Here is a 461,373-nt window from a genome sequence, read left to right as displayed (position 1 = left end):
TGGAGAGACGAAAGTTTACGCGAGAGTACAAGCTTGAGGCGGTCAAGCTGATCAAGGATCGGGGCGTGTCCTACGCTCAGGCTGCCGAAGACCTCGGCGTTCATCCGACGCAGCTGCGTGAATGGGTGAAGAAGTTCGCCGACGACCCACAACATGCGTTTCCCGGCCAAGGTCAGATGAAGCCGGAGCAGCAGGAGATCACGCGTCTCAGGCGTGAGGTTGCCAAACTGAAGGCTGAGCGCGACATCCTAAAAAAAGCCGTGGCCTACTTCGCGAAAGAATCGATGTGAAGTTCGGTTTCATTTCGAAGCACCGGGGGCTCTGGCCGGCGGATTGGTTGTGCGAGGCGCTCGGTGTCTCGCGAAGTGGGTTCTATGCCTGGCTGACGCGTTCACGCAGTCGGCGTAGCCGAAGCGATGAGGAGTTGGGTGCGAAGGTTCGAGCCAGCTTCCTTGCGAGCGACCGCACCTACGGCGCCAGGCGTGTATGGCACGACCTGCTGGCAGAAGGTGTATCGTGCGGACTGCACCGGGTCGAACGATTGATGCGGCTACAAGCTCTCAGGGCGCGGCCACGACGGCGTCGCCTTCCTCCTGATGTGGGTGAACGTCAGGCGAGCGCTGTCGCTGCCAACGTGCTTGACCGCGCCTTCGAAGCGGCGGCTCCCAACCGCAAGTGGATTGCTGACTTCACCTATATCTGGACGGCGGAAGGCTGGATTTATGTGGCGGCCGTCATCGACCTGTTCTCTCGGCGCGTAGTAGGCTGGTCGATGCAAACCGAAATGACGGCGCAACTTGTGACCGACGCCCTCGTCATGGCAATCTGGCGACGAGGCAAGCCTGATGCGCTGCTACACCATTCCGACCGGGGCAGCCAAGGCGGATTCAATCGGTCGTCGCAACAGGGCCATGGTTAGCGGATTGGAGGTGCCGGTCAAGCGCCTCCGCGGGTGTCTTCCAACCGAGGGTCTTGCGCGGTCTGGTGTTGAGGGTCTCGGCAACAGCAGCAAGCGTGTCGGAGCCGTGCACGCTGAGATCGGTCCCCTTAGGAAAATACTGCCGAAGCAATCCGTTGGTATTTTCGTTCGTTCCTCGCTGCCAAGGACTTTGCGGATCACAGAAATAGACCTGTACGCCAGCATCGATCTTCAATCGAGCATGCTGCGCCACGGAGCGTGTCAACGATTATGAGACAGTCCAGTTTTGTATTTAGGCTTGAATTGGATGTCGGTCCGCGGGCGGATTGATCCAGGTCGCGATCGGCTTTGCAGGCGGTTCAGGCTGCTTTCTGACGAAACGTTCGGGGTTTCTGCTGAAGGCACCGTTGAGCGTGATTTGGCGGGCAGCATGGACCTGGTCGGCCTGACCGAAGTGCACTTGGTCGGGCGTCATCAGGCCTATTCCGGCATGGTGATGGACCTGATTGTACCAGTCGAAGAAGCCGCGGCAGAACGCCTTGGCGTCCTGGATGCAGCCGAAACGTTGCGGAAACTGCGGCTGGTATTTCATGGTTTTGAAGTGGCTCTCCGAGAACGGATTATCGTTGGAGGTGTGCGGCCGACTGTGAGACTTGGTGACGCCGAGATCTGCGAGCAGCAGCGCGGTAGTCTTGGCTCGCATCGGGCCACCACGGTCGGCATGCAAGGTGAGTTGACCGATGGGTACCGAATGTTTGGTGATGGCGTCCTTGAACAACGCCGCGAATAGCGTGGCGCTTTCCCGATCGGCGACACACCAGCCGACAATACGCCGGCTGAAAATGTCGATGATGACGTAGAGATAGAAGTAGGACCACTTGGCTGGTCCCATCAGCTTGGTGATGTCCCAGGACCAGACCTCGTTGGGCGCTTGCGCCAACAGCTCGGGCTTTTTGTAGATCGGATGCCGCAGCTGGTTACGACGTTCGCGGACTTCCTGGCTTTGAACCAGGATGCGGTACATGGTCCGGATCGAGCAGTGGTAAATGCCTTCGTCGAGCAGGCCGGCGTAGATCTCGGCGGGAGCCTGATTGGCAAAGCGTGGGGCGCGCAGCAAATCCAGCACGTTCTGGCGTTCGATGGCGGCCAACTCGCGTGGCGGCTTTGGTCTCGGCTGACGTAACGTCGGCGGCCTCGCCAAATGCGCGCGCCGACGATAGACGCTGGCACGCGACACGTTCAGAGCCCAGCACGCGCCGGCGGTGAGACGAGGCGTTACCGCCAGGGCGACAATTGCGTCGACCATCATGCGTCGTCGCTGTCTGCTGTCGCCAGCAAGGCCGCCACTTTTTTTTGGATCGCGATGATGGCTTCGGCGTGCTCGAGCTTGCGTAACAGCCGCGCATTCTCTCGCTGGGTCTGCGCCAGTTCCTGTGCCATCGGGTTGCGTATCGCGGGCTTGGGTCCACGTTTGACCGGATGCTGTCCGCCGAGCATGCCAGCGTCCCTCAGTCGGCGCCATTCGCTCAGGGTCGACGAGTACAGGCCCTCTCGGCGCAGGATCGCGCCGGTGCCGCCCGCGGGGGCGCGGTCGATCTCCGCCAGAACTCGCAGCTTGTCCTGCAGGGTGAAGGTTCGACGCCGCGGGCGATCAGACAGTTCAGGCGTCGTCGCCGCGGGGGCTGGCACGGCGGCCGGCCTCCGGCCTTCCGCCGCACCAGCCCCCGCGGCCGCACCCAACTTCACATCTCTATTCGGCATAACCATGTGATCTCTGTCCTACGCCCCGAGGCTAAACTCTTCGGACTCAGATGTCTCATGGTCATTGGCACGGAGGGCCATCTCGGCTCCCTGATCCCAAGTCAGGGAGCGACGGAGTTGCTCGGGCAAAGTGACAATTGTACGCGCGATGGCATCACGAACAGCCTCCGCGCCATGACCTGCGAGAGCCGGCCCGTTCTTCACCCGTGGCGAACAACCGTGCCCCGGCAAACGCGGAAGGTGCAGCAGCATGGTGAACCGCGTCGTGCGTTCAACAAGCGTGCCGATCGCCGAACTCCCTAATCCAAGGATAAGATCACCTTCCCAATGCCCGGGCACCGCACGATCCGTGACTTCTGCAGGGCGCTGGCTAATCATGACCTCTGGTGAGATGAACGCCTTTCCTCGTCCACGCGATCGTGCCCTTGGCGTCCGCAATGTTCGCCCGGTTCGCAAGCAGGCCGTCAACTCGCGCCGAAGTGCACCGCGCCCCTGAATAAATAGCGCCTGGTAGATGGCTTCGTGGCTAATCCGCATGGTCTCGTCGTCCGGGAAGTCGATCTGCAGCCGCCTGGCGATCTGCTCCGGGCTCCATGCCCGTGCCCATCGTCGATCCTGCCTCTTGCCGTGTCGGCGCCCCTTCCAGGGCACGATCGGCCCGGGAATAGAAACACCGCTCGAAGAAGCCACAACACCGGTTAGCTTCTCTTCCACATAGGAGCGCAAAGGCGTGTTCGCGACAAGCTTCGCCACCTTCGGGCGGCGGGCCGAACGCTCAGCATGCCACTGGGCGGTCGTCGCGCGATACTCAAGCCCGCCACTACGTGTCGCTGCGTTGCGCCGGATCTCGCGGGATATCGTCGAGGCGGACCGGCCGAGCCGACGTCCGATCTCACGCAGCCCAAAGTGCTGGACGCGAAGCAGCGCAATCTCCTCGCGTTCGGCCAACGACAGATAGCGCCCAGAGAGTGGCTTCGCCGAAGATCTGAATATCGCTGGTGGCATACCGCCCGCCTCCCGAAACCATCTTGGTCCCAAAGGCTGCGACGCACCTGCCGCGATCGCAGCACACTCGCTGCTTATACCGTCCGCGATTAGCGCCCAAAACCGGCTACGCGCGCTCCGGCTCGCTACCGGAGGGCGGCCTGGCGACCGCAATGGAGCTCTACCAGATCGATGGGAACGCCGTCTCTTAATGCTCATCACAACTCCTCCGACGGGTGTTGCGACGACCAGTTGAATCCGCCCAATACACCAGCGAGCAGTTCCAGCGATTGATGGCCGACCACGGCGTCGTCTGTTCAATGAGCCGGTCTGGAAATGTCTGGGACAACGCGGCGATGGAGAGCTTCTTCTCGTCGTTGAAGACGGAGCGAACCGCGCGCAAGATCTACCGAACAAGGAACGAAGCCAAGGCAGATGTGTTCGACTACATCGAACGCTTCTATAATCCGAAGCGGCGTCACTCGACCATCGGATATCTGAGCCCTATGGAGTTCGAGCAAAGAGCGGGATTAGTCTAAGCCGGTGTCAACAGAACCGGGTGCAGCTCAAACAGGCTGCTTGCTAATGAGTCCACGCCCTAGATCACAACCTGGAAGGCGCAGCTCGAGGTTGGCGCTTCCGGGGTCTTCGGGTCGAAGGCAAGGCGCCGGCGATGAGCCAGAGCCTCTCTTCTCGAAATGACTGATCAGTCTCAAATTGCCTTACTAAAGACAAGTTGGATGACTTCTCCCGCCACATTGTGGCGTGACGACTAGGGCACACTATAAGCGCTTCGGATGTCACGGCGACGCTGGAACAGGCACTGGCGGCATCGAGTCTCGACAGCCCACCGTTGTTCTTCGACGCAGGATGCTCACCTTATCATAGCTGCTACTCCATCGCCAACGACCACATGCTGGAGGTCAGTTATGTGGCCCCAAATCGCGTGATCCTGGCACGTAGGCGACATCAAAATTCGGACGGGTTTTAATGCGCTCCAGCCATCCAGCAACCCGGGGCCTGCGATCCCAGAGATCGGAGCGTCCGCAATCCTCCAGCCTGACTATCGTCGGCGTCAGGCTGACATCAGCCAAAGTATACTGATCGCCGACTATCCAAAGGCCGTTTTCGAGCGCCACCTCCATACGATCAATTGTTTGGTTTAGACGCTCTATGGAAGCTTCCATCTCCTCCTGCGAGAATCCCTTGCGGCCCATTTTTCGATAGAAGTGCTTTCGAAGGGGCAGTCGCTCCGTATACGCCAAGAACTCTTCTTCGGTCATCTTGGACCAGATCGGCACGAAAAAAGTATTGAACGATATCGGACGTATCGACGGCGTCGGTACCTCATCAATATATTGCCGCCAGGCCCGCATGTGGGCGAGCCTCCTGAGGTTCTTCGGTCGAACGCTGTTGTCCGGGAAAGCTTCGTCAAGATATTCGTTGATGACCGAACTCTCGATAATTGGGTGGTCATCATGTAACAACGTCGGCACAACCCCGTTGGGATTTAATTTCAGATAATCCGCAGAGAGGTGGTCTCCTCTGCCGAAATTGATCTCCGTACCAATCCATTCAAGCCCTTTTTCTGCAAGTACGAGCCGCACCTTCTGGCTGCACGTTGAAATGAGCGCGTGATACAGATGCAGCATGACATTCTCCTTTAATTCTGTGGGCTTGCTTCTACGGTCGAACGCGTTCGTCCGCCGCCCGCACGCCGTTTCGTAACTTCTTTGGCGGCGAATGCCGGATCCTCCGACAGTACCTAATTCTGCCAAGCCATCAGCCGCCGTTGCGCCTCTTCCATCACCATGTTGATGACAAACCCCAGACCACCCAGGACGATCACGCCGGCAAACAGATCCGCACTGTTGAATGAACGGGCCGCCTGGAGAATGATGCTGCCGAGGCCGGGTTCGGCGGACATCATCTCGGTGACCACAGCAAGGATGAGCGACACCGTGAGCCCAAGACGCACACCCGCGAAGATGTCGGGCAGCGCCGAGGGCAACACGATGGCCTGGATGACCTCGCGCCTCGACAGCTCCATCGTCCGCGCCATTTCGAACAGGCGCGGCTCGACCGACTTGATACCCTGAACAGTGGCCAGCAGGGTCGGCCAGAGCGAACCGAAGGCAATCACGACGATGATCATGGTCTTGGTCAGCCCAAGCATCAGAATCGCGGCCGGAATGATGGCCGACGCCGGCAGCGGCCGCAAGAATTCGAGGCTTGGCTCGATGTAGGCGCGGGCGCGCGGCGACAGACCGATCAGGATGCCAAGGCTGCAGCCGACCAACGTCGCAAAGGCGAAGCCGACCAGCATCCGGCCGGTGGTGCCAATGATCGCAGTCCACAACGTGCCGTCGCTGGCGAGTGCCGCCAGCGCAGCCAGCGCATTTTCAACCGGCGGCAGGAACACCGGAGACAGAAGCCCGGACAGCGCGGTCAACTCCCAGACGCCAATCACGCAGAGCAGGACGAGGATCGAGCCGGGATCGGGCAAGCGCGAGGTCTTGATCATGCTGTGTCCCACCGAACGAACAGACGGCGCTGCATCGTGACCAGACCGGCATTCAACAACCAGCCGAGCAGGCCTACCCAGATCAAATAGGCAAACATCCGGTCCGGATGCAGCGTCTCCTGCGCGACCACCAGCGCATAGCCCAGACCGAGCGGATTGGCGGTGATTTCTACCGTGACAGCGACGATCAGCGCAACGCCGGCGGCCAGACGAACCGCTGTAAACAGACTCGGTACGATCTTCGGCATCACGATATGCATCAGCCGTTGCAGCCAGTTTAATTCCAGCCCGTCGGCCACTTCCAGAAGTTCGCGCGGCACCTGCGCCACGGCGGACTGCGTGATGATCAAGGTCGGCCACAGGCAGGCAAACGCCACGACCGAGATGCCCATGCCGTAGCCATAGCCGAAAGTGAGCATCGCCAGCGGGATCAGCGCCACCGAAGGCACCGGCCGCAACACTTCGACCGAAGTCTGCGCCAACCGTCCGGCACGGTGCGATAGACCGAACCAGGCGCCGAGTGCAACGCCGAGGCTGCCGCCGATGGCGAGGCCGGACAGCGCGGTGGTAATCGTCTGCTGCGTGGCCACGAGAATGCTGCCATCCATCACTGCACCCAGCCCGGCCCGGGCGATCTGGCTCGGATAGGACATGGCGTCGGACTGCACGACGCCCGACATGCCGACGGCTTGCCAGAGCGCGAACATCAAGATGGGCAGGGCCAGGCCGCGCATCAGTGTGCTCGTGGCAAATAGTCGAAGAGTTCGTGCCGATAGGCCAGGAATTTGCCCTCTTCGCGGGTCTTGAGCTGATCGCGTGGATATTTCAGGTCAATGTCCAGCACAGCAGAAATTCGTCCGGGACGGCTTTCCATCGCGCAGACCCGGTTGCCGAGATAGATCGCCTCTTCGATGTCGTGGGTGATGAAGACCACCGTCATTCCTGTCTCCTGCGCGATCCGCGCCACTTCGTCCTGCAGGGTCTGCCGCGTCATCGCATCGAGCGCGCCGAACGGCTCGTCCATCAAAAGCAGTTCCGGCTCCATCGCCAAGCAACGGGCGATCTGCAGGCGTTGCTGCATGCCGCCGGACAGCTGCCGCGGATAGCGGCCGGCGGCATCGGTGAGGCCTACCTGCGCCAGCAGCTGTTCGACGGCGGCCGCCTTGCTGCGCGCGTCCGGCTGCGGCTTCTGGGTGTCGAGCGCGAGTTCGATATTGCCGACCACCGTGCGCCACGGCAGCAGCGCCTTGGTGTAATCCTGAAACACCACGGCGCGCTTGCGCGACGGCTTCGTGATCCGCTCGCCCTTGAAGGTGATGGTGCCTGCTGTCGGCGAGTTCAGGCCGCCGATCAGGCGCAGCAGCGTAGTCTTGCCGCAGCCTGAGCCGCCGATGATCGAGAGAAATTCTCCTGCCCCAATCTCCAAGCTGATATTTTCAAGGATCGACAGCCGCCCGGCGCCCGAAGCCACCGAAAAGCTGACGTTTTCAAGCGTGACGATCGGGGGACCCCCGACCGCTCTGCTTTGCGGGTCCACGATCTTGTGAACCGCGCTCATTTCCAGACGATCCGGGCCGGATCGGACGGCCGCTTGGTCAAGCCCTGCGCCACGCACATTTTCGACCAGTCGTTGACCTTGGAATCCGGCATGCTGGACTCAAGAACCGGCAACACGACCTGCGCCAGCGCTGACTCCGGCAGTTTGGTATAGACGCCAATCGCCCTGCGCAGAACCGCCGGATCCTTGTTGCCGAGGTCGGTCGCCTCGTTGATCGCCTTCTGGAACGCTGCGGCGGCCTCCTTGTTGCTCGTGGCCCACTTGCGCGAACTCACGAACCAGCCTGACGCGATGCCGTCGCCGATCTCACCAATGTAATTGGAGACGACATAGCCCTGCTTGGCTTCCAGCACCCGCGTCTTGAACGGGTCCGCGGTAAGGATGCCATCGACCTGCCCGCCCTTGAGTACGTCGCCAAGCTGGGCAAAGGACGATTCCACGAACACCGTCTTCTTCCAGTCGGCGCCGTTGCGCGTCATCCATTCGCGAAACAGCACATGGAGAAAACCGTTGAGACCGGGCGTGCCGACCTTCTTGCCTTCGAAATCCTTGGCGACTTTGATATCGGATCCCTCGCGGCCGAGCACGGCCGCGTCGGTCGCGCCCTTTACGGTAATCCCCGCACCCGTCAGGATTACCAGATCGAGCCCGTTCTCGATCGCCTGCAGGGTCACCGGAGCCGTCGGCGTAGCGATCTGCAAACTGTCGGAAACCAGCGCGGCCGGTGTCGTTGATGAGTTCGGCACCAGCACCATCTCCACATCGAGACCATGCTTCGTGAAGATTCCCTGGTCTGCGGCGACAAAGGCGCTGGAGAAGGCCGATGCCGCCGAATAGCCGAATTTCAGCTTTGTGGCCGCCGATGCGTGTCCGGCAGCGAAGCCGAGCACGATCGGAATCGCCCCCAGAATGGCAATCATACGATTCAGTCTCATTGGATGTTCCCCTCATGGACGTTGGTCACTGCCCGCTCTTGCGGCTGGTCAGATCAGCTTTGCTTGGGTCCCAGAATGCGGTTGCGCAGCACGCCGAGCCCAGTGACTTCCAGCTCGATGACATCGCCCGGCTCGACGTAACCGCCAATTTCGAGGGCGCAGCCGTTGCCAACCGTTCCCGATCCAAAGAACTCGCCGGCACGAATGGTCTCGTCCTTTGAGACATGGGCCAGAATATCCTCGAACTTGTGGTACATCTCGCCGCTATTGCCGCGCGAGCGTTCCTTGCCGTTGATGCGCACCGTCATGGTGAGATTGTATGGATCCGGAATCTCGTCGGCGGTGACCAGCCAGGGACCGATCACGTTGCCGGTATCGAAATCCTTGCCCTTGGCGGGGCCGAGCATGCCGAGCATTTCCTCGGCCTGCGCATCACGGGCGCTGATGTCGTTGAAGATCGAATAGCCGAAGATGTGGCTGCGCGCATTTTCTCGGGCAATGTTCTTGCCGCCCTTCGACGTGAAGATGCAAAACTCCATCTCGTAATCGAGGATCTTCGAGTAGCTCGGCCATTCGACATCGGCTCCGTCGCCGACGACGCTGAAACGATTGCCTTTGTAATAGATCGGCTGCTTGTACCAGACGTCCGGTATCTTGACGTCGTCGGGATGGACCGGCTTGTTCGGATCGTTGCGTAACAGCTTTGATGCCATCGCCTGCTTCAAGTGCTTCTCGAAGCAAAGGCAATCGCGCATCTGACGCGGTTCGGGCACCGGCGCGAGCAACTTCAGCCCGGCGACGGAAATCACCACGGCATTGCCGTCTTCCCGAATGGCGCGGGCGGCGTCGAGCGCCTGCGGCCCGCCGTCGATCAGCGCCAGCATGTCGCGGAAGTGCGCCGCGTTGCTGCTGGCCGTAAAGTCGACGATGGTGCTCTCGTCGACGCCTAGCGCGCCGATATGCTGTTGGCCCGCAGCGGTCAGGAATGTGACGAGCTTCATGATCGCACCTCAGCTCGCCTTGAACACGCCAGTATGGCGCGCGCAGTTGCACAAACCTGCCTTGTGGAAACGCGACATGTCCTTCCACAGGTTCAACGGGACGATCTCTTCCGGGCTGCCATATTCCTTGTACAGCGACGCCACGTTGATTACGATCCGCTCGCTATCAATCCAGTCCATATACGGGTCCATCTTGATTTCGGTGGCCGCCGTATAGGCGTCCATGCCGGCATCATAGCGCTTGCGCGCTTCCGCATTGATGTATTCGAGATAGCTTTTGAACCGAGTCACGCCGGACTTGTCGGTGACCGGACCATGGCCCGGCACGACGATATCGACGTCCCAGCTCAGGATCAGATCGCAGGCCTTAATCCAGTTTCCAACTGGGCCGGCCCAAATCACCGGATGGCCGCCGACAAACAGGAGGTCGCCTGCAAACACCGTCTTGTCCTTGGGCACGTAGACAAGCGTATCGCCGCTGGTGTGCGCCGGACCCGCATAGACAAGCTTCACGTCCTTGTCACCGACTTTGAGATCGAGTTGACCAGAGAAGGTCTTCGTCGGCGCGGTATAGACGACATCGTCCCAGTCAAAATTCTTGCCCATCATCTCGTAGAAAAATTCGGCGCCTTCGCCCAGTGCCCGATGGTTGCGCTTGATCTCCTTCAACCCCTCTGGCGGCCGCTCGAGCATTTCTTCTGCAGTCTCCTTGGTCGTGATAATTTCGGCGCCGGAGACAAGTTGATTGCCGAACGTATGGTCGCCGTTAGCGTGAGTGTTGACCAGCGACTTAATCGATTTCGCCGCCGGCACCGCGTCGCGCATGGTGTCGAGCATCTCTTGCGTAAGCTTCAGGTCGAACAGCGTGTCGACGAGCAGGTTCTGCTCCCCGTCGACGATCAGGCCCGCATTGCTCCAGCCCCAGCCGCCATCCGGCTGCAGGTAGGCATAGTTGTTACCGCCGATGTCGTGCAGGCCCTTGGTATATTGCCATTTCGGCATTGTTGTTTTCTCCTTGGCTATTCTTTTTATGTGCTATTTTTATTCATGGCGCCGAACCTCGATCGAATGCGCCGACGATAAAGTCGATGGTGTATTTCATAAGCTGGTCGCGGTCCGCAGCATCGGCCTCACCGTCGGAGATGATCTTCAGGCGATTATCGAGACCACAGTCCGACACCACCCACACCACGGCGGCGAGCGCGAGATTGTAACGCCATGCGACATCGCGGGCGGTGAGGTGCGGATAGCTCCTGCGCAGCATCGCAATGGTCTTGCGCGCGATTTGATCGAAATGTTTGATTCCGAGTTCGCGCGCGAGCTTCAGCTTGGCGAGGCGTTGCTGTTGCAAGATGTAAATCAGCAGCTTGCGGCGATCCTCATCGCCCTCGAGATATGGCTTGATCAAAGCGCGAAAAATTTTATCCGCCGGCACGGGGCCGCCGTTGGCCTCCGCTTCCAGTGACTCATAAGCCATCCGGCGCTGCTCGCAGGCTCGCCACGCGACATCTTCATAAACCTCGTAAGCCAGTCCGAGCTTGGAGCCGAAATGATAGTTGATCGCCCCAAGGCTGATGCCTGCCTCCTCCACGATATCCCGCATGGTCGTCTCCACGCCTTTTCTGGCGAATTGGCGAACAGCTGCCCGGGTGATCGCATCACGTGCGTCGCTGTCAGGGGCATCGATCATTCGTTTTGAACACATGTTCAAAACATACACCTGAAAAAATTGATGGCAAGCGTAATTTTCTTTCCTTATTTTAGATGGGCATCTTCCGATGGTAAGACCGCCCCCGTCAGGGCGAGATCGAAACGCTGCCCGATCATCGCTCCCAACCGGGCCGCGCCTGGAAAGCATTCCGGACGAATGGCCGCCGTCCACTTCAGCATCATACAATAGCGCTAACCAACACAGCGAGTCTGGTGTCCTAGAAACGCCCATCTGCGATGACGTTAGGAAGCCGCATCATTGTTTGCCGATGGCCGCTTGCGCCAGAAGCCGCCGATCGTCCAACATCTCAGAAAAAAAGCGGACCGGCACAGCCGTCCCACTGTCGCACCCCGCACACAGACGGCACATTGGTTAGGGCATGTATGTCAACGCCGGAGAGATTTTACAGCGGGTGGCCGGAGTAAAAGTGCAGCACGGACGCAAGCAAGAAGGCCCCCGATCGGGGGCCTTCTTGCTTTTCGCGTTTTATTCCTGAGGGGCCGCATCCGCCGGCGGTTCTGACCGCGCTCGGCGTGACCGGCGCCTGGAGTCGGCGAGCCTGAAGCTGTCGCCGTTCATCTCGAGGATATGGACGTGATGCGTGAGGCGGTCGAGGAGCGCGCCGGTGAGCCGCTCGGAGCCGAACACGGACGTCCACTCGTCGAACGGCAGATTGCTCGTGACCAACGTGCTGCCTCGCTCGTAGCGCTGGCTGAAGACCTCGAACAGCAGCTCGGCCCCGGTCACAGAGAGTGGTACATAGCCGAGTTCGTCGATGATCAGCAGCTTGTAGCCGGCGAGCTGACGCTGAAGACGCAGTAGCCGTTTTTCGTCGCGCGCTTCGAGCAGTTCGTGGACCAGAGCCGACGCCGTGATGAAGCCAACCGATAGACCCTTCTGGCAGGCCGCCAAGCCAAGCCCGAGCGCGATGTGGCTCTTGCCTGTGCCGCTGTTGCCGACAGCAATGATGTTTTCGCGCCGCTCGACGTAGTCCGAGCGCGCCAGTTCCAGCACCAACATCTTGTTCAGCGATGGCAACGCCAGGAAGTCGAAGCTGTCGAGGCTTTTAACGGTCGGGAACCGCGCCGCCTTGATCCGGCGCTCCACCATACGTCGCTCGCGATCAATCATCTCCATCTCGGCCAGCCGCATCAGGTAACGCGGATGGTCGACGCCTTCAGCCGCACACAGCCGGGCGACCTTGTCGTACTCTCGCAGGAACGTCGGCAGCTTCAACGCCTTCAGATGGTGGGCGAGCAGGATCTGCGGCGGAGCGTGTCAACGATTATGAGACAGTCCAGTTTTGTATTTAGGCTTGAATTGGATGTCGGTCCGCGGGCGGATTGATCCAGGTCGCGATCGGCTTTGCAGGCGGTTCAGGCTGCTTTCTGACGAAACGTTCGGGGTTTCTGCTGAAGGCACCGTTGAGCGTGATTTGGCGGGCAGCATGGACCTGGTCGGCCTGACCGAAGTGCACTTGGTCGGGCGTCATCAGGCCTATTCCGGCATGGTGATGGACCTGATTGTACCAGTCGAAGAAGCCGCGGCAGAACGCCTTGGCGTCCTGGATGCAGCCGAAACGTTGCGGAAACTGCGGCTGGTATTTCATGGTTTTGAAGTGGCTCTCCGAGAACGGATTATCGTTGGAGGTGTGCGGCCGACTGTGAGACTTGGTGACGCCGAGATCTGCGAGCAGCAGCGCGGTAGTCTTGGCTCGCATCGGGCCACCACGGTCGGCATGCAAGGTGAGTTGACCGATGGGTACCGAATGTTTGGTGATGGCGTCCTTGAACAACGCCGCGAATAGCGTGGCGCTTTCCCGATCGGCGACACACCAGCCGACAATACGCCGGCTGAAAATGTCGATGATGACGTAGAGATAGAAGTAGGACCACTTGGCTGGTCCCATCAGCTTGGTGATGTCCCAGGACCAGACCTCGTTGGGCGCTTGCGCCAACAGCTCGGGCTTTTTGTAGATCGGATGCCGCAGCTGGTTACGACGTTCGCGGACTTCCTGGCTTTGAACCAGGATGCGGTACATGGTCCGGATCGAGCAGTGGTAAATGCCTTCGTCGAGCAGGCCGGCGTAGATCTCGGCGGGAGCCTGATTGGCAAAGCGTGGGGCGCGCAGCAAATCCAGCACGTTCTGGCGTTCGATGGCGGCCAACTCGCGTGGCGGCTTTGGTCTCGGCTGACGTAACGTCGGCGGCCTCGCCAAATGCGCGCGCCGACGATAGACGCTGGCACGCGACACGTTCAGAGCCCAGCACGCGCCGGCGGTGAGACGAGGCGTTACCGCCAGGGCGACAATTGCGTCGACCATCATGCGTCGTCGCTGTCTGCTGTCGCCAGCAAGGCCGCCACTTTTTTTTGGATCGCGATGATGGCTTCGGCGTGCTCGAGCTTGCGTAACAGCCGCGCATTCTCTCGCTGGGTCTGCGCCAGTTCCTGTGCCATCGGGTTGCGTATCGCGGGCTTGGGTCCACGTTTGACCGGATGCTGTCCGCCGAGCATGCCAGCGTCCCTCAGTCGGCGCCATTCGCTCAGGGTCGACGAGTACAGGCCCTCTCGGCGCAGGATCGCGCCGGTGCCGCCCGCGGGGGCGCGGTCGATCTCCGCCAGAACTCGCAGCTTGTCCTGCAGGGTGAAGGTTCGACGCCGCGGGCGATCAGACAGTTCAGGCGTCGTCGCCGCGGGGGCTGGCACGGCGGCCGGCCTCCGGCCTTCCGCCGCACCAGCCCCCGCGGCCGCACCCAACTTCACATCTCTATTCGGCATAACCATGTGATCTCTGTCCTACGCCCCGAGGCTAAACTCTTCGGACTCAGATGTCTCATGGTCATTGGCACGGAGGGTCGGGCCTCGACAGCGCCACCGTTGTGCATCGGACCCTGGTGAATGACGGAGCGACGCTTCTCTATCGCGCCAGCAAGCGTGACTGCGACCTCTGCGGTCTCAAGCCTCGTTGCTGTCCGAAGATGCCTTCCCGGAAGGTGCCGCGATCTATCTACGAAAGCGCAAGAGATGTCGCGCGCGACATGGCCAGGACCGAGGCTTACGTAACGTCGCGACGTGAGCGAAAGAAAATCGAGATGCTGTTCGCGCACCTGAAGCGCATTCTGCGCCTGGACCGGCTTCGGCTGCGAGGCCCTTACGGCGCTCACGACGAGTTCCTCCTCGCCGCCACCGCCCAGAACCTCCGAAAGCTCGCAAAGCTGGTGCCGTCGACCGTCCCAACGCCTGCCTGAGCCGAAACGAATTGACACGCGCTTCGCTAACAGAGCCGTCGTGAACAGTTTGCGCGCCGACTTCTTCAACACAATCCGTCAAGAGCGATCAGCCGCCAATCGCCGGCGCTAATGAAGCGTTTTGCTGTATCGCCTACGAGGCGACAATGCGAACAAATCTGGCGATCACCTCATTTAGGACGACAGGGTTCAAGCAGCGCTTTCCTCTGCGCTAAAGGACTCATAGGCTTCGTTTGCCGAAAGATGTGCGTTCTCGACATGCTTCACAGCGGCACTGCGGGCAGCATTGCCGTTATTTCCTGCAATGGCCTCGTATATCGCCTTCATCTCCTGCAGGCTTACCTTGGCCCGACCTGGCCGCGACATCGAATGCGCGCGCAGAAAATTGACGCGCGCCAGCAGCCCCGTCAGCGTCTCTTCCATAATACGATTACCGCAGACCCGGAGAATATGGCTGTAGAACTCCGACGTAGCCGAAACTTCTGTCTGCATGTCGTTGGCGCGAACCGCCTTGCCGAAGGCTGCAAGTGCTGTGCGCATCAGTTTGAGATCATCCGGCGAGGCGCGTTTGGCGGCAATGAACGCCGCTTCGCCTTCTAGCAGAGCCCGCACCTTGTAGATCTCGGCCGCGTGATCGCGGGACAGCACCGGGATTTGTGGGCCGCGGTTCGGAATGATGCAGACCAGACGCTCGGCTTCCAGGCTGCGCAGCGCCTCGCGTATCGACGGACGACTGACCCCCATCATTTCGCACAAATTGGCTTCAATCAGCCGATCGCCCGGTTTGAAGAAGCCTTCGACGATGGCGCCGCGCAGCTTTTGGACGATCTGCTGCTGCACCGATTTGGGTGAAATCCGAAGGTCAGGTGCTGCCATGGTCTCTGGATTTTCCGACGTGTCGCGGTCCGAGGCGATCGAACACGGAGTAGCTTGCCTTAAACCATTCATTCTTTGCCAAGCGGTTACGCCATGGCGTGTTCCGGGCCGCCTCCCGTTCCGGCGACTGCAGTGCCTTTGCATCGGCCAGGTAGTGCAGCGCCATGTGGGTATACGGGCCCGGAACGCCATCGGCAATTCGCATCCGTCGCACCATCAGCCATTCTTTGCACTGCATCAGCAGAGGAATGTGGTCGCTATCATACCAGCCGTTGAAGTCTTCGTGGTGCTCCGCCGGGATGTTGAACAGCACGGCATAGAGCACGGGCGCATCTATCAGCAGTTCGGCCTTGGCAGGCTCGGCCGGCGTGAGAGACGTCTCGCCGCCGAGATAGCGTGTGAAGCCACTCACGTTGGCCAGCATCCACGCGGTCTCTTCCGACGGCTTGTTCTTGATCCTCTTGTAGGGATCGCTGGACAACACGTGAACGTCATCCATTTCATACACCGCCAGAAACCCGCCGTCATCGTGGCGGCTGTAGCGCTGCGCGCTCACGAAGCCCTTGCAGGCTACGCGGATCGGGATGTGGTGGGTGTCGTACCAATTGTGAAACCGGTCGGCGAAAGCCTCGTCCGGAATCATTTCCGAGAACAGAACCGCTTGGCCTTTGACGCTCATGGAAAATACCTGATTGACAGATTGTCAGACTACCTGATAGCGGAGTTATAGCGCCTGTCAAGCATGTGGAGCCCTTCGCAATGAACCTAAACATCCGCCGCACCTGGTCGATTGTCGAAGACAAGAGCGAACATGCCGGCCGCAGGATCGCGGTGCCGGTGCGCAAGGTCGCCATCGTCGCGGTGCTGGAAAATCCCTATGCGTTGCAGCATGTGGAGGATCTTGGCCCGCTGATCGAGGCCAGCGCAGAGTTGGACACGATGATGGGCAAGATGGCGCTGCAGGCGCTGGGCTCGTTCGAGGCGCAGAGCTATGGCAAAGGCGGCCTCGTCGGCCTGCATGGCGAGGTCGAGCACGCCGCGGCGCTGCTCAGCACGACCTATGCCAATCCGCTGCGCGACGTGATCGGCGGTGGCAAGGCGTGGATTTCCTCGATGGTGAAGATGGCGTCGCCGGGCGGCCAGATCGACATTCCCATGAATCATCGCAACGAAATCTATGTGCGTTCGCATTACGACGGCATGACCCTGATGTTGCAGGACACCCCGATGCCCGACGAAGTGGCCATCATCTTCTGCCTGGCGAGCGCCGGCCGGATCGGCGCGCGGGTCGGCGGCATCACCCACGAGGAAGTTTTCGCGCGTGACGCAAAGGCCTGAGCTATGAAAACCGCCATCGTCAATCTCGGCGCGATCGTCAGCGGTGATCTGAACGCACCGACGGTGGCGGGCGATTCCATCATCATGGCCGACGGCGTAATCGTCTCCGTCGGCACCGCCTCCACTGCGGCGGTCGATGCTTGCGATGTGGTGATCGATGCCGACGGCGCCATCGCCATCCCCGGCCTGATCGACTCCCACGTCCACATCACCTTTGGCGACTACACGCCACGGCAAAAGGTGGTCGGCTTTCTCGAAAGCTACGTCCATGGCGGCGTCACCACCTCAATCAGCGCGTCCGAAGTCCATGTGCCCGGGCGGCCGAAGGACGTGGTCGGGGTCAAGGCGCTGGCCGTGGCCGCGCAACGCTGCTTTGCCGACTATCGCCCCGGCGGTATGCGCGTTCATGCCGGTTCGCTAATCCTCGAGCCGGGCCTCGTCGAACAGGATTTTGATGATTTGGTGCGCGACGGCGTTTGGATGGTCAAGGCCGGGTTTGGCGCCTTCGCCACGCCCTTCGACTATGCGCCATTGATCCACATGGCGCGTGCCCGCGGCATGATCGCCATGGCGCACACCGGCGGTTCGTCGATCCCCGGCTCGGCGGGGATCTGGGCCGACCACGTACTGGCGATGAACCCGGACGTCTCCTATCACGTCAACGGCGGCCCGGTGGCGATTCCCGATCGCGACTTTCCGCGGCTAGTGAATGAGTCCAGCATCGCCCTGCAGGTCTGCACCGCCGGCAATTTGCGCACCACTCTTCTGGTGGCGGATCTGCTCGACAAAGCCGGCCAGAACGAAAGACTTTTGATCGCCACCGATACGCCGACCGGCAGCGGCATCATGCCGCTCGGCATGCTCTACACCATCAGCCATCTCGCATCGCTGGGCGGCATGGCGCCCGAACGCGCTATTGCGGCCGCCACCGGCAGCAACGCACGCATTTATCGCTTGAACAGCGGCCTGATTGCCGCCGGTCGCGACGCCGACGTCGTCGTCATCGATGCCTGCCTCGGCGGCTCGCAGCCGGACGCGATGTCGGCCTTGCGGAACGGCGACGTGCCCGCGGTCGGGGCGGTGGTCACGGCCGGCATTCCCCGTTTTGTTGGACGCAGCCGCAACACACCGGAGACCACGCGACGCGTGCGCGTGGAACGCAGCAATGTCTTGCAAGATTTTTCCGGTGCCGCCCATTAGCGCGGTGAGGCTCACGTCGTTATTGGCCTTGCCCGTAGGTCGACACAAAACAGGCACCGACCCGATCGGTTTGCGCGTCCTCGATGGATTTTTGGAGAACTTCATGCCCTCTCGCCGTCACGTGCTCGGTCTCGCTGCAGGCGCTGCCACCGCCCTCCTTTCATCGGGCGCACGGGCGCAAACCTGGCCGCAGAAGCCGGTGACGGTCATCGTGCCGTTCGCGGCTGGCGGCAACACCGACGGCATTGGCCGCATGGCGGCGCAGCGCCTTAGCGAGGCATTCGGCAAGTCGTTCGTGGTTGAAAATCGTCCGGGGGCCGGCGGTGCGATCGCAGCCGAAATGGCAAAGAAGGCTGCGCCCGATGGCTATACGCTGTTCGTCGCCGCGCTGCCGGTGATGGCCGTGGTGCCGGCGATGCAGAAGGTGCGCTACGATTCGCAGAAGGATTTTGCGCCGATCAGTAACATCGGGACCAATCCGTTCGCGCTGGTCATAAACAACGATCTTCCGGTCAAGACGCTGAAGGAGTTCGTCGAGTACGTTCGCGCCAGCAAGGCTCCGCCAAGCTACGGTTCGGCCGGCGTCGGCAGCCTGAACCATCTTTCCATGGCGCTGTTTCTTAAGCGCGCCGGCATCGAGATGACTCACGTACCCTACAAAGGCAACGCGCCGGCTCTTTCCGACGTGGTAGCAGGCCATATCCCGGCGATGTTCTCCAATCTGTCCGATGCGCTGTCGCAGGCCGCGGGCGGCAATGTGCGGATGCTGGCCATCAGTTCGGAAAAGCGGTCGGCGCTGGCGGCCGACGTGCCGACCGTCGCCGAATCCGGCTATCCGAACTTCAACGTCCTCACCTGGAACGGGCTGATGGCGCCAGCGGGAACATCACCGGAGATTATTGACCGAATGGCAAAAGAACTGGCGGCAGCAGTGAAGGATCCGAAATTCGCCGCGCAGCTGGTGAATTACGGCGTTGATCCGTTGGGCGACACGCCGGCGGAATATACGGCGACGCTGGCGAAAGACATCCCGCTGTGGGCTGAAGCCGTCGACATCGCCGGCGTCAAACAGCAGTAGAACGGGGCGATACCATGAACGATCAAGCTGTTCTAATTGCCGGTGGCGGTCCCGTCGGCATTTTGCTGGCGCTGTCCCTCGCGCAGCGCAACATACCGGTGCGGCTGTTCGAAGCCGCGGAGGCCGTCAACGATGCGCCGCGCGCATCGACGCTGCATCCGGCGACGCTCGAAATGATCGGCGCGCTGGGCCTGCTAGACGACGTAATCGCGCAAGGATTGATAGCACCGACCTTCCAGTTCTGGGACCGGCCGACGCGCCGGATCGTCGCCGAGTTCGACCACGCGATCTTGGCCGACGACACTAAGATGCCGTTCGTCGTGCAATGCGAGCAGCACAAGATCGCCAGGCTCGGACTCGAACGGTTGAAGGCGTTCCCTCATGCGTCCGTGACATTCGGATCGCCAGTCGAGGGCTTCGCCGATTGCGGCGACCACGTCGAGATTACGGTGCAGATCGGCAGCGGCAAGGAGATTATATCCGGTAGCTATCTGGTGGGTGCCGATGGCGGCCGCTCGACCGTGCGCAAGGCGCTCGACATCGACTTCGAGGGCTATACGTTTCCAGAGCGCTTCCTCGTACTCACCACGCCATTCGATTTTGCGGCCGAACACGGCGTCGCTTTCCGTGCCTATTTTTCCGATCCGGACGAATGGGCCAATCTGTTTAAGGTCGCGGGCGACGACGGCAAGGGCCGCTGGCGCGCGGTATTTCCGGCGCTGCCGGGTCAGACCGACGACGAGGTTTTGGACGAAGCGGCCAACGAGGCACGGCTGCAGAAATTCTTCCCCAAGGCCGGCCGCTACGAGATCTTTCACCGCAACATCTACCGGGTGCATCAGAGGGTCGCCGCGAGCTTCCGCCGGGGGCGAGTGTTCCTGGCCGGCGACTCCGCGCATGTCAACAATCCGATCGGCGGCCTCGGCCTGAATTGCGGCGTGCACGATGCCATGCAACTGGCCGAGCAGCTCGCGGCCGCGCTTTGCAGCCAACGTCCCGAAAGCGATCTAGCTCGTTACGACGCCGTTCGGCGGCCGATGAACATCGAATACGTCCAACAGCAGACCATCGCGAACAAGAAGCGGTTGGAGGAAAAGGATCCCGCCGCGCGCGAGGCCAACTTCGATCATCTGCGCCGCACCGCCGCCGACCCAGTCGCGCATCGCGCATTCCTGATGCGCACATCGCTGCTGGAAAGTGTTCGCAAGAACGCGGACTTCGACGCGCGGAATTTGAGTGACTGACACAAAGATCTACTCTTGATTACCATTTTCAGAATTGCCGCAACGCGTTCAGTCCTGATCGGCTCCGACGCAGGGCCCCAGTTTTGCTCGAATCAAATAGCGATGCTTCCATGAAGCAAATGGACTAAACCTGCATCTGACCACATCCACGCGCCAGGCAGGCTCCGCAGGCTCGCCTCGGTGGATGGAAGCGGCAACGCCAGACGGCGCTGCTTTTCGGCAGGAGACGGCCGTTGCCAACAGCAGCGCCAATTCCATATCGCCCCATTACGCGAATCCGAGTTCCAGGGTGAGTAAACATCCTCGTTTGATGTGACTAGCAAAATCTGCAATAGTGCAAACGGCAACAGCGCGACGGGCAAAGCCTTTCGCCGCTAACTGGCCCCCAGATCAGCCGGCAATGCCGAGCCTACCCTTCGACTATTGAACGCATTGCTCCATCGGAGGGGGCCATCGAACCGCAATGCGGTAACGGTGCATCGGATCTGACTTCCACCTTTGATTGCAATTGAACGCGCGCGGAGACACCTCTGCGTCGAAGGAGAAGCCATGTCTTCAATCACCCGTAGCGCAGAAACGCCCATTTCGGCATTGATGCTAAATGAGCGGAATGCCCGCACGCACTCAAAGAAGCAGATCAGTCAGATCGCCCGCAGCATCAGTGAGTATGGGTTCACGAACCCGATCATTGCCGACGAAAATGGCGTCATCATTGCGGGTCACGGTCGGCTTGAGGCTGCTCGGAGCCTTGGTCTGGGCGTGGTACCTGTCATTACCGTCGTCGGTCTGTCGGATGCTCGCAAGCGGGCGCTGATGCTGGCTGATAACAAGATCGCCGATAACGCGGGCTGGGACCGTCAGAAGCTGGCGTTCGAGATTCCCGAGCTTAGCGCTCAGCTCGAGATCGAAGGCACCGACATCACCTTGACGGGTTTCGATATCCCCGAGATCGATCAGCTGATGGTCGACTTCGGCGGCCCCGAGCGCGACCCGGACGACGATTTTTCGCAGGTCTCTTCCAAACCCGTTAGCCAGCCTGGCGATCTTTGGCTTCTCGGCCCTCACCGCTTGCTGTGCGGAAATGCCAGGAATGAGACGGATCTTGATCGCCTCATGGGTGGTGCGTGTGCGTCGATGGCCTTCCTGGATCCGCCCTATAACGTCTCGGTTGCCAGCGTTGTTGGCCGCGGAAAGACGAAGCATCGCGCATTCGCCGAGGCCTCCGGCGAGCAGACGCCCGCGGAATTTCGCGAATTCCTGACCGCTTGCCTTTCTAACGCCGTGCGGGTCTCAAGCAATGGCTCTCTTCACTACGTGTGCATGGACTGGCGGAATCTCGCTGAACTGACGATGGTCGCGAATGGCATCTATGGTGCCCATATTAACACAGCGGTCTGGACCAAAACGAATGCAGGCCAGGGTAGTTTTTACCGCAGCCAGCACGAAGACATCCTGGTCTTGCGGGTTGGCGATAAGAGCCACTTGAACAACGTTGAACTGGGGCGTCACGGCCGGTCCCGCAGCAACGTTTGGCCCTACGCCGGCGTCAACACTTTCCGGAAGGGGCGCATGGATGATCTGCGCGATCATCCGACCGTTAAGCCGGTAGCACTGGTTGGTGATGCAATGCGGGACTGCACAAAGCCTCGCGACATTGTGCTCGATACGTTTTGTGGATCGGGCACGACTATTCTGGCGGCCGAGCGTGTTGGCCGGCATGCCTATGGTCTGGAACTCGACCCGGTGTATGTCGACACAGCCGTTCGCCGCTGGCAGGCAACGACCAAAAACGATGCCGTCCACGCCGACACCGGCACTACGTTTGACGAGTTGGCATCACAGCGGCATGCCGCCGTCAACGCCCTGTGAGGGCGCCATGAAAAAGCGGGGTTCCAGCACGTCGCCGATTTCGAGCGATTACGAGGTCGGCTATATGAAGCCGCCGAAGGACCATCAGTTCAAACCGGGAAGGTCGCCGAATCCGAACGGTCGGCCAAAAGGCGCAAAGAACAAGGCTCCCTACCCGGACGAACTTGCTCAGATTATTGAGGAGGAAGGTGCTCGCCTTATGGCGATCAAAGAAAACGGAAAGGAAACATCGATGCCGACGGCACGCGTGATTATTCGTAAAATGAACCGTCAGGCGGCCGGCGGCGACACGCGGGCTCAGAAGAATTCTATCGACGTTCTTACCATCGCTCAGGAGAAGCGTAAGAAGACTAAGGCTGACTTCTTTGCGTTGGCAGTCGAGCACAAGATGTTCTGGCAAAAATGGCTATCGGAACGTGGCACGAACGCTCGCCTGCCACCGGGATGTCCGCACCCAGATTCGTTGATCCTTAATTTTGCAACTCAGGAAGTGACCTGCGTATCGCTTAATCCGGACGGGGACGAACTCATTTCCCTCACGCTCGATCTGCTGTACTTCTACATGACAATGATGAGCGACCTCCTCAAAGGCGAGACGAGCGATAAAGATCTGCGTTACGTTTTCGACGACCTTTTGATCATCTGGAAGCGGATGGCCGCGATCTTCAAGTCGCTCGATTTGCCATGGAATGACGACTTTCGCGGCAAGGTCGACGATGACCGCATCAAGGCGCTGAAGGACAAGTTTTTTAGAAAGAAATAGCTCCAACAGCGGGGACGAACGGCACTTGGAGTTGTTCAACCCCCTCATAAAAGACGAGCATTCTTACGCAAGAACTCAATCATTGGTGCCGTCGCAACTTTCTTTGCCGTCGCGTCGGCGATGGCAGTTAGGCGAGACGCTTTATCATCGGCACGAGAAAACCGATCCATTGCTGATTGATTTGCCCGCGTCCACTTTAGCAGGCCTTTGTAGATTTCTTCCCATTTTCGGTCAGATGCGTCGCAAAGGCCGAGCATAAGCGCAATATCCTCCGCATCAAGGAAACGCACCAACCCACGCGTTTCGAATGTCGAGACACCGCCGGTCAGTTTCTTCCATGTTGCTATTCGTTTGCGTGCGGACCCCAACCAATATTCTTTCGTGCGTACTGCTTCGGATCTGGCTAATTCGTTATCAATAGCGACCATCACATTGTAAATGGCACGGTTGAAATACCAGTCAGACAGCTCAATCTTGCGGTGTTGCTTAAGCAGCTTCGCCTGCTGGGCTGATAGCTCGCCGTGGGTTGCAAAGAATGTCTCGGTGGGAGCACCTCCGCCGAACAGATATAGGCAGTCCGAGCCGTTGTTTAGTTTTTTCCGATTATAGAAATACGAAGCACACACCAGATTATCGAGCGTATCGGTTCCGCCGCGAGATTTTGGTTTGACGTGGTCTACCCAGTCGGCGTGCGAAAAAGGCGCGGTGCCGTGGTCAAGGTATCAGACAGAGAGTCCTGAGAAAGAGCAGATTGCTTTGTCACGCGCAAACACAGCAGCTCTGAGTGCATCATTCATTTTATGCCCGAATCATCTGCCGGCCCTATTGCGCGGCTACCCCAAACAATAATGCCCTCTGGAGTAACTATCCAGTTTTGGGATAATCCTAATCTGGGATCAAATTTGCCGCCGCCAATTCCCGGCTCTGGCGGCGCATGCAGAAGTCCCTCAAATCGGCAGAATACGCCCGGCTCATCGCCATGCTTGTTGCTGTGCGGGAGAATGCTGGCGTCCGGCAGCAACCATTGGCCGCGAAACTCGGGAAACCTCAGTCTTTCATTGCAAAATACGAGGGCGGAGAGCGCCGGATCGACCTGATCGAATTTATTGCCATTGCTCGGGCCCTGGACGCAGATCCCGTCAAGCTGTTCAAGGCCTTCGTCGCGGACGAACCGACGGCGAAGGTGGCTGCTAAAACCAGGAAATCAGCCCGCTAGCTAGCGGTCCGCCCAGAGACCGATGATTCGTCATTTCGTGATCGTGCCGAGCCGACAAGAGCCACAAGATTGCTCGACAATCGCTCGACTTTCGGCGGCACCAGAGCGGTACTACGTCCAGTTCAGGGAGGACGCCATGGACCGCGCAGCAATCGACCCCGCCTTTAAATTCATCTTGAGCGAAATCGCCATTCGACTGGCCGATGCGGCCCGCATCGGCAGGGCCGCCGACATCTGCGCTGCCTCGGGCAGCGTCACGGAGGGCATCACTTTTTCCATGGAGATCGACCAGATGCTCTACGAGGCTGGCCGCCTACATGACGCCGCCTCGTTGATTAGCCGGCTCAGCCGAGAGTAAGCAGGTCTAGTTTGGCTCTCCTTGGCCCCGCCATCGCGGGGCTGTGTCGGTGGCAGCGGATGCTGTCGTCGAACAGGAGAGCAAGATGGCCACCACGGCAAATAAGAAATCAGCCCCCGCAAAACCGGCTCATGCGATAGCAAACCCCAGCCGTTCGGCCGCTAAGAAACCGGCATCGGCAAGCAAAGCCCGCCCGACCAAGCCCCCGTCTCCCTCCTCCGCTTCCCCAGCAAAACCGGCCGCCATCTCGTCCAAGCAGCAGAAGGTCCTGACCATGCTCGGCCAGCCGACGGGCAGCACCATCGCTGCGATCATGAAGGCCACTGATTGGCAGCCCCATTCCGTGCGCGGATTTCTGGCCGGGGTCGTGAAGAAGAAGCTGAATCTCAAGCTTTCATCGGAGATGGTTGACGAGGTCCGGGTCTACAAGATCGCCAAGCCGGTCGGTCAGCGGTGATGCCGGTGACCAACGCCAAACATCGCGATCCAGCAGTCGAGGCCGAGCTAGATCGGCTCCCGGCCGTGCCGATCATCCAGTTGCGCGGCCGTTACCGGGAGCTGTTCCGTACCGATCCGCCGCAGGCATACGGACCGGATCTGCTCCGACGCAGCATCGCCCAGCGCATTCAGGAGAGGGCATATGGCGGTCTTCCCCGCCCCGTCCAGCGGCAGCTCGACCAACTGATCAAGTCCTATGCCGCGAAGCCGACCGGCAAGCTCGTGCTGCCTCCACGCATCAAGGCAGGATCAACCCTCGTGCGCCAGTGGAAGGGCAAGAGCTACCGGGTGACCGTGTTGGCGGACGGCTTTGCCTTTGACGGCCAGATCTACGGCAATCTCTCGGAAGTCGCTCAGTTGATCACCGGCACCCGCTGGAACGGGCCGCGCTTCTTCGGTTTGCGGGTCAAGCAGGACGTCAAGGAACCGTCGGTGCGAAAGCCACCGCTCGGCGGCGGCAGTGACTACCGGAAGCGGAACGTGGAACTGGCAGAGGTGAAAATCCGCATCAAGAAGCGTCGCCATGGCCTCTAGCCCGATCAAGCCGCTCCGCTGCGCCATCTACACCCGGAAATCGACCGAGCACGGGCTGGACCTCGAATTCAACTCGCTCGATGCCCAGCGTGACTCCTGTGAGGCGTATATAAAGAGTCAGGCCTCGCAGGGGTGGCGGGCCCTCGCCGAGCGCTATGACGACCCCGCTTACTCGGGTGGCAATCTTGACCGCCCGGCACTTCAGCGACTGCTAAAGGACGTCGACGCCGGAAAGGTCGACGTCATTGTCGTCTACAAGATCGACCGGTTGACACGCTCGCTCGCTGACTTCGCCAAGCTGGTCGTGGCTTTCGATGCCAAGTCGATCTCGTTTGTGGCCGTGACGCAGCAGTTCAACACGACCTCTTCCATGGGACGGCTGACGCTGAACGTGCTGTTGTCTTTCGCCCAATTTGAGCGGGAGCTGTCGTCCGAGCGTGTCCGGGACAAGATCGCGGCGAGCCGGCGGAAGGGCAAATGGACCGGCGGCACAGTGCCGCTCGGCTACCGGGCCGTGAACAAGAAGCTGGTCATCGACAAGGATGAGGCCGAAACCGTCCGCACAATCTTCAAGCGCTATCTGGAGCTGGAGAGCTTCGCCAAACTGGTCGCGGACCTGAATGCCCGGGGCATCGTGACAAAGCGCCGGACCACCAGAGTCGCCAAATACAACGGCGGCATTCCGTTCACCTACGGTCCGCTCGCTCACTTTCTCAAAAACAGGGTCTATGTCGGCGAGACCGGCCACAAGGACAAGTGGTTTCCAGGCGAGCATCAACCGATCGTCGATCTCAAGGTGTTCGACGCAGTCCAAGCGCTTCTTCGGTCCAACTCGATCCGCCGGAAAGCCAGCCAGACCGCCAGTGAAGCGCTCCTCATGGGAAAGCTATATGACGACCGCGGTAACCGCATGACCCCAAGCTTCTCGGCGAAAAATGGGGTCCGGTATCGCTTTTACGTAAGCTCGGCTCTGTTGCGCGGCCGCAAGGCCGAGGTCGGATCTTTGGGCCGGGTCCCTGCCCAGGAAATCGAGGACTACGTACTTGCGGCATTACCGTCGCGAACGCCGACCGGCGCGATACTACAAGCAGATAGTCGCGCCGCCCTACAACTGGTCGACCGTATCATCGTCAGCCGCAGTGAGGTGCTGATCAAGATGGCGTCCCCGGATGACCTCCAGGCTGCCGGCCATACTCCCGGAGATATTGCTCTGCCTTGGCAGAGCCGGACGACGGGCTCGTCATCTCTCATCGAGAACCACAACACCGACAACTGGAAACCGGACGAGAGCTTGATCCAATCGATGGTTCGGGCGCGTCACTGGCTACGCACACTGCAGGACGGTGCTTACGATACCATCGAAAATCTCGCTGCAGCGCAAAACATCCACCCCAAGGTCGTTCGGCAGGAGCTTCGCTTGGCGTTTCTGTCGCCCAGCTTGGTTTCAGCTATCCTGGATGGGACCCAGCCCACCGATATCAAACGGCAGCATGCATGGAAGACGCTGCCTTTGGCATGGATAGGCCAGCGGCCGTTGCTGAGATAGTCGTCTATCGCATGTTATGGAACACCCAGAAGCTTCAGCCGCTCGGTGATGCCCAGGAACGATTACGCAGGCTAAGCCACATCATATTGACATTAAAGGATATTCTCAGGATTAAAACCGAATACCAGACACCTTTGTGCACAAGTTTTGTGACATACCGTACGCTGTCGGTTGTTTTAACGGGAGCCTCGTCAGCACAGCCAAACAACCGCGGAATGTATCCCAATATTTGTGTAAGGGGAGACGGGAATGGGGCTGCGGTTTAGAAAATCGATAAGGCTGATGCCTGGGGTTCGCGTCAACTTCAGCTTGACGAGCGCCAGCATTTCGATCGGTGCTCCCGGCTCCACGTACGGCGACCAGATGGGCAAGGACAATATGCTCTCGATCGATTACTCGGCCTAGTCCGCACGGTGACGATCGTGCCGTCAAGGCTCGGTCGCTACCGTCCTGCGTCGTCCGGTGTAGCGCGTCAATCTGGATGGGAAGCGCGACAATCAGGATGGCAATTTAGCGGTCGCGGCGTGGGGATGATTGTCGCGGCCTGACGATAACGCAAGTGATAATTGCGTGTCGTGGAGTTGATTGTCGTGGAGCGACAATCAGGATGACGCTTTGATTGTCGCGCGCGTTGGCGGCCTTCCGGCTCCGCGGGCTTTGTCGACAGCCTCTTTTCGGCGATAGCTGTCGACATTCATTTCGAGGATCGTGGCGTGGTGGACGAGGCGGTCGATCGCCGCCAGCGTCATGGCTTGGTCCGGGAAGATTTTTCCCCATTCACCGAATGGCTGATTGGCGGTGATGAGCATTGAGCGGCGTTCGTAGCGGGCGCTGATCAGTTCGAACAGAACGCTGGTCTCGGCTTGATCTTTGGTCACATAGGCAAGATCGTCGAGGATCAGCAGGTGATATTTGTCGAGCTTGGCGATCGCCGCTTCGAGCGTGAGGTCGCGGCGCGCGATCTGGAGTTTTTGCACGAGATCGGTAGTTCTGGTGAACAACACGCGCCAACCGTTTTCGATCAGGGACATGCCGAGCGCCGCTGCCAGATGCGATTTGCCGCCGCCAGGGGGACCAAAACACAACAGATTGGCGCCCTTGTCGAGCCAGGCGTCACCGGCGGCGAGAGCCTGCACCTGCGCCTTTGAGATCATCGGCACGGCATCGAAGTCGAATGCAGCGAGGGTCTTGCCCGGCGGCAGGCGGGCTTCATCCAGATGACGTTCGAAGCGACGACGGTTTCGCTCCACCATCTCCTGTTCAGCCAGGGCCGCCAGGAAGCGGGCGGCGGGCCAGCCTTCCTTATCGGCGGTTTCCGCCAGGGCGGCCCAGATCAGCTTGATGCCGGGCAGACGCAGTTCGCTGAGCAGCAATTCGACACGGGCGGCGTCGATCTTGACGGTCGCGTTCATGCGGCTTCTCCCACAGCCGCGGCAATCTGGTCGTAGATAGCGAGCGAGGGCAGCGTGACGACGACGACCGGTAGTGCCATGCCCTTCGGTCGGAAGCGTTCGATCAGCGCCTTGAGATCCGGCAGGATGCCGTCGTCGAGCGTGGCTTGCAGCACGGCACCGAGCTCCGCCTCGCAGGCCCGTTCATGTGCGAGCGCCAGAAGCCCGACCATGGCACGGCAGGCTGGTCTTTCGCCAATGCCGGCGAGCAAGGCGTCGAACGCACGGGCGTAGACGCGGCGGGGGAACAACTGGTCGCGATAGACCAGATTGAGCAGCGCCATCGGTTTGCGGCGCAGCGAATGGATGACATGGCGATAGTCGATGACGTGGCCGTGTTTGCCGTTGGGCTGGGTTCGCCCGCGTCGCAAGGTGATGATGTGCGTGGCGCCCTGGAAGCATTCGAGCCGGTCGTCATAAAGACGTACGCGCAGCCGGTGACCGATCAGGCGGGATGGGACCGAGTAAAACACCTTGCGCAACGTGAAGGCGCTGGAGGTCGTGACGTCGACGTTGACCTCCTCATAATCGGCGGTCTTGCGCACCGGCAGTTTCTTCAGCGCCGTCCGCTCCTGATCGATACGCTTGGCATTGCGCGCGTTGCCGCGGCCAACGATCTCGTCGACAAAACCCCGCCAGGCCGCAAGATCGTCGAAGTCGCGTGAGGCACGCAGCAGCAGGGCATCGGCCAGCGCTCTCTTGAGATGGCCATGCGCACTTTCGATCGAGCCGTTCTCATGCGATACGCCGGGATTGTTGCGGGTCGGCGTCATGCCGTAATGGCCGCAGAACGCCTCATAGCGCGTCGTCAAATCCTCCTTGGCATCGGCTCCGAGATTGCGGAACGCGGCCGACAGGCTGTCGCTGCGGTGCTGCTCCGGAACCCCGCCCAGCGACCACAGCGCGTTCTGCAAGCCTTCCGCCAGCGCGACAAAGCTTTCGCCACCGAGCACGACGTGGGCGTGTTCGAAGCCGGAGAAAGGCAGCCGGAAGTGATAGAGCCGGCAGTCCAGCAACTGGCCCGCAATGGTGACGCCGAGATCGGCGACCTCGGTGAAGTCCGACAACCCCATGCGACCCGGCGGATGTTCCTGACGGAAGATCACCTCCCGATCCGGCCCGTTCACCGCCCGCCATGCCCGAATGCGCCGCTCGAGCGTCCGCCGCGTTCCAGAACCCAGTTCCGGATGCCGCCGGCATAGTTCCTCGAACACGGCGATCGGCCGCAATCCGGGGGCGGCCCTCAGTATCGGCAGAACTTCGTTCTCCCAAACGTCGATGAACGGATCGGCTCGACGGCGTGCGCGGCGCGCCTTCTTCTGGGTCGGAAGTCGGGGATCCTTCTCGTATCGGTAGGCGGCGGAGGTGCTGAAACCAGCCTTTGCAGCGGCGACGGCTGGCGAATGGTTGCGACGCAAGCTCATGAAAAGCCTCATTTGTTGATCGGTGACATGCCGGCCGGCCAAAGCACTGGTCCTCTCGAAGGAGAAGCCGATGCTTTACCAGCCGCCGTTACCGCCAATGAGGCCCCTTCGGGCCGACACGCCGCTGCTGGGGTGCCTCCGGTCGGGCTACGCCCTCCCTTCGTCACCCCAGCAGCGGCGCATTCTCATCCTGATTGTCGCGGGATTCTCATCCTGATTGTCGCGCTACAGTCCGGCCGCTCAAGTCGTTACAGCAGCAATATACAAATCTTGAAAAGCGCAGCTAATTGGCTCATTAGCATTGTGTTTGCTTGAACTTAGCCGGTGGTGTAGATTCTCCAAGGGGAGAGCTTTGGCTAAAAAACCAGCAAAACAAAGCGGCGTATCAACGCCTGCACCTTTACCGATGCCAACACCTTGGCCGAGTGCAAACGCGCGCCTTCTAGGGATGGGCTTGGGACTGCCAGTTCAGCCACTGGTTCGATTGGCCCAATTTAGTGCGGCAGAGTTCGAGCGGTTTACGCTTGAATGGGCCTCGGACTATCTCGCAAAAAACGTGCCTGAGATCTGCGAAGTCCAACAGCGCGGCGGTTCTGGCGACAAGGGTCGTGATGTTATCGCATGGCATGATCCATCGAGTGTGAGTCCTCGGCGTTGGAGCATGTACCAGTGTAAGCACTATGACGCGCGATTAGGAGGCGGCGTAGCTGCCGCCGAGATAGCCAAGATTTTATATTATACTCACATAGGAGATTACTCAGCACCGCACGAGTATTATTTTGTAACCCATCAGGGTGTCACTTCGCCATTGCAGGATTTATTAGATGATCCTGATAAATTGAGAGACTTCGTAATCACAAATTGGGATCAGTATTGCGCGGACAAAATCCACAAAGGCAATGTGCCACTTGATGCAGCGCTGAATACCCATGTCGCCCAATTCGATTTTTCGATTTTTCGCGCGAAGCAGCCACAGCAAATTTTGAACGAACACGCCAAAACACGCTATCATTTGACGGTCTTTGGACTGCCGCTCATCGATCGGCCGAAGCCGCCAGCGCCCCCGTCGGCCGTAGCTCCAGCTGAAGCAGGGTATGTAAAGCAACTATATGACACCATCGGAGAGAATATCGGCGCGAGCGTATCGTCCTCAAGCGACTTCCAGCATATCGCGCCCCATAAAAACCTTTTCGAGCGCTCGCGAATAACATTTTATTGTGCCGAAGGTTTGAAAGAGCTCGCTCGTGATCAAATGGCAGATGCAGCTTTTTTTGATACACTGCTCGACGAATTCGCAGACGGCCTCTATCACAGCTACAACGCGCTCGGTCTAACAGGCTTGCAACGTTTAGCTGCCACTGTACAAGCCGCTCAGTCGCTTCAACTCGGAAGCCATGTTCTTGAGCCTCATGTGCGAGCGAATGATCGCGAAGGCATGTGTCATCAAATGGCAAACGACGATAGGCTGCGCTGGTGCGCCCCATGATCTCGCCATCCGAGCACCAACGCGGACCACGCCCTTTCAATTCTCCGCTGGAGTGTGGCCTTCGCATGCTATTCATATTGAATGCTGCTAAGGGTCATCCCGCGGATCTCCAACGGCTAGTTGGCTATGACTATCTGATCCTACACTCGGGAGACGTCGCTGACGGCCCAGAAAGTTTGCATCCGCCTGTCCCGTTTCGTGGAACGGAGCTGTTGGTAAAGCGAAATGTCATAGGCATCGGACTGAATCAAATGTTCTCGCGTGAATTATTAGTAAAATCGTTTGATATATCGGGAATACTCTACCGGTCTACAGACATGACATCAGCCTTCATCAATCTATTGAATAGCGAATACTCGAAAGCTCTGAGAGAGCGTGCTGACTGGTTGATAGGCCGATTTGGACGCCTGAGCGATACTTCGCTGTCGGCGTTCATGTCCGACAATATCGGCCGCTGGGGTGCAGAGTTTGATCGCCTTGCGGCCATCAAGGATCTGGAGCTTTAAATGCTCCAGATCAGAAAAATTGTCCTGAAAGGGCCTAAGAGTCTGACTCATAATGAATTCGTTTGATTTCAGGCTTTTGCAAGCCGTCTTATAAGGACGCGAATGTGAGCGACGAACGCCCAGGCAACGGCGCTGGCGATTGTGGTCTCGAAGTCCTTTGCCAATCTGCGGCAGCGACCGAGCCATCCGAACGTTCGTTCGACGACCCATCGGCGCGGTAGGATTTCGAAGCCCTGCTCCCTGTCGGATCGTTTTATGATTTCTATCGTCCAATTGCCGATGCGCTTCAAAGCTTGACGCAGCTTATCTCCGGCATAGCCACCATCGGCAAAAATATGGCGCAGCCACGGATAGCGATAACGTATCGAAGCAAGAACGCACGGGGCACCATCACGGTCCTGAATGCTGGCTTCGTGCACGACCAGCCCGACCAAGTTTCCTTGCGTGTCGGTGACGATGTGGCGCTTGCGGCCCTTGATTTTCTTACCTGCATCATAGCCCCGGGGGCCGCCGCTTTCCGTGGTTTTCACCGACTGGCTGTCAATCACTCCGGCCGTTGGGCTCGCCTCTCGGCCAGCCGCCTCGCGCGAGGCCATCACGAGCGTGTAGTTCAGCGACGCAAACAGTCCGCCGCGCGACCACGCGTAGAAATAGCCCTGCACCGTCGAGTAGGGCGGGAAATCCTTGGGCAACTGCCGCCATTGGCAGCCGGTCGACGCAATATACAGGATCGCATCCATCACCGTTCGCATATCTGTCGCACGCGGGCGACCGAGCGCCGAAGCAGGCGGCAGAAGCGGCTCCATCACAAACCACTCGGCATCCGTCGTATCGCTTTCATATCGCAAGCTCGCCCGCCTATAGTGTCGGCGGGTGATTTCAGTCCAGACCATCGTGCTCTCCCTCGAATCTTCGCAAATCCGAAGGAATCACAACTGGCTGAAATCACTCAGCTTCTTTTTCAGTCAGCCTCTAAGGTCGAAGATGCAATTATCATCTTTGAAGACAAATCAAATGTTCTTGCCGGCGAGTCCGACACAGGAAAAAGCTACCTTTTGCATTGCCTCGATTACATCCTGGGTGCGGAGGAGATGCGCAAGCGCATCCCAATGGCCGAACCTTATGCCCAGCTCTTTGTCGAATTCGAAAATAGTAAAGGTGACACCCTTACGCTCGAGCGAAGTCTCTCGGGCGGCGATTTGGCAGCTCATAATTGCGCGGTGGAAGACATTAAAGCAGGCGACGGGGAAAAAATCGTTGCTAGGCGGCATGGAACGAGCCGTGCCAAAGACGTAACGTCGATCATTTTTCCATTCGCAGGTGTAGATGAAGCACATTTAAGGAAGAATGATCGCGGTGAAGTGCAGCGGTTGACAATCCGCACGATGATGCCGGTTTTTCTTATAGACGAAATTTCTATCATCGCCGAAAGGTCTCCAGTAGTGGGGGAGTCGGGATTTGATGATACCCCACGCAAGCGCATGCTCGCATACATGCTTTCGGGCAAAGACGATCAGGGAATCATTGCAGCTGAAAAACGGGATATCGTTCGCGCCAAACTCAACGCGCGGCTAGGTGTCATATCGGATTTGCTGGAGCCTCTAGAAGCACGATTGGGTCAGCTTTCAGCCCCTGAGGCGGAGCAAACGCGCGATCGGGTAGATCATACAATAAGCAATTTAACGGAAACGGTTGCGTCTGGCTCGCTCGCAAGGAGGTCGCTAGACGAGGCAAGACAGGGGGCCGTGCAAACTTTACAGCGCGCGGAATCTCAGATTTTGGCGATTGAGCAGTTGATGGGCCAGTACCGCCTGTTGGACGAACGGTACCGCAGCGATCTAGAGCGCTTGGACTTTATAGCAGAGGGCGCCCATTTCTTTGACGGGCTTCAAGAAGTCCGTTGCCCTCTGTGCGATCAACCAATGAACGCGGAGCATGCTCACACTGTTGAGGAAGGTGGCGCATCAATTTACGATTCCGCGCGCGCCGAGGCAGCAAAAATTCTGGCCCACCGACTGGACCTACAGGACGCCACAGCCAGTCTAGAGGCGCGACGGGTGAACCGAAATCAAGAGAAGGGCGACAGCCTCGCTGAAATACGGCGGATCGATACACATGTCGATGAGATCCTTGCCCCTCAGCTTCGTGACGCGACTTCGCGCTTGGACACGCTGATAGCAAAACGTGTGGAGCTTGAAAGCGTCAGGAGCGATATCGATCAGGTTCAATCTCTCCGTGATATGAAGGCTGAAATAGAACGCGCATCAAAGGCATCAAGAGGAGCGAAAAAAGAGTGGGAGCCGTTGCCTTCAACAGCTCTACGCCACTTCTGCGCCGAGATCGAGGCGGTTCTCAGGGATTGGAAATGGAAGGGCGAAGGGCGAGTCGAATTTGATCAAATCAAATACGACATCGTTATTGATGGTCAAGATAGGCAGTCACACGGCAAGGGCGTCCGTGCGGTGCTATGCTCTGCATTTGCCATTGGTCTACTTAATTACTGCCATAAGAATGAGCGTCCACACCCCGGATTTGTGGTGATTGACTCTCCTTTGACGAGTTACAAAAAAGGGAAATCCGCCGGCGCGGTCGAAAAGCCGATTGATGCTGGAATGGAAGCAGCGTTTTGGCAATCGCTGACGTCAACTAAGAATGGCTGCCAAATAATTGTTATCGAGAACAAAGAGCCGCCACCCGCAGTTGCTCAAGCTGTGCATTATGAATGGTTCGCAGGTGAAAACGCTGCAGATCACGAACGCGCTGGCTTTATCCCACCAGCGTCGGACGCGTGATCAGCGAGCGCCGATCTCCTATGTTTTTGGTCGTTGCTCGTGTGCGTGCTTTCTTTCATAAACTAGCTTCATCTGCTCAAGATCACGGTGACCTTGGGACCCGATGATCAAGAGCCATCTGCTTGTGGACCCGCACGGCAGGATGAGCCGCTCATCAACCTGCCATTGACCGTGCCTAGTACATCGCATGCTTCGTGCGGCAGCCTTCGACGAAAGGCTCTTGATCTGTGCGTCAAGGGCCGGAGATTGGCCGAAACAGAGTGCCAAGGTCGTGCGGCAGTTGAAGATTGCCATTCCCAATGCGGTCCAAGCTGGAACAGAGACGCGGCGCAACGTGACTCCCGCCTCCGCACCAGGAGCGTTCGCGCCGAATCTCCGGCGCGTGTCTCTCAAAAACGGGAATTTTCGGGGTCTTGGCCGGAGACTTTTGAGAATTTGACGGTCGCGGAGCCGATTTCGCCACCCAGAGACTTTCTCTGAACACGCGAAAGCCCGCCAATTGCGGGCCTTTCTCGACTATTCCGCCGAAATGGCTGAATGCCCGGACTGCCTGGCTGGGGCGGGAGGGATCGAACCTCCGCATGGGGGAATCAAAATCCCCTGCCTTACCGCTTGGCGACGCCCCAATAGACCTGCGGGAAGCCGGCGGAAGCGGGTCTTGCGCGAATTCCCTCCGGCCACGCCGGTCTATAGAGAGACGTACCCCTTTTCAACCACCCAGCCCGGTTGTTCCAGTGGCGAATTTCGCGCGCGGGCCGTTGAGAGCGGCCCCGTTTCGTGGGAAGACGTTCTGCAACGGCTCCCACCCCCGCAAGAGAGATCCGGCCATGACCTACCGTGCCCCCATTCATGACATGCTGCTCTCGCTGAACCATGGCGCCGGCCTGCAGGCTGCCGTAAGTGCCGGGCATTACAGCGATTTTGACGGCGACCTGGCGAGCGCCGTGTTCGAGGAGGCCGGGCGCTTCGCGACCGAGGTGCTGGCCCCGCTCAACCAGATCGGCGACAAAGAAGGCGTCAAGCTGCAAAACGGCGGGGTCACCACGGCGCCGGGCTGGAAAGACGCCTATACGCGCTGGACCGCGGCCGGCTGGAACGCGGTATCCGGCCCCGAGGCGTTCGGCGGCCAGGGCCTGCCAACGGCGATCAACGCGGTCTGCTCGGAGATCTGGTCGGCAGCGAACATGTCGTTCGGCCTGTGCCCGATGCTGACGCTGAGCGCGATCGAGGCGCTGCACGCCCATGGCAGCGACGAGCTGAAAAAGATCTATCTGGAAAAGCTGGTCAGCGGCGACTGGACCGGGACCATGCAGCTGACCGAGCCGCAGGCCGGCTCCGATGTCGGTGCGCTGCGCAGCCGCGCCGAACGCGCGCCGGACGGCAGCTACCGATTGTTCGGCACCAAGATCTACATCACCTATGGCGACCACGACATGACCGACAACATCGTGCATTTCGTGCTCGCGCGGCTGCCCGATGCGCCCGCGGGCACCAAGGGCATCTCGCTGTTCCTGGTGCCGAAATTCCTCGTCAACGAAGATGGCTCGCTCGGCGAACGCAACGACATCTACCCCTCCGGCATCGAGCACAAGCTCGGCATCCACGCCTCGCCGACCTGCACCATGACGATGGGCGACAAGGATGGCGCGGTGGGCTACCTGATCGGCGAAGAAAACCGCGGCATGGCGTGCATGTTCACGATGATGAACCAGGCCCGCATCGGCGTCGGCCTCGAAGGCGTCGGCATCGCCGATCGGGCCTACCAGCAGGCTTTGGCCTTCGCGCAAGAGCGCAAGCAGGGCCGCGCGCCCGGCAGCAAGGGCCACGACATGCAGCCGATCATCGTGCAGCCCGACGTCAAGCGCATGCTGATGCAGATGCGCAGCCTGACGGCCGCGGCGCGCAGCATCTGCTACGCCACCGCCGTGGCGCTCGACGTCGCCGCCCGCAGCACCGACCCGAAGGTACGGGCCGATGCCGCGGCGCGCGGCGCGCTGCTGACGCCGGTCGCGAAAGCCTTCTCCACCGACATCGGCATCGAGGTCGCCTCGCTCGGCGTACAGGTGCATGGCGGCATGGGCTTCATCGAGGACACCGGCGCCGCGCAGCATTATCGCGACGCCCGCATCGCCACGATCTATGAGGGCACCAACGGCATCCAGGCGATCGACCTGGTGACGCGAAAGCTCGGCGTGCATGGCGGCGCCTCGGTCTGGGCGCTGCTCGACGAACTCGCCGTCATCGTGTCGCGGGTCGAGGCCTCCAACGACCCCGCGTTCGGCACTACTGGCGCGAAGCTGCGCGACGCGCTGGGGTCGCTCGATCGCACCAGCAAATGGCTGCTCGAGCGGCTGGCCGCTGCACCCTCCGACGCGCTGGCCGGCGCCACGCCCTATCTGCGGCTGTTCGGCTCGGCGGTCGGCGGCTGCATGCTGGCCAATGAGGCGATGGCGGCAAAGGAGATCGGCGGCGATCCCGCGCGCTACGTCACGCTGGCACGGTTCTTTGCCGAAAACGTCGCGGTGCAGGCAGGCTCCCTGGAGCGCACGGTGATCGACAGCGCGGAATCGGTGACCTCCGCCGACGCCGTGCTGCTGGCCTGACCCCGAGTTGCTGCAACCGACACAAGGACGCGCCATGACCGGCCACCTCATCGTTACCGACGAAGATTTCACCCGCGTCATCACGCTGCGGCGGCCGGAAAAGAAAAACGCGATCACCCACGACATGTATCGCGCGATGACGGCCGCGATCGACTCGGCGCAGAACGATCCGGCGATCCGCTGCCTGATCATCACCGGCGGCTCCGGCGTCTTCACCGCCGGCAACGACCTCGAGGATTTCGTCGCCACCGCCACCACGGAGGCCGGCCCGTTCGGTTCGTCGCCGGCGATCAAGTTCCTGTATTCGCTGGCGCACAACACCAAGCCGATCATCGCCGCAGTGGACGGCATTGCGGTCGGCATCGGCACCACGCTGCTGTTTCACTGCGACTACGTTCTGGCGTCGTCCACCGCGACCTTCTCGACGCCGTTCATCCATCTGGGCCTGGTGCCGGAAGGCGCCTCCAGCCTTTTAATGCCGCGCACGATGGGCCATCAGCGCGCTTTCGCGATGCTGGTGATGGGCCGCAAGGCGAGCGCCGAAGACGCCCGCGAGGCCGGCTTCGTCAACGTCGTGGTGGCACCCGGCCATACCGAAGCCGAAGCGCACAAGGTCGCCCGCGAAATCGTGGCCCTGCCGGTCGAAGCCGTGGCGATCTCGCGCAAACTCATCAAGCTGCCGCCGGAAGACCTGACGCGCCGCATCGACCAGGAAGGCCACCTGTTCGGCGAGCGCATGAAATCCAAGGAAGCGATGTCGGCCTTCAGGGCATTCTTCTCGCGCAAGCGGGCGTGAGAGCGGCGTTGTTTACACCGGCCTCTCCCGTCGTCCCCGCGAAAGCGGGGACCCATAACCTCCGTTGGGGGTGGTTGAAAAAGATCGCATCCGTTCTGCCGCATCATCCCTGCACGGCGTATGGGTCCGTGCGTTCGCAGGGACGACTCGTGGAGAGCGCGTGTGTAGTAGCGCTCGCAGCGTTCGCGATCAGTTCGTCAGCCGCCTTCGCTCAATCCGCCCCCGTCGACGTCACCCTGCTCGCGATCAACGATTTCCACGGCAATCTGCGGCCGGCGCCCGGCGGCATCGTGATCGACGATCCCGCCGACAAGACGAAGAAGATCACCGTGCCGGCCGGCGGCGCCGAGCACATGGCGACGCTGGTCAAGCAATTGCGCGCCGGCAAGAAGAACTCGGTATTCGTCGCCGCCGGCGACCTGATCGGCGCCAGCCCGTTCCTCTCGGCGATGTTTCACGACGAGCCGACCATCGAGGCGCTGTCGATGATGGGGCTGGAGATCGCCTCGGTCGGCAACCACGAATTCGACGAAGGCCGCGCCGAGTTGCTGCGCATGCAGAATGGCGGCTGCCATCCGGTCGACGGCTGCCGTGGTCCGCATCCCTTCATGGGCGCGACGTTTCGCTATCTCGCGGCCAGCACCATCGAGACCGCGACCGGACGGACGCTGTTGCCGCCCTATGAGATCAAGATTTTCGACGGCATCCCGGTCGGCTTCATCGGGCTGACGCTGAAAGCCACGCCGACGCTGGTGTCGCCGCCCGGCGTTGCCGGACTGGAATTCCGCGACGAGGCGGACACCGTCAACGCGCTGGTGCCGGAGCTGAAGGCGCGCGGCGTCGCGGCGATCGTGGTGCTGATTCACGAAGGCGGTTATCCGACCGGCGACTACAATGAATGCCCGGGCATCTCCGGGCCGATCGTCGATATCGTCAGGAAGTTCGATCGCGCCGTCGATGTCGTGATAAGCGGCCATACCCACCGCGCCTATACCTGCGAGATCGACGGCCGCCTCGTCACCTCCGGCGACAAATACGGCACCGTCGTCACCGCGATCGACCTCAAGCTCGACCGCGCGACCGGCGACGTGGTCAGCGCCAAGGCCAATAACCTCATCGTGCACACCACGGCCTACGCGGCCGATCCCTCCCAGACCGCTTTGCTCGCAGCCTATGACAAGGTCGCCGCGCCGATCGCGGCGCGGCCGGCCGGATCGCTGACCGAAACGCTGACGCGCGTGCCGGACATGACCACCGGCGAAAGCCCGCTCGGCGATATCATCGCGGATGCCCATCTGGCGGCGACGAAGGCGGCCGGCGCGGTGATCGCCTTCACCAATCCCGGCGGCATTCGCGCCGACATCCTCCGCCGCGCGGACGGCGCGGTGAGCTACGGCGACGTGTTCGCGGCACAACCGTTCCGCAACCAGCTTGTCACGCTGACGCTGACAGGCGCGCAGATCAAGGCCGCGCTGGAACAGCAGTGGCTCGACCCGAAACGGCCACGAATCCTGCAGGTATCGATCGGGTTCTCCTACGTCTGGAACGCCGCCGCCGACACCGGGCACCGCGTGCTGCCGGATCGCATGATGCTAAACGGCCAGCGCATCGATCCCGCTGCGTCGTACCGCGTCACCATCAACCAGTTCCTGTCGGTCGGCGGCGACGGGTTCACGGCGCTGCAAGGCGGCACTGCGCCGGAGGTCGGCGTCTACGACGTCGATGCGCTCTATGCCTATTTCGGCGCGAACAGTCCGGTCGGTCCGCCGGCACCAGGACGGATTGGGCGGGTGCCGTAGCCCGGATGACAATCCGGGGGCGGCCTGTCCACGCGGGCGACTTTCCCGGATTGCGTCGCCGCGCCGCGAGCGGCACGGCAACTTCATCCGAGCTACGAATTTTACGCCACGTCGCGCCGGGCTTCGCGCCGTGTCCCAACGAAATCGGCCCGAATATCGAATGGCTCCGGCTTGCCGATCGCACAGCCTTGCGCATAGTCAACATCGAGTTCGCGCATCGCCTCTAGGATCTCCTGGCTCTCGACGAATTCCGCGATGGTGCGCTTGCCCATCACCTTGCCGATATGGCTGATCATCTCGACTATCGCGCGGTCGATCCGATCGACAAGCATATCCTTGACGAAGCCGCCGTCGATCTTGAGATAGTTCACCGGCAGATGCTTGAGATAGGCAAAGGACGACATGCCGCTTCCGAAATCGTCGAGCGAGAAGCGGCAGCCCAGCTGCTGCAGCGCGTGGATGAAGTGGTGCGCGTCCGCGAGATTGGCGATCGCGCTGGTCTCAGTGATCTCGAAGCAGATGATCGTGGGCGGAATCGAAAAGTAATCGAGCTGTTCACGCACGTAATCGAGGAAGCCCTCATCCCGGAACGTCGAGCCCGACAGGTTGATGGCGCAGGTTTCGATCGGCGTCGATGAGCACCCGGCGAACCGCGCCGCCAGAATAGCGAAGGCATTGCGGATCACCCAGCGGTCGATCAGGGGCATCAGGCCGTAGCGCTCCGCCGCGGGAATGAACTGACCCGGCGCCACCAGTTGACCTGTCTCGTCGCGCAGCCGGAGCAACACCTCGATATGCAAGCCCTGGTTCTCGGCTTCCTGCAGCGCGATGATCTTCTGCGCGTACAGGCAGAAGCGGTCCTCGTCGAGCGCCTCGTGAATCCGTTGCACCCAGGTCATCTCGCCGAAACGCTGCATCAGATCGGAATCGCTCGCGTGATGTAGCTGGACGCGGTTGCGGCCCTTTTCTTTCGCCAGGTAGCAGGCGACGTCGGCGGCCCGCAGCGCCTCGACCAGGGTTTCGTGCTCGGACAGGCACACCAGCCCGATGCTGACGGCGACGTTGAAGGCGCGTCCGTTCCACACGAAGTTCAGTTCCTCCACGGTATGGCGCAGCCGTTCGGCGGTGCTCATCGCGCGCTGCGCGTCGCTGTTCTGCAGCAGCACGGCAAACTCGTCGCCGCCCAGCCGCGCCACCAGATCGCCTTCGCGCAGATGCTTTTCCAGCACCCCGGAGACCTGCCGCAGCAACTGGTCGCCGGCGGCGTGACCGCAGGTATCGTTGACGACCTTGAACTGATCGAGATCGAGGAACATCAGCGCGTGCGGTCGCACCGCCGGATCGACCCGCGGCAACGCCATTTCGAGCTGGCGCTCGAACTCGCGGCGATTGGCCAGGCCGGTCAGCGCATCGTGCGAGGCCTGGAAGGCCAGCCGAGACAGATACTCCTGCTCGATAGTCATATCGTGCAGCACCAATACGGCGCCTGCCGTCCGCCCGTTGCATTGCAGTGGCGTGCCACCCCACGAGACGGGCAACGAGCTGCCATCGCGACGTATCAGCAGTTGCGGATGCCCGGCAGGCGTACTGGTGTTGCCTTCCAGGACTTTCGCGATTGTCGTCTGGCTGTCTTCGCCGCCATCTTGCTGCTTGTCGTGCATCCTGGCCTGGCTGACGATTTGGAACAGCGACGACAGTTGCCGGCCTCGCGCATGGTCCACATCGGTCGCCATCAGCCGCTCGGCGGCCGGATTCATATATTCGACGCAGCTACGCGCATCGATCGAGATCACGGCCTCGCCGATCGACGACAGCGTAATCTCGGCCCGCTCCTTTTCGGTCTTCAGCGCCAGTTCGGATCCGAGCCGCTGGATCAGCAAATAGCGGGCGCGCTAGGTTCCGAGCAGGATCAGCAGTGCTGCGGTCAGCAGGTTGACAATCAGCAGCAGCCTCTGGATCGCACGCGATCCCACGCCGAGCCGTTCCGAGAACGCCACGGCCAGCGGCGTCGCCCTTTCACTGATACTGTCGATCTGTGATCTGCGACTGGCCAGCCATATCGGTCCGACTCGCCCGGCCTGCCGATCCCGATGGATCGAATCGGCAGTATCCACGAGTTTCTGGATGACCGCAGCGGTGTCACGCCAGCTTTGGATCGCCGGGGCGAGATAGCTGGTGTCGCTGAAGCGACGGAACAGCCAGATCATGCCAGGAATGTCCTCGGCATGGTTGCCGCCCTGCAACAAGCCCTGAAAGGCGAGCTTGGGATCGGGTACCGGCTGCTCCAGCGCAAGGCGTGCGTTGCGCCCCCCGAGCGGAACCGCGATGGCCGATTGATAGCGACGATAGTAGTTGTCTTCTCCGGTCTCGGCATAACGGCTGAGCGAATAGATCGCATCAGCCTGTGCCTTCGACCACAGGCTTTCACCGACCACATAGGCGCGGACCGACGACAACGTCTCCATGCTGATGCCCGCAACAAACGCCTGGAACAGCACGATTACCGTGAACAGCCACACTGTTCGAAAGAGGCCGGGCGGGGCCCTGAGTGTTCTCCATAGCTGCAACATCGTCGTTCGGTACCTGGTGGTGTCGGCACCGTCCGAGAGGCGGAGCTTCGGCAGGATTTCACGTCTCGATCGCAAACGCGTTTAACGAGGCTTCATTTTCGCGTTTCTGTGATATCGCGCTGAATGTAGAATGAAGAACCACATTACGGCCGTTGATGTGCCGAGTGACTATGCTGACCGCGGTCCCCCTGCCGTGAATAGAACGGCATATCCGCTTGACGCGCGGGACGCGGACGCTTTTTCTGAAAAGGGTCAGGGAAGACCACCCCCCCTTGCGTTGCCACCCTTTCGGAACCCGCCAATACCAATTAGGCTGAGACGCAGCCCCATCAGCGCATCCCGCGCCCGGATTTTCCGAATGACACTCCTGCTCTCGCACCTTGCATGTCTCGATCACGAGACGCCGCCCGGCCATCCCGAACGCCCCGACCGGCTGCGCGCCGTGGCCACCGTGCTGGGCGAGGCACGCTTCGAGAGGCTGGTGCGCGGCGAAGCCCCGATCGGCGATCTCGACACTGTCACGCTGTGCCATGATGGCCATTACGTCGATGAATTGCGCCACATGGCCCCCGCCAGCGGCCTGGTCTATATCGACGGCGACACCTCGATGTCGCCGGGCACCTGGGAAGCCGTGATGCGCGGCGTCGGCGGTGCGGTCGCAGCGACAGACGCTGTGATGAAGGGCGAGACCGCCAACGCCTTTGTCGCCACGCGGCCGCCCGGCCATCACGCCGAAATCAACAAGCCGATGGGCTTCTGCTTTTTCGATAATGCTGCGATTGCGGCCCGTTATGCCCAGCGGACCTACGGCATCGCGCGCGCCGCGGTGGTCGATTTCGACGTCCATCATGGCAACGGCACCCAGGACATCTTCTGGGCGGACCCCACAGTGATGTATTGCTCGACGCACCAGATGCCGCTGTTTCCGGGTACCGGGGCCGCCGGCGAGCGCGGCGAGCACGACACCGTCGTGAATGCGCCGCTGCATGACGGCGACGGCGGCGCCAGGTTTCGCGCCGCGTTCGAGAACCTGATCCTGCCGCAGTTGCAGAAATTCTCGCCGGAACTGATCGTCATCTCCGCCGGCTTCGACGCGCATAAACGCGATCCGCTCGCCTCGCTGAACCTCGACGCCGAGGATTTTGCGTGGGTGACGCAGCGGTTGATGGACGTGGCCGACAAGTCCGCCGGGGGCCGGATTGTCTCGGTGCTGGAGGGCGGTTATGATTTGCTGGGCCTCAAGGAATCGGTGGCGGCCCATGTCACCGCGCTGATGGGCGCGTAACCGGCACCACATCGGCTGACCTCCCCCTTCGAATGGCGCGTGAAGCGCCCAGGAATGCGATATGGCTGAACCGACCCATGCCGATGTCAGGAAATTGACGTTCGAGCGCGCCATCGAGGAGCTCGAAACCATCGTCAAGCGGCTCGAGGACGGCAAGGTGCCGCTGGAGGAATCCGTGGCCATCTATGAACGCGGCGAAGCCCTGAAGCGCCGCTGCGATGAGCTGTTGCGGCAGGCCGAGGCCCGGGTGGACAAGATCACCACGGATTCCAGCGGTCAGGTGACCGGCACCGAGCCGCTCGACGTCCAGTAACGCGCCGATTTAACGCTTGGTGCACCCTTCGGGCTGCTATAGTCCTGACGTCAGACCCGGGGTACCAGTGTGCGCGTCGATCACCGTCATGTCATCTATGTGCAGGGGTACGACCCGCGGGGCCTCTCGCAATATTACCGTATGTTTCGCACCGAACTGCGCAAGTTCGGGCATTTATACGACCTCGCCACCACGGTCAGCCGGCCGAATCGGCCGCCGGACGGCGAATTCGCTGCCGAATCCGCGTCCTGGTGCATCGAGACCACCGGCCAGGGCTGGCATACCCGTACCGATTACGAGTTCCTGCGCTGGGAAGACCTGATTCAGCGCGATCTCGCCTGGCCGGTCTGGAAGACGCTGGCCTATGCGATCGCGATCTACTGGCGGCTGGTTTTTTCCGGCACAATGGGCCGCTTCTGGGCGGCGCATTGGCGGTTCGCCACCTTCATCTCCTATCCCCACATCCTGCTGCTCAACGAGGCGATCTGGTGTGCCGCGGTGGCCTGGGGCTTCGGCTGGGGGCTGCAATGGCTGGGAATCCACAGTTTCCTCGCCGCAATGGCGGCCACAGCGCTGTTCGTCGCCGCGCTCGGTACGCTGCTAAAGGCCACCGAGCAGCGCAGCTACCTGCTCTATCTGATGTCCGACACCATCTTCACCTGGCAGTTCTCGCACGGCCAGCGGCCGGAGTGGGACGCCCGCATCGACCGCTTCGCGCAGCATCTGGTCGAGGTCGCCCAATCGAGCGCGGCGCAGGAGATCGTGCTGGTCGGACATTCCTCCGGTTCATTTCTTGGCTCTGAAATCCTTGCCCGCGCGCTCGAGCTGGATCCCGATCTCGGCCGCCACGGCCCCCGAATTGTGCTGCTGACGCTGGGCGGCAACATGCCGATCGTCGGTTTCCATGCCGCCGCGACCGGCTTCCGCGACCATCTGCGCCTGCTGGCGACGGAACCCTCTATCGAGTGGATCGACGTGCAATCGCGTAAGGACGTGATGAACTTCTTCCCGTTCGATCCGGTCACCGGTCACCGCATCGACGCCGGGCCGAACCGCCGGAACCCGACCATCGTGCCGGTCCGGTTCCGCGAGATTGTCCAGCCAGACCACTACAACCGGTTCCGCTGGAAGTTCTTCCGGGTTCATTTCCAGTTCGTGATGGCCAATGAGCGGCCCCATACCTATGATTTCTACATGATCGTCTGCGGCCCGGTGTTGCTGACGGAGCGCTTCAGCCAGCCGGAGGCGGCGCTTGCACTGGTCACGGGCGCCCCGTCGACGCGGCGGAGCGCCTGGGACCAGCTGGGTCTGGACGCCGAAGCGAGGCCTGACTTTCCCGTCCGGCGGAACACCGAGGCCTGCCGGCATGGTTGAGCGCGCAGTGTTGCGCAATTGCCCACATTAGGTGCTGCGCTGCCGAAACAACCCGCGCGGCAGTTGGCTTTAGCCGTCGCTTTGGTGTAAAGGGACTGGGACTATGCGCTGGCGCTCGCGCTTCGATGCCGGCCATTAACGTTGATAAGCGCTTCATTCATCTGGCAAAAATGTTCAGACGGAGGGGGCCGCCAAGCGTGATAGATATCACAGTGAAACTACGGGGCCCATTACAAGGCCTCGAAACAGGCTTCCCGGTTCCGGAAGCTGCGAATGTCCCGACGATGGCTGCGCGAACCGCCGGCCGTCCCGGATGCCAGGCGCAGTCCCGGACGTGTAAAATTGGATAGTACCGTGACCGATTTTAGTAAGACACCGTTGCTCGACACCATCAAGACGCCGGAAGATCTCCGCAAGCTGAAGGTCGAGCAGGTTCGACAGGTCGCCGACGAACTTCGTCAGGAGACCATCGACGCGGTGTCAGTTACCGGCGGCCACTTCGGCGCAGGGCTCGGCGTCGTCGAATTGACGACCGCTTTGCACTACGTCTTCGATACGCCGCGCGACCGGCTGATCTGGGACGTCGGCCACCAGGCCTATCCGCACAAGATTCTGACCGGTCGCCGCGATCGCATTCGCACGCTGCGCACCCCCGGCGGCCTGTCCGGCTTCACCAAGCGCAGCGAGAGCGACTACGACCCGTTCGGCGCGGCGCATTCCTCGACCTCGATTTCCGCCGGCCTCGGCATGGCAGTTGCCCGTGACCTGTCCGGCGGCAAGAACAATGTTATCGCCGTGATCGGTGACGGCGCGATGTCAGCCGGCATGGCCTATGAGGCGATGAACAACGCCGGCGCGATGAATTCCCGCCTGATCGTCATCCTCAACGACAATGATATGTCGATCGCCCCGCCGGTCGGCGCGATGTCGGCCTATCTGTCGCGGATGTATTCCGGCAAGACCTACCGCTCGCTGCGCGATGCCGCCAAGCAGCTCGGCAAGCATCTGCCGAAGGTAATCGCCGACCGCGCCGAGCGGGTCGAGGAATATTCCCGCGCCTTCATGGCCGGCGGCGGTACGCTGTTCGAGGAACTCGGCTTCTACTATGTCGGTCCGATCGACGGCCACAACCTCGACCATTTGCTGCCGGTGCTGCAGAACGTCCGCGACATGGGGACCGGTCCGATTCTGGTCCACGTCGTCACGCAAAAAGGCAAGGGCTACGGCCCGGCCGAGGCCGCCGCCGACAAATATCATGCGGTGGTCAAGTTCGACATCGCCACCGGCGCGCAGTCCAAATCCAAGCCGAATGCGCCGTCCTATCAGAACGTGTTCGGCGCCTCGCTGGTCAAGGAAGCCGAAAAGGACGACAAGATCGTCGCCATCACTGCGGCGATGCCGTCGGGTACCGGCGTCGACATCTTCAACAAGGCCTTCCCGGACCGCACCTTCGACGTCGGCATCGCCGAGCAGCATGCGGTCACCTTCGCCGCCGGTCTGGCCACCGAAGGCTACAAGCCGTTCGTCGCGATCTACTCGACCTTCCTGCAGCGCGGCTACGACCAGATCGTCCATGACGTGGCGATCCAGAACCTGCCGGTGCGCTTCGCCATCGATCGCGCCGGTCTGGTCGGCGCCGACGGCGCGACCCATGCCGGCTCGTTCGACAACGCCTATCTGGGTTGCCTGCCGAACATGGTGATCATGGCCGCTGCCGACGAGGCCGAACTGGTCCACATGGTCGCCACCCAGGTCGCCATCAACGACGCGCCAAGCGCGCTGCGCTATCCCCGCGGCGAAGGACGCGGCATCGAGATGCCGGAAGTCGGCGTCGCGCTCGAAATCGGCAAGGGCCGCATCATCCGCGAGGGCAGCAAGATCGCGCTTCTGTCGTTCGGCACCCGTCTCGCCGAATGCGAGAAGGCCGCCGACGAACTCGCCGCCCATGGCCTGTCCACCACGATCGCCGATGCGCGCTTCATGAAGCCGCTCGACCAGGACATGATCCTCAAACTGGCGCTCGACCACGAGATCTTGCTGACCATCGAAGAAGGTTCGATCGGCGGTTTCGGCAGCCACGTGATGCAGTTGCTGGCCGAACACGGCATGCTCGATGGCAACGTACGGATGCGCTCATTGGTGCTGCCCGACACTTTCCAGGACCATGATTCGCCGGCCGCGATGTACGGTCGCGCCGGTCTCGATGCCAAGGGTATCGTCCGGAAGGTGTTCGAGACCCTCGGCAAGGATTTCACCGCCGAGACGGTGAAGCTGGCGTAAGAAAGATACTGTCGTTCCGGGGCGCGAGAGCGAAGCTCGAGCAAACCCGGAACCCCGAGATGGGACGATGAACATCTCGGGATTCCGGGCCTGCGCCATCCGGCTTCGCCGTCTGTCACATCCCGGAATGACAGTGAGGCGTTCTTCATGAAAATCTATCTGGCAGGCCCCGATGTCTTCCTGCCCGACGCCATCGACATCGGCCGCCGCAAGGTCGATCTCTGCCGGCACTACGGCGTCACCGGCCTCTACCCGCTCGACAACAGCGTCGATCTCGCGGCGCCCGACGCCTCGCTCCAGATTTTCCGCGGCAACGAGGCCATGATGAACCAGGCCGACGCGATCATCGCCAACCTCACCCCGTTCCGCGGCCCCGGCGCCGATGCCGGCACGGTGTATGAACTCGGCTATATGGCCGGCCGCGGCAAAAACTGCTTCGCCTATTGCAACGATCCCGCTTTGTATGTCGATCGCGTACGACGGCTGACGGATGTCACCGCGCAGCATGGCCGCCTCGTGGACGCCGACGGACTGACCGTGGAAGACTTCGGCCACACCGACAATCTGATGATGATTCATGCGCTCGAATTGCATGGCGCACCAATGGTGCTGCCGCGCCAGACGCCGGCCGATCGCTGGCATGACCTTGCCGGCTTCGAGGACTGCCTGCGCCTCGCCACCAGCACGAAGCTCCAAGCATGACGAGGCGCCCGATCAACCAGCCGACCGCGCGAAAACGCGCCGACATGCTGCTGGTCGACCGCGGACTGTTCGAAAGCCGCGCCCGCGCGCAGGCGGCCATCGAGGCCGGCCTGGTCTTCGCCGACGACAAGCTCGTCGCAAAAGCCTCGGAGAGCATTGCCGAAGACGCGGTGATCCAGGCCGAGCCGGCGCATCCCTTCGTGTCGCGCGGCGGCGTCAAACTGTCCGGCGCGCTGGAGCGTTACCCGATCGAGATCGAGGACCATGTCTGCCTCGACGTCGGCGCGTCTACCGGCGGCTTCACCGAAGTGATGCTGGCCAACGGTGCCAGCCTTGTCTTCGCCATCGATGTCGGCCGCAGCCAGTTGCATCCGTCATTGCATGGCCATCCGAAGATCGTCTCATTGGAAGAGACCGACATCCGCGCCTACGAAAACAAGCGCCTACCGGCGCGGCCGGACGTGGTAGTGATCGACGTCAGCTTCATCTCGCTGAAGGCGGTACTGCCGGTGGCGCTGCAGCTTTCGGCCTCGCCGATGCACCTCCTGGCGTTGATCAAGCCGCAATTCGAAGCGCCCGGCAAACACGGCAAGCGCGGCATCATCAAGGACGCTGCCGTCCACCAGGCGGTGTGCGACGACATCGCTTCATTCGCGGCGACACAAGGCTGTACCGACATTGACATCTTCCCCTCCTCCATCGCTGGCGGCGACGGCAATCTCGAATTCTTCCTCGGCGCCCGCCGTGGGTGAACGCCTGACCATCGACCATGTCGGACAGCGCGGCGACGGCGTCGCCTACGTCGAGGGCGCAACGGTGTTCGTGCCGTATACGCTGGCCGGCGAGATCGTCGAGGCGAGCGCCGTCCCCGGCCATGCCGAGCGCCGCAAGTTCGAACATGTCGAGACCGCCAGCGCCGAGCGGATCGAGCCGTTCTGTCCCTATTTCGGCCGCTGCGGCGGCTGCGCCATCCAGCATTGGCAGCCCGCCCCCTATCAGGCCTGGAAGCGCCAGATCGTGGTCGACACGCTGGCGCATGCCCGCATCGAGTGCCCGGTCGATCCGATCATCGACGCCCACGGTGCCGGCCGCCGCCGCATCACCGCGCATGCCCGCCGCGGCGGCGACAACGAGATCCGCACCGGCTTTTCCGCCGCCGCCAGCCACGCCATCATTGCGATCGAACACTGCCCGATCCTCGATCCCGGCCTGAACGGCGCACTCGACGTCGCCCGCGCGGTGGCGCTGCTGCTGAAGCCGACCGACAAGCCGCTCGACATCCAGATCACCGCGGCCAGCAACGGCCTCGACGTCGATGTCCGCGGCACCGGCCCGCTGCCGACGCCGCTGATCGCCAAACTCTCGCAACTTGCCGAGCACTTCAAGCTGGCGCGCCTCACGCGCCACGGCGAACTGGTGCTGATGCGAACGACGCCGATGATCACGGTCGGCAAGGCGCAGGTCGTGTTGCCGCCTGGCTCGTTCCTGCAGGCGACGGCGGCCGGCGAGGAAGTTCTGGCCGAGCTGGTCATGAAGGCCTGCAAGGGCTCGAAGACGATCGTCGATCTGTTCTGCGGCGTCGGCCCGTTCGCGCTGCGGCTTGCCGCGAAGTCGCGCGTCATGGCCTATGATTCCGACGAAGGCGCGATCCTGTCGCTGCAACAGGCGGTGAAGGAAACTTCCGGCCTCAAGCCGATCACCGCTCTGGTGCGCGACCTCTATCACCGCCCGCTGGTGGCGCAGGAGCTCCGCGATGTCGGTTGCGTCGTGTTCGATCCGCCGCGCCAGGGCGCGCAGGGACAGGCCGAGAAGCTGGCCGCGAGCAAGGTCAGGACCGTGGTGTCGGTGTCCTGTAACGTGCAGAGCTTTGTACGCGACGCGAAAATCCTGATCGACGGCGGCTACAAGATCGACAGCGTCACGCCGGTCGATCAGTTCCGTCATACGCCGCATGTCGAGCTCGTGGCGCGGTTCAGGCGGTAGATGCTCGTAGGGTGGGCAAAGCCGCGGCGCGCAACGCGCGGCGCGGCGTGCCCACCATTTGGCGGTTGGGTGGTGGGCACGGCGCAAGGGCGCCTTTGCCCACCCTACGATCGCCGCGCGCAACCGTGCTAATGTTGCTCCAACAACAAGAATCACACGGGAGCGAAACTTGGACGCCATCTCCGCCGATATTCTGCCGCCCGGTATTCGCTCGCGCTTTGTCGATGATATCAACGGCCTGCGCCTGCATGTGCTGGAGGCCGGCTTCGAGAGCGCCGGCCGCCCTTGCGTGCTGCTGCTGCATGGCTTTCCCGAACTGGCTTACAGTTGGCGCAAGGTGATGCCGGTGCTGGCGGCGGCGGGCTATCACGTGCTGGCGCCGGACCAGCGCGGCTACGGTCGCACCACGGGGTGGGAGGCCGGTTATGACGGCGACCTGCGCCCGTTTCGGCTGCTCAATCTGGTGCGCGATGCGCTCGGGCTGATATCGGCCTTCGGGTATCGCCATGTCGAGGCGGTCGTCGGGCACGATTTCGGCTCGTCGGTCGCGGCATGGTGCGCGCTGGTTCGGCCGGATGTGTTCCGCAAGGTCGCGTTGATGAGCGCCCCGTTTGCCGGGCCGCCGCCGCTGCCGTTCGACACCGCCGGCCGACCCGCGGCGGCAGCCGTGGACGATCCGATCCATCGCGAGCTTGCGGCCTTGCCGCGACCGCGCGAGCACTATCAATGGTACTATTCCACGCGCAAGGCCAATGCCGACATGCAACATGCGCCGCAGGGCGTGCATGATTTTCTGCGCGGCTACTATCATCACAAGAGCGCGGACTGGACCGGCAACACGCCGCTTCCGCTGCAAGCCTGGACCGCCAGTGAACTGGCGAAGCTGCCGACCTATTACGTGATGGACCTCGGCCGGACGATGGCCGAAACGGTCGCGGCCGAAATGCCGTCGGCGCAGCAGATAGCGGCGAATGGCTGGCTGCCGGAGCGTGAGCTGGCCTTCTATGCCAGTGAATATGCCCGCACCGGATTCCAGGGCGGGCTGCAATGGTATCGCTGCGGCACGTCGGGCGCTTTCACGGCGGAACAGCAGACCTGGTCGGGCCGAACCATCGACGTGCCGTGCTGCTTCATTTCCGGCCGACAGGACTGGGGTATCTACCAGCGCCCCGGCGCGATCGAGGCGATGCAGAGCACGGCCTGCACCGACCTGCGCGGCGTGCATCTGATCGATGGCGCCGGCCACTGGGTGCAGCAGGAGCAGCCGGCCGAAGTGAGCCGACTGCTGCTGTCCTTCATTGGCGCGGCCGAAACGGCGACCGTGCCGGCGGCGGGCGTTTAGGCCGCCCGCACGGTATTCAGGAACTTGCCAACTTCCGCCTTCAGCCGGTCGCCGTCGCGCGACAAGGTCTTCGCCGCCGACAGCACCTGCGTCGAGGCCGAGCCGGTCTCGGTGGCGCCGCGCTGCACGTCGGTGATATTCGCGCTGACCTGCTGCGTGCCCTGCGCGGCCTGTTGCACATTACGCGAGATTTCCTGCGTCGCGGCGCCCTGCTCCTCGACCGCCGCGGCGATGGTGGAAGCAATCTCGGCCATCTGGGAAATGGTGACGCCGATTTCCTTGATCGCAGTCACCGACTCGCCGGTCGCTGCCTGCATGCCGTTGATCTGCACGCTGATCTCGCCGGTGGCCTTGGCGGTCTGTTCGGCCAGCGCCTTGACCTCGGAGGCCACCACGGCAAAGCCCCGACCCGCCTCGCCGGCGCGTGCGGCTTCGATCGTGGCATTGAGCGCCAGCAGGTTGGTCTGACCCGCGATGTTGTTGATCAGTTCGACGACGTCGCCGATCCGGCTGGCTGCCGCGGCCAGCACGGCGATCCGCTCATTGGTCTTTTCGGCCTGCGACACCGCTTCGCCGGCGATGCGGGAGGAGTCCTGAACCTGACGGCTGATCTCGTTCACCGACGACGCCATCTCCTCGGTGGCGGAGGCCACCGACTGCACATTGGTGGAGGCCTCTTCCGACGCCGCGGCAACCGCCGTGGTGATATGTTGCGAACGCTCGGCCGTGGCGGTCAGCGTGCCGGCCGAGGCTTCCAGCTCGGTCGCGGCCGACGACACGGTCTCGATGATTTCGCCGACGGCGGCTTCGAACGTATCGGCAAGCTGGTACATGTCGCGCTTGCGCTGCTCGGCGGCGATCTCTTCCTGCCGGCCCTGGGCCTCGGCCTCCTCGCGCGCCTTGCGCTCGGCATTGGAGCGTATCACTACGACATTCCTCGCCATGTCGCCGACCTCGTCGCCGCGGCTGGCGCCGGGGACGACCATATCGAGATCGCCGCCGGCCATCTTGCCGAGCGCGTTGTTGAGGGCGGTCAGGCCGCCGACGATGCGGAAGATCACGAACAGGATGGCGGCCACGCTGAAAGCGAACGCAACGCTGCTCAGCACGACCAGCATATACCACGCCTGATTGTAGGTGGCCGCTGCCGACGAAGTCGCAGCCTCTGCGCCGGCGTTGTTGAACTCGATGTCGGCGTCGAGCGCGGTCAGTGCCTCTTCGAACAGCGACCGCGTCGTCGTGCTATCGACATAAGGGGGTTGGCCGGCACTTCTGGCCTTGTCGATGTCAAAGCCCTTGCGCTGGTTTTCGAGATATGCGGCCCAGCGGGCGGTGAAATTCTCCCATAGCTTGCGCTCCTCGGGGCCGCTGATCAAAGGCTCATAGACTTTGACCAGCCGCTGGAAAGCCGCGAGTCGCTCGTCAAGAGTCACACGGAGCTTGTCCGAGGACTCCCGATCGGCGTAGCCGAGCCGGAACTCGGCAAGTCGCGCTCGCGTGACCGAATATTTGATCTGGCCGAGGACCTTCACCGAAGGCAGCCAGTTGGTTGAGATGTCTTCGGTGCTCGCATTGACCAGCTTGAGCTTCGAGGTCGCCACCAGCCCCTGCCCCGCAACGAACATCAGCAAGAGGGAAACGACCGCGATCAGGGACAATTTGACGGTCAGGCGCATCGAGACGCTCCTTTGCAGGTTTGGGGGGCAGTCCAGGAATTTTCGGTACGGTTGTAGACATAGCGCGTTGACGAAACCTGTAGAACGGCATCCGTAAGAATACGTGCTGCTCCGCCCGGGCCTGACTGGCACACAAACAGCAAAAAGAGCGCGGGACTACGCCCGCGCCCGATCCGATGGGGGGCGTCGGTGTCCGCCGACTACGCTGCGCGCACCGTATTCAGGAAGCGGCTGACTTCCGACTTCAGCCGCTCGCTGTCATGCGACAAGAGCTGCGCCGCCGACAGCACCTGCGCCGAGGCCGAGCCGGTCTCCGACGCGCCGCGTTGCACGTCACCGATGTTCGAACTGACCTGGGTGGTTCCGTGCGCGGCCTGCTGCACGTTGCGGGAGATTTCCTGGGTCGCCGCGCCCTGTTCTTCCACCGCAGCCGCGATGGTCGAGGCGATCTCCGACATGCGGCCGATGGTGTCGCCGATCTGCTTGATCGCGGCCACCGACTCCTGGGTCGCGTTCTGGATGCCGGAGATCTGCATGCTGATCTCGCCGGTGGCCTTGGCGGTCTGCTCGGCCAGCGCCTTTACTTCCGACGCCACCACGGCAAAGCCGCGACCGGCCTCGCCGGCGCGCGCCGCCTCGATGGTGGCGTTGAGTGCCAGCAGATTGGTCTGGCCGGCGATGTTGTTGATCAGTTCGACGACGTCGCCGATCCGGCTAGCCGCCTTGGCCAGTTCGCCGACGCGGTCGTTGGTGGTGCGCGCCTGATCCACCGCCTCATTGGCGATGCGCGAGGATTCCTGCACCTGACGGCTGATCTCATTGACCGAGGAGGCCATTTCTTCCGTCGCAGAAGCGACGGACTGCACATTGGCCGAAGCTTCTTCGGAAGCCGCAGCCACCACCGAGGTCTGTTGCTGGGCGCGCACGGCCGTGGACGAAAGCGTATTGGCGGAGGCTTCGAGTTCGGTCGAGGCCGACGACACGGTCTGGATGATTTTCCCGACGGCGCCTTCGAAATCATTCGCCAGTTTCGTCATCTCGGCCTTGCGCTGCGCGGCGCCTCTGGTGTCCTGGAGCCGCTGGGCATCTGCCTCGGCGCGCGCCGACAGCTCGGCATTCTCGCGGATCACGGTGATCGTCTTGGCCATGTCGCCGACTTCGTCACCGCGATCTGCACCGGGGATGACCACTTCGGTCTCCCCCTTCGCAATCCTGCCCATGGCATCATTGAGCCGCGTCATCGGCCTGGCGACGCCAAAGAAGGCAAACAGCACGGAACCGATGATCGACAGCACGACCAGAAGCGACAATGCGAGGTTGATACGGCTGGCTTGCAGCGTCTCCACCGCCGTCAATTCTTTCGCGTCGGCCACCGTCTTTCGCGCAACCACCAGCGACGCGGTGATGAGTTCCGAACCGCGATTGGCGGCGGGCAGCGCCCGGCTCTCAATCAATTTGGTCGAGTTCTCGTCGATCTTTATCAACTGGATCGACGTCGCGATTAACGCTTTCATGATGGGCGCGAGTGTTTCGATTTCACGACGGGTTGCCGGATCGCCGGCCAATGCGCTGCCGCGCGCCAGGATCTCGGCGATCTTCGCCTCGCCGCCGGAAATCAATGTCGCAAGTCCCTGCTCTCCCGCTGTGGCGAGCCGCCAACCGGCAATGGCATTGAACATCGCGCTGGCCTGCTGCAGATCGCGCTCGATACCGAGGCGGTTGGAATCCTGTTTCACCGCCGCGGATGCGAACAACGCATCAAGTTGTGCATTCCAGCTTGTCGTTTGAGCGTTGCCGGCAGCGAGCAAATCCAGTTTCGTGCGTCCCATCTTCGCCAGTTCATCGACGGCCAGGCTGTAGTCGGTGGCCAGCGACTTGATCATCTCGAACCGCGACCTGTTTTCCGGGTTCAAAGTCAGACCGATCGCGGTATCCAGCGGCTTCTCATACAAGGCTTTGGCCGCAGGGATATCCGTCTGGCCTTGGTCGATCTCGGCCACATTCTTCGCATAACGAATGTCCTTGCCGATCAACTGAAGTCGCCGAAATCCGATCGCGGCCGTGAGCACCTGCTCGGAGATGGTCTGCTGGGTATCCCTGCGCTGATTGACATCGGCAAGCGAGCTTTCCGCACTCCTCTGGCTGGCGACGCCGCCGATCGACAATATGATGCCGAAAAGGCCGGCGAGACCGAGCTTGTATCCAATGCGGTTTAACTTGCTCATTTCACTACCTTTGATGTGAACTTTGGGTATTCAGCATCTGACACCTGGTCGGGAAAGCGCTTCCCCGACCCGGTGCCAGATGCGTGGATCGATTACGCCGCGCGAACCGAATTCAGGAACCTGCCGACTTCAGCCTTCAGCCGCTCGCTGTCCTGCGACAAAAGCTGCGCCGCCGACAGCACCTGTGCCGAGGCGACGATCAGACCAATTTTGAAATTGATCTTGAAATTGTTCAGCCAGGACATGGGCGCTCCAGTAGTTTGGTAGCGCTAATCAAGCGCGCGAAGTGCAAACCGATTCGCGGAAAATGCCGGAACCCAGAACCACTTAGCTACGGTAAGCGATAACAGGGCTCGTAAAGTTATCGGACCGTACAACTACGGGACTGGCGTCCGTGCCTGCTGGCCAACCCGCTATGTTCGCCACCGTGCAAGTCGTTGCGGCCGTGAACGTTTGAACGACGGCCATCGCCGCCCGATGTCCTGTGCGACGGCCCAAGCCAGGTCTGCCGACCACGCCGGCATTAACCTTGGCCAAACGCTGCGTGTCGGGAACGGCGAGATGCCATAGCGGAGTTCGGGTCCGGCGGGCTAACCCGCACCGCACAGCCCACCGGGCAGCGATCCCGGCCGGCTGTACCGGACCAATGCCAGCCGGCAGGCCCGGGACAGGCTTGATTTAGATCATCCTGCCCGCGGCTGCGCCCGGTATCCTGCTCCAAAAGCCGACCGTGCGGAGGCGCATCCGCGGAGCCACAGATGACCGTTTCCTTGATCGATGAGGCGCTGGTAATGCGCCGCGCAGCGCCGCTGCCGCGCTACACCAGCTATCCCACGGCCAATCATTTCGTCCCGACGGCCCCCGCAGATTATCGCGCATGGCTGGGCGCGCTTGAGGACAATGCGGCACTGTCGCTGTACCTGCATATTCCGTTCTGCAACGACCTGTGCTGGTATTGCGCCTGCAGCACCAAGGCGACCCACCGCTACGAACCCGTGGCGCGCTACCTCGACACGGTGGAAGCGGAGATCGCGACGGTCGCCGGGCTGCTTCCGAGCGGGCACCGCGTCATGCATCTGCACTGGGGCGGCGGTTCGCCGGACATCCTGTCGGCCGCCGACATTACGCGGCTGGGCCAGACGTTCCGGCACAATTTCCGGTTTGACCCCGCGGCGGAATTTGCCATCGAAATCGATCCCCGGCTGATGACCGTGGCCAAGGCCGACGCCATGGTCGGCGCCGGCGTCAACCGGATCTCGATCGGCGTGCAGGATTTCGATCCCGTCGTGCAGGCCGCGATCGGCCGCCTGCAGGGGTTCGACATCACCCGGACCACGGTGGACATGTTCCGCGATCGCGGCGTGACCTCGGTCAATTTCGATCTGGTGTACGGGCTGCCGCACCAGACCCTGGAGAGCCTGTCGCGCACCATCGAGCAGGTGCTGGAACTTTCGCCCGACCGGATCGCGATGTTCGGCTACGCGCACCTGCCGGGCCGGGCGTCCAACCAGAAGCTGATCGACGAGGCGGCACTGCCCGGGGCCATCGAGCGGTTCGCGATGGCGCGTCAGGTCACGACCATGCTCGAAGCGGCCGGCTACCAGCAACTCGGCCTCGACCATTTCGCGCGCCGCGAAGACAGCCTGTCGACGCAGCCGCTCAACCGGAATTTCCAGGGCTACACCACCGACAGCACGGAAGCCCTGATCGGACTCGGCGCCTCGGCGATCGGCAAGCTGCCGCAAGGCTACGTGCAGAACGCCGTCGCGGTCGCCGACTACGCCAAACGCGTCGCTGCGAACGGACTGGCCACCGCGCGCGGCCGGGCGCTGGCGCCCGACGACCGGCTGCGCGCTTACGTGATCGAACGCCTGATGTGCGACTTCGAATTTTCCGGCACGGCCGTCCGGCAGATGTTCGGCGATACCGCGAGTGGTGTGCTGCAGGAAGCCGACGCGATCGTGTCGGACGATTCCGACGGCTTCATCGAGCCCACCGCGACCGGCTTCCGGCTGACCGCGCGCGGTCGCCCGTTCGTGCGCAACATCTGCGCCCGGTTTGACGCCTATCTCAATCCGGTGGCCGGCAAGCATTCGCTGTCGGTCTAAGACATGGGTGCCGACGGTGCCGACATGGCGCTACGCTTGCGCCGGGCGGCCGGACTTTGCACTCTCGTGACGATTCATCCGTCATCAGGAGTTTGCCTTGACCGCGTCCCTGTCCGTTTTCGCGACCGCCACCGAGATGTCCGAGGCCTTGAAGGCCCGGCAGGTTTCCGCCGTTGAGCTGGCGCAGGACGCCATCGCGCAGATCGAGAAGCATGACGGCCAGGTCAACGCCGTCTGCGTGCGGGATTTCGAACGCGGGCTCGACGCCGCCCATGCGGCCGACGCAGCCCTAGCGCGCGGCGAGAGCTGGCCGCTGCTCGGCATTCCCATGACGGTGAAGGAATCCTTCAACGTCGCCGGCCTGCCAACCACCTGGGGCTTTCCGGCGCAGAAGGATTTTGTCGCTGCGGAAGACGCGCTGGCGATCACCCGGGTGAAAGACGCCGGCGGCGTCATCCTCGGCAAGACCAACGTGCCGATCGGGCTCGGCGACTGGCAGAGCTACAATGACATCTACGGCACCACCGGCAATCCGTTCGACCTCGGCCGCACCCCGGGCGGCTCGTCCGGCGGCTCCTCGGCGGCGCTGGCGGCGGGCTATGGCGCGCTATCGCTCGGCTCCGACATCGGTGGCTCGCTGCGCGTGCCCGGCCATTATTGCGGCATCTACGCCCACAAGCCGACCCTGCATCTGGCGGCGTCGCGCGGTCATGTCCCGCCACCATTCCCGCCGCTGCCGCCGACCCGCGATCTCTCGGTGATCGGCCCGATGGCGCGCTGCGCTGCCGATCTGACGCTGACGCTCGACGTCATCGCCGGCCCCGATCCCTGGCACGAGGGCGTCGGCTACCGGCTCGCTCTGCCGCCCGCGCGACACGCCGCGCTGAAGGATTTTCGCGTGCTGGTGCTCGACACCCATCCCCTGATCGGGACCGCGGCCAGCGTGCGCGGCGCGGTCGAGACGCTGGCGGCGAATTTGACCAAAGCGGGCGCGTCCGTGTCCCGCGCGAGCCCGCTGCTGCCTGACCTGACCGACGGCGCGCGGCTGTATATGCGGATGCTGATCGCGCTGCTCGAGGCATCCTCGCCGGCCGATGTCTATGCCGCAACGCAAGAGCGCGCCGCCAAACTCGACCCCGCCGACACCAGCCTCGCCGCCGAACGGTTGCGCGGCGCCGTGCTGACGCATCGCGACTGGCTGGCCGCGGACGCCGGCCGCAACCGGCTGCGCGCCCAGTGGCGCGCGCTGTTCGCGCAATTCGACGCCGTGATCTGTCCAGTGATGCCGACCCCGGCCTATCCGCACGATCACGAGCCGAACCAGAACAAGCGCGTCATCGACATCGACGGCCAGGCCTATCCTTACGTCGATCAGCTGATCTGGCCGGGCATCGCGACCCTGCCCGGCCTGCCCGCGACGGCGATCCCGGTGGCGATGTCAGCGGACGGCCTGCCGATCGGAATGCAGATCATCGGCCCTTGGCTGGAAGACCGCACGCCGCTGAAGCTGGCCGAATTGATCGAGCAGGCATTCGGCGGCTTCGTTGCGCCGAAGGGGTTTTGATCTACGTTCCCCGGATGCTGCGCACTGGCCCGCACTTGCGGGCTGGTGCGCCGCTGATCCGGGGTCCCGGTGTGGTAGATTGCCAGACCGGGATCCCGGATCTGCGCAGCAGCGTTTCACGCTGCAGCGCGTCCGGGAAACGGCTTCGTTAATTCGCTACCACCAGCCGCCCCGCCTCCGCCATGCTCACGTCGCGTTCACTCAACAGATGCTCCACGATCTCCCGCTGGGTATCGCTCTCGATCACCGCAAACGGGTCCGGCGCGTTCAGCCGGTGATCGATCACCAGACGCGACAGCAGCAGACGCCGGGCGTCGCCGCGCGTCGCATGGATACGGTGCGCTTCCCACGCCAGCGTCACTGCGCTTGCGACGTGGTACAGCGAACTGGTCGCGCGCCGCGCATCGGCCTCATGGGCATCGTGCGCCGCGACCTCGCGCGCAAAGCCGATGGCGCGGTCGACGAGGCCATGCAGCCGGTCGCGCCAGGCCAGCGGCACGCTCGAACTATCCTCCAGCCGCGCATGCAGATCCGCCGACAGCGCCGCCTCGGCGCCGTGGCGGCCGACGGCGCGCTTCAGCGCATCGAGCGCCACGATATTGCCGGTACCTTCCCAGATCGACCCGAGATGCGCGTCGCGCAGCAGCCGCGCGGTGGCAAATTCCTCGATGTAGCCGATGCCGCCGCGCATCTCCATCGCATCGCCGCAGACCTTTCGCGCGTCGCGCGTGGCGCGGAATTTCAGCGTCGGCGTGAGGATGCGCAAAAGCGCCGCGGCGTCCTGGCTGCCGGCTTCGGCACGGTCCAGCGCATCCGCGGTAAGGAAGCTCATCGACAGCGCCTGCTCGGTTGGCAGCATGATCTTCATCAGCTGGCGCCGCGCCAGCGGCATGTCGATGATGCGGCGGCCGAACACCACGCGACCGCGCGCCACCGCCATCGCGTCATGATAGGCCCGGCGCATCAGCGCCGTCGATTTGACGCCGTTCGACAGACGCGATGAATTCACCATCTCGGCCATCTGCACGAAGCCGCGATCGAGCCGGCCGACCGCATAGGCGATCGCGCCCTCCAGTTTAATTTCGCCGGAGGCCATCGAGCGGGTGCCGAGCTTGTCCTTGAGGCGCACGATCCGGTAGTGATTTTGCGAGCCGTCCGCGAGGTGCCGCGGCATCAGGAACAGGCCGACGCCGCGCGTGCCCGGCACCGCGCCCTCGGGCCGCGCCAGCAGCATCACGATCTCGGCGTCGGCATTGGAGCAAAACCATTTCTCGCCGGTCAGGCGCCAGTGGTCGCCTTCCTGCACGGCGGTGGTCGTCAGCGTGCCGACGTCGGAGCCGCCCTCCTTCTCGGTCATGAACTGGCCACCCTGCGTCAGCTTGCCGATGTCGGTCTGCGTCAGCCCGTCGAGATATTTTGCCTGCAAGGCGGCGTCGCCGAATTTCGACAGCAATTTGGCCGCGCCGTCGGTGACGTTGATCGGGCACCCCATGCCGAATTCAGCCTGGTTGAACAGGAAGGTGAAAGCGTGCTTCGCCGTGACCGGATAGGTCTGCGGCCACCCCAGAATGCCCTTGCGGTGCGACATCGCGTGGATGCCGAATTCGCCGAACGCGGCGCGCTCCAGTTCGCGATAGGCCGGATGATATTCGATGCGCTGCGCGTCGCGGCCGAACCGGTCGCGCTGGTGCAGCACCGGCCCATGCCGGTCGGCCATCCGCCCGGCCTCGTCGAGCGGGCCGCCAACCAGGGCGCCGAGCCGGTCGAGATGCGGCGCGATATGGTCGAGCAGATCTTTTGGCAAATGAATGCGCAGCAGATCCGCCAGCGCCGGATCGGCGCGATAGAAATTCATGCCGGACGTATCCGGCGCGATCAGGCTGGCATTGGCAGCGGTTTCGGTGGCGATCTGGACCCGGGCGTTCATGACGACCTCTTGTTTGTTCTCGTGGCGTTTCCATCTGCATCTTGCGCTGCAAGCGGTGCCAAATAAAGGGGCGGGAGAGCCCCGCAGAGAAATTCCGCGTCATGAAGGGACGTCGCGCAGTCCATTACCGTCAGCGCGTTCGGAAGCTTTCTCGTGGCGCAACAGGCGCTAGGCGCCCGCTGTCGAACCATCCCCGCACAAGGGGAGTAGAAGGAAGAAGGATTTACATGAAAGACCTCATCCCGCTCGCGGAGCAGATCGCCGCCAGACTGATCGCACGCAAGCAGACCATCGCGGTGGCGGAATCCTCCACCGGCGGGCTGATCTCGGCGGCGTTGCTCGCCGTGCCCGGCGCGTCGGCGTATTTTCAGGGCGGCGGCGTGATCTACACCCGCGATGCCCGCCGCATCCTGATGGATATTCCGGATGATGCCATGAAAGGTCTTCGCTCGGCATCGGAGCCCTATGCGCAATTGCTGGCAAAGCAGATCCGCGAGCGATTTTCCTGCGATTGGGGATTGTCGGAGACCGGCGCAACGGGTCCCACCGGCAACCGCTACGGCGACGCCGCCGGCCACAGCTGCATGGCGGTGGCGGGTCCGCGGAGCGAGGTGATGACGCTGGAGACCGGCAGCAATGACCGCGCCGGCAACATGCAGGCGTTCGCGCACACGGCGCTGACGTTTCTGCTGAAGAATTTGTCCGTGTAGATTAGCGCAGCCCTCACCGCCGTCATTGCGAGGAGCCCTTGCGACGAATCAATCCAGCTATTGCCGCGCTTGCGGCTTCTGGATTGCCGCGTCGCTTCGCTCCTCGCAATGACGGCGGAGAGACCGTTATACCGCCTCCGCCACAGCCGCCGGCTCCGCGAGAATGCACCGCGCGACGCGGTTGCCTTCCATGAGGACGTTCGGCGGTGGCGCTCCGACGCAGCGCGGCTGCGCGAAATTGCAGCGCGGCGCGAACGAGCAGTTCACCGGCGCCTTGTCGAGCGAGGGCGGCGTGCCCGGAATGGTCTCCAGCCGCGCGCCGCGCTTGGCGCCGTGCACCGTAGAGGCCAGGAGGCCGCGTGGATAGGGATGCACCGCACTGCGCACGATCTGGCTCAGCGTGCCCTGCTCCACGATCTGCCCGGCATACATCACGGCGACGCGGTCGCAGATCTCGATGGCGACGCCGATGTCGTGCGTCACGAAGATGATCGACATGCCGAATTCGCGCTGCAACTCGCGCAGCAGCAGCAGGATCTGGATCTGCACGGTGGCGTCCAGCGCGGTGGTCGGCTCGTCGGCAAGCAGGATCTTCGGCTTGCAGGCCAGCGCCAGCGCGATCATCGCGCGCTGCCGCATGCCGCCCGACATTTCGTGCGGATAGGCATCCAGCCTTCGCTTCGCCGAAGGGATGCGGACCACTTCCAGCATTTCCAGCGCGCGTTTGGTGGCCTCCGCATGGCTCTTGCCCTCGTGGCGCATCACGCTTTCGGCGATCTGCTGGCCGATCGTATAGACCGGGTCCAGCGCCAGCGCCGGCTCCTGAAAAATCATCGACACCGTCTGGCCGCGAAACGCCGACAATTCCTCGTCGTCGAGCGCCAGCACGTCCTTGCCCATCACGTTGACGGTGCCGGTGATCTGCGTTCGCTTCTTCGGCAAGAGGCGCATCAGAGCGCGCAGCGTCACGCTCTTGCCGGAGCCGGATTCGCCGAGCAGGCCAAGCACCTCGCCCTCGCCGAGCGAGAAGCTGAGATCATTCACCGCGTAGACGGTCCGCTCGCCGGAGAATTTGACGTTGAGATTGCGGACCTCGACCAAGTTGCTCATGTCAGCTCCGGGCATTTCGTGTGGAAATCAGTCGCGCGCTGGAAAGCGGCACCGATCGTCAGCAGGATGGATTCATCGAAGGGGCGGCCGATCAACTGCATGCCGATCGGCAATTTCGCGGCGCTGAAGCCGGCGGGTATCGAGAGCGACGGCAGGCCGAGATAGTTGATTGGCCGCGTGAAGCGCGTGATGCGCTGGATCATCGCTTCGGCGCCCGGTGCGGCACCAACATCGGATTCCAGAATGGTCGGCGCCGCCGACGGCGACACCGGCGCCAGCACCGCGTCGATGCCGGTGACGGCGGCGAGATAGGCCGCCAGCGCCGGACCGCGCCAGCGCAACGTTTCCAGATAGGACACGCCGGACACCGCAAAGCCATTCTGGAAACGCGCCAGAATCTGCGGGCCGTAGTCCTGCGGCCGTTCGATCATCCAACGCTTGTGAATCGCGGCAGCCTCGGCGGCGATCATCAACTGGCACGCCGCGGAGAGCTGGCGCTGGTCCGGCAGATCGACCTCGACGATATTGATGCCCTCGCGCTTCAGCGTCGCGATGGTGTCCTGCAGGATTTTCGCGGTGCCTTCGTCAAGATCGTCGACGTAGAACGATTTCGGGATGCCGACGGTCATGCCCTTCGCAGGGGCCTTGGTCGCGGCCATGTAGTCCGGCACCGCACGGGTGCTCGTGGTGGCATCGAGCGGATCTCCGCCGGCCATCAGGCCGGTGAGCAGTGCGCAATCTTCGACGGTGCGCGCCAAGGGACCGACGGTGTCGAGCGATTGCGACAGCGGCATCGCGCCGGCGCGGCTGATCAGGCCGACCGTGGTCTTCAAACCCGAGACGCCGCAGAAATGCGCCGGCAGCCGGATCGAACCGCCGGTGTCGGATCCGAGCGCAGCAAAGGTCAGGCGCGCGGCGACGGCAGAGCCCGAACCCGACGACGATCCGCCGGTAACGTGATCGACATGCCAGGGATTATGCACCGCGCCGTAATGCGCGTTGTGGCCGGTCGGGCCATAGGCGAATTCGACCATCTGCAACGAGCCGAGCCGCACCGTGCCGGCATCTTTCAGCCGCTGCAGCGCCGTGGAGGTGGTGGTCGCCACCCAGTCCTTGCGGATCAGCGAGCCGCAGGTGACGACGTGGCCTTCGTCGTAATACATGTCCTTGTGCGCCAGCGGAACGCCATGCAGCACGCCGTGGCTGTCGCCCTTCGACAGCGCCGCGTCGGCTGCGTCCGCCGCAGCGAGCGCCGCATCGGCCTCGATCGACATGAACGCATTGAGTGCCGGCTGCCACTTCGCGGTACGGTCGAGGCAGGACTGCGTGGCTTCGCGCGAAGAGACTTTTTTGCTTGCGATGGCGTCGGCGATTTCTGTCAGCGATAGCAATGCGGGTTCGGTGACGCTCATTTCGCGACCTTCGTATTCTGCACGACGAGGAAGGTCGCGGGCTCGATATCCATCGGCAACGTGCCGGCAACGGAAGCAAACCCTTCGTAGGCAGGTCCGATGGCGTTGGCGATGCGCGTGGCGACGTCGTCGGAGACGGACAGGCCGCCAACGTCGGTGATCGCCTTGATCTGCTTGGGGGTGGGCGCGGTCATGACAGGGACGTTTCTGCAGGCGGTGCCTTGCTGTGCGCGGCGCCGGGGATGAACATATAGCAGGCGACCTGATGGCCGGCGGCATCGATCTGGGTAAGCTTCGGGCTTTCGCCGGAGCACACGGCCTCCGCAAACGGGCAGCGCGTATGGAAGCGGCAGCCGGACGGCGGGTCGATCGGGTTCGGCGGATCGCCGGTGATCGGCGGCGTCTGGGTGCGGTTGTCGGGGTCGGACGACGGCATCGCGGCCAGCAGCGCGCGGGTGTAGGGATGCGCCGGCTTGTCCCACACGTCATCGACCGGGCCGAGTTCGACGACCTCGCCGAGATACATCACCAGCACGCGATCGGAGATGTAGCGGACGACGTTGAGGTCATGGCTGATGAACAGATAGGTCAGACCGAATTCGCGCTTCAAATCGACCAGGAGGTTGAGCACCTGCGCCTCGACCGACTTGTCGAGCGCCGACACCGCCTCGTCGAGAATGACGAGACGCGGCGACAGCGCCAGCGCCCGCGCGATGTTGACCCGCTGGCGCTGGCCGCCGGAGATCTCGTGCGGATAGCGGTTGGCAAAGTTTTCGGGCCGCAACCCGACCTTGCCGAGTAGTTCGCGGGCCAGCGCGCGCGAGGCGTTCTCCGCCATGCCGTGCACCTTGGGACCGAACGCGATCGACTCCTCGATGGTCAGGCGCGGATTAAGCGAGGCGTAGCTGTCCTGGAACACCATCTGCATGCCGCGGCGCAGTACGCGCAGCGACAATTCGCGGCCGACGGTGCGGCCGTCATAGATGATGTCGCCGGAATCGCGTTCCATCAGATGCATCAGCAGACGCGCGGTGGTCGACTTGCCGCAGCCGGATTCGCCGACGATGCCGACGGTCTCGCCCTTGGCGATATCGAACGACACGTTATCCACGGCACGCACGGTCTTGCTCTTGGCAAACAGCCCGCCGCGCACCGGGAAATGCTTGGTCAGCCCGTCGACACGCAGCAGCGGCTGCGCGGCGCCGCCGATATCCGGCAAAGGTTCGAGCATGTCGAGGGTTTCGATGATTTCTGTCATGACATCAGTTCCGGATGTCCATGGCGCTGCGCATGCCATCGCTGAGAAGGTTGAAGCAGATCGACACCGCGAAGATCATCGCGCCGGGCAATGCCGCCACCCAGGGATTGACGTAGATCGCGGTGCGCAGCGTGTTGAGCATCAGACCCCATTCCGGCTCCGGCGGCTTGGTGCCGAGGCCGAGGAACGACAGGCCGGCGGCGAGGATCATCGACACCGAGATCAGACCAGTGGCGTAGACGAAGATGGTGCCGAGCACGTTGCCCAGCATGTGCACGCGCATGATGGTGAAGGCATCGGCGCCGGAGGCCCGCGCCGCCTCGACGAAGTCAGCGTTGCGCACGCCGGTCGTCACGCTCTCGGCGACGCGGGTAATCTGCGGCACGAACACGATGGTCAGCGACACGATCGAATTGACGATGCCCGCACCCAGGGCGCCGGAAATCGCGATCGCCAGCAGCACCGAGGGGAAGGCATAGAACACGTCGACGGTTCGCATGATCGCGGTGTTGACCTTGCCGCCGACATAGCCGGCGACGAGGCCGAGCGAGGTACCGATCACGAACGCCAGGATCACCGGCAGGATGCCGATCAAGAGCGACAGCCGGCCGCCATAGATCAGGCGCGCAAGCATGTCACGACCGAGCTCGTCGGTGCCTAGCGGATAGTTCGGCGTGCCGATGTGGCGCAGGCGGCGGATCATCGAGCCCTGATAGGGATCGGCGAGGCCGAGCCACGGCGCGAACAGCGCGCCGAACAGGATCAGCAGCAGAATGGCCGCGCAGATCATGCTGACCTTGTCGCGGATGATGCGTCGGCCCACCGTGGCCCAGTAGCCGCGCGCGGCGTTCGCGGGTGCGGCTTGCAGAGCCGTGTCGGTCATTGCGGTCATGAAATGAAGTCCTGCACGGTCAGCTCCGCTTGATGCGCGGATCGATCGCGGCCTGCGCGATATCGACCAGAAGATTGAGGAAGACGAAGAACAGCGCCAGCACCAGGATGGTACCCTGCAGCAGCGGCAGGTCGCGCTGGAAAATCGCCGAGTTCAACAGCAGGCCGGAGCCCGGCCAGGAAAACACCGTCTCGATCAGGATCGAGCCGCCGAGCATGTAGCCGAGCTGCAGGCCCATCACCGCCAAAGCGGTCGGCGCGGCGTTCTTGATGACATGGCGGAACACGTTGGTCTCGCGCAGGCCCTTGGCACGCAGCGCCTCGACGAAATCCTGCGAGAGGATGTCGCCGGTCAGCGCACGCACGGTGCGGGTGATGATGCCCATCGGGATCACCGCGGTGGTAATCGCCGGCAGCACCAGATATTTCATGTGCTCCCAGTCCCAGCCCCAGGCGCCGGACCCGCCGGGACCGGCACCGACCGCGGGCAGCCAGTTGAGCTGCACCGAGAAGATGATGACCAGTACCATGCCGAGCCAGTAATGCGGCACCGAGACGCCGGCGATGGCGATCGAGGTGGCAACCTTGTCGACCCAGGTGTCGCGGAAATAACCGGCGATCAGCCCGAAGAACAGTCCGAGCGTGAAGCCGATCGCGGCGGCGGCGATCGCCAGCGTGACCGTATTGCTGACGGCGCGCAGCACTTCGGCGAGCACTGGGCGGCCGGTGGCGATCGAACTGCCGAGATCACCGTGCAGCGCGCGCCACAGCCACAGCCCGAACTGCACCGGCAGCGGCCGGTCGAAGCCGTAGGCGATGCGGAGCTGCGCCGCGAGTTCCTGCGAGGCGTCGGCCGGCAGGATCGCGACCAGGGGATCACCGGGCGTGATATGAACCAGCAGGAAGCACACCAGCGCCACGCTGAGCACGACCGGGATCACGTAAACGATACGTCGTGCGATATAGACGAACAAAGGTCACCTTCGATTTCTTGCTTCCCCTCCCCCCTTGCGAGGGAGGGTGGATCGAACGCGCAGAGCGCGTTCGAGACGGGAGAGGGGGCTTCGGAGTTTGCGGCCTTCCCTCTCCCGCCTTCGCTGCGCTCAGGCACCCTCTCCCACTGGACGCCGCTGCGCGGCGCTGGGGGAGAGGGGAAGTAAGTGCGCTTCGCTTTTACGGCGTCATCGACACCGGCGAGAAGTCGACGAACCAGCTCTTCGGCTGCACGAAGCCCTTGATCTTCGGGCTCAGTGCGCGCGGACCGACGTCGTGAGCGACGTACAGGAACGCCGCGTCGTCGACGGACGCCGCATGCAATTCCGCCAGCGCCTCGTCACGCGCCGCGGGATCGAAGGTGGTGCGGGCCTTGATCACCAGTTCGTCGAACTTCGGGTTGTTGATGAACCCCCAATTGTTGGACACCGGCGGCGCCATCGACGACTGCAGGAAGCGCACCAGAGCGAAGAACGGGTCCATCGCCGCATAGGTCACATTGGTCGCATTGGCGCCGTTGGCGGACGCATCCTTGGTGCCGCGGCGCCAGTTGGTGAACAGCGTGTTCCACTCGATGACGTCGAGCTTGACGTCGAAGTAGCACTCGGCAAGCGCCTGCTGCAGATACTCGTTCATCGGCAGCGGCAGCATCTGGCCGGAGCCCGACGCGGACGTCTGCGTCTTCACCGAGAGCTTCTTGCTGGGGCCGAAGCCGGCTTCCTTCATCAGCGCCTGCGCGGCCTTCAAATCATACTTGATCTGGAAGGTCGGCTTGCCACGCCAGGGATGGCCCGGCTCGAACGTGCCGGACGCAGGCACCATCAGTCCGGCAAGCAGGCCATCGCGCAGGCCTTCGCGGTCGATGCAGAGATTCGCGGCCTTGCGGACGCGGATGTCATTCCACGGCGAGCCTTCGACGCGGCTGAACTGCCACGGCCAGACATGCGGCTGTTCGTTCTTCTCGATCTTGAAGCCGCGCGCGGTGATTTCCTTGACGGCATCGGGTGCCGGCGCCTCGATCCAGTCGACCTGGCCGGACAACAGCGCCGCGGTGCGGGCGTTGGCTTCCGGCATCGGCAGCAACAGCAGCTTGTCGACCTTGGGGACGCGGTCCTTGTTCCAGTAGGAATCGTTCTTCGCCAGTTCGAGCCGCTCGCGCGGCGTGAACTTCGACATCTTCCACGGTCCGGTGCCGGCCGGCTCGCGCGCGAACACGGCCCAGGCGGCCTGCGACTTCGCCTTGGCATCGGCGCCTTCGGCCTTGTCGAAGAAGCCCTGCCACTTCGACGGACTGACCATGAAGAGGTTGGTGAGGTTGATCGGCAGGAACGAGTCCGGCTCTTTGGTGGTGAGCTCGACGGTCATGTCGTCGATCTTCTTCGCGGACACCAACGTCGGCATGCGCGAGGCGGTGACGCCGACCTGGCTGGCGTCGAACTGCGGCGCGTCCTGCTTCAGCACCTTCTCGACGTTCCACACCACGGCATCGGCGTTGAACGGCGCGCCGTCATGGAAGACGACGCCGGGGCGCAGCTTGAAGGTCCACTTTGTCTTGTCGGCATCGTTCACCTTCCATTCGGTGGACAGGCCGGGGATCACCACGCTCGCCTTGGTTGCGGACGACAGGTCCCACATCGTGAGCCCGTCATACATCGTGTTGCCGGTGAAGCGATTGCCTTCAAAACCCTGGTCGGGCTGGCCCAGCGTGCGCGGAATATCAGCAGCGGTCATGCCGATGCGCAGCACGGTTTCGGCGCGCGCGGCCTGCGGCAAGGTCAACGCGGTCGCAACGCTCAGTATGGCAATCGCCACGGCGAGGCGGCTCTTGGCCGGCTTTTCGATAGGCATCAATGTCATTCCCCCTGAATTGAAAGGCTCAGCATTGCCTAGCCTATCACTGGCTAATTCTTATGCAACGGCCGTGCCAGCGGCGCCGTGTCGCTGCTTTGGGTGACTCGCTGTGCGGCACAGCGCCTCATTGGCACACAGAGCATCACGCTCTGCCTAATGTGGCATCAAGTTTGCAAGAATTCCTCGACTCTCTCTCATCCCATGGAGCTTGGTTAGATGCGCGTTCGGAATTCAATACTGGTTGCGGCCGTTGCCGCCGTGCTGGGTGCCATCGCACCGGCCACCGCCCAGTCGGTGGTGCGCTACGGCATCTCGATGGCCGATATTCCGCTGACCACCGGTCAGCCCGACCGCGGTGCGGGTGCCTATCAATTCACCGGCTACACCATCTACGATCCGCTCGTCGCATGGGAGATGGACGTCTCCGATCGCCCGGGCAAGCTGATCCCCGGCCTCGCCACCGAGTGGAAGGTCGATCCCGCCGACAAGACCAAGTGGCGCTTCACCTTGCGTCAGGGCGTCAAGTTCCACGACGGCAGCGATTTCAATGCCGATGCCGTGGTGTGGAATCTCGACAAGGTGCTCAATGAAAAGGCACCGCAGTTCGACAAGCGGCAGAGCGCACAGGTGAAGACCCGCCTGCCCTCGGTCGCCAGCTACGCCAAGATCGACGACAGCACCGTCGAGATCACCACCAAGGCGGTCGACTCCTTCTTCCCCTATCAGATGCTCTGGTTCCTGGTTTCCAGCCCGGCGCAGTATGAGAAGGTCGGCAAGGACTGGGACAAGTTCGCCGCCACACCGTCGGGCACCGGCCCGTTCAAGCTGACCAAGCTGGTGCCGCGCGAACTCGCCGAACTCACGAAGAACCCGGATTACTGGGACAAGAAGCGCCTCGCCAAGGTCGACAAGCTCGTTCTGGTGCCGATGCCGGAAGCGCTCACCCGCACCAACGCGCTGCTCGCGGGCCAGGTCGATCTGATCGAGACGCCGGCGCCGGACGCCGTGCCGCAGTTGAAATCGGCCGGCATGAAGCTCGTCGACAACGTCACGCCGCACGTCTGGAATTATCATCTCAGCGTGCTGCCGGGCTCGCCCTGGACCGACGTCCGTCTGCGCAAGGCCCTCAACCTCGCCATCGACCGCGACGCCGTCGTCGGCCTGATGAACGGCCTCGCCAAGCCGGCGATCGGCCAGGTCGATCCGTCGTCCCCATGGTTCGGCAAACCGAGCTTCAAGATCAAGTATGATCTGGCCGAAGCCAAGAAACTGGTGAAGGAAGCCGGATACGGTCCCGACAAGCCGCTGAAGGCGACGTTCATCATCGCCAATGGCGGCACCGGCCAGATGCTGTCGCTGCCGATGAACGAGTTCCTGCAGCAGAGCTTCAAGGAAATCGGTGTCGACGTCGAATTCAAGGTCGTCGAGCTCGAAGTGCTGTACACCGCGTGGCGCAAGGGCGCAGCTGACGACAGCATGAAGGGCATCACCGCGAACAACATCGCCTACGTGACCTCGGACCCGCTCTACGCCATCGTGCGCTTCTTCGACTCGCGCCAGATCGCGCCGGTCGGCGTCAATTGGGGTGGCTACAAGAACCCGAGGGTCGATGCGCTGATCGACGAAGCCAAGAACAACTTCGATTCCGCGAAGCAGGACGAGTTGCTGGCGCAGGCCCATTCGCTGATCGTCGACGACGCGGTGCTGGTCTGGGTCGTCCACGACACCAACCCGCACGCGCTGTCGCCGAAGGTGAAGAAGTTCGTGCAGGCGCAGCACTGGTTCCAGGACCTGACCACCATCGGTATAGATTGAGTTACCTGCTGCTATCGAAGTGGATGCCATGAGGCGTCGCCGAGCAATCGGCGGCGCCTTTCTCTTTCCCCTCTCCCACAAGCAAAGCGAAGCTTTGCGCAGGCGGGAGAGGGTGGATCGAACCGCGGAGCGGTTCGAGACGGGAGAGGGTTCTTGAAGCAGGCTCCTGCGCTTGCGGCCAAGCGCCCTCTGCCGCCTTCGCTGCGCCAAAGCCGATGCTTTGCATCGGCCTTAATTTTTAGAACGGCGGCCGAAGGCCGCCTAGGCACCCTCTCCCACGGAGCGCAGCTACGCTACGCTGCGCTGGGGGAGAGGGGAACAAGGATCGGAACCCCGCCCCGCCTTGAGACTTGATCCGCACCGTCCTCGCAGCCCGGTGCCCCGCATGATCGACGATCTCTGGTACAAGAACGCCGTCTTCTATTGCCTTTCCGTGGGCAGCTTCATGGATGCCGATGGCGACGGCATCGGAGACTTCAAGGGCCTAACGCGGCGGCTGGATTATCTTGACGGGCTCGGCGTCACCGCGATCTGGCTGATGCCGTTCCAGGCTTCTCCCGGAAAAGACGACGGCTACGACATCTCCGACTATTACAGCGTCGATCCGAAATACGGCACGCTCGGCGACTTCGTCGAATTTGCCCATGGCTGCCATCAGCGCGGCATCCGCGTCATCATCGACCTCGTGGTCAATCACACCTCCGACCAGAACGCCTGGTTCAAGGATGCCAGGAGCGATCCGGACTCGAAATACCGCGACTGGTACGTTTGGTCCGACAAGAAGCCCACCAATGCCCATAAGGGCATGGTGTTTCCAGGCGTGCAAAAATCCACCTGGACGCACGACAAGGACGCGAAGGCCTGGTTCTTCCACCGCTTCTATGATTTCCAGCCAGACCTCAACACGTCCAATCCGCACGTGCAGGCGGAGATCCTCAAGATCATGGGATTCTGGCTGCAGCTCGGCGTGTCCGGCTTCCGCATGGACGCCGTGCCGTTCGTGATCGCCACCAAGGGGCCGAAGGTCAACAAGCCCGTCGAACAATATGACATGCTGCGCGCCTTCCGTGAATTCCTGCAATGGCGGAAGGGCGACGCCATCATCCTGGCCGAAGCCAATGTCGAGCCGGAGACCGACATGGAATATTTCGGCGACGACGGCGACCGCATGCAGATGATGTTCAACTTCCACGCCAACCAGAACCTGTTCTATGCGCTGGCCTCCGGCGATGCGCGACCGCTGGCGGCGGCGTTGAAAGTGACGAAGCAGCGGCCCGCCACGGCGCAATGGGGCCTGTTCCTGCGCAATCACGACGAACTCGATCTCGGCCGCCTGACCGAAGAACAGCGCCAGATCGTGTTTGAGAAATTCGGCCCGGACAAGAAAATGCAGCTATACGACCGCGGTATCCGCCGCCGTCTCGCGCCGATGCTCGGCGGCGACCGCCGAAGGCTCGAGCTCGCTTACAGCCTGATGTACACGCTGCCCGGCACCCCGGTGCTGCGCTATGGCGACGAGATCGCGATGGGCGACGATCTCTCGCTGCCGGAGCGCAACTGCGCGCGGACGCCTATGCAGTGGTCGACCGAACCGAACGCTGGCTTCACCAAGCATGCAAGACCGAAGAACCCCGTGATCGACAAGGGGCCGTTCGGCTATCAGCATGTCAACGTCGCGATGCAGCGCCGCGATTCCAACTCGATGCTGAACTGGACCGAACGCATGATCCGGATGCGCAAGGAAGTGCCGGAGATCGGCTGGGGTGATTTTACGATCATCGCGGCGCGTAACCCAGCGGTGCTGGTGATGCGCTACGACTGGCGCAACAACTCGGTGCTGTTCGTGCATAACCTTGACGAAACGCCGTGCGAGGTGTCCTTCGCGGTCGGGCTCAAGACCGCGCAGGACCAGCACCTGATCAACCTCTTGACCGAAGACCACAGCCATGCCGACGACAAGGGCAAGCACCATTTGATGCTGGAGGCCTACGCGCACCGCTGGTACCGCGTCGGCGGGCTGGATTATCTGTTGCGACGAAGCGATATCGATGACGACGCCGAGGCGCATCCGGAATAGCCGTAGCCCGGATAACAATCCGGGCCCGGCGCATCCACCTACGCGCTAAACCCGGATTGCATCGGCACGCCGCCATGCGGCGTGTCGATTTCATCCGGGCTACGAACGCAACCTCACGATGACGCCCTCATCTGCACGCAGCTCCAGCGGGCCTGAAACATTCTCGCCTTTGCGGTCGAGATGCGTCGATAGCAGGATCTCGCCGCCTTCGACATGCATCGACGCCGGTGCGGCGCCGAGGTTGAGCGCGACCAGCAGCGTCTGGCCGTCGTAGCTGCGCCGGTAGGCCAGCAGATCGCCCGCCGTCGGCTCCGGCGCATAGTCACCAAACACGAGTTCCGGCTGGTGCTTGCGCAGATCGATCAGCTTGACATAGAGGCTGAGGATCGAGTGCGGATCGCTGGCCAGCACGGCGGCATTGTTGCTGGCGAAATCCTCTGCCAGCGGCAGCCAGGGCTCACCCGTCGTGAAGCCGGCGTTCTCGGTTATTCCCCACTGCATCGGCGTGCGGCAACCATCGCGGCCGACGCCGATCCCCGGCACGTTCTTCTCGAACGGGTCCTGAACCTTGTCGGGCGGGATCGGCAACTGCTTCATGCCGACCTCGTCGCCATAATATAATGTCGGCGTGCCCCTGAGCGTCAGCAGCAGCATCGCAGCGACGCGCGCTTGCGCGGCGCCGACCCGGCTGGCGATGCGCGGACGGTCGTGGTTGCCCAGCACCCAGTTCGGCCACGCCCCGAACGGCAGCGCCGCTTCATAACGCGCGATCAGATCGCCGATCTCATGCGCGTTCCAGGGCGCCGACAGCAGCGCGAAATTGAACGGCAGATGCGCGCCGCCGAGGTCGCGGCCGTAATAGGCGACCAGCCGCTCGACCGGCAGATAGACTTCGCCGATCAGCACGCGGTCGTCGAACTCGTCCACCACGCGGCGCATCTCGGAGACGACATCGAGCGTCTCCGGCCGGTCGGTGGAATACAGCGGCAGTACGGATTCATGCGGTGGCCGGCCGGCGCTGTAATTCGGATTGAGAGGATTGTCGCGAAATTCGTCGTCCTTGATCAGGTGCCAGATCACGTCGACGCGAAACCCGTCGATGCCGCGACGCAGCCAGAACCGCATCACTTCGTAGATCGCTTGGCGAACCTCGGGATTGCGCCAGTTGAGGTCCGGCTGCCTGTCGAGGAAGGCGTGATAGTAATATTGCTGCGTCGCCTCGTCCCAGGCCCAGGCGCTGCCGCCGAATTCCGACATCCAGTTGGTGGGCGCCGAACCGTCCGGCTTCGCATCGCGCCAGATGTACCAGTCGCGTTTCGGATTATCGCGCGAGCTGCGGCTTTCGAGAAACCAGGCATGCTGGTCCGAGGTGTGGTTCGGCACCAGATCGAGAATGATTTTCAGGCCCGCGCCATGCGCGGCCGCCACCAGCGCGTCAAAGTCTTCCGACGTACCGAAGATCGGGTGAATCCCGATATAGTCCGAAATGTCATAGCCGAAATCGGCCATCGGCGACGGGAAGATCGGCGACAGCCAGATCGCATCGATGCCGAGCTGCCGCAGATAGGGCAGCCGGCCGATGATGCCGGCGAGATCGCCGATCCCGTCGCCGTTGGAATCCTGAAACGAGCGCGGATAGATCTGATAGATGGTGCCGGATTGCCACCAGACGTTTGCTGCAGATATCATAAGATACTTTAAACCGGCAATTGAGAACACAAAAGGGCACGAAAAAGCGGCCCTCCCGCAGGAAGGCCGCTTTGTCTCGTTACAGTCTTAGTCGCGTTCGATATAGACGCGGCGTTCTCCCCGGTCGTAATCACGATCGCGATCCCGGTTGCGCTTGATGATGACCGTTTCGTCGCGGTCGCGCCGATCGCGGTAATATTCACGGTCCCGATCGCGATACCGGTCGCCGCGAACCGCGCCGACGGTAACCCCGTCCGGCCCGACACCCACGCCAAAATTCTGCGCGCTGGCCGGAATGGTAGTGCCAATTGCCGCTGCAGCAACGGCCATGATCGCAAGACGCTTCATCATTTTCGTGCTCCCTGAAACATGAACGATGCATGGCAACCCCGGGTGGCGATCAAGGTTCCATCAGCCTGGCGGGACGATCGCGTTGCTCGGCATCGGCCGGTCGATGATCTGCTGGCCGAACAGGCTGCCGACCAGTTCGACCATGACGCGGGCGGTACGGCCGCGGTCATCGAGGAAAGGGTTGAGCTCGACCACGTCGAGCGACACCACAAGCCCTGAATCGTGCAGCAACTCCATGATTAGATGCGCCTCGCGATAGGTCGCCCCGCCCGGCACCATTGTGCCGACACCGGGCGCAGTGGCGGGATCAAGGAAGTCGACGTCGAATGAGACGTGCAGCACGCCGTGGCGCGCCTTGACACGTTCGATCACGCGGCGGATCGGCACGCCGACACCGAATTCGTCTATCTCGCGCATGTCCGCGACAGCGATCCGGCGGCGAGCGACCAGCTCCTTTTCAAGTTTGTCGATCGAGCGGATGCCAAATAGATCGAGATTTCCAGGCTTGATCGACGCGCGCGGCTCGTGGCCGAGCAGGCCGTCGAGGCCCGGCTCGCCGCACAGGAAGGCCGCCGACATGCCGTGCATGTTGCCGGTGATCGTCGTGGCCGGCGTATTGTAATCGGCGTGGGCATCCAGCCACAGCACGAACAGCTCGCGGCCCTGCGCGTGCCAATGCCGTGCGACGCCGTTGACCGACCCCATCGACAGGCTGTGGTCGCCGCCCATGAAGATCGGCAGTGCGCCGGATTGCGCCAGCGTGCAGGCGCGCGCGCTCAGCGCTTGGATCCATTGCTGGATGTCGCGATAATGCCTGGCATTGTCGGGCGGGTCGCCGGACGGATCCCCGTGCCGCGGCGCCACATCGCCATGGTCCTCGACCGCAAAGCCAAGGCCGGCGAGCAATGTGCCAAGGCCGGCGGTACGCAGCGCAGCGGGCCCCATCAGCGTGCCGGGCTGTGAGGCCCCGACCTCAACCGGCGCGCCGAGCAGTGCAATCCGCCGGTGGTGCGCGATATGCGTCATGGGCCTGTCCCTTAGCGTATCTGTTGCCGAACTGCGTGACACGGCAACGTACAGGCAGCCCCAATCCGGCTGTCACGCCGATAATATAAGATAAAGCCCGAAAGCGCGGATTGCGGTGCAACGTAATGGCCGCCACGCCGTTGTATTGCGCATTTCAATTGCGACTTTTAAAACATGCGGGGCTCACGTGACGGACAGAACGGTCGAAGAAGGTCTACCCTATCCCTTAGGCGCGCACTGGGACGGAAAGGGGACCAACTTCGCATTGTTCTCCGCCAACGCCACCAAGGTCGAAGTCTGCCTGTTCGACGGTGATGTCGAGACCCGTATCGAACTGCCGGAATATACCGACGAAGTGTTTCACGGCTACATCCCCGACGTCGCGCCTGGCACCTATTACGGCTACCGCGTCCACGGCCCCTACGAGCCTGAAAACGGTCACCGTTTCAACCCCAACAAATTGCTGCTCGATCCCTATGCGCGCGCGCATGCCGGAACGCTGGAATGGAATCCGGCGGTGTTCGGCTACAAGATGGAAACCGGCGACGACACCACCTTCGACGAACGCGACTCGGCGCCGTTCATGCCGCGCTGCGTGGTGATCGACAAGGATTTCGACTGGACCGGCGAAGCCGGCCGTCAGAACGTGCCGTGGGACCAGACCATCATCTATGAGACCCATGTCAAAGGCTTCACCAAACAGCATCCCGACGTGTCCGAAGATATCCGCGGCACCTATGCCGGCTTCGGCACCAAACCGGTCATCGATTATCTGAACGGGCTTGGCGTCACCTCGGTCGAACTGCTGCCGATCCACACCTTCATCAATGATGATTATCTGATGGAGAAGAACCTCACCAACTATTGGGGCTATAATTCAATCGGCTTCTTCGCGCCAGATCCGCGCTACGCCGCGGACGTCCCGAACTCGCTGCGCGAATTCAAGGAGATGGTCGCCAGGCTTCATGCCGGCGGGCTCGAGGTAATTCTCGATGTCGTCTACAACCACACCGCTGAAGGCAATGAATGCGGCCCGACGCTGTCGTTCAAGGGTATTGATAACGCCAGCTACTACCGGCTGATGCCGGAGAAGAAGCGTTATTACATCAACGACACCGGTACCGGCAACACGGTGAACCTGTCGCATGCGCGCGTCATCCAGATGGTGGCGGACAGCCTGCGCTACTGGGTCAGCGAGATGCATATCGACGGCTTCCGCTTCGATCTCGGCACCATTCTGGCCCGCGAAGTCTACGGATTCGACGAGCAGAGCGGCTTCCTCAAGGCGGTCGACCAGGATCCGCTGCTGACCACGGTCAAGCTCATCGCCGAGCCCTGGGACATCGGTCCCGGCGGCTACCAAGTCGGCGGATTTCCGCCCGGCTGGGCGGAATGGAACGACAAGTTCCGCGATGTCACCCGCGACTTCTGGCGCGGCGAGGCGCCGGTCGCGGCCCTCGCGCCGCGGCTGTCGGCCTCGGGCGACATGTTCAACCATCACGGCCGCCGCTCCTGGGCCAGCGTCAACTTCGTCACCGCGCATGACGGCTTCACGCTGAACGACTGGGCGAGCTACAACGAGAAGCACAACGAGGCCAATGGCGAGGATGGCCGGGACGGCTCTTCCAATAACGCCTCTTGGAATTGTGGCGTCGAGGGTCCGACCGACGACAAGGAGATCCTCGCGCTGCGCAACCGGCAGAAGCGCAACATGCTGGCGACGCTGTTGTTCTCGCAGGGCACGCCGATGCTGCTCGGCGGCGACGAATTCGGCCGTACCCAGCACGGCAACAACAACGCCTATTGCCAGGATAGCGAGATCTCGTGGTTCAACTGGGAACTCGACGTCGACGGCCAGGACCTGCTCGACTTCACCAAGCGTGCCATCAAGCTGGTCAAGGACAATTCGGTGCTTCGCCGCACCCGCTTCCTGACCGGCGAATATGATGAGCCGCTGGATGTGCGCGATCTCACCTGGATCAATGCCAATGGCGGGCCGATGGAGGACGATCACTGGTCCGACAATAATATGAAGTGCTTCGGCATGCTGCTGGATGGCCGCGCGCAGAAAACCGGCATCCGCAAGCAGGCGGTCGACGAGACCATTCTGCTGGTGCTGAACGGCTTCGAAGGCGTGGTCGATTTCACCATGCCGGAGGCCACCGGTGGCTCGGGTTGGAACCTGCTGGTAGATACCAATCTGACGAAGACGCCCGAGGGTAGCGAATTTCCGTTCGGGCACGTCTACCAGGTGACCGGGCGATCCTTCTTGATGCTGAAGATGAACCGCGCCGATGCCGCCACCATCGCGCCGGCCAAGGCCGCTGCGGACAAGAAGCGCGGTGATCGGCCCTCCAAGAAGGCCTGATACGGCAAGCGCTCGTTGCTACACGCCGCCCCGGAGATCTCCGGGGCGGCGTTGTCGTGTCTGCCCACAATTTCCGCAGTTTTAAAAGTCGGAATCCCGGAACGAAGCACCACCGGCGCCACTTGTTTCGCAACGATTCCTTCGATTGCTTACTCAAGGAGATGGTCGGTGCAGATATTTGCGGGTTACGATATTGCGTTTCAATGCTATCAGGAAACCCCGATGATACTGATGCTAAGCATTCATCCATCGCGGGAATCGGATTTGCTCACTCCGCACCGCGTCACGTTCTCGCAGGATGTTCAGGCCCGCGATTATCTCGACATGTTCGGCAATACCTGCACCCGCATCATCGCCCCGCCCGGCCTGACCGAAATCAGAAACGATTTTCTGATCTCCGACAGCGGCCTGCCGGACGAAGTGAATCTTGACGCCCGGCAGACGCCGATTGCAGAACTGCCCGACGACGTGCTCGTCTATCTGCTCGGCAGCCGCTATTGCGATACGCAGAAGCTGTCCGATCTCGCCTGGTCGATGTTCGGTCACGTTCCCGGTGGCTGGTCGCGCGTGCAGGCGATCGTCGATTATGCCCACGAGCGCATCGACTTCAGCTATCACCATGCCCGCAACGACCGCACCGCGTCGGAAGGCCATGACGAGCGCGTCGGCGTCTGCCGCGACTACGCGCATCTCGCGGTTACCTTGTGCCGCTGCATGAACATTCCGGCGCGATACTGCACCGGCTATCTCGGCGACATCGGCGTACCGATTGATCCCGCGCCGATGGATTTCAGTGCCTGGTTCGAGGTCTTCCTCGATGGGCGATGGTACACGTTCGACGCCCGCCACAATCACCCGCGTATCGGCCGCGTCGTGATCGCCCGGGGCCGCGACGCCGCGGACGTGGCCATCTCGACGGCTTTTGGGGCAGCGCCGCTAGCACGCTTCACCGTTATCACCGACGAGGTGAAAACCGAGACGCCTGCCGTGGGGCCGACCTCGATGGTGGCGTGATCTGTAGGGTGGGCAAAGGCGCTCTTGCGCCGTGCCCACCGCTTCCTTGAGGATGGTGGGCACGCTTCGCTTTGCCCACCCTACCCCGACAGCAAAAAGCCCGCCGATTGCTCGGCGGGCTTTTCACGTTCTATTACTTAACGCAGCAGCAGGAACAGGATGATCAAAGGAATCGGAATGCCGACGAGCCAGAGAAGAATGGGCATGTGAGTGTCCTTATGACGTGAGTTAAACGACGAACTTCTTTTGTTGTGAGGGTAACGACGAACTTCGGATTTAGTTCAGACGACGCTTCTTGCCCCACGTGCCGTCGCGCAGTCCGCCGCCTTCCGTCGCAGCGAGGCTGGCGCAGAATGCACCGAGCAGCAGCGAAGCGGTCAGCCAGAACGCCAGCGAGGCGGTCGCCTTGCGCGCCGCATCCAGATTGGTCTTGGCTGCGGTCACGACCTGGTTGACGCGGGCTTCGGCGTCAGCCTGGCTGAGACCGGTGCGGGCCGACACGACCTTGGCAATGTAGGTCCGGTCGGCGGGCTGGAGATCGCTGCCGGCCTTGAAGCTGGCGGTGAACAGACGGTTGAGTTCGCTACGGGCGTCGGCCGCATTGGCGTTGGCGGCCGGGGTGTCGGAACGCAGCAACGTATCGAGATAGCCGTCCATCGGGCCGGCATTGGCCGCAACACCCTGCGCAGCGCCGGTCGCGGCGCTACCCATGATGCTCGACGCCGGCGTTGCCAGCAGCAAGGCACCGAGCACCGAGGCAACCGCCCAGGTCACGAAGCCATGCGCGGTGTCGCGGAAATAGACCTCATCGCTGTGAACGCCGACCCAGCGGGTGCGCAGGCGGCCGGCGATATAGCCGCCGACGGACGAGGAGATCATGGCGATCACGATCAGGTAGATGCCGGTCGCGATCTTGAAGGTGGTCGCCGACACGCCCGAACCTGACCACGGCGAAACCGAAGTTGCGCCGAGCGCCACGCCGAGCGTCAGCAACACGAGCGTCAACGCGCAGGACACGACAGCCCCGGCAAAGATCGCCGGCCAGGAAACGCCTGCGCCAACATTTTCGTCGGACGCTGCGGGTTGAACTACTACGGTATCGATCATGATGGCTCCAGCCTTTGCGGCATTGCTGTGTTTCAAGTGCGCGATCAATGTGCAGTCGGAACATTGGTTCCTGCATGCGGGAATTTTCATTTGTATGCATGCGATGCCCCATCGCCGGGGGCTCGCTTGCATCGCAGCGCAGCGCATATTCGCGAAAGAATCTCCAACACAACTCAGAATAACTTTGTACGGTAGCGAGCGCAGCGGTTAGGATACAGCCAGCGTTGGCGGATACTGCAAGGTCGAGCGATGTTGGACAAGATGCCCAAGGACCAGTTCGATCCGAAGAGCTTTCTCGCCCATGTCGGTCACGGCAAGACGATCACCGAGTACAGGAAAAACCAGATGATCTTCTGCCAGGGCGAAAAGGCGGAAGCGGTATTCTTTATCCAGAAGGGCCGGATCAAACTCACCGTGCTCTCCGAGCAAGGCAAGGAGGCGGTCGTCGGCATTCTGGAGGCTGGCCAGTTCTTCGGCGAGGGTTGCCTGACCGGCCATCCGCTCCGCATCGCCACGACGACCGCGCTGGAAGACTGCGTCATCACCTCGATCACCAAGACCGCGATGATCGCTACGCTGCACGACGAGCCGGCCTTTTCCGAAATGTTCATTACCTATCTGCTGACGCGCAACAGCCGGATCGAAGAAGACCTGGTCGATCAGTTATTCAATTCGAGCGAAAAACGGCTGGCGCGACTGTTGCTGATCCTCGCGCATTTCGGCAAGGAAGGTCGCCCGCAGCCGATTGCAGTGGAGCTGAGCCAGGAGACGCTGGCGGAGATGATCGGCACCACGCGCTCGCGCGTCAGCTTCTTCATGAACAAGTTTCGCAAACTCGGCTTCATCAGCTACAATGGCAAGATCGAAGTGCACAACTCGCTGCTCAACGCCGTGCTGAATGACAAGCCGCACATCGAGCGAGACAATTAGCAGGCGCGCCACGGGCGCTCGCTCCCGGCGAACACCTGTGCAGTTTCGAGCAGCGAATCACCTGAATCTTGATGAATTTCTCCCAACTATACCAGTGCGCACGCATGTTCATGCCTGATCGAGGGTGCGCCGATGCCACATCCGACACCGTATTCGCGACAGTTTGACGCTATCCGGGCGGGCGTTTGCCCGGCTGTTCGAATCGCCTGGCACCGGGTCCCGGCCGCGTACCTGCGCCGGCAACGAACCGCCGACGGACAACCGGAGCGGCGGCGACGATTCCGCCAACACGCAGTCTGGTACCACGTCGGCTGCGACGGGCACCTAGCCTCGCTTCCAAACCCTACTAAATTACCTAAGTCATTGTACTAAAAAGCAACCTCCCTTCAATTAAAAGCTCCTTCACGGGATTTCCGTAGTTTATCGACCGGAACAACCGCCGCGCAGCAACTGCTACCCGCGGAAGAAGGGGCATCTGATGCACGCACTACAGTCCATTTCGGCTCGTATGATCGTGGCTATTTCCCTGGTAGCAGCCGGATCGTGTGGCGTACTGGCGGCTTTCAGCATGTGGCAGCAGCAGAGCATCGTCGATACCGCCCTGCAGCGTGAATTGAGCAACGATTACGCGAACATCACCGCAGCCATGAACGCCGAGACGCGCACCAATCTGGCCGTGGCCGACGTGCTGGCATCGATGCAGCAGATCAAGGACATCCTGCGCGCCAAGGATCGCGCCGCGGCGATCGCCTTTCTCAGCAACCCCTACCAGAAGATCAAGGCGCGTGGCCTCGAATTGATCACGCTCGCCACGCCGCCCGGCACCGCCTTTGCCCGCAGCCACAATCCCGGCACGTTCGACGACGACATGACCGGGCGGCGCAAGATGCTGGCGCAGGCGATCGCGACGAAGAAGGCGCTTGGCGGCGTCGAGGTCGGCCGCGATGTGCTGAACGTGTTCGGATCGTCGCCGGTGATGGACGGCGACATTGTGCTCGGCGCCGTCGATGTCGGCGCGCCGTTCGGCAAAACCTTCGTCGAAACGATGAAAGCGCGCTTCAACGTCGATATCGCGATCCACCAGCTCAGCGGCGACGCAGCCAAGACGCTGGCGTCCACGATGTCGGCCGGGCCTGCGGATGCGGCGATCCTTCGCCGCGCGCTGGCCGGCGAGACCGTGATGCAGTTCGGCGAGCTGAACGGCAAGGCCTCCGCCACCGCCTTCGGCCAGATCAAGACCTTCTCCGGCGAGCCGGTCGCGGTGTTCGAAATCGAGCGCGACGCATCGGCCTACCGCACCCTGACCATCACCGCGCTGACCTGGCTTGCGATCATCTCGGGATCCGTTCTGCTGGTCGCCGGCCTGATCGCGGTGTTCATTGGCCGCAGCATGGCGCGTCCGATCAAGGCGCTGGACGCCGCGATGCGCAGCATCGCTGCCGGCCAATATACGGTGGCGATCCCGGGTGCCGGCCGCAACGACGAGATCGGCTCGATGGCCGGCGCCGTCGAGATCTTCAAGAACGGCCTGATCGAGACCGACCGGATGCGTACTGCGCAGGAGCAGACCCGCGAGCGCAGCCAGCAGGAACGCCGCGAGACGATGGACGCGCTTGCCAGCCGCTTTGAAAGCGGCGTCGGCAGTGTCGTCGGCGCGGTAGGTTCCGCCGCCGGCGAATTACGCAGCACCGCACAGTCGATGGCTGCGACCGCCGAGGAATCGACGCGGCAGACCGCCGCCGTGGCCGCCGCTTCCGAAGAAGCCACCCAGAGCGCCCAGGCCGTTGCCGCAGCGATCGAGGAACTCAACGCCTCGATCAGCGAGATCTCCCAGCAGGTCAACGAATCTGCCCGCGTCGCCGGCGAGGCCGTCCATCAGGCCAACACCACCAATTCCGAAGTGCAAAGCCTCGCCGAAGCCGCGCAAAAAATCGGCGACGTCGTCAGGCTGATCAGCGAGATCGCGGCCCAGACCAATCTGCTCGCGCTCAACGCCACCATCGAGGCGGCGCGCGCCGGCGAGGCCGGCCGCGGTTTCGCCGTGGTCGCCTCCGAAGTGAAGGCCCTGGCGACGCAGACCTCGAAGGCCACCGAAGAGATCTCGGCGCAGGTCGGCGCGATCCAGAATGCCACCAAGGCCTCGGTCGGCTCGATCCAGGGCATCAGCACGACGATCGGCCGCGTCAGCGAGATCGCGAGCGCGATCGCCGCGGCGGTGGAGGAACAGGGCGCCGCCACGCTGGAGATCGCCCGCAACGTGGCAGACGCCGCGCGCGGCACCGGCGAGGTCTCGCAGAATATTGCGGGGGTCAACGACGCCGCCCGCGAAACCGGCCTCGCCGCCAGCCGCGTGGTGGAATCCGCCGCCGACCTGTCGCGCAATGGCGAAGACCTCAAGACCCAGGTCGATGCCTTCCTTCGCGAAGTGCGGGCGACGTAAGGCGCGAGCCACAAACTCAATGTCGTCCGCGCGAAAGCGGGGAGCCTAGACTCCGCCGGAGTAATTGAAACGGCAGAGAAATGGCTACGGTGCTCGAACTGCTTTTCCAGCGTGTATGGGCCCAGGCTTTCGCGGGGACGACAGCTGAGAGGCCGGCACACCAATACCCACCATTGCGAACAAAGCGGGAATCAGCGAGCGTGATTCGTCACCTCGGATGATCCCTTGCCTGCACCCGCCACCTATCTCGACACCCTGAATCCGGAACAGCGCCGCGCTGTGGAACATGGCGTGCTGTCGCGCCATGCTGCGCCGGCCGGCCCGCTGCTGGTGATCGCCGGGGCTGGCTCCGGCAAGACCAATACGTTGGCGCACCGCGTCGCGCATCTCATCGTCAACGGCGCCGATCCGCGCCGCATCCTGCTGATGACGTTTTCGCGCCGCGCGGCGTCGGAGATGAGCCGCCGCGTCGAACGCATCGCGCGAAAGGTGATGGGGACAAACGCCGGCGTGATGACCGATGCGCTGCACTGGGCCGGCACCTTCCATGGCATCGGCGCGCGCCTCTTGCGCGACTATGCCAAACAGATCGGGCTCGATCCCGCTTTCACAATCCACGACCGCGAGGACGCCGCCGACCAGATGAATCTGGTGCGCCACGAACTCGGTTTCTCGAAGACCGAGGCCCGGTTTCCGACCAAGGGCACATGCCTCGCGATCTATTCGCGCTGCGTCAACGCCGAGGCCGGCCTCGAAGAGGTGCTGGGCGCGAACTATCCATGGTGCGCCGGCTGGGCCGCCGAGCTGCGTGAACTGTTCGCGGCTTACGTCGCCGCCAAGCAGAAACAGAACGTGCTCGATTACGACGACCTGCTTTTGTACTGGGCGCAGACGATGACCGAGCCGTTGCTTGCCGCCGATATCGGCGACCGCTTCGACCATGTCATGGTCGACGAATATCAGGACACCAACCGCCTGCAATCCTCGATCCTGCTGGCGCTGAAGCCCGGCGGACGCGGCCTCACCGTGGTCGGCGACGACGCGCAGTCGATCTATTCGTTTCGCGCCGCCACCGTGCGCAACATCCTGGATTTTCCCGGGCAGTTCTCGCCGGCAGCCGACATCATCACGCTGGACCGCAACTATCGCTCAACGCAGCCGATCCTCGCCGCCGCCAACGGCGTGATCGATCTGGCGCGCGAACGCTTCACCAAGAACCTGTGGACCGACCGCGCCTCCGGCATAAAGCCGCAGCTGGTTGCCATCCGGGACGAAACCGATCAGGCGCGCTGCCTGGTCGAGCGCGTTCTGGATCTCCGGGAAAGCGGCACGCGGCTCAAGGAGCAAGCCGTTCTGTTTCGCACCTCGTCGCACTCCGGGCCGCTGGAAGTGGAATTGACCCGGCGCAACATTCCGTTCGTGAAATTCGGCGGACTGAAATTTCTCGATGCCGCGCACATCAAGGATGTGCTGGCGCTGCTGCGCTTCGTCGAAAACCCGCGCGACCGCGTCGCCGGCTTCCGGCTGATGCAGCTGATGCCCGGCGTGGGACCTGCCTCGGCGCAGCGCGCGCTCGATCACATGGCGGCGGCGGCCGATCCGATCGGCGCGTTGCTGGATGCGCCCGCGCCGAAACGCGCCGGCGACGACTGGCGCGGATTCGTCGAGGTGGTGACCGAACTGCGCGCCGGACGCGCCGGCTGGCCGGCGGAGCTGGAGCTAGCGCGGACATGGTACGAGCCGCATCTCGACCGCATCCATGAAGACGGCATGACGCGCCGCGCCGACCTGATCCAGCTCGAACAGATCGCCTCGGGCTATCCGTCGCGCGAGCGCTTTCTCACCGAGCTGACGCTGGACCCGCCGGACGCTACCAGCGACCAGGCCGGCGTTCCGCTGCTCGACGAGGACTATCTGATCCTGTCGACCATCCATTCCGCCAAGGGTCAGGAGTGGAAGTCGGTCTATGTGCTGAATGTCGTCGATGGCTGCATGCCGTCCGATCTGGGCACCGGCACCTCCGCCGAACTGGAAGAGGAACGCCGCCTTCTCTATGTCGCGATGACGCGCGCCAAGGACGAGCTGCATCTGATGGTGCCGCAGCGCTTCTTCACCCACGGCCAGAATGCCCAGGGCGACCGCCACGTCTACGCGTCGCGCACGCGCTTCATCCCGGACCGGCTGCTGCACCTGTTCGAGCGTACGAGCTGGCCGATGGCGAGTGCCGAGACGGCCTCGCGCGCCGCGACGCAAGGCGTGCGCTTCGACGTCGGCGCACGGATGCGCGGTATGTGGCGGTGATTCTTTCTTCCTTCTCCCCTTGTGGAAGAAGGTGGCGCGGACGAAGTCCGCGACGGATGAGGGGTGTCTAGGCTCGGAGCGCGCGGCTACACCTCACCCGTCTCGACCGCTCCGCGGTCGATCTACCCTCTCCCACAAGGGGAGAGGGAAGAACAACCGGAACTACAAATTCGCCGCGCCAAAAATCTCGTGGTACCAGTCCGCGACCAGCGCCGGATTGATGCGACCATCGACGATGAACACGCCCTGCGCACCGTCAGCGACCCAGCGCTGCAGCGGCGCGAGATCCTGCAGCGTGCGTACCACCACGCCGTCGGCGCCGTAGCCACGCGCAATCGCCGCGAAGTCGGTGACCGGGAATTGCGCCATCGCGCCGGAATAGCCTTCCGGCACGAAGTGATGCACCTCGGCGCTGTAGGCGCTGTCGTTGTAAATGAAGATGCACAGCCGCCGCTTCAGCCGCACCGCGGTTTCCAGCTCGGCGATCGCCATCAGGAAACCACCATCGCCGACGGCGAGCACCGTCAGCCGGTCGGGCTGCACCACGGCCGCGCCGATCGCGCCGGCTAGGCCAAGCCCGATCGACTGGAACGCGATCGGGATGCACCAGCCGCGCATGTCCGGCACCGAGAGATAGCGCGCCACCCAGCCGACGAAATGCCCGCCATCGACCACGACCGTGCGATCCTTCGGCAGGATGTCATCGACCGCCTTGGAGAGCGTGCGCGGATCGATATGGCCGGCATCGCTGGTGTCTTCATAGGCAAAATTGCGGTTACTCCTGGCGATCATGATCGCGGCGACCTCGGGCGTGCGCCAGCCCGGCAGGTCGTCGCCCAGCGCCGCCAGCACGGCAGTTGCAACGGCGGCAGCATCGCCTTCGAGTTCGAGATCGACCGGGCGATGCACGCCGATGCGGCCGCGCTCGACGTCGATCTGCACCAATTGGGCGGCGTCGGAAATCAGCCTGCCCTTCTTGGTGGTCCACATATTCAGCGACATGCCGAACGCCATGAGCATGTCGCTCTGCGCCATCAGCTCGGCCGTGGCCGGCGAGGAAAAGCCGCCGGCGACGCCGAGATTCCAAGGGTGGCCGCTGAACATGCCATGCGCCTGCACCGAGGTCGCCAGCAACGCGCCGGTGCGGTCGGCCAGTTCGGTCAGCAGCGCTTCGGCGTCCGCCACGACGGCGCCGTGGCCGGCGAGGATCAGCGGCTTCTTGGCCGCGCGCAACGTGGCAACGAGTTCATCGAGCCGCTCGGAATTGACCGGCGGCGTCTTTGTGATCGGCGCGTGCTTGCTGCCGAGTTTCGCTGCGACCTTGATCTCCTGCACATCAACCGGCAGGCTGAGCACCACGGGCTTGCGCTCGCGCAGCGCCAGCAACCCCGCCTGCCAGGCATCCTCATAGGCCGTCATCGGATCGGCGATCTGCCGCCAGATGCCGCCGACGGCGTGGACCAGCTCGGCCTGATGGAAGGCGAAAGCCGAGCGCGTATCACCGCGCACGACGTCACCGGCCAGCACCAAGAGCGGTGTGTCGGATTTGGCGGCCTCGCCGATTCCGGTGATGGCATTGGTGAGGCCTGGCCCCGCGGTGACGCTGGCGACCGTGAGGTCGCGCGTCAGGCGCGCCGCGACGTCGGCCATCGACACCGCGCCGCCTTCGTGGCGCGCGGCGATGAACTCGACACCGAGATCGGTGAGGCCGAGCGTGACCTTGAAATTGGCGCCACCGACCAGACCGAAGCAGCGTCTGGCGCCTAGATCGGCGATGGCCCGCGCCACTTCACGCCAGACCGGCGTCAGGGTGGCATCGTCAGCGGGAGATGTCGGGGTCATGGGATCTCTTTGCGCCGGTTGCGATGCCCACGACCATTCAAGGATCGGGCCAACTGCTTTAAGGTTAAAGCATTGGCAGCCAATGGGGCAAGCGCGACTCAGGCGCGGCCGGCGATCACCATCGATTCCAGCCCGTCGGGGCGCTTCGGTGCGGCAGCCTCCTCCAGCGATGCGAGCAGCATCTCGATATCGACATCGGGCAGCGGGCACCAGCCACATGGGCATTGCCCGTCGAGATGCGCCGAGGCGACCTCGCGGTAGGTGCGCCCCAGCGCGGCGGCCATCATATGCATCACCAGCGTCGGCGGCAGCCGCGACGTGTCGAGCACCCGACAGAAATTGGTCATTACCGTCTGGTCGAGATAGGTCTGCGCCGAACGCTCGTCGGTGATGTCGGCGACCTTGGCGGGCTGTGCGCTCATTCGTGTGTCCTTTGCGACCCCACGAATTCCTACGGCCTGCGCCCGCCTCGCTCAATCTCTTTCGGGCTTGTTGTTTTAGAAGCCCTCAATCTCCGTGATTTTGAACCGCTCCAAACACCCGGCTGGCCAGCACGTCGGAGGGCTCGATCGACATGATATCATCCGTGGTGAGCTCGCGGTCGAGATCGGCGACCAGCCGGTTGGCCTGCCGCAGCCGGATACGGTCCAGCGCATTGCGGATCGAGCGCGCATTGGAAAACAGCGGCTGCGTCTTGCGCAAACCTATATAGCGCACGAAGGCGTCAGCGGATTCCAACGTGAACTTGTAGTTCATCTCGCGCAGCATCAGTTCGGCAATCGCAAACAACTCCGTGTCGGAATAGTCCGGAAAGTCGATATGGTGTGCGATGCGCGAGCGGAAGCCGGGATTGCTGGCGAAGAACTTGGCCATGCGGTCGCCGTAGCCGGCCAGGATCACCACCAGGTCCTCGCGCTGGCTTTCCATCACCTGCAGCAGGATCTCGATCGCCTCCTGGCCGTAGTCGCGCTCGTTGTCGGGGCGGTGCAGATAATAGGCCTCGTCGATGAACAGCACGCCGCCCATCGCCTTCTTCAGGATCTCCTTGGTCTTCGGCGCGGTGTGGCCGATATATTGCCCGACCAGTTCGTCGCGCGTCACCGACACCACATGGCCGCGGCGGACGAAACCGAGCTTGTGCAGGATGGCGGCGATGCGTAGCGCCACCGTGGTCTTGCCGGTGCCGGGGTTGCCGGTGAACGACATGTGCAGCGTCGGCACTTCCGCACTCAGATTCATCCGCTTGCGAATCCGCTCGATCAGCAACAGCGAGGCAATCTCGCGGATTCGCGTCTTCACCGGCTTCAGCCCGATCAACTCCCGATCGAGCTGCTCCAGCACGTCGCCGATGCCGACCTCGTTGAACTCGCGGCGCAGGTCGATGCGCTCGACCGACAGCTCAGCGGGTTCAGCAGGCGCCAGCGCGGTCATGACCCACCATAACGCTGGCCCTCGGGAGAATCGACGGCGTAGGACGTGGTCGTGTAGCGGATGTTGCGGCCATCGACCTCGTGACGCTCCAGCCGGAAGCCGGGCTCGTTCTTCGGCCGGTTGACGATGAAGGACAGGCGCACCGACTCCCAGCCGTGGCTGGCGTCGAACGCCGACAGCCGGATGTAGCGGTCGCCACAGACCTTGCGGCATTCGGCGAGCTCCATCATCACGCCGGCGGCATCGCGCAGGTCGAACATCGGCAGCCCCCACATTTCCCAGAAATTGTTCCGCGGGTGCGGGTCGTCGGTGAATTCGAGATTCACCGCCCAACCGTTCTGCAGGCAATACTGCACCTGGCTGGTGATCTGCTCGTCGGTGAGATCGGGCAGGAATGAAAAGCATCCTTGGGTCAGACGCATCATTATTCTCCTTACATGGCCACGCTGGCGGTGGGGACATAGTCGGGCGTATCGGTGGATTCATAGTTGAAGGTGACGTTCTTCCAGACCTCCAGCGCCGATTTCAGCGGCGTACAGGTCAGCGCCGCCTTGGCCAGGATTTCCGGGCCCTCGTGCAGATAGTCGCGGCCCTCATTGCGGGCGAAGATCATCGCCTCCAGCGCGACGCGGTTGGCGGTGGCGCCCGCCTGGATGCCCATCGGATGGCCGATGGTGCCGCCGCCGAACTGCAGCACCACGTCCTCGCCGAGATGGTCGAGCAACTGGTGCATCTGGCCGGCATGGATGCCGCCGGAAGCGACCGGCATCAGCTTGTTCAGGCTAGCCCAGTCCTGCTCGAAGAATACGCCGTGCTCGAGTCGCATCGGGTTGTGGTCCTCGCGGCAAATGTCGTAATAGCCGCGCGTCGTCGCCGGATCACCCTCCAGCTTGCCGACCACGGTGCCGGCATGGATGTGATCGACGCCGGCCAGCCGCATCCATTTGGCGATGACGCGGAACGAGACGCCGTGGCTGCGCTGCCGCGTATAGGTCGAATGCCCGGCGCGGTGCAGATGCAGGATCATGTCGTTCCTGCGCGCCCATTTGGCCATCGACTGGATCGCGGTGTAGCCGATCACCAGATCGATCATGATGATGACGGAGCCGAGCTGTTTTGCGAATTCGGCGCGCTCATACATGTCCTCCATGGTGCCGGCGGTGACGTTGAGATAGGTCCCCTTGATCTCGCCGGAGGCGGCCTGCGCCTTGTTGACGGCCTCCATGCAATACAGGAACCGCTCGCGCCAATGCATGAAGGGCTGCGAGTTGATGTTCTCGTCGTCCTTGGTGAAATCCAGCCCGCCCTTCAGCGCCTCATAGACAACGCGGCCGTAGTTGCGGCCGGACAGACCCAGCTTCGGCTTGACGGTGGCGCCGAGCAGCGGCCGGCCGAACTTGTCCATCCGCTCGCGCTCGACGACGATGCCGGTCGCCGGCCCCTGGAACGTCTTCACATAGGCGACCGGCAGCCGCATGTCCTCGAGCCGCAGCGCCTTTAGCGGCTTGAAGCCGAACACATTGCCGATGATCGACGCCGACAGATTAGCGATCGAGCCGTTCTCGAACAGGTCCAGATCGTAGGCGATATAGGCGAAATACTGACCAGGCGAATTCGGGACGGGATCGACGCGGTAGCATTTGGCGCGATATTTCTCGGCCGCCGTGAGACGATCGGTCCACACCACGGTCCAGGTCGCGGTGGAAGATTCGCCGGCCACCGCGGCGCAGGCCTCGATCGGGTCGACGCCATCCTGCGGCGTGACGCGGAACAGCGAGATGATATCGGTGTCCTTCGGCACGTAATCGGGCTCCCAATAACCCATCTTCTTGTATTCCATGACGCCGGATACGTAGCGATCCTTGCCGCGGACCGTAATCGATGCATGCTCGTTCATGACAGTCTCCAGTGGGTTATGTGCGGTCGGATCGTGAGCGAAATCATTCGGCGGCTTCGGCCATGCCAATCTGCGGATCGAGCGCGCCCGAGCGATAGCGCCGGGCCATTTCGGCCAGCGGGATCACCTTGATCTTGGAGGCGTGGCCGGCGGTACCGAACTGCTCGAAGCGTTCGCGGCACAACTCGCGCATCGCGTCCATGGCCGGCTTGAGGAATTTGCGCGGATCGAACTCGCTCTTGTTCGAGGTTGCGACCTTACGGAACATGGCGGTCATGGCGAGGCGGCAGTCGGTATCGATATTGACCTTGCGCACGCCATGCCGGATGCCGCGCACGATCTCGTCGACCGGCACGCCCCAGGTCGGCTTCATCTCGCCGCCATATTCGTTGAACATGTCCTGCAGCGGCTGCGGCACCGAGGACGAGCCGTGCATTACCAGATGGATGTTCGGCAGCCGGCGGTGGATCTCCTCGACGACATTCATCGCGAGAATCTCGCCATCCGGCTTGCGCGAGAACTTATAGGCGCCGTGCGACGTGCCCATCGCGATCGCCAGCGCATCGACCTTGGTCGCGCGGACGAAGTCGACGGCCTGGTCGGGATCGGTCAGCAGCTGATCATGGCTGACCTTGCCCTCGACGCCGTGACCGTCCTCCTGCTCGCCGCCGCCGTGCTCCAGCGAGCCCAGCACGCCGAGTTCACCCTCGACGGAAGCGCCGATCCAGTGCGCCAGTTCGACGACGCGACGGGTGATATCGACGTTGTAATCGTAATCGGCGGCGGTCTTGGCGTCGGCCTTCAATGACCCATCCATCATCACCGAGGTGAAGCCGTACTTGATCGCGGTGGCGCAGGTAGCTTCCTCATTGCCGTGGTCCTGGTGCATGCACAGCGGAATCTGCGGATACATCTCCTCCAGCGCGTCAATCATCCGCGCCAGCATGATGTCGCCGGCGTAAGATCGCGCGCCGCGCGAGGCCTGGATGATGACCGGCGCGTCCACCGCGGCCGCCGCGTCCATGATGGCGAGGCCCTGCTCCATATTGTTGATGTTGAACGCCGGCACGCCGTAGCCCTGTTCCGCGGCGTGGTCGAGCAATTGTCTCAGCGTGATACGTGCCATGGTCTCCGCTCCCTCATTGACGTTGAGTTCTGCTATTTCGCCCCGCGCTTGCGCTCGATGAGCTGAAGGATCAGCGGCGTCAGGATCAATTGCATCGCCAGGTCGAGCTTGGAGCCATGAATGACGATGGAATTGGCGCGCGACATGAAGCTGTGCGGGATCATCGACAGCAGATAGGGAAAGTCGATGCCGCGCGGCGTCTTGAAGCGGATCACCACCATCGATTCATCCGGCGTGGGAATCCAGCGCGCGATGAACGGGTTCGACGTGTCGACCAGCGGCACGCGCTGGAAGTTGATGTCGGTGTCGGTAAATTGCGGGCAGATGTAATGGATGTAGTCGGGCATCCGGCGCAGGATGGTATCGGTCACGGCCTCGGTGGAATAGCCGCGGTCGCTTCGGTCGCGGTGCAGCTTCTGGATCCATTCGAGATTAATGACGGGGACGACACCGATCTTGAGATCGGCATATTGCGCGACATTGACCTTGTCGGTGACGACGGCGCCGTGCAGGCCCTCATAGAACAGCAGGTCAGATTTTTCCGGCAATTGCTGCCATTCGGTGAAGGTGCCAGGCACGCCGCCATGCCGCGCAGCTTCGATATCATCATGGATGTAATAGCGGGTCCGGCCAGTGCCGGTGGCGCTGTAGTCGCGGAAGGTGGTTTCCAGCTCCTCGAACAGATTGGTTTCGGGACTGAAATGGCTGAAGTGCTTGTTGCCGCGCTCGGATTCTTCCGCCATCCGGGCGCGCATGTCGAGACGGTTATAACGATGGAAGGCATCGCCCTCGATATAGGCCGCCTCGACCTTCTCGCGGCGAAAGATCTGCTCGAAGGTGCGCTTCACCGAGGTGGTGCCCGCGCCTGACGAGCCGGTGATCGAGATGATCGGATGCTTTCGCGACATGAACGCCCCTAGACACGGAAAAGACCTCGTCGCGCGAACAAAGGATTGGCCTTGGTCGCGGCGGCAGGATCCACATGCAGATTTTCGATCCGCCGCACCTTGTTGATCGAACCCATGATCAACGGCACACGCTGGTGGATGGCGTTGGGAGATAGATCGAGGATGCGCTCGCGGCCGGTGGTGGCGGCGCCGCCGGCCTGTTCGACGATCATGGCCATCGGATGCGCCTCGTAGAGCAGCCGCAGCCGGCCCTCGCCATAGCCCTTGCGGGCGTCGGCGGGATACAGGAACACGCCGCCGCGGATCAGGATGCGATAGGCCTCCGCCACCAGCGATGCGATCCAGCGCATATTGAAGTTCTTGCTGCGGGGACCGTCCTCACCGGCCATGCACTCATCGACGAAATCGCGCACCGGCTGTTCCCAATGGCGATAGTTCGACGCGTTGATGGCGTATTCCGCGGTATCCGCCGGGATCCGGACCTGGCGGCGGATGAGCTTGTAGCCGCGCTCGGCGCGGTCGAGCGTGAAGATGTCGACGCCCTCGCCGAGCGTCAGCACCATTGAGGTCTGCGGGCCATAGACGATGAAGCCGGCCGCGATCTGCGCCGTGCCGGGGCCGGTGAACGGCGTCTCGCCGGCTTGGTGCGGCATGATCGAGAAGATCGTGCCCACCGTCATGTTGGTCTCGATATTGGACGAGCCATCGAGCGGATCGTAGGCGATCGAGATCGGCGCCGAGGCGTCGCCATCCTCATGCGTCTCGGCTTCCTCGGAGGCCAGCGCCGCAAAGGGCACCGATTGCAAGGCGTGCCGGATGATCTGGTCGGCGCGAACGTCGAGGTCCTTCTGCACATCGCCGTCGGCATTCTCGCCGCCGTGCGCCGCGCCGGTTATGCCGGCCAGCGCGCCGCGGCCGATCAGGTCGGAGATCTCGATCGAGGCCGTCGCAAACGCGTCCACCGCCGCGGCTACCGCCAGCCGCACGGGATCCTGCCCCGCGAAAGATTTGGTATGCTGAAACAGCGTCAGATGGTCGGTCATGGTCGTCTCCCAGGAAATGCTCCGCCCCTTCTGGCACGAGGCGTTGTGGCATTGACCCGCCCGAAGGCGACCACTCCTGTTGCCCACAGATATTGACGCACGGTGGTAAATAAGGGAAATTTCATTATCTACGACATGATGAAAGTTTTTGTTATATGCCCAAACGCTTTCGCGACGTCTCGATCCGGCAGCTACGGGCGCTCGCGGCGCTGGCCGCGAACGGCAGCATCACCGCCGCCGCGAGCAAGCTGAACCTCACCCAGCCGGCGGTGACGCTGCAGCTGCGCAATCTGCAGGCTCTGGCCGAGCTGCCGCTGATCCAGCGCAGCGGCGACGGCATGCTGCTGACCGACGCCGGGCGCGAAGTGCTGGCGCTGACCGAACGCATCGAGGCGGCGATGGCGGCCTGCGCCACGGCGCTGGAAATGATGGCGGGCAAGACCGCCGGACGGATCTCGATCGGCGCGGTGTCGACCGCGAAATACTTCGTGCCGTTCGCCATCTCGGGGTTTTCCAAACTGTATCCCGACATCGAGGTGCGCCTGACGATCGGCAACCGGAAGGACATCGGCGCGGCGCTGCTCGGCTACGATCTCGACTTCGCCATCATGGGACGGCCGCCGGTCGATATCGAGATGGACGTCCGCCTGATCGGCGACCACCCGCATGTCATCATCGCGCCAACCGGGCATCGCCTGGCGCGAAAGCCGCATCTGGCGCTGAGCGATCTCGCCGGCGAGACGTTTCTCACCCGCGAGCCCGGCTCCGGCACGCGCGGGTTGATGGAGCAATTGTTCGGCGCCGCCGGCATACGGCCGCTGATCGGCATGACGATGAGCAGCAACGAGACCATCAAGCAGGCGGTGATCGCCGGGCTCGGCATCGCCTTCATCTCGGCGCATACGGTGGCGACCGAGCTCGACGAGCGGCGGCTTACGATGCTCGACGTGGTCGGGCTGCCGATCATCAGGCAATGGTTCGTGGTCTCGCGCCAGGACAAGGTGCTGCTGCCGCCGGCGCAGGCGATGCGACAGTTTCTCGGCGAGCGCGGCGCGGAGTTCCTGCCGCATACGCGACGGCGGCGATTGACGCGACCGTCAAAGCAGGATTGATCAATTGATCGTCTGACGTCAGGCTATGGCCTGTCGGATATCAAGGATGCGCCATGACCGACCAGCCCAGCGAAGCCGCCCCCGAAAGCGTGGTCAACGCGCTTTACTTCGGCACCAAGACCCTGCACGTCGAAGCCGAACGATCCGGCGTCATCAGCGACCTGCTGCGCGGCGAGGCGAGCCGCGACGGCTACATCCTGCTGCATCGCAATCTGCTGACGGCCTATCAGGCACTGGAGCGCGGACTCGAACACCACCGCGCGACGCCGAGCCTGAAGGCACTCGCGCAGTACCGGCTGGAGCGCTCGGCTGCCTTGGAGGCCGACCTGGTGGCGCTGTGCGGCGGCAGCTTTGCCGGCATTCCAATATTGCCGGAAGGCGAACGCTACGCGCAGCGCATCGACGCCTGCGCCGACGGCGACGGCGCGCGGCTGATCGCGCACGCCTATACGCGCTACCTTGGCGACCTCAATGGCGGCCAGATCCTGAAGCGCCTGCTGATGAAAAAGCCGGGACTGCGAGCGGCGGAGTTATCGTTCTACGATTTCCCGGACGCGCCCGATCTGACGGCGCTGAAGACCGACTATCGCAACGCCCTCGACCAGGCCGGCACGCTGGTCGCCGATCCGCAGGCAGTGATCGACGAAGGCAGGCTCGCGTTCCAGCTCAATATCGAACTGTCCTGGGCGGTGCAGAACGCTTTGCTGCCGGAAGCGGCGAAATAGCAAAGCCCGCCGAAGATTTTTGATACTTCGACCAGAATTCGAAGGTCGCAGCTCGATCGTCCCCTCTCCCACAAGCAGCGCAGCTGCGTCCGGGGGGAGAGGGGAAAAGAACGGCGCCTCAGCCGAATGGCGGGTTGAGGCGGACGATCGTGAAATTCAGGAACGCGGCGAACGAGACCCATAAGAGATAGGGCAGCAGGCACAGGCTCGCCGTCTTCGACAGCCGCCAGAACACCACCATCGGCAGCGCGATCGCCAGCCACAGGAAGCCGACTTCGGCCAGCGCCCAGTCCGGCCGCTTCAGCGCGAAGAACAGCGCACTCCACAGCAGGTTAAAGCCGGCATTGACAGCAAACAGGCCGATGATCCAGGCGTGCTGCGCTCTGTCCGTCGTGGCGCGCCAGACCGATACTGCGGAGACGACGGCGAGCGCAAAAATCGTCGTCCACGCCGGGCCGAACACCCAGTTCGGCGGCTGCCAGGACGGTTTAGTCAGGCCGCGATACCATGGGCCGATGTCCGTGAGCAAGCCGCCGATCGTGATGACGGCAAACGCGGCCAGGGTGGCGACCAGCAGCGGCTTCCACACGGGCCCGCGGGCAGCGGCGCGCAACTCCGTCATGCCCAACTCACCAGCGGCGGCATCGAACTCAGGATGGTCTCGATATTGCCGCCAGTCTGCAGGCCGAACACGGTGCCCTTGTCGTATAAGAGGTTGAACTCGACATACAGTCCGCGCAGCGCCAGTTGCTGCGCGCGCTCAGCGTCGGTCCACGGCTCCATCATGCGGGCGCGCACGAGCTTCGGATAGATATCGAGAAACGCCGAACCGACATCGCGGGTAAAGGCAAAGTCGTTGTCGAAATTTCCGCTGTTGAGGTGGTCGTAGAAAATGCCGCCGACGCCGCGGGCCGTGCCGCGATGCGGCAGGAAGAAGTAGGTGTCGGCCCAGGCCTTGAACTTCTCATAATAGGCGGGATCGTGGGCGTCGCAGGCTTTACGCATGGCCGCATGAAAGGCGATGGTGTCCGGCGCCTCGGCGGTGCGCTGCTCAGGCAGCATCGGCGTCAGGTCGGCGCCGCCGCCGAACCAGCCCTGCGAGGTCGACAGAAACCGCGTGTTCATGTGCACGGTAGGCACGCGCGGGCTGCGCGGATGCATGATCAGGCTGATACTGGTCGAGACATACTCGAGCTCGACGCCGTCGCCGGGCATCACCTTGGCCATTTCAGGGGTCAGCCGGCCATTGGCGGATGACGTATGGATGCCGATCTTCTCGAACAGCCGGCCGCCGCTCAGGAAGCCGCCGGTGCCGCCGCCGCTCCCGGTCGCCCGCGTCCAGGGCTTGTAGGTGAAGGTGGCGGGTTGGCCGGGGAACACCTCGCCGGGCGCCTCCCGCTCCAGCGCCTCGACCTCGGCGCAGATCTGGTCGCGCAGCGACTCGAACCAGACTTTGGCTTGAGCGCGCTGTGGCTCGGCGGGATGGCTGGGATCGGGAGTCATCTGGTCCATGCGGTGTTGTTACGTCAATGAACGCGACTTTTCCAGCGTCGGCGCGTTGGGTTATCGTAACGACCCTTGCCGCGTTGCAGTATGTACTTGCCGCGCCAACAGCCGTATCAGAAAATCATCCTTCGCGCCGTCGCCAACCCGGAAACCGCCGCCTTGACCCAGTCCCCGACCGCCAAACCGTTCCTCGACGTGCTCCATGGCCAACGCCAGACCGTGCCCCCGCTATGGATGATGCGGCAGGCCGGGCGCTATCTGCCGGAATATCGCGAAGTCCGCGCCCAGGCCGGCGGCTTTCTCGACCTCTGCTTCAATCCCGATTTTGCCGCCGAAGTGACGCTACAGCCGATCCGGCGGTTCGGCTTCGACGCCGCGATCATTTTCTCTGACATCCTGGTGATCCCCTACGCGCTCGGCCGCTCGGTGCGCTTCGAAGTCGGCGAGGGCCCCAGGCTCGATCCTCTGGACACGCCGGAACTGGTGGCAACGCTGAACCCGCAGGCCGACTTCGGAAAGCTCGAGCCGGTCTACGAGGCGCTGCGCCGGGTTCGCGCCGCGCTCGACCCGAAAATCACGCTGATCGGCTTCTGCGGCGCGCCGTGGACGGTGGCGACCTACATGGTGGCGGGCAAGGGCACGCCGGACCAGGGCCCGGCGCGGATGATGGCGTACCGTCATCCCGACGCCTTCGCGAAAATTATCGACGCGATCGTCGAGAACTCGATCACCTATCTGCTCAGCCAGCTCGCCGCCGGCGCCGACGTGCTGCAGATCTTCGACACCTGGGCGGGCATCCTGCCGGCGCGCGAATTCCAGCGCTGGTCGGTGGAGCCGACCAGGCGCATCGTCGAGGGCGTGCGCGCCAAAGTGCCGGGCGCGAAGATCATCGGCTTTCCACGCGGCGCCGGCGCGATGCTGCCGGGCTATGTCGAGGCGACCGGCGTCGATGCCGTCAGCATCGACTGGGCGGCGGAGCCCGCGTTCATCCGCGAGCATGTGCAGAGCAAGGTGGCGGTGCAGGGCAATCTCGATCCGCTGGTGCTGATCGCCGGCGGCGACGCGCTCGATCGCGCGATCGACGACGTGCTGGCGAATTACGCCGGCGGGCGGTTCATCTTCAACCTCGGCCACGGCATCCAGCCCGAAACGCCGGTGGCGCATGTCGAACAGATGGTGAAACGGGTGCGGGCTTTTCGAGGGTAGTTGTTTTGCACCGGCCATGCGCCCCCTCGCCCCCTAGCGAAGCTTCGCTTCGCTAGGGGGCGAGGTAAGAGCGCATCTACTTTGCCGCCTGCTTGCCATCGATGAAGCTGACCTCGACGCCCTTCTTCACGGACGCGGCCAGCCGCGCCACGTCCCAGTTGGTCAGTCGCACGCAGCCATGCGAGTCGCTCTTGCTGACGCGCGAGGGATCCGACGTTCCATGGATGCCGTAGCTCTTCTCCGACAGTCCGATCCAGGTGCTTCCGACCGGATTGTTCGGGCCGCCCTGGATACGGAAAGGCTTGGTCGATTTCACGCCCTTGAACTTGTATTTCGGATCGTAGCGATAGGTCGGATTGGCATCGATCGAGACTATCTTGAGCACGCCGGACGGCGTCGGCTTTTCCTCGCTGCCGACGGACGCCGGATAGAACGCGACCAGTGCATTGTCCTTGTCGAAGGCCTTCACGGTCTGGCGCGTCTTGTCTACCTCGATGCGCGAGACCATGAACGGTGCACTCGCGCCGGGATTGACGATGACGATGCTGTCGCCGGCCCGATCGAATTTCTGCTTCGGATTGAGTTCGGTCAGCAGGTCCTGGCTCATGTGAAACCGCTCGCCCAGCGCCTCCCTGGCGCTGGTGTAACCCAGCGACTTCAAGCCCTTCATGTCTTCCATCTTGACCGGCAGCTTATCGAGGAACGGCCCCTTCACGTCCTGCTCGGTGAGGACATAGTCCGTCGTGACGGGATCGCTCGCCTGCGCCTGCAGCTTTGTCCAGATTTCCGGCGTCAGCGCCTTGCCCGACGGCAGGCTGTTGGCTTCGGCGAAGGCCTGTAGAGATTTTTCGACATTGTCGCCGAAATGACCGTCGATCTCGCCCGGCGAGAAATGCGCGCGGTCGAGCAGTACCTGCACCTTGACGGCGAGCGCGGTAGGCCTGTCCCCGGCGGGAATCTTGCCGGTAAAAGCCGCAGCGTTGATCGTATCCGGGCTAAGTCCTGCAGCGAACAGCGGGCCGCTCGCCAGTAGCGTCAATCCGAAAGCCGCAATCAATCGTCGCATCTGTTTGCCCTGGGTATATCGACGCGCGGTTGGGGCGCGTGGGACAAGACCGCGAAGCGATGGGAGTTCCATCGCCGCTTCAATCGGCCGTCGTGACAGCCCATTCGATAGCTGTTAGTAGCCTCTGTTCTTCCCCCGTCCTCGTGACCATCGGACTTTCCGCTGCCCCGCACCCGTTCGCCAGACCGCCTGCTGCGCGCGCTGCTCACCTTCGAGCCGCCCGTAGCGGCACGCTACGCGCTGGCAACACTGGCCGTCGCCGTCGCCACCCTGATCCGCGCAGCCCTGCCGGTCACGGGGGTGCCTTACCTGCCGTTTTTTCCGCTGCTGATGGCGACCGGCTTCGTGCTCGGCTTCGGCCCGGGGCTGTACGCGACATTGCTATCGGCGGCGATGGCGACCTGGCTGTTCGCCGGGGCGGGCAACGACATCGGCGACGGCGACATCTGGTTTGGCGGCGTGCTGTACGCGCTGGTCGGCACCTTCATGGTGGCGGTCTGCGCGGCCCTGCGCACCGCGCTGCGCAACCGCGACGCCGACATCGCGGCGTTGGTCGAAACCGAAGACCGGCTGGCGCAGAGCGAGGAGCGCCTGACGGCGGCGCTCGGCGCGGCCGGGATGATCGGCGTGTGGGACTGGGACCTGAAGGGCGATGTGGTGCACTCCGATGCCAATTTCGCCCGCATCTACCATGTCGATCCGCAGCTGGCCGAGGCCGGCGCGCCCATCTCCACCTTCGTCGGCAGCTTTCATCCCGACGACGTGCCAGTGTTCCAGGCCACGCTGAAACGGGCCATGGACGGCGCCGATGATTTCGCCTGCGAATACCGCATCCGGCAGCCGGACGGATCGATCCGCTGGATCCTGGCCCGCGGCCGGGTGATCCGCGATCGTGCCGGCCAGCCCGCACGGTTGCCGGGGGCTGCGATCGACATCACGGATCGCAAGGCTGCCGACATCCGCCAGCAGGCCCGGGTCGCGCTCGACGACCGGCTGCGCGATCTCGACGACATCGCCGAGATGTCGTTCGCCGCCGCCGAAATCCTTGGCACCACACTGCAGGTCAGTCGCGCCGGCTACGGCACCATCGATCCCCGCAACGAGACCATCCACATCGAACGCGACTGGAACGCGCCGGGCATCAAGAGCCTCGCCGGCGTGCTGCATTTCCGCGACTACGGCTCTTACATCGACAATTTGAGGCGCGGCGAAACCGTAGCGATCGGAAACGTGTATGACGACCCGCGCACCGCGGCGGGCGGCGACGCCCTGAAGGCGATCAGCGCGCAGTCCTTCGTCAACATGCCGGTGACCGAACAAGGCGGCTTCGTGGCGTTGTTCTATCTCAATCACGCCGAACCGCGCCCCTGGAGCGCCGACGAACTCGAACTGATGCGCGACTTCGCCGAGCGCACCCGTACCGCAATCGAGCGTCGCCGCGCCGAACAGGATTTGCGCACGCTGGCGTCGTCGCTGGAACTGCAGGTCGAGGCACGCACGGCCGAACTGCGCGAGAGCGAGGCCAGCCTGCGGCAATCGCAGAAGATGGAAGCGGTCGGCCAGCTCACCGGCGGCGTCGCGCATGATTTCAACAATTTGCTGCAGGTGATTTCCGGCAATCTGCAACTGCTCGGCCGCGACATCGCGGACAATGCCAAGGCGCAGCGCCGCGTCGACAACGCCAGCGCCGCGGTCGCGCGCGGCGCCAAGCTGGCCAGCCAATTGCTGGCGTTCGGCCGCGGCAGGCGCTGGAGCCGAAAGTGATCAATATCGGCCGGCTCGTCACCGGCATGGACGAGCTGCTGCGGCGCTCGCTTGGCGAGGCCGTGGAGATCGAGCCGGTGGTTTCCGGCGGGCTGTGGAATACGCTGATCGATCCGACCCAGGTCGAAAACGCGCTGCTCAACCTGGCGATCAACGCGCGCGACGCCATGCGCGACACCGGCAAGCTGACTATCGAGGTCGGCAACGCACATCTCGACGACACCTATGCGCGCACCCACGACGACGTGGCCCCCGGGCAATATGTGGTGCTGGCGGTGACCGACACCGGCACCGGCATGCCGCCGGAAGTGCTGGCGCGGGTGTTCGAGCCGTTCTTCTCCACCAAGCCGGAAGGCCATGGCACCGGGCTGGGGCTCTCGATGGTCTACGGCTTCGTCAAGCAGTCGAAGGGCCACGTCAAGATCTACAGCGAGGTCGGCCAGGGCACCACGATCAAGCTGTACCTGCCGCGCGCCGACCGCAGCGAGGACGTCATCGCGCCGGCCGAAAACACGCCGATCGTGGGCGGCACCGAGACCATCCTGATCGCCGAGGACGATGCCGGCGTACGCGCGGTCGCGGTCGATCTGCTCACCGAGCTCGGCTACCGCGTGCTGACCGCGCATGATGCGGCGAGCGCGCTGGCTATCGTCGAGAGCGGCGTGGCGATCGACCTGTTGTTCACCGACGTGGTGATGCCCGGTCCGCTCAAGAGCCCGGAGCTGGCGCGCCGCGCGCGCGAGCTATTGCCGAAGCTCGTGGTGCTGTTCACCTCTGGCTACACCGAGAATGCCATCGTCCACGGCGGTCGCCTCGACGCCGGCGTGGAGCTGCTGCCGAAGCCCTATACGCGGGAATCGCTGGCACACAAGATCCGGCGGGTGCTGGAGAAGGTGTAGGCCTGCGCGGACAAGCGTCTCGCTCTTTCTTCCTTCTCCCCTTGTGGGAGAAGGTGGCGCGGACGAAGTCCGCGACGGATGAGGGGTAGCCATGAAGCTCGGTGTCTTTGGCTACCCCTCACCCGTCTCGAATGCGCTGCGGGCATTCGATCCACCCTCTCCCACAAGGGGAGAGGGAAGGAAGCAAGAGCGCCCGCGTCTTTTCAATAAATCACCGGCTCTTTCACCTTGCCGCCGAACGCCGTTTCGAGAAAATCGAAGTCGCAACCGTCATTGGCCTGCTGGATGTGTTTGGTGAACATCCAGCCATAGCCGCGCTCATAGTGCCGCTGCGGAGCAGTCCAGGCCGCGCGGCGCCTGGCCATTTCTTCATCCGAAACTTCCAAATGGATAATGCGGGCATCGACATCCAGCGAGATGATGTCACCATTCTCGACCAGCGCAAGCGGGCCGCCGATCCAGGATTCCGGCGCGACGTGCAGGATGCAGGCGCCGTAGCTCGTACCGCTCATCCGCGCATCCGACAGTCGCACCATGTCACGGACACCCTGCTTCACCAGTCTGGTCGGGATCGGCAGCATGCCCCATTCCGGCATGCCCGGCCCGCCTTGCGGCCCGGCATTGCGCAGGATCAGCACGTGGTCGGCCGTGACGTCGAGATTCTCGTCATCGACGGCTTTTTTCAACGAGGGATAATCATCGAACACCAGGGCCGGGCCGGAGTGCTTGAGGAAGCGCGGCTCGCAGGCCGAGGGTTTGATGACGCAGCCGTCCGGCGCCAGATTGCCCTTCAGTACCGCCAATGCGCCCTCGGCGTAGATCGGATTCTCGATCGTGCGGATGATGTCGTCATTGTGGACCTGGGCGTCGGCGATGTTCTCGCCGATCGTCTTGCCGGTTACCGTCAGCGCGTCGAGATGCAGATGATCCCTGATGCGGCTCATCAGTGCCGGCAGCCCGCCGGCGTAATAGAAATCCTCCATAAGGTACGTATCACCGCTCGGCCTGACATTGGCGATGACAGGCACCTTGCGGCTCGCGGTCTCGAAATCATCGAGCCCGATGTCGTGGCCTGCACGGCGCGCCTGCGCGATCAGATGGATGATCGCATTGGTCGAGCAGCCCATCGCCATCGCCACCACGATGGCGTTCTCGAAGGCGTGGCGGGTCTGGATTTTCGCAGGGGTGAGGTCCTCCCACACCATTTCGACGATGCGGCGGCCGCATTCACTGGCCATGCGGATGTGGCCGGAATCGGCGGCGGGAATCGACGACGCGCCGGGCAGCGACATGCCGATCGATTCCGCGATCGCGGTCATAGTGCTCGCGGTGCCCATGGTCATGCAGGTGCCATAGCTGCGCGCGATGCCGCCTTCGACCTCGACCCATTCCTTGTCGGAGATCTTGCCGGCGCGGCGTTCGTCCCAGTATTTCCAGGCGTCCGAGCCGGAGCCGAGCGTCTTGCCCTTCCAGTTGCCGCGCAGCATGGGACCGGCCGGCAGATAGATCGCGGGATAGCCGGCGCTGGTCGCGCCAAGCAGCAGGCCCGGCGTAGTCTTGTCGCAGCCGCCCATCAGCACGACGCCATCGACGGGGTGGCCGCGCAGCAATTCCTCGGCGTCCATCGCCAGCATGTTGCGATAGAGCATGGTGGTCGGCTTCAGGAAGGATTCCGACAGCGACAGCGCCGGCAGCTCCATCGGAAAGCCGCCAGCCATCAGGATGCCGCGCTTGACGTCCTCGACGCGGGTCTTGAAGTGCATGTGGCAGGGCTGCGCATCCGACCAGGTGTTGAGGATGGCGATGACCGGCCGGCCCTTCCACTCCTCCGGCGCATAGCCCTGCTGCATCGCCCGCGAGCGGTGCCCGAAGGCGCGCAGATCATCGGGCGCAAACCAGCGCGCGCTGCGCAACTGATCCGGGTTCTTCTTCGTCCTGGTCATTCCTGGTCCCTGATTTTTCGATTCGTTGGGCGAAGTTTGATCGCATCGCGGCCACGGTGTCGCGATCTTTTCGGCCGAGGCGGCGGACGTGTTGCCACATCGCGACGCTGTGGAATACGCTGCCATCGATCGCAGGTGGCATGGCTGGATCGACGGATGGTCAATGGGCGAGGCATAACGGCTCGGGACGGATGCGGGGGGGACCAACAGGCAGCGCCCCTCGCCATCGCCATGATGCTCTTCGCGTCGATGGCGCTGAGCGCGCCTGCCTTCGGCAAGGCCAGTGACGACGACGATGACGACCCGTCGAATTCGGAGACCGTTCCCAATCTGTATCTCGACCTGATGACAACCTACGGCACCCTGCCGGCCGGGGCGATCGGCATCGGCTTCCAGAATTTCAGCGCCCTGCCGACGCTGTCTTCACCCGCCAGCCAGTCGGTCACCGTCAACGCCCCGATCACCCTCGACCTCACCGACCGCATTTCGGTCTATGGCGGCGTCAGCTCCACGACGTCGCGCACCGATGCGACGTCATGGAGTTCGCTCATTGCCACCGCCTGGAATGTCGGCCTGCAGGCCGACGTGATCCAGCAGAACGGCGGTACGTTGCCGACCATCACCGTGCAGGCCACGCTGTCGCGCTCGATCCAGGCCAGCGTATTGGCGACCACGACCCTCACCACCATTCTCGAGGCCGACTATGCGCTCGACCCCGACGCCACCACCGGGCTGCTGGCCGGCGGGCGCTATGTGAACGTCGCCGTCGATACCGATCTCGCCAGCGTGAAACCCTCGATCATCGGCTATCTCGGCGGCTACTATCAGTGGCCGAGCAACTGGAAGCTGTCCGGCCGGTTCGGCGTGCAATCCTTCGGCGGCGCGCAGCTCGTGAACCGGAGCCCGGTCGCGCCGTTCACCCAGCCCATCATCCGCCTCGATCTCGAGCGCATGGACGACGACGACAACCGGCTGTTCGGACTTACCTTCGAAGTCGCCTGGGTGCCGAAGCCGGCCTATCAACTGACGATGCGCACCCCGCTCTATGCCATCAAGAACTGACCGATAGCTGCCAACGGCCGTCAACGAGCAGTGAGATCCGGCGAACATCTGCCCAGCCCTCGTTCGCTCAGCCAGTCAGACGCGGGAACAACTTCAGCGCATTGCCGCGCTCGATCGCCGCGATCTGTTCGTCGGAAAACACGCCCGCCTGCCGCAGACCTTCGACGTGATCGAGGCTCTTGCGGTATGGAAAGTCTGTCCCGAACAGGATCTGCGATGCCGGGATGATCGCCGCCAGGGCCGACAGCGATCCCTTATTGGAGACCTGCGCGGTGTCGTAATAGAAGCGCTTCAGCTCGGCCAGTGTCCCGTCGGGCACGGTGTCCTTTGCCTTCGGGTCCAGCATCGGGTTGCGCACGAAGCGTTCGATCAGGAACGGCATGGTACCGCCCGCATGAGAAAAGATCCATTTGATATCGGGGAAGCGCCGCGCGTTGCCGCTGAACAGAATGTCCGCGATGGTCCGCGTGGTGTCGGTGCCGAACTCGATCATCACCGGCTGTTGCGTCGGCACCAGGTTCACACAGCAGTTCGCCGCCGTGGGATGGGTGTAGACGACGGCCTTGCGGCGATTGAACTCTTCCATCACCGGGATGAACGAGGGATCGCCGAGCCACTTGTCACCGTAGCTCGTCATCAGGCCGATGCCGTCGGCCTTCAGGACATCCAGCGCATAGGCGATCTCCCGCAGCGCACCCTCGGTGTCCAGAAGTGGCACCATGGCGAAGCTGCCGAACCGGCCGGGATGATCCGCCATCAGCTTGGCCGCGTATTCGTTGGATTCGCGCGCAAGCGTGCGGGCTTGCGCCTGCGGGATCGGATTGAGCGCCGGCGTCGTCACGGAGAGCATGGAGACGGCAACGCCGGCCTTGTCCATGTCCTCGATGGACTTCGCCGGCGTCCAGTTCTTCATCAGCGGATCGCCGAACTTCGCCGCATTCGACGCGGTGATGTAGGTCGGCGGTGAGAGATGGTGATGAACGTCGATGCGAAACGACGCGCCATCGGCCGCTGCCTGAGCGCGCCTGGCGACCCCGGTCGTCGCCAGTGCCGCCGCGCCAGCCAGCCCGAGCATGAAGCCACGCCGGCTCGGCGTGGTGCATGAGAATACCTTGAAGCCGCTATGACACGCGCACGCGCCAAGCCCTTTTGCGCCAGCCTTCATCGTCATCTCCCTTGGTAGTCTTTTCATTCTGGTCGTAGTTCAGTCGATGATGGCTACGGCCCTCGTCCATCCTGCCGACGCCTTCTCGATCTTCACCGGGAAGCACGACACCGTAAAGCCGGTGGAAGGCAACTCTTCCAGATTGTGCAGCTTCTCGATGTGGCAGTAGCCGATGTGGCGGCCGGCCTTGTGGCCTTCCCAGATCAGACTGGCGTCGTGGGTCTCGGCATATTTCTTCGCTGTGTAGACGAACGGCGCGTCCCAGCTCCAGCCATCGATGCCGGTGAGGCGCACGCCGCGCTCCAGCAGATACATCGTCGCCTCGTAGCCCATGCCGCAGCCGGAGGTGACGTAGTCCTGCTGGCCGTATTTCACGCCGGCCGAGGTGTTCACCACCACGATCTCCAGCGGGCTCAGCGTATGGCCGATGCGCTTCAGCTCGGCCTCGACGTCGGCCGCGGTGGCGACATAGCCGTCGGGGAAATGCCGGAAGTCGAGCTTGACGCCGGGCTGCAGGCACCATTCCAGCGGCACCTCGTCGATTGTCCAGGAGCGTTCGCCACGGTTCATGGTCGGATGGAAATGATACGGCGCGTCGAGATGCGTGCCGTTATGCGTGGACAGGCTGATCTGCTCGACCGCCCAGCCCTCGCCGTCCGGCAGGTCTTCCTTCTTCAGCCCGTCGAAGAACTGCAGCATGCGCGGCAGGCCCTGCTGGTGATCGATGTACTGGATGGTCGGATGGTTGCCCGGCGGATCGGCGGGCACGTCGTTCTGCAAGGGCACGGAAATATCGATGAGGCGGCGGGCCATGGGGGTTTCCTCAAATGTTTCTATGATTCAGGTTGTCGTTCCGGGGCGGAGCTGGTGCCGAAGGCGACGGGACCGAACCCGGAACCTCGACGTGTGCCTCACTTCGGGATTCCCCGCCACTCCAATTGGAGTGGCTGAGGTTCGCAGTCGGCTGGCGCCGCCCGCGCCCCGGAATGACAGTTTGTGGCGATTAGACCAGACGAGTCTGTGTTAGACGTCCTGCCGAACCACCTTGTTCTTGAGCACGCCGATCTTCTCGACTTCGAGTTCGATCTCGTCATTGTGCTCGAGATACCAGCCAAGCTCGAGGCCGCAGCCATTTCCGACGGTACCGGAGCCGATGAATTCGCCGGGCATCAGGGTCTCGTCCTGCGAGATGTGCGCGATCAGTTCCTCGAACGGAAACAGCATGCCTTCGGTGACGCCGGAGGAGCGCACCTTGCCGTTGACGCGGCATTCCATTTTGAGCTTGTAGGGATCGCCGATCTCGTCGGGCGTGACGATCCACGGGCCCATCACGTTGCCGCCATCGAAGCTCTTGCCCTTGGCGGGGCCGAGCCTTCCTTCCATTTCCAGCCGCTGCGCGTCGCGCGCCGAAAAATCGTTGAAGATGGTGTAGCCGAAGATGTGATCCTTCGCCTTGGCGGCCGTGATGTTGGCGCCCTTGTTCTTGGTGATGATGCCGAATTCGAGCTCGTAATCCATCACCTGGCTGTAACGCGGCCACTTGACGGTGGTGTTGGTGCCGCGCACCGAAAAGCGGTTGGTGATGTAGTAGATCGGCTGGCGGCGATACACTTCCGGCAATTCGCCGAGCGGTTCGGCCTCGATTCGCGCCAGCTCTTCCATGTCGTTCTTGGCGCGGGCCGCCAGTTTCTGCTGGCCGCGCGGCGCCTGCAAGATATGCAGCGGAAACGACATGCCGTCGCGGCACTGTCGTGGCTCAGGCACCGGTGCGAGGATATCGGCGCCGGCCACCGCGACCGACAGCGATTCGTCGTTGCCGTGCTTCTCGAACAGGACGCGCGCCGTATCCAGCGCGCCTTCGCCCGCGTCGATCAGCGACAGCATCGAGGCGAAGGCGGGGTTGCCGCCATTGCGGCCGGCGGCTGTGGCGACGTCGAACAGTTTGCTGTCGTTGGAATGGACCAGCCCGACCTTCTGCTGGCCGCCTGCGCTATATGTCGCGAGTTTCAACGTGATCTCCCTCTTGCTTTTGTTATTTGATAAAATATAGGATCAAAAAAAATATCGATAAACAAGAGGCGATTGCAAAAATCGCATTCAGGGAGGTAAAAATGAAAAAGCTCGCAGGTCTGGCGTTGGCGGCATCGTTGTTCGCAGGTGCAGCACAAGCCCAGAACAAGCTCCAGATCGGCTGCACCGCGACGACCGACTGCGCGTCGGCAATGGTCGCAGTCGATGAGGGCATCTTCAAGAAGCACGGCCTCGACGTCGAAATGACGTTGATCGGCATCAACTCCAACATCCCGGCCGCGATCCTGTCCGGCTCGATCCAGATCGGCGGGCCGACCTCGACCGTATTCCTGCAGGCCGTCGATGGCGGGCTGGATCTCGTCGCGGTGGCCGGCGCCACCGTGATGAACCCGAATTCCAACGCCAATATCACCGCCTTCGTGCGCAACGGCATCACCATCAAGGAGCCGAAGGACTTCGTCGGCAAGAAGGTCGGCGCGCCCGGCCTCGGCGCCTTCCTCCACGTGCTGTTCGTCAAGTGGCTGGTGGAAAAGGGCGTCGATCCGAAGAGCGTGAACTTCGTCGAGGTCACCTTCCCGACCATGGCCGACATCATCAAGTCCGGCGGCGTCGACGTGGTGCTGGCGGCCGAGCCGTTCATCACCCGCATGACCAATGCCGGGCTGGGCACGATCGGCGCGCGCTACGCCGCCGAACTGAATCGCACCGAGCCGATCATCTTCTATGCCGCGTCGCGCGACTGGGCCGAGAAAAACCCGGAAGTCATCCGAAAATTCCGTGCGGCGATCGCGGAAGCGGCGCCGATCGTCAACAACGACCGGGAGAAATCGGCAGCTTCGATCGCCAAGTTCACCAAACAGACGATTGAACTGGTGAAGGCGTCGGCGCCCAACAAGTCCGAGCCGGTGCTGAAAGCCGATCAACTGGCCTGGTGGATCGACATCATGGCCTCGCAGAAGATGCTGCAGAGCAAGGTCGACCTCAACAAAGTCATGCTGAAGTAGGACCGGGATGGCGGACGCAACTCGCAGCGACGTGGACGCGTCCGGCTCGGACACGCTGAGCGAACGCGCCGCCACGCTGCTGCAGCACGACATCATTGCCGGGCGTCTTGCGCCCGGCGCGCGTCTCGGCATCGTCGATCTGGTGCAACGCTATGATATCGGCGCCACGCCGCTGCGCGAGGGCCTGTCTCGGCTGATGTCGCGCGGGCTGATCGTCGGCATCGGCCAGCGCGGTTTTCGCGTCGCCGACATCAGCCGCGAGGATCTCGCCGATATCACGCGGATGCGTACCGTGGTCGAGATGGAGGCGCTGCGGCTGGCGATCCAGAACGGCAACGATGCCTGGGAGGCGGGCATCTTGGGCGCGCTGCACCAGATGCGCCGCCATATCGAGCGGATTGGCGACGCCTTTCGCGAAGGCGCGCCGGATTTCGACCGGCTGCACAAGGGATTCCACACCGCGCTGCTGTCGGCCTGCGGCTCGAGGCGGCTGTTGTCGGCGCATTCCGACCTGTACGACCAGGCCTATCGCTACCGCCGCGTGATGATGCGCGGCTTCGACTCCGGCGCGCAATTCGTCGAGGCGCATCAATTGCTCGCCGATCGCATTCTCGCGCGCGACATCGGCGCATCTCAGGCCGCGCTCGAATCGCATCTGCATTCGACGCTGGCCTATGTCTATCCGCCCGGTCAGGGAGACTAACATAATGAAATCCGCCACAGCGCGCCCGCTCGCCAAGACCGCTGCCGTCGCGCCCGCGAAAGCGCAGATCGCGTTCTCGCATGTCACGCTCGATCTCGGTGGCAAGACCATCATCGAGGACGTCAGCCTCGACGTGAAGCAGGGCGAGTTCCTCTGCATCATCGGGGCGTCGGGCTGCGGCAAGACCACGGCGCTGCGGCTCGCCGCCGGCCTGTATCAGCCGACCTCCGGCGACGTGGTGTTCGACGGCGTCGCCATGCGCGCGCCGCGGCGCGACGTCGCAATTGTGTTCCAGGACTATGGCAAGGCGCTGCTGCCGTGGCGCACCGCCGCCGGCAACGTCTCGCTGGCGCTGGAGACGATCGGCATGCCGGCCGCGCAGCGCCCGGCGCGGATCGACGAACTGCTGAAGAAGGTCGGGCTGCCGAACCACGCCGACAAATATCCGGCAGAGATGTCCGGCGGCATGCAGCAGCGATTGCAGATCGCGCGCTGTCTGGCGCAGGAGCCGAAGGCGCTGTTGATGGACGAGCCGTTCGGCGCGCTCGATGCGATGACCCGGCAGGGGTTGCAGGACGAGGTGCTCGAACTGGTCGCCGCCAGCGGCGCCACCGTGATCTTCGTCACGCATGACCTCGAAGAAGCGATCTACCTCGGCGACCGCGTCATCGGCCTGTTGCCGCATCCCGGCCGCATCGGAATCGAACTCAATATCGACCTGCCCCGCCCGCGCGACCAGCTCACCACGCGCGAGCAGCCGGAATTCCTGCGGCTGCGCCGCGAATTGTTCGACTTCATCAAGGCGTCGGAAGCATGAACAGGGAACGCTGGAAGGCCGCGGCGCTGCCCGTCGCGCTGCTCGTCGGGCTGGAGGTCTGGGCACGCGCGAGCCACATCCAGAGCGACGCGCTGGCGCCGCCCTCAGCGGTGGCCGCGGCTTTGGTAGAGGCCTTTGCCGACGGCTCGATCCTGGGTGCCACGCGCGACACGCTGGCCTCGGCCTTTGCGGGCCTCCTGATCGGCGGTGCCGTGGGCCTGGCGCTTGGCATCGCGCTCGGCATCTTCAAGCCGTTCGACCGCCTGATGGAAGTGACGATCGAATCGCTGCGGCCGATCCCCTCGATTGCGTTGCTGCCGATCGCGCTAATCGCGCTTGGCTTCGGCTACCGCATGGAGATCGTGATCGTCGCCTTTGCCTGCGTATGGCCGATCCTGATCCTGTCGCGCGCCGCGGTGCGCAGCATCGAGCCGCGGCTGATCGAGGTGTCGCGCGCGCTGAAGCTGTCGCCGGGCGACCGGGTGCGCAAGATCATCATCCCGGCGGCACTGCCGCGGATCTTCCTCGCGTTTCGTCTCGCCGCCGGCATCGCGCTGATCGTCGCCGTCACGGTGGAGATCGCGATCAATCCGATCGGGCTCGGCGCCGGCATCATGACCGCGCAGCAGGCGTTGCGGCCGGACCTGATGCTGGCCTATTTGCTGTGGATCGGGCTGATCGGCTACGCGCTGAACACCGGCCTGATGCTCGCGCAGAAACATCTATTCGGGCCGGCGGCCCTCGCCGGAGAACTGCGATGAACGCCACCGTGCTGATGTGGCGCGCCGCCAGCTTTCTGGTCGCCGCGGGCTTCGTGGCGCTGTGGCAACTGGTGGCCGATCTCAAGCTCGTGTCGCCAGTGTTTCTGCCAAGCCCCGATCGCGCCTGGGCCTCGCTGGTGCGCGGCTTCACCTCCGGCGACCTGCTGGCGAAGACGATCGGCACGCTGGAGCACATGGCCTATGGCTGGCTACTGGCGTCCATCGTCGGCATCGCGCTCGGCGCGATGATCGGCTCCTCGAAAGCGATGCGCAGCTATGTCGCGCCGTCGCTGGAATTCCTGCGGCCGCTGCCGGTGTCGGCGATCATTCCGGTGGCGATCGCTCTGTTCGGCCTGACCCAGGGCATGGCGCTGTTCGTGATCGCATTCGGCGCGATCTGGCCGATGCTGCTGGCCACCGTGCACGGCTTCGCCGCGGTCGAGCCCAGACTCTACGAAGTAGCGCGCTCGCTGCACATGTCGCGCCTTGCCGTGATCTTCAAGATCGCGCTGCCTTCGGCCAGCCCCGACATCATCTCGGGGATGCGGCTCAGCCTCACGGTGGCGCTGATCCTGTCGGTGGTCTGCGAGATTCTCGCCGGCCTCGACGGGCTCGGCCATTGGGTGCTGCTGTCGGCGCGCTCGTTCCGGTCGGCGGACCTGTTCGCCGGCGTGATCCTGCTCGGCGTGATCGGCTACGTCACGGCGCTGGCGATGTCGATGGTCGAGCAGCGGCTGCTGAGGTGGCGGACGAGCGGACACTAGGTTGAGCGCCGGCGTCTGTGGTCCCCTCCCCCTTGCGGGGAGGGTCGACCGAACGGACGACGATGCGAGAGCATCGTCGGGAGTGAAGGTCGGGGTGGGGGTGCCACGGGCGACGAAGCCTGTTGCTACCCCACCCGAACGCGCTTCGCGCAGCAACCCTCCCCGCAAGGGGGAGGGAAAGAACCGCGTTCTATTTGCTCAGACCTGCGTCTTACTTGCCGGCAGCAAACACTTTCGCGATCGACCCCTGCGCGTCGTCCTGGATCTGGCGCAGGTGATCCTGGCTGACGAAACTTTCCGCGTAGATCTTGTAGACATCCTCCGTGCCGGACGGCCTTGCCGCGAACCAGCCGTTGTCGGTGGACACCTTGATGCCACCGAACGCCACGCCGTTGCCGGGTGCTTCGGTCAGCGTCGAGGTCACCGCATCTCCGGCCAGTTCCGTCATGGCGATCTGCGCCGGCGACAGCTTCTTCAGCAGGCTCTTCTGTTCTACCGAGGCCGGCGCGTCGATGCGCTCGTAATACGGCACGCCGAACTCCTGCGTGAGTTTCTCGAAACGCTGGCTTGGATCCTCCCTGGTCACCGCGGTGATTTCCGCCGCGAGCAGGCCGAGGATCAGGCCGTCCTTGTCGGTGGTCCATACCGTGCCGTCGCGGCGCAGGAACGATGCGCCCGCGCTCTCCTCGCCGCCGAAGCCGAACGAGCCGTCGCCCAGGCCATCGACGAACCATTTGAAGCCGACCGGCGTCTCCACCAGTCGACGGCCCATCTTCTTCACAACGCGGTCGATGATCGCGCTGGAAACGATGGTCTTGCCGACCGCTGCGTCCGGGCTCCAGTTCGGGCGGTGTTCGAACAGATAGGAGATCGCGGCGGCCAGATAGTGGTTCGGATTCATCAGCCCGCCGGAGCGGGTGACGATGCCGTGGCGGTCGGCGTCGGTGTCGTTGGCGAAGGCGACGTCGAACTCGTCGCGCATCCCGATCAGCCGCGCCATCGCATAGGGCGAGGAGCAGTCCATGCGGATCTTGCCGTCCCAGTCCAGCGTCATGAAGCGGAAGGTGGGATCGACGACGTCGCTGACGATGGTGGCATCGAGTCTGTAGCGATCAATGATCGGCTGCCAGTATTCCACGCCGGCGCCGCCCAGCGGATCGATGCCGATCTTCACGCCGGCGTTGCGGATCGCTTCCATGTCGACGACGTTGCCGAGGTCGGCGACGTAAGGCGTGATGAAGTCGTAAGGCTTGACGAATTCCGACTTGCGGGCGCGTGCATAGGGCATCCGCTTGATGCCGGCGAGATCGTTCTCGAGGAAACCGTTGGCGGCCTTCTCCATAGCGCCGGTGATGTCAGTATCGGCCGGACCGCCGTTCGGCGGATTGTATTTGAAGCCGCCATCCTCCGGCGGATTGTGCGACGGCGTCACCACCACGCCGTCCGCGAGACCCGAGGTCCGGCCCTTGTTCCAGGTGAGGATCGCGTGGCTGATCACCGGCGTCGGCGTGTAGCCGTCGTGCTGGTCGATCATCACATGGACGCCATTGGCGGCGAACACTTCCAGCGCGCTGACCAGCGCCGGCTCGGCCAGCGCATGAGTGTCGATGCCGATGAACAGCGGGCCGTCGATGCCGGCGCTGCGACGATAGTCGCAAATCGCCTGGCTGATGGCGAGGATATGGTTCTCGTTGAATGAGGTGGCGAGGGCCGAGCCGCGGTGCCCCGAGGTGCCGAAGGCGACGCGCTGCGCCGGAATCGCCGGATCGGGCTTGCCGGCGAAATAGGCCGTGACGAGGCGCGGCACATTGACCAGCCAAGCGGGATCAATCGTCTTGCCGGCCAACGGGTCGATATGAGCAGCCACATTATTCTCCTTCGCGAACCACCATCCGCCGGCGTCGAACGGCCGCCAGCCCGGACTTCTTGGCATGTTTCGGGAGAATAATCAGCCAGCCGCCGTAAGGTTCAGCGACGGTCGTCGAGCTTCTCAGTCTGCCGCACGGCCCAGGCGACCGGCACGGCAAAGCCTACGAACAGCAGGACGACGCCGGCGGCAACAAGCATGCTGTCGAGGGGCATTGGCTTCTCCATCGTTGATGGAGAATTTTAGGGCCAGGGTGGGCGAGACCACCTTGAGCTGCATCAAATTCGTCGCTCGCCGGGCGCTACGCCCGCGCGAGCTTGTCCAGCCGCTCGGGGGCGAGCAGGCGGATGCCGTCCGGCACCACGACGATAGCCTTGGCGCGGGCCAGCTTGGTCAGCGTGCGGCTCACGGTCTCGATGGTCAGCCCGAGGTAATCGGCGATATCCTGCCGGCTCATCGGCAGGGGCACGTTGACCGAAACAGGGGCGAGCCGGCTGTACCGGGTCTGCAGATTGAGCAGGAAGGCCGCCACTTTCTCTTCCGCGGTGCGGCGGCCGAGCAGCAGCATCTGGTCATGCGCAAGGCTCAGTTCATGGCTGACGAGTTCGTGCAGCCGGCGCAGCAGATGCGGCTTGGTGTCGAGATAATCGACAAAGGCGCCGCGGGCGAAGCGGCAGACCTTGACGTTAGTGACGGCTTCCGCCGTGACGCCATATCGCTCGACCAGCGCGAGACCGAGGAAATCGCCCGGCAGTGCAAAGCCAACGATCTGACGGCGACCGTCGGGCAGGGATTTGTACAGCCGCACACAGCCTTCGGCCACGTTGTAGACGCTGCAAGCCACCGCGCTCTGGTCGAACAGCATGGATTTGGCGGGAAAGATCTTGGATTGGCTCAGGCATTCGAGCGTCGCAAGTTCGTGTGCCTCCAATACGCCACAAACGCTGAAGGCCCGCATCGTGCATTCTTCACACGCGTTCCTGGCGCGGCCGAGCCTTATATCGTGCGATGAGGCGCCCGGTTCGACACAAGTCATCGGATATCCAGTTCGGTTCAACCTTGTCAGCTCGACACTTGATGTGGATCAAGGATGGCGGTGTTGATCCACATCAACGTCGCGACAATTGTCCACGAACAATCGCTTACCGAGTGAGGCTCAGGCGCCCTCGTCCAGCGCCACCAGTTCGCGCTTCCTGCGGAACGACGGGAGCAACGGGCCGACCAGCAGCACCAGGGCGATCGCCAGGCAGACTGCCGAGATCGGGCGCTCGACGAAGGTCATCAGGTCGCCCTGCGACAGGATCAGCGACTTGCGCAGATTGTTCTCCAGCAAGGGTCCAAGCACGAAGGCCAGCACCAAAGGCGCCGGTTCATAGCCGAACTTGCGCAGGAAGTAGCCGATCACGCCGAAGCCGATCATGACGTAGACGTCGAACACGTTGTTGCTGCTGCAATAGACGCCGATGATGGTGAACAGGATGATCATCGGGAACAGCACGTTGTAGGGCAGCTTCAAGAGCTGCACCCACATGCCGATCAGCGGCAGATTGAGCACCAGCAGCATGGCGTTACCGATATACATGCTGGCGACGATGCCCCAGAACAGACCGGGGTTCTGCGAGATCAGGAGCGGCCCGGGCTGAAGGCCGTGGATCACGAAGGCGCCGAGCAGCAGCGCCATCACCACGTTCGGCGGAATGCCCAGCGTCATCAGCGGAATGAAGGCGCCGCCGGCGGCGGCGTTGTTGGCGGCTTCCGGGCCTGCCACGCCCTCGATGGCTCCGCGACCGAACCGTTCGGGGGTCTTCGACAGCTTCTTCTCCAGCGCATAGGAGGCGAACGACGCCACCACCGCGCCGCCGCCCGGCAGGATGCCGAGGAAGAACCCCAGCAGCGTGCCGCGCCCGATCGGCCCGGCGCTGGCCTTCCAGTCCTCCTTGCTGGGAAGAAGGTGGTTGATCTTCGCATTGATGATGTCGCGCTTGAGCGCCTGCTCGGTGTTGATGAGAACTTCGGCGAGGCCGAACAGGCCCATCACCACCGGCACGAGGCCGATGCCATCGATCAGTTCTAGGCGGCCAAAGGTCAGCCGCGGCTGCGCGGTGATGCCGTCGAGGCCGACCAGACCGAGCACGATGCCGATGCAGGCCATCAACAGCGCCTTGGCCATCGAGCCCTGCGTGAGAAAGGTAAGCACGACCAGGCCCAGCACCATCAGGCTGGCATATTCGGCGGGGCCGAACGCGATCGCCACGGAGGCCAGTTTCGGCGCGACCAGCATCAGGGCGACCAGCGAGAAGGTGCCGGCGATGAACGAGCCCAGCGCCGAGATACCGAGCGCGGGGCCGGCCCTGCCCTGCCGAGCCATCTGATGGCCGTCGAGGCAGGTGACGACCGACGCCGCCTCGCCGGGAATATTGACCAGGATCGAGGTGGTGGAGCCGCCATACATCGAGCCGTAATAGATGCCGGCCATCATGATGATGCCGGATTCCGGCGTGCCCGACAGCGTGATCGGCAGCAATAGCGACATCGCCGAGATCGGCCCGATGCCGGGCAGCACGCCGACCAGCGTGCCGATGAAGACACCGAGGAAGCAGTACAGGATGTTGATCGGCAGCAGGGCAACGCCGAAGCCCTGCATGACATTGGAGATGACTTCCATATTGAATTCCGGTCAGCCGATTTCAAAGATGCCCGAGGGCAACTGGATCAGAAGCGCATGCTTCAGCACCCACCACACGCCGACCGGCGCCAGCACCGCGAGCGGCACCGCCAGCGTCCATCGCACCGGATCAATCGCGCGCAGCAATACGAGCATCAGCGGAATGGTCGAGATCAGGAAGCCTAGCTGGTCGAGCGCGATGGCATAGGCGACCAGGCTGGCGATGATCACGACCGGCCGCGACCAGCGCGTGCCCTCCCAGCGCGAACCGAAGGTCGGCCCGCCCTCGGTGACCGCCGCGATGGTGATCGAGATCGAAAACAGGCACATCAGGATGCCGGTGTAGAACAGCACATAGCCGGAGCCGGGATCGTTGATACTGCCGAGCTTCAGCTTCAGCCCGGAGCGGATCACGAAGAGGCCGAGTGCGAGGCCGATCAGCCCGGTCCAGAATTCGGAATTGTTGAGGCGGAACGGCGGGCGGGTTTTATCAGTCATATCGACGTATTCCATCAGGCTACTGTTTGGCTCTTGCGCGCCACCCCCTCCGCGTAGTCCCCGCGAAAGCGGGGACCCATACACTCCGTCGTATCAGCTCAAGCAAGGTAGCAAGCGCCTGCGTTCGACTTGATAGGACGGAGGCTATGGGTCCCCGCTTTCGCGGGGACGACAGCGGAAAGGCCGCTGTAGATCAATTCGCCTTCTTGCCGAGCCCGATCGTCTCGATCACCTTGCGCTCGGAGGCCGTTACTTCCGCGACGAACTTCTTGTAGTCCTCGGTGTTCTTGTAGTTCGGCACCATGTCGTATTTCGCCAGCGTGGCGATCACCGCGGGGTCCTCGATCGCTTTCTTGAAGGCATCGTGCAGCTTCGCCACAATCTTCGGATCCATGCCCTTGGGTCCGGCGATGCCGAACGGCGAGTCATAGACCATCGGATAGCCGATTTCCTTCAACGTCGGCACGTCCGGGAAATTCGGCGAGCGCTTCTCGGTCCACACCATCAACAGACGCAGCTTGCCGGCATCGACCAGCGGCCGCCAGCCGGTGGAGTCAGCCTGCAGCATGGTATGCTGGCCGAGCACCGCGGCATTGGTCTCCGCGCCGCCCTTGAAGGGCACCTGGGTCAGCTTGATGCCGGCCAGACCGGCGATCTGTTCCATGCCGACATGCAGCGAGGTGCCGGCGCCGGGCGTCGCATAGGTCACCTTGCCGGGATTGGCCTTGGCGAAATCGACGACGTCCTTCCAGGTCTTGAACTGCGAATCCGCATGGGTGGTGACGCCGAAAGTGTAGCCGGTGAGATGAATGATGTAGCTGAAATCCTTGTCGGGATTCCACGACACCTCCTGCATCAGCGGCAGGCGGAACACGGTGATCGGGATCTGCGAGATGGTGTAGCCGTCGGGCTTCGACGCCGCCGCCATCGTTGCAGGGCCGACCGTACCGCCGCCGCCGCCCTTGTTGTCCACGGCGATCGGCTGGCCGAGATGCTTGGAGGCCGCATCGGCAATCGCGCGCATCGAGATGTCGGTGGAGCCGCCCGCCGGCCATGGCACGATCAGGGTGATCGGCTTGGTCGGATAGTCCTGCGCGCCTGCGGCGGCGCCGAACAGCGCGGTGGCGGCGAACACAGCAACGGCGAAGCGATTTCGCAGCAACATCAAAAATCCTCCCTGTGCGGCCATCGGGATCGGATCATTCGATCTCGTCCCGCGGATCAAGTCCGGGCCTGCGTTTAGTCTGCGATCCTGAAGCCGCGAGATCAACGACTATTTTGCGCAGTTGCACAATGCATCGGACGTCTCATGCGACATTAGGTCCGCGAGCGCATCACCTCGTCGACAAACATTCCGCGTGTAAAAATATTCCAGCGCCGGTGTCGGATCACGGCACCTCCGGCCGTCCTAGGAGGGACACACCAAGAGGAGACGCCAATGCCCCAGATGGTCTTCATCAACCTGCCGGTCACCGACCTGCGCCGCGCCACGGCTTTCTACCAATCGATCGGTGCGACGAAGAACGACATGTTCTGCGACGACACAGCGTCCTGCATGGTGTTTTCCGACACCATCTTCGCGATGCTGCTGACGCATGAGAAATTCAGCCAGTTCACGTCAAAGAAGATCGTCGATGCCAAGAGCGCCTGCGAGGTGATGCTGTGCCTGTCCGCCGACAGCCGCGACGCGGTCGATGCGCTCGTCAACAAGGCTACCAGAGCCGGTGGCGCGGGCGATCCCTGCCCGACGCAGGATTACGGCTTCATGTATGGCCGCAGCTTCGAGGATCCCGACGGTCATATCTGGGAAGTGGCGTGGATGGACCTCGAAGCCGCGGCGAAGTCACAGCCCGCCGCAGCCGACGCCTGATTGGAGGAGAACGCCGATGTCGAAGATTGCCCCCTGCCTGTGGTTTGCCAAGGAGGCCGAGGAAGCCGCCCAGTTCTACGTCTCGCTGTTGCCGGATTCACGGATCGACCGGGTCCAGCGCAGCCCGCTCGACACGCCGCCCGGCAAGGCCGGCGACGTGCTCGTGGTCGCCTTCACGCTCGCGGGACAAAGCTTCATCGGGCTGAATGGCGGCCAGGCGGTGCCCTACAGCAACGCCGTGTCGTTCACCATCAACTGCGACGACCAGGCCGAGGTCGATCGTCTGTGGGAGGCCCTGATCGCCGACGGCGGCAAAGCGGTGCAGTGCGGCTGGCTGAACGATGGTTGGGGCGTACCCTGGCAGATCGTGCCAAAGGGCTTCACCGAAATGCTCGCCGACAGCCATGGCGAGGGCGCCAAGCGGGCGATGACGGCGATGATGGGCATGGTCAAGCTCGACCTGGCGGCGCTGAAAAACGCCTATGACGGCGCCGGGATCGACGCCGGGCGGCCAAGCGCCTGATTTGGCGATCTTTGTTGCCCAAGCGGGGTATGTATCGACAGCGCGGAAATCGCGGGGGACTTGCTTGACATCGAGTCCCCCGCCTCCTTATATGCCGCGCATTCGCCGGGGTTTGTTTCGCCCCCGCGGACCTGTGGCGGGGTAGCTCAGTTGGTTAGAGCACGGGAATCATAATCCTGGGGTCGGTGGTTCGAGTCCACTCCTCGCTACCATATTCGCCTGCACTTTTAAGATTTGTCATATTTCGTACCACGCTTCGTACCACGAATTTCCTTATGGCCATGATCTTGGTCGAGGCGTGGCAACGGCCCGTGAGGTGCTGGAGATGGTGTTGGCCCTGGCGACGGCTACTTCACAGCCGACTGGTCTCGTCAACCTGTCGTCTCTACGTGAAGGCCTGTCGGGTGCAGCGAAAGGCACACAACTGAGGGCTGCCTCGGTGTCACATGCATTGCTTGATCAACGGAGCGCTCACCAGTGGCCCGCATAGTGGCAAGCCGCGGATCGGCCAGTGCTAGGAATTCGGCGCTCATTGCACACCATTGAACAACCGTACGGCTGATGACATTGTCATGACCGGCGTTGGAAATCAGTCCTTTTCCAGCAGCTTCGTCAGAAACGACGCCGTCAGATCCTGACGTTGGCCGATCGCACAGCGGTGTCGAGGTTAGACTCCCTGTTCCCGCGCTACCTGTGGCGCCTGGAACCGCAAGGTGGCGTAGTTGGTTTGCAGCTTGTCGGACATCTCGTAGCAGTTGCGGCCGTCCACGGTGATGCCTCTGGTTCGTCAGCCCGCTATACGTGGCCGGCACCACTGCGCCAGCTTGGCATAAAGGACCTCGCGCTTGAACGGCTTTCCAATGTGATCGTTCATCCCGGCGGCGAGAAACCGCTCCACCTCGGCCGGGATCACGTGCGCGGTCATCGCGACGATCGGAACATTGCCCGCAGGATGATCGACCGCACGAATATGCCGGGTTGCCGTCAGTCCATCCATGCCCGGCATTTGGATGTCCATCAGAACGAGATTGTAATGTTTGGACTGTATCGCAGCGACCGCCGCGCTCCCGTCCGCCGCAACGTCGACCGAATAACCGGCAGCCTCAATCATCGCCTGAGCAATCTCGCGGTTCATCTCAATATCCTCCACCAGCAGGACGTGCATATCTGCGCTCGCCGATCTGACGTCCGGCGCCTTAGGGGTAAGCGGATGGGGAAAAGCCACCTCGAGTGTCAGAGCAAACGAAAAAACCGAGCCCTTGCCTACGGAGCTTTCGCAGGAGATCTCGCCCCCCATCAGTTCCACAAGCTGCTTGGAAATGGCAAGCCCAAGCCCAGTCCCGCCGAAACGACGCCGAACCGAACTGTCGATCTGCGAAAAACGTTCAAACAACCCGGCGCGCTTGTCCTGCGGAATTCCTATTCCTGAATCGGAAATTTCGAAACGCACAGTCTGGAAACCATTTGCATCCGCCAGCCGGGCGACCAAGATGCTGATGCTCCCTTCTTCGGTGAACTTGACTGCGTTGTTGAGCAGATTCAGCGAAATCTGCCGTAGACGACCTTCGTCGCCCCAGACGTATTTCCCGAGGCATGGATCGATATTCCTACCGAGATGTAGCCCCTTCGCGGTGGTCAGTGGCTCGACGATTTCCAGCGTGGATTCGATGAGTTCGGTTAGCGAGAATTCGCTGCGATCTATCAAAACGCCGCCGGACTCGATTTCCGAAAAATCGAGAATGTCGTTGACGACGCTGAGCAGGGCGTTTCCCGCCGACCGGATCTTGGTCACTTCCCGGCGCGGCTTGCCTTCCAACCGGTCGTCGTTCAGCAGAATATCTGTATAGCCGAGAATGCCGTTCAGTGGAGTCCTGACTTCGTGGCTCATGGAAGCCAGAAATTGCGATTTTGCCGCCGTCGCGGCTTCCGCCGCAACCTTAGCCGCCATCAGCTCGGCTGCCTGATTCTGGCGCTGGGTCACGTCCCTCATGACCGCGACCGCGTGCCGTTCTTCGCCATCGCCACCGTCCACTACCGAGTATGCCGAATCGACCCAGACCCAGTGACCCTGCTTGTGTTTCATTTGGGAAAGGAAGGTCACCCGGTCATCTGCCATATGCAACGAAAGATCGAGATGCTGTTTGAGGGTAAGGTCTTCGTCTTGAAGTAGGTCACGATCCGAAAGCTGCTCGTACTCGGTGCCGGTGTACCCGAGCAGCGGAAAGATAGAGGGTGAAACATAAATGCAGGCGCCGTCGGTGGCCCGCCGCATGACGATTACATCGCTCATGTTCTCCGCCAGTAACCTGAAACGGCGCTCGCTTTCGAAAATCTGCAGATCCGCCCTCTTTTTCAGGGTAACATCACGGAAAGTACGGATCACACCTCCACTCTCGAAGGGCCGCGTGTAGATTTCGATTACCTCCCCGCCGGGGCGGGTGCGTTCGAACGAATACTCTGCGCCCTGACTGACTCGTGGCCGGAGGCGTTGGCGGACCTCCTCGGACACGTTGGCGAACTCGCCTCTGCCCTCCTGATAGGCAAATAGTTCCGCGCTGGTGGGGCGGGAGGACGAATAGGCCTGAGGAAGGCCGAGCAAATTGATCGCTTGCTGATTGCAGATCGAAATCCGGTCGTCCCTATCGACCACAATGAGTCCTTCATGCATGCGCTCGATGGTAGCCCTCAGCAGTTCGGCCTGTCGGTTGAATTCCCTTTCGCGGCGGAGCAGGCCCCAGCCCAGGAGAAGAATGATCACGCAAAGCAGAGATGTTCTCGCCAGGCTATAAATGACGCTTCGGCGCCACGGCGCCAGAATCTCATACGTGGCCAAGGCGGCGGAGACCACGAGAGGATAGCCCTCGACGCGCTGATAGCTGTTGATGCGGACGATGCCGTCCGTCGTCGAGGGAAATTGTTTTACGCCGGCCGACGATTTTGGCAGTAGATCCCTAAAGATGACAGAGTTCCGCATATCTCTCCCGATGTTCTTTTCGGTGAAAGGACGCCGGACCAGCAGTGTCGCATCATTACTCGCAAGCAGGATCGCGCCGGAGCGGCCGATCTCAAACTGGTCGTAAAAGTCCTGGAACGCGGCCGTCTTGATCCCCACCGCGACGAATCCCAAGAAGCCGCAATCCGGCCGTCTCAGTCGCCGCGAGATTGGAATAACCCAGGAATTTGACAGGGCACTGCGTATCGGCGCGCCGACGTAGATCTCTCGCGAAGGGTCTGATCGGTGAAAAGTGAAACTCGGGCTGCTCTGCGCGCTGAGCCGCATCGTTTTCGTGCCGTTGGTGCTGAACCCGTTACCTTCCGGATCGAAAATCGCAAGCTCGTCGATCTGCTGCACGCGATCCATCAGCTCTCGCAATTTCGGGCAAGTTTTTCCGTCGTCGATAATGCCGCCCGAATCCTCCAGCCCGTCAACAACCCCAATCAGGATAGCATCGGCGGTACGCATCATCCCGGCCGCATGCTGCGCAAGCGAACGCATGATGTTTGCGGTATCCTTCCGGCTGTCCCCGATGACCTCGGCCCAGCGTTCAATACTCCGGTAGATTTCGTGCGCGAGAATCGCAGCGCAAATGAGCGAGACAAAGACGATAAAGCCAGAGGACCTGGCAAAGGGGCTAATTTGCTTCAAAGGTAGAAGGCCTTTGCTGGACCGAAGCGTCGTGCGGCTAGAGCTGCGGTATCGACGCTCGCCCCGCCGCCCGCTGCCCCGTCCCCACGGCACCGCTATTCCTTCCTCTTGCGCCAGATCAAAGGTTGGTGGCCGGACGGGATCTAGTATCTGGCCACAAGATCAGAGGTTGCCATGCGCGCTGAACAGATCATGACCCGTCACGTCATCGCGGTGTCTCCCGAGACCTCGATACTCGACGCCGCCGATATAATGCTGAAACATCGCGTCAGCGGATTGCCCGTCACAGGCGGTGCCGGTGAATTGCTCGGGATCGTTTCGGAAAGCGATTTTCTGCGGCGCTCCGAGATCGGGACGCAGCGCAAGCGACCGCGCTGGCTGCAATTCCTCGCAAGCCCGGGACGGCTGGCGAATGAATATGTGGCCGAGAGCGGTCGCAGGGTCGAGGACGTCATGACCCGCCCCGCGATCTCCGTCGATGAGCAAACCGAGATGGACGAGCTGGTCTCGCTGATGGAGCGGCATCGTATCAAGCGCCTGCCGGTGATGCAGCAAGGCCGGCTGGTGGGCATCGTGACGAGGTCCAATTTGCTGCAGGCCTTTGCGAGCATGGCCAAGGAAATCCCCCAACCGACCGCGGATGATGATGATATCCGTGCGCGCCTGTTGCGCACCTATGATGCGGCCGAGTGGCGCCCGATCGGCGTGCAGGTGACCGTCCGCAACGGCGTCGTGCACTTGCATGGCCGCATCAGTGACGACCGCGCCCGCCGCGCCGCGGTGGTCGCGGCCGAAATCATCGACGGCGTCAGAGAGGTGCACGACCATATCTGCCTCGTCGATAACTGGTCGGGCCACTACATGGATTCGCCGGAAGACAGCAAAGCAAGCGGCTGACGGGCAACGCCGCCGGCCTGCCGATCACGGCAGCCCGCCAACCTCGTCCGGCGCCAGTCCGAGCCAACGGCTGACTACATCGGTCGTGATGTCGAACAGGTCGAGGACGCGGCCGAGCGTGTGATCGACCACCTGCTCCAGGCTCTCCAGCCGGGCATAAAACGTCGGCACCGGCGGATAGATGATGGCGCCGATCTCGGCGACGGCGATCATCGAGCGCAGATGGCCGAGGTGCAGCGGCGCCTCGCGCACCATCAGCACCAGCCGGCGGCGTTCCTTCAGCACGACATCGGCCGCGCGCGTCACCAGCGACGACGTCACGCCGGTGGCGATCTCCGCCAGCGATCGCATCGAACACGGCGCGATCACCATGCCGAGGGTTTTGAACGAACCGCTGGAAATCGCGGCGCCGATATTGTCGGCCTGATGCACGACGTAGGCGAGATCGCCGAGGTCGGACACAAGCAAGTCCATTTCCTCCGCCAGCGTGATTTTCGCCGACGGGCTGACCACGAGACGCGTCTCGATCATCAAGGGCTGCAGCAGTCTCAGCAACCGGACGCCGTAGATCGCCCCTGATGCGCCGGTGATGCCGACGATCAGGCGCCTCGGTGTGGGCGCCCGGTCGGGAACGGGAGTTTGCATCTGCACCAGCGTCTCGCAATCATCCTGAAGCGCGGCCACCGGGCGGCAAACGCCCGGCCGCATGCTTGGCCGAACCCGCTCTATAGCAATTCGGCGCCGAAGTTGCGCGCCGGGTCCATCTCCGCGACCCGCCGGCCGCCAGGTGCCGCGGCGGCGCCCCCTTCGCGCAGCATCAGGCGACCGTCCCCCGGCTGGCCCGCAAAGCGATCGCCTTCGACCAGCACCCGACCGCGCAGCAGCACGGTTTCCGGCCATCCGGTGATGGTGCGGCCGACATAGGGCGTGAAGCCGGTCTTGTCGTGCATCATCGCATCGGTCAGCGTGACCTCGCGCACGCGGTCCCAGATCGCGATGTCGGCGTCCTTGCCGATCGCGATCGAGCCCTTGCCCGGCAGGTTGTAGATCTGCGCCGGCGCCGTCGAGGTCAGTTCGACGAATTTCGACAGGCCGAGCCGGCCGTTCGACACCATCGCATCGAACAACAGCGGCAGCCGCGTCTCCAGACCCGGCAGGCCGTTGGCGATCTGCTTGAAGCTCGGGTTCGGGCCGGCGCGCAGCTTGCCGGTATCGTCGAAGCGGTACGGCGCGTGGTCCGACGACACCAGTTGCAGGTCGCCAAGTTCGAGCGCGCGCCACAGCGCGTCCTGGTCGTCCGTCGTGCGCGCTGGCGGGCTGCACATCCATTTCGCGCCCTCCGCGCCGGGCTTGTCGAGATCGTCCGCGGTGAGGAACAGATATTGCGGACAGGTCTCAGCGAACACTTTCACGCCGCGGCCGCGCGCCTCGCGGATCACGGCCGCACCCTCGCGGGTCGAGACGTGGAAGATCATGATCGGCTGGTCGAGCAATTCGCTGAATGCGATCAGTCGCGTGAAGGCCTCGGATTCCGACAGCCTCGCATGGCTGACAGGGTGGTATTTTGGCGCGGTATAGCCGCGCTCGGTCAATCGCTTCACCATCCACGAGATGATGCCGTGATTTTCAGCGTGAACGCAGACCAGCGCCTTGGCATCGCGCGCCGCAGCGAGGATATCGAGCAGCTTCTCGTCCTCGACCCGGAGCCGGTCGTAGGTCATGAAGATCTTGATCGACGAGAAGCCCTCGGCCACCAGAGCGGGAATGTCCTCGACGATCACCTTGTCGGTGACATCCGAGACGATGATGTGAAAGGCGTAGTCGATCGTCGCGCCGCGCTTCGCCAGCGCGGTGTAATCGGTCACCACCTCGCGCACGTCCATGCCGACATGTTGGGCGGCAAAACAGATCACGCTGGTAGTGCCGCCGAACGCCGCCGATTTCGTCGCGCTCTCGAAGCTGTCCGCGTTCATGATGCCGGCGGCGGACAGCTGCTCGATATGGGCATGGGCATCGACACCGCCCGGCAGAACCAGCTTGCCGCGCGCGTCGATCTCGGTCTTGCCGGCCGGCAGGCCGCTGCCGATCGCCACGATGGTTTCGCCGATAATGCCGACGTCGGCGGCAAACACATCGCTCGACGTGGCCACCGTGCCACCGCGGATGACGAGATCGTAGATCGAATCGGACAAATCAGGCTCCATTCACTGAACGCTTTGATGCGCAGCACTTTCCGGCAATACTGCCGCCCTGACAAGGAGCCCGGCATGAGCAGGCGCAAGAAGATTCTCGTAATCAACCCGAATTCAAATCCGCAGGTGACACTCAATCTGGCCGAGGCGCTGCGGCCGATCGGCTTCGACGACGGCCCGGAGATCGAATGCGTCACGATGGCGGAAGGTCCGTTCGGCGTCGAGACGCAGGCGGACCTCGAAAGCGCGGTGATGCCGCTGCGCCGGCTGGTGGCGGCGGACAATTCGGCCGATGCCTTCGTGATCGCCTGCTATTCCGACCCCGGCCTGCAGGTCTGCCGCGAGGCGACGTCGCGGCCGGTGTTCGGCATCGCCGAGTCCGGCGTGCTGACGGCGCTGTCGCGCGGCGACCGCTTCGGCGTGATCGCAGTGGCGCAGCGTTCGATCGGCCGCCACATGCGGTATCTGCGGCAGATGGGCCTGATGGACCGCCTCGCCGGCGAACGCCCGCTCGACATGACCGTCGCCGAAACCGCCGCCGGCGAGGGCACGCTGGCGCGCATGGTCAGCGTCGGCCGCGAACTGATCGACCGCGACGGCGCCAATGCGGTGGTGATGGGCTGCGCGGGGATGGCCCGGCATCGCAAGGCGCTGGAGCAAGAACTCGGCGTGCCGGTGATCGATCCGACGCAGGCCGCGGTGGCGATGGCGCTGGGTGTGGTGATGTTTCAGTAGGAACGCGCAGCAACGTGCGGATCACCTCTCCCCGCCGGGGAGAGGTGAGGATAGAGCAACGCTCGCCCTACTCCGACGGCAGGATCACGCCGACCTGCGAGGTGATGCGGCCATAGTGCTCGGGGCGGCGGTGGCGCTCGAAGTCGAAGATGGTCTTCTTGCCGAACTTCGTATCGTCGAGGTCGCAGGCATGGACCAGCAGCTCGTCGCCCTCGGTCTCGGCTTCGGCCACGATGACGCCGTCGGGATCGACGATCAGGCTGCCGCCGATCAGCGGGAAGCCGTCCTCGTCGCCGGCCTTGGCGACCGCGACCACGAAGGTCGAATTCTGGTAGGCGCCCGCCTGCACCGACAGACGGTTATGAAACAGCCGCTGCTCCGGGCCTTCCTGCGGCTTCTGCGAATTCACCGACGGCGTGTTGTAGCCCAGCACGATCATCTCGACGCCCTGCAGGCCCATCACGCGGTAGGATTCCGGCCAGCGCCGATCGTTGCACACCATCATGCCGAAAATGCCGTCGAGCGCGCGGAACACCGGGAAGCCGAGATCGCCCGGCTCGAAATAGCGCTTCTCCAGATGCTGGAAGGCGCGCTCGGTGTCGAACTCGACATGGCCCGGCAGATGGATCTTGCGATACTTGCCGACGATCTTGCCGGTGCGGTCGGTCAGGATCTGGGTGTTGAAATGATGCCCGTCCGGCGTCAGTTCGGCATAGCCGATCGACAGCGCAATATTGGCCGCAGCGGCCGCATCGAACAACGGCTGTACCACGGCGTTCGGCATTTCCGACTCGAACCAGGTATCGACCTCTTTCTGGTCGGTCATGTAATAGCGCGGGAAGAACGTCGTCAGGGCCAATTCCGGATAGACCACCAGATCGGCGCCTTTCGCCTTGGCCTGTTCGAGCAGCGCCAGCATCCGCTGCACAACGGATTCGCGGCTCTCGGCCTTCTGGATCGGGCCCAGCTGGGCGGCGGCGACGGTGAGAATACGCATCAAATTGTCCCGTTTGGAGAATGAGAATCGTCAGGCGGCGGCATGGTCTTCGGGCGGGCGCGAGCCGCATCAACGGCCGCAACGGCGTTAGATGTATCGCGCGACGACAGCGGCGTCGAGCGCGCCGCCCGTGCAGTCGTTGCCAGTTTTTGTCGCGCATGCCCGTTTTGCGGTCAGGAGTTATGCGCGCAGCAGCCGTTCCAGAGTGGCGCGAAACCGTCGCGCGATCGGCTCCGCCGCGTGATGGCGGCCGTCGCTGACCAGAAGCTGGCCGCGCACCCAGACGGCGTCGACGGGCGAGCGGCGGGCCGCAAAGACAAAACTGTCGAGGATGGCGTCGCCGTCGCGTGCGACCAAGGCAGCGTTGTCCCCGTCGAGCGCGACGATATCGGCGGAGGCGCCTTCGAGCAGTCCGGCCGCCCCAACGCCCAGCGCCTGCGATCCGCCGTTCAGCGCGCCGTCGAACAGGGTGCGGCCGGTCGATGGCAACGCGCCGGTGACCGCGTTGCGGATCCGCCACGCCAGCCGCTGCGAATATTCGAGCTGGCGCAATTCGTCGCTGACGCCGATCAGCACGTTGGAATCGGTACCGATGCCGAACGCGCCGCCCTGCCCCAGGAAGTCCGGCGCTTCAAAGGTGCCGTCGCCGAGATTGGCCTCGGTGACCGGGCACAGGCCGGCCACCGCGCCGCTCTGCGCCATCCGGCGAATTTCATCTGGCGTGGCATGCGTGGCGTGGATCAGGCACCAGCGGCGATCCACCGCGGCGTGCTCCATCAGCCAGTCGATCGGACGCTGTCCGCTCCAGGCGAGGCAATCCTCGACCTCGCGGGTCTGCTCGGCGATGTGGATGTGGATCGGGCCATCGCCCAGACTTGCCACCGCGGCGAGCTGTTCCGGCGTCACCGCCCGCAGCGAATGCGGTGCGACGCCGAGCACGGCACCGGGCACGCCCGCCACGGCGCCGCGGCTGGCCTCCAGCAGTTTCGCAAAGCCATCGAGATCGTTGATGAATCGCCGCTGCCCTTCGTTCGGCGCCTGCCCGCCGAAGCCAGCATGGGCATAGAACACCGGCAGCAGCGTCAGGCCGATGCCCGTCACGGTGGCGGCGGCGGCGATCCGTTCCGCCAGTTCGGCGATGTTGCCATAGGGCGCGCCGGAAATGTCGTGATGGATGTAATGGAATTCGCCGACGCGCGAAAAACCGGCTTCCAGCATCTCGACGAAGGCCTGCGCCGCCACCGCCTCGATATCGTCCGGCGTCATGCGGCCGACGAAGCGATACATCACCTCGCGCCAGGTCCAGAAACTGTCGGCCGTGGCGCCGCGGATTTCGGCGAGGCCCGCCATGCCGCGCTGGAAGGCGTGGCTGTGCAGATTGGGCATGCCGGGAAGGCCGGTCGCGTGGCGCTCGTCGCCGGGCCGCGGTGTCGTTTGCGTCTCGACGGCCTGCAGCCGTCCCGCCGCGATCGTTAGCCGCACGTCGCGCGCCCAGCCGTCCGGCAGCAGCGCCTGATCGAAAAAGAGGGCGGCCACAGAGATCTCCGCTGATATTGAAGCGCTGGACAGCTCCTGCCCAAACCCATATCACGCGCCCATGACAGACGTCGACCACCTCTGGCATCATTGCCGCATCGCCACGCTGGCGCCATCGCGCGAGGGCCTCGGCCTAATCGAAGACGGCGTAATTGCCGCCCGCGACGGCCGCATCGTCTATGCCGGTCCGGCCAGCGACGCGCCGGTGTTTAACGCAACGGATCGCACCGATTGCGATGGCCGCTGGATCACGCCCGGCCTGATCGACTGCCACACCCATCTCGTTTACGGCGGCAACCGCGCCCATGAATTCGAACGCCGCCTGGCCGGCGCCTCTTACGAAGAAATCGCGCGCGCGGGCGGCGGCATCGTATCGACCGTCAAGGCGACGCGCGAGGCCAGCACTGAACAACTGGTTGCCGCCGCACTTCCGCGGCTCGATGCGCTGATCGCCGAAGGTGTCACGACGATCGAGATCAAATCCGGCTACGGCCTCGAACTCGCCACCGAGCGCCGCCAATTGCAGGCGGCGCGACAGCTCGGCGAACTGCGGCCGGTCTCGGTGCGCACGACGTTTCTCGGCGCCCACACGATTCCGCCGGAGATGAAGGGCAACAGCGCCGGCTATATCGACGCGCTGTGCGCCACGATGCTGCCGGCCATCGCCGGCGAAGGCCTGGCCGATGCGGTGGATGCGTTCTGCGAGGGCATCGCATTTTCGGTCGAGGAGACCGCGCAGGTGTTTGCCAGGGCCCGCGAGCTCGGGCTCCCGGTCAGGCTGCATGCCGACCAGCTCTCCAACCTGCATGGCGCTGCTCTCGCCGTAAAGTTTGGCGCGCTGTCTGCCGACCATCTCGAATTCTGCGATGACGACGGCGTCGCCGCGATGGCGAAAGCCGGCACGGTGGCCGTGGTGCTGCCCGGCGCCTATTACTTCATTCGCGAAACGCAATTGCCACCGATCGCGGCGATGCGCCGCCACGGCGTCAACATTGCGCTCGCCACCGATTCGAATCCCGGCACCTCGCCGATGACCTCGCTGCTGCTGGCGATGAACATGGGCGCGACGCTGTTTCGCCTCACCATCGATGAATGCATCGCCGGCGCCACGCGGGAGGCCGCGCGTGCGCTCGGCGTATTCGATGACACCGGCAGCATCGAAGCCGGCAAGTTCTGCGACCTCGCGATCTGGGACATCGAGCGCCCGGCCGAGCTGGTCTACCGCATGGGCTTTAATCCGCTGCACGCCCGGGTCTGGCACGGCCAGACTACAACCCGCTGATCTCTCGCCGAGGAATGCACCATGACCCGCACCGATAATGAACGCGTCGTCCGCGCCGCGCATGGCAGCGAGCTTTCCGCCAAATCCTGGCTGACCGAAGCGCCGCTGCGGATGCTGATGAACAACCTCGATCCGGATGTCGCCGAGAAGCCCGGCGAACTCGTCGTCTATGGCGGCATCGGCCGCGCCGCGCGCGACTGGGAGAGTTTCGATCGCATCGTCGCCACGCTCAAGCGGCTCGAAGGCGACGAGACGCTGCTGATCCAGTCCGGCAAGCCGGTCGGCGTGTTCAAGACCCATGCCGACGCGCCGCGCGTGCTGATCGCCAACTCGAACCTGGTGCCGCACTGGGCGACCTGGGAGCATTTCAACGAGCTCGATCGCAAGGGCCTGATGATGTACGGCCAGATGACGGCCGGCTCGTGGATCTATATCGGCTCGCAGGGAATCGTGCAGGGCACCTACGAAACCTTCGTCGAGATGGGCCGCCAGCACTTTGGCGGCTCGCTCAAGGGCAAGTGGATCTTGACCGCCGGGCTCGGCGGGATGGGCGGCGCGCAGCCGCTGGCGGCGGTGATGGCCGGCGCTTCGATGCTCGCCGTGGAATGCCAGCCGTCGCGGATTGAGATGCGGCTGCGCACCCGCTATCTCGACAAGCAGGCTGCCAATCTCGACGAGGCGCTGGAGATGATGGCGCAGGCCGCGCGCGACGGAAAGCCGGTCTCGGTCGGCCTGCTCGGCAATGCCGCCGACATATTCCCCGAACTGGTCCGCCGCGGCGTCCGCCCCGATGCCGTCACCGACCAGACCTCGGCGCACGATCCCGTCAACGGCTATCTGCCGAAGGGCTGGACCACCGACGAGTGGGAACGCCGCCGCGCGACCGATGGCGCAAGCGTCGCCAAAGCCGCACGCGCGTCGATGGCCGAACATGTCCGCGCCATGCTGGACTTCCACCGCATGGGCATTCCGGTCGTCGACTACGGCAATAACATCCGCCAGATGGCGCTGGAAGAAGGCGTCTCCGACGCGTTCGATTTCCCCGGGTTCGTGCCGGCCTATATCCGCCCGCTGTTCTGCCGCGGCATCGGCCCGTTCCGCTGGGCCGCGCTCTCCGGCGATCCGGAGGACATCTACAAGACCGACGCCAAGGTGAAGGAGCTGCTGCCCGACAACAAGGCGCTGCATCACTGGCTCGACATGGCGCGCGAGCGCATCTCGTTTCAGGGCCTGCCGGCGCGGATCTGCTGGGTCGGCCTCGGCGACCGCCATCGGCTAGGGCTTGCCTTCAACGAGATGGTGGCGAGTGGCGAGCTGAAGGCGCCGGTGGTGATCGGCCGCGATCATCTCGATTCCGGCTCGGTCGCCTCGCCGAACCGCGAAACCGAAGCGATGCAGGACGGCTCCGACGCGGTATCCGACTGGCCGCTGCTCAACGCGCTCCTGAATTGCGCGTCGGGTGCGACCTGGGTGTCGCTGCACCATGGCGGCGGCGTCGGCATGGGCTTTTCGCAGCATGCCGGCATGGTGATCGTCGCCGACGGCACGCCGGAAGCCGCCGCGCGGATCGGCCGCGTGCTGTGGAATGATCCGGCGACCGGCGTGATGCGCCATGCGGACGCTGGCTACGATCTCGCGATCGAGAGCGCGCGCGAGAATAGTCTCGACCTGCCGAGCCTGACGTAGCCCCGTGCGTCTTCTCCGCGCCTCCGACCGACTGGCGATGCCGTGGAAGAACGGCGGCGGCTCGACCACGGAGATCGCGATCGGCCCGGCCGGCGCATCGCTGGAGTCGTTCGACTGGCGTATCAGCATGGCCGAGGTAGCGACCGATGGGCCGTTCTCGATGTTCGACGGCATCGACCGCACGCTGGCAGTGATTCAGGGCAGCGGTATGGAGCTGAAAATCGGCGAACAAGCCGCTGTCGTCCTTGGCTGCGAGTCCGCACCGCTCAGCTTCCCGGGCGACACGCCGACCACCGCGCGACTGCTGGCCGGCGAGATCACCGACCTCAATGTCATGACGCGGCGCGGGCGGTTCGGGCATCGCGTGATACGCATCACGCATCCGATGGATTGTCGTTTCGACGGCGATGACGTTGCCATCGTGCTGTCGCTCGATGGCACGACCGGGGTGACCGTATCGAACGAACAGACTACGCTTCAACACGCCGATGCCGTCACGATCGAAGCCCACGAGACGCCCACGTTTCAGGTCAATCCCGCGGGCCAGTGCTATCTGATCTGGCTGTCGAGCGCCTTGACCGCCTGATAGATCGCCGCGGCGCCCGCTGCGATCTGGTCGCGGTCGGACCATTCCTCCGGCGCGTGACTCTTGCCGGCGCGGCACGGCACGAAGATCATCGCAGACGGACAGATCCGGCTCATGAACGCCGCATCATGGCCGGCGCCACTCGGCAGATCGGTCAAACTCAGGCCCAGATCCTCCGCTCCCTGCCGCAGCGCCGCGCGCAGGCCTGCATCGCAGGCCACTGGTGGGCCGTCGGAAAGCATCGCAAAACTCGCGCGCGTAACGCGCGCGGCAGCGGCATGCGCTGCGCTTTCAAGATCGATGATTTCGACGAAACGCTGCGTCAGCGCGGGCTGCGTGGTGCGGGCGTCGATCACCAGCCGGCAGCGGCCCGGCACGATGTTCGAGGCGGAGGGATCGACGCCGAGAATGCCGACGGTGGCGACGAAGTAGTCCGTGCCTTCGACCGCCAGTTCCTCGGCGACACGCCGCACCGACGTCACGGTGGCCGCAGCGGCGACCAGCGCGTCGTGGCGCAGCGCCATCGGTGTCGTGCCAGCATGGTCGGCCTCGCCCTGGAAGATCACCTCAAGGCGTCGGATGCCGACGATCGAGGTGACGATGCCGACATCGAGCGATTGCGATTCCAGCACGATACCCTGCTCGATATGCAGTTCCAGAAAAGCCCGGATATCGTCACGCTTAGCCATTTCGAGCCGATTCGGATCGCCGCCGACGCGGACCAGCGCGTCACGCAGCGTCTCGCCACTCGGCTCGGTCAGCGCCAGCATGGTGTCGTCCAGCGACCCGGTCATGCCGCGGCTGCCGACGCAGGACAGACCATATTCGCTGGGCTCCTCGGCGAGAAAGTCGATCACCTCAATCGTATGATCGAGCTGAATGCCGGCATCGCGCAGCGCACGGATGATTTCCAGGCCGGTGGCCACGCCGGCGATGCCATCGAAACGCCCGCCGGACGGCACGGTGTCGCTGTGCGAGCCGATTGCGATGACGCCGAGCGCGGGGTTGCGGCCCTCAAGACGGCCGATCAGATTGCCAGCGGTATCGATCCGCGTGGTCAGGCCCGCCTCCTGAAAGCGCCGGTCCACCCATTCACGGCCTTCCAGAAACAGCGCCGTAAACGAACGTCTTGTATAGGGCCGCGCCGGATCGGTGATCTCAGCCAGATCCATGACATCGGCCCACAGCCGGTCGGCGTCGAGCGGAAGGTTCGTCTTGGCCATGGGAAGCGCCTCGCTTGTGCGAGCCGCGCATGCAAGCGGCCCTCGCCCGGCGATTACCTTGCCGAGGGCCGCGACGCAATCACCCCCAATCGCCGGTCAGGCCGCAGCAGCGCGCCGGTAGAGATGGAAGCCGCCATAGATGCCGGAGCGGTCGGCGGCCAGCGCTTTGCTGCTCGCGGCATCGTCGCGCTGCCAGGTCGCCTGCAGCGACGACAATTCGGGGCCATCCAGCGGCGATTTCGCGCCGGCGGTGCGGAAGATCACGCGGACGTCGTCATGGCCGGCACGATCGATCGCGTTCCACAGCGCGCGGATTTCATCCGGCGCCATCCAGTCCTGCGAATCCAGCAGCACCACGGCGTTGACCTGCCGCGCCGGCTGCGCCTCCAGGAAGACGCGCAGATTGGCATGCACCGGCGTCACCCGACCGGCGGCGCGTTGCATGTCGGCGAAACGGCACTGCTGCAGATACAGCGGCAGGCAGGTGTCGCCGGGGCCGGGATAGCGGCGGGCCAGCGCCTGCCAGGCGAAATAATTGGTCTGGTTGGGATGGACATCGATCAGGGCCAACAGGCGCTGGTGCAGCACCTCGTTGAGCGGCTGACCGCCGCCCAACAGCTCGCGCTGCTGCGGCGGAATGCCGAGGCTGAACAAAAGCGCCGGCATCCGCGTGATCAGACGCGCCAGCCGGGAATGAAACAGGCCATGCAGCCTCTGCATCGCGGCCTGCCGGGCCGGCGAACGGGCATCGTCCTGCAGCAGCACCGCGAGGTCGATGCGGAAGATTTTGGCGAGCTGATGCGCAAAGCCGATGAAGCGGCCGAGCGCACCGTGGCGATAAAAGCCGTCGGTGAAGTAATTGGAGCGCGGCCGCCCGCGGATGTCGCGTTCGTCCCAATAGCCACGCGCCTCGGCGTCCAGCACCGGGCGCAGCCGGAAGTCATACAGTTTGGCGTTGGCGGGCGACGAGCCCTCGCCGAAGAACTGCCAGAACTGTGCATAATTTGGCAGCGCGCGCAGGCCGGCGAGTTTCAGCTTGAGCAGCGACAGATGCGCCTCGTTGAGATCGACGGCAAATATCTGCGCCGGCTTCGCCGCGAGGTAGGACAGCGCGTTGCAGCCGCCGCTGGAAATCGTGACGATGGTGGCGCCGGGCGCAAGCTGCAATGCTGCGAGGTCGGCTTCGGGGTCTTCCCAGATCTGGGTGTAGACGAGGCGGCGAAACCAGAAGGCAAACAGCCGGTCCCAGATGCCGGCCTCTTCGCTGGCGCGGCTGTTACGCACGGCGTCGGTGATCAAATGCGTGTTCATCGTTTCCTCGAATCGACCCTTTGAAACTTTTACCAAGGGCAGGCTGCGGTTTTGCGACAGAGCTTCCGCTGCTGCGCTTCGCGCACTGTCACACCCGCGTCGCGAAGCGGTGGAAAACATTAGTTTTGCGCCGGCTGCTGCGAGAGGGACGCCATGAGCTCGATTTCCGATTTCGACGACGCCGAGACCTCGCTATGGCAGAGCGAAGCCACCGGCCGCATGAACCGGATGTACCGCTGGCAGCGCTACATCTATGACGCGACGAGGCGTTATTATTTGCTCGGCCGCGACGAAATGATCGATCGTATCCAGCCGGCCGCAGGCGCCATGGTGCTGGAGATCGGCTGCGGCACCGGTCGCAATCTGGTGCAGGCCGCCCGGAAATATCCGGCCGCGCATTTCTACGGGATCGACGTCTCCACCGAGATGCTGACGACAGCGATCGCCGCGACGGAGCGCCACCGCCTCAACGGTCGGATTCGCGTCGCGCATGGCGATGCCACCTCGTTCGATCCCGCCGCCTTGTTCGAGGTCGCCGCTTTCGATCATGCGATGATCTCCTACAGCCTGTCGATGATCCCCGACTGGCACGCCGTGCTCGACCAGGCCGTGCTGCGCCTGAAACCGGGCGGCCAGTTGCACATCGTCGATTTCGGACATCAGGAACGGCTGCCGCGAATCGCCCGCGCCGTACTGCTGCGCTGGCTGGCGCTATTCGACGTCACGCCGCGCCGCTCGCTGCAAAGTGCGCTGGAAGCCCTCGCCGCCAAAGCCGGCGCGCGCCTCACCTTCGAGCGGCCCTACTGCGGCTACGCGCAGTCCGCGGTGCTGACGCTACCTAACCGGCCGGACTGACGCCGCGGCGCACGGCATTGCGCCAGGCTTCGACCGCGCCGAACAGTAGCAGCGACAGCACGAACGGGACGAGGTGATAGAACAGCCGGAACAGCAGCAGCGTCGCCAGCAGCTGTTCGTTATGCGCGCCGCCCAGTCCGATCAGGATGGTCGCATCGAAGACGCCGATCCCGGCCGGCGCATGGCTGGCGAAGCCCAGCAATGTCGCGGCGATGAACACCACGACGACGCGGGCAATGCCGACATCCATCCCGGCCGGCATCAACACATACATCGCCAGCGCCGCGGTGCCGAGATCGAACAGGCCAATGCCGATCTGCAGGAACACGTTGCGCCCGCTAGGCAGCGGCACCGCCCATTTGCGGCGGCCCATCTGGCGGCTGCCGTTCCAGGTCCAGCACACGTAGAACACGATGCCGGCGAGGATCGCCAAAGCGATGGCGCTGTTGGCCGTGGGTGACAGATGATCGATCCGGCTGATGGCGTCCGGCTCATACAGCACGCTGAGGCCGAGCGCGGTGAGATTGCCGAGCCAGAAGGTCAGTCCGGTCAGGAAGCAGATCCGCGCGACGTCGCCGGCGCCGATGCCGTGCGGCGCATAGATGCGGTAGCGGATCGCGGAGGAGACCAGCAGCACCGCGCCGGTGCCGTGAGCGATCGGATAGGAGGTGAAGCTGGCCAGCGCGGCAATCCGGAACGGAATGTCGCCGCGCCCGATCAGCACCAGCGCCAGCCGGTCATACAGCGTCAGGCTGGCATAGGATACCGCGACCAGCCCGAGCGACAGTGCCATCGCGGCCGGCGCGGTCTGCCGCATCGCAGCGAGGACTTCGGCGAAATCGACGCCCTTCAGCGCTTGGCTGAGGGATATGAACGCAAAGGTGGCGATCGCGAGGCTGATGCAGAAGCCAAGGCTCTTCCAGCCGAGCTTTCTGCCGATCGCCTTGAGCCTGTCCAAGCCGCGCAGCGGAATCTCCATGGTGACATTGCGCTCAGCGGCGCATCTGTTCGCTGTGTGACAGGTTGCCATGACATCCGCGTAAACGGAACGGGATCAGAGCAATTTTCCGTCCGGCCCGAAGAACGGATGCGGGCCGTCGAACGCCCCGATCGGGACGCTGTGGGTAACGACGTGGCCGAAGCCCTCGCCGGGAAACCAGACATGAAGATGAAACGCCGGCGGCTCGACGATGAAGGATGGCGGCAACAGCGCGCGGAGATCGAGCGCCACGGCATGGTTGGGCGCCGGGCAGATCGTGGCCGGGACGCCTGCGAAGGACGTCAGCGTGGCGCGGTGGACGTGGCCGGCGGCAATGCCCTGCACGCGCGGATGCCGCGTCACGATCGCCGCCAGCGCATCGGCATTAAGCAGGTTCTGCACGTCCATATGCCCGATCCCGGTACGGAACGGCGGATGATGCAGGAAGATCAGGGCCGGAGCCTCGCTCGACCTGGCCAGCGTAGCGTCGAGCCATTGCAGGCTTGCCATTTCGAGCTCGCCATGCGGTTTCGCGTCGACGCTGGAATCCAGCAGGATGATATCGAGGCCGCCGATATTCACGACCTGATCGAGCGCGTCGGGCCCGGCATACTTCCAGTCGGGAAATGCCGTGCGCATCATGGCGCGGGAATCATGGTTGCCGGGAATGCCGATGAACGGAATGGCCAGCGGCGCCAGCAGGCGCTTGAGGTGGTCGTATTGTCCGGGCGTCGGCGTATCGACGAGATCGCCGGAGATCACCACCAGATCGGGGCGCGGCTGCAACTCGTTCAACGCCGCGACGCAGCGCTGCAGCGCCGCCGCGGTATCGACCCGGCCATAGGCCAGTTCGCCGGGCGCCTTGATATGCAGGTCGGAGATCTGCGCAATCAGGATGGGTTTTGACGACATCAGTCCTCGCTTGGTAGCAGCCGCACGGCGTCACGCGCGATCGACAGGCCGACGCGGTCGCCGTTTTTCACGCAAATGGTATTGGGTGCATCGACGGTGAGCGGCCGGTCCGCCGCGCCGGTCACGACGAGGCGCTGCTTGTCGCCAATGAAACTGACGCTGTCGACGAGGCCGCACAGCGAGGCCTCCGCAGCGTCGATGATCCCGATCGTCTCCGGCCGGATCATGGCGGTTGCGGCCGCAGCATTTGCTGCGGCCGCGACCTCGAGGCGTCCACCCGGCAGCACGAGATGCCCCTCGGCCACCGGCGCCTCGATGATGTTGGCGGCGCCGACGAACTCCGCCACGAACCGGCTCTGCGGCGCGAAGTAGACCTCGCGCGGCGTGCCGATCTGTGCGATCTCGCCCTTGCGCATCACCACGATGCGATCGCCGAGCTCCATCGCCTCGGCCTGATCATGCGTCACATAGATCGCGGTGATCCCCAGCGAGCGCAGCAAGCGGTTCAGCTCGCCGCGCAGCCGGTCGCGCAACGAGGCGTCGAGCGCGGTCAGCGGCTCATCCAGCAGCAGCACCCGCGGCCGGATCGCCACCGCGCGGGCCAGCGCCACGCGCTGGCGCTGGCCGCCGGAGAGCTGGTCGATCCGGCGGTTTTCGAGCCCACCGATATTGGTCAGCGCCACCATCTCGGCGATGCGCTGGTCGCGCGCGGCGCGGCCGACGCCGCGGATCTTCAAGCCATAACCGATATTGTCAGCGACGCTCATATTGGGGAACAGCGCATAGGACTGGAACACCATACCGACCTGGCGTTGCTCGATCGGCACCGCCGTCATATCGTTGCGATCGAACAGGATGCGGCCGCCGGGATCCGGCGTTTCCAGCCCGGCAATGATGCGCAGCATGGTGGTCTTGCCGCAGCCGGAGGGGCCGAGCAGCACCAGGGTCTCGCCACTGACGATGTCGAGCGAGGCAGGGGCCAGAGCCTGCGTGCCATCGGCAAACGTCTTGCCGCAGCGCTCGATGTGTACGGCGGCGCCGTGTCCCGCAATCGACGTCATTTCTTCTGGCCCTCGTCGGCAAACATCTGCATCGCCACCAGCAACGGGACAATCATGACAAAGAAAATCAGGGTGTAGGCGGACGCCACTTCGAGCCGCATCGAGGCATAGGCGTCGGCGAGGCCAACCGGCAGCGTCTTGGTCAGCGGCGTGTGCAGCATCCAGGTCAGGTTGAACTCGCCGAGCGACAGCGTCACCACCATCAGCGAGCCCGCCACGATGCCGGGCATCGCGTTGGGCACGATGACGTTGCAAAACCGCGGCCACGGCGAGGCGCCGAGCGAGGCTGCGCCCTCGTCCAGCGTCTTGACGTCGATGCTACCGAACACCGCCATCACCGAGCGCACCATGAACGGCATCGTGAACACGACATGGCCAGCGAGGATGAACAGCCACGAGCGGCGGAAGTCGCCGAACCCGCCATAGGTCAACAGCAGCGCCAGCGCGATGGCGAGGCCGGGGATCGCCAGCGGCAGCGTGATGATCTCCTCGATCACCCGCGACAATCTTCCGCCGCGCACATGCAGCGCATAGGCCGCGGGCACGCCGATGACGAGCGTGACGAGCAACGTCGCGATGGCGATCACGAAGGACAGCAATATCTCTCCGGCATAGAGATCCCACACCTGCATTACCCATTGCAGGGTGACGCCGGAGAAAATGCCGCGGAAGTAGTTGACGGTGACACCGGCCATCAGCGACAGGATCACCGGCACCACGAGGAAGGCGGCGATGAGCAGCGTGAAGCCAAGTTGGCCGATGAAGATCAGGCGATCGCGCATGGCCTAGCCCGCCGCCGCGACGGCGCTGCCGCTGAACGAACGCGCCAGCGCGAGGATCGCCCAAGCGATCAGGCCCAGCCCGATCGACAGCGCCGCCGAGATCGAGAAGTTCGCCGCGAGCGTGAACTCGGTATAGATCAGCATCGGCAACACATCGATATTGGTGGCCAGCGTGAACGCGGTGCCGAACGCACCCATCGCGGTAGCGAAAGCGATCGCGCCGGAGGCGACGAAGGCTGGGCCCAGCGCCGGCAGCACGACGTCGCGCTGCACGGCCCATGGGCTGGCGCCGAGCGAGCGCGCCGCTTCCTCCAGTCCGGCATCGAGCTTCTGCACCGCCGCCATGATGGTGAGGATCACGCGCGGGATCGAGAAGTACAGATAGCCAAGAAACAACCCGAAGATCGAATAGGCAAACACGATCTTCTCGCCGCTCACCGCCTGCGAGATCGCGCCGATCAACCCCTGGCGGCCGGCCAGCAGGATGATCAGGAAGCCGATCACCACGCCGGGAAACGCCAGCGGAAACGTCAGCATCGCGATCAGCACCGCGCGACCGGGAAACCGCTGGCGCTGCAGAAACAGCCCCGCGATCGTTGCAACCACCAGGGTGACCAGCGTCGTTGCCGCCGCCAGCACCACGGTATTGATCAGCGTGGCGCGATAACGCGGCTCGGTGAGAATGGCGAGATAGGCACCTAGGCCACGCGGGCCTGACGCGCCGACCACCAGCAATTGCGCCATCGGCAGCAGGAAGAAGGCAGCGGTCACCACTACCAGTGGCAGCAGGCACAGCCAGACGAAGGATTTATGCGACATGGGAAAACGGTGCCCCGCTCACGGGGCACCCGATAGCAATAACCGTATTCACTGGGATCAACGGACGTCCGCGAGGTAGCGATCGGTGAAGCCCTTTTGCGCGAGCTCCATCTTGCCCCAGTCGACGCTCTTGGCACGAGCGTATTCGCTGTCCGGCAGGAACTTGGCCTTGACCGCTTCCGGCAGCTCGATCTTGCGAGCCGGGCGCAGATAGGCGTTGGTCCAGATCGCCTGACCCTTGTCGGACAGCAGATAGTCGATGACCTTCTTGGCCTTGTCCTTGTCCGGCGCGTTCTTCACGAGGCCGACGACGTACGGAAACACCACAGAGCCTTCGCAGGGAATGACGAACTCGAAATTGCCCTTCTCGGAGTATTTCGCGCGGTAGGCGTTGAAGTCATAGTCGAACAGGATCGGCAGTTCACCCGACACGACGCGGGCGTAGGACGTCTGCTTCGGCACGATCGGATCGTTCTTCTTGAGGTCCTTGAAGAACTTCAAGCCTGGCTCGAAATTGGTATCGGAGCCGCCGAGCGCCAGATTGACGGCGACTGCGCCGACATAGCCGACGGCCGCGGACGACGGATCGAGATAGCCGACCATGCCCTTGTAGGCGGGCTTCAACAGATCAGCCCAGCATTTCGGCACCGGCGCGCCGCCCAGCGCGTCCTTGTTGACGAAGAAGCCCAGCGTGCCGGAATGGATCGTGGTCCAGTACCCCTCCGGGTCCTTCAGGCCGGCATCGACCTGATCCCAGCCCGCGGGCTTGTAGGGCTCCAGCGCGTCCTGTGCCTTGGCCTTCATGCCGAAGGTGACGCCGAAATAGCCGATGTCGCCGACCGGGTTGGCCTTCTCGGCAATGATCTGCGCCAGCGCCTGCCCGGAATTCTTGTTGTCGTGCGGCATGTCGATGTTGAGATCGGCCTTGACCGCCTTGATCATCGACGCCCAGTCCGCCCATTCCGGCGGGCAATTGTAGCAGATCACGTCGGCAGCGCGGGCTGCCGGCGATGCCGCGATGAACACGGCAGCGGACAGCACGAAGGCAAAACGATTCAGGGTCACGACAGTTCTCCATCGAAAGGAAAGGCCATCGAGCGATCGAAATACGCAGCGCGGCTTACGTCGCTTCCATTATCGGCGACCCATGAAAGATTTGTGACAAAGCGATCCGGGCCGTCATGACGCAGACGAAGACGTCGCAACGGCCGCTATTGGTAGCGATGCAGGTTGAAATCGTCGGCTTTGATATCCGGCGTGCGGCCGACGATCTGGTCTGCGAGCACGCGCGCGGCGCCGCAGGCCATCGTCCAGCCCAGCGTGCCATGTCCGGTATTGAGAAACAGGTTCGGATAGCGCGCAGCGCCGATGATCGGCGGACCATCCGGCGTCATCGGCCGCAGACCGCTCCAGAACTCCGCCCGCGACAGATCGCCGGCGCCCGGAAACAGCTCGGTCAGCGAGCGGTCGAGCGTGACCTTGCGGTCAGGATACAATTTGATCTCGTAGCCGCTGAGTTCGGCGGTGCCGCCAACGCGGATGCGGTCGCCCAGCCGCGTGATCGCGACCTTGTAGCTCTCATCCATCACCGTCGATTGCGGCGCGGCGGCCTCATTCACGATCGGCACGGTGATCGAATAGCCCTTGACCGGATAGACCGGAATCTTGATGTCGAGCGGACGCAGCAACAGCGGCGAGAAGCTGCCGAGTGCCACGACGAACGTATCCGCGGTGAACACGCCCTTGTTGGTGGCGACCCGCGCGATGCGACCGCCGGCGACGTCGACCGATGTGACATCGATTCCATACTCGAACTTCACGCCGAGCCCGGCGGCCACTTCGGCGAGCCGCTGGGTGAACAGATGGCAATCGCCGGTCTCGTCATCCGACAGCCGCAGCCCGCCAACGAAGCGATCGCGGGTCGCGGCGAGGCCCGGCTCGGCGCGCACGCAGCCCTCGACGTCCAGCACTTCGAACGGCACGTTGTATTGCTTGAGCACTTCGATATCGCCGCCGATGGCGTCGAGCTGGTACTGCTTGCGGAACAGCTGCAGCGTGCCCTGGCTGCGCTCGTCATAAGTGATACCGATATCGGCGCGCAGCGCGCGCAGGCAATCGCGGCTGTATTCGGCGATCCGCACCATGCGCGACTTATTGACGGCGTAACGCGCCGCTGTGCAGTTGCGCAGCATCTGGAACATCCAGCGCCACATCGCCGGATCGGCCTGCGGACGGATCACCAGCGGGCCATGCTTGTCGAGCATCCAGCGCACCGCCTTGACCGGCACGCCCGGCCCGGCCCAGGGCGACGCATAGCCCGGCGAGACCTCGCCGGCATTGGCAAAACTGGTTTCGAGCCCGGCGCCGGGCTGTCGGTCGAGTACCGTGACGTCGCAACCGGCCTTGGCGAGGTAATAGGCCGAGGTCACGCCGATCACGCCGGCGCCGAGAATAACGACTTTCATGGGAGCATTCCTGGAGGGTCGGTGGGGTCACCGGCGGTGGAACCATCATGTCAGCTCCAACGCGGCGGTTCCCGGCGTTCTGGGCCTCAAAACCCCCTCATTGCGCAGGATTTCGGCTTCAGTTAGACCAGATTCGGGATTTTTCACCGAAGGCCTGACCATGACGCACGACTCATTCGATCTGAAGATCTTGGGCGAGTTGGTCAAGGACGCCCGAGTCAGCCAGGTGCAGCTGTCCGAACGCGTGGGGCTGTCGCCGACCGCCTGTGCGCGGCGGCTGATCCAGCTCGAGGAGACCGGCGTGATCCGCGGCTATTCGGCCGAGATCGATGCCAGCCAGCTCGGCTTCATGATGACTGTGCTGGTCAACATCACGCTGGAGCGGCAGAGCGAGGATGCGCTGGCTGCGTTCGAGAAGGAAATCAGCAGATGCCCGGATGTGGTGTCGTGCCACCTGATGTCGGGCAATGACGATTATTTGGTCCAGGTGCAGGCGCGCGACATGGCGGACTACGAACGCATCCACAAGCTGCATTTGTCGCGGATGCCCGGCGTGTCGCGGCTGCATTCCAGCTTCGCGATGCGCAGCGTAGTGAAACGCAGCATCTCGCCGGCAGCGCTGGCGGGTTGAATCGAGCCACAGCCGTCATTGCGAGGAGCCCTTGCGACGAAGCAATCCAGTTCTTGAAGAGTTCGCGGCCTTCTGGATTGCCGCGTCGCTTCGCTCCTCGCAATGACGTTGGGGGTTGGCCGGTGCGAGCCGCTCAGGATTGAACTATTCCGACGAGGTCCACCTGCACCTCGCCATTCTCAATCCGCACCGCATAACGCCGCAGTGCCCGGCTGGACCAGCCGGGCGAGATCCGCCCATCGATGAGGTCGAACCAGGCCTGATGGCGTGGACAGTGCAACCGGCCATCGGTCACGCGGCCGAGGCTGAGATCGGCCTGCTCGTGCGGGCAGGCGCGCTCGCAGGCATAGAGCCGGTCGCCGTCGCGGATTACCAGCAGCGCCACGCCGGCCGCCTTCGTGCAGATCATCGGCTGATCGCGCAGCCGCTCGGCTTTGCAGACGACGACCCAGCCCGGCTCAGCCGCCAAGATAGGCCCGCCGGACATGCTCGTTCTCGATAAGGTCGTGGCCCGCGCCGGACAGCACCACGCGGCCCGCCTCCAGCAGATAGGCGTGATCGCACATCTCCAGCGCCGCGAAGGCGTTCTGCTCGACCAGCAGCACCGTGGTGCCGGCATCACGTATGGCGCGGATGATCGCGAAGGTGCGCTCGACGATGTTGGGCGCCAACCCGAGCGAGGGCTCGTCGAACATCACCAGACGCGGACGCGACATCAGCGCGCGGCCGATCGCCAGCATCTGCTGCTCGCCGCCGGACAGCGTGCCCGCCGCCTGCTTGCGGCGCTCGGCGAGGCGAGGAAATTCGCCGTAGATGCGGTCGCGGTCAGCGTTTATCTCTGAGGTATCCGAGCGCAGGTACGCGCCCATGTCGAGATTTTCTGCCACCGTCATGTGCGGGAACACGCGACGGCCTTCCGGACAATGCGCGATCCCCTTCGTCAGTACCTTCTGCGGGCTGGCGGAGGTGATGTCCTCGCCCTCGAAAATCATGCTGCCGGAGCGCGGCGGAACGAGTCCCGAGATCGCACGAAGAGTCGTGCTCTTGCCGGCGCCGTTGGCGCCGATCAGCGCCACCAGCTGCCCGGCCTTCACGGACAGGGTGATACCGCGCAGCGCGGTGATCTGGCCGTAGCCGCAGACCATGTCCTGGATCTCAAGCATGCGCGGCCGCCTTCTTTCCGCTCTGGCCAAGATAGGCTTCGATCACCGCGGGATCGTTGCGGATGAATTCGGGCGTGCCCTCGGCGATGATGCGGCCGTAGTTCAGCACCACGATGCGGTCGGAGACTTCCATCACCATCGGCATGTCGTGTTCGACAAGCAGGATGGTGACGCCGCTGTCGCGGATCGATCGGATCAGTTGCACGAAGGTGTGGGTTTCCGATGCGTTCATGCCCGACACCGGTTCGTCGAGCAGCAGCATTTTTGGCTGCGCCGCCAAGGCCAGCGCGACGCCGACCAGGCGCTGCTCACCGTAAGACAACGAGCCCGCGAGATCGTTGGCGCGGGCTTCGAGCCCGACCCGCGACACCAGCTCGGCGGCGCGCTCGCGCAGCAGCCGCTCCGAGGCCCGCGCCTTGGGCAGGCCGAGGATCGCGTTGAGGAGGCCGAGCTTGCCCTGGCGGTGCAGGCCGATCAGCACGTTGTCGAACACGGTGTCGCGCGGAAACACCGATGTGCGCTGGAAGGTGCGGATCAGGCCGAGATCGGCGATCTCGTGGGATTTCAGACCGCGCAATGGCACGTCACGAAACTTCACCGCGCCCTTGGTCGGGGTGAGAAAGCCGGTCATCAAATTGAACGCGGTGGTCTTGCCGGCGCCGTTCGGGCCGATCAGGCTGAGAATTTCGCCTTCGCCGACGCAGAAGTTGAGATCGGACAGCGCGACGAGGCCGCCGAACTGCATGCCGACATGATCGACGCTGAGGATGGTTTCGCGGGCCACGGTCATGCGCCCTCCTCCACGGCGTTTACAGACTTCCGCGACGTACTTCCCTTCTTGCGTTCCAATCCAAGCAGGGGCGCCAGCCTAGGCACGATGCCTGATGGCAGCACGAACAGGATCACGATCAGCACGCAGCCATAGGTGATCCACTGCGCCTCCGGCGGCATGATCGGCCGCAGGAACACCGGCAACAGGCCGAAAATGACGCCGCCGACCACAGGACCGGCGAGCGAGCCCTTGCCGCCGGAGACGACCATGATCACCATGGTCACCGTCGAGATGAAGGTGAAGACATCGGGATCGATGATGCGGATGTAATGCGCATAGAGGCTGCCGGCGGCCCCGGCGATGCCGGCCGAGATCACAGCCGCCAGCGTCAGCGTCTTGGTGACGTCGATACCGACGGCGACCGCGAGCGTCTCGTTCTCCATCAGACCACGCATGGCGCGCCCGTAATGCGAATGCACCAGCCGCGCAATCAACAGATACGACAGCGCGGCAACCGCGAGCACCAGATAATAGTTCTGCAATTTCGTTTTCAGCACCAGATAGCCGAGGCCCGGCAGGCCGATGGTGATGGAGGGAATGTTGGTCAGCGCCAGCGGGCCCTGGGTGAGATCGACCCAGTTCAGCGCCACCAGCCGGACAACTTCGGCGAACGAGATGGTCACGATGACGAAATACGCGCCGCGCACGCGGAACGACAGCCGGCCGACGAGATAGCCGCAGAAGCCGGCAATGACGATCGACAGCGCGAAGCCAGCAATCGGTGGCCACGGCACATGGACGATGTGGAAGTCGCCAACAATCGGCACGTCGAAGCCGAGCGAGGTCAGCGCGCTGACATAGGCGCCGATGCCGAAGAAGGCGATATGACCAAGGCTGAGCTGGCCCGTGAAGCCGAGCAGCAGGTTGAGGCTCATCGCGCCGATAATAAAGATGCCGGTGGTGATCAGCGCGTTCAGCAGATACGGGTCCGTCAGCCACAGCGGCAGCGAGATGAAAGCGGCGAAACAGAGGAGCGTGGCGAGCCGGTTCATCCGACGCGCTCCGCGCGGGCGAACAGCCCGGTCGGCTTGAAGATCAGCACGGCGATAATGATGAGGAAGCCCATTGCGTCGCGATAGCCCGACGACACGTAGCCCGCGCCGAGTTCTTCGGCGAGCGCCAGGATGAAGCCGCCAATCACCGCGCCGGTGATGTTGCCGAGGCCGCCGAGGATGACGATGGCAAAGGCCTTCACGGCGGCGAGGTCGCCCATCTGCGGGAAGATGACATAGACCGGGCCGAGCAGTGCGCCGGCGGCAGCCGCAAGGCTGGAGCCGATCGCGAAGGTCGAGGTGTAGATCCAGCTCACATTGACGCCCATCAGCGCCGCGGTGTCGTGATCCTGGAAGGTGGCGCGCATCGCCTTGCCGAGCTTGGTGCAGTTGATCAAGAGGTAGGCGATGACGATCAAGAGGGCCGCGGCGGCCAGCACGAACAGCCGCAGCCACGACACCGAGACGGGGCCGATAACCAGCGGCGCATCGGGAAACGGGTTGTCGACGGATTTCGCCACGCCGCCCCAGATCCAAAGCGCGCCGGACTGCATCGCGATCCAGGCGCCGATCATCACCAGCATGGTGGTGTCGATGTCGGAGCCGCGCAGCGGCCGCAGCAGCACGATCTCGATGGCTGCCCCGAGCAGCCAGCCGGCCACGATCGACAGCGGCAGCGCGAGAAAGAAGTTCACGCCGAGCTGATGCACAACGATGAACATCATGTAGGCGCCGAAGGTGTAGAGCACGCCGTGCGTGAAGTTGACGACGTTCATGATGCCGAAGATCAGCGTCAGCCCGATGCCCAGCAGCGCATAGGTGCCGCCGAGCACCAGCGTGTTGAGGAGATGTTGCAGAAGCTGGTCCAAAGGGAGATCCTTATGGTCATTCCGGGGCGCGGGCGGCGCTAGCCGACTGCGAGCCCGGAATCCCGAGTTGTTTTGAACATATCGAGGTTCCGCGTTCGCTCGCGCTGATGCGCTCGCGCCCCGCAACGACAGTTTTATCAGAGCGTCTTCATGCCGACTTTGCCGTCGGTGATCTCGATCAGATACACGTTGGGAAAGCTCTGGCCGCTCTCCTGGCCGGCGGGGCCGGACTTCTTGAACACGATGTCGCCGTTCAGGCCCTTGATGTTGATCTCCCAGAGTGCTGCCTTGATCGCGGCGGGCTCGGCCTTGCCGGCCTTCTCGATGGCCGCTGCCGCAGTGCGGATGCCGTCATAGCCGCGGAAGCTCTCGGTCACGCCGGCGAATTCGAAGCCGCGCTTCTTCCACTCGCCGATGAAATAGTTGGTGGCTTCCGGGTTCGGCGTCTTGTCGGGATACCACGGCAGGAACGTGGTCAGATGCATCGTGCCGTTGGCGGCAGCACCCGCCTGCGCAATGATCTGGTCGGGATTCTGCGAACCGCCGGTGGTGATGATGCGCTTCCTCAGGCCGATGGCGGCGGCCTGCTTGAAGATCAGCGTGAGCTGATCGACCGCGGTGGTGACGATGATGGTCTCTGAGTCAGTCGCCTTGAGCTTGGAGAGCTGCGCGCTCATGTCCTGCGCCGACTGGTCCATGGTCTCGACCTGACCGATGACAATGCCGTGCTCCTTCATCATCTTGCCGAAGTCTTCGGCGGTGCCGCGGCCCCAGTCGTTGTTGATGACCAGGAAGTCGGCCTTCTTGATCGCCAGCTTGTCGATGATCTTGCTGAAGGCAGCGCCCTCGACCGCCGACGGCGGCGAGATGCGGAAGATGTAGGGATTTCCCGAAGTGGTTATCTTGCCGGCCGAGGAGGTCTCGACCACCATCGGCACTTCATATTCCACGAGCTTGGGCATCACGGCGAGCGTCAGGCTGGAGCCCCAGGCGCCCATCATTACGGGGACCTTGTCGCGCGTGATCAGCTTCTCGGCGACGGCCGCGGCTTCGGTCGGGTTGCTCTTGTTGTCCTCGATGACCAGCTCGATCTTCTTGCCGAGCACGCCGCCCTTGGCGTTGATCTCGTCGGCGGCGATCTTGGCGCCATTGACGACATAGGTGCCGGACGCGGCGAAGGCGCCGGTCAGGGGCTCGTTGACGCCGATCTTGATGGTTTGCGCGTGCGCCGCGCCGTCGAACAGCGCGAGCGCCAGAGCGATCGCAGGTACGGCCTTGAAGCTTCGTGTCATGTCATTCTCCCGGTGAACGCTGGTGAAAGTCGCGCAGTGCAAACCTCGCCGCCCCGCATGCGGATGCGTCGATTCATGATGCCGTGTCTCCGCGGCCGGTGATCCGGTGCAACATTCGCGCCGCGCGGTCCCGCAGCAGCCCGAATACCAGCGAAATTCCGTTGAGCTCGGCGACCGGCGCCGCCGATGCGCAGGCATCGCCCGACAGCTTGCGATCGAGGTTCTTCGCGAATTCAGCAACCAACCTTGCCGCGAGATCGCGCACCAGGCCGGAGCGGCCGATTTGCGCCAGCACGCCGGTCAGGCTGTAGCCGATCGAAAGTTCGACACGCGTGGCCGCACCGTCTTGAAGCGACAGCAGTTTGTAGCGGATTTCGCCCTGCGTCTGCGAGCGACTGCGCTGGTCGATACCGATGCCGAGGATGCGGCCGGACAAGGTCGCCGGATCGCTCTCGACGCGCGCCGCGCCGTTGAAGTTCGCGGAGATCGGGCCGATCTTGACGCGGATTGCGCCCTCGACGCGCTCCGGCACCGGCGTTCCGGTCAGCGAAGCTCCCGGCAGACAGGATGCGACGGCGGCGATATCGTCGAACATCGCAAACACTTTGGCCGGCGGATGCGCGACGTCGAAAGACTGGTCGAGCACGGTCGACGGCGTGAAGTCGGGAATGACCAGGGGCGCGACCGCACTGCGCTGCTCCACCGGCGCGAGCCGTGGCTTCTTAGTCTCATGTGACGAGTTGCAGGTCTTGTGACCCGACCCGACCGGCCCCAGCAGCTTGCGGCCCGCATCCGGCTCCGGCGCAATGTCGCGAGCGCGGCGATCGGCGATCACCGAGCGCACCGCGTTGACGATGCCGACATAGCCGGTGCAGCGGCACAAATTGCCGCTCATGCCGACGCGGATGGCCTGCTCGTCAGCATCCGGCAGCCGCTTCACCAGATCGCGCGCCGCGACCAGCATGCCCGGCGTGCAGTAGCCGCATTGCAGCGCATGTTCGCGGCTGAAGGCCGCGCGCAGCTCGATCGCGATCTCGTCGTCGTCAAGGCCTTCGATGGTAGTAACTTCGGCGCCATCGCAGGCGACTGCATAGGTGATGCAGGAACGCGCCGGCACGCCGTCGAGCAGCAGCGTGCAGGCGCCGCAGACGCCGTGCTCGCAGCCGAGATGGGTGCCGGTAAGATCGCGCTCGTCGCGCAGGAAATCGGCGAGGCTGGTGCGCGGCTCGACCAGCGCCTGGACGGTGCGGCGGTTGACCGTGAGTTCGATATTGTTCATGCCGCGGCCTCCGCGATGGCTTTGCGCAACACGGCGACATGGATGTGGCGGTCAGCAGCGTCGCTGATGCCGGCCTTCGACAACAGCGCGTCCGCGACGCGCGGATCGAATGTGTTGCCAAACTCGCCGTCGATTCGACCGCCGAACAGTTCAGCGGCCTCGTCGATCACGATTGGCGCGGCTTCGACGGCCCCGATCACAATGCGCGCCGTGGCCGCGGCGGGATCGATCAACACCGCGCCGATGGCGTGGGCAAACTCGCCGGTCTTGCGGCAGGCCTTCACATAGGCCCAGCGCGCCGACGCCGCCATGGCCGGAACGCGCACGGATGCGATCATCTCGCTGGGCATCAGCACGGTTTCGAGCGCGCCGACGACAAAGTCCTTCATGGCGACGTTTCGCACGCCGCGCGCGCTTTGCAGCGTCAGTGTGGCGCCCAGCGCCGACAGCGCCGACACCCAGTCCGCGCTGGGATCGGCATGGCTGAGCGAACCGCCGATCGTGCCGCGGTTGCGCACCGCGCGGTAGGCGATGGCCGAGGCGACGCGCTGCATGGCGCCGCGGGTGACGTCCGGGATACGGCCGTCCTCGATGTCGGCATGCGTGACGCAGGCGCCGATCACCAGTCCGTCACCGACGCTCTCGACTTGCTTCAACTCTTCGAGCCCGGCGATATCGACCAGCAAGTCGGGCGCGACCAGGCGCAAATTCAGCATCGGCCCGAGCGATTGCCCGCCGGCGATGATTTTCACCACACCGTCGCCCGCCATCGCGGCAAGCGCTGCCGAAAGATCGCGCGGACGCTCATAGTCAAAGGGTGCCGGCTTCATGCCGCCGGCCTTTGCGCGTCACGGGCTTCGAGGATCGCAGACATGATGCGGCGTGGCGAGATCGGCGAATGCAACAGTTCGACGCCGAGCGGACGTAGCGCGTCATTGATCGCATTGCCGATCGCCGCCGGCGGTGCGATGGCGCCGCCCTCGCCGATCCCCTTGACGCCGAACTTGGTGTAGGGCGACGGCGTCTCCATATGGTCCATCCGCGGCGAGGGCACTTCGGTCGGGCCCGGCAACAGATAGTCGGCGAGCGTGGTGGCGAGCGGCTGGCCCGCAGCATCGAACGGCATTTCTTCGTACAGAGCGGTGCCGATGCCCTGCGCGAGACCGCCAAAGATCTGGCCGTCAACGATCATTGGATTGACCAGCACGCCGCCGTCCTCGACGATCACGTAGTCCAGAATTTCGACGTCGCCGAGATCGGGGTCAACAGCGACGATCACCGCATGGGCAGCATAGCTGAAGGTGCCGGAATCGCGCTGCGGCTTGTAGCCGGACGTGGTCTCCAGCCCGGCGGGATCGACATCGCCCGGCAGATCCTGCGGGCGGCGATACCAGGTGTGCGCGATCTCCTTCAGCGTCACGCTGCCGCTGGCGCCGCGGACCTCGCCATCGGTCAGGACGACGTCGGCCTCGTCGAGTTGCAGCAGCTTGGCGCCGATCTTTTTGGCGCGCTCGGCGAGTTCGGCGCAGGCGGTGGCCACCGCGCCGCCGGCCATCACCATTGAGCGCGAGCCCCAGGTGCCGGTCGAATACGGCGTCATCGCGGTGTCGCCATGTACCACGCGCACCTTGGCGACCTCGACGCCGAGCATTTCATGCGCGACCTGCGACAGCGTGGTCTCCATACCCTGGCCGTGCGAATGCACGCCGACGCGCAGTTCGAGCCCGCCGTCCGGCGTCAGCCGCGCGGTGGCCTGTTCGTGGCCCGGCACCATCGGGATGCCCCAGCCGGAATAGACCGAGGTGCCGTGCGCGGCCTGCTCGCAGAAGATCGACAAGCCGACGCCGATCAGCCGGCCATCGGCCTCATGCCGGCGCTGCCGCGCGCGCACCGCATCGACGTCGATCATCTTCAGCGCACGCCTCATCGCTTGCGGATAGTCGCCGCTGTCGAAATGCTTGTTGGTGATGTTGTCGAACGGCATCTGCTCCGGCTGCACCAGATTGCGCAGGCGCACCTCGCCGGGCTCCAGCCCCGCTTCGGCCGCGACCAGATCGAGCATCAGCTCCAGCGCGAAGCAGACGCCGGTGCGGGCGACGCCGCGGTACGGCAGGATCGGGCACTTGTTGGTGGCCACCGAATAGGTGCGGCAGCGATAGGCCGGCATCAGATAGGGCCCCGGCAGGATGCTGACCACCTGCGCCGCCTCCAGGCAGGCCGAAAACGGATAAGAGGAGTAGGCGCCGGAATCGACGGATGCCTCGCAGTCGATGCCGCGCAGCTTGCCGTCGCGGTCGGCATAGACGGTGATCTTGTAGTGGTGCTCGCGACAATTGGCCGACGCCACCAGATGCTCGCGGCGGTCCTCGATCCAGCGCACCGGATGGCCGCGCTTCATCGTCAGCCACGACAGGCAGACTTCCTCGGGCAACAAAATGCCCTTGTGGCCGAAGCCGCCGCCGACATCCGGCGAGACGATGCGGATCTGGCCCTGGTCGATGCCCAGCGTATCCGACAGGCCGTTGCGCACGATGTGCGGCATCTGGCTGCCGGTATAGAGCGTGAGCTGGTCGAGCCGGTGATCGAAGGTGGCCACCACGCCGCGGCCTTCCAGCGGCGACATGCATTGCCGGGAGGTCGAGATCTCGCGCGTCACCTTGATCGGCGCGTCCAGCGCGCCTGCGATATCGATCTCGAAAAAGCTTTCGAGAAAGATATTGTCGCCCCAATGCTCATGCACGAGCGGCGAGCCCGGCTCGCGCGCTTGCAACATGTTGTGCACAGCGGGCAGTTCCTCGAGATCGAGCGTCACGGAGGCAGCGATATCCTCGGCCTCGGCGCGCGTCGGCGCCACGCACATGGCGATGAGCTCGCCTACCTGGCGGATCTTGCCGGTGGCGAGGATCGGCTGCTCCGAAATCTTGAAGCCGGGCAGTCCTGTAATGGCGCGGATCGGTTTGACGCCGTCGAGATCCGCTGCGGTGAACACCACGTCGCGATAGCGCTCCGGCACATGGATGGCGCGGATCCGGGCATGCGCCACCGGACTGCGCACGAAGGCGACATCCTGCAATCCAGCAAGGCGAATATCGGCAACGAACTGTCCGCGGCCGCGCATCAGGCGATCATCTTCCTTGCGCAGCACGCGCGCGCCGACGCCCTGCCCTTCGGCAGGCGCATCCGACAGAGGTTTGCGCATATCACTCATAGGTAGACCCTGCTCTCTCATGGGCACCGCTTACGCGGCGACCGCCTCGGGCAGGATCGACGCCACCGCATCATGGCGCACGCCGGCGCGCAGGCAGAACAGCGGCTGCATCAGCCCGTCCGCCACCACTTCGGTATTCTCGTTGTCACGCAGGATGTAGCGGCCCGGCTTGGTCGTGATCACCGAGACGTCGGCATCCACGCCGACCTTCAAGGAGCCGACCGTGTCCGACAAGCCGATCATCTTCGCCGGATTGGACGTCACCATCGGCACCACCTGCTCCAGCGTCAGGCCGAGCGCCATCATCGAGCTCATCGCCTGCACCAGGCTGAACTTGGCCTGACCTGCAAAGGGATGGTTCTCCTCGTCTTCGTGCTCGTCCGGTGTGCCGGCCGGCGCGGGGACATGGGTGTTGTAGCCATGGATGTCGGCGCCGAGCGTGTTCGGCACGATGCCGGCGGCGATCGCCTTCTTCGCCAGGCGGTAGGAGAAGTGGCTGCCGTGGCCGACGTCGATCTTGAGGCCGCGATCGATCGCAGCCCTAATCACCGGATGCACCTCGCCCTCACGATTGACGAAACCGCCGGGATGCCGCGTGAAGGGATGCGCCAGCACGTCGCCTTCCTTGAGCAGAGGGATCACGCGCTCCAGGATGGTGTCGACGTCCTCGCCATTGGTGCCGCTTTCCGGCAGGCCCCAGAGCTGGCCGAAATGCACATAGACCGGCAGTTCGGTCTGCTTGCCGATTTCCGCCGCCATTTCCAGCACGCGAATGCCCCAGCGCGCAAAGCCGCCGATTTCGGCATGCGCCTTGATACCGCGCACCAGATCGCGATTAGCCAAAGCGGATTTCACGGTGGCGTCGATATCGACGCCGTCCGGGCTGTACAGATTGGGATAGAAATGGCCCTCGAGCCCGCCGACCAGATAGGCCGACAGGAAGGCATAGACGCGCGATTTGGCGGGCTCGGCAATGAAGTGACGAAAGCCCGGCAATGTCATGCAGGACGGACCGCCCTGATCGATCAGCGTGGTGACGCCCGATTGCACGCCCACCATGTCGGGATTCATGCCGAAACGCCCCGAGACATATTGATAGACATGCGCGTGGGTGTCGATCAGGCCCGGCAGCACCAGCTGGCCGGTGACGTCGACCACTTCCTTCGCGCTGGTCGGCAAGATGTCGGACTGCACGGCCGCGATCTTGCCATTGCGGATGGCGACATCCTTCAGGCCGTCGATGCCCGAGGCCGGATCGATGACGCGGCCGCCGCGCAACAGCAAATCAAAAGTGGCGGTGACGGACATGACGGTCTCCTCTTACTTAACGGCAGGCTCTGCAGGTCTGCTTCAAATGCGAAGCATACTTCGTATTTTACAAAAGCAAAGACCATGCCATAAGAAACCGATGCTGCGTTTGCGAAGCCGAACGATCAGGAGAGCATGTTGCCATCAGCCAAACCGCCAAGCGACCGGATTGCGCCCAAACCCGCGCACCGCCCCTGGCCGCTGCAACAAAGGCCCGGATTTCTGATCCGCCGGTTGCATCAGATCCACGTCGCGCTGTTTCAGCAGGCCTGCGCCAGCTTCGACGTGACGCCGCTGCAATACAGCCTGCTGTCGGCGCTTGCAGGGCGCGGCGCGGCAGACCAGACTACTTTGGCTGCAGATATTGCTCAGGATCGCACCACCACGACGGGCGCACTGAAGCGACTGGCCGCGCGCGGGCTCGTGGAACGCACGATCGACGGCAATGACCGACGCGCCCAACTGTGCCGGCTGACGCCATCGGGCGCCGCCCTGCTCGCCCGCCTGGAAACGCCGGCGCGCGACGCCCATCGCGCCACGCTCGGCCGGCTAAGCAGGAAGGAACAGGCCGTCTTCATCGCGATGATGCAGCGAATAGTCGCAGAGCAAGCGACTGACGGCAGCGACGGGACGAGCGACCACTGAACTCTGCAACGCTCGCTTGGACCGATTCGACGCAAGGCGTGGCTACAAGATGGGCAGCTTGCTTGGCAAACAGCACACAGTTCGATGCACGCTCGGCGTGTTGAACCGATCGCTCATTTCCTGATCAGACGCATGCGCTACTCTGGTACAGTTCTTGCTGATCGCTTTCGCCGGTAGTTTTCATCAGCGGGGGCGAGCATGACGAATTCCGAGTTGCGGGCCGACATTCACAGCATCGAACCCATTCCCGACGCCGACCGGGATTCCACCGGACCGCAGCAAATGTGGATCTGGGCCGGCGCCAACATCGCGCCGGTGAACTGGGCGCTCGGCGCGCTCGGCATTATTCTCAAGCTCGGCCTGCTGGAAACGATCGCCGTGATCGTGATCGGCAACCTGATCGGCTGCGCAATCTTCGGCGCCTTCACGGTGATGGGCCACAAGACCGGCGTCAACCAGATGGTATTGAGCCGTGCCGCCTTCGGCCGTCGCGGCGCCTATCTGCCGAGCCTGCTGATGTTCCTGATGACGCTGGGCTGGATCGGGGTCAACACCTACTTCCCCGCCAAGATCTCGATGGCCATCCTCGCCCAGTTCGGCATCAGTGACACCTGGACCGCGAACTTCCTCGTCATCACCCTCGTGATGGTGCTGCAGGTGATGATCGGCATCTATGGCTTCTATGCCATCCGTACCTTCGAGAAGTACACCGTGCCGGCGACCGTGGCGATCATGGTGCTGATGAGCATCCTGGCCTGGAGCCAGGCCGGCGTCGTCAATTGGGGCCTCAAGACGTCGCTGGAGCCCGGCGCGCATCTGGCGATGCTGACGCTGCTGATGACCGCCGTCGGCGTCGGCTGGGGAATCTCGTGGGTGACCTGGGCCTCGGACTATTCGCGCTTCGTGCCGCGCACCATCTCCTCGAGACAGGTCTTCTGGTACAGCTACATCGGCATGTTCGTGCCCTCGGTGTGGCTCGCTGTCCTCGGCGCTACCATCGCGTCGGTAACGCTGGATGCCGATCCGGCCAAGATGGTCAGCGCGGTGTTCGGCGGCGTTGCCGCGCTGCTGGTGCTCTTGATGGTTCTGCATGGGCCGATCGCCAGCAACATCCTCAACGTCTATTCGGCGGCGCTGGCGGCGTTGAGCATGGGCCTCAAACTGTCGCGCACGGCGCTGGCGCTGATCGTCGGTGTCGCCGGCTATGCGGTGACGATCTACTTCATCTCTGCGCCGTCTTTCGCCAAGGCGTTCGACAACTGGCTGATCAGCCTGTTGATGTGGATGAGCCCCTATGCCGGCGTGATCCTCGCGGACTTCTTCGTGAAGCGGAAGGGCGTGATCGACGTCGCCGAACTCTACAAGTCTCCGCAGACGAGCGCCTATGGCGATATCAATTGGAGCGGAATGATCGCCTTCGGCGTCGGCTTGGTCGCCGCATGGCTGTTTCAGGACGGGCTGGTGCCGACGCTGCAGGGACCGATCTCGATCAACCTGCTGGGCGGCGCCGATTTGAGCTGGCTGGCCGGGATTCTGGTGGCGGGCGGTGTTTATCTTGCGATGGACAAGTACGCTGCCACGGCGCCGGCGATCGCGAGCCCGGCGGAGTAAACACCTCCCGCACCACCTTTTTACGAAAACGACGTTCGGTCTCTAGCCCAGCCGCGACGCACGGTTACCTCTCCCCGCCGGGGAGAGGTAACCGAGGGTCGCGGCTAGAATTTGATGTGGGATGGCAAGCAAGCGAGCGCTAAGAACTCTGCTCGCTCAGCTTGCCTGTTCGGCGCTGATGCTGGCGAAGCGGTCGTCCAGCGCGTAGCCGGCGCCGCGCACGGTGCGGATCGGATCCTGCTCGCCGCGCGGGTTGAGGATCTTGCGCAGACGGCCGATATGCACGTCGACGGTGCGCTCGTCGATATAGATATCGCGGCCCCACACGCTGTCGAGCAGTTGCTCGCGGCTGAACACCCGGCCGGGATGTTCGAGGAAGAATTCGAGCAGGCGATATTCGGTCGGGCCGAGATCGATCGGCCGGCCGGAACGAACGACGCGGCGCTTGTCGCGGTCGAGCTCTATGTCGCCGAACGACAGCACGGTCGCCAGCCGCTCCGGCGCGGCACGGCGCAACAGGCCCTTCACGCGGGCCAGCAGCTCCGGCACCGAGAACGGCTTGACGATGTAATCGTCGGCGCCGGTGGCCAGGCCTCGGACGCGTTCGCTTTCCTCGCCGCGCGCCGTCAGCATGATGATCGGCAGCGACTTGGTCTCCGGACGCGCGCGCAGCCGGCGGCACAATTCGATGCCCGACAGGCCCGGCAGCATCCAGTCCAGCACCACCAGATCCGGCACCCGCTCTTTCAAGCGGGTGTCGGCGTCGTCGCCGCGGGCGACGGTCTCGACCTCGTAGCCTTCGGCGTCGAGGTTGTAGCGCAGCAGCGTGGTCAGCGCTTCTTCGTCTTCGACCACCAGAATGCGCGCGTTCATGGGCTTGTCTCTCTCGTTAAACCGGGGCGTTGGCGAAATTGGTCATATCGCCCTTCGGGCGCTTGTCCAGGATCGCTTCGCCCTCAATCATGTAGAATACGGTTTCGGCGATGTTGGTGGCATGATCGCCGATCCGCTCGATGTTTTTGGCGCAGAACATCAGATGGATGCAGAACGAGATGTTGCGCGGATCTTCCATCATGTAGGTCAGCAGTTCGCGGAACAGCGAGGTGCAGATCGCGTCGATCTCCTCGTCGCCCTTCCACACCGCCATCGCCGCCGGCAGATCATGCGCGGCGTAGGCATCGAGCACGGCCTTGACCTGCGAGCGCACCAGATCAGTCATGTGTTCGAGGCCGCGGATCAGCTTCAGCGGATGGAAGTCGCTGTCCAACGCATTGACGCGCTTGCCGATGTTCTTGGCGAGATCGCCGATCCGCTCCAGATCGGTGGCAACCCGCATCGCGCCAACGATCTCGCGCAGATCCACCGCCATCGGCTGACGCCGGGCAATGGTGAGCACGGCACGCTCTTCGATGACGCGCTGCAGTTGGTCGATTTCCTGGTCGGCGGCGGCCACCTTCATTCCCAGCGGAATGTCGCGACGCACCAAGGCGTCGACGGAATCGGTGATCTGCCGCTCCGCGAGACCACCCATTTCAGCGACCAGCCGGGTCAATTCCTGCAGGTCGCCGTCGAAGGCCTTGGTCGTGTGTTCGAAAGCCATATCAATCCCTCCCGCGTTCAACGCGTCAGCCGAACCGGCCGGTGATGTAATCCTGGGTACGGCGATCTGTCGGCGAGGTGAAGATCTTGTTGGTCGGGCCGAATTCGATCAACTCGCCGAGATACATGAAGGCGGTGCTGTCAGAAACGCGCGCCGCCTGCTGCATGTTGTGGGTGACGATGGCAATGGTGTAGTCGTTCTTCAACTCGTCGATCAATTCCTCGATCTTGGCGGTCGAGATCGGATCCAGCGCCGAGCACGGCTCGTCGAACAGGATCACCTCGGGCCTGACCGCAATGGTGCGCGCGATGCACAGGCGTTGCTGCTGGCCGCCCGACAGGCTGAGACCGGAGGCGTTCAGCTTGTCCTTGACCTCGTTCCACAGAGCGCCGCCGCGCAGCGCCTTCTCGACGCGGCCATCCATCTCCGACTTCGAGATCTTCTCGTAGAGACGCACGCCGAAGGCGATGTTTTCGTAGATGGTCATCGGGAACGGCGTCGGCTTCTGGAACACCATGCCGACGCGGGCGCGCAGCAGGTTGAGATCCAGCTTCGGATCGAGCACGTTCTGGCTGTCGAGCATAACCTGACCCTCGGCACGCTGGCCGGGATAGAGGTCGTACATGCGGTTGAAGATGCGCAGCAGCGTGGACTTGCCGCAGCCCGACGGGCCGATGAAGGCGGTGACGCGGTTGGCGACCAGCGTCAGGTTGATGTGCTTCAGCGCGTGATGGTCGCCGTAATAGAAATTCAGGTCGCGGACGCTGACCTTGGAGCGCTCCTCGCCCATCGCCACCTGCGGCGGCAGGGAAACCGAGGATACGCCGGAAGATACGGATAGTTCACTCATTTCGCTGTCCTCTCGGCGCCGAGAATGCGCGCGCCAATGTTAAGGGCAAGTACGGCCAGGGTTATGATCAGAGCGCCGCTCCAGGCCAGCTGCTTCCAGTACTCGTAGGGGCTTTGAACGAAATTGTTGATGGTCACCGGCAGGTTGGCCATGGTCCTGGTGAGATCCAGGCTGAAGAACTGGTTGCTCAGCGCGGTGAACAGCAAGGGCGCAGTTTCGCCGGCGACGCGGGCCGTCGCCAGCAGAACGCCGGTGATGAGGCCGGCGCGGGCGGCGCGGTAGGCGATCCGCTTGATCACCAGCGAACGCGGCAGGCCGAGCGCCGAGGCCGCTTCGCGCAGCGGATTGGGCACCAGGCCGAGCATGTCCTCGGTGGTCCGGACCACCACAGGGATCACGATCACGGCCAATGCCAATGAACCGGCGAAGGCCGAGAAACCGCCCATCGGCACCACCACCGCGCCATAGACGAAAAGGCCGATGATGATTGAGGGCGCCGACAGCAGGATGTCGTTGATGAAGCGGATCACATCGGTGAGCCGGTCGTTCTTGCCGTATTCGGCCAAATAGGTGCCGGCGAACAGGCCGAGCGGCGCGCCGATGCCGACGCCGATCGCCGTCATGATGATCGAGCCGACGATGGCGTTGAGCAGGCCACCTTCGGCGGAGCCCGGCGGCGGCGTGTTCTGCGTGAACAACTGCACGCTGAGGCCGGCGAGGCCGTTGCTGAACAGCGTGAACAGGATCAGCGCCAGCCAGGAGACGCCGAAGATGGCGGCGCCGAAGCACAGCGCACGGATCAGCATGTCGAAACGGCGGCGGGAAGCGTAAATCGGGTTCATGACATCACCTGAAGCATGATGGCCTTATCCGAAAACCGGTATCCACTTTTCGGGGCCATGCTAGTTACCCGCCTTCTTTTCGAGACGCATCAGCATCAGCCGCGCGCCCGACAGCACGAAGAATGTCAGCACGAACAGCAGCAGGCCGAGCAGGATCAATGCGGACTGGTGCAGGCCATCGCTTTCCGCGAACTCGCTGGCGATCGCTGCCGAGATAGTGGTGCCCGGCCCGAATAGCGACCCGGAAATCCGGAACGAGTTGCCGATGATGAAGGTCACCGCCATCGTCTCGCCGAGCGCGCGGCCGAGCGCCAGCATGATGCCGCCGATCACGCCTACCTTGGTGTAGGGGATGACGACATTGCGCACGACTTCCCAGGTGGTGCAGCCGACGCCATAGGCGGCTTCCTTCAGTACCGGCGGCACCGTCTTGAACACGTCGACCGAGATCGAGGTGATGAAGGGCAACACCATGATGGCGAGGATCAGCGCCGCGTTGAACAGGCTGAGATAAGAGGGCGGGCCGGCGAAGATGGTGCCGAGAACCGGCACGCCTTCAAAAGTGGCGATCATGAACGGCTGCACATGATCGGCCAGATACGGCCCGAGCACGAAGAAGCCCCACATGCCGTAGATGATCGAGGGAATGCCGGCGAGCAGTTCGATTGCCATGCCAATCGGCCGGCGCAGCCACTGCGGGCACAGCTCGGTGAGGAAAATCGCGATGCCGAGGCCGACCGGAATGGCGATCGCCATGGCGATCACCGAGGTCACCAACGTGCCGTAGATCGGGCCGAGCGCACCCAGCACCGGCGGATCGTTGGCCGGCGCCCAGCGCTGCGTCCACAGGAACGCCAAGCCGTATTCCTTCATCGCCGGCCAGGCGCCCGCGATCAGCGAGAGAATGATGCCGCCGAGAAGCAGCAGGACGGACATCGCGCACAGGCGCGTGATCCAGTAAAATGCCTGATCACCGAACTTGAAGGCGCTCAGCGCCTTCGCACGATCATACGGTCCGGCAGCTTCCATCGACGAGCTCTGTACGGCCATATCTGCCACGCCAGTCCCCTGTTTTTACTGTACTGGATGCACGGGCGCATCGTTGAGAAATTCGAGCTGCGCTGATGCCGCGCTGCGGTCGTCGTTATGGTGAGCCACCAGTCCCGCGGCCCCCCCTTGCGGGGGAGGGTGGCGCGAAGCGCCGGGAGAGGGCGAGCCGCAAGCGCCGTCGCCCGGCGCCCCCCTCTCCCTGCCCCTCCCCAAAGAGGGGGGAGGGTACACTACTGCCAGCTTGTGATCGCTCAGCTCTTGATGTCAGCCGACCAGGTCTTTTCGATCAGCTTGACGACCGGCTCCGGCATCGGAATGTAGTCGAGTTCCTCGGCCATCTTGTCGCCCTTCTCGAAGGCCCAGGTGAAGAACTTGATGGCTTCGGCGGAGGCTGCCTTGTCGGCTGGAACCTTGTGCATCAGGATGAAGGTTGCGGCGGTGATCGGCCAGGAGGCGTCGCCCGGCTGGTCGGTCAGGATCACGTAATAGCCGGGAGCCTTGGCCCAATCGGCGTTGGACGCGGCGGCCTGGAACGAGGCGACGGTCGGCTGCACGGTCTTGCCGGCCTTGTTGATCATGCCGGCATAGGTCAGCTTGTTCTGCTTGGCGTAAGCGTATTCGACGTAACCGATCGCGTTCTTGGTCTGGCTGATGTTGCCGGCAACGCCTTCGTTACCCTTGGCGCCGACGCCAACCGGCCATTCGACGGCGGTGCCCATGCCGACCTTGGTCTTCCAGTCCGGGCTCGCCTTGGCGAGATAATCGGTGAAGTTGAAGGTGGTGCCCGAACCGTCCGAACGGCGGACCACGGTGATGGCGGCCGAGGGCAGTTTCAGCTTGGGGTTCAGCTTGACGATCGCGGCGTCGTCCCACTTGGTGACCTTGCCGAGATAGATGTCGGCCAGCAGTTCGCCGGACAGAACCAGTTCGCCGGAAGCGATGCCTTCAAGGTTCACGACGGGAACGATCGCGCCCATCACCATCGGCCACTGCACGAGTCCGTCTTTTTCGAGCTGCTCAGCCTTGAGCGGCGCGTCGGTGGCGCCGAAGGTCACGGTCTTGGCCTGGATCTGCTTGATGCCTGCGCCGGAGCCGATCGACTGGTAATTCAGGCCATTGCCGGTCTCTTTCTTGTAGGCGTCAGCCCACTTCGAATAGACCGGGAAGGGGAAGGTCGCGCCCGCACCGGTGATGTCGGCAGCGAATGCCGAGGTCGAAGCGGCCATCAGGCCGACTGCGACGATTGCCTTGAGGAATTTCATGGGTGATCTCCGTTGGGTCAAGGGCGCCCGTCCCGGAGCCCTGTGCCGCCTCTTTACGAGCCTGCTGTGGAGCTAATATTGCAATTGGATGACGTTCATGTGACACGGCATTTCATCAATGATTTCAATGATAAAACCCGTTTCCCCGGAGCTGTGCGAGCGATATTTGGCCGGTTATGGAAGGTTCGATCGTAGACGGGGGTACCAGACGATACCGCGGACTTAGCGCCGCATTAACGAATTGCTAACGCTGGTCTCCGATGAATAGATGCGCGGTTTTCGCGCTGCAATCGAGGCAGGCCCATGTTTGAGCACTTCCCGAGGTTTCGTGCCCAGCACTATCTCCGCGGCATGATCGGCGAGCGCGAATTCAAGGCGCGTTCGGCTTCCCGTGACGCCGAGACCGACAGCGGGCGCGTCCACGCGATCCTGCTGGCGATCGAGCAGGCCTTGACGGGTGCCGAAAAGGAACATGCCGGCCTCACCCGCCGGGTCGATGACGTGCTGTCGCGCGCCGCCGTAACCTTTGGCAACGGCAATGATGAGTATCTGACGCGCGAACCGCTCGACAGCGATCATCTCGATCTGTTGGAGAAGGAGATTTCCAACGGTCAGCGCCGGCTGCGCGAACTCGTCGAGGGCATCGCCAACTACAAATCCATGAGAACCGTGCTGCTGTCACGCTTCGCCGAGCACGAACCGCAACGTTCGGGGACGGCCCCCACTTCTATTTAGGTCGTACGCTTTGATCGGTGGTGGAATTGCCGGGGGGCGGAAGTACCGGGGTCGTACTGGCGTCCGGCGCAGGCACGCGCATTTCTGTATCGATCCCACCGGGCGGACACAACACGCCATCGGATCTGGCCAACCTGTCGCTCAAAGGCTCGGAATTCCGGCCGGATGGCGCGCGCTCAGGTGACAACGTCCCCTGCTGCGGATCGGTCTGCGTCGGCGTGCAATTCGCCGCCTGCGGGAACGCAATGCCCGTGCCGGCGAGTGAAAGACTGACGATCAACAGCGTTGACGTGAACTTCATCGGGGTCAACGGCGCGACCGCCTGCATGTTCCGATCGGCACATCAGGTTTTGCGGTACCGGATCAGCGAAAAATGGCCCATCGGGGGCATCGGACGGCGTTCGGCCAGGGTGATGCCTCCATGTCCGGCAGCCCAGTCCACCAGCCGCCCCCACGGAAACTCGGGACGCCAGCCGAGCCGGCGCGCCAATGGCGCAAAGGCCAACTCGAACAATTTTCGCGGGCCGCTTTCAGCACCGATATGGTTCACAAGGATCAGCTCGCCGCCAGGCTTCAGAACGCGAATGAAATCGTCCAGCGTCGCTTCGGGATCGGGCACGGCGGTGATGACGTACTGCGCCACCACGGCGTCAAAGTAGTCATCCGCAAAAGCGAGGTTCTTGGCGTCCATCACCGCCAGCGTCTCGACGTTGGTCAGGTTCAGCGCCTTCACGCGCTGATGCGCCTTGCGCAGCATCGGCTCGGATATATCGACGCCGCAGATCCGGGTGGTGCGGGAATAATCGATCAGCGACAGCCCGGTGCCGACGCCGACGTCGAGAATACGGCCGCCGATCCGGTCGGCCTCGATGATCGTGGCCTGGCGGCCGGACTCGAATACCTTGCCGAACACGATGTCGTAGATCGGTGCCCACAGCCCGTAAGCCTTCGCGACCCCCGCGCGGTCGATATCGCCAGCCATTTCCTGCCCTGATCTCTTAGATACGCAACGCTGCGACCAGCGGCTGCTGAACGTTAACATCCCTGGCCGGACGACCAACAACGCTGTTTGCCGCCGCGCTTTTGATGAAGCCGCCGCCTAGCACGCGGGCCTGGCCACTGGCGGCATCATAGAACACGCAGGCCTGGCCGGGCGACACACCCTCCTCGCCGCCGACCAGTTCGATCTCGTAACCGCCACTCACCGCGCGCAGCCACGCCGGCTGCGGACCGCGGGTCGAGCGCACCTTGACGAACAGTTCGAGCCCGTCGCCGACCGCCGCATCCAAAGTGCCGCCGCCGATCCAGTTGATGTCACGCAGCGCGATGCGGTGCATGCGCAAGGCCTCGCGCGGACCGACGATGACGCGCCGGGAGGCGGCGTCGAGCTTGATGACATAGAGCGGCGCACTCGCCGCAATGCCGAGGCCGCGGCGCTGACCGACGGTGAAGTGCACGATGCCCTCATGACGGCCGATCACGCGGCCATCGAGATCGACGATGTCGCCGGGCTCCAGCGCGTTCGGCTTCATGCGCTCGATCACGTCGGTGTAACGGCCGGACGGCACGAAGCAGATGTCCTGGCTGTCCTGCTTGTCGGCAACCGACAGGCCGAACTGCCGCGCCAGTTCGCGGGTCTGCGGCTTGGTCATGTCGCCGAGCGGAAAGCGCAGATAGTCGAGCTGTTCCTGCGTGGTGGCGAACAGGAAGTAGCTCTGGTCGCGATCGGCATCCGCAGCGCAAACCAGCGCGCGCGAGCCATCGTCCAGACGGCGCGAGGCGACGTAATGGCCCGTGGCCAAGGCCTGCGCGCCGAGTTCGCGCGCGGTGGCCAGCAGGTCGCGAAACTTGACGGAGCGGTTGCATTCGATGCACGGCACCGGCGTTTCGCCGATGGCGTAGCTGGCGGCGAAATTGTCGATCACCGACTCGCGGAACTTACTCTCGTAATCCAGCACGTAATGCGGAATGCCGAGGCGTTCGGCGACGTCACGGGCGTCGTGGATATCGCGACCGGCACAGCAGGCGCCCTTGCGGTGGGTGGCGGCGCCATGGTCGTAGAGCTGCAGCGTGATGCCGACGACATCATAGCCCTGCGACTTCAGCAGCGCGGCCGTCACCGAGGAATCGACGCCACCGGACATGGCGACCACGACCCTGGTGTCCTGCGGATGGCCTTCGAGATCCAGACTGTTGCGCATGGGTTCGGTCATCGATGCGACCGGGCTGGCTGCGAGCCGCCGCGATCAGGAAAAGGGGAACGGATCGAGGAACGCGAGCGTGTTCCGGCGATGGCTGGGATGCTGCACTTTAATATAGGCCGACTTCCGCTCAGGCAATCACGCTGGCGGCCCCGCAACGGCAATTCTTGCCGACAGGCAGAAACAAAGTAGCGGAAACGCTCGCTAGCTCTTGGCACCGTTCCTATAACATATTGAAATGTATAGATTTATTTTTTCTGGACCGCGTGGCCCGGTCTTTGCTCAAGGAACACTGGAACTCATCTCGAAAGGCCGGCCGTGGTTAGCGTGACGTCAGATATCGCCTCAAACGTATCGTTTGCGCCTGCGCGATCGAAGTCGGTCCGCGACGACAAGCCGGTCGACGCCGGCAGCTTCAGCGCGATGGTCAACAACAATACCGCTAACAGCGCCAAAGACCGGCCGGATTCCACCCTGCCCGAGGCACCGTCGCCGTCTCGCGACGACCAGCGGCCGGCCAAGGCCGACGACCGCGCGCAGCGCAGGGACTCCCGCGCCGATGCTGCCGCCGCATCGGACGCCCGCAATCAGGACGCCCAGACCAAGGCCGCCAGCGACCGCGCCGACGCCACCGACAACAGCAAGGCCAATAGGCCGGTCCGCAGCGACAGCAAGCCGGACAACGGCAAACTCGAAAAGGATGCGGCCAAGGATACGAAAGACGCCCAGGACGGCAAGGACACGAAGGACGCCGCCCCGACGGACGCCGCCGCGGTTCCTGCCGAATCGGACAAAGCCGTGCCGGTGGCCGCGGTTGCCGTCGTCATGCCTGTGGTTACCGCCTCTGTAGACACTGCCTCGGCACCGGTCGACGCCTCAACCGGCGCGACCGCGCCGCTGGCGATTGCCGCCGCGGTGTTGAAGGCCCAGGCCGCCGCCGCGGAAGCCACGGCTACGACCGGCACCGAAGCTGCCGCAGAGACCGCGACGCCGCCAACCACCGATCCGGATTTTGCCGCCCTGATCGCCGCCGCCACGCCAGCCGCGGCCAAGACCGCCAGCAAGGAAGCCAAGCCGACGACCGAGAGCGACGCCAAGTCCGAAACGACGGGGACCGCGACGGGGATCGCGCCGCAGCCGACGCAGGCCACCGCATCGACTACGAAGGACGTCAAGAACGGTACCGGCGACGTTTCCGCCGATGGCGTCAAGCCGGACTCCGGCAATGCCGCGGCAAAGCACGCCGCGCATGCCGCGCATGAGCGCGCTACGCCAGATACCGTGCAGCCTGCATCGACCGATGCGCCCCAGCCGACCAACATGACGACGCAGCCGCCGCTGCCGACTACGGCCCCCATCGTCGCCACGGCGCCGCAGTTCACGGCCACGCTCGCCGCCAATACGCCGGTGCCGCTGAGCGGCGTCGCCGTCGAAATCGCGCAGTCGGCACAATCCGGCAAGAGCCGCTTCGACATCCGTCTCGACCCGGCCGAACTCGGCCGCATCGATGTCCGCCTCGACGTCGACCGCGACGGCAACGTCACCTCGCATCTGACGGTGGAGAAGCCGGAGACGCTGGCGATGCTGCGTCAGGACGCGCCGCAGCTGCAGCGCGCGCTGGAGCAGGCCGGCATGAAGACCAGCGACGGCGGGCTGCAGTTCAGCCTGCGCGACCAGTCGCAGGGACAGCAGCAGAACAACGGCGACAATTCCGGGCGTCAGTCACAGCGTCTGATCATCAGCGAAGACGACTCCATCCCGGCGGTTTCCGTCGGGCACAACTACGGCCGCATGCTGGGATCCAGCCGCGGCATCGATATCAGTATCTGAGGAGAGAGCCATGGCCGTTGATTCAATATCCAAGCCGGCGCCGGTCGTATCTGGAACAGTCGCCAGTACGTCGACGTCGACCGATACCAGTGCAACGACGACGACGGGCATTGCGGATAATTTCCAGACCTTCCTGAAGCTGCTGACGACGCAGCTGCAAAATCAGAACCCGCTCGATCCGCTGGACACGAACCAGTTCACCCAGCAGCTCGTGCAGTTCGCCGGCGTCGAGCAGCAGCTCAAGTCGAACGACCAGTTGAAGGCGCTGGTCGCAATGCAGAAGAGTGCCGCGGCCACCGAAGCGCTGGTCTATGTCGGCAAGACCGTCGCCGTCGATGGCGCCACCGCCAAGTTCGACACCTCGGCGACATGGAATTTGAACGCCGCCACAGACACGACGACCTCGACGATCAACATCACCAACTCGGCCGGCGCCACGGTCTACAACGGCACTTTCGCGCTGAAGAAGGGCGACTCCAGTTTCGTCTGGGACGGCAAGGGCAATGACGGTACGCAATACCCGGCGGGCTCCTACACGATCAGCGCAACCGGGAAGGATTCGAACGGCCAGACCGTGGCGATCTCGACCGAGGTGCAAGGCGTGGTCGACTCCGTCGATCTGACCGCCAGCCCGGCGCTGTTGTCGATCCAGGGCAACAATTACACGACCGACAAGATCAAGCGCGTGGTGCGCACCGTCGAGAACACGACCCCGGTGACGACGCCCGCGAGCTGATCAGGCTTGAATGACTTCCAGCTCCGCCCGGATCGTCGATCCGGGCGGAGCTCTTTCCGGCCCAAAGCGTCGCCTTCCCGACCCGCTCCAGATCGATTCACATTGAAGTTACAGGCTTAGGCAAATTTTAAGTCGCCGGGCGTAGGTTCTCATAGTGAGTTCAGTGGTTGAGAGTTTGTGAGTACGCCATGACAGAACCCCATCGCCCGAGGGTCAAATACGTCATCGGGCCTGACGGCAGTCCGTTAACAATTGCGGATCTGCCTGCACCCGGGACGAAACGGTGGGTCATCCGCCGCAAGGCCGAAGTGGTTGCCGCCGTCCGCGGGGGCCTGCTTTCCCTCGAGGAAGCCTGCAGCCGCTACACGCTGACAGTCGACGAATTCCTTTCGTGGCAATTCTCGATCGACCAGCACGGTCTCGCGGGCCTGCGGACGACCCGCATCCAGCAATACCGCCAATAAGCGAATCTTCCCGATATTTCCAATTTGACGAAAACCGGCTCCCTCACGGGAAGCCGGTTTTTGCCATTTCGTGCGGTATTTCCGACCTGTTAACCCGCGTTAACCATATCGAAACCATACCGTAGGCAAAATCTGCCCAGTCGGTCCCTCGGGCCGCGGTTCAGGGGCTGGTTCGTGCAGGGTCTGCTAAGTTTCCTCAAGGGGTTGGGCGCCGCGCGCCTGATGGCGATGGTTGCGGTAACGGCCGCGCTGATCGGCTTTTTTGCGTTTGTTATCATGCGGGTAACGATGCCGCAGATGACCACCCTATTCACCGACCTCAGCGTCGAGGACTCCTCGGCAATCATGAAAGACCTGGAGCGCCAGGCGATTCCCTACGAGCTCAAGAACGACGGCGCCGCCATCATGGTGCCGAAGGACAAGGTCACCAAGCTGCGCATGAAGCTGGCCGAAGGCGGCCTGCCCAAGGGCGGCGGCGTCGGCTACGAGATCTTCGACAAGTCGGACGCCCTCGGCACCACGTCTTTCGTCCAGAACATCAATCATTTGCGTGCCCTGGAAGGCGAATTGTCGCGCACCATCCGCGCCATCGACCGCGTCCAGGCTGCCCGCGTCCACCTCGTGCTGCCGGAGCGGCCGCTGTTTTCCCGCGAGACCCCGGAGCCATCGGCCTCGATTGTGGTTCGCGTCCGCGGCCAGCTCGATCCGCAGCAGGTCCGCGCCATCCGTCACGTCGTCGCCTCCGCCGTCAACGGATTGAAGCCGAACCGGGTGTCGATCGTCGACGAGGCCGGCATGTTGCTCGCCGACGGCGCCGAAGGCGATCCGGCCAATGGCGGCAATGGCGACGAACGCCGGATCGGCTTCGAGAAGCGGATGCGCAACCAGGTCGAGGCGATCGTCTCCTCGGTGGTCGGCTCCGGCCGTGCCCGCGTCCAGCTCACCGCCGACTTCGACTACAACAAGGTCACCCAGACCTCGGACAAGTTCGACCCCGAAGGCCGCGTGCTGCGCTCCAGCCAGACCCGCGAAGAATCCGCGGCCACCGCCGCCGCTGACGGTCAGGTCACTGTCGCCAACGAGCTGCCGGGTGCCCAGGGCCAGGGCGGCGCGACGGCGCGGGACCAGAGCAAGAAGTCGGAAGAAACCAACAATTACGAGATTTCCCGCACCACCAAGACCGAAGTCACCGAGGCCGGCCGCGTCAACCGGATCTCGGTCGCGGTGCTGGTCGACGGCGCCTACACCAAAGGCGAAAAGGGCGATCTGATCTATCAGGAGCGCAGCAAGGAAGAGCTCGACCGCATCGGCCAGCTGGTCCGCTCGGCGATCGGCTTCGACCAGAAGCGCGGCGACCAGGTCGAGATCGTCAATCTGAAATTCGCCGAGGCCCCGACGGTGGTGCCGAACGCGGAGCCGACCGGCCTGCTCGGCGCGCTGCAATTCACCAAGGACGATGTGATGTACGTCATCGAGCTGGCCGTGATGATGCTGCTCGGCCTGGTGGTGATGTTCATGGTGATCCGCCCGCTGGTCCGCCGCATCCTCGCCAGCGACCCGGTCGCCGCGCTGACCGGCCCCGGCGGCGCGCATGCCGCGCTGACCGACGGCACCGCAGTCGGCGCCGACGGCCAGGCGCAGATCCCCGCCGGTGGCGCCAGCGCGATCGACATCGCCACCGTGCAGGGCCAAGTCTACGCCCAATCCGTTCACCGCGTCGGCGAACTCGCCGACCGCAATCCCAACGAAACGGTAGCCATTGTCCGTCAATGGCTCACCGAACCGGCGTAATCTGAAATGGCCGTCCCCGCGACCCAGACCGACAATACCAGCGACATCTCCAGCGTCATCGCATCGCTGGCGCAGCGCCAGGGTGGCCGCCCCGCCACCAAGCCGCTGAGCGGCCCCAAGCGCGCGGCGATCCTGATGCTGGCGCTCGGCGAACAATATGGCGGCAAGATCTGGGCATTGCTCGATGACGATGAGGTACGCCAGCTGTCCGGCGTGATGTCGACGCTCGGCACGGTCGAGCCGGAAACGGTCGAAGACCTGATGCTGGAATTCGTTTCGCGAATGTCGGCGTCGGGTGCCCTGATGGGCACCTTCGACGCGACCGAACGGCTGCTGACCCAGTACCTGCCCTCCGAGCGCGTCAACGGCATCATGGAAGAAATCCGCGGCCCCGCCGGCCGCAACATGTGGGAGAAGCTCTCCAACGTGCAGGAAGAAGTGCTCGCCAATTACCTCAAGAACGAATACCCGCAGACCATCGCCGTGGTGCTGTCGAAGCTGAAGCCGGAGCATGCTGCGCGGGTGCTGGCGATCCTGCCCGAAGACCTGGCGCTCGACGTCGTCGGCCGGATGCTGAAGATGGAGACGGTGCAGAAGGAGATCATCGAGCGTGTCGAGTCGACGCTGCGCACCGAGTTCATGTCGAATCTGTCGCAGACCCGCCGCCGCGATGCCCATGAGGTGATGGCAGAAATCTTCAACAATTTCGATCGCCAGACCGAGACCCGTTTCATCACCTCGCTGGAAGAAGACAACCGCGAAGCCGCCGAGCGCATCAAGGCGCTGATGTTCACCTTCGACGACCTCGTCAAGCTCGACGCCGGCTCGGCGCAGACCCTGATGCGCAACATCGACAAGGACAAGCTCGGCATCGCGCTGAAGAGCGCCAACGAGGATGTCCGCAGCTTCTTCATGGGCAACATGTCGTCGCGCGCCGCCAAGATGTTGCTCGACGACATGGCCGCGCTCGGGCCGGTGCGCTTGCGCGACGTCGACGAGGCGCAGGCGCTGCTCGTCAACCTCGCCAAGGACCTCGCTGCCAAGGGCGAGATCGTCCTGACCAAGAACCGTGCCGACGACGAACTGGTGTATTAATGGCAGCTCCGGCAAAATTCCTGTTCGACGTCGATTTCGCCGCGCCCGACAAGGCGCGCGCGCCCGTGGCCACGCCCGCGGAGATCGCGGAGCAGATCGCCAACGCCGAAGCCCACGCCTACCGCGCCGGTTTCGACGCCGCGCAGCGCGAAGCCAAGGCCGCGAGCGACCGCCGCGCCGCGCTGGCGCTTGAGGAAATCGGCGTCGCCATCTCCTCGATCTCGATGCGGTTTTCGGCGATCGAGATGCGGATGGAAACAGAGGCCGTCGAGGTTGCGGTCTCGGTAGCGCGCAAACTGTGCAGCGAGCTGATCGCCACCGAGCCGCTCACTGAGATGATGGCGCTGGTGCACGATTGCTTCAAGCATCTGGTGGCGACGCCGCACATCGTCGTTCGCATCAACGACCAGCTCTATGACGAAGCCCGCGAGCGGATCGAGAAACTGGCCAAGCAGAGCGGTTTCCAGGGCAAGCTGGTGATCCTCGCCGAGCCGGAAATCGAGAGCGGCGACTGCAAAATCGAATGGGCGGACGGCGGCGTGCTGCTGGAACGCGCGGCCATCGAGACCAAGATCAACGAACTCGTGGGGCGCTATATGGCGGCCCGCAACCAGGCACGGCCATGAGGACGAAACGATGAGCAATGACACCCACATGCCGCTTCCCGACCTCAATGCGGCCGAACCGATCGCGATGGGCGACGTCGGCTACAGCGAGGACGAACAGGTCACGCGGATCGCCGCCGACCTCGAAGCGGTATTCGACGTGCCGGTGCAGGTCTCGGCCGTGCTCGGACGTTCCAAGATGGATGTCGGCGAACTTCTCAAGCTCGGACCTGGCACCGTGCTGGAGCTCGACCGCAAGGTCGGCGAGGCCATCGACATCTACGTCAACAACCGGCTGGTTGCGCGCGGCGAAGTGGTGCTTGTCGAAGACAAGCTCGGCGTCACCATGACGGAAATCATCAAGGCAGAACGCTCGTAACGCGAACGACGCAGCGCCCGGACGGGCGCGACCAAGAGATCACAGGAGACCACCATGCGGCTTCTCATCGTCGGCACCCTCAAGGGCCAGCTCACCACCGCCACCAAGATCGCGATGGACAACGGCGCCTCCGTCGTCCACGCCGAGGATCTCGATCAGGCGATGCGGGTCCTGCGCGGCGGCAAGGGCGCCGACCTGCTGCTGGTCGACGTCGCGCTCGACATCCGCGATCTCGTGATGCGGCTTGAAGCCGAGCACATCCACGTGCCGATCGTCGCCTGCGGCATCACCAATGACGCCCGGGCCGCGGTCGCAGCCATCCATGCCGGCGCCAAGGAATACATCCCGCTGCCGCCGGATCCCGAGCTGATCGCCGCCGTGCTGGCGGCGGTCGCCAACGATTCCCGCGACCTGATCTACCGCGACGAGGCGATGGCCAAGGTGGTCAGACTGGCGCAGCAGATCGCCGGCTCCGACGCCTCGGTGATGATCACCGGCGAGTCCGGCACCGGCAAGGAAGTGCTGGCACGCCACGTCCATGCGCGCTCGCACCGCGCCAAGAAGCCGTTCATCAGCATCAACTGCGCGGCGATCCCCGAGCATCTCCTGGAATCCGAACTGTTCGGCCACGAGAAGGGCGCCTTCACCGGCGCCATCGCGCGCCGCATCGGCAAGTTCGAGGAAGCCACCGGCGGCACGCTGCTGCTCGACGAAATCTCCGAGATGGACGTGCGCCTGCAGTCGAAACTGCTGCGCGCGATCCAGGAACGCGTGATCGACCGCGTCGGCGGCACCCGCCCGGTGCCGATCGACATCCGCATCATCGCGACCTCGAACCGCAACCTGTCGGACGCGGTGCGCGAAGGAACCTTCCGCGAGGATCTCTTGTTCCGGCTCAACGTCGTCAATCTCAAGATCCCTCCCTTGCGCGAACGCCCGCTCGACATTCTCGAACTGGCGCAGCACTTCGCCAAGAAATACGCCGACGCCAACGGCGTGCCGGTGCGGCCGATTTCCGCCGAGGCGCGGCGCGTGCTCACCGTCAATCGCTGGCAGGGCAACGTCCGCGAGCTGGAAAACACCATTCACCGCTCGGTGCTCATGGCCAATGGGGACGAGATCGGCGCCGATGCGATCCTGACACCGGACGGCGACCGCCTCGACCTCGCCAAGACGGCGCCGGCGGTGGCGCATGCCACCTTCGCCGCCGAGCAGGTGACGCGGGCGCTGGTCGGCCGCACGGTCGCCGATGTCGAACGCGACCTGATCCTGGAGACGCTGAAGCACTGCCTCGGCAACCGCACGCACGCGGCGAACATCCTCGGCATCTCGATCCGCACGCTACGCAACAAGCTGAATGAATACGCCGACGGCGGCCTGCCGATCACGCCGGCCGGTTCGGGCGACTATCGCGCGATGGTGGCGACGGGTTAACGGAAATCGAAGGCCTCTCAGCCGTCATTGCGAGGAGCGAAGCGACGCGGCAATCCCGAAGGCCACCAAATCGGCAAGAACTGTATTGCTTCGTCGCAAGGGCTCCTCGCAATGACGAGGAGAGGTCGGAGTCCTCACGAATACTTCGGCGCGTCCGGCTTGCGGAAGATCTGGATCGGCTCGCCGGGCACCAATTGCGGCCGGGTGAACATCACATAGGCATATAGCGCGAGGTAGCCGATCGCGATGGCTCCGACCACGTAGATCACAATGGTCCCCGCGCGCTTCAATCTGCTACCCACCGGGATCTCCTGTCCGCGACCGGCGTTTTCGCCGGTGCCTGCGCGCTCTTACCTGCGCCATAAGGCGATTTTGGGCAACCGTCCCCGCCGGGGCGCGCTTGCACCAATCGCGCGAATGGTTAGCTTGCCCCTGTGAGTCGCGGCCGCATCGGGCGGGCCGGGCTTTTCCCGAGACGCCATGCCGACCTTTACCCCGCATCAGGATGCCGCGCTGAAAGCCGTCGATGACTGGCTCAAGGCCAAGCCCGGCAAGAACGGCACGCCGCCGGTGTTCCGGCTGTTCGGCTATGCCGGCACCGGCAAGACCACGCTGGCGCGGCACATCGCCGACAATGTCGACGGCGAGGTAAAATACGCCGCCTTCACCGGCAAGGCCGCGCTGGTGATGCGCAACAAAGGCTGCGACGGCGCCTCGACCATCCATTCGCTGATCTACCGCGCCCGGGAATCCGGCGAGGAGCAGCCGAATTTCGAACTGTGGGACGACGCGCCAGCCTCCAAGGCCAAGCTGATCGTGATCGACGAATGCTCGATGGTCGACGCCGATCTCGGCCGCGACTTGATGTCGTTCGACTGCCCGCTCTTGGTGCTCGGCGATCCCGCGCAGTTGCCGCCGATCCAGGGCGGCGGTTTCTTCACCGACTGCGAACCCGACATCATGCTGACCGAGGTGCATCGCCAGGCCGAGCACGATCCGATCGTGCGGATGTCGATGGACGTGCGCCTCGGCCGCGAGCTCGATATCGGCCGCTACGGCGACAGCGAAGTCGTCTCGCGCAAGGAGCTCGATCCCGAGCGCGTGATGGCCGCCGACCAGGTGCTGGTCGGCCGCAACAACACGAGGCGGTCGTACAATATGCGGGTCCGGCAGAAGCTCGGCATCGAGGACCCGCTCCCGGTCGCCAATGACAAGCTGGTCTGCCTGCGCAACAACCGCAAGAAGGTGCTGTTCAACGGCGGACTGTGGCGCGTCAAGGCGCGCGCGGCGTCAAAATCGGCGATTATCACCATGCGGCTGGCGCCCGACGAGGATTTCGGCGGCAAGGTGACGAAAGTCTCGGTGCGCGCCGACTGTTTCAGCGGCGGCGTCGAGGCACTCACCTGGGACCAGCGCAAGCCCTATGACGAGTTCGACTACGGCTACGTACTGACCGTGCACAAGAGCCAGGGCTCGCAGTGGGACGACGTGGTGCTGTTCGACGAAAGCTTCGCCTTCCAGGAAAGCCGGGCGCGCTGGCTCTATACCGGCATCACGCGGGCGGCCAAGCGCCTCAGCATCGTGGTGTGACATCGAATCTGTCGAAGATATATCCGGACGCTAATTGGAACGTTGCAGCGCGGCATCCGTTGACCCTGATCGAACATCAGGAGAGTTCATGTCCAAATTAAAGACTTTGACATCCGTTGCGCTGATCGGCGCCACTGCGCTGTCTTTTTAGGTCCCGGCGATCTCGGCGCCCATCATGGTGCAGCCACGGCTAATTCAGTCCAGCGCCTCGCTGCCGACTGAAAACGTGCAGTATTACCGTGGCTACGGTTACGGCGGCGGTTATCGTGGACGCGGTTATGGTTATGGTCACCGCGGCGGCGGCAACGGCGCGCTGATCGGCGGCCTCGCGGCCGGCGCGATCATCGGCGGCGCAATTGCAGCCGGCGCGGCCCAGCAGAATGCGCAGTCCCAGCAGAATGCCAATTACTGCGCGCAGCGTTACCGATCGTATGACCCGCAGTCGGGCACCTACCTTAACAATGACGGCAATCGTTACCCCTGCCCGTAGTACAAGGCGCAGACGAAACAAGCCGCGGGACGCAAGTCCCGCGGCTTTTGCGTGGGGGGTTAACAACACTCACGAAGTCGTGTCCGCTGGCCTGTAACGCTTCGCGTCGGGCTGCGTACCTTGGAGTATCGGACCAGTCGCGCCGATTGCGAACCACGCGCCACGGTCTAGAATGCCGCTCATCCGGCTCTCACCCAAGAGGACATGCCATGCGCTCCACCCTCAGCCGCTTCACGCTTTGCGCCGCCGCGATCGGCGCGCTGGCTATTTCCGCCGTCTATGTCGCGCCCTCCTTCGCCGCCGAGGAGGCCGTCATCATTCCGGCGCCGGCTATGGACGCCAAGGCGACCACCGGCCTGCAGACCGCGGTGATCGCGGGCGGCTGTTTCTGGGGGGTGCAGGGCGTGTTCCAGCACACCAAGGGCGTCGTCAATGCGGTGTCCGGCTATTCTGGCGGCGCCAAGTCGACCGCGAATTACAGCGCGATCGGCTCTGGCACGACCGGCCATGCGGAAGCCGTCGAGATCAAATACGACCCGCAGAAGATCAGTTACGGCAAGATCCTGCAGATCTACTTCTCCGTGGTGCACGACCCGACGCAGTTGAACCGTCAGGGACCGGACAGCGGCACGCAGTATCGCTCGGAAATATTCACCACCACCGCCGAGCAGAAGCAGGTCGCGGACGCCTATATCACGCAGCTCAATGCCGCAAAGGTCTGGAATAAGCCGATCGTCACCAAGGTGAATGCGTTGCAGGCGTTCTATCCCGCCGAGGCCTATCACCAGGACTACCTGACGCTGCACCCCAATCAGCCCTATATAGCGATCAACGATATTCCCAAGGTCGAGAACCTGAAGAAGATCTTCGCCGAGCACTACAGCGAGAAGCCGACCCTGGTGAGCAGCGTAAAGGTCACGAACTGACCGAGCTCATCCAGTACGGCGCGTGAGGGAGAAACCATGAGCGATACGAAAACGGCCACGGGTAAGATCGAAAAGTCAGAGGCCGAATGGCGCAGCGAACTGACTCCGATGCAATATGCCGTGCTGCGCGAGAAGGCGACCGAACGGCCAGGCACCGGCGAATACGAGCATAGTCACACGCCCGGCACGTTCGTTTGCGCCGGCTGCGGCCAAACGCTGTTCGAGTCCGACGCCAAGTTCGACTCCGGCTGCGGCTGGCCGAGCTTCACGCAGCCGGCCCAGGACGGTTTTGTCGATGAGGTGCGCGACGTCAGTCACGGCATGGTGCGAACCGAGGTGCTGTGCTCGAAATGCAATGGCCACCTCGGCCACGTCTTTCCCGACGGGCCTGGACCGACCGGATTGCGCTATTGCATCAACTCGGCGGCCTTGAAACTACAAGCGAAGTAATTAGCTGGTTCCTACCGAGCTTGTTAACCGCCCTGTGTGACCAAGCCTGTATCAGGGCAGTCGCCGGGGCGTTTTGGCCTCCCGATGAGGGGCTGCCTCAATTAACGACATGCCTCATCCGCATGCATACCGTCCAAAGCACTGAAGGCTACCGTTATGTCGACCCATTCCAACCGCTGGCTGCTGGGCATTGGCCTAGCCGGCCTGCTGCTTGAGACCATCGTCTCCCACCCGGCGCTGGCCACCGACAAGGTGTCACTGTTCAAGGTGATCTCCGCCCGCGACGAGATCGTGATCGGCATGACCGACGATCAAATGTCGAAGCTGGACGCGCGCAATGCCGGCGGCGTGGCCAAGCGGCTGGTATCCGAGGGCACCATGACCGTCTGGCAATATGCGGTGCGCAAGGCCGAAGCCGGTGCGCTGGAGCAGGCGCCGTTGCGCCAGGTCGGGCTGCTGTCCAATGACGCGCTGCGCGTCGAGCCCTTCACCACGCCCTTGAAGATCGTGCCGATCCCGGATTCCAGCGGCCAATAGCCGACAAATCGCGCCGCACGCCGGCGAGGAACCCCGCATCTTCCGCCAGGTACCTGCAAAAACACGATTTATGAACGCTTGGCGGAGCTGGCGCAGCCATTCATCATGCTGCATCGGTGCTGTCGCAATCGGGCAAAACGTGCTTATATCAGGGTCTGTCCAGAAATGATGTTCCGCGGGCCGCCAGCCGGCTGCTGTCGCGAAGGAAGCGTCGTTTCGTTGCGTACAATCATTTGAGGTCCCGGACCATGGCAGCTTTCAGCTACAACACCGCCGCAGAATTGTTCCCCGCCGCGATCCGCAAGAAGAAGCGGGCCGGCTTCGCCTATCGCCGTTTCGACACCGCTGCCGCCGCGGTGCAGTTCGCGATCGAACAACTGCCGGCGGATTCGCTTAACGGCGCCTATTTGCAGGTCGACGAGGCCCGCTTCGACCAGTCCGGCATTCGCACCTTGTATGAGAGCGAAGACTTCCCGCTGGAGCGCCGGGCGCCGGAGCCGGCCGCGGAGGCCGCCACCGACGACGCGGACGCTGCCTAAGCTAAAGCCTCGGCTGCTTGTCCAGCCATTTGCGCAGCATCCGCATGTTGCGGACGTTGGCGCGAAACATGACGTCGAAGGCATCGCCGACAAACGGCACGATGCCGACGACGCCGTCCAGCGCCACATTGCCGAGCATCCGCGACGTGATGTGCCAGGGCGCGCCGAGCGCGCGGGCCTCGCGCACCAGCCACAGCGAAATCGCGGTCGTGATGATGTCGCCGACCACCGGCACCAGGCCGATCAGCCCGTCGATGCCGTAGCGGATGTTGGTGCCCGGCACCACGAAAGCGACATCCAGCAATTTCGCCAGCGCCTCCAGCCGCGCCACGCGCTCCTCGCGCGTGAGTGCCGCAAATGGATTGGCCTGGTGCGTGCTGAAATCGAAGCGAATGCCGGCGGCGTCCGGACGCAGGCTCTCGGGGCCGACCTCGCGGCCGTCCTGATCGATGATCGGGCCGCGCGCCGCATGGGGGCGGGCTGCGGTCGCGGTGCGGGAAAATGTTCGTTCGTTCGCCATACGCGTCACATGGGTAGCAGACGGCGCTTTCGCAAGCGGCATCGCGTCGCGTGCTCAGGCGCGCGTCGGGCGGTTCGGGTGCAGCGCGCCGGCGGTGTCCGGCACCAGCGACGGCGAGGTCAGCGGGCTCAGCGCATGGCGGTTCTTGCCGCCATGCTTGGCGGCGTAGAGGGCCCGATCGGCCGCGGCGATCAGATGTTCGGGGTGGGTGGCAATGGGCGGCTCCCATTGCGCGACGCCGATCGAGGCCGCGATCGGCAATTCGCCGGCGCTGCAGCCTTCGGCATCCAGCCGGCACGCCTCCAGGATCCGCGCAGCGATCGATGCGGCATCGTGCAGCCCGGTGCCCGGCAGCACGACGCAGAATTCGTCGCCGCCGGTGCGCGCCAGGAGATCGCCCGGCCGCAACATGCTCTGCGCCATCGTGGTGAAGTGGCGCAGACAATCGTCGCCGGCGGCGTGGCCATGGCTGTCATTGATCACCTTGAAGCCGTCAAGGTCGATCGCCAGCAACGCGAACGGCACATGGGAGCGCACCGCGCGGGCGCATTCCTCATCGAGCCGCTGCAGCAAATGCCGGCGGTTGGCGGCGCCGGTCAGGTCATCGACCAGGGCTAGCTCGGTCAGTTCGCCGCGCAGCGCATCGATCGCCATCAGCAGCGAGCCGAAATTCCACGCCATCGTCAGAAACACGATCAAGAGCAGCAGTATGGCCTGCAGCGCATTGAAATCGATCAGCGTCAGCGCGCCGCCGATCGACAGCAGTGCTGCGCCCGAGCGCAGCACATGGACGCCGACGAACAACACGCCGATCGTGCCGGCCAGCCTGGCGCCGGGATTGGCGCGGTCGCGCTGTGCCGTCAACATCGCCCGCGTTGCGATCAGCAGCGGCACCGACTGCCCAACCGAATAGATCACGATCCGCACCGCCATGTCGTCGCGCCACAGCGTGAACAGCGCCAGCGCCGCCACCGTCAGCGCGGTGGCCAGGACGGCGAGGCGCCACGACACCCGGCGATGATAGAACCGCAACACGCCATAGGCGTTGATGTAGCTGGAGAAGATCAGGATGCCGCCGCCGAGCAGGACCGGAATCAGCAGATCGACCTCGCCGCGCAGCATCGACACCGCGCTGCCCACCCCCGCGACGGCGGTCGAGGCCGCCCAATAGCGCGCCGGGGTGAATTTCGGATAGGCCCGCGCGACATAGGTCCAGACCAGGCCCAGCGCGACGAAATTGACCAGAAACACCGTCCACATGGTCGGCACGCTCAGCATCGCAACCGCCGATCCGCCCGTCCGCTGCCGTTCTCAGGTGATGAGCTCATGTCAAGGATCCGCCGCGCCGTTCCGCTGTCGCCGGCGGTACGATGCAGCCTGCCGCGTTAATGGAACCTGACCGCGGACCCGTAATTCACCGGCCAGGCGCGAATTTCTGACCGATGGTTACCTTCTAGCCGCGCAGCCGGTCGGCGAAGTAGCCGATCGTCTTCCGGTAGATCGTGGCCCGGTTCCACTCGCGCATCGCCTCGAAATTCGGCGTGCCCTCGCCGTAGGGCTGGCCGCCCTTGAAGCCGGCGGTCTTCAGCAGATTGGCGGTCGAGGCCAGCACGTCGGGCACCGAGTGGCGCAGGTCGACATGGCCGTTGCCGTCGAAATCGACGCCGTATTTGATGTAGGACGACGGCAAAAATTGCGTCTGGCCGAGCTCGCCTGCGAAGGCGCCGACCAGGTCCGACTTCGGCAGATCGCCGCGCTGCAGGATTTTCAGCGCCGCGAGCAGCTCGCCCTGGAACAGTTCGGTGCGGCGGCAATCATGCGCCATGGTGGCAAGCGTGCGGATCACCGGCATCTTGCCGATGTCGCCGCGGCCGAAATCCGACTCCAGCCCCCAGATCGCCACCACGATCTCCGGCGGCACGCCGAACCGCGCCTCGATCCGCGACAGCAAGGAGGCGTGCTTCAGCAGCATCTGCTTGCCGATCGAGATGCGGCCGGCGCCGACGCGGGTCGAGACATATTGCTCGAAGGTCTTGTTGAAGGTGCCGCGCTGGCGGCGATCGAACGACAACACCGCGGGGTCCTGCGTGACGCCGGCGAAGGCGCTCTGGATCACTGCCTGCGAGATGCCGGCGGCGGCTGCCTCCTGCTGCATCGAGGCGACGAAGGCGTTGAAATCGCCGCCGCAGCGCGCGGCCGAGGCGGGGGCTGCGAGCACGAACGGCGCCAGCAACAAGGCGCCTGCAGCGATCACCCAACGACGTCCCGACATTTGAAATTCCTTATGATTGAGCAGTCATCCTGCCATGCAGGGAGGTGCGACGTCAAAACGGCAACGGCAAGGCGGTGCGGCTTCCTTGAAAGCGGCTGGCCGCCGACGCGGGTTCGCGATCCCGCGACGCGCAGCGCGCCCGGGGGGTGGATCATTCCCCGCCCTCCCTTTCGAGAGAGCGTGCGGAACGCCGGGTGCCCGATGCACCCGTGGCTCCAGGCGCCGATGCCGTATTCGGCAAGGCAATGCGCCCGGTCGTCTCGGATTCACCGGGGCATCACCCGGCGTTCCGCACGCAGTGGGCTTCCGGCTTGCTTCGCGAGACCCCCGGTGAACGAGCCTTGTTGTTCGACCACCGCTGCAGGGGACTTAACGCGCTTTGGCCACCCTCGTTGAGAGGAGACAGCCGCAGGCGCCGCCCCATGGCGCAAGGCGATGCGCCGGGAAAACGCGACTTGGGCCGGCCGCGCGCAGCCTCGTCGTCCTCTCCGGCGGTGATCTCGGGGGCCACCGGCCCCCCTTTCAGTTGTCCGCCGGACGACACCACGCGCGTCCACCGCATCCCGCCCCGCAGACCGTGACGATCGCGAGCCGCCTCTCTCAGTGAGACGGGATGAGGAGGATTATAGTCGACTTAGGAAAATTGTCAAGGGCATCCAAATTGTTGTGACGTTGCTTCACCATGCCTGGGGCAGCGTCAAGGTGCGGATCAACGATCGGGGCCCGTTCATCGCTGGAAGCTGCATTGACCTGTCGCGCGCTGCGGCGAACGCGATCGGTATGGGTGGAACCGCGCGGGTGTCGGTCGATCGCCATTAGCCGAATGTCGTTAGCGCAAAGTCGCGATCCGGGCCGACAGTATCGACAATGAATGCTCCAAAGCCCCGATCATAAAGGCCACGCCATCGCAAAGCACCGGTGCAAAGCTATTTGTGTTTCAGGCGTCGCGCGCGCTGGGGGTTGATAATCGTCCAGGATAAGCTGCGCCTTGCAGTGGCGATCGGCCTCAGTTCTTGTTCCGACAGGGTCGTAGGTTCCTACCCGGTCGGATGCGGCCGTTGGCCCAGCGCGACAACCTGGAGGGGGCGCGCCGGGCCGGGCCAAAGCAGGTGGGGTCGACCCACAAGGCCGATCGAATAGAGCATCCGCGAATTGCCCTCGCGGTCAACCTCTAGACGAGAAATTCTTCTAGCCAATGTCAGTCAAGCGCATGTGACAGTTACATGATCCTGCCTGTGGCAGTTCATCGCACTTGAGAAGATGCGTCAGTACGATGCATCGACATGGTGTGTCATGCGTAACGCCTTCTCCCGCTCTTTGCGTTCTTCCTTCCGAAACTCGGCTTCCCGTCGTTCGAACTCTGACATCTGCTCCTGGGCTAGCTGCATGAATCGCCCTCGAGGCGTCATCATGAGTTTTGTTCGATCTGACATAGCCAACTCCCACTGCCTGTCGCTGAGTATACAGTACAAGGTATTCGGATGGGTGCACTGCGGCTGATCAAAAAAGATCATTATTCGGTTCCGAGCAGGCAAAGCCCGCACGAGCGTCGCGGGATGCGGGGTAGTGCGGGCGCAGGCGGTCCCGCATGTCGCTTCGCTCATGCGGGCTACCGGGTTGCTATCGGCGGCGGCGCGCGCGGCACCCCCCTCCCCGGCCCTCCCCGCAAGGGGGGAGGGAGCATGACCGCCGGTGCAGGGTTCCCGCACGGTGCCTGACATTGCGTGGCGAGCGTAGGGCGCAATAGCGCAGCGTATTGCGCCGTCAGCCGGTCCGGCGCTGTCGATGGGCAGCGGATAACGCCTTTTCCACAGCTGCAATCTGCGGCGATAACTGATCCGCCCTACGCGCCTATCCGGCCAGACTGACGGCCAGCATCAGCCACACGATCGCGATCATCAGCGGGTAGAGGCCGAACAGTTTCGAACGCAGCGGGATCGGCGTATTCCTGTTGTCGTTATCGTAGTTGAAAGGCAGTTCGGAGAATTCGATCCCGAAGCGGCGCGGGTTTTCGCGCGACAGATAGGCCAGCGCGTCATTGGCGAGGAAATAGAACTCGGCCAGGATGATTGCCCCGAACAGATACAGCGCATCGTTCGCAGCGAATTTCTGCGGCACGGCGGCAAGGCCGATACCCAGCAGGCCGCAGGTCAGCGCGAGCAACGCCGCCGTAGCCGCCGCCGCGCCGCCCAACAGCACTCCGAACTTGACGAACTTCCTCATGCCGGCATCCTTCCATAGTGCCGAGACGGGTCGCACGCATAGGGCGCAATAGCGCAGCGTATTGCGCCGCCTCTCGTCGTATCGGCGGATTACGCTTCGCTGGTCCGCCATACGAGTTAGAATCCTGAGATGCATTGAACATCTCGGGATTCCGGGCCTTCACCAGCCGGCTGCGCCGTCTGGCGCATCCCGGAATGACGGAGGGGCCGCCTTCACGGACACCCCGCCACGTCGCTCTCCGCCACCCTGCAATTTCCGCTGGCGCCGCGGCGCGGGCGGCGCTATGAGGTTCGCGCTGCGCTCCTGCGCACCGTAAGCGTCTCACGTCAGGCAACGCATTCAACCCGGTCGGATCGAGCCGGAGAATGCTGCTGCGGACCTGATCGATCGACCGACCTATCCACGAGTGACCTGATGAACATGCTTCGCAAGCTGCAATCGCGCGGCAAACTGCCGGCGCGCTACGCATCCGTCGTGATGCCGCTGGTGTTGTCGCTGCTGATGACCTTCGTGGTCTCGGCGATTTCGACCCTGAAGAGCCTGGGGCCGACACAAGCCTTCCTCACCACCTGGCCGGTGGCCTGGGGTCTGTCGTGGCTGGTGTCGTTTCCCACCCTGCTCGCGCTGCTGCCCATGGTCCGGCGCCTCGTCGCGCTCGTCGTGGCGCCGCCACGGCCTGAGGGCTGACCGGCACCGCCAGACGAAGGGCGGCAGAGCTGCCGCCCTTCGTGGATCAGCAAGCGTAGGGCGCAATAGCGCAGTGTTTTGCGCCGCCCATCGTCATGCGCCATCGACGGGAGGCGGATTACGCCTTCACCGAAGCTCTGCGAGCTACGGCGAACGCTAATCCGTCCTACGCGCTGGCCGCCTTAAGCGGCGCGCACGGAGTCGAGGAACTTGCCGACTTCCTGCTTGAGGCGGTCGCTGTCGCGCGACAGCAACTGCGCCGCCGACAGGATCTGCGAGGACGCCGTCCCGGTCTCGCTGGCGCCGCGCTGCACCTCGACGATGTTGGAACTGACATGCCGGGTGCCCTCGGCCGCGCGTTCGACGTTGCGGGAAATTTCCTGCGTGGCCGCGCCCTGCTGTTCGACCGCGGCGGCAATCGTCGAGGAGATGTCGGACAATTTCTCGATGGTCCCGCTGATTTCCAGGATCGCATCGACCGATTCCTGCGTCGCCGCCTGGATGCCGGCGATCTGCTGCCCGATCTCGCCGGTGGCCTTGGCCGTCTGCTCGGCCAGCGCTTTCACTTCGCTCGCCACCACCGCGAAGCCGCGGCCAGCGTCGCCGGCACGCGCCGCCTCGATGGTGGCATTGAGCGCCAGCAGATTGGTCTGGCCGGCGATGGTGTTGATCAGTTCGACGACATCGCCGATGCGGGCGGCGGCCTTCGACAGCGCACCGACCCGGTCGTTGGTCTTGCGCGCCTGCGCCACCGCGTCGGCGGATATGCGCGCCGAATCCTGCACCTGTCGGCTGATCTCGTTGACCGAAGACGCCATCTCGCCGGTCGCCGACGCCACCGACCGCACATTGCTGGATGCCGCGTCCGAGGCCTCGGCCACCGTTGCCGCGATTTTCTGGGCCTTGTCGGCGGTCTTGTTCAGCGTGCCGGCCGACTGAGCCAGCCCGCCGGACGCCGTGGTGACGGTCTCGATGATTTCGCCGACCGCGCCTTCGAAGCCATCGGCGAGCTTGATCATGTCGGCGCGGCGCTTTGCGGCGCCGCGCTGTTCGGTTTGCAACTGGTCGGCCTTCAAGCGCTCGACCTCGATGGCGCTGCTCTTGAACACCCCCACGGCGCGGATGATTTCGCTGACCTCGTCATCGGCGGTCGCCTGCGGAATTTCCACGGTCAGATCGCCGGCAGCCAGGCTGCGCATCTTGGTGGTCAGGCTGCGCAGCGGCCGCACCGAGCTGATGCTCCACCAAGCGAAACCGCAGCCGACGATCAGCGCCAGTCCGCACAGCACTTCCATCTGCGTCTCGAAGCTCTGGGTGACCTCGCTGACGCTGGCAGCGACCTCCTTGTTCTTGCGTTCCTGAAGATCGATGAACTTGTTGATGACGGCGAGCCACGTCACGAAGGCCGGCCGTGCCTCGTTCATCAGCGTCAGACGCGCCGTCTTGGCGTCGCCCTTCTTCTGCTGCTCGACCACCAGCTTCAGCGCGGCGTTGGCACGGCTCCGGGCGGCCTTGATCTCGGCGTTGATGCTGCGCTCATCGGCGGTCATGTCCGGCCGGGTCGCGAACATCTTTTCCATCGCGGCCTCGGAGTCGGCGTAGAACGCCTCCAGCCGGCTGATGTCATTGAGCACGTTGGCCTGCTCGCCCGGCTCGACGAGGGTCATGTCGCGCACCAGGATCGCACGATCGTGCACGCTGCCGCGGAAATTGATCGCATAGCGCTGCTTGACGCTGTTGAAGTCGTTGATCAAGGAGAGATTGGTGCTGACGCTGTTGACCCGGTAGATGCTGATCACCGTGAGCGACACCATGAGCAGAAGGACGGTGGCAAAGCCGGTGGCAACCCGCGTGGAAATTCTGGTATTGCTAACAAAGCTCATGCGGTTCCATCCTGCTCCGGCCATTCGCCAGGGATTCCGACCGTCATCGGTGGAATCATGACGTGATGCGCCACCATGCGGACGCCCGCCTAAGCAACTCTTAATCATGCGGAGATTCACAAATTGAAGCGGGACTGAGCGCGGTGTCGTACAGAGGCGACCGAGTTCCACCGAGTTTAGTCAGGGCTTCGGCGCGATGTAACGCTCAAGCAGATGGCGGACCTTGCGGCGCGCGGTTCCTCGTCTGCTAGCGCCGGAGCAGTTGCGCCGCGCTGCGCCGATGCTTGCCGTTCTTGAGTTCCCCGGTGATCTTTTGCGAGAACGCATCTCGGCGACGTTGAGCAACAGATAGCCAAGCATCCGGGCCAGCGGCAAACTCCCTTGCGGATAAAGTCGATACTCTGACATTGGTGGAACTACACTGCGGGCGGCGGCAGGCGATGTTCCATTTGCCATCGGCGGCGGAACCCTTGGCACCCCTCCCCGGCCCACCCCGCAAGGGGGGAGCGAGCATGGACAGTGGCGCAGGGTGCAAGATGCCGCGCTTGCAGGGCGCATCGGGCCGGCTACGATGGGGCACGCTCACGGCGCGGACGGCAACATGCGACGGCTGCTGAAATTCCTGCACACCATCGGCGCGATCGGGATGATGGGCGCGATGACCTGCCTGCTGGTGCTGCTTGCGCTGGCGCCTGCGCCGTCGCAGGCCGCCGAATATTCCGCGCTGTACGGCGCGATGGGCAGGATCGCGGGCTGGGTGCTGTTTCCGTCGCTGGGGCTGACGCTGGTGTCGGGCCTCTTGGCGATGGCCGCCAACCGCGCCTACCAGAACGCCGGCTGGGCGCTGGTCAAGCTCGCCACCGGCGTGCTGGTGTTCGAGGCCGGCTTTGCCGGCGTGGTCGGCCCCTTGCAGGACGAGGCCGAGCGCAGCGCGCAGGCGCTGGCGAGTGGTGCGGCGCTGGTGGAGACCTCGGGCGCCATCACCGGCACGATCTGGGTGCTGATCGCGCTCTCCGTGCTCAATGTCGCGTTCGGCGTGTGGCGGCCGAGGCTGAGACGGCGGGTGAAAGCGTAGGGTGGGCAAAGCCGCGACGCGCTGTTCTTACCCTCCCCCTTGCGGGGAGGGTGGCCGCGCGCAGCGCGGTCGGGTGGGGGTGCCACAGGCGACAGCGTCTGCGGCACCCCCACCCGTCACGTTTGTTCGCTGCGCTCTCAAACGCGCCACCCTCCCCGCAAGGGGGAGGGGAAGAACGTCGGCGCTGTTGGTAACAAAGCACGTTAGCCGCAAACGATGCGTTTGATAGTTTGTAAAGAAGACGCGCCGCAGCGAGGCTGCGACGCGTTGATACTTACTCCGAGTACGCTCCTTACGCGGCAGCGCGCTGGTGCTTGCTGGACTTGATCTCGGCGATGATCTGCTTGGAGAACGCTTCGAGATCGCCGGGATTCCGTGAGGTGATGATGCCGCCATCGCTTACGACGGCCTTGTCTTCCCACTTGCCGCCGGCATTGATGACGTCGGTCTTGATCGAGTGATACGACGTCATCTTCAAATTCTTGACGATGCCGGCCTCGATCAGCAGCCACGGCGCGTGGCACACTGCGGCTATCGGCTTGCCGCCGGCATAGAACGCCTTGATCAGCGCCAGCGCATCCTCGTTGACGCGCAAGAGGTCGGGGTTGATCTGGCCGCCCGGCAGCACCAGCGCGTCGTAGTCGTCGGCCTTCGCAGTGGCCAGCGTGGCGTCGACCTTGACCGACTGGCCCCAGTCGTCGCCGTCCCAGCCGCGGATCACGCCGACTTCCGGCGAGACGACATGGACTTCGGCGCCGGCCTCGGTGAGGCGATCGCGCGGAACTTCGAGTTCCGACTGTTCGAAGCCGTTGGTGGCGAGAATGAGGACGCGCTTGCCGGTCAGTTGAGCGGACATGATGTTCTCCATCGTTGAATTGATGTGAGGACAATGGCTGGCGCCAATGATCGTTCCGTGTGCTGCGCGCCGCTGCGATCACGTTGAATTGGCTGGCGGGGTGGCAAAACAAAGAAATGCCCGGCGCGAGCCGGGCGTTTCAACGGATGGCGGATTAGCGTAGCGTAATCCGCCATCCGTTCGGCGGCGGGTTACGCCTTCGGCTAACCCGCCCTACTTTTAGTTATCCAGGAACGACCTGAGCTTGCGGCTCCTTGACGGGTGCTTCAGCTTGCGCAGCGCCTTGGCTTCGATCTGGCGGATGCGCTCGCGGGTCACCGAGAACTGCTGGCCGACTTCTTCCAGCGTGTGGTCGGTGTTCATGCCGATGCCGAAGCGCATGCGCAGCACGCGCTCTTCGCGCGGGGTGAGCGAGGCCAGCACGCGGGTCGTGGTCTCGCGCAAATTGGACTGGATCGCGGCGTCGATCGGCAGGATCGCGTTCTTGTCCTCGATGAAGTCGCCGAGATGCGAATCTTCCTCGTCGCCCACCGGCGTCTCAAGCGACAGCGGCTCCTTGGCGATCTTCAGGACCTTGCGCACCTTCTCCAGAGGCATGCCCAGCTTCTCAGCCAGTTCCTCGGGAGTGGGCTCGCGGCCGATCTCGTTGAGCATCTGGCGCGACGTGCGCACGATCTTGTTGATGGTCTCGATCATGTGCACGGGAATGCGGATGGTGCGGGCCTGGTCGGCGATCGAGCGCGTGATCGCCTGTCGGATCCACCAGGTCGCATAGGTCGAGAACTTGTAGCCGCGGCGGTATTCGAATTTATCCACCGCCTTCATCAGGCCGATGTTGCCTTCCTGGATCAGATCGAGGAACTGCAGGCCGCGGTTGGTGTATTTCTTGGCGATCGAGATCACGAGACGGAGGTTGGCTTCCACCATCTCCTTCTTGGCCTGACGGGCTTCGCGCTCGCCCTTCTGCACGCCGTGCACGATCTTGCGGAATTCGCCGATCTCGAGCCCGGTGAGGCCGGCGAGCTGCTGGATCTCGCTGCGCAACTCCTTGATGCGGTCCTTCTCGACCGCGACGAAGTTCTTCCAGCCTTTTGCGGAGAGCTTCGAGACGCGATTCAGCCACTTCGGATCGAGCTCCGATCCGACGTAGTTGCGCAGGAAGTCTTCGCGGGCGACGCCGTGGCTGTCGCCGAGCCGCAGCAGGCGGCCTTCGAAGGAGACGAGGCGCTTGTTGATGTCGTAGAGCTGCTCGACCAGCGAATCGATACGCGCCTGGTTGAGGCGGAGCGACTTCACCTCGACGATGATGTCGTCCTTGAGCTTCTTGTACTTGCGCTCCTGGGCCGGCGACAGCGTCTCGCTCTGCAACTGGTTGGCGATGTCCTGCTCCTGCAGGCGGCGCAGCTTCTTGTAGTTGTCGGCGATCTTGTCGAAGGTCTCGACGACCTTCGGCTTCAGCTCGGCCTCGATGGCGGCGAGCGACATCTGGTTTTCGAATTCGTCGTCGTCGCCGTCGTCACCTTCGGCAGCGGCCGGCTCCGGTGCCGGAGCCGGAGCGGAGCGCGGCGGCGCGGCGCGGAACGGGGTCGGCGCCGGCGGCGCAGCCGGCGGGGCTGTGACCGCATCGGCGTCGCCATCGGCGGCGACCGGCGGCGCAATCAGCGCCGGGTTCATGTTGTTCTTGGAATCCGGGCCGGCATAGGTGGCCTCGAGATCGATGATGTCGCGAAGGAAGATCTTGCCTTCGTTCAATTCGTCGCGCCAGATGATGATGGCCTGGAACGTCAACGGACTTTCACACAGACCTGCGATCATCGCCTCGCGGCCGGCCTCGATGCGCTTGGCGATGGCGATTTCGCCCTCGCGCGACAGCAGCTCGACCGTGCCCATCTCGCGCAGATACATGCGGACGGGATCGTCGGTGCGCTCGCCGGGCTCGGATTTCTTGGTCTCGGTAACGGCCTTCTGGGTGACCTCGACGAGTTCGTTGTCGGTCTCTTCCTCGGCCTCTTCCTTGGTCTCTTCCTCGTCCGAGTCAGCGTCGTCGGATTCCGACACGTTGATGCCCATATCGGAGAGCATCGACATGATGTCTTCGATCTGTTCGGGAGAGGTGGTGTCCGAAGGCAGGACGTCGTTGAGCTGATCGAAGGTCACGAAGCCGCGCTTCTTGGCCTGCTTGATCATCTTCTTGACGGCGGCATCCGAAAGGTCGAGCAACGGCGACGGCGCATCGGGAGCATCCTTCTCCGGCGCGTCGGCCTTGTCGTCTTTTTCCTTGTCTTTCGCCTGCAGCGTCTTTGCCTTGGTGGCCATTCAATGCTCCTGAAACGCGATCACGCGGGCGGCGTTGCCGCCGCTTTCAATCATTCATCCGCTGGACGCGGAAAGGGTGGCGCTCGACTTCGCCACCCTTGAACTGGTCTTTACGGTTGCCGCACTTAAGCCAAAGAGCGTTAAGCTCCGATTAACCGTGTTTTTGCAGCCAAACCACGGGTTTGGCGAGTCTTTTCGCGATTTCGCCGTAGGCTGTCCGCAGCAAATTTGCATCAAGAATTGCGCTGAAACCGGCCAGACGACTCACCGAACCCCTCGATCAGAGCCTCGATCCCGTCCACCTCGGCCAGCCGCGCCTTGACGTCGCGCAACCAGCCATAATTCGTCTCGCTGGCCTCTTCGCCAAGCGCCAGCTCGGCATCTTTCAGTTCTCTAAGTAAGGAGTGCCACTGGCGATGCAAGGCAACCAGTTGAATCCATGTCGAAAGAACGTCCTCGCGCGCCGCGCCGGGCTGCGCCGCCCACACGTCCTTGGTGGTAATGGCTCGCTCAACATGTTGCAATTGTTCGCTAAATCCAGCCTTAACGAGGTCTGAACGCATTTGCTCGCTTTGTTGGGCTTCGTCGCCATGGTGATGGTCATGGGCAAAGCAGGCAATGATCCCGGCGCGCAGCCGGTGCATCTCGGGATGCGCCAGTTCCAAAGCGGCGACCTCCTCGAGCTTGTCGTGCAGCAGCCAGGGGTGGTTGATCAGGGATTGCACGATCAGTGCCTCGCGGCGCGAAATCGCGCTGCGCTGGCCGCGCATGATCGAGGAATTGGCGAGCTGCGGGCTTACCACCTGGTAGGGCGAGCGGTTGATGGTCTGGCTGCCGGCCGAGGCCGAGGACCTGCCGCGCGGCTCGATCCGGCCGGCCGCGCCCGGCGTGAAAGTGCGCGCCGCCCCCGGACGGCCGTAGCCGCCGCCGGCCTTGTTGCCGAAACCGCCGCCACCCGCCCCGGCCCCGCGGAACCCGCCGCCGGCGCCAAAACCGCGGCCGGCATTGGGGTTGAAGGTCGCGCGCAGCCGCTCGGCGAGGTCCTGGCGGTAGTATTTCTTCACGACGTCGTCGCGGATGCCGTTGGCGAGTTCGTTGATGCGGGCCTCGAGGGCTGCGCGGCGTTCCGGCGTGGCGAAGTCGCCGCCCAAAGTCGCCTGCGCCCAGATCAGGTCGGACAGCGATTTGGCAGCCGCAATGACCTCCTCGACCGCGATCCGGCCGCCGGAGCGGGCGAGATCGTCGGGGTCCTGGCCCTCCGGCAACAGGGCAAATCGGAGACTCTTGCCGGGCTTGAGGTGCGGCAGCGCCAGCTCGGCGGCGCGCCACGCCGCTTTCTGGCCGGCCTTGTCGCCGTCGAAGCACAGGATCGGCTCGTCGGCCATCTTCCAGATCAGCTGCAGCTGGTTCTCGGTCAGCGCCGTGCCGAGCGGCGCCACGGTGGCGTGGAAACCGACGCCGACCATCGCGATGACGTCGACATAGCCCTCGACCACCACCAGGGCCGCGCCATTATGCGCGGCGGTGCGGGCCATCGGAAAATTGTACAGATTGTCGCCCTTGTGGAAGAGCGGCGTCTCCGGCGAATTCAGGTACTTGGCCGGGACGTCCTTTTCCAGTGCGCGGCCGCCGAAGGCGATCACCCGGCCGCGCAAATCGGTGATCGGGAACATGACGCGGTCGCGGAACCGGTCATAGGGCACCGGAATGTCCTCGCCGCCGATCAGCAGGCCGGATTCGACCATGTCGGGGACGGGAATGCCGGCGGCGCCGAGATATTCCTTCAGCGCGTAACGCTCGGCCGGGGCATAGCCCATCTTGAACTGCAGCTGCACGGTCGGCGAGATCTGGCGGTCGGCGAGATAGCCGCGCGCCTTGGCACCCACCCGCGAGGTCAGTTGCTCGGCGAAGAACTTCGCGGCGAGGTCCATGACGTCGTACAGCGTCTTGCGGCGCTCGGCGTGGCGGGCGGCGTCCGGCGTCGCCGCCGGCAGCGCCACGCCGGCCATCTGCGCCAGGCGCTCGACGGCCTCCGGGAAGCTGCAGCCGTCGGTCTCCATCAGGAAGGAGATGATGTCGCCGTGCTTGCCGGAGGAGAAGTCGTGGTAAAAGCCCTTCTCGTCATTGACGAAGAAGGACGGCGACTTCTCCTGCTGGAACGGCGACAGCCCCTTCCATTCCCTTCCCGCCTTCTTCAACTTGACGCGCTTGCTCACGACCTCCGAGACGGGAAGCCGGGCGCGCAAATCGTCGAGGAACTGGGGCGTGAAGCGCATGGGTGCTTATGCGGTGAGTCGGGGCTGCGAGTCTTGGTGAACGGGATGTGACCAGCCGACCATCGATATAGGGTTTGCGGCGGGAAAAACGAGAGACACAAGGTTGCGCCCGCTATTCACAGGGGGCGTGATCGCGCTGATGGCCGTCGCGCTGCCGCGACGGCTGCCGGAGCACAGCCTGACTTATGGCCGGCTGCTGGGCTCGCTGTGGCAATTGATGCGCGACACCCGCGTGCTGCAGCGCCGCTCGGCCTATCAGTGCCTGTTGTACGGCGCCTTCAGCCTGTTCTGGACGGCGATGCCGATCGTGCTGGAAGCGCCGCCCTTTGCCTTTGGCCACGTCGCACTGTCGGCGTTCCTGTTGTCCGGCGCAGGCGGCGCGCTGCTGGCGCCGCTGGCCGGGCGGATGGCCGATCGCGGCGGCGGCGGCACCGTCACGCTGGTGGCGATGCTCGCGGTGCTGGTGAGTTTCGTGCTGATCCGCACCGAGGGCAACGGCCCTGCCAGCATCGCGCTGTTCGTGATCGCCGGCATCCTGATCGACGCAGGCACCCAGGGCAATGTGGTGGCCGGCCAGCGCGCGATCGATGCCCTGCCGGCCGACATCCGCAGCCGTCTCAACGCGCTGTATCTCGGCTCGGCGTTCTTCGGCGGCGCGCTGGGTTCGGCGATCTCGGGCTTTGCTGCGTCGCATGGCGGCACCACGTCGATCAGCAATATCGGAATCGGGTTCGCGCTGCTGGCGCCGGGGATCTTTGCGACGGAGTTTGTGGGGAAGAAGGCGTAGGGCTTTCTTGCTTCCCTCTCCCCCGCGCGAAGCTTCGCTTCGCTAGGTGGGAGAGGGTGGATCGCACCGCGAAGCGGTTCGAGACGGGTGAGGGGGCGCCACAGACTCCAAGCCTAGTGCCCCCTCATCCGTCACGGCCTCCGGCCGTGCCACCTTCTGCCACAAGGGGAGAAGGAAGAAGCGTCCGACTACTTCTCCAAAAATTTTCCCGACACGATCCGCTTCGCTTCGTCCACCGGGCGGTTGTAGATATAGGTCCAGGCCTGTTGCACGCGGCCGTCCGCGAGCGTCACCGGAACCACCTCGCGCAGATACAGCGTCGGCGGCTCAAAGCCCGGACCGATGCTTTCATAGTCGTCGAGTGCGGCCATCAATTCCGCGACGTTGCGCAGCCGATACAGTTCGCCATGCACCACGTCAGCCGCATCATCGGAATGCAGCAGCCCCGGATAATGCGCGACCCTATACAGCCGGCCCCGGCACGAAGCCGGCCCGACAAGATCTGCACCCGCCGCAAGCCGCCTCGACATCGGATGGTCGAAGCCGCTCATCAGCGTGCCGTAGACGAAGACGCAATCGAGTTCGCTCATCCCACCCCTACGCCGGCTGGTGCTTGATCTCGTCGGAGATGACGAAGAACTTGACGAGGTCCATGCGGCCGAAGCTGGTGGTCAGCGCCACGTCGGCGGCGTCGCGGCCCGTGCCCATCAGGATGCGGCCGATCCGCGGCTTGTTGTGGCGGGCGTCGCAGGTGTACCAGCGGCCCGAGAGATAAACTTCGAACCAGCCGGAGAAATCCATCACCGAGCCGTCATAGGGAATCCCGATGTCGCCCATGTAGCCGGTGCAGTAGCGCGCCGGGATGCCCATGCAGCGGCAGAAGGTCAGCGCCAGATGCGCGTAGTCGCGGCACACGCCGTTGCCCTGCTCGTAGACGTCATGCGCCGACTTCATGTGATGCGCGTGCTCGTAGCCGAACTTCACATGATTATGTACGAACGCGATGATGGTCTGCACGCGCGCCCAGCCGGGCTCGGTGTTGCCGAACAATGACCACGCCACGTCGGTCAGCTTATCGGTCTCGCAATAGCGGCTCGCCATCAGATACAGCAGGCATTCGTCGGGCAGCTGGTCGATCGGCAATTGCTGCGCCGAGGGCACGACCTGATCGGGCTTGCCGGAATCGCGCACCAGCGTGTTGCCGTGAAAGGTGATGCCGCCGGCCGGCGCGACCAGGCGACCGCAGACATTGCCGAAACTGTCGCGATAATAGGTGATCGGCACGTCCGGCGTGGTGGTGATGCTCTCGGTGCCATCGATGTCGCCATAGCGCGACGGGTGGATGCTGAGCATCGTCACCATCGGCGTCGGGTTGATCGCAAAATAGGTGATCTCGAAGCCGACCCTGATTTCCATAATATCCTATACCTTTGCATCTTCGCCGGCGGAGACGACATTGATACTGACATCCATGCCGAGGAAGGCATCAGCCGAACCGAGATAGGTGCCGTGCAGCGAAATGGCCTGGCGCGGATCGCGCGCCACCGCGACGCGAATGAGATCGCGGCTGCCGACGATGCCGTTGGTCGGATCGAATTCGATCCAGCCCGCGGCGGGAAGATAGACCTGCACCCAGGCATGCGTGGAGCCGCCGCCGACATAGCCGTGCTGGCGATCGCCATGGATGAACAGATAGCCCGAGACGAAGCGCGCGGCGATGCCGAGCCTTCGGCACGCCTCGATCATGAATAGCGCGAAATCGCGGCAGGTGCCGGACTTCGTCTGCAGCGTATCGAGCGGGTGCTGGGTGCCGTGTTCGTAGCGCTTGCGGTATTTGAACTGCGCGCGGATGCCGTGGGTCATGCCGCTGAGGATGTGGAAGGTCGGCGTCGGGCCCTGGGGATCGAGGAACTCGCGCGCCCAGTAGGACAGCTCGCCATCGGGATCGCCATATTGCGGGCGGATGAATTCCTGCAAATCGGGCAATTCGTCGGAATTGTATTTGAAGGGATAGAAGTACGCCTCGTCATCGGACGTCAGCGCGAATTCGTCGGCCGGCATGTGCTCAATGGTCGCCGTCGAGGTGAAGGTCAGTTTTCGGGCCCGCTCGTCAAAGGTAGCGATGGCGACGGAATTGCCGAACACGTCATGGATGTAGCGCAGCGTCATCGGCTCCGGCGTGATCTCGAGCTTGCCGGTCAACATGCGCAGATCGTGGCCGTCGCGCGGGCGCAGCATGATGCGATGCTCGCCGAACGCCACCGGATGTGAATAGCGGTATTCGGTCTTGTGGTGGATGGTCAGCAGCGGCATCGTTGAATCATTCATGTCGTGACTTTGTACAGGCAAATCTATACCGGTCGCTGCTGATTGACAGGCCAGATTGCTGCCTCAATAGGCAATGATGAGGGAAAACCGCTTTGAACCGCGCAAGCGACACATCACTACGTTTCGGAACCCATGATGTTCCACCGGTTTGGGAACAAAACGCCGCGGGACGATCGCCCTTCCTGCTGACCTGCGATCACTATGGCCGGCTGATCCCGCAGATGCTCGGCGACCTCGGCCTCTCCGATGCCGAGCGCCAGCGCCACATCGGCTGGGATATCGGCATCGCCGGCGTCGCGGAGCGGATGTCGTCTGCGCTGGACGCCCATCTGGTGGCGCAGCGCTATTCGCGGCTGGTGATCGACTGCAACCGGCCGCCAGAGGCGGCATCGTCGATCCCGCTGATTTCCGAAGCCACGACGGTGCCCGGCAATGAGGGTCTCGACGCGGCCGCCGCGCAGAGTCGGCGCCGGCTGATCTTCGATCCTTACCATCAGCGCATCGACGCGGTGATCGACGCGCGGCTGCAGGCGGGCCAGCCGACGGTGCTGGTGTCGCTGCACAGCTTCACGCCTTCCTATGCCGGGATCGCCCGGCCATGGCACATCGGCACGCTGTATCAACACGACCGGGTGCTGCCGCCGCTGGTGCTGCAGGGCTTACGCGCCGAGCCGGGGCTGGTGGTCGGCGACAACCAGCCCTATGCCGTGAGCGACGACACCGACTATACGATCCCGGTGCACGGCGAACGGCGCGGGCTGCTGAACACCGGCATCGAAATCCGGCAGGATCTGATCTCCGATGCCGCCGGCGAGACGCAATGGGCGGAGCGACTGGCGCGGGTGTTCTCCGAGATCGAGGTGACGCTGAAGCAACGCGGGCTGATCTAGCAGAGCTGCTCTTTCTTTCCGCTCTCCCGCCAACGCCGCTGCGCGGCGCCGGGGGAAAGGGGAAGTAACGATCTAGCCCGGCGCCGGCGATCGCAAGGTCGGCAGCGGCGCCGCATCCTCGCCGGGCCCGAGCGGCACGACGATGCGTCGGAACAGATGCCAGGTGGCATGGCCGAGCACCGGCAGGGTCACCAGTAGCCCTAGAAAATACGGCAGAGACGACACCGCCAGCAGCACCACGATGACGGCCGCCCAGCCGATCATCGGCAGCGGGCTCATCACCACCGCCCGCACGCTGGTGATCATCGCGGTCACCGCGTCGACGTCGCGGTCCAGCAGCAGCGGGAACGACACCACCGTCAGCGAGAACAGAACCAGCGACAAGGCTGCACCGATCAAATTGCCGAGCGCGAGAAATACCAGGCCTTCATTGGTGGTCAGCACCGCCGTGATGAATTCGGGCAGGCTGGAGAACGAGGCATGCAGACCGAGCAGCACCGCGATCAGCAGGCGGACTTGATACATCCACACCAGAAAGACGAACAGCGTGACGAAGGCCATCCAGCCGATTTCCCGGCGGGCCCGGATGGTAGCCCAGATGCCGCGCATCGACGGCGCCTCTCCGGCCTCGCGCTGCCGGCTCACTTCGTACAGGCCGACCGCGACGAACGGCCCGAGCAGCGCGAAGCCCGCCGCCAGCGGATAGGCCAGGTACACCATGCCGAACGCGGTCAGGCTGAGCAGGATCAGGATGCCGCCGGCGACGTAAAGCCCGGCGAAGGCCAGACCGAACAACGGCGCGGCCTGGAAATCGCGCAGCCCCTGGCCGAGCGACTCCGCAATATCGGCGACGCTGACGCGCCGCACCACAGGATCGATTTTTCCCGAGATGGATGTCATGGTCCGTCCTCCCGCGTTGTTCGCAGTTCACGCCAGACGTCGCCACCGCGTCATGATCTAAATCAAATCAGCCGAGCGCCCGCAGCTCGCGGCGCAGCACCTTGCCGGTCGCGGTCATCGGCAGGCTGTCGGCGAACTGAACGTGGCGCGGATATTCGTGGGCGGCGAGCTGCACTTTCACGAAATCCTGGATCTGGCGCGCCAGCTCGTCGCCGGCCGCAAAGCCGGGGCGCAGCACGATCCAGGCCTTGATGGCCTCGGTGCGGATCGGATCGCGCACGCCGACCACCGCGGCATTGGCGACCGCGGGATGCTTCAGCAGCGTGTGCTCGATCTCGGAAGGACCGATGCGATAGCCGGCCGAGGTAATGACATCGTCCTCGCGGCTGACGTACCAGAAGTAACCGTCGTCATCCTGCACGCCGAGATCGCCGGTCAGCAGGAATTCGCCGGCAAATTTCTTCGCGGTGCCCTCCTCGTTCTGCCAGTAGCCGAGCATGGTGCAGGGATTGGGCTGGCGCACGCCGATGATGCCGCGGTTGCCGCGCGGCAGCTCTTCGCCGGTTTCGCTGACGATGCGCACGTCGAAGCCCGGCGTCGCCTTGCCCATCGATCCCGGGCGGATCGGAAACAGCTTTGCATTGTTGCCGACCACCAGATTGCATTCGGTCTGGCCGTAGATCTCGTGGGCATCGATGCCGAAGGTGGCGCGCACCCAGCCGAGCAATTCGGCACCGAGCGACTCGCCGCCGGTCAGCATGCTGCGCAACCGCACGCCCGGATGCTTGACGTCGGCCTGCCGCATCAGCTTCAGCGCGGTCGGCGGCAGGAACACGTTGCGCACGCCGTGGTCCGCCATCAACTGCATCGCGGCCTGCGGCTCGAACTTCTTCGCGCGGTGCCCGACAACCGGCACGCCGTGGTACCAGGCCGGAAACAGCGCATCGAACAGCCCGCCGATCCACGCCCAGTCCGCCGGCGTCCAGTAGACGTCGCCGGGTTTCGGGAAGAAGCCGTGCACCATCTCGACATTGGGCAAATGGCCGAGCAGTACGCGGTGCGCATGCAGCGCGCCCTTCGGATTGCCTGTCGTGCCGGAGGTGTAGATGATGATGGCGGGATCGTCGCAGGACGTGTCGATGGTGGCGAAATCCTCCGACGCCACATCGATCGACGCCCAGAACGATTTTGTGCCGGCCGGCGCGTCGCCGATCACATAGACCTGTTCGAGCAGCCGCAGCCGATCACGTATCTTCGCCAGTTTCTCCCAGCCCGCGGCATCGGTGACCACCGCGCGGGCGCCGGAATTGGCGAGCCGGAATTCGAGCGCGTCCTCGCCGAACAATGTGAACAGCGGCACCGACACCAGGCCGGAGCGGAACGCAGCGAGATGCACGATCGGCAGTTCCACCGACTGCGACAGGAACACCGCAACGCGGTCGCCGCGGGTGAGACCGTCCGCCTTCAGCACGTTGGCGAAGCGGCGCGAGAAGGATTGCATCTGGTCGAAGGAGTAACGCGACGGAGTGCCGTGCTCATCGACAAAGATCAGCGCGAGGCGGCTCGAGCCGTCGGCATGGCGGTCGCAGGCGGCACTGGCGATGTTGAAGCGCTCCGGCACGGCCCATCGGAAATCGCGGCACAGCGCGGCGTAGTCGGCGGTTTCCACCAGCATGGACACTCCCTGCGGCGCTCCTCGTCTCGGTTACGTTCGGAGAGGTGACAGGCCGCCTGTGGTGTTTAGCCGATCGCGGCGGCGCGCCAAAGTCCCTTGAATTTCATGGCCCGTCATGGTCTCAAGCGGGCTGATGCCGCCCGCCCCGGGCGCCCCTTTTCGGCAGAGTTCGCGATGGCCCGCAGGTTTTCCGCCGCCTACCAGTCGGAACCGGTGTCCGCCCTAGCGGCATGGGCGCGGCGGCTGGCGGTTTTTTCCGCGGTTGCCGCTTTGTGCTCGATCCTCATCGTGCGGTTCGGCTTCCTCGACGTGAAGCCGGCGCTGGCGACGTTTCTGGGCTCATTGGGCTTTGCCGCGCTGTCGATCCTGGTGGCGCTGGCCGGCTTCGTCGCGATCTGGATCAACGGCTCGCGCGGCATGAGCCGGATCCTGTTCGCGCTGGCGCTCGACGTGGTGATCCTCGCCTACCCCGCCTATCTCGGCTGGCAATACCGCAAGCTGCCGGCGATCCACGACATCACCACCGATCCGATCGATCCGCCGCGCTTCGAGGCGCTGGCGCGGCTGCGCACCGGCGACGGCGCCAATACCGCGGTCTATGCCGGGCTGTATTCCGCCGAATTGCAGCGCGCCACCTGGCCCGGGATCGAGCCGGTCGATCTCGATATCAACGTGCAGCGCGCCTATGACGTCACCCATGCGCTCGTCACCAAGCGCAAATGGCTGATCATCGACGAGCGCCCGCCGCAGCCGCCGCGCCGCATCGGCCGCATCGAGGCGGTGGCACGCACGCCGATCATGGGCTTTCGCGAGGACGTCACGATCCGCGTCACGCCCGACGGCGAAGGCTCGCGCGTCGATATCCGCTCCTCGTCGCGCTATTTCGAAGGCGACCTCGGCAGCAACGCCTCGCGGGTAGCCAAGCTGATCGAGGACATCAACACCGCGGCGGAAAACACGCCGGCGCCGAAGAAGGCCGCGGCACCCGCGAAGGCGGCACCGAAGGGCGCGGTGAAGAAGTAGCGCCTCCACACACTGTCATTCCGGGATCCGTCAGACGGCGAAGCCGGCTGACGGAGACCCGGAACCTCGGAATGTTTTGCGCTGAACATGTCGGGATTCCGGGCTCGCTCGCGCTGGTGCGCTCGCGCCCCGGAATGACAGTTTCAGGTCGCCATCCGGTAGCTGCCTGATATCACCGCGTCGCCATCGGTCGCCACGATGCCGCGTGCGACCAAATCTTCCAGATGCGCCAGCACGGAATAGCCCGCCGCCCCCGTCAGCCGCGGGTCGATGCCGATGTAGATCGCGCGGACCAAAGTGGGGATGTCGGCCTCGCCTTTCGCCAGGCGATGCAGGATCGAGGCTTCGCGGGCGCGGCGATGGCGGATCAGGAAGCGGACGAAGCGGGGCGCGTCGGGAATTTCTGGGCCGTGGCCGGAGAAGTACAGCTGTTCCGGGCGCGCCGCGAGCCGGTCGAGCGAGGCCATGTAATCGACCATCGAGCCGTCCGGCGGCGCCACGATCGAGGTCGACCAGCCCATCACGTGATCGGCGACGAACAGGTAGCCGCGCTCGCGCCAGGAAAAGGCCATGTGATTGGCGGTGTGGCCCGGCGTCGCCACCGCCTCGAGCGCCCAGCCATCGCCCTCGACGACGTCGCCGTCCGACAATTGCACGTCGGGCATGAAGTCGCGGTCGGCGCCGGATTCCGGCGAATGCTGCTCGCTCTCGTGGCGCGGCCGTGACGCGCGGTGTGGGCCTTCGGCATAGACCTTGGCCCCGGTCGCGGCCTTGAGGGCCGCGGTGTTCGGCGAATGGTCATTGTGGGTGTGGGTGACGAAGATGTGGGTGACGGTCTCGCCGCGCACCGCATCGAGCAACGCCTGCAGATGCGCCTCGTTGCGCGGGCCGGGATCGATGATCGCGACGTTGCCTTCGCCCACGATGTAGCTGTTGGTGCCGGAGAAGGTGAATGGCGACGGATTGTTGCACAGGATGCGACGCACGCCGGGGCGGACATGATCGACGACGCCGGGGACCAGCGGATAATCGCGGTTAAACGGGACGTCGTCGTTGTCGCTCATGTTGTTTGCGCCGTAGGTGAGGCTCCCCTCCCCCTTGCGGGGAGGGTCGGCCGATAGGCCGGGGTGGGGGTGCCCCACGCGCTGTCGGAGTGTGGGGCACCCCCCACCCGGCTCTTCGTTCGCTTCGCTCACGATGAGCCACCCTCCCCGCCTAGCGAAGCTTCGCTTCGCACGGCGGGAGGGTTAGCAAGAGCGCTAGCCGAACGCCTGGATGCCGGTGATGGCGCGGCCGAGGATCAGCGCGTGGACGTCATGCGTGCCCTCGTAAGTGTTCACCGTCTCGAGGTTCTGGGCGTGGCGCATGACATGGTATTCGACCTGGATGCCGTTGCCGCCGTGCATGTCGCGGGCCATCCGCGCGATGTCCAGCGACTTGCCGCAGTTGTTGCGCTTCACTACCGAGATCATGTCGGGGTGGAAGTTGCCCTCGTCCATCAGCCGGCCGACGCGTAACGAACCCTGCAGGCCGAGCGAGATTTCGGTCAGCATGTCGGCGAGCTTCTTCTGCACCAATTGCGTGGCAGCGAGCGGGCGATTGAACTGCTTGCGGTCCAGCGTGTACTGGCGGGCACGCGCCATGCAGTCCTCGGCGGCGCCGAGCACGCCCCAGGAGATGCCGTAGCGGGCACGGTTGAGGCAGCCGAACGGGCCCTTCAGGCCGGAGACGTTGGGCAGCAGCGCTTCCTCGCCGACCACCACGCCGTCCATCACGATCTCGCCGGTGATCGAGGCGCGCAAGGAGAGCTTGCCGCCGATCTTCGGCGCGGTGAGGCCCTTCATGCCCTTCTCGAGGATGAAGCCGCGGATCTGGTTGTTGTGTTCGGCCGACTTCGCCCACACCACGAACACGTCGGCGATCGGCGCGTTCGAGATCCACATCTTGGAGCCGGTGATGCGGTAGCCATCTGCGCACTTCTCGGCGCGGGTCTTCATGCCGCCGGGATCCGAGCCGGCATCGGGCTCGGTCAGGCCGAAGCAGCCGACCCACTCGCCGGAGGCGAGCTTGGGCAGGTACTTCTTGCGCTGGGCTTCGTCGCCATAGGCGTAGATCGGGTACATCACCAGCGACGACTGCACCGAGTTCATCGAGCGGTAGCCGGAATCGACGCGCTCGATCTCGCGGGCGACGAGGCCGTAGGCGACGTAAGAGGCATTGGCGCAGCCATAATCTTCCGGCAACGTGATGCCGATCAGGCCGAGTTCGCCCATCTCGTTGAAGATCTCGCGGTCGGTGTGCTCATTCAAATAGGCGTCCGAGACGCGCGGCAGCAGCTTGTCCTGGGCGTAAGCGCGCGCGGTGTCGCGGATCATGCGCTCGTCTTCGGTGAGCTGGTCGTCGAGCAGGAACGCGTCGTCCCACTGGAAATGCGTCGGGGCCGGTCTGTCCTTGGTCTGGGGGCGCACGCTCATCGAAATCCCTTTCAGATCGTTATTTTCTGGCTATTGAAGTGGCGCGTCCTGCTGTCGCAAACCGGAATACGGAACCCGCGCGCAAGACGTCAAGTTTAGGTCTTTGGCGTATCGCCATCAAGCTGTTCGTTGCAGACGATCTCGATACCGAAACCGGACAGGCCCATATATTCGTGGCTCGATGAGCTCAGGTTGCGGATCGAGGTGACGCCGAGATCGCGCAGGATCTGGGCGCCGACGCCGATCTCGCGCCACTGCTTGTTACGGTCGGCCTCCGCCGAGGACGGGGCATCGATCGGCGTCACCGGCACGCCGGCAGCGCCATCGCGCAGATAGACCAGCACGCCGCTGCCGGCCTTCTTGAAGTGCTCCAGCACACTCTGCAGATGCTTCGGGCCGAAGAATATGTCCTTGACGATGTTGGGCTTGTGAAACCGGGTCAGCACGTTCTTGCCTGCGCCGACATGGCCGTAGACGAAGGCGACGTGATGGATCGGGTCGAACGGCGAGCGGTAGGAATAGCCCTGCAGCGGTCCGATCGGGCTGTCGGTGATAAAGCTGGAGACGCGCTCGATGAGTTTCTCACGGGCCTGGCGATGGGCGATCATGTCGGCGATGGTGACGTGCTTGAGGCCATGCTTCGCCGCGAAATCGACGACCTGCTGACCCTTCATCACGGTGCCGTCATCGTTCATCAGCTCGCTGATGACGCCGACCGGCGCCAGATTGGCAAGCTTGCACAGATCGACCGCGGCCTCGGTATGGCCGGAGCGCATCAACACGCCACCTTCCCGCGCGATCAGCGGAAAGATGTGGCCGGGGCGCGAGAAATCATTGGCGCCGGCATTGGGATTGGCCAGCGCGCGGCAGCAGGAGGCGCGCTCGTCGGCGGAGATCCCGGTGCCGTTGTCGGGCTTGTAGTCGATCGAAACGGTAAAGGCGGTGGTGTGGTTCGAGTCGTTGTTCATCACCATCGGATCGAGCCGCAGGCGGCGGGCGTCCTCGGTGGTGATCGGCGCGCACACGATGCCGGAGGTATGGCGGATGATGAAGGCCATCTTCTCCGCGGTGCAGAATGCGGCTGCGACGATCAGGTCGCCTTCGCCCTCGCGGTCGTCATCGTCGGTGACCACGACCATTTCGCCCAGGGCAAAGGCTTGCAGGACTTCGGGAATCGGATGGGCCATGGCGCGCACTCTGTGACAGATAAGGACCATATGGCGCACAGCGGGGAACGGCGCAACCCGCAGCCGCGCGTAGGGCCATGCGGGTTCGCTGTGCGGAATGGCCGTGGGAAGCTCGGCGCGTCGTCGATCCTCTACCAGGGGACAGCGCTCAGTTCTTCTGAGCGAGCTCCTTGTTGATCCCGAGCGCGATCAGCGTGGCCAGCGCGCCCGACAGCAGATAGGCGCCGGCGGCCAGCAGCCCGAAATGGTTGGCCAGATACAGCGCGACGAACGGCGCGAAGCCGGCGCCGACCAGCCAGGCAAGATCCGACGTCAGGGCCGAGCCGGTGTAGCGGTACGTCGTGCCGAAATTCGACGACACCACGCCGGACGACTGGCCGAACGAGAAGCCGAGCAGGATGAAGCCGGTGACCATGAAGACCACTTCGCCGACGGTGCCGCCGTCGAGCAATTGCGGGGCAAAACCGCTGAACACGGCGATCGCCACCGCGCAGCTGCCAAGCAGCGAACGGCGGCCGATGCGGTCGGCAATATAGCCGGACGCAAACATCGCCAGGATGCCGAATACGGCGCCGACGATCTCGATCATCAGGAAGCGTACCGGGTCTTCCTTGGTATAGAGGAACACCCAGGACAGCGGGAACACCGTGACCATGTGGAACAGCGCAAAGCTCGCCAGCGGCGCAAAAGCGCCGATCAGCACATTGCGGCCCTGGTGGCGCACGGTCTCGATCACCGGCGAGGGCTGCAATTCGCGGCTCTCGAACAGGTTGGTGTATTCCGTGGTCGATACGATGCGCAGCCGGGCGAACAGCGCGACCACGTTGATCGCGAAGGCCACGAAAAACGGATAACGCCAGCCCCAGTCGAGGAAATCGGCCGCCGACAGGCTGGTGAGGAAGAAGGCGAACAGCGCGCTGGCGATCATCAGGCCGATCGGCGCGCCGAGCTGCGGGATCATCGCATACCAGCCGCGCTTGCCTTCCGGCGCGTTCAGCGCCAGCAGCGAGGCCAGGCCGTCCCAGGCGCCGCCCAACGCCACGCCCTGACCGATCCGGAACAGCGCCAGCATGATGCCCGACCAGGCGCCGATCTGGGCGTGTCCGGGCAGGAAGGCGACGGCGGCGGTGGAGCCGCCGAGCAGGAATATGGCGATCGTCAGCTTCATGCCGCGGCCGTACTCACGGTCGACCCAGATGAAGATCAGCGAACCGATCGGGCGGGCGATGAAGGCCAGCGCGAAGATGGCAAAGGAATACAGCGTCCCCATCAGGGGATCGGTATTCGGAAACACCAGTTTCGGAAACACCAGCACCGAGGCGATCGCATAGACGAAGAAGTCGAAGAACTCCGAGGTTCGGCCGATGATCACGCCAATGGCGATTTCGCCCGGCGCAACCACGCCGTGCGTCGCGTTGATGCCCCTGGCATCGCGTTCCATCGTCGTCACTTCGGTGGGCATAGTGCTCATGACGTCGGTCATTCCCTGCGTAAAATTCTCATGAAGCCGGCGAGCATTGGTGACTGCGAGCATTCTTGTGCAGGATCGCTACGCGATTTGAGCGCCCACAGTGATTGGACAAAATGTCCAATGTGCGCTCCGCGAAGCCGCGTGTAACGAAATTCCATGCGCATTTCACTATACAGCCGGCTCAGCCGCACCTCGATCCTTCGCGTCGCAGCGGCCCTGCCGCTGGTGGCATTGTTGTCCGGCTGCAACGCGGTCGTGCTTCGTCCGGCCGGCGACATCGCCGCGCAACAGCGCGACCTGCTGCTGATTTCCACCGGGCTGATGCTTCTTATCATCATTCCGGTGATCGCGCTCACTGTGCTGTTTGCCTGGCGGTATCGCGCGGCGAACACCGAGGCGCGCTACGAGCCGGACTGGGACCACTCGACCCAGCTCGAGCTGGTGATCTGGGCAGCACCCTTGCTGATCATCATCTGCCTCGGCGCCATCACCTGGACCGGCACCCATCTGCTCGATCCCTATCGCCAACTCGACCGGGTGTCGTCCGGCAACCCTGTGAAGCCCGGCACGGAGCCGCTGCAGGTGCAGGTCGTCGCGCTCGACTGGAAGTGGGTGTTCATCTACCCGCAGCTCGGCATCGCCACCGTCAACGAACTCGCCGCCCCGGTGAACCGGCCGATCAATTTCCAGATCACCTCGGGTACGGTGATGAACTCGTTCTACGTGCCGGCGCTGGCAGGCCAGATCTACGCGATGCCGGCGATGCAGACCAAGCTGCACGCCGTCATCAACAAGCCCGGCGACTATGACGGCTTCTCCGCCAATTACAGCGGCGCCGGCTTCTCGGGCATGAAGTTCCGCTTTTACGGCCAGAGCGTCGAAAACTTCGACAAGTGGGTCGCCAAGGTCAAGAAGGACGGCACCGCGCTCGATCGTGCCGGCTATCTGAAGCTGGAGGAGCCCTCCGAGAACGAGCCGCCGCGCTATTTCAGCTCGGTGCCCCCCGACCTTTACCATGCCGCGCTCAACATGTGCGTCCAGCCCGGCAAGATGTGCCAGGACGAAATGATGCGGATCGACGTCCGGGGCGGCGGCGGCATGGCCAGCATCAACAACACGCTGCCGCTGGCCAAGGACAAATATGCCCGCCGCGATGCGCCGCTGGCCGCCGCACCGTCCTTCGTGACTACGCTGTGCACCGTCGAAGAGCCGATGGGCACCACCCATGCCCAGGCGTCACCGGTGATCAACCCGCGCGATCCTGCGGCCATGGTCGGCGTCGGTCTGCCAAAACCCGGCCTGCCGCGTCTGCGTCCCTTCAGCATCGCCCGTCTCGGCGAGCCCAGTTAACACCTCCTGCGAAACGGTTTTCATGATGTCTACCCCCGCTCTCGCGATCAGCCCGATCTTCGGCCGCCTCACGCTGGAATCCTTCCCGCTGCATGATCCGATCCTGCTCGTCACTTTCATCGGTGTCATGGTGGGCGGCATCGTTCTGCTCGGCGCGCTGACCTACTTCAAGCTATGGGGTTACCTCTGGAGGGAGTGGTTCACGTCCGTCGATCACAAGAAGATCGGCATCATGTACTGCATTCTCGCGCTGGTCATGCTGGTGCGCGGTTTTTCCGATGCTCTCTTGATGCGCGCCCAGCAGGCGATGGCCTTCGGCGCCAATGACGGCTTCCTGCCCGCGCACCATTACGACCAGGTGTTCACCGCTCATGGCGTGATCATGATCTTCTTCGTGGCGATGCCGTTCGTCACCGGCCTGATGAACTTCGCCGTGCCGCTGCAGATCGGCGCCCGCGACGTGTCGTTCCCGTTCCTGAACAACTTCTCGTTCTGGATGACGGTCGCCGGCGCGCTGATCGTGATGATGTCACTGTTCGTCGGCGAATTTGCCCGCACCGGCTGGCTGGCCTATCCGCCGTTGTCGGGGGTCGGCTACAGCCCGGACGTCGGCGTCGACTATTACATATGGGCGCTGCAGGTCGCGGGCGTGGGCACGACATTGTCCGGCGTCAACCTGATCGCCACCATCGTCAAGATGCGCGCACCCAGCATGAGCATGATGAAGATGCCGATCTTCGTCTGGACCTCGCTGTGCACCAACATCCTGATCGTGGCGTCCTTCCCGGTGCTGACCGCGGTGCTCGCGCTGCTGTCGCTGGATCGCTACGTCGGCACCAACTTCTTCACCAACGATCTCGGCGGCAACCCGATGATGTATGTGAACCTGATCTGGATCTGGGGCCATCCGGAGGTTTACATCCTGATTTTGCCGGCGTTCGGCATCTTCTCGGAAGTGGTTTCGACCTTCTCCGGCAAGCGCCTGTTCGGCTATACCTCGATGGTCTACGCCACCGCCGTCATCACCATCCTGTCGTATCTGGTCTGGCTGCACCACTTCTTCACCATGGGCTCGGGGGCGAGCGTCAACTCGTTCTTCGGCATCACGACGATGGTGATCTCGATCCCGACCGGCGCGAAGATCTTCAACTGGCTGTTCACGATGTATCGCGGCCGGATCCGCTTCGAACTGCCGATGATGTGGACAATCGCGTTCATGATCACCTTCGTGATCGGCGGCATGACCGGCGTTCTGCTCGCGGTGCCGCCGGCCGACTTCGTGCTGCACAACTCGCTGTTCCTGATCGCGCATTTCCACAACGTGATCATCGGCGGCGTGCTGTTCGGCCTGTTCGCCGGCGTCAACTACTGGTTCCCGAAGGCGTTCGGCTTCAAGCTCGATCCGTTCTGGGGCAAGATCTCGTTCTGGTTCTGGGTGCCGGGCTTCTACGTCGCCTTCATGCCGCTCTACGTGCTCGGCCTGATGGGCGTGACGCGCCGCCTGCGCCACTTCGACGATCCGTCGTACCAGATCTTCTTCATCGTCGCCGCCATCGGCGCCGTGATGATCGCGATCGGTATCGGCGCCATGCTGATGCAGTTCGCCGTCTCGATCTGGAATCGCGAAAAGCTGCGCGACACCACGGGCGATCCCTGGAACGGCCGCACGCTGGAATGGGCAACCTCGTCACCGCCGCCGGACTATAACTTCGCGTTCACCCCGGTGATCTACGACGGCGACAGCTACGCCGACATGAAGAAGCGCGGCTACGTTCGTCCGACCAGCGGGTTCAAGCCGATACACATGCCGAAGAGAACCGCCACCGGGGTCTATCTGGCGGGGCTGAGCATGGTGATGGCGGTCGGCCTGATCTGGTACATCTGGTGGCTGGCAGCCTTAAGCTTCGTCGCTCTGCTGGCGGTCGCCATCCACCACACCTTCAACTATCATCGCGATTACCACATCCCCGTCGAGGAAGTGATCGCGACCGAAGATGCGCGCACGCGTCTGCTGACGGCCGGAGTCTGATCGATGTCGACAGCCAACATTCTTCCCGAGGCCGAAACCACGGTGCCGTCGTTCTACCTGAGCGACGACGCGGACCACTCCGAGGGCGGCAGCACGATGCTGGGGTTCTGGCTCTATCTGATGAGCGATTGCCTGCTGTTCGCGATGCTGTTTGCGATCTACGGCGTGGTCGGCGCCAACTATGCCGCAGGTCCTTCGCCGAAGGACCTGTTCGAACTGCCACTGGTGGCGCTCAATACCGCGATGCTGCTGTTCTCGTCGATCACCTACGGCTTTGCGATGCTGTCGGTGCAGGAGAACGACAAGCGGTCGTCGCTGATCTGGCTGGGATTGACCGGCCTGTTCGGCCTCGCCTTCCTCGGCATCGAACTGCATGAGTTCCACAGCCTGATCCACGAGGGCGCCACGCCGCAGCGCAGCGCTTTCCTGTCGGCGTTCTTCACGCTGGTCGGTACCCACGGCCTGCACGTCACCTTCGGCCTGATCTGGCTGGGCACGCTGATGGCGCAGGTCGGCAAGCATGGCCTGATCCCGGCCAACAAGCGTCGCCTGATGTGCCTCAGCCTGTTCTGGCATTTCCTCGACGTGATCTGGATCGGCGTCTTCACCTTCGTCTATTTGCTGGGAATGCTGCGATGACCGCTCACGACACGCCTAACGCGGCAGCCCACGGCGATACGCATCACGACGACGGCGCCGCGCATGGCTCGCGCCGCGACTATATCGTCGGCTTCGTGCTGTCGGTGATCCTGACGGCGATTCCGTTCTGGCTGGTGATGTCCGGCACGATCGAGAACAAGCAGGTCACGGCTTTCATCGTAATGGCCTTCGCGCTGGTGCAGATTGTCGTGCACATGGTGTACTTCCTGCACATGAACTCGAAGTCCGAGGGCGGCTGGACCGTGATGGCGATGATCTTCACGGTGATCGTGATCGTCATCGCGCTGTCCGGTTCGTTGTGGGTCATGTACCACCTCAACACCAACATGATGCCGACGATGTCGCCGGAAGCCATGAAGAACATGCCGTGAGCCGCGCGGGCGACGGCGTCTCTCCTTCGCCACGCCCGCTGCGATTCCATCTGCTGTTCGGCACCGTGGTGCTGGCCGCCGCCTTGCTGCTGGGGCTCGGCATCTGGCAGGTCGAGCGCCGCGCCTGGAAGCTCGATCTGATCGCGCAGATCGACGCGCGCGTCGATGCGCCCCTGGTCGATGCGCCCGCTCCCGCCGCCTGGCCCTCGATCTCCGCCGCCACCGACGCCTACCGCCATGTCCGCGCTTCGGGCGAGTGGCTGCGCGACAGGGATACGCGGGTGCAGGCCGTCACCGCGCAGGGGGCTGGAAACTGGCTGCTGACGCCGCTGCGCACCGACGCCGGCTTCATTGTCCTGATCAACCGCGGTTTCGTGCCCACCGACAACAAGGCGGCGCTGCCGGCGCTGCCGCCGCGCGCCGAAATCACCGGCCTGCTGCGCATCACCGAGCCGAAAGGCGGCTTCCTGCGCGCCAACGACCCCGCAGCCGACCGCTGGTTCTCGCGCGACACAGCCGCGATCGCGCAAGCGCGGGGGCTCGGTGAGGTTGCGCCGTATTTCATCGATGCCGCGGAGGATCCGTCGCAGCCGGTGCCGGTCGGCGGGCTGACCGTGATCCGCCTGCCCAACAACCATCTGGTCTATGCCGCGACGTGGTTCGTGCTGGCCGGCATGGTCGGCGCGTTTGCCGTCAGGCTGTGGCGGCGGGATTGAATTACGGTACCCGCCGCCGTCATTGCGAGCTCAAGGAATGCCTCTGGCTTTCCCCTTAGCAAAGCGACGCGGCAATCCAGAAAGCCGCACGCGCGGAAAAAACTGGATTGCTTCGTCGCAAGGGCTCCTCGCAATGACGGGGAGAGGCCTGCGGTTCCTTCTTGCCTCGGCCCCGCGTGAGCGAAGCTTCGCTAGGGGGCGGAGGTGGAACGACCAGCCTCTCCGCGCTTGATCGCAGGCCGCAATCGTATATCTATCGATCATACTAATCACTGCAAGGCCTGCCCCATGACCGACATGTCCGTCGATGCCCCGCTGTTGTCCGGCCGGCCCGTTGGCCTCGGCATCAACGGAAAGGTCACCGCCATCGCGCTGGCGCTGCTGGCCGGCGGCGCGGTGGCGCTGGCTTATGTGTTCGCGTGGCGGCAGGGCGCGCTGTACCTGCTCGGCGGCGCGCTCGGTCTGACGTTGTATCACGCGCTGTTCGGCTTCACCTCGGCCTGGCGCGTCTTCATCTCCGACCGCCGCGGCACCGGGCTGCGCGCGCAGATGATCATGCTGGCGATCGCCGTGCTGCTGTTCTTCCCCGCGCTCGACCACGGCACGCTGTTCGGCCAGCCGGTGCGCGGCGAATATGGCGCGGTCGGCGTCGGCATGCTGACCGGCGCGTTCCTGTTTGGCCTCGGCATGCAGCTCGGCGGCGGCTGCGCCTCCGGCACGCTGTATACCGCCGGCGGCGGCAACACCCGGATGTTCGTCACGCTGGCGATGTTCATCGCCGGCTCGACGATCGGCGCCAGGCACCTGCCATGGTGGACCGCGCAGCCGAACATCGGGCCGCAGCCGCTGATCGAGAAGCTCGGCATGGTGCCGGCGCTGGCGCTCAGCCTGCTCGCGATGGCCGGCATCTACGCGCTCACCGTATTCCTGGAAAAGCGCCGCCACGGCGAATTGCGCGGCGGCGCGCCGTCGAAGGTGCATGGCTGGCGCCGCTTCCTGGAGGGGCCGTGGCCGCTGGTGGCCGGCGCTATAGCACTTGCGATCGGCAATTTCGCCACGCTGTACCTCGCCGGCCGGCCGTGGGGCATAACTTCGGCTTTCGCGCTGTGGGGCTCCAAGATCGCCGCGTTCTCCGGCGTCGATGTCGCGTCGTGGCCGTACTGGCAGGGCGCGCGTGCCGCGTCGCTGAAGGACAGCGTGTTCGCCGACATCACCTCGGTGATGGATTTCGGCATCGTGGTCGGCGCGTTGCTCGCCGCTGCCCTGGCCGGCAAGTTCAGTCCGCAATGGAAGATTGCACCGCGTTCGCTGCTGGCTGCGATCCTCGGCGGGCTGCTGCTCGGCTACGGCGCGCGGCTCGCCTATGGCTGCAACATCGGCGCGTATTTCTCCGGTATTGCCTCCGGCAGCCTGCACGGCTGGTTCTGGCTGGTCGCAGCGTTCCTCGGGAATATCCTGGGCACGCAATTGCGACCGCTGTTCGGCCTCAGCGTCGAGCGGAGCTGAGCTATCTTCCTTCCCTCTCCCCTTGTGGGAGAGGGTGGATCGACCGCGAAGCGGTCGAGACGGGTGAGGGGACGCCACAAATGCCGTCGCCCAGTAACCCCTCATCCGTCACGGCCTTCGGCCGTGCCACCTTCTCCCACAAGCGGAGAAGGAAGAGGCAGAGTATGCAGCGCCTTCAACGTCGAACAGAGCGTCCTAGTTGAAATAATCCGGCAGCACGAAGCCGGCGTAGAACTTGTCGCTGCGGATCGCGTTCTTGAACGTGTCGGACTTGTAGGCCTCGACGATACCCTTCGCCCACGGCGCGTCGACATTGCCGCGTTTCACGGCGACGACGTTGCTGTACGGCATCGTCATCTTCTCCAGCGCAAAAGCCTCCGTCAGCTTCAGCCCGGAGTAGATCGCGAAATTGCCCTGCACGGCGGCGAAGTCGGCGTCGTCCAGCGCGCGCGGCGCCTGGGCGTTTTCCAGCGGCACGATCTTGATGCCGGCAGGGTTCTTGATGACGTCGAGCTCGGTGACGTCGACCGGGTTGTTGTCCTTGATCTCGATCCAGCCGAGATCGCGCAGGATCCACAGCGCGCGTTGCAAATTGACCGGATCGTTCGGCACCACCACGGTCATGCCCTTCTTCACCGCATCGGCCTTGGCGTACTTCTTCGAATACAACCCCATCGGCGGGGTCGGCACCGTGATGATGCCGGCGAGGTCGGTCTTCTGGCGCTGGTTGTAGGCGTTCAGAAACACGGTGTGCTGCATCACATTCGCGTCGATGTCGTTGCCGAACACCGCGGTGTTGGCCTCGAGCCCGGTCGAGAACTCGAAGTATTTGATCGAGTAACCCTTTTTCTTCAGCTCCGGCTCGACGCCCTTCTTGAAGCCGTCGATATAGGGGCCAGGCACGAAGCCGATCTTGATTTCGGTCTTGGGCGCGGTCTGCGCAGTAGCAAGGCCGGCCGCGAACATGGCGAGGAGCGCCGCGGCGATGACGGAGGCGATCTTCATGATGGGTCTTTCAGGGAGAGGTTGTTCGTTGAATTACTTTGGCGACCAGAGTTTCGCGGCGGCGGCGTCGACCTTCACCGGGATCAAGCCTTCGGCGAAGAAGGCGTCAGCGATCTTCTGCTGCTCGGAAAGGCCCGGCAGCGTGACCGCGCCGACCTGGTAGGAGCGGTGACTGTTGGCCTCCTCGACGGTCGCGGCATCGATGCCCCACAGGCTGGCGAGCAGGGATGCGGCGTCCTTCGGCTGCGCCTTGACCCATGTGCCGGTCTCATCGAGCTTTTTATAGATCACACCCAGCACGTCGCTGCGCCGCTCGGCATAGGCGGCCGACGACAGGTAGTAGCGCTTGTAGCTCGCGAGCCCGTTGCCGCCATCGGCCAGCACGCGGGCGCCGGACTGCTTCAGCGCGCTGGTGAGGAACGGATCCCACGCCACCCAGGCCTGCACGTTGCCGCCGACAAAGGCGATGCGGCCGTCGGCCGGCGGCAGATAGGCCGGCGAGATGTCCTTGAAATTCAGCCCGGCCTTGCCGAGCGCGGCGAGCAGCAGATAGTGGCTGCCGGCGCCCTTGGTCACCGCAATCTTGCGCCCCTTGAGGTCGGCCAGCGACTTGATCGGCGATTCCGCCGGCACCAGGATCGCCTGCGCGGCCGGCGAGGCCGCTTCCTCGGCGATGTAGGCGAGTTTCGCGCCAGCCGCCTGAGCGAACAGCGGCACGGTGTCGGCGACGTCGGCGCCGAAATCAACATTGCCGGTATTGATCGCCTCGAGCAGCGGCAGGCCGCTGGAGAATTCGTGCCAGCTGATCTTCACGCCGAGCGGCGCCAGCGCCTTCTCCAGCTCGCCATTGGTCTTCAGGATCGCCGTCAGTGTCGATGACTTCTGATAGCCGATCCGGACCGTATCGCTTGCTGGCGTCTGCGCGCAGGCGAACGAGACCGACAGGATCGAGGCCATCGCGGCGAGCGGCAGGGCTTTCAGGCGCGTGAAAACATGCGGCAGGGAAAGCATGGGAAAATCCGGATCTGACGAACTACAGTTCAGCGGAAAATCCCGCCCGGCCCCGCAAGATGCAGCGCCCTCGCTAGGCTATCTGGCGGCCTCTGGCAGTCAATGGAACGGCTGACCGTAGTTGCCGGGCGCGCGATGCAGGCGTTCTGCGCGAGGCAAGCTACGCAGCGGAAACATTCTCCAACCCGTTTCGATACTACGTAAGGCTCGTCCAATGCAGCACGTCGCCGTAAGCATAAAGCTGCTGTCGCGTCGCGCCGGTCAAACAAAACCTTGCCGGCCGGGCGCTACCTTTGAAAGCACAATCCCGAGCGTCCGGCGTAGCGTTGACGTCCCGCAGCGAACGGCTGCAACGATCATCACGGAGTCTATGATGTCCCCGAGCAGACGAACGATCCTTTCCGGTCTGTCAGCCATGTTGCTGTCGGCCGCGCTGGCCGCACCCGCAACCGCCGAACCGCTGAAGGAAGTCCGCATCGGCTTCCAGAAGGCCGGCATCTTTCCGGTCGTGAAGCAGCGCGGCACGCTGGATGCCGCACTGAAGCAGCGCGGCATCACGGTCAAGTGGGTAGAGTTCCAGTTCGGCCCGCCGATCCTGGAGGCGATCAACACCGGCAATGTCGATTTCGGCTATACCGGCGACGCGCCGCCGATCTTCGCGCAGGCCGCGCGCGCCAATTTGCTCTACGTCGCGGCGACCCCGTCGGAAGGCAACAATCAGGGCATCGTCGTGCCCGCGGATTCGCCGATCAGGACGCTGGCCGATCTCAAGGGCAGGAAGGTCGGCTTCGCCAAGGGATCGAGCGCGCACAACACCCTCGTCGCGGCGCTGGAGAAAGCGGGCCTCGCTTACACCGATATCACGCCGGTGACGCTCGGGCCGGCCGATGCGGTCGCCGCCTTCGCCGGCGGCAACATCGATGCCTGGTCGATCTGGGATCCCTATCTGGCGCTGGCGGAGAACGGCAAGGTGCGCGTGCTTGCGTTCTCGAGTGACGTGCAGGAGAGCAACTCGTTCTTCCTCGCCAACAAGGATTTCACCACCAATCATGCCGACATCGTGGCGCTGCTGAACCAGACCTTTGCGGAAGAAGGCAAATGGGCCGCCGACCATCGCGCGGAAGTGGCCACCTCCCTGCGCGAGGCCACCGGCGTCGACAAGGATGCCACCATCCGCGCCGTCAATCGCTCGCAATACGGCGTGACCCCGATCACCGACAAGGTCATCGCCACCCAGCAGGAGACGGCCGACCGCTTCTTCAAGCTCGGCCTGATCCCCAAGGCGGTGAACGTGAAGGAGATCGTCTGGAAGTGGACGCCGGGGTCGTAGCTCTTTCTGTCCCTCCCCCTTGCGGGGTCTGGCGGACGAATTCGTCCGCCATGGGTGGCGCGTTTGAGAGCGAAGCGAACAAACCTGACGGGTGGGGGTAGCCACAGACGCCGTCGCCCGTGGCACCCCCACCCCGACCTCCACTCCCGACGATGCTTTCGCATCGTCGGGAGTGGAGGTCGACCCTCCCCGCAAGGGGGAGGGATACCACTGGCGCATGCGCCAAACAGCCAAACACCAAACAGCCGATTAACCCTGCAAATGCTGCGCTTGCGGTATCTCTGTCCCCTCCATCACCCCCACGGCATATAAATCTCGTCTTTTGTGCGCTGCGGTTGAAATCTGCGGCGAAAACAGTAGGTTACCCCCGCGGACAGGCGCCGGCGCAGACCGGCCCTTTCGTTTTCCAGATCAGCAGAAACAGCATCCATGAACGCGCCAGTGCCGCAGCCCGTCGGGGCACCCGTCCCCCTCATCGAACCGCCGGCGCGCGCGATCATCTCGTTCGCGGGCGTCAGCAAGCATTTTCCGGCGCGATCGGGATCCGCGGAAGTGCGCGCGGTCGATAATATCGACCTCAATGTCCCCGAAGGCGCCATCGTCGGCGTCATCGGGCGCAGCGGCGCCGGCAAATCGACGCTGATCCGGCTGATCAACGGCCTCGAACTGCCGAGCTCGGGCCACGTCACCGTCGACGGCCTCGACATCGGTTCGCTCGACGAGCGCGCCTTGCGACAGGCGCGGCGCTCGATCGGGATGATCTTCCAGCACTTCAACCTTTTGTCGTCGCGCACCGCCTTCGACAACATCGCGCTGCCGCTAGAGATCGCCGGCACGCCGCGGCGCGATATTCCGGGCATCGTCAACCCGCTGCTCGACATGGTCGGCCTTGCCGACAAGCGCGACCGCTATCCGGCCGAACTGTCCGGCGGCCAGAAGCAGCGCGTCGGCATTGCGCGGGCACTGGCGACCAGGCCGAAGGTGCTGCTGTCGGACGAGGCGACCTCCGCGCTCGATCCCGAGACCACCGGCCAGATCCTGGCGCTGCTGAAAAAGATCAACGCCGAGCTCAACCTCACCATTCTTTTCATCACCCACGAAATGGCGGTGGTGAAGAAACTCGCCGACCATGTCGCGGTGATGGAAAGCGGTCGCATCGTCGAGCAGGGCTCGACCTACGAGATCTTCGCCAACCCGCATCACGAGACCACCCAGCGCTTCGTCGGCGAAGTCACCGGCGGCAATGTGCCGGAGTGGCTGCAGCAGCAATTGCTGCCGGATTACGCAGCGGGCCGCCAGGCTGTGATCCGCATCTCCTTCACCGGCGCCGATGCCGACGAGCCGGTGCTGTCGCGCCTGACACGGGCCTACAATGTCGATTTCAACATCATGCACGGCCAGATCGAATATATCGCCGGCCAGCCGTTCGGCACGCTGATCACGTCGGTGCCCGCCGAACCGGCGTTGCTGACCCGGCTGATTACCGAGCTGACCAGCACCCGCAACCATGTGGAGCACCTTGGCTATGTCGCCTGAACTGTTGTCGCTGATCGCCTGGTCGACGCTGGACACGCTGACGATGGTGGCGCTGGCCGGCTCGTTCGGCACGCTGCTCGGCCTGCCGCTCGGCGTGTTCCTCGCCACCTCGCGCGCCGGTGAGTTGTTTCCCGCGCCAAACGTCAACCGCATCGTCGGCCTCGTCGTCAACGCCACGCGCTCGACGCCGTTCATCATTCTCGTGGTCGCCATCGTGCCGCTGACCCGCGCCATCGCCGGCACCTCGATCGGCACCCGCGCCGCGGTGGTGCCCCTGACCATCGCCGCGATCCCGTTCATCGCGCGCGTCATCGAAGGCGCGATCCGCGAAGTCGATCAGGGCCTGGTGGAAGCCGCGCGCGCCTTTGGCGCGAGCCCCTTGCAGATCGTGCAGAAGGTGCTGCTGCCGGAAGCGCTGCCCGCGGTGACGCTGGCCTTGACGCTCGCGATCGTCAGCCTGATCGGCTATTCCGCGATGGTCGGCGCGGTCGGCGGCGGCGGGCTCGGCGATCTCGGCATCCGCTACGGCTACCAGCGCTTCATGCCGGAAGTGATGCTCACCGTGGTGCTGGTGCTGATCTGCCTCGTGCAGGGCGTCCAGACCATCGGCGACCGGCTGTCGCGCCGCCTCGACAAGCGCAACCGCAATTCGTGAGCGCCCGCTCGCGCTGTTAGACGTCACCCACCGCAGGAAAAGAATATGTCGCTACGCTCGCTCGCCCTCTCCGCCGTCGCCGCTTTGGCGCTGACCGGTCTCGCTCACGCCGAAACCATCAAGGTCGGGGTCACCGCCGGGCCGCACGCGCAGGTGCTGGAAGCCGCCAAGGCAGTCGCCGCCAAGAAGGGTCTCGACATCCAGATCGTCGAATTTTCCGACTACGTCGTGCCCAACACGGCGCTCGACACCGGCGACCTGCAGGCCAATTCGTTCCAGCACCAGCCCTATCTCGACAACCAGATCGCCGACCGCAAGTTCAAGCTGGAGTCAGTCGCCACCACCATCAACTTCCCGATGGGCGTCTATTCGGCGAAGTACAAGACCTGGGACTCGGTGCCATCCGGCGCGTCGATCGCGATTCCGAACGATCCCACCAATGGCGGTCGCGTGCTGCTGCTGCTGCGCGACAAGGGCATCATCAAGCTGAAGGATGGCACAGGCTTCAAGCCGACCCTGCTCGACATCACCGAAAATCCGAAGAAGCTGAAGGTGATCGAGGTCGATGCCGCGCAGCTGCCGCGCACGCTGCCCGACGTCGACGTCGCCGGCATCAACATCAATTACGCCACCCAGGCCGGCCTCGATCCGGTGAAGGATGCCATTTTGCGTGAAGACCCCAAGGGCCCCTACGCCAACGTCATCGCGGTGCGCGTCGTCGACAAGGACAAGCCCTGGGTGAAGATTCTGGTCGAGAGCTACCAGTCGCCGGAAGTGAAGGAATTCATCGCCACGAAGTTCAAGGGCGCGGTGCTGGCGACCTGGTAGGCCGCGTACTTCATGAGTAGCTGCGAGCGCTCAGAATGATGGGCGCTCGCATTCTCCGCATGTCGTCCCCGCGAAAGCGGGGACCCATAGCCTCCGACTTCAAAGTGAAAACGCCACGACCCCCTGCGCGCCACGGCGCAGACAGCGTGTATGGGTCCCCGCTTTCGCGGGGACGACACAAGAGGCCGGAGCGCCATCTATATGCTTGAGAAAAAGTGGGACCGCCGACGCGGGTAATAACGGCGGTCCCGTGCCGTGCACTCGAAATCCCGGGCAGGAAAGCGACTTCGATGCCCGTTTTGCATCAGCGTAATCGACGCTATCGCAGTGGCGCTGCGCTGCAACGCTAACCCTTTGTTAACCTAACCGATCAACCTTACCCGGGCCGCTTTTCCGGCAATCGGCGGGCGGGCGGAGAATAATCTACTGCGCGGCGGCCTTCATCGCTTTGATGGCTTCGGCGTTGGCGCAATAATGTTGATAGTTCTGCGCGGCGGTTTCGGCCGAGATGTCGTTGCGGCAGGTATGCTTGTGTTCGCATTCGCCGCAGCAGGTCTGCATGTCTTGGAACTCGCGCGGATTGATGGCGTCGATGGTCTGCTGGCTGAAGCCGAGCGCCTTCATCATCAGCGGCAGTTCGGCGGCGTCCGGCGGCCCCTGCTGCACCAGCATGTCGAGGTATCCCGGTGCCAGGCCGAGCTCATGCGCCATGCGCTGAAACTCACCGGCGTCGAGGTCGCGCAATTCGGCGATCTCGCGGCGGTGCTGCACCCAGGCATGGATGCGATCGATGACGGCGCCGGCGATCGAGGTTTGGGTCGGGGTTGTCACGGCGTCCTCCGTTGCTGGTTGGCTGCAGCAATGTTCGGCCCATGACGTCCCCCTCGCATTGCGGTGGATCAATCGGCGTCAATTTTGGGCCGCGGGGAGCGATTGTTGCCCGGATATCTGGATCCCAGATCGCTCGCCAAAACGCCGCCTCGTGGTTTCAGCCGCTACGCGTCCAGCTTCTCCACGCCGCACCACTCCGCGATGAACAGCGCCAGCGCCGTGGTGGTCTTCTTCAGCGACGGCAGATTGACGCCTTCGTCGAAGCCGTGGACGCCGCGCGAGATACAGCCGTAATTCAGCGTCGGCACGCGATCGAACAGCGCATAGACGCGGCTGTCGAGATAGGCCAGCGACGTGACGGTTTCCGGCTTCTGGCCGAACACCGCCTGATGCGCCGCGGCCAGCGTGGCTTCGGCATCGGAGCCGGGGTTAAGCTCATAGCCTTCGGCCTGGAAGCCGTTGAAGGTGATGGTCGGCGGGATGTTCGACAGGAACGCGTCGCCCCGCGTGAAGACGGCGACGCAATCGACGATTTCCTTCTTCGCGGCTTCGGCTGTCTTGCCAGGCAGCAGCGAGATCCGCATGTCGACCTTGCACCACGCCGGCACCGAGGACGCCCAGTCGCCGCCGGCGATCTTGCCTATATTGAGATTGACCGGCTTCTCGATGTGGCGAAAATGCGCGTGCTCGTCCTTGGTCGCGTTCCATTTGGCTTCCAGCTTGCGCAGCTCGCCGATCACGCGGTAGGCGGCGTCGATCGCGTTGGCGCCGGTGCCCATCCGCTGCACATGCACCGGGACGCCGCGGACCTCGAGCTGGAACCAGACCACGCCGACATTGGCGCGCGTGATGGTCTCGTGCGACGGCTCGGAGATCACCACGGCATCGGCCTTGTAGCCGCGCAGATGCGTCATCAGCGCGCCGTCGCCGGTGGATTCCTCCTCCACCACGGACTGCAGATACACCGTCGCCGCCGGCTGCAGGCCCAGGCTCTTCAGCGCATCGAGCGCAAAGATATTGGCGGCGCAGCCGGCCTTCATGTCGCCGGCGCCGCGGCCCTGCATCCAGTCGCCCTGGATCACCGGATCGAAAGGCGCGGTGGCCCACATGTCGTGCGGGCCTTCCGGCACAACGTCGACATGGCCCTGCATGATCAGCGAGCGGCCGGTCTCCTCGCGCGGGTGATGCGTGCCGACCACGATCGGCGCGGTCGAGTGCAGATCATCCCAGGCGCCGGCGCCGGGATGCGCGGCCAGCGCTGCGCGGTCCATCGCAAAGCGCTCCATCTTGTAGCCGCGCTCCCGGATGGCGCGGAACATGAAGTCCTGCATGGTGTGTTCATTGCCGCGCGTCGAGACGTGGCGCACCATGGCCTGCGTGAACTTGACCTGGGCATCGAAGCCCTTGTCGACCGCAGCGATGATGTCGTCGCGAAGTTTCGGATCGAGAGTCATGAGGGATACCTTTGATCTTGGATGGCGGGTCGATCGTTTGGTCGTTTCAACAAGGAAGATGCAGCGGCGGCACTCAACACCTCTCCCCGGCGGGGAGAGGTAAAGGAACAGCTTACGCCGACAATGCGAGTTCGAGCTTGTCGAGGCCTTCGTTGATGATCTCGTCCTGCGCGGTGAGCGGGACAAGGATGCGAATGGTATTGAAGCTGGTGCCGCAGGACAGCAGGATCAGGCCGTGCTCGGCGGCGCGCTGCGTCACGCGCTTCGTCATCTCGGCATCCGGCGCCTCGCCGCCGCGCTCTTTCACGATGTCGAATGCGATCATCGCGCCGACCGCGCGCACGCCGGCCATCGGCAACAGGTCGTTGCGCTGCTGCATCTTCTTCAGGCGCGAGACGATGTGCTCGCCGATCACATTGGCGCGGTCGACGAGTCTGTCCTTCTCGAACACGTCGAGCACCGCGTTGGCCGCAGCGACCGCGAGCGGGTTGCCGGCATAGGTGCCGCCGAGGCCGCCGGGATCGGCGGCGTCCATGATCTCCTGCTTGCCGATCACGCCCGACAACGGGAAGCCGCCAGCGAGGCTCTTGGCCACGGTGATGAGATCGGGCCTGACGTCATAGTGCTCCATCGCGAACATCTTGCCGGTGCGGCCATAGCCGGTCTGTACTTCGTCGGCGATCAGCACGATGCCGTTCTCGTCGCAGATTTTCCGCAACGCGCGCATCAGTTCCGGCGGCGCCTGGTGGAAGCCACCCTCGCCCTGCACCGGCTCGATGATGATCGCAGCCACGCGCGCCGGATCGATGTCGGCCTTGAACATGAAGCCGAGATATTTCAGCGATTCTTCCACGGTGACATCGAGCTGCGGCGCGGGGAACGGCACGTGCCAGACTTCCGGCAGAGCGGCGCCAAAGCCCTTCTTGTAGGGAAATACCTTGCCGGTCATCGTCATGGTCAGCGCGGTGCGGCCATGGAAGCTGCCGGTGAAGGCGATCACGCCGGCACGGCCGGTGGCGGCGCGCGCTATCTTGATGGCGTTCTCGGTGGCTTCGGCGCCGGTCGTGAAGAACGCGGTCTTCAGCGGGCCGTCGATCGGGGCCAGCTTGTTGAGGCGTTCGGCCAGCGTGACGTAGGGTTCGTACAACAGCACCTGGAAGCAGGTGTGGGTGAAGCGCTCCATCTGCTCGCGCACCGCGGCCATCACATGCGGGTTGCAGTGGCCGGTATTGAGCACGGCGATGCCGCCGGCGAAATCGATATAGCGCTTGCCCTCGACGTCCCAGACTTCCGAATTCAGCGCGCGCTGCGCCGAGATCGGCGTGGAGTGGCCAATGCCGCGCGGCACGGCGGCTTCACGGCGGGCGAAGATTTCAGCATTGGTGGGCATGGGATTTCCTGGTGCTTCTAGGTGGTTTAAAAGAACGATCAGTGTGTAGCCCGGATGGAGCTTCAGCGTTCGCGCGTAGCGCGAAGGCGGAAGCGCAATCCGGGGCCGGCCTATCGGTGGAGCGGCAGGCCCCGGATTGCGGCATCGCGGCGCTGCGCGCCGCGATGCCGCAATCCGGGCTACGCATGGAGTTATCGCGCGGCTTCAAATCCCTTCAGCGTCGAGGTGAGGTTGGCGCCTAGGATGTCGGAGAGGTAGCCGCCCTCCTGGACGAGAACGGTGGGCAGGCCCAGCCGCGCCAGCTCGGCGCCGATGCGGGCGAAGCCCGGGGTGGTGATTTTAAGCGCCGCGAGCGGATCCTGTTCGGAGGCGTCCAGCCCGAGCGCCACGACCAGCGCGGTAGGCGCGAACGCCTGGATGGTTTTGGCGGCGATCTGCATCGCCGCGATGTAGCCATCGTCGCCGGTGCCGATCGGCAAGGGGATGTTGAGGTTGGTGCCGAGGCCGTTGCCCTCGCCGCGTTCATGGGCGTAGCCCCAGACGAATGGATAGTAGCTGGTCGGATCGGCATGGATCGACACCGTCAGCACGTCGGGCCGCGAATAAAAGATACCCTGGGTGCCGTTGCCGTGATGCACATCGACGTCGAGGATCGCGACGCGCTCGTGCTTCTGCCGCAGATGCTCGGCGGCGATCGCCGAATTGTTCATGAAGCAGAAGCCGCCGGCGAGATCGCGATAGGCATGGTGGCCGGGCGGCCGGCACAGCGCGTAGACGGCGTCCTCGCCGTCCAGCACCATCTGCGCGGCGGTGGTCGCCGTATCGGTGGCGGCGCAGGCGCCGGCCCAGGTGCCCGGCCCCATCGGCGCCGACGTATCCACCGTGTGCCAGCCGAGCTTGCCGACGATGTGCGACGGATAGCTGCCCGGCACCCGCACCGGATGCATGTTGGGGATCATCTCGGCGCCGGCGTCCGGCAGCCTCTGCCATTCGTCCCAGGCGTCTTCGAGGAAGCGCAGATATTGCGGCGAATGCACGCGCGCGCGCGGCCCCTGGCCGAATTCGGTGGGGGCTACGATCGTATGCTGGCCGTCGTGAAGGCCCTTGAGCAGGCGCACCGCGCGCTCCGGCTGTTCGGTGGTCCGCTTGATGACGCCGCGCACCAGATAGAATTGCGGGTCATGGCTCGAGTGCTTGTCGCTGTAGACGGCTTTCACGAAGAGGCTCCGTTGCTGGATTGGGGAATGTCGCGGACCAGCCGGGCGACTTCATGCCAGGCAGCCCCGATGTGGTAATCGATCCGTGCGTTGATGATGTCGGGATGGCCCTGCACCAGAGCATCGAGCACCGCTTCATGCGTCTGGGCGATGCGGCGCGGATCGTCATAGAGCCGGCCGATCAGGCCGATCACCATGCGCAGTTCGGACGCCAGATCGTCGAACAGCCGCAGCAACCGCGCGGAGTCGGCGATCTCGCAGATCATGCGGTGAAATTTGTAGTCTTCCTCGACCTGTCGCGCGGGCTCGTCGAGATCGGCGCTCTCATACATCACGTCGATCTGCCGCCGCAGCGCATCGCGCGCCGCGGGAGTCATGTTTCTGGCGGCTAATACCGCGGCGTGGGATTCGACGCAGATGCGCAGGTCGTAGATCTCGTCGATGTCGCGCGCCTTGAGCTTGCGCACGAAAAAGCCGCGGCGCGGATGCGATACCAGCAGGCCCTGCTGCTCGAGCAATCTAGCTGCCTCGCGCACCGGCGCGCGGCTGATGCCGAGTTCGCGCGCCACGCCGGCCTCGACCACCTTGGTGCCCGGCTGCAACTGCCCCTGAATGATCGCCTGCGTCAAAATCCGCGCGACCTGGCCGACCAGATCGGTATCCGCGAGGGCCGTCAGCCCGACTGGTGGCGTAATCAGACGCATGGAGTGAGAAGACCCTTTCAGCGGCTGTACAAGATTTAAGCGCCGATTGTCGACAGTTTAATCTTGCGACCTGCCATGCGTTTGTGTCTTCTGCAGACACCTTAGAAACCGGGATTGCGCTCGTGAATATCCATGCAAGCATTACGCCGACCGTCTCCGATCTTCAGCAGACCCGCATCGATCTGGCAGCCGCCTATCGCCTGATTCACCGGCTCGGCCTCGACGACAGCATCTACACGCACATCTCGGTGCGCGTGCCCGGCACGCAGAATCGCTTCCTGATCAATCCCTACGGCATGCGCTTCGAGGAAGTCACCGCGTCGAACCTCGTGACCGTCGATGTCGATGGCAAGGTCGTCGATGATCCGCTCGGCCTCGGCATCAATCCGGCCGGCTTCACCATTCACAGTGCAGTGCACGCGGCGCGTCACGATGCGCACTGCGTGCTGCATACGCACACGGTCGCGGGCGTCGCCGTATCGTGCCAGAAGGACGGGCTGCTGCCGCTCAACCAGTGGTCGATGCAGTTCACCGAGCGGCTCGCTTATCACGATTATGAAGGCATTGCGCTCGACCTGTCCGAGCGCGAGCGCCTGGTGCGCGACCTCGGCGACAAGATGGTGCTGGTCCTGCGCAACCACGGCATGCTGACCTGCGGCCGCTCGGTTGGCGAAGCCTTCAAGCTGATGCACAATATGGAGCGGTCCTGCCGCGCGCAGTTGGCGCTGCAGGCCGCGGGCGCCGAGATCGTGATGCCGTCGCATGCAGTGGCTCTGCATACCGCGAGCCAGTACGATCGCGGCTACCAGAAGATCGAGGTCGAAGGACAGCCGGACAGCGAGTGGGCGGCATTCAAGCGCATGCTGGATCGCACCGATCCCGGCTACAAGAACTGAGCGACTTCACAACACGTTGTAAAAACGCGCCATTAGGGCTGGGGGAATACCATGCTGAAGCACTTCTTGTTGGGGCTGGCTTTGACGAGCAGCCTGTGTACGGCGGCGATCGCGCAGCAGCCGAAAATGGGCGGCGTCATCAACGCGGTGATTCAGCCGGAGCCCCCCGGCCTGATGCTGGCGCAGGTGCAGAACGGCCCGACGCAGATGGTGTCGGGCAACATCTATGAGGGCCTGCTGCGCTACGACCAGAAACTGGTGCCGCAGCCCGGCCTCGCCGATAGCTGGACCATTTCTGACGACCGCAAGACCTACACTTTCAAGCTGCATCCCGGCGTCACCTGGCACGACGGCAAGCCGTTCAGCTCGGCCGACGTGCTGTTTTCGATCGAGATGCTGAAGCAGACCCACGCGCGCGCCCGCAACAATCTGGTGCAGCTCGACAAGGTCGAGGCGCCCGACGATCTCACCGTGGTGTTCACGCTGAAGCAGCCGTTCGGCCCGTTCCTCGGGATTTTCGAGGTCGGCTCGATGCCGATGGTGCCGAAACATCTCTATGAAGGCACCGACTTCAAGACCAATCCGAACAACAATACGCCGATCGGCACCGGCCCCTTCATGTTCAAGGAATGGAAGAAGGGCTCGTTCATCCGTCTGGTGAAAAACCCGAACTACCACGTCAAGGGCAAGCCCTATCTCGACGAGATCTACTGGCAGATTATCCCGGACGCCGCCGCGCGGTCGGTGGCCTATGAGACCGGCAAGGTCGATGTGCTGCCGGGCGGCTCGATCGAGAATTTCGACGTGCCGCGCGTCTCCAAGCTGAAGAACACCTGCATCACCGGCGAGGGCTGGGAGTTCTTCTCGCCGATGGCCTGGATGTGGCTCAACAACCGCCAGGGCCCGACCGCCAACAAGCTGGTTCGCCAGGCCATCATGTACGCGGTGGACCGCGAATTCGCCCGCGACGTGATCTGGAACGGTCTCGGCAAGGTCGCCACCGGCCCGTCGGCCTCGACCATCAAGTTCTACACCGACGACGTCAGGAAATATCCGTTCGATCCCGCCAAGGCCAAGGCGCTGCTCAAGGAAGCCGGCTACAAGGGCGAGAAGCTGCGCATGATGCCGCTGCCTTACGGCGAGACCTGGCAGCGCTGGGCCGAAGCCATCAAGCAGAACCTGCAGGATGTCGGCATCAACATCGAAACCATCGCTACCGACGTGCCGGGCTATAACCAGAAGATCGGCGAATGGGATTTCGACATCTCGTTCAGCTATCTCTACCAGTACGGCGACCCCGCGCTTGGCGTCGGCCGCAACTACGTCTCCAGCCAGATCCAGAAGGGCCAGCAGTTCAACAACGTCGAGGGCTATTCCAACCCCGAGATCGACCAGTTGTTCGCCGATGGCGCAATCGCAACCCCGGATTCCAAGCGCAAGGAGCTCTACGACAAGGCGCAGAAGATCCTGGTCGAGGACGTGCCGATCGCCTGGATGCTCGAATTGCAGTTCCCGACCATCACCAACTGCAAGGTGAAGAACCTGATCACCACCGGCATCGGCGTCAATGACGGCTTCCGCGACGCCTGGATGGACAAGTAAGACGCGCCTGCGTGGCTTCCTGCGATGACGGGCGGAGACCTCTCCCCGTCATTGCGAGGAGCCACTTGGCGACGCGGCAATCCAGAGGCCGCAAGCTCGGCAAGTGCTGGATTGCTTCGTCGCTCCGCTAAGAGGAAAGTTGGCAAGCCAACTTTCCTTGGCCTCGCCATGACGGGGAGAGGCCTATTCAAAACATGACCTTTAAATTGGACCTCTGATGCTGTCATTTGTTGCCCAGAGGATCGTGAAGGGCGTCGTCGTCCTGTTGGCGATCGTCGTGATGAACTTCTTCCTGATCCGCCTTGCGCCCGGCGATCCCGCCGTGGTGATGGCCGGCGAGGCCGGCGCTTCCGATCCGCAATTCGTCCAGCAATTGCGCGAGAAATTTTCGCTCGACAAGCCGCTGCCCGAGCAATTGGCGTCCTACGTCAAGGGCATCGTCACACTCGATCTCGGCTTCTCGTTCCGCCAGCAGATGCCGGTGTCGAAGCTGATCTCGGAGCGGATCGGCGCGACCCTGCTGCTGACGCTGTCGGCATTCGGCATCTCGCTGGCGCTCGGCATCTTCTTCGGCACGCTGGCGGCGCGTTTTGCGGGGAGTTGGGGCGACAGTGCGATCACCGCCGCAGCATTGATCTTCTATGCCACGCCGATCTTCTGGCTGGCCCTGATGGCGATCCTGTTGTTCTCGGTCTATCTCGGCTGGCTGCCGAGCTTCGGCTACGACACCGTCGGCGCCAATTACACCGGGCTGGCCTATGTCGGCGACGTCGCTTTGCATCTCATCATGCCGGCGATGACCATCGGCCTGTTCTTCATGGCGACCTATACCCGCATGACCCGCGCCTCGATGCTCGAGGTGAAGCGGCTCGATTTCGTCAAGACCGCGCGCGCCAAGGGGCTGCGCGACAACGTCATCCAGCGAAGACACGTGCTGCGCAATGCGCTGTTGCCGGTGGTGACGCTGGCTGGCGTGCATTCCGGCACGCTGATCGGCGGCGCGGTGATTACCGAGACGGTCTATGCCTGGCCCGGCATCGGCCGGCTGATGTACGAGGCGCTGCTGCAGCGCGACTACAATCTCTTGCTCGGCGTCTTCGTGGTCTGCTCCGCCATGGTGCTGATCTTCAACCTCATCACCGACCTGGTCTATCGGCTGGTCGATCCGCGCATCGAATTTGCCTCATGAAACAGTTCTGGAAATCGATGCTGCGGCATCCCGGCGGCGTCATCGGGATGGTGATCCTGTTCATCGCCATCTTCATCGCCATTCTCGGCCCGACCATCTTCCCGAATTCGCCGTGGCGGATGGTGCAGCGGCCGTTCCTGCCGCCCTTCACCAATCCCGCGGTGTGGCTCGGCACCGACGCGCTCGGCCGCGACGTGTTCGCCGGCATCATCTATGGCGCGCGCGTGTCGTTGCTGGTCGGCCTCGTCTCCACGCTGGTGGCCTTGACCGTCGGCGTGCCGCTCGGCGCGCTCGCCGGCTATTTCGGCGGCCGGGTCGATGACGCCCTGATGCGCTTCACCGAATTCTTCCAGACCATCCCGAGCTTCGCGCTGGCGATCGTGCTGGTAGCGATCCTGCAGCCGTCGATCTATTCGATCGTCGCCTCGATCGGCATCGTGTCGTGGCCGCCGGTGGCGCGGCTGGTGCGCGCCGAGGTCTTGAGCCTGCGCACCCGCGAATACGTCCAGGCCGCGATCGTCACCGGGCAAAGCAATAGCTGGATCATCTGGCGCGAGATCCTGCCGAACGCGCTGTCGCCGGTGATCGTGCTGGCATCGCTGATGGTCGCCACCGCGATCCTGCTGGAATCATCATTGTCGTTCCTCGGCCTCGGCGATCCCAACATGATTTCCTGGGGCTACATGGTCGGCGCCGGCCGCACCGTGATCCGCCAGGCGTGGTGGATCACCGTATTCCCCGGCGTCGCCATCCTGCTCGCGGTGCTGGCGATGAACCTGGTCGGCGAAGGCCTCAACGACGCGCTCAACCCGCGGCTTGCCAAGGACGGACGCTGACATGACCGCACCCGCTGTCTCCATCAAGAATTTGCGCATCGGGCTGCCCAAGGGCGCCGAGCGGCCCTACGCCGTCGACAGCATCTCGATCGACCTGATCCCGGGCGAGATCGTCTGCGTGGTCGGCGAATCCGGCTCCGGCAAGTCAATGTGCGCGCATGCGCTGCTGGGCCTGTTGCCCGACACGGTGTCGACCGAGACCGGCGAGATCCTGTTCGAGGGCCGGGACCTTCTGAAGATGGACGAAGACGGCTGGCGCGACGTGCGCGGCCGCCACATCGCGATGGTGTTCCAGGAGCCGATGACGGCGCTCAATCCGTTGATGCGGATCGGCGACCAGATGATGGAGATGTTCGAGGCGCACGATCTGCTGACGCCGAAGGAGCGCCGCGCCAAGGCGCTGGGGCTGGCGCGCGAGGTCGGCCTGCCGGATCCGGAGCGCATCGTCCGCGCCTATCCGCACCAATTGTCCGGCGGGCAGCGGCAACGCGCGATGATCGCGATGGCGCTGGCGCTGGAGCCCGCGGTGCTGGTCGCCGACGAGCCGACCACCGCGCTCGACGTCACCACCCAGGCGCAGATTCTCAAGCTGATCCGCGACCTGCAGCGACGTCGAAACATGGCGGTGATGTTCATCACGCATGATTTCGGCGTCGTCGCCGATATCGCCGACCGCGTCGTGGTGCTGCGCTATGGCAAGGTTGTCGAAGAGGGCACCGCCGCCGAAGTGCTGACGCGTCCGCAGCACGACTACACCAAGGCGCTGCTGGCGGCCGTGCCGTCGGTACATCCGCCGGTGCGCGCGCCGCTGACACACCGCGCCAAGGCGCTGGAAGTCGTCGGCCTCGACAAGACCTATGTGACGTCCGGCGGCTGGTTCAAGCCCGCGCGTTCGGTGCGCGCCGCCAACGAGGTCTCGTTCGACATCTTCCAGGGCGAGACGCTCGGCCTGGTCGGCGAATCCGGCTCCGGCAAGTCGTCGGTGGCAAGGCTGGTGATGCAGCTCATCAAGCCCGACCGCGGCACCGTGCGGCTCGGCGAGTCCGATCTCATGCTGCTCAAGGGCCGCGCGCTGCGCGACGAACGCCACCGCATCCAGATGATTTTCCAAGATCCGTTCGCCTCGCTCAATCCGCGGCGCCGCGTCGGCAACATCATCAGCGACGGCCCGATCGCGCATGGCGCCGATCGCAAGGTGGCGATGCAGCGCGCCCGCGACCTGCTCGGCATGGTCGGGCTCGACGCCGGCGCGATGGATCGTTACCCGCACGAATTCTCCGGCGGCCAGCGCCAGCGCATCGGCATCGCGCGCGCGCTGGCGCTCGATCCGGAAATCATCGTCGCGGACGAGGCCGTCTCCGCGCTCGACGTTTCCGTGCAGGCCCAGGTGCTGGCGCTGCTCGAGGATCTGAAGGCGCGGCTCGGCCTGTCGATGCTGTTCATCACCCATGATTTGCGCGTTGCGGCGCAGATCTGCGACCGCATCGCGGTGATGCAGCGCGGCGTGATCGTCGAATTGAAACCGACGGCGGAGCTGTTCGCGTCGCCGGAACATCCCTATACGCGCGAGCTGCTGGCGGCGGTGCCCGGCCAAAGCGCGCCTTCGAAAGCCGCCTGATCCCATGTCGTCTGACGTCTCGCACTGCGTTCTGCTCGCCAAGAATCTCGACCTGCGCCGCCACCTCGCGTCTGAAATCGAAAGGCTCAAGGGCCGCGTCCATTTCGTCGATCACCGTTCCGGCCACGAGGACGACGTCACGCTCGCCGTCGCCTGGTATCCGCACGACGATGCGTTCGCGCATTATCCCAATCTGAAGGCGGTGTGTTCGATCGCCGCCGGCGCCGACAGCATCGTGATGAACCCCAGCCTGCGCGACGGCATCGAGGTGGTCCGTGTCGTCGAGCCGGCGCAGGCCGAGATGATGTCGACCTTCGTGGTGTGGCACGTGATCTGGCATCAGCGTCGCTTCGCCACCTATCTGGCACAGCAGCGCGACCGCGTCTGGCAGCGGCTCGGCCAGCGCATCACCAGCGAGGTCAGCGTCGGCCTGCTCGGCTATGGCGCGATCGGCGCCCGCGTCGCGGCGGATCTCGCCGCGCTCGGCTTTCCGGTCAAGGTATGGAGCCGCAGCCCGAAGCCTACACCTTCCGGCATTATCGGCTTCCACGGCACCGGGGGCCTGGCTTTGATGCTGGCCGAAACCGAAGTGCTGATCAATCTGCTGCCGCTGACCGCGGAAACCGCCAACATCCTCAATGCCGACAATTTCGGCCGCATGAAGCGCGGCGGCTACCTGATCCAGGTCGGCCGCGGCGAACATCTGGTCGAAGCCGATCTATTGGCCGCGCTCGACAGCGGGCAATTATCGGGGGCGTCGCTCGACGTCTTCGTCGGCGAGCCGCTACGCCGCGACCATCCATTCTGGTCGCACCCCGGCATCATGCTGACCCCGCACGACGCCTGCGACGTCACCCTGCCCGCGGTCGGCGAAACCATCTGGGCCACCGCGCAAGCCGTCAAGGCCGGCGTGCGGCCGAAAGATGCGGTGGACAGGGTCAGGGGATATTAAAACAATCATTGCCGCATCGACGCGCCGGCCATGCGCTCCCTCTCCCCCATTGGGGAGAGGGCTGGGGTGAGGGGGCACCGGCCTATCGATAGTCCGCGCCCCTCACCCGACCGGCCTCGCTTCGCTCTGCCGATCGACCTCTCCCCAACGGGGAGAGGTGAAGAAGAGAGCGCCTGGCGATATCTTTTACTTCGCCAGCCAGAAGCCGCCCAGCACCAGCACGACGGCGAGTGTCACGATAATCCCCATCACCGCGCCAATGATGGCGAGCAGTCCGTGGCTGTCCAGCCAGCCGCGCAACGCTTTCTCCATGCTTAAACCTCCCGCCGAATTGAATGTTGTTTATGTTGGGGCCAGCGTATCAAGCCCTCGCCCCGCCGTCTCGCGCTTTTGCGCCATCAGGAGAAATCATGGAACCGCTGTACACAAAGGGCATCGCCCTGCCCCGCCTCGGCCTCGGCACCTTCCGCCTGCAGGGCGACGGCTGCCGCGCCGCGGTCGAGGGCGCAATCGGCCTCGGCTATCGCCACATCGACACCGCCGAGATGTATGGCAACGAGGCCGAGGTCGGTGACGCTATCCAGGCGTCCGGCATCAAGCGCGCCGACCTGCACGTCACGACGAAAGTCTGGCACGAGAACCTCGCCCCCGACGCGATCCGCAAGGCGTTCGATGCCAGCCTGGCCAAGCTGAAGCTCGACCATGTCGATCTCTATCTGGTGCACTGGCCCTCGAAGACCATGCAGCTCGGCGCCGTGATGGAGACGCTGATGAAGCTGAAGGACGAAGGTCGCACCCGCGCGATCGGCGTCGCCAATTTCACCGTGTCGTTGCTCCGGCAGGCCGTCGAGGAGATCGGCGCGCCGATCGCCTGCAACCAGGTCGAATATCATGTGCTGCTGGAGCAGACCAAGGTGCTGGCCTATCTGCGCAGCAAGGGTATTCCGCTGGTCGCCTATTGCCCGCTGGCGCAGGGCAAGATCACCGACAACGAGGTGCTGCAGAAGATCGGCGCCAAACACGGCGCCAGTGCCGCGCAGGTCGCGCTGAAATGGCTGCTCGACCAGGACAATGTCGCGGCGATTCCAAAAGCCTCGCGCGCCGAGAGCCAGCAGGCCAATCTAGACGCGCTGAACGTCACGCTGGACGATGCCGACCGCGCGGCGATCGCAGCCCTGCCGAAGAACCAGCGCCTGGTGAATCCGGCGGCGTTTGCGCCGGATTGGGATTGAAGTTCTTTCTTCCCTCTCCCCTTGTGGGAGAGGGCGGATCGAACCGCGAAGCGGTTCGAGACGGGTGAGGGGTAGCCACAAGCTCCGAGCCTAGTACCCCCTCATCCGTCACGGCCTTCGGCCGTGCCACCTTCTCCCACAAGGGGAGAAGGAAGAAAGAGACCCGTCGTCAATTGAGACCACCGCTATTTGTGCGTATGCGGCTTCCTGGCTGGCTTCTTCGCCGCTGACTTTCCCCCCGTCGGCATCATCACCACCCGACCATACTTCACGCCGCGCTCGGCGATGATGTGATCGGCGAAATGCTGCACCTCCCGGCCAGGGCCGCGCAGCGCGGTGACCTCCATGCAATTGTCGTCGTCGAGATGGACATGCAGCGTCGCCAGCGCGAGGTCGTGATGGTGGTGATAGGTGTCGACCAGCCGGCTCGACAGGTCGCGCGCCGCATGGTCGTAGACGTAGACCAGCGCCGCGACGCAGTCGCCGCCCTTGTCCTGGCCCTTGTCCTGCGATGCCTGCTGCATCCCGGCACGGGCGAAATCGCGGATCGCCTCGGAGCGGTTCTGATAGCCGTGCGCGGCGATCATCGCATCCAACTCGTCCATCAAATCGTCGTCGAGCGTGATCGTAATGCGTTGCATGGGCTCTCCCGAAAAGTATGATGAAATTTGACATAGATCATACTCTATGTGTCATGATGCGCTTGCCGACCAGCATAGCTCATCGAACACATCATGCATCGCGTCCCGTTGCCATCGGCCGGACTGGGGCTTGTCATCTCGCTCGCCGCTGCCGCGCCGAGCCACGCCCAGAGCCGTACCACTCTATCTCCGGTCGAGGTGATCGCGCCGGACCGGCATGCCGCGCCGCCCCGCAAGCCGCGGCCCCCCATGCAGAGCGACCGACGTGTCGCGCAGCGGGCGGAGCCGACGGCCGGTGCAACCGCCGGCGCCGTCGCAGCCGCGGCCAGGGCAGCCTTCGCGGCGCCGTCTCCGCCAGCCACAGCCAGCGAGAAGCGCGTCAGCGGCGCCGAAATCAATGCGCGGCCGTTCTCGCGGCCCGCCGAAGCCCTTGAAGTCGTACCCGGCCTGATCGTCACCCAGCACTCCGGCGACGGCAAGGCCAACCAGTATTTTTTGCGCGGCGTGAATCTGGATCATGGCACCGATCTGGCGATCTCGATCGACGGCATGCCCGTCAACATGCGCACGCACGGCCACGGCCAGGGCTACGCCGATCTCAATTTCCTGATTCCCGAACTGATCGGCTCCGTCAACATCCGCAAAGGCCCGTATTTCGCCGACGAAGGTGACTTCTCCTCGGCGGGCGCGGTGCATATCGGCCTGCTCGCCAGCGTGGCGCGCACGATGGCTTCGATCACCTCGGGCAGCTTCGGCTACCGCCGCGGCTTCGGCGTCACCTCGACAAAACTCGGCGAAGGCACGCTGCTGGTGGCCGGCGAGGCGCAGACCCATAACGGCCCGTGGGACAATCCCGACGAATTACGCAAACTCAACGGCGTGATGCGCTACAGCCAGGGTACCGCGACCGACGGCTTTTCGCTGACCGCGATGGCCTATGCCAACCAATGGAATTCCACCGACCAGGTGCCATCGCGCGCCATCGCCTCGGGCCAGATCGGCCGCTTTGGTGCGCTCGACCCCTCCGACGGCGGGAATGCCAGCCGTTTCTCGCTGTCCGGCACCTTCGCGCAGAGCGATGACGGCGGCTCGTCGAAGGCGAATTTCTACGTCATCAAGAGCTCGCTGAATCTCTGGAACAACTTTACGTACTATCTCTCCAATCCGGTCGGTGGCGATCAATTCCATCAGCATGACGACCGCGTGCTCGGAGGCTTCAGCGCGTCGCATAATTTCAACCACCAGTTCGCCGGCCTGCGGATGCAGACCGAGGTCGGCGTGCAGACCCGTTACGACGACATCCGGCTCGACCTGAACAACAGCGTGAAGCGCCAGTTTACTTCCGCGATCCGCTCCGATGCGGTGAAGGAAGGCAGCGTCGGCCTGTTCGTGCAGAATACGGTGTTCTGGACCGACTGGCTGCGCACCACCGCCGGCTGGCGCGGCGATGCCTACAACGCCTCGGTCGCTTCGTTCTTCAACGCAGCGAATTCCGGCTCGGCCCGGGCCTTCATCGGCAGCCCGAAGGTCGGCGTCGTCTTCGGCCCGTTCGCGCACACCGAACTGTTCCTCAATGCCGGCGAGGGCTTTCACAGCAACGATGCCCGCGGCGTCACCATCTCGGAATCGCCGGTCGATGGCTCGGCGGTGTCGCGCTCGCCGTTCCTGGTAAAGACCAAAGGCGCCGAAGTCGGGCTGCGCAGCCAGTTTCTGCCGGGCCTCACCAGCTCGGTCGCGCTGTTCATGCTGGATTCTGCGTCCGAGATCCTGTTCGTCGGCGACGCCGGCGATACCGTGGCCAGCCGCTCCAGCCGGCGCGTCGGCGTCGAGTGGACCAATGACTGGCGCCCGCGGCCCTGGCTGTCGCTGGAAGGCGACATCGCCGTCACCCGCGCGCGGTTCCGCAGCGACAATCCCGAACAGGCCGCGGCCTATGACGAACTCGCAGGCTATCCGGCGTCGCAGGTCGGCAATGCGCCGGGCAACCTGATCCCCGGCGCGCCGAACATGGTGGCTTCGGCCGGTATCCGGCTGGGCGAGGCCACCGGCTGGTTCGGCGCGCTGCGCTATCGTTATTTCGGGCCGCGTCCGCTGACCGAGGACGGCGCCTTCGTCTCGCCCGCCGCCGGCCTGTTGAACGGGCAACTCGGCTATCGCTTTGCCAATGGCTGGCGCATTCAGCTCGACGGCTTCAACCTGCTCGGCAGCCAGACCGACCAGATCACCTACGCCTACGGCTCGCTTCTGAAGTCCGATACGCTCTATGGCATGTGCTTCTCCGGCACGCCGACCGCGCCCGCCGCCGTCTGCCAGACCGGCGTGTTGGACCGCGTGCTGCACCCGGTCGAACCGCTGGCGCTGCGGGTGACGGTGGCGGGGACGTTCTGATTCTTCCCTCTCCCCCGCGCGAAGCGAAGCTTCGCTAGGTGGGAGAGGGTGGATCGACCGCGAAGCGGTCGAGACGGGTGAGGGGGTGCCACCAACTCCGAAGCCACGGCCCCCTCATCCGACCGCGCTTCGCGCGGCCACCTTCTCCCACAAGGGGAGAAGGAAGATGGAGCGCCTTCGCACCCAAGACCGCTCTGATTTACCGCTTTGCCCCCGGTTCCGTCGCCTTTACACTGTCGCGACACCGAAAACTGGCAGGCGCATGCACGATCTGATCCGCGACATCACGCTGTGTATCCTGTTTGCGTGGGGCATCGGGCTTGCCGCGCATTTCTTCAAGCAGCCGCTGATCCTGGCCTATCTGGTCGCCGGCTTCATCATCGGGCCGTTCGGCATCGGCTGGGTCCAGTCCGAGGAATCCATTAAGACCATCTCCGAACTCGGCCTGATCTTCATGTTGTTCATGATCGGGCTGGAGATCGACCTCAAGAAGATCATTCGCGCCGGCCGCGTCATCCTGATCGCCGCAGGCGGGCAGTTGATCGTCGGCTGCCTGCTCGGCGGGCTGTTCTTCATGGCGCTCGGCCTGCCGCTGGCCAATGGCAAGTTCGACGCGCTGTATCTCGCCATCGCCTGCGCGCTGTCTTCCACCGTCGTGATCGTCAAGGTGCTGTACGAGAAGCGCGAGCTCGACACGTTGCCCGGCCGCATCACGCTCGGCATATTGGTGCTGCAGGACATCTTTGCGATCCTGTTCCTCGCGGTGCAGCCGAGCCTGGCCGACCTGCAGATCGGCGTCATCCTGCTGTCGATCGCCCGCGTCGGCGCGCTGGTCGCGACCGCGCTGATCCTCAGCCGCTACATCCTGCCGCATCTGTTCCACCAGATCGCACGACGCCCCGAACTGGTGCTGCTCGGCGCGCTGGCGTGGTGCTTCCTGATCGGCGAGATCGCCGAGCGGCTGCATCTGTCGCGCGAGATGGGATCCCTGGTGGCCGGCGTCTCGCTGTCGACCTTCCCCTACGCGCTCGACGTCACCGCCAAGGTCACGACGCTGCGCGACTTCTTCATCACGCTGTTCTTCGTCGCCGTCGGCATGACCATCCCGGTGCCGAACGGCTCGGTGATCGGCCTGGCGCTTCTGATCGCAGGCTTCACCGTGGTCAGCCGCGTGCTGACCACCTTCGTGCCGCTATACCTGATGCGGCAGGGGCTGCGCGCCAGCCTGCTGCCGGCACTCAATCTCGCGCAGATCAGCGAGTTCTCGCTGGTGGTGCTGCAGACCGGTATCGCCGCCGGCCACATCACCACCCAGACCTCCAGCGCCACCTCCTTTGCCTTCGTGCTGCTCGCCGTGATCTCGACCTTCGCGATGGGCCGTTCGGACGCGATCATCCGCGCGCTGATCGGCCCCTTGAAGCGGCTCGGCCTGCGCGATCTCGACCACGGCCAGCAGGACGACGCCGCGCATGCCGGCCACGGCCACGCCCGCCGCATCGTCGTCCTCGGCTTCTACCGCGCCGCCTCGGCGCTGCTCAGCGAGATCGAGCGCCAGAACAGCTCGCTGCTCGAGCAGATCAGCGTGATCGACTTCAACCCCAACGTGTTCCGTACCCTGGCCGAGCGCGGCCAGCACGTGATCTACGGCGACATCAGCAATGTCGATACGCTGGTCCATGCCGGCGTGGGCGCAGCCGAGATCATCATCCTCAGCGTGCCCGACGCGCTGTTGAAGGGCGCCAGCAATGAGAAGCTGGTGCGTCACGTCCGCGCCATCAACCCGACCGCCAGGATCATCGCCACCGCCGACTTCCTGGCCGATGTCGCCGATATCTACGCCGCGGGCGCCGATTACGTCACGGTCACCCGCCTCAGCGACGCCCATACGCTCTACGAGGCGATCGACGCCGCCGACCAGGGCCTGCTTGCTGAAAAGCGCGCCGAACTCGACGGCCAGCTCGCCGAACGCCGCGAAGTGCTGCCGTAGTCTTTCGCCCCGCCTCCCGGCTGTCGACGCGCAGCGCCGCGCCGGCCAAAGGGTGAAAACCGCGCGGGCGGCAAGTCGGTAAGATCAGCGGCCTCGTGATGCGGCCGGCGGCGTGCTAGAGCGTGGGGCCGTCACGCCCTGCCCCGCCAAACCCGGCCAGATCACCGAGAGCCCCCTTGAGTTCGATCCCCGATTCGATCCAGGAGATTACCAACCGCAAGAACCTGCTGCTGCTCGTGACGCTGCGCTGGGTCGCGGTGGCCGGGCAGATCGCCGCAATTGCGATCACCAGTTTCTGGCTCGAAATCCGGCTGCCGATCTGGCAGATGGCCGCGGTAATCGCGTTCCTGATCACGCTGAACCTGGTGACCCTTTACCGTTATGGCAGCGGCGCCGTCATCACCAATGCCGAGCTGTTCGTCGACCTGCTGCTCGACGTTGCGACGCTGACGATGCTGCTCTATCTCAGCGGCGGCGCCACCAATCCCTTCGTCACCCTGTTCCTGCTGCAGGCGGTACTCGGCGCCGTGCTGCTGCAGCCATGGTCGAGCTGGACCATCGTCGCGGTGACCAGCGGCTGCTTCCTGTGGCTCACGGTCGCCTATCACGACATCGGCTTCACGATGTCGGAACCCGCCGCGGCGCATTCGCGGCTGTTCGACCTGCACATCTACGGCATGTTCCTCTGCTTCCTGCTGGCCGCGGCCCTGCTGGTGCTGTTCATCACCCGCATCAATCGCAACCAGCGCGAACAGGACATGCGTTTTGCCGAACTGCGCCAGCAGACCGCCGAGGAGGAACACATCGTGCGCATGGGCCTGCTCGCTTCCGGGGCCGCACACGAGCTCGGCACGCCGCTGGCGACGCTGTCGGTGATCCTGAACGACTGGGAGCGGATGCCGATCTTCCGGGCCGATGGCGAGATCGCCACCGAGCTCTCCGAGATGCAGGGCCAGCTCAATCGCTGCAAGACGATCGTGTCCGGCATCCTGCAATCCTCCGGCGAGGCGCGCGGCGAGAACTCGGAGCGCACCAGCATCGTCGACTTCATCGACGGCGTGGTCGAGGACTGGGAAGACAGCCGCAATCCGGCCCGGCTGGACTACAACAATCGCATCGAGCCGGATTTCGCGATCGCCTCCGACCTCCTGTTGCAGCAGGTGCTGTTCAACGTGCTGGACAATGCGCTGGAAGCCTCGCCCGGACTGGTCTCGATCGACGTCGACACCCGGGACGACCTGCTGCTGATCGCGGTGCGCGACGCCGGCCCCGGCTTCAAGACGGAAATGCTGGCGGAATTCGGCAAGCCGTACCGCTCGACCAAGCAGCGGCCGGGCAGCGGGCTCGGCCTATTCCTGGTCGTCAACGTGCTGCGCAAGCTCGGCGGACAGGCGCGGGCCGCCAACCGGCCCGCCGGCGGCGCGGTCGTGGAACTCAGCCTGCCGATCGCCGCTCTATCCGTCGAGGTGGCCGATGGAGAATGACCGCACGCTGGTGATCGTCGAAGACGACGCCTCGTTTGCGCGCGCGCTGAAGCGCTCGTTCGAGCGACGCGGCTATTCCGTCACGCTGTGCGAAGGGCTCGACGGTGTCGCCGCGCTGCTGGCAGCATCGCCGCCGGATTATGCCGTGGTCGATCTCAAGCTGAACGGCGGCTCGGGGCTGGAATGCGTCAAGCTGCTGCACGCCGCCGACGCCGAGATGCCGATCGTGGTGCTGACCGGCTTTGCCAGCATCGCCACCGCCGTCGAGGCCATCAAGCTCGGCGCCTGTCACTACCTCGCCAAGCCTTCGAATACCGACGACATCGAGGCCGCCTTCAAGAAGGCGACCGGCGACAGTACCATCCCGCTCACCAGCCGGCCGACGTCGATCAAGAGCCTGGAATGGGAGCGCATCCACGAGACGCTGGTGGAAACCGAATTCAACGTCTCGGAGACCGCGCGGCGCCTCGGCATGCACCGCCGCACGCTGGCGCGCAAACTCGCCAAGCGGCCGTTGAACTGAGGCGCGAGGCGCTGCTCTCTCCTGTCGTCCCGCGAACGCGGGGGCGACAAGACGTACGTGGCAGCGTTCTCGACTACTTCGAAAATCCGTCCTGCAACTTTTCCCGCAGGAACGCGACAAGCGCGTGGACCGTGCGCGGCACGTGGGTCGCGTAGGGCCGGATCGCGAACAGGTGCTCGCCGAAGGCGCCGGTGACCCGCCAGTCCGGCAGCACGACCTGCAGCCGGCCGCGCGCGATGTCGGCCTGCGCGGAGAAGTCCGGCAACAGCGCAATGCCGAGTCCCGCCAATGCTGCTTCGCGCAGCGCCTCGCTGTTATTGGCCGCGAAGCTGCCGGCGATCTTGACGGTGACGCGTTCGCCGGCGCCGGCGCGCGGCGCGACGGTCCAGGTCGGTGTCGCGCTGCCGCGCAGATAGTGCAGGCAATCATGGGTGGCGAGATCCGCGGGCCGCAGCGGCGCGCCGCGTCGGCGCAGATAGCCACGGGTCGCCACCAGCAGCGAGCGGGTATCGCATAATTTCCACGCCACATGCGTATCCGGCACGCTCTGCACGTGGCGCACCGCGAGATCGAAGCCCTCCTTGGCCAGCGAGCTGAGATGATCCGACAGTTCCAGCTCGATGCGGATGCCCGGGTGCAATCGCAGGAAGTCCGGGAGCACCGGCACGATCTGCTGCCGGCCCAGCGCCACCGGCACCGTCACGCGCAGTAGCCCGCGCGGCGCGGCGGCGAGATCCTTCGCCGAGGCAAAGCTGCGCTCGATCTCGGCGAAGTTTCCCCGCGTCGAATCGACCAAATGCTGGCCGGCCTCGGTCAGCCGCACGCTGCGCGTGGTGCGGCGGACCAGCGGCACGCCGGTGGCCTGTTCCAACTCGCCGATGCGGTGGCTCATCGCTGCCTTGCTGACGCCGAGCCGGCCCGCCGCCGCCGTGAAGCTGCCGGCTTCGGCCAGCACGCCGAGCCAGTGCAGATGCGACCACAGCGATTCCACCTTCTTCGTTTTCATGGCTGCATTGTTCAATATTATGAACAGTCCGTCCAATCCTTTGAGCTGTGGCGACAGGCCCCGCGCCGCTAAACAGGCGCATCGCTTCAACCGGGGATCCCGCATGACCACGCCCGCCTTCACTGCCTCCCACGACGTCGGCAATTTCATCGACGGCGCGCCCGTCCACCTCGCGTCCAACCGCAAGCAGGCGGTCTACAACCCGGCGACCGGCGCCGTCGCGCGCCAGCTGGTGCTGTCGACCGTGCAGGAAGTCGATGACGCAGTAAAAAGCGCGCGCCGCGCGTTCCCGGCCTGGGCCGACATGCCGCCGATCCGCCGCGCCCGCATCATGAACAAGTTCCTGGCGCTGATGAACCAGCACACCGACGAACTGGCGGCGATGATCACCGCCGAGCATGGCAAGGTGTTTTCGGATGCGCAGGGCGAAGTCGCGCGCGGCATCGACATCATCGAATTCGCCTGCGGCATCCCGCAGCTCCTGAAGGGCGACTACACCGACCAGGTCTCCACCGGGATCGACAACTGGACGATGCGCCAGCCGCTCGGCGTCGTCGCCGGCATCACGCCGTTCAACTTCCCGGTCATGGTGCCGTGCTGGATGTTCCCCGTCGCGATCGCCGCCGGCAACTGCTTCATTCTGAAGCCCAGCGAGCGCGATCCCTCGCCGGCTCTGTTCATGGCCGATCTCCTGATGAAGGCCGGGCTGCCGAAGGGCGTGTTCAACGTCGTGCAGGGCGACAAGGTCGTCGTCGATGCGCTGCTGCAGCATGACGGCGTCTCCGCCGTCTCGTTCGTCGGCTCGACCCCGATCGCGCATTACGTGCACCAGCAGGGCTCGCAATATGGCAAGCGCGTGCAGGCCTTGGGCGGCGCGAAGAACCACATGGTCGTCATGCCCGACGCCAACCTCGACCAGGCGGTCGACGCGCTGATCGGCGCCGGCTATGGCTCGGCCGGCGAGCGCTGCATGGCGATCTCGGTCGCGGTACTGGTCGGCGACGTCGCCGACAAGATCGTCCCGATGCTGGCCGAGCGCGTCAAGAAGCTGCAGATCCTCAACGGCATGGAAGCCGCGGCCGAAATGGGCCCGGTCGTGACCAAGCAGGCGCTGGAGCGCATTGAAGGCTATATCGGCCTCGGCGTCGAGGAAGGCGCCACGCTGGTCTGCGACGGCCGCGGCATCAAGGTCAAAGGCCATGAGGAAGGCTTCTTCACCGGCGGCACATTGTTCGACAACGTCACGACGGAAATGAGGATCTACAAGGAAGAGATCTTCGGACCGGTGCTGGCCTGCGTCCGCGTCAAGGATTTTGCCGAGGCGCTGCAGATCATCAACGACCACGAATTCGGCAACGGCGTGTCGTGCTACACCCGCGACGGCAATGTCGCCCGCGAGTTCTCGCGCCGCGTCCAGGTCGGCATGGTCGGCATCAACGTGCCGATCCCGGTGCCGATGGCCTGGCACGGCTTCGGCGGCTGGAAGCGCAGCCTGTTCGGCGACATGCATGCTTACGGCGAGGAAGGCGTGCGATTCTACACCAAGCAGAAGTCGATCATGCAGCGCTGGCCGGAAAGCACAGACCACGGCGCCGAGTTCGCGATGCCGGTGTCGAAGTAAACCTTACTCGCCCGCGAAGCGAAGCGCCGGTCTTCACCACTCCCCGTTGGGGAGAGGTCGACCGGCGAAGCCGGGCGGGTGAGGGGCATTGGCGCCGTCGATCAGCCTGCGCCCCCTCACCCGGATTGCTTCGCAATCCGACCTCTCCCCAACGGGGAGAGGTGATTGAGAGCACGGCGCGAGGGCGCCTTCGCTTACCCTGCGATCTGGCTACAGCGTCGCGAACACCTTTTCGGTTTCGCTCAGCAGCCGGTCCGCATGGGCTTCCGAGAACACCAGCGGCGGACGGATTTTCAGCGTGTTGGCGGCAGCACCCGTTGCCGAGATCAGCACACGGCGGGCGCGCAGGCCGTTCACCACCGCCGCAGCTGCCGCGGCATCCGGCTCCTTGGTGGTGCGGTCCTGCACCATCTCGACGCCAACATAGAGGCCGGATCCCCGGATATCGCCGATCTGCTCAAAGCGCTTCGCCAGGTCCGTAAAGCCATCGCGCAGCAGTTTTCCGACGCGCAGCGAATTCTCCAGCAGCTTCTCGTCCCGAATGACATTGAGCACGGCCTGTGCCGCGGCCATCGCCACCGAATTGCCGCCGAAGGTGTTGAAGTAGCGGTTGTCGCGGCCGAAATTCTGCACGACCGAAGGCGACAGCGCGACCGCGGCCACCGGATAGCCATTGCCCATCGGCTTGCCCATCGTGACGATATCCGGCGCGATATTGTGGCGCTGGTAGCCCCACAATTTCTCGCCACTGCGACCGAAGCCGGACTGCACTTCGTCGGCGATGAACAAGCCGCCGGCCTTGTGCACGACGTCGCGCACCGGGCCCAGCACATCGGTCGGATGCGAAAAGATGCCGTCGGAAGAGAACATCGAATCGGCGATGAAGGCGGCGAGGCCCTCGCCGCGGCGCTCCAGATCCTCGATCTCCTTTGCGACGTGCGCCGCCATCATCGGGCCGATCTGGTCCGGCGGCACGCGGTAGGAATCCGGCGCCGGCACGCGGCGCACCCACGCCCCCAAGGGCGACTGCGCGCCGAGCGACGGCGAGAAGCTAGCGGTGAGGTCGGAATTGCCGTGATAGGCCTCATCGGTGACGATGATGCCCTGCTTGCCGGTGTAATGCCTCGCGATGCGCAACGCGAGGTCATTGGCTTCCGATCCGGTGCAGGTGAACATCACATGCTTGAGGTTGTCGGCATGGGTGCCGAGCAGGTCCTCGGCATAGTTCAGAATGCCTTCCTGGATGTAGCGCGTGTGCGTGCACAGCGTGCCGAGCTGCTCGCTGATGGCGGCGACGACGCGCGGATGGCAGTGCCCGACCGAGACGACGTTGTTGTAGGCGTCGAGATATTCATGGCCTTCGGAATCATACAGCAGCACGCCCTTCGCGCGCGCGACCTCGACGGGGTCCTTGTAGAACAGCCGGTAGGCGGGACCGAGCACCGCGGCGCGGCGCTCGACCAGCTGACGGCTGCGCTCGCTCAAGCCCGCCGCGCTGGCGGGATCGAAGGCGTTGTTCATCTTGCCGCGCGGGGCCGTGATGGCGTTCATGCGAAATTCCTCTGTCGCTTCGAAGCCGGCCTGTCAGGCGGCATGGTTGGCAAACTGGCTGGATACTTCATCCGAGGAGCGGCTCAAAAACCAGTCGAGCTGCGGCCAGCAATGCGCGGTGAAGCGCGTTACATAGGCCGCGTTGGCCGGTACCGCATTGGCCAGCGCGATCGACAACAACGCCCGCGCCACCACCCGCCCCATCACCAGATGGGGAAGCAGATGCAGCTCTTCCGCGGTGAGGTCGGCGACGCCGAGATAGCCCTCCAGCAGGTCGCGGCCATGGCCGAAGAACTCGCCGTCGCTCTGCCCGGGCCGCTGCCCGAGCAACGCGGTGGAGACGTCGATCGCGACCGAGGTCCGCACCGCGTCGCCAAAATCGATCACGCCGCTGACGAAGCCCGGCAGCGCGGCATCGACGACGATATTGGACTGGCTGAAATCATTGTGCAGCACCTGCCGGCGGGTGCCGGCCAGGCGGGTTTCGATGCTGGCAAAACGCGCCAGCGCGGCCTCGAGCTGACGGCGCTGCGCGGGGTCTTCGACCCCTGCGAGCAGGCTTTGCAGGCCGAGTAAATGCTGGATGTCCCACGCCAGCACGCGGGAATCCGCGGGATGGCTGAAGTCCGCCAGCGCCAGCCGCAGCCGCGCCAGCAGCCGGCCGATCTGCTGCCGGCCCGCCGGCGTCGACGGCACCTCGCTGAGCGGCTGGCCATCCATATAGGTCATCATGCGGACCGGCCGGTTCTGCCCGGCCTGGTCGTGACAGGCAAACAGCGCCTCGCCGTTCAGATTGGCGACGACGCGCGGCACGGGAAGCGTGGGCGCCGTCGCGGCGAGATGGTCGAGAATGCGCAGTTGCAGGTCGATCTCCGCCACGCCCTCGGCCGGATTGGCCACTTTGAGAACGAAACGCTGCCCGTCGGCGGCGGTGATGCGAAACGTATCGTCCTTCTCGGTGGCGAACCGCGTCGCCCGGCCCTCGATCCCGAAGTGACGACGCACCAGATCGACGGCTTCCGCCTCCGCCATCGCGACATAGGGCGCGGCAAGGCCCCCCTGCAGGATGCTGGACGCGGGCAATGGATCGTTGGCCACGAATCTACCTTCGCTCGGCTGCGTACGCCCGGCGGGCGCGTTTCGCGAAGCGGTATATCTGCCATCGATTGCCTTGGGAACATAGCGCCGCGATCATCCGGCATGCAGCGTCGGAGTGCCGCTCGCAATCCTGGAATGAGCAGCAGCGGCAAATCAAGCAGGACGATTCAGACCGCCAGCACCCCTACCGAACCTTGGACGCCAAGACTATGTCGTCTGGAAATGCGACACCGAAACGATCTGCCAGGCTGCCGGTTTGCACAGCAACCTATCGCCGTGAACTTCGTTCAAACGGCATGGGAAAGATATTCTTGATCATTATAATACTGGGAATCGCAGTGCTGCTGATCACAGCCGTGCTGTTTGTCAGCCTGTAGGTTCAAACGTAGGAGCCATCGTTGCGTTGCGCCCCGCGCGGCAATGCACGCTCGGCATCCGCCAGCTTTGCCCGGTAATTGGCTCTTGCCGCCCGCTTGCCGATCAACGGCAGACCAAGCTTGCGGGCCCGGATCGTAATCGAGCTGATCGGCTTGTTCAAAGCCGCCGAGCATCTTGCGGGAGATGCCCCCTCCATGACGAGCTTCTTCAGGCGGCTCGTCTCGTCATCCGACCATGGACTGGTGATTAGCTTGCGCATTTCTCTTCTCCATTCTGGCCTGGATGACGCTATGTCCGGGACCGGCCCCGGCCCGCGCCCCCTTCCAATCCAGCCCTCACGATGTTCATTGAAAAACCGCGATAACCAAATTTCGTTCCGCGAAACGACGCCGCGGGATGGCCGCTTGCGCGAGCCGCCGGCACTGCGCTGGCCGGGCGGGAGTTGTTCGACAACGACCGTTACCGGATGGGGCACCGGGGCGCCGGCCTCGTCGCGTTGCATCTCCGGCGCTGCGAAACAGCGCTCGATTTCGGCAACCTCATTATGGGTGGGGATCGCAATGGTAGCAGGACCGTGCAGATCCGCGCGCGTCAGAAGCGGGAATGAGGACTGCACGGAGGTACGCCCCTTTAGTGGGGCACTATCACTTAGGTTCCCGCGAGCGGCGGCCCGATGCCACCGGGGAAACGAGGCTGGCCACCGCATGTTGCGATGGCCAGCCTGCCTTGCAGCTTTACGGACGCGGCGCCGTCACGCGCCAGATCGTATTCGACAGATCGTCGGCGACCAGGAGCCCGCCGCGCCCATCGACCGTGACGCCGACCGGCCGGCCGCGCGTCTTGCCATCCTCGCCCATGAAGCCGGTGACGAAATCGACCGGCGGACCGGACGGACGACCATTGCTGAACGGCACGAAGGAGACCTTGTAGCCGGACGGGGTTTCCCTGTTCCAGCTGCCGTGCTGGCCAACGAACACGCCATCGGCAAATTTGGCGCCCATGGCCGGCGACGAGAACGTCACGCCGAGGGCTGCGACATGCGAACCCAAAGCGTAGTCGGGACGAATGGCCGCCGCGACCCGTTCCGGATTTTGCGGCATCACCCGTGTATCGACGTTCTGGCCCCAATAGCTGTAGGGCCAGCCGTAGAACCCGCCGTCCTTCAGCGTGGTCAGATAGTCCGGCACCAGCTCTGGGCCGATCTCGTCGCGTTCATTGGCCACGGCCCACAACTGGCCGCTGCCCGGCTGGATCGTCAGCGCGGTCGGGTTGCGCAGCCCGGTGGCGTAGGGCCGATGGGCGCCGGTCGCGGCATCGATTTCCCAGACCACGGCGCGATCGACTTCCGCGATCATGCCGCGTTCGGTGATGTTGCTGTTCGAGCCGATCCCGACATAGAGAAAACGGCCATCGGCACTGGCCGTCAGCGACTTGGTCCAGTGGTGATTGATAGCTGACGGCAGATCGGTGACCTTGACCGGCGGTCCGCTCGCCTTGGTCTGTCCGTCGGCATAGTCGAACCGGACCAGCGCGTTCTGGTTGGCGACATAGATCTGGTTGCCGATCATGGCCAGGCCGTAGGGCGCGTTCAGGTTCTCGGCGAACACGGTGCGAAGCTCATAGACACCGTCGCCATCCTTGTCGCGCAGCAAGGTCAGGCGATTGCCGCCGGCCACCTGGGTGTTGCCCTGCGCCTTGATGACACCGGCAATAAAGTCCTTCGGCGTCAGCTTCGGAGCCGAGCCGCCGCGCCCTTCGGCGACCAGAATGTCGCCGTTCGGCAGCACGAGGGTCTGACGGGGAATTTTCAGGTCGGTGGCGATCGCCGTAACCGAATAGCCTTCCGGGACCTTCGGACGCGCGTCACCCCAGATCGCGGGAGACGCAATCTTCATGGTCGGCAACAGGCCTCGATGGGGCTCGGGAAGCTTCGGGTCAGCCCCGTATTGCTGGGCGCTGACCTGATGACCGGCGCTGAGCAGAGCCAGGAAAGCGAGAAGCGAAATCGATTTATCAAACTTCATAGTCGACGCCTGTCGTTCGCATGGTGGAAAAACCGAGCACGGTCGCGATCACAGCCAGCACGGCGACGATGGCCGAGACGAGTAACGCCTCCGGCATGCTGGCCCAGGCATCCTTGGCGTGAAGCAACTGGTTGACGAAAGAGAGGATCCAGACCGTCAGCATCAACATGAAATAGATGACGCGCGGACGGCGGTCGGCACCGCCGCGGAACATGTCGATCAAGGCCCACAGGGTCGCAAAGCCGCCCAGCACCAGACCGCCCATGATCAGCCAGCCCGCAAAATTCTTCCACTGGATTTCAAGCGTCGAGAAGTAAGCCCAGTCGCTCGCCAGCCCGATGATGAGAAAGCACGTCATGCCCGCGAGCAGAAACGCGTGGAGCGGATGTATCGATCGGTGATAAACATCCCCGACACGGTGGGACGAAGCAGGCGTTGACAGGGACAAAGACGATCTCCGAATATCCGCGGCGTGATAGCTCGCGGTGCGCCATAAACGCCCCGCATCGCGGATGGTTCACCGCTGGTTCATTTGAATGGCGGTCACGATGATGCGATTTCAGCGTCCGGAGATCAGGCGATCGCATAAGGGCAGCGGTGAATTTGGCGAAAGGCGGGATAGGTCGCCAAGGCGTCGTGGCGTGATCGATGATCCTGCCGGGCAAGATTTTGGAAAAATTCTGGACGCTATGGGGCGGTTTCGATCACGGCGTGTGTGGCTGTGGTTAGCGCGCAGTGCGTGAGCGGAGGGGGCGGTGCCGGGAAATTCCGCGGCAGATCCGGCAATTGCACCGAATTGGGCAATTGGTCGGAGTGGCAGGATTTGAACCTGCGACCCCTGCGTCCCGAACGCGGTTCACTTCTTCCAAACTATTGATATTGCTAACGTGGTGCTCCAGTGCGCCACGTTTTGTTCACGCCGGAATCGACCATTTCATTGCGATATCGTTGCAGCGTTCTCCGAGTGTTCATTGTGAACATGCGGCCACGATACAATTGGCTCGTTTGAGTTCATGCGGGCGTCTGCTCTAGGCTCTTATGAGACGGAGAATGGATAATGCGGTGTTGGATCGGGGCTGCAGCGATCTTTGCAACAGTGTCGGGATGTGCGCGAGAGCCGCCACCTCTGACCCAAGGAACAGCAGCGGGCTACAAGAAAGACATTGAGGACCAGCTTGGGATTACGCGCGCGAAACAGACACGAGAGCGGTGCTCTCAATTAGCAAAACCGGCCATTGGAATGACCGCTGCGCAGGTCTTGGCCTCCTGCTGGGGAAAGCCCGACCACGTAGCCGAGACCATTACCGCTCGGGGAAAAGGATCATGCCCCGCGGCGTGGTGTAGCTTCTTGATGGCCACCCCGATTGCCGGCCACGGCCGGGCTGGTCAGGTTGCCACTGCGGGCAGCCCGACGATCGGATTATCGCTGATCGGGGCGATGGTTTCCAGCGTCATGTAGCGGGCACGCTGAACCGCCCATTCATCGTTTTGTTCAAGCAGGATGGCACCGACGAGACGTCGGATGGCAGCCTCGTTGGGGAAGATGCCGACGACCTCGGTGCGGCGCTTGATCTCGCCATTGAGGCGCTCGATCGGATTGGTGGAGTGCAGCTTGGCGCGATGCGTCGCCGGAAAGCCCATGAAGGCCAGCACGTCGGGCTCGGCCTCGTGCATCAGTCTGGCCAGCTTCGGGATGGTCGGCTGCAACTGGTCGGCGACCTTGCGCCATTGCACCCTTGCGGCTTCGGCGTCGTCCTGGGCGAAGGCGGTGGCAATGAAGGCGGAGACCACGCGCCGCCCGCTCTTGCCGGCATGGGCCAGCGCATTGCGCATGAAGTGGACGCGGCAGCGCTGCCAGCTGGCGGTCAGCACCTTCGACACCGTGGCCTTGATGCCCTCGTGGGCGTCGGAGATGACCAGCTTGACGCCGCGCAATCCGCGGCGGGCGAGCTTGCGCACGAACGCGGTCCAGAATGTTTCGGCCTCGGAGGGCCCAATGTCCATGCCGAGAATCTCGCGCCGGCCGTCATTGTTGACGCCGACCGCGATGATCGCCGCTACCGGGACGATGCGGCCATTCTGCCGGACCTTCACATAGGTGGCGTCGATCCACAGATACGGCCAGTCGCCCTCGATCGGCCGCTCCAGGAATGCATTGACGCGTTCGTCAATCTCCTCGCACAGCCGCGACACCTGGCTCTTGGAGACGCCGCTCATTCCCATCGCCTTGACCAGGTCATCGACGGAGCGGGTCGAGATGCCCTGGATGTAGGCCTCTTGAATCACGGCAGTAAGCGCCTTCTCGGCCATCCGGCGCGGCTCCAGAAAGCCCGGAAAATATGAGCCCTTGCGCAGCTTCGGGATCCGCAGCTCGACCGTGCCGGCCCGGGTCTCCCAGTCGCGTTCGCGGTAGCCGTTGCGCTGCACCAGCCGCTCCGCGCTCTTCTCGCCGTGGCCGGCACCGGTCAACGCGGCCACCTCCAGTTCCATCAGCCGCTCGGCGGCGAAGCCGATCATCTGGCGCAAAATATCCGCGTCGGGGGTCTTCTCCACGAGCGCACGAAGGTTCATCATCTCGCTGGTCATCGGTGGTTCCTCGGTTGCATTGCGTGTTGCAACCCGATCCTACCGGCGAACCGCCGGTGACCAACACATGCCGCTCGCTCGCTACAGCGCCATTTGAAAGCGCGCTTCGCGAGCGGCATAAGATCAGAAACCTACACCACCACGCGGGACACGATCGGGAAAAGTCGCTGGGTGGGGCTCCCCGGAAGGCAATATCCTACTATCAGACGGCGTTGTCATGAAGATCGAAACCATCCAATAGAAGCCGACCGCTGGGCGGCCTCTTTCCGCTCATTAGAGCGTTTTGCCTTTTCCCTTGCAAAATCAGTACAGCCTTCTGCAGATGTTCTCAGTCTGTGCACGCCTTTATGAGGCGTTTCTGGTACGTAACTGGTACGCCGCGTCAGACTGCTGAGATGCCGAGCATCGAAATTAGCTGTGCTGATGTAGATGGTCTGGAACAATGCTGGTGGCCTCTCTCTGATCATCAACATTTACCAGCGACCTGTTTAACGAATTCTGCCAGACCCAGCGCAGCCGGCGCGCTCTAGCGACGGGGTACCGTAAAGCTTGCGCCATGCCAGCGCCTGTGGACTGCGATCTTCGCGTCGCAGCCTGAGGCCCGTTCCCGCTATCAAAGTCCGGAGAAACTGTGGGCATCTTGTTCTATTCGCTGCTGGACGATTGATTTATTGCGCTGAAGCTCGCGAGAATTGCGGCCATGAGAGATGAGAACGTACCAGACCACTATTATGCGGCTTACATCGATGAGGCCGGAGACCCTGGCCTGCGGTCAGTACGTCCAATCGATGAAGTCGGCGGCACAGAATGGCTCTGTTTAGGCGCCGTAGTTATAAGAGCATCCCAGAGTTCGAAAGCCGTAGGTTGGGTGCGCTCGATGCTCGAAGAAGCCGGGGTACGTAATCCATCTGATCTGCACTATCGCAACTTGCCCGGTTTCCGCAGGACATCCATATGTTCTGCGACCGCGCGGCTTCCAATAAGAGCCTTTGTCCTCGCTTCTAATAAGAAGAATATGCGGCAATATCGCAATCTGAGAGCCGAGCGCCTCAAATCTCAACAGTGGTCTTATAATTTCTGTCTTCGGCTTTTATTGGAGCGCGTCACTCATTTCTGCTTTGAGCATGCCAAGGCGGAGAATGCACCTGGCAGGCTCCTCAAGATCGTTTACAGCGAACGTGGCGGCCATTCTTACGGCCAGACGACCGCCTACCAAGAGCTACTAAAGTCGCAGTCAAAGGCTGGGACAATGTTGCTTACGAAGCGGCGAATCTATTGGGAAGTGCTCGACTGGCGACTTGCGGAGGCGGCATCACACAAATCGAGCGCTGGGGCTCAGCTAGCTGACGTTATCGCGAGCGCATTTTACCAAGCCGTCGATACCCTACCGCCTACCAAATTGGATAACAGCTTCGCGAAACTCCTTAAGCCCATCATGGCAAGGGATGACGGATTGTATATGAATTACGGCTTAGCCCTGCAGCCAACTCCACCCTCTAAAGCGAAGCTGACGGATCAACAAAAGGAGATATTTGAATTCTACGGATACAAGTTTTGGCCATAAGCGGCGGGCCCCCGGCCTCCGATCCCCACCGAGCATATAGACTACCATCCATCGGGTAGCCGCATCGGTAAGAGGCCGCCACCAGAGCAGCGACCCAAGAGGGTGTTCCGGCGTAGCCCGCCGATAGAGATTCTAGGTCAATCCGAATCTGCTGCAACCTTTTTTATTTTTCCTACTGCAATGCTGTTGCCTTTGGCGTAGCCGGGTTGCATGTTCGCCGAGACCTTTCGGCACTGACGCCACGACATGAGCTGCATGACGTTTCCGGACGCCCCAGCACGCTTTTAGGACGCTGCGGGCTCTTTGGGCCTTAAGGCACTCCTTCGGATGACGGCTTCTAAGATGAAGTCGTGGAATAGCCGGCGGGTTAGCTAATGGAGGCGTCTATGGATAAATTTATCCGCCGGGCGCGTCGAGTTCGCGATCTTGTAGCCCTCGCTGCTTTCTTTTGGAAAGTTGCAAAGTGGATCTATGAGAACGTGATCTCGACCGTCATCTGGCTCCCAAAATGTACACAAACTACTTACTGCGATACAAAACCAAGGGACGTTACGTCTTTTCGCCGACGGACGAGTGCAGAGAATTTGGCAACCGCCTGCTAGACGAGTGTCGGATGCGGGTCACTTTGCCAGACTACCACTATCATTATACGTCGGGCGGGCACGTTGCGGCGCTACACCGCCACATCGACAACAAGTTTTTCTTTCGGATCGACATCCAAAGTTTCTTTTACGCGATCCGCCGAAATCGAGTTGCCGCGGCCCTTCGCCATTTCAGCATTTCAGATCCTCGTGACCGAGCGAAGTGGTCGTGTGTGGCCGATCCATATGGAAGTGGCGGATACGTCCTGCCTATCGGATTTGTTCAATCTCCGATGCTGGCCAGCCTGGTTGTGCTTCTTTCGCCCGTGACAGACTCGATCGAACTCGCGAGAACGCGAGGCGCGTTCATTTCCATGTACTTCGACGACTTTATCGGATCGGCGCCTGATCTGGTCCTGCTGAACGAAGTTTTTGACGATCTCTGTCTAGCATGCGAGAGGGCAGCACTTCCTATAAACGACGGCAAGCTCGTCCTGCCCTCCCCGATCGCCACCGCCTTTAATTGCTCTCTGGAAGAGGGAGCTGCAGAGGTGACCCCGGGTCGAAAAGCCGAATTTTTTGCCCAACCAAGGTTGCCAGCCTCCATTGCGTCGTTTGATGCCTACTGCGATAGAGTCGCCAGTCAAAACCGTTAGCAGTCCGCTGAAAAACCCAAAATCCGACTATTTTCTTGCCAGCGGACAGGCGCGATGCTGGTGTAGTGAGCTGATCGGGCGTCGCGCGTCGTCGCCTGGACGGCGGGGAGGCTATGCGGCGAGCAGTTTTGGAATGCGGATCAGGTTGTAGGCGATCAGGTTGAGCAGGAAGTCGGCGGCGACAGCGCCGATGCCGCGATGTTTGGTCTTGCGCATCGTGCCGTGTTGCTTGCCCCATCCGAAGATGCATTCGATCATCGCGCGCCGTGTCTGCGACATACCATAGCCCTCGTGGCGGGTGGTTCGCTCGTCGATCGCGCTGCGACGGCTGCGGCCGGTCTTGCCCATTGTATTGTTCTGCATCACATGCGGCGTCACCTCGATGGCGCGCAGATTGGCGACATGATCGGCGGTGTCATAGGCCTTCTCCGCGCCGGCGGTGATGCGCCGGCCGGCCTGTTTGGCCTTGGCCTTGAGCATCTTCTCCGCGGCGCGACGCTCGGCGGTGCCGCTGGCCTGCGTCACCATCCCGGCGACCGCCAGACCATTGCGGTTCTCCATGGTGGCATGGCCCATGTAGCAGAGCCTGGCCTCGCGGCCCGTGGCCTTGCGGTAGAGCCGGCTGTCGGGATCGCTGGTGGAGGCATGGGTGTCGTTCTTGCGGGTCTGGCCATGGAAGTTGGTGCCGTCGTCGCCGTCACTGCCGTCCTTGGGGCGGAAGCTCTTGTGGGAAGCCCAGGCTTCGATCAGCGTGCCGTCCACCGAGAAATGCTCGTCCGACAACAGCGCCTTGACCTCGGCGAGGTTCAGAAGCCTGGTCATGAACTTCGTGAACACGTCGCCGTTCTGCAGTCGCTCGCGGTTCTTCGTGAAGGTGGTCGGGTTCCAGACCCGGTCGTCCGGCGACAGCCCCACGAACCAGCGATACAATAGATTGTAGTCCAGTTGCTCCATCAGCTGGCGTTCCGAGCGGATGCCATAGAACACCTGCAGCAGCAGCGCGCTGAGCAATTGCTCAGGCGGGATCGACGGACGACCTTCCTTCGCATAGAGGCTGGAAAAGCTGCGGCTCATCTCGCCCAGCACATCACGGACTAGCGCCCGGACTTTCCTCAGCGGATGGTTCTGGGGCACCCGCGCATCCGGCGAGATATATGAAAACAGCCCGCCTTGATCCTCGAATGTCCCGCGCACGCCGACCTCCACCGATTCTCGATCAAATTGAATCAGGAAATGAACGCCGCCGCGAGGGATTTTTCAGCAAACTGCTAGACGAGAATGATTTCTCTCGGTCTTAAAAAGGAGCACGAAAGCTTCCGAATTTGACAGCACACTCAACTCCACAGAACCGTTCTCCATGGGTTTGTAATTTGCGCATTTAAACGACTGCACATCGGATTTTCTCACGATGAATAGCAACTTTTTGAAAAGCGATGGTCGACCGCGCGTTTCCCCAAATAGATACCAATCAACTAAGAGCCATTTTTGCCAAAAGCTGGTCTTTTTCCTTCGCGAAGGACAATAGCTGCCGTCCGTCGAATAGGTTGTCGATCGTGAAGCGATAGACAGATTGATTGTTAAGCATCTCTACTGCGGTCATTATATCGTGAGAAGGCTGGTCAATGATCAGTGAGAGCCAGCTCTCTGTTTCGAGTGGAGATGGCATCCAGAAGGTGTCTCCAAAGGTTTCGCGTGCCCCGTTCTGAAGCCGCTTCATCGCTCTGCTATTACGACGCCCATTTGTCGTATAAAGTTGGCAACCGTTCTTGCCGGTCAAAGGTGATCCCAGTCCCTTCAAATAGTGAGTTGGGACGATCTGATCGTATACAATATCATTTGCTCTAGATTGAGGAATAAAGTGAGCGAGGACCACTTCGATCTTTCCGTCGATAGGCATGTATTGCGGAGGCCATCTAAGTGCACGCGCCATCTCAACATTTATATCGAGAGGAATAACTGTTCCCGGAGCTTTGGCGGGTGGACGAGCTGCCAAGGTTCTCTCAATGTCGCTTAGCGTTTGATGACTCTGCCGGGCGATCCGTGACACCTCTGCTTGCAGCGTATGGATCGAGGCAATGCGCTCCCTCACCTCGGCCATTTTGTTCGTAAGGACAGCTACCTCACGGTTATATTGGTTTCTCCATCCCTCACTTGGGCAGCTATTGCTCGTAGCAGCGGAATTGTTAAAAACATTCGGCAACGCTGTCGCGGTTGCGATCACTTCGAGACACTGGACTTCGGTTGTATCAACTAGAGACATTAAAAACTTCCTTTATATAAGTATGAATTAGTAACCTTATTAAGCAGAACGTGATTGCTAAGTGCAATTTGTTTCAGCGAGCACGTTGGTTCGCTTGAAATGTCGCGGCTGCGAGACTTGGAAATCGACGATTGAGGCTTGCTCCAACTTTACGGATAAGACTGGTCAATCCGGTTCACCTGACCTTCCCGTTGGCTCAATGGCGCTCGCCGCGTTATCCTGCTCACTTCACGACCAAAGATTTTGCGCGACGATTGCAACAGCGTTTTCGGAAGTGGCGCGGCACGAAAATTTAGGCTAGGTCACTAACGTATTAGCCGAATAATTTCCGGGGAAGTGGATGGAGCTAGGTGACGCAATCCGTCAGGCGCGTACAGCGTCTGGTCTCAGTCAAACCACTTTGGCGCAACGGGCTGGAGTTAGCCTCGATGCTGTTTCAGCTTTGGAAGTGCACGGGGCCGGAACTGTACGGTTGCTTTCCGCTGTCGCTATGGCGATCGACTTGCGCTTCACGGGGCTACCCCGTGGTCGCTCTTTCGGCGATCAGGTTCGTATACTCCGCAAGCGGCGCATGTGGTCCCAGGAAGAGTTGGCTCAGCGGGCAGAAGTTTCAGCGCCGGCTATTGTCCGGCTCGAACGAGGGAACGCTCGGGTGGCGACTCTTCAGGCCGCTCTGGATGTACTCGCGCCAAAAGCTCGCCCTCGGAAGTCCGAGATCGCGCGATGGGGCAAAGGAACGCGAGACGTCCGATTCACGCCGCCTGAAATCTGGGAGCGGATCGTGCATGTGCTCGGGCGGGTCGATCTTGATCCCTGCGGTGATCTCGCCAGCCCGGTTGGTGCCCGTAAAACCTTCACAGAACTTGACGATGGCTTGACCCAGCGGTGGTTCGGTCGCGCGTATGTAAATCCGCCCTACAGCATGGCGATGAAGTTCACCCGGAAGGCGTACGAGAGCTTTGCGGCAGGCCATTGCTCGGCCGTGATGCTGCTACTTCCTAACAGCGTGCTGCACACTCAAGCCTTTCACGAATTCGGATACGGAAAGGCGGACGTCTTCATCCTTCAGGATCGGATCAGGTTCCTAAGCGCGAACGTTCAGTATAAGGCGCCGTTTGGCAATAGTGTGGTTCTCTATGGCGCAGATGATCTGATGATCAAGCGAACGCTGGAGGTGTTCCCGTGCGTCCATCTTCAGAAGGCCGCTTCTCTTGGACTGGGCCGGCCCCTCCACTTGCGGCTTTCGCGATAACGTCCACGCCATTCCCAGCGCGGTCAAATCGCGGCACGTCTTACGCCATCCAGGCAGGTGCGCCAGTGTTCGGCATCTGTGACGGGCTGCAGACTCATTGTGATAAGGGACAACGAGGTCTGCAAAAATGCTTAAAATCCGGCCTTATCTGGTCGGCGTGGCGCTTTGAATGGCTGAGCATGACCTTTTGGCCAATCTGATGCAGTGGCCTCCAAATTCTTGAACGTACATTTTGTCCTTCGCCCGTGGTCATCCGGCCCAGGCTGGAGACACGACATGAACCACGACCAAAAGATTCTAAATGAAGAACACGGCATGCAGCATGCGTGTGACGTGCGCCACGACCTTTTGATCTCCGCCTTGCAGGAGATCAAAAATGAGGTATCTCGCATTTCGCAGAAACTGATGTCCCGCTCGCTCATTCTCTCGAACGGTGCTGGCGACGCCTACCCGCAGCTGTCCAGAAGGCTCTTGAGCCCTCTTGCTGACTACCCTGACACGTTTGAAGTTGTACGCGCGCACTTCATCCCACAGTGTCAGAAGGAACATACTGCATACCTCCAGATGGTATTGAAGCGCTATCTAAAGGCGTACGGCACTGAACCGATGTTAGCAAAGCACAACGGTCACTTGTACGCAAAGCATCACGGTTTCCTCGATAGTCGTGCCTCATCGCATCTTGTCACTCAGGCAAATATTGAAGGCGATGTGTTCTGGGTGCCAGACCCAGCAGACCATCAGATATGGCCTGCATTGGTGATGGACGCCTCCGGCGAAACGCCGGCGGATCTGCGGGCTAGAATCGAGCCGCATCTAAAAGGGCAGTTCACAGTTGAGGGCTTCGGTCCGAAGTTCGTACTATGTTTTGAGACCGAAAGAGACTTCATCATAGCCAAACTACATCTCGGGTAGGTGGCACACATGAAATGCGATGAACCTCAAGCATAGCGCCTTGGCACCTTGGGCGCGGCGAACGATACGACTCGATTTTGTCATCCATCATTTCGGCCTTGCATTGGGAGGCCGGCCCGCAGCGAAGTTTGCACGCCGACTGATGCTGCCGGTGAGCAATGATACGCTGCTTTGGGTCGTTCGGCGGCGCAGGGCGATCGGTTCGACTTGTTGTCATGGCACGCCGCGTCCGCTGCCATACTATCAATGACTTGCGCCTGTCTTCGGGCGAATGGTGATCGCGGTCGTGGCGCCTTCACAAACTGCGGTCTCTACTTCAAATCCGTCAGGGACCAGCACTGACGGACGCAAGGCGTGCTGCATGATGCTGATTCCTTTGTGAAACCAACACGAGGCTGCGCGCGAACTTCATCAAAAGTGAGTCAGAGCCCAATTTGCACCCCTGAGCGGCCGGTTTTGAGGTATCCCTCGTTTCGCACAAGCTTTGAATTGAGAAAATCATTTTCGCTCATCGCTGCGGTAGCCATGACAGTTTGCCCACCTCGTGACCGCCGTTAGGTTTTGTCACCAGATGCGAGCGAAGGCACGAAAGCCAAGCTTTGGTGCGGGAGCCGTTTGTTTAGATCTTCTGCTATGAAGGTTTTGTGAGCAAATCTTGGTCAGCCGCGATCGGGGATCAGGCCGCAACACAAGCCGCCTTCGCTTTCAAGATAAGCGAGTTCATCATTTCGATCGCATCAGTGGCGTCGCCATCGTCCGAACAGATCGTCATGCGCGAGATGGTCGTGCCAGTTCGTCGGGATGCAGCTTCGGCTTGTTCGTATGCCAGTCTTTGACGAATTGGCGCAGATCGTTAATGTGCCCTTCGTGCTCCTCCTGAACACTGTCTTCTTCGTCCTCCCATTGGCCAAGCGTTTTGATCAGCAGATTCGTCGCGCGATCAAGCCAGAGTGCGGGATCGCGCGCCATGGCGACCGGGGCGGATTTGATCGCATCATCATATGTCGTTTCGGCTTCGTCGGCATTTTCGAGCGCCTCGGCAATCTTGCCGTCATCGCCGGGAAACATTTCGCGTATCTGCTCTATTTGCGTGGTGCACCCTGACAGTGCGCCGGCAAGATCGCTGGTGATCTCGCGCCACAAAGGCGAAGGCGCAACGGGGAGTGCCAGCAAAGCAGCCGCGGCTGTTCGAGCATTTGCTGAGCGATCAAGGGTGGCGCGTTGTCCTTGTAATTTGGTGTTGGACGCGTTGTCAGCATCGGAGTCGAGCAGTTCGCGCATCACCGCGCGCCAGTCAAGCGCTGGTAAAGCAGGAAGAGGTAGCCTCTCGCCCTTATAGGCTTCGTTGCCAGACCATGCGCCGGTCACGTACTCGAGGCGGGTTGTTTGATAGTCGGCTTTCTGGTAGTTCCAATTGTTGTTCTGGACGTCGAGTTCCAGCGCGTTGGCAAGTGTCTCCGCGTCGTATGTCGCGAGACGAGAGTGCGGGACGTCGTAGGAGCGTTCGATTGTGAATACGGGCACGGATGTGTTTTCTTTCTCGGGCGCACAATTGCGCGGGTTCGGTGTTAGGCGCAGCCGTTTCATCGCAACCGTCGTCGGACAGGATAGTCGTCTTGACGCGGCTCGCCCCGGTGTGGACCTGTTGCGCTAACTCCAGCGGCTTGTATGCGAAATTTCTGATATGGCACTGCAAAACTAACCGCAGCAATGAACGATAAGAATCATTTTGACGTAAGAAGAGATCGTAATAGATGTGTTTGAAGTCTCTTGCTTCAACGTAATAAAGCAGCAATGCGGCTTCTCTTATGGGTTCTTGTTGAAGCTGTTCGTCGAAGAGAACTTTTCGGCTAGCGCGCGGCCGATCACTGCGCAAATGACATCCGGGACATCACTCGAGATATTCGCGAGTAAAGGCAGGTTCTCCATAGCTTTATAGTAGTAATCCCACTCGTCGTCGCATTCTGTCCACGCAAGCTGCGTAGCTAAATGGCGCCTACCGCTCATCTGTGCGGTTGTTTCGAAGCCATCATAAAGAATGTGCAGATGGGGGTTCTGTTGTTGGATAAGCAGCGCTGCTTCAAACGCATCCACGAACTTCCGAAAATACGCAGCAAGGATCGGCGGCGAAGTGGCTTGACCAATCGATAACTCATTGCCCTGGCAGGCCGTGATGCAAGCCATCATCGTGTGGTTGGGAATATCGCAAGTAGGTCGCAATGTGAGATATGTTGCCAACGGCACCAGATTTAAGTCACGTTTTTCGAACCAAAGCGCTTTACTGAAGTAAACCGGATCCGGTTGAAGATTCGGCATTTGGGTGCTCTCTTCGTTTTCATTCGTTAGAGTCATTGGATACTTCCTTTCAACCAGCAGGACGCCGGCAGTACGAATACGCACGGAAGAGTTTGTGAGCGCAATATTTTTCACGAATACTTCCAATCATTGCGCGATAGCTATCGCGGCGACGGAAGTCCGAGCGCGGCTTCATCGAACCGTTTTCGTCGGTATAATTCTATAAGCTTCGAGCGCAAGCAGCCTGGGATGGCGCCGCACGAAAATGCGAGCTAATGCAAATACGTTTTAGCCGAAGAAGTTCCGGAGAAACGGATGGATTTTGCCAGCGCTGTCCGACAGGCGCTTACAGGTCTGAGTCAAACGGTGCTAGCGAACAAGGCTGGCGTTAGCGTCGATGCTGTTTCAACTCTTGAGGGTAAAAGGGGGCGGAACGCCCGCGTGCTCTTTGCTGTGGCTAGAGGTGTTCACCGGTGCGGGTCGCCGGCGGACGTGGAGCGACGAGGACAAGGCGCGGGTGATCGCGGCGATCGAGAGCAGTGGCAAGTCTGTTTCCGGCGTGGCTCGGCGGCATGGATTGTCGCCGCAGCAATTGTTCGGTCGGCGACGGCAGGTCAGAGAAGCTCAGGCGGCGTTTCCAAGGATGATGAACCGCGTCTTGTCCCGGCGGTTGTCGATCCGGCACATCCGACACGGCGGGCCATCGGCAGCGCAAGACGCCGCGCCGGCAGCTGGAAGAACCCCACTGGAACGATCCAGGTCGCCATTGATGGCGTGACGGTGCGCATCGGCGCTGGCGCCCCGGCGGGCACGATCGCCGCGGTGTTGCGGGCTTTGAAAGCCGGCGCGTGACAGACCCGATTGGCACGGTCCGCGTCTGGGTCGCGAGCAAACCTGTGGACGTCCGCAAGGGCGCGATGGATTGGCGGCACTGGTGCGCGAGAGCATGGCGGCGGATCCGTTCTCCGGCGCGGTCTACGTGTTCCGCGCCAAGCGCGCGGATCGGATCAAGCTGGTGTATTGGGACGGCACCGGTCTGTGCCTGTTCGCCAAGCCGCTGGAGGATAGCATCTTCCGCTGGCCGAAGATCGAAGACGGCGTGATCCATTTGTCGGCCGCGCAATTGTCGGCGCTGCGCGAAGGGCTGGACTGGCGGCGTGTCCACACGGCGCGCGATGGTGACGCCGGCATAGCCGGGTTGTAGGCAAAAAGAGATATTGCGTTCGCGGCGGCATAATAGATAAATAGAATTGGAATTCGGTGGGCGCTCCTTATGGAGCTCGGTGGCTGCCCGGCTAAAACTCTGACGCGGGAAACGAGACCGTATTAGGAGCAGGCTCCGAGGCCAAAACGCTGATCAGTCGTATAAAGCTGATCGAAAGAGAGCCGCAACGTCCTAACGATGACGACGGCTCGTGACATCCTGGTCGCGTGACTTGGCTTGGGTGACACGCTGATGTTGGTTATACCAACTTCTAACCGCCAGAATGCTTGCATTCAGAGACAGCAACTAAAGACAGGGCTACGGGTGGCCACCTGTTACGAATAAAACCGTTACATTGCTGGAAGTCACTGTCGAAGACTCAACGAAGGAACCGACGATTATCTCCCCCTGCTTCTTTCAAAGACGCCTCCACCGAAATGGTAGGCTGTTCAGCTTTGATAGGAGCAGGGGGATAGAGTTGTGTCCAGTTTCTAACGAATGGATACGATCGCAAGCTTACGCTTGCTCTCTCCATCGTGGCTCTCTAATAAAACGAAACCGGCTATCAATTTATATGATAAAAGCATGGATCTCTTAGAGTCTGACTCATAATGAATTCGTTTGATTTCAGGCTTTTGCAAGCCGTCTTATAAGGACGCGAATGTGAGCGACGAACGCCCAGGCAACGGCGCTGGCGATTGTGGTCTCGAAGTCCTTTGCCAATCTGCGGCAGCGACCGAGCCATCCGAACGTTCGTTCGACGACCCATCGGCGCGGTAGGATTTCGAAGCCCTGCTCCCTGTCGGATCGTTTTATGATTTCTATCGTCCAATTGCCGATGCGCTTCAAAGCTTGACGCAGCTTATCTCCGGCATAGCCACCATCGGCAAAAATATGGCGCAGCCACGGATAGCGATAACGTATCGAAGCAAGAACGCACGGGGCACCATCACGGTCCTGAATGCTGGCTTCGTGCACGACCAGCCCGACCAAGTTTCCTTGCGTGTCGGTGACGATGTGGCGCTTGCGGCCCTTGATTTTCTTACCTGCATCATAGCCCCGGGGGCCGCCGCTTTCCGTGGTTTTCACCGACTGGCTGTCAATCACTCCGGCCGTTGGGCTCGCCTCTCGGCCAGCCGCCTCGCGCGAGGCCATCACGAGCGTGTAGTTCAGCGACGCAAACAGTCCGCCGCGCGACCACGCGTAGAAATAGCCCTGCACCGTCGAGTAGGGCGGGAAATCCTTGGGCAACTGCCGCCATTGGCAGCCGGTCGACGCAATATACAGGATCGCATCCATCACCGTTCGCATATCTGTCGCACGCGGGCGACCGAGCGCCGAAGCAGGCGGCAGAAGCGGCTCCATCACAAACCACTCGGCATCCGTCGTATCGCTTTCATATCGCAAGCTCGCCCGCCTATAGTGTCGGCGGGTGATTTCAGTCCAGACCATCGTGCTCTCCCTCGAATCTTCGCAAATCCGAAGGAATCACAACTGGCTGAAATCACTCAGCTTCTTTTTCAGTCAGCCTCTTATACGACTGGCGACCTGATCCATTAGCAAAAGAGACATCAGCAAACACTCATGAACTTAGCCCGGGAAATCGATATAGGACACGGGTGAAGTTTATGGTGAAAGAGCGAACGATAGTGAGCGAGAGAGCCAGAAGCGAACACGAGTTCGAATGAGCAAAGCCGAAGGCGCATGCGAGTTCGGACTTTTAATAGATGTTAAATGCTTCGCTCATGTCGCAGCACGAAGTCCTCAGACACAAATGTCACAACCCGCTCACGTGATTAAATAGTGACGGGTCTGCAGACAATCACCTATAAAGGAATGATATCAACAACGGATGCATTCGCTTGAATATCAAAGAATCCTATTCCACATTCTGCTATCACTACTCCATGACCGTCTCGGCTGATGGCACAGAGCATTCGGTGATGCTAGAGGCATACCTAGAAGCGAAAAGTTGTTTGGATATCCCGTTTTGGAAAAATAACGTAGATCTAATCGACGAAAATCATTTTCTGGCGTGGGCTGACAATGCCTTAGCCAGCGGACGACTTACTTCTTATGATCATAAGTTCTATGTGAGATGCTCTGAGACTATAGCGCGCTTTCGCCAAGAGCCTAAAACGCGGTGGGCGAAGTTTGGTGTTATCGAGGACCAGCCCGGTTACGCCGATAACCCATGTCGGTTCATCATGGCTTATCAACTCGAGGACGGGTGCATAGAGTGCCACGTCGCGACCGATACTAGAGTACTGACGTGTAAGCGGATCATCATATGATGAGCGCAGATAGCTTGGCACAGGTCGTCGCAAATTGATTGAGTTGTAATACCTAGAGAAGAGTTCTGAAAGCCAGCAGGCAAAAGCTAAGGGTATTACCCCGGCCGGAGCAAATGACGCGCTTGAATCGGTTGAAGTGGGAAGCCCGTGTGTTACATATGAGTGGTATCAGAAGCGAGTAAAGCGCTCTTATGAGTCTGTACCAGCGTTTTATTTTTTGCGTTGTCGAGTACAGCTTGACTGTCACCGGCCCAACCCTCGGCGGTAAATCGCCACCAGTCGTCTGGGATCTCGAAGGGGCCGTGCTGGCCTGGTAGTTAGAACTGCAACGGCCTTAGCCCTTGGACGAACGAGGCTCGGCACTGCGTGGGAACGTGCGCTTTTCCTGGAAAACGCCGTCCATCTTCTTGATTTTCACCGAGCCCCCATGCTGGCCGATCGCAGCCGACAGGCTACCTCCAGCGGTCGCATCATCTCGGACTAACTCGATCGCCGGTTGAGGCTGGCCGCTCCAGGTCATCTGATAGACGTTTCCTTGAGCCACTGACTGGACCGCGTGGGGAGCCGGTGCGCAGAATATAGAAGATCGCTTTGATGAATGACACCTAATCATTGTTTTATCAAATTCCCTGACCCAATCAGACCCACTGATTTCTCCGCCCCAGACGGCCGACCCAACAACGGCATGAGGGGAGTCCTGGATTTGAGGACCGTATCACTACGGTTCGCATTATTATCAAAATCGGCAGAATCGCAGAAGTAAGTTGGATCGAGACCGCCGACCGATCAATCAAACTGTCCGTCGTCAGGCAATTTGAGACTGATCACGTGTTTCGAGAAGAGAGCCTCTGGCTCATCAGCGGTTAGAGTTTAAGCAGCCTGCAGTCGGTGCTGCAAGCGACGGTTTGCGATGGTGGCAAGTTTGATGCGTCTGCGTTCTGCGATGATCGCCTCCGCTCTGCCGTAGTAGACGTCCGCCGGCGTGACGTTTTCGATGCTTTCATAATAGCGGACGTCACTGGCCGAGGCTAGGATCGTAACTGAAGGTTGGCGTCGGCATTAGAACACCGGCCGTCCTCACGGCTCGCTGGGTTATAGGCCACCAGCCCCCGAGGTCTTCGTGCCCGCAAGGACCGCGCGGTCGGCTTCGCAACCCCCACCAAGTACGCCGACCGCGCTGGCACCCAAGGCGCCCATGCCCTAACATTCCAACTGGACCAGTCAGTGGGGACCGATCAGGCGCTGCTGAGAACAGGGAAATACTCAGCCACTTAGGTCCATCCACGCCCTTGCATGAACCGGCGAATACTACGAAATTCTTACTTTGCCGAGGTCGCGGAACTTCCACATAGCAAGTCGCGTTAACGTAGCAGCGCGGAAAGTTATGATGTTACCTCTGATACCAGATTGTCCCGTACATGAAGAGCAAGTTTGACAGTCTCGGCTATCATATCGTTGTGATTAGAGTTTCTAAATTTCCCGTATCGTGGCGGTGGCGCATTGTTCGTCGCGGAGCGCCGATGGGTGTGAATCTGGAAGCTGAGGGTTTCAGCGACTACCTGATGGCGCGCCTTGCCGGCAACCGAGCCTTAGGCGAGTTTTTGGAAGAGTTAATGACGGAGCGACTCCGTTTCCCGAGTGAATAGCGATATCGCTACACGCAAGCAGAAAAAAGGCCGACCTCTCGGTCGGCCTTTTTCCTAAATATTTAGATAAAGATCAATACTTAGCCATAACGGGGCCGCCGAGATTGAACCGATAATTCAGACCCGCCTTGACTGTGTGTTCGTCGTTACGGAACGATCCAATAGCAACCAAAGCCGCCGGCCCAGCAGTAAACTGTGAGTTACCAAAGTTAAAGTACTGATATTCAATTTTACCCGACCAGTTTTGGGTGAACAGATATTCCAAGCCGCCGCCAACTGTGTAACCGTCCTGACGACGGTTGTAAGTGAATGCGACGGGCGCTCCACCAACCGTGATTCCGATATTGCTACCATTGTCGCGGAATCCATAGCCGCCCTTAGCGTACAGAAGCGCAGGACCCCATGCGTAGCCGAGTCGACCGGTCACCGAACCAAGGCCACGGCTGTTAGAATTATTGGTCAGGATACCAGCGCCTGCCGGATCGGCAAAAGCATAGCCGTTGTTACTATTAGTGTTCGGCTTGAAGCTGTAATTAGCTTCGATACCGACAACCCAACTCTGAGCGAACTGATAATCCGCGCCGCCCTGAACACCAACGATAAATCGACCGCTGTTACCGTTTCCGAAGGTGCTGTTGCCACGCCAATCGCCACCAACGTGGCCGCCGATATAGAAGCCGGTCCAATTATACACCTGCGCGGCAGCATAAGCCGGAGCCTTCGTGTACGTACGAGCCGCCATATCTGCTGCAGAGACCGGCGCTGCCAAGCCGATCGTAGCAAGGGCTACGGTCCCGAGTAGAAATGCCTTCATATCAAAAGTCCCCCAAAAAGTTTTGTACATGAACTCACAAATACGCCAGCCGTAAAATGCGATTCTCGTTTTCGCCAAATTGCAACACTTTATGATTAAAAAACTTCCAGATGCCTAACAAATGGTATTCAGGTGCTTAATTTCCGCGCCCGACGGTTGCGTCCCGTGTTGTGGCGGCTTTGACGTCTCACTAGGATCGGCAAAAGAATCCGCTGCTGGCGAAGCAAACTGCCAGAATCGAGAAAACGATATGGCAGCTTTATCGGCTAGAGGATAATTAGCTAAAGGCGGGATTGGAGCTCGTGTCAGTTGCTTGGGCCTGCAGTCATAAGGCGTCGCCGGCATGACCGGATGGACGCACGCCGTCCTCTGAAGCCAAACCAAGGCATTGACGGAGATAATCGACGGATCCAGATCCCATGTCCTGCAAGCTTAGAAGGGTTTTATTGGAGGCTTCACGAACATCACCGACGGTCTTGATGCCGCCGTGGATCAGAGCATTTCGCACTCGGGTCGTCAGGCGCACTTCATCGATCGGGATGTCGTCTTTTAACTCGGGTGTTGGATCGCGCATGACCGGCTCACTTTAATTAATTGATCCAGAATTTTATCTGGCAAACGCCCCCACAAACTAAAAGGTTCTAAACGGCCCGGCCGCTTCTCTCGCCAAAACGAGCCTGGGCCTGACCTGCAGGGACTTGGGGCGGTCAAAATGGCCGGCAAATGCAAAAATAACGCCGCTCTACGATACCATTCAGCAGCACTAACTCTCGGACTTCCGACGGTACAAGCGGGGCTTTTGTCGAGGATCAGCCTTACTTCGAATGGCGTTCCAACGATTATCGATCGCAGAGCCCGTGCGCTGCAGGCGCGACGAAATCTCGTAAATTCCGACCCCCGCTATTTTGAGCTGCATGAGCAGTTCGTCGTCTTCGGGCGTCCACGGTGTTCTTTTCCTGGTCACCGGTGATTCAATAGAAAATCAGGGTCGGTCGGCGTCGCGATAGAGCTCTTTTCGAACGGAGGCCGCGGCATTACCGACCTTGCCAACGGCCCGATGAAGGTCTTCCCGCGTCACCTTCAAGTGGCGGCACCAATTGCGGACTTCAAGGTCATCGTCCATCTGTATGTGGCTGCCCTTCTGGCCTCGATTTCCAAGCTCGTCAGACATCTTCTTTTGACCCTTTAAGCAGTACCGCCTTCGCAGCCCACGATCCGTTTAAGTGCAGGGCAGAACTCGGCAAGCGAGATTTAGTTCAATTTCGGCTCAGCGTCATGTTCGATCCGCGCATAAGACGTCATGTGCAGGCCTTCGTCTGGCGGGCTCAACAACCTGCTCATCCGACTGGCAACAGCCGGCGCGATCGGGAACACGACCTTAACGTCCCTGCGGTGACGCTGGCCCGGCCCCGCGCTAGACTGACGCAATGCCCTTTCTGCTTGTCCGCCGCGACGCAATTGTTCGAGCCTACCCCGACGAGTTCCGCGTCATCCTGGTAATGGCGGATGGCTACGAGTTTGAGGTCGGCGGCATTGCCAAGCAGACCGGCGCCAAAAATCGCGTATTCTGGCAGTGGTCATGCCCGGGTGGCGCCGGCCAATCCGCTAGAAAAGGGATAGCCTGCGCCACAGCGAGTGCGCTGGTTAAAAACTTTCGCGATGAATGTTTCGCAATCCACAACGGCGACGATGGATAGCTGGTCGAAATGAAAATTGAGACTAAGAAAGAGACCGCCAACTGAGTCGGTATATGCTCGCATTGATAAAAATATGGGCCAGAACGTTAAAGCGAGACGCGCACGCATTGTATCTTGCGGCGCGTGATCCGCGTGTCCCATGGTATGCGAAGGGGCTCGCAATCGCGGTCGCGGGATACGCTCTTTCACCAATCGATTTGATTCCAGACTTTATCCCGGTCATTGGGTATCTGGATGATTTGATTATCGTTCCACTTGAAATCGCCCTTGTAGTACGAATGATCCCGCCGGGGATCATGGCGGAGCACCGCGCTCTGGCGGAAGCTGCGCAAGAACGGCCTGTGAGCCGGGTTGCGGTAGCGGTCATTGTGGTAATCTGGATAGCGTCCACTGTTGCGGTCGGCTGGATCGCGTGCGGATACTTTTCAAACTAAGCCACGGTGGATTCAACTGGTGAACGCAACATGATTAATTCATGTCGTTTCTGGAGGGATCAAGATGCCGCAGATGGGTCGCCCGGGGTTATCCCAACAGCAAAAAGCAGAGCTATGGGCGAGATGGAAGGCGGGCCAGTCACTGAGCGATATTGGGCGAACCCTTGGAAAGCATGCGGCTTCGGTGTTTGGGGTGCTGCTGGCAAAGGGTGGAATAGCTCCAATCGCCCGGAAACGATCGTCGCGGTGTTTGACCCTTCAGGATCGGGAGGAGATATCTCGCGGATTAATTGCCGGCCTGTCTCTGCGCAGGATTGCCGAGCAGCTTGGCCGATCTCCCTCAACCATTAGCCGGGAGGTGGATCGTAATCGAGGCCGTTACAAATATCGTGCTACCATGGCTGATGAGCGGGCATGGCAGGAAGCGTCACGTCCAAAGCCTTGTCTCCTTGCAGCGAATAGATCTCTTCAGAGGGTAGTGGCAGCGAAGCTGCAGCACCATTGGTCACCTCAGCAGATATCGGGATGGCTCATGGCCGAATATATGGACGATAAGACAATGAGAGTATCCCATGAAACGATCTATAAAAGCCTGTTCGTCCAAGCGCGTGGTGTACTGAAACAAGAGCTGATATCGCGTCTACGCAGCAGGCGGATCATGCGCCGTGGGAAGACATCGACCACGCAAGGACAGACGCGCGGTCAAATAGTTGATGCTGTGTCGATTAGCGAGCGCCCCGCCGAAATCGAGGACCGCGCGATACCAGGGCACTGGGAAGGCGACCTGCTGTCGGGAGGAAACAACACACACATTGCAACCCTGGTCGAGCGCCATTCCCGATATGTGCTCTTGGTCCGTGTAAAGGGAAAAGACACAGACAACGTCGTGACCGCCTTGGTTAAGCAGGTCAAACAATTACCAGAAGGATTTATGTCGTCTCTGACCTGGGATCGAGGAACCGAACTTGCTGCCCACAGGCGTTTTACCGTTGCCACTGATGTAAAAGTCTACTTCTGCGACCCGCGCAGCCCGTGGCAGCGCGGCAGTAACGAAAACACCAATGGGTTATTGCGCCAGTACTTTCCAAAAGGCGCGGATCTATCGGTTTACAGTCAGGCCGATCTAAACGCCGTGGCGCTGAAACTCAACACCCGGCCGAGGAAAACGCTTGGCTTCATCACACCGGGCGCTAAGCTTGCGCAACGTGTTGCGTTCACCGGTTGAACCCACCGCGGCTTTTTTTAGGATGTCGCGCTCAGCCTTCAGTTTGGCAACCTCGCGCCTGAGACGCGTGATCTCCTGCTGCTCCGGCTTCATCTGACCTTGGCCGGGAAACGCATGTTGTGGGTCGTCGGCGAACTTCTTCACCCATTCACGCAGCTGCGTCGGATGAACGCCGAGATCTTCGGCAGCCTGAGCGTAGGACACGCCCCGATCCTTGATCAGCTTGACCGCCTCAAGCTTGTACTCTCGCGTAAACTTCCGTCTCTCCATGGCACACCTCCAGCTCCATAAAACACCTAACTTGGTGTCTTCGGAACCGGGTGCAGCTCACTACGGGTGGCCACCTGTTACGAATAAAACCGTTACATTGCCGGAAGTCACTGTCGAAGACTCAACGAAGGAACCGGCTAGCTATCTCCCCCTGCTTCTATCAAAGACGTCCCGTTAGTTGGGGGCTATTCATCTTTGGTAGGGGCAGGGGAATAGAGTTGTGTCCAGTTTCTAACGAATGGATACGATCGCAAGCTTACGCTTGCTCTCTCCGTCTTGGCTCTCCAATCAAACGAATCGATCATCAACTTTGACCTGAGCCCCAAGCTTCATCCAGCGATGGGAAGAATCCTTTGATCATTTGAGCCTGTGTGGCTCGGTGATGCAACGGGACGGGGCGCGGAGCCCCAAATCAGCTCATGCGGTCCGTCCCGTTGCATGTCGGACGCGTGGAGCTTGGCATAGGTAGCCGGTGGAAGATTGCCGATCGCGCTGTGAGGGCGGACGGTGTTGTAGTCGTCCTGCCATTCAGCAAGGACTTCGCGGGCATGGTTGAGGGACGAGAACAACGTCTCGTTCAGGAGTTCGTCGCGCAGGCGCCCATTGAAGCTTTCTACGAATGCGTTCTGCTGCGGCTTGCCTGGTGCGATGTAGTGCCATTCGATCCTGGTCTGCTGTGACCATCGCAAGATGGCCATGCTGGTAAATTCGGTACCGTTATCGCTGACGATCGTTAGCGGGGGACCACGCCGGGCGATCACCGCATCGAGCTCTCGGCCGACCCTTGTGCCCGAGAGCGACGTATCGGCAACCAATGCGATGCACTCGCGGGTGAAGTCGTCCACCACGGCCAGCATGCGGAAGCGCCGGCTGTCGGTCAGCGTGTCGCTGACAAAGTCGAGCGACCAGCGATGGTTGGGACCTTGGGGCAACGTCATCGGAGCCCTTGTTCCCAGCGCTTTCTTGCGACCACCACGCCGTCGAACCTGAAGCCGCTCCTCGGCGTACAGACGCCGCAGCTTCTTGTGATTGATCGAAACGCCATCGATGCGCAACAGTAGGAGCAGGCGACGGTAGCCAAACCGCCGTCTGATATTGGCCAGTTCGCGCAACCTCGCGCGAATGACAACATCGTCGGGCCGCACGCTGCGATAGCGTACCGAGGTTCGATCCGCTCCGATGACCGCACACGCCCGCCGCTGGCTGACCTCAAAACTTGAACAAAGGTGAGCCACAGCTTGTCGCTTCGCGACGGGCGTCATCATTTTTTTGAATTGAGATCCTTCAACATGGCGTTGTCGAGCATCGCTTCGGCCAGCAGCTTTTTTAGCTTGGCATTCTCGTCGGTCAGAACCTTCAGGCGGCGGGCCTCCGACACATCGAGCCCACCATACTTCGCCTTCCATTTGTAGAACGTCGCGCTGCTGATCCCGTGCTTGCGACAAACGTCCCCGGTCTTTGAGCCTGCCTCGTGCTCCCGCAGGATCGCGATGATCCGCTCTTCCGTGAACCTCGACTGCTTCATCTCCGTCTCCCTTCAGGTGACGGATTCTACCCATTTTTGGCGGAAGTTCAGGGGCTCAGGTCAACTTGTATGATGAAATCATGAATTGCTTATACGAATAGCGACTTGATCCATTAGCAAAAGAGACATCAGCAAACATCGTCGCAATGAACTTAGCCCAGGAAATCGATATGGGAAACGGGTGAAGGTTCTGGTGAAAGAGCGAACGATAGTGAGCGAGAGAGCCAGAAGCGAACACGAGTTCGAATGAGCAAAGCCGAAGGCGCATGCGAGTTCGGACTTTTAATCAATGTCAAATGCTTCGCTCATTTCGCTGCACTAAGTCCTTTGACAGAAATTTAACAACCCGCTTACGTGATTAAATAGTGACGGGCCCATAGACAATCTCTTAGAGTCTGACTCATAATGAATTCGTTTGATTTCAGGCTTTTGCAAGCCGTCTTATAAGGACGCGAATGTGAGCGACGAACGCCCAGGCAACGGCGCTGGCGATTGTGGTCTCGAAGTCCTTTGCCAATCTGCGGCAGCGACCGAGCCATCCGAACGTTCGTTCGACGACCCATCGGCGCGGTAGGATTTCGAAGCCCTGCTCCCTGTCGGATCGTTTTATGATTTCTATCGTCCAATTGCCGATGCGCTTCAAAGCTTGACGCAGCTTATCTCCGGCATAGCCACCATCGGCAAAAATATGGCGCAGCCACGGATAGCGATAACGTATCGAAGCAAGAACGCACGGGGCACCATCACGGTCCTGAATGCTGGCTTCGTGCACGACCAGCCCGACCAAGTTTCCTTGCGTGTCGGTGACGATGTGGCGCTTGCGGCCCTTGATTTTCTTACCTGCATCATAGCCCCGGGGGCCGCCGCTTTCCGTGGTTTTCACCGACTGGCTGTCAATCACTCCGGCCGTTGGGCTCGCCTCTCGGCCAGCCGCCTCGCGCGAGGCCATCACGAGCGTGTAGTTCAGCGACGCAAACAGTCCGCCGCGCGACCACGCGTAGAAATAGCCCTGCACCGTCGAGTAGGGCGGGAAATCCTTGGGCAACTGCCGCCATTGGCAGCCGGTCGACGCAATATACAGGATCGCATCCATCACCGTTCGCATATCTGTCGCACGCGGGCGACCGAGCGCCGAAGCAGGCGGCAGAAGCGGCTCCATCACAAACCACTCGGCATCCGTCGTATCGCTTTCATATCGCAAGCTCGCCCGCCTATAGTGTCGGCGGGTGATTTCAGTCCAGACCATCGTGCTCTCCCTCGAATCTTCGCAAATCCGAAGGAATCACAACTGGCTGAAATCACTCAGCTTCTTTTTCAGTCAGCCTCTTACAAAGGAATGGTACCAACAACGGACGCATTCCCTTGAATATTAAAGAAGCCTATTCCACATTTCACTATCACTACTTCCTGACCGTTTCGCCGGATGGCACAGAGTATCGTCATTGTTTTTCCAACTGGACCATCGGAAACTTTGAATTTGCTGTCTGGCACGAGCAGCGTAACGATGATCTCATTCAAATGAAAGAGTATCCAGAATTCATGGAATGCCGAACAACAGCGGCGGCACTTGCTCAGAAGCGCAGTGAAAAATTCCGCGAACGTGTCTCGCCATGCACTTTTCAGCAGGTCAATGTCGAGAAGGCAGAATTTGCGGGATCAATGATGAAAGAGGAATATAGATCATTGCGGCGATGGGTTTTGGCACAGGGGCTGCCTCAAGCTGATTTTGTCATCACGTTTCATCGCGATTACTATCAGCTCTCGTTTCGGGCAATGAATTCGACCCTCGAGAAAGTGATCCTGTTCTTAAAAATGAATAGCGTCGTTAGCAATCGCGGATCGAGTGATCTCATCGTCGAGCAAGACGGCCGACTGGAGGACCTCCCAGGGTATAAGGCTTGAATAGTAGTCGCCGTGCTTATGATAATATCTTAGCTGTCGCTTTCGAATCTCACTAGAATCTGATGCGACGGAGTCTGACACGTGGGTGATTTAGGATCGACATCGACAAGAATGATAATCCGGCCTTAGCGCCGGCGCGCATCTTGTCGTTTGTCGATCCTGATAACCTTATGTCTGTATTCGGCGTTCCAAAAATATTTTGCCAAACGCTTGCGTAATCTGGGTTTCATGAGAGAATCCCTAGCATGAAAACTCATACGCTTGGCACGTTCACCGCCCTTCAGCGTCGTTCTGTATCCGGATGGCCGCTCCGAATGGTCCATCATCTTGACACGGCGTCCCCCCACTTTCACAGCCACGTCTTGACGGCATCCGAACTGAAGCGGCAATCCGTGTTTGCAGCCGTGGCAGAGATGGCGCACAACGCTCGGACCCTTGCAGAGGCTCTCGGAGCGGTGTCTGGCGTCCAGTGCCGCGATCCGCTCGCCCAATCGGCCCGGTCGTTGGTTCTTCTGAAGCCTGCTCAAGTCCTCAGGGCAATCTACAACAGCGTTCCTGATGCCTTGCTCGGGACGCTGAAGCGAGTTGGACCCGACCCTTTCAGTCGGCTCGGGCTTTATCGGGACCTCTTCCGCCTTTTCGCTGAGCCTGAGGAACGCGAGCGAGCCGACCTCATCCGGCATTATCCGGGCAAGCTAACAGAGGAGCGGCTGGAGATCGCTCTCGCTCTCGATTCGGCGCTCCTCCATCAGCGGGTATTTGAGCGTGTGACTGACCTGGACGACGCTGAGCAGGCGAACGCGGCGGTCCGCCTGATCCGAGCGACCGTCTCGACCGCCACCACTACGGAACTGCGGCGGTCGGTTTCTGTGTTGCCCCAAGTTATTGGGCTGTCAACCTGGGCGGCATCCTGGCTCCGGAGGCTTGACCGGCCGCTCGCAGCACCACCGGCTCTGACTGATCCCGACCTCATCGTACTAGGCGTGGCCGACCTTCGAGCGGCGTCGATGCAGCTACGAAACTGTCTTCGCGAACGGGTACTTCATGTGGCAACCGGCCGAGACTGTTACGTTGTCTCGCCGGGTGCTGTCGCTGAATTGCGACGTACCTCTGACGGCCGATGGGTTTTGTTCGACATGTGGGGTCCCGGCAACGAGCGTCCGGATGAGCGCATTGCGGGTGAGATGCGCCGGAAGCTGGAGGCCGCTGGTGTGGTCTCGCTCGCGGCGGCGGTCCCGCAAGCTGATCTGGAGCCGCTGGCCGAATTTTTCAACGCCTTCGATCTCCTGAGCGGTTGGCCGACCCCAGGACGAGCCCGACACCGGCTCCAAGCCAGGCAGGAGGCCGCCTGAGCATCCCCCCAATGCCCCGGGGTTCAAGTTTGGCTCAGCCATCGGCCCTCTCCCTGCCTCAGCAGAGCCTTGTAGAACGGCTCAGGGAGGCCGAGTGCCGACGCGATGCAATAGAGCAAGAGCTTGCCCGCGTCATTCGCAAGAGCGAAGCTGAAGCGGAGATCGCTGCCTCGGCTATCGCTCGGCTAAGCGTTGCTTTGGACAAGCAAAGGGCACGGGCAGACGAGTTCGAGCGGATCATGAGCGCGATAGGACGCGAGTTTGCCATCTTGAACGCTACCGCGATGTAGCGCGACAATCAGGATGAGAATCCCGCGACAATCAGGATGAGAATGCGCCGCTGCTGGGGTGACGAAGGGAGGGCGTAGCCCGACCGGAGGCACCCCAGCAGCGGCGTGTCGGCCCGAAGGGGCCTCATTGGCGGTAACGGCGGCTGGTAAAGCATCGGGTTCTCCTTTGAGAGGACCAATTCTTTGGCCGGCCGGCATGTCACCGATCAACAAATGAGGCTTTTCATGAGCTTGCGTCGCAACCATTCGCCAGCCGTCGCCGCTGCAAAGGCTGGTTTCAGCACCTCCGCCGCCTACCGATACGAGAAGGATCCCCGACTTCCGACCCAGAAGAAGGCGCGCCGCGCACGCCGTCGAGCCGATCCGTTCATCGACGTTTGGGAGAACGAAGTTCTGCCGATACTGAGGGCCGCCCCCGGATTGCGGCCGATCGCCGTGTTCGAGGAACTATGCCGGCGGCATCCGGAACTGGGTTCTGGAACGCGGCGGACGCTCGAGCGGCGCATTCGGGCATGGCGGGCGGTGAACGGGCCGGATCGGGAGGTGATCTTCCGTCAGGAACATCCGCCGGGTCGCATGGGGTTGTCGGACTTCACCGAGGTCGCCGATCTCGGCGTCACCATTGCGGGCCAGTTGCTGGACTGCCGGCTCTATCACTTCCGGCTGCCTTTCTCCGGCTTCGAACACGCCCACGTCGTGCTCGGTGGCGAAAGCTTTGTCGCGCTGGCGGAAGGCTTGCAGAACGCGCTGTGGTCGCTGGGCGGGGTTCCGGAGCAGCACCGCAGCGACAGCCTGTCGGCCGCGTTCCGCAATCTCGGAGCCGATGCCAAGGAGGATTTGACGACGCGCTATGAGGCGTTCTGCGGCCATTACGGCATGACGCCGACCCGCAACAATCCCGGCGTATCGCATGAGAACGGCTCGATCGAAAGTGCGCATGGCCATCTCAAGAGAGCGCTGGCCGATGCCCTGCTGCTGCGTGCCTCACGCGACTTCGACGATCTTGCGGCCTGGCGGGGTTTTGTCGACGAGATCGTTGGCCGCGGCAACGCGCGCAATGCCAAGCGTATCGATCAGGAGCGGACGGCGCTGAAGAAACTGCCGGTGCGCAAGACCGCCGATTATGAGGAGGTCAACGTCGACGTCACGACCTCCAGCGCCTTCACGTTGCGCAAGGTGTTTTACTCGGTCCCATCCCGCCTGATCGGTCACCGGCTGCGCGTACGTCTTTATGACGACCGGCTCGAATGCTTCCAGGGCGCCACGCACATCATCACCTTGCGACGCGGGCGAACCCAGCCCAACGGCAAACACGGCCACGTCATCGACTATCGCCATGTCATCCATTCGCTGCGCCGCAAACCGATGGCGCTGCTCAATCTGGTCTATCGCGACCAGTTGTTCCCCCGCCGCGTCTACGCCCGTGCGTTCGACGCCTTGCTCGCCGGCATTGGCGAAAGACCAGCCTGCCGTGCCATGGTCGGGCTTCTGGCGCTCGCACATGAACGGGCCTGCGAGGCGGAGCTCGGTGCCGTGCTGCAAGCCACGCTCGACGACGGCATCCTGCCGGATCTCAAGGCGCTGATCGAACGCTTCCGACCGAAGGGCATGGCACTACCGGTCGTCGTCGTCACGCTGCCCTCGCTCGCTATCTACGACCAGATTGCCGCGGCTGTGGGAGAAGCCGCATGAACGCGACCGTCAAGATCGACGCCGCCCGTGTCGAATTGCTGCTCAGCGAACTGCGTCTGCCCGGCATCAAGCTGATCTGGGCCGCCCTGGCGGAAACCGCCGATAAGGAAGGCTGGCCCGCCGCCCGCTTCCTGGCGGCCCTGGCTGAACAGGAGATGGTGGAGCGAAACCGTCGTCGCTTCGAGCGTCATCTGGATGAAGCCCGCCTGCCGCCGGGCAAGACCCTCGCTGCATTCGACTTCGATGCCGTGCCGATGATCTCAAAGGCGCAGGTGCAGGCTCTCGCCGCCGGTGACGCCTGGCTCGACAAGGGCGCCAATCTGTTGTGTTTTGGTCCCCCTGGCGGCGGCAAATCGCATCTGGCAGCGGCGCTCGGCATGTCCCTGATCGAAAACGGTTGGCGCGTGTTGTTCACCAGAACCACCGATCTCGTGCAAAAGCTCCAGATCGCGCGCCGCGATCTCACGCTTGAAGCGGCGATCGCCAAACTCGACAAATATCACCTGCTGATCCTCGACGATCTGGCCTATGTGACCAAGGATCAAGCGGAGACCAGCGTTCTGTTCGAGTTGATCAGCGCTCGCTACGAACGCCGCTCGATGCTGATCACCGCCAATCAGCCATTCGGTGAATGGGGAAAAATCTTCCCGGATCAAGCTATGACCCTCGCGGCGATCGACCGCCTCGTCCATCACGCCACGATCCTCGAAATGAATGTCGACAGCTATCGCCGGAAAGAGGCTCTCGACAAGGCTCGTGGAGCCGGACGACCGCCAACGCGCGCGACAATCAAAGCGTCATCCTGATTGTCGCTCCACGACAATCAACTCTACAGCACGCGATTATCGCTTGCGTTATCGTCAGGCCGCGACAATCATCCCCACGCCGCGACCGCTAAATTGCCATCCTGATTGTCGCGCTTCCCATCCAGATTGACGCGCTACAACCGCGACCACGTTGGCTGAGCGCGCAGGGGTCTCGCCAGCAGATTTGGTGGACCTAAAGAGCATGTGGGCGAAAGCCGCCGCCGATCCTGATCACGCGACTGTTGGGCTGCATCAATCAGCACCCGACTTCCTCGTCAGGGCAGCCCGGACTGCCTTCCGGAAGGCGTACCACCCCGACACCAAGCCGGAGAACGAGAAGCTTGGGGCTGAAACGATGTTTAAGCGGAAGGAGGCAGCGTTTGATCACCTGTTCCGAATGCGAGGTCTGTCCAGGTGATCGCGAACCGATTCAAATGGAAGCATGCCTGCAATCATGTTTTCGGTAGTTGGGCTCGCGTTCTGGGCAATGTTCGCCGCCGCCATTCGAGTGATATTGAGAACCTTAAAAAAGACGGTGATTTTCCAAATTGGGCTTTGGGTCGGTTACACGACTTTCTCCCGAAACAAGCTTGGTCGCAGCGCTAGAATTCAAATGGGGATGCGGACGCATGAATACCTATACCGCCACGGTGAAGCTGAATTCAGGTATGCAGAAGGTGACCATCCAAGCTGATAGCGCTCAAAAGGCTAAGGAGATGCTGGAGCGCCAATATGGATCGGGGACTGTTCCGACGTTGCCGATGAGGGTCGATTGAGCGTTAGCACGCCGCAATGTCTGATGCAGTCACGATGCACTACCTTACATAGCTTGGCCGTATCGCGTCGTCTGAAGTGCCATCGGCACGCCACTGACGCTGCTAGTTTTATCAGTAGGTAGCTCTTCGCGAACGGTTACGTCACGTAACGAACTTTCAGCGACGAGCGTGAGAGGCTTATGAAGCCGTTCACCAGCGGGCGTTTAGAAGGCGATTAGCGCTGCGAAGTTCTAGAAAGACTACGCAAGCTGTTCCGCTCTCCAAAAAACCTGATTTCGCGTCGGATGCTATCCCAAAACCGTGCTGCATTATAAATACTGGATGCAACCTTCCTACTGTCTTTACCCGATAACTACTGCTGACGCCCTTGAGGTAGCCGAGCAGATCAATCTGGACCTTATCCAAACCAACATTGAGCCTAGCCGGTTCCAGGGCTACCTCTTGGAGGATCTGAGCAGCGCGGTATTCCTGATGTGTAGGTTTGACGCTAAGCGTTGGCCCACGAAAAACGACGATCTCTTCTTTATGTACGTTGAGCGCTCACCCGATGTAGCGGCGTGGATAGGATCATGTGGTTGTGAGTTCAAAAATGTTGAGATAGCTGCTGTCCTGTTTGCGTCAGATGAGGATAGGGAGAGCTTCGAGAAGGTACTGTGGCCTCATCGCGCCCCCGAAGGGGCCTAAATCTGCTGCGATTTGGCCACTTAGAAGATGCACGGCATAGCGGCAATCTCGATTGCTGGCTCCATCGGCTCGCAATGCTTGACAGGACCCAAAGCTTGCAGCCTCCGTGGTCCGATGCTCAAGCTGATGGATTGATACCGCCGCCCATTCGGAACCACCGCAATCCTGTCCGCGTGCAGAACGCGATACACCTCCTCGCGAAGAGTGTCAGGCGCAATGGGTCTCAGCGTCGTTGGCCAGCGTTTGAACGCCTCGACAAGCTCTGCCTCTTGAACACACCCGAGCACTAGGATGCCTCGCGCTCGATTGTCGTGACCCAGCCACACGGTAAGGCTCACTTCGTTCCACCACATCAGCTGTGCGCGTTGATACTCGACCACGTTCCGGACGCGGGACGCCCATGAGCGGAAGCTTGCATCGCAGATGTCGATCTCAGCGGTAAAAAACTTCCGAGCTTCTGGCAGAATACGGCGCGTGATCTGGCCAGCGTATCGCCATCGGCAGGTGTCGCACTGAACGGAGCGACATCGGTTTTCAGAGTGACATGACATTCCTCTATTTATAAGACGCCTAAATCTCCTTTTGGAGAGCGGCGCGTGATTGAAGAGAGACACCCGGTCCAAAGCGCGCAGCCTGATAAAACACTCCATCTAGAACGCGTAGCGCTACAATGGCTGGCAAACTGAAAGCAACGCGCTCGTGTGCGCGTTGGGTTATTTCCTAGTAATGGCAATCTTAAAAGACTTGACGAGGGGATGCTCAATCTTGAGATTAATAGTGAGAATGCGCCGCAATCGTTTGACCTGACGGATATTTTGGACCAGCAGGATAGAGACTACTGCATTGGGACGCTCCGATCTAGATGGTAGGTGTTAGGTGCTGATGTCTGTGGTGCAGGTGGTCGGTAGTTCAGTGAGGAGTGCGGTCGGACCGTGTTGTAGTGATTGCGCCATTGCTCGATGACAACCGTGGCTTCCTTCAGGCTGTAGAAGATTTCACCGTTCAGGCACTCATCACGCAGCTTCCCGTTGAAGGACTCGCAGTAGCCGTTCTCCCATGGACTGCCTGGCTCGATGTAAAGTGTTTTCGCCCCGAGCTTTGCAAGCCAGCTACGCACGATCTTGGCCGTCATCTCCGCGCCGTTGTCGGATCTGATGTGCTCGGGCACTCCCCTGGTTAGCATCACGATGGCCATCGTCTCAATAACGCCAAAGCTGTTGATGCGACGAGCTACCCGGATCGCCAGGCATTCCCGGGTGAACTCGTCGATTAAGGTCATCAGCCGGAGCTTTCGCCCGTCGTGGGTTTGCGCCTCGACGAAGTCGTAGCTCCAGACATGGTTGCGACGCTGCGGCCTCAGGCGGATGCAAGATCCGTCGTTAAGCCACAGGCGGTCCCGTTGCCTCTGTCTCCTGGGTACTTTCAGCCCCTCACGGCGCCAGATCCGCTGAACCCGGTCGCAGCCAACCTGCCAGCCGGCAGTGACCAGCAGCGATGTGATCCGGCGATAGCCATATCGTCGTAAGCGTCCGGTCTGGCCGACCTGCCGCGAGGGGGAGAGATTGCGTAGTGTCCACCTTTGGTAGTGAATACTCAGGAACACTCTTTCATGTGTCAACGCCGGAGAGATTTTACAGCGGCTGGCCGGAGTAAAAGTGCAGCACGGACGCAAGCAAGAAGGCCCCCGATCGGGAGCCTTCTTGCTTGTCGCGTTTCATTCCTGAGAGGCCGCGTCCGCCGGCGGTTCTGACCGCGCTCGGCGTGACCGGCGCCTGGAGTCAGCGAGCCTGAAGCTATCGCCGTTCATTTCGAGGATATGGACGTGATGCGTGAGGCGGTCGAGGAGCGCGCCGGTGAGCCGCTCGGAGCCGAACACGGACGTCCACTCGTCGAACGGCAGATTGCTCGTGACCAACGTGCTGCCTCGCTCGTAGCGCTGGCTGAAGACCTCGAACAGCAGCTCGGCCCCGGTCACAGAGAGTGGTACATAGCCGAGTTCGTCGATGATCAGCAGCTTGTAGCCGGCGAGCTGACGCTGAAGACGCAGTAGCCGTTTTTCGTCGCGCGCTTCGAGCAGTTCGTGGACCAGAGCCGACGCCGTGATGAAGCCAACCGATAGACCCTTCTGGCAGGCCGCCAAGCCAAGCCCGAGCGCGATGTGGCTCTTGCCTGTGCCGCTGTTGCCGACAGCAATGATGTTTTCGCGCCGCTCGACGTAGTCCGAGCGCGCCAGTTCCAGCACCAACATCTTGTTCAGCGATGGCAACGCCAGGAAGTCGAAGCTGTCGAGGCTTTTAACGGTCGGGAACCGCGCCGCCTTGATCCGGCGCTCCACCATACGTCGCTCGCGATCAATCATCTCCATCTCGGCCAGCCGCATCAGGTAACGCGGATGGTCGACGCCTTCAGCCGCACACAGCCGGGCGACCTTGTCGTACTCTCGCAGGAACGTCGGCAGCTTCAACGCCTTCAGATGGTGGGCGAGCAGGATCTGCGGCGCGTCGGTCATGTCGCCACTCCGGCCAACAGATCCATGTACGACCGCGCCGATGTTGTCGCGACCGTCGCTTTGGGCAGATACGGATAGATCGTCATGTCGAGGCGTGGCGGACGCCGCTCGATACGGCACAGCACCAGATGCTTCACGGCATCGAAGCCGACCGCACCGCGCGCGATTGCGTCGCGCACAGCGGCGGCCACGTCGTCGACCTTGAACACCTCGATCAGCCGCAGCACCTGCACAAACTCGCGCTTGCCGGACCTGCCCATACGGGCCTCAAGCAGGCGCCGCAGCGTCGCGAACTCCTCGGGCAACTTCCAATCGGCGAGCGGGGCTGCCTGGTCGAGCGCATTGGTTTTCTGCTCGATGAGCGCCAGGTAGTGCAGCGGATTGAACACGAAGTCCTCGCGCGCGTAGGAGCGGGGATGGCGCGCAATCACCTCGGCTCCGCAGGCGATGATGACCTCGTGCACGTAGCCACGGACCAGAACCTTCTGGTGCCCATAGGCCGTCGGCACCGAGTAGTCATTCAGCCGATAGCGCACCAGCGAGAGCGAGTTGACGCTGCCCGGCTTCTTGTCGCAAGCGTCGTAGGGCGCCGGCAGCGGCTTCTGGAACGCGGCGAGATCGTGCTGCAGCCGCTCGCCGATCGTGCCGTCATGGCCGCGCAGCCGGTCCGCAAGGCGCTTCCGGCACCCCTCCAGAAGATGCCCGTTCAAGGCCTCGAAGTCAGCGAACACGGGGATCGGCACCAGGAAGTTCCGCCGCGCATACCCCACAAGCCCCTCGACCTTGCCCTTGTCGTTACCCTTGCCAGGGCGGCCAAACCGATCCGTGAACAGGTAATGCGATTGCAGCTCGCTGAACACGCGCGTGCGCTGACGCTTGCCATCGCCGAGAATGCGGGCAACCGCGATCCTGGTGTTGTCATACAGGATCGACTGCGGCACGCCGTCGAAGAACGCGAATGCTCGCACGTGCCCGTCGCAGAACGCTTCCGTCGTCTCCGCCGGATAGCCCACCACGAAGATCGCGTCGGAGTGCGGCAAGTCCATCGCGAAGAAGTGGATCTTGCACTCGACGCCGCCGATGATGCCGATCGCTTCGCCGAAGTCGGCCTGGGCATGCCCCGGCGGATGCGCAAGCGGCACGAACATTTCCTGCGTCCGCTGGCGCCAGCCGGCAACGTAGTCCTTCACGATCGTGATTTTGCCCGTAAACCCGTGCTCGTCGCGGAGCCGCTCGAAGATCCGCTTCGAGGTATGCCGCTGCTTCTTCGGCCGGTCCTTGTCGGTCGCCAGAATCGCATCAATAACACCGCTGAACTCGTCGAGCTTCGGCCGCAACGGCGGCTTCCTGCGCACGTACCCGGGCGGCACCGAGAACTTCAGCATCTTCGAGACCGTCCTGGCGTTGATGCCGAACCGGTCTGCCGCAGCGCGCTCGCTGATCCCCTCGATCAGAACGGCGTGCCGGACCCGCGCGTAAAGCTCCACTGTCTTCATCCCCCGTCCCCTGCCGTTCCTGACAAAGGACTCTAACTGCCGCAGTTTTACTCCGGCGCAGCCAAGCAAATCGGCCGCTTCAGTGAGGCAGTATTGCTCCGGCTTTTACATTCATGGCCCGGCCTCGCAAGCACCGGCATTGGAGCGACGAAGAAAAGCGTTCGATTTGCTGTCAGAGCAAGACAGCCGGGATTTTCGTGGCGCAGGTCGCACGGCGGTATGCGATGAGCGCGAACCTGATTTTCAAATGGCTGAACGATCCACGTTATGCACCTGACAACGTTGTTGAGGATACACAGACGTTTTTGTCGGTCGAGATCGAGGCAAATGCCTCTGCCGACACAGTGTCGTTGGCAGAACCTCCGGCAACGACATGTTCGGGCGGGGCTGGACGATTTGAGATAATCTTGCCCGATGGCCTTCGGCTGAAGGTTGATGGCGAGTTCGATGGAAGTGAGCTTGCACGGCTGATCAAGGGTCTGATGGCGTGATCCCGGTCCCCAGCAATACGCGCGTTTGGCTGGCTGCTGGCGCGACGGACATGCGGCCTGGATTCCACACATTGGCAGCGCAGGTGCAGGGTTCGCTGGCCGAAGATCCGTTCTGCGGCCACATGTTCGTCTTCCGGGGGCGAGGTGGTGATCTCTTGAAGATCATTTGGTGGGATCAACAGGGGGCATGCTTGTTCTCCAAGCGTCTGGAGCGCGGCCGGTTTGTTTGGCCGTCTGCAAAAGGCGGGAAGGTGTCGATGTCGGCGGCGCAACTGGCAATGTTGCTTGAGGGGATTGATTGGCGGACACCGCAGAGGACGTGGCAGCCACTGACGGTTGGATGACGCAATAAAGTCAATAAAAAGCAGAGGTAATATACACGTCATGGATTCCCATGAATCGCATAATTTGCTAGACAATTGATGATGAAGCTCAGTCCTGCAAACAGCTCACAGAACAAGCAGATTGACACTGCTGCCCTTCGCGCGCTGCTTGCCGAAAGAGACGCAGAGATTGCGGGCGTCAAAGCCGAACTTCACAGCCAGAACATTCTCATCGAGAAGTTGAAGCATCAACTCGCCGGTCTGCGCCGCCACCAGTTTGGATCAACCTCCGAAAGCCTCGATCGGCTCGAACTGACCCTGGAAGATGAAGAGATTGCGCGCGCAGCGAAGACAGCTGTCAGCCATGATCCTTCGTCAGACACGCCAAAAGAGCAGCCCAAGCGCAGGGCGCTGCCGGAACATCTGCCGCGCAACGAGACTGTGCTTTCTCCCGGTGATGCTTGCCGTGCCTGCGGCGGCAGGTTGAAGCGTCTTGGCGAAGATGTCACGGAAGAACTTGAATATGTTCCCGGTCGCTTTGTGGTCAATCGCATTGTCCGCCCGCGCATGGCCTGCGCCTGTTGCGAGAAGATCCAGTAAGCGCCTTTGCCATCAAGACCGATTGAACGGGGCCGTCCCGGTCCGGGTTTGCTCGACCATGTTATGGTCAGCAAATACGACGATCATTTGCCGCTTTACCGCCAGAGCCAGATTTTTGGCCGTGACGGGATCGATCTGGAACGCTCCACCCTGACCGGCTGGGTTGGCCATGCAACGGCCCTGCTTGAACCTCTGGCGGATGCCATTGGCCGCCATGTCCGGCAGGGTTGCGCCATTTTCGCTGATGATACACCCGTCAAAGTGCTGAGCCCGGGCGCAGGTGGTACAAAAACTGCGCGCCTCTAGGTCTATGCCCGCGATGAACGTCCCTGGGCGGGCCCGTCCCCTGCGGCAGCCTGGTATCAGTTCTCCAGCGACCGAAAGGCCGGACGTCCGCAGGGTCACCTCAGCACTTACAAGGGCTGGATGCATGCCGATGGCTATGCCGGGTTTAAAGAACTCTATCGCAGCGGCCGGATCAGGGAGGCCGCCTGCATGGCGCATATCCGCCGCAAGTTTGTCGATGTCCATCAATCCCAAGGTTCTGTCATTGCCGAAGAGGCCATCAAACGCATTGCCGGACTTTATGCCGTCGAGAAAGAGGTGCGGGGTCAACCGCCCGATATCCGCCAATCAATCCGCCAGCAAAAAGCAAAGCCGATCCTTAATAACCTTGAGGCATGGCTCAGCCAGCAATTGCCGAAAATCTCTGGCAAGACGCCACTGGCGGCGGCCATCCGCTATGCTCTGACCCGGATCAAGCGTCTGCGGTCCTATCTCGACCACGGTTTTCTGGAGATTGATAATAACACGGCCGAGCGCTCCATGCGCCCTATTGCCCTGGGCAGAAAGAACTACCTCTTCATGGGCACCGAAGGCGGCGGCAAGGCCGCAGCCATTGCCTACACCTTGATCGAAACCGCCAAACTCAACGGTGTCGATCCCCAGGCCTGGCTCACGGACATTCTTGGCCGCATCGCTGACCACAAGATTACCAGGCTCGACGAGCTGCTGCCCCGGTGTTACGCTGCAAAGGCAGCGTAACAGACTCAACGTCCATTACGTCAGAGCGCCTAGACCGGACGGTTACGATTGGTTGGGCTATCGAGGTGGAAGACGATGAGGGGCGGCTCGCCTTTGAACTGCCAGTTGACCGATGCCACAAAGGCATCGCTATAACGTGTTGCAATCGTAGCACGGGCAGCGTCAAATGTGGAAGCCAATGGCGTCGTCAATTTCTGCGATGAAGCAGTTTGCTCCATCTCTTCCTTATTGACATCTTCTTCACCGAGAATTTTCTGGCATTGAAGCACAACCCCAGTGGTGGATACGAAGAAGAACAACAGGGCAGCAGCTAAGCCTGCCCAGCGATGAAACTGGCGAGATGTCATGCAATAAACTCAGAATAATAAAAGCGTTCTTATCGAAGAGACATGACCAGCTTTTGCAAAACAAAGACTAGTTATAGAAACGTTATCGCAATGAGCATGACACCTGTTTCTCGCGTACTATCACGTTGCGACGACTGTTTTCCGGCTCCACACAATCAAAAGGCCAACTAACGCAATTGCGGTGAAAGCTGCGCCTGCGAAAAACGTCATGCGTGGGCCGTAAACATCCCAAAGCCCTCCAGCAATTACGCTGGCAGCCAGCATGGCGACGCCGCTCGCTAGATTGAACATACCAAAGGCCGTGCCACGGAGGTCTGGTGGAGCCGTGTCGGCAACGAGCGTGGCAAGCAGGCCTTGGGTAAGACCCATATGCAAACCCCAGAACACTACGCCAACCAGTACCACGGGCACCGTTGTCCCGAATGCGAGAATAAGGTCGGCGACGACCAGCATCGCTATTCCCACAAATATAATTCCATTCCTCCCGATTCGGTCGGAAAGAACGCCTGCCGGATAAGACACCACGGCGTAGACGACATTCATCACGACCATGATGGCTGGTACGATCGCAATCGGCATGCCGACATTCTGCGCCTTCAAAATGAGGAACGCTTCACTAAAACGCCCAAGCGTGAAGATGGCGGCAATCCCAACAACCACCCAGAACGGCGCAGTGAGGCGCTTGACGTCGCTCAGTTGCATGCGAGGTTTTGTATCTTTGACCGTCGTTGACTTCTTCGGTTCCTCGACGCCGTACACTAAAAGCGCGAACGCAATGAACGCGGGAATGACAGCAATCCAGAACACCAGCTTGAAATTGTTCATGGTCAGAAGCATCAGGCCGATCACCAGTAGTGGCCCGACAAATGCGCCGACCGTATCGAGCGACTGCCGAAGGCCAAAGCTTGCTCCGCGGATGTGTTCAGGTGCGATGTCGGCGATAAGGGCATCACGCGGCGCACCACGGATACCTTTGCCGATGCGGTCAACTAACCGCGCGCCCACAAACCACCCGATACTTGACGCCAAAGGGAACACTGGCTTCGTAAAAGCTGCCAGGCCATAACCGATGACGACAAGCAACTTGCGGCGACCGAGCCAGTCCGAAATCGCGCCGGAGAACACTTTGGTGATCATTGCCGTCGCTTCGGCGATGCCTTCAATGAAGCCAACTGTCACCATCGAAGCACCAAGGACGGTGACCAGATAGAGCGGGAACAGCGCGTGGATCATCTCTGACGAGATGTCCATGAACATGCTGACGAACCCGAGCGCCCAAATTCCGCGTGGAATGTCCAGCCATGATCTGTTCTTAGTTTCGCTCATTGCTCGTCACCCTTTCAAGCGTATCACGAGAGCATGAGCGATCTTGGTCGCATTCACAAGGATGTGGATCCTGTCGCTGCGATGATGGGGGTGTCCAGCGGCACATTGTGGATGTGCACTCAAAGCATACGCGTACTGTTCGTCGCCCCGTGGGCCGACAGGGTAAAGGAAATTTGTCTCGATATGGTATCCACGATGGCAGCTCGTGGACACGATCCTGGACTTCAGCAACAACTATGCGCCAAGAACATCCGTCGTGGCAGGCGGGTCAGGTTGTACGCTTACATATCGTCCGTATTGGGATGCCAGAGAGATAATCGCTCTCGTCAGCGCATCCTCATCAGCCCGGACGATCGTGGTGTAGCGCTGGGTCCCGCGCGGTTGACCGACGATCCGGCAGGCCTGGCTCTCCGAGAGACCATACTTCCCTCGAATGCCCTCTACTGCCTGCCGGTGCCGTTCGGGGCTTACAAGTTTCCCGAGGCAACGTCCTTGAGCACCTGTTTCTCAAGCGACAGATCCGCGACCAGGCGTTTGAGGCGGACGTTCTCCCGCTCCAGGTCCTTCATCCGCTTCGCCTGATAGAGTTCGAGGCCGCCGTACTCTTTGCGCCAGCGATAGTAACTCTGCTGCGAAATGCCCGCTTCGCGACAGGCAACCGGCGCCGCTTTGCCCTGCGACATCAACACTTCGATCTGGCGCAAGAGCACCACGATCTGCTCCGCCTTAAACCTTTTCTTCGGCATCATCAAAGCTCCTTTCCAAGTTCAGTTTCTCACAAAGCTTGGTCCAAAAAAGCCCGGGCAGGTCACGTTGTGGCGGTGGAAGTAAATTAAACTCAAAAAGAAATTGGAGGGAACCCGTGCAGAAAGCAATGTCACTGGTTATTCTTCCAGTTGGAATTCGTAGTCCTTGACGTCGGCTCGGGCCGTCGTACCCGCAACAGCCACGGCAATGCCGATCGCCGCTGCCCGGAGGGCGCGCGTGGAATTGTAGCTCTTCATTGTGAAATCCTCGATGTCCTGATGTACCGCGAAGGCGGCATGCGTTTATCCGCGCGGCCTCTGGCCGACGCAGTGGCAGACGGCGTGTCGACGCCGATCAGATCGAGATTCGAGGGGGATAGTCCGGAGGGACACCGACGAGGCCGTCGGCCGCCACGTCGTAGAGCGCGAACGATAACCGCCGAGCCTGGAAGGAAGTCTGGACGGCGGCGTCGGACGCCGGCTCCGCCTGTGCGACCGTGAGCATGCACCTCGCCATGAGCGGGCAATCCTTGCAGTCGTCGGTCGGGTGTCCGACCGAACAACACGGAGTGTCCCCGGACATGGCCGACATGTCGGTCATTTCCGCAGCGGCCACCCGGTTCGCCGCCGCAGGCGTTACCAGCGGCGCCAACGTCAGCCCAACGATTACGAAGACCGCGAGCGTCAGACGGATAAGGCGACGATTCATGACGGAACCCTAACTCCGACCCGGATATTTGCGAATAACCATGTTTCCCGTAGCCCTTTATGCAGAATCAGAGCGATTTCGGAAGCTGCACCAGACCGTTTTCGAGAGCATCGCCAGTCAATCTCTTAAGTCGTACTGAGAATGTGACGCACTTCACTTCTTCGAAACCCTAGAAGGTTCCGACGAAGTCGCCACCCCACGGCGGCAGATCTCCGGTCCCATAAATCTGCTGATTAGTTCAAAAGCGGAGTTGCCGCATAAACTGTAGCGATAACCTGACTTTCTTCCGGACTCTTGAATCACAAACAACCGTCCCGAAAGCGACATCGTTGCGAGCTGCGATAAAGCAGCCCTGTACGGCCGGAATCCCCGAATCGCTGACGAAAGCAAATCGGTTCATTGGGGCGCCCATAGCGAGGAACGCATGAGCTCGCCCCGTGGAATCGTTTACGCGGTCGGGGTGGACATCTATTTCTTGTCGCCCATGTGATGATTTTCTGTTTTTGGGCCGCCGCTGTAGTGATGGCCGTTAGTGGTCGGAGCGGTAACCTGCGGCGCAGCTTTGTCCTGTGACACCGGATGCTTCATCATGTGCGGCACGACCGTTTTAGGACCGCCTTCGTAGTGATGAGCATTGGCATCGTCCGAAGCGGCTTGTGCCATCAGCGGGGCGGTGACGAACTGCAGTGCGATGAGCGTTACAATCATTTTTCCGGTAAGCATCTACATTCTCCTTGTTTGGATGCAGTAGGTATATTCCGGAATTTCCTATAACCGATTGACTCAAATCAAGACTGCGTCCTGTTATTGCCAGGTCTGATCACGACGTACGCAGCATTGCGTCTCACCGACGATCAGAGTCGCTTCCGATTGGATCCGTTGAGATGAGCAAGCCGTCAACGATGTGCTTCACGGCTTCACTCCGACGTCCTACCGCTTGGATGGCTACCCGCCTTTTGCGGAAATAGGACGATGCAGACCAGCATGAACACTAGAAGAACGGCTGAGGCTGTGAAGCGTCCGAACGCCATGCCTCCGTCCGCGACCGGCTTGTCGAGCAGGTCGCCTACCGTGGCGCCCAGGGGCCTGGTGAGGATGAACGCGCTCCAAAATAGCAGAGTTCGGGAGGTGTTCGTCCAGAAATACGTCGCGGCGACGGCCGCCAGGCCGGCACCGAATACCAGCGCTCCCTTTTCGTACCCCAGCCCCGTGTCGTCGGCCATCCAATCGCCGAGCGCGGTGCCTAATGTCTGCGAGAAAAGGATCGCCGCCCAGTAGTAAGACTCGATCCTGGGCGACGCCACCGTGTCGACGGCCACGGATCCGGCCGACCAATACCACGTGGCAAGCGTCACCATGAGGAGCACGAACAGAATGGATGCGCCGCCCGCGTAGCCGATCTCCAACGAGCGGTCGGCGAAATCCGCGAGGGTCGTGCCCGCAGTCGTTGTGGCGACGATGACCGCCCAGTACAGAAGCGGGTGGAATTTCCGTGCCGAGATCTGCGCGACCACGGCGAAGATGAAGAGCCCCACGAAAATCGCGCTGCCTATCGCGTAGCCCAGGTTCATCGACATCGTGACCGCGTCGCCTGCGGTCTCGCCCAACGTCGTCGCCGCGATCTTGATCACCCAGAAACCCAGCGTGACGGCGGGTACCTTGGACATGTCGGTCTCTTTGGCTTCCGTCATAAATGGCTTCCTCTGCATGTAAATCTGTTCGTCTCCGGACGCTCAGGGGAGCGCCTTCGAAACCGACCTGACCGCCTTCAGACCCTCCCCGAAACGGATGATCGACTCCCGATGCCGTTCGAGCTCGCCGTAGGCGAGATATCGGACGTCGAGATCGACGACCGCGGCGAAGGCCGGTCTGGCCATCTGCGCCCGGACATCGGCTTCGCGGCCGTCCGGCGCTACCAGAAAGATGCCCTTGAGCAGGTTGCCGCAAGGACCGAGCGCGAGATCGAGCATTCTGACGATTCCGGAGTAGATCGAAGTGGTATGCTCGACCTCGAATGCGGCGTGGATCGCTCCATCCCTCTTGTCCAGCCAGAGCACGTCAATGAGCCTTACGGCATCGATCCCCGCCGATCCGTCGAACGGACGGAGATCTCCGGCGCATCCGTCCGACAGCCGCCCTCCGCCATAAGCACGGTTGCGGTCGTTGGATGCGATCCAGACGTCGTATCCCAATCCAAGACCGATATCGCGCAGGAGACTCTGCATGTCGGTATGGGTCCGATCGGTTTCCGTCTCGCGGCCCGGCGTTTGGGCGGCCGCCTTTTCGCGCACCTCAGCGAGGTCGCGTTCCCAAGCTGAGATGCCGTCGGCGCCTTCAAGCGGAGGGGCCGGATAACGGCCCGTGCCGACGTCGAACAGGAAGCCCGCGACCGCGCCCAGATCGTTCGAAAGAAGGTCGCGATGCTGGGCGTTGAGCCGCAGCACGCCGGCCCGCATCGCCAGGTAGTCGGGCCAGCTACCCAGCTTCACTCGGGATCCGGTGACGGCGTTGTATCCCTTCACGATCGTCGTGTTGAACGGCGCTGCGATCGTGGGATGCAGAAAATACAGCAAGTTCGCCGCTGCCGGACCCAGGCCCTTGATCTTGCGGCCGTCCAGCGCCACGATGGCGGCGAGCACCTGTTCTTCGGTCGAACAGCAGGCGCACGTGTCGAGGAAGCGCCCGAAGGCCAGCTGATTTCCGGCATCTTCGTAGATGTCGGGTATCCGAAGCTTCGGCTTCCAGAGGAACGCGTGGTCGGCACCCTTGAAAATCTGACGCTGCTCGGCGACGGACTTCACCGCGACTTCGAGGGAAGATCCCTTGTAGACGTTGCCAAACGTGCCGTCTTCGATCTGCCGCACGACCTGCTCGATGCCGCGGCGGATGGACCGGAAGTTCTTGAGCCGCTCCTCCCAAAGGAACCAGGACCGGTACGTGGCGCCCGGATCTTCCCTCCAGGCCTCGATTGAGTATCTCAGTCGCCCGGAGGCCTCGCTAGACAACATCCCGCCCTGTCCTTCTTGTCGTCGAGACGGCGTCGACGCTGCGCCATCGTCCCATTCTCCCACAAGCGAATGCATGCATCCAGCCATCGACCGGACCGTCAGTGCGGATGACCGGGCTTGGAGCCGCTATTTCCCGCGGCCCCCTTTCCGTCGGTTCGCGAATCCTTATCGCCGTCCATTTTCATGTCGCCCATCTCTTCGTCCGGAGGAGCATTGGCCACCATCTCCTTGTAGTGGTCCGCCGAGAGGCCCGGAAGCCGTGTCACGAAGGCGACGATGCTCCAGATGGTGTCGTCGTCGTGGCCGACGCCCCAGGCCGGCATACCGCTCATCTTCAGCCCGTGCTTCACAACCCAGAACGCCCGCTTCGGATCGATGCGCTGTTCGGACAGGTTCGGTGGCTGCGGGTAGAGGCCCGGCCGGATCTCGGAGTCCTTGATGCCCGGCGCCAAATGGCAGTTCACGCACATGGCCGCATACTGCCCCGCTCCCTTAGACACACGCTGCTCGTCCTGAAGCTCGGGCAGATCGATGTTCCTCGAGTGCGCGGCGATCGAGCGGTCGCGGATCGTCTCGATGACCCTGCGGGTGACGTCCCAGTGCGGCGCATCGGCTCCCATGTCGTAGGCGCCGGCGCCGAAGTACAGTGCCACCCCACCTAGACCGATCGATATGGCGACGATGCCCGTGACCCAACGTCTCATGTGACCGCTTCCTGCTGCGCCCGGCGATCGGCCGCGGGACGTATCGTGATCGCCGACGGCGCATCCAGCGTCCGTGACCACGTCCGGTAGAACGCTATGGCGGTCATCAACGAGATGCCCATCGTGCTCAAGGCGATCTGCGTGACGAGGGCGTTCGAATACATCTCGAGGATGAAGTGGCCGATGAATGAAAGGAATATCCCGACGCAAAAGACCTCGAGCGACCGCTTTCCGCACACGATCGCCGGCTTCAGCAACGCAGAGTGCAGAACGGACGAGTCTTTAGGGAAAAGCCGCACCACGATGACCGCAAGAGCCAGCAGATGGATGACGCGGTACGGCGCCAGATTGGTCTTGTCGTTCGGATCGAACACGTCGATCAAATCCGCGGGCAGAAAACTGGTAGTGCCGATCCGGACGGCAATCGTGACGACGAAAGCGAAGACCACGAAGACGATGCTTGCAACAAGGACTGTCCGCGATCGTGTGAGGGTCTGCACCCGCGTCCGACCGCCCAGCGCCGCCCATGCACCCATCGTGAAGAGAAGCTGCCAGGCGAAGGGATTGAAGTACCAGCCGCCGGACGGGTACGCCGAGAAGTTCCAGTCGTAGAAACGAGCGGACAAGTAGACGATGACGGAAGCCCCCAATGCCAAGTCCGGCGCTCGCCGCATGAGGATCAGCAGCGGCGGAAAGCCGGCCATGATCACGATGTACAGCGGCAGCACGTCGAGATTCAGCGGCTTGAACTTCAGCAGAAGCCCCTGAGAAAGTGTAGCGACCGGCTGCTCGATCAGTCCGGCGACGTTGAATTCGTCCAGAAGATGGGAGTGGCCGCGCTGCGCGACGTAGCCGATCGCCACCGCGTAGAATACGAACAGCAGGATGTGCGCGACGTAAAGTTGCCAGACGCGGCGGAGGAGCAGCGCCGTTCCGGCAAGAATACCTTGCAGCGCCATCCGCCGCGCGTAAACGAACGCCGCCGTGTATCCGGAAATGAACACGAAGATGTCCGCGGCGTCGCTGAATCCGTAGTTTCTCGTCGTCAGCCACGCCACGGCGTTGTTCGGAATGTGATCGAGAAAGATCGCCCAGTTCGCGAGACCTCGGAACAGGTCGAGACGCAGATCGCGTCCCGGCGAAGGCGTCGGCGGAGCTTCATTCTTCATCGGTACCAACCGGTTCCGGAGTTCATTTGCGTGTTTCTCACTGCGGCAGCCTAGCCGGGAGGTCCGGCGCCCCGGCGGGTGGCGCGCTCCGGCCGAGGTCCGCGATAAGCTGCTTCATTTCAGCGATCTCCTTCACCTGCGCTTCGATGATTCCGTCCGCGAGCTTGCGCACGCGCGGGTCGCGGATGTGGGCGCGCTCGCTGGTCATGATGGCGATCGAATGGTGCGGAATCATCGCCTTCATGTAGGAGACGTCGTCGACCGTCTGCTGGCTGCGAACGAGCCACAACGCGACCACGAAGATGAGGGCGCTGCCGACGAAAATCCCGGCATTGGATCGCTTGTCCGGATACATCTTCATCATGAAGGCGAGCATGAGCGCCGCCATCACCGCTCCCATCACGAAGGCCATCCACATCCGCGTCTGGCTGAAGAACACATGGTCGATCGCATATGTGTTGAGGTACATCAGGCCGAACATCACGACCGTAGAGGCGGCGATCATTGCGCCGAAGCGCGCATAGCTCATTTTCATCATCATTGCTTCCTTGATTGCTGTTGATACAGGATCCAGCGGAACTGCTCGTTTCGCTTCCTCTAAGCCGCCATTGCGCGGCAACTCTCGGCGCAGGCCCTGCAGGCCTTCACGCAGTCTTCCATGCCGCCGATGCGTTCGCAGTCTGCGGCGCATTCGGTGCAGATCTCGGCGCATTCGCGGCAGACGTGTTTGTGATGCGGAGAATTCATCAGCATAAAATGGGCGGAGGTCCGGCAGATCTCTGAGCAGGCCGTCATGAGCCTGAAATGAGCCGGTTCGACGTGCTTTCCGCCACTCTCCAGGCAATGGTTCATCGCCATGCCGAAACAGGTCTGGTAGCAGCGCAGGCATCGGTCGATGCATTCCTGCATGTGTGCGTCCATCTTCATGGCGGTCCTCCTTCTTGCCGACCGCCGGGATGGCAGCCGCTCTCGCCGGTCATTGTCCGATCGCCGGCCTGATCGTTCCGAGGATGCTCACGCTCAAGAGGACGAGCAGGCCCAGGCCTTGTTCGCTCAGCACGTGAGTCCGCAATTTGCTCCGCCAGACGGCGGACCCGTCCGTGTCTCCCCTTCCGGAGGCTTCCAGGGCCGGCACCAGCCAGAACCGGTTGGCCGCGGCGAGCGCCAGCATCCCCGCGAAGAACGCAAGCTTCGCCATCAGAATCTGCCCATAGGTGCTGTGCAGCAGGCTGGACACCGACCCGACGAGGAGCCAGCTATTGACCAGACCGGTTCCGACGAGTGTCGCCACGGCCGCGTAACCCATGCCCGAGAAGCGCATCAGGACGCCGTCGACGTCGACGGCGCCGGGACCCGTCCTCGTCCCGGCATAACCGAGCAGGATGAAGCCGAGCGGCGCCAGCCCTCCGAGCCACGCGCCGGCGGCAAGGAGGTGGCCCGCGTCGGCGGCCACGTGCACCAGGCCCTGCCATCCTTCCTCGATCTGGGAGTGCCCGGCACCGGCGAGTGAAGCGAGCAGTCCGGCGGCGAGGAAGGATGTCACCAGATCCAGTCCCACCGTGGCGCGCGACGACGACTGCAGGATCGTGACCGCGACGAGCGCCGCGGCGACGATCATGCGCACCGTCCAGACGACGCCGAAGCCGGTGTCTCGGAGGACCGAACCGACGATCTCGGGATCGGCGAGATCCGCCAGCGCGCCGCTCATGTTGGCGACGGAGAAGGCGAACCAGGCGAGGCCGCTGATCAGAGCGAGGAATGCCGACCAGCGCAGAACCTTGCTCCTCCAGCGGACGAGCGTCTCGGGCTCGGCGCCTGCGTAGGCGTAGAGCGGAAAGAACGCCGCCCCTGCCAGCGTGGTCGATGCCACGTAGTGCAGAAAGCGTGCAACGACGAGCCCGAGATCGATCATCAACGCGCTACGCCGAAGGAGTAGCTGCCCTTCACCTTGTGGGTGTCGTCGGACACCGCATGCCATTCGACCTTGTAGTCGCCGGGCGCCAGTTCATCCTTGAGGGGCACGATCATCAGCTTCTTGTTGGTCGGATCGGTGGTCGCCTTGCCGACCGAGATCGCCTTTCCGGACTGATCCTTCAGTTCGATGCCGGAGAACTGCGGGAGAATGCTTTCGTTGAACAGGACGCGGATCTGCTTCGGCGCAGGCGACGCCTTCCCGGCTGCGGGCTCGGCGGACTGGAGCTCCGGATGGGCGTAGGCCACGCCGGTCGTGAGGAATGCTGCGATCAGCGTGACGGCGACGATAGAGGTCTTCTTGAACATCGGTCTTCCTTTTGGTGATGCGGATATCTGTGTGGTTTCAGTGGACGTCCAGAACGAGCATGAGGCCTCCGCCGCCCTTCTCTTCGACGTTGTTGTTGGCCGTGTGGTGGGGGATATGGCAGTGGACCAGCCACTTGCCGGGTTTTCGCGCGGTCCAGACGACGTCGTAGCGCTGCCCCGGCCCGACGTTGACGGTGTCCGCCTGGTATTTGGCGCTGTCGTTCAGCGTCACTCCGTCCACGGCCACGACCTGAAACGGGCCGCCGTGGACGTGCATCGGATGCACGAAGTTGTTGTTTGTGCCGATGAAGCGGATCTTGATGGTCTGGCCGACCTTCATCGGGACGATGTCGGTGGAGGGATACGCCTTGCCGTTGATCGTGAAGTAGTTCGGCAGCGCGCCTTCCATCAGCATGGCGGGATACGTCCGCCATTCCCGTTTCAGCCATTCCTGAAGCTGGATCGTGTAGTCGATGTCGGCCTTGGACTCCGTCGACGGATCCTTCGGCGAGATCAGCAGAGCCCCGTAGAGACCGAGCGCCTGCTGACGGTCCGGATGGTCGTGACTGTGGTAAAAATAGGTGCCGCTCTGGGCGACGTCGAATTCGTAGGTGTAGGAACCGCCCGGCGGGACAGGATCCTGCGTGACCTTCGCCGGCCCGTCCATTTCGTTCGGCACGATGAGACCGTGCCAATGCACCGTCGTGCTTTCCGGCAGAGCGTTGTGGAAGTTGATCCGGACGTGCTCGCCCTCGGTAAGCTGGAGCCGCGGTCCGGGCACCTGGCGGTTGTACGCGTAGGCCTCGACCGCGACGTTCGGCAGGATGTTCCAGCGGATGATCGAAGCCTCGATGTCGAAGACCTTGATGCCATTCTCGATGCGGGGCTGCAGCACCTGGTCGCCCTTGGCGTCCGGCGGAGCCGTGTACGTCACCTGTCTGGGCTTCACCGCGGCCATGTCCTTCATGGCCTCGCCGGGCAGATCGAACGTGTTGATCATGCCGGGCGGCATGATGGCGCCGTCGACATCGCGGACGCTCAGTCCCAGATTCACCGAAAACCCCGGAACGACCATCCCGGAGACCAGCAGAAATCCCGTGACGCCGGCGAGCGCGGCCAGCTGAGGACGCGTGGCATCGCCGCCCATCGCGTGTCCGCCGCCCTTCTTCATCTGACCGTGGTCCATTCCCGCCATTGCAGGCTTCGCTGCATCGTCCGCGTGGGCTTTCGACGCGTCGCCGGCGCGTACCGTCATCAGGCCGTGCTTGATCTTCTTCTTCACCATCCAGACGTTGAAGGGATATGCGGTGGTGAAGCCGACCATCACGCCGAGGGACATCACGCCCCAGAAGATGAGCTCGAGCGGATCCATCGCGCGCATGTCGCGACCCATCATCAGGAGGCTCATGGCCGGCGCCATGCCGGCCATCATCGCGTTCATGCTGATGAACTCGGGCATGAAGCTCTTACGGACGTTCTCCCAGTAGGTCCCGCCCATCATCTTCTTCATGAAGAGCGACTGGAAGATGAACAGCCCGAACAAGAAGCCGGCAACATACTCGACGATCAGGTCGATCCACATCGGCAGCCCGAGCGATGCCGTGACGACGGCCGCGAGAATGATGCCGGTCGCGTCGCCGGCGACGCAGTGGATGGTGCTTCCGACGCCCTGCTTCCACAGCGGCGACGTGAATTCTTCGTGCTCGCCCGGCCTCGGCTCCTTGTCCGCGAGGACGTAGAGCAACAGCCCGAACGGGCCCATGTAGAGCGTGACCAGGATGAACCCCCATTTCATCACGGTCGGCTCTGGGTTGCCGCTGAACTGGTCGTAGGCGACGTACGCCGTCGACCCGGCCGCGAGGACAAACCATGCGATCAGATAGTAGTCGTAGGGTAGTGCGATCATGGCGTCCTCGCGGGTTGGGGCTTCGGTCGGCTCCGGATCAGTGCTTGCTGATCCAGTCTTCGAGCATCTTCTGCTCGTCGCCCTGATCCTTGATGCCCTTCTCGGCCATCTGACGGATCATCGGGTCCTTGGTCTCCTTCAGAACGGTCTTCGACATGTCGATCGCGCCCTGATGGTGCGCGACCATCATCTTCGCCCAGGCCTTCGTCGGGTCGGGGTCCATGCCCTTCATCATCGCCGCGTCCATCTTCTCCATGGACGCCTTGTATTCCTTGTCGGCTCCCTCGGCCCGCGCGAAGCCGGGCACGGCCAGAGCGAATAGAAGGGCTGCGGCGGAGGCACAATTACGAAGTGTAGTTCGTTCGGTTCTCGTCATGACATTTCTCCATTGTTGAAACGACGCCTGCCGAAACGGCAGCGGAAAATGGTTGTTCCGCGCCGCGATCGATAAACTCCGCCGCTGAATCCGCTTCGTCGGAACGCAGGAATTCGTCGCGCGCGGCGTGTCGCGCGTGCTTGCGGATCGACGGAAGCGAAGGCCGGCCGGCTCTCAATATCTCCAATGATCGGGTGCGGGTTCGACGACGGAACGAGGCGGACGCACCGCGCGTGTCGCGGCGCGTAGCTCCTTGCGGAAGCGCGGCACGGCAAGGATTCGCCTAGGCCCGTTCATGACGGCCCTCCGCCGATGCGTTCGAGTCTCTCTGCCCAGAGCGCGCTCGCGGTGGCGAAGACGTTGTAGCCCACCCACGCGTGCCGCTTGATGCGATCGAGTACGGAAAGATCCTGCACGCGAACGAACCGGGATGTCGCGACATCGAAGACGTACAGGCGAAGCGAGGTTGCGCCCATCAGATGCCGGGACACCCGATGCTCGCGATCGGCTCCGTGCTCCTCGCAGATGAACACCGCGTCGCCCGCCAGAAGGTTCTCAGCCCCCTGCAGGGCTTCGATCTCCACGCCCTCCACGTCGAGTTTCACGACGACGGCGCGGGTTATGTCGATCGCGCCTTCGGTCATAAGGGCGTCGAGTGAGACTGTCCGGACCGCTCCTTCCTCACGGGCGCCGATGCTCGCCGTTCCGAACGCCTCGTGACGGGCGCCCGTGATGCGGACGTAACCGCCGGAAGTGCCGCCGACCGCCGCGTGAATGCAGCGGAAGCGATCTCCGTTGAGCCGCGCGTTCAGTTCGAGACGGGCCGCGTTCGCGGAGGATGCCTCGATGGCCAGCGCATGATGAGATCCGAAAGGTGCGCTGGATGCGATCACGGACCAGTAGCCGAAGTTGGCTCCGCAATCGACGAAGACGTAGTCGATGTCGGACGCGCCTTTTAGGAACGCCTCGATCTCTTCTTCGTAGTCGTACCGACGGTTGAGAAGCCTACTCCAATATCCGTCCGCGAAAGGTACGGAGAACAAAGCGTCGGAATTCAGCCGGACGACGATGTCGCGGGCGGCGAACGCGGACGCGACGATCCTGCAGCCCAGCCGGTATCCGCGGTGACCGAAAGGCTGCGTGACGGCGGATCCCGCCTGCAGGGCAAGCACGGCGAGCTTCTGGGCCAAGCGGGCACCGCTCAGCCTTCCGTTGCCGCGATCGTACGCGAGCGACGATCCCATCGGGGCGGTTGCTTCCTGGCCTAGAGCTGCTTCCATGCGGTCTCCCTTGCGCGGCTATGACGACCGGCCCCCTGCCGCCGGCCGTCGGCCGGAGGCGGAGGGCATCAGTCGGGCTACTTGCTCTTCTGGATCTTGGTGATGGCGATGCCGTCGCTGCCGCGCTCGGCCGTGAACTGCACCTTGTCGCCAGCCTTGACCTGCTTGAGCATGGCCGGGTCCTGGACCCTGAAGACCATCGTCATGCCGTCCTCGTCCATGCCGAGGTTCTTGATCGCTCCGTGCTTGAGCGTAATCTTCTTTGCGGTCTCGTCGACCTTCTTCACTTCGCCTTTGACCATCGCGTCCTGCGCGAAGACGGCGGTCGAAGCGAGCAGCGAGACCGCGAGGATGGATGCTGCGAGTTTGTTGTTGGTCATTTTCTTTCCTTTCGGGGGTTGGACTACTTGACGACGACGGTGCCGATCATGCCCGCTTCGCGGTGACCGGGTATCAGGCAGGAGTATTCAAACTCCTCTGCCTTGGTGAACTTCCAGACGAGATCGCCGCTCTTTCCGGAAGCCAGTTTCTTGGCGTTAGGATCGTCGTGCTCCATGTCGGGATTCTTTTTCATAGACTCAGCGTGCTTCAGGTTCTCCGCGGTGGTAGCGAGGACGAATTCGTGATCGAGCGCACCGCTATTGCGCAGCGTGAACCTGATCTGCTCATCCTTCCGGATCTCCACCTTGCCGGGAGTGAACAGCATCTTGCCGTTCGCCTCCGTCATGGTGACCTGCACGATCCTGCCCGGCTTCTTCGCGTCGCCGGGCTCTCCGGTCGAGAAGGCGTCGTCGTGCGCATGACCGCCGTGCCCGCCCTCGGCGAGGACCGGCACGGCATGCAGCAGGACGGCCAGCGCGACGGCTCCTGTCGTTAGAACTAATTTCATCGGTTTCACCTGTTTCGGTTTGATCGGCATGGTCGAGGCCTCTACATCCCCTTCATTCCTTTCATCCCCTTCATGTTTATGCCCTTCATCTCCTGCGGGGCCGCGGGCTTCGCTTTCGTCTTGTCGTTGACCTGGCGCGGCGCGGTGCTTTGCGGCGCCTCGACTTCGTATGCGACCGTGCCTTTCGGAAAGTCGTAAGGGCCGGGATCCTTGTAGTCGTCGCGGGCGAGTCCCTCGCGGATCTTCATCACGGTGAACATGCCGCCCATCTCGATCGGGCCGAACTGCCCGGAGCCCGTCATCATCGGCAACGTGTTGTCGGGCATCGGCATCTCCATCTCGCCCATGGCACCGCCGGTCGTTCCCATCACCATCGCGTCGGGAGCGAGCTTGCCCAGGACCTTCGCCAGATCCTTCTTGTTGACCCCGATCAGATTGCGGACGTCGTGGCCCATGGAATTCATGGTGTGATGCGACTTGTGACAGTGGAACGCCCAGTCGCCGGGATTGTCGGCGGTGAAGTCGAACGCGCGGATCGCGCCCACGGGAATGTCGGACGTGACTTCAGGCCACTGCGCGCTCTCGGGCACCCAGCCGCCGTCCGTACAACTGACGGCAAAATTGTGTCCATGGAGATGGATCGGATGGTTGGTCATCGTCAGGTTGCCCATGCGGACCCGGACGCGGTCGCCCAAGCGCACAGCCAACGGATCAATGCCGGGAAACACACGGCTATTCCAGGCCCACATGTTGAAGTTGGTCATCTCGGTGACCTTCGGCAGATAGGTGCCGGGATCGATGTCATAGCTGCTCATGATGAAGACGAAGTCGCGGTCGACGGGCCGGAACGATTTGTCGCGCGGATGCACGACGATCATCCCCATCATTCCCATCGCCATCTGAACCATCTCGTCCGAATGCGGGTGGTACATGAACGTGCCGCTGTGCTTCATCTCGAATTCGTAGACGAACGTCTTGCCCGGCGGGATGTGCGGCTGGCTCAGGCCGCCCACGCCGTCCATCCCGGCCGGCAGGATGACCCCGTGCCAATGGACCGTCGTGTGCTCGGGCAGCTTGTTGGTGACGAAAATCCGGACCTTGTCGCCTTCCACGGTCTCGATGGTGGGACCCGGCGACTGACCGTTGTAGCCCCACAGATGCGCCTTCATGCCCTCGGCGAATTCGCGTTCGACCGGCTCGGCGACGAGATGGAATTCCTTCCAGTCGCCGTTCATCCGCCACGGCAAGGTCCAACCATTCAGCGTGACCACGGGATTGTAATCGGGCCCGCTGGTCGGATGCAGCGGCGGCTGCATCGTGACCTTCTCCATCGTCGGGGCTTCGGGAATGCTCGCCGCCTGCGCGCGACCAGTGATCGCGGCCGCGCCTGCGAGCGCCGTGGCTGTGCCGAGGAAGTTTCTGCGGGACAACATGGGATTCTCCATCGTCAATGCCCTCCGCCGCCGGACGCTTGCGCGGTCGTCGACGATCTGTTTTCGGGTTGGGATTCGCCGCGACCGCCGCCGTTGACCGCGGTCTGAAGTTCGGATTGCGCGAGCCAAAAGTCGCGCTTGGCCTCGATGGCCGCGCGCAACGCCGCTATGCGCTGTCTTGCCTCTGTGAGCAGCGCGAAGACGTCGACCTGCATGCTGCCGAAGCGCAACTGCATCTCGTCCGAGATGATCTTGCGCAGCGGCAGGACCTCGCGCTGGTAGTGTCCGGCGATGTCGTAGGTCGACCGGTAGACCCGGAAAGCGTTGCGCGCTTCGGAGCGGACGTTGACCGCCTTCTCGGTCAGAAGGTTGAACGACTGGTTGTAAGTCTCGGCGGCCTGGCGGACGCGCACCTCGCCGCCGTCGTAGATCGGGATCTGGAACTGGACGTCGAAACCCCGCTCGCGGAACGGCGGCCCCTCCGGGTCGCGGGTCTTGCGGTCGATGCCGGCCACGTCGATCATCGTCACGAAACGGCTGGCCTGGGTGAGGTCGAGTGACTTCGCGAGGGCGCCCAATTCGATCCGGGCGATCTGGAGATCGATGCGATGCGTGACGGCATCGACTTCGATGCCGGGCAGCGAAAGCGGCCGCCGCGGCAAGACCGGCAGGCGCTGCGGCAGCTTGATGGCGACATCGCCGTCCCACAGCCCGAGCAGCCGTATGAGCCGCTCGCGCGAGCTCGTCGCCTCCTGTCGGATGGTCGCCAGATCGGCCGTCGTTTCCGCATAGAACACCTGTTCGCGGGCCTGGTCGAGCTTGTTGAGCGACCCGGTCTCGCCGAGTTTCCCCGCAAGCTGGGCGGTGGATTCGGCCGTCGACTTGGCGTCGGTCAGAAGGCCAACCAGTTCGTTGGCGGCCACCGCCCGGTAGTAGGCGCGACGGACGTCGGCGGCGAGCCGCAGAGTCTCTTCGGCAGCGCGCAGTTGCACCTTCTGGAAGCGCTGGCGGGCGATCTCCGAACGAAACGGCAGCGTTGCGAGAGCGAGGATGTCTCCCACGATCTGGCGCTCGATCTCGACCGCTCCGCTTCCGGAGATGCGGGATATGGAGAACGTCGGGTTGGGCGGCAGAGTGTCCGCGACGAGGTCGGTCTCGGCGAGCGCCAATTCGTTGTATGCGGCCTGGAGCCCGCGGTTGCTGAGCAGCGCGACCTGCACCGCGCTGTCCACCGTCAGCGAGCGCCGAAGCAGGCTCTTGACCGCACCGTCGGCGCGCAGCGCGTCGTCCTGCGTCTTGATCGAGATGACGTCCTTCTTGATCGTCTCGCCGGCGACGCCTGCGACGACGCCCATGCCGGCATCAGGTGAGAAGGTAGCGCATCCGGAGAGGAAGAGCGACGAAAGCAGGACTGCGGCCGCTGCGGGCCTGGAGCCGCGACGGGCGGGCGTACGGCGGCGGATATGATGCGTGTCGGACATGTCCGCTCCTACTGGCCTGATTTCGGCGCGGGAGCGGCACGGTCGTTCTGCTCCCTCCACGACGACGGAGCGACAGGACGAAGGCGGGTGTAGGGAGCGACGGTCGAACGATAGCCGACGCCCGCGACTCTCGCCGATGGATCTGCCGGATCGGCTCCGGCCAAGGGCACTGTCGTCGGCAGGCAGCCCCCCAGAGCGAGGGCCGCAGCGGCCAAACCAGCGATAGTCCTAAACCTGATGGAATATAGATTCTCAACCACCGAATGAACGGCGGCGAGTCTCGCCCCAAACTGCGCAGACATTGTGCTTCCCTGAAATGACGATGGACCATAGGCGTCCACGCCCTCTCAGGCGCAGCACCCCGTCGACTAGGTCAGGTCAGGAAATGGGGGGACGATAAAGCCTATGGGGAGCGTTATCGGTAACCTTGCGGTACCCCTCGAACTGGCAAATGGCCGTCGGGACCGAAGGTGTCGCGATATCGATCAGCGTCGCCGGAAGCGCGGAGACGCACATGAGCCCGCAGCACTGTCCGTCGGGCGAGTGGGGAGCGTTTTCGGGGACCTGCTTGCCGTTCGACCCTATTTTCGTCGGAATGTGGTCGCCATCTACATCGACTACATGATGGGCTGCGGCGTGTTCGTGAACGTGGCCGTCGGAATGAACGTGCCGTGCCGGCGCATCGCTGTGCACTCGCATCATGCCGGACATATGGCCATCGTGGGTCAGGCATGGAGCGACGGAATGCTCGCCGGGCAGGGCGTATGAGATCGTCGGCGCCAGCACGCACAGAAGATAGACCAGGGCGACGAACCACCCTGCCTTCGTCCGTTTGATCCTGTTGAGCCTAACGAGCATTTAGAATCGGTTGCTTTCGATTTCTCGGCGAGTCCATACCCGTACCATAGCCGTCGATAAGAATTCCGCAAAGCTGAAACTCGAACTCAGCGTCATCGTTCCGCTCGTCCGACCACGGCCATCAGTTCGGCGATCTTCTGGCGCTGATCGGCCTTGTCGCCGCTCGCGATGGCATGTTCCACGCAATGCGAGACATGGTCTTTAAGTACCTCTTCTTCAACGCGTCGCAACGCGGCTCGGACAGCCGAGATCTGCGTCACGACGTCGATGCAATAGCGATCCTCTTCGACCATCTTCGACAGCCCACGGACCTGTCCCTCGATCCGGCCGAGGCGTTTTTTCACGGAAACCTTGATGTCATCCTGCATGAGGCCCATATACCCCTACAAGGTATGGGTTTCAAGTCGTGAGGGAGATTTAGATGACCGGGACGCAGAAAGCAAATTCGCACGGGGGTTGTGGGTGTTCATCGAAGGCTCCGGCGACGCCTGAAGAGTCGGTTTCGGCAGCGTCTTGCTGCGGAGGTTCCGCCAATGGCAAATCCCACGGCCATGAGGATCATGGCCACGACCAAGTCCCTGAAGCCGGGCGCAAGACGATAGACCCCGTCTGCGGCATGACCGTCGATCCCACGTCGAGCGAACACCGGTTCGAGCACAGCGGCGAAACTTATCACTTCTGTTCCGCTGGCTGCCGAACGAAGTTCGCGGCTGCTCCGGAGAGCTTCTTATCTAAGGCCAAGACGGCCGGAGGCGGGTGTTGCGGCTCTGACTCAACACACCAAGCGCACGATCACCAAAAGACCGTTGGCATCGGAAAGACGGTCGATCCCGTCTGCGGCATGGCCGTCGATCCGGAGACCAGCGAACACAAGCTCCAACATGACGGCGAGACATATCACTTCTGCTCCGTGGGCTGCCGTACCAAGTTTGCCGCCGATCCGGAGCGGTACCTGAACAAATCCCAGATCGATGCGAAGCATCCCCCCATCGCGGAAGGGACGATCTACACCTGCCCGATGCATCCGCAGATCCGCCAAGTGGGCCCCGGAAGCTGCCCGATATGCGGAATGGCGCTTGAGCCTGAACTGGTCAGCCTCGACGACAAGCCGAATCCCGAACTGGCTGACATGACGCGGCGATTCTGGATCGGCCTCGCGCTGGCCTTGCCCGCCGTGGTCCTGGAGATGGGCGGCCATCTCATGGCAGGCCACGGTTGGGTCGATCCGACGCTGTCGAACTGGATCCAACTCACGTTCGCCACGCCGGTCGTGCTGTGGGCTGGGTGGCCATTCTTTGTGCGCGGTTGGCAGTCGCTCGTCACACGAAATCTCAACATGTTCACGCTGGTCGCGATGGGGACGGGCGTCGCCTATGCCTACAGTCTGGTCGCCACCGTCGCGCCCGGCGTCTTCCCACCCGCTTTCCGCATGCACGGCGGCGCGGTCGCGGTCTATTTCGAGGCGGCGGCGGTCATCACCGTCCTGGTGCTGCTCGGCCAGGTTCTCGAACTTCGGGCCCGCGAGGCGACGTCCGGTGCCATCAAAGCCCTGCTCGAACTTGCGCCTAAGACGGCTCGCCGCATCGGAGATGACGGCGCAGACCATGAGGTCCAGATCGACAGTCTCGCCGTAGGCGACAAATTGCGGGTCCGGCCCGGAGAAAAAGTCCCGGTGGATGGCTTCATTCTTGAAGGCCGCTCATCACTCGACGAATCCCTTGTGACTGGCGAATCCATGCCCGTCACCAAGGAGGCAGGCGCTAAGGTGATCGCGGGCACGCTCAACCAGTCTGGCGGCTTCGTGATGCGCGCCGACAAAGTCGGACGCGACACCCTGCTTTCGCAGATCGTCAAGATGGTGGCGGATGCCCAGCGCTCGCGCGCGCCGATCCAGCGTTTGGCCGATCAGGTTTCCGGCTGGTTCGTGCCCGTCGTGATCATCGCGGCGCTGATCGCTTTTGGCGCCTGGGCGTGGTTTGGGCCGGATCCCCGGATGGCGTTCGGCCTGGTGGCAGCCGTAAGCGTGCTGATCATCGCCTGTCCTTGCGCGCTGGGCCTCGCCACTCCGATGTCGATCATGGTCGGCGTCGGGCGTGGAGCGCAGGCTGGCGTGCTGATCAAGAACGCCGAGGCGCTGGAGCGTATGGAAAAGATCGACACACTGGTGGTCGACAAGACGGGAACGCTGACTGAGGGCAAGCCGAAGGTTATCGCAATCGTTGCCGCTCCCGGATTTGCAGAGGCCGATATCCTGCGGCTGGCGGCCAGCGTAGAACGCGCCAGCGAGCATCCGCTCGCCGATGCGATCGTGCGAAGCGCGAAAGAGCGCAATTTGGAACTGGGAAAGGTCGAAGGGTTCGATTCGCCAACCGGCAAAGGCGCGACCGGCAAGGTCGACGGTAAGACTGTTCTGCTCGGCAACTCGAACTTCCTGACCTCGCTCGGCATCGAAACCCAACCGCTGAACGAGCAAGGCGAACGCATGCGCGGCAATGGCGCTACCGTCATCAACATCGCAGTCGACGGCGAGTTGGCAGGGCTGTTTGCCATCGCCGATCCCGTCAAGGCGTCGACGGCGGATGCGCTGAAGGCTCTGGCAGCCGAAGGCATCAAAGTCATCATGCTGACTGGCGACAATCGGACCACGGCGAATGCGATCGCAAGACAACTCGGTATCAACGACGTCGAGGCAGAGGTCCTTCCGGATCAAAAGAGCGCCGTTGTCTCCAAGCTGCAAAAGGCAGGGCGTATCGTCGCCATGGCGGGCGACGGCGTCAACGACGCCCCTGCGCTGGCCGCCGCTGAGGTAGGCATCGCCATGGGCACGGGAACGGACGTCGCCATGGAGAGTGCCGGCATTACTCTTCTCGGAGGGGACCTGGGCGGCATCGTTCGCGCTCGCCGGCTTTCGCAGGCCACCATGAGTAACATCCGTCAGAATCTCTTCTTCGCATTCCTCTACAACGCCGCCGGCATCCCGATCGCCGCAGGCGTTCTCTATCCAACCTTTGGCATCCTGCTGTCGCCCATCATCGCCGCCGCCGCCATGGCGCTATCCTCCGTCAGCGTGGTTGGCAACGCCCTGCGACTGCGCTTTACGCCATTGTAACAAGCCCAACGAAGCCGCAGAGATCCCCGCGACAGAAAAAGATGAAGGACCGTCATGGCCAATTTCACACCGATATCAGCCGCAATCGGCGGCGGGCTGATCGGGCTATCCGCTGTGATGTTGATGCTGTCGATCGGCCGGATTGCCGGCATCAGCGGAATATTCGGCGGGCTGCTTGATTTCAGCGGCGAAGAAAAAGGCTGGCGCGTAGCATTTATCGTAGGGCTCATTCTGGCGCCTTTGATTGCCGGCCTGATAGGCCATGAAATGCCGTCGCCACAAATGCCGGCGAGTTGGGCCATCATCATCGCGGCTGGCCTTCTGGTCGGCTTCGGAACAAGACTCGGGGGCGGTTGCACCTCCGGCCACGGCATCTGCGGAGTGGCGCGGCTATCCGTTCGCTCCGTCGCATCAACCGCCATCTTCATGGTGGCTGCAATCGCAACCGTCGCGATCACCCGCCACGTGTTCGGGATTTGAGTCATGCTGATGATCGCTTCCTTGGTTTGCGGGTTGGTGTTCGGCGCCGGCCTGCTGATTTCCGGAATGGTCCAGACAACCAAGGTTCTCGGCTTCCTCGATATCTTCGGGGACTGGGACCCCAGCCTCGCCGTGGTCATGGGCGCCGCATTGGCCGTTTCGGCTCCAGGCTTCTTGTTGGTACGGCGCCGGGCGCAACCGCTCTTTGCCGCTCAAAACTTCTGGCCGACGAAGATGAGTATCGATCGCCCGTTGGTGGTCGGGGCGGCATTGTTCGGAATTGGCTGGGGCCTCGTTGGGTTATGCCCCGGCCCAGCTTTGGAAAACCTGGCAACCCTGTCGCCGGCCGTCATCGTGTTCGCCCTCGCTATGGCTGCGGGGATGGTCGTGCACCGTCTCTGGCAAGCGACCTCGTCAAAGATGATAAATGAAGCGACCCTTCGGACCGCTGCAGACGGATAATTTTGGTATCACCTCATCAACGCGGAATATGCGCATGGTCCCCTCGCGGGACATGCAGTATCGTTGCTGTGCTGACTATCGCGGCGGCCGAGTATCTGATGGCGCCCCAAATCCTGAATAACTGATGACTTTTTCAAGTCGGGGCGGCACCCGATACACTCAGCGCTAAGGCTTTCGCCTCGCTACGCTGCCCGCCGATGCTTCGCTCGATGGCAGGTCGTTAAGCTGAGAAACCATCAAAGGTTTTCCGCCAACTCAGTGAGTGGGGCGGCGCTGCCCGTCGTTGGCTGCTTCGCGGTGATTTCGCAGCGCTTTTGGAAGGCCGAAACTCAGAAGCAGACCTAAAAGGGTCAACACGGCCGCAAGCAAAAACGAGGCACCGGGCAGAGACGCAACATTAAATAGAAGGCCCCCGGCGGCCGAACCGGCTGCAGCACCGAGGCTCGCTGCAGCCGTTTGCATGCCAAGCTGTGCACCCCTTGCCTTGCCGCCGTTGCTAGATATCCAATATGTCAGAATCGGAGAGAGAATGCCGGCGCTCGACGCGACCGCGGCCACAACCGCAAGCATCAGAGTGAAGTCGGAAGCACGTGGGACAAGGAATAGTCCAACAGCCAAAATGGCAAGAGCGGGTGCAATAAACCAACGCGTCGTGGTGGGCTCGATCCACGGCGCGAACACGATCGCTTGCACGACGAACATCACCAAACTGCACTCTGTGAACATCATGGCGATTTGATATTGCGTCAGTCCGAGTTCCTGCTTTCCGCGAAGCGCCAATCCGACCTCGAACACGCCCACTCCACTGAGACGAGGAAAGCCAGCATAAGAAGCCTCGCAACGAGCCATGTACGGCCCCTCGCTCTTTCGCCCTCGCGTCCGATCGTGTCCTCAGTATTTTCCTGAGCGGGAACGGTTACAGCCGCTGCGGCCGCCGCCAAGAGCGCCAAGACCGCCGTCCCCGCCAACGGGATGGCCAGTATCCCGATTGCGCCCCCGACGGGAAACAAGCTGGCGGCGCCTCTGGCACTTGCTACGCTCAGCATGGGTCCAAGCAGAAAGCCAATTATTCCCGCCAAACTGATGAAGGTTAGGCGCCGCGCTCTGATCTCTTCCGTACTCGCTAGATCTCCGATCGCAGCCAGCGCTACCGGCGTGACCGCGGCAGCAAACATTCCGCTCAAAAAGCGTTCGGCATACACCGCTGCCAGATTTTCGATGAACGCAAATATCCCCATCGTCATGCTGAATCCCAATAGTCCGATCAAGAGGACGACACGACGTCCATACCTGTCGGACAAATGTCCCCACGCCGGGGCAAAAAGAAACAGTGAGAGCGTGTAGAGCCCGGTAAGCAAACCAGTCGCGCGCGAGACATGGGTCGCATCGGTCCCTGCACCGAGGAGCCGCTCGATTAGATAAGGAAGAAGTGGCAACGTGACGCCGTAACCGATCGACACGGTGAACACGGACAGCATCAATGCGGCCATGGTGCTCGTCGGCACGCCCGACACGGCACGCATGATCAAGACATCGCCGCGGCGGCACTGAGCTCCCCAGGCGAACCAGACGGGCGCTGACGGCGGATACCTGTCAGCTTGGTCCTCTTCAACATCAGGGCGTTGATCGCGACCAACGCAGAACTGCCGGACATGGCAAGAGCGGCGATGCTCGGCCCAAGCAAAAACGGATAGAGGACACCGGCCGCCAGCGGAAAGGCAATAACATTATAGCCGACTGCCCACCACAGGTTCTGATGCATTTTTCTGAGTGTCGCGTGGGACAGTTCGATGGCACCTACCACGTCGAACGGATCGCTTTTCATGAGCACGATGTCTGCACTTTCCATCGCAACGTCGGTGCCGGCACCGATCGCGAAGCCGACATCGGCCTGCGTCAAGGCCGGAGCGTCGTTCACGCCGTCGCCGACCATTCCAACTTTCTTGCCTTGTGCCTGCAGTTCCTTCACCTTCCCCGCCTTGTCTCCGGGCAACACGTTGGCAAACACTTTTTCTATGCCGAGACTCTTCGCTATGCGATCTGCCGTGCCCTGATTGTCTCCGGTCAGCATGGCAACCTCGACGCCCCGCGCGCGCAGGGCCTTGACCGCTTCCACCGCGGTAGGCCGCACCGCGTCGGCGATAGCGATCAAACCAACGAGCTTGCCGCTCACTGCGAGATGAACGACCGTCCGCCCGGCGCCCTGCAAATCCTCGGATTTTGCGCTGAGTTCGCCGAGCTCGATCTTGTTCTCGGTCATCAGCAGCTTATTGCCGAGCAAAGCCGTTTTGCCATCGATATCGGCTTGGGCGCCTTTCCCCTCGAGATTTTTGAAGCCGGTAGCCTTCGGAGCCTTTACGTTGACGGCACGGCGCAGGATTGCTTGGGCCAAGGGGTGGTCCGATCCAGCTTCCACGGCGGCGGCCACGGATAGCAACTGATCCTCGGAGGCACCGGCAGCTATCGCCAGGTCCACGACTTCGGGGTGCCCCATCGTCAGCGTACCCGTCTTGTCAAAGATGACGACATTCAGCTTGGTTGCGTCCTCCAGCGCTGAAGCGTTCTTGAATAGGATGCCATTCATGGCGCCGAGTCCGGTTCCAACCATGATCGCCATCGGGGTCGCCAGCCCAAGAGCATCCGGGCAAGCGATCACGAAGACTGTGATCGTGAGGCTGAGTGCGAACAGGAGCGTCTGTCCTATCCACCAATACCAGACGACGAACGTGAGCAGGCCTACGGCGACCGCAGCCAAGACCAGCCACTGCGACGCGCGATCGGCAAGGAGTTGAGACGGCGCCTTGGAATTCTGCGCTTCCTGGACCAGCTTGACGATTTGCGCGAGCGCCGTGTCAGCGCCGACCTTGGTCGCGCGATACCGAAACGCGCCGCTTTTGTTGATGGTCGCGCCGATGACCGTATCGCCAACCTTCTTGTTCACGGGCATCGATTCGCCTGTAAGCATGGATTCGTCGACTAAGGACGTCCCTTCCAGAACCGTTCCGTCAACAGGGATCTTATTGCCGGGCCTGATCACGACGGTATCCCCGGATATGATCTCCGCGGTCGGCAATTCGAGTTCCTTGTCGTCACGCAGCACCGTGGCCTTGGGAGGCGCCAGATCCATGAGCGCACGGATGGCTTCGGATGCCCCGGCCCTGGCGCGCATTTCAAGCCAGTGTCCGAGTAGGATGAAGACGAGAAGAATTGCGGAGGCTTCGTAGAACTGCTGCCCACCGTAAAAGAACGTGGAGCCAACGCTGAACAGATAGCCAGTGCCCACACTGAGCACGACCAGCACTGCCATATTAGCGACACCGCTGCGGAGCGCGCGGTACGCCGCCACGACGAAGGGCCAGACTGGGTAGAGGATGGCGGCACTCGCCAGAATGAACAGGACAAGGTCTAGCCGCAGGCCGAACGGCGGCGGGATCTTAATGAAGTCCATGCCCATCGGAGAGAAAAGAAAGATCGGCAGGCTGAAGGCCAGCGCGATCCAGAAGCGGTTGCGCATGTCGCGGACCATGACCTCCATGTCCATTCCGGCGCCGTGGCCCATTTCATGCGCCATGGCGTCGGTCTTTCCCCCGCCATGCCCTTTGCTTTTTTCTATCGCCTCGGGATGGCCCATGGCGGGATGTCCGATCCCAGCATGGGCCTTATTCGAAGGCACAAGCTGGCTAATAAGAACTTCTGGACCAGGAACCGACGATGCGGGCTTATCGCAAATATGCCGGGGCAGAGCCACGCCCGCACAATGAAAGCCGCAAGTTTCAATCGCAGCTTGGATCGCAGTTGGTCCGGTTTTCCCGGGATCGAACATAACGGTCGTAGATCCAGAAACCGGGTTGACCCATACGCGTCCGACGCCCGCAACGCGCTGCAACTGCCGTTCGATCCCGTGTGCGCCGAGGACCGACAACAGGTCGCCGACTTCTAGCGTAATCTTGGTCATTGATGCTCGCTTCCGTCGGAGATAGAAGGTGAACTATGTGCTTCTGCGAACCTGTAAGTTTTGCTGCCGGCGGCATCCTGGTCGTCGGCGGACTTTTTGCGGGTTGGAAATCATTCACGACAAACAAGCGCTACTTGCCCGTCTCCCAGATGCCAACTCTGGCCGGTCTTCAGCAGATTATGGAAGGCCATGTCTGGATGGGAGTAAACAACTCCGACCCGTCCATGATCTGGTGGGCGGCCATGGGCTTTATCTTTTTCTCCTGGCTTGTTTGGCCGGTCTGGGTACCGTTCAGCATCTATTTCCTGGAGCCTCCAGCCAGTCCCCGCAAATTTCCGTTGCTCGGCTTCGCGTTGGCCGGAATTGTGTTCGGCCTGGTGCTCTTCGTCCCGCATCTTTTCCATCCGGATTGGGTCGACGTTCGAATAAACCGGCAGTCACTGGCTTACGAAGACACCATGTTTCTCGACTATCTGATCCCGCGCTGGCTGACTTATCTGATCTATGTTGTGCTACTTATTACCCCGACCATGATCTCCACCTACCTGCACATACGTTTGTTCGGAGTGACGCTGATCGCTGTTACGATTGTGGACTACGTGTTTCTGAGCTTTGCCTACATATCGTTCTTTTGTTTTCTCGCGGCCTCGGAACATTGCACCTGATCTACATCATCGTGTGGAACAAGTGTTGTCGCGAATGCCCGGAATTATTCAAATAGGCAATTGCCTACTGCAAACGAAGTTCTATGATGGACGGGTTCCGGAATGAGCGCTCCGGACGAAGCCGTGGGTCAGCGACCGGATGCCGGTCGTCGACGTTGAGTTGAGCATGCTCGTTGTCATGGATGGCTGCTTTGCAACTGCCACGATGGTTATGATCGATGCGTGTGCTTGGTCTTGTGATCAGTCTCGGAAGAACTTTCACCATGGCAGCAAGATCCGTCGCCTCCCGTCGTCGCTGAGCGCTTCGCCGCTGGGGACGGAGCCGCTTCCGGCTTGGCAACCGCGAGCCCGGCCTTTTCGTTGGAAGTCTGACTGCCGCAGCAACCGTGTGCCGATGTGGGCTGTGAAGTCTCGTTCTTATTGGTCATCTTTTTCTCCTGTTGGCTTTGGCTAGGGGGATCCGGCTATTTAGCTGACCGGCTTGGCATGGTCGGAAACAAGCAGCATGGGCTCCAGATACTCACCTCACGTTGACGCAATCCTGGATTAACATATTGATATAGGTCACGTGCGGAATGCGGCTGCCAAAGACGACGCTTCCGCGACAGTCTAGCTTTTCCAAAATGGTCTCGCATTCAGGAGTCGGCGATGCGCCTCGGAAGCTAAGCCGAGCAGCGCTGCCATACGCTCCTTCTTTGCGCCGCGAGGACCTGCCGCAACGCGCACAGGATTGCATTTCCTAGCCGCTGCCGCATCACCGGAGCGTGCCAACTTGGCCTCGATCTCATGCTCTGCCTGAACATCGTTTCGTTGCCGAGGCAGGTTTGCAGAGATTCGAGCGCCGCTATGAACATCTTATGCCGACTGCGGTGCTTTGGATCGGCCATGAGACTTGAAAGGAACTCAGACGCATATCGCATTTTCTTGGCTTTGATCCGAATTCGGGGGTGCTCGCCTGGCGAGAGCCGGTCGAAATGACGACTACGGTGTTTCAACCTTCTCCAACGAAGCTCAAGGACGCGGGCGACGAAATCCAGGATCGGCTGATCGCATGCAGATCGACCCTTATGCTCTTTCATACTGCACCGGGGGCCGCGCTCGATCCAGACGGAAAGATTGTCCATGAGCAGGCGAAAGCGCTTCGAATGGAGCGTGCTCATGACGCGCCCGTGGGCGCGATCCCGTTCAGAACGGGCCCGACCAGCGCGCTCCATTGCGCGCGGATGAAGGTCAACGTTTTTAACGGTTTTCGAAAGTGCGCTGCGGGCAATATAGACGTCCAGATCGCGAGCCTCTCCAAGTTTGTGCGAGATATCGCGCAAACCGCGTTTAAGCCGTCCGCATTCTTGGTCCGCCAGAATTGTTTCGAATAGCGATAGTGCTTACCGCAGTCGCCTTAGGGCTACCCGCGCCTAATGCAGCGGCTCCGCTGACAGGCGCGCTATCAGAGCGGACCTATTGAGACGTAACTGCTCGATGCAGGCTTGCGCAACTTGCATATTGGAGTTTAATTCGATCCGCTCGGCTTTGAATGAGGTCGTCCCATCGCCGCCCGGCAACGTACGGCTACGTCCGGATTAGGTGGGTGCGCGCCTGGTCTGTACGCGGCCGAAGCTTGGGGCCGGCTTTAACAAATCGGCCGGTAAACCGCGTCTCATCAGTCTTCTACCTTTATCACCTGGGACTTCTAGCGCGGTTGCAATGAGCCCGTGGCCTGGCAACAAGCTGTTGGACCTTCCCAGAGCTATCCCTTCCGCTAACATACGAATTCGTAGCCAGCAGAAACGACCGGTGGTAGCGTCGGAAACTACTCAGAGCTCCATAGGCCAGCCCAGAGCGTGATTAGCGTTGAGGCACGGATCGCATCGCTCCTTTACGTCCCGTCATCTTCTTCATCAACATGGCACATCCGCGCATGCCGTCTTTGGCCATCGCTATGTTCACCATCGCTAAATGCTTGTACATCTCCGACTTATGCGGGCCGTCAGGCATACCACCGATCATCGTCGTCATTTTAGTGAGGTGTTCCCCGGAGCACATCATCATCTTTGAGGATGCCGGGCTGACTGCGAAAGCACTGGTAGCCATGACGGCTGCGAGAATGATCGCGTATTTCATTGTGGACCCCATCAGAAAGAATCGGCGTGTTTTCCAATCGAACGGTGTGTTGTTCTAGTGTGACTTATGGACTGCGACGACGGAACGCCATGACACCGATAACAAGTACCACCAAGGCGACCACGAGCACGCCGACCCCTCCGAATCCGCCCATTCCGTAGCCCATCCCCCATCCCCAGCCGCCACCCATCATGCCGCCCCCACCCGGCCCCTGACCAGACATCTGTGCCTTCGCAACGGTCGCAAAGCTCAAAGTCGTGAGCGCAGATACCGCGAGCAAACGCGCCGAAGCGCCGAGGATTAAATACATGACAAATCTCCTTAAGACATCAAATCGGAATGTCGTGACTACCAAGGTTCCGAAGGGGCGATTTGTTCCGTTGACTGGGACGAATACAATTGGAACTGGGAAGGTCCGCTTGGAGTCATTCGCGCCCGTGCGAAGCCAGCAGCGAGTTCGGCCATGTCCGCCATGCCGCCGAAAGCGGAAGCAAATTCATAGTATTAGCAGCTCAGCGACCGATGCGATTCAAGCTCCGAAACCGGAGCCTCGAATCATGCGCTACGAACTCAGCGATTATGAATGGACCGCGATCAAGCCGATGCTGCCCAACAAGCCCCGGGCGTTCGGCGGGTAAATGACCGTTGCGTGCTCAATGGCATCTTTTGGGTCCTGCGCTCGGGTGCGCCATGGCGCGACCTGCCGGCGATCTATGGTCCGCGCACCACCTGTTACAATCGCTTCGTTCGGTGGCGTCGGGCGGGGGTGTGGGACCAAAATTATGGATGCACTTGCCGCCGGTCATGACGCGTCGGTGCAGATGATCGATACCTCCATCGTGCGCGTGCACCAACATGGAGCCTGCGTTTCTGACAACAATCACCAGGATATGGGTCGGTCGCGAGGGGGCCTGACCAGCAAGATTCACGCGGTCGTGGACACCAATGGCCTGCCCGTCCATCTCGCACTGACGCCCGGTGAGGCACACGACAATCGGCTTTGTACGGTTCTCCTCGGCTCGTTGCTTCCCGAAACGATGCTGCTCGCGGATCGCGGTTACGACGCCGACTGGATTAGGGAGCTTGCCCGCCAGCAAGGAGCATGGGCAAACATCCCACCGAAACGAAATCGCAAAGACCCGATCTGCTTCAGCCCGTATCTATATCGCGCACGGAACCTGATCGAACGGTTTTTCAACAAGATCAAGCAATGTCGCCGTATCGCGACCCGATACGACAAACTTGCAGCCAATTATCTGGCGTTCGCTAAACTCGCATCAATCCGGATTTGGCTACGCGCTAATGAGGCCACGCCCTAAGTTGGCGTAAGGCAGGTTAGTTTAGGGATGTCTGATGCTCGGAGGACTACTTATATTACTATAGGCGGAACGCTTCATCAAACATTGACATAGATTAATACCGAGCGCTTTGCGTCAAGGTATGTTTCCTGACGGGCGGGTCCCGCGGGATTGATTTATTTCAGCATACCGGCCCCAAGCCTTCGAACGCAGGAGAGCCACCCATGACCGATGATCACGCGACCCATGTGGCCGAGCTTTCGAGAGCAAAGCCTTTGCAAGCGGAGATAGACGCCGGTCTGCGGCAGTTTCTGCTGAGCGTCTACAACTACATGGGATCAGGCCTAGTCCTTACCGGACTTGTCGCCTATGGCGCGGCCGAACCCGGCCTGTACACGTCGCTGGTGCAGACCCCGGTACTTTTTTGGGGCATCGCGCTGGCGCCGCTGGTTCTGGTATTCTTTCTGAGCTTCCGCATCGAGAAGATGGGCGTCGGCACCGCACAGGCTTCCTTTTGGTCTTATGCCGCTCTCGTCGGCTTGTCTCTCGCGGGGCTCGTCCTGCTCTATACCGGCGTCAGTATCGCTCGCACTTTCTTCATCACTGCGGCAACCTTTCTCGCGATGAGCCTTTATGGCTACACGACGCGAACAGATCTTTCCCGTGTTGGCTCGTTCCTATTGATGGAGCTTTTCGGTATCATCATCGCCAGCGTGGTGAACATTTTTCTGGCGTCATCGGCTCTGCAGTTCGCAATATCACTGATCGGAGTATTCGTGTTCGTCGGGCTGACCGCCTACGACACCCAGCGAATCAAGAATGTCTACCTGGAGAGCGATGGCTCCGTCTTGGCCGGGAAGAAGGCCATCATGGGCGCACTAACCCTTTATCTCGACTTCCTCAATTTGTTTATCTTCCTGCTGCAACTCACCGGCAATCGACGTCAGTGAACCCTCTTGAAGTATCGTGAACCGAATGCCGAATAGGATAAAGGCTCGTCACAAGAACAATGGCCACGGACGAAACAAGGCAGAGCTACGCGAGCTCCAGATCGAACTGGTCAAGATTCAAAAGCACATCATCAAGCACGATCACAAGGTGCTGGTTATTTTCGAAGGGCGTGACGCAAGTGGAAAGGACGGGACGATCAAGAGGATCGTCGAACACCTCAGCCCACGGGAAACCAATGTCGTGGCTCTTGGCAAGCCAACCGACCGGGACGGCGCCTCATGGTACTTTCAACGCTACGTGCCTCATTTGCCCGCTGCGCAGGAATTAGTTCTATTCAATCGAAGCTGGTACAATCGGGCAGGCGTCGAACGAGTGATGGGGTTCTGCACCGACAAACAGTATGAGCAGTTCATCGAAGACGTCCTTCCTTTCGAGCACATGCTGATCGGCTCCGGGATTCAGATCCTGAAATACTACCTCGATATCGGCAAGAAAGAGCAGAAACGACGGCTTAAGGATCGACGGCACGACCCGCTGAAACTGTGGAAAACCAGTCCCATAGACGACGTCGCCGTGAAGCACTGGAACGCCTATACTGAGGCAAGGGATCAGATGCTTGCGCATACGTCGAGCCCATTATCCCCTTGGATCGTAGTGCGGGCCGACGACAAGCAGTCCGCGCACCTGAACGTCATCAGGGACCTGCTTGCGCGCCTGGCCTGCCCGCAAACCGACAAGCATCTTGCGGCGCCCGATCTCGGATTCGTCTTTCCGTTCGACAAGGCGCATGACCGCGCCGGATTGCTTGCAACCTGAAGCGACGCTCGAAGGCCCGTAATCGCCAGCAGGACGAAATAATCGTCACGCAAAGCCCGCAGGCACGCGCAGGCACCTTTCTTTCTAAAATGGAGAATTTGACCCGCCTCAAGTGCCCGACATTCGCTTTGGGCCACATTCGACGAGCCGAAAGGCCAAAATATTGTACTTCCCTCGTCAGCAATAGGAGGCCGGCTATGAAGCGACTGATTATGCAGCTGCACTCGCGGTCGCAGCACTTACTGCTCCGGCATCGGCGCAAGCCCCGGCCGAACATGATTCCCACCACCCCTCGGGTAGCGCGCAATCACCCCCTGTCCCTGAAAGCCCGACACCGCCCGCGAACCAGCCGGGCATGCGCTCGATGCAAGGCGGCGCTACCATGCCGATGATGAGCATGATGGAAAGCATGAAGACCATGATGAGTGGCATGTCTATGATGAACACGATGGGGATGATGCGATCGATGGGAATGACGGGTCCTGGCATGGGCGGCATGGCAACTATGGACCACGTAGAAGGCCGCATCGCCTTTCTGCGAACGAAACTCAAGATCACCGAGGCCCAAGCAAGCGCGTGGAATGCCTTCGCGGACGCTTTACGCGCCAATGCGAACAAGCTCGGCGAAATCCGCGCTTCGATGATGGGGGCGACGGGCGACGCGCAACTCCAGACGTCGACGATCACAGACCGTCTGGACCTACAAGAGAAATGGCTTCTGGCGCGCCTTGAGGGAACCCGGATGATGAAATCCGCCCTCGCCAAGCTGAATGAGGTTTTATCGGATAGTCAAAAGGGGACGGCCAACGAACTTCTCGCCCCGCATATGGGCGTGGGAATGATGGCGGTGATGGCTGCCTCAACACAGCCTAGCAAAAAGGGACAAGGGGCGATGCAACCGGATCAGATGGGACCGGGACGAATGCAATCACCACGGAACTGAAGCGGTCGAACGTCGCAATTTATTGCAAGTATCGTCTTCGCGACCTAGGAGTTATCGATGTCGATGCACGATCATTCACACGGTGAAGGCGGGACACCTCAAACCAGCTTTCTGAGATCGCGCGCAGGGCTGGTGTTCATAGGATTTGCCGTCATCGCCGGTGCGCTCCTGTTCACCGAACATAGATCGCACGTCCTTGGTCTGCTCATTTGGTTGCCGCTCCTCGCCTGCCCCCTCATGCATCTCTTTATGCATCACGGACATCACGGCAACGGAGGCACTGGTCTGCCAAGCGAGGAGAGGAAAGCACCATGAATGACTCACCGGCCTATGGTCTATGGGGCCTTGTACTCATCAATTCGTTCGTCTTTATCCTGTTCGCGTACAGCTTCTTCAAGCCTCAGAGCCGATCCAGGAAGAACTTGAGTCGGATGAGTCAGTTGTGATTCCATGTCTCGGAGTGATTCGTGACAGGAGAACACGATGTGGAAGCCTGAACACCGTCTGACTGCCGACCGGCGCAGCTTGCGCTATCCCAGTGATTTGAGTGATGCGGAGTGGATGCTTGTCGCTCCGATGATCCCGCCCGCGCGGCGAGGCGGACGCCGCCGCTCGGTCAATGTACGCGAGGTGTTGAATGCGATCTTCTATGTGTTGTCGACCGGCTGCCAATGGAGTGCGATGCCGAAAGATCTGCCGCCCAAGAGTACGGCACATTTGTATTTCATGGTATGGGATTGGGACGGTACGTTGGATCGCATTCACGACGCACTCTATGTAGCAACGCGCGAAGCAGCCGGACGCGAGGCGAGTCCCACGGTCGCAATCATCGACTCTCAAAGCAGCAAGGCAGCGCAAAAAGGGGGTCTGCACTCGACCCGCAGGGCTTTGATGCGGGCAAGAAGATCACGGGCCGCAAGCGCCACATCCTCGTCGACACACTCGGCCTCTTGCTCGGCGTGAGCGTCCATGCCGCAGATATTCAGGACCGCGACGGCGCCCATGACTTGCTACGTCGGGCGCGGCGGCGCTTTCCCTTCGTCGAGCGGATTTTCGCCGATGGCGGCTATCAGGGACCCAAAATGGCGAAGACTGTCGCCGCGACGGGAAGTTGGAAGATCGAGATCGTCAAGCGTTCCGATCTCCATCGCTTCGTCGTGCTGCCCAAGCGCTGGATCGTCGAACGGACTCTCGCCTGGATCAGCCGCAATCGTCGTCTGATGCGCGATTTCGAGCGCTACACCAAGACCGTTGCAGCCTTCGTCCGTCTCGCCATGATCCGCATCATGCTCAGGCGCCTCACACGCTCAACCCAATGCTCCTGAATCAAATCTTCTTGGATCGGCTCTCAGACGACCCGTGACTGGCGCTCGTTTGGCGCCTTCAGCGCATTCCTGGTCGCTCTCTTCACCGAGATGTATGGTTTTCCGCTTACGATATACTTCTTCTCTGGCTGGCTGCAATCACACTATCCTAACGTCGATTGGTTTTCGCACGACGCCGGACATTTGCTTGAGATGATGTTCGGCTGGAAGACAAACCCTCACGCGGGCCCGTTCCATATCTTGAGTTTCGCATTCATTGCCGGCGGCTTCTTTTTGATCTCGGCGGCCTGGCGTAGGCTGTACGTCGCCCAGCAACACCGGGAACTGGCGACGGAGGGCGCCTATGCTTATATCCGTCACCCGCAATATGTCGGCTTCATCTTGGTGATGTTCGGCTTCCTGCTGCAGTGGCCGACCATACTCACGCTCGCAATGTTTCCAGTGCTGGTCTCAATGTACGTCCATCTCGCACACCAGGAAGACGGTAACTCCCGCTTGGAATTCGGCGAGGCCTATGAACGATACGCTGCGGCGACCCCGGGTTGGATGCCGACATTTGGCGACCACAGAGGCGCAAAGTCCTCTCGATCGGCATTTGACGACTGTACAGGCCGAGGAGAGCCATGAAGCTTCCTACCAAGCAATGGCCCGTTTCGTCGATCTTCCTGATCTTGTTCGGCTCGGGTTTGCTGGCCGTGGGCGCGTATTTCCTGGTGTTGCGGCCGCCGTTGCTTCCGGAAGACCTCCGCTATGTGGGCGCGTCTCAGGCGCAACTCGAAGCCGTGGCTCCGCAATTGACGTTGTGGCTCACCCAGGTATTCCGGGTGCTGGGGGGATACATCTCGGCGACCGGTATTCTAACGATCGCACTGGCAGCGACGTCCTATCGTTCTCGCCAGTACGGCGCCGTCGCGGCCGCCGCTTTGACAGGTTTGCTCTCCATCGGTTTGATGACAGGCATCAACTTCGACATCAACTCCGATTTCAAATGGGCGTTGCTTGGCCTCGCCATCCTGTGGGTGTGCAGCCTCCTCACGTTTTTTGCCGAATCATTTGGGGTTGCGAACGCTCGTCAATATCTTGGAAGATAAGCGACTGACGCATCTAATTCTGGCTCGACGAACGCGGTCATCCTTCTCGCGGGGGATCCTCGCACCGCCATGCTTTTCGTGGGGCTTAACTCGTCGGCGGCGCTGCCGATCGTCAACGTCGTAGATATTGGCGCCTGCGCCGCCTGGACTTGCTTCCGTCTGGAGCCGCGCTTTGCGTTCGGTCCGCTCGACGGTAAGCGACCTGATCATCACCTGTTCCGTGCGCGCAAGGTCACGCGATGTCGATATCGATCATGGTAGGGGTCGGCCGCGGAGCAGGCGGCGTCCTCATCAAGAGCGCCGAAGCTTTGGCGGATGGCGAAGGTGGATAGACATTTCTGCGACCAATTGTGCCGTTGCCATATCCCCCCCGGGGGGATATGGGTAGGAATGGTACATGATCACGCCCACGAATCTCACTCGAAAATCGTTAAGCGGCTGAAGCGGGCCGAAGGCCATCTGCGGCGCGTCATCGAGATGTTCGATGAGGGCCGCTCCTGCCTGGATCTGGCGCAGCAGCTTCATGCCGTCGAGAAGGCCGTGAGCGAAGCGAAGAGGACGTTGATCCACGATCACGTCGACCGCTGTCTCGACACCGCGGCGAACGGGACCGGCAAGTCCACCGTCGACGAGTTCAAGGCCATCTCAAAATACCTTTGACCCTGCCCGCGCCAGCGCCCGGCCATGTCTGAAAGCAACATGCCCAACCGTCCGACCATGATTGTTCTCGCGTTCGTGACTGGCGCCGCGGTGTTCGCGCTCGCCCCCGGTCTCTCAATAACGGTCCAGCGTACGATCGGGCTCGGGCCGTCCAGTCCGCCCGCGAGCGCAGCGAAGCCATCGGCCGCGGAGCTCGTCTCTGGCATGGCGATGAGCGACGAGCAGATCAGGCTCGCCCAGATCGATCTGGCGAAGGTAGGACCGGGCATGATCGCCAAGCGGCTCGTCGTCCCCGGTGGAATCATCCCGCACGCGGACCGGATCGCGCACGTCTCGGTTAAACTGTCCGGAACGGTCGCCGAATTGCGCAAGAACATCGGCGACGATGTAGCCAAGGACGAAGTGATCGCCGTTCTCGAAAGCCGGGAGGTCGCGGATGCCAAGAGCGAATACCTAGCCGCCCGCCTGACGAACGACCTGCAGCAGGACCTGTCCAACCGGGACCGTTTCCTGTGGGAGGGTAAGGCCGCAACGGAGCAGCAGTATCTGCGTTCTCGCAATGCCGCCGCCCAGTCCGGCATGAGGGTCAACATCGCCCGGCAGAAGTTGATGGCTCTGGGTCTAGCAGAGAGCGAGATCGTGGCTCTTCCGGAGGCGCCGGAAGCCCGCCTTCGCCGGCAGGATGTCAGGGCCCCCATGTCGGGACGCGTTGTCGAGCGCAAGGTCGAATTGGGCACCGCCGTCGGGCGCGACAGCCTGGAGACCGAACTTTTCGTCGTCGTCGACCTGAGTCGCGTCTGGGTCGAATTGTCGGTCGCGTCAGCCGACCTCAATCTGGTCAAGGAAGGCCAAGCGGTGAGGATCTCCGCGCGCGGCCTTGAGGTAACGACCACCGGGAAGATCGTTTTCGTGAGTCCCCTCGTCGACAAAGATACCAGGACCGCGCGCGTCGTCGCCGAAATTCCGAACCCTGACGGGACGTGGCGTCCTGGGTCGTTCGTCACGGCGGCGATCGCCCTCAACGAACGCACCGCCACCACCGTCGTGCCGGTGACCGCGATCCAGAAATCCGACGGCCGGCCCATCGTTTTTGTCCGGACCAAGGACGGTTTCGAGAAGCGCGACATCACGCTCGGTCAGAAGGAGGACCAGTCTGTCGAGGTGGTCTCCGGCCTCACGGCGGGCGAGACGATTGCCACAACGAATACGTTCTCGCTCAAGGCCGAGCTTGCCAAGCCGCGCGACGAGGATTGAGCCGTGATCGAACGCATCATCGATTTTTCGGTCCAGCGCCGCTGGCTGATCCTACTGCTTACCCTTGCGGCCGCTGCGTCTGGTCTGTGGTCGCTGACACGGCTTCCGATCGATGCTGTTCCGGACGTCACCAACGTCCAGGTCCAGGTGAATGCGGTCGCACCCGCACTGACGCCCGTCGAGATCGAGAAGCAGGTCACGGTGGCGCTGGAGACTGTGCTCGCCGGGACGCCAGGGCTGGAATCGACGCGGTCGTTTTCACGAAACGGCTTCGCCCAGATCACGGCCGTTTTCACGGATCGAACCAACATCTACTTTGCGCGTCAGCAGATCTCCGAGCGCATCAACGAGGCCAAGGCGAGCCTTCCGCCCGGCGTCGAGGTCAAGCTGGGACCGATCTCGACGGGACTCGGCGAAATCTACTGGTGGGCCGTCGAGTACGCGAAGCCCGGCGCGATGGCGCCTGTCCGTGACGGACTTCCCGGCTGGCAATCCGACGGGACCTATCTGACGCCCGAAGGCGAACGCCTGACGGACGATTTTCAGCGTACCGTCCACCTTCGCACCGTGCAGGACTGGATCGTCCGCCCGCAAATGAAGACCGTTCCCGGCGTCGCTGGCGCCGATGCCATTGGCGGCTTCGTCAAGCAATTCCAGGTGCAGCCGGATCCGTCCCGGCTGATCAGTTTCGGCCTCTCGCTTAACCAGGTGATCGCGGCCATCGAGGCCAACAACGTCAGCCGGGGCGCCAATTACATCGAGCAAAATGGCGAGGGCTACGTGGTCCGGGCCAGCGGCCGAGTGGAGAACATCGAGGACATCTCGGAGATCGTCGTGACCACGCGGGCGGGCGTTCCGGTGCGCGTCAGGGACGTGGCCGAAGTCACCATCGGCAAGGAATTGCGGACCGGCAGCGCCAGCGTCAACGGCCGGGAGGTCGTGCTCGGCACGGCGCTGATGCTGATCGGCGGCAACAGCCGCACGGTCGCAGCGGCTGCCGACGCCAAGATCAAGGAAATCAGCCGGACACTCCCGCCGGGGATCTATGCGCACACCGTGCTAAACCGGACCCAGTTGGTCGATGCGACGATCGAGACCGTCGCCAAGAACCTCGCGGAAGGCGCTCTGCTGGTGATCGTGGTGTTGTTCGTGCTGCTCGGCAACATTCGGGCCGCCATCGTTACGGCCTGCGTCATTCCGGTGACCGTGCTGGTAACCGCCACCGGCATGCTGCAAGGAAAGATCAGCGCCAACCTTATGAGCCTGGGTGCGCTGGATTTCGGCCTGATCGTCGATGGCGCGGTGATTATTGCCGAAAACAGCCTGCGACACCTCGCCGAGCGCCAGCGTGAGTTCGGCCGCTCCTTGTCGCTCGACGAGCGGCTGCGCACGGTGACCGAGTCCGCCAGCGAAATGATCCGGCCGACGGTCTACGGCCAGTTGATCATCATCCTCGTCTACGTGCCTCTGCTGACCTTCACCGGCGTCGAGGGCAAGACCTTTGAGCCGATGGCGCTGACCGTGATCATCGCGCTCGCCGTGGCGTTCGTGGTGTCGCTGACGTTCGTGCCGGCCATGATCGCACTGACCGTCACCAGGCCGGTGAGTGAGACCGAGAACGTCATCATTCGGAAGCTGAAGGCGGGCTACGCACCGCTGCTGTCCCGCGTGGTGTCGTCGCCGCTGCCCGTCATCGGCGTGGCCACCGTGCTTTTCGTCGGCGCCGGCCTTTTGTTCACCCGGCTGGGACAGGAGTTCACGCCGTCCCTCGACGAGAAGAACATTGTGATGGAGGTCAAGCGTGTCCCCAGCACGTCGCTGAACCAGGCGCAGTCGATGCAGCTTCTGATCGAGAACGGGATCAGCAAGTTCCCCCAGGTCGCTTTCGTGTTTTCCCGGACGGGAACGCCCGACCTGGCCGCCGATCCGATGCCGCCAAGCTCGTCGGACACCTACATCATCGTCAAACCGCAGAGCGAATGGCCGGACCCGTCGCTGTCCAAGGACGAGTTGATCAAGCAGATCGAGGCCGAAGCCACCAAGCTGCCGGGCAACAAGGTGGGGTTTTCTCAGCCGATCGAGATGCGGTTCAACGAGCTTATCGCGGGGGTCCGCGAGGATCTCGCCGTCAAGGTATTCGGCGAAGATTTTGAGGAGATGCAGCGCACCGCCGCCAGCGTGGCCAACGCGCTGCGGCGCGTCGAGGGCGCTCAGAATGTGAAGGTCGAGGAAACCACCGGCCTGCCGTTCCTGGAGATCAAGATCGACAAGGCGGAGATCGCGCGACGTGGCCTGAGCCTTCTGGCCGTCCAGGACGTGATCGAGGCCGGAATCGGCGGCAAGGTGGCCGGGCTTGTCTTCGAGGGAGACCGTCGGTTTCAGATCATCGTCCGTCTCAGCGACGCGCTCCGCAACGACATATCCGCTCTGGAAAACCTCCCGGTTCAACTGCCGCGGCTCAACCCGAACGCCGCTGCGGCATCGGTCCCGCTGCGCGCGCTGGCGACATTCGAGCAGACCGAAGGCGCCAACCAGATCAGCCGCGAGAACGGCAAACGGAGAGTCGTGGCCACCGCCGAAGTCCGCGGGCGGGATATCGGATCATTGGTCACAGAGGCGCAGGCTAGGGTCGAAGAAAAAGTGAAGCTGGCGCCGGGGACCTGGCTGACTTGGGGCGGTCAATTCGAGAACTTCTCGGTCGCCCGCCAGCGGCTCATGGTCGTCGTGCCCGGCTGCTTCCTGCTGATCTTCCTGTTGCTGTTCGGCGCGCTCGGCTCCGCCCGGGATGCCCTTCTGGTCTTCAGCGCGGTCCCACTGGCGCTAACGGGCGGCGTCGCCGCGCTGTGGCTTCGGGGCATGCCGTTCTCGATCTCGGCCGCCGTGGGCTTCATTGCCCTGTCAGGCGTCGCCGTCCTGAACGGGCTGGTCATGCTGAGCCAGATCCGGAAGCTGATCTCTGATGGTCTGGTTCTACAGGCGGCAATCAGCGAGGGCGCGCTGACGCGGTTTCGGCCGGTGATCATGACGGCGCTGGTCGCCTCGCTGGGCTTCGTGCCGATGGCGCTGGCCACAGGCACGGGTGCGGAGGTGCAGAAGCCGCTGGCTACCGTCGTGATCGGCGGCCTGCTGAGCGCGACACTCCTGACGTTGCTTGTCCTGCCAGCGCTCTACGCCTTCTTCGCATCCACCAAGCGGGAGAAGGCTTCAGGACAAGCTTTCATCTCAAGCCGCGCCGCCGAGTAGCCGTCAGAAAGGGACGCCGCATGCTTTCCGTACTGGGCAACCGCACCTACCGTCATTTGTTCGCGGCGCAAGTGATCGCGCTGATCGGCACTGGCATGATGACAGTGGCCCTTGGTCTGCTGGCGTTCAAGATTGCCGGCGACAAGGCGGGTGCGGTGCTCGGGACGGCGCTCGCAATCAAGATGATCGCCTATGTCGGAGTGGCGCCCGTCGTCGGGGGCTTCGCCAATCTTTTGCCGCGCCGCGCCTTCCTGGTCTCGATGGACCTTACGCGCGCCGCAGTGGCGCTGGTGCTGCTCTTCGTCGATCAGGTCTGGCAGGTCTACCTGCTGATCTTCGCGCTGCAGTCGGCCTCCGCAGCGTTCACGCCGACCTTCCAGGCGACCATTCCGGACGTGCTTCCGGACGAGGCCCAATACACCCGCGCGCTGTCGCTATCCCGGCTGGCCTATGACATGGAGAGTCTGGTCAGCCCAATCCTGGCGGCGGCACTGCTCACGGTCATCACCTTCAATCTGCTGTTCGTCGGGACGGTGGTTGGCTCCCCCTGCTCGGCCGCGCTGGTGCTGTCCGTGACCATTCCCCAGCCGCAGGCCTCGCAGCGCAAGCGCGGCATCTACGAAAACTTGGTCGGATCGTCTTTCATCCCGGAAGTCACACGCATTTCGATTTCTCCGAAGGCGTGCGGCCGCTCGCTGACGGGGAACACCCGGATGCGTACGCCGATTGTGTTACAGTGATCGATTGAACCCGCCACCAGAGCCTGACTTTGCCAAAAAATGGCCAAGACCAGATGGCGTTTTGGAAGGTTGCTCCCGGACGGGTGGGCAAGAAATTGAGCGGCACGAGTGTAATTAACAGCATCCAGCAGCGCCGGCCGGCCCTTCGATCGTTCGGAGATAGTGAGGCCGCCGACTTTTTCGACGTTCAGCACGTAGGAAGGCGCGGATGCCACAACCTCCATGCTAAGCGCGGCAGGGTACGTCGCCAGAGCTCCCATTTAACGCAAATTGTCGCCTGGCAGCCGGCGATATGGTGGTAGCAGAGTTGGGTCTTATTCTGGAATTATAGGCGGAAAGTCGACAGGAAGTTTGTTTTTGACCGATATACCCGGGCACCAAATGCATTCCGATTCGGTCCTCCCATTCGAAGAGGGGACCGGCACCAGACGCTTTCCGCAGTTTAGGCAACGTGTTGTGTTGTCCATTATTTCCACTCCCATAGGGACGGCCTAACGGGAGTGTGCGGCTATATGTTCCTTAACCATCGTATGTGGGATAACCCCAACGTCTGAGTGACCTGCCCCTGCCGATTTCCTCCAGTTGAAGTTAGAGTCCGGCCCTCTGAAGGACGGACAGATGAAGCGAGCCAGGTTTACGGAAGAACAGATTATCGGTGTTTTGCGGGAGCATGAGGCGGGGGCGAAGGCCGCCGATCTGGCGCGCAAGTACGGCGTTTCGGAAGCGACGCTGTACAATTGGAAGGCCAAATTCGGTGGCATGGACGTCTCGGAGGCCAAGCGGCTGCGGCAGCTCGAGGACGAGAACGCCAAGCTAAAGAAGCTGTTGGCCGAGCAGATGCTGGACGCGGCGGCGTTACGCGAGCTTCTGTCAAAAAAATGGTAGGGCCCGCCGCCCAGCGCGAGGCTGTCGCGCATCTGCAGGCCGAACTGGGCCTGTCAGAGCGGCGGGCCTGCTCGATCGTCAGCGCCGACCGCACGATGATTCGGTACCGGTCGTGCCGGGCGCCGGATACCGAACTGCGGGAGCAACTGCGCGATCTCGCTAATGCTCGCCGACGCATCGGTTATCGTCGGCTGTTCGTGCTGCTGCGGCAACAGGGCGAGCCGTCCGGGCTGAACCGGATCTACCGGCTGTATCGGGAGGAAGGCCTTGGCGTGCGCAAGCGCCGGGCTCGCCGCCGCGCGGTCGGCACAAGGGCGCCGATCCTCGTCGAGGCTCGGCCGAATGCCCGCTGGTCGCTGGATTTTATCCACGACCAGTTCGCGAATGGTCGCCGTTTCCGGATCCTGAACATCGTCGATGACGTGACCCGGGAATGCCTGGCGGCGATCCCCGACACCTCGATCCCGGGACGGCGGGTGGCGCGCGAGTTGACGGCGCTGATCGAGCGCCGCGGCAAGCCTGGCATGATCGTCTCGGACAACGGCACCGAGTTCACCTGCAACGCGATGCTGACCTAGTCGGAGAACCACAAGATCGCCTGGCACTTCATCGCGCCGGGCAAGCCGATGCAGAACGGCTTCTGTGAAAGCTTCAACGGCCGGATGCGGGATGAACTGCTCAACGAAACCCTGTTCTTCGGCCTCGACCACGCCCGTTCCCGGATTGAGAATTAGGCCGACGACTACAACAGCCAACGCCCGCATTCCTCGCTGGGTTACCTGACGCCTGCGGCCTATGCCGCCACCCTCACCGCAACGTGCGATCGGCTGCGCAACCCTGACCAGCTTCGCCGATCGCACGTTGCTCACCCCGCGCCGAACGGCGTAACATCCGCCGAGGCTCTAATCGCAACTGGATGAAAGTTCAGAGGCAGGTCATGAGCCACTCGCGGACGTCGGCATTGATCCCGGCTGTTCCACGACAACAAAAGCAAAACCCGGCTCGATTGCCGAACTCCGCGCTTCACGCCGCCATTTATAAACAACGCTGGTGCACACGTCCGCGCGTCGAGCAACCTCCGCTACGACCGCCCCGGGCTCATCGGCCGCCGCCCAAATCTCCGCCCGTTCTTCATGGCTCTAGCGCCGCCGCCGCTCTATGCCCGTGATCTACGTCATCCGGCCCATGCCGCGTCGCTAACCTAGCTCGTAACTGAGATTTAACTATGCGGCATCGCCATTTCATCCGTCACAACAAGGCGGCCGCTAACGGAGGGATACCCTTTGTCATGCCGCTCGACGTTCCCGTGGTCATGCCGCCGGTCGCGGCACCCTTGCTCATGTCGGTCGAAGAGGGGTTCGCCATAGCGGGCTTGTTGGTGTCCTGCTGACCTGCGAGGCTATTGGTCCGCGCGAATGCGATGACCGTCGACGCCGTTGCGCACCATAGGCCGACAATCAATGATTATTGAGCAGTTTCAAGCTCTCAGATTGGCCGGGTCCGCCTTAAGCAGGAGCGCATTACGCCGGCGTCAAGTCGTCCGCTATGAACAATCGCGTTTTCCGTATACCGGCCGATGAAAATTACCTTTATGACGCCGCTAATGGAGTGCCTATCACCGCGCCTGTGAGGGGCGTCCAGCCGGAGTGCGAGCGATCCGGGTTCGTCTATGGCTCGACTTCCCACTCACTACGTTTAAAGAAAAAACCCGCCAGAATGGCGGGCTAATCATGTAGCGGCTGTACCTTTAAATTTTGGCGGCAGCCGGTTGAAAAGCGGCCTTGTAAAGCTCGCTAATTTTAGCGGCATCGGTGACGAAGGTCTCATAAGCCGACTTGGTGAATTCGGTCGTCAATTCCATAAAATTCTGCGGCGATTTGACAGTGGCAAGCTTCTCGAAATAGCTCTTGCTGGATTCCATGGATGCCTTGGCGAAATCTGCATGGGCGGTCGCGATGGCAGTGAAATTCGCTTGGACGGCGCTGAAATCAGTCAATGTAATTTCCCTTAAAAAGATGCCTGGGGGGCTCCCGTGCAACTATCGGCCTTGTAGGCGACTCCTGATGTTTAATGCAAGTCAAATTGTGCATCGCACAATAAAACAATTGAAGGCCGGGCAACGGGCAGCAATTGAGAATTACTCGCGCGCCAAGCGTCCCTTACCCAGGCACTGCTTACAAGTTAGTGGATAGATCCGGCGGCCTGGCTTGGCCGCCTGCGCCACAGATGGAAATCCAGTGCCTTTGCAGGCTGGACACGCACTTCCGCCGATGCAGCCTTCGACTTTACCTTTTTCATCGCAGTCATTTTCCGAAAATAGCGAAAACAGCTGCATGTCGTTGTGCAAGATGGACTGCAGGCACCTGCTGTCCCAGTTGAGGGTGACCCCAGACCAGTTGCCATCGGTGACCGTGCCCTGATCGCTCTTTTCACCGCGCCAACATACGCGGTCGCCGGTTTTCAGAAGTCTGGACTCAGCACCTGTCATTTTTTCTGCCGGCCGTTTGCAGTCTTCCGCGTGGTCCAACACTATCCGTTGAATCATGCAATGGCCATGGCTTTCGGGCAATCCGCGATCGTGTCCCAACGCGTGGTGTAGCTTCTTGATGGCCACCACGATTGCCGGCCACGGCCGGGCTGGTCAGGTTGCGACTGCGGGCAGCCCGACGATGGGATTATCGCTGATGGGCGCGATGGTTTCCAGTGTCATGTAGCGGGCGCGCTGGACGGCCCATTCATCGTTCTGCTCAAGCAGTATGGCGCCGACGAGACGCCGGATGGCGTCCTCGTTGGGGAAGATGCCGACGACCTCGGTGCGACGCTTGATCTCGCCGTTGAGGCGTTCGATCGGATTGGTCGAATGCAGCTTGGCGCGATGCGTCGCCGGAAAGTTCATGAAGGCGAGTACGTCGGGCTCTGCCTCGTGCATCAACCTGGCCAGCTTGGGGATGGTCGGCTGCAACTGGTCGGCGACCTTGCGCCATTGCACCCGGGCCGCCTCGGCGTCGTCCTGGGCAAAGGCGGTGGCGATGAAAGCGGAGACCACGCGCCGCCCGCTCTTGCCGGCATGGGCCAGCGCATTGCGCATGAAGTGGACGCGGCAGCGTTGCCAGCTGGCGGTCAGCACCTTCGACACCGTTGCCTTGATGCCCTCGTGGGCGTCGGAGATCACCAGCTTGACGCCGCGTAATCCGCGCCGGGCAAGCTTGCGCACGAATGCGGTCCAGAACGTCTCGGCCTCGGAGGGCCCGATGTCCATGCCCAGAACCTCGCGCCGGCCGTCGTTGTTGACGCCGACCGCGATGATCGCGGCCGCCGGGACGATGCGGCCATTCTGCCGGACTTTCAAATAGGTGGCGTCGATCCACAGATACGGCCAGTCGCCCTCGATCGGCCGCTCCAGGAACGCGTTGACGCGCTCGTCGATCTCCTCGCACAGCCGCGACACCTGGCTTTTGGAGACGCCGCTCATCCCCATCGCCTTGACCAGGTCATCGACCGAGCGGGTCGAGATGCCCTGGATATAGGCTTCCTGAATCACCGCCGTCAGCGCCTTCTCGGCCATCCGTCGCGGCTCCAGAAAACCCGGAAAATACGAGCCCTTGCGCAGCTTCGGGATCCGCAGTTCGACCGTGCCGGCGCGGGTCTCCCAATCGCGGGCCCGGTAGCCGTTGCGCTGCACCAGCCGCTCCGCGCTCTTCTCGCCGTGGCCGGCGCCGGTTAGCACCGACACCTCCATCTCCATCAGCCGCTCGGCCGCGAAGCCGATCATCTCGCGCAAAATATCCGCGTCGGGGGTCTTCTCCACGAGCGCACGAAGGCTCATCATGTCACTGGTCATCGGTGGTTCCTCGGTTGCGTTGAGTGTTGCAACCCGATCCTACCGGCGAATCGCCGGTGACCACCACATGACGCTGGCTCGCTACAGCGCTCTTGGAAAGCGCGCTTCGCCAGCGGCACCAGACCAAAAACCTACACCACCACTTGGGGCACGATCAAATCCGCGGGCAAATTCGCAACTGAAAAGATCACTCGGTTGGGTGTGTTTCGGCGTGGAATAAGGGCTCTTACGCAATTTTGATGATGACCGCTCGATCCCGTCGATGGCCGCAGCGATACATGGCGTTGAACAGACTCACAATTCTCAGAAGCAACAGCCGGTTGGAGTGATCCCGCTTTCGCCGCGCTGCTGGAGAAGGCCGGCAACGCCACGCCGGTGGTGTCATTCACCGTCACCTACGCCGTCGCAAACGTGTTCCTCACGCTATGGGGACCGATCATCGTCGGCTTTTACAAAAACGCTCTGCATCATCTAGCGAAATTAAGTTTCGTATCGGGCAGGAAAGCCACTGAACAACATTTCGTCTTCCTTTCGATGGCAGCACCGGAGTGGTGAGCCTGCGGTAGGCCAATCGCTACCGGTTAGCCCATATTGCTATGGCAATGATAACCACCAGAGCCACCGCAGCATAGCCGATCCAGCTTGAAAGCGTGTCAATCATAAGCCAGCCTCATAGTAAAAGATGGTCTCGCGAGCGAGTCACGCTGCTCATATCGCGGGCTTCGGAATCATGCGGCCGTCCACAATCGTGTGAGTAACGGTTTGAGCGCGATTAGCTGATTTAAATACCTGATCAATAGCAGACCATGCGGCTAGGACTGCAGTATGCCTCTTGGGGCTGTCTCCCGTCTTCGATCCGTTTCCCGTTAGTTGGACTGTCCATTTCCAGCTGGAAGGATTTAACGTCTCGACCAGGGTAAAAGCGTGCTCACGGTAAATCATGGGGCTGCTCCCGCGGCTGAAGATCAGGAGAGGCTATAAGTTTGGCGGCATCGAACCGCACAATCTTTCGATCCTGCTCCCAAAGCTCAACGGCGTTCATTCCGATCATGCCGCGTGCTGCGATTACAGCCGCCTGATCACCGTCTTCAATAATGTCTTTCGCTTTTACGAAACGACCGTCAAGAGCTAGGAAGTAAGCTTTGTAATGCGCCATTTTACCCGCAATGTTTGAGGCGGGAGCGCTACCGAACTCTCTGTCACCGTTAACTGCCTAGGGCGGACGGTGATCTGGAGCCAACAGGTGAACCTCTGTCGGGTTCCAAACAAATAAAAGGCATTTGAGGCCACCTTACAATGTGTGCCGCTGCGGACGCACAGCGCTGCGCAGGCGCAAGGAGACCAGCTGTTGTTTGACCGGTTGACTGCAATTTTGGCTTCAGGTTATCAGGCTGCCAACGCGCTCGTGGCGGCAGCCTGCGCACTGGGTCGCAGGTCAAGCTTTGCGCTCTTCACTGTCCGCAGCTGCTTCGAAAAGCCGCTCCAACTCTCTCACGTATTCGCGAATGCGATCCCGCTCTCCCGGATCGGTGGCACCAACTAGCATCCGCGTTGCCTGATCCAACTCGCGCTTTAGCTCGGTGCTGGTTTTCTTGGTCATGACTGTCCTCTGCTCCGTTTCCAACGCTGCCGTAGCATCATGGTTCCGGTGGCGGTGCTGGTCCTGCGGGTACGCTGCGGCGTACAGTAGAGCGGTGGATTGAACCGAACCGCGCAGTCCTGGTCGGCGGATGAAGGTCGGTCAACTTAGGAAGGGCGGCTTGCCTCGGACTTGCGAAAGGCTAACCACGTCGAAATAGGCGATCGCTCAATCGGTAAAGCCATATGGGGTTGATGGCTATCACCAAAATGAGCAGAAAAAATCCGTAGCCAATCAAATTTGTAAGAGCGTCAGGCATCTGAGCCTCCAAATGCTGGAAGGCATTATTTGCTAAGAAATCGACCGGTGCAAGGGTGGCGCGACGAACGCGCTATACCGACCACGCGATCACCTCGGCATACTGCGAGCCCGGGTTAATCCTTATCGGCCAGCAGCGCTCGGCGAGGGCCAAATCTGCTCTTGCCTCACGTGAGTCGCCCAACGGGGCTATCGGACGAAGGTGGGGGTGAATGGTCGTTTGATCTCTTACGGAACTGTGCGGCATTCCAGGCCACTCACGTAGCCCGAAACCACATCCGCAGGCGAGATGACCCAACTGGGTGACGCGTGGGTGGCCCGCGCTGCGCCAAGGTGATCGCCAACCTTGCTGAAACGTGCTCAAAGTAAGCGACCACACAGACAAGCCAAGCATTTTGATGCATGCTAAACGCTATTTGAGGAGCTTTGAAGATTTTAGATGCCTCCTCCAATTTGCATAAATTGTTGCACGGCAGTGAAGTTCGTGGTGCCGCAGATAGGCGGCGAGCGCAGATATACTTGTTTGAAGTGCGAGGCGCCCCTTGAGGCCGCCGAATTGTCGAAGTCCGACGAAATGATATTGCTCGCTGCTGTCGAATCAGCCCGGCAGATTCTCGCGGATTACTTACAGCCTATCCCGCGTGATTCCGTTAGCGTGCTCGATCGTTTAGCGTTGGTGCTGGGCAATCCGGACGTGGCAATTGCCCTGGCGCGCACAAACCGCCTCGGCGCTCCGCCCTGAGACAGTCAACGGTCTGCCGGCAACACTGCTTCGCCTGCTGAATATGACCTTCTTGAGCAAGCTGATTAAAGAGTGAGAAATAAGCGCATACGCCGAGAACGGGTTAGATTGCGACGCGTACCGATGCGTTGCTGTCACGACGAGAAGCCGACGAAATCGCCGCGTCCAACATCCCCGTTGTGGCCGGCTGTCACTCGGCGTATGCCTAAATGGAATACTTAATTGGCACTTTGGTTCATTTGGCGATAAAGATTGATTTCCAAGCCGATATTGTTTGACGCCGGCAATTGCGGGATCCGACGACGGCGTCGCGCTCTTGGGTCATGTGGGAGTATTCTAGCGCCGGCACCTTGGGCATTGCTCGAAGTCGAGTTCGACGTGCTCGCAGCGGGCGGTCATGCCGCGGACGAAAGATGCGCGCTGCGCGTCGACCTCCGCTGGCGTCATTTGGTGAATCTCGGTAGCGGTCAGCATTTCTTCAAGCGTGGCCTCTCGGCCGAGGACCTTGGTGAGATTGGAGACGCGCTCAGCCCAGGGGTTGGCGGCGATATATTCATCCCAGACAATCACCAGGGTGACGTGCTTGCGCTTCAGCTCCCGATGAACCGTCGGCCAATCCGGCTCGGCGTGACGGCGATGGCCCCGTTTGTTACCGTAATTAGCGTAAAGCGCCGCCTCCAGGTCGCCGTCGCTCATGCCGTCCGGCAAGCGCCAACCCAGCCCGGCGCCCTCGAAACGCCTCAACGTCTCGCGCACCGTCGAGGCGGCTATGCCCAGCCGACGACGTAGGCAGCGAAGACCCTGATCTGGCAGTTCGTGATCTTGCCTGCGGAACCAGTGTATTGCCGCGCCACTCCGCACGACGCTTTGCCCTGCTTGAGAAAGCCGGTCTCGTCGATCACCAGGACCGCATCGTCATCCGCCAAATGCTCGATGACATAATCGCGGACGATATCGCGCAAGGCATCCGCATCCCAATCCCTGCGACCCAGGATCGCCTGTTGCCGCCATGGGCCAGGATCGCCCGCGGCCTCCGCGCGCATCCAACCGGTCTTGCGTTGCTCGTCTCCAAGCAGACCTTCCAGAAACAAGCCAGCATTCTTCGCAACACGCTCTTGCCCGAACAATGGACGTATCCGCTTCTTGATCTCCCGAAGCGACGCCGCCCACAACGCAAGCGTCTCTTCAATCGACGCTGTCTGCGTCCACGATGTTCGAATCATGGTTGCCCATGGATTCAGAAAGCCTCGCAAAAGGCAACTGTAATGCTAGGCGGCCTATGAGATCGTCTTCGCAGACGACTGGGTCGAAGCTTTTGAGGCTTTTGTCGGAATCTTCGATCGACTGCCCTATGGCCTACGCGTTTGCTTGCTGCTCGACCGCGGCCGCGACATCGCCGCATGGAATACGGCCGTTATGATCAACACGGTAGCTGCCTATTAGTCCTTCCTCGCTCGCTTATAGCTGGTCGATATGTCTGCCTATGGCGTCTACGGCAACGCTATGCGACCGTGAAACGAAGATGCCCGAAAGCGGAGCTTCGAAAGCTCAATCAGTTAACAGCGCGTCAAGTTTCATGAGCACTTGCGGGGGCTGTATAGCGCCGCGACACGATCTCGCGTATACGCTTGCGACTCTCACTCGAATTCAGGCTCTCATCGGCTTCGATTTCAGCAGCTTCCCGCGCCAGATTGTCATCCTTAATGACTTTACGAAACCAAGTGGAGTAATCGCCGGCGCGCAAGTGGTGCTCCCACGTCGGGGCGTCAACTCCCTCAGCTATCTGTAGAAACAGCATAAGGTTCTGGGCACGCAGATTGAGGGCATTTTCCGGGCCTCGGAAATAGAAGCTACGGTCCGTCCCAAGGTCACCTTCAGCGTATTTTCGGGTGTGCCGTTTGTGCGATTGGCGTGGACGCTCGGCGCGCACCACACGCGGGGCTTCGTTACTTCTGGGCGTCCATAATAGGACTTCGTCTTCCCTAGCTGAATGCACGTGCTCAGGTGCATCCACACCGATGGCGTTGCAGAATGCGGTGATAGTCTCGTTCGCGTTTTCGCCGAGAGCGACAATCGCTTGGACAGTTTTCAATGCGTCAATCGAAATCATTTCTGGGTGCACTGTAATGAAGACCGTAGCCGCAAAGTGATCCGGCAGGACTTGCGCAACGTCATCACGGAAGGCTGGCAGAAGCTGATGCGTTTCATCGATCAGCAGCCAATGTGGCCGACCCGTTCTTGCTCTTAACGACGCGATGTGAGGCAGAAGCTTGGCAAAAAACGGAGGCCGTTCTGCGACGGTCAGAGCCTGGGTATTGATCACGACATTAGCTCGTAGCTGGCGAAGCAGCTTAAGCGCCTCATCGATTTTAGGCGGGGTAGTCGCGTCGCCGATTGAAACCGCATGTTCAAGCTCATCATAATCGCCTTCCGGATCGAAAACACAAAACTCGAATTCCTGCTCGACCATGCGTTCAGCGAGCGCTGTGGCCAATGTAGATTTGCCGGTTCCTGAACTCCCGGCGATCAGCACGCTTCCGCCATGCGGTTCTAGATAGACCTGCTTTCCGTCACGCTCGGTGCCAAGCGGAATACCCTGCCGCTCCCGCGGAGCAATGCGGGCATCGTCTCGACGAATTTTGCCTAGAAGCTCGATCACACCGGCGCCTCGTACACCCGCCAGCACGATATCGGCAGAGGCTTTCACCGTCGGGAGCGCGTTCGCAACCGCGGCCGAACAACCGCAGGCGTGTAGGAATGCATGGTCGTTTTCGGCATCACCTACCGCAACAACATTGTGGGCCGAGAGTTCAAGCTGAACGAGAGCCGCCTCTAGGCCTACCGCCTTGTTCATGCCCGACGGGAGGATCATCACGGCACCCTTGTTAAAGATGATCTGGAGTTCCAATCCGAGATCACGAATGACCTCAAGAACAGCCGTCTCATGCGGCTCCCACGTGGCTACTATTGAGCGACCTACCGACAGTGGCTCGATCTTCCGTTCCTTCAACTTCTCGATGAACAAAGGAGGGGGTACCGATCCGATTACCCACTCCTCTTCGGTTGACGGATCATAAATCAATGCTCCGTTTTCGGCGACAACACGATCGAAGATCTGTAGTTTCGGAAAGACCCTCTTTAGATCCGGTAACTCACGCCCTGTCACGAGGATCAGTCGGCGGCCACCCGCTTTGAATTCCTTCAATGCATCGAAAGTCGCAGGATCAACAACTCCATCATGAGCAATTGTGCCGTCATAATCCGCAGCGATAGCCAAATAATACATGTCTCTCACTTCCATTAGACGTTAAACGCTTGCAATTTGTCACGAGCGCGCGTGAGCTGGAGTCAACAAGTAGACTTCTTGCTACACACCACCAGCGCTACAGGTCACGTGTCGCTCGCGTGACGTCGACGCAGTGAGGCAGCAAAGTAGCACTACATCGCGAGGCGAGCTCTGCTTCAAATAACAAGATCGTCGCTTATGATTCCTTACTTTCGGGGCATCATCTCGTGTCATCACGCCGCGATAGGATAACGCTAAGGGCGGAATAGAGAGTTGGTGATGAGTTGGCGTGACCGTTACTTTCAATGAGAAACAACGCTGTCCAGACGACCCAATTGACGCTCTTCCGACTACATCCCGGACTTCATCATCGTCATCTTTGAACCCTTCATCATCATCTTCATTTTCTTCATTGTCATATTGCATCCGCGAATGCCGTCTTTGGCCATTGCGGCGTTTATGATGGCCAAATGCTTGTTCATCTCCCACTTATGTGGGCCGTCAGGCATTCCGGCCAGCATTGTTGTCATTTTTGACATGTCCGCTCCGGAGCAAGACATCATCACTGCAGATGCAGGGCTGAATACGAAAGCGGTAGCTGCCAGTATCAACGCGAAAACTACGTATTTCATCTTAAACCTCCGTACGAAGAAGACTAGCGCTATCGCCAGCTTGAAGAGACTGAACACACCAGAACGCCTATGCAGCAAGCAACTGCCAACCCGAGAGCGTGCACAGCTGCACATCGGAGAACGTGACTCTCCTTTTCCAATGTATGTTTTAACCAAAATATGAAACCATGGGAGCGTGTTGACTTGGATCAAACGGCGCCTTGACGTGTGTAGAAATGCAAGCGGCACGCTCGAGTGCCAAAGTCCTCGGAAAAGAGCGGTTAGCGTTTCGATTTTGATTTCTTTGTTGACTTCTTTGCTGTGTTTTGCCGACATTCGGTTTCGCCGACGGCGAGTTAGTTGATTTCATTGCTAAGGATTTGTTAGGCGCCTTTTGGACTGCCTTATTTCCAGCCGTTTCTATCGGCTTCGAAGGCTTAAGTTGCTGAGCCAGCATAGGCATCGGAGGTAGCATAGGCGTCGGGAGCAAAAAGGTCCGCGTCCGATGCAGCGCTGCCATTGGAGTATTGGCTACTTGTTTGGCAGCAGATCTTGCAGCGTCCATCACTGTGGCCGTTGTGTCCTTTATCGAGTCCACAATCTTCTCGGCTATTGATTTTTCATCGTCCTGCGAATTCTCGGGGCACGCAGTTATTCTCACTTCACGAGGGGATTGCCCTTCTTCTGCCAATCCTCAAAATTCATGATTACGGCGATCACGTTGGTGAAACCGATGTCTTGAAGTTGCTTAGTTGCCAGCGTCGCTCGGCCACCGGTTTGGCATTGCACGTAGATCTTTCTACCTGTGTCAACTTGCGCCGGGTGCCCCAGCTGCGTCCAGATGCGGAATTCTAACAGGCCCCGCGGGATGTTAACCGCTCCTGGAACGTGCCCGGCTTTGAACTCTTCTTCCTCGCGAACATCGAGCAGCAACTGCTCATTCGGGCTTTTCACTGCCGCCAAATACCCGTCCATATCCGTCGTTTGGACCGTCTTGCGAATTTGCGCAACGTACTGGTCAACAGAGTCAGGCCAGTTCCTGCTCATTTCGGCAAGAACGGGAGGGTACATTCCGAGCATCGTTAGAAGAATAGCGGCGATACCTAGCCTGCGCATCATGACAGATACTCATGTTCGATTGATTAGAACTTACCGAAACGTCACAGCTGCAAGTTTGGTTCCACGAAATCGCGAAATTTAATCCGTTAGTGATCAAACCCGACTAAGTTGTTCGCAGCAATAGCGAGTGAGGGCGACACGTAGTCAGGGATGCGCGCGTAGCCAGCAAATAAAAGGCGCCCGTTTGAATTATACATAGTTGAACAGCTTCGACGGGTCGGGACAACATCTTCCCATCCGCGAAATCCGGCCCCGCGGTAAGTGTTGGCAAGCGGGTTGGCGGGGACATAAAGTGCCTCAGCATGCGCGCCGTCGAGCTGCGCGACGCTGACCCAGTTCGGGCTGGATGGCAGGAAGTTGGGAGCGATGGCGTCGACAACTAGCCCTATGTCTCGATTATTACCTTCAAGGCTCGCTTGCTGGCGGCATTTCCGAAGGTCTCGTAGGCCTCCAGGATCTGACCGAATTTGAACCGATGCGTAATCAGAAGTTTTGGGTCGATCCTCTTGGATTGCACCGTCTTGAGTAGCATCGAGGTCGTGACCGTATCCACCAGGCGCGTCGTGATAGTGATGTTATGCGACCAGAGCCGTTCAAGATGAAGATCAGCTTTGATGCCGTGGACGCCGACGTTAGCAATAGCTCCGCCTGCTGCGATTATATCCTCGCAGAGAACGAAGGTTGCGGGCATGCCGACCGCCTCGATTGCTGTATCGACGCCGCGACCAGCCGTGAGGGCCATGATCTTCTCAACCGCCTTTGCCGTCGTTGCTGTTAATGGTATGGGTTGCACCGAAACGCCTCGCGACCTCGAGACGGTTGTCATCGATATCGACCATGATGATCGCGGCCGGTGAATAGAACTGCGCAGTGAGCAGCGCAGCGAGGCCGATCGGACCAGTGCCGACAATCGCCACTGTCGATCCCGGCGCAACCTTGCCATTTAGAACACCGCATTCAAAGCCTGTCGGAAGGATATCACTCAACATAACCAGCGCCTCTTCGTCGGCGCCTTCTGGATCGGATAAAAGCTGGTATCGGCATGGGGAATGCGGACGAACTCCGCTTGGGTGCCGTCGATGACGTTGCCAAGAATCCAGCCGCCAGTGGAGCAGTGCGAATACATACCGCGCCGACAATAATCACATTTTCCGCAAGATGAGATGCAGGAGATCAGCACCCGGTCGCCGGGGCGGAAAGCGGTCACACCAGCACCAACCGAGTCGATTACGCCCACCCCCTCGTGCCCGAGGATACGGCCGGGCGCGCAAGTGGCCACATCGCCTTTCAAGATGTGCAAATCAGTTCCGCAGATAGTCGTCCTGGTGATTTGTACGATGGCGTCACCGGGCGACTGAAGTTCGGGTTTGGGACGTTCTTCAATAGCTTTAGCGCCGGGGCCGAGGTAGAAGAGAGCTTTCATACTGGTTCCATTCGTACGTCAGATCACCTTTTTGGAGCTTAATGGCGTTTGCTGACTGCTTGATAAGCATTATGGAAACCTCACCTTAATCTAAGGCTGTCGTCCGACGACAAAAAATGTTTTTCAACAGCATCGAGTAAAGTATTTTAGATCCACAAAATGAGAAATCGGAAAATCATTACTCGGCCGATCGGAAGGGTGCTCACTTTTCTAGAGTGAATCCGATTTTGAGAGTCACTTGGTAATGGCCTATCTTTCCGTTTTCAATGTGCCCGCGGGTCTGGACGACTTCGAACCAGTCCATGTTCCTGACGGTCTTGCTGGCCTGCGCAACTGCTGTACTGATTGCGTCCTCTATGCTCGTTTCGGACGAACCGACGATTTCAATTACTTTGTAAACGTGGTTTTTCATTTAGTCTCACCCTTCTTTTTCGAGTTTATCGACGCCATTTTTTGGCCAGACTTTCAACTGAAATACATTTGTGGCAGTCGGCGGAAGCCGTTCTATCGTCCTAGTTAGTTCGGCCTCTTTTCCAAGAGAGCCGCCTATTTAAGAAACTGCCATCTTGCCATACCGGCACTCCAGCGGTGCCATCGTTGTCGAACAGGTCTCAGATGTCACACTTCCTAATGTATTCCTGACCCTTTAAGTGATTGAGACGCCCAAGTGTACTCTCAAGCTTACGCTCTAAGCGTTGTGGTCGCACCCGCATGGGCGGCTTCGGCGGTTAGCGCTGGTGATTTACCGCTCCCGGTCTCTGCCCCCTCCACTCTGACCTCCATCAAGCAACTCGTCACCGGCGGGCTTGTCGGGGTTTTTATCGCTGATATGCCTCGATCTCGGTCATATGCGGGATGAAACGACTAAGTTGGGTATCAATCACGCCAGAAGCCATGATGGAGTTCACGAACTGGATCTTTGCTTTGTCAGTGCGCAACAAGTTACCAAAAGACAGATCGTTCCTCCCTCGCACTCGAATAGATTGCGATCACTCTTCGCTTAATGCGGTCAATTTTGATCACCTCTTCGGCAAGAGCCCGATTTAATCTGCGTCATCAGTAAGTCGCCTCCCATACGAATGATGTTCCATACTTGGGAACGGAACATGTTTCTCTTTTGAGGTGAAAGCATTTGGTATCTACGCTCAGATAGAGACGCCCACGCCTGTAGTGGCGGAGTGGTGGTATCGATGGTGCCCGGACTTCTGCAGATCGGAGGAACAGACGTCCCTCACGATGCGAATCGTGCCGTATTCGGAGGGCGGGGCATGAGCCATCCGCCCATCTCTTCCGGAAAGCAGTCATCGCCATTGCTCAAATGGTGTCCGTCACCGAGTTCCGCCAGCGATGACGTTCAGACGCCGACGTCAAGGACGTTCGCCTAATTTGCCATCGGGTTCGTTCCAAGACGCTACATGTGGTTTTGCCGAAGACGGCGGCAATGTGCACGTGGTGTGAGCAAGCTCTCAGAGTCTGACTCATAATGAATTCGTTTGATTTCAGGCTTTTGCAAGCCGTCTTATAAGGACGCGAATGTGAGCGACGAACGCCCAGGCAACGGCGCTGGCGATTGTGGTCTCGAAGTCCTTTGCCAATCTGCGGCAGCGACCGAGCCATCCGAACGTTCGTTCGACGACCCATCGGCGCGGTAGGATTTCGAAGCCCTGCTCCCTGTCGGATCGTTTTATGATTTCTATCGTCCAATTGCCGATGCGCTTCAAAGCTTGACGCAGCTTATCTCCGGCATAGCCACCATCGGCAAAAATATGGCGCAGCCACGGATAGCGATAACGTATCGAAGCAAGAACGCACGGGGCACCATCACGGTCCTGAATGCTGGCTTCGTGCACGACCAGCCCGACCAAGTTTCCTTGCGTGTCGGTGACGATGTGGCGCTTGCGGCCCTTGATTTTCTTACCTGCATCATAGCCCCGGGGGCCGCCGCTTTCCGTGGTTTTCACCGACTGGCTGTCAATCACTCCGGCCGTTGGGCTCGCCTCTCGGCCAGCCGCCTCGCGCGAGGCCATCACGAGCGTGTAGTTCAGCGACGCAAACAGTCCGCCGCGCGACCACGCGTAGAAATAGCCCTGCACCGTCGAGTAGGGCGGGAAATCCTTGGGCAACTGCCGCCATTGGCAGCCGGTCGACGCAATATACAGGATCGCATCCATCACCGTTCGCATATCTGTCGCACGCGGGCGACCGAGCGCCGAAGCAGGCGGCAGAAGCGGCTCCATCACAAACCACTCGGCATCCGTCGTATCGCTTTCATATCGCAAGCTCGCCCGCCTATAGTGTCGGCGGGTGATTTCAGTCCAGACCATCGTGCTCTCCCTCGAATCTTCGCAAATCCGAAGGAATCACAACTGGCTGAAATCACTCAGCTTCTTTTTCAGTCAGCCTCTCAGGGGGCTTTGAACGCTCTCCGGCGGACGACTGGGCTCTCTCGATCTAAAACAATTGCAATATGTTGCGCGCGGAGCAGAGGCAGGCTAACCGTTACTGGGCTCATTGCCGCCCAACCATTAGGTATTTGGTCCGCCCCGCACGCATTCATCGCCGGAGCTTTCCGCATTGGTTCGCATCATGACCTACAATGTCCACGCGTGCCGGGGCCGCGACCGGCAATGGTCGCCGCAGCGGATCGCGGACGTGATTGCCTCGGCTGAGCCGGACATCGTGGCCCTGCAAGAATTAGACGTCGGCCGTGCGCGCAGCGGCGGCGCGGACCAGGCCGAGATGATTGCACTAGCGCTCGGCATGAGGGCGCAGTTCTTTCCCGCGTTGCGGGTGATGGAAGAGCTTTATGGCGACGCAATCCTCACCGCATGGCCCTCGCGCCTGATAAAGGCCGGGCCCTTGCCGCAACTGCCGGGCGTCGGACGCTACGAGCCGCGCGGCGCGCTGTGGGTCTCCATCTCCGTTGGAGGTGCGGACGTGCAAGTGATCAATACTCATCTCGGTTTGCGGTCGCGCGAGCGGCATAAGCAGATCGATGAGTTGCTCGGGCCGGATTGGCTTGGGCATCCCGAATGCCGCAATCCCGTCGTGTTGGTCGGTGACTTCAATGCGCTGCCGGGGTCGCGCAGTTACCTCCAGCTCACCGCCCGCCTTCACGATGCGCAGAAATCGCAGCGCGGACGCGGTAAACCGACCTTTCCCGCGCGCTTTGCAGCCTTGCGGATCGACTATGCCTTTGTCGGGCCCGCGATCAATGTGAGGCCGGTGGACACGGTGCGTACGCCGCTGGCGCGCGTGGCTTCCGACCATCTGCCGCTCGTCATCGATCTCGACATCGATGCAGCCGCCTTGCGCTTACAGGCGGCACAATAAAGGTGGCGGGAAGCGCATGATGGGCAAGCGCGCGGTCACGAGCCTGAAGACGCAAAAAGAACTCCGCTGGACTTGGGTCAAGTACGGTATAGCCATCGCGATCATCGTTCTCGCGAGCTTTTTGCTGTATCGCACGCTCAGCGGCTATAGCCTCAATGACATCGTTCAATCCATAAAGGCGATTCCGCCAAGCCGGCTGTTACTCGCTGGCCTTTTTGCCGCGGGAAGTTATTTCTGCCTGAGCTGGTTCGACTGGCTGGCGCTGCGGTATGTGGAAAAGCCCCTGCCCTACCGCCATGCGGCGCTTGCGTCGTTTTGCAGTCTTTCGCTCGGTCACAATATCGGCTTCGCAGCTTTGAGCAGCGGTGCGGTTCGCTACCGCTTTTACTCCCGCTGGGGCCTGCGGCCTGGCGATATTGCCTGGGTGATCGTATTTTGCGGGGTGACGGTAGGGCTTGGCCTGATCACACTCGCCGGCCTGTCCCTGCTGCTGCGGCCCGATCTTGCGGCGAAAATCACCGGCATCGCCCCATCGCTTGCCATAATCATCGGTTTGCTATGCCTCGCGGTGTCGGCGGTTTATCTGGCCGCCGCTGCCTTCGTGCGCCGGCGGTTGACGATCAAAGGCTGGTCGCTGCCGATGCCGGAATTCAACCTCGCGTTTGCGCAAATTGCCGCCGGATCGGCCAATTTCGCCTGTGTGGCCGCCTGCCTGCACCAGACGCTCACTGCCGTCGCCGACGTGCCCTATTTCGCGGTGGCTGCGGCCTATGTCATCGCCAATGGCATAGCGTTGCTCACCCATGTTCCCGGGGGGCTCGGCGTAATCGAAAGCGTCATGATGTTACTGCTACCGGGCGGCAAGATCATCGGCGCGCTGGTGATGTTCCGCATGATCTACTTCCTGGTGCCGCTGTGCATCGGCGGCCCGCTGTTCGCCATCACCGAACTATATTATCACGGTAGGAAGCGCGCCGCCTAGCCGGCATCATGCTTTGCGCGTTTGCGCTGGAACAAGAAAAACGGCCGGGGTGGGTCCAGAAGCCAGGTGCCGAAGACCGGCCGGGTTGGAAGCTTGCCAAAATCAGGAATTAGCCGCAGGCAGCGGCGATTGCAGCCGAGCCGCTCAATAGCACGAAGAAGAGAGCCTTCAGCCGCTACGGTGTCACGCACCGCTTGCGGCGTGGTGTCGAGATGTTCGGCAATCAGCCTTTCACGCAGGCCCGCGATGGTGCGACGTCTTTCGTCATCGGATCCCTCGATGGCGAGATCGCATTCGGTATCGAGCGCAATAGAGCGATTGTTCAGGTTGGACGAGCCGACACGCACGAAATCGTCGTCGACGATGATGATCTTGGAGTGAATGATGACGGGACAATCGCCTGCTGCTCGCAGGACCACCGGATAATAAACTCCGAGACGGCCGTAGCGGTCGGCCCGGCGCAGGCGCTGGACGAGGCGTTTCTGGTTTCCGCCCATCACGAAGCTTTCCATTTTGCCGGTGAAAAGCCGCCGCACTATAATGACGATTTCCGGCCCATGGGGGCGCGCGAGGGATTCCGCGAGCAGCTTCCCGACCCGCGGCGCCGTCAGATACTGCGCCTCGATATAGATCGACCGGTTCGCTGCGCTTAAGGCATCGATGGTAAGCGCCATCCCCTCGGTGACTTCCGGCGCGCCCTTCCAGGAGGCGAAGGTGCGAGCGACAGCAACCGGCGTGTCAGTGAAGTCTGGTTGCAAATCATCCGGCCAGAGGTCAGCCGCACCTGTCACTGGTGGAACATTTTCCCCTATGGCGCGATGCCACCGCTCTCGGGCCACGTCGGAGACGGCGCGTGCCGCCTCTCCTTCGACCGCCATCTGAACATCATGCACGGGAGGATAAGCCACTCCGTCGGGATCCTTGCGCAGCGGATGGTTGGCAAGGTGTTCCGTGGTGTCCCAGCGCCGGATGGTCAGGTCCATGCCGCCCACGAAGGCAACGGTGTCGTCGACGCAGACGATTTTCTGATGATGGGCGCCATAAAGCGGATGCTCGCGGTCGAGCCGGACCTGTGTGCGCGGATGGTCCTCCCACGGGGCGCCGAGCAAAAGCGGCAGCGGCGCGCTGGGCGCGTGCAGGACCGCCACGCTCCAAACCAGGACGCGGACTTCCAGCAGCGGCCGCTCTTCGACCAGGGAGCGCAGCAGATCGCCAAGCTTTGGATAGTCAGGCTGCTCGGGTAGAAGCTTGATGCTCGCGTCGAAATCCCAGCCAATGATCAGGATGGATTTCTGCGCGCCGCGGATGACCTTGGCGAGCTGCGCGTAGTAATTCGCCCCATCGATCAGCACCGCGGCCCGTTTTGCGGGGGCGATACGCCAACAATTGTGCCCCTTCTTGAGAATGGGACGGTCGGGAGACGGTTTCTGCATCAACCGAGCCGTTCTAATCCAAGACGCGTCAATCTCGCCCGCACACGCCAGCGGCAAAGAACGGGCGAGGGCCACATTAGTTCCGAAGGGTACGAGATTGGGTGTCCATCGCGCCGATCTTGCTTGTTGTCATCGCGATCGCCGGTCTTGTCTTTTGGCGGGCAGACTACGCAACGCGAACCAGAACTTGATCTAGATCGCGATATTTCCATGCAACAGCGCGAGTTTGTCGCCTGAAGCGAATATCGATTTTTTCGATTTTCGCCTAACTTGTAGCGCGTCAATCTGGATGGGAAGCGCGACAATCAGGATGGCAATTTAGCGGTCGCGGCGTGGGGATGATTGTCGCGGCCTGACGATAACGCAAGCGATAATCGCGTGCTGTAGAGTTGATTGTCGTGGAGCGACAATCAGGATGACGCTTTGATTGTCGCGCGCGTTGGCGGTCGTCCGGCTCCACGAGCCTTGTCGAGAGCCTCTTTCCGGCGATAGCTGTCGACATTCATTTCGAGGATCGTGGCGTGATGGACGAGGCGGTCGATCGCCGCGAGGGTCATAGCTTGATCCGGGAAGATTTTTCCCCATTCACCGAATGGCTGATTGGCGGTGATCAGCATCGAGCGGCGTTCGTAGCGAGCGCTGATCAACTCGAACAGAACGCTGGTCTCCGCTTGATCCTTGGTCACATAGGCCAGATCGTCGAGGATCAGCAGGTGATATTTGTCGAGTTTGGCGATCGCCGCTTCAAGCGTGAGATCGCGGCGCGCGATCTGGAGCTTTTGCACGAGATCGGTGGTTCTGGTGAACAACACGCGCCAACCGTTTTCGATCAGGGACATGCCGAGCGCCGCTGCCAGATGCGATTTGCCGCCGCCAGGGGGACCAAAACACAACAGATTGGCGCCCTTGTCGAGCCAGGCGTCACCGGCGGCGAGAGCCTGCACCTGCGCCTTTGAGATCATCGGCACGGCATCGAAGTCGAATGCAGCGAGGGTCTTGCCCGGCGGCAGGCGGGCTTCATCCAGATGACGCTCGAAGCGACGACGGTTTCGCTCCACCATCTCCTGTTCAGCCAGGGCCGCCAGGAAGCGGGCGGCGGGCCAGCCTTCCTTATCGGCGGTTTCCGCCAGGGCGGCCCAGATCAGCTTGATGCCGGGCAGACGCAGTTCGCTGAGCAGCAATTCGACACGGGCGGCGTCGATCTTGACGGTCGCGTTCATGCGGCTTCTCCCACAGCCGCGGCAATCTGGTCGTAGATAGCGAGCGAGGGCAGCGTGACGACGACGACCGGTAGTGCCATGCCCTTCGGTCGGAAGCGTTCGATCAGCGCCTTGAGATCCGGCAGGATGCCGTCGTCGAGCGTGGCTTGCAGCACGGCACCGAGCTCCGCCTCGCAGGCCCGTTCATGTGCGAGCGCCAGAAGCCCGACCATGGCACGGCAGGCTGGTCTTTCGCCAATGCCGGCGAGCAAGGCGTCGAACGCACGGGCGTAGACGCGGCGGGGGAACAACTGGTCGCGATAGACCAGATTGAGCAGCGCCATCGGTTTGCGGCGCAGCGAATGGATGACATGGCGATAGTCGATGACGTGGCCGTGTTTGCCGTTGGGCTGGGTTCGCCCGCGTCGCAAGGTGATGATGTGCGTGGCGCCCTGGAAGCATTCGAGCCGGTCGTCATAAAGACGTACGCGCAGCCGGTGACCGATCAGGCGGGATGGGACCGAGTAAAACACCTTGCGCAACGTGAAGGCGCTGGAGGTCGTGACGTCGACGTTGACCTCCTCATAATCGGCGGTCTTGCGCACCGGCAGTTTCTTCAGCGCCGTCCGCTCCTGATCGATACGCTTGGCATTGCGCGCGTTGCCGCGGCCAACGATCTCGTCGACAAAACCCCGCCAGGCCGCAAGATCGTCGAAGTCGCGTGAGGCACGCAGCAGCAGGGCATCGGCCAGCGCTCTCTTGAGATGGCCATGCGCACTTTCGATCGAGCCGTTCTCATGCGATACGCCGGGATTGTTGCGGGTCGGCGTCATGCCGTAATGGCCGCAGAACGCCTCATAGCGCGTCGTCAAATCCTCCTTGGCATCGGCTCCGAGATTGCGGAACGCGGCCGACAGGCTGTCGCTGCGGTGCTGCTCCGGAACCCCGCCCAGCGACCACAGCGCGTTCTGCAAGCCTTCCGCCAGCGCGACAAAGCTTTCGCCACCGAGCACGACGTGGGCGTGTTCGAAGCCGGAGAAAGGCAGCCGGAAGTGATAGAGCCGGCAGTCCAGCAACTGGCCCGCAATGGTGACGCCGAGATCGGCGACCTCGGTGAAGTCCGACAACCCCATGCGACCCGGCGGATGTTCCTGACGGAAGATCACCTCCCGATCCGGCCCGTTCACCGCCCGCCATGCCCGAATGCGCCGCTCGAGCGTCCGCCGCGTTCCAGAACCCAGTTCCGGATGCCGCCGGCATAGTTCCTCGAACACGGCGATCGGCCGCAATCCGGGGGCGGCCCTCAGTATCGGCAGAACTTCGTTCTCCCAAACGTCGATGAACGGATCGGCTCGACGGCGTGCGCGGCGCGCCTTCTTCTGGGTCGGAAGTCGGGGATCCTTCTCGTATCGGTAGGCGGCGGAGGTGCTGAAACCAGCCTTTGCAGCGGCGACGGCTGGCGAATGGTTGCGACGCAAGCTCATGAAAAGCCTCATTTGTTGATCGGTGACATGCCGGCCGGCCAAAGCACTGGTCCTCTCGAAGGAGAAGCCGATGCTTTACCAGCCGCCGTTACCGCCAATGAGGCCCCTTCGGGCCGACACGCCGCTGCTGGGGTGCCTCCGGTCGGGCTACGCCCTCCCTTCGTCACCCCAGCAGCGGCGCATTCTCATCCTGATTGTCGCGGGATTCTCATCCTGATTGTCGCGCTACACCTAACTCATTGGGCGTGTCGGCGTCCCTTGAGACGATAAGAGGAGAGTTTGGCCGAATGGTCGCGGCCGCTCCATTCCAAGGCGTCCGGGGTTCAAAGCATTCGACGCTGGCGCTCCGCCTCAAACGATATGATCTCTGCCAAGGGCTTTCTTTTACGCTCGTTTTGTCGATACAGCCTCCAGGGGGCGACGTGTATCACTGTCAGTAGGTATGCTCTTTGCCATCTCGAGTTTCTCAATGAGGCGCATGAAGTCACATAACACCGGGTCGGCATGTCGATCTCGATTGAGAACTTTCTTACTGATACTTTCGCTAACATCCACCAAATGGGTTTCTTCCACCCCATTTTTCGCCCAGGTCCTGATTTCAAATGTAATGACTCTTCTCATTTCGATCTCCCTGCGATGCGAGCCGCACCATGCGACTGGGCACGTCACCAAGCATTTACAAGATTACGGGCTCTGATTGAGGGCTTGGATAGCTTACCTAATGCTGACTCGCACTCGCTGATCGGCACTAGCAGTTTGCTGAAAAATCCCTCGCGGCGGCGTTCATTTCCTGATTCAATTTGGTCGAGAATCGGTGGAGGTCGGCATGCGCGGGACATTCGAGGATCAAGGCGGGCTGTTTTCATATATCTCGCCGGATGCGCGGGTGCCCCAGAACCATCCGCTGAGGAAAGTCCGGGCGCTAGTCCGTGATGTGCTGGGCGAGATGAGCCGCAGCTTTTCCAGCCTCTATGCGAAGGAAGGTCGTCCGTCGATCCCGCCTGAGCAATTGCTCAGCGCGCTGCTGCTGCAGGTGTTCTATGGCATCCGCTCGGAACGCCAGCTGATGGAGCAACTGGACTACAATCTATTGTATCGCTGGTTCGTGGGGCTGTCGCCGGACGACCGGGTCTGGAACCCGACCACCTTCACGAAGAACCGCGAGCGACTGCAGAACGGCGACGTGTTCACGAAGTTCATGACCAGGCTTCTGAACCTCGCCGAGGTCAAGGCGCTGTTGTCGGACGAGCATTTCTCGGTGGACGGCACGCTGATCGAAGCCTGGGCTTCCCACAAGAGCTTCCGCCCCAAGGACGGCAGTGACGGCGACGACGGCACCAACTTCCATGGCCAGACCCGCAAGAACGACACCCATGCCTCCACCAGCGATCCCGACAGCCGGCTCTACCGCAAGGCCACCGGCCGCGAGGCCAGGCTCTGCTACATGGGCCATGCCACCATGGAGAACCGCAATGGTCTGGCGGTCGCCGGGATGGTGACGCATGCCAGCGGCACCGCCGAGCGTCGCGCCGCGGAGAAGATGCTCAAGGCCAAGGCCAAACAGGCCGGCCGGCGCATCACCGCCGGCGCGGACAAGGCCTATGACACCGCCGATCATGTCGCCAATCTGCGCGCCATCGAGGTGACGCCGCATGTGACGCAGAACAATACAATCGGCAAGACCGGCCGCAGCCGTCGCAGCGCGATCGACGAGCGAACCACCCGCCACGAGGGCTATGGTATGTCGCAGACACGGCGCCCGATGATCGAATGCATCTTCGGATGGGGCAAGCAACACGGCACGATGCGCAAGACCAAACATCGCGGCATCGGCGCTGTCGCCGCCGACTTCATGCTCAACCTAATCGCCTACAACCTGATCCCCATTCCAAAACTGCTCGCCGCATAGCCTCCACGCCGTCCAGGCGACGACGCGCGACGCCCGATCAGCTAACTACACCAGCATCGCGCCTGTCCGCTGGCAAGAAAATAGTCGGATTTTGGGTTTTTCAGCGGACTGCTAGACACGACAAAGCGATATGCTTGCGCTGGCTCGGGCGACGTTCTTGGCCCTACCAACGCTAATACCACCTTTGAGAACGCTAATGGGCCGATCGGGATGAAGTCTCTATCGGAGTTCATCTCGACCGCGCATGCGCGCAAGCAGTTCTATAGACTGCGGCAACAAGCTTCTTAAAAGCAAAACTCATAACGCAGTTAGATCGCGCTTGCCCGCTACGGCCTATTTGCGAATATGTTCAGCGATTTCAAGCCTCGTGACAGGCTTGCGAGCCAAACAACGCAGATCAGAACGGACTTCGATTGGCCGGGCTGCGAAACATGACGCAACGAGCACTGCGGCATTAACGGTAGCGACTTCGTTCCGCTGGTCACAATTGCTTACCATTTGTAACACCTCATGTCCAGAAGCGCTTTGCATGCGCGAATTTGCGCGCGGCTTTGGCTGCCGCCTTCAGGAGAGGTTCGATTTCAGTTTGTTCGCGACCGAAGGCTGCACCGGCTGAAAGCGTGCGCGCGCGCCGTTTCGTGCGCTCGCTACCGACGGCGATTTTAGGAGCCAATTTCTGACGTACGACGATGTCGTTGAGAACTCCGAGGCAATCCTGCAAGTCTTTAAGGCGATCTTTGAAGCCGGACAGATGCGCGTTCATCTTGCGCCCAGAAAACAGGCTGTAGAAAAAGTCAGTGGAATAGCGCAGCTTCTTGATCGCGATTCGCAGCTTGTGGCGCTGGTGCGGGTCAAGTTGTTCAAACTCATTCGCCTTTTTCATCGCCTTCTTGCTACGTCGTGTGAGGACATCCTTGGCAAACTGCTCAATGCGCGGATGGCCCGACGCGATCGAAGGCTGTTTAGCCCAATCACCAGCCTCAATCCATTGCAATGCATCGAGCAGGAGACAACGGTAACGGGTGGAATTGACGGCATCCTTAGCCTTTGCAAAGGCGTTGGTACGCTGGACCGCGAGTTCGGCTGAGAACTCTTTCAGAGCACGCTTCGCTGGCGCCGCCTTGCGCAACTGTTTGATCTTGGTTCCCATTACATCAAGGTCGCGCGCCGGACCGAGCTTGCCGGTCAGCCATTTGAGCTCGCCTTTAATCCGTTCTGTCTGCTTGTCGCCGAGAAATTCTGAGAACACCGAGATGGCAGCACGAAGCCGGCGTAAGCCGACGCGCATCTGATGCAAGCCTTTGGGATCCGACTCCCTTACTGCTGGCTCGTTTGCGGCCAGTTGCCGCAAGATAGACCGCCCGATGATGCGAAATGCATCGACCGTGCTTATGCCGCGCTGGAGTATAATATTTTGGCCTTGGACAGCCAGTTCGGTTTTGGCCGCAGTGAGATCGTAGCCTCGCTCGGATTTGCTTTTAAGCGCCAATTTTGCAGGCACAAGTCCCCCGATTACTCGGGCCAGCTTGAACAAGTCGGCAGGATTGCCGCCCTTGAGCTCAAGCTCGACTTCGGTGATGGGCGCCCACTTCTGCCCCGCGCGCACTTGACCCTCGTCGAGTGCCATTTCGATGCGGCTCCCGCCTTTGCGGAAAGGCACAGTCCTGCGAAGTATGCGCGTTTCGAAAATTGGCATGAGCTGTCGTTTAAGTCTCTTTGTTAGCATAGGCGCCAGCGCGGTTCCACGCGCAGCGCGAAAATCAAGCTCGTCGCTGTCAATCTTGTGGTTCCACTCGCTACGGCTGAACGGGACATCGGTCGCCGCGGTCTTAATCGTCTGAACACGTTTGTCTCCGCTTTGCCTCACGCGCAGCGAGACGCCCTTTGTTCTGAGCTCGTGCTTGTCGGTGTCGAAGTAGATCGACGCGAGATATTCTTCCTTTGCCGGCATGCCATCGCGTCGACGCAGAGTGCGCGCGGTTGTAAGCTTCCTCAAATCGCTTGGAGAAACCTCAAACTTCAATTCAGTTTCGGTTCCCATCGCGCTATCTGAACCATCCGTTTTTGCCGGCAACGAAATTGCGTGGAAGAAAGCATTTTTCGATCAAAACTGAAAACGAACGGTGGCGCCGGCTGCCTTCAACCGATCGCGCGGCCCTTCGAGTTCCGATTGCTCAAAACCGTTAGAGGCGAGTATCGCGATTTTTTTGCCAGAGAGCTGCATAGCTTGCTTCGTGTTCTGAAACACCCTCTCTTGCTAACGGGCGCGGCGCGCGGATGTTCCTAGGCCGTCAAGCTAATGAGCAGGGCGTGCGCCAACGTCGATCGTAGCTTCGCCTTCTAGCGAGGTTGGACTTTCTCGCATCCCTCTACGAGATCAACCATGTGAGCGGCAGCATGAATCGTCAAAGGATGTTGAGTAAAGCCTTGATGCTGCAGACAATCAGTTACAGCGAGCATCGGTTCCCCCTGAGATCGTTCAGCACTCGATCTGGCTCTATCTCCGATTCACCCTGAGTTTTCGCGACGTCGAAGATTTGTTGGCGGAGCGCGGCATCACGGTATCCTACGAGACGATTCAGTGCTGGGTGAACCATTTCGGAGCGATGATCGCAGCGGTTGCGCAAACGCCGGGCCAAGCCTCACACAACCTGGCATCTGGACGAAAGTCTATCTGAAAATCGATGGCCGCATGGTCTACCTTTGGCGACCCGAACAGCACGACCCGCCCGATCCAGGATGCGATGGCGCCCTGCACGGCGGCGTAGGCCTGCGGTCCTGTTGCCGCCGCGGCGGTCAAACAGTGGTCGCTAACGAGCTGGGGAAAACTCGTGAAGATCGGCGCCAAAGTGGTGCGCCATGGCCGCTACGTCATCTCTCAGATGGCCGAGGTGGCGGTGTCGGAGGAATTTCCAGGAAATCTTGCGGCTGATCGCGGGACTGCGACCAAGACCGGCTCCAGCGTAGGGACTGAAGGCGTCGGATGCGTCATCACGACGGGAGGAGTGTGTCTTAATGACGAGGAAAAGAACCAAATCGGCTTCTCGGGAATGGTCCGGGCCGCGGCCACGCCCGAAGCCGTGCGGACGCCGCCTTATGGCTTCTGTGTACCCCAGCAGAATGCTAGACTAGCGTTCGTCAGCATCGGGTGGGGGTTACCTAGCAGTGATACGGTAAATCCTTTGCCAATCAAGTGAGGCCGTCTATGCCACACATCCGAACCGGCAATCAGCCCGTAACTCAGATCACGGTCATCGAGTCCGAGCCGGGGAAGCAGGCGAGGCGCTGTCATTGATGACTGAGCGAGCTCGCTTCATGGCGCGCCAGCCGGGGTTTTTCTCTATCAGCCTACATCGCAGCCTCGACGGGCGCCGCATCGTCAACTACCTCCAATGGCAGAGTCGCGATCTCTTGCAGTCGGCTCACAAATCGCCGGAATTTCGCAAGGAGTGCGTCAGTTCGATCAGGTAGCGGAAGGGATCGATCCCCATCTGTTCGAGGTTGCCCACGTCATGGATAGCGGCGATTAGACATGCCGTTTACGTGACCTGAAACCGTACGGTCGAGACAGCCCCGGCGTGGTTTGACTAATTTGAGGTTCGACGGCCATGAACGATCGCACCGTTACCGTTTTCGGCGGAACCGGGTTTCTCGGCCGCCGCGTCGTTCGGCATCTCCGTAAGCACGGGTTTTCCGTTCAGATTGCATCAAGGCATCCGGATCGAGGGCACAGGCTGTTCGGTCTTGATCCGCAAATTCAATCGGTCGAGGCCAACATTCATGACGAGCGGTCAGTCGCTGATGCACTTGCGGGCGCTTTCGGTGTGGTAAATGCAGTCAGTGTTTACGTCGAGCACGGACATGAGACGTTTCATTCCGTGCATGTCGAATCTGCCGAACGGGTAGCAGCTCAAGCACACCGAGCCGGAGTCGAGCGGCTCGCCCACGTTTCAGGAAACGACAATGCGTTCCGCATTCCTTTTGCCTCGCTCGAAGAGACCAGCCAGCTTAAGCGTGTTTCGAATCACCGAATGGACTGAATACCAATTCTCGATGTGAAAGAAATTGATGCCTTGGCCGAACACTTGCGCTTCGTGGGCAGTCTCGATTCCTAATCGCTGCTTCGCATGCACGCGTCCGAGACGTTGCTCCAGCTTCGCTAGTATGTCCTCATGCATTCAGCAACTTCCTTCGAAATCTGCCCGTCTTCGACAATCGCTTTCTGGCCCAGCGCGGCATTCAAAAAACGGCGCGTCTTAGCTCGCTGGTTTTGGTCCTGCCTTCATGGCAACGATCATGATGAGGATCGCGAAGGCTGAAAAGGCCACGCCGGCGAGAAACGTTGCCGTCGGGCCGAAGGTTTGCCACAGCCAGCCAGCAAGGACGCTCGCGATCAGCAGCCCGCCGGCGGTTACCAGATTAAACAGGCCGAAGGCCGTGCCTCGCAAGTCTTCAGGAGCGGTATCAGCCACGAGTGCCGACAACAGCCCCTGCGACAATCCCAAATAAAGACCCCAGAGGCCAACGCCTGCGAACACGCCCCCGAGCCCGGGAATAAAGGCCAGCGTTAGATCGGCGACGACCAGCGCCACCAGCCCGCAAAGAAGCAGCTTCATCCGTCCCATCTTGTCCGAGAGAATTCCGGCCGGCGTCGCCATCAAAGCGTAGATCAGGTTCATCCATACGAACACCAGCGGGATCAGCGCTAACCCAAGTCCTTCGGCCTGCGCCTTCAGCACGAGAAAGGCTTGGCTGAAGCGCGCCAAAGTGAACGCCAAACCAATTGCAACGACCATCCAAAAGGCCGGGGAAAGGCGCTTGAGTTCGTCCCGGCGGATCGGCCAGCCGCGGGTTGCAGTTCGCTTGACACCATCAGGCTCTTGCACTCCCACCACGACCAGAAGCACAGCAAGGGCCGCCGGCACCACCGCCCACCAGAACACGGCGCGGAAGTCGTTGGCATAGAGCGCCATCAGGGCCATCGCCAGCAACGGACCCACAAGACCTCCGACAGTATCCAACGCCTGACGGATGCCGTAGGCGGCGCCACGGATCTCGATCGGCGTAATGTCGGCCACGAGCGCATCGCGGGGAGCGTCCCGGATGCCCTTGCCGATACGATCGACGAAGCGCGCAGCCAGAACTTCCCATGCCGTTCCCGCGAGCGGGAACACCGGCTTGGTGACGGCAGCCAGTCCGTAGCCGATGCCGACCAGGAGCTTGCGTTTGCCAATTCGGTCGGAAAGGACACCGGAAAAAACCTTGGCAACGGCTGCCGTCGCCTCGGCAGCACCCTCGATCAACCCGACGGTCACCGCGCTGGCACCCATCCCCGTCACGAGGAAAACCGGCAGCAAGCTATGAATGAGCTCGGAGGAGACGTCCATTAACAAGGAGACGAAGCCGAGCGCCCAAACGCTCGTCGGCACGTCGCGCCACGTTACAGCCAGAACCCGGCGGATTTCGAAATTCATGAGGAAAACTAGCAGGCTTCCGGATAGCAAACTTGCGCCAAATCAAGCATCGGCTGAATGTCCAATCTTCCTGCGGATTACCGCCCGATAGGGTTCAGAGGTCTTGCCCAACGAAGGCCGATTGTAGACTTATTTCGAATTGATTGTCTATTGTTTGGTGTGACGGAGTGGCCGCGAGGAGAATTGTAAGGCGATTCCGATCGCGGCGGCGGCGCGCTATGGCTCGGTGGCAAGCGTAAGCGCGAGTGCGGCGAGCAAGGGGAAGTTATCGTGAGCGGTCTAAATCCCAACCCCGCAAAACTGGTCACCCACCAATTAGGAGAAAGCCAGCCTTAAGAATTTTGCTCAGGAAGTGCGGTGTTGATGATGGCCGGGGTTCAAATCCCCCGGCCACTATCCTCATATTACTTGAGGGCGGAAAACCAAGTGTCTATGTCTTTGCGTGCTTGATCCTTCGCAAAACCATATCTCTGTTGCAGCCGACCTTCTAGCTGGTCGCGCTTCCCGTTGATTGCGGTGAGATCATCGTCAGTGAGCTTGCCCCACTTTTCCTTCACCTTGCCTTGGAACTCTTTCCAATTTCCTTCCACTCGATTCCAGTCCATCATGGATCTCCCAGATTTGAGATGAAATTATGCCACTTACGAAAGGTCTGCCGGTTATTATCGCGGAGACCACATATGTTTTTTTCGATTAGTTGTATTTAAACTCAGTCATTGCCTTTAGCTGATCCTTGGTGGCGTCGATAACTGCGTGATCCGGGTACCACTGCTCAGTCGCGGTGCGGACGGGGCGCACGTTTGTTGTGGCAGCGCCGGTCGTTGTCCTCGCGTTGTTATCAACATTTGTTGCTGGTGCAGTGGTTGTGGGAGCGTTCGCCGCCGTTGTTGATGGAACGGCTTCATTGACGAATTTGAGCTTGTCAAAGTTTACTGCAACCTTACGTTCTCCCATTCCAAGAAAACCACCAACTCCAAGAATTGCAGCCTGAATCTTTCCGTTCTGATCGGTCAACAATTCCTCGATATCACCCAGCTTCTCATTATTTTGATTATAGACGTCAAGGCCAATCATCTTATAAACCCGCCACTGACCTTTGTAAGCCTGATCCAAGGCGATCGCGTTATTGTCTGCCCTAACAGCCGGCACCGGGGTCTGCGCCAAAGCCGTTCCAGCCATCATAGCGGTCGCGATAACTCCAACGACAAAATATTCCTTAATCATGAGATCGCTCCATTTAGTTGCCTAATCAGAATTCTGAAAAGGGCCAGCTTCAGGCTCGCAAGGGTACATTCCCTCAATCGAGACGGTAGGATCGGGATAAACTGTAAGCTGCTCACCTCCCTACTCGCCCCAGCTGAAATGGTTCCTAGACGAAAGACATAAATATTCTCAAGATCGCCATCGATGCGTCGTCGCCCGTGTATCAATCCCAACGCGAGGCGACGTAACCGGAATTTGACCTGTTTCAAGCTGGCGCTCTGTCGATGATCTGGTCAAGGCGATGGGAATGAGCGGCGTCTCCAAAAGTCAAGTGTCGCGTCTGTGCGAAGAAATCGATGAGCGCGTCAACGCCTTCCTGGAGCGGCCGATCGAAGGCGACTGGCCGTATCTGTGGATCGACGCCAAGTATGTGAAGGTTCGCCAGAACGGCCGCATCGTCCCGGTGGCGGCAATCATTGCAGTCGGCGTCAACAATGACGGGCGGCGCGAGATTCTCGGCATGGACATCGGGCCCTCCGAGGCCGAGACGTTCTGGACCGCGTTCGTGCGCAAGCTCGCCCGCCGCGGATTGCGCGGCGTAAAGCTGGTGATCTCCGACGCCCATGAGGGCATCAAGGCCACGGTCTCGAAGGTGCTGACCGCCAGTTGGCAGCGTTGTCGCGTCCACTTCATGCGCAATGCGCTGGCCCATGCCGGCAAGAGCGGGCGGCGCGTGGTATCCGCCTTCATCGCCACCGCCTTTGCCCAGGACGACGCCGAAGCCGCCCGAGTGCAATGGCGCAAGGTCGCCGATCAATTGCAGCCGACAATCCCGAAGCTGGTCAGGCTGATGCACGAGGCCGAGCCCGACGTGCTGGCCTTCATGAGCTTTCCGGCGACGCATCGCGCCAAGCTGCACTCGACCAATCCGATCGAGCGTCTTAATGGCGAGATCAAGCGCCGCACCGAGGTCGTCGGCATCTTCCCCAATGAGGCCGCCATCCGACGTCTCGTCGGCGCCATCCTGCTCGAACAAAACGACGAATGGGCCGTCCAGCGTGCCGCTACATGACGCTGGAAACTATCGCGCCCATCAGCGATAACCCAATCGTTGGGCTGCCCGCAGTGGCAACCTGACCGGCCCGGCCAAGCCGGCAGTCGTGATGGCCATTAAGAAGCTACACCACGCGTTGGGACACGATCACTGCCGAAGCTGAAGGTCCTGTTCACGACCGGGTTCAGTCGCAACGCGGTCATTCACAACGGCGTGCTGGATCAGGACGTGAGTTTCATATCCAAGCCTTTCACCATCGAGCAGATCGCCTCCAAGGCGCGAGCTGTTCTTGACGGTGCTTAAAGCATTGGCGGCTTGGCCCCGTCGCCTGGATCCATTGCCGCCTGCTTAACTTGTAGCTGCACTGCCGGATGCCCATCGCCCAAGGCATCCGATGGAATAACGGCCTCAGCGTATATCCCTCGCTGAGGTCGTTTCTTTTGGACGATGGCGTCGCGATCAGGCCTAAGTCTCGATGATAACCTTTAGGGCTTTGGTCTTGGCAGCGTTGCCGAAAGTCTCGTATGCGTCGAGAATATTATCGAGCTTGAAACGATGCGTGATGAGACGCTTGGGATCAATCTTGTGAGCGCCAACAGTTTTGAATAGCATCGGTATAGTGACTGTGTCGACCAGCCGTGTCGTGATCGAGATATTGCGGTCCCACAAATCCTCGAGATGGAGATCGACCTTCTTTCCATGCACCCCGATATTGGCGACAGTGCCTCCTGGCGCGACCAGTTTTTGGCAAAGTTCGAAGGTGACCGGAATGCCGACCGCCTCTATGGCGGTATCGACGCCGCGCTTGCCGGTCATCGTCATGACCGCCTCCAATGCCTTCCCATCGGTGCTGTTGATGGTTGCCGTAGCGCCGAAGCGCCTGGCTACTTCAAGGCGGTTGTCGTCAAGATCAATCATAATGATCTCGGCCGGCGAGTAGAATTGGGCGGTGAGGAGTGCTGCGAGCCCAATCGGGCCCGCACCGACGATCGCCACGGTATTTCCCGGCGCAACCTTGCCGTTGAGCACGCCGCACTCAAAGCCAGTGGGCAGGATGTCGCTCAGCATCACCAGTGCCTCTTCATCCGCGCTGGCGGGAATCGGATAGAGGCTTGTATCGGCGTAGGGAATGCGGACGAACTCGGCTTGCGTGCCGTCGATGGTGTTGCCGAGGATCCAGCCGCCGGTCGTGCAGTGGGAGTACATCTGCCTGCGGCAATATTCGCACTTACCACAGGCACTGACGCAGGAGATCAGAACGCGATCGCCCACTTTGAATGCTGCCACCGCCGCCCCCACCTGCTCAACGATGCCAACTCCCTCATGGCCGAGAATGCGGCCAGGCTGGCAAGTCGGGACGTCGCCCTTGAGAATATGCAGGTCAGTGCCGCAAATCGTCGTTTTGGTAACCCTGACGATTGCGTCGGTGGACGCGGTGATTTCCGGTTTGGGCCGTTCTTCGAGAGCCTTTTTTCCCGGCCCCAGATAAACGAACGCTTTCATCGTCCCTGTTGTTGGAGTGCGCGTAGCTAGTTTTGGCGGCGTCATGATATTCATGGCCGGGGACCTTTCAGATTGACGGACTCGACCATAGCTACTGGCCGATCTGGCGCAGCAAACCCCGGCCGCCCTCGGCGGAAAATTTCAGAAACTACTGCTAGGGAATCCGAGACCCATTGCAGCTTGTGCATGGCATCCTTCAGCTTTGCAGACAGCGTTTGGACGCCGCCATTGTTTTCCAATGCTTTAGCGTTTTAATAGTTCCATTGCCGGCTCGACCAAGTCTAACGACCGCCGATGTCCGAGAAGGGTCATTCGCGTCGTTTTGAACGTTGCCCGATGACTTCTGGTTTTCCTCCCGAAACGGACATCGTCAGACCGGCCCGGTTGGTCCGTTTAGTGCCAACAACGGAAGTAACCAAATCTCGGGCCGGTCGCACACTCTGGACAACATGAGAGGCCGACATAAGACGAAGCGGCACGAGCGGAATCGTGTAAGTCGAAATACTGCTTTTGATCCAATATCGGTATTTATTTCTCAATTTTTTGTATAGGCCAGATTTGGTTTTGGGATTGAGTGCAGGCTAGACTAGCATAACCGGGAGCCCTCCCGGCTCTGCCGGAGAGGCAGTATAAGTTTGACATTTGCGGCGGTCGCCCATCACCGAACCTCTGATCGTGAGCCACCATGCACACGAAAGGAAGTTTGACGATTGGCAATCGCGAGACCTTAACCCCATCAAATGGCGATGCGATTATCAAGAGGCATCTGTCCTCCGAAGTGGCGCGAAAAAAGTTGTAAGTAAGGTCGGGTGGCGCGGGCGGGAGTATTTCGTGCGCCGACCAAATAGATAGAGCTTCGGATCCAGCGTGGCCGCTTCGGCGGCCCAATTCCTAAAGCCCCCGGCTTTGCCGGGGATACTTACTTGGAAATGGTCTCGACACCATCCAGATAGATGGACAATGCACCCACCCACTTGCGCGACGCATCGGAATCGGCGCTCTCGGCTGCCTGTTCAATTGATCTGCCGATGTCGGTAATGGTCTGGAATCCAAACATGCCCCCGGAGCCCATCATCTGGTGTCCCAGAATCGTCACGGTCTCGAAGTCAACGCGATCCAGGGCGTCCAGCATCACGATGACATGCTGCTTGCAGTTCCGCAGATACGCAGGGATCCGGATTGCGGATTTAGATTTAGCACTCAAACGGATCAGGTCCATCCAGTTGCTTTCGTCTTTCGACGACGAAGGTGCGACCAGGGAGTGCTCCCTGATCGCCTGCAGCAGCACTTCTTGTTTGATGGGCTTCGTCAAAAAAGCCGTGCATCCCGCCGCCAAACACATTTCCCGATCGCCCTTCAGGGCAGAGGCCGTCAGTGCAACGATCGGCGTGGGCGGCCGATGGTTCGCCTGCTCCCACGCCCGAATCGTCCGCGTCGCGGTCAAGCCATCCATCACCGGCATTTGCCGGTCCATCAGGATTAGATCGTAGCGTCCGAGTTCAAACATTTTGCAGGCGATGGCACCGGTCTCGGCGATCTCGACATGGTACGGCGTGTCCTCCAGATAGGCCAACGTGATTATGCAGTTGTCGGGAGAGTCCTCCGCCAGGAGAATTCGCAGCGCCGGCAGCGGCTGTTCGGGATCCGCTCCAACCGGAACGGCCGCCGGTCGATTGACCGTAGCGGAGATCTCGAAGGGTACCGCGAAAGCAAACACGCTGCCTTTCCCGACTTCGCTTTCGACCCAGATGTCCTGCTCCGGCGAGAGAGCGGTCTTCGCCAGCAGGTCCGAGATTCCCATGATCGCATTCATCGGCGTTCGGATCTCATGGCTCATGCTCGCCAGAAAATCCGATTTGGTCCGGCTCGCGCTCTCGGCGGCGGCCTTGGCCTGCTGCAATTCCGCCTCCACCCGCTTGCGTTCGGTGACGTCGCGCGCCGCGGCGAAGACGCCCTGCAGGGTGCGGTTCCGATCGTAAAACGTGGTTGCATTGTAGGACACCACCGTCTGCTTGCCGTCACGGGCGCGCGCCGTCAGCTCGTATTCGGTGACCGACTTTTCGCTCAGCACCCGATTGATCGCCGCCTCGGCGCGCTCCGGATCGGTGAAATACCCCTTGAACGGCGCGCCGATCAGCTCGTCGCGCGTGCAGCCGGTAAGCGCCTCCATCTGCTTGTTGACGTCGGTGATGATGCCGGACGGATCGGTGGTCATCAGTGCGTCGATATTGGATTCGATCAGCGAGCGTGTGTAGAATTGCTGGTCGCGCAGGCGTTGATCGGACTTCTTTTGCTCTTCCTCGACCAGTTTGCGCGCGGTGTTGTCGGTGCCGATTAGCAGATACCCAATGATGGTCGCTTGCGCGTCGCGAAGTGCGGTGACCGACACCACGGCCGGGAATCGGCTTCCATCCTTGCGGATATAGGTCAATTCGTAGATGTCCTCGATCCCGCGCGAGGCCTTGAACACCAGGGCCTCGAAGCCCGGCGTGATCGGGGTTGCGAGCTCGACGCTCAGCGCCTTGGCGCGCGCGATCAGTTCCTGCGGATCGGAAATGTCAGCCGGCGTAATCTTGTTCATCACGTCGGCTGCCGCATAACCGAGCATCCGCTCGGCGCCGACATTGAAGATCTGAATGACGCCCTTGGCGTCGGTGGCGATGCTGGAGAAGTTGGCGCTGTTGAAAATGGCGCTCTGCAGGGCTCCCGCCTTGAGTTCGGTGCCGATCAAGAGGTAACCAATGATGACGTCCTGCGCGTCGCGCAGTGCTGTAATGGAAACCACCGCCGGGAATCGGCTGCCATCCTTGCGGATGTAGGTCAGCTCGTAGATATCATCGATCCCGCGCGAGACCTTGAACACCAGGGCCTCGAAGCCCGGCATGATCGGGGTTCCGAGTTCGACGCTCAGCGCCTTGGCGCGGGCGATCAGTTCCTGCGGATCGGAAATGTCGGCCGGCGTGATCTTGTTCATGACCTCGGCGGCGGCATAGCCGAGCATCCGCTCGGCGCCGACGTTGAATATCTGAATGACGCCCTTGGCGTCGGTGGCGATGCTGGAGAAGTTGGCGCTATTGAAGATTGCGCTCTGCAGGGTTCCCGCCTGGAGCAGCGCTTCTTCCGCAAGTTTGCGCGCGATGTTGTCGGTGCCAATGAGCAGATAGCCGATGATAACGTCCTGCGCGTCGCGCAGCGCCGTGACCGACACCACGGCCGGGAATCGGCTTCCATCCTTGCGGATATAGGTCAATTCGTAGATGTCCTCGATCCCGCGCGAGGCCTTGAACACCAGGGGCCTCGAAGCCCGGCGTGATCGGGGTTGCGAGCTCGACGCTGAGCGCCTTGGCGCGGGCGATCAGTTCCTGCGGATCAGAAATGTCGGCCGGCGTAATCTTGTTCATCACGTCGGCGGCGGCATAGCCGAGCATCCGCTCGGCGCCGACGTTGAAGATCTGGATGACGCCCTTGGCGTCGGTGGCGATGCTGGAGAAGTTCGCACTGTTGAAGATCGCGCTCTGCAGCGCGCCAATCCGCGCCGTCTCGTCTTTTCTATTGAACACGGTATCCCCCCAGCGACTCCCGCACTTAGCTGATCGATTGCGCGAGAGCCGCGGATATCGAAGCTCTTCTTCCCGGGGATCACGCCGCTCCGAGCGCTATCCGAGCTAATGCATATTCGCGCCAGGGCGAAAAGTTCCGTCGGTTCTGTAATCTTTTAAGAAAAGTTTTTTTTCGGAAACGCTTGACCCTCCGTGCCAATGATCATGAGACATCTGAGTCCGAAGAGTTTAGCCTCGGGGCGTAGGACAGAGATCACATGGTTATGCCAAGCAAAGACACGAAGTTGGGTGGTGCAGCAGGGTTTGGCGCGGCGGAAGGCCGGAGGCCGACCGCCGTGCCAAACCCTGCGGCGGCAACTCCTGAACTGTTGGATCGGGCGCGCCGTCGAACGTTCACCGGGCAGTACAAGCTGCAGGTTCTGGCGGAGATCGATCGCGCTCCCGCTGGCGGCACCGGCACAATCCTGCGCCGGGAAGGTCTGTACTCGTCAACTTTGAGCGAATGGCGCCGGCTGCGCGACGCTGGCGCGCTCGGTGCAAAGACGTCGATCAAACGAGGACCCAAACCCGCGCTGCGCAATCCGATGGCAGCGGAACTAGCGCAGGCCAAACGGGAGAATGCGCGGCTCTTGCGCAGGCTGGAGCACGCCGAGACGATCATCTCGATCCAAAAAAATAGTGGCAGCCTTGTTGGGCCTCCCGCTGGCGACAGCCGACGACGACGCATCACGATTGATGCCGTCATCGCGCTGGCGCCAACACCTGGCCTCACCGCCAGTGCGTGCGCTGCGCTGAACGTGTCGCGCGCCAGTGTTTATCGTCAGCGCACGCGTTTGGCGGGGCCGCTGAACAAGAGTGATCAAAATGACGCTCGAGGTCTTGCCGAACTGGTACGGGTCGGTTGGTATCGAGAAGTAAAAGTTAAAAGCGAGGAAAGTCAAAGGTCCGCGCGATACTCGTCGCGCGATCCTGACTCGTATGCATGCGCCGGGACATTGAGAACCAAGTCCGCAGTCTGATCAAGGAATATGGATTGCTATTCCCTCGCGCCATCGGCCAACAGTTCCGCAATCAGGTCAGCGAGATACTCGGCAAAGATCACCAGCTTCTCAGCGTGACCGCGCCGCTCCTGTCGATTTATGAGCATATCTGTCACCAGCAGAGCAAGTTTGACGACGAGGTCCGCCGATTGGCGATGTCGGACGAGACGACGCGGCACCTGATGACAGTTCCAGGCGTCGGAGTGGTGACGGCCCTCACGTTCCGCCATACGATCGACGATCCGTCCCGCTTCCGATCGGCCTCTACGGTCGGCGCCTATCTCGGCCTTACGCCTCGGCGCAACCAATCTGGAGAAACCGACACTAGCGGCAAGATATCGCGATGGGGCGACCGTCTTCTCCGATCCTACTTGTTCGAGGCGGCGACCGTTCTGCTCTATCGGACCAAAAAATGGTCCTCCCTCAAAGTCTGGGGAATGAAGCTCGCAAAGCGAATAGGTGTGAAGAAGGCAAAGACCGCCGTTGCCCGAAAGATTGTCGTCATCCTTCACTGCATTTGGGTCGATGGCACCTCGTTCGACTGGGGCCATGCCACACCGGCCTGAACGCATACTGAAGCTTTCCGGTCCGGTCCGCCGGGCTGGCGATGTCCCGCTGGGACGGTGGTCGCGGTGACCTCGGTCAATCGGCTGGTGGCAGCTCGTCCGCACTCCGCTGCACACGTTGAGGCACCCGCCCCGGACATCATCATGAGGCGCTTGGCGACCTCGGAAAGAACCATGACCCTGGCGATGGCATCAAAGCTACCGTGGTAAAATTTCTCCTACGGCAAAAGAAGATCCAACACCTACCGCTGTAGTAACGCCGGCCATTCTTGCCCCGTCTACACGGCCCCATCCAGATTCGACGGGGCGAGCGCTACGGCTTTGCTGAGGGCGGATGAAAGGGTGCTTGACAACAGATCGCAATTAAAGGGCCGATTGACACTCTGACGTTGTTTCAGCAACGCGGGTGGGCCAGAGTATATGCCGTCTGTGCGTCGGGCTTAATTAAATACCATGTCGTTTCGGCAACTCTTGGTGGTCGTTCGAATGATACGGCTTCGTCTCTCGCGGCTGTCGGATTTGGAATAACCATTTTGGATAGAATATTTTCACAAAAAGCGCTCTCAATGCTTTGCTGCGTAAATCTCCAGTTTGTGGGTTTTGCCGTCGAGGGCGACACGGAGCGGTAGTTGGTCAAGCGGACCGATTGTGCCGTCGAGGATGACATTCGGAACACTGTGATCACCGATAAATCGCGTGGAAAAGCGGATTTCGTAGCGCGTCGATCCCACTATTACGATGACTTCAAATCCGGGCCATGCGGCTGGAATGCGGGGCTCGATGACAAGAAACTCACCGTCGCGCCGAATGCCCAGAATGCCGTCGATTCCGGCACGATACATCCACGCGGCAGAACCGGTGTACCAGGTCCAACCCCCGCGTCCCACATGCGGCGCTACTGAATAGACATCGGCAGCGACAACGTAAGGTTCGACCTTGTAGCGTTCGACGTCTTCGGAGGTCTTGGCATGGTTGATCGGATTAAGCAGTGCAAAGAGATCATGTGCTTTGTCGCCCGCGCCCAGTTCCGCAAACGCGAAGATCGCCCACATCGCGGCGTGACTGTACTGGCCGCCGTTTTCGCGTAGGCCGGGAGGGTAACCCTTGATGTAGCCGGGGTCGTGCGATGTGGTATCGAAAGGGGGCGAGAACAGGACAGCTAGACCGTCCTCGTGGCGAATAAGGTGCCCCTCCAGAGATGCCATCGCTTCCGCGGCACGCGCGGGCTCGGCAGCCCGTGACAACACCGCCCACGACTGTGCTATTGAATCGATTTGGCACTCGTCATTATTCCTGGAGCCAAGCCACGTGCCATCATCGTAGGTCGCGCGGCGATACCATTCGCCGTCCCAAGCGTCCTGCTCGATCGCATTCCGCACCAATGCCGCGTGAGCGCGCCAGCGTCTGGCGCGGTCGGCGTCGCGGCTTTCCGCGAGCGGCGCCAACATTTCGATGGTGCGCAGCAGGAGCCAGCCTAGCCAAACGCTTTCGCCTTGACCGCCTTCGCCGACCCGGTTCATACCGTCGTTCCAGTCGCCGGTGCCCATCAGCGGTAAGCCGTGCTTGCCCGTGAGTTCAACGCACTGATCTAGGCCTCGAGCACAGTGCTCGAACAGAGACGCCTTTTCATCCGCAATCATCGGCTGGAAAAACGCGTCGTGTTCACCAAGTTGGAGCTGCGGCCCTTCAAGAAACGGAATTGTTTCATCCAAAACTGCAGAGTCGCCCGACGAAACAACGTAGGTCGCAGTCGCAAACGCGAGCCAGACTCGATCATCCGAGATCCGTGTTCGCACCCCCTGCCCGGAATGCGGCAACCACCAGTGCTGCACGTCGCCTTCTGAGAACTGGCGCGCAGCGGCGCGCAAAAGGTGGCGCCGTGTCTCATCCGGGCTGGCGAAGGTCAGTGCCATACTATCCTGAAGCTGATCGCGGAAACCGAAGGCGCCACTTGCCTGGTAAAAGGCCGAGCGTGCCCAGATACGGCATGCAAGCGTTTGATAGAGCAGCCAGCCGTTCAACATGATATCCATCGTTCGATCCGGCGTCTTGACCTGGACCGCGCCAAGCAACGTCTTCCATTGATCGGTCACCTCTTTGAGTACGGCGTCGAGATCGGCCTCGCGATAGCGGGTGATCAGCGCATGGGCCGCGTCAAGCGTGGTACATTGCCCGAGGAAGGATACCACTTCGATGGTCTCGCCTGCGGCAAGCTCAACGACGCATTGCAAGGCAGCGCAGGGATCGAGTCCGGCACCTGTTGTTTTGGAGAGAGGGACCCTCCCTATCAGCGCCGCGGGCGACTCAGGCCCGCCATTGCGACCAAGAAATTCGGTGCGGTCGGCGGTCCAAGATGTCTGCCGGCCCCTAAGATCGGCAAAAGCGGTGCGGCCGGGGAAGGCCATACCCCAGGGATTGCGGGCCAGCATCGCGCCGGTGGCCCCATCCATTTCTGTTGTGATAAACGGACCCGACGCTCCGCGGGAAGTGCCTAGCACCCATTCCGCGTAAGAGGTGATCGACAGCCTGCGCGGCCGGCCGGAGAGGTTTCGTAGCGTGAGGCAGGAAATCTTGATCGGATCGGCAACCGGAACGTATTGCAGCAATTCCAGCGCAATACCGTTCGCCTCATGCTCGAAGCGGCTGTAGCCAAAACCGTGGCGCGCAATGTAGGTCCCCCCGTCGCGGATCGGCAGCGCGGTTGGGCTCCAGAGATCAAAGGTCTCTTCGTCACGAATGTAAATCGCTTCGCCCGACGGGTCTCCGACCGGATCGTTCGACCATGGCGTGAGCTGGTTTTCACGACTGTTTTCAGCCCAGATGTAGCCGCTCCCCTCGACCGAGCACTGGAAGCCGAAGGTGGGATTTGCGATCACGTTGATCCAGGGTGCCGGCGTCGTCCGGCCTGCATCAAGGATGGTTACATACTCGCGACCGTCTTTATCAAAACCCCCGAGGCCATTGAAGAACTCAAGGTCGGGCGGCGTCGACGCGGACGCGGGCTCCGGCAATGACACGCCAGGTTTCGGGTGACGGATTGGCGACAAGCCGACTGAATGCGGCAGGCGCGCGAGCTGACTGGCGACGGGCCCGCGGCGCGCCACCAGCACGACGCGGGCGATCGATTGAAGCAAGGACCTTGCATCGACGCTCATCAAGTCGGCGCGAAGTGTATAAACCGATCCCTTCGCAAGTCCATCACTTAAAGGCGGCTGCGATTGACTGCTCCGCACCGCAGTCTCAATAGCGATCTGAAGATCCTGGATATAGGAAGAAGCACGCTCATTAACGATGACAAGATCGACGCCGAGACCTTTTAAGCGCCAATATTCGTGAGCGCGGAGTAGCTGTCGCACTTGGGCGATGTCCTCTGTATCGTCAATGCGCAGAAGCACGATCGGCAGGTCGCCCGAAATACTAAGCGGCCATAGGCCCGACTGTGCCGCCGCTCCGCGAATGATCGCTTCTGATTGTGCGCGAAAGCGCGGGTCGGCGTAAAGGATGGGCGCAGCCAAACGTTGAAAATCCGCGGCCTCCTCAGCCTCGACGCCGAGATGACGGAGCTGAACCTGAGCTTGCGTCCACGCGAGAGTCTTCACCCGATCGAATGCGCTGCTATCATGATGTTTGTCGATTAGATCCAGAAGCTCGGCTCGCGTTGCAGCGACAAGGGTCCAAAAGGCGACCCGGGCGACCTTGCGAGGCGGGACACGAATCTTCAATCTGAGCGAAAAAATCGGATCCAGAACGGTCCCGACCGTGTTCGAAAGAGGTTGGTGGTGCTCGATTGCCGCAGCCGATTCGACGGTACGACATCGACCGACAAACCGGGCCCGATCAGATTCATATTGCAAATCGCCGACGATTTCGCCTTCCACCACCGCGAAATGCGCGGCCCAGATTCGAGGCTCGTCAGGTGCGCGTGGACGGCGCGTCGCAATGAGCGCACCACATTCGGCCAGATATTCGGTCTGAACAAACATCTTTGCAAAAGCCGGATGCGCGTTATCGGTTGCTGGCGCAGTCAGAACCAACTCTGCATAGGATGTGATCTCAATCTCACGCGGGCGCCGTCGGCTATTGTTCAAGGATATGCGGCGGACTTCACAGTCGTCCTCGCCGGAAACCATAATGTCCATGGTCGTTGTCAGCGTGCCGTCACGCCGGACGAATTGCGCATGATCTTCGCCGAAGAACACCTCGTTCTCATTCGTATCGCTACGTATCGGCTGAGCCGCGGGCCAGACTGTTTCGGTCTGCATATCGCGCAGAAAAATAAAAGAGCCTTGGTCATCGCGAGTTGTATCCTCGCGCCATCGAGTGACGGCCAACTCGCGCCATCGGCTATAACCTCCCCCCGTCGCGGTCAACATCACCGCGTAGCGCCCGTTCGAAAGCAAATGAGTAACCGGCGGACCCGCGAGCGAATCCTGCGTCAGCCGGCGTACGCCCGAGGCATCGACCGTGGCTTCGACTGCGGAAGCCTTCACCTCTTCGGCCCGCGGATGGGCAATGGCGACGTCGCGCGGCGTTCTTTCCTGTAGCAGAAGCTCACACGACTGAATGATGGGTTCTCGATGGAAGCGGGCGCGCATCTGGCCGTCTTGCAGGGTGTTGGCGATGGCGACGATGGTCATGCCCTGATGATGGGCCATGAAACTGCGAATGATTGCCATATCCTCGTCGTCAGGCAGCCGCGAGCGGGTAAAATCCACCGCCTCGTAGAAGCCATAGCGGCCGCGCAGACCGATCGCTACAAGACTCTCGAAATTTAACTGCGCGCCGTGCGGGTCCACCATGGTCGCAAGGCCCGTTGCATAAGGCGCGATCACGACATTTTCCGAAAGACCGCGCTTCAAGCCGAGACCGGGAACGCCGAAGTTGGAATACTGGTAGGTGAATTCAATGTCGCGGGCATTGTAAGCGGATTCCGAGATGCCCCAGGGAATGCCGAGTGACCGCCCGTAAGACCCCTGCCTTGCAACCACCCTGCGATTAGTCTGCTCAAGCAGGCTGCCCGCGGGTGCCCGCATCACCAAAGACGGCATCAGATATTCGAACATCGACCCTGACCACGAAATCAGCGCCGAACCACCGTCAAGTGGCGTCGCGGTCCGTCCAAGACGGAACCAGTGTTTCGTAGGAACGTCTCCTTTTGCTATCGCAAACAGACTGGCCAGGCGAGCTTCCGAGGCCAGCAGATCATAGCAATTTGTGTCGAGGCGCATGTCAGCGACGGAATAGCCGATCGATAGAAGTTTACGCTCGGGATCGACCAGGAACTTGAAATCCATCGCAAGCGCCAGGTCACGCGCGATATCGGCCAAAGCAAGCAGGCGGTCCTTGAGGACGCGCGGCGTACTGGCAATCTCCTTGTCTCGGACATGTTCGGCCAGCGACGTTTCTAGCGCCTCGGTCCAGAAAACCAGATCTTGAGAGGGGTCATCCGCGAATTCTGCAATAATGCTGCGAGCCGCTTTCGCGGCACGTTCGGCAAGCCGATCCAATGCAGGGGATAATGCCTCAAACGTCTGTTCTTTCTCTAACTGGGCGGCGATTTCTGCGAGGACGCTTGCGAGCAGTACGCCAGCGTCGCCGCTCTGAGCGCGAAATCTATCGAGCGCCTCACGCGCCAGCCGAAGATTGTCCATCATACCGCGCCGTGCATCCGACGCGACTAAAGCGTCCGTCCACTCTTCGCACGCATTGGCGACAACAATGAGATGACCCGCGAGATTTCCGCTATCGACGGACGAGACATAGGCTGGATTGAGAGTTTGCAGGTCCAACGTCCCGTACCAGTTGAAGAAGTGTCCTTTAAAGCGCGGAAGCTTTTGCATGGTGTTGAGCGTCTTTTCAAGCCGCTCAACGGTCTGCGTCGTTCCGGCCCAACCAAAGTCGCGCGCAGCAATGGCAGAGAGCAAATAGAGGCCCATATTGGTGGGCGAGGTCCGATGTGCGATGACGGGTTTCGGATCTTCCTGGAAATTATCTGGCGGCAGCATGTTGTCCGAGATCGTTACAAAGGTCTCGAAGAAGCGCCATGTACGACGCGCGGTGAGGCGAAGCTCCCGCGCGTCCAGATCAGATACGGCGAGTTGCCGTGTCACGGAGGGCGATCCACTGGCCCACAACGCAAGTCCCGGCGCCGCCATCCATAGCAGCGCAAAGGGCAGCACGAGAGGCCAGGACGAGGGTGCGAAAGCCACGGTGGCGACAGCCAGGACGATCGCCAGCAACGTGCCACCCGCCATCTCGCTATAAAAGCCGCCAAGAGCGAGCCTTGGATTTCGCATCGACTGAGCGGCTGTGGTCCATTCCAGTAGGTGGCGTCGGGTCAGCAATACTCGCACCAGCGTTCGCGCGATGGCATCGCCCATGCACCAGGCTTGATCTGCAAGAAAAGCAACTGACAAGAAGACTTGTGTCGCCGCAGTGCGGAAATCACCAGTGATTCGGTCGATGTGGCTCCGAAAAAGGATGCCGGCGCGACGCGGCAGCAGGGTGAGCAAGGCGGGGAGGAACGCCGGGATTGCTATCGTAGCGAGGACCATAAGGGCCGCAGGTATGGCTGAACGCAACGGTAGCAACCAGCATGTGAACAAAGCGATCAACGTCAGCGGTCCAAGCAGCGACCGCCTCAAATTGTCCAACATTTTCCATCTGCCGACCGGCGGAACCAACCAGCGTCCTGAATGATGCCCGAATATCCAGGGAAGGAGCTGCCAGTCGCCTCGAGTCCAGCGGTGCTGCCGTTTGGCAGCGACATCGTAGCGCGATGGGAATTCTTCGACAACTTCGACGTCGGAGGCAAGGCCGGCGCGGGCGAAAACGCCCTCAAACAGATCGTGGCTGAGCAGGGCATTTTCTGGAATGCGGCCGGAGAGAGCGGCTTCGAACGCATCAACGTCGTAGATGCCTTTGCCGGTATAGGAGCCTTCGCCAAAGAGATCCTGGTATACGTCGGAGACCGCGGCCGCATAGGGATCGATGCCGCCAGGGCCGGAGAAGATCTTTTGGTAAAGCGAGCCCTCGCGACCCACCGGCAGCGATGGCATAACGCGGGGCTGGAGAATCGCATAGCCGTGAACGATACGCTGCTCGGTTGCATTGAATTTCGGGCGGTTCAGAGGATGGGCCATTTTGCCGATCAGCCGCACTGCGGCATCTCGCGGCAATCTCGTATCGGCATCAAGAGTAATGACGTAGCGAACGTCGGGGGGCACCTGCGACGCGCTGCCTTCGACGGACATAAATGTCGTATCGACGGCCCCGCGGAGCAGCCGGTTGAGTTCATGCAGCTTGCCCCTTTTGCGCTCCCAACCCATCCATTTGTTTTCGCCGGCGTTGAACACGCGGCGGCGATGCAGCAGCAGGAAGCGTTTGCCGCCGGGCCCCGGCGGATAACGGTGGTTGAGCTGCTCGATCGCCTCGGCGGCGACGGCGAGCAGACTCCCATCGCCTTCCACAATCTCCTGGTCCGCATCGACTCCATCGGAAAGGAGGACGAATGTGAGATCGCCGCCGGCCCCAGCGAGGTGGTGGACTTCCAATCGTTCGATTTGCTCCAAAAGATCGGCTTCGCTGGTCAGCAATGTAGGTACCGCGACCAGCGTCCGCAGCGACTGCGGAACACCCGCTGTAAGCTCAAGCCCCGGCAAGATGACGGCGCCGAAACTCAACATGATTGCACGATTGATGAATGCGGTCGCAACCTCGGATGCCGGCAGCAAGCCGACCAGCGCCAAGAGAATGAGCCATCCGGTAGCGAGCTCGGGTATAGCCAGCGCCCAAAGTGCGAGCGACAGCAGAAGCGCGGTCGCGATCAGGATTGATCCTACATAGCCGGCAATTCCGAGGCGAATGTTGAACCGGCTGAGCCGCAGGCCTAGCGCGGGCCGAAATCCGATCATCTCCTCGAATGCCGGTCGACCCTCCGCAATCAGATGATATCCGGGGTCTCCGGTGCGTTCGGCTTCCTCGGCTGTTACTGCCGTCGCCTGCGCGGCGCGCGCCGCGTCTAGCGCAAGGCCAGCAACCTCAAGTTCAGACGGCGTCGATCGCCAGGCCAACTGCTCGATCGCGCTCCGGTACAAATTGCGTGTCGAAAAATCCATCCCGGCAAAGGCGCTCGCCCCGCGTAGCCGCTCGTCGACCAGGCTCACGCTCTCGAATAGCTCGGCCCAATCGACGTCCGAAATCAACCGCATGCTGGTGATGACATTGCGTACGGTGACGTTAGAAGCGGCCAACCTTTGCAGGGCGTGCTGGACAACCTCATCCATTGATAAACCCTGAAGTCGCAGTTTTCCCTCCAACCATCCCAATGCGGGCGTCGTTTTCGGGTCCCGATCCCTTAGTTGCTTGGCAAGCTGCGCTGCAAAAACCTCCGACAAGGGCTCTGCGGGGCGGGCGCCGACTTCGAGCGCGGACTTGAAACCGCCCGGCGCAAGAAGGCGGCTGGCCAGCGCGTCAGCATCCGCGCGGGAGCGTTGTCCGGCCGTAATCTGGTCGGCCAACCGCCGCAGGTTCTCGATCAGCACAATGCGCAAAGTGATCGCGACCGCCCACAGCTCGCCAATCAGGAGTGGCTGAACCTGCTGATATGCCGCGATGAAACGGCGCAAGGTCTGGGGATCGAAGTGGCTATCGGTGTGAGCCACGAAGGCCCAGGCCAAGCCGAATACCCTTGGATAGCCGGCGAACGGTCCTTCGGCTAACTTCGGAAGTTGGCGGTAGTAACCGGACGGAAGATCGACCCGAATTTCGCGGATCTGCTCCTCCACAAGATGATAATTGTCGAGCAACCATTCCGCGGCCGGAACCACGCTGCGACCGCCCTCCAGTTCCGCAGCGCTCGCCCGGTAGGCTTTCAGTAAAATGGCAGCGTTGTCGCTGAGCCGCGTGGGCAAGGACAAAACACGGGCTGGTCTTGTCGTAACCAGCTGCGCTGCAGCCAGGCTTTTCGCATGTTGCTCAAGTCGTTCAACACCGAATAGTTCTTCCCTTACCGGCGACGGATCATTCCAAGGCGGTAATCGTGAACGGCGTTCGCGAAAGCTTTGAAAGATCCATTTCATACGCGGATTTCCGGTCATCGCTCGCTTATTTTCGTTGCGACAGAGGCTCTAAAACAGCGCTTCGAGGCGGGGGCACTGCCGGTAGCATTATTGTCGACAAAACGGCCCCAGCGGGGGGAACCACCGAGGCCGTTCAAGTTATCCATTTTGCGTCGTCCGACGGGATTGAGCAACGCCTGACGACGGAATCATAAAGCCGTCTAAGCGAAAAAGTTCCTCGACGAATCAGTTTTTGAAAAATCGATCGCCGTAAAGTCTTAAGCCAGCGTCCTGAGTGAACAAAATTGCTCGTACCGTAAGCATCCGGCAAAGACCCTGGCCTTAGCGATAACCGGATGAGCGGGCGCTTAGGCTGCGGCGGCGGTCTTTGGCCGCTGGGTTGTTTTCCAGGTCCAGGGAAGCAGCTCGGCGACCCTGGTGGCGGGATGATCTGGAAGCCGCGCCAATACGTCAGCAAGCCAGGCTTGCGGATCGACGTCGTTCATCTTGCAGGTTTCGATCAACGTGTAGATGGCGGCTGCGCGCTGACCGCCAGCGTCTGAGCCTGCGAAGGTCCAATTCTTTCTTCCAATTGCGATGCCGCCCAAGGCCCGTTCGGCGGCATTGTTGGACAGGCAGACGCGGCCGTCGTCGAGGAAGCGGGTGAACGATGGCCAGCGGTTAAGGCTGTAGTTGATCGCCTTGGCGGTGTCGTTCTTCGTGGAGAGCAATGCCCGCTGCTGCCGCATCCAGATTTCAAGCTCGGCGATGAGCGGCTGCGATCGTTCACGGCGCACGACAAGCCGCTGCTCCGGCGTTTTTCCGTTAATGCTGCGCTCGATCTCGAAGAGCATATCGATACGACGCACAGCCTCGCTGGCTATCGGCGCCTCTCCCTGTTTCACCAGATCGACGAACTTCCTGCGGCCGTGGCTCCAGCAAGCCGCTTCAAGGATCGGAGCTGGCTTCCTTTGAGCCTTGTAGAGCTGATTGTATCCATCAAAGGCATCGGCCTGCATCAGGCCCACATAGCCGGCAAGATGGCCTTGCGGATGCTCCCCGGCACGACTGCGCGAGTAATGGAACGACGCCGCCGGTGGGTCTTTGCCGCCAAACGGACGGTCATCGCGAACATAGGTCCAGATCCGGCCGACGACAGTCTTCAGTTTCGCCAGCACAGGCACGGTCGTGTCGTCGGCGTGGATGCGCTCGGCGCTCAGCACATGCGCCCGGATCGCCTGGACCAGCGGATCGAGCGCTACCACGCAGGCCCCGACCCGATCCGCCAGCGTCGAGACATCGATCTCGATTCCCTCGCGAGCAAAGGTCTTGCTCTGCCGGTTCAGCGGCTGATGCAGCAGGAACTTGTTGACCAGCACCATCGCCAGCAGGCTCGGCCCGGCGAAGCCGCGCGGGATCGGATGGGAGGGTGCCGGCGCCTCGGTGATCGCCTCGCAGTCCCGACAAGAGAACTTCTCACGGATGTGCTCGATAATCTTCCAGCGCCTTGGTTCGCATTCAAGGGTTTTCGATATCACCTCGCCAAGTTTGTGAAGCCGTTGACTGCCGCATTTGCCGCAGGCACACGGCGCAGGTTCGACGATACGCTCGACCGGGAGGTTGTCCGGCAGGGGACGTCGCGGCGGCCGTGGATTTTGCGCACGCTTCTGCTTGGCGGCTTCTGGTGCCGCGGTCTCGGCCTCTGTTTCCTGTTCGGCCTGGGTTTCTTCAAGATCCTCAATTGCCAGCTCAAGTTGCTCGACCAGCAGCCTGCCGCGTTCAGAGGATTGCCCGTACTGCTCGCGCCGCGCCTTGGCCAGCATCAGCTTCAGCCGTTCGATTTCCAGACGACCGACGGTCACTTCGCTGGTTGCCAGCGTCAGCAATTCGCGCTGCGCCAGGATCATCGCGTGCGCGGCGGAAAGTTCGGCGGGAAGCGGATCAGAGGGGCTCGTCACGATGACGAATCAATCATATTCGTCGCAAAAAATCGTGCGCGATCTTCGTCGTAAGACAAAAAATATCAGCTTATCCGGAAGCCTGTGGACGCCAGGTTGCCTGCGGCATGCGCCAGTCAATTCCGGACAGAAGATAGGATAATTGCGCAACGCTGATCGTGACAACGCCGTCCGCAAGGGATGGCCACAGGAAGCGGCCGCGCTCCAGTCGCTTCGTGAACAGGCACGCGCCTTGACTATCATGCCAAATAATCTTGATCAGGTCGCCGCGACGGCCCCTAAAAACGTAGAGATCACCAATATGTGAATAGGCGCGCCGTTTGACCCCCGATCGGCTTCCGCAGTTGGCTCTGACGCATGTTTGATGACGGCATCGCAGATCATGCTGCACCGAGCAATCGTGCTTCGAGAAGGTCAATTTTTGCGCGCCCATACATTTGTCGTTTGACAAGTTTAAGCTTCGTAATCTGTCCTTCGACTTGGCCGTTTGACCAAGGGTGCGTGATTGCAGCGCGCACGGCAGCGATATCCTTGAGGACTCCCGTGGCGAAGGATGAGACGAGGCTTGCTTTTGCGTTCGCGATCCAGGCATCGAGTTTGGCCTCGTCCTTTTTTCGGATCATATCGTGGAACTGGTCGATGAGCGTGCGGGCCTCGACAAGTGACGGCACGCCAGCCTCGATGGCGGCAATGACCAGGGCATCAGCCTTGGTCATGCAATCTCGCTTAATCGTCATAAGACGGGCGATAGTTCTGGCGGAGGGCACCCTTTGCAGCTGTTGTTTGCTGACCGCTTCCGAACGACGTCGACGTGTTGTCCACTCGCCAACCGTACGGAGGGATCCCCGGAACCCTTGCATTTGCAAGCGACGCCAGAGTTCGGCGCCGTTGCGACAGCCACTGCTCCACAGGCCCTCAAGGAACAGATAATACGCGTCGAGCGAACGCTCCCGTGTTTGGAACACGTCGGCTCGCCCACCCCGCAACGTCTGGCGAACGAGATTGCGACTATGACCCAGGCGGCGGACAATCTGCTTGATCGAAACGCCGTCCCTGGCGAGCGCCATGATCGCCGCATTTGTATCCTCGCGCCGCAGATAGCTCTCGTATCGTAGTTTTTCTGCCGAGGTGAGCAACTCTGGGGTAATTGTCGTCGAGCCAATGGCGCTGCGGATTGCGCGCATGGACTTGCGCACCGCGTCGAGGAAGGCCGCGCTGGCGTTCTCCATCAGGTGCCAACGGTCAGCGACCTGTATCGCGTCAGGGAGCGCCTTTGCCGAGGCTTCGCCGTAACCGCCGCCACGGTCGCGCGATACGACACTGATCTCCGGATGATCAGCGAGCCACGCTCGAACTGTGGCGACCTCGCGATCTGGAAGCAGGGTTACAATCCGCCGCCGCTCGAGATCGCAGACGATCGTTCCGTAACGGCGATTGCGTCGAAAGGCCCAATCGTCGACGCCGACGACGGTCAGAGGATGGGTTCGTCGGGCTGCCCGCCGTCGTACAACCCGAAGCAACGTATCGTTGCTGACCGGCATCATCAGCCGCCTGGCAAAGCTCGCTGCTGGTCTGCCGCCGAGTGCCAATCCTAAATGGTGGACGATGCATTCCAGCCGTGCCGTCTGGCGCGACCGGGTGGGGAGAACATTGTCCCCGAACCGTTCAGCGAAAATCCGCCGCCGACAATGAGGTACCTCGCAAACAAACCGCCGCGTGATCACGCGGAGGCGTATTTGCTTACCGGCACAGGGCAAATCCGAGACTTGCCTGTCGTATCGGCTATGGATTCGTCGCGATCTCGATCCGCACACTGGGCACTCGGCCATTCCGGCTTCGGATCGGACGGCCAAAATAATTGAGTCAGATGAATCACTTACACTCTCAATAACCAGCCCACTCGGCACAAGCGACGAAATTCGAACTTCGGCTCGCATGGCGTTGATTCCCCGTTGGAGAACCGCAAGCTCGGCAAAAAAATCATCAGATGTGAGTCAGACCCCGCAGTTGACCCCACCCGTGCCGCTCAATGCCCCTGATAGTGCGATGGAAATCGTTAGCATCCGGTGAGGACCGCGTCGCGGTCACTCACGCTGCCTGATCGACCTGCTGGCTGCTGTCGCGCCAATTCCACGGTAGCAGTTCGTCGAGCCTGTGGGCGGGATGCTCGGCGATGCGCGCCAGGACGTCGGCGAGCCAGGCCTGCGGATCCACATCGTTCATCTTGGCAGTGACGATCACACTGTACATCAGTGCGGCGCGGTCGCCGCCACGATCGGAGCCGCAGAACAGCCAGGACTTGCGGCCCAAAGCGATACCGCGCACGGCACGTTCGGCGGCGTTGTTCGACAGGCAAACGCGGCCATCTTCGAGGAAGCGGGTGAACGAGCTCCAGCGCTTCAGCATGTAATCCATTGCCTTGGCGACGTCGTTGCTACGCGAGAGTTTAGCGCGTTGCTCCCGCATCCAGACTTCCAAGTCGCCGACCAAGGGTGCGCTCAATTCCTGACGCACGGCTCGTCGCCGTTCTGGCGTTTCGCCATTAATGCCACGCTCGATCTCGAACAGAGCGTCGATGCGGCGGACGGCTTCCAGCGCCAGCGGCGAGATCACCACGGGCTTCTTGCCTTGCACCTTGCGGCGCGCGTTCTCCGCCAGATCGGCCATCACGAAGAATGGCCGTCGAGCGTGGACCCAGCACGCGGCTTCCAAAATCGGGCCTGCGTTGCGGCCGGCGCTGTAAAGCTTTCCATAGCCGCCATAGGCATCGGCCTGGAACAGTCCGCTGTAGCCGGCCAGATGCGCCTGTGGATGCTCACCTGCGCGATCGCGTGAGTAATAAAATACGGCACCTGGCGGTGCTGGTCCGCCGAACGGCTTGTCATCCCGGACATAGACCCAGATCCGGCCTGTCGAGGTCTTGCCCTTCGCCAGAACCGGCACCGTGGTGTCGTCGCCGTGCAACCGCTCGGCGCTGAGCACATGGGCCTCAAGGCGCTGGAACAGCGGCATCAGCGCGACTGCGCAGCCGCCGACCTGGTCCGCCAGCGTCGACAGGCTGATCGGCACGCCCTCTTTGGCATAACGCTCGGCTTGCCGGTTCAGCGGCTGGTGCTGGCCGAACTTCTCAAACAGCACCATCGCCAACAGGCTCGGGCCCGCCCAGCCGCGGGCGATGACGTGGAACGGCGCCGGCGCTTGGGAGATCTTCTCACAATCCCGGCAGCTGAACTTTTCCCTAACGTGCTGGATCACCTTCCAGGATTTCGGGATCACCTCCAGCGTCTCTGTGATGTCTTCGCCGAGTTTCGACAACCGGGCACCGCCGCAGCACGCGCACGACACCGGCCCAGGCACGATCACGCGCTCGCGAGGCAGATGCTCGGGTAACGGCTTGCGGGACGGCCGGCGGCGGGAGAACGACGCCACGGTAGTGGTTGCGCTCGTGACCTTGGCCGCGGCCATTTCCGCCGCCAGTTCGTCCTCGGTCGCCTTGGCCTCGAGCTCCTCCAGCGTCAGTTCGAGCTGATCCAGAAGGCGCGCGGACCGCTCCGAGCGCGGCCCGTAACGATCGCGGTTCAGCTTTTCGATCTGTAGCTTCAGATGTGCGATCAGCGCCTGATCGTCGGACTGCTGGGCACGGACGATGGCGAGTTCGGCGCGCGTCGCAAGCAACGTTGCGTGCAGCGCCTCAATGTCTTCCGGAAGCTTTTCAGGGCCGGTTTCCATGCTCTGATGGAATCATAAAAGTCGCGATTTGGCGCGGACTTTTTACGATTCACGAGACCTTTCGCAGCTATCCCGCGCTCTGCGGCCGCCAGCTGTGTTGCGGATTACGCCAGTCGATCGCCTCCAGCAAATAGCCCATCTGGCCGGCGGTCAGCGCCACGACACCGTCCACCGTGGACGGCCAGATGAAGCGCCCACGGTCGAGCCGCTTGGCATAAAGCGACAGGCCGATCCCGTCATGCCAGAGCGCCTTGATGAGCGTGCCAGCACGGCCGCGGAACACGAACACGTCGCCGGCAAAGGGATCGCGCCCGAGGCCTTCCTGAACCAACAACGCCAGACCCTGCATGCCTTTGCGGTTATGCGGAGCTCCGCATAACCGCAAGGGCGCCGAGGGTCTGGCGGCGCTGGTGCGCGAGACGATGAAGGCCGATCCGTTCTCGGGTGCCGTCTATGTGTTCCGGGCGAAACGGGCCGACCGCGTGAAGCTGATCTATTGGGACGGCACGGGAGTGTGCCTGTTTGCCAAACGGCTCGAGGATGGCAAGTTCCGCTGGCCGAACGTGCAGGATAGTGTGATGCTGCTGTCGGCAGCTGAGTTCTCGGCATTATTGGAAGGGCTCGATTGGCGACGGGTTCACACCGCGCGCGAGACCCCGGCACCGGTGCAGCCAGGCTGATCTGCGACAGAGTAAATCAGTCCGATCGAAATGCTCGCAGGGCGCTGCGGCACATGGTGTAATCGCGCCATGACGGCGACGACGGACACGCTTCCCGACGATCCCGGCACGCTCAAGGCGATGCTGCTGGCGGAACGTGCGCGCGCCGAGCGGCTGGAGCAAATCATAAAAGAGTTGCAGCGTCACCGCTTCGGCCGACGGGCCGAGGCGCTGCCAGAAGATCAATTACTGCTCGGCCTCGAAGAAGTCGAGCAGACGGCGGCGAGCACTGAAGCGGAGAACGAAGCGGCGGCGCCAGCCGAGCTGGCAAGCGACGCCGCCAAGCGCCGCATCAACCGTGGATCGCTGCCAGCGCATCTGCCGCGCATCGAGATGGTGGTCGACATCGACGATCATGCCTGCCCGTGTTGCCAGGGCGCGCTGCATCGGATTGGCGAGGACGTCAGCGAACGCCTCGACATCGTCCCGGCGCAGTTCCGCGTGCTGGTTGTGCGTCGGCCCAAATATGCCGACCGAGCCTGCGAAAACGGGGTGGTGCAGGCGGCCGCGCCGGCGCGGCTGATTGAGGGTGGGTTGCCGACCGAGGCGACGGTGGCGCAGGTTCTCGTCTCCAAATACGCCGACCATCTGCCGTTGTATCGGCAGGCTCAGATCTATGCCCGGCAGGGCATCACGCTCGATCGCTCGACCCTGGCTGACAGGGTCGGCCGTGCCGCCTTCTTACTGCGCCCGGTGCACGAGCGCCAGCTCGTCAGGCTCAAGGGCTCGGCCAAGCTGTTTGCTGACGAGACGACGGCGCCGGTGCTTGATCCCGGCCGCGGGAAGACCAAGAGCGGCCAACTGTGGGGCCTATGCGCGTGACGATCGTCCCTGGTGAGGCTCCGACCCGCCCGGCGTGGCGTACGTCTATGCCCCCGATCGCAAGGCGGAGCGACCGATCGCTCATCTCGCCGGGTTCACGGGCACCCTTCAGGTCGATGGCTACGCCGGCTATCGCGTGCTCGCCGAGCGCGGTGACGTGCAACTAGCCTTCTGTTGGGCTAATGTGCGCCGACGCTTCTACGAACTCGCCGCGGCCGGCCCGGCGCCGCTCGCCAGCGAGTTGCTCGAACGCATCGCCGGACTCTATGCCGTCGAGGGCGATATCCGCGGCCGCAGCGCAGAGAAAAGGCGCGAAGCCAGGCTGCGGAGGAGCCGGCCGATCATCGATGAACTTGAACCCTGGCTGCGCGCCAAGCTCGCTCTGATCAGTCAGAAGACGAAACTCGCCGAAGCGATCCGCTATGCGCTTTCGCGGTGGGAAGGATTGACCCGCTTCCTCCACGACGGTCGCATCGAGGTCGACTCCAACGTCGTCGAACGGGCGATCCGGCCGATCGCCCTGAACCGTAAAAACGCACTCTTTGCGGGCTCAGATGGCGGCGGGGAGCATTGGGCCGTCATCGCCTCACTAATCGAGACCTGCAAGCTCATCGGCATCGAACCGCACGCTTACCTCGCCGACGTCATCACGAAGATCGTCAACGGTCACCCGAACAGCCAAATCGACGATCTTCTGCCATGGGCCGATCCCGTGGCCCCGGCGCTCCGGGACGTGGCCTGAGAACAGCGCTTACGATGAAGGGGTGTCGCGGCCAGATTGTTCATCGCAGTCGAGCCCACCGGATTCGACAAGCGATCCCGATAATGCCGACACCGACGAGTTCGGCTTAAACGACTGGCTGTAATCCGCCTACCCCGCCAATGTCCAAGGAGTCATAATCACTGCAGCGAGCTACTACTAGCCTTGGTGCCGCGCCGGGCAGCAAACCCAGAATTGCGCCTCCACCTCTGCCAGCGAGGCCAGCGGCGCGGTCTGTCGCGGCAGCGACGGTCGGTGATCCTTGAACAGCAGGCCCAAGCTGTAGCCTTCGTCGGCCAGCGTGGCAGCCTGAGCTGCTGCGCGATCGTCGACGATGGACAGTGACGTCGGATGCACGCTCTCCTTCCAGCCGAAAGCCTCGGAGCGGAACGCCATGCATGGGCTGAGCACTTCGATGAACGCAAAGCCCGGCCAGCGAATGCCTTCGACAATCAGATTGGCGAGTTCTTCCGACCGGCCGGCAAAGCCGCGGGCCACAAAATTGGCGCCGGCGGCCAGCGCCAGCGAGATCGGATTGAACGGACGCAGACCGAGTCCGCCCGGGGCGATGTCGCTGTCCCAGTCGGCTTCGGTGGTCGGCGAGGGCTGGCCCTTTGTCATGCCATAGACCCGGTTGTCCATCACCAGATAGAGCATGTCGATATTGCGCCGGCAGGCATGGATGAAGTGGTTGCCGCCGATCGAATAGCCGTCGCCGTCGCCACCCACCGCGATCACTTCGAGATCCGGGCGCGCCAGCTTGACGCCGGAAGCGAACGGCAGCGCGCGGCCATGCACGCCGTGGAAACCGTAGCAGCTGGTATAGGCCGGCAACCGCGACGAGCAGCCAATGCCCGATACCATGACGACCTCGTGCGGAGGCCTACCGTGTTTGGCCAGCGCATGTTCCAGCGCTGACAGCACGCCATAGTCGCCGCAGCCCGGACACCAGATCGGCGTGGCGCCGGAATGGAAATTATGCGCGGTGAGTGCGGCGGCGGGAGCAGTGATGTCGGTGATGCTCATGATGTCTCCGTCACGCCAGATGCGCGGTGATTTCAGCGGGCCGGAACGGCAGCGGGCCGGGACGGGCGAGGCTTTCCGCCGTCGGTGGAATGGCCTTGTAAGCGAGCAGGTGATGATAGAGCTGTGCGCCAAAATTCTGCTCCATCACCACGATGCGGCTGGTACCCTCCAGGGCCTCGGCCAGAGACTTGAGCGGCAATGGCGACAGCACGCGCAGGGCGACGACGCGGATCTTCTTGCCGGCGGCTTCGAGCCTCCGTGCGGCTTCCTGGGCCGGGCCGATGCTCGAGCCGAATACCAGCAGCGCGGTGTCGCCGTCGCCGGTGACGCTTCCCCAGGCCGCACCGGGATCGAACTGCTCGAGTTTTCGCGCACGCTTCTTGATCTGCGCCAGATGGGCGGCGGCGCCGCCCACGGGAATGCCGATCTCGTTGTGGGTGAGGCCTTCGCCGACCCACTGGCCATCCGGCGTTCCCGGCCGCGGCATCGCGCTGACCGGATCTTCGCCGATGGCGTAGCGCTTGAATGGACCGTCGGGCATATCGACCTTGCGCGCGAGCGGCTGCGGTCGGTCCGGCTTCGGATCGATCACCGTATTGGCCTGGCCGAGCGCCATGTCGGACAGCACGATCACCGGGGTCTGCAGCGATTCCGCGAGATAGACCGCCCACTCGCCGGTGTACATGCAGTCGCGCACCGAGGTCGGCGCCAGCACGATGCGCGGCGCGTCGCCATGGCCGCCATAGATGGCGATATTGACGTCGCTCTGTTCGGTCTTGGAGGGAATGCCGGTGGATGGGCCGCCGCGCATCACGTTGACGATCACCACGGGCACTTCGGCGGCGATGCCGAGGCCGATGGATTCGATCATCAGCGACAGGCCGGGACCGGACGTGACGGTCATCGACGGCACGCCGCCGAACGAGCCGCCGAGCACCATGTTGATGGAGGACAGTTCGTCCTCCGCCATCACCAGCCGGCCGCCGACTCGCTGCAGCTGCGGCGATATCCATTCCACGAGGTCGGTGGCCGGGGTGATCGGATAGCAGCCGACGAAGCGCACGCCACCGCGCAGTGCGCCCATGGCAACGGCCTGGTTGCCGGTCAGCAGCCAGCGCGGTGCCGGGTGCGGCGGGTCGAGCCGGACGTCGAGATCGAGCCCCGCCGCGGCGGCGATGCCGGCCTGGAGCGAAGCCGTGTTGGTGCGGGTGACGTCCGCGCTCTTGTCCCCGAGCACTGTCGTGAGCGCCGCCTGCAAATGATCGACTGGCAGCCCGGCCATGGCCGCCACCACGCCGGCCACGAACACATTGGTGTGCTTGCCGTGCAACGCGCGTTCCAGCGGTGTCGCATCGGCCGGGCCGAGTGTGAGAGCAATGGTCTTGCCCTTGCACCTGGCGATGCTCGCCGGCACCGGGCCCGAGCGGGGATCGGAAATGATGATGCTTCGCGCGTCGAGCGGAATCTCGCCGGCGAACTGGTCGACATTGGCCCAGTCGAGAGCAACGAACAGGTCGAAGCGGTCAGGCTGGCAGGACACCGGCGCGGTGGAGATCTGCACCAGCGCCGCGGCTTCGCCGCCGCGCACCTGGGCGCCGAACAGCTTGCTCATCATGCCGTAATAGCCGGCCTGCGCCGCGGCGTTGAGCAGCAGTTCGCCCGCGCTCATGGCGCCGGCGCCGCCGCTTCCTGAAAACACCACCGCAAGGGAAGTCCTAGGCATTGATCGTTCCTTCGATCGGTCCTTGCGACATTGCAACGAGCGCAGATCCGCCGGCGCGTGGAGTGAGCAGCAGCATGGCATCCATGTGCCAGGCGCCGGTCGGGCAATTCTCCGCGCACAGCCCGCAATGCAGGCAGAGGTCTTCGTTCTTCACCATGATCCTGTGGCTGACCAGGCCGCCGGCGACGTAAAGCTCCTGCGACAGATTGGTCGCCGGCGACTTCAGCCGGCTGCGCAGGTCGGCCTCATCGCCGTCTTTCGTGAAGGTGATGCAGTCGGTCGGGCAGACGGTCTCGCAGGCCTTGCACTCGACGCACAAAGGCGGGCTGAACACCGTCTCCAGTTCGCAATGCAGGCAGCGCGCGGCTTCGGCGATGGCATGCTCGATGTCGAAGCCGAGTTCGACCTCCTGGTGGATATCGGACAGCGATGTGGCCAGCGACTGCAGTGGCACGGCATGGCGGACATTGACCGACACCGTCGGGATGTGGCGCGGCGGCAGCGGCGTCCGCTCGGTCACGAAGGTAGCGGAGGGCAGCGGGCGAACGCCTGGATCGGCACCGCTGAGCAAAAAGTCGATGGTCACCGCCGCCTGATGGCCGTGCGCCACTGCGGTGATGATGTTCTTGGGTCCGTACGCCGCGTCGCCGCCGAACAGCACGTGGGGAAGCGTCGACTGCAACGTCGCCGGATCGAGCTTCGGCATGTCGCGCTCGCCGAAGGCAATGCCGAGATCGCGCTCGATCCAGCTGAAGGCGGATTCTTGGCCGACCGCGATCACCACGTCATCGCAGGGGAAATGTTGCAACGGACCGGCCGAGACCAGCGTGCGCTTGCCCTCCTTGAAGACGCTGGTCACCGGCTCGAATGTCACGCCGGTGAGACGGCCGTTCTCATGGGTGATCTCCCTCGGCACCATGTCGTTGAGGATCACGACGCCTTCGCGTTGGACGTCGTACTTCTCCCAGGATAGCGCCTTCATGTCCTCGAAGCGCGACCGAACTACCATTTTGACGTCTTCGCCGCCGAGGCGGCGCGCGCTGCGGGCGCAGTCGATGGCGGTGTTGCCGCCACCGATCACCACCACGCGCCTGCCGATGCTCTTGATGTGCTGGAACCAGATACTGGCCAGCCATTCGACGCCGATATGGATATTGGTGGCAGCTTCCTGTCGGCCGGGGATCGCGAGATCCTGGCCGCGCGGCGCGCCGGTGCCGACGAATACGGAGTCCCAGCCTTCGGCCAGCAGCCCCTTCATACTGTCGATGCGGTTGCCGCCGCGGAATTCGACGCCGAGGCCGAGCACATAGCCGGTCTCCTCGTCGACCACATGTTCGGGCACGCGAAAATGCGGAATGCGCGTGCGCATCATGCCGCCCGCCTTGGGATCCCCGTCGAAGATGGTGCATTGATAGCCGAGCGGCGCCAGATCGCGCGCCACGGTCAGCGATGCCGGTCCGCCGCCGATCAGCGCAATGCGTTTGCCATTGGTCTTCGTCGCGGGCTCGGGAAGATAGGCCGCAATGTCGCCCTTGTGGTCGGCGGCGACGCGCTTTAGCCGGCAGATCGCCACCGGCTCCTTCTCGACGCGGGCGCGGCGGCAGGCCGGCTCGCACGGCCGGTCGCAGGTGCGGCCGAGGATGCCGGGAAACACGTTGGCGTCCCAGTTGACCATATAGGCTTCGGCATAACGACCTTCGGCGACAAGGCCGATATATTGCGGCACCGGCGTGTGTGCCGGGCAGGCCCACTGGCAATCCACTACCCGATGGAAATGGTCGGGCGTCGAGATATCGGTAGGCGTCATGACGGTGTGCCGGTTGAAGGCGGCGCTGCCGCCATGGATTGGCTTGATCGTATGAGGCTGGTTGCGGTGCTAAACATATCCCAGCCAGCGCCAGTAGGTGGCGCCGAGCAGCATGACCAAAGCGAAGGCAATCACCGTCAGCACCAGCCCGGTGCGGATGAAGTCCCGCGTACTGAACGTCTCGGTGCCATAGGCCACCATGTTTTGCGGCGAGTTGACCACCAGGATGAAGCCGAAGCTGACCACGAACTGCAGCAGCATGGTCAAGCCGACCACGTTGATGCCGGGCGTGGCGACGCTCTGCAGCACCGCGATCACGATGGGGATCATGGCCGACGCCAGTGCCGTGGCGCTGGCGAAGCCGAGATGGATGACGATCAGGAACAGGCTGAGCACGCCGAGAATGAACATTGCGGTGGCATTGCGCAGGCCGAAGTCGGCGACCACGAGATCGGCGACCCAGATCGCGCCCTTGGTCTGCAGCAGGGCGGTGCCGAGGCTGATGCCGATGCCGAACAGCACCACGGTGCCCCAAGGAATCCGCGGCTGGGCTTCCTTCCAGGTCAGGATCCCGATGCCCGGCAGGAACATGATGGCGACCGCCGCGATGGTAGTCGATGAGGTGTCGAAGCGGTGCAGGATGCCTTCGGTGGACCAGAAGCCGAGCAGGGCGATGGAGATGATCAAAAGCTTGATCTCCGACATCTTGATCGGGCCGAGATCCGCCAGCGACTCGCGGATACCTTGGCGCCCGCCCGGCGCATCGGTGATCTCCAGCGGCATCATCCGGGTCATGACGAAATACAGCGCGATTGACATCAGCAGGCTGAACGGGCCGGCGGCGATCAGCCAGTCCAGCCAGGTGATGGTCTTCTGCAGCATCTTCTCGATGAAGCCGATCGCCACCATATTCTGCGCCGCGGCGGTCTTGATGCCCACGTTCCAGATGCTCGCGGTCTGCACCGTGGTGATCATCAGCATGCCGGCGAAAGCGCTTTTCTTCGTGACGCCGTAGGCGGAGATGATGCCCATCGTGATCGGCACCAGACAGGCGACGCGCGCGGTGGTGGACGGGACGAGGAACGCGATCACGAAACCGACGATGATCGTGCCAACCACCACATGGTGAGCTTCGGTACCGACGCGCGACAGGATGACCAGGGCAATGCGCTTGTCGAGCCCGGTCACGGTCATGGCCACGGCGAGGAACAGCGCCGCGGCCACCAGCACCAGTGCGGTGTTGGCGAAGCCGCTGAAGGCGAGGCCGAGGCCGGCGCTGGTGCCGAGCAATGCGTTTGGATTGGCAGGGTTCGGCGAAAGGCCGAGCAGGAACGCCATGAGGGCGGCGATCACCAGGGCGGATACCGCATAGTCGAGCGCCTCGGTCATCCAAACGATGACGGCGAACAGCAGCACGGCCAGCATGCGCTGGCCTGCGACCGACAGGCCGTCTGGCGTCGGCAGCAGGATCGCCACCCCCAGCGCTGCGATCGCGAGCAGCAGACCCCAGTTAGCGCGCAGCCACGATGGATGAATGGGCGCGACGACCGCAACAGGTGCAGATTCGACAATGGACATGGAATCTTCCCCGGATGCTTCGTTGGTGAAGCGTTGCAGCTTTTTCTCGATGTCGTATTGAGCAGGATCAATCACGGACCGCGCAGATGCAGCATTCCTTGCATAGAGCTGTCATCGATCATCGCTGCTTGCCCGATATGTTGCCGACGCCGGCTTTGTCACTTGATTTGCATCAAGGGGAGATCCGAGGCGGGGCGCATTCAGGTGAATTGCCGCAACACCATCGATGGATCGCAATGCCTTCAGACTTTTCCATTCGCCCCTGGCTAATCGCCTGTCCTGCCGCCGGAATTGTCGCGGGCTTTGTCCTGCGTTGGTGGAGGCCGGAGTCCTGGGTGACCATTGTATGGGCGGCGTCGACCGTGCCGGTTCTGCTGACGCTGCTGTTCGACATTGTTGTCAGCCTGCGCCGCGGCGAGGTCGGCCTCGATATCGTTGCTGCGCTGTCGATAACAGCGGCGTTGCTATTTGGCGAAGAACTTGCTGCAGCCGTCGTCGCGCTGATGTATGCTCGCGGTCAGTATCTCGAAGGTTTTGCCGAGCGTCATGCCCGCCGTGAAATGACTGCGCTGCTGGCGAGGGTGCCGCGCACCACCATGCGGCATCGCGATGACCGGCTGGAAGAAATCCCTATCGAGTTGGTGGAGCCCGGCAATCGCCTGCTGATCCGCCAGGGCGACGTCATTCCGGTGGACGGAACGGTGGCGCTGGGTACGGCCGCGCTCGACCAGTCGGCGCTGACCGGCGAGGCCATGCCGGTGCAGCGCACGGCCGGCGAATCCGTGATGAGCGGATCGACAAATGTCGGCGAGGCGTTCGATCTCGTTGCCCTGCGTCGCGCGGCGGAGAGCACCTACGCCGGGATCGTGAGGCTGGTGGAGGGCGCGCAGCGCTCGAAGGCGCCGATGTCGCGGCTGGCCGACCGCTTCGCCATGGTGTTTCTCGGCGTCACGGTGGCGATCGCCGGCGGCGCCTGGCTGTGGACCGGCGATCCCATTCGCGCCGTGGCGGTGCTGGTGGTCGCCACACCGTGTCCGCTGATTCTGGCGGTGCCGGGCCATCGTCTCCGGCCTGTCGCGCGCGGCCAAGCAGGGCATTCTGATCAAGGGCGGCAAGGCGCTGGAGATGCTGGCGCGGATTCGCTCTTTGGTGATCGACAAGACGGGTACGCTCACCGATGGCCGGGCTCGGGTCGTAAAGGTGCAAGAGATGCCGGGCTTTTCTGCTGACGAGATCATCCGTATCGGGGCGTCGCTGGATCAGGTGTCCCAGCACATCATCGCTCAGACCATCGTTGCTGAGGCGCAGGCGCGCAATCTGCGGATGTCAGTGCCAACCGGCACGCTGGAGATAGCGGGTGAAGGTGTCGCGGGCAATGTTGATGGCCGTCCGGCGTTGATCGGCGGCGTCGCATTTGTCGCCTCGCGTATCACCGCTGGCAGCGGCGCGGCTCCGAAACGCAAGACAGCGCCGGGCGCGGTACGTGTGGCGGTGGCAATCGACGGCGAACTAGCCGGGGAAATTGTTCTCGCCGACGAATTGCGCGAAGGCCCCGAAGGGCTTCTCGCCGCGTTGCGCAAGCTTGGCATCGCCAGGATCGTGCTGGCCACTGGGGACCGCCGCGCCGTGGCCGACGCTATCGCGGCCGGGCTGTCCATCGATTCCGTGCGTTCGGAGCTTACGCCGGACCAAAAGGGTCTGGTGGTGCTGTCGGAGCGCAAGAACGGGCCGGTAATGATGGTCGGCGACGGCGTCAATGACGCCCCCCGCTTTGGCGGCTGCTGATATTGGCCTCGCCATGGGCGCGCGCGGCGCGCGCGGCGCGGCCGCTTCCGCGGAGGCGGCCGATGTGGTGCTGTTGGTCGATCAGCTTGACCGCCTAGTGCCCGCGATTCGGATTGCGCGGCGCGCCCGGTTTATCGCGCTGGAAGGCGTCTATGCCGGTATTGGATTATCGGTCGCCGGCATGATCGCGGCGGCATTCGGCTATCTCACTCCGGTGCAGGGCGCTTTGCTGCAGGAAGCCATCGATGTCGCGGTGATCCTCAATGCGCTGAGGGTGTTAGGCAACGAAGGCGACCGTGGCTGAATGCCCTCCCGTTGGCGCAAGTCGCAATCATGCTACCGAGTAGCGACCGCAAGCATCAGTATCCACACGCATCCGGCGCTGTGGCTGGTACGCTGCTTGGCGTCGACGCACCGCTGTTGGTGGCCATCGGCTTCCGGGCCGGCAAGGAAGGGCTGACGTTCTTGCCTCGAAGCTCGGCGTCGCCATGATCATCGCGACGGCGGGCGTCTCGAGTTCCGATCCAGCTGCCCTCCAGCACCAGCCCCGGGCATTCGCTTGCCGTGTTCGATGCTTCGTCGAGCCGGGCAACGCTGCGCAACATGTTGATCGCAACGGCGATCTTCCTGCCTCTCAGGGCGAGCCCGCTCTGATTTGCAAGGGCCCGCTTGTTGAGCACGGTGCTGAGCCGCGACTATTGATCAAGGAGGGCGACGGCACCTGATATGCGCTCGCCGGCGCTGCGGCGTCGGACAAGGTCGGAAAATGGACACGGACGCGTTGGAACGCTGCTCGCAAGAGCTGGTCCGATAAGAACGCGAAATTTTACGCATGCAGCGCAGAGTGGCGCAAAAGTAATAGTGGTCGAAAGTACGCGTTCCACGACCAGAGAGAGTCTATCTTTCGATGCATGAACGACAAACAGGGCTAACCATCGATCCATGAAAGTGCGACCCGAAGTCGTAAATCAGACGTTGTTACCTCCAACAAAAAGCGTTACACGCTTGTCCTCAATGGACGAGCGTGTGACGCTTTTCTGTTAAGTCGATCGACAAAAAAGCACGGCCAGCTTCACATCGCCGTCTTATCGTCGCCGTGCCTCGGAGTTTGTGTCTTTGGCCGGTCGGGCTGCAAGCGGACCAAATCTTCTTACATTTAACTTCGACTGCCGACCGGCATCTTTCATGTGCGTCAAACCGGCGGGTAAAGACGCGCAGCGCCTTTTCAACGCGCAATGTGCGCCGCCAGTCATTTCTGGGACCGCGAGCGATCCCGTCAATTGCGGCTTCAACGGCACGGGCCCGCTCTAGCGGCTAACGTGCCTGATCGCCGGCCCTGCGAGCAGCGGAATGGCGCTCATGAACATGATGACGCCCCACATTCTGAGATTCGGCGCAGCCAGCTGCAGCATGGAGGACAAGAATGGGAGATAGGCGGCGGCCATCAGAATGGCAGTGCAGAACGCTAGTGCTGCCCATATCCAAGGATTGCGGCTGATCTCGTTGTTGAAAATCCGAGACGAACGGTGGCGCATGTTGAAGACGTGCCAAAGTTGGCTGAACGCCAGGGTCAAGAATGTCACCGTCACGATCTCGCGGTCATTCGCCGCCAGGCCAAAACGCGCCAGGGCAAGCGCTCCAAAGGTCGATGCCATGAAGGTGGCTCCATAGAGCACTATGACGACCCATTGAGAACGGCCAAGAATGGATTCGGCCGGAGCACGCGGAGGGCGCTTGAGAATGTCTCTCTCGCCTTCCCCCATTGCGAGCGCAAAAGCGGGAAAAACGTCCGTGACGAGGTTGAGAAAAAGGATCTGCAGAGGCAGAAGCGGCAACGGAAGTCCGGCAATCATCGCAACGCCTACCACCAGAACTTCACCCAGATTGCATGACAGAAGGTAGGTCGCAAAACGCCGGATATTGCCGAAAATGACGCGGCCGCCGCGGACGGCTTCCACAATCGTAGGGAACGCGTCGTCCAGCAAGATCATCGCTGCCGCCTCGCGCGCCACATCGGTTCCGCGAAGACCCATGGCCACGCCGATGTCCGCTTGCCGCAGCGCCGGCGCATCGTTGACCCCGTCGCCAGTCATCGCAACGATCTCACCCGCAGCTTGATAGGAGCGTACTAGTTCAAGCTTCTCTGTTGGACTGACACGCGCGAATATGTCTGCTTGCAGAAATCGGCTGTCTACCTTTCCGTCTATGCTATCGAGTTCTTCGCCCTCGACGATAAGGGGGTTAGCTCCGCCTAGTCCCACCATTCCAGCGATGCTACGGGCAGTAACGGTATGGTCGCCGGTCATCATCACGATCCGTATACCTGCCGCGCGGCATGCTGCGATCGCCTCGGGCACATCTTGCCTTGGCGGATCCTCCAGACCGACGAGGCCGAGAAAAGTGAGTCCCACGAACGCCGGATCGCTAGACGACTGACTTTCCCGCGTTCCGAGAGCCAAGACACGAAGACCGATAGCCCCAAGGGTGGCGACGCGTGTGGCCCACTCTACGCGTGCAGCTTCATCGAGGTTAGAGCTCTCCAGAACCATCTCTGGCGCGCCTTTTATAGCATAGACGTAGCTATTGCCAATCCGATGCACCGTCGCCATCATTCTTCGAGAGGCATCAAAAGCGTGCTCGAGTACTTCAGGTTTCGCTTGCAGCAGCTGGGAACGATCGATTCCGGCAATCCGACCGGCCCGCAATAGAGCGAGCTCCATCGGGTCGCCGCTGTCGTTGGCGGCGACCGGTCCGAGCGTCGCGTTGTTACACAACGTTGCGATCTCCAGCAGACTGCGAAACTCCGCGCAAATCGCCGAAGTAGGCGCCCTGCTATGGATGTCACTGGTTCCGAGGTTTTCCAGATCCAATCGGCCGGCCGGAAGCCATGCTTTGGTGACGGTCATGCGGTTTTCCGTCAGGGTTCCGGTCTTGTCGGTCAAAATCAAGGTGGTCGCCCCGAGCGTCTCCACGGCCGACAGCCGTTCGATAAGAGCGTTTTTGCGCGCCATCCGCCACATCCCACGTGCCAGGGCGAGCGTGGCCACGATCGGTAGTCCTTCCGGTATCGCCGCAACGGCAAGCGCAATCGCCGCCTCGACCATCAAGAGAGCGTCTTGACCTTGAAGCAAACCAATGCCGCAAATGAGTGCCGTCAACGCAAGCGTGAGCCAGACAAGCTGTCCAGACAGCGACGCGAGCTTCTTCTCGAGAGGCGAGGAGTTTGGATCCGCCTCGCTCACCAGCTTTGAGATCTTTCCGAGCTCGGTGTCTAGGCCGGTGGCGACGACGATGCCGGCACCGCTTCCGCTCGTAATGCTTGTGCCTTTGAACAGCATCGATGTTCGATCTGCAACACGCGCATTCGCAGCAACCGGGTCGATCGACTTCCTGACTCGCGCCGATTCTCCTGTCAGCGTCGATTCATCGGCGTCGAGATCGGCCGCTTCCGCCAGACGGAGATCCGCCGAGACCACTTCTCCCGCATCGATCAATACAACATCGCCAACCACAAGGCTTTCTGCCGGAATGGTGCATGTATCGCCCCCTCGCAGTACCCTCGCCAACCGTGTTCCAAGCGCGCGTATTGCCTCGATGGATCGAACGGCCTTGACTTCCGTCACGAAGCCGATCGCAGCATTGAGAAAAAGAACACCGACGATCGCGATGCCTTCCTCCCACTCGCCGAAATAAAACGCGACCGCGGCCGCAACGGCCAGCAGTCCGACGACGAGACTGGAGAACTGATGGACGAGAATGGAAAACATCCCGGCCTTTTGCCCAGACGGAATGGCATTCGGGCCGTCTTTCAGAAGGCGTTTCCCGGCCTCGGACGGCGACAGGCCTTGAGCAGGTATAACGTCACAGGATGAAGCCACATCGTGGTAGTTTAAGCTATGTGGCAAATCGATCGTTATTTTGTTCATCGGCGGCGTTCCTGATCGCGTTGCAGAGACTGCGATGTTGCCATTTTCATATAGCGAAACCCGCCTTTCGCCTTGACGTATCGCAAGGGCGCGCAGATGCGGTTCGCGTCGCCAGCCGCCGCGGCTATGCGGACCCGGCTTTCATTTCTAAAAACGATGACGCTGGGATGAGTGCTATCAGGCGAGATATACTGCCTTTGGTCAACGGTGTTCGACAATGCATACGTGACTTTGACCTGCCGCAAGTTCGATGAGAATCTCTGAGATATTCGAGTGGAGAACTTATTTAATGGGGATCTATGCTCATGCCTGCAGATTTAATTTCGACGAAAAGTGCTGCGAAGCGGTTGGGATTTGACTGCGATCACGGGCCCGATGGCGCGCGGTGCGCCTTTGATCTGCCATTGTGCAGGGGGTGCGACAAGTCCTTCCCCAAGGCAAAGCCCGAAACGAGCGATCCCATTGCGTCAGCCATTTGGAGGAGTTGGATCGACGGCGTCGTCGGTCTGACGACTTATCCGCTGCATATGCGATCCTGTGCATTTGGCGGCCCGGGAGGAAGATGATCTGGCCTCGCCGATCACCGAAGGAAATTGCGACCAGTCAAGAGCATCAACCAAATCTAGGAGCAATGATATGGCACATGGCGATCACATACTCGCTCACGATGTCCTGCGAGTGCTGAACGGGGCGCGATCTCTGCCGCCGCAAGACGCGATCAACGCGCTCTGCCCGTTCTTGCGGAAAACCAGCGGCCGAATTGCCGGTAGCGATCGGTTTGCTGACGCTTCTAGGGCAGCAATCCAGAACCCAATTGACGTCCTTGCTGAAAAGCAGGTGGCGACGGACGACGACTGGCAAGAAGCCATCGAAACCACGTTCAGCATGGTGAATGCCGCCGACTGACCGATCCGCGTATCAGTTTCTGCCTTGTATTCTGATACCGGCTCTCATTCGGACGCTTTTACCGTCGTCCAATAAGGTAAGAGGTCGCGCAGCACCTTGCAGCGGGAGCACTCGATTTGCAGCTACAGGTGGCTGCCATTGATTAGCCGATTGTCGGCACGGATCGATAGGCTCGCCAGCGGTGGCGGTTAATTACACGCGCACCTCTTGAAAATCACTCGCCGCCATCGGCGCATCTTCAAAGGCAATATCCGCAAGCACTGGCAGATGGTCCGAATATGCCCGAGCGTCGCGGTCGGTCCACGCCTTCACGATCGTTCCGTTTCGCGTTGAGTAGATGCGGTCAAGCCGAAGGATGGGAAAGCGCGACGGGAACGTCCGCAACCGCGTTCGCACCGGGCAGCGGGAAGCCAGCCCCCGCCCGACGGACTTGACCCAAAACCAGTCATTAAAGTCGCCGATCACGAGGGTACGCGGCGCAACGACCAGCGCCGCAAGCGCCTGCGCTTGCGCGTAGCGTTCATGGATGCTGAGGCCAAGATGAGTCGCCACTACCGTCACATCGCCGATCGGGAACCGTATCGTGGCTGCAATGGCGCGGCGCGGTTCTCTTTCCTGATAAGATACGTCGGTCACTTCCGGCGCGCCCGCGAACGGCCAACGACTAAGCAGCACCTGCCCGTAGTCGCCGTCTTCCGTCTGGATTGATCGAGCTTCGACGCGATGTTCGCCGACCGCGTCCGCCAGCCGGGCGAACACATTGTCCTTGCGTCCGCGCGAGTCAATTTCCTGCAGGGCGACCACATCGGGCGACCACTTTTGAATTATTGAGCAGACGCCTTCCAGGTCGAAATCCGGATTGAGATTGAACGTGCCGTGCACGTTCCACGTCATGATGCGGATGGTCTTCATCACGTTCGGCGTCCGCTCCACCATGTCACTATGAACTGAACCGCGAGACAGATCGCAATCCACAGCAGAACGATGAGGCCGAGCGGCACCGCGGTCGACCATGAGCTGTTTTTGGCAAAATCAGCAATCTGGGCACCAAGTGCTGCCATGGTGACGATGCCGGGCGCCATGCCAAGCACCGTTCCGAGTAGAAAATCTGATAGACGCAACTGGCTTGCGCCAGCCAGCATGTTGACAAGCGAGAACGGCGCCACCGGCACCATCCGGATCATCGCCACGGCAACGACGCCCTTGCCGGTGATGCGGTCTTGGACGCGCAGGGCGCGCGCGCCGAGCAGCGATTGTAGCCGCCGATGGCCGAGAAAACGGCCGATTAGGAACAGCACAAGCGCGCTTGCCAGGACGCCAGCCGTAGCGCTGATCGCGCCCATCCAGGGGCCTAGCGCCACCGCCGTCGCGGCAACAATGACGATCACCGGAAATACGATCAGCCCTCCCAGCACGAAGACCATGACCGCCAACAGCGGCGCCCATGCCGAATGCGAATGTTGTGAGATGAACGACGCAACGTAGCCAATATCCGTGTAATCGCTCAGTGAGGTCATGCGCCACGCCAAGGCGAGGCCAGCCAGCGCAACAACAGTCCCGCAGACCGCTAGAAGTGTCCGACCATTCCACATCCGCCGCGCCGCGCGCTCCAGATCAAGCGGCTGTTTCGGATCGGCGATCGGCTGGATGATCCCGGTCACTGCCCCCGCAGGCGTCCTCTCGCAATCGATCGGCAGCAACGCCCGGCCCGCGCCGTTCTGCGCATGGAAATCGACGAAGCCAAGCAGATCGTCTTCATGGCCTGCTAATTCGACCTCAGTCACCCCGCAGAAATGTCCGATCAGCCGGCGCCGCAAGCTGGAAATGAAGTTCCGGTGTTCGACCGTGGTGGCCTCAAACGCCAGGTCGCATTCGGTATCCGCGCCCATCGACCGATTGTTGAGGTTGGCGGAGCCGATCCGCAAAAATCGGTCATCGACGATCATGACCTTGCTGTGAACCATCACCGCGGCCGACAATCCATGGTCATGCACCGAAGGATAGAGAATGCGCAGTCGACCAGCGACGCCGGCCGTAACGAACGGGCCGATGAAGCCGCCTCGGCCGCCCTGCATCGCACGTGACTCCAGCCATGATAGATGTGCCTTCGGCGTTACGATGAGCACGTGCAGTGACGGCACGTCGACCATCCGCTGCGCCAGCGCCTCCGCGATCTTGGTAGCGCTGATAAATTGGTTCTCGATATAGATAAAGCGGCTTGCCGAGCCGATTGACGCCTCGAAGAGTCGAGCCACTTCATCGATCCCGCCTTGCGATGCCGTTCTCAATTCAGTCCGTGCGATACCGGTCTGTACCTGCCTTGCCCCTGCTAACACGGATGCAGGCCAGCGTTCGCACTCGACAGTTTCGCAACCTTTCGAAGCGCGACCGGCCGTTGCCCATCGCGCTGTCGCTATCTCGCCGAGCGCCGCTGCGGCCTCGCCCTCTACCATGCATTGCACGTCATGAAACGGTGGGTAGGCTTTGCCGTCAGGGTCGTGACGAAGCGGATGCGCGGCGAGATGTTCACTGGTGTCCCAGCGTCGGATTGTCAGGTCGAGCCCGCCAACAAAGGCAACTACGTGGTCGATCACCACGATCTTTTGATGTTCGGACGATCCGAGCGGGAGGCTGGCGTCCATGCAAAATTGGATTCGATCGTCACTTTCTACCGTAAACTTGTCGGCGGAATGCCATTCTCGTTCGACTGCATATAATGCCGCAAAATCCCAGATCAGAATATTAATCCGGAGCATCGGTTTGACCTTGAGCAATTCAGACAGGAAAGCGCCAAGCTCGATCGGCAACCCGTCGGCCGCCCGGCCGGATGGTCCGACCAGCCGCGTTTTACTGTGGATGTCCCAACCGATGATATATACCTGCCACTCGGCAAGCAGCAGCGTATCTCTCAAAGCGCCGAAGTATTCGGCAGCGTCGTTGAGCACCGCGAGCCTAGATGTTTCGCAGCGCCTCCAAACAGTCTGACCGGGTATTAGAAAGGATGAAGTTTGCAGCACTGGTCACCTTCGACTTTGGTTAAACGATCAATGATCGACAGTGCTGGACCTTACAACCCCTGGCCGCACAGGTTCCCGGCGACCGACTATGCACCCGTTCTATCTTATCCCAAGTGACGGAACTACCTGCCATTTCAGTTCAACTCGCAATCGGCCGGCGGCTTTTAATGCCGATACTGCGAGCTACGCGCCTGTCGCCTTCTTCCTGGCCAAAGCCAAGGCGTGTGCGCGGCGGAGAAGCTAGGGAATGGCGGAGACATGGTTTAGACTACGACTGGGTGCCGTGAGGCTAGAGGAAAGAGGTTCCCGTCCCAGAGGAGACTAAAAGATTGAGGCTCCACCAATCGTACTCGGCCGGAGAACGCTATAGCATCTGCCGCCTTTCCATTTCTGCTAAACCTTAGCGATCCCAGATTTCAACCGACCGGGGCGAAGGGCCAAAGCCAGAACGCTTGTGCCATTTTTGTGTGAGCCGGCACAGACAAGCACGATCTGTTCCGGTCGAACGCTTCGTTTCGATCAATCCGGTGCGCACGAGCGCGTGGTGAGCAACGTGCGATCGGCGGAGCTGGTCGGGTTGCGCAGTCGATCGCACGTTGCGGTGAGGGTCGCGGCGTAGGCCGCGGGTGTCAGGTAGCCCAGCGAGGAATGCAGGCGTTTGCTGTTGTAGTCGTTGGCCCAGAGCGCAATCTTGGCTCGACGTGGTCAAGGCTGAAGAACAGGGTTTCGTTGAGAAGCTCGTCACGCATCCGGCCGTTTAAGCTTTTACACGAACAGTTCTGCATCGGCTTGCCCGTCGGGATGAGGTGCCAGGCGATCTGGTGGTCCTCCGACTAGGTCAGTATCGCGTTGCAGGTGAACGTTATCGTTGTCTGAGAGGCTGACTGAAAAAGAAGCTGAGTGATTTCAGCCAGTTGTGATTCCTTCGGATTTGCGAAGATTCGAGGGAGAGCACGATGGTCTGGACTGAAATCACCCGCCGACACTATAGGCGGGCGAGCTTGCGATATGAAAGCGATACGACGGATGCCGAGTGGTTTGTGATGGAGCCGCTTCTGCCGCCTGCTTCGGCGCTCGGTCGCCCGCGTGCGACAGATATGCGAACGGTGATGGATGCGATCCTGTATATTGCGTCGACCGGCTGCCAATGGCGGCAGTTGCCCAAGGATTTCCCGCCCTACTCGACGGTGCAGGGCTATTTCTACGCGTGGTCGCGCGGCGGACTGTTTGCGTCGCTGAACTACACGCTCGTGATGGCCTCGCGCGAGGCGGCTGGCCGAGAGGCGAGCCCAACGGCCGGAGTGATTGACAGCCAGTCGGTGAAAACCACGGAAAGCGGCGGCCCCCGGGGCTATGATGCAGGTAAGAAAATCAAGGGCCGCAAGCGCCACATCGTCACCGACACGCAAGGAAACTTGGTCGGGCTGGTCGTGCACGAAGCCAGCATTCAGGACCGTGATGGTGCCCCGTGCGTTCTTGCTTCGATACGTTATCGCTATCCGTGGCTGCGCCATATTTTTGCCGATGGTGGCTATGCCGGAGATAAGCTGCGTCAAGCTTTGAAGCGCATCGGCAATTGGACGATAGAAATCATAAAACGATCCGACAGGGAGCAGGGCTTCGAAATCCTACCGCGCCGATGGGTCGTCGAACGAACGTTCGGATGGCTCGGTCGCTGCCGCAGATTGGCAAAGGACTTCGAGACCACAATCGCCAGCGCCGTTGCCTGGGCGTTCGTCGCTCACATTCGCGTCCTTATAAGACGGCTTGCAAAAGCATGAAATCAAACGAATTCATTATGAGTCAGACTCTGAGACAATTAGGCGCGGCTTTCCGCGGCGAGCGATCAGCGCCGTCAGTGCACGGGCCACCCGCAGCTCGGGGATCGAGGTGTCTGGATCGCCGCCAAGCATTCCCGGGGCACGTCATCGACGATATTCAGGATCCGGGCGCGGCGACCATTGGCGCGCTGATCATGGATACGATCCAGCGACCAGCGGGCATTCGACCGCGCCTGGACCAAGATTGGCGCCCTCGTGCCAACAGCGAGGCGGCGGGCCCGGCGCTTGCGCACGCTAAGGCCTTACTGCCGATAGATCCGGTTCAGCCCGGATGGCTCACCCTGTTTCCGCAGCAGCAGGAACAGCCGCCGATAGCCGAAGCGTCGGTGGTCGTTGGCGAGCTCTCGCAGTTGCTCGCGCAGTTCAGTCGCTGACGATGGAGCAGGCCCGCCGTTCTGACAGGCCCAGTTCTGCCTGCAGATGCGCGACTGCCTAGCTCTGGGCGACGGGCCCTACCATTTTTTGACAGGAGCTCGCGCAACGGCGCCGCATCCAGCATCTGCTCGGCCAGCAGCTTCTTCAGCTTGGCGTTCTTATACTCGAGTTGCCGCAGCCGCTTCGCTTCCGAGACATCCATGCCGCCAAATTTAGACGCCTTACTCTCGCGGATACCCACGCAAGCTCCCTCCGGACCGAACACCATCTGCCCGCGTGCGGAAGCGCTAAGTTCGCCTTCGGTCGGGCGTGTTCCGCGCCGCGCCACATCTCCGGGGGAGGGAATGCACCACTGCAAATAACCCTTATAGAATGGGGGGTAACTTGCATCGATGCTGGCGATACCCCGTCCAATACCCCAAACTTTTATAGTTACAGCCGACAACAAGGGTGGTCGAATGGGGCAGGTGCCATGCAAAATGTACGGAACCGAACTCACCGGCATCAGTTCGTCCACACCCGGACTGTCGAAAGCCTCGCGCTAGACGCGCGTTGCATCAGCCCATGACCCTATCGGAGGTTCAATGGAGCATTTCATCAACACGGCGAATATCAAAAATTACCGTCAGCAGCTCAGCGATCCAGCAGTCGATCAGGACCCGGTCCGCCGCGTCATGCTGGTGCGCCTGCTGGCTGGTGAGCTGGCCAAGGATGCTGACTCGAAGCCGACCGCGCAGGTGGCGGACCATCGCGAGGCCGATCTACTGGCGCGCCGGCAGGAGTTGTCGGGCGTCGAGTATTGGGCTGAAATGCACCGGTCAGCCAAATAACGTTTGCAACTTCGCCGCTCGGCGACAATATTTTTTTGAAGTTTCTAACCGGCCAATGTCGAACGGAAGGTACCTCCCCGCGTCATATCGAGCGGAGAGGTGTTTATGAACGCGACGCAAATCATAGCGGAAATCCGCGCAAAAATTGCCAAATACCGCGATCTGGCTCGAATGATCACCGATCCGGAGACTGAAGCGAATTCGCGACCTGACAAATACAGAGCAGCAGGCCAGAGACATGGAAAGAGAAAAGTAAAAGGCTCGTGTGCAATTTAGAGATCGCGAAGACTCTTTTTCATAAGCTCGTAACCGTGCAGCAAGGATGCCCATGGAGCCTAACTTCCCGCATCTTCATCTGAGTATGTCCGGTGCGTCCGCGCCCACCCTGCCCAAAGTGTCACGCAACGTCGATGCTGGCTAGGATCATGCCATTGACGAAAGACACTGTCGCGGAAAGTTTCGAATGTCCCGAATGTGATTACAGTTGGACTGTGTCCGCGCCTGACCCGATCCGCAAAGCTTCAGGTTGGATCGAAGCGCTAAAGCCCCCGAATTGATGCGTCGTCTCAGAGTTCGGCCTTGGACTCCACAGGATGTCGCAAAGCTGGAAAAGTTACTCGATCTCGGAGCATCCGCAGTGAGAGGTAAGCGTCGTCCTCAGGCCACGGCTCTGAGTTCTTGCGTTCGGTAAGCCCACGGCAATAGCGCGTCGATATCGCGGTTGGGGTGACCGTTGGCGATCCTTGCTAGAACATCTGTGAGATAACTGTAGCGCGACAATCAGGATGAGAATCCCGCGACAATCAGGATGAGAATGCGCCGCTGCTGGGGTGACGAAGGGAGGGCGTAGCCCGACCGGAGGCACCCCAGCAGCGGCGTGTCGGCCCGAAGGGGCCTCATTGGCGGTAACGGCGGCTGGTAAAGCATCGGCTTCTCCTTCGAGAGGACCAGTGCTTTGGCCGGCCGGCATGTCACCGATCAACAAATGAGGCTTTTCATGAGCTTGCGTCGCAACCATTCGCCAGCCGTCGCCGCTGCAAAGGCTGGTTTCAGCACCTCCGCCGCCTACCGATACGAGAAGGATCCCCGACTTCCGACCCAGAAGAAGGCGCGCCGCGCACGCCGTCGAGCCGATCCGTTCATCGACGTTTGGGAGAACGAAGTTCTGCCGATACTGAGGGCCGCCCCCGGATTGCGGCCGATCGCCGTGTTCGAGGAACTATGCCGGCGGCATCCGGAACTGGGTTCTGGAACGCGGCGGACGCTCGAGCGGCGCATTCGGGCATGGCGGGCGGTGAACGGGCCGGATCGGGAGGTGATCTTCCGTCAGGAACATCCGCCGGGTCGCATGGGGTTGTCGGACTTCACCGAGGTCGCCGATCTCGGCGTCACCATTGCGGGCCAGTTGCTGGACTGCCGGCTCTATCACTTCCGGCTGCCTTTCTCCGGCTTCGAACACGCCCACGTCGTGCTCGGTGGCGAAAGCTTTGTCGCGCTGGCGGAAGGCTTGCAGAACGCGCTGTGGTCGCTGGGCGGGGTTCCGGAGCAGCACCGCAGCGACAGCCTGTCGGCCGCGTTCCGCAATCTCGGAGCCGATGCCAAGGAGGATTTGACGACGCGCTATGAGGCGTTCTGCGGCCATTACGGCATGACGCCGACCCGCAACAATCCCGGCGTATCGCATGAGAACGGCTCGATCGAAAGTGCGCATGGCCATCTCAAGAGAGCGCTGGCCGATGCCCTGCTGCTGCGTGCCTCACGCGACTTCGACGATCTTGCGGCCTGGCGGGGTTTTGTCGACGAGATCGTTGGCCGCGGCAACGCGCGCAATGCCAAGCGTATCGATCAGGAGCGGACGGCGCTGAAGAAACTGCCGGTGCGCAAGACCGCCGATTATGAGGAGGTCAACGTCGACGTCACGACCTCCAGCGCCTTCACGTTGCGCAAGGTGTTTTACTCGGTCCCATCCCGCCTGATCGGTCACCGGCTGCGCGTACGTCTTTATGACGACCGGCTCGAATGCTTCCAGGGCGCCACGCACATCATCACCTTGCGACGCGGGCGAACCCAGCCCAACGGCAAACACGGCCACGTCATCGACTATCGCCATGTCATCCATTCGCTGCGCCGCAAACCGATGGCGCTGCTCAATCTGGTCTATCGCGACCAGTTGTTCCCCCGCCGCGTCTACGCCCGTGCGTTCGACGCCTTGCTCGCCGGCATTGGCGAAAGACCAGCCTGCCGTGCCATGGTCGGGCTTCTGGCGCTCGCACATGAACGGGCCTGCGAGGCGGAGCTCGGTGCCGTGCTGCAAGCCACGCTCGACGACGGCATCCTGCCGGATCTCAAGGCGCTGATCGAACGCTTCCGACCGAAGGGCATGGCACTACCGGTCGTCGTCGTCACGCTGCCCTCGCTCGCTATCTACGACCAGATTGCCGCGGCTGTGGGAGAAGCCGCATGAACGCGACCGTCAAGATCGACGCCGCCCGTGTCGAATTGCTGCTCAGCGAACTGCGTCTGCCCGGCATCAAGCTGATCTGGGCCGCCCTGGCGGAAACCGCCGATAAGGAAGGCTGGCCCGCCGCCCGCTTCCTGGCGGCCCTGGCTGAACAGGAGATGGTGGAGCGAAACCGTCGTCGCTTCGAGCGTCATCTGGATGAAGCCCGCCTGCCGCCGGGCAAGACCCTCGCTGCATTCGACTTCGATGCCGTGCCGATGATCTCAAAGGCGCAGGTGCAGGCTCTCGCCGCCGGTGACGCCTGGCTCGACAAGGGCGCCAATCTGTTGTGTTTTGGTCCCCCTGGCGGCGGCAAATCGCATCTGGCAGCGGCGCTCGGCATGTCCCTGATCGAAAACGGTTGGCGCGTGTTGTTCACCAGAACCACCGATCTCGTGCAAAAGCTCCAGATCGCGCGCCGCGATCTCACGCTTGAAGCGGCGATCGCCAAACTCGACAAATATCACCTGCTGATCCTCGACGATCTGGCCTATGTGACCAAGGATCAAGCGGAGACCAGCGTTCTGTTCGAGTTGATCAGCGCTCGCTACGAACGCCGCTCGATGCTGATCACCGCCAATCAGCCATTCGGTGAATGGGGAAAAATCTTCCCGGATCAAGCTATGACCCTCGCGGCGATCGACCGCCTCGTCCATCACGCCACGATCCTCGAAATGAATGTCGACAGCTATCGCCGGAAAGAGGCTCTCGACAAGGCTCGTGGAGCCGGACGACCGCCAACGCGCGCGACAATCAAAGCGTCATCCTGATTGTCGCTCCACGACAATCAACTCTACAGCACGCGATTATCGCTTGCGTTATCGTCAGGCCGCGACAATCATCCCCACGCCGCGACCGCTAAATTGCCATCCTGATTGTCGCGCTTCCCATCCAGATTGACGCGCTACAGATAACCGAGCGGATCGACCTCGTTGAGTTTGCAAGTCTCAATCAGCGAGGCGATTGTGGCCCAGTGCTCGGCTCCGCCGTCGGAGCCCGCGAACAAAGCGTTTTTCCGGTTCAGCGTGATCGGGCGGATGGAACGCTCGACGGTGTTGTTGTCGAGCTCGATGTGGCCGTCGTCGAGGAAGCGGGTCAAACCTTCCCAGCGCGACAAAGAGTAGTTGATTGCTTCGGGGAGTTTGCCCTTTTGGCTGATCAGACCGAGTTTTGCGCGCAGCCAAGCTTCCAGTGCGTCGACCAGCGGGCGGCTTTTCTGCTGCCGAACCAGGCGACGTTCATCGGCACTGCGGCCGCGGATGTCCTTCTCGATCGCATACAGCGCAGCGATGCGCTGGAGTGCTTCGCTGGCGATCGGCGCAGGCCCGGGAGTGGCAAGCCTGTAGAAGTTGCGCCGTACATGGACCCAGCAGAACGCCAGTTGCACGTCGCCGCGCTCGGCCAGGTTGCGGTAGCCGGCATAGCCGTCCACCTGCAAGATGCCTTTGAAGCCTTCGAGATGAGTGATCGGCCGCTCGGACTTGCGGTCCGGGGCATAGACATAGGCCACGCCCGGCGGATCGGATCCGCCCCATGGCCGGTCATCGGCGGCATAGGCCCATAACTGTCCGGTCTTCGTACGACCGCGACCCGGGTCCAGCACCGGCAACGTCGTCTCGTCGGCAAACAGTTTTGGCCGCTCCTTGAGCTTGTCGAGCAGGCGTTGGTGCAGCGGACGTAAATGCCAGGCGGCATGCCCGACCCAGTCCGCCAGCGTGGATCGGTCAAGGTTGACGCTCTGCCGGGCGTAAATCTGGGCCTGGCGATAAAGCGGCAGATGATCCGCATATTTGGAGACGAGCACCTGGGCGATAGTGGCTTCGGTCGGCAGCCCACCCTCGATCAGCCGCGCCGGCGCCGGTGCCTGCACGACGCCATCCTCACATTGGCGACAAGCGTATTTCGGCCGGATCGTGACCAGCACCCGGAACTGCGCCGGCACGATATCCAGCCGTTCGCTCTTGTCCTCACCGATCCGGTGCAATGCGCCCTGGCAGCAGCGGCAGGTCTTGTCGTCGATGTCGACGGTGGTCTCAATCCGCGGCAGATGCGCCGGCAGCGTGCCGCGATTGGCCCGCCGCTTCGCGGCGCCGGCCTGTCTTGCGGCCGGTGTCGCCTGCGCAGTTTTTGCGGCGTCATACGCCGCCGACTGCTCGACATCTTCCAGGCCCAGCAGCATCTGGTCCTCAGGCAGCGTCTCCGCCCGGCGGCCGAACTGATGTCGCTGCAGGTCTTTGATGATCTGACGCAGCCGATCGTTCTGCACCCGCTCGGCGAGCAGCATCGCTTTCAGCGTCTCGGAATCATCGGGCAATGCGTCGCGCGGCATGATCAAAGAAGATCATATTTACCGGCATTTTGCGACGCGCTCGATGCGGCTGATTCACTTTGCCACAGTAACAGGCATCAGCCAGGCTGCGCCGGCGTCACCGTCTCGCGCGCCGTGTGGACACGCCGCCAATCCAGCCCTTCGAGCAGCGCCGACAATTGCGCGGCCGACAAATGGATCACGCCGTCTTCGATCTTCGGCCAGCGGAAGATGCCATCCTCCAGCCGCTTGGCGAACAGGCACAGACCCGTGCCGTCCCAATACACCAGCTTGATCCGATCCGCGCGCTTGGCGCGGAACACGTAGACCGCGCCGGAGAACGGATCCGCCGCCATGCTCTCGCGCACCAGTGCCGCCAATCCATCGGCGCCCTTGCGGAAGTCCACAGGCCTGGTCGCTACCATGACGCGGACCGCGCCGGTCGGGCCGATCACGCGCCAGCTTTCAGCGCCCGCAACACCGCGGCGATCGTGTCCGCCGGGGCGCCCGCGCCGATGCGCACCGTCACGCCGTCGATCGCAACCTCGATCGTTCCTGCAAGTGGTTCGTCCCAATGTCGACGCTTGGTCTTGCGCTGCCGACGGCCCGCCGTGTCGGACGGTGCCGCATCAACCACCGCCGGGACAAACCGCGGTTCATCATCCTGGGAAACGACCGCCTGAGCTTCTCTGACTTGCCGGCGCAAGCCGAACAATTGCTGCGGCGACAATCCATGCCGCCGAGCCACGCCGGAAACAGAATCGCCACTGGTCTCGATCTCCGCGACCACCCGCGTCTTGTCCTCGTCGCTCCACGTCCGCCGGCGACCCGCGCCGGTGAACACCTCAAGCCGGCGAACCGGCTTGGTGATAGCACTATCCACTGTGTCCATTCTAAGCCTAGCGGTTCGAGTGAACCAAAAGGTCGCAGATCAGGACATCTGCCGAAAGGTGGGGGCGGGACGACGCTTACAGTGAGAGCGGCGGCGGCGTTGAACAGGTCCATCATTCGGTGCAGTCGAGGGCGCGCGAGATCCGCAGACCGTTCGCACACGTTCGAGCTGTAAAGCGGGCGCGCCTGGCGAAAAAAACCCAAGCGCTATCCTGACCGAGGCCCCATTTGGTGCCCCTAACGCTTCCGGAATGGTCTCATTCCAAAGCCACGGACCTACGTAGTGATACGGAGGTCCGTAGTCAGCATAAAATTAGCCGGTAGCTCTCTGTTTGGCGTACGACTTAGTCCTCCGCGCCTAGGTAGGATTGGAGAGAACTGTAGAGTCTCAGTGTCCTTGAATCAGCACCCGCGTGGACTTCTCGAAAGTAAGGCCGGGGCTAAAAAACTCAAAGCGTCGACGGGCAATAGCCCGATGAAAAAGTCGAAATGCAAGGCGTGCAGTTCCGATATGCACGAGATCGACGTTTACCCCGCTCGCCCAGGGCACGATGTGCACGTGATCAGATGCACCAAGTGCAGCAACGTGGAGCACGTCGTTCGCGACAATAGGTTCGGGACACCAGCTTAATGCAATTTTATTAGCGTCTTCGTCATTGGCAACAAGGCGGATTGTTACTATTTCGATTCATACGTGCGAGGAACGTTCAATGGAACAGCCATCTGCACCCTTCGCATGCCGGATTAAGTCCGTCGTTGGAGAATGTCTGCCCGGCGAGGAATTTTGTGCTTTTGAGTTTCCCTGGTGCGAAGGCTGCCCCAAATCCTTGGTCGAAAAAGTCCGCGCTTTAGAAGACCCGATTAAATCGGGGATCTGGCACGGCTGGATCAATGGAATCTCGACGATTAAGAAGTGAGGTAGCATGTTGCTGAGTTTACCGTCTCGGCGCCGCTTTTCCGATCTGTCTGAATCTGAAGTGCTGGCCCTAGCAATCTCGTCTGAGGAGGACGACGCTCGGATCTACGCCACCCATGCCGAGCAGCGCGCGACGCCTATCCCGCAACGGCGACAATTGTTCGTCGTCAGGCAATTTGAGACTGATCAGGTGTTTCGAGAAGAGAGGCTCTGGCTCATCAGTGGTTAGAGTTTAAGCGGCTTGCAGTCGGTGCTGCAAGCGACGGTTTGCGATGGTGGCAAGTTTGATGCGTCTGCGTTCTGCGATTATCGCCTCCGCTCTGCCGTAGTAGACGTCCGCTGGCGTGACGTTGTTGATGCTCTCATGATAGCGGGCGTGATTGTAATGCTCGACGAAGGCTCCGATCTGTCGTTCGAGATCTCCGGGTAAATAATAGTTTTCCAGCAGAATGCGGTTCTTCAGGGTCTGGTGCCAGCGCTCGATCTTGCCCTGGGTCTGGGGGTGATACGGTGCTCCCCGCACGTGCTGCATGCCCTTGTCTTCGAGCCAGTCAGCAAGATCGCCCGCAACATAAGACGCGCCATTGTCGCTGAGCAGCCTTGGCCGCTGCACGACGGTGGCACTATCGAGGCCTGACGCGGCTAGTGCCTGGTCCAGCGTGGTCGTGACGTCGGAAGCGCACATGGTGGGCCCGAGCCTCCAGGCCACGATGTAGCGCGAGAAGTCGTCCAAAATCGTCGACAGGTAATACCAGCCCCAGCCGGTGATCTTGAGGTAGGTGAAGTCCGTCTGCCAGAGCTGGTTGATGGCAGTAGTCTTGTCCTTGAACTCGTTCGCCGCCTTGATCACCACATAGGCCGGGCTGGTGATCAGGTCATGCGCCTTCAACAGCCGATAGACCGAAGCCTCGGAGACGAAGTACTTTCTCTCGTTAGTGAATCGCACGGCCAACTCCCGCGGAGACAGTTCGGGAACCTGCAGCGCCAGATCGATGATCTGCCCGCGGACGTCGTCTGGGATACGATTCCAAACGCGATCCGGCCGGGACCGGCGGTCAGCCAGCGCCTCGATCCCACCTTCAAGGTAGCGGTCATACCAACGATAAAACGTTGAACGCGGGATGCCGAGTTTGTCCAGTGTGCGCTTGGCCGGCAGGTGCGACCCTTCGACCAGATCAATGATCTCGGCCTTCTCGGATGCGGGATACCTCATGCCTCGTCCTCCCCATCCCCGTTCATGTTTTTTTTGAGCAGGTGATTTTCGAGGGTGAGGTCGGCAACGACCTCCTTCAAGGCGGTGGCCTCACGACGAAGATCCTTGACCTCACCAGGCGTTGCGGCTCGCGCAGTGTCACCGGCCAATCGGCGCTTGCCGGCCTCAAGGAACTCCTTGGACCAGCCGTAATACATCGAGGCGGCAATACCTTCACGGCGGCACAGCTCGGAGATGTTCTCCTCGCCACGCAGCCCTTCCAGCACGATGCGGATCTTCTCTTCGGCCGAATAATACCGACGCGTCTGGCGCCGGATGTCCTTCAGCACTTGTTCTGCGGGCGCTTTGCCCGATGCGGATTTCTGTTTCATCTTCGCTCCTTGCGGCTACGATGAACCAGAAATCCTCCCTTCGTGAAGTCCCTCAATTTGTCTCAAGGGTGCTGACGGGGAACACGCCATGATGTCGTTACCCGAAACGACGCGGACCGATGCCATCCTGAAGCGACGCTGGTGACCTCATAATTGGCATGTCATCTGTTTCATGACCGGGTCGCCGGGATTGTACCCAGGACGAGCAGCGAGCGACCTCTGCTGTGTCACTACGGCTTCCGTCGCTTCGTCCAGACGCAGCAACTTCCAGCCTACCGGTTCATTACTCACGCTACCACCGCTCACTTGCCATGCTCTCATGACAGGGTTGTCTTCTTTTGTGAAGCCCACGGCATGAACCTCAACAGATCGGGAATAGCCACCATACCTGAGTTCAAGAACGTGACCCGAACGCAGGGCTTCACAAGCAACTTGGACCCACACTTCAGAACTCCCTTGGTTGCGACTGAATGGGCATTGCAGCTTAGCGACTCCTGCCAGAAGACGCCTATTGGTGTCGCTGCTCGGCGATAAAGGCGGTGATATCTTTTACTTCCAGAGGACTGAGCGCCATGTTTGGCATTTTCGGATGAGGCTCAAGCAGGAAAGAAGCGAGTTTTTCGATGTTGAAATCCAGTCGATCCGCTATCGATGCAAATGAGGGAGCGATGTCCGTCCCTTTGATCTGATCGCCCGAGACAACATGACATCCAGTGCACCAGCGTCGCGCCAGCGTGGAGCCATTGTCCGGGTTTGCAGCAAAGGCTGCTTCACTTGCGCAGGTGAGAAATACCAAAGAGACAAAGTAGATAGTTGAACCCATGTTACTTCCCTCACTAGCATCGCCAAGTCGCGAAGGCTCGAACGGTTCCTAGATGTTTTGGACATTTATTTCCCGCGACATGAGCAATACCGCTCATCGCTTCCTGCTCGCGAGCGCCCATGCTGGCCTCATCACCGCCCGCCAATGGCAACTTTCGGTGACTGAGAGTTCGGTAGCGCTCCCGCCTTAAGGATTTGTAGGTTGGCATGGATCGCTCAATTCACGAACACAATCTCGCTCACTAACCAACGAAGCGGCAAAGCCTAATGAAGCTACTTGCCAACGAAGAGGCCACCCACCGACCACCGCCACAGAATCAGTAGGGCACTCGGCTTAGTAATATTGATTTCATTGCATTGGCAGGTTCAATTCGCGATGTGAGGTGGCGGGACAGTTTTAAACCCGGCAGCATTGGGAGAATGGTCGAATACCGCTATCCATCTGCTCGTTACGACTGAACGCATGGGGGTCCGATAGTTCGTGTGTTTGACTCATGAATTCCGAATTGGGGCAGCCGTCGCACTTGCGATATTCAAATGCGCGATACTCGGATCAGGACAACTTGGCTTCATCAAACAAATTTTCTGACAGACATTTCATCCATGCTGGCTGGTTTTCGGTCATGACATCCCCCTTGAATGGTAGCCCCAACGACTGCGCCGACATCAACGTGGCTCATTCAATCTAGGATTTGGGAACCCGTATTGACCTAGATCAACCGACTACGCTCCTGATGATCTTAGCTCGCGTGGCGTCTGCTCCAAGGTTTTGGGAGGAATGCAATGGCCTATTTTCGACAGTTTTCTGACGGGGCTCACCAGTTAAGCCCGATGGCTGTTTTTTTGACATTGGGACTGATTTTCTTAATTGCGAGCATCGGTGGTTGGTACACGGGTAACCTGGTCCGATGGCTGCGCAATTAAGCCCGAACCGGCAAACCACGGCTGAGATTCCCAAGTCACCCCCTGCGGGGTGCTGACGTGTTGAAGAATTTGGACACGACTTGAACCGCGCTTGTTGCACGCTGCCTATCGCGGGCGCCGCAATCGGCTAGACCGCCGTCGATTTGCGTTCGTTTCCACGGCGACTTTTTGGTATGATCGCAAGCGTCGCATTTGAGCGTGCGCAAGTCGAAACCCAACACCGAAGGTTTGATGTTGGTGAGCATCATCTGACTATGGCAGTCCGGACAACGCGTACGTCTTTATGCCATCGCGCGTTAAATATGACGTGGGCATTGCTGCGGTCTATTTCTCGCAGGCTCCCGGGAATGAACCGCTCTCAAAGCCTATTTCTTTTTGAGACTCAAAATATACGCGATTATGTCATCCGCTTCTGCCTCGGAAAGCATGATGTTCGGCATATTCTTGTGATTGGAACGGAGAAACACGTTCAACGAAAGTGCGGTCGTCGATGTCATGTCAGCGACGCTCTGGAAGCTGGGCGGACCATCCTTGTCGATGGGCAAAGTCTCACCCCTGTCGGGAAATAGCATAGGCAGAACGTGATGACACGAACTGCATTGCGCGGTCGCGATCTGACGTCCGGATGCTGGATCGCCACGAAGAGGCTGCGCACGGACTGGAAACACGGCTGAAATTGCAGCGGCTCCAACGAATGCAAATGTCATCCAACGCATGCGGTGCCGCCCGGGGTTAACCTGGTCCTGCTGTAAACCATTTTTTGATTTCGTCATTCGGGAGGCGGCCTTAATTTTCGAGGGAGGGCTTTGGCTTCCTCCTCTGCGAGCAATTGATGAATTTGCTGGCGCTGGTCGGTGTCGGTTACCCTGAGAAGCAAATCTCTAAACCGCGATGTATTCTGTCGGTGTACGAAAATATCCATGGCAGCGTCCTCGATAAATAATTCGGGCAAACGGCGTCCGTGGAAGCTAAACATCCGGAAGGGGCGGCACTTGGTCTTTGGCTAGTTCCGCAGCCAATAGCCGCTTTAACTCTTTGTACCGGACCTGATCGCCCGCCACGTCAGTCTCAGCCAAAAGCCTTCGATAGTGCGCAAGGTTTTCGTGGTGAATGAAGCGATCCATTTTGACCCCCGAGCGCGCACTAGGTTGACCCCAGACCGCTGTCGACTGCTGCCCTACATCACAAACAGCAACTGGCTACGAACGGGCTCGAAGGAGATCAGTTCCCGAGGACGGACCCGAATGATCGTAACGATCAACAGCGTGGGGAGACCTGTCAGACCGATGTCCGATAGTAGGGCGAGGTTCCGCTTGTCCGCGATGAGGGCGTACACATGGGGATTAGGCGTCACGACGACGTCACCGCCCACGTAGGCGTCTCGCAGGGTGGCGTGCCGCGGCTCCTCGAGCGCGAAGTCGACGAGGCGATTGTAGACGAGATCGACTGGTCGACCGTCGAAGTTCAACCGGCCGCCGACAAGAGCAAGTTGACCGGGGTCGGCGATCACAGTCTCCATGCCGTGGTGCTCAAACAAGGCCTTGGCCAGTTGGAACTCTGGGTAAAGATACTGTTGCTCAGGCGCGTCATCGACGATGGCGATGCGCGCGGGTTCTCCAGATCCCCGCTGCCGCCGCCATTCGTCGGTGAACATGTGGGTCACGTCATCGGCGAACGGCGCCGCAGGCTCGAGTCCAGCCTGCTCCGGCTCCTGAGCGCAGCAGGCGCGCTGCGCCCGAGCCAGCACGGCATTGAGGAAAGCGCCGCCGGCGTTCGTGTTCACCTCGATCAGCTGCGGCCCGCCCGGCGTGACGTGGAAGTCGTACCCCATGAAGGCGCCGAGGGGTCCGAAATCAGTCGTTGCGATCGCCGGCGCGGAGGCCAGAGCCGTAGCGCGGTAGGGCGCCAACCGCGCCGCCGCCTCAACAGCTGCCACGATCCGCATCATTTCGGCCACTACCGTAGCCGGGACGAAAAGCGGAACGGCGGAGAACAGCGTTGGATGGGATGCGATAAGTTGCGCGGCGAAGCCCTCGGCGCCGACCTCCCGATCCAGGGCTTCGGTCAAGGCGCCGCGGTCCAAGGTGATACAGAAGCAGCCGCGGTTCAGCCGTTCCGCCTCGCCAATCGCGCTCTGCTCCATTGCCTTCGATTCCCTCCCCGACATTTAAATCAGGCCTAGTCCGTCAAGTGACGCCGCGCGCGAACTGTGAAGATGCCCGCTTAATAGTTGGCTAGTCATTGCGGATTTCCTTGCCAGCTTAGTCGTGCTGAGTTGTGGCATCGTCGCTGAACTCTCTAACTCGAACTTCGCCGATTCCAACATCGCTTAGGGCGCCTGGGCGAACTGCATCGCGCCAGGCCAGATCTCGATGGGCGCCAGCATCGAGATAGCCAAGCCTTTAAAAAAGCTCTCCCAAACGCCGCTCACGGCCCAGCGTGAAAAACGCTTGTGGGTGTTGCACCAGCCGCCAAAATGTTCCGGTAAATCACGCCAAGGCGCCCAGGAACTTCCGGATCACTCCATCGACGAAACGATTGCCAGCTCGCTATTTCGGCCGACCTTGCCGACGCAGTCCGCGACCAAATCCTCGATCCGGCGAATTGGCAGTCTCGCAGCCCATGACGTTCCACCCAAGCCTCCTGTAGGAAAGCGCCCCTAAACCTGCGCTTTTGCTGATTTGCGAATCCGCTAAATGACAACAGACCACAATATCAATTTATTGATTGTACTCAGATTCTTACGTTCCACAATCTTGTTACCGTAGCTTGCAATCGCAATATCCTCACGCTCTTAAAGCTGCATTATCACTCGTTTTTATTCTATATTGAACGATGTCCGAAACCAGCCCTCAGGCCGCTCAAATCGACCCCCAGCAAGCCCCATCGTCCTCCCCCGCGCCGCTGCCGGCCGTCGTCGATGCCGGTGCACAGGCGTCGGCCCTGCCCGCCCATCTCGCAGGGCTCGCCGATCGCGCCCGGGATTACGTCGAGGCCGCGAGTTCGGCCAACACAAGGCGCGCTTACAGCTCCGACTGGAAGCATTTTGCGGCCTGGTGCCGACGCCAGAACCTCCCTCTCCTTCGGCCGGATCCCCAGATCGTCGGGCTCTACATTACCGCCTGCGCCTCAGGTGCTGCCTCAGCCGACCGCAAGCCGAAGGCGGTGACGACGATCGAGCGCCGCCTGTCCTCCCTGACCTGGAACTATTCCCAGCAGGGCCAGCCGCTGGACCGCAAAGACCGCCATATCGCCACCGTGCTCGCCGGCATCCGCAATATCCACGGGCAACCGCCGGTTCAGAAGGAAGCCGTGCTGCCAGAGGACGTTATCGCTATGCTCGAAACGCTGGGGCGCGGCACCCTGCGAGGCCTGCGCGATCGTGCCATGCTGCTGATCGGTTTTGCCGGAGGTTTGAGGCGCTCTGAGATTGTCAGCCTCGACGTCGGCCGCAACCACACCGAGGACGGCGGCGGTTGGGTCGAGATTTCTGACAAGGGTATGCTGGTGACTCTGCGCGGCAAAACCGGCTGGCGCGAGGTCGAAGTTGGCCGCGGCTCGTCGGACGCGACCTGCCCTGTGATCGCGCTGCAAACCTGGTTGAAATTCGCCAAGATCGGTCATGGGCCGCTGTTTCGGCGCGTCACCGGCCGAGGTAAAGATGTCGGCCCGGATCGCTTGACCAACCAGCAGGTCGCTCGTCTGGTCAAACGGGCGGCGCTGGCCGCGGGCATCCGCGGCGATCTCTCCGAAATCGAACGCCATAAAAAGTTTGCCGGCCATTCGCTACGCGCCGGCCTCGCTTCCTCGGCTGAGGTCGACGAGCGTTATGTGCAAAAGCAGCTCGGTCATGCCAGCGCCGAAATGACGCGCCGTTACCAGCGACGCCGCGACCGGTTCCGGGTCAATCTCACCAAGGCGGCGGGGCTGTAGCTAGGTGATCGTGGCGTTTCCCTCATCCGCAAACGCGCGCTGGCCTGTCCTGGAGACCTCGCCGCTGCGAGCTGCTGATCTTGATCTCAACCGGGTCGACTACTAGCCGCGCGACTTTATGCTGAAGGTTCTTCTCGACACCTCTCAACGGAGGTAAAGCGGCCGGCGCCGAAGCCCAGCACTGATCTCGCTTGATGCGATTGAAGAGGACCGGGCCTCCTCAGCGTGGCATCGCTTGCTGAGCCGCGGCGGGGCGTCGTGCCGATTAGCGGCGGCCGGTATCGGCCGCTGGTCGCCTGGCCGGCGGTGGATTTGCTAAGGGCTTTCCAGTTGCTCGCGGCAACTGCCCGTAAGGATTAAGAGGACCGGAGGCGTTGCGTAGCGTAGGGGCAGTGCCACCATTGATGAGGACCGCCGCTCTAATTACTTCTTCTTATTTTTAACGCGGCTGAATTGGCGTCTTTCCCAAACGCCGTGTTGTTGTCGTGCGTTCGTTCGGCGGCGCGCATACGCGGGTCAAGTTGTCGTTGAGGGGTAATCGGCGCAGGTGCCGGTTGCGGATTATTTATGATCAATCCTTTGGCCGACCGTGCTGCCAAAACAAAGTGAGAACACTAAGCCGTACTCCCCGAGCGTAAGCACACGGCGTTTCGTCGCTCAACCGAAACTTCTAGCAGTAGTTGATCGTCGCTCCCATCATAATCAGGCTGTGTCCCGGTGCGGCTTGCTCGATGCCTGCGACGGCCTCTACCCCCTGATCGAGATGGGGAGGTGCAAAGTAGCGAAACTCCTTCATAGACATATACTTATTGCGTTTTGCGACGTGCGTGGATAGCGAAAGTTTGGAGTTGGCCCATCTCTATCGATTGCCGTCCTGCTGCTCTCCCGTGCATTCGTATCCCGCACAAAGCAGGAGATAAAGCTGATGAGTGACAACGCGCCAAACATGATGAAGCGACCCAAGGGCCAGAGGGGCCAGAAGCCGCCCGCACGAAAGCCCTGCCCCTCGGAAGATCGCATCTTTGTCGTGCACTTTTATTTCTTCGACAATGGCCCGAATCCCGGCAGGGGGAGCGCCAGGCACACGATGATGCTGGAGGTGTACCTTGAGGCGAAGATCGATCTCAGCAGGCCGCATTGGAAGCGAAGCGTCGCTCTAATTGAACCAAGTGACTTCTTGAAATGGGCCGACCGCGCCTTAGGCGAAGGAAGGCTCACTCCGGAGCAGCATTCCATTTACGCGGAAGGCTACGAAGTAATCGCTGATCGTGCCCAGCACCCCGAAACGGAATGGGCGAAGCTAGGCCGCATCGAGGACAAACGGGCTCACGCGGACTACCCAGGCCAGTTCATTTTGGCTTACCGGGACAGGGACGGCGCAATGGGATGCCACGTCATAAATGAAAAGGGCACCGTGTCATGCGAGCGATTCATCCATGACCAGCGCAGCCAGCCCGGCACAGGTCAACGGGAGGCATTTGGGTTCTATGACCCAGGCCAGATTTACAACGCCAGAAGGCGGAAGCTGGGCGCCCTTAGCGCCGGCGGGACTGTGCACTGGCACTGGGTCCGCGGCCACAACGGGCACGCCGGCAATGAGCGCGCGGACGGGCTGGCGACGCGGGGAATGCGGGAAGCGCGAGATACGGTATGAGCCGCCGCGACCCAATGACCCGCGTCAAAGCCCGCCCAGACCCTCAGGACTGGGGCGATGAAGACGTGATGACCTTAATCGAGGCCGTAGCGGTATTCTTCCCCCACGGCCCGCTCACTTTGTCATCTTTTCGCACCGAGATCGCCGCCGGGCGGCTTGAAGTCGCTCGCGTGGCGGGCAAAGATTTGACGACTCCACGCGCAATCAGGAAGCTGGTGACCCCATGCCGGGCAGGAAAGCCAAACCGCCTCGCCTCTGGTGCCGGCCAGACGACGGAACCTGGGTCATCCTCGACCGAGGACGGCAAGTCCGCACAGGCTTCGGCCGCGCTGAAACTGAAAGCGCTGCGCGCGCACTCGAAACCTACCTCGGCACGCGGCACAAGCCGACCATCGGCGCACGTAATCCCGCTGCGCTCGCCGTCGCTGACGTAATCACGGCTTATGAGGAGTCGAAGCGGCCGAAGAACTACGACCTGCTTCGCACCAAGATTGCCGACAAACAGCCGATCTCCAACGACGAGCGCAAGATCGTGCGCCGCCATGACGAACTGCTGATTCGTCTCGACAGCGCCAATTCGTTTTTCGGTCGTTACAAGCTCGCCGACATCAAGGCGCAGCTCTGCCGCGACTATGTCGACTGGTGCACTGGCGCGGCGAATGATCGAAACAAGGATCTGGCCAAGCGTCGGATCGTTTCCGACCAGACGGCCAGGCGCCACCTCGAGGATCTGCGCGCAGCCATCAATGTCTATCACGGCGAGCACACGCTCGATGTCGTGCCGAAGATCGCACTGCCGGAAAAACGCAAAGGTCGAGAACGCTGGTTGCGGCGGTCAGAGGCCGCTCGCTTGCTCGGCGCGGCCCTCGGCTTTGTCTGGGACGGCGAGCGCGGCACATGGAAGCGCAACGATGCCGGACGCTTGGTTCGGCGGGCGGCATGGCTGGTCGCACGACGACGGCCAGTGGCGCGATTCATTTTGCTCGGGATTTACAGCGCCCGTCGCGAAGAGACGATTCGACGGACCCAGTGGATGGCAACGACGACGCATCCATGGATGGACTGCGAGCGCTGGGTTTACCACGGCCGCGGCGGCGATGAGACCGTCACCAAGAAGCGCCGGCCAGCGGCGAAGGTGGCATCGCGCCTGCGGCCGCACTTAGCGCGCTGGCGCCGGCTCGACCTCAAGTTGGCCGACAAGCTCGGCAAACCCGTGCTGTTCATCGTGCATCGCGCCGACGGCGAGCAGTATGCGGAGAAAATCAAAACCGGTTGGGATGGCATCGTTGCAGACGCTGGGCTTGGAACGGACGTGGTGCGGCACATTCTCCGACACACCGCAGCAACATGGCTGATGCAGCTCGGAACGGATCCGTGGCAGGCCGCTGGCTGGCTTGGCATGACGCTGGAGCAATTGCAGGAAAACTATGGGCATCATCATCCCGATTTTCAGGAAGACGCCGCAGAGGCGTTCAGCGGCCGACGGTAGGGAGTAAACTTTGCAGGGCACGATCATAAGCGACTATCAAAAACGAAAGTTGCAAGTTGACTTCATCGAAATGACGCTTACCCAAAACACGGCTGACAGCCCTATTTCCTACAAGGGAAAGGGCTATATGTAGCAGACGGCTGAAGATGCTCTGAAGTTTAAGCTTTATACTGAAAGCGTTCAGAACAATAGTTTTGCCGACTCCTTTAATCGCTCAGCCGAAGTGCAATCCGGGACAATCTATTCCGACGCATCCTATTACACCTTAATCGCTACCGCGGCGGACGGTTCGTTATGGACCACCGAACGCGTGCTTCCACAATGCGATTGGAGTTTCGGAAAATATGAAAAATATCCGGTCGTTCATGGCGACCTAAGCTCCTGCCGTCGAGGAACATGCCACGCCGGGACACGATTGCTTACGTTGCATTTCTTTGAAGAAGCCAACATTCCTTGTGCTTTGGACACAGCTCAGTTTAAGTCGGATGACTATGACTTCGTTGTTCGTAAAACTGACGAAAGCTTCTCGGTTCGTGTGGAATCCAAAATCGAGCTTCCCGAGCATTTTGAGATCCGCGTTGAGGAAGCGCTTCGTTTTCTACCTGCTCAGTCAGTTGCGACACGCGTCATGGTACGATCTGGCTGCCTCGATTTGTATTCGGCGTCGGTCCGTTCGAAGCGAACAGCACTTATGCCGCCGCTGGTCCGCGGTCCTATCGAGCAATCTTGGGCGTTATTTTCCAATTACCTCCGATACGTGACCCGTGAGACTAAGAGCTCTTCTTGGCATCCGTGCAGCGGCTATCTTCATAACGCTCTAGTACCCACTATCGGTGAAGAATGAGTCGTGATTCAATGGGATATGAGCAGCATCCCTGAGGCGACAGCGATTATTTTGACGACGTCGGAGCGGAACGAGCTTGAGGGCTTGGCGCGGTCGACGAAGACGGAGCATCGATTGCGTCAGCGCGCACGGATCGTGCTGTTGGCGTCGGAGGGGTTGGCGAGCCGGGCGATCGGGCGGACTGTTGGCTGCACGACTGGCACGGCATCGAAGTGGCGCGTGCGCTATGCCGCAAAGCGGTTTGACGGTCTGGACGAAACGGGCGACCGAGGTGCCGAACCGAAATACACTGCGGAAACGGACAAGCGCATTCTGGCGCTGTTGGACCAGCCGAAACCAAAGGGCTATGGGCGCTGGTCGGGACCGTTGTTAGCTGCGGCGCTGGGCGATGTCGATATGCAATATATCTGGCGGTTCCTGCGTGCCCAGAAGATCGATTTGGCCGGGCGCAAATCCTGGTGTGAGAGCAACGATCCGGAGTTTGCGGCCAAGGCAGCCGACGTGGTGGGCTCTACATGGCGCCGCCGGACAACGCGATTGTCATCTGCGTCGATGAAAAGCCCTCGATCCAGGCGCTGGAGCGAGCACAGGGCTATCTGAAAATGCCGAACGGCCGCGCGCTGGGCGGTCATAGCCACGATTATAAGCGCAACGGCACCTCGACGCTGTTTGCCGCTTTCGAGGTCGCCACCGGCAAGGTGACGGCCGCGCACAAAAAGCGGCGCCGGCGCATCGAGTTTCTCGACTTCATGAACGACATCGTCGCCTCTTGGCCCGACACCGCCATCCACGTCGTGCTCGACAACCTCAATACCCATAAGCCGAAAAACGACCGTTGGCTAAAGCTGCATCCGAACGTGACGTTCCACTTCACGCCAACCCGTGCCTCGTGGCTCAATCAGGTCGAGATCTGGTTCTCGATCCTGCAAGCAAAGTCCCTGTGCGACGAATCCTTCACCTCTGTCAAACAACTCAGGGAACACATCGACAACTTCATCGAAGACTACAACGCAAACGCCAAGCCCTTCGTCTGGACCAAGTCTGAAGTTCATCAAAAGCGTCTTAAGGCCCGTTTCGCGGACCAATGATTCCGGGTACTAGAGGCTAGCGCAAATTCCGTGGATGCTTGGGCGATCGGTCTCAGCGTTGCCGTCGAGGGATTGGCAAATTTGCTACCTTTCGAACGAGAGACAACTGAGTCAGACAGGCTGATTGACCTCCAGAAATACATCAGCAACCAGGTATCCACCTCTGCAGATTTTTTGGAGTTTTCAGACCGCGTAACAGGCATTATGAGCGGACTTACGACGATACGCGCTGTCGATCGAATGATCTCAATCGCTAAACATGGCCACGCTGATTTGCAACATATTAACGCTTGGAAAAAATTGCGAAACAGAGGAGTTCACCCCAGCACAGCTGGCCGAGACGACACCTCATCGCGGGACTTTCAGAAACTAATAGACCAGCTGCACAGCGTTAACGTACTACTGAGCCATCTCGTTTTTCATCTAATTGATTATCGTGGCCTTTACACGGATTATTCGACGAAGGGATTTCCATTGAAAGGCTATCTATCAGATTGACTGCGCTAATATTTGGCGCGGACAAAAATTATGAAGTCTCGGCCGCGGCAAGGTCTTCACGAAAGAATTTAAGACGATAATCAAGAAATCAACATGTTCACAAAATGTGGATACCGTTCGGGCGAGGCGCGATCGATATCTGTCGCAAGCTGAAGAGGTTTACGAAAGAAGCCCGCGAGGAATATCAGATATGCTCGACTCTGCAATTCAGCCGGATGTATCTTAAAGCCAAGATCTTGGTTCGATCTATTATCAAAAATCTGCCGCATCTCTCGCCCAAACAGGTAGGTCGGAGAAACGAGGTCGGGAGACCATAATCCGTAATGAACCTCAAGGCGCAAAACTATTGCTCGCTCGAATGACGCTAGCGCTTTGTCGTCGGTAAGCCACCGCGAAATAGTTTCCGCCTGGCTACGTCGAATGCGAAACAGATCGACTGAAGCGAGTTCCAAAGCCATACCCATTATTGTAGGAAGTAAACTTCAACCTTGAGTCCGGCGTTATCGAACATGTCAGCAACATTTTGCAGCTGTGTCTTCGATCGCCCGACTCCGTATCTAGCAGATTTGTTTGACAGTACCCACGGCACGTCATCGCCAGTTTGTTCGAGGTAAAGCTCACCAGCAATGCGAGCGATGTCTCGATCAGCCAACATTGGATGGCCGAGGGGGAGCAGCCGCGACAGCTGGTCGCTCTCACGAGGCCGGGCAAACCGCCGATCTGGCGAAGTCGCTTCGTAGCTTTCCTCGATGCAAAAGCGGACCCCGCCAGCCGCAGGCACCAGCCACAGTAGGGTAATATTTGTTAGAAATTTTTGCAGCAGAAAGTTTGTCTCCGCGACCTGTCGGATCTCTCGAAGCCAATTGGCGGTCGTCTCGTTCAATTCATGCCAAAAGACGGGTGCAGCGTTAAATTCAGAGGTCTTCCGCGCTCCCTGGGTGCAAATCCCGAAAAACGAATCGAGATCTGTAACCGCATCGGCCATCAGGCCTGCCCTCGAATCTAACTAATTCATTGCGCATTTCGTTGCGCATCAAAGCGTTGATATCGCTAAGTTATTGATTACTTGGTCGGAGTGGCAGGATTTGAACCTGCGACCCCTGCGTCCCGAACGGCTTGCATCATGTTTAAGTATATGAATTTGCAGTGTTTATTGTCCACGTTTATTCATGATCTTCGTTGTTTGTTCACGGGAATATTCGGGGGGTTTTCGGGGGGTGACGTCGGCGCAGTAGAAGTTGTAATAAGCGCTCCTACCGCGTACGGTTCGGTATGCAAAACAACCGGCCCGCAAACCACCTCGTTGCGTTCTCGCTACGGCTGAAATCTCTGATCGAAGAGAAAAACTGGTCGGCTGCGGACCTGGCTAGAGAAGCTAGCAAGCATGTCCCCGAAACTCACCGCAAAAGGGGCAAGCAATATGTGATCGGACGGCATCTAATTTCTTCATATTGCCGCGGAGAGAACGAACCCGCTCCGATCAATCTGAAATACATCTGCCAAGCGTTGAATGTCGAACCCAATGAACTTCTTCCGCTGTTCAAAAAGCGCCGGGCTCTTCAAACGGCGCAAGCCATTTCATCTTTGGAGGGAAAAACACGCTTACTGATCGATATGGAGCTTGATACCGATCTCGCGATGAAAATACTCAATTTGGTTCGTGACAACGTGGCGGGCGATTAGACCTACTGGGAACGCACACCTGTCTTTTCATTGCTGCTGGAATTCTTCCCTATTGGGATTATCTGTTTTGCTGCCACTCTCGAAGTTCACTCCTTCACATTTTTCAATTTGCGAGAGTAGAGCTTCAGCAGATCATCAACAGCCAACTTATGAGAATTGATCATTTTCTGGATATGCGGCGGCGACAGATCAGCAAAGTTCTGCCCCTCAAAACCTTTGAAGAACTCACGGCAAGCCTTTTCGAGTTTTTTTAGCTCCCCCTCGGCGACACCCTCCACTTCGTGGATAAAATGAGCAGCGCTCTCGATACGCTTGGCCGGGTGAATGATGACACGCTTAACTTTCATCCCCGCGTAGTGCTTTTCAAACCAAGCAGAGGAGCGATTCATTTGCTCGGCTTCCCGCTTATTGACCTCGGCTCGGGTAACGCTGACCTCACTTTTGCACTCGATCAAGAGGTAGCTCGTGCCATCCAATGCCCAAAGGTTGTCTGGCCCTTCCTTCCACTCCTTATCCGGGCGCTCGCCTGCAAAGCCCAACGCTCGACTCAACTCGTCTAAGGCGTGTTCGAAATCGTCTGCCCGAACGCCAAACCGAAGTCTTCCGAGAATATCGGAGACGGTTACGTCCATATCGGCATACTTCCCGAATGCTCGCACCCAATCGATAATGCGCTCGGCTCTCCCTTGGCTAACGACTGTTAGTTTCGTTACGGTCACACCGGTCGGTGGCTTCAATAAGAGCCGATTTCGTTTGTGCGCCGATACTTGCAGCGTCTGTGATTGAGCCCGATCGGTACGATAGAGATACCGCGCACGCTCCTGGAGGTACCAAGCCTTATCATCCGTGTCGACATGGCCGTCGTCCATCATCTTTTGGAGGCCGCCGGATGCTACCGCGTAGTCTCCGGCCATGTAGGACTCTTCGGCCGCCAGTTCAGCCGCATAGAGTTTGAGTACACTCTCGTTAGGCCCCCGAGGAACAATACCGTCCATCTGTTCAGCGTAGAAAGCTTTCCACTCGGGATCGCGATTGAGGCACTGCTGGATGAGTGCGGTGAATGCGTCATTAGGTTCTTTGCCTTTTGACACCTCTTCCCGCGCCATCTCGGCAACTTCGAGCCCAATCTCAATTTGCTTGTTCACCTGTGGGGACAGGAAGCGGCGCTTGCCCTTTTCACGGATAAGACGCACCAGATCAGATCCAGTCATGATGATGACCGAGTAATCTTTTTCGCCACGAACGCTGCGGCCCATCCCCTGTTCGACTGTGCGGACCGTGCGCATAAGCGTTGCGTCGCTACCGGGGCGCACCTGCTCGGCATAGATGTCAGCGAGACTTTCCGAATACGGCCGAGAGTCGAATACTAAGACTCGGCAAGAACTGTCGGGCAGATCAACTCCATCGTACCTGTTAGCTAACACAACGGTCTTTTCACAATCGCCCCGCCTGAGGGCGCCAACTGCGTCCTCGATAGTGTTGCGATCTGCCACTAAAGCGCCAGTGGCCTCCCAAGCCTTGCTGAGCGCAAAGCTTGGAGTGAGCACTACCCGGCCAGACTTTCGGCCAGCGCTGGCCTTCCCGAACCTGCGAATGATCCAGTCTCGATCAAGGTCCTCGTGGATTAGCGAAGGGATGACGACCATCTTTTCGCCCGACCATGTCTCACGATCATCGGTGAGCGGCCTAGCAATAGTCTGAGGCAAGAGCCTCAATCCTTTTATTAGAAATGCATCGTCGGTGACGGTTGCCGACATAAAAATGCGATGAACTGCGTGCGAATAAGACCCAAAAGCATCGAGAGGGGGCACATATGGTTCGATTTCAATAGCAACGCCTGAGACAATACACTGGCAGTGTACGAGCATGTCACGCAACAACGACCACGCAAACTTTATAGACTTCCGATCGGCCTGAGCTGAAAGGATAGAGGCAACCTCGCTCTCCCTCTCAATCCAAGACCAATACGGCACCGGCAACAGTGCCTCACGCTTGCTGTTCTCGATATCGGCAAAAGTCCCTACGCCTTGCTGCTCAAGATCTGTAGCAAAGAGTGTCTTGAGCGAAGCATACGCAGGCTCATCACTCGGAATACGAATGCGACAAGCTTCCCTGATCCGATCGGCACATGCGTGAGCGTCATCCATCAGAACGGTGTCGACGTCGATGGAAGACTTGTTCAACCCAAACTTGGTCAAGCCATTGAACAGCTTCTGGACGGATGTAACGAGGATGGCGCTCGAGTTTAGGAACTCATCTGGCAAATCATCGTCAGCCGTGCACACGCGGATGCCAAACTGCTTGGCTTGATCGCATGTCTGTGCAATCAAGAAGTGATCGGGACAGAGATACACAACCGGCCCTTTGCCAGCATTCAACCGCGACTGGAGCATGAGCAGCCCCACCAGGGTCTTGCCCTGTCCGGTATGTAGCTTGACAACCAAGTCGCGATTTGTGGCCTGCCGCGCGTTCCACGCTTGAAGCACTGCCTCTTGGGCAGGACGCAACGGGCCTTTGTCATGAGCCCGATCAAGAGATGCGTAAATTTGGATTGGGTCGATCGGTTTCGTGACGGTCTTTTTCGCTAAACGTTTGCCAAAATCGACCATACCCTCAACCTCCAACTTTTCGTTTCTTCGTGTTTATCGAAGAGCCCGATCAGCGAGTATCTAGGAAAGGCGCGCAGCACAAGTTGCGGCAACAAGCTTGACTGCGAAAAGTGACGAACGTGCACGAAAATGGACGAACGTAGACGCCGTTGCACGAAGCAGAGCGATCATCAATGAAGAGGCGCGGAAATCAAACCTGCGCGCCCTGCGTATTTCGGGGGGTTCATCGGGGGGTAAAAAACGCACTTCTGCTAAGTGCTTGAAATACTTGGTCGGAGTGGCAGGATTTGAACCTGCGACCCCTGCGTCCCGAACGCAGTGCTCTACCGGGCTGAGCCACACTCCGACAATGGCTGGCTTATAACCTTGGGTTTCGCATACCGCAAGAACCCCGGTACAAGAACCTCGGAAAAGAACTGACGCCCCCCGCAAGGACCGCTTCGATGCCGCTCGGCCTCTCCACCCGCCTCCTGACCGCCGGCGCTGATGCCGTGGCGGCGGCGGCGCGCTGCCTGCGCGAGGGCGGGCTGGTGGGGTTTCCGACCGAAACCGTCTACGGGCTCGGCGCCGACGCGGCCAATCCTGCGGCGATCGCCCGGCTGTATCAGGCCAAGGGCCGGCCGGCGTTCAACCCGCTGATCGCCCATGTCGGCGACCTCAAAGCGGCGGAAGCGATCGCCCGCTTCGATTCGCAGGCGCGCGCTTTGGCGCAGGCTTTCTGGCCGGGGCCGCTGACCCTGGTCCTGCCGAAGGCGCAAAATTGCCCGGTGGCGGATCTGGCCACCGCCGGGCTCGACACCGTCGCGGTCCGTATACCGTCCCATAACGTGGCACGCGCCCTGCTGCAGGCCTTCGGCGGCGCTGTGGTTGCGCCGTCCGCCAACCGCTCCGGCCACGTCTCCCCGACCACCGCCGCCCATGTGCTGGCCGATCTCGACGGCCGCGTCGACCTGATCCTCGATGGCGGGCCGGTCGAGGTCGGCGTCGAATCGACGATCATCGGCTGTTTTGACGAGCCCATGCTGTTGCGGGCCGGCGGGCTGCCGCGCGAGGCGATCGAGCGGCTGCTCGGCCGCGCGCTGCTGGCGCCGCAGGAACTGGAGGATACCGACAGCCCGCATCCGCTGGCACCGGGCATGCTGGCCTCGCATTATGCGCCCCGCGCCCGGGTGCGGCTGCAGGCGACCGACGTCCGCCCCGGGGAAGCATTGCTGGCATTCGGTCCCGCTGCCTTGCCGGGACTTGATAAAGCCGTCGCCGTGATGAATTTGTCGGAGAGCGGCGACCTCACGGAAGCCGCGACAAGACTTTTCGGCTATCTTCGCGCGCTCGACACTTCTGGTGCTGCGGGAATCGCGGTGATGCCGGTGCCGGGGCACGGGCTTGGCGAAGCCATCAATGACCGGCTGCGGCGCGCCGCGGCCTGAAGCAAGAGCAATAAGACAAGCGCAGGGAAGCCCGATGAATATCGCTCACAAGCCGCCGGCCACGCTGTCGCCCGAGACCATCGCGCGCTTCGCGGCGATCGTCGGCGACAAATACGCCATTACGGCCGAGGCCGACGTGCACCCCTACGTCACCGAGGACCGCAACCTGTTCCGCGGCACCTCGCCGCTGGTGCTGCGGCCGGGCTCGACGGCGGAGGTCGCCGCGATCTGCAAGCTCGCCACCGAGACGCGTACCGCTTTGGTGCCGCAGGGCGGCAATACCGGCCTGGTCGGCGGCCAGACGCCCTATGGCGGCGAGGTCGTGATGTCGCTGCGCCGGATGGACAAATTGCGCGACCTCGACACCTCGTCGAACACCATGACGGTCGATGCCGGCATGATCCTGCAGAACGCGCAGGCGCGGGCATCGGAGGCCGACCGGCTGTTTCCGCTGTCGCTCGGCGCCGAGGGCAGCTGCACGATCGGCGGCAACCTCTCCAGCAATGCCGGCGGCACCGCGGCTCTCGCCTACGGCGTGGCGCGCGAGATGGCGCTCGGCCTCGAAGTGGTGCTGGCCGATGGCCGCATCCTCAACGGCCTGTCGAAGCTGAAGAAGGACAATACCGGCTACGATCTGCGCAACCTGTTCATCGGCGCCGAAGGCACGCTCGGCATCATCACTGCCGCGACGCTGAAACTGTTTCCGAAGCCGCGCAGCATTGAGACCGCCTTTGTCGGGCTGCAATCGCCGGAGGCGGCGCTGAAGCTGCTGGAGATCGCGCGCGGCGAGGCCGCGGGCCAACTCACCAGCTTTGAATTGATCGCCGCGATCGCGGTGGATTTCTCGGTCCGCCACGGCGTCGGCATCCGCGATCCCCTTTCCAGCAAGCACGACTGGTACGTGCTGATGGAATTGTCGTCGTCGCGCGACGAGAGCCAGGGCACGCTGGAGAAGATTCTTGAGCGCGGCATGGAGGACGGCATCGTCGACGACGCCGTGATCGCCGCTAATCTGGCGCAGCGCATGGCGTTCTGGAAACTGCGCGAGGACATTTCGCCGGCGCAGAAGCCGGAAGGCGGCTCGATCAAGCACGACGTCTCGGTGCCGGTCGCCGCGGTGCCCGCTTTCATCGCCGAAGCCAATGCGGCGGTGCTCAAACTGATGCCCGGCGCGCGGCCGGTGCCGTTCGGCCATCTCGGCGACGGCAACATTCACTACAACATCACCCAGCCGGTCGGCGCCGACCCCGCGCAATTCCTGGCGCGCTGGCACGATGTCAACGCGGTGGTGTTCGAGGTGGTTCTGCGGATGGGCGGCTCGATCTCCGCCGAGCACGGCATCGGCCAGCTCAAGGCCGCCGACCTGCCGTCGGTGAAGGACCCCGTCGCGATCGAACTGATGCGCTCGCTGAAAGCGATGCTGGATCCGCTGAACATCATGAATCCCGGCAAGGTGCTGTTGCCGGTTACGCCATGAGAGACGATACCGGTCTCGCCATCGCCGAGATTACCGACGCTGACATTGCCGACGTGATTTCGCTGTGGCAGCGCAGCGGCTCGACACGGCCGTGGAACGACCCCACCCGCGACATCGCCTTCGCGCGCGAAAGCGACAATTCCACCATTCTGATCGGGCGTGACGGCAGCGCCGTCATGGCCTCGGTGATGGTCGGCCATGACGGCCATCGCGGCTGGGTGTACTACGTCGCTACCGACCCGGATCATCGCCACAAGGGCTACGGCCGCGCGACGATGCAGGCTGCGGAAGACTGGCTGCGCCAGCGTGGCGTAGAGAAGTTGCAGCTGATGGTGCGTGCGGATAACACGCAGGTACAGGCGTTTTATGAATCGCTGGGCTTTGGTGAGCAGAAGCGCGTGATCTACGCCAAATGGCTCGACGGCCGCCCGCTGACGCCGTAGCGGCAGCCGTTTCGATCTCCAATCGAATCGATAGAAATGAGGTCGTTTCCCGGACGCGGTGCGGCACGAAGTGCCGCTCCGCAGATGGCGGCGCAGTGCACCGCGTCCGGGGAACGGATGCCACCGGGTAAATCAGCGCTAAAGTGCCGTTCCCCCGAAGCTTTCTACACCGCCCATGTTCGCCGTTAACCCTTTTTAAAGATGTGCCGGAGATCGGCCCTGCGGGGCCATTCCCGCGTGCTAAATCTTGATTCGATTTGAAGGAACGCGCTCCGATTCGGGGCGTCGTCGAAGAAATTGTTGGGGAATTTCATGAGCCAGTCTGCCGCCTACGATACCGCGCACGATACCCTGTCAGACCAGGATCAGAAGCAGGCGGCGCTGGGCTATCTCAACGAGGCCTGGGCGGAAGCGCGGCACGACGGCGTCGATGGCGATTGCCTGGCGCAGGCCAGCCTGTTCGCCGCCTTTGCCGAACTGGTCGGCACCTATGGCGAAGACGCCGTGGCAAAGTTCGTCGAAGGCCTGCCCGGCCGCGTCCGCAACGGCGAATTTTCGCTGGCGCTGGCGAGGCAGTAGGCGGTTCGCTCGGCTTTTTGGGCTCCGGCCTTTCAGCCGTCATTGCGAGGAGCTCTTGCGACGAAGCAATCCAGTTCTTGCCGAGTTTGCGGCCATCTGGATTGCCGCGTCGCTTCGCTAAGGGGAAAGCCAACGGCTTTCCTTGACCTCGCGATGACGGGGATAGGCCGGTGCGCTTCTCCAGCCCTTGTGACCGGCCGCCTCGCGGCATAGCTTTGGTATTCAGCCCCGCACGGCCACCCGAGCTTTGAGTATTCCCATGAAGGCAGCGTTTCTCACCGACCGCGGCGTGATCAAACTGTCCGGCATGGATGTGCGCGGCTTTCTCAACAATCTCGTCACGTCGGAGATCGAGGTCGTCGCCCCCGGCATCGCGCGATTCGGCGCGTTGCTGACGCCGCAGGGCAAGATCATCACCGACTTCCTGGTCACCGAAGCCTCCGCCGGCCATGGCGGCGGGCTCTTGATCGAACTGCCGCGTGAACTGGCCGCACCGCTCGCGACCAAGCTCGGCTTCTACAAACTGCGCGCCAAGGTCACGGTCGACAATCTCAGCGATGCGCTCGGCGTGCTCGCGGTATGGGACGGCGAGCCCGCGATGAAGCCGGACCTGACCTATCCAGATCCGCGCAACGCCGCGCTCGGTTACCGCATTCTGATCCCCGCCGAACTTGCCGCCAAGACCGCTACGGTGATCGGCGCCGACCTTGTCGACGAAGCCGCCTATGAGGCGCATCGCATCGCGACAGGCGTGCCGCGCGGCGGCGTCGACTTCGCCTATGGCGACGCGTTTCCGCATGAGAGCAATATGGACCGGCTCCATGGCGTCGATTTCGACAAGGGGTGCTATGTCGGCCAGGAAGTGGTGTCGCGCATGCAGCACCGCGGTACGGCGCGCACGCGCATCGTCGGCGTGGTGCTGGACGGCGACGCGCCCGCAGCGGGCGCGGAGATCCGCGCCGCCGACAAGCCGATCGGCACCATGGGTTCGTCGGCCGACGGCCGTGGCCTGGCCTTGATCCGCACCGACCGCGCCAGCGATGCGCTGGATGCGGATGCAGCATTCCTCGCCGGTGGCGTGCCGATCCATTTTGCCGATCCCGACGCCGTTCGCGCGCTGGCGCCGAAGAAGACGATTGCATGAGCAAGCCGGCGCGCCTGCATGCCGACGGCAAGAAGCGCTGTCCGTGGCCGGGCGAGGATCCGTTCTACGTCGCCTATCACGACACCGAATGGGGCGTGCCGGAATATGACGACCGCGCGCTGTACGAAAAGCTGATTCTCGACGGTTTCCAGGCGGGGCTTTCGTGGATCACCATCCTGCGCAAGCGCGACAATTTTCGCGCCGCGTTCGACGATTTCCAGCCTGAGAAGATCGCGCGCTACAACGAGAAAAGAGTGCATGCGCTGATGCAGGACGCCGGCATCGTGCGCAACCGCGCCAAGATCGAGGGCGCCATCAACAGCGCAAAATCCTATCTGAAGATCATGGAGGAAGGCGCCGGCTTTTCGAAGTATCTCTGGGACTTCGTCGATGGCCGGCCGATCGTCAACAAATTCAAGACCCACGGCAACGTACCGACCTCGACGCCGCTGTCGGTGAAGATTTCCAAGGACCTGCAGGCGCGCGGCTTCAAATTCGTCGGCCCGACCATCGTCTATGCCTTCATGGAAGCGACCGGCCTGGTCAACGACCATCTGGCGTCGTGCTTCTGCCATGAGTTGTGCATCGGCCAACAGCGCGCGCCGAGACTCAAAGCGACGCCCCCAAAAGAACCGCGCCTCAAAGTGAAGTAATGGCCAAATCGAAATTCTCTACGGACGTCGAAACCCGCGCCTGGCAGCGCATGCTGTCGGGGCGACGGCTCGATCTGCTCGATCCCTCGCCGCTCGACGTCGAGGTAGCCGACATCGCGCATGGGCTGGCGCGCGTCGCGCGCTGGAACGGACAGACCCATGGGCCGAACATCTTTTCGGTGGCGCAGCACACGCTGCTGGTCGAGGCCGTGCTGCGGCTTCAGGTGCCGCGCGCGGACGATCGCGTGCGGCTGGCGGCCTTGCTGCACGACGCGCCGGAATATGTGATCGGCGACATGATCTCGCCGTTCAAGGCGGTGATCGGCGGCGCCTACAAGGTGGTCGAGCACCGCCTGCTCGCCGCCATCCACACCCGCTTCGGCCTGCCGCCGGTGCTGGCGGAGACGATCACCAAACAGATCAAGGCCGCCGATAGGGGCGCGGCCTATCTCGAAGCAACGCGGCTGGCCGGCTTCAAGGAAGCCGAAGCGAAGCGATTGTTCGGCAAGGACCCCGGCCTGAGCGAAGAGGCCGAGGCCGATTTTCTGACGCCGTGGACGGCCGGCAAGGCGGAGAAGCGGTTTCTGGCGCGATTCGAGGCGGTCTCGATGTAGCCCGGATGAAGTCGGCGCGGGCGAAGCGCGTGACGACGAAATCCGGGGAAAGGGTTCGTGGGGCTGGGCCGGCCCCGGATTGTCATCCGGGCTACGAAGGCCACGCTTCCGTCGCGATCCCCGCATGCCTATAATCGCTGCAACCAGGGAATTTCCATGATCCACGTCTGCTCGCTCGCCGATCTGCATGCCACCGTGAAGGACACCGGCGCCAGCCATGTGCTGACGGTGATGGCCAATGTCGCGCAGGTCGTGCGACCGGAATCCGTCATCGAGGCCAACCATCTGCGGGTGCAGATGGATGACATCCTGGAGCCCACCGAAGGCTTCGTCGCGCCGAACGAAACCCACATCGCGCAGGTGCTCGACTTCATCCGCGGCTGGGACCGCAACGCGCCGCTGGTGGTGCATTGCTATGCCGGCATCAGCCGCTCCACCGCCAGCGCCTTCGCCGCGGCCTGCCTGCTCAATCCGGGCCGCGACGAGCGCGACATCGCGCAAAAAATTCGTGCGGCCTCGCCGATCGCGCAGCCGAACCGGCTGCTGGTGACGCTCGCCGACCAGGCGCTCGGCCGCGACGGCCGCATGGTCCGCGCGCTCGACGAGATGGGTCCCGGCAGCATGACGGTGGTGGGACGACCGTTCCGCCTGGATCTGGAGTAGATCGAGGCGGTTGAACTAATATCGGCGATGCGAGCACATAGATGTGCGATCTGCGTTTCTTCCTTCCCCTCTCCCCTTGTGGGAGAGGGTGGCGCGGACGAAGTCCGCGTCGGATGAGGGGGCAGCGCGCGATCGACGGGCCGTCCCCCTCACCCGTCTTCGCTTCGCGAAGCCACCCTCTCCCACAAGGGGAGAGGGAAGAAAGAGCGAGAGCTGCTGCGATGTTCGACGACTTCGGTTTTATCACCACGCTGATCGCCATCGTCGCGTTCCTGTTCGCGCGCAAGGCGCGGAACGAAGTGCGGGTGCTGAACGCGCGGCTGAATGCGTTCGAGGCGGCGGCCGCTGCCGCGCCGATCAGTGCCGCGCCTGCGACGCCCCGCACGACGGATGCGCCGGAAGTTGCGGCGGTACCAGCGGCCTCGCGCGTGGCCGACAGTGCGCCCACCCTTCAGCCCGACGCACCGCAGGCATCGGCAGCAAAGCCCACTACAACCTCTATGCCCGCAGCAGCGACGACGGCGCCCGCCGGTCCCGGCTTCGAGGAGCGGATCGGCACGCGCTGGGTGGTGTGGGTCGGCGGGCTGACGCTGGCGCTCGGCGGCTTCTTCATGGTGCGCTATTCGATCGAGGCCGGGCTGCTCGGCCCCGGCGTGCGCGTGCTGCTGGGCGGGCTGTTCGCGCTGGCGCTGCTTCTGGCCGGCGAATGGAGCCGCCGCAACGAAAGCCTGTCCACCATCGCGCCGCTGCCGATCGCCAACATCCCGGCGATCCTCACCGCCGCCGGCACCGCGACGGCCTTCGCCACCGTCTATGCCGCCTATGCGCTGTATGACTTCCTGGTGCCCGCGACCGCCTTCATCCTGCTGGGCATCGTGGCGATGGCGACGATGGCCGCCGCGCTATTGCATGGCCCGGCGCTGGCCGGCCTCGGTGTTGCCGCTGCCTTTGTCACGCCGGTGCTGGTGTCGTCCGACAGACCGGATTTCTGGGCGCTGTATCTCTACCTCGCGGTTGTCACCGGTGCAGCCTTCGGGCTGGCGCGGATCCGGCTGTGGCGCTGGCTCGCGCTCACCACCATCGTGTTCGCGATCCTGTGGACGCTGCCCGGCCTCGACGAAGGCCTGAAACATGTCGGCCCGAATTCCTTCCACGTGCTCGCCGGCTTCCTGCTGGCGTCGCTGCTGGTGGTATGCGGCTTCCTCTACGGTCCGCCGGCGGAAGCAGGCCGGATCGAACCGATCTCGTCCGGCGCGCTGTCGGCCTATCTGCTCGGCGGCATGCTGGTCGCGCTCAGCAGCTTCCATTCGGACATCGGGATGACGACGTTCGGCCTGCTGGTCGCGGGCACTTTGTTCGTCGCCTGGTATGCGCAGGCCGCGACCGCCGCGGTCGGCGTGGCCGCGGGCTTCGTCGCTTTGGTGTTTCTGGAATGGGCGGTGAGCGGCAATCCCGACATGCTGGTGCTGCCTGGCGGCCCGCTCGCCGGCATCGGCGCGAGCCCGATCGAAGGCTCCGTCACGCTGCATCTGGTGAGTGCGGCGATCTTTGCCGCCGGCTTCGGCCTTCTCGGCTTCCTCGCGCAGGGCCGCTCGGTAGCCGCGATCATTCCCGTGATCTGGGCGGGTGCGGCGACCTTCGTGCCGCTGGCGCTGCTGATCGCGCTCTATGCCCGGATCGCGCATCTCGATCGCTCGATTCCGTTCGCGATCCTCGCGGTGCTGATCGCGGCAGCCTTTGCCGCCGCCACCGAAATGCTGAGCAAGCGCGAAACCCGTCCCGGCCTCGCGATCGCCACGGCGCTGTTCGCCACCGGCACGCTCGGCGCGCTGGCGCTGGCGCTGACCTTCGCGCTGGAGAAGGGCTGGCTGACCATCGCGCTGTCGCTGATGGCCTGGGGCACCGCGTGGATCTCGATGCAACGGCCGATCCCGTTCCTGCGCTGGCTGGCCGCGATCCTCGCCGCCACCCTGGTGGCGCGGATGGCGTGGGAGCCGCGCGTGGTCGGCGACCTCGTGGGCACCACGCCGATCTTCAACTGGCTGCTGTGGGGCTACGGCGTGCCCGCGCTGTCGTTCTGGGGCGCCAGCATTCTCTTGCGCCGGCGTGGCGACGACGCGCCGCTGCGGATGGTGGAATCCGCCGCGATCCTGTTCACGGTGCTGCTGGCGTTCCTGCAGATCCGCCACTTCATCCATGGCGGCGACATCTACCGCGACACCGCGGGCCTCGTCGAAGTCGGCCTGCAGGTCTGCGTCGCGCTGGCGATGGCGATCGGGCTGGAGCGGCTGCGCATTCGCACCGGCAGCATCGTGCACAATGTCAGCGCTTTGCTGCTGACGCTCTTTGCCGGCGCCGCCACGGTCGGCGGCCTGCTGCTGTGGGAAAACCCGATGCTACGGACGCACGACGTCGGTGGTCTCGTCTTCAACGAGCTGCTGCTCGGCTACGCGATCCCCGCGGTGCTGGCGCTGCTGCTGTCCTATGCGGTCGCCGGACGGCGCGTGGCGAAATGGGCCAACACCATCGCCGGTTTCGCGCTGGTACTGGCGCTGGCCTATGTGTCGCTGCAGGTGCGGCGCTTCTATCACGGCCCGGTGCTGAGCCGCGGCATCACCTCGGATGCGGAGCAATACACCTATTCACTGGCGTGGCTCGCCTTCGGCGTGGTGCTTTTGGGCGTCGGCGTGATGTTCAATTCGCAGCGCGCACGGCTGGCCTCCGCCATCGTCATCGCGCTCACCATCGTGAAGGCGTTCCTGGTCGACATGTCGGTGCTGACCGGCGTGTACCGCGCGCTGTCCTTCATGTGCCTCGGCCTGGTGCTGGTGGCGATCGGCTGGCTATACCAGCGCATCCTGTTCAGCCGGCGCATGGTGCCGCCCGCGGCGCCGATCGCAGAAGCCTGACCTTCGCAGGGCCTGCGGCACCGGATACCCACGGAGATCATTCCTGCAAAAAATGTCGTCGGCGATCTTGAAACCGGGCGCCGGCTTTTGCATTTTTTTGCTCGCCCGTTCTGAAAGGAGCATTCGGGAGAGCCACATGAACCTGACGACGTTTACCCCTACCGACTTTCACGCCTTTCTCCATCCGGCTTCAGCCTACCAGACCCCCGACGACGTGTTGCGTGACCCGACGCTGTCGGACGCGGAAAAGCGGGTGATCCTGTCATCCTGGGCGTCGGACGCCAATGTCGTGGAATCGCAGCCCTGGTTGCGGCAGATCCCCGGCGCCGACCGCGCCGTGCCGGTTGCCATCATCCTGGCCGCGCTGCGCCGCCTCGACGGCGACGAGTCGCCGCCAAAGGGCGGCATGGCGATCCGCTGGCGCGGCCTGGCCCGCCGTCTCGCGCCGGTCGATTGCATGGCCTCGCAGGACCAGCCCCGTGAGGCGGGGCTGGCGGCCTGATCAGCCCGCGATAAGGCTACTTCGTCACCGCGCCGTCGGGATGGGTCGGGTCGACCCACAACACCGTCTCCGGCTTTTCCGCCGGCGCAATGTCGAGGTTGATCGCCACCGCCTGGCCGTCGCTGCGCACCAGCACGCATTCCAGCGCTTCGTCCGGGCTGGCGTTGATTTCCTGGTGCGGCACGTAAGGCGGGATGAAGATGAAGTCGCCGGGCCCCGCTTCTGCGGTGAACTGCAGCGCGTCGCCCCAGCGCATCCGCGCCTTGCCCTTCACGACATAGATGATGCTTTCGAGATGGCCGTGATGATGCGCGCCGGTCTTGGCGTCCGGCTTGATGGTGACCGTGCCGGCCCACAGCTTCTGCGCGCCGACGCGCGCGAAATTGATCGCGGCCTTGCGGTCCATGCCGGCGGTCGAGGGCACGTTGGGGTCGAGCTGGTCGCCCGGGATCACGCGCACGCCGTCATGCTTCCATTTGTCGGCATTCGCCGGCGCATGGCTATGATCGTGGGAATGATCGTGGTGCGGATGGTCGTGGTCGTGTCCGGACATCGCGGTGCTTTCTTCAGGTCCATGACGGAAATGCGGCAGCGACTGCGGCATCACGTCCTGGAGAGTGAGGAACATTCGATTGGCCGCGCCGTTGTCCCAGCGAAGTTCAACCGGACGCGATCAAAACCGAAAGCGTCATCATCCGCAGGAGTATCCCATGAGCGCCACCACAGACAAGATCAAGGGTACCGCCAACGAAGCCATTGGCAAGGCAAAGCAGGGCATTGGCGAAATGACCGGCTCGGACAAATTGAAGGGCGAAGGCCTGGCTCAGGAAGCCAAGGGCGACATCCAGAAGGGCGTCGGTAACGCCAAGGAAGCCGTCAAGGACGCGGCCGACAAGCTCTGAGCGAATTTTGACCGAGCAAGGTTTTAACTCCCTCGCGCGGTTGAGGCGACGCTGACGAAAAACCGGCCCGTGAGGGTCGGTTTTTTGCGTTTGGGTACCGCGTAGCCCGGATGAAGTCGGCGCGCGCAGCGTGTCGACGCAATCCGGGAAAGAGGCGAACATGGATGCGCCGGCCCCGGATTTCGCTTCGCTCCATCCGGGCTACGGATGCGTCATCAATACCCCAGTGCGCAGCCATCCTTGCGCGGCTCGGAGCCGCCGGTCAGCGTGCCTTTTTCCCAGTCGATCACGATCGCCTGGGCGCCGCCCCACGGCGAGACCGGGCGGCCGACGACATGACCGATCTTCTGCAGCCCGTCGGCGATATCCGCCGGCACGCCGTTCTCGAGCTGGTAGATGCCCTCGAAATGCAGCGCGCGCGGTTCGTCGATCGCCTCCTGCACGTCCATGCCGTAATCCAGCATGTTGGTCAGCACGCGGGTCTGGCCGACCGGCTGGTACTGCCCGCCCATCACGGCGAACGAAATCTTGGCGCGGCCGTTCTGCGTGGTCATCGAGGGGATGATGGTGTGCAGCGGGCGCTTGCCCGGCGCGATGCAGTTCGGGTGACCCTTTTGCACGCGGAAGCCGGCGGCGCGGTTCTGCATCACCACGCCGGTCTTGTCCGACACCAGCGCCGAACCGAACGAATGCGCCACCGAATTGATGAACGAGCAGACATTGCGGTCGCGGTCGACGACGGTGATGTAGACCGTCTCGGGATTGATCGGCGGCCGCACGTCCGGCAGTTCGACCAGCGCGTCCATGCGGATTTTGGCGGCCCAGTCGGCGGCGAACTGCTTCGACAGGATGCGCTCGACATCGACGCCGACATAAGCGGGATCGCCGATGTCCTGCTCGCGCATCAGGTACGCGATGCGCGCGGCCTCGGCCTCGAGATGAAAACGCTCGACGCTCATCGGCGGATATTTCGTCAGGTCGAAATGGCTGAGGATGTTGAGCATCACCAGCATGGTAATGCCCGGGCCGTTCGGCGGGCACTGGTAGACCTCGTGGCCCTTGTAGGACGTGGTCAGCGGCGTGGTGCGCTCGGTCGCGTGCGACTCGAAATCCGCCAGCGTGTGCAGGCCGCCATGGGCGCGCAAGGTCGCCACCATGTCCTCAGCGACATAGCCCTTGTAGAAGCCGTCGCGGCCTTCCTTGGCGATGGTGCGCAGCGTCTTGCCGAGCTCCGGCTGGTGCATGACGTCGCCGGCGACCGGGGCCTCGTTGTTCTTCAGGAGATAGCGCGGCGCGTTGATGCCGGCGCGCAGCTTGGCGAGATTGTTCTTCCAGTCGAACGCGACGCGGGGAGCGACGACATAGCCTTCTTCGGCCGCCTTGATCGCCGGCTGCAACAGCGCGTCGAGGCCGAGCTTGCCATGGTCTTCCAGGATCGTCGCCCAGGCGTCGATCGAGCCGGGAATGCTTACCGCATGCGGGCCGGTGGTCGGGATCGCGTGCATCTTGTTCTCGAGATACCACTCGACCGTCGCCGCGGCAGGCGCGCGGCCGGAGCCGTTATACGAGTGGACACGGCCCTCGCCCTTCATCTGGATCAGCGCGAAGCAGTCGCCGCCGATGCCGGTCGACTGCGGCTCGATCACGCCCTGCAGCGCACAGGCGGCCACCGCCGCGTCGACGGCGTTGCCGCCGGACTTCAGCACTTCGATCGCCGCCAGCGTCGCCTGCGGATGCGACGTCGCTGCCATGCCGTTCTGGGAATGAACCGTGGAACGGCCGGCGAGATGGAAATTCCTCATGCCAAAGTGCTCACTTCTGTCGCTGATGTCAGGTGATATGGGGCCGGAAAAGGCTGCGGTTTCTTGGCATATTGCACGCCACAGTTCAATGCTGCGCCAGAGTGCGGCAACGTGGGGTTGCCGCGCCTCTTGCGTTTCGCGTCTTTCCCCGTGCGGCAGCGGCTGATAAACACCCGCCATGCCGCTCAAGGTCGCCGCCTTTTACCAGTTTGCCGCGCTGCCGGATTTCGCCGATCTGCGCGAGCCGTTGCGCGCCCGCTGCGCCGCGCTGGAGCTGAAAGGCAGCGTGCTGCTGGCCCAGGAAGGCATCAACGGCACGCTGGCCGGCACCGATGCGGCGATCGACGCGCTGATGGACGAGCTGCAGCACGGCGCGATGTTCGGCGGCAGGCTCGATCATCTCGAGCTGAAATGCTCGACCGCGTCCGAGATGCCGTTCCTGCATCTGAAAATTCGCTTGAAGAAGGAGATCGTCACGCTCGGCGATCCCGCCACCGATCCGAACAGCCAGGTCGGCATCTATGTCGACCCCGCCGACTGGAACGCGCTGATCGATCGCGACGATACGCTGGTCATCGACACCCGCAATGGCTTCGAAGTGGCGATGGGCACGTTCGAAGGCGCGGTCGATCCCGGACTGCGCTCGTTCGGCCAGTTCAAGGACTATGTCGCGCGCGAGCTCGATCCGGCCAGGCACAGGAAGATCGCGATGTTCTGCACCGGCGGCATCCGCTGCGAGAAGGCGAGCTCGTACCTTTTGTCGCGCGGCTTCGCCGATGTGTTTCATCTCAAGGGCGGCATATTGAAATATCTCGAAGAGATTCCGGAAGCCGACAGCCGCTGGCGCGGCGAGTGTTTCGTGTTCGACGGCCGCATCGCGCTCGGCCACGGGCTGGTCGAGAGCGCTGCCGTCGATCCCGCACTTGCGATCAACTCCGAGGATTTCGAAGCGCAGAAAGCACCGGCCGGCGATGACTGACATCAAATCCCTCAGCGAGCGCATCGACGCGCTGGAAACCCGCCTGACCTATCAGGACGAGACCATCGAGACGCTGAACGCCACCATCACCGCACAATGGCAGCAGATCGACCGCCTGACGCGCCAGGTCGCCACCCTCGGCGAGCGGCTGCAAGAAGCCGAGAGCAACTCCGGCGGCATCAGCAACGAACCCCCGCCGCATTATTGAGTTCTTACTTTCTTCTCCCCTTGTGGGAGAAGGTGGCGCGGACGCAGTCCGCGACGGATGAGGGGTTACTGGGCTCGGAGCTTGCGGCTACCCCTCACCCGTCTCGACCGCCCGTGCGAAGCAAAGCTTCGCTAGAGCGGTCGATCCACCCTCTCCCACAAGGGGAGAGGGAAAGAACGCGCTCCCCCTACTCCGCCGCTAACCGCCAGTCGCGCAGCTCCCGCTTCAATACCTTTCCGATAGCACTCCTCGGCAGCGTCTCCACGAACACGACCTCGGCGACGCGCTGGAATTTGCCGACGCGCTCGTTGAGCCAGGTCTTCAGCGTTGCCGCATCCACGCTCGCGCCGGACCTCAGCACCACGAAGCCGACCGGCGTCTCGCCCCATTCCTCCGACGGCATCGCCACCACCGCGGCTTCCAGCACATCGTCGTGGCCGACAAGGATCGCTTCGAGATCGCTGGGATAGATGTTGAAGCCGCCGGAGATGATCATGTCCTTCTTGCGGTCCATCAGCGTGAGAAAGCCGTCCTCGTCGAAGCGCCCGACGTCGCCGGTGCGGACGAAGCGTTTTCCCGTCGCGTCATGCCAGAAGGTCTCGGCGGTTTTTCCGGGCTGGTTGAGATAACCCTGCATGATCACCGGCGAGTGGCCGTAGATTTCACCGATTTCGCCAGGCGCCACTTCGTTACCGTCCTCGTCGAGCAGCCGGATCTCATGGTTGGGCGCCGGCTGGCCGACAGTGTGCAGCTTGTCGGGATGCTCATGCGCCAGCAGGTGGCAGGTGCCGCCACCTTCGGTCATGCCGTAATATTCGGTGAGCCCGCCGGGCCAGCGCTTCAGAATATCGGCTTTCAGAACGGCGGCGAACGGCGCCGAAGTCGAGAACTTCATCACATAGGCCGACAGATCGAAGCGATCGAAATCCGGCACCGCCATGATGCGGCGGTATTGCACCGGCACCAGCATCGTATGCGTGACGCGGAGCTTCTCGCTCAGTTCGAGGAAGCCTCGCGCATCGAACTTCTTCATCAACACCACGGTGCCACCGCCCGCGAAGGTCGGGTTGAACGCCACCAGCGTGGTGTTGGAATAGAGCGGCGTCGACAGGATGGTGATGGCGTCCGGTCCGTAGCCGAGCGGCTCGAGCTGCCCGTACTGCCGCCAGCGCAGGCCGTGGGTGTGCACGATGCCCTTCGGCGTGCCGGTGGTGCCGGAGGAATAGATGATGTTGAACACCCATTCCGGATCAATCGCGACCGGCGCGGGTTTGGCGGGCGCGGCCTGCGTCCACGCGCTGAAGGCCTGGCCGAAATCGCCGTCGTCGAGCGCGACGCGGTTCGGAAAGTGGCTAGCGGCATCGCCCATCATCTCGGCCGCCGAGCTATCCATGAACAGGATCTTTGCCCCGCCGTCTTTCAGCATGGCTGCGAAATCGGCCGGCGTCGATGACGGCGCCAGGGGCGCCACCGCAACGCCGGCGCGCAGCGCGCCGAGGAAGGTCGCGACATATTGAATCGTGCTGTAAGCGCAGATCGAGATCACGTCCTGCGGCTTCAGGCCGTCGGCCTGCAGCGCGGCGGCGACGCGGTCGATCAGCGCGTCGAATTCGGCGTAGGTCAGCGAGGACGCGTCGTCGATGATGGCGATCTTGGTGGGTTGGGCAGCGGCCGTGTTGTGCACCAGCGCATCGAGCGTGATGAAGTCGGGCATATGGTTTCTCCCTTGGTGTTCTTGTTGTTCTTCACCCTCCCCTGGAGGGGGAGGGTCGGCGCCTGTCGCGCGAAGCGCGATGGGCGTCGGGGTGGGGTGAAGTGTTGCGCGCCATCGTTACCGCTGCCACCCCACCCCGCTTCGCACCGCGCTTCGCGCCATGCGAAGCGACCCTCCCCCTCCAGGGGAGGGTGAGAAAACTACCGATCCAGCGCCTCGCCAGCCAACCACTTCTTCCCGCTGGCATACAGCGCCTCGACCGCGTGACCGCGCAGACCCGGCATATCAGGCTTGATCTTGTAGCCGATCTGGCTCTGCAGATAGGCCAGATGGCGATAGCCTTCCGGGAAGCTCGCCAGCAGGTCCGCATCGAGCTTCAGTTCGGCATTCGGCACCACGGTGTCCATGCGGTCCTTCTCGTAGATCGGCTGGCGCAGCACCAGGCCCCAGCGGCCGTCGCGCTTCTCCAGAAAATCGTAGAACCTCCCGGTCAGCATCACATCGACCATGACGCCGTGCACCAAAGCCCGCTGGGCGATCGTCATCTTGGTCTGCGACACCGCGCGCGTGCCGTTGAGATCGATCGACTGCGCGCCGAGGAAATGCATGATCGAGACGCCCTTGGCCCAGCCGGCCTTGCTCATGGCGATGAACTCGTCCGCGGTGCCTTGCGTCCAGGTCGCCACCATGCGGCCGTCGTCGAACCAGACGGTGCGAAACCGCTCCCAGTCGCCGGCGTCGCGCCAGACCACCCAGTTTTCGATCAGGTCGCGGATGGCAAGGCGGTCGATAATCTCTATATCCATGCAATGTCCAATATGGCTGGCCGGTGACCGTGCCCTCCAGCCTTAATCCGAACCGGCCGCCTCGAAAAGCCCTCGACCGTTTCCTGCCGAAAAGAGCCTCCATGACCAAGCCAGCCTCCCCGATCGCGGCGCCGGTGGCGCCCCGCCATCCGCATTCCTTCACGATGCACAGCATTACCGTGACCGATGATTATGCCTGGTTGAAGGACGCCAAATGGCAGGAGGTGCTGCGCGATCCCAGCGTGCTCGACCCGGAGATCCGAACCTATCTGGAGGCCGAGAACGCCTATACCGAGAGTCTGCTCGGCGAGACCGCGGAGTTGCAGAAGACGCTGGTCAAGGAAATGCGCGGCCGCATCAAGGAGGACGATTCCAGCGTCCCGGCCAAGGACGGGCCGTATTCCTACCTGCGGAAATTCCGCGAGGGCGGCCAGCACGAACAATACGGCCGAACCCCGCGCGACGGCGGCGAAGCCACCATCATCCTCGATGGCGACAAGCTCGCAGCCAGCCACAAATACTTCAAGTTCGGCGGCGCCCGGCATTCGCCGGATCACGCGCTGCAAGCGTGGAGCGCGGACGTCAAAGGCTCGGAATATTTCTCGATCCGGGTGCGCGACTGGGCGACCTTCGAGGACAGCGCCGATCTGGTCGAGGAGACCGACGGCGGCGTGGTGTGGACGCTGGACTCAAAAGCGTTCTTCTACGTCAAGCTCGACGACAACCACCGCCCGATGCAGGTCTGGCTGCACAAGCTCGGCACGGAGCAGGCCGACGACACGCTGGTCTATGAAGAACCGGATGCCGGCTGGTTCACGCACATCCACGAGAGCACCAGCGGCCGCTTCGGCGTGATCGCCGGCGGCGACCATGAGACGTCGGAGCAGCGCCTGCTCGATCTGGCTAACCCCGACGCGCCGCCGCGGCTGGTCGCCGCGCGCGAAGAGGGCGTTCAATATTCGCTGGCCGACCGCGGCGGCGAATTGTTCATCCTCACCAATGCCGATGGTGCGATCGACTTCAAGGTCGTCACCGCGCCGCTGACGACGCCCGAGCGCGCCAACTGGCGCGATCTCATTCCGCACCGCGAGGGCGTCTATCTGATCGACATCGATCTGACGGCCGGCCATCTGGTGCGCGTCGAGCGCGCCAATGCCCTGCCGGCGATCATCATCCGCGATCTCGCAACCTCGGAAGAACACGCCATCGCGTTCGACGAGGCGGCCTATTCGCTGGATGCGATGGGTGGCTACGAATTCGACACCACCAATCTGCGGTTTTCCTATTCGTCGATGACCACGCCGTCGGAAGTCTACGATTACGACATGGCGACGCGGAAGCGCGTGTTGCGCAAGCGCCAGGAAATTCCCAGCGGCCACAACCCGGCCGACTATGTCACCACGCGCATCATGGCAAGGGCCGAGGACGGCGCCGAGGTGCCGGTGTCGATTCTGCACCACAAAAATCTCAAGCGCGACGGCGCAGCACCTTTGCTGCTGTATGGGTACGGCAGCTACGGCATGGCGATGCCGGCGTCGTTCTCCGCCAACCGGCTCTCGCTGGTGGATCGCGGCTTCGTCTATGCCATCGCGCATATTCGAGGCGGCGCCGACAAGGGCTGGGGCTGGTATCTCGACGGCAAGCGCGACAAGAAGACCAACAGCTTCGACGATTTCGCCGCTTCCGCGCGCGCGCTGATCGCGGAAAACTATTCCAGCGAGCAGCGCATCGTCGGCCACGGCGGCAGCGCCGGCGGCATGCTGATGGGCGCGGCCGCCAACCGCGCCGGCGACCTGTTCGCCGGCATCGTCGCCGAGGTGCCGTTCGTCGATGTGCTCAACACCATGCTCGACGACACGCTGCCGCTGACCCCGCCGGAATGGCCGGAGTGGGGCAACCCGATCGAGAGCGAGGCCGACTTCAAGACGATTTTGTCGTACTCGCCCTATGACAATGTCCGCGCGCAGGAATATCCGGCGATTCTCGCGATGGGCGGGCTCACCGATCCGCGCGTCACCTATTGGGAGCCGGCGAAATGGATCGCGCGATTGCGCGCGACCATGACCGGCGGCGGCCCGGTGCTGCTGCGCACCAACATGGGCGCCGGCCACGGCGGCGCGTCAGGCCGATTCAACCGCCTCGACGAGGTCGCCATTGCCTATGCGTTTGCATTGTGGGCGGTGGGGATGTCGGAACAAGACGATACGTAGCAACCATTAAAGCGCGGCCTGCTTTTCAACCCATGGCGTGCCGCGCTCGACGACGGTGTTGGCGTAGATGAGGAGCTTGCGAGCGCAGGCGATGAGCGCCTCGTTGTGGGCCTTGCCGCGGGCTTTCAGGCGCTCGTAGAGCGCGCACAGGGCCTTGTTCCAGCGGAACGAGGCCGGCAGCGCCGCAGCAAACAGCGAGCGACGCAGGCGGCTTCGACCACCTGCAATGTGGCGCTGCCCCCTATGCTTGCCGCTGTCATCGTCGAACGGCGCAAGGCCGGCAAGAGCTGCCGCCTTCTCCCGGCTGATTTGGCCGAGCTCAGGCATGCGGATGATCAGCGCCAGCGCAGTCCGCTCGCCGATGCCGGGGACGCTGAGCACCAGATCGAGGCGCCGCGCCAGATCCGGATGGTCGCGCAGTTGGCCCGCGATTCGTAGGAGTTCGGTGGCTCGGCGCGCCTTCAGCCGATCGATGTCGTTGAGGACCAGACGCCGCCGTCGTGGCTCGTCGATATGTTCGAGCCGAGTCTTGAGGCGGACCATGTCTTCCTCGATCTGTTCGACGAAGGTCAGGTGATCTGCCAGCTCCGTGAGCCTTGGATCCGCGTCGACAGATGGAGGATCGAGCACCGCCGCGCAGGCGGCGACCAGCACGGCATCCAGGGCGTCGTTCTTGGCGCGCCGCAGATGCAGCCTGGCAAAGTTCTTGACCTGGATCGGCTGCAGCACCAGCACGACGAAGCCTTTGGTGCGCAAATGCGTAACCACGCCACGTTCATAACCACCGGTGGCCTCGATACCGACTTTGGTGACGCCTGCCTTACCGAGATCGGCCGCCAACTGCCGCCATCCCGCCGCTACGTTGGGCACCTGCCATCGCTGCTCCCGGCCATGCACCGCAATGTCGAGCTTGTCTTTGGCCGTATCGATGCCGGCCGTTTCCGTGTTATTGTTCGTCATCTTCGTCGACCCCTGCCTTGTGAAGCGAACCAACTTGTTCCGGCAACCATCCGGGTCCGATGAAGGAGCTGGCGCGATCCCGCTACGGGGCAGTCTCAGACGACTCAGGGCGGATACGATCCGATCGCCAGCCGCTCTGCCGCGGATGGCCGTCCGCGGCAGAGCATTCCTCTCGGAACGAGCTGACAATATCCCGATTTGCTATTACAAGGGCGGGTTAGCCGAAGGCGTAATCCGCCGCCCAACCGCATGGCGGCGCAATACGCTGCGCTATTGCGCCCTACGCATAGTCAGTACTCCGGCCGGCTGCGCTCGATGATGTCGCCGGCGCCTTTGTCGAGCAGCTCCAGCCCGACGGCGCGGCCGAGTTCGCGGGGGCGGTCGGACGGGCCAATGCGGGTCACTTCGATGAAATGGCCGCCGGCCTCGTCGAGCACCGAAGCGGTCATCGCCATCTCCGTGCCGTTGATCATCGAATAGGCCGCGATCGGCGAATTGCAGTGGCCGTTCAGCACCCACAGCACCTCGCGCTCGGCGTCGCAGGACAGGTGCGCGGCGGGATCGTCGATCCCGGCGAGATAGCGCCGCGTCTCCCAGTCATTCACCGCGCATTCCACCGCGACGATGCCCTGCCCGGCCGACGGCAACATTTCGGCAGTGGAGAAATCGCAGACGATACGATCCGCGAGCCCGACGCGCTGCAGCCCGGAGCGCGCCATGATCAGCGCGTCGGCCGGGCCGACCTCGCCGCCGCCGGGCAGCCGCTGCATCTCGCGCTGGTCGAGCTTTCGAACGCGGGTATCTGCCGCACCGCGGAAATGGATCACCTCGATCGCCGGAAACAGCCGGCGGATATAGGCCGCGCGCCGGACCGCGTTGGTGCCGATCTTGTAGCCTTCGCCGCGGCTGCGCTGCAGATCCTCCAGCGTGACACCTTCGCGCAGCACCAGCGCGTCCGTCGGCGGGTCGCGGCGCAGCGTGGCGGCGATCACCAGCCCCGGCGTGTCCTCGTTGCCCGGCATGTCCTTCAGCGAATGCATCGCAGCATGCAGCCGGCCGGCGCGGACCGCATTGCGTATCTCACCGACGAAGGCGCCGCCCTTGCCGCCGTGGCGCAGCAAATTGCTGGTCTGGTCGCGGTCGCCGACCGGCTCGAACTTGACGATCTCGACGTCCAGTTCAGGGGTCGCCGCGACCAGTTGGCGCGCGATTTCCTCGGTCTGCGCCAGCGCCATGACACTTTTGCGCGTGCCGATACGCATCGAAACTGTCAACCGCACGCTCCTGCCACACGCCACCCCTGTGGCGATTCCCGGCAGCTTAAGACCACCGCGCGCCGGAATGCAATGATCCACCGCACGCCGATGGACCTCGCTTCTGTAGCACCGCAATGCTAGTTATCGACACGGACAACTAAGGTGATGGACCATGCGGGCGGAGGTTCTGATCGGCGACCAAGATGCCGCGCGGCTAGTGCCGCATCCGTTGCGGGCCGCCATTCTGGGCGAGTTGCACGCCCGGCCGTTCACCGCCATCGCGGTGCCCTCCCGGGTCGTGCATTTTGCCTTCGACACCTCCGGGCCGCAGGCCCAGGCCGACCGCGCCCATCTGCTGGCGCTGCTCGATGCGCGCGGGCTAAAGCCGCCGGCCGTGGGCGAAAAGCATCATCGGGTGGCGTTCGGCACCACCATCCTGCGCTGGGAACAGCACTCCGAATTCACCACCTATACCTGGGAAATGCCGGCCGATCCCGGCGGCATCCCGTTCCACCCCGACGTCGGCTCGCTAACCTCGCCGATGCGGCTGCTGCCTCAACCAGGGCCCCTGCTGGTGGCGATCGACCTGCATCTGCTGGCGGACGACCCGCCGCGCACCGCGCCGGAGCGGCTGTTCGACCGCGCCAGCCTGGCGGTGGCGGAAAATTCCGACGGGGCAGCGATCTATGCCACCGATTTCCAGCCCGGCCCGTCGGGCTTCGTGCGGATCCTGGTGATAGATCGCGGCATGCCGGCAGAGCGCGCCGGCGCGCTGGTGCAGCGCGTGCTGGAGATCGAGACCTACCGCACTTTGGCGCTGCTCGGCCTGCCGGAAGCGCAACGGCTGGCGCCCTCGGTGGCGGATGGCGAGCGCCGGCTGGTCGAGGTCACCGAGGCGATGCGAAACGCCGGCGACCTGGCCAGCAATCACCGCCTGCTCAACGAGCTGACGGCGCTGGCCGCCGAGGTCGAGGCGGGGGCTGCGGCCTCCGTGTTCCGCTTCGGCGCCAGCCGCGCCTATGAGGAGATCGTGGAGCAACGGCTGCAGACGGTGGGCGAGCGCAAGGTCGGCGGGCTGCCGACCTGGTCGTCGTTCCTGGCCCGCCGCATGAAGCCGGCGCTGCGCACCTGCGTCACCATCGAGAACCGGCAATCCAGCCTGTCGCTGAAACTCGCCCGCGCCGCCAATTTGCTGCGCACCCGTGTCGACGTCGAACTGGAGCAGCAGAACCAGGAGCTGCTGAAATCGATGAACGCCCGCACCCGGCTGCAATTGCGGCTGCAGACCACGGTGGAGGGGCTGTCGGTGGCGGCGATCACCTATTATGTGGTCAGCCTGTTCAGCTACATCGCCAAGGCGGCCCATGACAGCGGCCTGCCGGTGGAGCCGACCGTCGCCACCGCGGCGTTCGTCCCGGTGGCGGCACTCGCGATCTGGTGGACGGTGCGGAGCATCCGCCGCCGACATGTTTCAGGCGAAGACTGAGCCGGCCGCGTGCAGGGATCGCGACCGATGCGCCAGTCGATCCTTGTCCGTGGCCTTGTCGCCGTGCTGGCGATCGGCGCCATCGCGCTGGCGATCTCGCAGCTCCGCGGCGCCGCGCAGGGCCTGAGCATCACCCGAACCACGGTCGGTTCCACGCCGGTCACGCTGTTCCAGCCAGCCACGCCGGGCATAGCCCCGGTGGTCGTGATCGCCCATGGCTTCGCCGGCTCGCAGCAGTTGATGCAGCCTTTCGCGCTGACGCTCGCCCGCAACGGCTATCTCGCCGTCACCTTCGACTTCCTCGGCCATGGCCGCAATCCGCAGCCGATGCGCGGCGATATCACCGAAGGCACCGGCATCACCGCAGCCCTGCTGAAAGAACTCGGCGAGGTGGCAACCTACGCCCGCAGCCTGCCCGGCAGCGACGGGCGGCTCGCGGTGCTCGGCCATTCGATGGCGTCGGACATCGTGGTGCGCTATGCGCAGGCCACTCCGGACGTGCAGGCGACCGTCGCGGTGTCGGTGTTCTCAAAGGTCGCCACCGCGACCAGCCCGCGCAACCTCCTGGTGATCGTCGGCGCGCTGGAGCCTTCGATGCTGCGCGACGAAGGGCTGCGCATCGTCGGCCTCGCGACGGACGGAACGGCGGTCGCGGGCGAAAGCTATGGCAGCTTCAGCGCCGGGACCGCGCGAAAACTGGTGCTGGCCTCGGGCGTCGAACATATCGGCGTGCTGTACAGCGGCGACAGCCTGCAGGCGGCGTCGCGATGGCTGGATGCGGCGTTCGATCGCGCCGGCAGCGGCTTCATCGACAGCCGTGGCGTGTCGCTGGCGCTGCTGTTTGCCGGGCTGATCGCGCTGGCGTGGCCGCTGTCCGCGCTGCTGCCGCAGGTTGCTGCTGCGCCGGTCGGCAGCAGCCTTGGCTGGAAGCCGCTGCTGCTGGCCGCTCTGCTGCCGGCGCTACTGACGCCGCTCCTGCTGTGGAAGGCGCCGACCGACTTCCTGTCGATCCTGCTCGGCGACTACCTCGCGCTGCACTTCCTGGTCTACGGCGCGCTGACCGCCGCTCTGCTGCTGTGGCTGCGGCCACGCGGCCCCATGGCGGTCGCGGTTTCCCCGCGTGCCATCGCCATCGCTGCGTTGGCGGTGGCGGCCTATAATCTCCTCGCCTTCGGCCTGCCGATGGACGCCTATGTGTTTTCCTTCGCGCCGATCCCGGCGCGGTGGCCGGTGATGGCGGCGATTGCTTTGGGCGCGTTGCCCTATTTCATCGCCGACGAATGGCTGACGCGGGGCGCCAGCGTCCGGCGCGGCGCCTACGCCCTGACCAAATTTGCCTTTCTGCTGTCGCTGGCCATCGCCATCCTGCTCAATCCGATGAAACTGTTCTTTCTCGCCATCATCGTGCCGGCGATCCTGCTGTTGTTTTTCGCCTTCGGCCTGATCAGCCGATGGTGCTACTATGCGACTAACCACCCGCTGCCCGGCGCGCTGGCCAATGCCGCCATTTTCTCCTGGGCGATTGCGGTGACATTTCCGATGGTCGTCAGTTAACGGGAGCGCCCATGTTCAAACCGGTCCGCATCGAGCCCCTGCCCGGGCAGGAATCCGTCTGGGACTACCCGCGCCCGCCGCGGCTGGAGCCGGTCGCCGCGCGGCTGCGCATCGTGTTCAACGGCGAGACCCTGGCCGACACGACCGCCGGCTACCGCGTGCTGGAGACCAGCCATCCGCCGGTCTATTATTTGCCGCCGGCTGACGTGGCCCAGCAATATCTGGCCCGGGCGCCGGGCGGCTCGTGGTGCGAGTTCAAGGGCAAGGCGATCTACTGGTCGCTCGAAATCGACGGCCGGCGCGCCGACAATGTCGCCTGGAGCTATCCGTCGCCCACCGCGACATTCCAGCCGATCGCCGGTCATCTCGCCTTCTATGCCTCGAAGCTGGACGATTGCTTCGTCGGCGAGGAGCGCGTGCAGCCGCAGCAGGGCGATTTCTACGGCGGCTGGATCACGTCGAAAATCGTCGGCCCGTTCAAGGGCGGCGAAGGCACCCGCGCCTGGTAGGCCGCGGGTGCGCGCCGTCGGTCAGCGCCCGCCGAATTTGGTGTCGCCGAACAGCGCCTTCTGCGTCGAGGGCTGCGAGCGCCAATATTGCGGCGGGGCGTCCACCGTGCCGCCGAGTTCCGCGGCGGCGTGCCAGGGCCAGCGGGGGTCGTACAGCAGGCCGCGCGCCAGTGCGACGAAGTCGGCCTTGCCGGAGGCGACGATGTCCTCGGCCTGCTGCGGCTCGGTGATCAGCCCGACCGCCCAGACCGGCACGCCGGTGGCCTGCTTCACGGCCTCGGCGAACGGCACCTGATAGCCCGGCCCGATCGTGATCTTCTGCAGCGGCGAGACGCCGCCCGACGACACGTCGATCCAGTCGACACCGCGCTTCTTCAATTCGTTTGCAAGCACGATGGTCTGTGCGAGATCCCAGCCGCCCTCGACCCAGTCCGACGCCGAGACGCGGAAGCCGACCGGCTTGTGCGCCGGGAAGGCGGCCCGCACCGCGTCGAACACTTCGAGCGGGAAGCGCATGCGGTTTTCCAGCGAACCGCCATATTGATCGGTACGCTGGTTGGAGATCGGCGACAGGAACTGGTGCAGCAGGTAGCCGTGCGCGCCGTGCAGTTCGAGCGCGTCGATGCCGAGTCGCTCGGCGCGCTTCGCGGTGGCGACGAAGGCGTCGCGGATGCGGACCAGACCCGCGGCGTCGATCTCCTGCGGCGCCAGTTCGCCGGGCTTTTGCGGAATCGGTGACGGCGCCTGCGCGACCCAGCCGCCTTCGCCGAGCGGGATCTGCTGGCCGCCATCCCATGGGGCATGGCTCGAGGCCTTGCGGCCGGCATGGCCGATCTGCATCGCCACCGCGATTTTCGAATGTTTGCGGATCGCCGCGAGCACCGGCTTCAGCGCGGCTTCGGTCGCGTCGTCATACAGCCCGAGATCGCCCGGCGTGATGCGGCCGATCGACTCCACCGCGGTGGCCTCGAGGCACAGCAGGCTGGCGCCCGACAGCGCCAGCGTTCCCAGATGGATCATGTGCCAGTCGTTGGCGCAGCCATCGACCGCGGAATACTGGCACATCGGCGACACGACGATGCGATTGGGCAGCGTGAGGCCGCCCAGCGTGAACGGCGAAAACAGGGAACTCATGGATTTTCCAGACATGGCGGGGGAACGGCGCTCGACTGCCCGGCGACAGCAGGCGCGATGATGCAGGCGCATGATCCCCGATTGCCAAGCTGGCGTCAAACCGTCACCGCCGTGACACGCCGCGATTTTTTCATGATCGCAAGAAAGAGTGCGCCGGTTGCCCGGCGCACTCTTTCTCACATGGCTTGTCTTCTCAGGTCGCGTGCCGTCGCAAAGCCGGGTTTAATACGGGCAGACCACCCGGCCCCAGCGGCGGCTGAAATAGCAGCCAGGCGCGACGATGCGCGGACCGCCGTAGAAGCCATAGCCGCGACCGCGTCCATAGCCACCGCCCCGATAGCCGTAGCCACCACCCCGGAAGCCGCCGCCGCGACCGAAGCCACGACCACCGCCGCGTCCGCCGCCACCACCACCACGACCGCGCTGGGCATTGGCCGAGGTGCTGGTCGCCGTCAACATCACGGTGGAGGCGCCGATGATGCCGACGCAATAGACCGATATCAGCGCCATCGCCGCCAGGCAGCGGGTCACCATATTAGGGCGCTTGGTCGATGTTGTGTGAGCCATTCTTGGGATCTCCCAGTGTGTGGGAAGCGATCTTTGCGAGCTTCCAGTATCAATGATCAGTAGCCAAAGTGATCTTCAGCCGCGTTCAAATCGAAACAGCAATACGGCCGTCGCGTGGCGTCGCATCGATCTTTTGAGAATAAGATCAAGCCTGCACAGCGGTCAAGGCGCTTGCAGCGCAGACATCAGCGTAGAACCGGCGTGCCGTTCATCGGAGCTTCATGTTGCCCTGCACATTTTATCGTTGAATCTGTTCATCAACATGAACGGCATCGCCCTTGCGTGCGCAGCCGATCATTTCCGATACTCGTCACCCCGCGCCCTCGCAGAAGTTCACCCATGTCCACACCCAGATACGTCCTCGGCCTCAATACCTACGATCACGACGTCAGCGCCTGCCTGCTGCGCGACGGCGTCATCGTCTATGCGATCGAGAAGGAGCGCATCACCCGCGAGAAGCACGCCACCGGCTTCTACAAGGAGGTGATCGACTATTGCCTGGACGCCGAGGGCATCACGCTGAAAGACGTCGAGCTGGTGGTGAGCAATTGCTACATCCTGCCGGTGCCGGAGATGGAGGACCGGCTAGTCTACCAGGACATGTCGGGCTTCCTGCCGGAATACGAGCGGTCCGACGCGGTCAAGCATCCGCTGTATCGCGCGCGCGACAGGGTCGTGACGATCTCGCATCATCTCGCGCATGCCTATAGCGCGTTTGCGGTGTGCCCGTTCGACGAGGGCGCCATCATGATCGTCGACGGCGTCGGCAGCTACCGCGCCGACGCCATGGAGACCTGCCCCGACGACGACGACGGCTCGCAGCTGGCACGCGAATCCGAGAGCTACTACACTTTCAACGGCAGCCGGCTCGACTGCCTCAAGAAGGTCTGGATGGAGCCCGACCGCGGCTTCCTCAGCGACGAGTTCTACAACATGCCGGGCCTCGGCGCGCTGTACAGCCGTGCCTCGACCTATGTGTTCGGCGACTGGAACAAATGCGGCGAGTTGATGGGGCTGGCGCCCTATGGCCGCCGCGACGTCGTGCCGTCGCTGATGGAAATTGCCGACAACCGGCTCACCGTGCCGCGCTGGTCGCCGGCCTACAACCAGCCCTACGTGGCCGACAGCGACATCAAATGGGAGACGCATCCGTCGATGCGGCACTGGGAAGACCTCGCCTGGCGCGTGCAGGACGACACCGAAAAGGTGCTGCTGGCGCGCTCGCGCTGGCTGCGCGAGAGCACCGGCGCCCGCAATCTCTGCATCGCCGGCGGCGTGGCGCTGAACTGCGTCGCCAATGGCCGCATCGCGCGCGAGGCCGGCTTCGACCAGGTCTGGATCCAGCCCGCCGCCGGCGACAACGGCATCGCGATCGGCTGCGCCTATTACGGCTGGCTCGAAATACTGAAGCAGCCGCGCGGCTATGTGATGAAACACTCCTACACAGGCCGTACCTATCCCGATGCCGACGTCGAGACAGCAACGCAGCGCACGCTGGTGAAGGCCCAGACCCGGGCGGTGCGCAGCGACGACATCTGCCGCGATACCGCGAAATTGCTCGCCGACCAGCAGGTGATCGGCTGGTTTCAGGGCGGCTCGGAATTCGGCCCGCGCGCGCTCGGCAACCGCAGCCTGCTCGCCGACCCGTGCCGGCCGGAGATGAAGGACACGCTGAACTCTCGCGTCAAACACCGCCAGCCGTTTCGCCCGTTCGCACCGATCGTTCTCGCCGAGCGCGCGCATGAAATCTTCGAGGGCGAAGAAGACTCCCCCTTCATGCTGATCGCCAAGCCGGTACGCGCGGAGTGGCGCAACCGGATTCCGGCGATCGTGCATGTCGACGGCAGCGCGCGGGTGCAGACGGTGACGGAAGATACCAACCCGAAACTCTATCGGCTGCTGAAGGAGTTCGAGGCGCTGACCGGCGTGCCGGTGCTGCTCAACACCTCGTTCAACGTCAAGGGCGAGCCGATCGTCGAGACCCCGCGCGACGCGATGGCCTGTTTCCTGACCACCGGCATCGACCATCTGGTGCTGCACGACACGCTGGTATCGAAGACCCCGGCGCACCGCGTCGTGGCGCCCTTGGTAAAGACGTATATGGACGTCGCGACGCTGGTGCTGTCGAATGTGAAGTAGCTACGCGACCGCTTTTTCTTCCCCTCTCCCACCTGCGCAGCTTCGCTGCTTGGGGGAGAGGGAAAAAACTACGCCGCGCGCACCGCGCTCAGGAACTTGCCGACTTCCATCTTCAGCCGGTTGCTGTCGGAGGACAGCGACTGCGCCGCGGACAGCACCTGCGACGACGCAGAGCCGGTCTCGGACGCGCCGCGCTGTACGTCGGTGATGTTCACGCTGACCTGCATGGTACCGTGGGCGGCCTGCTGCACGTTGCGCGAGATCTCCTGCGTCGCGGCCCCCTGCTCTTCCACAGCCGACGCGATGGTCGATGAAATCTCCGACATCCGGCCGATGGTGTCGCCGATCTCGCGGATCGCGCCCACTGACTCCTGCGTCGCAGCCTGGATGTCGGTGATCTGCATGCCGATCTCGCCGGTGGCTTTCGCCGTCTGCTCGGCCAGCGCCTTTACCTCCGATGCCACGACAGCAAAGCCACGGCCCGCTTCGCCGGCGCGCGCGGCCTCGATGGTCGCGTTCAGCGCCAGCAGATTGGTCTGTCCGGCGATGGTGTTGATCAGTTCGACGACGTCGCCGATCCGCGCTGCGGCCTTGGCGAGTTCGCCGACGCGGTCGTTGGTCTTGCGCGCCTGCTCGACCGCCCGGCTGGCGATCGTCGCGGATTCCTGCACCTGACGGCTGATCTCGTTGACCGACGAGGCCATCTCCACGGTGGCGGAGGCCACCGACTGCACGTTGGTGGAAGCTTCTTCCGAGGCCGCAGCCACCGCGGTGGTCAATTGCTGCGAACGCTCCGCGGTGGCCGTGAGCGTGCCGGCCGAGGCTTCGAGTTCGGTCGAGGCCGACGACACGGTATCGACGATCTCGCCGATCATCGCCTCGAAATTGGCGGTGATGCCATCGACGCGACGGCCGCGTTCGATCTTGACTTCGGCATCGACCATTGCGGCCTGGTCGGCGGCGCGCTTGTCGATCAAAGCCTGCTTGAACAGCTGCAGCGCGTCGCCCATCGAGCCGATCTCGGTCTTCATGCCCTGGTGCGGCACCTCTGCCGAAAGATCACCGGCGCCGAGCGCCTGCATCGGCTTGACGATCGAGGCGATGCCCGAGGAGACGTCGCGAACCAGATAGATGCCGACGCCGATGCCGATCACCGCCGCTGCAACCAGAATGGCGGACATCAGCAGCACGGCCGAGCGGAAGTTTTCCGCGGCGGTTTTGCCTGCCGCAGCGGCCCCTCTATCATTGAATTCAATGTTCTGCTCCAGAATGGTGTCGGCAGCCTTCCCGATCTCATTGACCTTGGTCTTATTCAGGGTCTGCGCATCGTGAACGCCCTTGCCGACGCTGGCACGCGAGATCGCGATGACCTCCGCAGCACCCGCCATTTACTCGTCCCACTTCCTGCTCCAGGCATCATACAGAGCACGCTTCTCGGCCGAGGAAATGTATCTTTCGTATTTCTTGCGAGCATCGGCGATTTCCGTCACGGTCGTCGCCAGCCGTTTGTCCTGCGCTTCCTTATCGGCAGCCGTTTCACCCAGCATGTGCGCGCGGACCGTCGTGCGATACGTCATCGTGCCGGCCTGGACCGATCCCAGCGAGCGAACACTGGGCAGCCAGTTGTTCTGGATATCCTCGGTGCTGGCGTTGATCGCCAGCATCTTGCTGACCGCCAGAAGCCCCAATCCAGTCATGGTGACCAGCAAAAAGGCGATCACGACAGTGATCTTGGCACGAATGGAAAGGTTCGAAAGCATGCTGGAATCCTTCGGTCTTCGACCGTTGGCGCACATTCGCGGCGCGTGAACTAATTTTCTTGAAATCCTGTGTGGCAGAACCGACGGTCGCGTTTCGCCGTTCGACGTATGAATATGCGTGGAGAGCATTAAGAAGCGTTACTTAACGTAACGCTGATGTAATGAATTGGACTAACAGGTGGTACGTGAGAACCCAACCACACGGCCAGGCCGTTGACTGCGCAACGTCGCGGTTTTTGAAGTTTCCGGCGAGCACGCGCAAACCGATGAATGTCTTCCGCAAAGAAACATGCCCGGACAACGCCGGGCATGTCGAGATCAAGAGCGGCGAGTGCGTGAAGTTACGCCGCGCGCACCGCGCTCAGGAACTTGCTGACTTCCATCTTCAGCCGGTTGCTGTCGGAGGACAGCGACTGCGCCGCGGACAGCACCTGCGACGACGCCGAGCCGGTCTCGGACGCGCCACGCTGCACGTCGGTGATGTTGGCAGAGACCTGCATCGTGCCCTGCGCGGCCTGCTGCACGTTGCGGGAAATTTCCTGCGTCGCAGCCCCCTGCTCTTCCACAGCCGAGGCAATGGTTGAGGAAATCTCCGACATCCGGCCGATGGTGGTGCCGATCTCCTGAATCGCACTGACCGATTCCTGAGTCGCGGCCTGGATACCTGAGATCTGGGTGCTGATCTCGCCGGTGGCTTTCGCCGTCTGCTCGGCCAGCGCCTTTACCTCCGATGCCACGACGGCAAAGCCACGGCCCGCTTCGCCGGCGCGCGCGGCCTCGATGGTCGCGTTCAGCGCCAGCAGATTGGTCTGTCCGGCGATGGTGTTGATCAGTTCGACGACGTCGCCGATCCGCGCTGCGGCCTTGGCGAGTTCGCCGACGCGGTCGTTGGTCTTGCGCGCCTGCTCGACCGCCTGGCTGGCGATCGTCGCGGATTCCTGCACCTGACGGCTGATCTCGTTGACCGACGAGGCCATCTCCTCGGTGGCGGAGGCCACCGACTGCACGTTGGTGGAAGCTTCTTCCGAGGCCGCAGCCACCGCGGTGGTCAATTGCTGCGAACGCTCCGCGTTGGCCGTGAGCGTGCCGGCCGAGGCTTCGAGTTCGGTCGAGGCCGACGACACGGTATCGACGATCTCACCGATCATCGCCTCGAAATTGCTGGTGATGCCATCGACGCGACGTCCGCGTTCGATCTTGGCCTCGGCTTCCACCATCGCGGCCGCGTCCGCCGCCTTCTTGTCGATCAGGGCCTGCTTGAACACCTGAAGCGCGTCGCCCATCGAACCAATCTCGGTCTTGATGCCCTGATGCGGCACCTCTGCCGAAAGATCACCGGCACCGAGCGCCTGCATCGGCTTGACGATCGAGGCGATGCCCGAGGAGACGTCGCGCACCAGATAGATGCCGATGCCGATGCCGAGCACTGCAGAGATGCCGAGAATAACGGCGAGCAACATGAAGGCTGAATTGTATTCGTTGGTGGCGGCGTCGCCGGCTTTCTTGGCGCCCTTGTTGTTCAGCTCGACGTTGGTCTCCAGAAGTTTGTCCGCCGCCTCCCCCTGCGGGATTGCCTGCTCCTCGTTCAGCTTGATGGCCTCGCGCGGAAATCCACTGCCGGCACTGCGCGACAACGCCATGATCTGCTGAGCAATCGCCTTGTAGGCATCCCACTCCTTGGCCCAATTGGCGTAGGTCTCGCGCTCTTCGGCCGATCCGATCAACTTTTCATAGGCCTGCCTGGTCTTGTTGTTGCGCTGTACCTGCGCCTCGAGCCGCTGCTCTGCAGCGGCCTTGCCTTCGGCGGTCTCCGACAGCAGGTGGCCGCGCAGCACGCTGCGATAGTTCGTCACGCCGGTGCGCAATTCGCCCAGCGCCTGCACGCTCGGCAGCCAGATGCTCTGGATCTCAACCGCTCTGGCATTGATGCTCTGCATCCGGCTGACGGCGAGCAGACCCATGCCTGTCATGCCGAGAAGGAGAAGCGCAATGACGATCGTGATCTTGTTTCGGATGGAGAGTTGGGAGAGCATGATTCAATAGTCCCTCGGTTTTCGACCGTTGGCTGGTTGCGATCAATCTGGTTTTTCTAACTGGAGACGCTCGCCTGAAAACGGAACCGATCAGTATTATTGAACGCACCTTGCCTCTCAACGGTAAATAAGCGGTGCAGCACATATACGCGGATACTTTAAAAAGGCATGTGGAGACCGACCGGAACAAATAATCGTTTGCATACGAAAAAGCCGGCGCATGCGCCGGCTTTGGTCGCGATGGTGCTGGTACCTAGGCCGCGCGCACCGCACTCAGGAATTTGCCGACTTCCATCTTCAGCCGGTTGCTGTCGGAGGACAGCGACTGCGCGGCCGACAGCACCTGCGACGACGCAGAGCCGGTCTCGGACGCGCCGCGCTGCACGTCGGTGATGTTGTCCGACACCTGCTTGGTGCCGTGGGCGGCCTGCTGCACGTTGCGCGATATCTTCTGCGTCGCCGCGCCCTGTTCCTCGACCGCGGACGCGATGGTTGAGGAAATCTCCGACATCCGGCCGATGGTGTCGCCGATCTCGCGGATGGCGCCCACCGATTCCTGTGTCGCGGCCTGAATACCGGTGATCTGCATGCTGATCTCGCCGGTCGCCTTCGCGGTCTGCTCGGCCAGCGCCTTCACTTCGGAAGCCACCACGGCGAAGCCGCGTCCGGCATCGCCGGCGCGCGCAGCCTCGATGGTCGCGTTCAGCGCCAGCAGATTGGTCTGTCCGGCGATGGTGTTGATCAGTTCGACAACGTCGCCGATCCGCGCTGCGGCCTTGGCCAGTTCGCCGACGCGGTCATTGGTCTTGCGCGCCTGCTCGACCGCCTGGCTGGCGATCGTCGCGGATTCCTGCACCTGACGGCTGATCTCGTTGACCGACGAGGCCATCTGTTCGGTCGCCGTGGCCACCGACTGCACATTGTTCGACGCCTCCTCCGAGGCCACGGCCACGGCAACGGTGAGTTCCTGCGACCGCGCGGCGGTGGAGGTCAGCGAACCGGCCGAGGCTTCCAACTGCGTCGAGGCGGCCGACACCGTCTCGACGATGTTGCCGACGGCCTGTTCGAAATCATCGGCCAACTGCACCATCTCGCGCTTGCGACCGGCGGCCGCGGCGGTGTCGAGTTCGATCCGCGCGTCCGACTCGTCGCGCGCCTGCTGCTCGGCGTTGGCCCGGATCACCGTTACCGTCTTGGCGATGTCGCCGATTTCGTCGCCGCGCTTGGCGCCGGGGATCACGACGTCGAGCTCGCCCGCCGCCATCCTGGCCATCGCTCGGTTCAGCCTGGTCATTGGACGGGCGACACCGACGACGGAGAACAGCATGCTGCCGACCAGCACCAGCACGACGGCGATGCCGAGTGCGGCATTGACATGCCCCGATCGGACCAACTGCTCAACCGCTTCCGACCGCGCCGCCATCACGGCGTCCTGCGCCTCCGCCACCGCCGCCGTCACCTGTTCCGACGCCTTGGCAGCCGCAGGCACCATTTTCGTCCGCGTGATTTCGCTCTTCTGGTCGTTGTTGTTGATGGCTTCACTGGTGCCGGCGAGAAATTTCTTCACGTCGTTGCCGAGCTGGACCAGACCGGCTTCGACAAGCGGGGTATCATCCATCACGCTGGCGCGTGCCAGGGCATTGGTCAAAGCCGAGCTGTATTTGGTGATCAGCGCCTTTTGTGGCGCCTCGTTCATGGTCGCATAGCGCCAGGCCGCGGCACGCACCGCGTTGATGGCGATGTCCGCCTTCTGAAGCTGCGCATCGAGCTCCGGCCAGGTCGCCGCTTCGGTCACGGCCGTGGTGCCGCGTAACTGTTCGAGGTGGCGATCCCAGTCCAGCGAAGCGACGTTGCGCGTCCGGTAGATATCGAGCAGCTTTTTCTGCAGGGCGATGGTTTCGCCGGAGCCGGCAGCATACTCGGCCACCAGCGCCTTGATGCTGGAAAAGCGTTCCCGGGTCTCAGGCTTCACGGCGAGCACGAGCGCCGCATCCACGCTCTTGTCCTGCGCCGCTTTGGCAGCCCCGCGATCGATTTCGCTCTTTTCGATTTCCTTGGTGGTGATCGCCATTCGCACCGCGCGGTTGGCCAGCCGCATGTTGCCGAGCTCGGATTCCACCTTCCGCGCATAGTCGGCGATCGTCTGCTGCACGTCGGCGTGGCGGTTGGCCTGGGTGATGGCGGCTTCGGTGCGGATCTGGTTGGCGACCACGCCCACCGAGAGCACGATGCCGAGCAACCCGGCCAGACCCAGCTTGTTGCCGACGCTGTTGATCTTGATCATTTCGAAATTCTTTCGGGAATGGGCATGAGGCACAGGCGAATAGATGAACCGGCCAGTCGCGATGAATCGCGCCGGGTTGGCCGTTAGTGGACGTTCAGTCCCTCGGACAGGATGGGGCAGCGGGCGAGGCAGCCGGGGTCAGCGATAGTCCGCGAGGACGAAAGCCTGACCGCACCGGTGGAGTTCAATCAGCGGCGCGGTGACCTTCGTCCTCACGGTTCAAAGATACCTATGGACTCTGACGCAATCGTTAATGTGCCGCAGTGCAGAAATCGGAAAAAGAGATGAAATTTTAGGCGGTAAACCGCGGCCGGGACATCCGCATCGCGGCGCCTCGTTCACCGCTTCCGACAAACAGCCGCCACCTGCGCTTCAATGCGCCAGGATCTTCGACAGAAAATGCTGCGCGCGTTCGCTGCGCGGGCTGCCGAAGAAGTCTTCCTTGTTGGCGTCCTCGACGATCTCGCCCTGGTCCATGAAGATCACGCGGTTGGCGACCTTCCGGGCAAAGCCCATTTCGTGGGTCACCACCATCATGGTCATGCCCTCCCTGGCCAGTTCGACCATGACGTCGAGCACCTCGTTGATCATTTCCGGATCGAGCGCCGAGGTCGGCTCGTCGAACAGCATGCAGATCGGGTCCATCACCAGCGCACGCGCTATCGCGACGCGCTGTTGCTGCCCGCCGGACAGCTGGCCCGGATATTTTTCCGCATGCGCCGTGAGGCCGACGCGCTCCAGCATCTTCATCGCCTTGGCCTTGGCCGCTTCCTCGGGACGGCCGAGCACGATGGTCTGGCCGAGCATCAGGTTCTCGACGATCTTGAGGTGCGGAAACAGCTCGAAATGCTGGAACACCATGCCGACGCGCGAGCGCAGCTTCGGCAGGTCCTTCTTCATCGTGGTGACGTTGAGCCCGTCGACCATGATGGTGCCGGCCTGCACCGGCTCCAGCGCGTTCACCGTCTTGATCAGGGTGGATTTGCCCGATCCCGACGGGCCGCAGACCACCACGACCTCGCCCTTGTCGACGCTGGTGGTGCAATTCTTCAGCACCTGGAACGTCGGGCTGTACCACTTGCTGACATTGTCGAGTGTGATCATGGGCATGGGGATCGACCGAAGGTTGGAGATGCGGA

The 461,373-nt window shown here is 62.0% G+C and carries 379 protein-coding genes, 3 tRNA genes and 39 pseudogenes (1 of these 421 running past the window's edge); 187 read left to right on the top strand and 234 right to left on the bottom strand.

What is annotated here, in order from left to right; all coding sequences use genetic code 11:
* Positions 1-880, top strand: a pseudogene (locus FNL56_RS07315) (IS3 family transposase) (its annotated part extends 1 nt beyond the left edge of the window); the annotation flags it as partial.
* A gap of 7 nt (positions 881-887) precedes the next feature.
* Here FNL56_RS07315 and FNL56_RS07310 read toward each other — a convergent pair.
* The 3 genes and pseudogenes from FNL56_RS07310 to FNL56_RS07300 all read right to left on the bottom strand — a co-directional run.
* A pseudogene (locus FNL56_RS07310) lies at positions 888-1,172 on the bottom strand (IS30 family transposase); the annotation flags it as partial.
* Positions 1,173-1,211: 39 nt separating this feature from the next.
* Complete coding sequence (locus FNL56_RS07305) at positions 1,212-2,441, bottom strand: IS3 family transposase (RefSeq protein ID WP_246661631.1); 1,230 nt, start codon at positions 2,439-2,441, stop codon at positions 1,212-1,214.
* Positions 2,442-2,746: 305 nt separating this feature from the next.
* Positions 2,747-3,883 (bottom strand): annotated as a pseudogene (locus FNL56_RS07300) (IS30 family transposase); the annotation flags it as partial.
* A 41-nt stretch (positions 3,884-3,924) separates the two neighbouring features.
* On the opposite strand from FNL56_RS07300, the pseudogene FNL56_RS07295 reads away from it, so the two are divergent.
* Positions 3,925-4,203, top strand: a pseudogene (locus FNL56_RS07295) (IS3 family transposase); the annotation flags it as partial.
* 384 nt (positions 4,204-4,587) lie between these two features.
* On the opposite strand, the gene FNL56_RS07290 reads toward FNL56_RS07295, so the two are convergent.
* The 10 genes from FNL56_RS07290 to FNL56_RS07245 form a co-directional block, all read right to left on the bottom strand.
* Complete coding sequence (locus tag FNL56_RS07290) at positions 4,588-5,316, bottom strand: glutathione S-transferase family protein (RefSeq protein WP_143581880.1); 729 nt, start codon at positions 5,314-5,316, stop codon at positions 4,588-4,590.
* A 113-nt stretch (positions 5,317-5,429) separates the two neighbouring features.
* A complete protein-coding gene (locus tag FNL56_RS07285; protein ID WP_143581879.1) occupies positions 5,430-6,188 on the bottom strand; it encodes an ABC transporter permease in 759 nt (252 codons plus the stop codon).
* Positions 6,185-6,922 carry an ABC transporter permease gene (locus FNL56_RS07280; protein WP_143581878.1) on the bottom strand — a complete coding sequence of 246 codons (738 nt, stop codon included), beginning with the start codon at positions 6,920-6,922 and terminating at the stop codon, positions 6,185-6,187. Before FNL56_RS07280 ends, FNL56_RS07285 begins: the two co-directional genes overlap by 4 nt.
* A complete protein-coding gene (locus tag FNL56_RS07275) occupies positions 6,922-7,746 on the bottom strand; it encodes an ABC transporter ATP-binding protein (protein WP_143581877.1) in 825 nt (274 codons plus the stop codon). The genes FNL56_RS07280 and FNL56_RS07275 overlap by 1 nt, the downstream gene beginning before the upstream one ends.
* Complete coding sequence (locus FNL56_RS07270) at positions 7,743-8,681, bottom strand: ABC transporter substrate-binding protein (protein ID WP_143581876.1); 939 nt, start codon at positions 8,679-8,681, stop codon at positions 7,743-7,745. Before FNL56_RS07270 ends, FNL56_RS07275 begins: the two co-directional genes overlap by 4 nt.
* 53 nt (positions 8,682-8,734) lie before the next feature.
* Positions 8,735-9,682, bottom strand: a complete 948-nt coding sequence (locus FNL56_RS07265; protein ID WP_143581875.1) for a fumarylacetoacetate hydrolase family protein — start codon at positions 9,680-9,682, stop codon at positions 8,735-8,737.
* Positions 9,683-9,691: 9 nt separating this feature from the next.
* The gene (locus FNL56_RS07260) at positions 9,692-10,684 is read right to left on the bottom strand and encodes an MBL fold metallo-hydrolase (protein WP_143581874.1); all 993 of its coding nucleotides are present in this window, start codon (positions 10,682-10,684) and stop codon (positions 9,692-9,694) included.
* 43 nt (positions 10,685-10,727) lie between these two features.
* Complete coding sequence (locus FNL56_RS07255; protein WP_168204640.1) at positions 10,728-11,372, bottom strand: TetR/AcrR family transcriptional regulator; 645 nt, start codon at positions 11,370-11,372, stop codon at positions 10,728-10,730.
* Positions 11,373-11,879: 507 nt separating this feature from the next.
* Positions 11,880-12,638 (bottom strand): IS21-like element helper ATPase IstB, encoded by a 759-nt coding sequence (gene istB / locus FNL56_RS07250; protein ID WP_441351294.1) that lies wholly within the window; start codon positions 12,636-12,638, stop codon positions 11,880-11,882.
* Positions 12,639-12,702: 64 nt separating this feature from the next.
* Positions 12,703-13,932, bottom strand: a complete 1,230-nt coding sequence (locus FNL56_RS07245) for an IS3 family transposase (RefSeq protein ID WP_246661631.1) — start codon at positions 13,930-13,932, stop codon at positions 12,703-12,705.
* Between the two features lie 370 nt (positions 13,933-14,302).
* Here FNL56_RS07245 and FNL56_RS07240 point away from each other — a divergent pair.
* Positions 14,303-14,641: pseudogene (locus tag FNL56_RS07240) on the top strand (transposase); the annotation flags it as partial.
* A 189-nt stretch (positions 14,642-14,830) separates the two neighbouring features.
* Here FNL56_RS07240 and FNL56_RS07235 read toward each other — a convergent pair.
* Both FNL56_RS07235 and FNL56_RS07230 read right to left on the bottom strand, forming a co-directional pair.
* Positions 14,831-15,517 (bottom strand): GntR family transcriptional regulator, encoded by a 687-nt coding sequence (locus FNL56_RS07235; RefSeq protein ID WP_143581871.1) that lies wholly within the window; start codon positions 15,515-15,517, stop codon positions 14,831-14,833.
* Positions 15,504-16,196 (bottom strand): DUF4286 family protein, encoded by a 693-nt coding sequence (locus FNL56_RS07230; RefSeq protein WP_143581870.1) that lies wholly within the window; start codon positions 16,194-16,196, stop codon positions 15,504-15,506. Before FNL56_RS07230 ends, FNL56_RS07235 begins: the two co-directional genes overlap by 14 nt.
* An 80-nt stretch (positions 16,197-16,276) precedes the next feature.
* On the opposite strand from FNL56_RS07230, the gene FNL56_RS07225 reads away from it, so the two are divergent.
* The 6 genes from FNL56_RS07225 to FNL56_RS07200 all read left to right on the top strand — a co-directional run bounded on the left by FNL56_RS07225 (position 16,277) and on the right by FNL56_RS07200 (position 23,009).
* Positions 16,277-16,855: an amino acid synthesis family protein gene (locus FNL56_RS07225; protein WP_143581869.1), complete on the top strand. Its 579-nt coding sequence runs from the start codon at positions 16,277-16,279 to the stop codon at positions 16,853-16,855.
* 3 nt (positions 16,856-16,858) lie between these two features.
* On the top strand, positions 16,859-18,055 hold the full coding sequence (locus tag FNL56_RS07220; protein ID WP_143581868.1) for an amidohydrolase family protein: 1,197 nt from the start codon (positions 16,859-16,861) through the stop codon (positions 18,053-18,055).
* Complete coding sequence (locus FNL56_RS07215) at positions 18,021-19,133, top strand: Bug family tripartite tricarboxylate transporter substrate binding protein (RefSeq protein WP_143581867.1); 1,113 nt, start codon at positions 18,021-18,023, stop codon at positions 19,131-19,133. Before FNL56_RS07220 ends, FNL56_RS07215 begins: the two co-directional genes overlap by 35 nt.
* A gap of 14 nt (positions 19,134-19,147) precedes the next feature.
* Positions 19,148-20,377 (top strand): FAD-dependent oxidoreductase, encoded by a 1,230-nt coding sequence (locus tag FNL56_RS07210; protein WP_143581866.1) that lies wholly within the window; start codon positions 19,148-19,150, stop codon positions 20,375-20,377.
* Between the two features lie 549 nt (positions 20,378-20,926).
* Complete coding sequence (locus FNL56_RS07205) at positions 20,927-22,246, top strand: site-specific DNA-methyltransferase (protein ID WP_143581865.1); 1,320 nt, start codon at positions 20,927-20,929, stop codon at positions 22,244-22,246.
* 7 nt (positions 22,247-22,253) lie between these two features.
* On the top strand, positions 22,254-23,009 hold the full coding sequence (locus FNL56_RS07200; RefSeq protein ID WP_143581864.1) for a DUF5681 domain-containing protein: 756 nt from the start codon (positions 22,254-22,256) through the stop codon (positions 23,007-23,009).
* A 44-nt stretch (positions 23,010-23,053) separates the two neighbouring features.
* Here the strand turns inward: FNL56_RS07200 and FNL56_RS07195 are convergent, their stop codons facing one another.
* Positions 23,054-23,635, bottom strand: coding sequence for a hypothetical protein (locus FNL56_RS07195; RefSeq protein ID WP_143581863.1), 582 nt, complete (start codon positions 23,633-23,635; stop codon positions 23,054-23,056).
* A gap of 308 nt (positions 23,636-23,943) precedes the next feature.
* Between FNL56_RS07195 and FNL56_RS07190 the strand changes: the two genes are divergently transcribed.
* The 6 genes from FNL56_RS07190 to FNL56_RS28770 all read left to right on the top strand — a co-directional run bounded on the left by FNL56_RS07190 (position 23,944) and on the right by FNL56_RS28770 (position 27,566).
* Positions 23,944-24,225 (top strand): helix-turn-helix domain-containing protein, encoded by a 282-nt coding sequence (locus tag FNL56_RS07190; protein WP_143581862.1) that lies wholly within the window; start codon positions 23,944-23,946, stop codon positions 24,223-24,225.
* Positions 24,226-24,361: 136 nt separating this feature from the next.
* Positions 24,362-24,583: a hypothetical protein gene (locus FNL56_RS07185; protein WP_143572249.1), complete on the top strand. Its 222-nt coding sequence runs from the start codon at positions 24,362-24,364 to the stop codon at positions 24,581-24,583.
* An 85-nt stretch (positions 24,584-24,668) separates the two neighbouring features.
* Complete coding sequence (locus tag FNL56_RS07180) at positions 24,669-25,040, top strand: DUF3489 domain-containing protein (RefSeq protein ID WP_143572248.1); 372 nt, start codon at positions 24,669-24,671, stop codon at positions 25,038-25,040.
* A complete protein-coding gene (locus tag FNL56_RS07175) occupies positions 25,040-25,615 on the top strand; it encodes a DUF2924 domain-containing protein (RefSeq protein WP_143572247.1) in 576 nt (191 codons plus the stop codon). The genes FNL56_RS07180 and FNL56_RS07175 overlap by 1 nt, the downstream gene beginning before the upstream one ends.
* The gene (locus tag FNL56_RS07170) at positions 25,605-27,161 is read left to right on the top strand and encodes a recombinase family protein (protein WP_143581861.1); all 1,557 of its coding nucleotides are present in this window, start codon (positions 25,605-25,607) and stop codon (positions 27,159-27,161) included. The genes FNL56_RS07175 and FNL56_RS07170 overlap by 11 nt, the downstream gene beginning before the upstream one ends.
* Positions 27,162-27,410: 249 nt before the next feature.
* Positions 27,411-27,566, top strand: a complete 156-nt coding sequence (locus tag FNL56_RS28770; RefSeq protein WP_143581860.1) for a DUF4236 domain-containing protein — start codon at positions 27,411-27,413, stop codon at positions 27,564-27,566.
* A 197-nt stretch (positions 27,567-27,763) separates the two neighbouring features.
* Here FNL56_RS28770 and istB (FNL56_RS07160) read toward each other — a convergent pair whose 3' ends face one another.
* Positions 27,764-28,573: an IS21-like element helper ATPase IstB gene (gene istB / locus FNL56_RS07160; protein ID WP_143577608.1), complete on the bottom strand. Its 810-nt coding sequence runs from the start codon at positions 28,571-28,573 to the stop codon at positions 27,764-27,766.
* On the bottom strand, positions 28,570-30,078 hold the full coding sequence (gene istA, locus FNL56_RS07155; protein ID WP_143581760.1) for an IS21 family transposase: 1,509 nt from the start codon (positions 30,076-30,078) through the stop codon (positions 28,570-28,572). Before istA (FNL56_RS07155) ends, istB (FNL56_RS07160) begins: the two co-directional genes overlap by 4 nt.
* 310 nt (positions 30,079-30,388) lie before the next feature.
* Here istA (FNL56_RS07155) and FNL56_RS07150 point away from each other — a divergent pair, with 310 nt between their 5' ends.
* Positions 30,389-31,522: an ABC-three component system protein gene (locus FNL56_RS07150; protein ID WP_246661630.1), complete on the top strand. Its 1,134-nt coding sequence runs from the start codon at positions 30,389-30,391 to the stop codon at positions 31,520-31,522.
* The gene (locus FNL56_RS07145; protein WP_143581859.1) at positions 31,519-32,028 is read left to right on the top strand and encodes an ABC-three component system middle component 2; all 510 of its coding nucleotides are present in this window, start codon (positions 31,519-31,521) and stop codon (positions 32,026-32,028) included. Before FNL56_RS07150 ends, FNL56_RS07145 begins: the two co-directional genes overlap by 4 nt.
* Positions 32,029-32,096: 68 nt before the next feature.
* On the opposite strand, the gene FNL56_RS07140 is transcribed toward FNL56_RS07145, so the two are convergent.
* Positions 32,097-32,921, bottom strand: a complete 825-nt coding sequence (locus FNL56_RS07140; RefSeq protein ID WP_143577461.1) for an IS5 family transposase — start codon at positions 32,919-32,921, stop codon at positions 32,097-32,099.
* Between FNL56_RS07140 and FNL56_RS07135 the strand changes: the two genes are divergently transcribed.
* Positions 32,892-34,820 carry a hypothetical protein gene (locus FNL56_RS07135; protein ID WP_143581858.1) on the top strand — a complete coding sequence of 643 codons (1,929 nt, stop codon included), beginning with the start codon at positions 32,892-32,894 and terminating at the stop codon, positions 34,818-34,820. The two genes, FNL56_RS07140 and FNL56_RS07135, sit on opposite strands and share 30 nt — an antisense overlap.
* 551 nt (positions 34,821-35,371) lie before the next feature.
* Here FNL56_RS07135 and FNL56_RS07130 read toward each other — a convergent pair.
* A tRNA-Gln gene (locus tag FNL56_RS07130) sits at positions 35,372-35,446 on the bottom strand.
* Positions 35,447-35,647: 201 nt separating this feature from the next.
* On the opposite strand from FNL56_RS07130, the gene FNL56_RS27600 reads away from it, so the two are divergent.
* The 3 genes from FNL56_RS27600 to FNL56_RS07110 all read left to right on the top strand — a co-directional run bounded on the left by FNL56_RS27600 (position 35,648) and on the right by FNL56_RS07110 (position 40,018).
* On the top strand, positions 35,648-37,423 hold the full coding sequence (locus tag FNL56_RS27600; RefSeq protein WP_168202872.1) for an acyl-CoA dehydrogenase: 1,776 nt from the start codon (positions 35,648-35,650) through the stop codon (positions 37,421-37,423).
* Between the two features lie 34 nt (positions 37,424-37,457).
* On the top strand, positions 37,458-38,219 hold the full coding sequence (locus FNL56_RS07115) for a crotonase/enoyl-CoA hydratase family protein (RefSeq protein ID WP_143572241.1): 762 nt from the start codon (positions 37,458-37,460) through the stop codon (positions 38,217-38,219).
* A 149-nt stretch (positions 38,220-38,368) separates the two neighbouring features.
* Positions 38,369-40,018 carry a bifunctional metallophosphatase/5'-nucleotidase gene (locus tag FNL56_RS07110; RefSeq protein ID WP_143572240.1) on the top strand — a complete coding sequence of 550 codons (1,650 nt, stop codon included), beginning with the start codon at positions 38,369-38,371 and terminating at the stop codon, positions 40,016-40,018.
* 101 nt (positions 40,019-40,119) lie between these two features.
* Here the strand turns inward: FNL56_RS07110 and FNL56_RS07105 are convergent, their stop codons facing one another.
* On the bottom strand, positions 40,120-41,898 hold the full coding sequence (locus FNL56_RS07105) for an EAL domain-containing protein (protein WP_246661628.1): 1,779 nt from the start codon (positions 41,896-41,898) through the stop codon (positions 40,120-40,122).
* A gap of 12 nt (positions 41,899-41,910) precedes the next feature.
* Complete coding sequence (locus FNL56_RS28245; protein ID WP_246661627.1) at positions 41,911-42,588, bottom strand: hypothetical protein; 678 nt, start codon at positions 42,586-42,588, stop codon at positions 41,911-41,913.
* A gap of 358 nt (positions 42,589-42,946) precedes the next feature.
* Between FNL56_RS28245 and FNL56_RS07100 the strand changes: the two genes are divergently transcribed.
* The 8 genes from FNL56_RS07100 to FNL56_RS07065 all read left to right on the top strand — a co-directional run bounded on the left by FNL56_RS07100 (position 42,947) and on the right by FNL56_RS07065 (position 51,867).
* A complete protein-coding gene (locus tag FNL56_RS07100) occupies positions 42,947-43,873 on the top strand; it encodes a histone deacetylase family protein (protein WP_143572238.1) in 927 nt (308 codons plus the stop codon).
* A gap of 61 nt (positions 43,874-43,934) precedes the next feature.
* On the top strand, positions 43,935-44,186 hold the full coding sequence (locus FNL56_RS07095; protein WP_143572237.1) for an exodeoxyribonuclease VII small subunit: 252 nt from the start codon (positions 43,935-43,937) through the stop codon (positions 44,184-44,186).
* 69 nt (positions 44,187-44,255) lie between these two features.
* Entirely contained in the window at positions 44,256-45,560 is a 1,305-nt protein-coding gene (locus tag FNL56_RS07090; protein WP_143572236.1) for a hypothetical protein, read from the top strand.
* A 354-nt stretch (positions 45,561-45,914) separates the two neighbouring features.
* Entirely contained in the window at positions 45,915-47,840 is a 1,926-nt protein-coding gene (gene dxs, locus FNL56_RS07085; protein WP_143572235.1) for a 1-deoxy-D-xylulose-5-phosphate synthase, read from the top strand.
* A 147-nt stretch (positions 47,841-47,987) separates the two neighbouring features.
* Positions 47,988-48,542 (top strand): nucleoside 2-deoxyribosyltransferase, encoded by a 555-nt coding sequence (locus FNL56_RS07080; RefSeq protein WP_143572234.1) that lies wholly within the window; start codon positions 47,988-47,990, stop codon positions 48,540-48,542.
* Positions 48,539-49,294 carry a TlyA family RNA methyltransferase gene (locus FNL56_RS07075; RefSeq protein WP_143577662.1) on the top strand — a complete coding sequence of 252 codons (756 nt, stop codon included), beginning with the start codon at positions 48,539-48,541 and terminating at the stop codon, positions 49,292-49,294. Before FNL56_RS07080 ends, FNL56_RS07075 begins: the two co-directional genes overlap by 4 nt.
* On the top strand, positions 49,287-50,525 hold the full coding sequence (locus FNL56_RS07070; protein WP_143577661.1) for a class I SAM-dependent RNA methyltransferase: 1,239 nt from the start codon (positions 49,287-49,289) through the stop codon (positions 50,523-50,525). The genes FNL56_RS07075 and FNL56_RS07070 overlap by 8 nt, the downstream gene beginning before the upstream one ends.
* Before the next feature lie 169 nt (positions 50,526-50,694).
* Positions 50,695-51,867, top strand: coding sequence for an alpha/beta hydrolase (locus FNL56_RS07065; RefSeq protein WP_143572231.1), 1,173 nt, complete (start codon positions 50,695-50,697; stop codon positions 51,865-51,867).
* Here FNL56_RS07065 and FNL56_RS07060 read toward each other — a convergent pair.
* The 3 genes from FNL56_RS07060 to FNL56_RS27595 all read right to left on the bottom strand — a co-directional run bounded on the left by FNL56_RS07060 (position 51,864) and on the right by FNL56_RS27595 (position 56,013).
* Entirely contained in the window at positions 51,864-53,543 is a 1,680-nt protein-coding gene (locus FNL56_RS07060; RefSeq protein ID WP_143572230.1) for a methyl-accepting chemotaxis protein, read from the bottom strand. The genes FNL56_RS07065 and FNL56_RS07060 overlap by 4 nt on opposite strands.
* 200 nt (positions 53,544-53,743) lie before the next feature.
* Positions 53,744-55,768 carry a methyl-accepting chemotaxis protein gene (locus FNL56_RS07055; protein WP_143572229.1) on the bottom strand — a complete coding sequence of 675 codons (2,025 nt, stop codon included), beginning with the start codon at positions 55,766-55,768 and terminating at the stop codon, positions 53,744-53,746.
* Positions 55,769-55,860: 92 nt separating this feature from the next.
* The gene (locus FNL56_RS27595; RefSeq protein ID WP_168202809.1) at positions 55,861-56,013 is read right to left on the bottom strand and encodes a hypothetical protein; all 153 of its coding nucleotides are present in this window, start codon (positions 56,011-56,013) and stop codon (positions 55,861-55,863) included.
* A gap of 513 nt (positions 56,014-56,526) precedes the next feature.
* Here FNL56_RS27595 and hemN point away from each other — a divergent pair.
* A complete protein-coding gene (hemN, locus tag FNL56_RS07050; protein ID WP_143572228.1) occupies positions 56,527-57,876 on the top strand; it encodes an oxygen-independent coproporphyrinogen III oxidase in 1,350 nt (449 codons plus the stop codon).
* Between the two features lie 97 nt (positions 57,877-57,973).
* The gene (locus FNL56_RS07045) at positions 57,974-59,440 is read left to right on the top strand and encodes an amidase (protein ID WP_256365923.1); all 1,467 of its coding nucleotides are present in this window, start codon (positions 57,974-57,976) and stop codon (positions 59,438-59,440) included.
* A gap of 148 nt (positions 59,441-59,588) precedes the next feature.
* On the opposite strand, the gene FNL56_RS07040 is transcribed toward FNL56_RS07045, so the two are convergent.
* A complete protein-coding gene (locus tag FNL56_RS07040) occupies positions 59,589-61,367 on the bottom strand; it encodes an acyl-CoA dehydrogenase family protein (RefSeq protein WP_143572227.1) in 1,779 nt (592 codons plus the stop codon).
* A gap of 227 nt (positions 61,368-61,594) precedes the next feature.
* Between FNL56_RS07040 and FNL56_RS07035 the strand changes: the two genes are divergently transcribed.
* Positions 61,595-62,077, top strand: a complete 483-nt coding sequence (locus FNL56_RS07035) for a CinA family protein (protein WP_143572226.1) — start codon at positions 61,595-61,597, stop codon at positions 62,075-62,077.
* A 126-nt stretch (positions 62,078-62,203) separates the two neighbouring features.
* Here FNL56_RS07035 and FNL56_RS07030 read toward each other — a convergent pair whose 3' ends face one another.
* The 7 genes from FNL56_RS07030 to FNL56_RS07000 all read right to left on the bottom strand — a co-directional run bounded on the left by FNL56_RS07030 (position 62,204) and on the right by FNL56_RS07000 (position 69,589).
* Entirely contained in the window at positions 62,204-63,187 is a 984-nt protein-coding gene (locus tag FNL56_RS07030) for an ABC transporter ATP-binding protein (RefSeq protein ID WP_143572225.1), read from the bottom strand.
* Positions 63,184-64,599 (bottom strand): amidase, encoded by a 1,416-nt coding sequence (locus FNL56_RS07025; protein ID WP_143572224.1) that lies wholly within the window; start codon positions 64,597-64,599, stop codon positions 63,184-63,186. The genes FNL56_RS07030 and FNL56_RS07025 overlap by 4 nt, the downstream gene beginning before the upstream one ends.
* Positions 64,596-64,793, bottom strand: coding sequence for a hypothetical protein (locus FNL56_RS07020; protein WP_143572223.1), 198 nt, complete (start codon positions 64,791-64,793; stop codon positions 64,596-64,598). The genes FNL56_RS07025 and FNL56_RS07020 overlap by 4 nt, the downstream gene beginning before the upstream one ends.
* On the bottom strand, positions 64,790-65,857 hold the full coding sequence (locus tag FNL56_RS07015; RefSeq protein ID WP_168202871.1) for an ABC transporter ATP-binding protein: 1,068 nt from the start codon (positions 65,855-65,857) through the stop codon (positions 64,790-64,792). Before FNL56_RS07015 ends, FNL56_RS07020 begins: the two co-directional genes overlap by 4 nt.
* Before the next feature lie 4 nt (positions 65,858-65,861).
* On the bottom strand, positions 65,862-66,740 hold the full coding sequence (locus FNL56_RS07010) for an ABC transporter permease (RefSeq protein ID WP_441351293.1): 879 nt from the start codon (positions 66,738-66,740) through the stop codon (positions 65,862-65,864).
* Between the two features lie 28 nt (positions 66,741-66,768).
* The gene (locus FNL56_RS07005; protein ID WP_143572221.1) at positions 66,769-67,722 is read right to left on the bottom strand and encodes an ABC transporter permease; all 954 of its coding nucleotides are present in this window, start codon (positions 67,720-67,722) and stop codon (positions 66,769-66,771) included.
* A 199-nt stretch (positions 67,723-67,921) separates the two neighbouring features.
* The gene (locus FNL56_RS07000) at positions 67,922-69,589 is read right to left on the bottom strand and encodes an ABC transporter substrate-binding protein (RefSeq protein WP_168202870.1); all 1,668 of its coding nucleotides are present in this window, start codon (positions 69,587-69,589) and stop codon (positions 67,922-67,924) included.
* Positions 69,590-69,808: 219 nt separating this feature from the next.
* On the opposite strand from FNL56_RS07000, the gene FNL56_RS06995 reads away from it, so the two are divergent.
* Both FNL56_RS06995 and FNL56_RS06990 read left to right on the top strand, forming a co-directional pair.
* Positions 69,809-71,407 carry an ABC transporter substrate-binding protein gene (locus FNL56_RS06995; protein ID WP_143572219.1) on the top strand — a complete coding sequence of 533 codons (1,599 nt, stop codon included), beginning with the start codon at positions 69,809-69,811 and terminating at the stop codon, positions 71,405-71,407.
* Between the two features lie 385 nt (positions 71,408-71,792).
* Positions 71,793-73,484 (top strand): alpha-amylase family protein, encoded by a 1,692-nt coding sequence (locus FNL56_RS06990; RefSeq protein WP_143572218.1) that lies wholly within the window; start codon positions 71,793-71,795, stop codon positions 73,482-73,484.
* 99 nt (positions 73,485-73,583) lie between these two features.
* Here FNL56_RS06990 and FNL56_RS06985 read toward each other — a convergent pair whose 3' ends face one another.
* From FNL56_RS06985 to rocF, 3 genes are all read right to left on the bottom strand, one after another.
* Positions 73,584-75,173 carry an alpha-amylase family glycosyl hydrolase gene (locus FNL56_RS06985; protein ID WP_143581857.1) on the bottom strand — a complete coding sequence of 530 codons (1,590 nt, stop codon included), beginning with the start codon at positions 75,171-75,173 and terminating at the stop codon, positions 73,584-73,586.
* 87 nt (positions 75,174-75,260) lie between these two features.
* The gene (locus FNL56_RS06980) at positions 75,261-75,524 is read right to left on the bottom strand and encodes a hypothetical protein (protein ID WP_143581856.1); all 264 of its coding nucleotides are present in this window, start codon (positions 75,522-75,524) and stop codon (positions 75,261-75,263) included.
* 60 nt (positions 75,525-75,584) lie between these two features.
* Entirely contained in the window at positions 75,585-76,550 is a 966-nt protein-coding gene (gene rocF / locus FNL56_RS06975) for an arginase (protein WP_143572215.1), read from the bottom strand.
* A 187-nt stretch (positions 76,551-76,737) separates the two neighbouring features.
* On the opposite strand from rocF, the gene glgX reads away from it, so the two are divergent.
* Together glgX and FNL56_RS06965 are read left to right on the top strand one after the other, a co-directional pair.
* Entirely contained in the window at positions 76,738-78,918 is a 2,181-nt protein-coding gene (glgX, locus tag FNL56_RS06970; RefSeq protein WP_143581855.1) for a glycogen debranching protein GlgX, read from the top strand.
* 168 nt (positions 78,919-79,086) lie between these two features.
* Positions 79,087-79,932: a transglutaminase-like domain-containing protein gene (locus tag FNL56_RS06965; protein ID WP_143572213.1), complete on the top strand. Its 846-nt coding sequence runs from the start codon at positions 79,087-79,089 to the stop codon at positions 79,930-79,932.
* A gap of 276 nt (positions 79,933-80,208) precedes the next feature.
* On the opposite strand, the gene FNL56_RS06960 is transcribed toward FNL56_RS06965, so the two are convergent.
* Positions 80,209-81,039, bottom strand: a complete 831-nt coding sequence (locus FNL56_RS06960; RefSeq protein ID WP_143572212.1) for a hypothetical protein — start codon at positions 81,037-81,039, stop codon at positions 80,209-80,211.
* Between the two features lie 252 nt (positions 81,040-81,291).
* Between FNL56_RS06960 and FNL56_RS06955 the strand changes: the two genes are divergently transcribed.
* The 3 genes from FNL56_RS06955 (at position 81,292) to FNL56_RS06945 (ending at position 86,710) form a co-directional block, all read left to right on the top strand.
* Complete coding sequence (locus FNL56_RS06955; protein ID WP_168203064.1) at positions 81,292-81,969, top strand: Crp/Fnr family transcriptional regulator; 678 nt, start codon at positions 81,292-81,294, stop codon at positions 81,967-81,969.
* Between the two features lie 478 nt (positions 81,970-82,447).
* Positions 82,448-84,409: a methyl-accepting chemotaxis protein gene (locus FNL56_RS06950; protein WP_143572210.1), complete on the top strand. Its 1,962-nt coding sequence runs from the start codon at positions 82,448-82,450 to the stop codon at positions 84,407-84,409.
* Between the two features lie 225 nt (positions 84,410-84,634).
* Positions 84,635-86,710, top strand: coding sequence for an ATP-dependent helicase (locus tag FNL56_RS06945; protein ID WP_143572209.1), 2,076 nt, complete (start codon positions 84,635-84,637; stop codon positions 86,708-86,710).
* Positions 86,711-86,872: 162 nt separating this feature from the next.
* Here FNL56_RS06945 and FNL56_RS06940 read toward each other — a convergent pair whose 3' ends face one another.
* The 8 genes from FNL56_RS06940 to FNL56_RS06905 form a co-directional block, all read right to left on the bottom strand.
* On the bottom strand, positions 86,873-88,552 hold the full coding sequence (locus tag FNL56_RS06940) for a thiamine pyrophosphate-binding protein (RefSeq protein ID WP_168202869.1): 1,680 nt from the start codon (positions 88,550-88,552) through the stop codon (positions 86,873-86,875).
* A gap of 98 nt (positions 88,553-88,650) precedes the next feature.
* A complete protein-coding gene (locus FNL56_RS06935) occupies positions 88,651-88,974 on the bottom strand; it encodes a hypothetical protein (RefSeq protein ID WP_143572207.1) in 324 nt (107 codons plus the stop codon).
* Positions 88,975-89,059: 85 nt separating this feature from the next.
* The gene (gene cbbX / locus FNL56_RS06930; RefSeq protein WP_143572206.1) at positions 89,060-89,983 is read right to left on the bottom strand and encodes a CbbX protein; all 924 of its coding nucleotides are present in this window, start codon (positions 89,981-89,983) and stop codon (positions 89,060-89,062) included.
* Positions 89,980-90,405, bottom strand: coding sequence for a ribulose bisphosphate carboxylase small subunit (locus tag FNL56_RS06925; protein ID WP_143581854.1), 426 nt, complete (start codon positions 90,403-90,405; stop codon positions 89,980-89,982). Before FNL56_RS06925 ends, cbbX begins: the two co-directional genes overlap by 4 nt.
* An 11-nt stretch (positions 90,406-90,416) precedes the next feature.
* Entirely contained in the window at positions 90,417-91,880 is a 1,464-nt protein-coding gene (locus tag FNL56_RS06920; protein ID WP_143572204.1) for a form I ribulose bisphosphate carboxylase large subunit, read from the bottom strand.
* Positions 91,881-91,923: 43 nt separating this feature from the next.
* Positions 91,924-93,006: a class II fructose-bisphosphate aldolase gene (fba, locus tag FNL56_RS06915; RefSeq protein ID WP_143572203.1), complete on the bottom strand. Its 1,083-nt coding sequence runs from the start codon at positions 93,004-93,006 to the stop codon at positions 91,924-91,926.
* Positions 93,007-93,038: 32 nt separating this feature from the next.
* On the bottom strand, positions 93,039-93,914 hold the full coding sequence (locus tag FNL56_RS06910) for a phosphoribulokinase (RefSeq protein WP_143572202.1): 876 nt from the start codon (positions 93,912-93,914) through the stop codon (positions 93,039-93,041).
* An 8-nt stretch (positions 93,915-93,922) separates the two neighbouring features.
* Complete coding sequence (locus FNL56_RS06905; RefSeq protein ID WP_143572201.1) at positions 93,923-94,957, bottom strand: class 1 fructose-bisphosphatase; 1,035 nt, start codon at positions 94,955-94,957, stop codon at positions 93,923-93,925.
* 155 nt (positions 94,958-95,112) lie between these two features.
* Here FNL56_RS06905 and FNL56_RS06900 point away from each other — a divergent pair, with 155 nt between their 5' ends.
* Positions 95,113-96,069 carry a LysR substrate-binding domain-containing protein gene (locus tag FNL56_RS06900; RefSeq protein ID WP_143572200.1) on the top strand — a complete coding sequence of 319 codons (957 nt, stop codon included), beginning with the start codon at positions 95,113-95,115 and terminating at the stop codon, positions 96,067-96,069.
* A gap of 53 nt (positions 96,070-96,122) precedes the next feature.
* Positions 96,123-96,794, top strand: a complete 672-nt coding sequence (locus tag FNL56_RS06895) for a biliverdin-producing heme oxygenase (RefSeq protein ID WP_143577652.1) — start codon at positions 96,123-96,125, stop codon at positions 96,792-96,794.
* Between the two features lie 118 nt (positions 96,795-96,912).
* Here the strand turns inward: FNL56_RS06895 and FNL56_RS06890 are convergent, their stop codons facing one another.
* Positions 96,913-97,416 (bottom strand): TspO/MBR family protein, encoded by a 504-nt coding sequence (locus FNL56_RS06890; RefSeq protein WP_143572198.1) that lies wholly within the window; start codon positions 97,414-97,416, stop codon positions 96,913-96,915.
* Positions 97,413-98,306 carry an oxygen-dependent coproporphyrinogen oxidase gene (gene hemF / locus FNL56_RS06885; RefSeq protein WP_210245481.1) on the bottom strand — a complete coding sequence of 298 codons (894 nt, stop codon included), beginning with the start codon at positions 98,304-98,306 and terminating at the stop codon, positions 97,413-97,415. Before hemF ends, FNL56_RS06890 begins: the two co-directional genes overlap by 4 nt.
* A gap of 153 nt (positions 98,307-98,459) precedes the next feature.
* Here hemF and hemE point away from each other — a divergent pair, with 153 nt between their 5' ends.
* Positions 98,460-99,506 carry a uroporphyrinogen decarboxylase gene (gene hemE, locus FNL56_RS06880; protein ID WP_143581853.1) on the top strand — a complete coding sequence of 349 codons (1,047 nt, stop codon included), beginning with the start codon at positions 98,460-98,462 and terminating at the stop codon, positions 99,504-99,506.
* A gap of 76 nt (positions 99,507-99,582) precedes the next feature.
* Here the strand turns inward: hemE and FNL56_RS06875 are convergent, their stop codons facing one another.
* A complete protein-coding gene (locus FNL56_RS06875) occupies positions 99,583-100,572 on the bottom strand; it encodes a L,D-transpeptidase family protein (RefSeq protein ID WP_143572196.1) in 990 nt (329 codons plus the stop codon).
* 330 nt (positions 100,573-100,902) lie between these two features.
* Here FNL56_RS06875 and FNL56_RS28765 point away from each other — a divergent pair.
* Positions 100,903-101,514 (top strand): annotated as a pseudogene (locus FNL56_RS28765) (PAS domain-containing protein); the annotation flags it as partial.
* 78 nt (positions 101,515-101,592) lie between these two features.
* Positions 101,593-103,223 (top strand): annotated as a pseudogene (locus FNL56_RS06870) (ATP-binding protein); the annotation flags it as partial.
* Between the two features lie 215 nt (positions 103,224-103,438).
* Here FNL56_RS06870 and araD read toward each other — a convergent pair.
* Positions 103,439-105,178 carry an L-arabinonate dehydratase gene (gene araD / locus FNL56_RS06865; RefSeq protein ID WP_143572195.1) on the bottom strand — a complete coding sequence of 580 codons (1,740 nt, stop codon included), beginning with the start codon at positions 105,176-105,178 and terminating at the stop codon, positions 103,439-103,441.
* 231 nt (positions 105,179-105,409) lie between these two features.
* Here araD and FNL56_RS06860 point away from each other — a divergent pair, with 231 nt between their 5' ends.
* Positions 105,410-106,240 carry a hypothetical protein gene (locus FNL56_RS06860; protein WP_143577650.1) on the top strand — a complete coding sequence of 277 codons (831 nt, stop codon included), beginning with the start codon at positions 105,410-105,412 and terminating at the stop codon, positions 106,238-106,240.
* Between the two features lie 67 nt (positions 106,241-106,307).
* On the opposite strand, the gene FNL56_RS06855 is transcribed toward FNL56_RS06860, so the two are convergent.
* The 3 genes from FNL56_RS06855 to FNL56_RS06845 form a co-directional block, all read right to left on the bottom strand.
* On the bottom strand, positions 106,308-107,405 hold the full coding sequence (locus FNL56_RS06855) for an amidohydrolase family protein (RefSeq protein ID WP_168202868.1): 1,098 nt from the start codon (positions 107,403-107,405) through the stop codon (positions 106,308-106,310).
* A 39-nt stretch (positions 107,406-107,444) separates the two neighbouring features.
* Positions 107,445-108,218 carry a cyclase family protein gene (locus tag FNL56_RS06850; RefSeq protein WP_143572192.1) on the bottom strand — a complete coding sequence of 258 codons (774 nt, stop codon included), beginning with the start codon at positions 108,216-108,218 and terminating at the stop codon, positions 107,445-107,447.
* Positions 108,219-108,428: 210 nt separating this feature from the next.
* A complete protein-coding gene (locus tag FNL56_RS06845; RefSeq protein ID WP_143572191.1) occupies positions 108,429-109,415 on the bottom strand; it encodes a fumarylacetoacetate hydrolase family protein in 987 nt (328 codons plus the stop codon).
* Between the two features lie 101 nt (positions 109,416-109,516).
* Here FNL56_RS06845 and FNL56_RS06840 point away from each other — a divergent pair, with 101 nt between their 5' ends.
* From FNL56_RS06840 to FNL56_RS06820, 5 genes are read left to right on the top strand one after another with little or no spacing between them, the layout of a single operon-like run.
* Positions 109,517-110,440: an ABC transporter substrate-binding protein gene (locus FNL56_RS06840; protein ID WP_143572190.1), complete on the top strand. Its 924-nt coding sequence runs from the start codon at positions 109,517-109,519 to the stop codon at positions 110,438-110,440.
* 7 nt (positions 110,441-110,447) lie between these two features.
* On the top strand, positions 110,448-111,143 hold the full coding sequence (locus FNL56_RS06835) for a GntR family transcriptional regulator (RefSeq protein WP_143572189.1): 696 nt from the start codon (positions 110,448-110,450) through the stop codon (positions 111,141-111,143).
* Positions 111,144-111,147: 4 nt separating this feature from the next.
* The gene (locus FNL56_RS06830; protein WP_143572188.1) at positions 111,148-111,960 is read left to right on the top strand and encodes an ABC transporter ATP-binding protein; all 813 of its coding nucleotides are present in this window, start codon (positions 111,148-111,150) and stop codon (positions 111,958-111,960) included.
* Positions 111,957-112,721 (top strand): ABC transporter permease, encoded by a 765-nt coding sequence (locus FNL56_RS06825; protein WP_143572187.1) that lies wholly within the window; start codon positions 111,957-111,959, stop codon positions 112,719-112,721. Before FNL56_RS06830 ends, FNL56_RS06825 begins: the two co-directional genes overlap by 4 nt.
* Positions 112,718-113,485 (top strand): ABC transporter permease, encoded by a 768-nt coding sequence (locus FNL56_RS06820; protein WP_143572186.1) that lies wholly within the window; start codon positions 112,718-112,720, stop codon positions 113,483-113,485. Before FNL56_RS06825 ends, FNL56_RS06820 begins: the two co-directional genes overlap by 4 nt.
* Positions 113,486-113,696: 211 nt before the next feature.
* On the opposite strand, the gene pgm is transcribed toward FNL56_RS06820, so the two are convergent.
* The 5 genes from pgm to FNL56_RS06795 form a co-directional block, all read right to left on the bottom strand.
* On the bottom strand, positions 113,697-115,352 hold the full coding sequence (gene pgm, locus FNL56_RS06815; protein ID WP_143572185.1) for a phosphoglucomutase (alpha-D-glucose-1,6-bisphosphate-dependent): 1,656 nt from the start codon (positions 115,350-115,352) through the stop codon (positions 113,697-113,699).
* A gap of 301 nt (positions 115,353-115,653) precedes the next feature.
* Positions 115,654-116,388, bottom strand: a complete 735-nt coding sequence (locus FNL56_RS06810; RefSeq protein ID WP_143572184.1) for a Crp/Fnr family transcriptional regulator — start codon at positions 116,386-116,388, stop codon at positions 115,654-115,656.
* A 120-nt stretch (positions 116,389-116,508) separates the two neighbouring features.
* Positions 116,509-118,017 carry a tripartite tricarboxylate transporter permease gene (locus tag FNL56_RS06805; protein WP_143572183.1) on the bottom strand — a complete coding sequence of 503 codons (1,509 nt, stop codon included), beginning with the start codon at positions 118,015-118,017 and terminating at the stop codon, positions 116,509-116,511.
* Positions 118,018-118,029: 12 nt separating this feature from the next.
* Positions 118,030-118,515 carry a tripartite tricarboxylate transporter TctB family protein gene (locus FNL56_RS06800; RefSeq protein ID WP_143572182.1) on the bottom strand — a complete coding sequence of 162 codons (486 nt, stop codon included), beginning with the start codon at positions 118,513-118,515 and terminating at the stop codon, positions 118,030-118,032.
* A gap of 193 nt (positions 118,516-118,708) precedes the next feature.
* Positions 118,709-119,680 carry a tripartite tricarboxylate transporter substrate binding protein gene (locus tag FNL56_RS06795; RefSeq protein ID WP_143572181.1) on the bottom strand — a complete coding sequence of 324 codons (972 nt, stop codon included), beginning with the start codon at positions 119,678-119,680 and terminating at the stop codon, positions 118,709-118,711.
* 273 nt (positions 119,681-119,953) lie between these two features.
* Between FNL56_RS06795 and FNL56_RS06790 the strand changes: the two genes are divergently transcribed.
* The 3 genes from FNL56_RS06790 (at position 119,954) to FNL56_RS06780 (ending at position 121,120) form a co-directional block, all read left to right on the top strand.
* Positions 119,954-120,385, top strand: a complete 432-nt coding sequence (locus tag FNL56_RS06790) for a VOC family protein (protein WP_143572180.1) — start codon at positions 119,954-119,956, stop codon at positions 120,383-120,385.
* 16 nt (positions 120,386-120,401) lie between these two features.
* The gene (locus tag FNL56_RS06785) at positions 120,402-120,908 is read left to right on the top strand and encodes a VOC family protein (protein WP_143572179.1); all 507 of its coding nucleotides are present in this window, start codon (positions 120,402-120,404) and stop codon (positions 120,906-120,908) included.
* 135 nt (positions 120,909-121,043) lie between these two features.
* A tRNA-Met gene (locus FNL56_RS06780) sits at positions 121,044-121,120 on the top strand.
* A 575-nt stretch (positions 121,121-121,695) separates the two neighbouring features.
* On the opposite strand, the gene FNL56_RS06775 is transcribed toward FNL56_RS06780, so the two are convergent.
* Entirely contained in the window at positions 121,696-124,554 is a 2,859-nt protein-coding gene (locus FNL56_RS06775) for an ATP-binding protein (protein ID WP_143581852.1), read from the bottom strand.
* Between the two features lie 174 nt (positions 124,555-124,728).
* On the opposite strand from FNL56_RS06775, the gene FNL56_RS06770 reads away from it, so the two are divergent.
* On the top strand, positions 124,729-125,451 hold the full coding sequence (locus FNL56_RS06770) for a CBS domain-containing protein (protein WP_143577625.1): 723 nt from the start codon (positions 124,729-124,731) through the stop codon (positions 125,449-125,451).
* Between the two features lie 24 nt (positions 125,452-125,475).
* On the opposite strand, the gene FNL56_RS06765 is transcribed toward FNL56_RS06770, so the two are convergent.
* Positions 125,476-126,096, bottom strand: coding sequence for a UbiX family flavin prenyltransferase (locus tag FNL56_RS06765; protein ID WP_143576058.1), 621 nt, complete (start codon positions 126,094-126,096; stop codon positions 125,476-125,478).
* Between the two features lie 80 nt (positions 126,097-126,176).
* On the bottom strand, positions 126,177-127,655 hold the full coding sequence (gene hydA, locus FNL56_RS06760) for a dihydropyrimidinase (RefSeq protein WP_441351273.1): 1,479 nt from the start codon (positions 127,653-127,655) through the stop codon (positions 126,177-126,179).
* A 63-nt stretch (positions 127,656-127,718) separates the two neighbouring features.
* On the opposite strand from hydA, the gene FNL56_RS06755 reads away from it, so the two are divergent.
* Positions 127,719-128,378 carry an aspartate/glutamate racemase family protein gene (locus FNL56_RS06755; RefSeq protein WP_143572080.1) on the top strand — a complete coding sequence of 220 codons (660 nt, stop codon included), beginning with the start codon at positions 127,719-127,721 and terminating at the stop codon, positions 128,376-128,378.
* Positions 128,379-128,445: 67 nt separating this feature from the next.
* On the opposite strand, the gene FNL56_RS06750 is transcribed toward FNL56_RS06755, so the two are convergent.
* A complete protein-coding gene (locus FNL56_RS06750; protein ID WP_143577624.1) occupies positions 128,446-129,375 on the bottom strand; it encodes an N-carbamoyl-D-amino-acid hydrolase in 930 nt (309 codons plus the stop codon).
* Between the two features lie 180 nt (positions 129,376-129,555).
* On the bottom strand, positions 129,556-130,911 hold the full coding sequence (locus tag FNL56_RS06745; RefSeq protein WP_143577623.1) for a formimidoylglutamate deiminase: 1,356 nt from the start codon (positions 130,909-130,911) through the stop codon (positions 129,556-129,558).
* A 61-nt stretch (positions 130,912-130,972) separates the two neighbouring features.
* Here FNL56_RS06745 and hutI point away from each other — a divergent pair, with 61 nt between their 5' ends.
* From hutI to FNL56_RS06730, 3 genes are read left to right on the top strand one after another with little or no spacing between them, the layout of a single operon-like run.
* Positions 130,973-132,193, top strand: a complete 1,221-nt coding sequence (hutI, locus tag FNL56_RS06740; protein WP_143572077.1) for an imidazolonepropionase — start codon at positions 130,973-130,975, stop codon at positions 132,191-132,193.
* Between the two features lie 21 nt (positions 132,194-132,214).
* Positions 132,215-133,879, top strand: coding sequence for a urocanate hydratase (gene hutU, locus FNL56_RS06735; protein ID WP_143572076.1), 1,665 nt, complete (start codon positions 132,215-132,217; stop codon positions 133,877-133,879).
* 4 nt (positions 133,880-133,883) lie between these two features.
* A complete protein-coding gene (locus tag FNL56_RS06730) occupies positions 133,884-134,465 on the top strand; it encodes a HutD/Ves family protein (protein ID WP_143572075.1) in 582 nt (193 codons plus the stop codon).
* Here FNL56_RS06730 and FNL56_RS06725 read toward each other — a convergent pair.
* Both FNL56_RS06725 and FNL56_RS06720 read right to left on the bottom strand, forming a co-directional pair.
* The gene (locus FNL56_RS06725) at positions 134,429-135,688 is read right to left on the bottom strand and encodes a Zn-dependent hydrolase (RefSeq protein WP_143572074.1); all 1,260 of its coding nucleotides are present in this window, start codon (positions 135,686-135,688) and stop codon (positions 134,429-134,431) included. The genes FNL56_RS06730 and FNL56_RS06725 overlap by 37 nt on opposite strands.
* Positions 135,689-135,784: 96 nt before the next feature.
* Complete coding sequence (locus tag FNL56_RS06720) at positions 135,785-136,999, bottom strand: DUF3419 family protein (protein ID WP_143581851.1); 1,215 nt, start codon at positions 136,997-136,999, stop codon at positions 135,785-135,787.
* Between the two features lie 153 nt (positions 137,000-137,152).
* On the opposite strand from FNL56_RS06720, the gene FNL56_RS06715 reads away from it, so the two are divergent.
* Positions 137,153-137,854, top strand: coding sequence for a class I SAM-dependent methyltransferase (locus FNL56_RS06715; protein ID WP_143572072.1), 702 nt, complete (start codon positions 137,153-137,155; stop codon positions 137,852-137,854).
* Here the strand turns inward: FNL56_RS06715 and FNL56_RS06710 are convergent.
* The 7 genes from FNL56_RS06710 to FNL56_RS06680 all read right to left on the bottom strand — a co-directional run bounded on the left by FNL56_RS06710 (position 137,838) and on the right by FNL56_RS06680 (position 144,872).
* The gene (locus FNL56_RS06710; RefSeq protein WP_143572071.1) at positions 137,838-138,833 is read right to left on the bottom strand and encodes a lysylphosphatidylglycerol synthase transmembrane domain-containing protein; all 996 of its coding nucleotides are present in this window, start codon (positions 138,831-138,833) and stop codon (positions 137,838-137,840) included. The genes FNL56_RS06715 and FNL56_RS06710 overlap by 17 nt on opposite strands.
* A 75-nt stretch (positions 138,834-138,908) precedes the next feature.
* Positions 138,909-139,745, bottom strand: a complete 837-nt coding sequence (locus FNL56_RS06705; RefSeq protein ID WP_143572070.1) for a phosphodiesterase — start codon at positions 139,743-139,745, stop codon at positions 138,909-138,911.
* A complete protein-coding gene (locus FNL56_RS06700; RefSeq protein ID WP_143572069.1) occupies positions 139,745-140,806 on the bottom strand; it encodes an ABC transporter ATP-binding protein in 1,062 nt (353 codons plus the stop codon). The genes FNL56_RS06705 and FNL56_RS06700 overlap by 1 nt, the downstream gene beginning before the upstream one ends.
* On the bottom strand, positions 140,803-141,588 hold the full coding sequence (locus tag FNL56_RS06695; RefSeq protein WP_143581850.1) for an ABC transporter permease: 786 nt from the start codon (positions 141,586-141,588) through the stop codon (positions 140,803-140,805). The genes FNL56_RS06700 and FNL56_RS06695 overlap by 4 nt, the downstream gene beginning before the upstream one ends.
* 3 nt (positions 141,589-141,591) lie before the next feature.
* The gene (locus tag FNL56_RS06690; RefSeq protein ID WP_143572067.1) at positions 141,592-142,407 is read right to left on the bottom strand and encodes an ABC transporter permease; all 816 of its coding nucleotides are present in this window, start codon (positions 142,405-142,407) and stop codon (positions 141,592-141,594) included.
* A gap of 57 nt (positions 142,408-142,464) precedes the next feature.
* Positions 142,465-143,466, bottom strand: a complete 1,002-nt coding sequence (locus tag FNL56_RS06685; RefSeq protein WP_246661545.1) for an ABC transporter substrate-binding protein — start codon at positions 143,464-143,466, stop codon at positions 142,465-142,467.
* 152 nt (positions 143,467-143,618) lie between these two features.
* A complete protein-coding gene (locus FNL56_RS06680) occupies positions 143,619-144,872 on the bottom strand; it encodes a D-amino acid dehydrogenase (protein WP_143581849.1) in 1,254 nt (417 codons plus the stop codon).
* 160 nt (positions 144,873-145,032) lie between these two features.
* On the opposite strand from FNL56_RS06680, the gene FNL56_RS06675 reads away from it, so the two are divergent.
* On the top strand, positions 145,033-145,503 hold the full coding sequence (locus tag FNL56_RS06675) for an Lrp/AsnC family transcriptional regulator (protein ID WP_143572065.1): 471 nt from the start codon (positions 145,033-145,035) through the stop codon (positions 145,501-145,503).
* 133 nt (positions 145,504-145,636) lie between these two features.
* Here FNL56_RS06675 and FNL56_RS06670 read toward each other — a convergent pair whose 3' ends face one another.
* From FNL56_RS06670 to FNL56_RS06625, 10 genes are all read right to left on the bottom strand, one after another.
* Complete coding sequence (locus FNL56_RS06670; protein WP_246660883.1) at positions 145,637-145,972, bottom strand: Rieske (2Fe-2S) protein; 336 nt, start codon at positions 145,970-145,972, stop codon at positions 145,637-145,639.
* Positions 145,962-146,666 carry an ABC transporter ATP-binding protein gene (locus FNL56_RS06665; protein ID WP_143581848.1) on the bottom strand — a complete coding sequence of 235 codons (705 nt, stop codon included), beginning with the start codon at positions 146,664-146,666 and terminating at the stop codon, positions 145,962-145,964. Before FNL56_RS06665 ends, FNL56_RS06670 begins: the two co-directional genes overlap by 11 nt.
* Positions 146,659-147,456: an ABC transporter ATP-binding protein gene (locus FNL56_RS06660; RefSeq protein WP_143572062.1), complete on the bottom strand. Its 798-nt coding sequence runs from the start codon at positions 147,454-147,456 to the stop codon at positions 146,659-146,661. Before FNL56_RS06660 ends, FNL56_RS06665 begins: the two co-directional genes overlap by 8 nt.
* On the bottom strand, positions 147,453-148,490 hold the full coding sequence (locus FNL56_RS06655) for a branched-chain amino acid ABC transporter permease (RefSeq protein ID WP_143577620.1): 1,038 nt from the start codon (positions 148,488-148,490) through the stop codon (positions 147,453-147,455). Before FNL56_RS06655 ends, FNL56_RS06660 begins: the two co-directional genes overlap by 4 nt.
* Positions 148,487-149,359, bottom strand: a complete 873-nt coding sequence (locus FNL56_RS06650) for a branched-chain amino acid ABC transporter permease (protein WP_143572060.1) — start codon at positions 149,357-149,359, stop codon at positions 148,487-148,489. Before FNL56_RS06650 ends, FNL56_RS06655 begins: the two co-directional genes overlap by 4 nt.
* A gap of 137 nt (positions 149,360-149,496) precedes the next feature.
* The gene (locus tag FNL56_RS06645; protein ID WP_143572059.1) at positions 149,497-150,651 is read right to left on the bottom strand and encodes an ABC transporter substrate-binding protein; all 1,155 of its coding nucleotides are present in this window, start codon (positions 150,649-150,651) and stop codon (positions 149,497-149,499) included.
* Positions 150,652-150,724: 73 nt separating this feature from the next.
* Entirely contained in the window at positions 150,725-151,930 is a 1,206-nt protein-coding gene (locus FNL56_RS06640) for a xanthine dehydrogenase family Fe-S subunit (RefSeq protein ID WP_143572058.1), read from the bottom strand.
* Complete coding sequence (locus tag FNL56_RS06635) at positions 151,927-152,760, bottom strand: FAD binding domain-containing protein (RefSeq protein ID WP_143572057.1); 834 nt, start codon at positions 152,758-152,760, stop codon at positions 151,927-151,929. Before FNL56_RS06635 ends, FNL56_RS06640 begins: the two co-directional genes overlap by 4 nt.
* Positions 152,757-155,138 carry a xanthine dehydrogenase family protein molybdopterin-binding subunit gene (locus FNL56_RS06630; protein WP_143572056.1) on the bottom strand — a complete coding sequence of 794 codons (2,382 nt, stop codon included), beginning with the start codon at positions 155,136-155,138 and terminating at the stop codon, positions 152,757-152,759. The genes FNL56_RS06635 and FNL56_RS06630 overlap by 4 nt, the downstream gene beginning before the upstream one ends.
* A gap of 30 nt (positions 155,139-155,168) precedes the next feature.
* Entirely contained in the window at positions 155,169-156,446 is a 1,278-nt protein-coding gene (locus FNL56_RS06625; protein ID WP_143572055.1) for an amidohydrolase/deacetylase family metallohydrolase, read from the bottom strand.
* 135 nt (positions 156,447-156,581) lie between these two features.
* Here FNL56_RS06625 and FNL56_RS06620 point away from each other — a divergent pair, with 135 nt between their 5' ends.
* Both FNL56_RS06620 and FNL56_RS06615 read left to right on the top strand, forming a co-directional pair.
* Complete coding sequence (locus FNL56_RS06620; RefSeq protein ID WP_143572054.1) at positions 156,582-157,091, top strand: MarR family winged helix-turn-helix transcriptional regulator; 510 nt, start codon at positions 156,582-156,584, stop codon at positions 157,089-157,091.
* Positions 157,092-157,289: 198 nt separating this feature from the next.
* A complete protein-coding gene (locus tag FNL56_RS06615) occupies positions 157,290-158,702 on the top strand; it encodes a cytosine permease (protein WP_143581847.1) in 1,413 nt (470 codons plus the stop codon).
* A 156-nt stretch (positions 158,703-158,858) separates the two neighbouring features.
* Here the strand turns inward: FNL56_RS06615 and phoB are convergent, their stop codons facing one another.
* From phoB to pstS, 6 genes are all read right to left on the bottom strand, one after another.
* On the bottom strand, positions 158,859-159,575 hold the full coding sequence (gene phoB / locus FNL56_RS06610) for a phosphate regulon transcriptional regulator PhoB (protein ID WP_143572052.1): 717 nt from the start codon (positions 159,573-159,575) through the stop codon (positions 158,859-158,861).
* A gap of 16 nt (positions 159,576-159,591) precedes the next feature.
* Positions 159,592-160,302: a phosphate signaling complex protein PhoU gene (gene phoU, locus FNL56_RS06605; protein ID WP_143572051.1), complete on the bottom strand. Its 711-nt coding sequence runs from the start codon at positions 160,300-160,302 to the stop codon at positions 159,592-159,594.
* Positions 160,303-160,327: 25 nt separating this feature from the next.
* Positions 160,328-161,152, bottom strand: coding sequence for a phosphate ABC transporter ATP-binding protein PstB (gene pstB, locus FNL56_RS06600; RefSeq protein WP_143572050.1), 825 nt, complete (start codon positions 161,150-161,152; stop codon positions 160,328-160,330).
* Entirely contained in the window at positions 161,149-161,994 is an 846-nt protein-coding gene (pstA, locus tag FNL56_RS06595) for a phosphate ABC transporter permease PstA (RefSeq protein ID WP_143572049.1), read from the bottom strand. The genes pstB and pstA overlap by 4 nt, the downstream gene beginning before the upstream one ends.
* A 60-nt stretch (positions 161,995-162,054) precedes the next feature.
* On the bottom strand, positions 162,055-163,053 hold the full coding sequence (pstC, locus tag FNL56_RS06590; protein ID WP_143572048.1) for a phosphate ABC transporter permease subunit PstC: 999 nt from the start codon (positions 163,051-163,053) through the stop codon (positions 162,055-162,057).
* Positions 163,054-163,295: 242 nt separating this feature from the next.
* Positions 163,296-164,306, bottom strand: a complete 1,011-nt coding sequence (gene pstS / locus FNL56_RS06585; protein WP_143572047.1) for a phosphate ABC transporter substrate-binding protein PstS — start codon at positions 164,304-164,306, stop codon at positions 163,296-163,298.
* 303 nt (positions 164,307-164,609) lie between these two features.
* Between pstS and FNL56_RS06580 the strand changes: the two genes are divergently transcribed.
* Positions 164,610-165,041 (top strand): hypothetical protein, encoded by a 432-nt coding sequence (locus FNL56_RS06580; RefSeq protein WP_143572046.1) that lies wholly within the window; start codon positions 164,610-164,612, stop codon positions 165,039-165,041.
* Positions 165,042-165,384: 343 nt separating this feature from the next.
* Here the strand turns inward: FNL56_RS06580 and FNL56_RS06570 are convergent, their stop codons facing one another.
* The gene (locus FNL56_RS06570) at positions 165,385-166,023 is read right to left on the bottom strand and encodes a class I SAM-dependent methyltransferase (protein WP_143572045.1); all 639 of its coding nucleotides are present in this window, start codon (positions 166,021-166,023) and stop codon (positions 165,385-165,387) included.
* Between the two features lie 16 nt (positions 166,024-166,039).
* Positions 166,040-167,242: a tRNA 2-thiouridine(34) synthase MnmA gene (mnmA, locus tag FNL56_RS06565; protein WP_143576055.1), complete on the bottom strand. Its 1,203-nt coding sequence runs from the start codon at positions 167,240-167,242 to the stop codon at positions 166,040-166,042.
* Between the two features lie 327 nt (positions 167,243-167,569).
* Between mnmA and FNL56_RS06560 the strand changes: the two genes are divergently transcribed.
* From FNL56_RS06560 to flbD, 8 genes are all read left to right on the top strand, one after another.
* Complete coding sequence (locus FNL56_RS06560) at positions 167,570-169,072, top strand: flagellar hook-length control protein FliK (RefSeq protein ID WP_143572044.1); 1,503 nt, start codon at positions 167,570-167,572, stop codon at positions 169,070-169,072.
* A gap of 10 nt (positions 169,073-169,082) precedes the next feature.
* Entirely contained in the window at positions 169,083-169,808 is a 726-nt protein-coding gene (locus FNL56_RS06555; protein WP_143572043.1) for a flagellar hook assembly protein FlgD, read from the top strand.
* Between the two features lie 188 nt (positions 169,809-169,996).
* Positions 169,997-170,272: a CtrA inhibitor SciP gene (gene sciP / locus FNL56_RS06550; protein ID WP_002714638.1), complete on the top strand. Its 276-nt coding sequence runs from the start codon at positions 169,997-169,999 to the stop codon at positions 170,270-170,272.
* A gap of 174 nt (positions 170,273-170,446) precedes the next feature.
* A complete protein-coding gene (gene fliF / locus FNL56_RS06545) occupies positions 170,447-172,063 on the top strand; it encodes a flagellar basal-body MS-ring/collar protein FliF (RefSeq protein WP_143581846.1) in 1,617 nt (538 codons plus the stop codon).
* Positions 172,064-172,069: 6 nt separating this feature from the next.
* Positions 172,070-173,158 carry a flagellar motor switch protein FliG gene (gene fliG, locus FNL56_RS06540; protein ID WP_143572041.1) on the top strand — a complete coding sequence of 363 codons (1,089 nt, stop codon included), beginning with the start codon at positions 172,070-172,072 and terminating at the stop codon, positions 173,156-173,158.
* On the top strand, positions 173,158-173,784 hold the full coding sequence (locus FNL56_RS06535; RefSeq protein WP_143572040.1) for a FliH/SctL family protein: 627 nt from the start codon (positions 173,158-173,160) through the stop codon (positions 173,782-173,784). The genes fliG and FNL56_RS06535 overlap by 1 nt, the downstream gene beginning before the upstream one ends.
* A gap of 10 nt (positions 173,785-173,794) precedes the next feature.
* Positions 173,795-174,142: a flagellar motor switch protein FliN gene (fliN, locus tag FNL56_RS06530; protein WP_143572039.1), complete on the top strand. Its 348-nt coding sequence runs from the start codon at positions 173,795-173,797 to the stop codon at positions 174,140-174,142.
* A gap of 54 nt (positions 174,143-174,196) precedes the next feature.
* Positions 174,197-175,576: a sigma-54-dependent transcriptional regulator FlbD gene (flbD, locus tag FNL56_RS06525; protein ID WP_143572038.1), complete on the top strand. Its 1,380-nt coding sequence runs from the start codon at positions 174,197-174,199 to the stop codon at positions 175,574-175,576.
* Positions 175,577-175,710: 134 nt separating this feature from the next.
* Here the strand turns inward: flbD and FNL56_RS27590 are convergent, their stop codons facing one another.
* Entirely contained in the window at positions 175,711-175,878 is a 168-nt protein-coding gene (locus FNL56_RS27590) for a hypothetical protein (RefSeq protein WP_168202808.1), read from the bottom strand.
* A 178-nt stretch (positions 175,879-176,056) separates the two neighbouring features.
* Between FNL56_RS27590 and FNL56_RS06520 the strand changes: the two genes are divergently transcribed.
* The 6 genes from FNL56_RS06520 to FNL56_RS06495 all read left to right on the top strand — a co-directional run bounded on the left by FNL56_RS06520 (position 176,057) and on the right by FNL56_RS06495 (position 180,108).
* Positions 176,057-177,166 (top strand): ATP-dependent DNA helicase, encoded by a 1,110-nt coding sequence (locus FNL56_RS06520; protein ID WP_143572037.1) that lies wholly within the window; start codon positions 176,057-176,059, stop codon positions 177,164-177,166.
* 175 nt (positions 177,167-177,341) lie between these two features.
* Positions 177,342-177,656 (top strand): BA14K family protein, encoded by a 315-nt coding sequence (locus tag FNL56_RS06515; RefSeq protein ID WP_143581845.1) that lies wholly within the window; start codon positions 177,342-177,344, stop codon positions 177,654-177,656.
* 209 nt (positions 177,657-177,865) lie between these two features.
* The gene (gene msrA / locus FNL56_RS06510; RefSeq protein ID WP_143572035.1) at positions 177,866-178,582 is read left to right on the top strand and encodes a peptide-methionine (S)-S-oxide reductase MsrA; all 717 of its coding nucleotides are present in this window, start codon (positions 177,866-177,868) and stop codon (positions 178,580-178,582) included.
* Between the two features lie 36 nt (positions 178,583-178,618).
* A complete protein-coding gene (gene msrB / locus FNL56_RS06505) occupies positions 178,619-179,032 on the top strand; it encodes a peptide-methionine (R)-S-oxide reductase MsrB (RefSeq protein WP_143572034.1) in 414 nt (137 codons plus the stop codon).
* 156 nt (positions 179,033-179,188) lie between these two features.
* Positions 179,189-179,569 carry a hypothetical protein gene (locus FNL56_RS06500; protein WP_143572033.1) on the top strand — a complete coding sequence of 127 codons (381 nt, stop codon included), beginning with the start codon at positions 179,189-179,191 and terminating at the stop codon, positions 179,567-179,569.
* Between the two features lie 248 nt (positions 179,570-179,817).
* The gene (locus FNL56_RS06495) at positions 179,818-180,108 is read left to right on the top strand and encodes a hypothetical protein (protein ID WP_143572032.1); all 291 of its coding nucleotides are present in this window, start codon (positions 179,818-179,820) and stop codon (positions 180,106-180,108) included.
* Between the two features lies 1 nt (position 180,109).
* Here the strand turns inward: FNL56_RS06495 and FNL56_RS06490 are convergent, their stop codons facing one another.
* From FNL56_RS06490 to FNL56_RS06480, 3 genes are all read right to left on the bottom strand, one after another.
* Positions 180,110-180,628 carry a DUF4112 domain-containing protein gene (locus tag FNL56_RS06490; RefSeq protein WP_143572031.1) on the bottom strand — a complete coding sequence of 173 codons (519 nt, stop codon included), beginning with the start codon at positions 180,626-180,628 and terminating at the stop codon, positions 180,110-180,112.
* Between the two features lie 54 nt (positions 180,629-180,682).
* Complete coding sequence (locus FNL56_RS06485) at positions 180,683-181,906, bottom strand: GGDEF domain-containing protein (protein WP_143572030.1); 1,224 nt, start codon at positions 181,904-181,906, stop codon at positions 180,683-180,685.
* 175 nt (positions 181,907-182,081) lie between these two features.
* Positions 182,082-182,900, bottom strand: coding sequence for a lytic murein transglycosylase (locus tag FNL56_RS06480; RefSeq protein ID WP_143572029.1), 819 nt, complete (start codon positions 182,898-182,900; stop codon positions 182,082-182,084).
* 693 nt (positions 182,901-183,593) lie between these two features.
* Here FNL56_RS06480 and FNL56_RS28975 point away from each other — a divergent pair.
* Positions 183,594-183,719 (top strand): annotated as a pseudogene (locus tag FNL56_RS28975) (RlpA-like double-psi beta-barrel domain-containing protein); the annotation flags it as partial.
* A 1,032-nt stretch (positions 183,720-184,751) separates the two neighbouring features.
* On the opposite strand, the gene FNL56_RS06470 reads toward FNL56_RS28975, so the two are convergent.
* The gene (locus FNL56_RS06470; RefSeq protein WP_143577617.1) at positions 184,752-185,123 is read right to left on the bottom strand and encodes a hypothetical protein; all 372 of its coding nucleotides are present in this window, start codon (positions 185,121-185,123) and stop codon (positions 184,752-184,754) included.
* A 414-nt stretch (positions 185,124-185,537) separates the two neighbouring features.
* Here FNL56_RS06470 and FNL56_RS06465 point away from each other — a divergent pair, with 414 nt between their 5' ends.
* On the top strand, positions 185,538-185,810 hold the full coding sequence (locus FNL56_RS06465; protein WP_143572026.1) for a DUF2798 domain-containing protein: 273 nt from the start codon (positions 185,538-185,540) through the stop codon (positions 185,808-185,810).
* A 182-nt stretch (positions 185,811-185,992) separates the two neighbouring features.
* Here the strand turns inward: FNL56_RS06465 and FNL56_RS06460 are convergent, their stop codons facing one another.
* Positions 185,993-187,693, bottom strand: a complete 1,701-nt coding sequence (locus FNL56_RS06460) for a methyl-accepting chemotaxis protein (RefSeq protein WP_143572025.1) — start codon at positions 187,691-187,693, stop codon at positions 185,993-185,995.
* 601 nt (positions 187,694-188,294) lie between these two features.
* On the opposite strand from FNL56_RS06460, the gene FNL56_RS06455 reads away from it, so the two are divergent.
* Entirely contained in the window at positions 188,295-188,768 is a 474-nt protein-coding gene (locus FNL56_RS06455; protein ID WP_143572024.1) for a hypothetical protein, read from the top strand.
* A 292-nt stretch (positions 188,769-189,060) separates the two neighbouring features.
* Here the strand turns inward: FNL56_RS06455 and FNL56_RS06450 are convergent, their stop codons facing one another.
* The 3 genes from FNL56_RS06450 to dnaG all read right to left on the bottom strand — a co-directional run bounded on the left by FNL56_RS06450 (position 189,061) and on the right by dnaG (position 194,216).
* Positions 189,061-189,624, bottom strand: coding sequence for a type 1 glutamine amidotransferase domain-containing protein (locus FNL56_RS06450; RefSeq protein WP_143572023.1), 564 nt, complete (start codon positions 189,622-189,624; stop codon positions 189,061-189,063).
* Between the two features lie 219 nt (positions 189,625-189,843).
* Positions 189,844-191,940, bottom strand: coding sequence for an RNA polymerase sigma factor RpoD (gene rpoD, locus FNL56_RS06445; protein WP_143581844.1), 2,097 nt, complete (start codon positions 191,938-191,940; stop codon positions 189,844-189,846).
* 233 nt (positions 191,941-192,173) lie between these two features.
* Positions 192,174-194,216 (bottom strand): DNA primase, encoded by a 2,043-nt coding sequence (gene dnaG / locus FNL56_RS06440; RefSeq protein ID WP_143577616.1) that lies wholly within the window; start codon positions 194,214-194,216, stop codon positions 192,174-192,176.
* Positions 194,217-194,319: 103 nt separating this feature from the next.
* Here dnaG and FNL56_RS06435 point away from each other — a divergent pair, with 103 nt between their 5' ends.
* Positions 194,320-195,003 (top strand): MFS transporter, encoded by a 684-nt coding sequence (locus FNL56_RS06435; protein ID WP_143572020.1) that lies wholly within the window; start codon positions 194,320-194,322, stop codon positions 195,001-195,003.
* A 188-nt stretch (positions 195,004-195,191) separates the two neighbouring features.
* Here the strand turns inward: FNL56_RS06435 and FNL56_RS06430 are convergent, their stop codons facing one another.
* The 3 genes from FNL56_RS06430 to FNL56_RS06420 are packed head-to-tail and all read right to left on the bottom strand — an operon-like array spanning position 195,192 to position 197,316.
* Entirely contained in the window at positions 195,192-195,593 is a 402-nt protein-coding gene (locus FNL56_RS06430; protein WP_143572019.1) for a gamma-glutamylcyclotransferase family protein, read from the bottom strand.
* Positions 195,594-195,600: 7 nt separating this feature from the next.
* A complete protein-coding gene (locus tag FNL56_RS06425; protein WP_143572018.1) occupies positions 195,601-196,419 on the bottom strand; it encodes a transglutaminase-like domain-containing protein in 819 nt (272 codons plus the stop codon).
* Positions 196,420-196,425: 6 nt separating this feature from the next.
* Positions 196,426-197,316, bottom strand: a complete 891-nt coding sequence (locus FNL56_RS06420; RefSeq protein WP_143576054.1) for a transglutaminase family protein — start codon at positions 197,314-197,316, stop codon at positions 196,426-196,428.
* Between the two features lie 107 nt (positions 197,317-197,423).
* Here FNL56_RS06420 and FNL56_RS06415 point away from each other — a divergent pair, with 107 nt between their 5' ends.
* Positions 197,424-198,221: an N-formylglutamate amidohydrolase gene (locus FNL56_RS06415; protein WP_143572017.1), complete on the top strand. Its 798-nt coding sequence runs from the start codon at positions 197,424-197,426 to the stop codon at positions 198,219-198,221.
* A 72-nt stretch (positions 198,222-198,293) separates the two neighbouring features.
* Here the strand turns inward: FNL56_RS06415 and FNL56_RS06410 are convergent, their stop codons facing one another.
* A complete protein-coding gene (locus tag FNL56_RS06410; protein ID WP_143577614.1) occupies positions 198,294-199,121 on the bottom strand; it encodes a DUF2189 domain-containing protein in 828 nt (275 codons plus the stop codon).
* Positions 199,122-199,188: 67 nt separating this feature from the next.
* The gene (locus FNL56_RS06405) at positions 199,189-200,796 is read right to left on the bottom strand and encodes an acyl-CoA synthetase (RefSeq protein ID WP_143581843.1); all 1,608 of its coding nucleotides are present in this window, start codon (positions 200,794-200,796) and stop codon (positions 199,189-199,191) included.
* Between the two features lie 174 nt (positions 200,797-200,970).
* On the opposite strand from FNL56_RS06405, the gene FNL56_RS06400 reads away from it, so the two are divergent.
* Positions 200,971-201,819, top strand: a complete 849-nt coding sequence (locus FNL56_RS06400; RefSeq protein ID WP_143572014.1) for a DUF1499 domain-containing protein — start codon at positions 200,971-200,973, stop codon at positions 201,817-201,819.
* Between the two features lie 143 nt (positions 201,820-201,962).
* Here the strand turns inward: FNL56_RS06400 and FNL56_RS06395 are convergent, their stop codons facing one another.
* The 4 genes from FNL56_RS06395 to FNL56_RS06380 form a co-directional block, all read right to left on the bottom strand.
* Positions 201,963-202,883, bottom strand: a complete 921-nt coding sequence (locus tag FNL56_RS06395; protein WP_143581842.1) for an MBL fold metallo-hydrolase — start codon at positions 202,881-202,883, stop codon at positions 201,963-201,965.
* Between the two features lie 195 nt (positions 202,884-203,078).
* Positions 203,079-204,293 (bottom strand): acyl-CoA dehydrogenase, encoded by a 1,215-nt coding sequence (locus tag FNL56_RS06390; protein ID WP_143572012.1) that lies wholly within the window; start codon positions 204,291-204,293, stop codon positions 203,079-203,081.
* A 95-nt stretch (positions 204,294-204,388) separates the two neighbouring features.
* Positions 204,389-205,480 carry a 3,4-dihydroxy-2-butanone-4-phosphate synthase gene (ribB, locus tag FNL56_RS06385; RefSeq protein WP_143581841.1) on the bottom strand — a complete coding sequence of 364 codons (1,092 nt, stop codon included), beginning with the start codon at positions 205,478-205,480 and terminating at the stop codon, positions 204,389-204,391.
* Positions 205,481-205,628: 148 nt separating this feature from the next.
* Positions 205,629-206,942 (bottom strand): MFS transporter, encoded by a 1,314-nt coding sequence (locus FNL56_RS06380; RefSeq protein WP_210245515.1) that lies wholly within the window; start codon positions 206,940-206,942, stop codon positions 205,629-205,631.
* A gap of 165 nt (positions 206,943-207,107) precedes the next feature.
* Here FNL56_RS06380 and cyoA point away from each other — a divergent pair, with 165 nt between their 5' ends.
* From cyoA to FNL56_RS06350, 6 genes are all read left to right on the top strand, one after another.
* Positions 207,108-208,301 carry a ubiquinol oxidase subunit II gene (gene cyoA, locus FNL56_RS06375; RefSeq protein WP_143572009.1) on the top strand — a complete coding sequence of 398 codons (1,194 nt, stop codon included), beginning with the start codon at positions 207,108-207,110 and terminating at the stop codon, positions 208,299-208,301.
* A gap of 22 nt (positions 208,302-208,323) precedes the next feature.
* On the top strand, positions 208,324-210,330 hold the full coding sequence (gene cyoB, locus FNL56_RS06370) for a cytochrome o ubiquinol oxidase subunit I (RefSeq protein WP_143572008.1): 2,007 nt from the start codon (positions 208,324-208,326) through the stop codon (positions 210,328-210,330).
* Positions 210,331-210,333: 3 nt separating this feature from the next.
* The gene (gene cyoC / locus FNL56_RS06365; RefSeq protein ID WP_143572007.1) at positions 210,334-210,969 is read left to right on the top strand and encodes a cytochrome o ubiquinol oxidase subunit III; all 636 of its coding nucleotides are present in this window, start codon (positions 210,334-210,336) and stop codon (positions 210,967-210,969) included.
* Positions 210,966-211,361, top strand: a complete 396-nt coding sequence (gene cyoD, locus FNL56_RS06360; RefSeq protein WP_143572006.1) for a cytochrome o ubiquinol oxidase subunit IV — start codon at positions 210,966-210,968, stop codon at positions 211,359-211,361. The genes cyoC and cyoD overlap by 4 nt, the downstream gene beginning before the upstream one ends.
* Positions 211,358-212,077, top strand: coding sequence for an SURF1 family protein (locus tag FNL56_RS06355; RefSeq protein ID WP_143572005.1), 720 nt, complete (start codon positions 211,358-211,360; stop codon positions 212,075-212,077). Before cyoD ends, FNL56_RS06355 begins: the two co-directional genes overlap by 4 nt.
* 288 nt (positions 212,078-212,365) lie before the next feature.
* A complete protein-coding gene (locus tag FNL56_RS06350) occupies positions 212,366-213,583 on the top strand; it encodes a YeeE/YedE family protein (protein WP_143581840.1) in 1,218 nt (405 codons plus the stop codon).
* 195 nt (positions 213,584-213,778) lie between these two features.
* On the opposite strand, the gene FNL56_RS06345 is transcribed toward FNL56_RS06350, so the two are convergent.
* Both FNL56_RS06345 and FNL56_RS06340 read right to left on the bottom strand, forming a co-directional pair.
* The gene (locus FNL56_RS06345; RefSeq protein ID WP_143572003.1) at positions 213,779-214,588 is read right to left on the bottom strand and encodes a MetQ/NlpA family ABC transporter substrate-binding protein; all 810 of its coding nucleotides are present in this window, start codon (positions 214,586-214,588) and stop codon (positions 213,779-213,781) included.
* Positions 214,589-214,621: 33 nt separating this feature from the next.
* Positions 214,622-215,545, bottom strand: coding sequence for an aliphatic sulfonate ABC transporter substrate-binding protein (locus FNL56_RS06340; RefSeq protein WP_210245514.1), 924 nt, complete (start codon positions 215,543-215,545; stop codon positions 214,622-214,624).
* Between the two features lie 469 nt (positions 215,546-216,014).
* Between FNL56_RS06340 and FNL56_RS06335 the strand changes: the two genes are divergently transcribed.
* From FNL56_RS06335 to FNL56_RS06320, 4 genes are all read left to right on the top strand, one after another.
* Positions 216,015-216,929 carry a sulfonate ABC transporter substrate-binding protein gene (locus FNL56_RS06335; protein ID WP_246660881.1) on the top strand — a complete coding sequence of 305 codons (915 nt, stop codon included), beginning with the start codon at positions 216,015-216,017 and terminating at the stop codon, positions 216,927-216,929.
* Positions 216,930-217,358: 429 nt separating this feature from the next.
* Positions 217,359-218,465 carry a methionine ABC transporter ATP-binding protein gene (locus FNL56_RS06330; RefSeq protein WP_143572000.1) on the top strand — a complete coding sequence of 369 codons (1,107 nt, stop codon included), beginning with the start codon at positions 217,359-217,361 and terminating at the stop codon, positions 218,463-218,465.
* A complete protein-coding gene (locus FNL56_RS06325; protein WP_143571999.1) occupies positions 218,455-219,120 on the top strand; it encodes a methionine ABC transporter permease in 666 nt (221 codons plus the stop codon). The genes FNL56_RS06330 and FNL56_RS06325 overlap by 11 nt, the downstream gene beginning before the upstream one ends.
* A 45-nt stretch (positions 219,121-219,165) precedes the next feature.
* On the top strand, positions 219,166-219,948 hold the full coding sequence (locus FNL56_RS06320) for a MetQ/NlpA family ABC transporter substrate-binding protein (RefSeq protein WP_143581839.1): 783 nt from the start codon (positions 219,166-219,168) through the stop codon (positions 219,946-219,948).
* 423 nt (positions 219,949-220,371) lie between these two features.
* On the opposite strand, the gene FNL56_RS06315 is transcribed toward FNL56_RS06320, so the two are convergent.
* The 5 genes from FNL56_RS06315 to FNL56_RS06295 form a co-directional block, all read right to left on the bottom strand.
* Positions 220,372-220,779, bottom strand: a complete 408-nt coding sequence (locus FNL56_RS06315) for a hypothetical protein (RefSeq protein ID WP_143571997.1) — start codon at positions 220,777-220,779, stop codon at positions 220,372-220,374.
* 164 nt (positions 220,780-220,943) lie between these two features.
* Positions 220,944-222,233: an ArgE/DapE family deacylase gene (locus FNL56_RS06310; protein ID WP_143571996.1), complete on the bottom strand. Its 1,290-nt coding sequence runs from the start codon at positions 222,231-222,233 to the stop codon at positions 220,944-220,946.
* A 112-nt stretch (positions 222,234-222,345) separates the two neighbouring features.
* Positions 222,346-223,623, bottom strand: a complete 1,278-nt coding sequence (gene gabT / locus FNL56_RS06305; protein WP_143571995.1) for a 4-aminobutyrate--2-oxoglutarate transaminase — start codon at positions 223,621-223,623, stop codon at positions 222,346-222,348.
* A 191-nt stretch (positions 223,624-223,814) separates the two neighbouring features.
* Positions 223,815-224,840, bottom strand: coding sequence for a histone deacetylase family protein (locus FNL56_RS06300; RefSeq protein WP_143577611.1), 1,026 nt, complete (start codon positions 224,838-224,840; stop codon positions 223,815-223,817).
* Entirely contained in the window at positions 224,837-225,544 is a 708-nt protein-coding gene (locus FNL56_RS06295) for a GntR family transcriptional regulator (protein ID WP_143571993.1), read from the bottom strand. The genes FNL56_RS06300 and FNL56_RS06295 overlap by 4 nt, the downstream gene beginning before the upstream one ends.
* A gap of 122 nt (positions 225,545-225,666) precedes the next feature.
* Here FNL56_RS06295 and FNL56_RS06290 point away from each other — a divergent pair, with 122 nt between their 5' ends.
* The 6 genes from FNL56_RS06290 to FNL56_RS06265 all read left to right on the top strand — a co-directional run bounded on the left by FNL56_RS06290 (position 225,667) and on the right by FNL56_RS06265 (position 232,637).
* Positions 225,667-226,440, top strand: a complete 774-nt coding sequence (locus FNL56_RS06290; protein ID WP_210245480.1) for a class II aldolase/adducin family protein — start codon at positions 225,667-225,669, stop codon at positions 226,438-226,440.
* Between the two features lie 51 nt (positions 226,441-226,491).
* Positions 226,492-228,042 carry an ABC transporter substrate-binding protein gene (locus tag FNL56_RS06285; protein ID WP_143571992.1) on the top strand — a complete coding sequence of 517 codons (1,551 nt, stop codon included), beginning with the start codon at positions 226,492-226,494 and terminating at the stop codon, positions 228,040-228,042.
* 217 nt (positions 228,043-228,259) lie between these two features.
* On the top strand, positions 228,260-229,231 hold the full coding sequence (locus tag FNL56_RS06280) for an ABC transporter permease (RefSeq protein WP_143571991.1): 972 nt from the start codon (positions 228,260-228,262) through the stop codon (positions 229,229-229,231).
* Positions 229,228-230,067, top strand: coding sequence for an ABC transporter permease (locus FNL56_RS06275; protein WP_143571990.1), 840 nt, complete (start codon positions 229,228-229,230; stop codon positions 230,065-230,067). The genes FNL56_RS06280 and FNL56_RS06275 overlap by 4 nt, the downstream gene beginning before the upstream one ends.
* Before the next feature lies 1 nt (position 230,068).
* The gene (locus FNL56_RS06270) at positions 230,069-231,685 is read left to right on the top strand and encodes an ABC transporter ATP-binding protein (protein WP_143571989.1); all 1,617 of its coding nucleotides are present in this window, start codon (positions 230,069-230,071) and stop codon (positions 231,683-231,685) included.
* Positions 231,686-231,689: 4 nt separating this feature from the next.
* A complete protein-coding gene (locus FNL56_RS06265; protein WP_143571988.1) occupies positions 231,690-232,637 on the top strand; it encodes a 2-hydroxyacid dehydrogenase in 948 nt (315 codons plus the stop codon).
* Between the two features lie 186 nt (positions 232,638-232,823).
* Here the strand turns inward: FNL56_RS06265 and FNL56_RS28590 are convergent, their stop codons facing one another.
* Positions 232,824-232,949 carry a hypothetical protein gene (locus FNL56_RS28590; protein ID WP_256365922.1) on the bottom strand — a complete coding sequence of 42 codons (126 nt, stop codon included), beginning with the start codon at positions 232,947-232,949 and terminating at the stop codon, positions 232,824-232,826.
* 98 nt (positions 232,950-233,047) lie between these two features.
* Between FNL56_RS28590 and FNL56_RS06260 the strand changes: the two genes are divergently transcribed.
* Positions 233,048-233,869, top strand: coding sequence for an aldo/keto reductase (locus FNL56_RS06260; RefSeq protein WP_143571987.1), 822 nt, complete (start codon positions 233,048-233,050; stop codon positions 233,867-233,869).
* Between the two features lie 185 nt (positions 233,870-234,054).
* On the opposite strand, the gene nikR is transcribed toward FNL56_RS06260, so the two are convergent.
* Positions 234,055-234,510, bottom strand: a complete 456-nt coding sequence (nikR, locus tag FNL56_RS06255; RefSeq protein ID WP_143571986.1) for a nickel-responsive transcriptional regulator NikR — start codon at positions 234,508-234,510, stop codon at positions 234,055-234,057.
* 93 nt (positions 234,511-234,603) lie between these two features.
* On the opposite strand from nikR, the gene FNL56_RS06250 reads away from it, so the two are divergent.
* The 4 genes from FNL56_RS06250 to FNL56_RS06235 all read left to right on the top strand — a co-directional run bounded on the left by FNL56_RS06250 (position 234,604) and on the right by FNL56_RS06235 (position 240,892).
* Positions 234,604-236,898: a TonB-dependent receptor gene (locus FNL56_RS06250; protein ID WP_143581838.1), complete on the top strand. Its 2,295-nt coding sequence runs from the start codon at positions 234,604-234,606 to the stop codon at positions 236,896-236,898.
* 262 nt (positions 236,899-237,160) lie between these two features.
* Entirely contained in the window at positions 237,161-238,885 is a 1,725-nt protein-coding gene (locus FNL56_RS06245; protein ID WP_143571984.1) for a cation:proton antiporter, read from the top strand.
* 176 nt (positions 238,886-239,061) lie between these two features.
* A complete protein-coding gene (locus tag FNL56_RS06240; RefSeq protein WP_246660880.1) occupies positions 239,062-240,369 on the top strand; it encodes an ATP-binding protein in 1,308 nt (435 codons plus the stop codon).
* Positions 240,359-240,892 carry a response regulator transcription factor gene (locus FNL56_RS06235; RefSeq protein ID WP_143571983.1) on the top strand — a complete coding sequence of 178 codons (534 nt, stop codon included), beginning with the start codon at positions 240,359-240,361 and terminating at the stop codon, positions 240,890-240,892. Before FNL56_RS06240 ends, FNL56_RS06235 begins: the two co-directional genes overlap by 11 nt.
* A 73-nt stretch (positions 240,893-240,965) precedes the next feature.
* Here the strand turns inward: FNL56_RS06235 and FNL56_RS06230 are convergent, their stop codons facing one another.
* Positions 240,966-241,898, bottom strand: a complete 933-nt coding sequence (locus tag FNL56_RS06230; RefSeq protein ID WP_143571982.1) for a LysR family transcriptional regulator — start codon at positions 241,896-241,898, stop codon at positions 240,966-240,968.
* 103 nt (positions 241,899-242,001) lie between these two features.
* Between FNL56_RS06230 and FNL56_RS06225 the strand changes: the two genes are divergently transcribed.
* Positions 242,002-243,519 carry a CoA-acylating methylmalonate-semialdehyde dehydrogenase gene (locus FNL56_RS06225; RefSeq protein WP_143571981.1) on the top strand — a complete coding sequence of 506 codons (1,518 nt, stop codon included), beginning with the start codon at positions 242,002-242,004 and terminating at the stop codon, positions 243,517-243,519.
* A 210-nt stretch (positions 243,520-243,729) separates the two neighbouring features.
* Here the strand turns inward: FNL56_RS06225 and FNL56_RS06220 are convergent, their stop codons facing one another.
* The 6 genes from FNL56_RS06220 to FNL56_RS06195 form a co-directional block, all read right to left on the bottom strand.
* Positions 243,730-245,070 carry an aspartate aminotransferase family protein gene (locus FNL56_RS06220; RefSeq protein ID WP_441351272.1) on the bottom strand — a complete coding sequence of 447 codons (1,341 nt, stop codon included), beginning with the start codon at positions 245,068-245,070 and terminating at the stop codon, positions 243,730-243,732.
* Positions 245,071-245,103: 33 nt separating this feature from the next.
* Positions 245,104-246,168, bottom strand: a complete 1,065-nt coding sequence (locus FNL56_RS06215) for a phosphotransferase (RefSeq protein WP_210245479.1) — start codon at positions 246,166-246,168, stop codon at positions 245,104-245,106.
* 379 nt (positions 246,169-246,547) lie between these two features.
* Positions 246,548-246,805, bottom strand: a complete 258-nt coding sequence (locus FNL56_RS06210) for a hypothetical protein (RefSeq protein ID WP_143571980.1) — start codon at positions 246,803-246,805, stop codon at positions 246,548-246,550.
* Positions 246,806-247,280: 475 nt separating this feature from the next.
* Positions 247,281-248,570 (bottom strand): PQQ-dependent sugar dehydrogenase, encoded by a 1,290-nt coding sequence (locus tag FNL56_RS06205; RefSeq protein ID WP_143571979.1) that lies wholly within the window; start codon positions 248,568-248,570, stop codon positions 247,281-247,283.
* A complete protein-coding gene (locus FNL56_RS06200) occupies positions 248,560-249,018 on the bottom strand; it encodes a DUF2231 domain-containing protein (RefSeq protein WP_246660879.1) in 459 nt (152 codons plus the stop codon). The genes FNL56_RS06205 and FNL56_RS06200 overlap by 11 nt, the downstream gene beginning before the upstream one ends.
* A gap of 938 nt (positions 249,019-249,956) precedes the next feature.
* Positions 249,957-251,156 (bottom strand): IS256 family transposase, encoded by a 1,200-nt coding sequence (locus FNL56_RS06195; RefSeq protein ID WP_143577346.1) that lies wholly within the window; start codon positions 251,154-251,156, stop codon positions 249,957-249,959.
* Between the two features lie 700 nt (positions 251,157-251,856).
* On the opposite strand from FNL56_RS06195, the gene FNL56_RS06190 reads away from it, so the two are divergent.
* Positions 251,857-252,720, top strand: a complete 864-nt coding sequence (locus FNL56_RS06190) for a DUF3800 domain-containing protein (RefSeq protein ID WP_143577610.1) — start codon at positions 251,857-251,859, stop codon at positions 252,718-252,720.
* Positions 252,721-253,228: 508 nt separating this feature from the next.
* Positions 253,229-253,957 carry a reverse transcriptase domain-containing protein gene (locus tag FNL56_RS06185; protein ID WP_143571977.1) on the top strand — a complete coding sequence of 243 codons (729 nt, stop codon included), beginning with the start codon at positions 253,229-253,231 and terminating at the stop codon, positions 253,955-253,957.
* Positions 253,958-254,068: 111 nt separating this feature from the next.
* Here FNL56_RS06185 and FNL56_RS06180 read toward each other — a convergent pair whose 3' ends face one another.
* Positions 254,069-255,151 (bottom strand): IS5 family transposase, encoded by a 1,083-nt coding sequence (locus FNL56_RS06180; RefSeq protein ID WP_143578820.1) that lies wholly within the window; start codon positions 255,149-255,151, stop codon positions 254,069-254,071.
* Positions 255,152-255,425: 274 nt separating this feature from the next.
* Positions 255,426-256,217: a hypothetical protein gene (locus FNL56_RS06175; protein ID WP_143581837.1), complete on the bottom strand. Its 792-nt coding sequence runs from the start codon at positions 256,215-256,217 to the stop codon at positions 255,426-255,428.
* 490 nt (positions 256,218-256,707) lie between these two features.
* On the opposite strand from FNL56_RS06175, the gene FNL56_RS06170 reads away from it, so the two are divergent.
* The 3 genes and pseudogenes from FNL56_RS06170 to FNL56_RS28970 all read left to right on the top strand — a co-directional run.
* On the top strand, positions 256,708-257,469 hold the full coding sequence (locus FNL56_RS06170; protein ID WP_246660877.1) for a DNA N-6-adenine-methyltransferase: 762 nt from the start codon (positions 256,708-256,710) through the stop codon (positions 257,467-257,469).
* 276 nt (positions 257,470-257,745) lie between these two features.
* Positions 257,746-258,381 carry a hypothetical protein gene (locus FNL56_RS06165; RefSeq protein WP_143571973.1) on the top strand — a complete coding sequence of 212 codons (636 nt, stop codon included), beginning with the start codon at positions 257,746-257,748 and terminating at the stop codon, positions 258,379-258,381.
* Positions 258,382-258,397: 16 nt separating this feature from the next.
* Positions 258,398-258,571 (top strand): annotated as a pseudogene (locus FNL56_RS28970) (ISL3-like element ISMex26 family transposase); the annotation flags it as partial.
* A gap of 578 nt (positions 258,572-259,149) precedes the next feature.
* Here the strand turns inward: FNL56_RS28970 and FNL56_RS06155 are convergent.
* Both FNL56_RS06155 and FNL56_RS06150 read right to left on the bottom strand, forming a co-directional pair.
* A complete protein-coding gene (locus FNL56_RS06155; protein WP_143577606.1) occupies positions 259,150-259,968 on the bottom strand; it encodes a hypothetical protein in 819 nt (272 codons plus the stop codon).
* A 219-nt stretch (positions 259,969-260,187) separates the two neighbouring features.
* The gene (locus FNL56_RS06150) at positions 260,188-260,811 is read right to left on the bottom strand and encodes a hypothetical protein (protein WP_143581836.1); all 624 of its coding nucleotides are present in this window, start codon (positions 260,809-260,811) and stop codon (positions 260,188-260,190) included.
* A gap of 180 nt (positions 260,812-260,991) precedes the next feature.
* On the opposite strand from FNL56_RS06150, the gene FNL56_RS06145 reads away from it, so the two are divergent.
* Both FNL56_RS06145 and tnpB (FNL56_RS06140) read left to right on the top strand, forming a co-directional pair.
* Positions 260,992-261,528 (top strand): hypothetical protein, encoded by a 537-nt coding sequence (locus FNL56_RS06145; RefSeq protein ID WP_441351271.1) that lies wholly within the window; start codon positions 260,992-260,994, stop codon positions 261,526-261,528.
* Positions 261,529-261,598: 70 nt separating this feature from the next.
* A complete protein-coding gene (gene tnpB / locus FNL56_RS06140; protein ID WP_441351270.1) occupies positions 261,599-261,880 on the top strand; it encodes an IS66 family insertion sequence element accessory protein TnpB in 282 nt (93 codons plus the stop codon).
* 627 nt (positions 261,881-262,507) lie between these two features.
* Here tnpB (FNL56_RS06140) and FNL56_RS06135 read toward each other — a convergent pair.
* The 3 genes and pseudogenes from FNL56_RS06135 to FNL56_RS28230 all read right to left on the bottom strand — a co-directional run.
* The gene (locus FNL56_RS06135) at positions 262,508-263,332 is read right to left on the bottom strand and encodes an IS5 family transposase (RefSeq protein ID WP_143577461.1); all 825 of its coding nucleotides are present in this window, start codon (positions 263,330-263,332) and stop codon (positions 262,508-262,510) included.
* A gap of 1,176 nt (positions 263,333-264,508) precedes the next feature.
* Positions 264,509-264,694, bottom strand: coding sequence for a DUF2188 domain-containing protein (locus tag FNL56_RS27965; protein ID WP_210245478.1), 186 nt, complete (start codon positions 264,692-264,694; stop codon positions 264,509-264,511).
* Positions 264,695-265,044: 350 nt separating this feature from the next.
* A pseudogene (locus FNL56_RS28230) lies at positions 265,045-265,185 on the bottom strand (IS3 family transposase); the annotation flags it as partial.
* Positions 265,186-265,189: 4 nt separating this feature from the next.
* On the opposite strand from FNL56_RS28230, the pseudogene FNL56_RS28225 reads away from it, so the two are divergent.
* Positions 265,190-265,378, top strand: a pseudogene (locus tag FNL56_RS28225) (integrase core domain-containing protein); the annotation flags it as partial.
* 316 nt (positions 265,379-265,694) lie between these two features.
* The gene (locus tag FNL56_RS28585) at positions 265,695-265,820 is read left to right on the top strand and encodes a hypothetical protein (protein WP_256365963.1); all 126 of its coding nucleotides are present in this window, start codon (positions 265,695-265,697) and stop codon (positions 265,818-265,820) included.
* A 73-nt stretch (positions 265,821-265,893) separates the two neighbouring features.
* Here FNL56_RS28585 and FNL56_RS06120 read toward each other — a convergent pair whose 3' ends face one another.
* The 3 genes from FNL56_RS06120 to FNL56_RS06110 form a co-directional block, all read right to left on the bottom strand.
* Positions 265,894-266,634 (bottom strand): outer membrane protein, encoded by a 741-nt coding sequence (locus FNL56_RS06120; protein WP_143582528.1) that lies wholly within the window; start codon positions 266,632-266,634, stop codon positions 265,894-265,896.
* A 325-nt stretch (positions 266,635-266,959) separates the two neighbouring features.
* Positions 266,960-267,208, bottom strand: a complete 249-nt coding sequence (locus FNL56_RS06115) for a DNA-directed RNA polymerase subunit alpha C-terminal domain-containing protein (RefSeq protein ID WP_143571969.1) — start codon at positions 267,206-267,208, stop codon at positions 266,960-266,962.
* Positions 267,209-267,616: 408 nt separating this feature from the next.
* Positions 267,617-267,805, bottom strand: a complete 189-nt coding sequence (locus FNL56_RS06110) for a DUF3606 domain-containing protein (RefSeq protein WP_143571968.1) — start codon at positions 267,803-267,805, stop codon at positions 267,617-267,619.
* Between the two features lie 256 nt (positions 267,806-268,061).
* On the opposite strand from FNL56_RS06110, the gene FNL56_RS06105 reads away from it, so the two are divergent.
* From FNL56_RS06105 to FNL56_RS06095, 3 genes are all read left to right on the top strand, one after another.
* Positions 268,062-268,331 (top strand): hypothetical protein, encoded by a 270-nt coding sequence (locus FNL56_RS06105; protein ID WP_143571967.1) that lies wholly within the window; start codon positions 268,062-268,064, stop codon positions 268,329-268,331.
* A 53-nt stretch (positions 268,332-268,384) separates the two neighbouring features.
* Positions 268,385-268,765: a YkvA family protein gene (locus FNL56_RS06100; RefSeq protein ID WP_143581834.1), complete on the top strand. Its 381-nt coding sequence runs from the start codon at positions 268,385-268,387 to the stop codon at positions 268,763-268,765.
* A 64-nt stretch (positions 268,766-268,829) separates the two neighbouring features.
* Complete coding sequence (locus FNL56_RS06095) at positions 268,830-269,990, top strand: IS30 family transposase (RefSeq protein ID WP_210245477.1); 1,161 nt, start codon at positions 268,830-268,832, stop codon at positions 269,988-269,990.
* Between the two features lie 12 nt (positions 269,991-270,002).
* Here FNL56_RS06095 and FNL56_RS06090 read toward each other — a convergent pair.
* The 3 genes and pseudogenes from FNL56_RS06090 to FNL56_RS06080 all read right to left on the bottom strand — a co-directional run.
* A pseudogene (locus FNL56_RS06090) lies at positions 270,003-270,260 on the bottom strand (transposase); the annotation flags it as partial.
* A gap of 329 nt (positions 270,261-270,589) precedes the next feature.
* Positions 270,590-271,785, bottom strand: a protein-coding gene (locus FNL56_RS06085) for an IS3 family transposase (protein WP_441351235.1) whose coding sequence is annotated in 2 segments (ribosomal slippage) — positions 270,590-271,524 and positions 271,524-271,785 — 1,197 coding nt in all. Because the reading frame shifts where the segments join, the coding sequence is not laid out codon by codon here.
* A gap of 421 nt (positions 271,786-272,206) precedes the next feature.
* Positions 272,207-273,031 (bottom strand): IS5 family transposase, encoded by an 825-nt coding sequence (locus tag FNL56_RS06080; protein ID WP_143577461.1) that lies wholly within the window; start codon positions 273,029-273,031, stop codon positions 272,207-272,209.
* Between the two features lie 116 nt (positions 273,032-273,147).
* Between FNL56_RS06080 and FNL56_RS06075 the strand changes: the two genes are divergently transcribed.
* The 5 genes from FNL56_RS06075 (at position 273,148) to FNL56_RS27585 (ending at position 278,603) form a co-directional block, all read left to right on the top strand.
* The gene (locus FNL56_RS06075) at positions 273,148-273,687 is read left to right on the top strand and encodes a hypothetical protein (RefSeq protein ID WP_143578817.1); all 540 of its coding nucleotides are present in this window, start codon (positions 273,148-273,150) and stop codon (positions 273,685-273,687) included.
* 245 nt (positions 273,688-273,932) lie between these two features.
* On the top strand, positions 273,933-275,039 hold the full coding sequence (locus tag FNL56_RS28965) for a hypothetical protein (protein WP_246661625.1): 1,107 nt from the start codon (positions 273,933-273,935) through the stop codon (positions 275,037-275,039).
* Positions 275,040-275,512: 473 nt separating this feature from the next.
* Positions 275,513-277,021, top strand: a complete 1,509-nt coding sequence (istA, locus tag FNL56_RS06065; RefSeq protein WP_143581760.1) for an IS21 family transposase — start codon at positions 275,513-275,515, stop codon at positions 277,019-277,021.
* Positions 277,018-277,827 carry an IS21-like element helper ATPase IstB gene (gene istB, locus FNL56_RS06060; RefSeq protein ID WP_143581819.1) on the top strand — a complete coding sequence of 270 codons (810 nt, stop codon included), beginning with the start codon at positions 277,018-277,020 and terminating at the stop codon, positions 277,825-277,827. The genes istA (FNL56_RS06065) and istB (FNL56_RS06060) overlap by 4 nt, the downstream gene beginning before the upstream one ends.
* A 629-nt stretch (positions 277,828-278,456) precedes the next feature.
* Complete coding sequence (locus FNL56_RS27585; RefSeq protein ID WP_168202866.1) at positions 278,457-278,603, top strand: hypothetical protein; 147 nt, start codon at positions 278,457-278,459, stop codon at positions 278,601-278,603.
* A gap of 1,519 nt (positions 278,604-280,122) precedes the next feature.
* Here FNL56_RS27585 and FNL56_RS06055 read toward each other — a convergent pair.
* From FNL56_RS06055 to istA (FNL56_RS06045), 3 genes and pseudogenes are all read right to left on the bottom strand, one after another.
* Positions 280,123-280,806, bottom strand: a pseudogene (locus FNL56_RS06055) (IS3 family transposase); the annotation flags it as partial.
* Between the two features lie 195 nt (positions 280,807-281,001).
* A complete protein-coding gene (gene istB, locus FNL56_RS06050) occupies positions 281,002-281,796 on the bottom strand; it encodes an IS21-like element helper ATPase IstB (RefSeq protein ID WP_143581833.1) in 795 nt (264 codons plus the stop codon).
* A complete protein-coding gene (gene istA, locus FNL56_RS06045) occupies positions 281,793-283,292 on the bottom strand; it encodes an IS21 family transposase (protein ID WP_143581832.1) in 1,500 nt (499 codons plus the stop codon). The genes istB (FNL56_RS06050) and istA (FNL56_RS06045) overlap by 4 nt, the downstream gene beginning before the upstream one ends.
* A gap of 113 nt (positions 283,293-283,405) precedes the next feature.
* Between istA (FNL56_RS06045) and tnpA (FNL56_RS06040) the strand changes: the two genes are divergently transcribed.
* From tnpA (FNL56_RS06040) to tnpC (FNL56_RS06030), 3 genes and pseudogenes are all read left to right on the top strand, one after another.
* Positions 283,406-283,783: an IS66-like element accessory protein TnpA gene (gene tnpA / locus FNL56_RS06040; protein ID WP_143571961.1), complete on the top strand. Its 378-nt coding sequence runs from the start codon at positions 283,406-283,408 to the stop codon at positions 283,781-283,783.
* Entirely contained in the window at positions 283,780-284,127 is a 348-nt protein-coding gene (gene tnpB / locus FNL56_RS06035) for an IS66 family insertion sequence element accessory protein TnpB (protein WP_143571960.1), read from the top strand. Before tnpA (FNL56_RS06040) ends, tnpB (FNL56_RS06035) begins: the two co-directional genes overlap by 4 nt.
* An 81-nt stretch (positions 284,128-284,208) precedes the next feature.
* Positions 284,209-285,750: pseudogene (gene tnpC / locus FNL56_RS06030) on the top strand (IS66 family transposase).
* 29 nt (positions 285,751-285,779) lie between these two features.
* On the opposite strand, the gene FNL56_RS06025 reads toward tnpC (FNL56_RS06030), so the two are convergent.
* The 23 genes and pseudogenes from FNL56_RS06025 to FNL56_RS05915 all read right to left on the bottom strand — a co-directional run bounded on the left by FNL56_RS06025 (position 285,780) and on the right by FNL56_RS05915 (position 304,630).
* Complete coding sequence (locus FNL56_RS06025) at positions 285,780-286,097, bottom strand: hypothetical protein (protein ID WP_143571959.1); 318 nt, start codon at positions 286,095-286,097, stop codon at positions 285,780-285,782.
* Between the two features lie 120 nt (positions 286,098-286,217).
* A complete protein-coding gene (locus tag FNL56_RS06020; protein WP_143571958.1) occupies positions 286,218-287,423 on the bottom strand; it encodes an MFS transporter in 1,206 nt (401 codons plus the stop codon).
* A 285-nt stretch (positions 287,424-287,708) separates the two neighbouring features.
* Positions 287,709-288,172: pseudogene (locus FNL56_RS06015) on the bottom strand (transposase); the annotation flags it as partial.
* Positions 288,173-288,524: 352 nt separating this feature from the next.
* Positions 288,525-288,878: a hypothetical protein gene (locus FNL56_RS06010; protein ID WP_143578815.1), complete on the bottom strand. Its 354-nt coding sequence runs from the start codon at positions 288,876-288,878 to the stop codon at positions 288,525-288,527.
* Positions 288,879-289,346: 468 nt separating this feature from the next.
* Positions 289,347-289,601 carry a hypothetical protein gene (locus FNL56_RS06005; RefSeq protein WP_246660874.1) on the bottom strand — a complete coding sequence of 85 codons (255 nt, stop codon included), beginning with the start codon at positions 289,599-289,601 and terminating at the stop codon, positions 289,347-289,349.
* A 194-nt stretch (positions 289,602-289,795) separates the two neighbouring features.
* A complete protein-coding gene (locus tag FNL56_RS06000; protein WP_143571956.1) occupies positions 289,796-290,569 on the bottom strand; it encodes a COG4705 family protein in 774 nt (257 codons plus the stop codon).
* Positions 290,570-290,611: 42 nt separating this feature from the next.
* On the bottom strand, positions 290,612-291,886 hold the full coding sequence (locus FNL56_RS05995) for a type II restriction endonuclease (protein ID WP_143581831.1): 1,275 nt from the start codon (positions 291,884-291,886) through the stop codon (positions 290,612-290,614).
* A 98-nt stretch (positions 291,887-291,984) separates the two neighbouring features.
* Positions 291,985-292,590: a c-type cytochrome gene (locus FNL56_RS05990; RefSeq protein ID WP_143571954.1), complete on the bottom strand. Its 606-nt coding sequence runs from the start codon at positions 292,588-292,590 to the stop codon at positions 291,985-291,987.
* A complete protein-coding gene (locus FNL56_RS05985) occupies positions 292,587-293,759 on the bottom strand; it encodes an OpgC domain-containing protein (RefSeq protein WP_143578813.1) in 1,173 nt (390 codons plus the stop codon). The genes FNL56_RS05990 and FNL56_RS05985 overlap by 4 nt, the downstream gene beginning before the upstream one ends.
* A 37-nt stretch (positions 293,760-293,796) precedes the next feature.
* Complete coding sequence (locus tag FNL56_RS05980) at positions 293,797-294,288, bottom strand: DUF305 domain-containing protein (RefSeq protein WP_143576044.1); 492 nt, start codon at positions 294,286-294,288, stop codon at positions 293,797-293,799.
* A 68-nt stretch (positions 294,289-294,356) separates the two neighbouring features.
* Positions 294,357-294,686, bottom strand: a complete 330-nt coding sequence (locus tag FNL56_RS05975) for a four-helix bundle copper-binding protein (RefSeq protein WP_168202865.1) — start codon at positions 294,684-294,686, stop codon at positions 294,357-294,359.
* Positions 294,687-294,735: 49 nt separating this feature from the next.
* Positions 294,736-295,671, bottom strand: coding sequence for a copper homeostasis membrane protein CopD (gene copD / locus FNL56_RS05970; RefSeq protein ID WP_143576042.1), 936 nt, complete (start codon positions 295,669-295,671; stop codon positions 294,736-294,738).
* The gene (gene copC / locus FNL56_RS05965; RefSeq protein ID WP_143571952.1) at positions 295,671-296,039 is read right to left on the bottom strand and encodes a copper homeostasis periplasmic binding protein CopC; all 369 of its coding nucleotides are present in this window, start codon (positions 296,037-296,039) and stop codon (positions 295,671-295,673) included. Before copC ends, copD begins: the two co-directional genes overlap by 1 nt.
* A gap of 37 nt (positions 296,040-296,076) precedes the next feature.
* Positions 296,077-297,945, bottom strand: coding sequence for a DUF4396 domain-containing protein (locus tag FNL56_RS05960; RefSeq protein WP_143571951.1), 1,869 nt, complete (start codon positions 297,943-297,945; stop codon positions 296,077-296,079).
* 37 nt (positions 297,946-297,982) lie between these two features.
* Entirely contained in the window at positions 297,983-298,321 is a 339-nt protein-coding gene (locus FNL56_RS05955; RefSeq protein WP_143571950.1) for a DUF305 domain-containing protein, read from the bottom strand.
* 293 nt (positions 298,322-298,614) lie between these two features.
* Positions 298,615-299,601, bottom strand: a complete 987-nt coding sequence (locus tag FNL56_RS05950) for an FkbM family methyltransferase (RefSeq protein ID WP_143571949.1) — start codon at positions 299,599-299,601, stop codon at positions 298,615-298,617.
* A 77-nt stretch (positions 299,602-299,678) separates the two neighbouring features.
* Complete coding sequence (locus FNL56_RS05945; RefSeq protein ID WP_143571948.1) at positions 299,679-299,981, bottom strand: copper-binding protein; 303 nt, start codon at positions 299,979-299,981, stop codon at positions 299,679-299,681.
* A 23-nt stretch (positions 299,982-300,004) separates the two neighbouring features.
* Positions 300,005-300,520, bottom strand: coding sequence for a cupredoxin domain-containing protein (locus FNL56_RS05940; protein ID WP_246660873.1), 516 nt, complete (start codon positions 300,518-300,520; stop codon positions 300,005-300,007).
* Between the two features lie 11 nt (positions 300,521-300,531).
* On the bottom strand, positions 300,532-301,923 hold the full coding sequence (locus FNL56_RS05935) for a multicopper oxidase family protein (protein WP_143571947.1): 1,392 nt from the start codon (positions 301,921-301,923) through the stop codon (positions 300,532-300,534).
* A 14-nt stretch (positions 301,924-301,937) separates the two neighbouring features.
* Positions 301,938-303,404 (bottom strand): TolC family protein, encoded by a 1,467-nt coding sequence (locus FNL56_RS05930; RefSeq protein ID WP_143581830.1) that lies wholly within the window; start codon positions 303,402-303,404, stop codon positions 301,938-301,940.
* 8 nt (positions 303,405-303,412) lie between these two features.
* Positions 303,413-303,706 carry a hypothetical protein gene (locus tag FNL56_RS28215; protein ID WP_143581829.1) on the bottom strand — a complete coding sequence of 98 codons (294 nt, stop codon included), beginning with the start codon at positions 303,704-303,706 and terminating at the stop codon, positions 303,413-303,415.
* Between the two features lie 76 nt (positions 303,707-303,782).
* A complete protein-coding gene (locus FNL56_RS05920) occupies positions 303,783-304,262 on the bottom strand; it encodes a hypothetical protein (RefSeq protein ID WP_143581828.1) in 480 nt (159 codons plus the stop codon).
* 92 nt (positions 304,263-304,354) lie between these two features.
* Positions 304,355-304,630 (bottom strand): metal-sensitive transcriptional regulator, encoded by a 276-nt coding sequence (locus FNL56_RS05915; protein WP_143571943.1) that lies wholly within the window; start codon positions 304,628-304,630, stop codon positions 304,355-304,357.
* Positions 304,631-304,683: 53 nt separating this feature from the next.
* Here FNL56_RS05915 and FNL56_RS05910 point away from each other — a divergent pair, with 53 nt between their 5' ends.
* Genes FNL56_RS05910 through FNL56_RS05900 form a run of 3 tightly spaced genes read left to right on the top strand, consistent with a single transcriptional unit; the run spans position 304,684 to position 308,313 of the window.
* On the top strand, positions 304,684-307,371 hold the full coding sequence (locus FNL56_RS05910) for a heavy metal translocating P-type ATPase (protein ID WP_143581827.1): 2,688 nt from the start codon (positions 304,684-304,686) through the stop codon (positions 307,369-307,371).
* Positions 307,372-307,425: 54 nt separating this feature from the next.
* Entirely contained in the window at positions 307,426-307,851 is a 426-nt protein-coding gene (locus FNL56_RS05905) for a YeeE/YedE family protein (protein WP_143571941.1), read from the top strand.
* A 3-nt stretch (positions 307,852-307,854) separates the two neighbouring features.
* Positions 307,855-308,313: a DUF6691 family protein gene (locus FNL56_RS05900; protein ID WP_143571940.1), complete on the top strand. Its 459-nt coding sequence runs from the start codon at positions 307,855-307,857 to the stop codon at positions 308,311-308,313.
* Positions 308,314-308,568: 255 nt separating this feature from the next.
* Here FNL56_RS05900 and FNL56_RS28210 read toward each other — a convergent pair whose 3' ends face one another.
* The 3 genes from FNL56_RS28210 to FNL56_RS05890 are packed head-to-tail and all read right to left on the bottom strand — an operon-like array spanning position 308,569 to position 312,268.
* Complete coding sequence (locus tag FNL56_RS28210) at positions 308,569-309,108, bottom strand: MFS transporter (RefSeq protein ID WP_246661515.1); 540 nt, start codon at positions 309,106-309,108, stop codon at positions 308,569-308,571.
* Entirely contained in the window at positions 309,060-309,836 is a 777-nt protein-coding gene (locus tag FNL56_RS28205; RefSeq protein ID WP_246661654.1) for an MFS transporter, read from the bottom strand. Before FNL56_RS28205 ends, FNL56_RS28210 begins: the two co-directional genes overlap by 49 nt.
* Before the next feature lie 2 nt (positions 309,837-309,838).
* Positions 309,839-312,268 (bottom strand): heavy metal translocating P-type ATPase, encoded by a 2,430-nt coding sequence (locus FNL56_RS05890; protein ID WP_143571939.1) that lies wholly within the window; start codon positions 312,266-312,268, stop codon positions 309,839-309,841.
* A 35-nt stretch (positions 312,269-312,303) separates the two neighbouring features.
* Between FNL56_RS05890 and FNL56_RS05885 the strand changes: the two genes are divergently transcribed.
* Positions 312,304-312,933, top strand: coding sequence for a DUF6629 family protein (locus FNL56_RS05885; RefSeq protein ID WP_246661624.1), 630 nt, complete (start codon positions 312,304-312,306; stop codon positions 312,931-312,933).
* Between the two features lie 662 nt (positions 312,934-313,595).
* On the opposite strand, the gene FNL56_RS28755 is transcribed toward FNL56_RS05885, so the two are convergent.
* The 3 genes from FNL56_RS28755 to FNL56_RS27955 all read right to left on the bottom strand — a co-directional run bounded on the left by FNL56_RS28755 (position 313,596) and on the right by FNL56_RS27955 (position 315,361).
* The gene (locus FNL56_RS28755; RefSeq protein ID WP_368039334.1) at positions 313,596-314,255 is read right to left on the bottom strand and encodes a CHAD domain-containing protein; all 660 of its coding nucleotides are present in this window, start codon (positions 314,253-314,255) and stop codon (positions 313,596-313,598) included.
* 520 nt (positions 314,256-314,775) lie between these two features.
* Positions 314,776-315,051 carry a hypothetical protein gene (locus FNL56_RS05870; protein WP_246660871.1) on the bottom strand — a complete coding sequence of 92 codons (276 nt, stop codon included), beginning with the start codon at positions 315,049-315,051 and terminating at the stop codon, positions 314,776-314,778.
* 64 nt (positions 315,052-315,115) lie between these two features.
* Positions 315,116-315,361, bottom strand: coding sequence for a hypothetical protein (locus FNL56_RS27955; RefSeq protein WP_210245476.1), 246 nt, complete (start codon positions 315,359-315,361; stop codon positions 315,116-315,118).
* 247 nt (positions 315,362-315,608) lie between these two features.
* On the opposite strand from FNL56_RS27955, the pseudogene FNL56_RS05860 reads away from it, so the two are divergent.
* From FNL56_RS05860 to FNL56_RS05795, 14 genes and pseudogenes are all read left to right on the top strand, one after another.
* Positions 315,609-316,370: pseudogene (locus tag FNL56_RS05860) on the top strand (IS5 family transposase).
* A gap of 203 nt (positions 316,371-316,573) precedes the next feature.
* Complete coding sequence (locus FNL56_RS05855) at positions 316,574-317,299, top strand: Bax inhibitor-1/YccA family protein (protein WP_143581826.1); 726 nt, start codon at positions 316,574-316,576, stop codon at positions 317,297-317,299.
* 25 nt (positions 317,300-317,324) lie between these two features.
* Entirely contained in the window at positions 317,325-318,116 is a 792-nt protein-coding gene (gene ppk2, locus FNL56_RS05850) for a polyphosphate kinase 2 (protein ID WP_143571935.1), read from the top strand.
* Between the two features lie 382 nt (positions 318,117-318,498).
* On the top strand, positions 318,499-319,059 hold the full coding sequence (locus FNL56_RS05845) for a Spy/CpxP family protein refolding chaperone (protein WP_246661512.1): 561 nt from the start codon (positions 318,499-318,501) through the stop codon (positions 319,057-319,059).
* Between the two features lie 57 nt (positions 319,060-319,116).
* A complete protein-coding gene (locus tag FNL56_RS05840; protein WP_143571934.1) occupies positions 319,117-319,374 on the top strand; it encodes a DUF2933 domain-containing protein in 258 nt (85 codons plus the stop codon).
* Positions 319,371-319,466, top strand: a pseudogene (locus FNL56_RS28195) (methyltransferase family protein); the annotation flags it as partial. The gene FNL56_RS05840 and the pseudogene FNL56_RS28195, both read left to right, overlap by 4 nt.
* Before the next feature lie 76 nt (positions 319,467-319,542).
* Positions 319,543-320,384, top strand: a protein-coding gene (locus tag FNL56_RS05830) for an IS5 family transposase (protein ID WP_143577604.1) whose coding sequence is annotated in 2 segments (ribosomal slippage) — positions 319,543-319,927 and positions 319,927-320,384 — 843 coding nt in all. Because the reading frame shifts where the segments join, the coding sequence is not laid out codon by codon here.
* Positions 320,385-320,393: 9 nt separating this feature from the next.
* A pseudogene (locus FNL56_RS05825) lies at positions 320,394-321,011 on the top strand (methyltransferase family protein); the annotation flags it as partial.
* Complete coding sequence (locus FNL56_RS05820; protein WP_143571932.1) at positions 321,008-321,475, top strand: hypothetical protein; 468 nt, start codon at positions 321,008-321,010, stop codon at positions 321,473-321,475. The pseudogene FNL56_RS05825 and the gene FNL56_RS05820, both read left to right, overlap by 4 nt.
* 390 nt (positions 321,476-321,865) lie before the next feature.
* Positions 321,866-322,135, top strand: coding sequence for a metal-sensing transcriptional repressor (locus FNL56_RS05815; protein ID WP_143571931.1), 270 nt, complete (start codon positions 321,866-321,868; stop codon positions 322,133-322,135).
* Positions 322,136-322,174: 39 nt separating this feature from the next.
* Entirely contained in the window at positions 322,175-323,389 is a 1,215-nt protein-coding gene (locus FNL56_RS05810) for an efflux RND transporter periplasmic adaptor subunit (protein WP_143571930.1), read from the top strand.
* A gap of 3 nt (positions 323,390-323,392) precedes the next feature.
* Positions 323,393-326,632 carry an efflux RND transporter permease subunit gene (locus FNL56_RS05805; RefSeq protein WP_143571929.1) on the top strand — a complete coding sequence of 1,080 codons (3,240 nt, stop codon included), beginning with the start codon at positions 323,393-323,395 and terminating at the stop codon, positions 326,630-326,632.
* 20 nt (positions 326,633-326,652) lie between these two features.
* Positions 326,653-327,255: pseudogene (locus FNL56_RS05800) on the top strand (MFS transporter); the annotation flags it as partial.
* A gap of 735 nt (positions 327,256-327,990) precedes the next feature.
* Positions 327,991-329,177: pseudogene (locus tag FNL56_RS05795) on the top strand (IS3 family transposase).
* A gap of 15 nt (positions 329,178-329,192) precedes the next feature.
* Here the strand turns inward: FNL56_RS05795 and FNL56_RS05790 are convergent.
* From FNL56_RS05790 to FNL56_RS27580, 6 genes and pseudogenes are all read right to left on the bottom strand, one after another.
* A pseudogene (locus tag FNL56_RS05790) lies at positions 329,193-329,384 on the bottom strand (transposase); the annotation flags it as partial.
* A 620-nt stretch (positions 329,385-330,004) separates the two neighbouring features.
* Entirely contained in the window at positions 330,005-330,253 is a 249-nt protein-coding gene (locus FNL56_RS05785) for a phasin family protein (protein WP_168202863.1), read from the bottom strand.
* 141 nt (positions 330,254-330,394) lie between these two features.
* On the bottom strand, positions 330,395-330,871 hold the full coding sequence (locus FNL56_RS05780; RefSeq protein WP_143577602.1) for a hypothetical protein: 477 nt from the start codon (positions 330,869-330,871) through the stop codon (positions 330,395-330,397).
* Positions 330,872-330,898: 27 nt separating this feature from the next.
* Positions 330,899-332,098, bottom strand: a complete 1,200-nt coding sequence (locus FNL56_RS05775) for an IS256 family transposase (protein ID WP_143571925.1) — start codon at positions 332,096-332,098, stop codon at positions 330,899-330,901.
* A gap of 928 nt (positions 332,099-333,026) precedes the next feature.
* Positions 333,027-333,254: a hypothetical protein gene (locus FNL56_RS05770; RefSeq protein WP_143571924.1), complete on the bottom strand. Its 228-nt coding sequence runs from the start codon at positions 333,252-333,254 to the stop codon at positions 333,027-333,029.
* A 279-nt stretch (positions 333,255-333,533) separates the two neighbouring features.
* Positions 333,534-333,698, bottom strand: coding sequence for a hypothetical protein (locus FNL56_RS27580; protein WP_168202862.1), 165 nt, complete (start codon positions 333,696-333,698; stop codon positions 333,534-333,536).
* Positions 333,699-334,551: 853 nt separating this feature from the next.
* On the opposite strand from FNL56_RS27580, the gene FNL56_RS05765 reads away from it, so the two are divergent.
* Positions 334,552-334,737, top strand: coding sequence for a hypothetical protein (locus tag FNL56_RS05765; protein WP_143581825.1), 186 nt, complete (start codon positions 334,552-334,554; stop codon positions 334,735-334,737).
* 516 nt (positions 334,738-335,253) lie between these two features.
* Here FNL56_RS05765 and FNL56_RS28190 read toward each other — a convergent pair.
* From FNL56_RS28190 to FNL56_RS05725, 8 genes and pseudogenes are all read right to left on the bottom strand, one after another.
* A pseudogene (locus tag FNL56_RS28190) lies at positions 335,254-335,580 on the bottom strand (hypothetical protein); the annotation flags it as partial.
* Positions 335,520-335,960 (bottom strand): annotated as a pseudogene (locus FNL56_RS05755) (IS701 family transposase); the annotation flags it as partial. The pseudogenes FNL56_RS28190 and FNL56_RS05755, both read right to left, overlap by 61 nt.
* Before the next feature lie 344 nt (positions 335,961-336,304).
* A complete protein-coding gene (locus FNL56_RS05750) occupies positions 336,305-338,023 on the bottom strand; it encodes an HAD family hydrolase (RefSeq protein WP_143571921.1) in 1,719 nt (572 codons plus the stop codon).
* A gap of 350 nt (positions 338,024-338,373) precedes the next feature.
* A complete protein-coding gene (locus FNL56_RS05745; RefSeq protein WP_143571920.1) occupies positions 338,374-338,655 on the bottom strand; it encodes a hypothetical protein in 282 nt (93 codons plus the stop codon).
* Between the two features lie 636 nt (positions 338,656-339,291).
* Complete coding sequence (locus tag FNL56_RS05740; RefSeq protein WP_143571919.1) at positions 339,292-339,753, bottom strand: rhodanese-like domain-containing protein; 462 nt, start codon at positions 339,751-339,753, stop codon at positions 339,292-339,294.
* A gap of 385 nt (positions 339,754-340,138) precedes the next feature.
* Positions 340,139-341,176, bottom strand: a pseudogene (locus FNL56_RS05735) (zinc-dependent alcohol dehydrogenase family protein).
* A gap of 202 nt (positions 341,177-341,378) precedes the next feature.
* Positions 341,379-341,588, bottom strand: a complete 210-nt coding sequence (locus tag FNL56_RS05730; RefSeq protein ID WP_143571918.1) for a dodecin — start codon at positions 341,586-341,588, stop codon at positions 341,379-341,381.
* Positions 341,589-342,675: 1,087 nt separating this feature from the next.
* Positions 342,676-343,500, bottom strand: coding sequence for an IS5 family transposase (locus tag FNL56_RS05725; RefSeq protein ID WP_143577461.1), 825 nt, complete (start codon positions 343,498-343,500; stop codon positions 342,676-342,678).
* Positions 343,501-343,762: 262 nt separating this feature from the next.
* Between FNL56_RS05725 and FNL56_RS05720 the strand changes: the two genes are divergently transcribed.
* Together FNL56_RS05720 and FNL56_RS05715 are read left to right on the top strand one after the other, a co-directional pair.
* Positions 343,763-344,509, top strand: coding sequence for an endonuclease/exonuclease/phosphatase family protein (locus FNL56_RS05720; protein ID WP_210245475.1), 747 nt, complete (start codon positions 343,763-343,765; stop codon positions 344,507-344,509).
* Between the two features lie 19 nt (positions 344,510-344,528).
* Complete coding sequence (locus FNL56_RS05715) at positions 344,529-345,491, top strand: lysylphosphatidylglycerol synthase domain-containing protein (RefSeq protein ID WP_143576036.1); 963 nt, start codon at positions 344,529-344,531, stop codon at positions 345,489-345,491.
* Here FNL56_RS05715 and FNL56_RS05710 read toward each other — a convergent pair.
* From FNL56_RS05710 to istA (FNL56_RS05700), 3 genes are all read right to left on the bottom strand, one after another.
* On the bottom strand, positions 345,488-346,924 hold the full coding sequence (locus FNL56_RS05710) for a phospholipase D-like domain-containing protein (protein ID WP_143577600.1): 1,437 nt from the start codon (positions 346,922-346,924) through the stop codon (positions 345,488-345,490). The two genes, FNL56_RS05715 and FNL56_RS05710, sit on opposite strands and share 4 nt — an antisense overlap.
* Before the next feature lie 410 nt (positions 346,925-347,334).
* Positions 347,335-348,144 carry an IS21-like element helper ATPase IstB gene (istB, locus tag FNL56_RS05705; RefSeq protein WP_143581819.1) on the bottom strand — a complete coding sequence of 270 codons (810 nt, stop codon included), beginning with the start codon at positions 348,142-348,144 and terminating at the stop codon, positions 347,335-347,337.
* On the bottom strand, positions 348,141-349,649 hold the full coding sequence (istA, locus tag FNL56_RS05700) for an IS21 family transposase (protein ID WP_143581760.1): 1,509 nt from the start codon (positions 349,647-349,649) through the stop codon (positions 348,141-348,143). The genes istB (FNL56_RS05705) and istA (FNL56_RS05700) overlap by 4 nt, the downstream gene beginning before the upstream one ends.
* A 784-nt stretch (positions 349,650-350,433) precedes the next feature.
* On the opposite strand from istA (FNL56_RS05700), the gene FNL56_RS05695 reads away from it, so the two are divergent.
* Positions 350,434-351,516: an IS5 family transposase gene (locus FNL56_RS05695; protein WP_143571915.1), complete on the top strand. Its 1,083-nt coding sequence runs from the start codon at positions 350,434-350,436 to the stop codon at positions 351,514-351,516.
* 508 nt (positions 351,517-352,024) lie between these two features.
* On the opposite strand, the gene FNL56_RS05690 is transcribed toward FNL56_RS05695, so the two are convergent.
* Complete coding sequence (locus FNL56_RS05690) at positions 352,025-353,557, bottom strand: CYTH and CHAD domain-containing protein (protein WP_143581823.1); 1,533 nt, start codon at positions 353,555-353,557, stop codon at positions 352,025-352,027.
* Positions 353,558-353,635: 78 nt separating this feature from the next.
* Positions 353,636-353,740 (bottom strand): annotated as a pseudogene (locus FNL56_RS28185) (protease); the annotation flags it as partial.
* 209 nt (positions 353,741-353,949) lie between these two features.
* On the opposite strand from FNL56_RS28185, the pseudogene FNL56_RS28180 reads away from it, so the two are divergent.
* The 4 genes and pseudogenes from FNL56_RS28180 to FNL56_RS05665 form a co-directional block, all read left to right on the top strand.
* Positions 353,950-354,226 (top strand): annotated as a pseudogene (locus FNL56_RS28180) (IS6 family transposase); the annotation flags it as partial.
* Between the two features lie 82 nt (positions 354,227-354,308).
* Positions 354,309-354,483 (top strand): annotated as a pseudogene (locus tag FNL56_RS28960) (IS1380-like element ISCARN79 family transposase); the annotation flags it as partial.
* Positions 354,484-354,693: 210 nt separating this feature from the next.
* Positions 354,694-354,987 carry an antibiotic biosynthesis monooxygenase family protein gene (locus FNL56_RS28750; protein ID WP_368039349.1) on the top strand — a complete coding sequence of 98 codons (294 nt, stop codon included), beginning with the start codon at positions 354,694-354,696 and terminating at the stop codon, positions 354,985-354,987.
* Between the two features lie 137 nt (positions 354,988-355,124).
* Positions 355,125-355,556 carry an NAD(P)H-binding protein gene (locus FNL56_RS05665; protein WP_143577598.1) on the top strand — a complete coding sequence of 144 codons (432 nt, stop codon included), beginning with the start codon at positions 355,125-355,127 and terminating at the stop codon, positions 355,554-355,556.
* Between the two features lie 216 nt (positions 355,557-355,772).
* On the opposite strand, the gene FNL56_RS05655 is transcribed toward FNL56_RS05665, so the two are convergent.
* The 3 genes from FNL56_RS05655 to FNL56_RS05645 all read right to left on the bottom strand — a co-directional run bounded on the left by FNL56_RS05655 (position 355,773) and on the right by FNL56_RS05645 (position 358,214).
* Positions 355,773-356,990 carry an MFS transporter gene (locus FNL56_RS05655; protein WP_143581822.1) on the bottom strand — a complete coding sequence of 406 codons (1,218 nt, stop codon included), beginning with the start codon at positions 356,988-356,990 and terminating at the stop codon, positions 355,773-355,775.
* 404 nt (positions 356,991-357,394) lie between these two features.
* Positions 357,395-357,595 carry a CsbD family protein gene (locus FNL56_RS05650; RefSeq protein ID WP_143576035.1) on the bottom strand — a complete coding sequence of 67 codons (201 nt, stop codon included), beginning with the start codon at positions 357,593-357,595 and terminating at the stop codon, positions 357,395-357,397.
* A gap of 88 nt (positions 357,596-357,683) precedes the next feature.
* On the bottom strand, positions 357,684-358,214 hold the full coding sequence (locus tag FNL56_RS05645; protein ID WP_143571909.1) for a PRC-barrel domain-containing protein: 531 nt from the start codon (positions 358,212-358,214) through the stop codon (positions 357,684-357,686).
* A 247-nt stretch (positions 358,215-358,461) separates the two neighbouring features.
* On the opposite strand from FNL56_RS05645, the pseudogene FNL56_RS05640 reads away from it, so the two are divergent.
* Positions 358,462-359,330 (top strand): annotated as a pseudogene (locus tag FNL56_RS05640) (IS256 family transposase); the annotation flags it as partial.
* Between the two features lie 382 nt (positions 359,331-359,712).
* On the opposite strand, the gene FNL56_RS05630 reads toward FNL56_RS05640, so the two are convergent.
* The 3 genes and pseudogenes from FNL56_RS05630 to FNL56_RS28745 form a co-directional block, all read right to left on the bottom strand.
* A complete protein-coding gene (locus FNL56_RS05630) occupies positions 359,713-360,750 on the bottom strand; it encodes a zinc-dependent alcohol dehydrogenase family protein (RefSeq protein ID WP_143576034.1) in 1,038 nt (345 codons plus the stop codon).
* A 919-nt stretch (positions 360,751-361,669) separates the two neighbouring features.
* Positions 361,670-363,958, bottom strand: a complete 2,289-nt coding sequence (locus tag FNL56_RS28675) for a PAS domain S-box protein (RefSeq protein ID WP_368039348.1) — start codon at positions 363,956-363,958, stop codon at positions 361,670-361,672.
* A gap of 160 nt (positions 363,959-364,118) precedes the next feature.
* Positions 364,119-364,310: pseudogene (locus tag FNL56_RS28745) on the bottom strand (PAS domain-containing protein); the annotation flags it as partial.
* 845 nt (positions 364,311-365,155) lie between these two features.
* Between FNL56_RS28745 and FNL56_RS05610 the strand changes: the two are divergent.
* Positions 365,156-365,916, top strand: a pseudogene (locus FNL56_RS05610) (IS110 family transposase); the annotation flags it as partial.
* Between the two features lie 563 nt (positions 365,917-366,479).
* Here the strand turns inward: FNL56_RS05610 and FNL56_RS05605 are convergent.
* The 6 genes from FNL56_RS05605 to tnpB (FNL56_RS05580) all read right to left on the bottom strand — a co-directional run bounded on the left by FNL56_RS05605 (position 366,480) and on the right by tnpB (FNL56_RS05580) (position 381,011).
* Entirely contained in the window at positions 366,480-374,996 is an 8,517-nt protein-coding gene (locus tag FNL56_RS05605) for a GH36-type glycosyl hydrolase domain-containing protein (protein ID WP_143581821.1), read from the bottom strand.
* Between the two features lie 347 nt (positions 374,997-375,343).
* Positions 375,344-376,882, bottom strand: coding sequence for an IS66 family transposase (tnpC, locus tag FNL56_RS05600; protein WP_210245512.1), 1,539 nt, complete (start codon positions 376,880-376,882; stop codon positions 375,344-375,346).
* 121 nt (positions 376,883-377,003) lie between these two features.
* Positions 377,004-377,366 (bottom strand): IS66 family insertion sequence element accessory protein TnpB, encoded by a 363-nt coding sequence (tnpB, locus tag FNL56_RS28740; RefSeq protein WP_143571904.1) that lies wholly within the window; start codon positions 377,364-377,366, stop codon positions 377,004-377,006.
* Positions 377,314-378,870, bottom strand: coding sequence for an ISL3 family transposase (locus tag FNL56_RS05590; RefSeq protein WP_143578805.1), 1,557 nt, complete (start codon positions 378,868-378,870; stop codon positions 377,314-377,316). The genes tnpB (FNL56_RS28740) and FNL56_RS05590 overlap by 53 nt, the downstream gene beginning before the upstream one ends.
* Before the next feature lie 151 nt (positions 378,871-379,021).
* On the bottom strand, positions 379,022-380,662 hold the full coding sequence (tnpC, locus tag FNL56_RS05585; protein ID WP_143571902.1) for an IS66 family transposase: 1,641 nt from the start codon (positions 380,660-380,662) through the stop codon (positions 379,022-379,024).
* 67 nt (positions 380,663-380,729) lie between these two features.
* The gene (gene tnpB / locus FNL56_RS05580; protein ID WP_143571901.1) at positions 380,730-381,011 is read right to left on the bottom strand and encodes an IS66 family insertion sequence element accessory protein TnpB; all 282 of its coding nucleotides are present in this window, start codon (positions 381,009-381,011) and stop codon (positions 380,730-380,732) included.
* Here tnpB (FNL56_RS05580) and tnpB (FNL56_RS05575) point away from each other — a divergent pair.
* Positions 381,010-381,342 (top strand): IS66 family insertion sequence element accessory protein TnpB, encoded by a 333-nt coding sequence (gene tnpB, locus FNL56_RS05575; protein WP_143571900.1) that lies wholly within the window; start codon positions 381,010-381,012, stop codon positions 381,340-381,342. The genes tnpB (FNL56_RS05580) and tnpB (FNL56_RS05575) overlap by 2 nt on opposite strands.
* 69 nt (positions 381,343-381,411) lie before the next feature.
* A pseudogene (gene tnpC / locus FNL56_RS05570) lies at positions 381,412-382,945 on the top strand (IS66 family transposase).
* Positions 382,946-383,122: 177 nt separating this feature from the next.
* Here tnpC (FNL56_RS05570) and FNL56_RS05565 read toward each other — a convergent pair.
* From FNL56_RS05565 to FNL56_RS05550, 4 genes are all read right to left on the bottom strand, one after another.
* Complete coding sequence (locus FNL56_RS05565) at positions 383,123-383,989, bottom strand: thiamine pyrophosphate-dependent enzyme (RefSeq protein ID WP_143571899.1); 867 nt, start codon at positions 383,987-383,989, stop codon at positions 383,123-383,125.
* Between the two features lie 10 nt (positions 383,990-383,999).
* The gene (locus tag FNL56_RS05560; protein WP_168204638.1) at positions 384,000-385,712 is read right to left on the bottom strand and encodes a 2-oxoacid:acceptor oxidoreductase subunit alpha; all 1,713 of its coding nucleotides are present in this window, start codon (positions 385,710-385,712) and stop codon (positions 384,000-384,002) included.
* A complete protein-coding gene (locus FNL56_RS05555) occupies positions 385,705-387,519 on the bottom strand; it encodes an FAD-dependent oxidoreductase (RefSeq protein ID WP_143571897.1) in 1,815 nt (604 codons plus the stop codon). The genes FNL56_RS05560 and FNL56_RS05555 overlap by 8 nt, the downstream gene beginning before the upstream one ends.
* A 69-nt stretch (positions 387,520-387,588) precedes the next feature.
* The gene (locus FNL56_RS05550; protein ID WP_143577592.1) at positions 387,589-389,097 is read right to left on the bottom strand and encodes a DASS family sodium-coupled anion symporter; all 1,509 of its coding nucleotides are present in this window, start codon (positions 389,095-389,097) and stop codon (positions 387,589-387,591) included.
* Between the two features lie 236 nt (positions 389,098-389,333).
* On the opposite strand from FNL56_RS05550, the pseudogene FNL56_RS05545 reads away from it, so the two are divergent.
* Positions 389,334-391,186: pseudogene (locus tag FNL56_RS05545) on the top strand (heavy metal translocating P-type ATPase).
* A 55-nt stretch (positions 391,187-391,241) separates the two neighbouring features.
* On the opposite strand, the gene FNL56_RS28955 reads toward FNL56_RS05545, so the two are convergent.
* Complete coding sequence (locus tag FNL56_RS28955) at positions 391,242-391,562, bottom strand: hypothetical protein (protein WP_210245472.1); 321 nt, start codon at positions 391,560-391,562, stop codon at positions 391,242-391,244.
* 627 nt (positions 391,563-392,189) lie between these two features.
* Positions 392,190-394,808 carry a cation-translocating P-type ATPase gene (locus FNL56_RS05535; RefSeq protein WP_143571895.1) on the bottom strand — a complete coding sequence of 873 codons (2,619 nt, stop codon included), beginning with the start codon at positions 394,806-394,808 and terminating at the stop codon, positions 392,190-392,192.
* 636 nt (positions 394,809-395,444) lie between these two features.
* On the opposite strand from FNL56_RS05535, the gene FNL56_RS05530 reads away from it, so the two are divergent.
* Complete coding sequence (locus FNL56_RS05530; RefSeq protein WP_143571894.1) at positions 395,445-395,714, top strand: hypothetical protein; 270 nt, start codon at positions 395,445-395,447, stop codon at positions 395,712-395,714.
* Between the two features lie 192 nt (positions 395,715-395,906).
* On the opposite strand, the gene FNL56_RS05525 is transcribed toward FNL56_RS05530, so the two are convergent.
* From FNL56_RS05525 to FNL56_RS05515, 3 genes and pseudogenes are all read right to left on the bottom strand, one after another.
* Positions 395,907-396,626, bottom strand: a complete 720-nt coding sequence (locus tag FNL56_RS05525) for an endonuclease/exonuclease/phosphatase family protein (protein WP_143576033.1) — start codon at positions 396,624-396,626, stop codon at positions 395,907-395,909.
* A complete protein-coding gene (locus tag FNL56_RS05520) occupies positions 396,626-398,659 on the bottom strand; it encodes a VTT domain-containing protein (protein ID WP_246660866.1) in 2,034 nt (677 codons plus the stop codon). Before FNL56_RS05520 ends, FNL56_RS05525 begins: the two co-directional genes overlap by 1 nt.
* Before the next feature lie 666 nt (positions 398,660-399,325).
* Positions 399,326-399,591 (bottom strand): annotated as a pseudogene (locus FNL56_RS05515) (integrase core domain-containing protein); the annotation flags it as partial.
* 96 nt (positions 399,592-399,687) lie between these two features.
* Between FNL56_RS05515 and FNL56_RS05510 the strand changes: the two are divergent.
* Positions 399,688-400,512: an IS5 family transposase gene (locus FNL56_RS05510; protein WP_143577461.1), complete on the top strand. Its 825-nt coding sequence runs from the start codon at positions 399,688-399,690 to the stop codon at positions 400,510-400,512.
* A gap of 24 nt (positions 400,513-400,536) precedes the next feature.
* On the opposite strand, the pseudogene FNL56_RS05505 reads toward FNL56_RS05510, so the two are convergent.
* Positions 400,537-401,275: pseudogene (locus FNL56_RS05505) on the bottom strand (IS3 family transposase); the annotation flags it as partial.
* A 256-nt stretch (positions 401,276-401,531) separates the two neighbouring features.
* On the opposite strand from FNL56_RS05505, the gene FNL56_RS05500 reads away from it, so the two are divergent.
* Positions 401,532-401,777 carry a hypothetical protein gene (locus FNL56_RS05500; RefSeq protein ID WP_143571893.1) on the top strand — a complete coding sequence of 82 codons (246 nt, stop codon included), beginning with the start codon at positions 401,532-401,534 and terminating at the stop codon, positions 401,775-401,777.
* 657 nt (positions 401,778-402,434) lie between these two features.
* Here FNL56_RS05500 and FNL56_RS05490 read toward each other — a convergent pair.
* Positions 402,435-402,557 (bottom strand): transposase domain-containing protein, encoded by a 123-nt coding sequence (locus tag FNL56_RS05490; RefSeq protein WP_143581820.1) that lies wholly within the window; start codon positions 402,555-402,557, stop codon positions 402,435-402,437.
* Between the two features lie 175 nt (positions 402,558-402,732).
* Here FNL56_RS05490 and istA (FNL56_RS05485) point away from each other — a divergent pair, with 175 nt between their 5' ends.
* Together istA (FNL56_RS05485) and istB (FNL56_RS05480) are read left to right on the top strand one after the other, a co-directional pair.
* A complete protein-coding gene (istA, locus tag FNL56_RS05485) occupies positions 402,733-404,241 on the top strand; it encodes an IS21 family transposase (RefSeq protein ID WP_143581760.1) in 1,509 nt (502 codons plus the stop codon).
* Positions 404,238-405,047 (top strand): IS21-like element helper ATPase IstB, encoded by an 810-nt coding sequence (gene istB, locus FNL56_RS05480; protein WP_143581819.1) that lies wholly within the window; start codon positions 404,238-404,240, stop codon positions 405,045-405,047. The genes istA (FNL56_RS05485) and istB (FNL56_RS05480) overlap by 4 nt, the downstream gene beginning before the upstream one ends.
* Positions 405,048-405,184: 137 nt before the next feature.
* On the opposite strand, the pseudogene tnpC (FNL56_RS05475) reads toward istB (FNL56_RS05480), so the two are convergent.
* From tnpC (FNL56_RS05475) to tnpA (FNL56_RS05465), 3 genes and pseudogenes are all read right to left on the bottom strand, one after another.
* A pseudogene (tnpC, locus tag FNL56_RS05475) lies at positions 405,185-406,606 on the bottom strand (IS66 family transposase); the annotation flags it as partial.
* Between the two features lie 77 nt (positions 406,607-406,683).
* Positions 406,684-407,040 carry an IS66 family insertion sequence element accessory protein TnpB gene (tnpB, locus tag FNL56_RS05470; protein ID WP_143571891.1) on the bottom strand — a complete coding sequence of 119 codons (357 nt, stop codon included), beginning with the start codon at positions 407,038-407,040 and terminating at the stop codon, positions 406,684-406,686.
* A complete protein-coding gene (gene tnpA / locus FNL56_RS05465; protein WP_143571890.1) occupies positions 407,037-407,477 on the bottom strand; it encodes an IS66-like element accessory protein TnpA in 441 nt (146 codons plus the stop codon). The genes tnpB (FNL56_RS05470) and tnpA (FNL56_RS05465) overlap by 4 nt, the downstream gene beginning before the upstream one ends.
* 709 nt (positions 407,478-408,186) lie before the next feature.
* Here tnpA (FNL56_RS05465) and FNL56_RS05460 point away from each other — a divergent pair.
* Together FNL56_RS05460 and FNL56_RS05455 are read left to right on the top strand one after the other, a co-directional pair.
* On the top strand, positions 408,187-408,393 hold the full coding sequence (locus tag FNL56_RS05460) for a hypothetical protein (protein WP_143571889.1): 207 nt from the start codon (positions 408,187-408,189) through the stop codon (positions 408,391-408,393).
* Between the two features lie 6 nt (positions 408,394-408,399).
* Positions 408,400-408,508: pseudogene (locus FNL56_RS05455) on the top strand (rubrerythrin family protein); the annotation flags it as partial.
* Positions 408,509-408,624: 116 nt separating this feature from the next.
* Here the strand turns inward: FNL56_RS05455 and FNL56_RS05450 are convergent.
* The 5 genes and pseudogenes from FNL56_RS05450 to FNL56_RS28145 form a co-directional block, all read right to left on the bottom strand.
* Positions 408,625-409,976 (bottom strand): IS3 family transposase gene (locus tag FNL56_RS05450; RefSeq protein WP_143581818.1). Its coding sequence is split into 2 segments (ribosomal slippage): positions 408,625-409,640 and positions 409,640-409,976, totalling 1,353 coding nucleotides; the frame shifts between segments, so codons are not numbered across the junction.
* A gap of 508 nt (positions 409,977-410,484) precedes the next feature.
* Positions 410,485-410,799, bottom strand: coding sequence for a cytochrome c (locus FNL56_RS05440; protein ID WP_143571886.1), 315 nt, complete (start codon positions 410,797-410,799; stop codon positions 410,485-410,487).
* 1,288 nt (positions 410,800-412,087) lie between these two features.
* Positions 412,088-412,495, bottom strand: a complete 408-nt coding sequence (locus FNL56_RS05435; RefSeq protein WP_246661510.1) for a c-type cytochrome — start codon at positions 412,493-412,495, stop codon at positions 412,088-412,090.
* Between the two features lie 404 nt (positions 412,496-412,899).
* Positions 412,900-413,865, bottom strand: a complete 966-nt coding sequence (locus tag FNL56_RS05430) for a hypothetical protein (protein ID WP_143571885.1) — start codon at positions 413,863-413,865, stop codon at positions 412,900-412,902.
* A gap of 258 nt (positions 413,866-414,123) precedes the next feature.
* Positions 414,124-414,225, bottom strand: a pseudogene (locus FNL56_RS28145) (transposase); the annotation flags it as partial.
* Between the two features lie 332 nt (positions 414,226-414,557).
* On the opposite strand from FNL56_RS28145, the gene FNL56_RS05420 reads away from it, so the two are divergent.
* The 5 genes and pseudogenes from FNL56_RS05420 (at position 414,558) to FNL56_RS05400 (ending at position 420,730) form a co-directional block, all read left to right on the top strand.
* Positions 414,558-415,655 carry a site-specific integrase gene (locus FNL56_RS05420; protein ID WP_143571884.1) on the top strand — a complete coding sequence of 366 codons (1,098 nt, stop codon included), beginning with the start codon at positions 414,558-414,560 and terminating at the stop codon, positions 415,653-415,655.
* Between the two features lie 925 nt (positions 415,656-416,580).
* Complete coding sequence (locus FNL56_RS28140; RefSeq protein WP_246661623.1) at positions 416,581-417,309, top strand: RNase H family protein; 729 nt, start codon at positions 416,581-416,583, stop codon at positions 417,307-417,309.
* Between the two features lie 223 nt (positions 417,310-417,532).
* The gene (locus FNL56_RS05410) at positions 417,533-418,798 is read left to right on the top strand and encodes a hypothetical protein (RefSeq protein ID WP_143571883.1); all 1,266 of its coding nucleotides are present in this window, start codon (positions 417,533-417,535) and stop codon (positions 418,796-418,798) included.
* Positions 418,799-419,222: 424 nt separating this feature from the next.
* Positions 419,223-419,642: a hypothetical protein gene (locus FNL56_RS05405; RefSeq protein WP_143581816.1), complete on the top strand. Its 420-nt coding sequence runs from the start codon at positions 419,223-419,225 to the stop codon at positions 419,640-419,642.
* 18 nt (positions 419,643-419,660) lie between these two features.
* Positions 419,661-420,730: pseudogene (locus tag FNL56_RS05400) on the top strand (IS630 family transposase).
* Between the two features lie 578 nt (positions 420,731-421,308).
* Here the strand turns inward: FNL56_RS05400 and FNL56_RS05395 are convergent.
* Both FNL56_RS05395 and FNL56_RS05390 read right to left on the bottom strand, forming a co-directional pair.
* Positions 421,309-421,686 (bottom strand): hypothetical protein, encoded by a 378-nt coding sequence (locus FNL56_RS05395; protein WP_143571881.1) that lies wholly within the window; start codon positions 421,684-421,686, stop codon positions 421,309-421,311.
* A gap of 5 nt (positions 421,687-421,691) precedes the next feature.
* Positions 421,692-422,213 carry a hypothetical protein gene (locus FNL56_RS05390; RefSeq protein WP_143571880.1) on the bottom strand — a complete coding sequence of 174 codons (522 nt, stop codon included), beginning with the start codon at positions 422,211-422,213 and terminating at the stop codon, positions 421,692-421,694.
* Positions 422,214-422,500: 287 nt separating this feature from the next.
* On the opposite strand from FNL56_RS05390, the gene FNL56_RS05385 reads away from it, so the two are divergent.
* Positions 422,501-422,911, top strand: coding sequence for a helix-turn-helix domain-containing protein (locus FNL56_RS05385; protein WP_143581815.1), 411 nt, complete (start codon positions 422,501-422,503; stop codon positions 422,909-422,911).
* 86 nt (positions 422,912-422,997) lie between these two features.
* Here FNL56_RS05385 and FNL56_RS05380 read toward each other — a convergent pair whose 3' ends face one another.
* Both FNL56_RS05380 and FNL56_RS05375 read right to left on the bottom strand, forming a co-directional pair.
* On the bottom strand, positions 422,998-425,520 hold the full coding sequence (locus FNL56_RS05380; protein ID WP_143581814.1) for a DEAD/DEAH box helicase family protein: 2,523 nt from the start codon (positions 425,518-425,520) through the stop codon (positions 422,998-423,000).
* Between the two features lie 269 nt (positions 425,521-425,789).
* A tRNA-Pro gene (locus FNL56_RS05375) sits at positions 425,790-425,866 on the bottom strand.
* A 97-nt stretch (positions 425,867-425,963) separates the two neighbouring features.
* On the opposite strand from FNL56_RS05375, the gene FNL56_RS05370 reads away from it, so the two are divergent.
* From FNL56_RS05370 to FNL56_RS05325, 10 genes are all read left to right on the top strand, one after another.
* Positions 425,964-426,947 (top strand): L-threonylcarbamoyladenylate synthase, encoded by a 984-nt coding sequence (locus FNL56_RS05370; RefSeq protein WP_143571879.1) that lies wholly within the window; start codon positions 425,964-425,966, stop codon positions 426,945-426,947.
* Positions 426,948-426,981: 34 nt separating this feature from the next.
* Positions 426,982-428,424: an FAD-binding oxidoreductase gene (locus FNL56_RS05365; protein WP_143571878.1), complete on the top strand. Its 1,443-nt coding sequence runs from the start codon at positions 426,982-426,984 to the stop codon at positions 428,422-428,424.
* On the top strand, positions 428,421-428,867 hold the full coding sequence (locus FNL56_RS05360) for a GNAT family acetyltransferase (protein ID WP_143571877.1): 447 nt from the start codon (positions 428,421-428,423) through the stop codon (positions 428,865-428,867). Before FNL56_RS05365 ends, FNL56_RS05360 begins: the two co-directional genes overlap by 4 nt.
* Before the next feature lie 312 nt (positions 428,868-429,179).
* Positions 429,180-429,446: a hypothetical protein gene (locus tag FNL56_RS05355; RefSeq protein WP_143571876.1), complete on the top strand. Its 267-nt coding sequence runs from the start codon at positions 429,180-429,182 to the stop codon at positions 429,444-429,446.
* Positions 429,447-429,705: 259 nt separating this feature from the next.
* On the top strand, positions 429,706-430,590 hold the full coding sequence (gene ygfZ / locus FNL56_RS05350) for a CAF17-like 4Fe-4S cluster assembly/insertion protein YgfZ (RefSeq protein ID WP_143571875.1): 885 nt from the start codon (positions 429,706-429,708) through the stop codon (positions 430,588-430,590).
* Positions 430,587-431,243, top strand: coding sequence for a DNA-3-methyladenine glycosylase I (locus FNL56_RS05345; protein ID WP_143571874.1), 657 nt, complete (start codon positions 430,587-430,589; stop codon positions 431,241-431,243). The genes ygfZ and FNL56_RS05345 overlap by 4 nt, the downstream gene beginning before the upstream one ends.
* Complete coding sequence (locus tag FNL56_RS05340) at positions 431,243-431,857, top strand: HD family hydrolase (protein WP_143571873.1); 615 nt, start codon at positions 431,243-431,245, stop codon at positions 431,855-431,857. The genes FNL56_RS05345 and FNL56_RS05340 overlap by 1 nt, the downstream gene beginning before the upstream one ends.
* 156 nt (positions 431,858-432,013) lie before the next feature.
* The gene (locus FNL56_RS05335; RefSeq protein ID WP_143571872.1) at positions 432,014-432,520 is read left to right on the top strand and encodes a tyrosine phosphatase family protein; all 507 of its coding nucleotides are present in this window, start codon (positions 432,014-432,016) and stop codon (positions 432,518-432,520) included.
* A 221-nt stretch (positions 432,521-432,741) separates the two neighbouring features.
* Positions 432,742-435,429: a DUF2339 domain-containing protein gene (locus FNL56_RS05330; protein WP_143577576.1), complete on the top strand. Its 2,688-nt coding sequence runs from the start codon at positions 432,742-432,744 to the stop codon at positions 435,427-435,429.
* Between the two features lie 136 nt (positions 435,430-435,565).
* Positions 435,566-435,931, top strand: a complete 366-nt coding sequence (locus FNL56_RS05325) for a hypothetical protein (protein WP_210245470.1) — start codon at positions 435,566-435,568, stop codon at positions 435,929-435,931.
* Between the two features lie 16 nt (positions 435,932-435,947).
* Here the strand turns inward: FNL56_RS05325 and FNL56_RS05320 are convergent, their stop codons facing one another.
* Positions 435,948-436,484, bottom strand: a complete 537-nt coding sequence (locus FNL56_RS05320) for a cupin domain-containing protein (protein ID WP_143576028.1) — start codon at positions 436,482-436,484, stop codon at positions 435,948-435,950.
* Between the two features lie 157 nt (positions 436,485-436,641).
* Between FNL56_RS05320 and FNL56_RS05315 the strand changes: the two genes are divergently transcribed.
* Entirely contained in the window at positions 436,642-436,833 is a 192-nt protein-coding gene (locus tag FNL56_RS05315) for a CsbD family protein (protein WP_143571870.1), read from the top strand.
* A gap of 215 nt (positions 436,834-437,048) precedes the next feature.
* Here the strand turns inward: FNL56_RS05315 and ggt are convergent, their stop codons facing one another.
* Positions 437,049-438,635, bottom strand: coding sequence for a gamma-glutamyltransferase (gene ggt / locus FNL56_RS05310; protein ID WP_143571869.1), 1,587 nt, complete (start codon positions 438,633-438,635; stop codon positions 437,049-437,051).
* A gap of 178 nt (positions 438,636-438,813) precedes the next feature.
* Here ggt and trhO point away from each other — a divergent pair, with 178 nt between their 5' ends.
* Together trhO and FNL56_RS05300 are read left to right on the top strand one after the other, a co-directional pair.
* Positions 438,814-439,614: an oxygen-dependent tRNA uridine(34) hydroxylase TrhO gene (trhO, locus tag FNL56_RS05305; protein ID WP_143571868.1), complete on the top strand. Its 801-nt coding sequence runs from the start codon at positions 438,814-438,816 to the stop codon at positions 439,612-439,614.
* Entirely contained in the window at positions 439,607-439,822 is a 216-nt protein-coding gene (locus tag FNL56_RS05300; protein WP_143571867.1) for a SlyX family protein, read from the top strand. Before trhO ends, FNL56_RS05300 begins: the two co-directional genes overlap by 8 nt.
* Positions 439,823-440,009: 187 nt before the next feature.
* On the opposite strand, the gene FNL56_RS05295 is transcribed toward FNL56_RS05300, so the two are convergent.
* Both FNL56_RS05295 and FNL56_RS05290 read right to left on the bottom strand, forming a co-directional pair.
* Positions 440,010-441,536 (bottom strand): class I adenylate-forming enzyme family protein, encoded by a 1,527-nt coding sequence (locus tag FNL56_RS05295; protein WP_143571866.1) that lies wholly within the window; start codon positions 441,534-441,536, stop codon positions 440,010-440,012.
* Positions 441,537-441,736: 200 nt separating this feature from the next.
* On the bottom strand, positions 441,737-442,342 hold the full coding sequence (locus tag FNL56_RS05290; protein WP_143571865.1) for a nuclear transport factor 2 family protein: 606 nt from the start codon (positions 442,340-442,342) through the stop codon (positions 441,737-441,739).
* Positions 442,343-442,443: 101 nt separating this feature from the next.
* Here FNL56_RS05290 and FNL56_RS05285 point away from each other — a divergent pair, with 101 nt between their 5' ends.
* Entirely contained in the window at positions 442,444-444,552 is a 2,109-nt protein-coding gene (locus FNL56_RS05285; RefSeq protein WP_143571864.1) for a S9 family peptidase, read from the top strand.
* Positions 444,553-444,558: 6 nt separating this feature from the next.
* On the opposite strand, the gene FNL56_RS05280 is transcribed toward FNL56_RS05285, so the two are convergent.
* Both FNL56_RS05280 and hemC read right to left on the bottom strand, forming a co-directional pair.
* A complete protein-coding gene (locus FNL56_RS05280; RefSeq protein WP_143571863.1) occupies positions 444,559-445,512 on the bottom strand; it encodes an IS110 family transposase in 954 nt (317 codons plus the stop codon).
* A gap of 290 nt (positions 445,513-445,802) precedes the next feature.
* Complete coding sequence (hemC, locus tag FNL56_RS05275; protein WP_210245511.1) at positions 445,803-446,774, bottom strand: hydroxymethylbilane synthase; 972 nt, start codon at positions 446,772-446,774, stop codon at positions 445,803-445,805.
* 166 nt (positions 446,775-446,940) lie between these two features.
* Here hemC and FNL56_RS05270 point away from each other — a divergent pair, with 166 nt between their 5' ends.
* From FNL56_RS05270 to FNL56_RS05260, 3 genes are read left to right on the top strand one after another with little or no spacing between them, the layout of a single operon-like run.
* The gene (locus tag FNL56_RS05270) at positions 446,941-448,254 is read left to right on the top strand and encodes a DUF3422 family protein (RefSeq protein WP_143571861.1); all 1,314 of its coding nucleotides are present in this window, start codon (positions 446,941-446,943) and stop codon (positions 448,252-448,254) included.
* Between the two features lie 27 nt (positions 448,255-448,281).
* Positions 448,282-449,808 (top strand): alpha/beta hydrolase, encoded by a 1,527-nt coding sequence (locus tag FNL56_RS05265; protein ID WP_143571860.1) that lies wholly within the window; start codon positions 448,282-448,284, stop codon positions 449,806-449,808.
* Between the two features lie 11 nt (positions 449,809-449,819).
* Positions 449,820-450,317, top strand: coding sequence for a DUF427 domain-containing protein (locus FNL56_RS05260; protein WP_143571859.1), 498 nt, complete (start codon positions 449,820-449,822; stop codon positions 450,315-450,317).
* Between the two features lie 21 nt (positions 450,318-450,338).
* Here FNL56_RS05260 and FNL56_RS05255 read toward each other — a convergent pair whose 3' ends face one another.
* Both FNL56_RS05255 and FNL56_RS05250 read right to left on the bottom strand, forming a co-directional pair.
* Positions 450,339-451,451, bottom strand: coding sequence for an NADH:flavin oxidoreductase/NADH oxidase (locus tag FNL56_RS05255; protein WP_143571858.1), 1,113 nt, complete (start codon positions 451,449-451,451; stop codon positions 450,339-450,341).
* A gap of 222 nt (positions 451,452-451,673) precedes the next feature.
* Positions 451,674-452,018 (bottom strand): hypothetical protein, encoded by a 345-nt coding sequence (locus FNL56_RS05250; RefSeq protein ID WP_143571857.1) that lies wholly within the window; start codon positions 452,016-452,018, stop codon positions 451,674-451,676.
* Positions 452,019-452,357: 339 nt separating this feature from the next.
* Between FNL56_RS05250 and FNL56_RS05245 the strand changes: the two genes are divergently transcribed.
* Positions 452,358-454,157: a carbamoyltransferase family protein gene (locus FNL56_RS05245; protein ID WP_143577575.1), complete on the top strand. Its 1,800-nt coding sequence runs from the start codon at positions 452,358-452,360 to the stop codon at positions 454,155-454,157.
* A 68-nt stretch (positions 454,158-454,225) separates the two neighbouring features.
* On the opposite strand, the pseudogene FNL56_RS05240 reads toward FNL56_RS05245, so the two are convergent.
* The 4 genes and pseudogenes from FNL56_RS05240 to FNL56_RS05225 all read right to left on the bottom strand — a co-directional run bounded on the left by FNL56_RS05240 (position 454,226) and on the right by FNL56_RS05225 (position 461,338).
* Positions 454,226-455,917, bottom strand: a pseudogene (locus FNL56_RS05240) (methyl-accepting chemotaxis protein).
* A 341-nt stretch (positions 455,918-456,258) separates the two neighbouring features.
* Entirely contained in the window at positions 456,259-457,950 is a 1,692-nt protein-coding gene (locus FNL56_RS05235; protein WP_143571854.1) for a methyl-accepting chemotaxis protein, read from the bottom strand.
* A 253-nt stretch (positions 457,951-458,203) separates the two neighbouring features.
* Positions 458,204-460,234 carry a methyl-accepting chemotaxis protein gene (locus tag FNL56_RS05230; protein ID WP_210245469.1) on the bottom strand — a complete coding sequence of 677 codons (2,031 nt, stop codon included), beginning with the start codon at positions 460,232-460,234 and terminating at the stop codon, positions 458,204-458,206.
* A 372-nt stretch (positions 460,235-460,606) separates the two neighbouring features.
* Positions 460,607-461,338, bottom strand: coding sequence for an amino acid ABC transporter ATP-binding protein (locus tag FNL56_RS05225; protein ID WP_143576026.1), 732 nt, complete (start codon positions 461,336-461,338; stop codon positions 460,607-460,609).
* Between the last annotated feature and the right edge of the window lie 35 nt (positions 461,339-461,373).

Source organism: Tardiphaga sp. vice304 (genome assembly GCF_007018905.1).
In the GTDB taxonomy this organism is placed as follows: Bacteria; Pseudomonadota; Alphaproteobacteria; order Rhizobiales; family Xanthobacteraceae; genus Tardiphaga.
Note: the sequence above shows the minus strand (reverse complement) of the source record. Positions and strands in the feature narration are given on the sequence as shown.

Coding starts and splice junctions, on each gene's coding strand:
- FNL56_RS05995 (WP_143581831.1), bottom strand. CDS start 291,886: ATGTTGTCTAGCGAGGCCTCCGGGCGACTGAGATACTCAATCGAGGCC.
- FNL56_RS06795 (WP_143572181.1), bottom strand. CDS start 119,680: ATGTTGCTGCGAAATCGCTTCGCCGTTGCTGTGTTCGCCGCCACCGCG.
- FNL56_RS28965 (WP_246661625.1), top strand. CDS start 273,933: ATGAAAACTCATACGCTTGGCACGTTCACCGCCCTTCAGCGTCGTTCT.
- FNL56_RS05385 (WP_143581815.1), top strand. CDS start 422,501: ATGCAAAACAACCGGCCCGCAAACCACCTCGTTGCGTTCTCGCTACGG.
- FNL56_RS06025 (WP_143571959.1), bottom strand. CDS start 286,097: ATGACATCTCGCCAGTTTCATCGCTGGGCAGGCTTAGCTGCTGCCCTG.
- FNL56_RS06625 (WP_143572055.1), bottom strand. CDS start 156,446: ATGTCCGTCACCGCCACTTTTGATTTGCTGTTGCGCGGCGGCCGCGTC.
- tnpC (WP_143571902.1), bottom strand. CDS start 380,662: ATGGAAACCGGCCCTGAAAAGCTTCCGGAAGACATTGAGGCGCTGCAC.
- istB (WP_143577608.1), bottom strand. CDS start 28,573: ATGAACGCGACCGTCAAGATCGACGCCGCCCGTGTCGAATTGCTGCTC.
- FNL56_RS07270 (WP_143581876.1), bottom strand. CDS start 8,681: ATGAGACTGAATCGTATGATTGCCATTCTGGGGGCGATTCCGATCGTG.
- FNL56_RS06345 (WP_143572003.1), bottom strand. CDS start 214,588: ATGAAGATCGCCTCCGTCATCGCCGCGGCGCTCCTCGCCATGTTCGCG.
- FNL56_RS06700 (WP_143572069.1), bottom strand. CDS start 140,806: ATGACGTCGATTGCGGGACACGGCGCCGCCGTACACATCGAGCGCTGC.
- FNL56_RS05750 (WP_143571921.1), bottom strand. CDS start 338,023: ATGTATTATTTGGCTATCGCTGCGGATTATGACGGCACAATTGCTCAT.
- FNL56_RS05460 (WP_143571889.1), top strand. CDS start 408,187: ATGGAACAGCCATCTGCACCCTTCGCATGCCGGATTAAGTCCGTCGTT.
- tnpB (WP_143571904.1), bottom strand. CDS start 377,366: ATGGGCGCGCAAAAATTGACCTTCTCGAAGCACGATTGCTCGGTGCAG.
- FNL56_RS05630 (WP_143576034.1), bottom strand. CDS start 360,750: ATGAAAGCGTTCGTTTATCTGGGGCCGGGAAAAAAGGCTCTCGAAGAA.
- FNL56_RS05955 (WP_143571950.1), bottom strand. CDS start 298,321: ATGACGAGAACCGAACGAACTACACTTCGTAATTGTGCCTCCGCCGCA.
- ggt (WP_143571869.1), bottom strand. CDS start 438,635: ATGAGGAATTTCCATCTCGCCGGCCGTTCCACGGTTCATTCCCAGAAC.
- FNL56_RS06810 (WP_143572184.1), bottom strand. CDS start 116,388: ATGACTTGTGTCGAACCGGGCGCCTCATCGCACGATATAAGGCTCGGC.
- FNL56_RS05565 (WP_143571899.1), bottom strand. CDS start 383,989: ATGAGCATCACCGACATCACTGCTCCCGCCGCCGCACTCACCGCGCAT.
- cyoA (WP_143572009.1), top strand. CDS start 207,108: ATGCGCATTTCACTATACAGCCGGCTCAGCCGCACCTCGATCCTTCGC.
- FNL56_RS06835 (WP_143572189.1), top strand. CDS start 110,448: ATGGCGGACGCAACTCGCAGCGACGTGGACGCGTCCGGCTCGGACACG.
- FNL56_RS06185 (WP_143571977.1), top strand. CDS start 253,229: ATGTACACAAACTACTTACTGCGATACAAAACCAAGGGACGTTACGTC.
- FNL56_RS06405 (WP_143581843.1), bottom strand. CDS start 200,796: ATGCTGGTGGAAACCGCCGACTACGCCGCGCTGTGCCGCGATTTCCGA.
- FNL56_RS05230 (WP_210245469.1), bottom strand. CDS start 460,234: ATGATCAAGATCAACAGCGTCGGCAACAAGCTGGGTCTGGCCGGGTTG.
- fliG (WP_143572041.1), top strand. CDS start 172,070: ATGGCCGTCCCCGCGACCCAGACCGACAATACCAGCGACATCTCCAGC.
- FNL56_RS05990 (WP_143571954.1), bottom strand. CDS start 292,590: ATGAGACGTTGGGTCACGGGCATCGTCGCCATATCGATCGGTCTAGGT.
- gabT (WP_143571995.1), bottom strand. CDS start 223,623: ATGCCCACCAATGCTGAAATCTTCGCCCGCCGTGAAGCCGCCGTGCCG.
- mnmA (WP_143576055.1), bottom strand. CDS start 167,242: ATGCGCAACAGTCTGGATCTCGAAGGCCATCCGCAGGACACCAGGGTC.
- msrA (WP_143572035.1), top strand. CDS start 177,866: ATGCGCTCCACCCTCAGCCGCTTCACGCTTTGCGCCGCCGCGATCGGC.
- FNL56_RS07170 (WP_143581861.1), top strand. CDS start 25,605: ATGGCCTCTAGCCCGATCAAGCCGCTCCGCTGCGCCATCTACACCCGG.
- FNL56_RS05245 (WP_143577575.1), top strand. CDS start 452,358: ATGTCCACACCCAGATACGTCCTCGGCCTCAATACCTACGATCACGAC.
- hemF (WP_210245481.1), bottom strand. CDS start 98,306: ATGGACCAGATGACTCCCGATCCCAGCCATCCCGCCGAGCCACAGCGC.
- FNL56_RS27585 (WP_168202866.1), top strand. CDS start 278,457: ATGAATACCTATACCGCCACGGTGAAGCTGAATTCAGGTATGCAGAAG.
- FNL56_RS06010 (WP_143578815.1), bottom strand. CDS start 288,878: ATGAATCGTCGCCTTATCCGTCTGACGCTCGCGGTCTTCGTAATCGTT.
- FNL56_RS05340 (WP_143571873.1), top strand. CDS start 431,243: ATGGCCAAATCGAAATTCTCTACGGACGTCGAAACCCGCGCCTGGCAG.
- FNL56_RS06110 (WP_143571968.1), bottom strand. CDS start 267,805: ATGTCTGACGAGCTTGGAAATCGAGGCCAGAAGGGCAGCCACATACAG.
- tnpA (WP_143571890.1), bottom strand. CDS start 407,477: ATGGACACAGTGGATAGTGCTATCACCAAGCCGGTTCGCCGGCTTGAG.
- FNL56_RS06910 (WP_143572202.1), bottom strand. CDS start 93,914: ATGTCGCGAAAGCATCCGATCATCTCGATCACCGGCTCGTCAGGCGCG.
- FNL56_RS05395 (WP_143571881.1), bottom strand. CDS start 421,686: ATGGCTTTGGAACTCGCTTCAGTCGATCTGTTTCGCATTCGACGTAGC.
- FNL56_RS07015 (WP_168202871.1), bottom strand. CDS start 65,857: ATGACAGAAATCATCGAAACCCTCGACATGCTCGAACCTTTGCCGGAT.
- FNL56_RS05345 (WP_143571874.1), top strand. CDS start 430,587: ATGAGCAAGCCGGCGCGCCTGCATGCCGACGGCAAGAAGCGCTGTCCG.
- FNL56_RS07290 (WP_143581880.1), bottom strand. CDS start 5,316: ATGCTGCATCTGTATCACGCGCTCATTTCAACGTGCAGCCAGAAGGTG.
- FNL56_RS07215 (WP_143581867.1), top strand. CDS start 18,021: ATGTCTTGCAAGATTTTTCCGGTGCCGCCCATTAGCGCGGTGAGGCTC.
- FNL56_RS05960 (WP_143571951.1), bottom strand. CDS start 297,945: ATGATCGCACTACCCTACGACTACTATCTGATCGCATGGTTTGTCCTC.
- FNL56_RS06645 (WP_143572059.1), bottom strand. CDS start 150,651: ATGACACGAAGCTTCAAGGCCGTACCTGCGATCGCTCTGGCGCTCGCG.
- FNL56_RS05255 (WP_143571858.1), bottom strand. CDS start 451,451: ATGAGTTCCCTGTTTTCGCCGTTCACGCTGGGCGGCCTCACGCTGCCC.
- FNL56_RS05550 (WP_143577592.1), bottom strand. CDS start 389,097: ATGTCCATTGTCGAATCTGCACCTGTTGCGGTCGTCGCGCCCATTCAT.
- FNL56_RS05725 (WP_143577461.1), bottom strand. CDS start 343,500: ATGGTCTGGACTGAAATCACCCGCCGACACTATAGGCGGGCGAGCTTG.
- FNL56_RS06660 (WP_143572062.1), bottom strand. CDS start 147,456: ATGACCGTGGCCCGCGAAACCATCCTCAGCGTCGATCATGTCGGCATG.
- FNL56_RS06425 (WP_143572018.1), bottom strand. CDS start 196,419: ATGGAAATCAGGGTCGGCTTCGAGATCACCTATTTTGCGATCAACCCG.
- FNL56_RS07025 (WP_143572224.1), bottom strand. CDS start 64,599: ATGAGCGTCACCGAACCCGCATTGCTATCGCTGACAGAAATCGCCGAC.
- FNL56_RS06410 (WP_143577614.1), bottom strand. CDS start 199,121: ATGACATCCATCTCGGGAAAAATCGATCCTGTGGTGCGGCGCGTCAGC.
- FNL56_RS27955 (WP_210245476.1), bottom strand. CDS start 315,361: ATGTATTTAATCCTCGGCGCTTCGGCGCGTTTGCTCGCGGTATCTGCG.
- FNL56_RS05810 (WP_143571930.1), top strand. CDS start 322,175: ATGCCCAACCGTCCGACCATGATTGTTCTCGCGTTCGTGACTGGCGCC.
- FNL56_RS06520 (WP_143572037.1), top strand. CDS start 176,057: ATGCCGACCTTTACCCCGCATCAGGATGCCGCGCTGAAAGCCGTCGAT.
- FNL56_RS07235 (WP_143581871.1), bottom strand. CDS start 15,517: ATGGCAGCACCTGACCTTCGGATTTCACCCAAATCGGTGCAGCAGCAG.
- FNL56_RS06270 (WP_143571989.1), top strand. CDS start 230,069: ATGACCGCACCCGCTGTCTCCATCAAGAATTTGCGCATCGGGCTGCCC.
- fba (WP_143572203.1), bottom strand. CDS start 93,006: ATGGCACGTATCACGCTGAGACAATTGCTCGACCACGCCGCGGAACAG.
- FNL56_RS05590 (WP_143578805.1), bottom strand. CDS start 378,870: ATGCGAGCCGAAGTTCGAATTTCGTCGCTTGTGCCGAGTGGGCTGGTT.
- FNL56_RS06680 (WP_143581849.1), bottom strand. CDS start 144,872: ATGAAAGTCGTTATTCTCGGCGCCGGCGTGATCGGCGTGACCTCGGCC.
- FNL56_RS06785 (WP_143572179.1), top strand. CDS start 120,402: ATGTCGAAGATTGCCCCCTGCCTGTGGTTTGCCAAGGAGGCCGAGGAA.
- FNL56_RS06695 (WP_143581850.1), bottom strand. CDS start 141,588: ATGCGCGATCGCCTGATCTTCATCGGCCAACTTGGCTTCACGCTGCTC.
- FNL56_RS05300 (WP_143571867.1), top strand. CDS start 439,607: ATGACTGACATCAAATCCCTCAGCGAGCGCATCGACGCGCTGGAAACC.
- FNL56_RS06120 (WP_143582528.1), bottom strand. CDS start 266,634: ATGAAGGCATTTCTACTCGGGACCGTAGCCCTTGCTACGATCGGCTTG.
- ygfZ (WP_143571875.1), top strand. CDS start 429,706: ATGAAGGCAGCGTTTCTCACCGACCGCGGCGTGATCAAACTGTCCGGC.
- FNL56_RS07180 (WP_143572248.1), top strand. CDS start 24,669: ATGGCCACCACGGCAAATAAGAAATCAGCCCCCGCAAAACCGGCTCAT.
- FNL56_RS06725 (WP_143572074.1), bottom strand. CDS start 135,688: ATGGCCAAGACGAACCTTCCGCTCGACGCCGACCGGCTGTGGGCCGAT.
- FNL56_RS05920 (WP_143581828.1), bottom strand. CDS start 304,262: ATGCTCGTTAGGCTCAACAGGATCAAACGGACGAAGGCAGGGTGGTTC.
- FNL56_RS06715 (WP_143572072.1), top strand. CDS start 137,153: ATGAGCTCGATTTCCGATTTCGACGACGCCGAGACCTCGCTATGGCAG.
- istB (WP_143581833.1), bottom strand. CDS start 281,796: ATGACCGACGCGCCGCAGATCCTGCTCGCCCACCATCTGAAGGCGTTG.
- FNL56_RS06175 (WP_143581837.1), bottom strand. CDS start 256,217: ATGTCTCTAGTTGATACAACCGAAGTCCAGTGTCTCGAAGTGATCGCA.
- FNL56_RS06245 (WP_143571984.1), top strand. CDS start 237,161: ATGCACGATCTGATCCGCGACATCACGCTGTGTATCCTGTTTGCGTGG.
- FNL56_RS06165 (WP_143571973.1), top strand. CDS start 257,746: ATGAACCACGACCAAAAGATTCTAAATGAAGAACACGGCATGCAGCAT.
- FNL56_RS06920 (WP_143572204.1), bottom strand. CDS start 91,880: ATGAACGAGCATGCATCGATTACGGTCCGCGGCAAGGATCGCTACGTA.
- FNL56_RS06285 (WP_143571992.1), top strand. CDS start 226,492: ATGCTGAAGCACTTCTTGTTGGGGCTGGCTTTGACGAGCAGCCTGTGT.
- FNL56_RS07020 (WP_143572223.1), bottom strand. CDS start 64,793: ATGACCGCGCCCACCCCCAAGCAGATCAAGGCGATCACCGACGTTGGC.
- FNL56_RS05950 (WP_143571949.1), bottom strand. CDS start 299,601: ATGGAAGCAGCTCTAGGCCAGGAAGCAACCGCCCCGATGGGATCGTCG.
- FNL56_RS05370 (WP_143571879.1), top strand. CDS start 425,964: ATGCCGCTCGGCCTCTCCACCCGCCTCCTGACCGCCGGCGCTGATGCC.
- tnpB (WP_143571901.1), bottom strand. CDS start 381,011: ATGCAGGGTCTGGCGTTGTTGGTTCAGGAAGGCCTCGGGCGCGATCCC.
- FNL56_RS27595 (WP_168202809.1), bottom strand. CDS start 56,013: ATGTCCTGGCTGAACAATTTCAAGATCAATTTCAAAATTGGTCTGATC.
- FNL56_RS28245 (WP_246661627.1), bottom strand. CDS start 42,588: ATGTTGCAGCTATGGAGAACACTCAGGGCCCCGCCCGGCCTCTTTCGA.
- FNL56_RS06320 (WP_143581839.1), top strand. CDS start 219,166: ATGTCGCTACGCTCGCTCGCCCTCTCCGCCGTCGCCGCTTTGGCGCTG.
- hemC (WP_210245511.1), bottom strand. CDS start 446,774: ATGCGTATCGGCACGCGCAAAAGTGTCATGGCGCTGGCGCAGACCGAG.
- hydA (WP_441351273.1), bottom strand. CDS start 127,655: ATGGAGCCTGATTTGTCCGATTCGATCTACGATCTCGTCATCCGCGGT.
- FNL56_RS06580 (WP_143572046.1), top strand. CDS start 164,610: ATGTTTGAGCACTTCCCGAGGTTTCGTGCCCAGCACTATCTCCGCGGC.
- FNL56_RS06280 (WP_143571991.1), top strand. CDS start 228,260: ATGCTGTCATTTGTTGCCCAGAGGATCGTGAAGGGCGTCGTCGTCCTG.
- FNL56_RS05420 (WP_143571884.1), top strand. CDS start 414,558: ATGTCCGAAACCAGCCCTCAGGCCGCTCAAATCGACCCCCAGCAAGCC.
- FNL56_RS07080 (WP_143572234.1), top strand. CDS start 47,988: ATGAAAATCTATCTGGCAGGCCCCGATGTCTTCCTGCCCGACGCCATC.
- FNL56_RS05645 (WP_143571909.1), bottom strand. CDS start 358,214: ATGATTAAGGAATATTTTGTCGTTGGAGTTATCGCGACCGCTATGATG.
- FNL56_RS05940 (WP_246660873.1), bottom strand. CDS start 300,520: ATGCCGATCAAACCGAAACAGGTGAAACCGATGAAATTAGTTCTAACG.
- FNL56_RS06985 (WP_143581857.1), bottom strand. CDS start 75,173: ATGATATCTGCAGCAAACGTCTGGTGGCAATCCGGCACCATCTATCAG.
- FNL56_RS06905 (WP_143572201.1), bottom strand. CDS start 94,957: ATGACCGACCATCTGACGCTGTTTCAGCATACCAAATCTTTCGCGGGG.
- FNL56_RS06430 (WP_143572019.1), bottom strand. CDS start 195,593: ATGAGCGAACTCGATTGCGTCTTCGTCTACGGCACGCTGATGAGCGGC.
- FNL56_RS07220 (WP_143581868.1), top strand. CDS start 16,859: ATGAAAACCGCCATCGTCAATCTCGGCGCGATCGTCAGCGGTGATCTG.
- phoU (WP_143572051.1), bottom strand. CDS start 160,302: ATGGCTTTCGAACACACGACCAAGGCCTTCGACGGCGACCTGCAGGAA.
- FNL56_RS06400 (WP_143572014.1), top strand. CDS start 200,971: ATGGCCCGCAGGTTTTCCGCCGCCTACCAGTCGGAACCGGTGTCCGCC.
- FNL56_RS28590 (WP_256365922.1), bottom strand. CDS start 232,949: ATGGAGAAAGCGTTGCGCGGCTGGCTGGACAGCCACGGACTGCTCGCC.
- FNL56_RS06260 (WP_143571987.1), top strand. CDS start 233,048: ATGGAACCGCTGTACACAAAGGGCATCGCCCTGCCCCGCCTCGGCCTC.
- FNL56_RS06855 (WP_168202868.1), bottom strand. CDS start 107,405: ATGAAGGCTGGCGCAAAAGGGCTTGGCGCGTGCGCGTGTCATAGCGGC.
- phoB (WP_143572052.1), bottom strand. CDS start 159,575: ATGAACGCGCGCATTCTGGTGGTCGAAGACGAAGAAGCGCTGACCACG.
- FNL56_RS05900 (WP_143571940.1), top strand. CDS start 307,855: ATGCTGATGATCGCTTCCTTGGTTTGCGGGTTGGTGTTCGGCGCCGGC.
- FNL56_RS06490 (WP_143572031.1), bottom strand. CDS start 180,628: ATGGCGAACGAACGAACATTTTCCCGCACCGCGACCGCAGCCCGCCCC.
- FNL56_RS28585 (WP_256365963.1), top strand. CDS start 265,695: ATGGGTGTGAATCTGGAAGCTGAGGGTTTCAGCGACTACCTGATGGCG.
- FNL56_RS07000 (WP_168202870.1), bottom strand. CDS start 69,589: ATGCCTATCGAAAAGCCGGCCAAGAGCCGCCTCGCCGTGGCGATTGCC.
- FNL56_RS05530 (WP_143571894.1), top strand. CDS start 395,445: ATGGCACATGGCGATCACATACTCGCTCACGATGTCCTGCGAGTGCTG.
- FNL56_RS06830 (WP_143572188.1), top strand. CDS start 111,148: ATGAAATCCGCCACAGCGCGCCCGCTCGCCAAGACCGCTGCCGTCGCG.
- FNL56_RS05775 (WP_143571925.1), bottom strand. CDS start 332,098: ATGACCAGTGACATGATGAGCCTTCGTGCGCTCGTGGAGAAGACCCCC.
- FNL56_RS05605 (WP_143581821.1), bottom strand. CDS start 374,996: ATGAAATGGATCTTTCAAAGCTTTCGCGAACGCCGTTCACGATTACCG.
- FNL56_RS06495 (WP_143572032.1), top strand. CDS start 179,818: ATGGCAGCTTTCAGCTACAACACCGCCGCAGAATTGTTCCCCGCCGCG.
- FNL56_RS06615 (WP_143581847.1), top strand. CDS start 157,290: ATGACGAATTCCGAGTTGCGGGCCGACATTCACAGCATCGAACCCATT.
- flbD (WP_143572038.1), top strand. CDS start 174,197: ATGCGGCTTCTCATCGTCGGCACCCTCAAGGGCCAGCTCACCACCGCC.
- FNL56_RS06190 (WP_143577610.1), top strand. CDS start 251,857: ATGAGAGATGAGAACGTACCAGACCACTATTATGCGGCTTACATCGAT.
- FNL56_RS06755 (WP_143572080.1), top strand. CDS start 127,719: ATGAGCAGGCGCAAGAAGATTCTCGTAATCAACCCGAATTCAAATCCG.
- FNL56_RS06380 (WP_210245515.1), bottom strand. CDS start 206,942: ATGCCCACCGAAGTGACGACGATGGAACGCGATGCCAGGGGCATCAAC.
- FNL56_RS05335 (WP_143571872.1), top strand. CDS start 432,014: ATGATCCACGTCTGCTCGCTCGCCGATCTGCATGCCACCGTGAAGGAC.
- FNL56_RS07275 (WP_143581877.1), bottom strand. CDS start 7,746: ATGAGCGCGGTTCACAAGATCGTGGACCCGCAAAGCAGAGCGGTCGGG.
- FNL56_RS06325 (WP_143571999.1), top strand. CDS start 218,455: ATGTCGCCTGAACTGTTGTCGCTGATCGCCTGGTCGACGCTGGACACG.
- copD (WP_143576042.1), bottom strand. CDS start 295,671: ATGATCGATCTCGGGCTCGTCGTTGCACGCTTTCTGCACTACGTGGCA.
- FNL56_RS06310 (WP_143571996.1), bottom strand. CDS start 222,233: ATGACTCTCGATCCGAAACTTCGCGACGACATCATCGCTGCGGTCGAC.
- FNL56_RS06005 (WP_246660874.1), bottom strand. CDS start 289,601: ATGCTTACCGGAAAAATGATTGTAACGCTCATCGCACTGCAGTTCGTC.
- FNL56_RS05390 (WP_143571880.1), bottom strand. CDS start 422,213: ATGGCCGATGCGGTTACAGATCTCGATTCGTTTTTCGGGATTTGCACC.
- sciP (WP_002714638.1), top strand. CDS start 169,997: ATGACAGAACCCCATCGCCCGAGGGTCAAATACGTCATCGGGCCTGAC.
- cyoD (WP_143572006.1), top strand. CDS start 210,966: ATGACCGCTCACGACACGCCTAACGCGGCAGCCCACGGCGATACGCAT.
- FNL56_RS05285 (WP_143571864.1), top strand. CDS start 442,444: ATGACCAAGCCAGCCTCCCCGATCGCGGCGCCGGTGGCGCCCCGCCAT.
- pstA (WP_143572049.1), bottom strand. CDS start 161,994: ATGAACCCGATTTACGCTTCCCGCCGCCGTTTCGACATGCTGATCCGT.
- FNL56_RS07265 (WP_143581875.1), bottom strand. CDS start 9,682: ATGAAGCTCGTCACATTCCTGACCGCTGCGGGCCAACAGCATATCGGC.
- ppk2 (WP_143571935.1), top strand. CDS start 317,325: ATGCCGAATAGGATAAAGGCTCGTCACAAGAACAATGGCCACGGACGA.
- FNL56_RS06390 (WP_143572012.1), bottom strand. CDS start 204,293: ATGAGCGTGCGCCCCCAGACCAAGGACAGACCGGCCCCGACGCATTTC.
- FNL56_RS06960 (WP_143572212.1), bottom strand. CDS start 81,039: ATGATCGATACCGTAGTAGTTCAACCCGCAGCGTCCGACGAAAATGTT.
- FNL56_RS28140 (WP_246661623.1), top strand. CDS start 416,581: ATGAGTGACAACGCGCCAAACATGATGAAGCGACCCAAGGGCCAGAGG.
- FNL56_RS06535 (WP_143572040.1), top strand. CDS start 173,158: ATGGCAGCTCCGGCAAAATTCCTGTTCGACGTCGATTTCGCCGCGCCC.
- FNL56_RS06640 (WP_143572058.1), bottom strand. CDS start 151,930: ATGAACAATATCGAACTCACGGTCAACCGCCGCACCGTCCAGGCGCTG.
- FNL56_RS05295 (WP_143571866.1), bottom strand. CDS start 441,536: ATGCCCGACTTCATCACGCTCGATGCGCTGGTGCACAACACGGCCGCT.
- copC (WP_143571952.1), bottom strand. CDS start 296,039: ATGTTCAAGAAGACCTCTATCGTCGCCGTCACGCTGATCGCAGCATTC.
- FNL56_RS05870 (WP_246660871.1), bottom strand. CDS start 315,051: ATGAAATACGCGATCATTCTCGCAGCCGTCATGGCTACCAGTGCTTTC.
- FNL56_RS05910 (WP_143581827.1), top strand. CDS start 304,684: ATGACCGGGACGCAGAAAGCAAATTCGCACGGGGGTTGTGGGTGTTCA.
- FNL56_RS05225 (WP_143576026.1), bottom strand. CDS start 461,338: ATGATCACACTCGACAATGTCAGCAAGTGGTACAGCCCGACGTTCCAG.
- FNL56_RS07200 (WP_143581864.1), top strand. CDS start 22,254: ATGAAAAAGCGGGGTTCCAGCACGTCGCCGATTTCGAGCGATTACGAG.
- fliN (WP_143572039.1), top strand. CDS start 173,795: ATGAGCAATGACACCCACATGCCGCTTCCCGACCTCAATGCGGCCGAA.
- FNL56_RS05710 (WP_143577600.1), bottom strand. CDS start 346,924: ATGCAGAAACCGTCTCCCGACCGTCCCATTCTCAAGAAGGGGCACAAT.
- FNL56_RS06820 (WP_143572186.1), top strand. CDS start 112,718: ATGAACGCCACCGTGCTGATGTGGCGCGCCGCCAGCTTTCTGGTCGCC.
- FNL56_RS06630 (WP_143572056.1), bottom strand. CDS start 155,138: ATGAGTGATATGCGCAAACCTCTGTCGGATGCGCCTGCCGAAGGGCAG.
- FNL56_RS05365 (WP_143571878.1), top strand. CDS start 426,982: ATGAATATCGCTCACAAGCCGCCGGCCACGCTGTCGCCCGAGACCATC.
- FNL56_RS06195 (WP_143577346.1), bottom strand. CDS start 251,156: ATGACCAGCGAGATGATGAACCTTCGTGCGCTCGTGGAGAAGACCCCC.
- FNL56_RS07145 (WP_143581859.1), top strand. CDS start 31,519: ATGATCTCGCCATCCGAGCACCAACGCGGACCACGCCCTTTCAATTCT.
- FNL56_RS06665 (WP_143581848.1), bottom strand. CDS start 146,666: ATGCTTGAGATCCAGGACATGGTCTGCGGCTACGGCCAGATCACCGCG.
- FNL56_RS06790 (WP_143572180.1), top strand. CDS start 119,954: ATGCCCCAGATGGTCTTCATCAACCTGCCGGTCACCGACCTGCGCCGC.
- FNL56_RS06875 (WP_143572196.1), bottom strand. CDS start 100,572: ATGCGACGATTGATTGCGGCTTTCGGATTGACGCTACTGGCGAGCGGC.
- FNL56_RS07190 (WP_143581862.1), top strand. CDS start 23,944: ATGCAGAAGTCCCTCAAATCGGCAGAATACGCCCGGCTCATCGCCATG.
- tnpA (WP_143571961.1), top strand. CDS start 283,406: ATGGCCCGGCCTCGCAAGCACCGGCATTGGAGCGACGAAGAAAAGCGT.
- FNL56_RS05855 (WP_143581826.1), top strand. CDS start 316,574: ATGACCGATGATCACGCGACCCATGTGGCCGAGCTTTCGAGAGCAAAG.
- FNL56_RS06465 (WP_143572026.1), top strand. CDS start 185,538: ATGAACATGCTTCGCAAGCTGCAATCGCGCGGCAAACTGCCGGCGCGC.
- FNL56_RS06295 (WP_143571993.1), bottom strand. CDS start 225,544: ATGCGTCTGATTACGCCACCAGTCGGGCTGACGGCCCTCGCGGATACC.
- tnpC (WP_210245512.1), bottom strand. CDS start 376,882: ATGATCCTGGCGCAGCGCGAATTGCTGACGCTGGCAACCAGCGAAGTG.
- FNL56_RS07100 (WP_143572238.1), top strand. CDS start 42,947: ATGACACTCCTGCTCTCGCACCTTGCATGTCTCGATCACGAGACGCCG.
- FNL56_RS06100 (WP_143581834.1), top strand. CDS start 268,385: ATGCTCGCATTGATAAAAATATGGGCCAGAACGTTAAAGCGAGACGCG.
- FNL56_RS05845 (WP_246661512.1), top strand. CDS start 318,499: ATGCCGATGATGAGCATGATGGAAAGCATGAAGACCATGATGAGTGGC.
- FNL56_RS07245 (WP_246661631.1), bottom strand. CDS start 13,932: ATGGCGCCGACTGAGGGACGCTGGCATGCTCGGCGGACAGCATCCGGT.
- FNL56_RS06840 (WP_143572190.1), top strand. CDS start 109,517: ATGAAAAAGCTCGCAGGTCTGGCGTTGGCGGCATCGTTGTTCGCAGGT.
- FNL56_RS07095 (WP_143572237.1), top strand. CDS start 43,935: ATGGCTGAACCGACCCATGCCGATGTCAGGAAATTGACGTTCGAGCGC.
- FNL56_RS06980 (WP_143581856.1), bottom strand. CDS start 75,524: ATGATGAAGCGTCTTGCGATCATGGCCGTTGCTGCAGCGGCAATTGGC.
- FNL56_RS07185 (WP_143572249.1), top strand. CDS start 24,362: ATGGACCGCGCAGCAATCGACCCCGCCTTTAAATTCATCTTGAGCGAA.
- FNL56_RS05260 (WP_143571859.1), top strand. CDS start 449,820: ATGTTCAAACCGGTCCGCATCGAGCCCCTGCCCGGGCAGGAATCCGTC.
- FNL56_RS06205 (WP_143571979.1), bottom strand. CDS start 248,570: ATGAAGTTTGATAAATCGATTTCGCTTCTCGCTTTCCTGGCTCTGCTC.
- FNL56_RS05770 (WP_143571924.1), bottom strand. CDS start 333,254: ATGGCGCATTACAAAGCTTACTTCCTAGCTCTTGACGGTCGTTTCGTA.
- FNL56_RS05840 (WP_143571934.1), top strand. CDS start 319,117: ATGTCGATGCACGATCATTCACACGGTGAAGGCGGGACACCTCAAACC.
- FNL56_RS06895 (WP_143577652.1), top strand. CDS start 96,123: ATGACCGACCAGCCCAGCGAAGCCGCCCCCGAAAGCGTGGTCAACGCG.
- FNL56_RS06105 (WP_143571967.1), top strand. CDS start 268,062: ATGCCCTTTCTGCTTGTCCGCCGCGACGCAATTGTTCGAGCCTACCCC.
- FNL56_RS06455 (WP_143572024.1), top strand. CDS start 188,295: ATGCGACGGCTGCTGAAATTCCTGCACACCATCGGCGCGATCGGGATG.
- FNL56_RS06935 (WP_143572207.1), bottom strand. CDS start 88,974: ATGAGCGCACAGCCCGCCAAGGTCGCCGACATCACCGACGAGCGTTCG.
- dnaG (WP_143577616.1), bottom strand. CDS start 194,216: ATGCGCTTCACGCCCCAGTTCCTCGACGATTTGCGCGCCCGGCTTCCC.
- FNL56_RS07035 (WP_143572226.1), top strand. CDS start 61,595: ATGAAAGACCTCATCCCGCTCGCGGAGCAGATCGCCGCCAGACTGATC.
- FNL56_RS05945 (WP_143571948.1), bottom strand. CDS start 299,981: ATGACCAACAACAAACTCGCAGCATCCATCCTCGCGGTCTCGCTGCTC.
- FNL56_RS06990 (WP_143572218.1), top strand. CDS start 71,793: ATGATCGACGATCTCTGGTACAAGAACGCCGTCTTCTATTGCCTTTCC.
- FNL56_RS07230 (WP_143581870.1), bottom strand. CDS start 16,196: ATGAGCGTCAAAGGCCAAGCGGTTCTGTTCTCGGAAATGATTCCGGAC.
- FNL56_RS07030 (WP_143572225.1), bottom strand. CDS start 63,187: ATGAGCAACTTGGTCGAGGTCCGCAATCTCAACGTCAAATTCTCCGGC.
- nikR (WP_143571986.1), bottom strand. CDS start 234,510: ATGCAACGCATTACGATCACGCTCGACGACGATTTGATGGACGAGTTG.
- FNL56_RS06770 (WP_143577625.1), top strand. CDS start 124,729: ATGCGCGCTGAACAGATCATGACCCGTCACGTCATCGCGGTGTCTCCC.
- FNL56_RS05500 (WP_143571893.1), top strand. CDS start 401,532: ATGGAGCATTTCATCAACACGGCGAATATCAAAAATTACCGTCAGCAG.
- FNL56_RS06250 (WP_143581838.1), top strand. CDS start 234,604: ATGCATCGCGTCCCGTTGCCATCGGCCGGACTGGGGCTTGTCATCTCG.
- FNL56_RS05315 (WP_143571870.1), top strand. CDS start 436,642: ATGAGCGCCACCACAGACAAGATCAAGGGTACCGCCAACGAAGCCATT.
- FNL56_RS05665 (WP_143577598.1), top strand. CDS start 355,125: ATGAACGATCGCACCGTTACCGTTTTCGGCGGAACCGGGTTTCTCGGC.
- FNL56_RS05935 (WP_143571947.1), bottom strand. CDS start 301,923: ATGTTGTCCCGCAGAAACTTCCTCGGCACAGCCACGGCGCTCGCAGGC.
- FNL56_RS07075 (WP_143577662.1), top strand. CDS start 48,539: ATGACGAGGCGCCCGATCAACCAGCCGACCGCGCGAAAACGCGCCGAC.
- FNL56_RS06230 (WP_143571982.1), bottom strand. CDS start 241,898: ATGAAAACGAAGAAGGTGGAATCGCTGTGGTCGCATCTGCACTGGCTC.
- FNL56_RS05745 (WP_143571920.1), bottom strand. CDS start 338,655: ATGAAATACGTAGTTTTCGCGTTGATACTGGCAGCTACCGCTTTCGTA.
- FNL56_RS05510 (WP_143577461.1), top strand. CDS start 399,688: ATGGTCTGGACTGAAATCACCCGCCGACACTATAGGCGGGCGAGCTTG.
- FNL56_RS07280 (WP_143581878.1), bottom strand. CDS start 6,922: ATGCGCGGCCTGGCCCTGCCCATCTTGATGTTCGCGCTCTGGCAAGCC.
- FNL56_RS05915 (WP_143571943.1), bottom strand. CDS start 304,630: ATGCAGGATGACATCAAGGTTTCCGTGAAAAAACGCCTCGGCCGGATC.
- FNL56_RS05250 (WP_143571857.1), bottom strand. CDS start 452,018: ATGGCTCACACAACATCGACCAAGCGCCCTAATATGGTGACCCGCTGC.
- FNL56_RS06690 (WP_143572067.1), bottom strand. CDS start 142,407: ATGTCGCATAAATCCTTCGTCTGGCTGTGCCTGCTGCCACTGGTAGTG.
- FNL56_RS06860 (WP_143577650.1), top strand. CDS start 105,410: ATGATGCTCTTCGCGTCGATGGCGCTGAGCGCGCCTGCCTTCGGCAAG.
- hutI (WP_143572077.1), top strand. CDS start 130,973: ATGACAGACGTCGACCACCTCTGGCATCATTGCCGCATCGCCACGCTG.
- FNL56_RS27600 (WP_168202872.1), top strand. CDS start 35,648: ATGACCTACCGTGCCCCCATTCATGACATGCTGCTCTCGCTGAACCAT.
- FNL56_RS06765 (WP_143576058.1), bottom strand. CDS start 126,096: ATGCAAACTCCCGTTCCCGACCGGGCGCCCACACCGAGGCGCCTGATC.
- FNL56_RS05270 (WP_143571861.1), top strand. CDS start 446,941: ATGCGGGCGGAGGTTCTGATCGGCGACCAAGATGCCGCGCGGCTAGTG.
- FNL56_RS05320 (WP_143576028.1), bottom strand. CDS start 436,484: ATGTCCGGACACGACCACGACCATCCGCACCACGATCATTCCCACGAT.
- FNL56_RS06335 (WP_246660881.1), top strand. CDS start 216,015: ATGTTGCTGTCGGCCGCGCTGGCCGCACCCGCAACCGCCGAACCGCTG.
- FNL56_RS05440 (WP_143571886.1), bottom strand. CDS start 410,799: ATGGGTTCAACTATCTACTTTGTCTCTTTGGTATTTCTCACCTGCGCA.
- FNL56_RS06145 (WP_441351271.1), top strand. CDS start 260,992: ATGGATTTTGCCAGCGCTGTCCGACAGGCGCTTACAGGTCTGAGTCAA.
- trhO (WP_143571868.1), top strand. CDS start 438,814: ATGCCGCTCAAGGTCGCCGCCTTTTACCAGTTTGCCGCGCTGCCGGAT.
- FNL56_RS05290 (WP_143571865.1), bottom strand. CDS start 442,342: ATGGATATAGAGATTATCGACCGCCTTGCCATCCGCGACCTGATCGAA.
- FNL56_RS05355 (WP_143571876.1), top strand. CDS start 429,180: ATGAGCCAGTCTGCCGCCTACGATACCGCGCACGATACCCTGTCAGAC.
- FNL56_RS28215 (WP_143581829.1), bottom strand. CDS start 303,706: ATGTCTGCGCAGTTTGGGGCGAGACTCGCCGCCGTTCATTCGGTGGTT.
- FNL56_RS07205 (WP_143581865.1), top strand. CDS start 20,927: ATGTCTTCAATCACCCGTAGCGCAGAAACGCCCATTTCGGCATTGATG.
- FNL56_RS06225 (WP_143571981.1), top strand. CDS start 242,002: ATGACCACGCCCGCCTTCACTGCCTCCCACGACGTCGGCAATTTCATC.
- FNL56_RS06095 (WP_210245477.1), top strand. CDS start 268,830: ATGCCGCAGATGGGTCGCCCGGGGTTATCCCAACAGCAAAAAGCAGAG.
- rpoD (WP_143581844.1), bottom strand. CDS start 191,940: ATGGCCACCAAGGCAAAGACGCTGCAGGCGAAAGACAAGGAAAAAGAC.
- FNL56_RS06170 (WP_246660877.1), top strand. CDS start 256,708: ATGGCGATCGACTTGCGCTTCACGGGGCTACCCCGTGGTCGCTCTTTC.
- istB (WP_143581819.1), bottom strand. CDS start 348,144: ATGAACGCGACCGTCAAGATCGACGCCGCCCGTGTCGAATTGCTGCTC.
- FNL56_RS06460 (WP_143572025.1), bottom strand. CDS start 187,693: ATGAGCTTTGTTAGCAATACCAGAATTTCCACGCGGGTTGCCACCGGC.
- FNL56_RS28205 (WP_246661654.1), bottom strand. CDS start 309,836: ATGCGTGCCGTGTCGGGCGTGCCGACGAGCACCATGGCCGCATTGATG.
- FNL56_RS06655 (WP_143577620.1), bottom strand. CDS start 148,490: ATGAACCGGCTCGCCACGCTCCTCTGTTTCGCCGCTTTCATCTCGCTG.
- FNL56_RS06995 (WP_143572219.1), top strand. CDS start 69,809: ATGCGCGTTCGGAATTCAATACTGGTTGCGGCCGTTGCCGCCGTGCTG.
- FNL56_RS05325 (WP_210245470.1), top strand. CDS start 435,566: ATGAACCTGACGACGTTTACCCCTACCGACTTTCACGCCTTTCTCCAT.
- FNL56_RS05930 (WP_143581830.1), bottom strand. CDS start 303,404: ATGTCCGACACGCATCATATCCGCCGCCGTACGCCCGCCCGTCGCGGC.
- FNL56_RS06135 (WP_143577461.1), bottom strand. CDS start 263,332: ATGGTCTGGACTGAAATCACCCGCCGACACTATAGGCGGGCGAGCTTG.
- FNL56_RS06925 (WP_143581854.1), bottom strand. CDS start 90,405: ATGCGTCTGACCCAAGGATGCTTTTCATTCCTGCCCGATCTCACCGAC.
- FNL56_RS06450 (WP_143572023.1), bottom strand. CDS start 189,624: ATGTCCGCTCAACTGACCGGCAAGCGCGTCCTCATTCTCGCCACCAAC.
- FNL56_RS28770 (WP_143581860.1), top strand. CDS start 27,411: ATGGGGCTGCGGTTTAGAAAATCGATAAGGCTGATGCCTGGGGTTCGC.
- tnpB (WP_143571900.1), top strand. CDS start 381,010: ATGCCTTTGCGGTTATGCGGAGCTCCGCATAACCGCAAGGGCGCCGAG.
- FNL56_RS07255 (WP_168204640.1), bottom strand. CDS start 11,372: ATGATCGATGCCCCTGACAGCGACGCACGTGATGCGATCACCCGGGCA.
- FNL56_RS07175 (WP_143572247.1), top strand. CDS start 25,040: ATGCCGGTGACCAACGCCAAACATCGCGATCCAGCAGTCGAGGCCGAG.
- FNL56_RS05410 (WP_143571883.1), top strand. CDS start 417,533: ATGCCGGGCAGGAAAGCCAAACCGCCTCGCCTCTGGTGCCGGCCAGAC.
- FNL56_RS06800 (WP_143572182.1), bottom strand. CDS start 118,515: ATGACTGATAAAACCCGCCCGCCGTTCCGCCTCAACAATTCCGAATTC.
- FNL56_RS07225 (WP_143581869.1), top strand. CDS start 16,277: ATGAACCTAAACATCCGCCGCACCTGGTCGATTGTCGAAGACAAGAGC.
- FNL56_RS07305 (WP_246661631.1), bottom strand. CDS start 2,441: ATGGCGCCGACTGAGGGACGCTGGCATGCTCGGCGGACAGCATCCGGT.
- FNL56_RS06515 (WP_143581845.1), top strand. CDS start 177,342: ATGGTGCAGCCACGGCTAATTCAGTCCAGCGCCTCGCTGCCGACTGAA.
- FNL56_RS07115 (WP_143572241.1), top strand. CDS start 37,458: ATGACCGGCCACCTCATCGTTACCGACGAAGATTTCACCCGCGTCATC.
- cbbX (WP_143572206.1), bottom strand. CDS start 89,983: ATGACCGCGCTGGCGCCTGCTGAACCCGCTGAGCTGTCGGTCGAGCGC.
- FNL56_RS06395 (WP_143581842.1), bottom strand. CDS start 202,883: ATGAGCGACAACGACGACGTCCCGTTTAACCGCGATTATCCGCTGGTC.
- FNL56_RS06350 (WP_143581840.1), top strand. CDS start 212,366: ATGACCGACATGTCCGTCGATGCCCCGCTGTTGTCCGGCCGGCCCGTT.
- FNL56_RS05905 (WP_143571941.1), top strand. CDS start 307,426: ATGGCCAATTTCACACCGATATCAGCCGCAATCGGCGGCGGGCTGATC.
- istA (WP_143581832.1), bottom strand. CDS start 283,292: ATGAAGACAGTGGAGCTTTACGCGCGGGTCCGGCACGCCGTTCTGATC.
- FNL56_RS07040 (WP_143572227.1), bottom strand. CDS start 61,367: ATGAACGCCCGGGTCCAGATCGCCACCGAAACCGCTGCCAATGCCAGC.
- FNL56_RS06720 (WP_143581851.1), bottom strand. CDS start 136,999: ATGAACACGCATTTGATCACCGACGCCGTGCGTAACAGCCGCGCCAGC.
- FNL56_RS06340 (WP_210245514.1), bottom strand. CDS start 215,545: ATGGCCTCGATCCTGTCGGTCTCGTTCGCCTGCGCGCAGACGCCAGCA.
- FNL56_RS06950 (WP_143572210.1), top strand. CDS start 82,448: ATGCACGCACTACAGTCCATTTCGGCTCGTATGATCGTGGCTATTTCC.
- FNL56_RS06210 (WP_143571980.1), bottom strand. CDS start 246,805: ATGCGCAAGCTAATCACCAGTCCATGGTCGGATGACGAGACGAGCCGC.
- FNL56_RS06635 (WP_143572057.1), bottom strand. CDS start 152,760: ATGAAGCCGGCACCCTTTGACTATGAGCGTCCGCGCGATCTTTCGGCA.
- FNL56_RS05430 (WP_143571885.1), bottom strand. CDS start 413,865: ATGGAGCAGAGCGCGATTGGCGAGGCGGAACGGCTGAACCGCGGCTGC.
- FNL56_RS05380 (WP_143581814.1), bottom strand. CDS start 425,520: ATGGTCGATTTTGGCAAACGTTTAGCGAAAAAGACCGTCACGAAACCG.
- pstB (WP_143572050.1), bottom strand. CDS start 161,152: ATGAGTGAACTATCCGTATCTTCCGGCGTATCCTCGGTTTCCCTGCCG.
- cyoB (WP_143572008.1), top strand. CDS start 208,324: ATGATGTCTACCCCCGCTCTCGCGATCAGCCCGATCTTCGGCCGCCTC.
- FNL56_RS27580 (WP_168202862.1), bottom strand. CDS start 333,698: ATGACCAAGAAAACCAGCACCGAGCTAAAGCGCGAGTTGGATCAGGCA.
- pstS (WP_143572047.1), bottom strand. CDS start 164,306: ATGAAATTCCTCAAGGCAATCGTCGCAGTCGGCCTGATGGCCGCTTCG.
- FNL56_RS07285 (WP_143581879.1), bottom strand. CDS start 6,188: ATGATCAAGACCTCGCGCTTGCCCGATCCCGGCTCGATCCTCGTCCTG.
- istB (WP_143581819.1), top strand. CDS start 404,238: ATGAACGCGACCGTCAAGATCGACGCCGCCCGTGTCGAATTGCTGCTC.
- FNL56_RS07060 (WP_143572230.1), bottom strand. CDS start 53,543: ATGCGCCTGACCGTCAAATTGTCCCTGATCGCGGTCGTTTCCCTCTTG.
- FNL56_RS06020 (WP_143571958.1), bottom strand. CDS start 287,423: ATGAGCGAAACTAAGAACAGATCATGGCTGGACATTCCACGCGGAATT.
- FNL56_RS06805 (WP_143572183.1), bottom strand. CDS start 118,017: ATGGAAGTCATCTCCAATGTCATGCAGGGCTTCGGCGTTGCCCTGCTG.
- FNL56_RS06620 (WP_143572054.1), top strand. CDS start 156,582: ATGTTGCCATCAGCCAAACCGCCAAGCGACCGGATTGCGCCCAAACCC.
- FNL56_RS05985 (WP_143578813.1), bottom strand. CDS start 293,759: ATGAAGAATGAAGCTCCGCCGACGCCTTCGCCGGGACGCGATCTGCGT.
- FNL56_RS05330 (WP_143577576.1), top strand. CDS start 432,742: ATGTTCGACGACTTCGGTTTTATCACCACGCTGATCGCCATCGTCGCG.
- msrB (WP_143572034.1), top strand. CDS start 178,619: ATGAGCGATACGAAAACGGCCACGGGTAAGATCGAAAAGTCAGAGGCC.
- FNL56_RS06555 (WP_143572043.1), top strand. CDS start 169,083: ATGGCCGTTGATTCAATATCCAAGCCGGCGCCGGTCGTATCTGGAACA.
- FNL56_RS05535 (WP_143571895.1), bottom strand. CDS start 394,808: ATGAACAAAATAACGATCGATTTGCCACATAGCTTAAACTACCACGAT.
- FNL56_RS05890 (WP_143571939.1), bottom strand. CDS start 312,268: ATGACCAAGATTACGCTAGAAGTCGGCGACCTGTTGTCGGTCCTCGGC.
- FNL56_RS07210 (WP_143581866.1), top strand. CDS start 19,148: ATGAACGATCAAGCTGTTCTAATTGCCGGTGGCGGTCCCGTCGGCATT.
- FNL56_RS07260 (WP_143581874.1), bottom strand. CDS start 10,684: ATGCCGAAATGGCAATATACCAAGGGCCTGCACGACATCGGCGGTAAC.
- FNL56_RS06500 (WP_143572033.1), top strand. CDS start 179,189: ATGTCGACCCATTCCAACCGCTGGCTGCTGGGCATTGGCCTAGCCGGC.
- FNL56_RS05555 (WP_143571897.1), bottom strand. CDS start 387,519: ATGACGCCTACCGATATCTCGACGCCCGACCATTTCCATCGGGTAGTG.
- FNL56_RS06480 (WP_143572029.1), bottom strand. CDS start 182,900: ATGTCGGGACGTCGTTGGGTGATCGCTGCAGGCGCCTTGTTGCTGGCG.
- FNL56_RS05265 (WP_143571860.1), top strand. CDS start 448,282: ATGCGCCAGTCGATCCTTGTCCGTGGCCTTGTCGCCGTGCTGGCGATC.
- FNL56_RS05360 (WP_143571877.1), top strand. CDS start 428,421: ATGAGAGACGATACCGGTCTCGCCATCGCCGAGATTACCGACGCTGAC.
- FNL56_RS05820 (WP_143571932.1), top strand. CDS start 321,008: ATGAAGCTTCCTACCAAGCAATGGCCCGTTTCGTCGATCTTCCTGATC.
- FNL56_RS05715 (WP_143576036.1), top strand. CDS start 344,529: ATGGGCAAGCGCGCGGTCACGAGCCTGAAGACGCAAAAAGAACTCCGC.
- FNL56_RS05695 (WP_143571915.1), top strand. CDS start 350,434: ATGCGCGGGACATTCGAGGATCAAGGCGGGCTGTTTTCATATATCTCG.
- FNL56_RS05235 (WP_143571854.1), bottom strand. CDS start 457,950: ATGCTCTCCCAACTCTCCATCCGAAACAAGATCACGATCGTCATTGCG.
- FNL56_RS05690 (WP_143581823.1), bottom strand. CDS start 353,557: ATGGGAACCGAAACTGAATTGAAGTTTGAGGTTTCTCCAAGCGATTTG.
- FNL56_RS05815 (WP_143571931.1), top strand. CDS start 321,866: ATGGTACATGATCACGCCCACGAATCTCACTCGAAAATCGTTAAGCGG.
- FNL56_RS06485 (WP_143572030.1), bottom strand. CDS start 181,906: ATGCTGAGCGTGCCGACCATGTGGACGGTGTTTCTGGTCAATTTCGTC.
- FNL56_RS06705 (WP_143572070.1), bottom strand. CDS start 139,745: ATGTCGTCAAAACCCATCCTGATTGCGCAGATCTCCGACCTGCATATC.
- ribB (WP_143581841.1), bottom strand. CDS start 205,480: ATGGCCCATCCGATTCCCGAAGTCCTGCAAGCCTTTGCCCTGGGCGAA.
- FNL56_RS05650 (WP_143576035.1), bottom strand. CDS start 357,595: ATGGACTGGAATCGAGTGGAAGGAAATTGGAAAGAGTTCCAAGGCAAG.
- FNL56_RS07140 (WP_143577461.1), bottom strand. CDS start 32,921: ATGGTCTGGACTGAAATCACCCGCCGACACTATAGGCGGGCGAGCTTG.
- FNL56_RS05435 (WP_246661510.1), bottom strand. CDS start 412,495: ATGACGAAATCAAAAAATGGTTTACAGCAGGACCAGGTTAACCCCGGG.
- FNL56_RS06275 (WP_143571990.1), top strand. CDS start 229,228: ATGAAACAGTTCTGGAAATCGATGCTGCGGCATCCCGGCGGCGTCATC.
- FNL56_RS06675 (WP_143572065.1), top strand. CDS start 145,033: ATGACGCACGACTCATTCGATCTGAAGATCTTGGGCGAGTTGGTCAAG.
- FNL56_RS06470 (WP_143577617.1), bottom strand. CDS start 185,123: ATGAGGAAGTTCGTCAAGTTCGGAGTGCTGTTGGGCGGCGCGGCGGCG.
- FNL56_RS05525 (WP_143576033.1), bottom strand. CDS start 396,626: ATGAAGACCATCCGCATCATGACGTGGAACGTGCACGGCACGTTCAAT.
- FNL56_RS05730 (WP_143571918.1), bottom strand. CDS start 341,588: ATGAAAAACCACGTTTACAAAGTAATTGAAATCGTCGGTTCGTCCGAA.
- hemN (WP_143572228.1), top strand. CDS start 56,527: ATGACCGTTTCCTTGATCGATGAGGCGCTGGTAATGCGCCGCGCAGCG.
- FNL56_RS27965 (WP_210245478.1), bottom strand. CDS start 264,694: ATGACCTGGAGCGGCCAGCCTCAACCGGCGATCGAGTTAGTCCGAGAT.
- FNL56_RS05655 (WP_143581822.1), bottom strand. CDS start 356,990: ATGAATTTCGAAATCCGCCGGGTTCTGGCTGTAACGTGGCGCGACGTG.
- FNL56_RS06000 (WP_143571956.1), bottom strand. CDS start 290,569: ATGACGGAAGCCAAAGAGACCGACATGTCCAAGGTACCCGCCGTCACG.
- FNL56_RS06850 (WP_143572192.1), bottom strand. CDS start 108,218: ATGGCCCGCCGCCTCATCGATATTTCCGTGCCCTTGCAGAACGACGTG.
- FNL56_RS06115 (WP_143571969.1), bottom strand. CDS start 267,208: ATGCGCGATCCAACACCCGAGTTAAAAGACGACATCCCGATCGATGAA.
- FNL56_RS05975 (WP_168202865.1), bottom strand. CDS start 294,686: ATGAAGATGGACGCACACATGCAGGAATGCATCGACCGATGCCTGCGC.
- FNL56_RS05885 (WP_246661624.1), top strand. CDS start 312,304: ATGTGCTTCTGCGAACCTGTAAGTTTTGCTGCCGGCGGCATCCTGGTC.
- istB (WP_143581819.1), top strand. CDS start 277,018: ATGAACGCGACCGTCAAGATCGACGCCGCCCGTGTCGAATTGCTGCTC.
- FNL56_RS06220 (WP_441351272.1), bottom strand. CDS start 245,070: ATGAACGCCATCACGGCCCCGCGCGGCAAGATGAACAACGCCTTCGAT.
- FNL56_RS06235 (WP_143571983.1), top strand. CDS start 240,359: ATGGAGAATGACCGCACGCTGGTGATCGTCGAAGACGACGCCTCGTTT.
- FNL56_RS07055 (WP_143572229.1), bottom strand. CDS start 55,768: ATGAGCAAGTTAAACCGCATTGGATACAAGCTCGGTCTCGCCGGCCTT.
- FNL56_RS06420 (WP_143576054.1), bottom strand. CDS start 197,316: ATGCCGCTGCTGACCATCCACCACAAGACCGAATACCGCTATTCACAT.
- FNL56_RS06900 (WP_143572200.1), top strand. CDS start 95,113: ATGCCCAAACGCTTTCGCGACGTCTCGATCCGGCAGCTACGGGCGCTC.
- FNL56_RS06710 (WP_143572071.1), bottom strand. CDS start 138,833: ATGGAGATTCCGCTGCGCGGCTTGGACAGGCTCAAGGCGATCGGCAGA.
- FNL56_RS05740 (WP_143571919.1), bottom strand. CDS start 339,753: ATGATGCGCAGGCTAGGTATCGCCGCTATTCTTCTAACGATGCTCGGA.
- hutU (WP_143572076.1), top strand. CDS start 132,215: ATGACCCGCACCGATAATGAACGCGTCGTCCGCGCCGCGCATGGCAGC.
- FNL56_RS06080 (WP_143577461.1), bottom strand. CDS start 273,031: ATGGTCTGGACTGAAATCACCCGCCGACACTATAGGCGGGCGAGCTTG.
- FNL56_RS06940 (WP_168202869.1), bottom strand. CDS start 88,552: ATGACCCCGACATCTCCCGCTGACGATGCCACCCTGACGCCGGTCTGG.
- FNL56_RS05980 (WP_143576044.1), bottom strand. CDS start 294,288: ATGAGCTATGCGCGCTTCGGCGCAATGATCGCCGCCTCTACGGTCGTG.
- FNL56_RS06750 (WP_143577624.1), bottom strand. CDS start 129,375: ATGCGTATTCTCACCGTCGCCGCCGCCCAGCTGGGCCCGATCCAGAAG.
- FNL56_RS06825 (WP_143572187.1), top strand. CDS start 111,957: ATGAACAGGGAACGCTGGAAGGCCGCGGCGCTGCCCGTCGCGCTGCTC.
- cyoC (WP_143572007.1), top strand. CDS start 210,334: ATGTCGACAGCCAACATTCTTCCCGAGGCCGAAACCACGGTGCCGTCG.
- FNL56_RS05560 (WP_168204638.1), bottom strand. CDS start 385,712: ATGCCTAGGACTTCCCTTGCGGTGGTGTTTTCAGGAAGCGGCGGCGCC.
- FNL56_RS06890 (WP_143572198.1), bottom strand. CDS start 97,416: ATGACGGAGTTGCGCGCCGCTGCCCGCGGGCCCGTGTGGAAGCCGCTG.
- rocF (WP_143572215.1), bottom strand. CDS start 76,550: ATGACGCATATCGCGCACCACCGGCGGATTGCACTGCTCGGCGCGCCG.
- FNL56_RS07010 (WP_441351293.1), bottom strand. CDS start 66,740: ATGACCGACACGGCTCTGCAAGCCGCACCCGCGAACGCCGCGCGCGGC.
- FNL56_RS05280 (WP_143571863.1), bottom strand. CDS start 445,512: ATGACGAACAATAACACGGAAACGGCCGGCATCGATACGGCCAAAGAC.
- FNL56_RS06265 (WP_143571988.1), top strand. CDS start 231,690: ATGTCGTCTGACGTCTCGCACTGCGTTCTGCTCGCCAAGAATCTCGAC.
- FNL56_RS06570 (WP_143572045.1), bottom strand. CDS start 166,023: ATGGCTGGCGATATCGACCGCGCGGGGGTCGCGAAGGCTTACGGGCTG.
- FNL56_RS05720 (WP_210245475.1), top strand. CDS start 343,763: ATGACCTACAATGTCCACGCGTGCCGGGGCCGCGACCGGCAATGGTCG.
- FNL56_RS06155 (WP_143577606.1), bottom strand. CDS start 259,968: ATGAAACGGCTGCGCCTAACACCGAACCCGCGCAATTGTGCGCCCGAG.
- FNL56_RS06330 (WP_143572000.1), top strand. CDS start 217,359: ATGAACGCGCCAGTGCCGCAGCCCGTCGGGGCACCCGTCCCCCTCATC.
- araD (WP_143572195.1), bottom strand. CDS start 105,178: ATGACCAGGACGAAGAAGAACCCGGATCAGTTGCGCAGCGCGCGCTGG.